The organism is Seonamhaeicola maritimus (assembly GCF_008056315.1).
Classification (GTDB): Bacteria; Bacteroidota; Bacteroidia; order Flavobacteriales; family Flavobacteriaceae; genus Seonamhaeicola; species Seonamhaeicola maritimus.
In genome coordinates this window covers 1-461,373 of the sequence record NZ_VRKQ01000008.1, presented here as the reverse complement: position 1 = coordinate 461,373, position 461,373 = coordinate 1, and the positions used below count along the sequence as shown (strand labels likewise).

The following is a 461,373-nucleotide window of genomic DNA, read 5'->3' as shown; positions in this document are numbered from 1 at the left end:
CCTGCATTTCTAATTACTCTAAGTACATCATTGGCCCTAGCTACACCATCAAAATTGGCTTTCCATAAGCCTTCTACCCAAGGGTTAGTTGGATCTACTTCATAACGTTCTATTAGGTTAATGGCACTCCAACCCCCAGTTTGATCTCCACGATGCATGTCATCTGAAGGAACGTCTCCCCAAACCCAATTGGTTGCCGAGGCCTCACCTGCTCCTCCAGGACCTCCTTGAGATACTCCATCAATTAATGAATAAGCTCCTATTAGAAGCAAATTTGCTCCAGCTTCATCAGCTAGTGTTTCACCAGTAACTAGACCTTTTGGAAATTCTTCCAAAAATTCCTCTTTACAAGAACTAAATACTATTAGCACGATGGCTAACAGACTGATTTTAAAATTTATTTTTTTCATGTTCTATTTTTTTATTATTTATATACCAATGTTAACACCAAAAATAAATTGCTTTGGTGTTGGCCAGGTACCTTCGTCAAAACCTCTATCTATCTCATTTTCTGGAGTCACCTCTACATCTAATCCAGAATAAGTGTCAAACAATGTAATTAGGTTAGTTCCCATCACATATAAACGCATACTTGACAATCCAAATCTATCTAAAACATTATCAGGAACATTGTATCCTAATTGAAGGGACTTCATACGTAAAAAAGACCCATCTTCAATATGATTAGTATTTGTATTCTGCTCAAAACTAGTAGTACTAGAAGCTTTTGGTAAAATGGCATCAGCGTTATTATCTAAATAAGGACTTCCCCAAGAGCGGTATAAACGATCTGCAGATTTTGGTCCTTGAAATAAACCATCTCTTGTAAAACGATTCAAATAATTCACTACATCGTTCCCAACACTAGCATACCAAATAGAAGTTAAATCAAAATTCTTGTATTCAATCCCTAAATTTAAACCAGCTGTAAAATCTGGATGTGGATTTCCAATCCAGGTACGGTCTGCAGCAGTAATCTCACCATCACCATCTACATCTCTTATTATTAAATTCCCTGGTTCGTTATAATTGCCATTAGCTGGGTGTGCATCTGCTTCAGCTTGTGTTTGAAAAATGCCATCCGCTATATAACCAAAGAATTCAGGGAAAGCCCTTCCTACAACAGCTCGTGTATAAGTTTGTCCACGCTCACTTCGTCCTATTTTTACATCTCCCTCTCCTCCAGCTAGTTTAGTAACATCATTTTTATATGTAGAAACATTTAAACCAATACTATAGCTTAAATCTTCATTTACAGTTTTTCTATAATTAAGTTCTATATCAAATCCTTTATTTTCCATGGTTCCAATATTTTCAAAAGGCTCAGATGCCTGACCCTCTACTGCAGGTACTGTTGATGGGAAAAGCATGTCTCTAGTAGTTTTATTCCACATATCAACACTTAAATCTAACCCTCCAAACAAGGTTGCATCAATACCAAAATTGAGTGACTCTGTAGTTTCCCATTTAGCATCGGGGTTTCCAAATCCTGTTGATTGATAACCCAATGAAATAGTGTTATCACCTCCACCTATACCATAGTAAGAATTACCTAGGCCAGAACCAAAGGTTGTGAAACCATTATAGTTTCCTATCTGATCATTACCTGATTGCCCCCAACCAGCTCTAAACTTTAACTGATTTAACCAACCACTGGTACTATCCATAAAATTCTCTTTTGAAATTATCCATCCTACCGATGCAGCAGGAAAATAACCATAACGGTTATTGGCACCAAACCTTGATGAACCATCACGACGTACTGTACCTTCTAGCATATATTTACCATCATAAGAATAAAATGCTCTAGAAAACAATGAAAACAAAGACCATGTTGCAGCATCTGATCCGTTAGTTACTGCTTCGGCTCCAGAACTTAAAAAGTAAAAATCGTCATTTGTAGAAATAAATCCAGCTCTTCCAGCATTCACTTGATCAAAATTAAATTTTGTAGACTCCATACCAATTAAAACATCAATATCATGACGATCAGATAATGTTTTAGAATAACTAATAGTATTAGAGAAGTTCCATGTTAAATTATTAGTTCTTGTCTCAGCTAATGTGTTTACCGCAGAACCATTGGTGTTTTCAGGATCGCCAAATCTTGGATCATGATTGCTAAACCAATTCATATTATATCCAAATAAAGACTTAACCTTTAAATTTTCTATTGGTGTAATTTCAACGTGAAAGTTCCCAACTAAATTTAGATTTTTTCTTAAATCTTTTCGTTGTCTATAAGCTGTCCCTAAAGGATTTGCCCCATCATTTAAATTTCCACCAACAACCCCACCTGCATAATTTCCAGCAACATCATAAATGGGGATTAAAGGACTTGTTTCAACAAAACTATTAAAACCAGGTACATTTCCTTTACTTTCTGTAAATGTAGCTCCAAGTCTTTGCCCAACTGTTAACCAATTGGTTATTTCAGATTCAACATTTGATCTGAATGCATATCTATTAAAAGAATTGTGTTTAAATACACCTTCCTCGTCGAAAAAACTAGCATTGAAAGAGTAAGTGGTTTTTTCTGACCCTCCAGAAACAGACAAACTATAATCTTGCAAAAGCGCTGATCTTAACACTTCATCCATCCAGTCGGTTCCTTTCTGATTTGTCAACGTAATTGGATAGTTTCTTTCTTCATACAACGATGGATCTGCAGAAGGGTCACCTATTGATGCTCCATTAGGGAATAAATAATCATTTACTCTTGTAGCCATTATATCATTTGGATCAAACTGAAAATGCGCATGAGTTGGTGTTATTCCATCATTAGTCATTTCTAACCAAAGCATTTGCCCAATTAAATTTGGATCTGTTACTAAATCATATTTAGCATTACTTTTACCCATACCGGTTCGTACATTAAACTCAAACTTCGCAGCCTGATTTTTTCTACCAGATTTAGTAGTAATTAAAATTACACCACTTGCTCCTCTAGAACCATAAATAGCTGTAGATGAAGCATCTTTCAAAACCTGCATAGATTCAATTTGATCTGGTGGTGGAACAGCACCTCCAGTAACTCCATCAACAATAAATAATGGATTATTACCATTAATACTACCCAAACCACGAATTCTTATTTGTGAATTCCCTCCAGGTCTAGCAGAAGCCACAACGGTTACACCAGATGCACTTCCCTGTAATGCCCTTGTTGCATCAGCAGAAGGTTGTGCTTGCAAAAAGTCATTATCTACGGTACTAACGGCAGTAACTACATCTGATTTTTTTCTGGAACCATATCCAATAAGTACTACTTCATCAAGAGCCTGAGCATCCTCGGCCAATTGAACATTAATAGTACTATTAGCACCAACAGTAACCTCTTTAGTTTGAAATCCTAATGAAGAAAATATTAATACTTCACCTTGGTTAACTGAAATAGCATAGTTTCCATCAAAATCAGTAACAGCCCCATTAGAAGTACCTTTAACCAGGACATTAGCCCCTATTAAAGGCATATTTGTTTCATCGGTAACCACACCGGTTACCTTAATTGTTTGTGCTTGCATTAATAAAGCACTGAAAAAAAAGAACCCCAAGAGTGCCTTTTTTTTACCTCCTATCTTAAATCTGTTAAGCAGGAGTTTAGTAAAATAGTTTTTACTCATAACTTTAGTTTAGTTAATAAATTAGTTAAATAATTTTTGTAGTAATTATTGTTACTACACTAGTTTAGCACTGCAAATTACATTATAGTAGAATGCTTAACGGGTAATAAAATCTCAACTAAAAGGAAAATAATGTCAAATCGAATTAATCCTTCTTAAGCCCTAAATAATTAGCAAATAATTATTAATTTCACTTAAAGTCAATTAATGACATTACACTCACCATGGTACATTTTCAATTAAATTACACAAGATCTATATTGACTTTTCGTAATATATTATTAGGAATTGGAGTGTCTTTATTTTTTTCTTGCCCTCCACAAAAAAAACTACCTGTATCAGAAAATGACAAGCATTTTTCGTTAATAAACTCTAATCATACAGGCATAACATTTTCAAATAACTTAATTGAAACTGCTAAGGAGAATCATCTTATTAATGAGAATTTCGTCACAGGCGCAGGTGTTGCTATTGGAGACATTAATAATGATGGACTACCAGATATTTATTTTGCAGGGAATCAAGTAAAAGATAAATTATACTTAAATAAAGGAAACTTGGTATTTGAAGATATTTCAGAAAAAGCTGGAATCAATAAGATAAATTCTTGGTCTACTGGTGTCACTTTTGCCGATGTTAATGCAGACGGTTATCAAGATATTTATGTTTGCAAAAATGTTCCTAACAAAAAAAATCATAGTAATAACTTACTTTTTATTAATAACGGTAATAATACTTTTAGTGAGCAAGGAAAGAAATATAGAATTAACGACTCTGGAAACTCTATTCAAGCTAATTTCTTTGATTATGATAAAGATGGATTTGTAGACATGTATTTAGTTAATCAACCTCCAGGATACGGTAATAGGTCTGGAGGAAAGACACCTTTAAAAAATGTTAACCCTCTATATAGTGACAAACTTTATAAAAATTTAGGTTTCGATAAAGGTTTTGTAGAAGTCTCTAATCAATCAGGGACTAAAAATTTGGCTCATGGATTATCGGCTAGCATAGGAGATATTGATAATAATAATTGGCCGGACATTTATATTACAAACGATTATGACAAGCCTGATTTCATGTATAAGAATAATGAAAATGGCACATTTACCAATATTGCAAACCAATCTTTTAAGCACATTTCTAACTTTAGCATGGGAAGCGATATAGCTGATTATGACAACGACGGTAACCTTGACATTTTTGTGGTTGATATGGTTGCCGAAGATCATAAGAGAATAAAAACCAACATGGGCGGTATGAATCCAGAGGATTTTTGGGCTATTGTAGATAGAGGCTGGCACTACCAATATATGTTTAACACCTTACAGCATAATAACGGCAATAGTACTTTTAGTGACTTAGCTCAATTAGCTGGTGTTTCTAATACCGATTGGAGTTGGGGCCCTTTAATTGCTGATTTTGATAATGATGGCCTCAAGGACATTTTTGTTACTAATGGTATAAAGAGAAACATGAGGTATAGTGACGTAAACAATAAATACGAAGTCATTCTAGATAGTATTGAAATTGAAGCTAAAAATCAAAACAAACGATTTCAAGATGTTGTAGATGTATTAGCACTTGCAAAAATGGCTCCTGAAGACAAATTAAATAACTACATATATAAAAATAATGGCGATTTAACTTTTGAAAACAAAATAAAGGATTGGGGTTTTAATCTTCCCACCCTATCTAACGGTTCATGTTATGCAGATTTAGATTTAGATGGTGACTTAGACCTTGTTGTCAATAATATAGATGAAGAAGCTTTTATTTATAGAAATAACACCACAGAACGGAATATTGGTAACTTTTTACAAGTTAAATTGAAAATGCCAAAACACTCTAATATTTATGGCTCAAGGATAAAACTATTTAAAAATGACTCCTTATGGCAAATGGTTGAATTGTCAAACAATAGAGGGTATATGTCTAAAAGTGAAGATATTGCACATTTTGGACTTGGTAAAGAAACTCATATTGATAAAATTGAAGTAACATGGCCAGGAGGCCAGATAACCTCTATTAAAGATGTAAAGGCAAATCGACAGCTAACTATTAAACCATCAAATATTGAAAAGAAGAGAATTCCAATACCTAACTCTTTTGTATTTCAAGACATTTCAAAGAACCTAAATCTGAACTTTAAGCATGAAGAAAATAATTATAATGATTATTTAAAAGAAGTTCTATTACCTCATAAAATGTCACAATTTGGACCATACATGGCTATTGGCGATGTAAACGGAGATGATTTAGATGACTTCTTTATTGGTGGTTCTGCGGGGAAATCTGGTGTTCTTTTTTATCAAAATCTCAATGGTACTTTTACAGAAACAGAAGATGGTCCATGGTCTGAAGATAAAAAATGTGAAGACATGGGTAGTACATTTTTCGACATTGATAATGATGGCGATTTAGACCTTTTTGTTGTAAGCGGTGGTAATGAGTTTGACATAAACAGTAATCTTCTTCATGATAGACTTTATATAAATAATGGTAAAGGTGCTTTCAAAAAAGACAAGAATAGAATACCTAAATACAAAATAAGCGGTTCGATAGTTGAAAAGGTGGATTTTGATGGTGATGGTGATATAGATCTTTTTGTTGGTGGCAGATTAACACCTGGTAAGTACCCTCACCCTACTAGTAGTAAATTATTAGAAAATGAAAACGGTGTTCTAAAGGATGTTACCAAGGAAAAAATTCCTGATTTAAACAATATTGGTTTAATTACATCAACTACTTGGGTAGATATAAATAATGACAACCTACTAGATTTAATTGTTGTAGGAGAATGGACCCCAATTCTAACCTTCTTAAATGACGGAACTGGAAAGTTTAGAAGACATAGATTTGAAGGTTTAGAAAATTCCGAAGGTTGGTTTTACAAAGTTTCTAGTGCTGATATGGATGGTGATGGTGATAATGATTTGGTTATTGGCAACTTAGGGTTAAATTATAAATATAAGGCATCGGAAAACACACCTTTTCAGGTTCATAGCTATGATTTTGATAAAAATGGTTCAAATGATATTGTATTAAGTTATTATGACCACGGACAAGTTTATCCTATTAGAGGTAGATCTTGTTCAATGGAACAAATTCCATCACTAAAGAATAAATTTCCAACTTTTGAATCTTTCGGTAATTCAAACTTAAATGATATTTATGGAGATGATTTAAATAATGCTCTTAACCTTAAAGCTTATTCTTTCGCTTCTTATTATGCTGAAAATATTAGTGGAAAAGATTTTAAACTTCATCCGTTACCCAATTTGGCTCAAACATCAAGTATCAACAATATAATTATTGAAGACTTTGATCAGGACCATAATTTAGATATTCTTATTTCTGGAAACTTATATGCCTCTGAAATTGAAACGCCTCGTAATGATGCAGGAATAGGACTTTTTTTAAAAGGTAATGGAAGTGGAGAATTTAAACCTCAAACCATAAACCAAAGTGGTTTTTATGCTCCATTTGATGCTAAAGACATGAAGAAAATTAAAATTGGTAAAGCCAATGCTATATTAATTGGCAATAACAATAGTTACATCCAAGTATTCCAATATTAACTATATAAGGCAACCTAATTGTTATGCTTTAGAAATACTTCTTTTTGGAATAATATTACCCTTCTTCAAATAGTATACTCCATACATTTATAACTAAATAAATAACAGTTTTTGATTTATATCATCTATTAAAATCAATAATAGAATACCCATGTACATCAAATCCTTATCAAAACAAAAATTATGAAATCAAACATTGTTTTAATTAGTCTTTTGGTTATACTATTCTCTTGCGACAAGGAATCAAAAATTAAAAAAGAAAGCTATGTAAATTCGAGTGATTTTCCATATGGTAATGTACCAAGAACAAAACCAGAAATAGCTTTGAGTGCAGCTTTCAATAGAATCTATGATGGCACAATAAAAGGATTTGAAGTTGAAAACAACGAATTATTTTCAACTTTTAAATACACACCACTTGAAGGTTTTGATTACGGCAATAATGATGGAACAATCTCTAGGCGAGATGTTTCTAAAGTGATTAAGGCAAATGGAAAGTATTATGTTTGGTATACACATAGAGAGACATCAAGCCCTCCAATAGAAAATGGAGGGAATGATACCATACCTAATAGAGATTGGGATTTATCTGAAATATGGTATGCAACAAGCAAAAATGGTTTTGTATGGGAAGAACAAGGTGTTGCAGTAACCAGAATGGAGAAACCATACGCCGGGTGGCGCTCTATTTCAACTCCAGATATTCTTGTTTACAAAAACAAATACTATTTATATTATCAAGCTTATACAGTAATGCCAGGGGCACCTGGAACAACTGGAGATGATTGCGCCGTATCAGTTGCGGTTTCAGATTCTCCAGACGGTCCTTGGACACCTTCAAATAAAATTGTACTTCCAAACGGTCCCGAAAACACATGGGATCATTATAAGATACATGACCCATACCCTTTAGTCTATAAAAATAAAATATACATGTATTATAAAGGCGAAATGGGAGGTGATCCAAGAGTAAGAGCTCAGGGATTAGCTTTAGCTGATAATCCATTCGGTCCTTTTAAAAAACACCCTTTAAATCCAGTAATTAACTCAGGGCATGAAACAGCATTATTTCCTTTTAAAAAAGGACTTGCTGCATTAGTAGGAAGACATGGTCTTGAACATAACACTATACAATATGCTCCTGATGGCGTTAATTTTGAAATAGCAGCTATCTCTTCAATATTCCCAATAGCACCAGGAGCTCATATCCCAGATGCTTTTCTAGATAATGGTAATGGCAGAGGGATTACTTGGGGGTTATGCCATTTTAGAGATGTACTAAAACGAGGAGGTACTTGCCAAAGTTATAGTATACTAGCTAGATTTGATTGTGATTTAAGCTTAGATACTCATGATCCTTTAATGAAAGACAGTGATATTCTTAATGACACAGAAATTTATTTTAAGTTTGGATTGACTAAAGAACAAAGAAAACGATTAGAAGAAAATTAAACTTCATTTGTCGAATTTTTAAAAATTACTCTCATTTGATTTGATTTTACCCTTAGCTGTAATCCTTAAACATTAATTTTAAGGTTATGTATAAATTGCATTTTTATTTTGTTTTTTTCTTTTTAATTGTCTGCAACCAAGGTTTTACACAACAATTTGAGCAACAGTTTATTAATGTTTTCAATTCCATGAATGAAAATTATGGAAATGCTGTGGCCGACTATGATTTAGATGGTAATCTAGATGTCTTCATAGTAGCATATAAATCATTTAATTCAAGTGACAAATCTACTTGGAGTCGTTTACTAAAAAATACTCGTGGTAGGTTTGAAGATGTAACTGAAGAAGCAGGTTTCAATATGCAACACTCTAATAGTACAAATTCAGATTTAAAACTTGGGGCTTCATGGGGTGATTATGATAATGATGGTTACCCTGATCTTTTACTAACTCACCAAGATGGCACTCAGCTATATCATAACATGCAAAACGGCACTTTTAAAGACCTCACTTTGTCTTCCGGAATCACATCTTGTATTAAATGTAATAACACCAGTGGTTTATGGTGGGATTATGACAATGATGGTGATTTAGATTTATATTTAAACTATTTAGATATACCAAATAGACTTTTTAAAAATAATGGTGATGGCACTTTTCAAGAGATACTTGGCGCCTTAAATTTGAATGACCCAGGCAGAACGTGGTCCTCTTTACCAATTGATGCTAACCATGATGGATGGACAGATATCTATGTAGTTAATGATTTTGGTTTAAGTAAATTTTATATTAATAATAATGGTGAATATTTTATAGAATCTACTGAAGAATATGGTTTAACAAACCGAGGCTGTGGCATGGGATCTACAATTGGAGACTTCAACAACGATGGCGTTTTTGATATTTATGTCACAAACATTGCCGAAAGCATCATTAACCCTTTATTCAAAGGAAATACAAATATGATGTTTGAAAACAACTCAATGCTAGAAGGTGTAGAAAATGGTCATTTTGGATGGGGAACTCATTTCTTTGATGCTGACAATGACGGTGACCAAGACCTATATATTGTTAATGGTGATAATGAGTTACATTATAAAAATGTGTTATTCAAAAACCTAAGAACAGAAGGCGAAACTCAGTTTCAAAATTGGTCAAAGGAATCAAACGCAAATGGTATTGCCAATGGAATGGGAGCTGAAGTTTTTGATTACAACAATGATGGAAGACTAGATATACTTGTATGCAACACCAATAACTCTCCATATCTCTATAAAAACACCTTGGCAACCGCAAATGCCTGGATTCAAGTTAGTTTGGAAGGCACAACTTCGAACAGAAATGGTTTTGGAGCTATTGTAAGCGCCTCAAGTTCTGGTAAGCATTATACTAGGCTGAATCACGGATCTACCATGTTGGGTCAAAGTATTAAACCCGTACATATTGGTTTTGGAACCTCTAATAAGATTGATAGTCTAAGCATAAAATGGTCTAATGGCTCTATGGAGACCATTTATGATATTGCAAAAAATCAAAAGATAAAGGTTGTTGAACTACAAGGTATGGTCGAAGGTGACAACTATGTACCAGGTTCTGAAAACGAAAATCAAGAAATCATTGATGAAATAGTAAATGAGTCCATAGATGATTTAGAGGTCACTACTATTCCAAACCCGTTTTCGAACTTTGTAGATTTCCATGTTAAAAGTGAAGAGGTTTCAACTGTTCTACTCCAAATTGAAATTTTCAATATAAATGGGATTAAAATAGATCAAATAAAACAAGAAATCCCTGAAGGCAATTGGATTAAACGTTGGAATGGGAACAAAAACAATTTAAACCTTGCTCCGGGAATTTACATCTACAAATTTAGTCTAAACAACAAAACCAAAATAGGTAAGCTTGTATATACACCATGATTATAAAATTAATGAGGAATAAATCTTTAACCAAAAGTTAAAACACGCTAAGATAAGGTCTTCTTCTTAACGAAATTTGAAGGTGAATCACCAAAGAACTTTCTAAAGCATTTACCAAAATATCCAGGATCTGCAAACCCTACCCTATAACTTACTTGGGCTATTGTTAATTCATTCTGTTCAAGTAATTGAGCCGCACGTTTTAAACGTACCATTCTAATAAAGTCATTGGGTGATTGACCTGTTAACTTTTTAAGTTTTCTGAAAAATGTGGATCTACTTGTATTCATATCAGAAACTAAATCATCTACCCAATAGGAATCGTTACTCATATTTTCTTCCATGAGGTCCATTATTTTCTTCAAAAATTCCTCGTCCAATGAATTCAAAGTAACCTTTTCAGGAGTCAATTCTTTTTCCGTTTGAAAACGCTTGCGCATTAAATCTCTAGTTTCTATAAGCTTTTCTGCCCTAACAGACAACAACTTCATTTTAAAAGGCTTTGGAATATAAGCATCTGCTCCAGACTCTAAACCTTCAATACGGTGTTCTACAGAATTAAGTGCAGTAAGTAATATTATTGGAATATGACTTGTCCTTATATTAGTTTTTAGTGCTCCACATAATTCAATGCCATCCATTTCGGGCATAAGGATATCGCTAATTATTAAATCTGGCATTTCCTTTAAAGCTATATTGAGACCTTCTTTCCCATTTTCAGCCACCAGAACATTATAACTACCCAAAAACCCTTCTTTAATTAATAATCGAATATCTAGATTATCATCAACAACCAGAACCGTGTTCTCTAATTTAGCTTCAGCAGAATCTTGATCAAACTCTAATTCTTCCATAGATTCTTCTAGCTCCACATCAAAATTAGTAACAACATCAGAAACGGCTGTTTCAATCATTTCCTCAGGTAATAAATGCTCACTACCCATTGGTAATTTAATGGTGAATGTGGTTCCTTTTCCCTGAATGGAATCTACCTCAATAATACCATGATGTAATTCAACCAAATCCTTAGTAATTGCTAACCCAATACCAGATCCCTTACGCGTTCTTTTTCTTGTTTGATTTACTTGATAAAACCTATGAAATACAAATGGCAACTCTTCTTTACTAATGCCAACGCCATCATCTTCAACTTCAATTTTTAAATAATTAACACTAAAATCCTTATCGTTTATCTTAATTTCATTGGTGCCTATATCCTTGCTTACTATTACTTTTATTTGACCACCAGGATTAGTGAATTTTATAGCATTAAATATTAAATTATTCAAAATCTTTTCAAGTTTATCCCAATCAAACCAAATTTCTGATGTCTTTAAATCACTTTCAAAACTTATATCTAACTCGTTCTTTTTTGCAGATGATTTAAACGAATAAGTCATTTCTCGCACAAAATTAACAATGTTAGATTTTGTGGCCCCCAATTTAGTCTCTCCTACCTCAATCTTTCTAAACTCCATTAATTGGTGTACTAACCTTAATAATGAATTAGCATTACGCTGAATAATCTGTAATTTTGGTTTCATTGAAACATTACTACCGATAGATTCTAAAAGCTCCTCTATTGGATTTAATATAAGCGTAATTGGTGTTTTAAATTCATGCGAAATATTAGTAAAGAATTGTAGTTTTAATCGATTTACTTGTTCAATTTCCTTTTGAACTTTCACCGCAGCTTTTTCTTTTTCTTGAAGGCTTAAGTATGAAATAATAGCAAATATCACTCCTGTTAACAGCAATATATAAAGTACAAATGCCCACCAGGTGTACCAAAATGGAGGACTTATTCTAAAATTAAACAGAGTCGAAACCTCACTCCAAACCCCATCATTATTTGACGCCTTTACTATAAAAGTGTAGGTTCCAGGAGATAGGTTAGTATAATGGGCAAAGGAAAGTCCTTTAGCATCTTGCCAAACATTATCAAACCCTACTAACTGATACTGAAACTTGTTCTTTTCTGGAGCCGCATAGTGCAATGCCGCAAACTCAAAAGTTAAGGTGTTTTCATGGTGTTTTAGCTTAACTAGGTCATCACCCAAATCTGACTTTTCATGATTTAAAATGACTCTCCCATTATACTCCTTACCAATTTCAACTAATTCATTTTTTATTTTAAAACCTGTAAGTTTTGGTTCAGCTAATATGTCATTATCCTTAAGGTTTTTAGGGTGAAAAATATTCAGTCCTCTTAAACCTCCAAAAAATAAGTAATCATGTTTATTTTTATAATAGGCATTTTTTCTAAAGTTATTACTTTGAAGTCCATCACCTTTATTAAAATTTTTGAAGGTTTTATCCTTAGGATTGAAGCAAGATATTCCGTTGTCAGTACTCATCCATAATTTACCTGATTCATCTTCCAAAATACCATATACAGCATTATTCGCTAAACCATCTTCTTCCGAAAAGTGTTCAAAAACGGGATTACCATTTTCAGATAAAATCATTTTATTTAAACCACCTCCAAATGTACCTATCCAATAATTACCATCTTTGTCCTCATGTATAGCAAATACCGAATTATGACTTAAGCTATTTGGGTTGTTTAAGTTATGACTATAAGTTACAAACCTATCATTATTGCCATTTTTCCCTTTAACCAAAACACTCAAGCCTCCTTGTAAGGCTCCTACCCATAAGTTGCCTTTACTATCTTCAAATAAACAACTAACAAAATCTCCACCAATACTATATTCATTGTTTAAATCAGATTTATAATGCTTAGCATTTGAAAAATCAAAATCATTATTAGATTTCCATTTCTTTTCCCATTTAACCAAACCACTTCCAAATGAACCGAACCATAAAGCACCTTGTCTATCCTGCAGAATGGAAAACACATTAGGAAAAGACAAATCTGTTTCAGTAATAGAAACTTTTTTTGAGGCATCGTTTACCGACATATGTGTAATTACATCCTTTCCCATCCAATAATCACCATCATTATCTTTAAAGATAGATTTAATGGATTGCAATTTTATGGATTTGTTTGACTCACTATCCTTTTCGTACAAATGATGTTTTATACTGGGTAACTTATAATTATCTTTAAATTCAATTTGATTTAATCCATTTTCAGTACCAATCCATAAAAAATCATCATCCTCTAATATGGCATTAACAGATGCGTTACTTAAAGTATTATTTGTACGCATATTCCTGGATAAAAAGTAAATATCCTTCTTCTGTAAATCACTTTTATTTAAACCTCCAACTTCAGTACCAACCCATATTACATTAGTTTTATCAATTAGCAATGTCTGTATTCGTCTATTACTAAGGCTCTCTTCATACATATCATTGGGCGTATACATATTAAAATCTGCAGTCTCAGTATTAAGATGATATAATCCGTAGCCGTAAACACCTATCCAGAGTTTCCCATTTACATCTTCTTCTATCCCATTTATCTTACCAAAATCCTCATAGAAAGTATCTAGATTAAGGTCGTGTTTTTTAAAACTTATCTTATCTAAAGCATGTACACTTGTTGGTTTTTCTAAGCTCCATACACCTGTTCCTCTTTCTCCCAACCAAAGTCTTCCCTTCTTATCCAACAGCATGGAGTTAACGGGTTTATCAAAACCCTTTACATGCATAAAATTTTTTGAATCTGATGTAGACATGAACATTCTATTCACTCCTTTGTCCGTTCCTATCCAAAGGTTATCATATCTATCCTTAGCGATTGATAGTACCGTATTGCTATTAATTGTATTTGTTTGGTTAGGTTGATAGATGAAATGTTCAACACTCTCTTCTTCCGTATCAGGTTTTGAAATATGATAAACACCTGACTTATTTGTACCTACCCACACTGAACCATCAGATTTATCAGTATAAATAGCCGTTATATCTTTATCCGATAAATCTTTATTTGAATTGAAAAATTGTTGTTTTTTTACATTGTAAGCGCATAAACCTCCAACTGTTCCAATCCATAAAACATTGTTTTCATCAACCTCTAATTTGTGTATAACATTATTTACAATGCTATTTGGTTGATTTGGGTTGTTTCTATAAATAGTAAATCTTTGACCATCATATTTATATAAACCATTTGCAGTACCAATCCATAAAAACCCATCTTTATCTTGGGCAACATCCATAATAGTATTTTGGGTTAAGCCCTTATCATCAATAAAATGTTCAAATTTAAGTTCAGGAGATTGAGCACATATTATACTACAGGCAAAAAGCAATAAAAAAATGCAAAATCCTCTATTGAAAAACATGTAAAAAAAAGATAAGAATTTAATCATACTAACTTATTGCCTTAAAAATAACCAAATAGACTACCACAAAAAAACTTTGAAACTAAAAAAACGACCCAAGACAACTAGTATCCCGAGTCGTTTTAAAAACTAAAACAATTCTAAAAAATATGAATTTGACTAACTAAAATAATTATTAATAACCCGGGTTTTGATTTAAGTTAGGGTTTCTATCCACATCATTTTGTGGAATAGCAATATACTCTCTTCCAGGCTTGTATGCAGCTGTTCCTGCACTTTCTGATTTTAAATCAGGATTATCTACAATTCTAGATTTCACTCTACCCCAACGTAACAAATCAAAATACCTTGAACGCTCAAATGATAATTCCTTTATGCGCTCATCCTCTATATCTTGCATAGTAATGCTAGCATGTGCAGGCATATCTGCTCTAGCTCGCACTTGATTAATAGCATCTAAAGCAGCAGATGTTGACCCATTTAAATTGAATTCTGCTTCAGCAAACATTAAAAGTACATCTGCATAACGCAATAATCTTAAATTATTTCCAGCACCATGCCATCCACCTTGATCTTGGGAATGTGCATGTCCGTTAAATTCCCAATCTAAGAACTTATTAGCATAAATATTACCATCACCTGCAGGATACGCTTCATCATATGTTGCGTTCTCATAAGTTCTTGACGCTAATGTTTTTCCTTCATAATCAGTAGTTTCATCAGTATCCCAGAATAAAGTAGTATATGCTCTAGGGTCAATTTCTCCATTTATAGTTTGCTCATCTAAGAACAAATTTAAAGCCCAATCATTAATACGCATTCCATTTTGGTTGGTATATCCTTTTGGAGCTAAATCTGGCTGATAACCAGCACCTTTACCTCTATTAGGAGCATCTGCTCCCCAACCTGTTAAACCATCAGCAACTAATTGGATTTCCCATAATGACTCAGCATTATTTTCAAATTCTTCAGTAAAGTTATGAGCATAATCATCCATAAGCTGATAGGTACCACTAGTCATTACACTTTGGAATTCAGCTTTTGCCTCAGCCCATTTACCTTGATATAAATATGCTTTACCCAAATAACCTGCAGCTGCACCAGACGTTGCTCTACCCAATTGGTCCGATGACCATGAAGCTGGCAACATGCTTTTTGCCATTTGTAAATCAGATTCTATCTGTGCCCAAACTTCTTCAGGAGCCGCTTGAACCACAGTAAACAAATCTACCTCAGCTGATGGCACTGTAATCAATGGTATATTCCTCCAGCTATTTAAAAGATTAAAATAATTAAAGGCTCTAATAAAGTAAGCTTCACCAACAATATTATCTCTATAACTAGCATCCATTTCTATTTCCGGAACATGTCTTAAAACCTCATTAGCCCTTGCTACACCTTGATACATAGCTTGCCAAACCCAACGTGCAGCATTACTATCTGATGTTGCACTAAAATAACCTGCGGCAGTACGCTCAGAAGTATTAAAACCATTAATCAAGTCATCTCTATAATCAGAGGCAAAAATTTCAAATCTGGTATAATACCAAATATGTGTAAATGGACTATAAGCTCCTATAACACCTTTTTCTGCATCACCTTCAGTTTGCCAAAAGGTATCTGGTGACAACTTATTAGGGTTTGTTTGGTTTAAAACATCATCTGAACAATTAATGTTCACAATGCCCACTACACCAAGTAAAAACAGAGCTGTAATTGATATTTTTATATTTATTTTCTTCATAATTCTATTTTTTTGTATTAAAACGAAACTTGTAAACCTAACTGAAATGTTCTTGGTGTTGGGTAAGACCCTTCATCAATACCGGTATTTAAAACCGCTCTACCGTTTGAACTTCTTCCGTTTCTACCTACCTCAGGATAGTATCCTGTATAATCTGTTATGGTAAATAAATTTGTTGCAGAAAGATATAGTCTAGCCTTAGATAATTTAACTTTATCCAATATGTCGCTAGGAATTGAATATCCTATTTGTGCATTTCTTAATCGTAAGAAAGATCCATTTTCTAAATAGAAATCTGACATTCTTCTGTTAAAACCAGGGTCTGCCTGTGTATTTCTAGGAATGTTTGTATTTGTATTAGATGGTGTCCAAGCATTTAATGCATCAGCAAAATAGTTACCATTGAAATCAAAATAACCTCTATACTTTGTACCATTTAATATTTTGTTACCAGAAACACCATTAAAGAATAAGTTTAAATCCCAATTCTTATATTCAGCTGATAAATTAAGACCATATTCAAAATCTGGAATACCTGACCCTAGTGCAGTTTGATCATCATCATCAATATCTCCATCGCCATCAATATCTTTAAATCTTAAATCTCCTGCTCTTGGATTTCCTTTTTGATCGTTAGCAGCAGTTGCTTCGGCATCAGATTGGTAAATACCATCTACTACCCAACCAAAGAAAGAACTCACTGGACGGCCTGGTGTAATCTCTAAACTATTAATAGTATTAGATGTAAAAGACCCTTGAACCAAACGTGTGCTACTTCCTAATGATGTAACCTCATTAGTAATTGCCGCAAAATTAGCTGTTGCAGAGAAACTTAAATCACCTATATTATCTCTATAGGTTGCTAAAAATTCTAATCCTTTATTCTCTATGGTAGCAATATTCTGCGGGAAGTTATTACCAAATCCTGAATAAAATACCGGAGGTGCACTTAAAAGAATGTCTTCAACTTCATTCTTAAAATAATCCATAGTTACACTCAACTTACCATCTAAAGCATCAAACTCTAAACCAAAATTTATAGTTTTTGTAGTTTCCCAACTTATAAGTGGATTTACCATTCTAGTAATAGCGTATCCAGTCTCTCTCTGCTGGTTTTCTCCTAAAATATACTCACTAAAAAAGTCAATCACGAAATCTGTTTGGTAGGCATTTACATTATTAGACCCTACCTCTCCATAACTTGCTCTAAACTTAATGTTAGTTAAATCATCAAAACCTTCCATAAATGGTTCATTACTTACATTCCAACCAATAGCTGCAGATGGGAAGGTAGCATCTCTAAATCCTTCTTTAAATAAAGACGATCTATCTTGACGAACAGAGGCTGTTAATAAATATCTATCAGCAAAGTTATACTTTAATCGTCCTAAATAAGAATGAATAGCTGTGGTAACATCATTTGATGGTACTTCCACATAAGTTTGAGCTGCTGATGCTACTCTAATATCATTATTAGGAAAATCTCTCGCATCAACACCTAATGATCTGGAGTGTGTTTTTTGCTCCGTAAAACCAGCTATTAAATCAATATTATGATCACCAAAGCTCTTATTGTAGTTTAAAGTATGTTCAACTAAAGTTGAAGTAAAGGTTGTATTTGTTTCTTGTAATCTAGATTGATTATCGTTACCTCCATTACCTACAATTACAGGCACCAAAGGTGTAAACGTATAATTATTAGCATTAAAATGATCTAAACCTAAATTAATCTTGTACGTTAGACCATCAATAATTTCATAAGACATGGCAATGTTACCTAAAAGTGAGTTTCTTGTATTGGTTCTATCTTGTTCAGCTGCCCAACCTAACTCATTTATTATAGTTCCTTGTCCGTAAAAAGTACCAAGGGTTCCAGATACACCTCTTGCATCTAAATCAGACGTACTCCAATTTCCATCATCATCTTTTAGTCTAATAGTAGGCAGTAGGTTTCTTTCCTTATTAAAATAATTATTAGGATTATTAACTGTTCTTGTAAGACCAATAGTATTTTCCAACTTGAATCTCCCTTTAGTAATTCCAGCGTTTGCTCTTAATGTTTGTCGTTTAAAATCTGAAAATTTTACAATACCTTCATTTTCAAACTGAGTGAAAGACAAACTGTAATTTGTATTCTCTCCTCCACCTGTTACTCTAACGTTTGTATTTTTAACTTCAGCAGTTCTCAAAGATTCGTCATACAAATTACTGCTGTAACTTGGGTCAAATTGCGAATCATTAGCAGGATATCTAGCAGAACCATCATTATCATTAGCTCTATTAACAATTTGAACATACTGATTTACATCAGCCCAATCAAAGGTGTTAATAACTTTCTGAACACCATAACTAGTATCTAATGAAATGTTAATTTTTCCTCCTTTACCCTTTTTAGTTGTAATAATAACTACACCATTTGCAGCTCGAGACCCGTAAATTGCAAGAGCCGAAGCATCCTTTAATACAGATACAGATGCAATATCTTGTGGTGCAATAGAACTCATACTTCCAGTAATCATCCCATCTATTACATATAATGGTTCATTGTTTGTGAAAGAAGAAGCTCCTCTAATAAGAATATTAGATCCAGCTCCAGGTGCACCACCTTGAGATTGCACACTAACACCTGCAACACGCCCTTGTAGCGCTTGAGATGCATCACTGTAGGTATATTTCTCAATATCCTTAGATCCAACAACAGAAACTGCTCCTGTTAAATCTGATTTCTTTGCAGTACCGTAACCTATAATTACCACCTCGTCTAATTGACTAGCATCTTCGGCTAAGGTTACATTAATCTGGCTTCTGCCATTAATAGCTACTTCTTGGGTTATAAACCCTAAGTAACTTACAACAAGTGTAGCATCACCTGCTGCAGAGATTGAATAGTTACCATCAAAATCGGTTTGTGCTCCACTGGTAGTTCCTTTTACCAAGATGTTAGCCCCCGTTAATGGTTGACCTGATTCATCGCTAACAACACCACTAATATTTATGTTTTGAGCAAAACCAACCGAGACCCCGGCCAGTAACAATACTGCAAACATAAAAACGCGATGTTGACATTTCTTCTTAAGTAATTTTAATACTCTCATAAGCGTTTTGAAGTTTTAGTTATTTAATTTAGTTTGATAAGCTAGTTTAACTACTGAAATTAATCCTAAATGTTTTTTGATTTCTTCGGAATTTAAATCTGAAACATCAAGACACACTTTCGACATTAAATGCTCAGTCCAAAGTAACAGATTTGACTTTTTATCCTTTGGGAAAATATGTTCATTTATATGGACAATTAATTCAGAACCCTTTAAAATCAAGGAATTCCAAAATATTCGAAAGAATTCTTACAAGAAAAACGTTATGAAAATTACAGCGAAGGCTACACAATGCCATGGTAACTTATTAGAATAGAATTATAGGGAAATTGAAAAAAAAGAACGAGAATAATAGACCCAATACAGATATCTTATTGATCTTTCTAAATTATTGTTCAATATTGATTTGCATTAATCTTAAAGTATCATCATTACGTGCAAAAAGCACACCTTGTTGACCATCATTTCCTAGTTGAATTGTTTGTAGGTTTCTAATTTCACCTTTAACAAACAAACCGGTTGTACTTGTTGGTAATAAATTTAGGGCTCTTTTATCGTTAAATTTAATAACCGATCCAACCCCGGCGTCATTTCTTGGAGTTTCAACTTCGGCATTATATAAATTGCCGGCTGTTATAAAACAAAAGCTTGTTTCTTTTAAATCTATCTTTTGAAATGCATTAATAGATGTAAACTGAGCTTCTTTTGGTAATTTATGAAGTTTGTACTTACCATTGCCTTGATTCTCAATCCAAGAATTTTCAAAAACTGAAGCTTCGTAATGCAAAGATTGATCTAGCATAGCTTGTCCGTAAATATCAGCTAAAGATGCATCCGCAAATAATTCAAAAGTTTCAAAACGAACTGCAATAGCTGGTACTTGTTGAGAAGAACATTCTCTTCCTCTTAATGGTAATTGTTTTCCGTTCTTTTCATAACTCAAAACAATATCCATAGTACCGTTTTCATCAAAGTCATTAGCATACACTTCAAACGGTTTGTCTTTTTTAGCTTTATATTTATAGTTAAGCCCTAAATTTCCAGCTAAATAATCTGTATCTCCGTCTCCATCAACATCTCCTTTCTCTAAACCATACCACCAACCTGTAGATTCATTAAGCCCAATATTTTTGGTTACTTCTTCAAAATGTTTTCCTTTATTTTCAAAGAATCTTATTGGCATCCACTCACCTGTAATAATCAAATCTGTTTTACCATCTTCATTAAAATCATCCCAAAGCGCTGAAGTCACCAAACCAGCATCATTAAGTTCTGGCAGAATCTCGTCTGTTACATTTGTATATTTTAAAGCTTCTTCTTTACCTCCATCATTTCTTAAAATATAACTTTTAGCCGGAAAAGGATATTTTCCGGGAACAATACGCCCTCCAACAAATAAATCTAAGTCATCATCATTATCAAAATCAGCAGCAACAACAGTATTTCCACTAGATGTGATTTTTGGCATTGAAGAATCCGTTTTTACAAATCCAGATTTTGTATTTATATACAATCTGTCTTGGTAGAAACTTTCTGGCTTTGTAGCATCATTACCTCCATTAACTACATACAAATCATTATCTCCATCCTTATCTGCATCAAATAGTAAAGCCGCAGTGTCTTCAAATATTCCATCTGCTTCCCACGGGCCACTCATAACACTAAAAGACCCATTTTCATTCTGAATATACATTGAAGCAGAACTACCAGTTGCATTCCCAATAAAAAAATCTTCTAATCCATCACCATTTACATCTCCAACAGTTAATGCAGGACCGAAGGCTGAATTCTTGTGAGGCAACAATGGCTCCGTTAAAAAATCATCAAATATGTCTTCTTGATGCTTAAAACTAATACCAGATTCTTCTGTTATATCTTTAAATAATTTTGATTTTTCTTCAGTAGAACTATCTTTTCGATTAGAATCTTCAAACCGAATTTCTAATTCCTGATTAACGGCAACATTATTTAAACTTTGAACATTTCCATTGGGCCACATCACTTCCAATGCCTTAATATTAGAATCTCCTAAACCAAAATATAGCTTAGGCTCAACACTAGACTGAAATCCTCTACTTAGAGTCAGTTCTTGGAATTGTTCACCTTCATCCGTATTCAAAGTAACTCTAACTCCTAAACCAAAATGATTGTTTTCAGGTCCTTTAAATTTAACTTTTAAGTAATTCCGAGGAGTCTCATCATTGGTTTCATTTTCGAAAACTGATGCTACGTCACCCAAATTATTAATTACTATATCTAAATCGCCATCATTATCAAAATCCGCATAAGACACCCCGTTAGAAAAACCTTCATAAATCAAACCCCATTTTTTATTTGCTTTAGAAAAGTTATAATTCCCTTCGTTTTTATAAACATAGTTATCAATTGGTGTACTTGGGTATTGACGGTAATCTATAGACTTATTTAAAGCTGAAAAACCTTCCGCTTTAGTTCTTTCATTTATATCATTATTGTTCACATCTCGCTTCATGCCGTTAGTAACAATAACATCTTTTAAACCATCATTATCAAAATCTGCAAATAACACACCCCAACTCCAATCGGTTGTAGCCATACCTGCTAACCTAGAGATATTGCTAAAAATTGGTATACCATTATCTTCAACCCCATTGTTAACTTGCAATGTATTTTGCATGTACTGATAATGCAGGCCTAAATCTACACCTTCATAAAAGGTTTCTGGACTCATACTTGCCATATTAGTTTTTGCTCGTTTATAATCTTCAGGCGTCATATCTAACTGAACTAAATCGAGCAATTTATCATTATTGAAATCCGCTACGTCTATTCCCATTCCAAACATTGACGTTTGATTTGTAGCCTCTTTTACAATTTCTTTAAAAGTCCCATCACCATTATTTAAGTAAAAGTAATCTGGCACATTAAAATCATTTGATAGATATAAATCTTGCCAACCATCATTATTAAAATCAGAAGCAAGTAAACCCAAAGTCATTCCAAAATTATGAACGCCAGATGTTGTAGTAACGTCTGTGAAAGTGGCATCTCCATTATTCTTATAAAGATGACCAGAATCTTCAAACTTATTATCTTGCATCTTATCAAAATAAAATTGATTTCCTTGACTCACAGGCACAATAGGATAATTAGCAACAAAGACATCTAAAAGACCATCATTATTATAATCAAAAAAAGTAGATTGTATAGAATATGAGGCATCAGCAAGACCATAATTCTCGGCTTGTTCTGTAAACGTAGCATCCTGATTATTAATAAACAGTTGATTTTTTGTCTCGCCATATAAGCCCGAGACAGAAACATAAATATCTAACCACCCGTCAGCATTTACATCTGCCATGGTCACACCTGTATACCATCTGTCGTCTCCAGTAACACCTGCAGATTTAGAAATATCGTCAAACTGCATATTACCTTTGTTCACATACAGCTTATTATCAGTCATATTTCCGGTAAAGTAAATATCAGATAGGCCATCATTATTAATATCTCCTATAGCTACTCCACCACCCATGTACATATAGGGAAAAGTAAAATAGTTTAAGGTATCATTCTCAATAATATCGTTCGAAAATGAAACTCCAGAATCTTCTTTTGTTAAAGATTTAAAGGAAGTTTTTGAAGTGATTTTTGTTTCGGTTTCCTTTTTACAAGAAACTATTAAAAACGTAATACTTAATAAGAGGATTAACTTTTTCATTGTTTGATTTAAGTAGGACTAATTTAATCAATAGGTAATAAAAACATCATCCATTTGAGTAAAAATTATTTAGCATATGGACGTAAATTAACTCTTAAAAGATAGTTGTCTGCAGTAATAAATAAATATCGATAATCATCTGTAAACACACAGTTTCCTGTTGTTCTTCCAGTATTAATGGTTCCTATATGCTTTCCTTCTGGAGTAATAACAAGAATTCCATCGCCAGCAGCTACAAAAATATTTCCATGTTGATCTAGTTTAATACCATCCGGATTTTGTTTTGCTACACTAGTCTTTATAATCTCCCCCGGATTAAAAAATATTCTTTTATTTTTCACTACACCTGGTTTAATAATGTCATATGCCCATATTATTGGTCTCGGAATATTCGATTCAGCAACATAAAGTATTTTACCATTATTGGAAACTGTAACACCATTTGGTCTTTGCAAATCGCCATCCACTAATTTTAACTCTCCTTGATTACTTAAAAAATAAACGCCATTAAATCCGAGATCACTTTTTCCGTTTTTCCCTAAACCATACGGCGGATCAGTAAAATATAAATTATCATCTTTATCATAAAAAAGATCATTAGGTGAATTGAACTTTTTGCCTTTGTAATTTGAAATAATAGGTTCAAAAACAGGGCTTAACGAATCCTTTAAACTCACAAGTCTACTCACAGATCTACTACCATGCTGACAAAGAATTAAACCCCCATTTGCATCAATGGCAAGACCATTTGACCCTTTTTGGCCCCCTTCAGTAGTCTCGCCCGAATACCCAGAAGGTGTCAAATAAACACTTAAACCATCTAAATCATTCCATTTATAGACTTTATTTTCAGGCACGTCTGAAAAATACAAATTCTGTCCTCTAGGTTGCCAAACCGGACCTTCAGACCAATTAAAACCTTCTGCTACTAAATCTATTCTTGCATGTTTTGATATTATTGAATCTAATGCTGAATCTAATCTTTCAATATGACCTACTGTTGGGTATTTTTTTAAAGAATCAATTATACCATTAAATCTTTCCTTTAGAAGTTTTTCCTCATGAGAATTTGCTTCAATAGTAGATTCCTCTAAAACATCATCCTTAATATTATAAAATCTACCATCACCATAAAGCTTATAGTCAGTATTCATTACAAACTCTGCTGGATGAAAATGATCTTTCCCTGCTCCTGGTTTAGGATTATAACTCATGTAAACCCAATCTCTTCGATCTTTAGATTCTCCATTTAAGATTGGTAAAAAGCTTTCACCATCGGTTTGAAAATCATCTGGAATTTCAGCATTAGCTATATCCAAAATAGTGGGAAGAAAGTCTATAGCATCAATAAATTCATCAGTTTGTTGACCTTCCTTAATATGCCCAGGCCAATGCGCTACAAAAGGCACTTTAATTCCCGCCTGGGTAGTTAAACCCTTACCACCTTGAATCACTTTGTCACCCATTTTAGAATACAATCTTTGATGGGTACCATTATCTGAATAAAATAAAACGAGTGTTTCTTCTTCAATACCTTGAGCTTTAAGGTTATCTACAATCTTACCGACTAGTTTATCAGCATACTCCACCATATCGGCAAAGTATTTAGGTGCTTTATCCATTCTTCTTTCTTCGTCACTCCAAATATTACTATCCGGCGTTGGCGAAAACGGATCATGGGTTAAAGCCATAGGATAATACACGAAAAACGGTTTATCGTCCTGACTGTTTACATAGTCGTTTAAATAATCTACAAAAATATCAGGCCCGTATTTTCCATTGGTTGTATCTAAAAACTCACCATCTTGGTAAATCGTTGGATTTGCAAATCGAGAACCTTTATCTTCTGTATGACCAACATGCCACCCGCAATATTTATCAAAACCGGCATCACTTATTTTCATTCCGGTATCGCGTCTGTATTCTGATCCTGGATACTTAACCGGGTCATAACTTTGTAATTGCCATTTCCCCACTATACATGTACTGTAACCAGCATCCTGCATTAAATGACCAAAAGTTTTTTCTTCTGGATCTAAAATCCCAAAAGCAGTCCAATTTCTAAAATTATACTTACCTGTCATGAGCTTTACTCGGGTATTAGTACAAAGTGGTTGAGCATAGGCCTGATTAAATTGAATACCTGTTTGTGCCAACTTATCAATATTAGGCGTTTTGTATGAAGTTCCACCGTAGCTTCCAATGCATTCGAACCCCAAATCATCTGCCATTATTAAAATGATATTAGGCTGTTTATTTGCTTTATTTGATGAACAACCCAACAATAAAAGAGCAAATATTAAAGTTATTAATCTCATATATTATTTCTAAAAATTACCATTCTGTTATATTCTCGTCTTTAAGCCTGCAAATGCGAGCTTACCTATTGGACATTATTTTTAATGTTTAAACCAAACTGCACAAGCTCTATCTTCTAAATTATTAGGCTATTCATATTTTTTTACTTGCGCAATAAATTGAGCTGCTCTTTTCTTAACAGCTTCTAATTCAGCTTTACTTGTAACTGATTTTGTAAGCGCACCGCCAATACCAATACCTGCTGCACCAGCTGCTAACCAATCTCCCACCGTGTCTAAATCTATTCCTCCAACGGCTAAAAGTTTTACATGATTCAATGGTGCCTTTATAGATTTAAAATAATCTACACCCAAAATATCTGCTGGAAAGAGTTTTACAAAATCGGCACCTGCTTCAGCTGCATTACAAACTTCGGTTGGTGTCATAGCTCCCATTAAAACAGGAATATCATTATTATGAGCTACTTCTATAACTTCAGCATTCGTATTAGGCGTTACCAAAAATTGCGCCCCAGCATTTGAGGCAACTTTAGCAATTTTAGAATTTATAACTGTTCCCGCCCCTATTAAAACATTGGGGTATAATTTTCTTGCTTTCGAGATTTCTTCTGCAAAACCCGGAGTATTAGAAGTCACTTCTAAAATCTTAATACCAGATTCAACTAAATTCTTAATAACACCAGCAACTTCATTTTGATGTTGTAACCGAATTACAACAACCAGTTTCTCTTGCTCAACAATCTCTACAATAGTTTCTCTATTCATAAAGTTTTAGGTAAATAAAGTAGAGACCTACCAGTTAGTAAGTGATCCATCCTTACGTTTCAACCTAGGTATTTCAATAGGTTTAAAACCTTGTTCTATGGCCAATTCTTCATTAAACTCAACACCTAACCCCGGTTCTGTAGGCACTGGGTAACGTGGTCCTGCCAATTTTGGTTGTACCGGATAATATTTAGGATCGTTTGTTGACACATGTGCCCCAGTATTGACTTCTTCTAACCAGCTAAAGTTTGGACAAGCAGCAGCCACATGAATAGTAGCGGCTGTACAAATAGGCCCTAACGGATTATGTGGCATTAAATCTATATAATGAGCTTCTGCCAAAGAAGCAACCTTCATAGATTCTGTAATACCTCCAACATTACAAACATCAATACGAGCATATTGTGTTATGTTCCTTTCAATAAATGGTAAAAATTGCCATTTACTGGAGAACTCTTCACCAATAGCAAAAGGAATGTCTATCATTTTTCGAAGACTTTCATAAGCCTCGGGGTTTTCATCTCTTATAGGTTCTTCTATAAAATCTAAAGTTCCAGGTGGCATACGTTTCATGAATGAATATGTTTCCGCAGCGGTTAATCTGGTGTGATAATCAATTCCTATAGTGACTTTTGAACCTACTTCCTTCCTTAATGTTACCATCCATTCTGCTAACATAGCGATAGAATTCCTGGGTTCAAAAAGTGTAATATCATCTTGTGCTTCAAATTCGGCCGGTGCCAAACGCAACATGTTCCATCCTTCTTTAACCAAACGCTTTGATTGCTCTAACAATGCATCCAAAGTTGAAAATCGAACCGAAGCAAAACACTCAACAAAATCACGTTGCTTTCCTCCTAATAATTCGTAGACTGGAACTTCTAAAGCTTTCCCCTTTATATCATGAAGTGCAATATCAATGGCAGAAATAGCGGCTGTTAATACACGTCCGCCTTCAAAATATTGCCCTCTATACAAGTCTTGCCAAATGGCACCAATTTGCATTGGGTTTCTACCAATAATTAATGGTCTGTAGTGATCTATAGCTCCAATAACTGCTAACTCTCTACCAGACAAACCGGAAGCACCCCATCCATGTAAACCAGAATCGGTTTCAATTTTTATAACTAACTGACTTCCTGAACCTATGTTAACAGGAAAAGTTTTAACTGCTGTAATTTTCATGTGTAAACTTATTTCTTTGGAACAATGCGTTCTACCTTTCCAACTAAAAATGTATAAGAGAAGAACCCTAAAAAGGCAATAGCTGCAATAAATATTAAAGCAGGACTAAAATCGCCATCTTTTACAAGATACCCAATTACAATTGGAATAACAATACCTGATAACCCACCAATAAAATTAAAGGCACCACCAACTAGTCCTAAATTTTCCTTTGGAGCAATTAAAGACACAAATACCCAAGCAATACTTGCTAAACCAGTCCCAAAAAAGGCTATTGCTAAAAACAATATTATAAAAAAGGTGTCGTCTGTATAATTAGCGCCAATGATACATGTTGATAATAGCATTCCTATAATGATGGGTGCTTTTCTTGATATTTCGTTTGAGACTCCTTTCTTTATTAAAAAATCAGAGGTGAAACCAGATAATAGAACGCCAACAAAAGCCGCTAAAAAAGGTAAGGATGCTAAATATCCAGATTTAATAAAATCTAATCCTCTAAACTCTACCAAATAGGTTGGGAACCAAGTTAAAAAGAACATGGTAGTCGCTCCTAAACAGAATTGACCCAAATATATTCCCCACAGTTTTCTGTAAATAAATGCTTGTTTAAAGTCATCCCAGGCAAACTTTTTCTTTTCATTATCCTTCACTTTTGAACCAACAAGCCCACCACCTTTCTCAATATATTCTAACTCTGATTCACTAACAGATTTATGGTCTCTAGGATCTCTGTAAAAAATGTACCAAATAGCCGCCCAAACTAATCCAATAATACCTGATACAACAAATAAGCCTCTCCACCCTAAAGCATTTTGAATAAGTGTAAGTATTGGCATTAAAAAAGCTAATCCTAAAAATTGACCAGATGTATAAATACCAATAGCAGAAGCTCGCTCTTTTTCGGGAAACCATCTACTTACCACTAGATTATTAATTGGATACGAAGGCGCCTCAAAAACCCCAATACTGGCTCTTAATCCTAATAGAACAATGAAGGAATTTATTAATCCTTGCAATAATGTAGCTATAGACCAAAAGGTTAAAAGAAAGGCATATAATACTCTTGATTTGATCTTATCGGCCACAATACCTCCAGGAATCTGTAAACAGGCATAAAACCATCCAAACGCAGAAAACACGTACCCCATTTGAACGGTGTCAATTCCAAGTTCCTGCCTCAAGGCAAAAGCTGCTACTGAGATATTTGTTCTGTCAAGGTAATTTATTACAACGGTTACAAATATCATTGCTAAAATATTATACCGTTTACGCGTCTCTGGTTTTCTCATATTTAATGCCATTCTAAACCACTTAAAAACTTTTTTTTTAAATTCTTTGGTCTGTGCCAAAGTACTTTTCTTCAGCCAAACCAAATATATATATTAACGCATACAGGTACATCATATCAACAATAGATTGACCAGATATTACCCCTAAAATCTCATATTTTACAACATTAAAGCGATTAAAATAGCAAAAACAAACAGCACCTCAAACTTAAAGAACATATGTTTCATCTTTGAACTCATTTGTTTTCATTTTTAAAAAAATAAAATAAGACCTTTAGTCCTCAACTAAACTAAACATATTATGACTCGTATTTTATCCCTCACAGTAGTCTTCTTTTTTGCATTATTTTTCAAATCGAATGCCCAAAGTTTACCTTATGGATTTCCAGATACAGACCGAACAAAAATAAGTCTGAATCAAGATTGGAAATTTCATTTAGGTAATCCTGAAGCTAAAAATTTCGTAGTCGATTTAGATGATTCTAACTGGGAAACAGTAAGCATTCCGCACACTTTAAAATTAACCTCGTTAACGCTTGATGGCTTAAATGATGAAAAAACACAATTGGTTTTTCACAGAGAGGTTGGTTGGTACAGAAAAACCATTCCCATAGCAAACTCCAACAAAAAAGTATTCTTAGAGTTTGAAGGTGTTCATCAAGTTACCGACTTATGGATTAATGGTAAACACATTGGGCAGCATGCAGTTGGTGGCTACACACCCTTTCATTTTGACATTACAGATTTTGTTGAAAAAGGAAAAGACAATCAAATAACTATTTTAGCAGATAATAGACGTAACGAAATGGTGCCACCGGATCCTGGACCATTTGATTATGTTAAATTCAGTGGTCTTTACAGAGATTTGTATCTAGTAGAAACAAATCCTGTGCACGTTACTTTTAATTGGGAAACCCTTAATTCCGGTGTTAGTATAACTACCCCAACAATTGATATCATTAACAAAAATGCCGTAGTATCGGTAAAAACATCGGTTAAAAATGAAACTACAAAATCTACAAAATGCCAACTTCTTACTCGAGTTATTGATAAAGATGGTTTGGTTGTTTTAAAGTTAACAAATGAAGTTGATATTTGGCCAGGACAAGAATTTCAATTCAATCAAATTGGAAGTTTAGAGGATAATGTAAAATTTTGGGGAATTGATAACCCGTATTTATACAGAGTAAATAGTGTTGTAATTGTTGACGGAAAAGAAATCGATTTTGTTGAAAATAAAATAGGGCTTAGAAAATTTGAACAAGATCCAATAAGAGGTTTTATTTTGAATGGCGAACCTATTGAATTAATTGGCTCTAACCGTCATCAACAATATCCATATTTAGGTGATGCCGTTCCAAATGCACTACATTATAAAGATATGCTTCAATTTAAAGAATATGGTTGGAACATTATGCGAACCGCTCACTACCCCCAAGACGATGCGTTAATAGAGGCTTGTGATGAATTGGGTATTTTAGTATACGAAGAAGCACCTACTTGGATATCTATTTCTGATAAAGGAGTTTGGTGGGATAATTTGGAAAAATCAGCTAGAACCATGGTGCGTAACCATAGAAACCATGCATCAATAGTTATGTGGGGTGCAGGCGTAAATCATAGAGGGTATGTTCCTAGAGTTCATAACACCATCAAACAAGAAGACCCTACGCGTTTAACAGCTTCACAAGGAGCACGTTGGACCGGGTGGCAAACATCTGGACTAACAGATATTAATGCTAATATGCTTTACGGGCCATTCCTTTGGGATAGAAGTGAGCCTATTTTTGCAATGGAAGGCGGTCGTGGAGCAGCTGCTGTGGCTCCATATAAAAAAGACCCGTTAATGACAGGGTTAATTTCGTGGACGGCCCATGCCTATTACACCTTTCATCCTACTCATAGTAGAGCTAATGATAAAAGAGACCGTACAAGAAGTGGTATGATGACCATTTTTAGAGATCCAAGACCTTATTTAGAGTGGTATAAAGCTGAAATGCTAGAAGAACCATTTATTAACATTCAAGAAGAATGGGTTCCTGACGCTAAAAAAATTACTGTCTTTAGCAATGCAGATGAAGTGGAGTTAACTTTGAATGATAAATTAATTGAACGTCTGAAACCAAGTAATGACACTATTTATGACGGTTTAGACCATGCACCTTTTCATTTTAAAAATATTGATTACAAATCTGGAAAACTAGTTGCTAAAGGCTATTTAAAAGACGGAAACACCATCGAAACCTCTAAAAAAACTCCAGGAAAACCTTATGCTATTCATTTACATTTAGATACTGAAGGACGTCCGTTTATTGCCGACGGAACAGACATATTAGTTGCCTATGCCACAGTAGTAGATAAAAATGGAACTCCAGTTTTTGATACAGACCATCTTATTAAATTCTCAGTTAAAGGAGATGCTTCTGTAATTGGTGATAATGCTGATATTAATGCTAATCCTATGTTTACAGAATATGGTGTTGCTCCTGCTTTGATAAGAGCTGGAAATAGTGATGAAGAAATAACAGTAACCGCCAAATGTAAAGGATTAAAATCCGCCAGTGCCTCAATAGCATTAGCTCCTTATGACAGGAATGAAATTCAAAAAAATGCCGAGGCCATTTATGATTTCAAAAGTGAACGTGTAGATCTTGGTGCACCTGATCAATTATTGCAATTTGGTTGGCAACCTTGGTATGGTACCGATGAAGCTGAAAATGTGTATTCATTCCAAACTTTCAAAGGATCAAAAGCTAAAATCGTGAAAGGATCTGATGATGGGATAACACGCTGGTTGGGAGAAATGAATGTTATAGGTAAATATGGATATGCTTACGGAGAAGGGCTCCTTGCTATAGATGATAAAGGTGTAAATTTAGTATTTGATAACCTTCCAAAAGGCACCTATAAATTAACTACATGGCATCATGCTCCAAGTAGTAATTCAGATTCTATGGATCCTAATAAAGAGAAACTAAAGTCAGTAACCATTCATAAACTACCATATGAAAAGTCAATAATTGTTGCATCTGAAGCATTGGTTGGTGATAAACAAGTTGATGTTCAGGTGACTGATGGTAAGCAAATGCAGTGGGAGGCTCCTGGAATGGGAGTAATAGAATTTATTTCTGATGGAATTTCTCCAGTGACAATAAACTTTAAAGGTAAAGGCAATAAAGGTATATGGCTGAATGCTTTTGAATTAAGTGAATGGAAATAATTTATATATGAAAAAAACACCTTCTTTTATTCTCCTTTTAACTCTTGTTTTAAATGGGAATCTTTTATTCGGGCAAAAAAGCAATTTACCAGAACCACCTAAAGGGAAGAAATGGGTTAAAATTGAAGCAGTGTCTGATGAATTTAACGGCAAACAACTAGATTCTAAGAAGTGGATTCCTTACCACCCTTATTGGACGGGAAGAAACAGCACACACACACCTTCTAATGTTTCCGTAGATAATGGGAATTTACAATTGAAATCAACACTAAGAAATGGTGCCTCAGATGTAAAAGCAGAAACAGTAACTGCTGCCTGCGTAACTTCAAAAAAGCGAAGCTGCTATTATGGCTATTATGAGGCAAAAATTAAATGTTCTAACATATCCATGACTTCAGCGTTTTGGTTTCAAGGAAATTATTCAGAAATTGATGTTATTGAAAACCTAGGTGCCCCATCAAAACCAGAGCGTAATGGCGTTAAAGACACCATGATGATTAACACACATTACTTTAAAAAAGGATGGGATAAAGACCTTAATACACCCATTAAATATAAAATGCCCAAACCAGCCGGAAGCACATATAACGTTTATGCGGTTTGGTGGAAAGATGCGAACACTTGCATTTTCTATTTGAATGGTAAAAAGGTTAGTGAAGTAGAGTTAAGAGGGCCGTTTAAGGAAAAACAGTATCTCTTCTTTGATACTGAAGTTTTTACATGGCAAGGGTGGCCAACAAAAGAATCTCTTTTAGATGATTCTAAAAACACGATGATGGTAGATTGGGTTCGAGGTTGGAAATTAGTTAACAACTAAACATAAAACTACAAATAAATGAAAGTGCTGCTAAAATCAATATCCATGGTTTTAATAACCATGGTTGCCTTTTCATGTCAACCAAAAAGTAATACCATATCTATATTTGTAGAGGAAGGTATTAAAGAAAAAGTAGCTTTCGGCCTTAATCAATTTGAAACCTTTCTCATTGAATCTGGAAACCAAACTATCATAACTAATTCAAAGGAAACAGCTCAAGTTATTTTAGAGTTGAAAAATTCTGGAAGTTCAGATGATGATAGTTTCACTATTACAAACCAAAACAACGTTATAACCATTTCTTCTTCACATAAAAGAGGTGTTTTCTACGGTCTTCAGGATATCACTGAACAATTAAAATCAGGAGAAAGCTGGAAAGATATATCTGGAAAAGCTGTTGATGCTCATTATAAATTTAGGGCTATTAAGTTCAATCTCCCTTGGTTTTCTTATCGAAGTGGTGAAAATTTAGCACTACATTATGATACTTGTAAAGACCTCAAGTTTTGGGAATCATTTTTGAACATGATGGCCGAAAATAAGTTCAATGTGTTATCGCTCTGGAATTTGCACCCCTATATGTTCATGGTTCAATCGGAAAAATTCCCTAAAGCAAGACCCTTTTCTGATGAAGAAATGAAGGAATGGCAATCGTTCTTTAAAACCATTTTTAAAATGGCTAAAGATAGAGGTATTGAAACCTATATTTTTAATTGGAACATTTTTGTGTCCAAAGAGTTTGGCGAAGCATACAATATTGGGGAATATTCAAAAGATAGTGGCTTTTGGGGTGAAGGAGAAACCAATGCGCTTCTTGAGGAATATACTAGAGAAATGGTATCTAAAACCATTAACGAATATGAAAACTTAACAGGTATTGGCATCACTTTAGGAGAACGCATGGGTGGTATGACTTCTGAAGAACGCAGAGATTGGATAAATAGAACCATGATTGCAGCTTTAAAAGAAGCCAACAGAGAAGTTAAATTATTCTACAGAGCACCCCTTTCCGCAGGATTATCAAGTCATGGAACGGTTAGTAAATCTACCGAAATATTAACAAGAGAAGCCATTGAAAGTATAGACATGGAGGATGATGTTTATCTTGGTTTCAAATACAATTGGTCTCACGGACATTCATCCCCAAAACTTTCCATAGTTCACGGCGGTATTTTAACAGACACATATTGGAACCCAAAACCTAAAAACTATAAAGGCGTTTATACTGTTAGAAATGAAGATTTCTTTGCACTACGTTGGGCACAACCGGACTTTATTAGAAATTATTTAAGCAACAATAGTCAAGACTATATTGGAGGTGCTATAATAGGCTCTGAAACATATATTCCCGCAAAGGATTATATTACTAAAGAAGAACATAGAACTTGGGATTATGCTTTTGAAAGACAATGGTTATTCTACAAAGTTTGGGGTAATTTGTTGTACAACAACTCTATTTCAGATGATTACTTTATAAATTCCTTAGAAGAAAAATTCAATATTGAAGACGCCACAGAACTATTGAATGCTTGGAAATTAGGTTCTATGAATGCCAATCGGGTGGCTAGTTTTCATAGAGGTACCTGGGACGCTACTCTTTATACCGAAGGCTTCACTACCATTGGAGGTAAGTTTATAGATATTAATAAATTCATCAATCATCCAGTATTAGATTCCAGCTATGTTAATATTAAAGATTTTGTTGCTGGTAAATTTAAAGAAGAACAAATAACTCCAATTGAATTAGCAAATATTACTGAAAAAGAAAGCAATGAAGCTTTAGCTTTTGTAAAGTCATTTAAAGAAAACCATCAGGACAATAAGCTATTACAGATCGAATTGAATGATATTGAAGCTTGGGGGCATTATGGTTTATATTTTGCCGACAAAATTCACGGAGGCACTTTTCTTGAAACTTACAGAAAGTTTGGTAAGGATGGAGCACAGTTTAAAGCCGTTAAACACTTGGAACAAGCAGCAGACCATTGGAAAGTTTATACAGAAACCATGGAACGCTATAATGTTTCTGAAATGCCCTATCAATTCGACCCTAAATTTTCTTGGCGAAAACATATTGCTGATGCTGAAAATGATGTTTCTATTGCTAAACAAGATTAATCACTTATCTTTAAGAAACTAACCTTAAACCAGTTAAAATGGCTTCGAAAAAAAACCTAGTTCCTAGAAGAGACTTTATAAAAACCTCAGCCTTAGGACTAAGTGCCCTGAGCATTGGGTTGCCCTTAAATTCAGCTTTGGCCACAAGTTGTGGTTCATCAGGTAAGGATAAACTTGGTATTGCCTTGGTAGGTTTAGGGAATTATTCAAAAGGTCAATTGGCACCTTCCCTATTAGAAACTGAACATTGTTATCTGTCCGCCATTGTTACTGGAACTAAAGAAAAAGAAAAAGAATGGGCAAAAAAATACAACATTCCTAAGGGGAACATTTATAACTATGAGAACTTTGATGACATCGCGTCAAATAAAGATATAGATATTGTTTACATAGTATTACCAAATTCCATGCATGCCGAATTTACTATTAGAGCAGCTAAAGCTGGCAAGCACGTTATTTGCGAAAAACCTATGGCAGTTTCGGTAGCAGAATGTAAGGCTATGATTAAAGCTTGTGATGACAATAATGTTAAGCTATCCATTGGATATCGTTTACAATTTGACCCTTATCATAAAAGAATCATTAACCTTTCTAAAGAAAACACGCTTGGTTCCATTAATTATGTGAATGCTGATTTTGCTTTTACCATTGGTGATCCAACTCAATGGAGATTAAAAAAAGATTTAGCTGGGGGTGGAGCTTTAATGGATGTTGGAGTGTATTGCATACAAGCCTGTCGTTATAGTTTTGGACAAGAACCAATTGCCTTAAGAGCTCAGGCCTTCAATTCGGGTAATGAAAAATTTAAAGAGGTAAATGAAACCATTACTTGGCAAATGGAATTTCCTGATGGAAAAATCTCTAACTCAACTACTTCCTACGCCATGAGTGTAAATAGCTTATTTGTGAGTGCTCAAAAAGGGAAGGCACAATTAATGCCTTCGTATGGCTACGGTGGCATAAAAGGTTTTATAAAGGATGAGATTTTAGAATTCCCAAAGTTCAACCAACAACAGGCTCAAATGGATGCTTTTGCACTTAATGTTAAAAACAACACCGATTCTATCGTTCCAGGTGAAGAAGGTCTAAAAGACATGAAAGTGATTGAAGCTATTTTTAAATCTTTAGAACAAAACGGAGCAAGAATTTTGATTTAATTAGCCTTTAATAATTGAATAAATAAATTTTCAGGGTACATTGTAAAGGAGAATTGCTCTTTTACATCTTCTGGTTTTACAGTCATTTTAAAATCAAAATGTTTACATAAAACCGATAGTAAAATTACCATTTCGTTTATTGCAAGTTTCATTCCTGGACAAAAACGAGGCCCACCACCAAAAGCTTTTATCATTTCAGGTGAATGATTTTGATGCATAGGACATTCCGATTTCAACCAACGCTCCGGACTAAAATCATTTGGGTTTGAAAAATATGCCTCATTGGTTTGGGCTACCTTGGTTTGAAGTATCACTTTTGTATTCTTTGGAATAGCAAAACCCTCTATAGTCAAGGTCTCTAAAGCTTCCATATAAAGTTGAGGCGTAGTTGGTTTTAACCTAATTACCTCCTGAACAACCGCATTGGTATACTTTAATTTCAACAACTCTTTATTTGTTTGAGGTACTTCAGAATTTCCATACACAGCATGAGCCTCGGCCCTAACCTTTTTAACTATTTCCGGATTTTGTGACAGAAAATAAATGGCCCAAGAAATGGAATTAGAGGTGGTGTCTTCTCCGGCCAATAACATGGTGAAAATGTTGCCATATATTTCTTCATTAGTAAAATCAACATCATTGCCATCAGACAAAAGAGCCTCTAAAAAGTTGGTTGGATTTGATTTCAGTTCTGGGTTCTCTACTAATCTTACTCGAGCCTCTTCAATAAACTGATAAATGATTTTTTCAATAGCAGCTATAGAACGCTCCAATTCTTTATCCTTTTTTCTTTTTATGACTTTCCAAAGGGGTATTGGTGCCGTAACGCGCTCATTTATCATTGGAAAAATGCACTCTAAATGCTGTTGAAAACTATCGGCCTTATTATTTATGGTATCCAACTCATACCCGAAAGCTATGGCTGTAGTAACATCAATGGTAAACGCCATGAGTTCTTTTTGAATATCTATTGGCTTATTGCTTTGAGAATAACCTTTGAATTTTCCTAAAAGTCGATTCGTTTTATCAAGAATAACATCATAGTTTTCTCTTACTTTTTTAGCATTTAAGGCTTCAGCGGTGATTTTTCTGTGTAGCTTCCATATGTCTCCTTCGGCATTAAAAACACCAACCACTCCCATTTCTCTGAGTATCTCATCAATTTTAGAAAAACGTCTAAACTTTTCTGGTCTTAGTTTTAAAATTTCAGCATTAATAATTGGGTTAGCGGAAACCACAAACTCTTTACCAACAAAATTAATTTTGAAAAGGTCACCACATTCTTCCACCCACCGTTCTAATACTTGATGTTTATTATGGGCATTAAACTGAGGTAAATGACCTACCAAGAAAGCTCCTTTAGGAGTTGGCAGGTCCTTTATTTTTATTTGTTCTTTATTCAAGGCTTCTTAAGTTAAGCTCCTAAATTAGAATTATATGTTTTGATGTAAAAGAAATATGTCTAATTATTTCTTTGTTACCCAAACTGCCCAGTCTTGGTCCTTATCTTTCGGAGGTAAGCCTAAAGATTGTTTTCCAGAACCTTTAATGGTTTTTACTTTTCCTTTTTTCAATTCACCACCAGTTCTTGGATTATACCACAAAACGGAATATTCGCCTGAATTATCTTTTAAATCAAGTGTAGACTCACCCCCATTTTTTAAGAAGACTACATAGCTTTTTCCCTCATGAGCCAAAACATAATCACCTTCCGAAGAAATTAAACTATCATTCGAAGTCATATCCTGTACAGGAATCTTATTATCATTAAAAAAGTCTAAACAGATTTTTCCTTGGTCCCAAAATAAATCTCTAGATCGGTAGTCCTGACACGTTAAATCTGAATGGTCATGCTTATAACCAAAATACCACTCAGTACCCCAAGCTCCAGCCATCATTGCGCCCCAAAGGCCATTTTTTCTTGCATTGTTATGTTCTGGATTGTCTTTATCTGGAACTAAAGAGTGTTGCGCATCACCTGGTTCATCACAAGCAACCGCCCAAGTTTTACCTTCAGCATCCGCTTCTTTTAAAATTCTTAGCACCTGCTTATGAACGTTTCCAAAATCAGTTCTATTGGTTTGTAAAGACGCTCCTGTAAACTTACTGTCCTTTCCATAAATTCCAGTATACCAGTTACCATTATGAATCACTATATGATGATTATAAGGGTCGATATTAGACACGTAATTAGCCAATGTTAATCGTCCTTGAACATCAACAGGAAATGTTCTCGGTGGATTTTGCCAATCTCCAGTTTCTTCACATAAATTCCAGTTTAACGCCAAATGATGTCCGAAACGTGCAATTAATTCCCGGTAGTACAGTTTGGTATAAAGCCCAGTTCCTCCATTATCTAAAAGACCTTGATTTTCGGCTTCCAATGTTTTAAAATGCAAAAACATCCCTAACTTTTCACCATGCGAAAACACTATTTCCCATTGGTCCAGCTTTGACACATCAAACCTGTCATAAGTATTATAATCTACATAAGGGAACACATTTTTATCATCACCTTCAATATTCATGGTAATAAATGAGAACACATTCATACCTTTTGAGGCTAAGTAATTAACCGCTCCAATGATATCTTTTCCGTTTCCGTCTTTCCAAGTTGGATCACCATCTTTCCAATCTTGTTCGTGAGCTTCCCAAGATTTTACTAAATCATCTTTTTTACCATCATTATGAAACGTACCATCAAACTCATCATAAGCTAAGAAATTCTCAGGTGCATCGGCTCCACATTTTAAGAAATACTCACCAGTTCCTGCAAATTTCAAGTAACGCTCACCAACATATTGTAAACGACCTTTGGCACGCATGTCTTTCCCTGTCTTGTCTGTATCAGTAACGGTAAACTCTCCTTCTTTTTTATCCATAAATCCTGCAGATTTCAATTTATTGGATACACGAACAGCTGCCCATTTATGTTTAACAAACCTAACTTTATAACTCCACCTCCCTATTTGATCAGGAGAAAAATGCACGCGCCAAACATTACCAGAAGTTGCTCCCGTATTAGCAGCATTACCGTCAGCCGCATAATAACCTGGAATTACATAAGTTTTACCAGACTCATGTTTGAAGGTTACATCTAATTTGTAGTTCAAAAACGGATTCTCCTCAGCATCTTCGGATGTTTCAGGTCCTTCAAAATTTAAAGTTACTTTATGCCATTTCTTAAGTTCTCCAATAATCTTTTGAGCATCACTAATCTGAAATGATAGAAATGCAACTATTAATAATAACAGCGATGTCTTTTTTGTTAACATGGTTTATTCCTTTTTATATAATTCTTCAATAGTCCAATACGAATCTCTTTCTTTAATACCTTTCTTCTTTTTAATGTTTTTGAATCGCCATTCGGGAACAGCACCGGCATCATTTAACTCACTTCTAATGTATGTTAATACATCTGCTAACCACTTATCTCCTTGATGTTTCATTCCTACCATGACACCAGAATATTCCTTACCGTCAATAGGTCCAGTTAATCCGTCCATTAAAATTTTAATGGCAACTTCCGGATTCCCTGTAACCCTAGGTGACCCCACTAAAGTTGGAGCTAATCCTTCTATGCCTTTCCCTTGGGGTCCATGACAAGCAGCACAAATGCTGGTATAATTTTTATACCCTTCAACTATAGCATTTTTTATTTGCCCACTTTTCAAAACATGCTTCTTTTTAAGTTGCTCAATAACGGGAGGCACTTCTTTTAAGTTTTCACTTCCTACCATTGCAACCACTTCGTTTTCAGAATGAGCATCCATAATTTCTTGAATAACGGCTTTAGTTTTATCCGTTTTATTGGTTCCAAAAGACCGAATAAGTTGAAGTGGAATTTCAATATCAGAATCTTCTTTTAAGCTAGACATAGCATTAAAAACAGTTTCATTACCTTTCTTTAGTAAAGGTTCTGATATTCTTAAGGCTGCTTGCTTAATTCTTGAATCTTCATCATTTAATGCTCCTACAAGCGTATTTTCTTCAATAGCACCTAAGCCGTCTAAAGTCCATAATGCATGTAATCTAGCTAATGGTAGATCATCTCCTTCTACTATTTTCTGCAACTTTGGAACGATAGATTTATCGTCTTTTAAAATAATTAGTTTTTGAGCTGTCAATCTATACCAACCATTATCATGACCTAAATAAGGCAGCAATTGCTCAGTTGACTTACTAAGTAGTTTTTCCTTTTTTGAAGGTTTGATATCATCATGTACAATTCTGTAAATCCTTCCTTTTCCAATATTTTTATCGAAGCCCATTTTCTCAACAACTGGACGTAAAAAACTTCCTTTTCTAACCCAGTTCCCTTCTTGAATAATTCCACGATACATATCAACAACATACAAACAACCGTCCGGACCTGTTTTCATATCCACGGGTCTGAAATTGGAATCAGTGGAGGCTAAGAACTCCGTTTCATGATAAGGATTACTCAAAACTGCTTTCCCATCAACATGTTCCACTTTGGCTCTTCGTATCAACCTCCCAACTGGTTCTGGAATGAATAAATCTCCATAAAGACTTGGTGGTAATTTATCACCTAAAAATATAGCTTGCCCACAACTTGCCGTAAAATGATTCAAGGTACCATCTTCTCTCAATCGTTTCAGCCCTCCTTGAACATCTGGCGTACCAATAATTGGCCATACAGCTTCAAAATCCTCTTCTTTTTGGCCCTTCAATTCTAAATTCCCATAAGATGGGTGCTGTTGAAATCCTAAAGCTGAATTTTCACCTCCTGCACTGGAATAATACAACTGCCCGACTTCGTCTTGAGTTAACCCCCATTGCCCACTTGGAGCATCCAACATAGTATCAGTTTCTATTTTATTATGTGCAAATTTATATCTAACAGAACCTCTTGAAAGATATAGCCAATTATCAATACCCCAAAGCATGCTAGCCGACTGATGTTCTAAATTAGCATTATCTCTTTTATGACTTTTTAGTAGTAGTACTTTTTCATCTGCCACATTATCTCCATCTGTATCTCGGTAACTCCACATATCTCGGTTATAGGTTTCTCCAACGATAAGTCTGTCATCTAAAGGCATAATAATTCTTGGTAATACCAGACTATCAATAAACACGGTGCTTTTATCCATTTTACCATCATTATCGGTGTCTTCTAAGACGGATATTCTACTCCAAGGCTCGTTTTCATCTGTCCCATCAATATCCTGCATATAAGTAAGCATTTCCGCTACATATAATTTACCATTGGCATCCCATTCCATAGCTACTGGTTCATTAATCATAGGTTCACTTGCAACCAGTTTCATACGGTAACCTTCTGGGAGATGCATGGTTTTTAAACTTTCCTCTGGCGATAAAAAATCTACAGAAGGAATCTTAACTATTTCTGGTTTTTCATAAATAACATCGGAATACTCCTTTTCCTTTTCTTTACAACTAGAAAGTAAGATAAAAACAGACAAAGCTGTTAAAAAGTAAAATTGGTTTAGTTTCATTTAATGCGTTTTAGTATTTGGCGCAAAATACTGCAATAGATTATTCATTAATATAAATTTTAACCCTTATCGTATAACATATGATTAATTATTCAAATCTGAAAAAGCTTAATCATAGGAATTTCAAACTTAATCAATCATAGAGAATCTTCAATTAAACTGATTATTCTATACTTGTTTTTGGTCTTTATTTCCAACTATACATATTTTACACAAAAAAAAGCGTACCGTAATTACGGTACACTTTTGAAAATATCTATGTAAAATATTTAAGCAGCTAAACTATTAGCATAAGCCACAACAATAATACCTATTACCATACAAGATAAACCTAAGTATAAAAAGCCCTTAGCCTTTCCTGAAGCCTTAACCCACTCTTTAGTTATAATACCACTCATAATTGCCGTTACAACACATGAGGTGTTAAAAATTGCATACCCCACTGTATTTCCACTATTACCGAGTTTATAAGCAGCAAAAGCAAATAATGCCGAAGCTCCATAATGGAATACAGCCATGATTAAAATTAACACGAAATTCTTACCAAAGGCAGGTGTTTTAAAATCTCCCCAAGCCTTTTTCTGAGATAATTGCCACAAGAAAAACGCTGTCATCACAATACCTCCACTTAAAAATATTGGGAACATAACCGCAACAGCCGTTACCCATTCTGCATTACCTGCCGCTTGAGAAGCTTCATGTAAATATGGTCTACCGGCTGCGTTAGCATAACTAAACCCGGTAGCTAATAACCCACCAATTACAGCAATTAAAATTCCTGTTACCATAGACCCCTTTCCAGTTTCCTCATCTTCTTTGGCCTCATCTTTCTCTCTTAACAGACCCGCTTTACCATTAGCAAAAATACCAACAAGTACTACTGCTAGTCCAATTAATACAGCCGTTAATACATTTGATTCTGGTAAGCCTTCTTCAATGTAAGGCAACAATGACCCAACCAAAATAATGGTTCCAATAAACAATGAAAACCCTAAGGATAAGCCAATATGATTAATAGCTTTACTCCACATCATTACACCAATTCCCCACAAGAATGAAGTTAAACCCATTTTAATCCAAATGTCTGTTGGCATGTTTCCGAAAATATCTCCGAAACCGTTAATTAGAGTTATAGAAGCAATAATTGGTACCACGAACATGGTTAACAAGAAGAATAAACTCCATGTGTTTTCGTATTTAAAATCTTTGGTAAATTTTTCTGGGAGCGCATATAGCCCCAGTACTAATCCAGCGAAAATCGCAAATAAAATACCTTCAATCATAATATTCAGTTTTTAGTTAGTATTAATTGGTTCTTATTTAAATTTAAAAATAGTAGTGGTTTTAAATGTCTCTCCTGCCTTTGTAATAGATCCTGGAGAATTTTCAATATTTGGTCCGTTAGGATAACGGTGTGTTTCACAACAAAACCCCCTGTACTTACCAAATTGAGTACCGTCTTCACGCTTTAAATCGTCTGAAGTATACTTTCCAGTATACAATAACATACATGGCTCAGTGGTAAATACTTCTAAGCTTAAATCTCCTGATGGATTAGAAACAATAGCTGTTTGTTGTAAATCGGAGTTCGGATTATCAAATACATAAAAATGTTCAAAACCATCACCCATTGCCGCATGTACATCTGCTATACGCTTGCCAGTTCTTAAGTCATCTGCTTTTCCATCAAGGTTTAAAATCACACCTGTGGCTGCGCCCGTATCATCAGTTTCCAATCGTGTATTAGTATTCACTTGGGCCATATGATTTTCAACTGTTTCAGAGAAACCTGATAAGTTGAAATACGTATGATTTGTAAGTGATAATGGTGTATCTGCATCTGGAGTTGCTAAATAATCTATGCTTAATTCATTATTATTATTTAAACTAAATGTTACAGAAACCTCAACATTTCCAGGATAGCCTTCTTCTAAACTTTCACTTGTTAACCTCATTTTAAGTGCAGCACTAGCCCCGTCAATATTAACTTCTTCTGAAGACCATATTTTCTTATCAAAACCAACTGCACCACCATGTAAATTGTTTGGCCCACAGTTATCTGCTAAACTATATTCTTTCCCATTCAAAGTAAATTTCGCATCTTTTATTTGAGAGCAATAGCGTCCTACCGTACAACCAAAATATGGTGCATTATTCTTGTAATCCTCTGCAAAATAACCTTCAAAAGTATCAAAACCACAAGCCACTTCTCTAATACCACCACCTTTTACTGGCACTTTTAAAGAAGTAATTGTAGCTCCGTAGTTCATTATTTTAACTTCCATACCATTATCATTTGATAAAGTATATTGCTCAACAGCTATATCGTTATAGTTTCCGAAATTGGATTTTGTGGTACTCATATATGTCTTTTTTAGTTAAGTTTATTCCCTTATTTTTTCTCGTATGGTACTAATTTCTCCCAATCAAAAATAACCCCTGTTCCCGGGTAATCAGGAGCAACAGCTCTGTAATTCTCAACAACCAAAGGTCTAGTTGTATACTCATCAATTGGGAAACTATGAACTTCTAGCCATCCAGAATTAGGTTGTGCAGACACCAAACTTACGTGTAATTCCTGCATACCATGAGAACAAGCCGGAATACCATGCTTGTCTGCCAATCTTGCTGCAGCTAACCATCCTGTAACACCTCCACAGTTAGAAGCGTCCGGTTGCACGAATGATAATTTTGCTTGGTCCATGGCATATTCGAACTCATGAATAGTATGCAAGTTTTCACCCATTGCTAACGGAAAACCTGTTTTATCAACAATTTCTCCGTACCCTTTGTAATTATCTGGTATTATTGGTTCTTCAAACCAAGTTATATTATATTGTTTAAAACCTTCTATAGCTTTTAAAGCTTTTTCTATAGACATGGAATAGTTAGCATCTACCATAAACGTGACATCTGGACCAACAAATTCTCTAACAGCCTTAATTCGGTCTAAATCCTCTTGAAGATTTTCTCTTCCAATCTTAATTTTCACAGCTTTAAAACCTCTGTCTAAATAACTTTGCATATTACCTAAAAGCTTCTCTAAAGGGAACATTAAATCAATCCCTCCGCAATAAGCCTTACATGTATTGTCAATACCGCCGGCCATTTTCCATAGTGGAAGCCCTGCTTTTTTACACTTAATATCCCAGAGAGCAATATCTACTGCGGAAATAGCAAAAGAGGCTATCCCTCCTCTACCAACATAATGAATGTGCCATTCTAGAAAATCATAAATACCATCTATATCTGTACCATCCATTCCTACCAATACGGCAAAGTCATTATCAACCATGGCTTTAATGGCATTACCACCTTTCCCACCGGTATAGGTGTATCCCGTTCCTTCACTTCCATCTTCAAGAGTGATAGTTACCGTCACTAATTCAAAATGATAGTGGTCTCCGTGTTTTGCATCTGAAAGCACTTCTGGCAATGGCACCTCAAATAAACGCGCATCTACTTTTGAAATCTTTGTACTCATCTTTTTTAAATATCTATTTTTTATTTCAATGCTAATTGAACCTCTTCAGGTTTAGCTGAACCTAATTCTATACTTCTTTTACTTGGAAGTGCATTACTAACCACAAGCTTATAATTACCCTTCATCCAAACTTTTTCCCCTTCTAAATTGGTTTGTTTAAAATCATTTTCTGAGAATTTAAACGCTATAGTTTTGGATTCTCCAACTTTTAAATTAACCCTTCTAAACGCTTTCAAAGAATACATTGGTAAATAATCAGCAACATTTTCCGGAACCAAATACACCTGAACTACATCATCATAATCTATTTTCCCCGTATTGGTTACTTCAGCTGAAAACAACAAATCTTTTCCTCTTTTCAGTTTCGTTGAACTAACACTAGCATTTTTAAAGGCAACTGTACTATATGATAAGCCAAACCCAAAAGGATATTGAGGTTCTTTAGTCATATACTTATACGTTCTACCCTTCATATTGTAATCATCAAAAGGTGGTAATTGTTCAACGTTCTTTGGGAACGTAATTGGCAAATGCCCTGAAGGAGCTACATCTCCAAACAACACATCAGCAACAGCATTTCCGCCTTGTTCTCCTGGGTACCACATACAAACAATAGCATCAACTAAAGGCTCAACTTCTTCCAAAGAAACAGGACTTCCTGTTCCAACCACTAAAATGATTGGTCCTTTTTTATACTCACATAATTCTTTAATGTACTGAACCTGACTAGGGGGTAATTTTAAATCTTTTCTATCTCCCTTATGCTGTGAGGCAATAGCATCTACTTCCTCGCCTTCTATTTCGTTGGAAATACCAACAACCACAATTGTTGCCTCTACTTGTCCAGCAACTTTAGGCGCCCAATTTAATGGATTTTGGTTTTTATTAAATGGCAATACTCCTTGACGATAATTTAGTGAAGTTCCTAAGGATACTTTCTCAGTGACACCTTCTAAAACGGTCACCAAATTAGCTGACATGCCGTAATAATTTGCCATCAAAATATTACTAGAAGAAGCAAAAGGCCCCGTAACATACAAAGTTTTAATATTTTTATCTAGCGGCAATACATTGTTTTCATTTTTGAGCAGTACTATAGATTGTTGCGCTACTTTACGAGCAATCTCTTTATGCTCATCTGAATTGATGACTTCTGAAGTTACCTTATTGAAAGGGTTACTTTCTTCTCTATCAAAAAAGCCTAATTGGAAACGAATCAAATACAATTGCTTTAATCGTTCGTCAATAAGTTCTTCGGTAATTAAGCCTTTATCAATAGCTTTTTTCAGATTATTGTAAACCCATCCACAATTTAAGTTCACACCAGATTGCATAGCTAAAGCAGCCGCTTCTTCTGCAGTTTTCACCTTTTTATGCCCTTTCATGATGTCACCCAAAGCACCGCAATCAGAAACAATGTAGCCATCAAAACCCCATTGTTTCTTTAGTAGTTCATCCAATAAGAATTGACTACTGCATGATGGGTCTCCATAAACAGCATTATAGGCTCCCATGACACCTTTTACATTTCCTTCGGTTACCAAAGCCTCAAATGCAGGTAAATATGTTTCGTATAAATCTAATTTTGAAGGTGAAGCATCAAAATGATGTCTTAACTCTTCAGGTCCTGAATGTACTGCAAAGTGTTTAGCACAAGCCGTGGCCTTTAAATATTTTGAATCATTTCCTTGAAGTCCTTTTACATAAGCTACTCCAATTTTTGACATCAAAAATGGATCTTCACCATATGTTTCTTGACCTCTTCCCCATCTAGGATCTCTAAATATATTTACGTTAGGCGACCAATATGTTAATCCTGCATATAATCCTCTATTCCCCATAGATTGTGCTATTTTAAATTTAGCACGACCTTCGTTGGAAATAGCTGTAGTCATTTCTTGAATTAAATCAGGATTGAAGGTTGCCCCCATGGCAATCCCTTGAGGAAAAATAGTGGCTTTACCATTTCTAGCTACTCCATGAAGTGATTCGTTCCACCAATTATATTCTGGAACTCCCAATCGCTCAATTGCTGGTGAACTGTTTAGGAATTGTGTACATTTTTCTTCAAGCGTCATTGCTTGAACCAATAAATCTGCTCGCTCTTCAAAAGCAATAGATTCATCAAACCACTTAAATTCCTTTTGAGCAAACATGTTACATGTTATACTCAAAACCAAAACAACTAATAATCGCTTCACATGTTTCATTCTAAAAACAAACAGGCTCGAATTAACAATCTAATTCGAACCTGTTCTGACTAACTAAATTAAACCTTATGTCTAACGTAAAACGTTTTCTTTTCTAAATACTGTTCAAATCCGTACTTGCCATCTTCACCTCCTGAACCAGATAACTTATATCCATTATGGAAACCTTGATGCTGCTCACCATGACCTCTATTTACATAGATTTCACCATATTCAAGCTCATCATTACACTTCATAATTGTGCTCATATCATTGGTAAATACCATGGCAGCTAAACCATACTCGCAGTCATTTGCGTAACCTATAACTTCTTCGAAAGTTTTAAATTTTAATACTGGTAAAATAGGTCCGAAAGACTCTTCATGAACAATAGTCATATCCTGAGTTACATTAGTTAAAACTGTAGGTTCAAACCAATATCCTTTTTCAAATTCCTTTCCTTCAGGTTTCTTACCTCCCGCAGCAATAGTAGCTCCTTCTTTCAATGATACTTCTACTAAATGTTCCATATGCTTTAATTCTGAAGCATTTACTTTTGGTCCCATGTCAGTTTCTTCTAACATTGGATCACCAACTTTGATTTCAGCAACTTTAGCCAAGAATTTTTCCATGAATACATCATAAATGTCTTCATGAATATACATACGCTCGTTACAAGTACATACTTGTCCGCAGTTATCAAAACGTGAATGTAATGCTGCAGCTACAGCTGCATCAATATCAGCATCAGCAAAAGCAATAAATGGCGCTTTTCCACCTAATTCTAATTGAACATGCGTTAAATTTTCTGCCGCAGCACGAGCAATGCTTTGTCCTACAGGTGTAGAACCAGTCATTGTAATCATTTTGGTAATTGGACTTTCAACTAAAGCGTTACCCATTGCTCTACCTGGTCCGGTTAATATATTTATAACTCCTTTAGGAATTCCAACTTTATTAGCTAAATCTCCTAATTCTAGAGTAGCTATTGGTGTTTCTGATGTAGGCTTAATAACTATGGAATTACCTGCCACTAAAGCTGGTCCCAATTTACGACCCGCCAATGCTAACGGGAAGTTCCAAGCAGTAATTGCAACCACAACACCTTTAGGGATTTTTTGAATCCATATTTGTTCATTTGGATTATCAGAAGGAATGATATCTCCTTCAATTCTTCTTGCTCCTTCTGCAGCATATCTTATGAAAGTTGCCGTAACAGCCACTTCAAAACGAGCTACTTTTAAAAGCTTACCTTGTTCTTTTGTTAACAATACGGCTAAACGCTCATTGTTAGCATCAATTTCATCAGCTAAAGCATATAAATAATCAGCTCTTGTTTTTGCTGGTAATTTTTTCCATTCTTTCTGTGCAGCCTCAGCAGCTTTCAAAGCTTCAACAGCTTCTTCTGCAGTACCATTTTGTACACGTGCCACAACTTCTTCTGTAGATGGACTAACAATATCAATAGTCTCTCCTGAAGTGGATGTTTTCCATTCACCATTAATAAATAACTGGTATTCTTTTACTTGACCCATAATATGTAATTTACTTTTTAATTTTAGGTTTTCTATGATTATCCATTCTTACGGCCGCTTTCCCCTCATATAAGCGTTTAAGCTGCCATAGTGGGCGATCGAGAGTCAATTCCCAATCGAATAATTTTTTGTAAAGTTCACGAACCAATTCCGGTTTTTCCGAAGCTAAATCGTTTATTTCTGAAATATCTTCTTCTATATTATAAAGTTCTGCTGGTCTATCCGGAAATCGAATTAGCTTCCATTCATTATGACGAATAGCTCCTCTATTTTCCTTCTTCCAAAACAGAGTTTCGTGTGGCTTTCCTTGACTTTCACCTTTTGCAAAAGGCATTAAGTCTACGCCATCCAATCCTTCAATTTCCGATACATCACCTCCGCCAACTGTTACAAATGTTGGTAATAAATCTAAAGTTGAAATAGGATTGTTATAAGATGAGTTCGCTTTTAGTTTTCCCGCCCAAGACATTAAAAAAGGCACTCTAATACCGCCTTCTAAATGATTGGCTTTTGTTCCACTTAACGGGGCGTTACTAGAATGATTTGTATCTGAAGGACCACCATTATCATTAGTGAAAACAATTAAAGTATTATCACTCAATCCAAGTTCTTTAACCTTATCAAGTACTCTACCTATGGCTCTATCCATTCCTATGGTCATTGCAGCGAGTGTTCTACGTCTTCCTGTTAAATGAGCTGGCACTTTTTCTAAGTCATCCTTACGAGCCTCCATGGGCGTATGCACCGCATTAAAAGATAGGTAAGCAAAAAACGGTTGCTTCTTATTTCGTTCTATAAACTCAATAGTGGCATCTGCTAATTCATCTGTTAAATACTTTTCTGGTTCTTTAAAATGTCCAAACCCTTTTTCTAACTTTGCTTCAGCCTTCTTTTGCATTTCTGCCTCACTCATTTCCCAATAACTGCGTGCGCCTCCTCTAAATCCGTAGAATTCATCGAAACCTCGTTTTGTTGGATGATACCTATCGGCGTGACCCATATGCCATTTTCCAAATAAAGCGGTTTTGTAACCCAATTCTTTTAGGTAATCTGCCATTGTAACTTGGTCTACAGGAAGCCCCATGTCATGTCCCAATAAAGCAGAGCTGTTGCTCATATAGCCTTTAACGTTGTTTTCTTCAAAACCGAATTTTTGTTGATATTTTCCGGTTAACAAACCAGCACGTGAAGGTCCGCAAACCGCAGCAGACACGTAAGCTTGTGTAAACTTAACACCACTAGCCGCCAACGCATCTAAATTTGGTGTTTTAAAATCATGACTTCCATGGAAACCAAAATCCGCATACCCTGCATCATCAGAAAAGATGAACAGAATATTAGGCTGTTGAGCCATTAGTTTTTGATGGTCACATGACGTGACCATCAAAACCAACAGCAGTAGTTTAGTATAGTTGAAAGTTGATTTAAAATTCATTTTTAAAAAAGAAGATTATCTTCCCATCCAGCCACCATCTACAAGAACGGTAGTACCATTCATATAAGCAGCTGCTTCAGATGCTAAAAATACTGTAGGACCTGCAAAATCAGTTGCTTCTCCCCAACGACCAGCAGGAATACGTTCTAAAATAGACTTATTTCTTTCTGGATTATTTCGTAATGCCTCAGTATTATCTGTTGCGATATAACCAGGCGCAATAGCATTTACATTAACACCTTTTCCTGCCCATTCATTAGCAAAAGCCATAGTCATTTGTCCTATAGCTCCTTTACTTGCTGCATAACCAGGAACCGTTATTCCTCCTTGGAAGGTTAATAAAGATGCTGTAAAAACAACTTTTCCCGATCCTCTTTCCACCATATCCTTACCAAATTCTCTGGTCAAAATAAATTGTGCATTTTGGTTTACTTCAATTACTTTATCCCACATTTCATCTGGATGTTCTACAGCTGGAGCTCTTAATATAGTTCCAGCGTTATTGACCAAAATATCTATTTGTGGGTGATCAGCTTTAGCAGCTTTTATAAATTCGTATAATGATTTTCTATCTGAAAAATCACATTGGTAAGCACTGAATTTTTTTCCTCTCGCTTCCACTTCTTTTGAAATATCACTTCCTTCTAACTCTAAAGAAGCAGAGACTCCAATAATATCTGCACCAGCTTCTGCTAAACCAATAGCCATAGCTTTACCAATACCACGTTTACAACCAGTTACTAAAGCGGTTTTTCCTTCTAAACTGAATTTATTTAAAATACTCATTTTATGTTTTGTTATAATGTTTTTATTAAAGTTGGCAATCCATAAGAACTTTCATTCCATCAGGATTATTATCTATATTTTCAAATACCTTTTGAATGTTTGATAAAGGTTGAACATCTGTAATCATATCTTCGAACGGTAATTCATTTGCTGTGATTAATGAAATTGATTTTTCATAATCTTCTTTTTCATAAACACGTGCTCCAATTAGCTTTAATTCTTTCCAGAAGAATTTGAATAAATTTACTGGTTTTGGCTGCCCATGAATAGCTACCATAACAATACGCCCTCTAATTCCTGCTACTTCTGTCATAACGTCTAATGCTGGCTGCACCCCCGCTACTTCAAAAACCACATCGGCTAATCTTCCTTCTGTCTTAGAATGCACATATTCCACCAAATCCACATCAATTGGACTTACTGCTTCCAGACCCATAGACTTTGCTTTCTCAATTCTTGTTGGATTAACCTCTGATATAATTACCTGAGCACCTACTTCTTTAGCAACCATAGCTACTAAAAGCCCTATTGGACCTCCACCAAGAACCACAGCAGTTTCACCCGCTTGCAATCCGCTTAAGCGCACATCATGTGTAGCCACAGACAATGGCTCTATTAGAGCCGCTAATTTTAAATCAGTGTTTTCTTTTAACTTGTGAAGTGTAAATGCAGGTACATTCCAATATTGTTGCATAGAACCCGGACTATCAATCCCTATAAAGTTCAATTCTGCACAAATGTGATTAAAGCCCTTATCTGACGGTTTCGCTTTTCTGTCGTCCAACGGACGAACCACTACCTTATCACCTTCATAAAAACCTTCCACACCTTGTCCTACGGCATCAATAATTCCTGACATCTCATGACCAATAGTTTGAGGCATTGCCACTCTTTGATCCATCATGCCATGATAAATATGAACATCTGTTCCACAAACTCCAGAATAGGCTACCTTAATTCTTACTTCACCTTCTGCCGGAGCTTCGATTTCTTTTTCAACAACAGAAAACGTCTTGTTTCCCTTGTATTGTGTTGCTATCATTTTAGTTTAATTTAAACTGTTATTATTAATTATTTTAAAAGTTCAGTATATAAATACTAAACAATAATAATACTATTTCATGAAGTGAAAGGAAACAAATGTTCTATTATATATCACATTTGTCAGGAAATCCTATAACCTGAACAAGACATCCAATTCACCTTCGTCAGTTTGCTTCACATTTGACACTAATAAAGTTTCAAATAAGAAACAAGTTTATAATATGAAACAAATATACAACAATTTTTCATTCCAAATAAAATGAAAACAAAAAAAGTTATCCACTGATTTTGAAGTCATTAAATTAGAGAATGAAAAGAAAATAAACTCTTAATGTAAAATAAGAGACAGCTATTAAGAAAAAGGATTTAAAGAACTCTTCTATTAGGATATAACATATCCTAATTTAGCAGAAATTTCCAGAGCATATTTTGATATAATTTTACCTTTTTTATCAAAATCCTCATGAGGTAAACGTCCATGTGGCGCCGTAATCCAAAGTGAAGCCACCGGATAACCATATTCATTAAAAATAGGCGCTCCAATACAATGAATACCTTGAATATCTTCCCCATTATCGATAGCGTATCCCTGTTCCTTAACTTCTTTAAGTTGTTCTCGAAAGACTATTTTTGAAGTAATTGTATTTTTAGTGTATTTAGCAAGTGACATTTGCTTGATAATTCTATCGGCCTCTTCATCTGGCAAAAAGGCTAGAATAGACTTTCCACCAACAGAACTATGTAGATTAAATTGTGTACCTCGTTCTACAAAAAGCTTTACTGGGTAAGACGATGACACCTGTTCTAAAATGGTTCCTTTCTTAGCTCCCAAAATTATACCCAACATTACAGATTCTTTTAATTCATCGCGAAGAGCGCGCATCACATCAATAGATAATTCTACAATACTTTGCTCATTCATTGAAGAAATACCTAGAGTCACCATTTTTCTAGAAAGGGTAATTTTCTTGGTTGTTTCATTTTTCTGGAGGTAGTTCTTAAATATTAAGGTATTTATTATTCGAAACGCACTTGTTTTAGAAATATCTAATGCGTCAATAATTTCCGCCAAAGTCAACCCTTGGGTATGACTTGCTAATAATTCAATTATTAGTAAACCGCGTTCTAAATTTGGAACATTGTAATTTGACTTAACGTCATTAGACTCTTTGCTCATATAAGTTGGTGTAGTTGAACAAAAATATAATTAATTATAACTAATCAAAAAAAAAGACGAAAAGGAAACCTTTTCGTCTTTTTGATATAAGACCTTGTCTTTTTATTTATCATCATCTCCTTTCGCTTCTCCTGGAGCTGTATGAGATGTTCTTCTTTTAGATGAAAAACGCATAATACTTTGATAATGCCAACTATTATAAACATGAGTTAATCCCCAACGAAGAATTTCAGTTGGTTCTTTTTCAACATCGGCAGTTCTATTTAATCCAATAGCATGCGCATCAACACTTTTTAACACCGACATGATTTCAAAATTAACCCCGTCTGGTGACCACTGAATAGTATTTTTCTCAGGACCATCAGTTGTTATTAAAGCCGCAATCCCATCATTATATGGCCACACACAAATTTCATGACCACTATTACTTACTGGATTATAAGGTGATTTTACATAAGGTCCTAACGGGTTATCTGCAATAGCAACACCATGACGGATTTGACGCCCACCAAAGGTAATTTCTTCACCCATTTGCTCACCTTTATAATACAAGTAAAACTTTCCCTTATAAGGTAAAATACAAGGATCATGCACTTTATGCGAATCAAAATCTCCCTTTTTAATAACAGACCTTCTGTCTTGTAAATTATCACCTTTCCAAACACCATTATCTGCAGGACTTAAAATTGGCTCATCAAGTTTTGTCCAAGGACCATCAGGTGAATCTGCCCATGATAATCCCACTTGATTTTTTACTCTCACATTGTAAGGTGATTTTACCGTTTGATAGCATAAATAGTACTTTCCATCGTGCTCCATAATTTCAACTGTAAAAACAGAGCGGTCGTCATAAGCACCCTTTTCACCTCTTTTTACCGCAACACCTTCCTCCTTCCAGGTCCATCCATCTTCCGAGGTTGCATACCAAATATCACATCTATCCCATGGAAATACTTTTTCATTCTCAACATCACCTCCAAAACCTTGTGTCTCACCAGTACTTCTAGAATACCAAACATAATATTTACCATCATGCTTTATCATGGCACTAGGGTCACGTCTTACAACACCTTCTTCATATGCCAAATCTCCTTTTAAAGGTTTTAAATCTTCAAATTCAATAAACCATTCATTTCCCAAATCCATTGGCCATTTCAAAGCTCTTTTTGAAGCTGCACTCAAATGGTTTACATCTGTAATACCTAAATGATCTATTTGTTCGTCTGTTATTTTCATTAATTCTTGATTTTCATGTTCATGAGTTTCTTCCTTTGAAATTTTAGAATTACACCCTGTCATAATAATTGTTAATAATAAAACTGTAATTGATTTCCCTAGTTTTCCCATGTATTCTTATTAGTTTAATTGAATCTTTTTTATAAACGCATTAATAGCGAAATTACCAATACTACATTAAATATAGTCTTTTACAAACTTGACAAAAACTATACTTATTAAATAATTCTAGTTTTCAAAAAACCTACGAGCATTTGAATCTCTATCAAAAACACTATAGGATATATTACGTTCATACTAGAAAATTTATAGCATATTTTACTAAAATTAAAATTACAAATAACCCAAAGCTTACAAGAGTAAAAACATGCTAAAGATGAGTAAATATTGATTAATTTTTCCAAATTTATGAATATAGGAGAAAAATAAAACTAAAATGAACATTTGTTTTGGAAATTTAGTCATCTGTTGTTAACTCACTTATTGTTATTCATGATTTTTGAATGATTCTTATAACAGAACTTATACCTAACAACTAAACTATACCAACTAGAAATGAAATTAACCAAGAGCTTAATCCAATTTAAACCAATTTACTTTTTACTTTTTTTAATCACAATTTGCTCTTGTAGCGGTGGAGATTCTGGCAATGATGAGCAAGCTACATGTACTAAAACTTGTCCTTCAGGATTTATACTAGACCCTAATAGTTGCGAGTGTGAACCAGAACCATGTACTAAGACTTGTGAATCTGGCTTCACCCTAAACACAGAAAATTGCGAATGCGAGTGCACCAAAACATGCCCTACCGGATTCACATTAAACACCACAAATTGTGAATGTGAAGAAGATTTTGTGGCAAATGTTATTGAAGTTGAAGCCGAAAGCGTTGCTGTTGTTGAAGACTGGAAAGAAAGAACAACTGTAAGCGATTATTCAGGTGATGGTTATATCATTTGGGAAGGTCCAAACCAATTCTGGAAAGGCGCAGCTAATATTGGTGCTGCTGGCAGATTAACTTACAAAATCAACATACCAAGAGCGGGAACTTACCAATTTCAATGGAGGTCCTACATTGGTAAAGTAGACCCCAGCAACCCAAATACCGAACACAACGATAGCTGGCTTAGACTACCCGACGCCGATGACTTTTACGGAAAGAGAGATGCAAGTATTGTTTACCCAAAAGGTTCTGGAAAAACCCCTAATCCTTCAGGTGAAAACGGAAATGGATTCTTTAAGATTTATATGAATACTAGTAATGCTTGGACATGGACTAGCGGAACTTTCGATAATAACTTCCATTCAATTTATGCTCGTTTTGATGAAGCTAAAGAATATACCGTTGAAATTGCAGCTAGATCTGATCATCATGCTATTGACAAATTTAAATTAACAGAGCAAGAGCCTGAATAATTTCATATTGAACATATAAAAAAACCCTCAACGAAATGCTGAGGGTTTTATTTTATAAAATTTATCCTTTAAATACGTGTTAGTTTATAAGGCGCTGAATGGTTAGCATTCCATTGACAAACATATATATTCTTATCTTCATCTATACACACATCATGACCGTGCAAAATAGGTTTTTCACCTATTTGATAAGATTTTTGAAGCGTACCATCTTTATAAACAGGCTCTGTACCTCCTGGATTAGAAACTACTTTATCTCCCTCCATTATAGTCACAAAACCCGTATGATCTTTCCAATTGGTTTTTCCCACTTTAGGCTGAGACCAACATACGCCGGCATACAGGTTATCATCATCAAAAACAGCTCTACACACTTGCATATTAGGCATATTTACTGTTTTAATATATTTCCCATCTAATGTAAAGTATTTAAAACATTGCTCTGAACGTGATGTACAGACAACCATAGGATTACCAGGTTCACGGTAATCAATAGCGACACCATGTGCACTCATTAATTTATAATTAGGGTCCGGATTATCACTACCACCCCAATGACGAATGTATCGCCCGTTAGAATCATATTGAATGATTCTACTTTGCCCATACCCATCAGCAACATAAATATCTCCATTAGGCCCAATAGCAGTTTCGGTAGGGCAAAAATCCTCTCCCGGTTCATAAACCCCAATAGTTTGCGGGTGCCCAATATCAAAAATCACTTTACCATCAACTGTGGTTTTAGCCACACGACCATTGTGTTTTACCATTTTATTATTACGACCAAGTGCCCAACCGGAATCAGCAATGTATAACATATCTTCTCCGCCTTCATCGTGAAGCGTTAAGCCATGACCACCTTGATATGCTGTACCCCAAAAATCTAATAATTTACCCGACTTATCAAAAATCAAGATATTATTTTGTGGATGATCACCAATCATAATCAGCCGCCCCTTACTATCCATTACCATTTCATGACAATTGAGAAGAGGAATTCTTGTAGAACTCATTTGAGCCCAATTCTTCGTAAGCTTATACCTGTAATCACCATGCCCTAGAATAGTATCGGTTTCGTTAAGCAAATGATTTGAATTTTCTTTTTTTGATATAATGGAGGCTCCAAAAACTGATGAAGATGTTGCCAAAGCAGCTCCTGCTAATCCTGTTTTCTTTAAAAAATTTCTTCTTGTAGACATAGTTTATATTTTTAAGTTAGGATATCTTTTACCACATGACCGTGCACATCTGTAAGTCTATAACGCCTACCCTGATGTTTAAACGTTAATCGTTCATGATCTATACCAAATAAATGCATTAACGTTGCATGGAAATCATGCACATGCACGGGGTCTTTAGTTACGTTATAGCTAAAATCGTCTGTTTCACCATATGACATTCCAGGTTTTACACCAGCACCAGCCATCCACATTGTAAATGCTTTAGGATGATGATCTCTACCATAATTTTGTTTTGTTAATTGCCCTTGAGAATAAACTGTTCTTCCAAACTCTCCACCCCAAACAACAAGCGTATCTTCTAGCATACCGCGTTGTTTTAAATCTTTTAGTAATGCCGCTGTAGGTTGATCTGTTTGTCTTGCCTTATTTTTCACTCCACCAGGACAGCCAATATGCTGATCCCAACCTTGGTGATAAAGCTGAACAAAACGCACACCCTTTTCTAACAGCTTTCTAGCCATTAAACAATTGGCAGCATATGTACCTGCATCCCTACTATCTTTACCATACATATCGAAAATGTGTTCTGGCTCATCAGATGTATCTGTCACTTCAGGAATTGAGGTTTGCATTCTAAAGGCCATTTCATATTGCGTCATTCTAGCCTGAATCTCCGGATCACCGTAAGCATCATGCTGCACAGTGTTTAATTCACTTAAATAATCCAACATCTTCTTACGATCGTTTCCATCATAATTGTCAGGGTTATTTAAATATAATACCGGATCTTTTCCCGAACGAAACTGGACACCTTGGTGTTCGGTTGGTAAGAAACCATTACCCCATAAACCCGCCTTAAGAGGCTGTCCTTTTCCATTTTTCGAAATTAATGTTATAAAAGTTGGTAAATTCTCATTTTCAGAACCCAAACCATAACTTAACCAAGAACCTATTGAAGGTCTACCAGGTAGTTGATGCCCTGTTTGCATGAACGTTACCGCGGGCGTATGGTTAATTTGATCTGTTTGCATTGATTTAACAAAACACAAATCATCAACCACTTCAGATAAATGTGGCATAATTTCGCTCACCCAAGCCCTTGATTCCCCGTATTGCTTAAATTTAAACAATGAAGGAGCTACAGGCAATGTACTTTGACTACCACTCATTCCTGTAAGTCTTTGTCCTCCTATTACAGATTCTGGCAAATCTTTGCCGAACATATCAACCAATTTTGGTTTATAGTCAAATAAGTCCAATTGAGAAGGACCTCCACTTTGAAACAAATAAATAATTCGCTTCGCTTTTGGTAAGTGATGTGGTAATCCTAATTTGTTTCTTGTAAAAGCATCAATAGCCCCATTAGAATTGCCAATAGAACTCCAAGCCTTTTCTGTATTTAACAAACTTCCCAGAGCTAAAGCACCAATACCTAATGATGTTTTCTTTAAAAAATGCCTTCGATCTAATTGCCTTTCAACACTTTGTAAATCTTTATTATTTGATCTTAATCTATCGTGATTATCACACATGACTAAATGTTTATCGTTTTGTTATAAATGCGTCTGAATTGATTATTGTTGAAGCTACTACAGCATTTGCTGCCACCAACGCCATATCATCTTTAGGATCTATTTTATGTTCACCAACACTTATCCATCCTTCGGCTTTCGCGTTATTCTTTCTAAATTTTTCTAACTCTGATTTTTGCAATTCAGAAAGAATCTCTAGTTCCTTCTCTTTAATACTTCTACCTGTTAACCTTCTATATGTCATTGAAATACCCTCAGTCAAAGTATCATACTCAATCATTTTCTTTCCTAAAACACGAGCAGCTTCCACAAATGTTGGATCGTTTAGAAGTACCAAGGCTTGTAAAGGCGTATTAGTCTCCTGTCTTCTAGTTGTACATAAATCTCTGGAAGGCGCATCAAAAGTGGCTATAGTTGGATGTGGCACCGTTCGTTTCCAAATAGTGTACATACTTCTCCTATACAACTCCTCTCCTTTTCCAACCTTATAAGTACCACCACTAACGCGCCACAAACCAGGGGGCTGATACGGATTTACACTTTTTCCTCCAATTTTTTTACTTAATAATCCCGAGGCATATAAAGCATTGTCTCTCAACATTTCACCAGATAAACGTTTTGAAGGCCCTCTTGCCAGTAGCTTATTTTCACCATCTAATTCCATCAACTCCTTACTGGCCATACTAGTTTGTTGATAGGTGTTAGACATCATGATAGTTTTATGCAATGCCTTTATATCCCAACCAGATTTAATTAACTCTAATGCTAACCAATCTAGCAGTTTTGGATGTGTTGGCATTTCTCCTTGATTTCCAAAATCTTCTGCGGTTTTAACAATACCTCTTCCAAACAAGTTTTGCCAATAACGGTTCACAGTAACTCTGGCCGTTAAAGGATTATCTGGATGTGTTATCCACTTTGCTAAACCTATTCTGTTTTTTTCAAACTCTTTTGGGAATTCAAATATTTCTGCTGGTGTATTTGGAAATACTGAATCTGTTGGAGAATCATATTGCCCTCTATCTAAAACATAAGCTTGTCTTGGAGTTTCCCGCTCCTCCATTACCATAATTTGCTTGACCTTGTCCATACTATCTACTAGAACCAGTCTATCTTTTTCTAGTTTTTTAAGCACATTGTTATATGATTTGGAATTGACTGACAAGTAATACTTTTTAAGCTTATCCTTTTCAACATCAGATAAATCAGCTAAGGACTTTTTCTTAAGCCCATCTATAGCTTCAGAATTTGAAATTTGTAAAACCTCAATCTCACTTAATTCTTTATTAAACACTAATAAATCATCAACAACTGCTCCTCTTATCCCTTTACCTCTCCAAACGGCTCCAATACGCAAGCCCGGTTCTAATTTAGGACTTTCAGGACCATACATTTGTAAATCATGGAAAATGATATCTTTATACAAATTATCGAAATGGGTTTTGGTTTCCAACTTTTTACCATCCATATAAATAGACAACCCGCCTGCTTTACTAGAACCATCATACGTCATGGTTAGTTGCGTCCATTTTTCCTTTGGTATTTCATCATTAGATTCAATAACTATGGCATTACCAGGATATACATGAGCCAATAAAGCTTCTATTTTATTATCCTTTAATTTTAAATGATAACCTCTAAAATTGTGTAATTCAGGACTGTTCATTTTGTGAAAAATAACTCCGGTCTCTAATTCTTTAGGTATAAAAACTTCTATACCTATTGAAAATGGCTGATTTCTTTGATAAATACCAATTTTATCAAGATCTAACCAGGTATCACCATCCATATAAAGCCCTTTTTCATGAGCCCCATTTTTAAAAACTGATGGTTCATTATCAGCAAATTGCTGACGCATTCTAATTTTATTTTTTCTATTACCTCCAACAGTATTTATGAGTTTTTCATTATCAAAATTTATAGCAGCCACTAAGCCCTTTGGCTTAGTACTAGAACCAATAGATTTATAACCTTGATTGGTAATCCATTTTTCTACTTTTGACCTTTCGGCATTTGAAGTCTCCTTTAGTTTTTCCTGAGTTTCATCAACCAAGGTTTCTAAATAGGCTAACACTTTTTCTTGTTCCTCAGTAGGCAACATCATTGCAGGAACCGGTGTAGCCAAATCCCATGGAATCAATCCAGTCTCATCAACATTATTAAAGAAACTATAAAATTGAAAATAATCTTTCTGTGAAATGGGATCATATTTATGGTCGTGACATTTGGCACATTCCAATGTTAACCCTAAGAACCCTTGTCCCATAACCACTGTTCTATCGGACACATATTCTGAACGGAATTCTTCATCAATAATTCCTCCTTCTAAATTCTGAGGATGTAAACGATTAAATGTAGTTGCTAGTTTTTGCTCGCGCGTAGCATTTGGTAACATATCACCAGCCATTTGCCATAAAATAAATTCATCGTAGGGCATGTTTTCATTGAAACTCTTAATGACCCAATCACGCCAAGGAGATACATCCCTAAACTTATCAACACTATAGCCATGCGTGTCTGCATACCTAGCCAAATCCATCCAGTCTAATGTACGTTGTTCCCCATAATTAGGAGACGCCAAAAGTCTATCAATTTGCTTTTCGAATGCATTTGGCGATTCATCTTTTAAAAATGTTTCTATTTCCTCAACGGTTGGAGGTAAGCCAATTAAATCAAAAGAGACTCTGCGTAGTAACAGTTCTTTATCTGCTTTTTTTGAAAGCTTTAAATCACGTAGTTCCAATTCCTCTAACACAAAGTTATCGATAGGATTTGCTACCTGATTATTGTTTTTTATTTTAGGAATTTCATGGTTTTCTGGCTTTAAAAACGCCCAGTGATCTTTGTATTCAGCACCGTCCTCAATCCATTTAACCAGGACAGCCTTTTCATAATCACTTAAGGTTAAATGGGAACTAGGTACTGGCATAATTAGCTCTGAATCATCCGTCATAATACGGTGGAAAAATTCACTTTTCCCCAAATTCTTTGGCTTAATTGCAACCTTCCCAGGGTTTTCTGGTAGTTCCGCGTATGCAGCTTGAGCATTATGTAATTGAACCCCTCCTTTAATATTATTTTTATCAGGTCCGTGACACAAAAAACACTTATCTGATAAAATAGGTTTTACATGTTGATTAAAATCTAACTTTTTTGGAAGTTTATCATACTCAATAGCTACCGTATCCGGAATACTCGGACCACCACAAGAAAACACCATAAGCATCCCTACCACTAGGGCGCAAAAACTCATACCTTTTGACATAAAAAAATTACTCTTGAAATTTTTTTTCAAATATAAACGAAATTATAATATGGTTTCAACTAAAAAACTTGACATAAACTATACTTTTTCTATATCCTATTAATTTAACAATGTTTTTATTTAAAAACTATATTATTAACCATTTGTGATATACTTCTGTCTATTACTAACAAAAAAATACTTATTTAGTCTCTATTTTTGCTTTAAACATTTACTTAAAACTAAACTTAAACTATATGTCTTCATTATTAAAAAAGTTATTCCCTCTATTAGTTTTTACCTTAATTTTCAATTGCAACAACACTAATAAGGAGGAACAAAAACAAGATGTTGAAAAACCGGAATTAACATCAAAAAAGAAACCCAATATTATTATTGTTTTAACAGATGATCAAGGTTGGGCAGATGTAGGTTTTAACGGAGCAACAGATATTCCTACGGACAATTTAGACCGAATTGCAGAAGAAGGAGTTATTTTTTCTAATGGATATGTATCCCATCCATATTGCAGCCCTTCTAGAGCAGGTTTATTAACAGGTAGATATCAAGCGCGTTTTGGTCATGACTGTAATATGCCTTATCATGGTGAGAATGACAATTCAGTGGGAACTCCTTTATCTGAAAAAATGATTTCTGAAGCATTGAAAGAACAAGGTTATAAAACTGCGGCAATTGGTAAATGGCACGTAGGTGATCACCCAGATTTACACCCCAACGCTCAAGGGTTTGATCATTGGTTTGGTTTTCCTGGTGGAGGCATGAATTTCTGGGGTACACCTAACGGTCCTTTAAGAACTATTATAAGAAATGGTCAGGAAGTATCTCAAGACGAGTTAAGCTACCTTACCGATGATTTCACAGAAGAAGCCATTGACTTTATTAATCAAGAAAAAGACAATCCATTCTTTATTTATCTAGCATATAACGCGCCTCATGCACCAGACCATGCCACTGAGAAATATTTAGAACGCACAAAACATATTGAATATGGTGGACGTAGTGTATTTGCTGCTATGGTTAACGCTGTTGATGATGGTATTGGAAGAATTGATTCAACCCTAGTTGCTAATGGCATTAAAGATAATACCATCATAGCTTTTTTAAGTGATAATGGGGGGCGGGCAGAACATGCCGATAACAGACCAAACCGCGGACATAAGGGCATGTTATTTGAAGGTGGCATTAAGGTTCCATTCTTTATCTCATGGCCAGATGGTTTAAAAGGCGGACAGGTTTATAATGAACCAGTTATTTCATTAGACCTTTTCCCAACAGCTTTAGAAGCAGCTGGAGGAGACTCTAGCAAAGAAACACAATTGGACGGAGTCAATCTATTACCTTTTGTTAAAGGAGGCAAAACCACCAAACCTCATGAAAAATTATTTTGGAGATCGGTAGGTGGATTTGAATATGCAGCCAGAATTGGAAATTATAAGCTTTACAAGAGTGCATACAAAGAAAAAACCTTGCTTTTCGATTTAAAGAATGACCCTTTGGAGAGAAATGATATTGCTGCAAACCATCAAGACATAGTTGCAGAATTAGAAAACGCCTATACAGAATGGGATTCAAAAAACGTAGAACCTGGTTGGGTTGACCCACACCCCGAAAATGTAATTAAAGAAGAAAAAAGGTTTAAAGCAACAAGAAATAAATCATTAAAAAACAAAAAATAAATGTACTCAAACTTTAAATCGTTTTTATTATTTACGTTTTTTATAACGACGTTTTATCAAGGTTATTCACAAGAGAAACCTAATTTTATTTTCATTTTAACTGATGACCAATCATATGGCATGATGGGTTGTACAGGAAATGAAATTGTAGAAACCCCCAATTTAGATAAGTTAGCGAATGATGGTATTTTATTCAATAACGCGCATATCACCAGCGCCATTTGTACCCCAAGCAGAATCTCAATATTGTTAAGTCAGTTTGAGAGAAAACATGCTGTAAACTTTAATTCTGGAACAAGTGTTTCGGACGAAGCTTGGGCAAAATCATATCCAGTAGTTATGCGCAATGCCGGTTATTACACAGGTTGGATAGGAAAAAACCATGCCCCAATTGGTAAAGGCGGTTATGGTAGTGGTCTTATGGATAAGAGTTTTGATTACTGGTATGCCGGTCATGGTCACATAAGATTTTACCCAAAAGAGGTACACGAAATTTTTAATGATGCCATAGCCCATACACAACCCGAAATTATAAATGAAAGTATTGATGATTTCTTAGACCCTAATGAAAGAAAGTTAAAAGGAGCTCTTAAATTTTTAGAAGTTAGACCTGAAGACAAACCATTTATGCTCTCAATCAACTTCAATTTACCGCACGGTGCCGGAACCGGCTCCATGCAAATGCGCAAAACGGATGATGAAATTTACAGAACGAAGTATCGCGATTTAAATATTCCGCTTCCGGCAAATTATATTGCAAAAAAAGATATCAAAACCCCTAAGCTACCTGCCAATGTCTTAAAAGTTGAAAACAGACAAACAGGTTATAACTACGCTGACACCGCCGAAGGCACGATAGAACGCTATACTAGACAACTTCAAGCAATGACTGGTATAGACCGTGTTGTTGGTAATTTAAGAAACAAATTAAAAGAGCTTAAGTTAGACAAGAACACGGTTATTATGTTCACCTCAGACCACGGATTATTTATGGGTGAGCAAGGTTTAGGCGGAAAAGCCCTTTGCTATGAAAAAACCACTCATGTTCCTATGATTGTTTACAACCCTAATTTAAAGAAAAAACAAAGAGGTAAAACTAGTGATGCCTTGGTTCAAAGTATAGATGTAGCTCCAACTATGTTATCATTAGCAGGTGTTGATATACCTAAGGAATTTCAAGGAAAAGATATTTCTGGTTTAGTTGAAGGTAATAATGCCGAAGTAAGAGAATATATTTTTACCGAAAATTTATGGTCAACACAATTTGGAAACCCCAAAATAGAAGCAGTTCAAAATAAAGAATGGAAATACATTAGATACTACAAAAATGACATGTTTCCAGCAAACAAAAAAATAGCTGCGGCTAAAGAATTAGATTTAAAGATAAATGATCTTTTGTACAAAGTACATGACACCGATATAGCCATATACAGAGCCCTTTCAAACGGATCACTAGAAGGTGAGAAACCCGTTTATGAAGAATTATATAACTTAAAAAATGACCCAACTGAACTTAATAATTTAGCAGAAAATGCACAATATATTTCGATTTTAAATGAAATGAAGGTCGTTTGGAAAAATGAATTAATAAAGGCTCGTGGTGAAAGCAAACCTAAGGTACACAGATACACTGTTGATAGCGAATCTGTTTCAACCTATAAAAGCAAATAATCATGAAACAAGTGTTAATCCTAGTAGCTGTAATATTTCATTCTTATGCGTTTGCCACAGACTTTAATGTACTAAATTATGGAGCCAAAGCAGATGGTGTCACAAAAGACACTAAAGCAGTACAAGCCGCTATTGATGCCTGTACTAAAAATGGTGGAGGAAACGTAATTATTCCTGCTGGAAAAACTGTAGTAATAGGCACCATCTATCTTAAAGATTTTGTAACACTTTATTTGGAAAACGGGTCGGTTTTGTTGGGAAGTCCTGATATGGCAGATTATACAACCGATACCCACAAAAACATGTACAAGAACGAACCGCATATGGATCGTTGTTTAATTTTTGCTAAAGACGCTAAGTCTTTTTCTATAAAAGGTGAAGGTACAATTGATGGTAATGGTCATCAGAAGTTTTTCAACAAAAAGAGTGGTGGGCGCCCAATGCTGATTCGCTTTTTAAGATGTAACGATATTTACGTTGAAGGTGTGTCTTTAATAAACCCTGCAGCGTGGACTTCGGCTTGGTTATACTGCAATGAAATTGTGGTAGAAGGTATAAAAATTGTAAGCAGAGTAAATGGCAATGGTGATGGTTTAGATTTTGATGGCTGCACCAATGTAAGAGTTAGCAACAGCTCTTTTGACACTAGTGATGATTCTATCTGTTTGCAAACATCTCATCCAGATTACCCTTGTAAAGATATAGTAGTTACCAATTGCGTTTTCACTAGTAAATGGGCTGGTTTGCGTATCGGGCTATCATCAAGAGCAGATTTTGAATCTGTAACAGTATCTAATTGCACCTTCCATGACATACAGGATTCTGGTTTAAAAATTCAAATGAATGAAGGTGGTGAAATGAAAAATATGGCATTTTCTAATTTAGTTATGAAGAATGTTCCCAGGCCAGTTTTTATGACCTTTTGCCAACAAAGAGCTGGTGCAGATGCTCCACTAGAAATGCTTCCTATGAAAGCCATGCATAGTTTCCTTTTTAGCGATTTTATTGTTGATAACAGAGAACTTGATAAGAATTCAGCTTTCTTTATTACTGGAATGCCAAATCATTATATAAGTGATATTCACATAAACAATATTTTAATGACGGTTTCTGGAGGAGGCACAAAAGAAGATGCTAATAAAACAATAAAAGAATATACGTTAGAAACCTTAGGTGATTGGTGGCCGGAGTTTTATTTAGTAGGCACGCTTCCTGCTCATGGTATTTATGCGCGCCACGTAAAAGGACTTTTAATTAATAACGTTAACATTAACACAGTTACTAAAGATGAAAGACCTGCTATAGTTTTTGATGATGTTACTGATGGAACTATGTCAAATATTTTCTCGAATAAGGAGAAGTTGCATTAAATTAAGCCAATAGTACTTATTTTGAAAATTCACTCGGTAAAGGACAAAAACCTTCATGAAATTTAGTGTTTAATAGTCCAAATATGCACACCAAAAAGTTGATATACAAAAAGTATTTATCTATAAAGTTATAACGGCATTTGAAGGTGTTTTTTGAACATAAAAAAAGTGATGCTTTCACACCACTTTTAATTTATGTAAAACCCTTTTATTATATACCTAAACCTTGTCCTCCACCTACTTGAATAGTTTCAGCAGTTACAAACGCAGCATCTTCACTTACTAAAAATGAAATAACTCCAGCAACCTCTTCCGGCTGTCCTAATCTGCCCAACATAATATTGTTTTTCCAAGAAGCAAAAACTTCTGGCTTAGTAGATTTAATTTGTTTATGAAAATCCGTATCAATTGTACCAGGTGAAACAGCATTTGCTCTAATACCATATTCGGCTAAATCCTTTGCTAGCGCACGTGTTAATGTATGTACAGCAGCTTTAGAAGTTCCATAGATTCCTGCTCCTGGTCCTCCAGCATTCCAGCCTGCATTTGATGTATAATTAATGATAGATGGATTATCGCTCTTTTTAAGGAACGGAATAGCCGCTCTTGAAGCAAAAAATGCTGAATCAAGATTTAACGCCATTACAAATCTGAAAAATTCTGTGGTCATGTCTTCAAATCTAGATCTACCACCTAAACCACCGGCGTTGTTTACAAGAACATCAATTTTACCATATTTCTCACCAATCTTAGTTATGTTAGATGTTACTTCTTCTTCTTTAGTTACATCAAACCCATAATACTCTGCAGTAATACCTGCAGCAGCCAATTCTTTAACGCGTTGAGCTCCGGCATCGTCTTCAATACCGTTAAGGATAACTGTATATCCATCTTCTCCTAATCTCTTGGCCACCTGGAAACCAATTCCACCAGTTGCCCCAGTGATTACCGCTACTTTTCCATTTAAATTACTCATATTCTTTAATTTTATTTTTTATTACTTGTTTTTATTTATGATCTATTTTTTATTTCTTTTTTAATGGCACAATTTTTCCACACAATACCCAGACACTTGCAAGAGCAATAATGGCTAATGCAGCTCCAATAATGAAAGCGGGCGTATAGTTACCTCCACTTGTTAACCAAGGCACTAAAGATGTTAACCCTACGGCTCCAAGTTTGGCAGCCATACCAGAAAAACCAGCTAAAGTACCTACCGTTTTTCCACTGAAAAAATCACTAGGTAGTGTTTGTACATTACCTATTGCTGTTTGAAAACCAAATAATATTACGGCCATTATTAAAACAGCTGTTACGGGTGCCCCAGGATTAGCCATAGCCAATAAAGAAGGCAGCATAATTAAACACCCAAGTGTTATTACTAGTTTTCTTGTTCTATTTACAGTCCATCCAGCTTTTAGCCTATTTTGGGCTAACAAACCACCAAACCAAGCTCCTAACATAGCTCCCACATAAGGCACCCAACCATATATACCAATAGACTTCACATCCATACCGTACACTTCATTTAGGTAAATTGGAATCCAAAACACAAACAACCACCAAATAGGATCAATGGCTGCAGACGCAATTATAACACCCCAGCTCTGCTTATGAGATAATAGCTCTCCTGTATTAGGAACATATACTTCTTCCTCACTCTTATCCTCTTCCTTAAAACTTTCATTTCTCTGGCCTGTCAAAATATATTCCTTTTCTTCATCAGTAATCCAAGGGTGAGATTTTGGTGGTGCTTTCACCAATATCATCCATGGCACCAACCACAGTAAACCAGCTAAACCAACTAAAATAAATATAGCCTGCCAGCTAAAGTAAATAGTTAAGAATGCAATTAAAGGAATAGATATAATACCACCTATGGCGGCTCCAGAATTAAAAATACCCTGAGCCAAGGCCCTTTCCTTGGTTGGGAACCATTCGGCATTACCCTTTGTTGCTCCAGGCCAGTTGCCAGCTTCTGCAATTCCTAAAATTGCGCGAAATATGCCAAAGCTCAATACCCCTCTTGCGAGAGCATGTAATGCTGTTGCTATAGACCAAAAACCAATAGAAAGCACAAACCCTAACCGAGTACCAACCCAATCAAATATTTTCCCAAATATAGCCTGACCAAAGGCATAAGAAAACACAAATATGATTGAAATAATAGCATAAATTGACTTATGCTCATCTGCAGATTTATCGGGGTAAAGATCAGCAGCTATTTCTGGCCAAAGCACACTTAGTGACTGACGATCTATATAATTGATTACAGTTGCAAGGGCAATTAATCCTACTACCCACCATCTTAAGCCTTTTAATTTCATATAATTTAATTTATAATTTAAGTTATAAAGTCTAAAATATTAGATAATATAATCCTTTAATGTCGAGAAACTCAACACCTTTTATAAAGACGATACAACTCTTAATAGCTTTTACTAATTACTATAAGTAAGCTTCTAAGCCTCTGTTTTTTGTGAAGAAGTACTTTTTTTGTACTCGCTCCTCTCCTAATTTATTTCACTACATTAAAGTTAAGGCGTGCACTCCCAACTTCAATTTTTTAAGCATTATAGCAATACTGATATAATGCTTTAAAATGAATTTTCATTTTTTCTTTAGCTAGCTCAGGATTTTTATTTTTTATAGCTTCATAAATATCCGTATGCTCCTGAATTCCTATAACCGCCTGATTATCATCACAAACGTGATATCTTTCAAAATTTGTAATAATCTCTGGCGTAATTGTTAGCATTAAGGTATTCATTGTACTGTTTCCACTAGCTTTTGCTATTGCTAAATGGAACAACAAATCCTCTTGAACGGCATCTTGGTTATTCATTACCTTTTGAGCATAAGCATCAAGCGTGTCTTTCATATGAGCTAAATCTGCTTCTGTTCTGCGTGAAGCTGCTAAACCAGCTGTTTTCAACTCTAGTAAAATTCTAGTTTCTACCAACGATTTAAAATCTGGCTCGTCTAATCTTAAAATATCCTCAATCATTCCATTTAATGCCGTTACCCCAATATTGGCTACAAAAGTTCCACTTTGAGGTCTAGACTTTAACAAACCATAAAACTCTAACTTCTGAATGGCATCACGAACATTACTTCTAGTAACTTCAAACTTTTCAGCTAACATCCTTTCTGAAGGCAATTTATCTCCAGGTTCGAGATTCTTGTAATTTATCAAGTCCCTTATCTTAGCGATTATTGAATTCTGAATTTCCTGATTATCGTTTGCTGTTACTACTTCTAATTTCATATGTTAAAATTTATATATGCATAGTTACAAGAATTATAGATTCTAAACTATTATTCCCCTTACTATCGATCTATTACCTTTAAAATTTAATCTCATGATTCCATGTAAATTGGCACTAAACCAATTGGATAAATTTAATAAAATTGAATAAATGTTTATTTCTTTTTTAGTCAAGTTTTACTGGCCTTATTAACAACCAGTAAAACCTAAACTAAAACAAACTCAAACTACTACTAAACATTTTAATAATTCTAAATTTTCTTTTTTAATGACTTACTTCCAGTTCGTAAAACCTAACTTTTGAAAAAGCGCCTTTGTCTCTGGTTTGAAAATAGTTTCCAGCTTTGAAATAATTTTCAAAAACACCCCATTTTCTTATATGCACATTTTCATAGACTTTATATTCATTCTTATTAAGAACAATAACCATTTTTCCATCTGAAACTTTAACCTCTAAAGTAAATTTACTAAACCCTACTTCCTCTTCGAAATTAAACCCATCATCATCTCCCCAAGCATCTTCATGAAGAATTGCTGGAACGGTAGCATTTATATTTTTAAGAACTTTTGTCTTAACTCGTATTTTACCTTTATCCCAATAAATCTTTAATATAGGCGGTGCGTTATTATCATCTTCACCTATTAAATCACGCTGTTCATTAGTTAAACGTCCATGAATTTGCATTATAATAGTTCTATGATATTTACCATCAGAACCTCTGGTTGAAGCATCCATAGCTAACTTACCACGCATATAGGCTCCATCTGCAAATGTCCAATTAGTATTATTATCACCTGGTACCATTTGCTCTCTTAACTCAGACCGCGTATACTTGGTGTTCCTAGTTTTAGAATCTGTTGGCATTGCATGAAAAACAATTGCTCCTCTTGTAGAATCTATATACATATATGGTTTCGCTACCTCTATATTTGCAAAATCCAATATCTCCGGTGGACTTATTTCAATTGGTTTCCCCTCCTCATTCGCTACTGGTAATGTAACTTTCCAATGACTTAAATCTATGTTAGGTAATTTTACTTTCTTTTTTTTCTTCTTTTTTTTCTTCTTTTCAGTTTTTACATCCGATTCTGTAACGCTACTTTTCTTATTTTGAGAAGTAGCGTTAACAGATAGAAAGGCTATTAATCCAATTAATAATATGTTTCTTCGGAAGTTTTTCATGATAATAATTATTCTACTGGATACACCTTAACATTATCTATATAAGCATCAACATCAGTTACTGCATATATCAATATAGCTACTTCACCAACAGCATTAGATCTAAACTGAAGTTTCATTGTTGTACCACCTGAACAAGAATTATCAGAAAACTTTCCTTTTGCCTCAGTACCAACATGCTTAACCAAAGCATTACTAGCAACAGCATCAGCACTATTACTAAAATGACCGTTTAATACTGACGCCACTATACTATTAGTTTCAGCACCTCCCGTCTTTATAGCATATTCGTACTCAAAAATGTAATCCTCATTAGGGCTTAATGTAACTGCTTGGTATGCGTATCTAGTGTTCCCGGGCACAGCAGTACCATCAGGATTTGCACTTTGACTACCTGACCATTTTGCTCCTCTTGTTTTAGAGCCAACAGTTCCCTCATAGTCTGTACAAGAACCATCAGAACTAGTACCAAATGGATTACTATTCCCTGTAGTTGAAATTTTCCATGCATTTCTAATATTAGTATCATCAGAAGACAAACCACCTTCACGTTCAAAATCACCTTTAAGAATCTCAGGATTAAAAGGACCAGCAGGTCCACCTACAGTAATTTCCTTTGTAATAGAAGTTGGTTTATCAAGGAAATTAGTAGTTGTTAACGTTACCATATAAGTTCTTTCCACACCATCATCAGTATAACTATATGTTGGATTTGCATCTGTAGAGGTGCCTACACCATCTCCAAAGTCCCAACTATGACTGGTAGCTAGTAGAGACGCATCTGTAAATGTAACATCAAAATCACTAGCTACATCATCAAACGTAAAATCTGGAACTGAAAGAGGTTCTCTAGAAAGGTAAATATTATCTACATTAAGAGTTGCCTCATTATTAGCAGTACCTCCTGTACCTAATTCTATTGTTATATCATCTATTTGAGTAATTCCTTCAGATGCAAGATCAAGATCTAGACCAGTCCACATATTAGTTTCTAAAGCTTGTTCAAAAGTTTTTCCTCCCAATGTTATTTTCACATTATCAACACCTATTTCATGAATAGAATGAAGGTCTATGTGAAAATAATCGGCAGAACCACCTGTTCCAAAAACATCTGCAATAATAATTGGAGACCCAAAACTTATAGATACTGTATTTGTACCGTTAAGCCTAGAATACTGAATTACTTTATTTTTAATATCGCCAACTGATTCCTCATTATACTCTGCATCACCTGCTTCAAAATCTGTACTTGATGGTTTGTTTGTATAAGCAGTAAAAGCACCATCGCTTTCAATACCATCACTGAAAATAGCATATACATTTTCATCAAGAAGGGCTGGAGAATCTGGAGCAGAAGATATAGCTGTAACCTCATGTTCTATAGTAATATTCTCAGTTTTAGTTACACTAGCAAGACCTTTATTTGATTTAGCCGTTACTGTTATTGTATATGTAGCTTCTTCAACATCATTAGGATAATCGTGAAAAGCAGATCTTACTGGCACTGTAATAGTAACAGTTGGACTACCGTCTCCAAAATCTACATCATAAGAAGTAACTCCAATAGCCAATGGTGTAACAGTTACATAAGTACCATCCTCAAGGCCATTAGTATCTGGACCCACTTCCGCCTCAAAACTAGAAAATGTAATCTCTGTAAGCCCTGGCCCATCAATTTTCTCTACTGGAGCAATAATATCATCATCATTACATGATAATATTACAAGACCCGCAACTAGAAAGGCAAATATTCCTTTTTTATATATATTCATAATTATTTATTTTTTAATTTTTAAATATGCCCCAAAATTAGTCCGCTGCATAAACTTTAACATTATCTATGTAACAATCTACCGCTGTTTCTGCAGAAAACATAATTGCAACTTCTCCACTTGCATTGGTAGTAAATTCCTGTCTTACTGTTGTATGTGATGTTTTTCCTTTTACTTCATCTGCAACAAATGAGCTTAGTGGTGTACTTGCAACAGCATCAGCCCCATCATCAAAGTGACCATCTAAAACAGCAGAAAATATTCTGTTACCCCCTACAGCTTCACCTGCCTGTTCTGCTGGTGTTTTAATAGCATATTCATATTCTAAAATATATTTAACCGTACGGTCTACTAATGTTGGAGACACTAGTATTGCTTGGTACGCATACCTAGCATTAGACCCAGCACTAACAGAAGTGGATGAAGTCCATTTAGCCCCTTTTGTTTTAGCTCCATTATCTGATCCATCATAATTTGTAAATGAACCATCAGAACTTGAGTTAAAAGGATTTGTATTTCCGCCTGTAAAAGATGAGAATTTCCAATCAGCTGATCCACCATCAAAATCTCCATTTAAAATGGTTACTGGAATTGGCACAAACTTGTCTACTACTTCAACATCTAGCGTAACTGTAGTTGATGCTTCATTTCCATCAATAGCAGTTAGGGTAACAGGATAAGTTCCTTCACCTGCGGCAAACGTATAGGTAGGGTCTTTTTCATTTGAAGTATCTCCACCTCCAAAATCCCAAGCGTATTTGATAGACTCAGTTGATAAATTATTAAATTCTATCATTCTAAAATTCAATGCATTTGGTATATACGCAAAATCCGCTGTTGGTAACACAGTATCCTCAACAGAGCCAGCTTCCGGTAATTCAAACTCGAATGCCTCTTCACAGCCTACCGACAACATCATTGCCAATACGCAAAACACCATTACTAAGGTGTTTTTGAAAATGTTAAATTGATTTTTCATAATTTTTTAGTTTTTTAATTAATTATTGAGGGTTTTGAGTCAAAAGACCATCACTTAAATTAATCTCCCTTGATGGAATTGGTAATAATAATCTTCTAATATTATAACTAGTATATCCTTTTAGAGTAGCATGTGCCCCTAATACATCATGCGCAACTCCTAATCTTAACAAATCAAAGAATCGGTGATTTTCAAAGGCCAATTCTACTCGTCTTTCAAGGAGTAAAAGATTTGTAGTCAACACAGCTGGACGATCTCCTACAGGATCAAAACCAGCCCTAACTCTAACTTCCATAAAAGAATCTATAGCACTACTATCAGCAGTATCTCCACCTGCCATAATAGCCTCTGCATGCATTAATAAGACATCAGAATAACGTAAAATAATCCAATCATTACCTGCATTTGAAGGTGCATCACCGTATGTAGGTAGGTTTGTATCAGAAATATCAGATCCAAAAGGTAAAAACTTAATCACCTCTGCGTCTTCTGGCACAGGAAGGTTAACATCATCACCAAAAGCAGAATAGGAAGCTGCAGTTCTATTACCTCCATAGGCAATAAAATCTTCAGCAAGATTTGGATTAACTATATTAAGTCCATCTTGTCTACCTTGACGGCTATAAGATGTAAACTCTGAGGAAAACCCTTGACTTTCATCTGGATTTCCTTCTAAGTACTGAACAGCAAAAATAATTTCATCGTTCAATTCGTTATAGAAAACATCACTAAAATTAGATTCTAAAGAAAACTCACCACTATTAATAACATCTTCACACAATTGTCTTGCACCAGAATAATTAGGTGTTGGTTGAGTCAAGTATACTTTAGCTAATAACGATTGAGCTGCTGCTTTAGAAGCTCTTGCTTTGTGTCCGCTACTTAAATGAGTAACCCCTTCTTGTAAATCTGATACTATTTGTGCATACACTGTTTCTACCGCAACTCTTGTAAAAAGTAATTCCTTTTCATCAGAACCTGCTACTCTAGTTACTAATGGTACATCTCCGTACAGTCTTACCAAGTTAAAATAAGCATAAGCTCTTAAAAACTTAGCCTCAGCAGTATATCTATTAAGATTGCTCGCATCTGCATTATCAACATATTCTAAAACATTGTTAGCTCTAAAAATAATCTCATACATAGATTGGTAATAATCCTCAGACTGAACATTATCAGGCTCAACTATATATCTATGAAAATCGGCTCTTGAGCCCTCAAGTGTTTTACTTCTAGTATTATCAGAACGATGTTCAGTTAAAAGATACTCCAATTGTACTCCTCTGTTAAATCTTATCGAACTTGATTCTGTATTTTCATTAACGCCTTGTACGGCATCATAAATCCCAATAATAGCAGCCAAAACATCATCATCTGATTGGAAAAAACTATCAGCAACAATAGCAGAGTCTGGTAAAGGATTTAAAAACTCATCTTGATCACAAGAAACAAACATGGCTCCTGTAACAGCAAGAATTAAAAATTTTATATATTTCATAATTAATGTTTTTTTCTATGATTAAAAATTAAGATTCAAACCAACTGACATGGTACGGAATAACGGTGTTCCCGCTCTTTGAGCACCATAAGACTGAGGTGAGTTATTATTATCAATAAATTCTGGGTTAAAACCATGATAATCATCAGAGGTTATATACAACAAATTCTGACCTGTAGCATATAGTCTTAGTGATGATATCCCTAATTTTGATACAACATCCTGCGGTAATGTATAACCAATATTTACATTTCTTAAAGAAAAATAACCTGCACTCATAACAACATCGTTGGTTTGAACTCTAGGCTTAAGGAATGAAGCATCATCAATAATTCCCGCATCTACAACAGCTTGTTCATCAGAAGTAGCTCCGTTCCACTGAGAAAAGAAGTACTGATCACCAATGTTTTTAACTTCAGCACCTTGACTACCTTGAATCATAAATGAGAAATCTACATTTCCAAATTTGAATTCATTTGACAAACTCCAAATGATTTCAGGGTATGGATCACCAATTATAGCTTTATCTCCATCAGTAATTAAACCATCTCCATTTAAATCTTTCACAATCACATCTTCCGACTGTCCGTTAATTGGAAGCCAAGGAGAATCCCAATATTCATTTGCTAATTCCTTATCTACTACATAGCCATAGAAAGAAGAAATAGGATTACCTACAGAATTTATCCATTGAGAATTTCTACCCCATCCATCTTCTGTTAATGCTCCATCAGATTCACCGTAATCAAGCAATTCATTTTTATTAGTAGAAGCGATTAAGGTTGTATTCCAAGAAAATTTCTCACTAGAAACATTTTTAGTTCTCAACTCTAATTCCCATCCACTATTTTCTACTTTACCTAAATTCACAATACCATTATTAAATCCAGTAACATAAGACACTGGGTTATTTAATAATAATTGGTCACTAGTTCTTACATAGTAATCTAATGAACCTGAAATTCTGTTATTTAAAAATCCAAAATCTACACCAGGGTTAAATTCTTCAGATGCTTCCCATTGTAACAATGCATTTGCAATATTCTTAGGAGAAACTCCAGTTGAAATACCACCATCAACAATAGCATTGGTATTATCTAACTGAGCCAGATAAGGCCATGCGTTAACCAATTCATCTCCAACATTAAAGTTTTCAGAACCTGTAAGACCGTAACTAACTCTAAACTTTAGTTTACTTAAAACATCACTTTCACTTAAGAAATTTTCATTGTGTACATTCCAACCAACTGATGCTGCAGGGAAGTTACCCCACTTAGATTGTACTCCGAAAACCGAACTACCATCTCGTCTAAAAGACGCGTTTAATAAATACTTATCTGCAAAAACATAAGAAATCCTACCAAAATATCCAATTTTGTTCTGTTCTATATTGAATTCACCTTCTGAAACAATAGTTGTAGCTCCTTGCAAGTTTTTAAGTAAATCATTAGTATATCCAGTACCAACAATCTGACTTGTTTCAGCTCTTCTTTTCTGAATAGTCATACCTGCCAAAGCACTAATTTCATGATTACCAAATGACCTATTAAAAGATAAGGTGTTATCTGATATTAGTCTTGATCTAAATCTATTTTGTAACAAATACTGCGCTCTACTATTTCCAGATGCATGGTGTTTAGTACCATCCCATCTAGTTCTTTTACGTTGCTCTAAAGTCACACCCAATGATGTCTTAGCAAGAAGACCTTCCATGATTTCATACTGTAAAAATGTACGAGCTAATAATTTAGTATTGAATTCATAATGCTCTCTTTCTGCATATTGCGCATAAGGGTTAGCATCACCAGATGTACGTGGTCTATTATCACTACCATTACCATCTAAATCTAACTCAACCAAATGATTCTCATAAAAATAATCTCCTACACCTACATTAGGGTAAGCATCTCTATTTATAAATTGTAAAGTTTCCTCTGAATGATAAATAGGCAACCAAGGTGATTGACGTATTGGGTTATGTATTGAAGTAGGCAAAGCTCTTCTTTTAGAATAAGAAGGCGTAGCATCTATTCCAAATTTAACTTTGTCACTTAATTTACTATCTAACTTCAATTTTGCGGAATATAATTTATAGTCATCAGTAATTACAACACCCTCATCATGTAAATATCTTAATGACGAAGTGAATTTTGTGTCTTTAGTACCTCCACTTGCCGATAAAGAGTGACTTGTAATAAATCCTCCATCAAAGAAAACCTCTTGCCAATCTCTGTCAATTCCAGTAACTTCAACTATCTTTAGCGCATACTGCGATGCTTCTGTTATCTGACCAGTTTCAGCCAGTTCCTTAGCAGCCCAATCCGTTATGCTTTTCTTGTAATCTTCGCTTCCAAAGGCTGATTTATAACCAGTAAACGTATTATAAGAAAATTTAGTTTTTCCTTCTTTACCAGTTTTAGTTGTAATTAAAATCACACCATTAGAACCTTCACTACCATAAATAGCAGCAGAAGCTGCATCTTTTAAAACCTCAAAAGATTCAACATCATTCATATCTAAGTTACCTAGAAAACTAGCATCTACAATAACTCCATCAACTACGACGGCTGGTCCAGAATCAGCAGTAATCGATCCAAAACCCCTAACCGTAATAGTAGGCGCAGCACCGGCTTCAGCTGAACTTGCCTGAATATTTACCCCAGAAACCTGACCTACTAAAGCATCATCAACCCTTGCAACTGCAATTTGATCTAAATTTTCATTAACAACTTTAGAAATAGCACCTGTTAAGTGAGATTTTTTCTGAGTTCCATAACCAATTACAACAACCTCATCAAGTGTTGCTAAATCTTCGGCAAGAACTATATTTATTGTAGCCTGATCTCCTACAATTATTGTTTGAGACACGAAGCCTACATAAGAGAATTGTAAAACATCTCCCTTGTCAACTTGAATTTGATAGTTTCCATCAAAATCGGTGGTAGTACCTTTAGTAGTATTTACCACAATAACATTTACACCAGGAATTGGAATATTATCTGTACCAGATACAACGGCACCTTTTACGGTAATTCCACTCTGTGCAATTAATACAGCATTTAAGAACAATACTGCAATTAGCGTTAGCCTAATTTTTAAATTCATAATTTGTCTTTTTAGTTTAAAATTGTTAAGTCTGATTAACATTTTACCTTTATTAATCTGATAGTTAGAAACTATCTGTAACCACTAAACAAAAACAGAATCTTCAAATAAAATTTTGTAATTTTGAAAATTGCATGTCTTTGTTAAATAATGACGTGTTTTAAATTCTACTTCCCTCCGAAAAGAAGTAAATTGTCTTAAAAGGATAGGCGTGCACCTGTCCTTTTTTCTTTTTTATTTCATATAGAAATGGTTTTTTTAGTAGTGCTATACATTTAGCTTAGTTTGTTTTTGGAAAACCAAATTGGTTTACCAGTTTGGTTTTCCAAATATATGTTATTTTTCTGTTAATTCAAACTAAATTTCAATTTTAACATTTTTATTTTTCTATGGTTTTAATAAATTAATTATAGTAATTAACCATTGGGTTATATAAACACTTTTAATCATTATAAAAAAAACTGATCTTAAATTCATATTGAAGAGAAGCTCAATATAAATTTAAGATCAGTAAGTAAATTTAATCTCTTATTTAAGACTTAGTAACCAGCATTTTGAGTGATTACTCCTTTAGTTGCTAGTATTTCTGAAACCGGAATTGGAAATACATGAAAATTACTATTAATTGATTCACCCATTTCAGCATCAACCGTACCAGTTCTGACCAAATCAAACCATCTGTGTCCTTCAAAGGCCAACTCTAATCTTCTTTCATCAGCAATTGCTTGTCTAACGTCTGCTTGTGAACTTACAGTACCAGTTAAACTATTCAAACCAGCTCTTGTTCTTATATCATCCAATAAAGGAAGTACAGTAGATGCAGCAGAACCCGTTTCATTCAAGGCCTCAGCATATAACAAAATAACATCGGCTAATCTTAACTCAATCCAATCATGTTCACTACCTAAGCCTCCTTCTTTCGGGAATTTTATAGCGGTTGTACCGTCTGTATGCAATGTTACTGCTCTTCTTAAATCTGTACCACCACCGCTTGCATCACTAGCATCAAATGCAGCTACTAAATCAGGATCTACCGGAAAATCAGATTTTGAATCATCTCCAACAAACCAATTCCAAAAACGAGAAGCAAAACTATATTCATCTATTATAGAACTAACAATCTGTGTTGAAAATATGATTTCTGAATTCGCTACTTCATTTGCAGCACCAAAAATCTCATCAAAATCACCTTTTAAAGCAATTCCTGCAGCAGAAGCACCATTTACAACGGCAGCAAGATGCGGTACAGCACTAGAATGATCTCCCATAGCCATATATACCTTACCTAAAATACCTTGAGCTGCATATTTAGAAGCTCTACCATCAACTATTTCAGCATCTAAAACAGCAATAGCATCTTGCAAATCAGGGATTATAACATTATTATAAACATCAGCGGCAGGTTTTCTTACTAAAATTGATGTATCTGTTAGACTTGGTGAAGCACTTAAATTAACAGTAACATCTCCAAACACTTGCACTAGTTTGAAATAAGACAAAGCTCTTAAAAATTTTGCTTCAGCGACTTCAGTAGCGTTAACCGAATTTTCAATTACATTATTAGCACTTAATATAGACTTATATAATGCCGTATAAAAAGGCCCAAAGAATTGATCTTCCATTGTTGTTAAATTAGGCCCATAAGTATCAAATTCAGTATAAGGAGCCTCAAACATAAAAGCATTATCCGCTCTAAACTCACCCATAACGGCCATAGGTGTAGTACTACCCAATTGATAGTAATAAGCTGCATTTAAAACGCCAGTAAAATCATCTAAAGAATCAGAACTAGCAATATTTGGTGGGGATTGATCTAAATCCGTCGAACATGCTGTTATTAATAATAGCGCCCCAAATAATAAAAATATATTTTTCATTTTTCTTTATTTAAAAATTAACATTTAAACCAAATGTAAAACTTCTTACAATCGGACTAGCTCCCACTTGAACCCCATATGTTGTAGGCCCCGCATAACCATCATTGGTAATCTCTACACCCTCTGGGTTATAAGATGTATAATCATCTCCCATTAAGTATAATAAATTAGTAGCAGCAAAATAGGCCCTTAAAGAACTTAAGCCAATTTTACCCATCACATCAGAATCAAAAGTATAACCAATAGTTAGGTTTCTTAAAGCTATATAAGATGCATCTTGTATCATGGCATCTGTTTGGTTCCTATTTCGCTCCCAAGGCAATCCATTATTATCCGCTAAACCATCTCCATTTGCATCTAACTTAGCAGTATTAATTCTGCCTCCCCATTGAGACCCATAATAAAGAGGATCTATATTGTAAACATCTCCACCTTGAGACCCTTGAAATTGTAAAGACATATCAAAATTCTTATATGTCAAATTATGTGACATACCCCAGTAAAAATCAGGTGTGTTTTGACCAATTTTAACTAAATCTCCTCCGTCTTCAACGCTTCTTGTTCTATCAATTACCCCATCTCCATTTTGATCTACAACATAAGATTCTCCTGTAGCATTATTAGGATGTCTTGTAACGTCAGCAATATATTCCATTTCAACATCTCCAATGGTCTCTAATCCCCACATTTCACCTATCTGACCTCCTACATAGTTTCTAAAAACAGGTCCTCTGCCACTTTGACCATAAATTTGCTGAGGCAACTCATCTAAACCTCCTAAATCAGTAATTTCTGTAGAAACAGTAGATAAATTAGCTCCCATACTCCAAGAGAAATTATCATTGCTAATTAAATTACCAGTAAATTCAAATTCCAATCCAGAACTTCTAACATCACCTGAATTAAGTACAATAGATGGCGTACCTAGTACCTCGGAGACACTTTGATTAATTAAAATATCCTCAATATCTGATGTATAATAATCTACACCAAGTCTAAAACGATTATTTAGAAATCCGAAATCAAGACCATAGTTAGTTTCTGTATTTGTTTGCCAAGTTAAATCAGCGTTTGCAACGTTAGTAGGGATTAGAAATCCTGTACCATATACAGTTGCGGCCGCATCTAAAAGACTCAAGGAATCATAAGAACCTAAAAAAGAAGTTGTTCCTAAAGACCCTGTGCTAAATCTTAACTTTAACTGGCTTATAAAATTATGGTCTTCTAAGAAAGATTCATTGTGTAAATTCCATCCTAAAGAAAGTGCTGGAAATGTTTCATATTTTTTATTAGCTCCAAAACGAGAATCACCATCTCTTCTTACCGATGCCGATACTAAGAAACGATCATCATAGGCATAATTTACTCTCCCAAAAACACTCTCTCTAACTCGAGTTTCATCTCTCTCTGTTACTATAATATCAGCTGGTGCTAAAAGGTTAAAATTTAAAATCGCGTTATCTGGAATATTTGAACCATCTAAACGAGTACCCTTAAAAGTTGTAGTTTGAAATTCAAGACCAGCAACAGCAGATACATCATGACTACCAAATTCCTTTGCAAAACTTAAGGTAGTTTCACTTAAAACAGAAGACACTTTTAAATCCACTTGATCCATGAAAGTCTGAGAATCACGAGCTCTAGAATCAAATCCAAGTAATCTGTGTGAATAGTTTTGAGTATCTCTTAAATCTCCACCTAAAACAGTTTTTATATCTAACCCTTCCATAAGGCTGTATTGTAAATACCCAGTAACATTACCGAAAAAAGTTTTTTCCCAACTTTCAGTATTATCAAGTTTAGCTGCTGGACCAGCATCACCAGAACCACCAATACCGTTATTTGCTCTACCGTAATGCCAATCTTGTGCCGCCATACCCGGTTCTAATTCATATATACTACTAGCTTCATATCCTGAACCTCTATAACCATTATCGAATGCAGCTAATCCTAAAGCTTGGGCTTCGCCATCTAGTGCTTGAACAAAAGCAATAGACTCAGCAGTATGGTAAACAGGATGGACACCATATGACCTTAATAAATCTCTCATATCATGACCAACGATATCTCTTTCAGCTGAAAATCCGTTGAAACTAACTCCCGTCTTGAACTTATCTCCCAATTTGGCATCAACATTCAGACGTGCGTTTAATCTTTCAAAACCTTGAGTAATTACAATACCTTCAGTATTTTGATAACCAACCGATGCAAAGATTTTAACATCTTCAGAGCCACCTCTCATACTAAAGTCATGACTCATTGTATTACCTCTCCTGAAAAGCCAATCTTCTGGACTAATTGCTCCAGGAGAATTTTCATAAGCGCTTAACCTAAATTCTACAAAAGCAGGATCAAGATGTGAAACGTCAAATTTACCAGAAGAAATACCAGACCTAACAGTTGATGCCCATTCTGGTCCAGACTGAAGAATGTTATCTCTGTATCTGCTAGAGGTACTTAAGTAGCTATTATAACTAAACTTAACCTTACCCTCTTTTCCTTTTTTGGTGGTAATTAAAATTACACCATTTGCCCCCCTTGAACCATATATGGCGGCCGAAGCTGCATCTTTCAATACCTCTAAACTTTCAATATCGTTAGGATTAACAGTTGCTATACTCCCCGAAATAGGATACCCATCAACGACAATTAGAGGACTTGAATCACCTGAAATAGAAGAGGCCGCTCTAATTTGAATTTTTGGATCTGCTCCAGGTGCACCATCTTGATTTTGTATTAAAACCCCAGGCAATTTACCTGCTAGAGCATCATCTACACGTGCAGCCTGAACAGCAGCAACATCTTCTCCTCCAATTTTTGCAATGGCTCCAGTTAAATGAGATTTTTTACGAGTTCCGTAACCTACAACTACAACCTCTTCAAGAGCAGCAAAATCTTCTTCTAATGAAACGTTAATTGTTGTTTGATCACCGACAGTTACCGATTGACTTACAAACCCAACATAAGAGAATTGTATAACATCTCCCTTATCGGCTTCAATTTGATAAGCTCCGTCAAAATCTGTAGTAGTTCCTTTTGTGGTATTCACCACAATAACATTTACACCTGGAATTGGAACATTATCTGTAGCAGATACGACCGTACCTTTAACAGTAATTCCACTCTGTGCAATCAAAACAGCATTGAACAACAACACTGCAATTAGAGTTAGTCTAATTTTTAAATTCATAATTTGTTTAATTTAGTTAATATTGTTTCAGTCTGATTAGTATGTTTCCACACTAAATCAATTTCACTCAATTACACTAATTGCTAAACAAAAGAGAACTATTCAACTATTTTTAGTAGTTTTGAAGTTACATGCTATTGCATAGCAATATTGTGTATTGGATTTTACTTCAATCCGACAAGAAGTAAATGGTTTAAAGGGATAGGTGCACACCTATCCCTTTTTATTTTTTATTCATAAATGAAGAATTATATTTCAAAAGCGTTAGACATTTAGTTTAGTATTTTCTTGGTTTACCAAAGTGGTTTACCAAATTGGTTTTCCAAATATATGTTATTTTTTTGTTAAAACAAATAAATTTTCATTTTTAACAATTTACTAATCCATAAAAATCCTCACGAAATGTACTAATAGGCTTCTTTTTTATGATTCCTTATCTCCAAAATAAGACACTCCATCACCAGTTAAGAAATCTTCTCTTACCGGGCTAAATGTATCTATTAGCTCCCCTTCTTCCAAACAAACTGCACTATGCAATAAATTAGGTTCAATATACACACCATCTCCAGCTTCTACAATTTGCTTTACTCCATCAATCTCAAATTCAAATTTCCCTGAAGCACAAAAGGTAGCCTGCGTATGAAAATGTTGATGTGGAGAACCTAACGCTCCTTTTTCAAATTTCACTCTTACCATCATAATTTGGTTATCGTAACCTAAGAACTTTCTTGACACTCCGCCACCAAGTTCTTCCCATTCCATGTCTTTTGCAACGACATACTTTTCACTAAATCTTTTCATAATTTATAATTTATTTGTTTTCTGTAAACATGTAAGCACCTTCCCAGGTATACTCTATATTGTTTATTGTTAATTTATGTTCTACACCTTTATCATTATTTTCGTTTGAAATGATAAAGACTTTTGATTTATCTTTTTTTGTTTCAATTTGAATTGCAGTATATTCCTTTGAATTATGCATTACAGAAATGTTTTTGATATTACTATAAGCGTTAACTGCTAGTTCAGATACAGGAGAATATGTTCCGTGTGATTCTATAATTGAAACAAACAAGGCATCTTTTACATCCTTCTTCCTTAAGATTAATGTTTGCTCATTCCGTAGATTAAAGTCCGGATCATTTGCTCCGATCCTGCCAAAAATAAGTTCATCATTTTTTGAAGTTACCGCTGAATATGTATAAAATTTATTATTTAACAACCAGTTTAATTTGATGTTACTTCCATTAGCAGATGCACTGGCTTCCTTATATAAATGCTGATATCCATCTGACTTTCCTAAAACTTCTGGCTCATTCAATTTGTTATATTCAAAATCGGCTTGCATAATATGTCCTAAAAAGAAAAATGGCAAATCATACTGATTTGACTTTTCAGAAGATACTCTCATTATATCTAACACATAAGGGTTATTATAATCTTCATCCTTGATTGTAACCATAGTTCTATGAAGCTTAGTTCCCGGATACGCATTTTCTTCTTTTGCACTTGCAACTTGAATATTTTCATCTGCTACACTAAATACATACTTGTTTGAATGATGTTTACTACCTATATCATATTTACCCTTAAACTGTGATTTTTCATTTTGTGTAATTGTATTATGTGCTATGGTTTGTTTTGCCCAAGTTTTGTTTTCCTTTAAGTAATTACCACCACCTTTTTGTTCAATATTCACAAAACGACCCATGCCGTAATCTTGAACAACCTCATTACCATTTTCAAATAAAGCATATGATAACTTATCAAAATGCCCATGACTCAATCCGTGTGCCGTATATTTAAACACCAACTCCCAATCATAACTACGTATAACTCCAACTGCACCTTCGTCTCCGTTGGCACCATCAGATAACTCAATGGATTTTTTAATAAACGGTTTTTCTTTACCTGCCTTTATACCTAAGGCTACAGCTAAACCTGCATCATCTAAGGTAACTTCATCTTGCTTTTTGGCAATACTTAATAATCCTGGATCATTACCTCCAAAATGATATCCAATATCTACAGTAGATATTAAGGATGCATTGAAATAGGACATACCTTTTTGAGCATCATTTAACAAAAAGAAATCACCATCAACATCAGATAAATTTAATAAAGCATTCACACTTTTTATAAGCACACCATCTTTATACTCAAATACCTTATGTTCTGGTTTTTTATTTTGAAGCGCCTGGGCAAAAATTAAAAAGGGGTAGGAAGCGTAACGCTGATAATAAGGTCCTTCGGTAAAATAACCATCTGGTGAAAAAGGTTCATCAACATTAGCATAAAAACCTATTTTCTGGCCATCTTTTCTAATATAACCTCCATCATTATCTTTTTCATCTGGATTAAAATTAACATCTTTAACACCATTTAATGCTCTATCTAAAAGAGTATCATCACCCATAGCCAATGCCATCATTCCTACAGCCGAATTACCCCAAGTAGCATGATTATGAACACGATTAAAAAATTGTGGGTTCTCCTTTGATATATAATCAGCAAAAGGTCTAAACAAATCTGTTTCTAAAGTATTGCGTTCTTCTTCTGTTAAAAAATCGTAAATACAATCATAAGCTTGACTGGTATAAACCAACCAATTAGAATCATTTAAACATTGCCAAAATAGTTTACCTCTAGCATAAGACCTTGGTTTTGGATGAACAGGCCATGTTGGATACTGTCTTGCATAGTCAAACAACATATCTTTAACAAATTGAGCATAGGTGTCATCTTCAAGAATTTGATATAAAACACCTGCTTTTTGCATTAACACATAATTCTTTTTATGAGTCTCATGGGTGTATCCTCCTGAATAATCTTTTGGAACAGGAACATCAAAACCATTTTCAATTTCAGTATCAACCTCTTTTTTAGTAGCAGCTAGCGTTTTATCAAATATGGGGATACTACCTAAATTTGCTCTAATTTCTTTAACACCTTGTTTTGTTAATATTAAACTTGGATGTGTTGATTCTGAAACCGAGTTTATCTCTTTGGTTTCTTTTTCTTTACAAGAAAATACAACCGCAATTGTAAGTGCTAATAATAAACTTGATTTTATATATTTTGATACTTGCATAGCGTTATTTTGAAATTACACCTAGATCTAATCCGTCAGTTCCTTTACCTTTTAAAGAAGAGTTGTCACCTAAATAAAAATCGTCTTTCAGATTAGGATCAAATTCCCAAAGATTTTTTACGTTATATTTTTCATCACCAGTCACCGTAATTTTATCAGAATTGTAAAAATTGTTATTGAATACGTTCACTATAGGCTCTCCTACCACTAAATGCATATTAAGCCCTTTGGAATTATTGAAAATATTATTATTAATATCATTAACCTGAACACCGTATAATGATATGGCTACTTGGTATTTGTTCTTCTTACCATGCCCCACATTATCTAACACGTTATGATCTACTTCCAAAAATGGCCCAAATGTGCTTTCATCCTTTCCTCCTCTATATAATCTCAAAGCAGCTCCCTGAACATCCTTAAATATATTATTTTTCATTATAAAATACTCAACGTTGTATGCTCCAATATCATCAGTTTCTTTATCTAAAGCCGTAACATGTCCAGTGATATTTTTGAACGTTGAATTGGTAATGCTGATGGTATCTGCAAATGTTCCTTTAGAAACTCTTAATACATCAAATGAATGATTTACTACTAAATTTGAAAATTCACAATTATCAATAAACAATTTATAGTTCTCTGTCATTGATTTTTTACTAGTACTTATTACCGCATTTCCAGCATAGTCTGGAGATTTAGCACCATCAAACAAAATATTCTCAATTGATAAGCTTCCTCCGTTTTGAATTTCAAAAGCCATCATACGCTCAAACAATATGGTTGCTTTTTCTTTTCCAAAAGTTTTAATTGTTAAAGGATGTTTTACTTTAGCCGCCTTAGTAAGTAAATACGTTTCTCCCGATTCTAGTACTAAAACATCTCCTGGCTGAGAATTATTAGCAGCATCAAACAAACTATTCAATTCCGCTTTTACTTGAATAGTTTTTCCGCTGTTCAACGCCACTAATGATTCCTCTTTTGTATACCAGCTTACGCCAGTGTTTTGTTTTGTTGCAATATTTGGACTTATTTCAACCTTTGTTTTTATTTTGTCTGATTGAGGGATTAAAAAACCTTGTGCGTTTTTCACCAATTGAATATCAGCATTTTCAAAACCACTAGAAATATCTGTTTTTAAATCTTTTCCTTGGATGTTATTTTGAAAACTAACCCCACTTATATCATCATAAACAGTGAATAAATTACTTTTTGATTCATGATAAAAAATGTTATCTGACATCTCAGAGTTTTTAGGCGGTGTACTCCTTTCTGAATCACTTCCAGCACACAGCTGAATATGGTCACAATTAATAAAAGTGTTGTTATTTACTTTAGAATCTATAACTGGCACATAACGATTAGGTGGTGAATTTGGGACACCATTCATCATAACAAAAGCACCTCTAAAACGATAACCCGTTAAACCAATATGATAATTATTAATAACTGTTTGGGTTTCATTGATTACACGAACCCCTCCGGTACTAGGTTTACCATTACCAATAAACACATTACCATCTACCATAGTTTCATTTCCATGACGCATGGTTAATGTTCCTGTACATTCAAAAAAAGTATTATACTTAAAGGTGTTCTGACAAGCCTTATTGGAAATAATTTCATGTTCACCATTACATCTATCAAAGTAATTGGACTCTACCAAAGTATTAGAGTTTTCAAGAGCGTGGTGACTTGTTCCTATCCTTAGGGTTTCGCCTCCGTTATTGCCAAAGGTTGGACGCGGTCCAAAATAGTTATGGTCAATTTTATGTTTGTTTTCTCTACTTTCCTTGGTATCTAAACCAACAATCATGGTAACACCTAAATTCTTTTTACCAACAATATGATTATGGTCAATACGATTATTTTTTCCGTAGATGGTTACCCAATAATCTTGCACATGGCGTTCTGGATTATTATAATTATCAATAACGCATTCTGTTAAACGACAATTATTTGCCATTTCTTCTCTATTCTTTCTAAATGAAATAACCGCATTTGTTGGCGTATATCCGTTTTTAAAAACTAAACCTTCAACAACTAAATATTCTCCAGAAATTTGAAGATTTGATTGCCCTTCCAGAGTAACTTTTCCTTTTTCCTCTACTGATAATGTAATTGGGTTTTCTTTAGTTCCTTCACCTTCAAAAACCAATTCAGCATTGTTCCAAACGCCATTGGCAAGTATAATGACATCACCTGGTTGTGCTTTAGAAACAGCGTTATTATACTCAGAAATATTTTTTACAAGAATACCTGATTCATTTGCACCCTTCTTACAAGAAGAAATAAAAACACAAACTAAAACAAGAAGAAACAATCTATTCATAAAAGAATTTTAAAATAATTGAGATAAAAAGAAAGCCTTTACTTATTAATAAAGACCTTCTTTTGTCAACTAAACTATACTACTTACTATTCAACTACTATTTTTTTGTTTAGAGCACCTTCAAAGGTGTCTATTCTTAAAACATATATTCCTGAATTAAGATGAGAGATATTTAATTCCTTAGAAGCTAACCCTTTTTGTGCAAAAACTTGTTTACCTAAAATGTCATAAATTTTTATTGATGACACTTCAATATTGTTAGATTCTATTGTTACAATATCCTTAGCAGGGTTAGGGTATATTTTGAAGTTTGACGCAATAAAATCTTCATTTGAAAGTGCAGCAAAATCAACATTAACTTCTCCAATTGTTGCCCCATGATCGCTAAGATTTGAACTTTGCAATGGATCTGCTGGAAAATTTCTATCATCCGTACTACTGAATCCCCAATCAGGATATGAAAGTGAATTTAAACGACCGGCCATCCAATCATCATTATGAATAGCATCCATAGTCGCTGAATTCCCAGTCTTAGTTCCCTGTCTTGCCACATAACTAGGATACTGGTTAAGGGCTACTATTGAGGCAGACGGGAAAGTAGAAGTATCATAAACGATAGTTTGAGCAACTGGTAGGGCTCCATCAGGATCTTCAGCAAAAATAATTCCGCTATAAGCATATTCTGTAGTATCATCATCATCCAGGATAGTAACCGCATCATAAATAGTCCAAGCTGTAGCTGCACCATCAAGTACGCCATCAGGACCTGTAGTATCAACAAGTTCGTTTTTTGGGTTACCTGCAGTTGATTTCACAATCATATATGTAGAACTCTGGTCATTAAAACTACCATCATACCCTATATCCGGTGTTCTAGAAGAAATATTGAATTTATTCAGAGTTTCATTAGTCCCGTCACTTGGGTTTTCATCGGTCCAATCTATAGTATCTGCAACTAATTGTACAGTAACAACGTTAGCACCAGAACTCGCCAAAGCCGTAGCCCAAGGGTTAATCCACTTAGTACCACTAATATCAAGACCAACCAAGTCTACTGCACCAGTACCATTGTTCATTGTAACATCTGCAACTATAACTAAAATTCCATTCGCTCCAAATTGCAAACCACTTAAATCTATTGCATCTTGCACATCTCCTACAGCCTCATCATCGCCATCAATTGCAATAAAGTATACATCATTTTCTATTGTGGCATTTGGTGTTCCTCTAAATTCATAGTATTCTATAACATCATCTACATCAGACTGATATGGCTCTAATGACGCATTATCAGAATCATTTATAAAACCACTTGAACTGTTTGGTGAGCTTGCTACTATTTCACTTATCCAATATTTAGTATTATCATAAGTTTGCGAATACCCTAAAAAAGTAATTAGCAATAATGTAAAAAGTAATTTTGTTTTCATACTATATAATTTAAAGGTTAGAAACTAAAAATGAACATAAATAAGAAAGGCTAAAAGCTAATGTTTTTTGGGAAACCAAACTGGTAAACCAATTTGGTTTCCCAAATATAATTATTATTAGACGTTTTCCAAATTTTATTTTGTTAAAATATTTGTGTTTCAGTCAATTAATGAGAAACAATGATCATTTTAGATGCACTTAAACCATTTTCATTCGAAAAATTAATAAGATAGGTTCCGTTTGATAATGATGAAATATCAAGCGAAGTTTCAGATTTAGGAGTACTTTCAACTTTGTTTAGCACATGTCTACCATCTAAACTATAGACATGAACTTTACTAATACCAACTCCCGAGGTTTTAATATTTAAAATATTTTTAGACGGTACAGGAAATATAGATACACTATCTAAATCTATATCGGTAGTTGATAAGCCATTTTGAGTGCCAAAGAATTCAATTTCTGCAATAGTACTCCAAGCGCTTGTTCTTGTATCTCCAGCACTATTAAATCTTCCAAAACCAATCATTTTTACATAGCGCGCAGTTTCTGTAATTTCATATTGATTGAAATCATTTGTGCCGGTTTTTGTTGTTAATAACAGGGCTCCAGTAGTTGGCAATATCATAGTGAAATCTCCGGGATCTGTTCCTGTGGTTGACATCCAAACTTGATATCCAAAAGGATCAGATTTATCGGTGGTGCTAAACTGTATTAAATCTAGATCGTAATCAGCACCCAAATCATAAATAATGTATTCGCCATCTCCTTTGTAATCTCCACCAACAAGTGCACCATCTTCTGCGGCCCAAATAGATGAATTGGAATTAACTTTATCTAGAGTTTTATATACATTCTCTTCAGGTTTTCCAGGATTAAATTCTGTAGACCAAGAATGAATAGAAACTGGCCCACCTCCAGACACATCATTAATAAGATCATACAAGGACGTTAAATCTGCCCCTTCTTGAGTAACCGTTAAAATTCTAACAATACCATCACCTCCGGGGTCTTGAGTAAATGTTACCGTACCAACTCTTTCAGTAGTTGTTGCATTTTCAGTTACTGTAACAGAAACTGTTGCATTTCCAGTACCTGATGTAACATCAATAGAAATCCACCCATCATTAGACACTGCAGACCAACCTACATTAGCATTAACTGTAACATCATAACTACCAGCCTCTGGCACAAGTGGAGACAAACTACTAACAGTTAAAGATTCTATAACTTCAATAGTACAATCACCATCAAGTATAGAGTCACCATCATGATCTATAAAACAAGCACCAATGCCGTAACCAACCATTTCATCTGTTGTTGGGGCATAAGCTCCCATATCGGCACCTTTACCTGCAGAACTAGTTCCTGAAAACGTAAAGATCTCACCATCGGGAGTTGCAGTAATTGCATTCTCTTCAGAAAAACCTGTGGTCGTAGCACCTAGCATAGTCCCTGTATAAACATTTCCAGAATAAGTTAATGAGGTACCAAGGTTATCAAATGCACTAGCACTATCACCCGAAATTACATCTGAATGCCTTGGAGCACTATTATCTTCAAAATAAATTAAGTTATTAGACACTGTTCCGGTTGGATCGGTAGACCCTTTATCTTCATTATAATACAGTGGTGCATTAGTATTTATAATGGTATTATTAGAAACGTTAATATTTTCAGATTTTTGATAGCCGTTTGAAGTACTTGTAGAAGAACAAACAACAGCAGCACTACTGCCGCCTCCTATAAACGTGATACCGTTATTCCACTTGGCTTGGTCAACAACTGTTATACAATCTTGAATGTAATTATTTGTTATTGTATGGTTACTATCGGTAATTCTAATACCGCCTGTACCATCAACATTATGACCTAAAAAGTAATTCCCATCAACAGTGGCATCAGAACCATGACGCAATACTAAAGACCCTCTACATTTTCTAAATGTGTTATTAGTATATATGTTGCCTTTACTTTTGTTAGTGATAATTTCATTTTCACCATCGGCCTCAACAAAATAATTATTACTCACTGTTACATTACTATTTACATTTTGGTATTCACTAGTACCAATTCGTATTGTTTCACTATCTCCAGAATTACTTAAGGAGGGATCCATTTTCGCATATTTATAGAAATAATTATTGCTAATTGTATGACCAACTGTTGTGCAACGATTATCTTCGGCATTGTATTGATATTCTGCTAAAATCAAAGCACCTGCACTTACTTTATTCATAAATGAACAGTTAATTACCGTATTATAAGTGCCGTACAATACAATCCATCTGTGTTTTGTAATCGAATTATCGGCTATATCATCCGCGACGTCGTCTGGATGTATTCCCAGACCATCGATAGCACAATTCTGAATGGTACTATGATTTGCATAATCAGTACCATTTCTAAATTGAATAAAATTGCTCGCGCCGTAACCACCCTGCCAGTGAAAACCATCTACAACTACATAATCTCCACCAATATTCATTTGTAAACCATTATCAAAAATAACCCCACCTGGTGTTTCTGCTCTAAATGTAATAGGCTTATCTGCCGTACCGTTACCAACAAAGTCTATACGAGCATCAGAACTGTAAGTATTATTTGCCAATATGATTACATCTCCGGGCAGGTAAGTCTGATCCTCTAATTTTTCAGGATCATCAATATTATAGGTCATATCTTGAGAAAACAACGTTACAGAGTATAATAAAGCTAATACAAATAGTACTGCTTGATTATTTATAAGTTTAAACTCTTTTAAGAGAAAGGTAATTTTAATCATGACTAAATATTTAGTTTAATGGAGAATTTTTTATTGGTTAACCACACTGGTTTACCAATTTTGGTTTACCAAAAATACAAATATTATTCACTTTTCAAAATAATTTTAACTATGTTTATTTTGATAATGATTCAACTAATGCATTGATAGCTAAGTAATTAGAACAAAAGTAAATCATAAGAAAGAAATATATCACTTGTTAGTTTGAGTACTGATTTTAAAATATCGGTCTCCGTTCCGTGTTGCAAACAAAAAACTAATAGGGAATTACATGTTGTAAACGCCTCCGTTGATGTCTAGTGTGGCTCCAGTAATAAATCCGTCGTATTCGGATGCTAAATATAATACTGCTCTTGCTACATCATCGGCGTTACCTGCTCGTTGGATTGGGATACCAGCCGTTGTTTCAGCCGCTGACTCCTTTGTTGTATGTGTATTGTGAAATGAAGTCCCAAGAATAAGACCTGGAGCAACGGCATTAACCCTTGTTCCTTGAGGACCCAATTCAGAAGAAAGCGCTCTTGTAAACGTTAAGATAGCTCCTTTACTAGTAGAATACACTAGAGAACCTGGGTGCCCTCCTTTTCGACCTGCAAGTGATGCTAAATTGACTATACTGCTGTCCTCGTTTTTTGCTAGATGCGGTGATGCAGCTCGCGTTACAAACATCATAGAGGTGAGGTTAATATCCATAACCTTATTCCAGAATTCAGTTTCCATTTCGTTGAGCATTCTGCGGGCAACAAGTGATCCTGCATTATTGATTAATATGTCTAGACCACCAAAAGCCTCAACAGCTTTATCTACCAAAGCATTTGCATCCGTTTCATTAGTTAAATCACCACTAATGGCAACAGCTTTTTGCCCTTTGCTAATAGCATACGCTTTCAATTGGTTGGCAGTATCAGCACTAGAAAAATAGTGAATTGCAACATTAGCACCACTATCTATAAAGTGTTTAGTGATTGATTCCCCTATGCCTTGAGCACCTGCTGTAATAAGTATGTTTTTGCCAGTTAATTTATTTTTCATAATGTTTATTCCAAAATTATTTTAATCATTTTTAGTAAAATAGCCTTCATTAGATACAGCTGCATCACTTACCTGAATACTTGCTTTTTTAAACCAAACTTCAGCATAGTTTCCGTCTTTATATTGTTTTTGAATATCACCAGCATGCGTCTCAGCTCCAGAACACCAGTTTCTGTTTACTTCAGGAGATTTTCCATTCGTCTGATTGTAAGAACCTAGCTTGAAAAAACAACCTTCGCCAGCGTAGGCATTTTTACGTTCTACACCGTCCTGACCAATAGGAAAGAATAAATCTTTAGTTTGCTGAGGAATATCAGCAGTAGTTGTATATTCAGATACTAATAAGTTTTTTGTAAACGTTTTAGTTTCGTGCCCATCGCTACTAAATTTTAAACTCATAATACCATCCTTAACCACGATTTCATAACTAAATTCTTCGCCCAATGCAATGCCGACCTTAGGCTCTTCTGGATAGGTGTTTTCAGTAGAGCCAACAACAGAGAAATCGTTGCCCCAAACTGCCGTTGAATAATCCCATCTCCCTGAATTATCATCACCTGCCGTGTTGATTTCGTAATGCCAAAACACCGAACCTTTGGTATGACCAGGGAATTTTTTGTAGAATATTTTTAGCGGTTCGTTTTCAAATTCATCAGCGCTATGAATCTGACCTACAACTACAGCATACGAAGCCGCTACACGAGCATCACCAGTAGCCGACACATTCATTACTTTGAGTGTAGCCGTTAGTTTATCATCAGCAGTTGCAGGATACCATTTTTTCACCTGAGCCAATTCGGTTCTTGTATTGTTTGAAGTTCCATGTGTATCGCCTCCATTAGGCGATTTAAAAACGACCCAATTCACTTTGTCATAATTTGTGGTATAAAAGAAATCTTTATGTTCAAAATTGTTTGGATGACCTGCATTTGAGCCATCACCTAAAATTAAATTCCAATGGTTGGAAAACGAAATAACATCGCTTGCAAAAAGTGCTTTATTGTCTTCTTTTTTAGCAGTACTAGAGCTTATTGAAGCATCCTGCTCTTTTAAATTTTTCTTACAACTATTTAGCACTAATAAGACACCAAGAATTAACACCAACGAGCTTACTTTGACAATAAATTTATTCATATAAACTAAATTTTATTCATTTTAAAATCACTTTCTTAATAGCATATGACATTAAAAATATTCAAACAATGCCAAAACCCCATTATACGAAATAATACAAGCGAAAAGCAATGAAGCAAATAAGCCAATATTTACAAAAAGACTAGTTTTATAACCTTTCATGACTTTTTTATTGTTAACCAAGAATATGATTCCAAGAATAACAATGGGTAAAACAAACACATTGAACACCTGAGATAAAATCTGCATTTCAATAGGGTTTGCTCCAAATACTGGCACAATAAGCGCTACTAAACAAGCAATAAATGTGATGATTTTAAATTGGCGTGAACTGGTATCTAGCGTTCCTGATTGATAATCGGCTAACAGCAAAGGCGCTATTAATAAACAAGGAAATATTGATGATAAACCTGCACTTAATGTTCCAAAAAAGAAAATACTAACCGCCAAACTACCAGCTACTGGTTCTAAAGTATTTGCCATATCTAGTACTTGAGTTACTGGTTTGCCTTGATGAAACAAAGCACCACATGCTACTGCCATAACTACACCACTAATTACAAACACTAAAATAGCCGCTGTTATAGCATCATTCTTTTGGCGTTTTAGATCTTTTATGGTCCATCCTTTTCCTTTTACAAATAGTGGGCGCGACAAGAATGTAGCTGCCGCCATAGTAGTTCCAACAAAAGCCGCCACCATCATTTTACCACCTGGAACCTCTGGAATGGATGGTATTAATCCCATAACCACATCTTTTGGTAATGGATACACAAAAAACAGAGAAATAATAAATGAAAGTGCCATAAAAGTCACAAAAATGACCAATATCTTTTCAAAAAATGTGTACTTCCCTACTAATAACAAACCATAAAAAACAGCAATAATAACAATGGCTATTATTAAAACGGTTTCATATTTATAATCTACTAGCCCCTCAAAATTCATTGCAAATATTTCATAAAGCATATTAGCAGAAATACCAAGAATACCCATTAAAGAATTCCACTGCCCGAAGGAAATACCAATGATTACCATAATAGCAAGTACTTTACCTCCTTTAATATACTTCTTGAAACCATACAGTCCTGTTTCTCCTGTTATTAATCCATAGTTTCCATAAGCAAACATTAAAATTCCGGAAAACAAACAACTTAATAGTAATACCCAAAGCAATTGCATACCATAGGTACTTCCTGCTACAATCATTGAAGTAACACTACCTGTGCCAATAGTATAACCAATGGCAAATATTCCAGGGCCAAAACCTAGGACTAAAGCAATTATCTTTTTTAAAAACGAATTTTTAGTTTCAGTGTTTGGCATAATGTGGTGGTTTAGTTAGTTATTAATTCCAGTTAGTATGATGAAAATCCCCTGAAAGGTCATCTATTCTTTGGTAGGTGTGTGCGCCAAAGTAATCGCGTTGTGCTTGTATTATATTTGCTGATGAATTTGATGTTGTGTAGGCATTTAAGAAATTAACTGATTCACTTAAACAGGCAACAGGCAGTTCTCTTAAAATACATTCTGCAACTACTTTATTTATTGATGGCTTCAATTCCTTTAACTGACTAATAATTGATGGATTGGTTAATATATTATCATCTTCTTTTAAAACAGGAATCAACGCTTCCGCAAAATCAGACTTTATAATACAACCATTGGTCCAAATTCTGGCAATTTCACTTAAATTCAAAGTCCAACTATAAGCTTTTCCGGCTTCTGATATTAGCTTTAATCCTTGATAGTGATTAATGATTCTCCCAAATTGATACGCATTTAGAACATCATCTGAATTAAGGTTTAATTCTGAAGGGCTAATTCCGAATTTTTCATTCGCGTTACACCTTTCTTCTTTATAAAATGATGTATAACGAGCAAATAATGCCGAAGCAATCAAGGTACTTGGAGCTCCCAATTGTGCGGTAGCAATAGTGGTCCAATTTCCGGTTCCTTTGTTACCGGCTTTATCCACAATTTTATTTACTAGCCAATCATCTCCATCCTTCTTTCGTAATATATCTACTGTAATTCCCAACAAGTAACTATCAACATCAGATTTCCAAGATTCTAATATATTAGCAATTTCATCGGGGTTCCTACCCATGGTATTAAAAATGGTATACACTTCAGCCAATAACTGCATTTCAACATATTCAATGCCATTATGAACCATCTTTACAAAATGTCCGCTACCCTCTTCACCAACATAGGTACAACATGGCAGACCATTAGTGTCTTTAGCTGCTATACCTTCTAGATAAGGCTTTACCAACTCATAGGTTTCTTTATTTCCACCCGGCATAATGGACGGCCCCTTAAGCGCACCTTCTTCTCCTCCAGAAACACCAACGCCAATAAAATTTATGTTCTTTGATTTTAAATAATCGTAACGTTCTTTAGTCTTTAAATAATTTGAATTCCCACCATCTATGAGAATATCACCATCGGACAGATAAGGAATTAAATCATCAATAACCATATCGGTAATCTTACCCGCATTTACCATGAGCATGATTCTTCTTGGTATTTGTAACGAGTTTACAAAAGCTTCTACATTTGAAAATGGTTGAGATTTTTCCAGTTCAGAGTGGGCATTCTTAAAATCTATGGCAATGTTTTCTTCAGAACCTTTTACCTCTCGATTGAAAATGGAAATATTAAAACCTTTTTGAGCCAAATTTCTACTTAAACTCTTACCCATAACACCTAAACCAAATAAACCAAACTCCGATTTCATATCTAATTCTTTCACAATTTTTTTGACAATTTCTTCTGGTTTTAAACTAATATCAAGTTGCAACGCGTTTATAGGCTCTTCCAAAGTATCAAACTGTGATTGCAACAAAGCAGAACTCATAAAATGACCTGAACGCTTATTGACACGTTCTTCTATTTGATTGAATGAACCTGAAAGATACACCCACATGCTTTTACTCTCTATCCCCTTAGACAGTATATCTCGATACATTTGCTTTAGCCCTGAACAGACAATAACGCAGCTATTATTTTCAACCTGTTTCTTCCCTAATTCATTCAAGGTTTGCAACCAACCAAAACGGTCTTCATCATTCAAAGGTATTCCCTTTGACATCTTAGCAACATTGGCTTCTGGGTGAAAATCATCCCCATCAAAAAATGGAATTTTTAAAGCTTCGGAAAGTAAGTTCCCAATGGTGCTTTTTCCACAACCAGAAACACCCATAATATAAATTACTTGATTCATAACTGTATTTATATACTGTTACTAAAATACAATTACTCGATATTTGGTAATGTTCCAGGACCTAAAGCCCCTTCTTTAAACCAAACTTCAGCATAACTCCCATTTTCATATTGCTTAGCAATGTCTCCATTATAAGTTTCTGATTTAGTAGCTTTTCCGTTAGCTTGATTATAAGCTCCTTGTTTAAAAAATTGCTTCTCTCCAGCATATGCAGTATCACGTTCAACTCCAACCCGTCTTTTTGATGAATACCAATCTAACACTTGTTGGGGAATTTCAGATTCTTTATGAAAATCTGATTTTAATAAGTTTTTAGTGAATGTTTTTGTTTCATGTCCTTCACTTGCAAAAGTCAAATACATAATACCTTTATAAACATTAACTTTATAACTAAATACTTCACCTATAGATATCCCATCTAAAGGTTCCTCCGGATAAATATCTGAAGCCGGACCCAGTACGGAAAAGTCATGTCCCCAAACTACAGTAGAAAAATCCCAACGCCCATCGTTTTCACCTTCTGTATTGATTTCATAATTCCAGAAAACAGAGCCTTTTTCATGTCCAGGAAATTTCTTGTAATAGATCTTTAAAGGTTCATTTTCATGTCCTTCATCACTATGTATTTGCCCAACCACAACTGAGTAAGAAGAGCGTGCAGTTGCATCTCCTGTAGTAGACACATGCTTTACTTTTAAAGTTCCGGTTAATTTACCTCCTTCTTCTGGTATCCATCGTTTTTTTTCTCCCAATTCAGTTCTTGTGTTACTAGAATTTGGAGATGTGATTCCAGAATTAGGCGTCTTATAAACAACCCAATCCCCATTACTATCATTTTCAACATAGAAAAAATCGTTCTTTTCAAAACCTATTAAATCTTTAGAACGTGTGCCATCACCTAAAAGAATTTGCCATTTGTCCATAAAAGGAATAACATCACTTGGAACCTTTTTAACAGCTTCTATTTGAATTGTTGTTTCAGAAGTAGTTTTAGCATTGTTCTTACAAGCAAAAAAGCATAAAAGGACAACTATAGTTAATACTGATTTTTTCATTTTATGATATAATTTTAAGTTGCTTAATACATCAACTTCAATTTAAGATTCTCTTCAACCACTATTTTACCAGAATTAGAAATAGTATTGTTAGCATGCGAATTGTTTTTGGCTCCCCAAAGTAAGGCCACCAATTTTATAGGGTTGTTTTTAAATGTATTATCAGAGATATCTACATTAACAATACCTCTGGTATTTATTAGAATCCCGTTTTGTTCTTTGCCTCCACAATTTGTAAATGTGCTATTAGTAAGAATAAGATTTCCTCCAATGGTTGACTCATCATATCCTCCGCGGTAATAATCAATCACATTTTCATTTACATTATTGAATTTACAATTAATAATAGTTAAATACTCAGTATTATAATCTCCTCTATCATTTGTTTCTTCTGAAAGCTCTAAACCATTATTACAATTTGATATTGATGTGTTTTCAATGGTAATTCGTTCTGCAAATGATTGTTTATATGCTTTTAAGGCGAAATTGAAATCTGTAATTTCACAATTTGAGACCGATAACCCAAAATGTGTATACATATTCTCCTTTAAGGAAGCAAAAGCTTGTTGGGTTCCATTTCCTTTTAAATTAACACTCTCTACAATTAGGAACCCTTTTGGATGCAATTCAAATAAAGGTGTGTTAGCTTCACCAGAATAATTTAATGATGTTTTAGATACATTTTCAGCTTTAATAGTTATACCTTTTGAGATCACTAAAGATTTATTAACATTTAACACTCCATCTTTTAAAAGAATTATATCTCCATTTGAAGCTTCATCTATTTTCTCTTGAAGGTTGTCACCATCAGTAACCTCAATAGTTTTAGCCTCTGATGCTTCAACCTCATCAGAATACCAACTTGGACCGTATTTGGATTTATCTAAAATAGAAGGGCTACTAGCATTGGTGTTTACCACGGCACCAATGCTATTATTTGAATTTCTTGAATTACCAAAAAGATCTTTTGATATTTTTTCAAACTCAAACCCTTTATAAGCTTCAACATCTAAATTTGATGCTTGTACTAATATATTTTCTCCAACTTCGCTTAGGTCAAAACTTACGTTTTGAATACCACCATCATAATCATTAAATGGAACTCCCTGATTGTTTACAACATTACTTTTAAAGATTACACCATCTGCCTTATCATGCTCTACAACCAGTTTTTCAGCACCAACCTCATTATAAAGTACATTATTAGCAACAATAGTTCTTAAAGGTCTTGCAGAACGAATTTCAGATGCAGGTAATACATCTTTCTGTGCTAAATTTTGCCCTACTCCAAATTGCCAAGGCGCATCACAATTAATATATGTATTATAAGCAACAACTACATCAGTAACTTGATTATAACGGTTTAATGGTGATTTTGGAATACCGTTCATTACTGCCAACGGGCTTCTAAAACTCTTTCCTTTAAGATTGAAGAAATAATTGTTGGTTACCCAATGCCCTGTATTTATAATTCTTATGCCGCCAATATTTTCATTCTCTCCGTCACCAATAAAGTAGTTACCATCAATAGTACAGTAATTTCCATGTCTTGTTACTAGTGAACCCTCACTTTTATAAAATACATTATTTCTAAACTCATTGAAATTTGTTTTACTTGAAATAATTTCAACTTCGCCATTACATTCTTCAAACAAGTTATTAGCCACCATCGTGTAACTTGGAGACATAGATGAATAACTATCACCTATTTGAATTGTCTCCCCGCTAGCTCCACCTTTAGGCGGTCTTGGACCAAAATGATTATTTACAATTTGATGATAATTACTAATGTGTTCATTACCTTTTAAATCGACTCTAATAGTTGGACCACGATTTGTTTTCCCAGTGATATAGCAATTACTTAATGTGTTATGTCTTCCCCAAAATTGTATCCAACGGTCTGAATCGTCACGACTCATTTTATTAAAGTCTTCAATAACGCTATTTGTGAAGGTACAATGATTTGCAATAGTCTCTTTGTCAATTCTAAAAATAACTACTGCTTCATCTGGAGAATACCCATTTCTAAAATGAAGTCCGTCAACCACTAAATAATTCCCTCCGAATTTTAAGCTGGATACACCTTCAATAAAAACTTCTCCAGGAGTCTCTACATTTATAGTAATTGGTTTATTTACTGCTCCTTCAGCTTTGAATTTTATTTCTACATCTTTCCAAACACCATTTGCTAAAGTTATAATGTCACCCGGTTGCGCTTTTTCAATTGATGCATTGAGCTCTGAAATATCAGTAACTAAAACACCTGATTTAACAGAATTATTATTACAGGAAACAATAAAACTTGCGACTAAAACAAGGAGAAAGAACTTTTTCATAAAATCAAGGATTAACTATTAATTTAAAGATAAGAAAAGAAAGCCTTTATACTCATAAAGACTTTCTTTTAAACTAAACAACTATTCAAAACCTATAAACTCAACTATTTACTATTCTTTATTAATTTGTTTGGAAAACCAATCTGGTTAACCAATTTGGTTTTCCAAATATAGGAATTATTTTTTGATTACCAAATTTTTTAGCAACTAATGATTCTCTTGTTCTTATCTTAATAAAACAAAAACCTCGCAGCTTATATAAGCTACGAGGTTTTAAAATTAAAATTCATTAAGTGACCCCGGAGGGATTCAAACCCCCAACCCTCAGAGCCGAAATCTGATGCGCTATTCAGTTGCGCCACGGGGCCATTATTTTAAGATAATTTTGCTCTTACGATATTTGAAATAGTTTTACCATCTGCTTGTCCTGCTAATTGTTTACTTACAGCACCCATAACTTTACCCATGTCCTTCATACCTTCTGCACCAATCTGCTCAATAGTCATTACAACAACTTTCTCAATTTCTTCTTCACTTAAAGCTTCCGGTAAAAACTGACTGATAACATCAACCTCTGCTAATTCTGGTCCTGCAAGATCTTGCCTACCTTGTTCAATATAAAGAGCAGCACTATCTTTACGTTGTTTCACCTGCTTTTGGAGTATTTTAAGCTCTTGCTCTTCAGTTAACTCATCTCCTGCTCCGCTTTCTGTTTTGGCTAGTAAAATTGCTGATTTAACAGCTCGTAAAGCCGTTAAAGCTGTTTGATCTTTAGCCTTCATAGCTTCCTTCAAAGCAGTCATTATATCTTGTTGCAAACTCATAATCTCAAATTTAGAATGCGAAGATAAAAAAAGAACTTCCCTTTGTGAAATTAAAAACCCGAAAAGCTGAGGGAGATTTTTCGGGTTTTTATTAATAAGTAAGTCAGTGGGTCTTAATCTACATTATCATGTAAAAACGAATTGTTACTTCTTAATTGAATATCATCATTATCATCTAAGCCAACACTTGTTCTTGAGATATCATTTTCTGATGAATGCTTAACATCACTTAAATCAACCCCTTGTCGTTTATAAGCTGGTACTTTTTCTATATCATCAATTTTTGCGTTATTGAATTTATAATTAAAATCTTTCATTTTACGTCTTCGTTCCTCAGCTCGTTCCTTTAATAATTCTGAAATTGGGCTATTCATTGGGTCAATCTCTTCAGCAACCTCTTCTACAATTTCTTCTTCTACTACCTTTTTTTCAAAAACAATTTCTTTATCGAGCTCTTCTAAAACTTCTAAGTCATTTTTCTTAACATTCATTGCAGACTCTAATTCAATATAGTCATCTAAGGCATAACGCACTTCCCCATCCTCATTGGATTCCGTAACCGTTATGAGCTCTATATAATCTTTTACAGGAATCTCTTTAAGATCGTCATTTAAATCATAAGAAACCACTTCTTCTTTTATTTCCTCTTCTTTCTCAACACTAGAAAGAGGCAAATCAAAGGTTAAAGTAATTTGCTGTTCATCGTCATTGTTAGAAGACTCTTCAACATCAGTATCCATTTTAGTTACCGGCTTAATTACAAAGTCCTCTTCTTCTTCTTTAATAGCTTTAACTTCTTCATAAACCACATTCATGTTTTTGAGAATCTCTGAAGTTGGTATTAAATCTATTTCTTGATTATATAGCCCTTCTTTTTTAATTGATTCCTTAACTATAGGCTTAATATCTTCTTCGACATCTATATCTAATGTATGACGTACAATAAGTTCTTCTTTCTTTTCTAACTCAATTATTGGAGCAATTATAACCGGCTCCTTTTCAACAGGACTCAGATCTTGCTCCTCATTTAAGGAATGAATTACCTTTTTAGTTTCCGTATTAGAAATTTCATCTTGTTGTTCTATATTAAATCCAGTTGCGATAATTGTTACGGCAATTGACTCTTCAAGTGATTCATCTTCACCCACACCCATAATAATATTGGCACCATGACCAGCTTCTGTTTGAATATGATCATTAATTTCACCTATTTCATCAATGGTAATTTCATGAGTCCCCGATACTATCAGTAACAACACATTTTTAGCGCCAGTAATCTTATTATCATTTAGTAGCGGAGAGTCTAAAGCTTTTCTAATAGCATCTTGTGCACGATTTTGACCAGACGCCACAGCTGACCCCATAATAGCAGTACCACTATTACTTAAAACGGTTTTAGCGTCACGTAAATCTATATTTTGAGTGTAATGATGGGTAATAACTTCTGCTATACCACGAGCAGCGGTAGACAACACCTCATCTGCTTTCGAAAAACCAGCTTTAAAACCAAGATTCCCATAAACCTCTCGAAGTTTGTTATTATTTATTACAATTAAAGAATCTACAACATCTCTAAGTTTTTCTATTCCTTTTTGAGATTGCTCAATACGCATTCTTCCTTCAAACTGAAATGGCATTGTTACAATTCCAACTGTTAAAATGTCTAAATCTTTAGCCATTTTAGCAATGATTGGTGCAGCTCCTGTTCCAGTACCTCCGCCCATTCCAGCAGTGATAAATACCATTTTTGTGTTAGTATCTAACATTTGAGAAATATCCTCAAAACTTTCAACGGCAGATTGCTCACCAATATCTGGGTTAGCTCCTGCACCTAATCCTTCAGTCAAGTTAACGCCTAACTGAATTTTATTTGGCACACCACTGTTTTGAAGTGCTTGGGAATCTGTGTTACAGATGTAAAAATCAACGCCTTTAATTCCTTGTTGAAACATGTGATTAATGGCATTACTTCCACCTCCACCAACACCAATAACTTTAATAACGTTCGATTGATTCTTAGGTAAATCAAACGCAATACTTTCGAATTCTTTGTTGCTGCTCATAAATTCTTTTTTACTGGGGTTTTGTACTATTTTTTTTATTCAATGGATATATTGTTACTCTGCATTATCTAGAAAATCTTTAACTCTTTCAGTTAACTTATCTAGAAATGATCGTCTTTCTTTTTTTGGTTCTTCTCTAATCTCCTCGGTTTGGTTTTCTTCCGCAACATCCTCTACCTCTTCTTCTTCAATCTTTTTTCTTTCCTGACGTTTCAATCCGTCTAACACCAAACCAACTGCAGTAGCATATAATGGACTTGTAATATCTTCATCACTATCACCAGCTAAATGCTCATTAGGATACCCTATTCTGGTGTCCATACCTGTAATATATTCAACTAATTGCTTTAAGTGTTTTAATTGGCTTCCGCCTCCCGTTAAAACAATACCTGCGATAAGTTTTTTCTTTTGCTCTTCGTGGCCATAGTTTTTAATTTCAACATAAACCTGCTCAACAATTTCTACCACACGGGCATGAATGATTTTAGACAGGTTTTTAAGGGTGATTTCTTTTGGTTCCCTACCTCTTAAACCTGGAATAGATACAATTTCATTGTCCTTATTTTCACCAGGCCATGCAGAACCAAATTTTATTTTTAAAAGCTCAGCTTGTTTTTCAATTATTGAACAACCTTCTTTAATATCTTCAGTTATAACGTTACCCCCAAATGGGATAACCGCCGTATGACGTATTATACCATCTCTAAAAATAGCCAAATCTGTTGTTCCTCCTCCTATATCAATCAAAGCTACTCCTGCTTCTTTTTCTTCTTGACTTAAAACTGCATTAGCAGACGCTAAAGGCTCCAAAGTAATACCGTCTAAATTTAAACCAGCACTCTGAACACACCTTCCAATATTCCTAATAGAAGAAACTTGACCTACCACCACATGAAAGTTGGCTTCTAATCTTCCTCCATACATTCCAATAGGTTCTTTTATTTCTGCTTGCCCATCAACTTTGTACTCTTGCGGTAATACGTGAATAATCTCTTCTCCTGGAAGCATTACTAATTTGTGTACCTGATTAATCAACCTATCAATATCATCTTCATCTATTACATTTTCAGAGTTAGGCCTGGTTATATAATCACTATGCTGTAAACTTCTAATATGTTGTCCTGCAATTCCAACTGTAACGTCTTCAATTTTCAAATCTGCAGCAGCTTCAGCCTCTTGAACTGCCTGTTGAATGGATTGAATGGTTTGTGTAATGTTATTAACAACACCACGATGAACACCCAAACTTTTAGATTTTCCTATACCCAAAATCTCAACTTTACCATATTCATTCTTACGACCAATCATGGCCACAATTTTGGTGGTTCCTATGTCTAATCCTACTGCTAAATTATGTTCCATAGTTTACTTTTTGCTACACACTACTTGGTTGTCAAATTGCAAATTGACTTTTTTATAATCTTTTAAGGTTCCTTCTTTCGAGCTTTTTTGATAAAACGCTTTTAGATTATTTACTTTTTTATCTAATAATTTTACATCTCCTAACTGAACCAAAAATTCACATTGACGTAACCTTAAAAAAATGACCTTATTAATGCTCTGATGAATCTCAATTACATTCTTTTTTAAAAAGTCATCATTCTTAATTTTTTGAGCTACTTTAAAAATGTTTTTTAAATTATTTTTTTCAACATAACCTGTAACCAGTGGTACTCTAGCCGAATAATTTCTTGACAAAGGCATAAACAAACCTTCATCATCAATATAATACGAGGCATTAGTACTAACCCGTGCAATAGGTGTTTTTTGTTCAACCTTGGCATTAAGTGTTCCATTTACAGCAACATAGACCTCAGCTGATTTTATCATTGGATTAGATTTCAGGGCTCTTTCTAATTCATTCAAAGCTAAAGTTTCTTTTGGCACATTTTTAAGGCCTCCAGAATTTTGTATTAACAATTTACTAACATTCTCTTGGGTGACATACAGGTTGTTTTCACCAACAAATTCAATACTTGGTTTTGAAACAATTCTTATATCATTTTTATGAGATGCAAAAGCGTACAAAAACACTATTAACCCCAATAAAACTAGCATTTTTATGTAATTCCAATTAACTCGCAACACTAAGTCCTTTTTTAATTTTATTCACCTCTTCTCCAATATCTCCTGCACCAATGGTTAAGATTATTTTCGCATCACTTTCTTGAATTTTTGAAAGCATTAATTCTTTACTTACCAACTGCTTATTTTCATTATCAATCTTACCCAATAACCAACCTGAAGTAACCCCTTCAATTGGTAATTCTCTGGCAGGATAAATGTCTAACAATAATACTTCATCAAACTGTGCTAGACTTTCAGCAAATTCATTTGCAAAGTCTTTTGTTCTACTATACAAATGCGGTTGAAAAATTGCTAACACCCTCTCATCTGGATACATTTCTCTTACGGCCTGATGTACGGCATTTATCTCTTCTGGATGGTGCGCATAATCATCAACAAAAACTAAATCATCGGTTTTTATATGATATGTAAACCGTCTCTTAACACCTTTAAAAGATGCTAAAGCTTTGGCGAGCTGCTGGTGAGGGCAACCATACTCCACAGCCATCGCCAAGGCTATTAATGCATTCGACAAATTATGTCTACCAGGTAGGTTAAAGTGTATATTTTCTATGACTTCTTTTGGTGTTTTCACATCAAACATGTAAGTGCCATTTTCTATTTTTATATTTTGGGCTGAATAATTGGAACCATCTTCAATACCATAAGTGATTCCATCAATTGGTAACCCACTTTTTACAAAAAGTTTACCTTTTGGTTTAATTCGTTTGGTAAACTCAATAAAAGATTCTTTTAAAGCATCTGCTTCTCCATAAATATCTAAATGATCTGCATCCATTGAGGTAATGCATGCCAAATTAGGTGAAAGCGTTAAAAAAGACCTATCAAACTCATCAGCTTCAACCACCGAAACTTTAGCTCCTTTTAAAATTAAATTTGAGTTGTAGTTCTCTGTAACTCCTCCCAAAAATGCCGTTACCTCAACATTACATTCAGCCAATAAATGACCTAAAATGCTTGACGTAGTAGTTTTACCATGAGTACCAGCTACTGCCAAACAGAATGTATTCTCAGTAATTAAGCCTAAAACTTCAGAACGTTTTAAAACTTGAAATTGATTGTTCTTGAAATAAGTTAATTCTGAATGACTTTTTGGAACTGCAGGCGTGTACACCACCAATGTGTTTGCAGGATTTAAGAAAGATACTGGTATATTCTCTGCACTATCTTCAAAATGAACGTCAATACCCAAATTACTTAAAGCACCAGTTATTTCGGTGGCAGTTTTATCATAACCCACAACATGCTTTTTATTAGCTTTAAAATATCTTGCCAAAGCACTCATACCTATACCGCCAATACCAATAAAATAGATGTTATGTATGTTTTTTAAATTCATTCTTTTTTTAGTAGTTTTTCTACTTCATCAACTATGTCTTTTGTGGCATTCACCAAGGCTAATTTTTTAATATTATCACCCAAATCTTTTTGTCTTTCAGGTGAAGCCATTAACTGTGAAAATTTGTTTTCAAAATCAACATCTAAATCTTCCTCTTTTAAAATCATAGCAGCATCATTGTTGACAATTGCCATTGCATTTTTGGTTTGATGATCTTCAGCTACATTTGGTGAAGGAATAAAAATAACTGGTTTACCTACAATACATAATTCTGAAACCGAACTTGCACCAGCCCTAGAAATAACAATATCTGCTGCTGCATATGCGCTGCCCATATCATTTAAAAACTCATAAACCTGAACATTATTAGTATTGTTATAGATTTTGAATTGCTGGTAATACAGCTTACCGCACTGCCAAATGATTTGAACATTTTGTGTATCGAAAAAATCTAGTTCCTTTTCAATTAATTCATTAATTCTTCTTGACCCTAAACTTCCTCCTAAAACAAGTAATGTGTATTTGCCATGTTTTAAGTTAAAGTGATTTTTAGCCTCAACTGTTTTAGAATTGACATCAAGCAAATCCTGACGTACCGGATTTCCAGTTTTTATAATCTTTTCTTTAGGAAAAAACCGTTCCAAATTATCATAGGCTACACATATTTTTTGTGCTTTTTTAGATAATAATTTATTGGTAATTCCTGGATATGAATTTTGTTCCTGAATTAAACTCGGAATTTTATTAGACGCAGCCACATACAACAATGGTCCGCTTGCAAAACCACCTGTTCCTATAGCGACATCTGGTTTAAAAGATTTTATGATTTTACGAGCTCTCCAAAGGCTACTAATTACTTTAAATGGGAATGATAAATTCTTTAATGTTAAACTACGCTGAATTCCAGAAATCCAGAGCCCTTTAATATCATAACCTGCTTGAGGCACTTTTTCCATCTCCATTCTATCTTTTGCCCCTACAAACAAAAATTCAGCCTCTGGGTAACGAGATTTTAGCTCATTTGCAATAGCAATGGCCGGATAGATATGACCTCCCGTTCCGCCTCCTGACAATATGACTTTATAATGACTCATTAAATAGTTTCTGAAAGAATCTCCAACGGATTATCTTCTATATTTTCTTGTTCCTTTATTTCTTCTCTTTTTGCACTAACACTAAGAATAATTCCAATAGCTAAACAGGTCATCCAAATAGAGGTACCCCCGCTACTTATTAGAGGCAATGTTTGCCCTGTTACAGGAAACAATTCAACAGCTACAGCCATATTTATTAAAGCCTGAAATACTATTGGCAAGCCCACACCTAAAACCAACAATTTCCCGAAAACTGTATCTGATTTTTGTGCTGCTATGACTATTCTGAACAACAACCACATATACAAAACCATAATTGTTGCGCCCCCTATTAAACCGTATTCTTCTATTATTATAGCAAAAATGAAATCTGATGATGATTGTGGTAAAAAATTCTTTTGCCTACTCTTACCAGGACCTAAACCTTTAACCCCTCCAGATGCAATAGCAATTTTTGCTTTTTCAATTTGATAATCAGCTTCGGAATCTTCGCCATTAGAAAAACTTTCTATTCTACTCATCCAAGTATCAACCCTATTGGGCATTGCTTCAGGAAATGCCTTCGCAACTAAAACAAACAGCGAAAGCATCAATACTCCAGACCCAATAATGACGAACAAATATCTTATTGGATACCCTCCTAAAAATGTCAAAACGGTAACCATTAAAAATATTATTGCTGCAGTTGATAAATTAGATGGAAGAATTAACCCTAACACAAGGAATACAGGAATCCAAAGTGGCAAAATAGACTCTTTAAATTTTATTTTTTTATCTTTTATTTTAGACATATATCTTGCCACATACACCATTAACACCACAGATGCCAATGTGGATGTTTGAAAAGACATACCAACAATTGGAATCTGTATCCACCTACTTGCATTAGCCCCTTCAATGGTAGTGCCTTGTAACATTGTAACCCCTAGTAAAACAAGAACAATAGGAATCATTATTAGAGAAAGCCCTCTAAAATATCTATATGGGATTTTATGCACACCATACATGATGGCAAACCCTAAAAACAGGTGCATAAAATGCTTTATAAAAAACGTAAAAGTATTACTACCACCACCTTTGTAAGCCAAATTACTGGCAGCACTATAAACGGGCAAAAACGAGAGAATTGCTAACAATGCAACAATTGCCCAAATTAAACGATCTCCTTTTATGTTTTTAAAAAGCGCTTGCACCTATTTATAAATTACGTACTGCATTTTTGAATTGACGGCCTCTATCTTCATAATTCTCAAACAAATCAAAACTTGCACAGGCAGGCGACAACAATACATTATCACCAGAATCTGCAACCTTGTAAGCTATTTTAACAGCTTCACTCATAAATTGCGTTTCAATAATAACATCCACCATACTTCCAAAAGTGCTCATTAACTTTTCGTTATCTACACCTAAACAGATTATAGCTTTTACTTTTTCATTTATAAACGGAAATAATTCTTCATAATTATTCCCTTTATCTACACCACCAACAATCCAAACTGTAGGTGCATCCATACTTTCTAATGCGAAATAAGTAGCATTTACATTGGTTGCTTTAGAATCATTTATATACTGAACTTTGTTTATTTTCAAAACTTGCTCTAAACGATGTTCTACACCCTGAAAATTCTCCAAACTCTCCCTAATAGTTTGTTTTCTAATTTTAAGCAAATGTGCCACCGTTGAAGCAGCCATTGCATTTTTTACATTGTGTTTACCCTCTAATTTTAAATTTGCTGTTGGCATAATAAACTGTCTGTTATCTATTGTTAGTTTTATATTATCGTTTTCCAAATACACACCGTTTTCAAAAGTTTTTTTTAACGAAAATGGTATTAATGTTGATTGAACAGTATGATTCTTAAGATGATTTGTAATTACCTCATCATCGGCATCATAAATCAAATAATCATCCTTAGTTTGATTTTCAGCTATTCTGAATTTCGAATTGATATAATTTTCGAATTGATAATCATATCTATCTAAATGATCAGGAGTTATGTTAGTAATTACAGCAATATGTGGCTTAAATTTGACGATATCATCAAGTTGAAAACTACTTATTTCCAATACATAGTTTTGATGATTCTCAACCAAAACCTGTTTTGCGAAACTGTCACCAATATTACCAGCTAAACCTACTTCCAATTCATGTTTTAAAATGTGATGCGTTAAACTTGCCGTTGTTGTTTTTCCATTGCTCCCAGTAATCCCTACTATAGTTGCATCTGTAAACATAGAGGCAAACTCAATCTCTGAAACTACCGGAATCCCACGTCCTCTAATTTGTTTTACCAAAGAAACTTTACCAGGAATTCCCGGGCTTTTCATCACAATATGAGCATCTAGAATTTTATCTTCGGAATGCGTTTCATCTTCCCATTCAATCTCATTATGTATAAGAACTTCTTTATATTTATTTTTAATTATTCCTTTATCAGAAACAAAAACTTCATATCCTCTTTCCTTACCCAAAAGCGCTGTGCCAACACCACTTTCTCCACCACCAAGGATTACCAGCTTTTTCATCTATCTAATCTTCAATGTTACTATTGACAGAATAGCTAGCAATATTCCTACAATCCAAAATCTGGTAACAATTTTACTCTCGTGATAACCCAGTTTTTGGTAGTGATGATGCAAGGGCGACATTTTGAAAATCCTGCGTCCTTCGCCATATTTATTCTTGGTATACTTAAACCAACTTACCTGCATAATCACCGATAAATTTTCTGCTAAAAAGATGCCGCATAAAACAGGAATTAGCCATTCTTTACGAACGGCAATGGCTATTACCGCTATAATTCCTCCAATAGTCAAACTTCCCGTATCACCCATAAATACTTGTGCTGGATAGGTGTTATACCATAAAAAACCAATGAGAGCACCAACAAAAGCCGTAATGTAAATAGTAATTTCTTCAACCCTTGGGATATACATGATATCCAGATACTGCGAGAAAATAATGTTACTGGATACATACGCAAAAATACCTAGTGTTAAAACAATTATAGCCGATGTTCCTGCTGCTAAACCGTCTATTCCGTCAGTAAGATTTGCTCCGTTAGATACAGCTGTTATAATTATTATTGCAATTAGTATGAATATTACCCAAGCGTATTTTTGCAAATCTGGATGAATCCAAGTGATTAAGTCTGCATAATCAAACTCATTCTTCTTCACAAAAGGAATGGTTGTCTTTGTAGATTTTTCTTCGGGTTTAAAAAATGCTGATTCTTTAGCATCTGGATTTGTTTCTATAATTTGTTGCTGTTCAGCAATTGGCAATTTCTCTTTTATCACTACATCTTGATGAAAATAGAGTGTTGCACCTACAATAATTCCTAAACCAACCTGCCCAAGCACTTTAAAACGTCCTTTTAATCCTTCCTTGTTGTTTTTAAACTTTTTTATGTAATCATCTATAAAGCCAATAACCCCCATCCAAAGGGTGGTAACTATTAATAAAATGATATATATGTTTTCTAATTTAGACAGTAGCAATACCGGAATAAGCGTAGCCAGAATAATAATGACCCCTCCCATAGTAGGTGTTCCAGCTTTTTCTGCTTGACCTTCTAAACCTAAGTCTCTAATGGTTTCACCTAATTGTTTTCTTTGTAAAAACCTGATGATTCTTTTACCATAAATAGTTGAAATAAGCAAAGACAAAATCATTGCCAAAGCAGCCCTAAAAGTGATATACCCAAAAAGGGTTGCTCCTGGAAATTGAAATTGTTTTTCTAAATATTCAAACAAATAGTATAGCATCTTATTTCTGTAACTGTTTTAAAAATTCTTGAACTGTTTTATAATCATTAAAATCAAAGCGCTCCCCATTAATTTCTTGGTATGATTCGTGCCCCTTTCCAGCAATCAAAATGATATCATTAGGTTGTGCTAATTGACAAGCTGTTTTAATAGCTTGAGCTCTGTCAACAATAGTTAATGACTTTTTATAATTCTGAGGCTCAACTCCCTTTTCAATGTCTTTCAGAATTTCATCAGGATCTTCACTTCGTGGATTATCACTTGTAAAAATCACTTTAGTACTAAGTTCTGTAGCAATATGCCCCATTTTAGGGCGTTTGGTTTTATCTCTATCACCACCACAACCAACAACCGTAATTAACTCTTCATTTTTAGTTCTAATACTATTGATAGTCTCTAATACATTTTTAAGTGCATCAGGAGTGTGCGCATAATCAACAATGGCTGTGATTTTATCATCTGATATTAAGTATTGAAAACGTCCGCTAACACTTTCTAAATCGCTTACCAAACGCAATACTTCAACTTTTTCAAGTCCTAATAATTCTGCTGTAGCATAAATTGCTAGTACATTATAGGCATTGAAATTCCCAATAAGTTTCGTCCAGACTTCACTATCATTCACCTTCAAAAGCAAACCTCCAAACTGATTTTCTAAAATTTGCGCTTTATAATCTGCATAACTCTTAAGTGCGTAAGTATACTTTTTTGCCTTAGTATTTTGAAGCATCACTAAACCATTCTTATCATCAACATTAACCAATGCGAATGCATTTTCTGAAAGTTCGTCAAAGAAAGTTTTCTTTACATCTCTATATTCTGCAAAAGTGTTATGATAGTCTAAGTGATCATGAGAAAGGTTAGTAAATATACCTCCCTCAAAAAGCAAACCTTCTGTCCTACATTGATGAATTCCATGAGAGCTAACTTCCATAAAACAAAACTCCACACCTTCATCGTTCATTTCCTTTAAATACTTATTTATTGTTAATGAATCTGGTGTTGTGTGAGTTGCTTTATATTCTATATTATCAACCAATATTTTAACAGTTGACAATAAACCAACCTTATATCCCGCACTTTTAAATAGCTGATACAACAAACTAGCAACAGTTGTTTTACCATTGGTGCCAGTAACCCCAATAAGTTTTAGATTCTCCGAAGGAAACCCATAGAAATTTGATGCCAAAATTGCCAATGCTGAATTAGAATTATCTACCTGTACATAGGTGACCCCATCAATTAAAATCTCTGGCAAATTTTCACATATTACTGCAACCGCTTTAAGCTCAATAGCTTTTTCAATGAAACTATGACCATCTGAAACCGTTCCTTTAACAGCCACAAATAAATCACCATTACCAATTTTTCTTGAATCAAAATGAATAGCATTAATAGCAATACCAGTATCACCTACTACAGCATTGATTGAAACTTTATACAATATGTCTTTTAATACTTTCATGAAGCGCTTAAGACTACGGTTTGATTTTCCTTTAATTTCACACTCTTATTAACAGACTGCTTTTTAACTGTACCACTACCATTCAGCTTAACCTTTAAATCAACATCCATATTCTCTAAAAGAGCTAAAGCATCCATTGCTGGTAAGCCAATTAGATTTGGCATAATAGTTTTATAAGTTTGTGCCAAATCATAGTAACCCTCGTACTCCTTTTCTATAGAAACCGTCTTTACAGATAACGTTTCAATTTCCTCTACTAAGGGAGTATCTGTGTATATTTTTTGAGCAATTCTTTTAAAGACAGGCCCAGAAACATCAGCCCCGTAATACCCCACACTAGTATCTGGTTTATGTATTACCACAACACATGAATACTTCGGGTTTTCGGCTGGAAAATATCCTGTAAAGGATGATACATAACGTTTATTTTCACTCCAATCTTCCATCCAATATTCAGTTTGAGCCGTACCGGTTTTACCGGACATAGAAAAGTTTTCAGAATACAATCTATTACCTGTACCATGCTTTTTCTCCACTACATTTTTAAGTAATTGTTGCAACTTACCTATAGTCTCTTTTGAACAAATTTGTTTATTGATAATATCTTTATCGAATGTCTCAACCACATTACCAAACTCCTTAACTTCTTTTAAAAACCGTGGCCTTACCATTTCTCCATCATTCGCAACTGCGTTATAAAAAGTAAGCGATTGCAAAGGAGTTAACCTTACATTATACCCGTAAGCCATCCATTGCAATGCAATACCACTCCATTTACCATTTTTTATTCTCGGATCTGGAATTACTGGCTTCCCTTCACCTATAAGCGGAAGTTTAAGAGTATCATCAAGGTTCATCTTATACAAACCATCAATGAATTTTTTAGGATTATCATTATAGCTATTATGAATTGCTTTAACCACACCGGTGTTTGAAGACACTTCGAACGCTTTTGCCAGAGTAATTTTACCATAACCACCACGTTTAGAATCTCTTACTTTTTTTCCATAAAATGTTAGCACGCCTTTCTCTGTATCAACTATGGTTGTAGTATCAACCACTTTTTGTTCTAGAGCTACAGCTAAAGCCATTAGCTTAAATGTTGAACCTGGTTCATGAGATTCACCAACAGCATAATTTAGCTTTTCATAATACTTGCCTTTTGATGTTCTTCCAAGGTTAGATATAGCTCTAATCTCACCTGTTTTCACTTCCATTACTACTACACAACCATGCTCCGCCTTATACTTTTCTAATTGCTCCAAAAGCGCATGATGCGCTATATCCTGGATATTCACATCAATAGTAGTATAAACATCATATCCATCCTTCGGTTCAACCTCATTAGCATCACTTAAAGGCTTCCATTGCCCTTTTCCAATGCGTTGTTTTTTTCGTTGCCCATTAACACCTCTTAAATATTTCATCCCAAAAGCACCATCAATCCCAGGTCGAGTCACATTCCCTTTTTCATCAATGCGTTCATAACCAATAGTTCTTTGAGCAATACCACCCATTGGATGCTCTCTTTTTGTAGTTTGCTCAACTATTAATCCGCCTTTGAATGCACCTAGGCTTAACAATGGAAAGTTTCGCAATCTTATATAATCTGAATACCCAATATTTCTAGCCAACAAGTAATACCTGTTTTTATTTGCTCTAGCTTTACTCAACTCCCTTTGATAATAACTCGAAGACTTTCCCTTAAATACTGAAAGTGAATCCGACAAAGGCTTTAAATACTTTTTGAAGTTTTTTGAGGATGGTGTGATAGCATCAATTCTAATATCATATTTTGGAATTGAAGTGGCTAACAAATTACCATTTACTGAATAAACATTACCTCTATTAGCAGGAATCACAACATTTTTAACAACTCGTTTTTCAGCCAAAGCTTTATATTTATCACCATCTATAAACTGAATACTAAGAAGCTTGAACACTACAGCAAGCCCAAAGACAAACATACATCCTGAAATAAAATACAACCGGTTTAATATGCGTTTCTCGTTAGCTGCCAATTCTTCTCTTTAATTTTGGGATTTTACTTTTATTTTTTTGGGCGGAATCACGGAAGGTGAAATTCCTTTTTCTTTCATTACATTGATTACATTCGATTCCATTTTGAGGCGCATCAATTTTGTACGACCTTCTAAAAATGTTGATCTAATTTCTTTCACTTCATTTTTCAATCTTGCTATTTCATACACTTTTTTATCTGCACTGTGCGAACTTGCAATCATAACTATTGCCAGGGCGGAAATAAATAGAATGAATCTCCAATTCTTAAAAGAATCATCACTAACCAAAAAGGTCCCTTTCAATATGCTATAAATGTTCTTCTTCATCTATAATTTTTCCGCTACGCGGAGTTTTGCACTTCTTGCTCTGTTATTAATTTTTATTTCCTCCTTTGAAGGAACTATCAATCCGTTAACTTTTTTTAGCGGAACCTCAAAATTCCCAAACACATCTCTTTCAGGCTCTCCTTCAAACATCCCATTTCTTATAAAACGCTTCACAAGTCTATCTTCTAAAGAATGATAAGAGATAAAACTCAACCTCCCTCCTTTAACAAGGATTTCAGGTGTTTGCAGCAAAAACTCCTTTAGCACTTCAATTTCCTGATTCACCTCAATTCTTATTGCCTGATAGATTTGAGCCAACACTTTATTTTCATGACGAGGTGGCAAAAACTTTCTTAACACCGCTTTTAACTGTTCACTGGTTTCAATCGACTCCTCCCTTCTTTTTTCCACAATTAATCTTGCCATAGCTGGAGCAGACCTCAATTCGCCATATTGAGAAAAAACTTGTCTTAACTGCTCTTCTTCGTACTCATTAACAACATGAAATGCAGAAAGTTCACTTTTTTGATTCATCCTCATATCAAGATTAGCCTCAAAGCGCGTTGAAAAACCCCTCTCTGCAACATCAAACTGATGAGATGACACCCCAAAATCTGCCAAAACCCCATCAACCTCTTTTACTCCATAAAGCCTTAAAAAACGCTTTACATACCTGAAGTTTTCATTTATCAACGTAAACCTAGAATCATCAATACTATTTATAAGAGCGTCCTCGTCCTGATCAAAAGCAAATAATTTTCCATTTTCACCAAGTCTTTTTAATATTTCTTTACTATGACCACCACCACCAAAAGTCACATCTACATAAACACCATCTGGCTTAACATTTAAACCATCAACAGTTTCCTTTAAAAGGACTGGGTTATGATATTCCATGATCGTCATCATCTTGTCCCATTACTTCTTCTGCCAAATCTGCAAAATCAAGAGCAGCATCATCAATGGCCCGTTCATATAAATCTTTATCCCAAATTTCAATAATGTTAATTGCCGAAGCCACTACAATATTTTTTGAAATATTAGCAAAAACAGTTAAGTCTTTAGGAATTAGTAGTCGTCCATTAATATCAACCTCAACCATTTTCACACCAGCAGTAAATCTTCTAATGAAATCGTTATTCTTCTTTTTAAACCTATTAAGCCTATTCATTCTCTGCATTAATACTTGCCACTCGGCTACAGGATAGAGCTCTAAACATTTTTGAAATACAGAGCGGCGCAGTACAAAGCCGTCTGACAATACAGCGGCCAATTGTTTTTTTAGAGGTGCAGGAACCATAAGCCTACCTTTAGCATCTACTTTGCACTCATATGTTCCTGTTAAAAAGCTCAAATTGGGTTAGTTAGGTTTTTAGAGATTTAATTTCAAATATATTGAAAAATTTACCACATTTTACCACTTTCTACCACTTTGTTAATAATTTTTCGATTAAAGGTGGCTTAAAACTGATATATTAGTCTTAAAAGACTAATAAAATCTAAAAACCAATGAGTTATAAAAAAGAAGGAATCTTAAATTATTATCAACATTTTGTAGTTCTTGATTAATTTTCCAGAATGAATTAAAATCATTGAAATATGAATGAAATAACTATATTTGTTTATAATGAAAGTACTAACTGATTAATGACGCATTATTTAAAAAAAGAAGATAAGTACAGCTATATTGAAGCCGGAGAAGGGATTCCAATCATAGTTTTACATGGATTAATGGGAGGATTAAGTAACTTTGATTCTGTTATCCAATTTTTTAGCAAAAAAGGATATAAGGTAATCATTCCTGAACTACCTATTTATACTATGTCTCTGCTAAAAACTAATGTAAAAAGTTTCGCCACTTACCTACATGATTTTATTGAGTTTAAAGGTTTTGAGCAAGCTATTTTATTAGGCAATTCTCTTGGTGGACATATAGGGCTATACCACACTAAACTGTTTCCTAAAAAGGTAAAAGCTTTAATTATCACTGGCAGCTCAGGTTTATATGAAAGCGCCATGGGCGGTGGATACACTAAACGCAGTGATTATGAAGTTATTAAAAAGAAAGCGCAAGAAGTTTTCTATGACCCTGAAATTGCTACCAAAGAGATCGTAGACGAAGTTTACGCCACGGTGAATGACAGAAATAAACTTGTAAAAACTTTAGCCATTGCAAAAAGTGCCATTAGGCATAATATGGCTAAGGATTTACCAAAAATGCAAACACCTACTTGTATTATCTGGGGTAAAAATGATAATGTCACACCACCGGAAGTAGCGAAAGAGTTTGATTCTCTATTACCAGATTCCGATTTATTTTGGATAGATAAATGTGGGCACGCAGCTATGATGGAGCATCCTGATGAATTTAATACCATTATGGAAAAGTGGTTAATCAAACGAAGTTTTTAGATTAAATTCTACTAAATAATATATTCCACATTCCTAATTATTTAAGGCAATGAAAATAAAGTCTGCTGAATTTGTAATGAGTAATTCTGATGTTGCTAAATGCCCTAAAAGCATGTTGCCGGAGTACGCTTTCATTGGACGAAGTAATGTTGGAAAATCATCACTTATAAACATGTTAACCAGCAGAAAAAGTTTAGCAAAAACTTCTGGAAGACCAGGAAAAACGCAACTCATAAACCATTTCTTGATTAATAAAAATTGGCATTTAGTCGATTTACCCGGGTATGGCTACGCCCGTGTTTCTAAATCTTCAAAAAAAATATTTCAAAAGTTTATCACTGAATATTTTGGCTTACGCCAACAATTAGTTTGTGGTTTTGTTTTAATTGATATTAGACACAAACCCCAACCTATTGACCAAGAGTTTATGCAATTGCTGGGTGAAAACGGAATTCCATTTTCTATAATTTTCACGAAAGCAGACAAACTAAAACCCAAGGCTATTGACAATTATGTTAATGATTATAAAACCATTCTTTTAGAAACTTGGGAAGAGATGCCAAGATATTTCATTACCTCATCTTCTAAAGGTATTGGGAAAGATGATGTTTTAGAATATATAGACTCTTTAAATAATAATTTGGTTTTATAAACCATTCTTTTGCTAGAAATATTTTCTACTTTTATGGTGAGACTATACAGAATTTATATCTTATAGAATTCCGTATAGTCATCCTAATAAAAGAAATAAGAAGACTAGTATTCCGCTTTTACACTAGTTAAATAACTAATGAAAACACCCCGATTAATTAGACAGAATATTAAAATCACTAAAGAAAGAACACTAACTAAATTTCAATTAAAAAAAACTAAGGATTGCAATCGAAATCTGTGACCGTCTTAAAACAAAATACTTCACCTAACATTGTATGAAAATAATGCTTAAGTTTGATTCTATATTATAATTATTATTTTTTGTTTAAATGAACAATAAAACTGCCATAATATATTCTTCAGTAGATGGACAAACTCTAAAAATATGTATTAAACTTAGAGATGTATTACTTCAATACGACCAAAAAGTTGAACTTTTCTCTATTGAAGATTTCACAGAAAACATTACCAATTATGATAGGCTTATTATAGGAGCAAGTATAAGATACGGCGTTCATAATAAAAAAATCATTGATTTTATAAACACTAATAAGGAGCAATTTGATTCCTTAAAAACAGCTTTCTTTTCGGTAAATCTAGTAGCAAGAAAACCTGAAAAAAGAACCGCTGAAACAAATCCGTATGTCATTAAGTTTTTCAAAAGTATTGATTGGAAACCTACAATTATTGAAGTTTTTGCAGGTAAACTAGATTATAAGAAATATCCGTTTTTTGATAGAATCATGATTCAATTTATTATGTGGATGACTAAAGGACCAACAGACTCTAATACAGAAATTGAATATACAAATTGGGACAGAGTAGCTGCATTTGGGAAACAGCTAAAAAATATGTGAGTAAACCATTAAAACATGAATTTATCTAAACAACTTTCAAATAGACTAGAAGAGGTTTTGCTTGATGGTAAATGGGTTGCCGGAACAAATATTAAAGAACAAATATCTGACCTAACTTGGAAACAAGCTACAACCAAAATTGATTCGTTAAACACTATTTCTGATCTTCTATTTCATATAAACTATTATACAGAAGGCTTGATTCATTACTTTGAAACGGGTAAACTAGAAATAAAAGACAAATTCAGTTTTGACGCGCCCAAAATTGAATCTGAAAAAGATTGGAAAGATTTAATTAAGAAATTTCAAATAGATACTCAAAAGTTAATCGAAAAAGTTAAAGGCTTCACCAATGAGAAATTAGATCAAACATTTTTTGATGATAAGTACGGTACCTATTACAGAAATATTAACGTGATCATTGAACACAGTTATTATCATTTCGGTCAAATAGTTTTGATAAAAAAGTTGCTAAAAAAGACTGTCAATTAAGTTTTGACATCTAACGCATCTCTGAGGGCATTACCAATGAGCATAAAAGCCATTACTAAACTCATAATACAAAGACCTGGTATAATGGCTAAATATGGCTTACCTAGAATTATATAATTATAATGATCTTTAATCATAGCACCCCAACTAGCCATGGGCGGTTGGGCTCCAATACCTAAAAAACTAAGTCCGCTTTCTATTAAAATAGCAGCCGCAAAATTAGCAGCAGAAATTACTATAACAGGCGCCATTATATTAGGTAAAATATGCTTAGATATAATTCTAAAATCACTAAAACCTAATGCTCTAGCAGCGGTAACATATTGCATTTCTTTAGCGCTAATTATTTGCCCGCGCACTACTCTAGCCACCTCTACCCACATGGTTAGCCCAACAGCTATAAATACTTGCCAAAAACCCTTACCTAATGCTAAAGTAATAGCAATGACCAAGAGCAACGTTGGAATGGACCAGGTTACATTAATAAGCCACATAATAATGGCATCAACCCTTCCTCCAAAATACCCAGCTAAACTACCCATTAAAACACCAATGAGTAATGAAATAAAAACGGCTACAAAACCTATAAAAAAAGATATTCTAGCGCCAACAAGCACCCTGCTCAATAAGTCTCTTCCGTATTTGTCAGTTCCGAAAAGAAAGGATTTTTCCTCTATGAAACTACTTACATCTTCATGAGGAAAGGATTTAACCTGTAATGTTTTCACAACACCTTCTAGACCATCAGTAGCATATTCCCTATAAACTAAAACTTCATCATCTATTCTATATTCTGAAATAGGAACTTCAGTATCGGCATTTTTCTTTCCAAAAAACAATTTACTCAAGGTATTTTGTTCAGTCTTGAATTGTGATGGGATAGTAAGCATAGTTACTTTAAAACCAGGTTTTTTAGAATGAATTGACAAATGCATTTGGTTGGCATACCTTGAATTATCAGGAGCTACAACATAAGCAAAAATTGAAACCAACCCCACCAAAATTAAAAAATAGAAACTAAAAACGCCCCAAAAGTTCTTTCGAAATTTTTGGAGCGCTAATTGTTTAAGTGAGTTTGATTTATAACTCATAAATCAACTATTTCTTTATTTCAGGCTTTGTTGAAGCCACTTTTTTTATTGGGTAGGACGTCTTTAAATCTTCTAATACATTCAATGCTTCCTCAACATACACATCTTTTGCAAGACTTTCATGCCAGCGAGTACGCTTTTCTTTTAAGTCTGTTGTATCCTGAGCAAAAAGGCCTTTTTCATAGGCATGTGATCTAAACGTTAAATTGGTTTGATATTTTGATATCGCCTCAAACCTTTTTCCCTCCTCATTATTTAACTCATAATCCCTTTTATAAATCTCATAATTTAAAGAAACCTCTGTTTCATCAATCTTACTTTTCACCCATTTAGCATTTTCCTCAATAAGTTTTAATTGCTCATTAGCAATCATACGTTGCTTGCTCTTTTCAATGGTAGAATCATAATCAAAATAATACTCCCAAGGAGTATATTCTGCAGCAGTAATTTCATCGTAAGGTAACGGATTGTCTTTTTCTTTTTCGCCTACTTCTATAAAACTAAACCTGCCAGGAACTCTTACATCACTCTTAACTCCCTCTAACTGAACAGATCCTCCGTCAATTCTATAATATTTCTGAGTTGTAAATGCTAAAGCGCCTAAGTCTCCGCTAGATGGGTTTCGAATTAAATCATTTAAATTATATACATTTTGAACAGTTCCCTTTCCATAAGTTTGTTTACTTCCTATAACAATTGCACGTTTATAATCTTGCATTGCTGCAGCCATAATTTCAGACGCCGAAGCAGATAACTCATTTACTAAAACAACCAATGGACCATCCCAAGAAATAGATTTATCTCTATCTTTTAATACTTCTTTATTAGCTCCTGTTGAACGTACTTGAACTATAGGCCCTTCTTTAATAAATAAACCTGCCATATCCACAACTGTTGGCAAAGAACCACCTCCGTTATTTCTTAAATCAAGAATTAAGCCTTCCATCCCTTCAGATTTTAACCTTTCAATTTCTTTCTTGACGTCTTGAGCTGCATTTATGTTTTTATAATCGTTAAAATCAACATAGAATTTGGGTAAATTAATAATCCCAAAAGTTTTACCATCTTTTTCCACCACAGAAGACTTCGCATAGGTTTCACCCAATTCTACAACATCCCTAATAATGTCAATATCTTTTATAGTACCATCAACCTTTTTAATTGTTAAGGTCACTTTGGTTCCTTTTGGACCTTTTATATATTTTATAGCATCATTGATACGCATACCAACAATATCTATAGGGAACTCTTCATCTTCCTGCTTTACTTTTAGTATAATATCTTCAACCTCCAACTCTTTACTTCTCCAAGCTGGACCACCTGAAATAAGTTCAACAATTTTAATATAATCCATCCTTTTTTGAAGTCTAGCACCAATACCTTCTAACTTACCAGACATATCCATATCAAACACCTCTTTATTTCTTGGAGGTAAATAATAAGTATGCGGATCAAACTCCTCTACAATAGCATTTATATAAAATCCAAACCAATCTTCACGTTGTAAATCATCAATATTATCATTAAAATAAATATCTATGGATTTTAAGGTAGCTTCACGAGCTTCCTTCTCGATAACTCCTTCAGTTTTCAGAACATAAGAAGCATCTCTATCTTTATTCTGTTTATCTTGAGTATGAATATCGTCGAAGTTGGAAAGTGTTGAAAATTTTAACTGCTTTCTCCAGCGTTCCTTTAACTCCTTTTTATTTTTTACAAAATCATCTTTATCATAATCAGTATCAAAAGTTTCATTTAATGAATAATCAAAAGGTGTTGACAAAACTTCCCTATAAACTTCTTTGGCCTCAGCAATTCGCTTTAACAATCGCTCATGAGTAACATTAAAAAAAGTTACATCTGTTGCTTTTAATTGATCATCAAGAAGTAATTTATACTTTTCAAATTCTTTAATATCAGAAGCGTAGAAATAACGTTTAAATGGATCTAAGGTCTCTATATAGTCATTGAATAATTCTTCAGAAAAAGTATCATCCATTGCTATAGGGTCAAAATGACCACGTTCTAACACGTAAGTAATTATTTTAACCAGTAGCTTATCCTTATCCGGATCATCAAAAGATTTTGTAGTAAAACTGCATGATGCAAAAGCTAGCAAAAGCAGCAGAGATAGAACTTTATAATTCCTTTTCATAATTTTTCTCATCAGTTAATATTTAGAGTTCTACTAAAAACAATAGTAATTTTTCACTAAAATAAAGAAAAAACTATGCCAATACTGGCAAATACCTCTAATTTTTTGTTAAACCAAAGAAAATGGCGGTTTCCTAATGAAATTATGTATTTTAGCGATGTTTTATCTAGCAATCTAAATGACAGAAAAACCGCTTATTTTAGTAACCAATGACGATGGCATTAATGCACCGGGAATCAGAACCTTAATAAAGGTTATGAATACAATTGGTGATGTAGTGGTTGTCGCCCCAGATAGTCCACAAAGTGGCATGGGGCACGCTATTACGGTAGACACAACACTATATGTTAATAAAATAGTTATTGATGATGGCCCACAAACAGAATACCGTTGTTCAGGAACACCTGCAGATTGCGTAAAACTTGCTATTAGGGAATTATTAAGCAGAACACCAGACTTATGTGTCTCAGGAATTAACCATGGTTCTAACTCTTCTATAAACGTTGTTTATTCTGGCACCATGAGTGCCGCAGTTGAAGCCGGTATTGAAGGGATTCCTGCTATTGGATTTTCTTTATTAGACTATGCCTGGGATGCTAATTTTGAAGCTTCCAAGTCTTTTGTTGAAAGTATTACAAAACAGGTTTTAAAAAACAAATTACCAAACGGAATTGTTTTAAATGTTAATATTCCAAATATTTCAGAAAACGAAATAAAAGGCGTGAAAGTTTGTAGACAAGCACGTGCTAATTGGGTAGAAGAATTTGACAAACGTATTAATCCAATGGGAAAAGATTACTATTGGCTTACTGGTAAATTTGTTAACTTAGATGGTGGTGAAGATACAGACGAACATGCTCTTGAGAATGGATATGTTTCTATAGTTCCTGTTCAGTTTGATTTGACCGCATATTCTTTTATGAAAGAATTAAATACTTGGGAATTAAAATAAAAACTAGATATTTAAACACATCAGCACAAGCATAATTAGCAAATGAAAAAAGAAATATTTATAGGCATGTTTGTTGGTTTAATAGCCAACAGTATTGGTTTAATAATTGCAGCCACATTGCTAGGAAATGGAGATGATTTCACTAATGTTATAAAAGCTGCATCTGAAGAAGGTTTTTTAGGGAAACTTATCAGCCTTGGTGCTATTTTAAATCTGATTGCCTTTTTTATCTTCATAAAAAAAAGACAAGATTACAGAGCGAGAGGTGTTTTGTTAATCACTGTTTTTATAGCTGTTTTTACTTTTGTTTTTAAACTCTTCTAAATGAAGTATTATATCCTTGCAGGCGAAGCATCGGGTGATTTACATGGCTCTAACTTAATGAAGGCATTACAAAAAGAAGATGTAAATGCAGATATTAGATTTTGGGGAGGAGACCTTATGCAAGCTGTGGGAGGCACGTTAGTAAAACATTATAAGGAACGTGCCTTTATGGGGTTTATTGAAGTTATCACAAACCTCACAAAAATTTTCAGGCTTATTTCTTATTGTAAAGAGGATATCCAAAACTTTAATCCCGATGTCATTGTTTTTATTGATAACTCAGGTTTTAATTTACGCATAGCTAAATGGGCAAAAGAACATAATTTCAAAACCAACTATTACATCTCTCCACAAGTATGGGCATCCAGAGCTGGTAGAGTAAAAGCTATTAAACGCGATATTGATGCCATGTTTGTTATCCTGCCTTTTGTGAAACCTTTTTACAAGAAGTATGATTATAACGTAAATTTTGTTGGTCACCCATTAATTGATGCCATATCTAACAGAGAATTAATTGAAGATTCTAAATTTAGGGAAACTCACAAGCTGAGCAACAAACCCATTATTGCATTACTACCCGGTAGCAGGAAACAAGAAATAAAAAAAATGCTATCTGTAATGTTGAGTTTGGTTGAAGACTTTAAAGACTATCAATTTGTTATTGCAGGCGCTCCGAGTCAAGAGTTTAATTTTTATGAACAGTTTATAAAAACTGATAATGTTAAGTTTATATCTAATAAAACTTATGATTTATTAAGTGTATCAAATGCTGCTTTGGTAACCTCCGGTACCGCAACCTTAGAAACTGCTTTATTTAAAGTACCACAAGTGGTTTGCTATAAAGGAAGTGCTATTTCTTACCACATTGCTAAACGTATCATAACCTTAAAGTTTATCTCACTAGTTAATTTGGTTATGGACAGAGAAGTAGTTACCGAGTTAATTCAAAATGATTTTAATAAAAGAAAACTAAAACTAGAGTTGAAAAACATTTTAATGCTAGAAAGGCGCGTTAAAATGTTTGAAGATTATTACGAGTTGGAAAAGGCATTAGGAGGGAAAGGAGCCAGTCATAAGACTGCGAAGTTGATTTATAATGGTATTCAAGGGAAACAAGACCAAAATGGGTAAGCAATTGTTGGCTTAAGTGTTTCTACAAATTCATAAAAAGGAACTAAAACCAAAAGTAAAGCCATTGAAAACAAAATCATTTTTGTAAATAAAGTTGCTTTTATAGTTTCTACTTCATTACCTACGTTTTCAAAGTTAAATGTGTAGTTACCAACATCGATATCTTTACAAATAGAATCCTCATTAAATATAATCCTATCTCTTTTTAAACTTTTCACCCACTTAAATAAATAATTCAACAGAATTAAACCGAATACTATCCCAGTGAACCAATAGGTTATTAAATCATCAGTATAAGAAAGAAAAAAAGTTCTCATTAAAAATTAATTAGCTCGTTTAATTTACGAAAAATTTAAATTATTCATTAAATTTCACATATGAATAAACTACACCTACTTATTTCTATTTTGTTTCTTCTAAGCCTTGTCAACTGTAAGTCCTCAAAAAGAGCTAAAAACAAAAAAGCATCCACTAATAAAGTAATTACGAAAACATCAACAGAAAAGGAGGGAGACGGTATTTATAATTCGAGCTCTAAATCAGAAAATGAGTTTTCAAAAGCCAATGAAATTGTAAAATTCGCTAAACAGTTTAAAGGCGTTAGGTATAAATGGGGCGGAACAACAAAAGCTGGAATGGATTGTTCAGGTTTAGTTTATGAATCGTTTAGAGTTAATAACATTTATCTACCAAGGATCTCAGGAGACATGGCTAAAAAAGGGCAAAAAATCACCTTAAAAAAAGTGCAAGAAGGAGATTTACTTTTCTTTAAAACAAAAAATAGAAGAAACGCCATTAACCATGTTGGGTTAGTAATAAAATCTTCAAACAAAACCTTAGAGTTTATTCATGCTACTTCGAGCAAAGGTGTTATTATCTCAAAATTATCGGAAGTCTACTGGCACAAATCCTTTGTTGAAGCTCGCCGAGTTTTATAAGATATTTTTTTATCTTACAGCTGTATGCAGCTACTCAATTTCGCTATTATCAAATTAACCATTTGCATTGTTGTAGGTATCATTATTGGTTACCTTATTAGTTTACCCTTAGATTTATCATTTTATATAACACTTTTTCTTTTTGCTCTTTTATTTATTGCATTCATTATTGCAAAAAAACAGTTCATAAAAACTATTTGGTTTGGACTATTAACCTTTGCTTTAATGGTGTCTATAGGGGTTCTAACTACAAACCTTCATAACGAAAGAAACTTTTCAAATCATTACAGTCACCAAATTTTAGAAGAAAAAGACTCTTTAAAAACGATTTCTTTTAGAATAAGAGAGGTTTTAAAACCTGGTAATTATTACGATAAATATATCATTGACATTCTAAAGGTTGACGATACAAGTGTTAATGGAAAATCACTTTTAAACGTTGAAAAAGATTCACTACAGCTACCATTTAAAGTTGATAATATTTTCATTACCAAAACAGATTTTAAAAATTTAATTCACCCTTTAAATCCAAATCAGTTTGACTATAAAAACTATTTGGATAAAAAATACATTTACAATCAACTTTTCATCAAAAACCAATCGCTTTTACAAGTTAGTTCTGACACACATACTCTATTTGGTGTTGCCAACATCTTAAGAGCTCATATAAATTCTAAATTAAAACGTTATAATTTCAAACCTGATAAATTGGCTATAATTAATGCCCTTTTTTTAGGACAAAGACAAGATATAAGTGAGGAAGTTTATTCTAGCTATACCAATGCTGGTGCCATTCATATTTTGGCTGTATCTGGTTTACATGTTGGTATTATTCTAATCATTTTAAATTTTGTTTTCAAACCTATTGAACGTTTAAAAAACGGATACTTCTTAAAAACCATTTTGCTTGTATCTATGCTTTGGAGTTTTGCAGTTATAGCTGGTTTATCAGCTTCGGTAACTAGAGCTGTTACAATGTTTAGTATTGTGGCAATTGCTATGAACCTTAAAAGACCAACCAATGTTTACAACACGCTAGCTATTTCAATATTAGTAATATTGTTATTCAAACCATTATTCATTTTCGATGTTGGTTTTCAACTAAGCTATCTAGCCGTATTTGCTATTGTAATTATCGATCCGCTTTTATACAAACTTTGGAAACCAAAGAATAAAATAATAGACATTTATTGGCACACACTAACAATAACAATTGCCGCCCAATTTGGGATTATCCCCATAAGTCTTTATTACTTCCATCAATTTCCAGGTTTATTTTTTATTTCGAATTTAGTAATTATTCCTCTTTTAGGAATCATTTTAGGTTTTGGTATTATAGTTATTCTGTTAGCCGTTTTGAATCTTTTACCGCAATTCCTAGCTGATATTTTTGGATATATTATTGGTTGGATGAACAGTGTGGTGGGTTGGTTATCTGGTCATGAAACATTTCTTTTTAAAGATATTTCATTTGGAATTTTATACGTCATTGTTTCCTATATTTTAATTATCTCCTTGGTTAAATTATTCATTAAAAGAAATTACAAAAACCTTAAAATGGTTTTAATTGCTATTTTAATTTTTCAAGCCTCTGTAATATTTATTGAATATCAGCTACCTGAAAATAAATTCATTATCTTTCACAAAAGCAGGTATAGCATCATTGGAAATGTAAATAATGGCACCATAAAAGTGGCTCATGATTTAGATAGCTTAACACAATCAAAAAACAAAATCATTAAAGATTATGCCGTTGGAAATCACCTCGATATTGTTGAAAACAAAACTATACAACCTATCTACCTACTAAATAATACATCCGTTTTAGTCATTGACAGTCTTTGTATTTATAATTTAAAATCTTTTCAACCTGATTATGTGTATTTAAGACAATCACCTAAACTTAACTTGAATAGATTGATTGATTCTATCAAACCGAAACATATTATTGCAGACGGAAGCAACTACAAATCTTATATTGAACATTGGGAAAACATCTGTAAAAAAAGAAAACTCCCTTTTCACCAAACCAGTAAAAATGGAGCTTTTATTATTAGTTACTAAAAAAACTAAGGCACTTTATTAACTATATTATTCGCAACATTTAACCAAGCGCTAGCACCTCCTCTTACATACCCAGTTTTGCCAAGACTTTTCAAGTTGGTTCTGCCATTTTCCATTTTTTCAGGACTCACTATATGAACGGTTGGATATCCTCTTACTTGAAACATCCCTTGTAATTGTGTATTTTGAGCTCGAATACTTTGATCTTGGGGTGTTCTTTTAGGAAAGTCTAATTCTACCAAAACTACCTTCTGGGACCACTCTTCAAAATCAGGCGTTTTAAACACTTCGCTTTGTAATCTTTTGCACCACCCACACCAATCGGAACCGGTAAAAAATAATAACACATTTTTATCTTCATTGAATGCTATTTCTAAGGCTTGATTTAAATCCGTATGCCACTTAACTCTTTCTTGTGACATTCCAATTGCAGAAATGAAAAGAGTTAAAATTAATGTATAGAGAATATTCTTCATGTATCTTATCTAATTAAATTTAAGGTTGCTCACAGGAAAAACCCACTGTAAACCAATAATAGTTTATCCTTCAAACTCAGGCTTAAATGCTTTGTAATACACATTAAACTCTTCTTGAGTCTGAATTTCTTTATGCTTATCTGCTTTAAACATTTTTAGGTACAACTCTAATTGTGTTGGGGTTTTATACCCTCGTAAGGGAAATATCAGTTTTCCCTTTTCATCTAAAAAAACAATTGTTGGGTAAGCCTGTACCTGAAAATATCTTGATAATTCATGAGCAGAATTCCGTCTATTCGCTAATTCAGGCTTATAATTAGGGTTTGAAAACATTTTACCATCATAATTAACTTCCTCATTCCCTTCAGCATTGAACTTTACAGCGTAGTAGTTTTCATTAACATAATCTACCACATCTTTATTATGAAATGTATTTTTATCTAGCATTTTACAAGGCCCACACCAACTGGTATAAACATCCATCATAATCTTTTTTGGAGACTTCTTCTGGAGTTCTAAAGCCTCTTCAAATGTCACCCATTTTATTTCTTGAGCCATACCACTAAAAGAAGTCAGTATAGTAAAGAACATTATGTATAGTATATTTTTCATAATTTAAAAGTTGCAAAATGTATTCCGAACTTACAAAAAATGCTCCTAAACAGGAGCATTTTGACTGTTTTTTAACGATTTATTCGATTAACGAACACCGTGCATAAGCTTTTTCAATAATGGATGTAACGCAAAAGAAACTAAACCTAATACAACTGGAACAATAGTGAATATTAGGAAAAAGTGGGACAACCCACTTTCTTCAGTTATCTTTTCAATATCTCCTCCCACATAATGTGCCATCTTGTTTCCAATGGCAATCGCTAAATAATATACCCCGAACATAAAGGCCACCATTCTTGCTGGCACTAATTTACTTAGATAAGACAATCCCATTGGAGATAAACATAATTCACCAAGCGTATGAAACAAATAAGCTAGAACGAGCCATACCATACTCAATTTAGCCGCATCTGCCCCTAAAGGCACATTTCTTGTGGCAAAGGCCAAAAAGCCAAAACCAATAGCCATAATTATTAGACCTAAACCATATTTTACTGAAGCCGGCGGATTATATTTACTATCCCACCATTTAGTAAATAAAGGCGCAAAAATAATAATGAACAATGAATTTAAGATGGCAAACCAAGTAATTGGCACTTCTGTATTTGTAGACTGAAACTCAATGTACAATTTATATATTACTATTGCCCAAACAATTAAAAAACTAAATCCTAATATGATATTAGACAACCCTATTCTATTAAAAGTCTTTCTAAACAAACTCATTAAGACATAAGTAATTATGCCTAAAGGAACAATAGTTACAATTAAATCAATAACCTTAAACGTAGTAGCTGCTCCTCCCTCTAAAATCCGATTAGTATAGTCTCTCGTGTATAAAGGCAATGAACCAGCTGCCTGTTCAAAAGCAGCCCAAAAGAAGATTGTAAATATACAGAATATAGAAAAAGCTATCATCCTATCTCTTTCAATTCTTGAATATCTAGGTATTCTAATCAATAATAATATTACAAACGTAACTGCAGCTAAAAGTGCAAAAAACAAAGAATCTGACATTCCGGCAATATCAAAATTGAGCGTTTGAATTTGTCCAATTTTACTTAAAGGATCGTTAATTATAAAAATTAAGGCCGAAACAGTAAAAACAGCTATTAACAAGTAATCAATTGACAGAAAAGGGTTTAATTTTTCAGAGCTAGTGGTATCATCAGAAACTTCACTTACCTTTTCAACTCCTTTAACTTTCTGCGCTGGTTTATCTCCAATATTACCAAACAAAGGCTGAGCAAAATAAAACTGTAACATTCCTAATAGCATGAATATTCCGGCTAAACCAAAACCATAACTCCAACCAACTTTTTCTCCTACCCACCCACATAACATTATTCCTAAAAAGGCACCTGCGTTAACGCCCATATAGAATATATTATAGGCGCCATCTTTCTTTTCATCATGGCCTTCATACATTTTTGAAATAATTGACGTCATATTGGGCTTAAAAAAACCGTTCCCTAAAATTAATAACGCTATTCCTATATATAAAAAAGTTGGTGTCTCAATTGCCATTGAAGCGTGCCCTAAAGTCATTAAAAGTGCCCCAATAACAACTGCCATTCTATAACCAATTTTGTTATCGGCCAGCCATCCACCAATTAAAGGTGTGAGGTAAACCAACATAGCATAGGTCCCTAAAAGTGATAATGCAGCTTCTGTACTCCAACTCCAGCCGGGATTATCTCCCGTAATAACTCCTGTTAAAAAAATCACCAAAATAGCACGCATTCCGTAATAAGAAAAGCGTTCCCACATTTCAGTAAAAAACAGAACAAATAGACCCGAAGGATGCCCTAATACTTTATCTTTAAAAAATTGATCGGTTGAGTTAGTTTCCATATATGTATATTTTAATTATCTGCCAGTTCAAAGCCTTCAGCTTCATCATAATGCATAATTTTCTCATTATCTTCTGCGCCATGTGTAAGTCGCTTTAAGGGTTTCAATATTAATATAAATAATGCCCCTATAATTATTGTAAAAACTAAAATTCCTAAGAAAATAGCATATTCACCAAAATCACTGGCTGCTTCACCTACAATACCCGCTACTTTACTACCTAAACCTGTAGCAGCAAAATAAACCCCCATCATCAATGATGCATATTTTACAGGAGTTAGCTTGGTAATAAATGATAATGCCACAGGAGATAAACATAATTCCCCAATAGTATGAAACAAATATGCTAATACCAACCATAACATGCTAGACGCTCCTGACTTTTCAAATTCCATGGCTGCAAATACCATAAAAATAAAGCCAAAGCCCATAATAATAATACCTAATGCCATTTTAAACAAAGAAGTCCCTTCTTTTCCTTTAAGCTTTCTTTTTGCCCATATAGATGCTACCAAAGTTGCAAAAATAATGATAAATCCTGCGTTTAAACTCTGAAACATTACTGTTGGAATTTCCCAACCAAACAATACCCTATCTGTTTTAGTATCCGTATATAGGTTCATTAATCCTCCAGCTTGTTCAAAAGCTCCCCAAAAGACTATTACCATGATAAAAGACAACAATAAAACTACAAATCTATCCTTATAAACTTGCGTTTCTAACTCTTTGTAAATCATCATTAGTAAGGCAGCAATGGCCGTTAAAAACAAAAACAACAAGCCATAACCCCATTCTAAAGTATACCAACCATAAACAGAGGCCAATAACAATATTCCTGTAAAAACTAATTGCTTAGGAGATGAAAATAATTTTCCATAAAGTTTACCATAGGAAATTTCATTTGGATCATTTTCTTTTGGAGCAACAAAATTTCCAACTTGACTTAAATATTTTTGCCCTAAAATATAGTTAACCAAACCTAGCAACATAACAACTCCGGCTAAACCAAATCCTGCATGCCAACCCCATTCTGCCACTACCAACCCAACAATCATTGTTGCTAATAAAGACCCTAAATTAATACCTATATAAAAAATACTAAATCCTTTATCTCTCCTAATATCACCTTCTTTATATAATCCACCAACCATGGTAGATATATTGGGTTTTAACAAACCAACACCCAGAATAACTAAACCTAACCCTGTATAAAATGCCCAAATGTCTGTAAGTACCAAAACACCATGCCCTAGGCACAATACAATTGCTCCGACTAATACAGCCTTCTTCTGGCCTATCAATTTATCTGCAATCATACCTCCAGGTATAGACATTACATAAACCAACATAGTATACCATCCATAAAGTGCTAATGCCTCTTTATCCGTCCATCCTAAACCGCTTCCTCGTGCATCTTCACCCATTGTTGAAGCAGTCATATAAAGCACTAATAAAGCTCTCATTCCATAATATGAAAAACGCTCCCACATTTCTGTTAAAAACAAAATATACAAGCCAATAGGTTGCCCGAAAAGTTCTTTTTGATGTGGTTTTACTGATGTAGTTGCCATATAATCTGTAATTGGTTAGTTTTTTTTATCCTTTTATCACTTTTTATCCCCTGCCTTAGACACCTTTCTCTTATCTCCTAATTTATTAATAATAAAACTTGTCATTTTCTTATGTAAATGTAGGCTTGTATTACCGCCATAAATACCATGATTTTTATCTGGGTATACCGCCCAATCAAACTGTTTATCTGCCTGTACCAGAGACTCAACCATTCTCATAGTATGCTGCACATGCACATTATCATCTCCAGAACCATGAATTAGCAAATAATCTCCTTTAAGCAAATGGGGATAATAAAAAGGGGAATTATTATCATAACCAGAAGGGTTTTCTTGAGGTGTTCTTAAAAAACGTTCCGTATAAACAGTATCGTAAAACCGCCAATTTGTTACAGGTGCCACTGCTATTGCCATTTTAAAAACATCATTACCTTTTAATAGAGCATTTGTAGAAACATGCCCACCAAAACTCCATCCCCAAATACCAATTCGTTCTTTATCTATATAAGGTAATTTACCCAACGTTTTCGCAGCTTCAATTTGATCTTCCGTTTCATACTTTACCAAATTTAAATAAGTGGATTTTTTAAAATCAGCGCCTTTAAATCCAGTACCTCTACCATCAACACATACAATTATATAACCTTTATTAACCAAGGTATGAAACCATAAATATCTTTCTGGACGATACCAACTATTGGTAACTCTTTGAGAACCCGGACCTGAATATTGATACATTAATAACGGGTATTGTTTTGATTCATCAAAATCTACAGGCTTCATCATCCACATATTCAAGTCGTTTCCATTTATATGAATGGTACTAAATTCCTTATGAGACAATTTGTAGTTTGAAAGTTGCTCTTCTAACCTATGGTTGTCTTTTATACTTTTAATCAATTTACCCGTTGAGGCGTTATTTAAAGAATATTTAATTGGCGTTTTAGCATTAGAATAAGAGTTTATAAAATAAGTGAAATCTGCGCTAAATGAAGCGCTGTTGGTGCCATCTATATTAGTAAGTCTCTTTTTACTCCGTCCATTCAACTTTACTGAAAAAACATCTCTATTTATTGAACTGTTTTCTACAGACTGATAGAATACCCGGTCTGTTTTATCATCATAGCCATAATACTGTGTTACATCCCAATTACCAATAGTAACTTGATTTATCAAATCTCCATCTTCAGAATAATGATAAATATGATTATATCCGTCTTTTTCGCTTAACCAAAGAAAACTATTGTCTTTTAGAAAATTAATACCATATCCTTCTTCAATATAAGCATCATCTTTTTCCACCAACACTATTTTAGATTCACTAGTCTTTGTATTTATTGCCCAAATATGTGCTTCGTTTTGATGTCTATTTAAATATATGGCACATAATTTATCTGCTTTATTAGTCCATTTAAGCTTAGGAATATAAAAATCATCAAAATTATTATCTACCTTTAATTTATTAGTATGTCCGGACTCTAAATCATATACATGTACTGACACAAGAGAATTTGCTTCTCCTGCTTTTGGATACTTAAATACATGTTGGGTTTGGTAAAGTCCAGTTCCGTATACATCCATTGAAAATTCAGGAACTTTTGTTTCATCAAACTTAATATATGCAATTTTGGTATTTGACACATTCCAATCAAATGCCCTTACAAAGGCAAATTCTTCTTCGTAAACCCAGTCGGTAATTCCATTAATAATTCTATTGTATTCTCCGTCTGAGGTTATCTGAGTAACCCTATCAGCAACTAAATCCTTTATAAATAAGTTATTATCTAAAGCAAAAGCAACTTTGTTACCATCAGGTGAAAACATCGGCTGCTGAATCTTTTCATTATGAACTTTTACAACCTTTTTTGTATTAAAATCGTAAACAAAATAAACACCCTTAGTTGAATGTCTATAAAGCTGTTCTACTTCTGTTGCCAATAGCACCTTTTGTTCATCAGTACTAAACGAGTAATCACTAAAATACCTTAACTCTGGAATTGTTTCTGAAGACACCAACCTTTGTGCCTTTTCTAAAGTTTTATAATTATAAACATCAATAAATGTTGACCCCGTATTTCTATCAAAATTTAAAACCGAATATTGCTGTCCATTAGCCAAAGAATGCAGCACATCCATACGCTCTGTTCTAAATGAGCCATTCCAAATATTTTCTAAAGTAATTTCTTTTTTTTGCGCGTTAATAAATGAAGTGAAAAGCAAAAAAACGCAAAAAGAAAACTTAAGGTATTTCATATAATATATTATATTATTTGATCAATTAAAGTAAAACAATCCAATAACTATTCTTACAATTTAAAATTGAAAATAACCTATGTTTAGTTAAAAAAAATGTTTTTTACTTAAAATGATGTCAATTTTACTAAATTTTCTTCAAAAAACAGCAATTATTAACACTTAATTAAGCCGTAACAATTAAGATATTCAATATTCATACCAAGAGTAGTATCTTTGCTCGATAAACACCCTTTTTATGAGTAAATCTATTGCTGGTTTTTCAAAGCTTTCAAAGTCAAAAAAAATTGATTGGATTGTAGACACCTATTTCGCAAACGCGGAAAGCGCTAAAGGTATTTTAAAACAATATTGGAATTCCGATGAAAAACTACAACAGCTACATGATGAATTTATTGAAAACACAATTACCAATTATTATTTACCTCTAGGTGTAGCACCTAATTTTTTAATAAATGATAAGTTGTACACTATACCAATGGCTATAGAAGAAAGTTCTGTAGTAGCTGCAGCCAGTAAAGCTGGGAAGTTTTGGCTAGATAGAGGTGGTTTTATAACCAATGTGATTTCTACTACCAAAATTGGGCAAGTACATTTTGTTTTTAAAGGTGATTTTGAAAAGCTCGGTCAATTTTTTGACATTGTAAAGCCCAAACTTATTCAAGAAACCAAATCCATTACTGCCAATATGGAAAAACGTGGAGGTGGCATTTTAAATATTGAACTAATAGATAAAACTGAAGACATTAATGGCTACTACCAGCTTCACGCATCATTTGAAACACTTGATGCTATGGGGGCCAATTTCATAAATTCATGTTTAGAACAATTTGCGAAAACTTTTAAAAATGAAGCTCTTAATTTTGATTTGTTTTCTGAAGAAGAAAAACAAATTGATATAATTATGAGCATCTTATCTAATTATGTTCCAGATTGTTTAGTTAGAGCAGAAGTTAGTTGTCATGTAGACGAATTATCTGAAAACTCTTCAGTTTCAGGTAGAGTATTAGCCGAAAAATTTGTACGAGCTGTTAATATAGCAGAAATAGAACCTTACCGAGCCGTAACCCACAACAAAGGCATAATGAACGGTATAGATGCGGTGGTTTTAGCCACCGGAAACGACTTTAGAGCTGTTGAAGCTGGTGTTCATGCTTATGCGGCGAGAAAGGGAAAGTATAGTAGTTTAACTCACGCGAAAATAGAAGACGACACGTTTAAATTTTGGATTGAAATCCCATTGGCTTTAGGCACTGTTGGTGGATTAACTAGTTTACATCCTTTGGTAAAATTAGCTCTGGAGTTATTGCACAAACCATCGGCAAGAGAATTAATGCAAATTATTGCAGTTGCAGGTTTAGCACAAAATTTTGGTGCAATACGCTCTTTAACAACCACGGGAATTCAACAGGGGCACATGAAAATGCATTTGATGAATATCTTAAATCAATTTGAAGCCACTAACGTTGAAAAACAAACTTTAGTTGAGTACTTTAAAAACAACACCGTAACTCATAGTGCAGTTGTTGAAGCTATACAAAAATTAAGGGCGAAAAATTAAGCATGCAAAAATTTTATAGCAACGGGAAACTTTTACTTTCTGGAGAATATGTTGTTCTTGACGGGGCCAATTCTCTGGCCATTCCTACCAAGTACGGTCAATCTCTTACAGTAGAACCTATTGACGAACCTATAATTTCATGGAAAAGTTTAGATGAAAAAGGAATTGAATGGTTTAATGGTACATTTAAATTTTCTGATAGCGAGAAACTCAAATCCATGCAGGATGATAATACAACTATAAGATTACTACAGATACTTAAAGCTGCAAAACAACTTAACCCCAATTTTTTAAATTCCAATAGCGGATATAACATAACCACCGTTCTAGATTTTCCTAGAAACTGGGGACTAGGTACATCATCTACTTTAATTAACAATATTGCCCAATGGGCAAAGATTAATGCTTTTAAGCTTTTAGAACTCACTTTTGGAGGAAGCGGTTATGATATAGCTTGCGCTCAAAACAACAACCCTATTAGCTATCAAATATTAAATAATAAGGTTTTCATTAATCTCCAGGAGTTTAATCCTGAATTTAAGGAACATCTCTATTTTGTTCATTTGAATAAAAAGCAAAACAGCAGAGAAGGAATAGCTCATTATAGAGCCCAAGACAAAGAAAATGTAAAAACAGTTATTTCTGAAATTAACACTCTTACTTCAAAAATGATTCATTGTGATTCTTTGGATGAGTTTGAAAGCCTGATAAACCAACATGAATTTTTGATAGCTAAAATCACTAATCAAACACCGGTTAAAGGACTTCTATTTAACGATTTTAATGGCAGTATTAAAAGTCTTGGAGCATGGGGTGGTGATTTTGTTTTGGCAACCTCAAAAGCGCATTCAATCAATTATTTTATCAACAAAGGATATAAAACTATAATTCCCTATACCGAAATGGTATTGTAAAATAGATTCAATACTTCGTTCTTAAATACAATAAAAAAAAAGCCCCGATAAACGAGGCTTATATTTTGATATTTAATACATGATTAAATAATTAACATGGCGTCTCCGTAGCTATAGAATTTGTACTTTTCTTTAACTGCTTCTTCATAAGCTTTCATGATAAAATCATGACCTGCAAAGGCAGAAACCATCATTAACAACGTAGATTTTGGTGTATGAAAATTGGTAATCATACAGTTTGCTATACTGAAATCATACGGCGGAAAAATAAATTTATTTGACCAACCATCCATTTCATTAAGCATACCTCCTGATGATACCGCACTTTCAATAGCTCTCATAGCAGTTGTACCCACAGCACAAATACGCCTTTTATCATTAATAGCTTGGTTAACAGTATTCACAGCAAATTTATCAATAGTGATTTCCTCACTATCCATTTTATGCTTTGAAAGGTCTTCTACTTCAACAGGATTGAAGGTGCCTAAACCAACGTGTAGAGTAACCTCTGCAAAATTAACACCCTTAATCTCTAAACGCTTTAAAAGGTGCTTTGAAAAGTGAAGCCCTGCAGTTGGTGCAGCTACCGCTCCTTCGTTTTTAGCGTAAATAGTTTGGTAACGGTCTTCATCTTCTGGCTCAACGTCTCTTTTTATATACTTTGGAAGCGGTGTTTCTCCAAGTTCGTTTAATTTTCTTCTGAATTCTGAATAAGAACCATCATATAAAAAACGAAGAGTTCTACCACGAGATGTTGTATTATCAATTACCTCTGCCACTAAAGTGTCATCATCACCAAAATAAAGTTTGTTTCCAATTCTTATTTTACGTGCTGGATCTACCAAAACATCCCATAATCTTTGATCTTCATTAAGTTCTCTTAATAAAAATACTTCTATTCTAGCTCCAGTTTTTTCCTTATTACCATATAGTCTAGCAGGAAAAACTTTTGTGTTATTTAAAATTAAAACATCATCTTCATTAAAATATTCAATAATGTCTTTAAACAATTTATGTTCAATGGTTTGCTCTTTTCTATTTAGAACCATTAGGCGTGCTTCATCTCTATGTTCTGAAGGGTATTCTGCTAAAAGTTCTTGTGGTAAATCAAAGCCAAAATGTGATAATTTCATGTAAAAATCTTTATAAAGTGATACATTTTTGAAGTTTTATGAATTCTCATAAAATTCTAAAAGTTGCAAATATACAATCTGAGGATAGGGGTTGTCAAGTAAATACCTGATTATTATTTGGTAATTTTAAACCCGATAGATTTTAAGTCATCCCAAAAGGTTGGATATGATTTGGAAACCACAATAGCATCTTCTATAATTATTGGTACTCTTAATGCTAAAGGCGCAAATGCCATTGCCATTCTGTGATCATTATATGTACCAATAGATACCAATTCTTTGATATTGTTTGCAGCTTTTAAGTGTAATGATTTATCGGTAATTTCAACCTCGCCTCCTAACTTTTCTATTTCTGTTTTTAAAGCTACTAATCTATCTGTCTCTTTAATTTTTAAGGTGTGAAGCCCTACTAAATCACAAGACATTCCTAAAGCAAAACATGTCACTGCTATAGTTTGAGCTATGTCTGGCGCATTCTTTAAATCTAAATTTAAATGTTCTAAGACTGTAGCTTCCTTTTTTAAAGTAATTGAATTACCATTAAAAGAACTACTTACACCAAATTGCTTATATATTTCAACTAAAACAGAATCTCCCTGTAATGAGTTTTCTTTGTATGAAGACAGGGTAATTTCTGTCCCTACTTCACTTAAGGCTGCGATACTAAAATAATAAGATGCCGATGACCAATCTGATTCTACAGTTAAAGTTGCAGGTTGATGATAATTGGCTGATGGTTGAACCCTAATTACATTTCTTTCAAATGAAGTTTCTACGCCTATTTCATCCAACAAGCTTAAAGTCATCTTTATATATGGAACGGAGGTAATCTCTCCTTCTAAAGTTATCTCTATACCATTTTCAAGTTTTGAAGCAATTAATAATAACGCTGAAATATACTGGCTACTAACATTAGCAGCCAAAGACACTTTATTTTTAATAAGCTTTTTTCCCTTAATTTTAATTGGCGGATAACCTTCATTCTCAGCATACCTAATATCAGCACCCAAGTCTTGTAAAGCCTCAACTAAAATTTTAATAGGGCGCTCTTTCATTCGTTTGGAGCCTGTTAACGTAACGTCTCTACCTTCCTGAATAGCAAAAAAAGCTGTAAGAAATCGCATTGCTGTACCGGCATGATGAATATCTATTACCTCAGAATTTGTAGCCAATGCATTAGTCATTAGGTTACTATCATCTGAATTGGATACATTTTCTAGATTGAAAACGGGGTACAATGCTTTTAATAGCAATAACCTATTAGACTCACTTTTTGAACCTGTAATTTGAACTGAAGACTGTTTAACTACATCAGACTTTTGAAGCGTAATTTGCATGCTTTTTAAATAGTGTTTTTAACAAGCAGCAAATTTACAGGATAATGAAGATTAATACTATGAATCTTGTTTATTTTTTTAAAAGGCCTCTTAAAGTTTTAATTTGAGATAGTTATCATTTTAGCTTTTCATTATTATGATGTCTATCATGATCACGTTTTGCTTTCTTATCCATTCTTTTATCAAAAGCTTGTTGTAAATCTACTCCCGTTTGGTTTGCAAGACACAATACCACAAATAAAACATCGGCCAATTCTTCGCCTAAATCTTTATCCTTGTCGCTTTCTTTTTCGCTTTGCTCTCCATAACGACGAGCTATGATACGTGCTACCTCTCCCACTTCTTCAGTGAGTTGAGCCATATTGGTAAGCTCATTAAAATAACGTACTCCGTGTTCATTAATCCAATTGTCTACAATTTTTTGAGCGTTTTTTATATCCATTTATACTTTTGTTAAAACTACCTGTTCTGCTTCTTTTTCGATAAATGTATTAAAATATTTTTTTAACGCCTCATAATATATTGGAGACACAATAGGTTGATTAACCTGAGAAGCAACCGATACTTGAATTGTACTACCATTACCAACAACTTTATATTGAAACGATCCTAAGTTATCAGGCAATCCAATTGCCGCTGATTCTGGCACACTTTCAATCTTATAACCTTCTGGGATATTTATAATCATTCTATAAGAAGTTATAGACGGGTATCCAAAATCTACTGGAAACTCTCTCTTCTCCAACTTAAAAGGGTTTTCACTAGTTTTTAAATAGAATAATGGTGAAAAGTACATTTTATCACCAATAATATCTACTTGACTTTCCTTAACAAACTTGTAAGATTCTTGGATTGGTTTAGATAAATCTAAATCATTTTTCACTTCATAATCAGAAATTTCAATACCATTGTATTTATTTTCTAACTTCTCTAAATAGTCATCTTTATTAGCTTCGTTATAACTATTCCTGAATGATAATGCCCTGTGGTTAGTTTTTATACTTCTATAACTTCCTTCTAATGTACCCTCTTCATCAATTTTCACCATCATTGTCATTGAATTCTTTGATTTAGTTTTAGGATACAAATCAATTAACCCAGACCCTCCATTTTTAGCCACAATTCTCCCTTGCCAATTCAAAGCCCTATAAGGCAATACGTTTGGTACTGAATATTTATCTGTAGCGTCTAATAACGCCACCGAACCATCTGGTAACTTAACCCATGTAACTACATAGTTATAGCCTTCTCTAGTAGGGAATAGAGGTATTCCATGAGTTCTTGTGCTAACTAAAACAGGGTTTGCATTTAAACCAGCATGACGCAACATTGCGGTAAGCATTAAATTAATATCACCAGAACTTCCAACATGATCTTTATAGGCTTTTCTAACTCCATCACCGGAATAGTAACCATAATAACCATTCCATTTTACTTGAGATTTTATAAAATCGAAAATCAGACCCATTCTTTTTACTGGATCTGAAACCGAACCTATTAGGGCATCAATATCTTTTTGAAAGTATGTAGTCTTCTTTAGTTCTTCTCCAAAACTTGAACTTTTATAAGCATTATTAACTACATCTTCCCATGTGGTAGAATAATACTTTACAGTTGATTGTGGAAATTTAGTAAAGGACAACTCATATTTTATAGAAGACCGATAGTTATTTATACTGTTCACATAAGGTTCATTTTTTAAAGCTGGTACATTTTCTAAATTATACCTTGAAATCTGTTTAGTAAACTCTACTTCAGAACTACTATATGTAGTACGTACGGTATACTGACCTGACCTAGTTTTATTATTAAAAACTATAGAACCACGTTTGCTTTCAACCTCAGGGACAACAGACAAAAAACCTTTAGTGTTAACCTTAAAATTAAAATACTCTGGTGTACTGAAACTTGCTTCTAACTTTTTAATAGGGATGTTATGTTGAAAAACAAATTCATCAACATTAGACCAAAAAGGAGAGGTTATTTGATATTTATATTCAATTACACAGCCTGGTTTTATATTAGGCATGGTGAATTTAACTTCATTGGAGTACTTATTATCTTTTGATTCGAAAATACCACTTTTGTTAAGCTTGACATCAATTACTTTTCCTCCTACCAAATTATAAGTATTAGCCTTTATATTAGAAATATCTTCCTCATTACCCCCATTGCTTTTATATAAGCTTATTTTTTTGGTGGCATAATCAAAACCTTCTTGATTGTAAATTTTTATACGTTCATGAATATCAGTTTTTAAAACGAAACCTTCCTCTTGTTCATACTCAAAATAACTCTTCCTGTATTTGTATAGATAGGTAGCATTTGCCGTTGAATCTAAAGGATTAACTGTTTCTTCTAATTCTTCTTTTGACACTTTTCCGAATTTAATATTCTGCGAAAAAGTTGTTACTGTAAAACTCAAAGTGAGGATTAATACTAGTACTCTCATTTAATTTATTTTTTGATTAATGCTATTTTTGCGTTGTCTTTTTTTGAAACTTCTTTATAAAAATCTCTAAAACCACTATAATCTTCTTTGGGAAAATCACCATCCTTTATAATAAACTCTCTATTGTAAATCAAGGTGTTTTCGTCTTTAACCTCAAGTTCCATTTTGTAGCTTCCAAATTTATTTTCCATAGAAATATTTTGAGGCTGTGATTCAATTTTATAATCTGATGGTAATTTAATTTCAACTACATCTACATCTTTAAAACCTCTTTTAACTTGCAAAGGCAGTTTCCTGTTTCTATATCTATCAGGAACATGTCTGCTTCTATTTAAAGCATTGAGAGGCACCAACATTCTTTCTCCAATAACTTTAGAGTAATTGGATGCATTAAAGCCAATATCTTCAATAAATTCTATGTTATCTCTGTCATTTTTGATGGCCATTTCTTCAATATTAAGTCCATTAATGTATCGCCATCTCTCTTTATATTCCGAATCCAAATCTCTATCTGTTACAAAGGCCAAACCATACTTACTATCATACTGAATTCCTTTGGAAACCACTTTAACTTTTGCTTCAATAGCACCTTCATTAGAAATATTACAAATTCCGTGTATAGTTTGTAAATTTTCCTCAACATCATACTTTTTTGTATGGACAATTTTGCCCCCTTCAGGAGTAATAACTAATACATCTCTATCGTCTGTAAAATCGCCAATAAAGCCGAACGGAAATTTTTGACTAGTACATTCCAACCAAATATCTTCTGCATTTTCCTGCGGAATATTAAGAATAACATGGTTTCCTTGCATTGCAGCAAAATCCTTCTCTAAACTTCTCTGAGAACTTTTAGCATAAACAACCGTATAATGAGATTCAACTCCTGCAGCCTTTAAAAGCGCCATAGTGTAATTAGTTAACGCTTTACAATCTCCATACCCGAGTCTGTCAACCTTTGAAACATTAAAAGGTTTCCAACCTCCAATACCAACTTGAACACTTATATACCTTACTTTATCTTGAACATATTGATATACTTTTTTAGCTTTTTCGATATCATCAGTTTCTCCCTCAACCAAATTTTCTATGATAGAACGTGTTCCAGCAGGTAAATCTTGAGTATCTTTTATTAAATCATGGTACATCCATTTTCCGAAATCGTTCCAATCCTCCACTTGAGTTTTAACACCTTCTAAAGTAAATTGATTAGATGTCACCAAAACTCTTGGCGCCATAACCGAAAATGACGGACTATAATCTTCTGGCTTTATAGCTTCTAAATTCTCAACCTTATAGCTGATTTCATTATCCAATTCTTCTTTTTCTAAATCAACTTTTTCAAAATTCTTTTCCTTTGTCCTAATATTTATCCCAGATGGATAGCTGATACTGTAAGCACTGTTTTCTACGCTCAAAAAATAATTGTTTACCGGATAAAAAGACTGAATAAATGCCGTATTACTATTTACTTTTTCACAAATAAACTCAATAGTGTACGGATAATCTATTGGTGTATATTCTAAATATTTCACTCTAGAATCAGAGTACAAAGTACCCCCATCAACAGCACTTACATCCTTAAAATCATTCTTTTTCACCTTCTTTATTTGACTTCCAAATGCATTATATACCAAGACTTGAAGATCCTTTATCCGATCATTATTATCATAATGAACATAGGCTCCAACATTGTCATTCCCTTTTTTATTTAGTACGGTAATAATTCGTTTTGTTGTAACATGCATTTCGCTGGAAGATTTCAAAATAATATTTACACTATTTTCTCTTACAACAGCATTTGCATTTTGTATAAGATTATCAGGAATTGTAGCACTTGTATATAATTTTTCTTGAGAAAAAATGGTGAAAGATGAGAAAAGCAGAAGTATACTCGCTATGTGTTTAACGTTCATAACGTAGGAATAGAATTTATTAGGGTTAAATGTATTATTCTTATTTACTTTAAGATATGAGAAAAATCATGTTTGACTTAAAAACTTACTTTTCATCTTAATAAGTAAAAATCTTACAACTAAAATAAGAAAACATGGAACAAAAACAAATTTGATTTCGCTATAAATCACCCTAAGACCCCATGCTGAAAAAAACTTTTGAATACCTAGTGGAGATACTTGAATCCCTCTAAAAGGAAAAAAGAAACGTTCATTATTAAAAGGAATAAAGAACCCTACACCTCGTCCACCTGATGTCATGGCATCTAAAACACTATGTGATACCGTGGATAAAAGAATAACCACAAACCAAATAAGTTTGTTTTTTCTGCCTAATGTAAACGCCAACAAAAACGCCCATAAAAATGCAAAAACTATAGAATGTGTAAAGCCTCTATGACCTAACGGATGCATATAAGGAATACCAAGCTTAAAGGCAATTACATCAAAATCTGGAAAAATAGCAGAAAATATAGCCGCAATAACCAGCCATTTTAAACTTTTATTATCTATAACTTTTGTAAACGTATAACCTACAATGCCATGGGCAAATAATGACGCCATTTATTCCTTATTTTTAGAATCTATAATAATGGTTACTGGACCATCATTTAATAGTTCTATTTTCATATCTGCACCAAACTCGCCTGTTTGAACATTTTTACCCAAATCAATTTCTAACTGTTTCACAAAAGCTTTATACAGTGGAATGGCCACATCAGGCTTAGCAGCTTTAATATAACTAGGTCTGTTGCCTTTTTTGGTTAAAGCATGCAAGGTGAATTGACTCACAACAATTGCATCTCCATTCATGTCTATTAAAGACTTATTCATCACGCCGTTTTCATCTCCAAAAACGCGTAGGTTCGCCACCTTATTTGAAAGCCATTTAATATCCTCTTGAGTATCCTCGTTTATTATTCCTAAAAGGACTAAAAGTCCGCTACCAATATCAGCTACTTTCCTGTCATCAATAGTAACACTTGCTTTAGAGACTCTTTGAACAACTACTTTCATCTAGTTATTATCCCAATTATCAGTTCTATAGTGCTCATCTTCTCCTTCAATAATTTGCAAATAGCTTCTATATCTAGAATACGAAATCTCATCATCATCCAAAGCTGCTTTTACCGCGCATTTAGGTTCCTTTAAATGTAAACAATTATTGAATTTACAGTCTTGCTTTAAGGCGAAGATTTCGGGAAAGTAATCACCAACCTCTTCTTTATCCATATCAACTACCCCAAAGCCTTTTATACCAGGCGTATCAACAATTTTAGCATCAAAACTTAAATCGAACATTTCAGCAAAGGTAGTGGTATGCTGCCCCTGCATATGCAAAGTTGAAATCTCCTTGGTTTTAAGGTTTAAATCTGGTTGAATAGCATTTACTAAAGTAGATTTACCAACACCTGAATGACCAGAAAACATACTCACTTTACCCTTCATTAAGGCTTTTACCTTATCAACATTTTTTCCGGTTTTAGCTGAAACCCCAATACACTCATATCCTATTTTTCTATAAACATGTGCAAGATACTTTACTTCTAAAATTGTTTCTTCATCATAAGCATCAATCTTATTAAATAGCAAAATAGTTTTTATGGAATAAGCCTCTGCTGTCACTAAAAACCTATCTATAAAACTGGTTAATGTTGGCGGGTTGTTAATGGTAATCATTAAGAAAACCTGATCTAAATTAGCTGCTATAATATGAGTTTGCTTAGACAGGTTTACAGATTTACGAACTATGAAATTTGTTCTATCATGTATTTTGTAAATGACCCCAGTTTCCTCATTATTATGTGTCTCCAGCTCAAAATCCACAACATCACCAACTGCAATAGGATTGGTACTTTTAATACCTTTTATTCTAAACTTGCCTTTTATTCTACACTCATACACTTTACCCAACTCGGTCTTAACCGTGTACCAACTTCCTGTAGATTTATAAACTAGTCCTGTCATAATGAAGTTCAAAAGTAACCTAAAATAATTATTTTAATTGTAAGAATACATATATATTAGTCTATCAATTTTAAACAAAAACAACAACATGAAAAAATTATTAATGGTGCTGGCTATTTCATTAGTTAGTTTTTTGGAAATGAATGCTCAGGTAGAGTTTAAGGTAATTACAAGTATAGAGTCAATTGTTCCGAATGGATTGGGTCGTTCCAGACTTATTTCAGCTACAGCTGATAGAGATTTTGAAGCATATACTTCAGAACAAACTGAAGAAGATAATACACGAAACAAATCGAAAAGAAAGGAGATTCGTGTTAAAGATTTTGAGGAAACAAAACTTTTGAACTTTTACAATATTGGAGGAATTCGTTTTCAAAATATAGCATCAAACGATGCGCTAATTTCTTCTAAAATCACTGCTATGATAGCAGAAGGCTGGGATTTGGCTTTTGTTACTAGTGCTGTTGAAAGTGCGGGAGACAAAGATCCTAATGGTATTTTTATTACCCGATACATCTTTAAACGAAACAAACAGTAATCTAAAAAGAAAGCCTCACAAATGTGAGGCTTTCTTTTTATTTTAAAAATTAAAAACTATCCGTTAATTATCTTTTCTTGGTGATTAATTGATTCTTGGTGAACAGCTTTAAACATTTTTAAGATAAATTCTTCACTTAAACCATGTTCTTGTCCTTCAAGAATTATTCTTCCTAAAATTTCGTTCCAACGTTTGCTTTGTAATACTGCAACGTTTTTATCCTTTTTTAGCTTTCCAATACCATCAGATACTATCATACGCTTTCCTAACAATTCAATGATTTCATGATCAACAATATCAATCTTAGCTCTTAAATTATTTAAAGCCTGATTGTATTCCGCTTCAGCATCAGCTTCTTTTTTCACTTTCAAATCACGCATAATTTGCACCAAACTGTTTGGGGTTACCTGTTGTGCAGCATCACTCCAAGCATTTTCAGGATCATGATGTGTTTCTATCATCAAACCATCAAAATTAAGATCTAATGCAATTTGAGACACATCAAATACCATATCTCTCTTACCTGTAATATGAGATGGATCATTTATTAATGGAATGTCTGGGAATTTATTTTGAAACTCAATAGCCATTTGCCAATTAGGGTTGTTTCTAAACTTAGTTTTTTCATAAGTTGAAAACCCTCTGTGAATAGCACCTATATTTTTAACACCAGAACTGTATATTCTTTCTATTCCTCCTAACCAAAGAGCTAAATCTGGGTTTACAGGATTTTTAATTAACACAGGTTTATCTGTACCATTTAAAGCATCGGCAATTTCTTGCATTATAAAAGGAGATACTGTTGAGCGGGCTCCAATCCATAATAAATCTACATCATGTTCTAATGCTAACTTTACATGTGCAGCATTAGCAACCTCAGTACAGATTTTCATACCTGTTTCTTCTTTTACTTTCTGCAACCATTTTAAGCCTAATGCACCAACACCTTCAAACATACCAGGACGCGTTCTAGGTTTCCAGATACCAGCTCTAAAATAAGTTACATCTGTATCTTTTAACTCATGTGCTATTTTTAATACTTGCTCTTCTGTTTCTGCACTACATGGACCTGCTATAACTAATGGATGATCTAATTGTAAATCATCTAACCATGTTCTCATTTCTTTTTTGTTTTCCATAATTTTACTCTTAACTAATTCCTTTTAATATGTCTTTTATGTGATTGGTGTTTTTCATCTCATCAAAAATAGCCTCAAAATCATCTTGTTTCATAAGCTCTTTAAACTGAGAGAGATTATTTATATACTCTTCCAAAGTTTCAATAACATTGGTTTTGTTTTGTTTAAAAATAGGTGTCCACATTTCTGGTGAACTTTTGGCAAGCCTTACTGTAGAAGCAAATCCACTTCCTGCCATATCAAAAATATCTCGTTCATTTTTTTCCTTTTCAATCACCGTTTTCCCTAACATAAATGAACTAATGTGTGATAAATGCGATACGTAAGCAATATGCTTATCATGTGCCTCCGGATTCATATATCGAATACGCATGCCCAATGTTTTAAAAATATCTAAAGCATTTTCTTGAAGCTTAAAAGCTGTTTTCTCAACTTCACAAATAATATTCGTTTTCCCTTTAAACAAACCATTAATGGCTGCACTAGGGCCAGAATGTTCTGTTCCAGCAATTGGATGAGCTGCTAAGAAATTCCTTCTTTTAGGATGGTTTTCCACTGCTTTACAAATATCCTGCTTGGTTGAACCTGCATCAATTACTAATCCGTTATCTGAAACTTTATCTAAAATTGTTGGTAATAGTTTTACTGTAGCATCAACAGGAATTGAAACCACTACTAAATCTGCATGCTGAATATCATCTAAAGTTGCTTTTTTATCAATCAAGCCAAGAGATAGGGCTTGTTCAAGCGTAGCGTCTTTTCTACTAATTCCGTGAATAACCACATCAGGATTATGCTCCTTAATATCCTTAGCAAGACTTCCACCAATTAACCCAACTCCTATAAAGTATAAATTTTTCATCTTTATTTAACTCTTGCTATACATTCTTCAATATCTTCAGCCGTAGCGCAAAGCGAAAACCTAATATAACCTTCACCCTGACTACCAAAAATTGTTCCTGGTGTAATGAAAATATTGTTATTCTTCAAAATAGTATCTATAAATTCTTCCGACTTTAAATGTGATGGCAATTTAGCCCAAACAAACATGCCCGTAGCCTCACTATCATAAGTACAGTTAAGAGCATCGGCCAATTTCCAAATTAAATCACGACGTCTTTTGTAAACACTATTCAAAGTAACATACCACATTTTAGAGCATTTTAAGGCTTCAATAGCCCCTTTCTGAATACCGTAAAACATACCGGAATCCATATTACTCTTCACCTTTAAAATATTACTAATTAGTGTACTGTTTCCTAAAACCATTCCTACGCGCCAACCTGCCATGTTAAAGGTTTTACTTAACGAATTAAGCTCTAAGCAAACATCCTCTGCACCTTCAACATTAAGAATACTCATTGGGTTATCGTTAAGTACAAAGCTGTAAGGGTTGTCGTTTACTATTAAAATATTATGTCGCTTTCCGAAATCAACTAAGCCTCTAAATGCTATTTCTGAAGGTTGCGCCCCTGTTGGCATATGTGGATAGTTTACCCACATTAATTTCACTTTGCTTAAATCTAATTTTTCAAGCTCATCTATATTTGGCAACCAATTATTCGCAGCATCCAATTCATAAAAAACAGGTTCTGCTCCAACTAATCTAGTAACCGATTGATACGTTGGGTATCCTGGATTTGGAATTAGCACCTCATCACCTTCATTTAAGTAAGCCATAGAAATATGCATAATACCCTCCTTACTTCCCATTAAAGGAAGAATTTCTGATGTAGGATTCAAGCTTACAGAAAAATGCTCTCTATAAAATGACGCCATAGCTTCACGCAACTCTGGCATTCCTTGATAGCTTTGGTACTTATGCGCATTGGCATCTTGTAAACTACCTGAAATAGCTTCAACAACCTTTTGTGGCGGCTGCATATCAGGGCTTCCAATACCTAAATTAATTACTGGTTTTCCACTAGCAATCATCTGGTTTACCTCTCTTAATTTTCTTGAGAAGTAGTATTCTTCTACGGTATGCAATCTGTTAGCTACTTCAATCATAACTTTGCATTTTTATATTCACCTAATATTTTAAAGCCTTCACCCATTATATCAATAACCGATTTTGCCTTTTTAAAATCATTATAATCTCCAAAAGTAACATCTACAAAAAAGGCATATTTCCAAGGCGTTTCAATAATTGGCAAGGATTGAATTTTGGTTAAATTCAATTTGCAATCACTCATAACATTAAGAATAGTGGCTAAACTTCCTCTTTTATGATCTGCTTCAAACTTTAATGAAGCCTTGTTTATTTCATTTTCTGGAACTTCAGAATTAGTTCGTTTTACAATAGCAAAACGTGTTTCGTTGTGTTTAATGGTTTGAATACTTCTTCCTAAAATATCTAACTCAAAAATTTCCGCAGCCAAAACACTGGCAATTGCACCTATCCCTTTTAATTGATTTTCATGAATTCGTTGCGCCACCTCAGCAGTATCTTTATCTTCAACCAACTTAATATGCGGGTATTGCTTAAAGAAATCTTTACATTGTAACAATGCCATAGGGTGCGAGTATACTTCTTGAATATCTTCAATATTCTGCCCTGGTAAAGCCATTAAATTATGCTGAACATCAACGTAATGTTCGCCTACCAAATGCAAGTTGAATTTATCTATTAAAGCATAATTAGGAATAATAGAACCTGCTATTGAATTCTCTAAGGCCATAATAGCTGCGTCGCAATCTTCAGATATTAAAGAATCTACTACCTCATCAAATGTTAAACATTCAATATTACTTACATCCTTATCAAAAAATTGCTGTGACACAATGTGATGAAAAGATCCTTTTACTCCTTGTATGGCTACCGTTTTAATCATAAAAAAAAGTCTCGATTTTCACCGAGACTTATATTTAAATTTATTGTTTTAATTTATACATATAACGCCTCGTTCCTTTAACTAAAAAAGAAATAATAAAAGCTAAAATATGTATAAACCGTTGTTGTTCTCATAATTACAGCGGCTAAAGTAGTTAATATTTTAAGAAATCAAAATTGTAGAATTAAATTTTTATAGTTTTTTTTGAAGTTTTAAAGATTTTATAGCAAAACTTACTTTACATTGGATAATCATTTATTTTTGAACAAATATTTTAAATATGTCTATAGAGGTTGAAAATATTTCGAAGCTTTACGGTAACCAAAAAGCGTTAAATAGAATCTCATTTAGTGTTGATAAACCAGAGATTGTTGGGTTTTTAGGACCTAACGGTGCAGGTAAATCAACCATGATGAAAATATTAACTACCTATATTCAGCCAAATGATGGTATTGCTAAAGTAAATGGCTTTAGTATAAATGAACAATTAAAGGAGGTACAAAAAAGTGTTGGCTACTTACCTGAGCACAATCCTTTATACCTAGACATGTATATTAAGGAATATCTTGCTTTTAATGCTAATATATATAAGGTAACAAAAGAACGTATTGAAGAGGTTATTGACCTTACTGGTTTAACTGTAGAAGTAAATAAGAAAATAGGGCAGCTATCAAAAGGCTATAGACAACGTGTAGGATTAGCAACTGCATTATTGCATGATCCGGATGTTTTAATTTTAGATGAACCTACAACGGGATTAGATCCTAATCAATTAGTAGATATAAGAAACTTAATAAAATCTATTGGGAAGACAAAAACAGTATTCTTGTCTACACATATTATGCAGGAAGTTGAAGCTATGTGTGACCGTGTTATTATTATAAGAAAAGGAGAAATTGTTGCCGATAAAAAGTTAAACGAATTACGTGATGAAAAAGAACAAATAGTTATCGTTGAATTTGATTATCGGGTTGAAGATGCTTTTTTAAAGAAACTTCCGAAGGTTAAAAAAGTTAAAAACACACATGACTTTGTATATGAAATTACCTTTGCCACATCTGAAGATATGCGCTCTTATGTTTTTGACTTTGCTCATGATAACCAATTAAAGATTCTTCAACTAAATCAAAAAAATGCTAGTTTAGAGAGTTTATTTAGAGAATTAACTACAGACTAGTCTTTTAAATTTCAATCTATTTTAATTTTACAACTACAATCCTTAATTATTTACATCTTTTTTGTCTAAATTGGTTAACCAATTTATTACTTTAGCAAAAACCATGACAAATATCATCTTTACTACAATAATGGGGTAGTAATTTTGTTGCAGTATTAATTTTGAATTAAACCTCACATAGAGCTAAGTTTTAAATAACACAATACAGTATCTTTGTGGAAGAATAAACAGGTATAATGAGCAAAGGAATTTATGTCGCTACTATTGAACCCAATAGCGGCAAATCAGTGGTTGTTCTTGGTCTAATGCGCATGCTATTAGGGAAGACAGCCAAAGTGGGTTATTTCAGACCAATTATTGAAGATCTTGAAGAAGGCGAGATGGACAATCACATTAATACCGTGATTTCACATTTCGACATTGACATCAATTACAAGAAAACCTTCGCCTTCACAAGAAGTCAGGTTTTAGACTTATACAATGAAGGAAAATCAGGAGAAGTTATTGATGAAATAATCAAAAAGTATAAACGCCTAGAAGAACGCTTTGATATGGTTTTGGTTGAGGGAACAGATTTCTCTCATGAAAATTCTAGTTTAGAACTTGACATAAATTTATTAATATCTAAAAACCTAGGGTTACCAGTAATCATAGTGTTACATGGTGATGGTAAAAAGAAAAAGGAAATTATAGATAGTGCCCAATTAGCGCATGATACTTTTAAGGAAGAAGTTGATGTACTTTCTATGATGATTAACAAGGTAGACGAGGAACTTCTTGACTGTTTAAAACCTAAATTAAGCAAACGTATTAACAGCGATACCGATATCACTGTTATTCCTAAAATAAGAAATTTAGCAAGCCCTACTTTAAAGGAAATTGTTAAAGCACTAGATGCAAAAGTGTTGTTTGGTAAAAGTATGCTAAACAATCAAGTTGAGCATTTTGGTGTTGGAACTATGCAGCTTAGAAATTACCTAACCAAACTTAGAGAAGGAGCATTGGTAATCACTTCGGGTGACAGAGCAGATATTATTCTTGGAGCATTACAAGCTCATGCTTCAAAAAATTACCCGAAAATATCGGGTATTGTTTTAACAGGTGGTTTACTTCCTGAAAATTCAATTTTAAAACTAATAGAAGGCCTTTCTAGTGTTGTTCCTGTTATTAGTGTAAATGGTGGAACATTTTCAGTGGCTAATGACATTGGAAAAGTAAAATCTAGAATTTATGCTGAAAATTCAGAAAAAATAAGAACCTCGATTTCTACCTTTGAAAATCATGTTGACACTGATAAATTAGCAGATCGATTAATCACTTTCCAATCTGATATATTCACTCCAAGAATGTTCCAGTACAACTTGTTACAAAGTGCCCTTAAAGACAAAAAACATATTGTACTACCAGAAGGCTATGACGAACGTGTACTAAGAGCCACAGCTAGGTTAGTAAATACCCAAGTAGTTAACATTACTTTAATTGGTGAACGAGAAAAAATACAAGCACGCATTGAACAATATGATATTCCATTAGACTTGAATGATGTTAATACTGTATTCCCGATACATTCACCTCTTTTTGATGATTATGTTGATGCACTTTATGAGTTAAGAAAACATAAGGGTATAAATAGGCAAATGGCAGAGGATATGATTGCAGATGTATCATATTTTGGAACCATGATGATTCACAAAGGACATGCGGATGGAATGGTGTCTGGAGCTGCTCATACAACTCAACACACCTTACGTCCAGCCTTACAATTTATTAAAACAAAACCTGGTGTTAATATAGTGTCTTCAGTTTTCTTTATGTGTTTAGAAGATCGCGTTTCTATTTTTGGAGATTGTGCAATTAACCCTAATCCAAATGCAGAACAATTAGCTGAAATAGCAATCTCTTCTGCCCAAACTGCAAAGAACTTTGGGGTTGAGCCAAAAGTAGCTATGTTATCATATTCATCTGGTGCATCAGGAAAAGGTGAAGATGTTGACAAAGTTCGTAAAGCAACGGAAATAGCTAAATCTATAGCTCCTAATTTGAAAATTGAAGGACCAATTCAATATGATGCTGCCGTAGATAAGCGTATTGGTAAAAGTAAATTACCAGACTCTGAAGTCGCAGGTGAAGCAAGTGTACTAATTTTCCCAGATTTAAATACTGGTAATAACACATATAAAGCTGTACAACGTGAAACGGGAGCATTAGCTATTGGCCCTATGTTACAAGGATTAAACAAACCTGTTAACGATTTAAGTAGAGGATGTACCTCTGATGATATTTATAGCACTGTAATTATTACTGCCATTCAAGCCCAAGACCTATAAACTATGCAAGTATTAGTATTAAATTCCGGAAGTTCATCATTAAAGTTTCAACTTTTTTCAATGCCGGAAGAAACAATTATTTGTTCTGGACAAATTGAACGTATTGGATTTGAAGACGCCATTTTTAAATTCAAAACGAATGTAGATAGCATAGAATATATTACCCCAGTAGCAAACCACAAACAAGGTTTAGAACTAGTGGCCGAACAACTTTTAGATGAAAATACAGGTGTCATTAAATCACCAGATGATATAAGTATTGTAGGACATAGAGTTGTTCATGGTGGAAAGTTTTTTAGTAACACAACTGTTATCACTGCCGAAGTAAAAGACAAAATAAAAGCTTTATCCTCTTTAGCACCTTTACATAATCCTCCAAATTTAGAAGGTATTGAGGTAGCTGAAGAGATATTTAAAAACGCAAAACAAGTAGCTGTTTTTGACACCGCTTTCCATCAATCAATTCCTGAACGTGCGTATAAATATGCCATTCCTAATGAGTATTTAGAAAAACATCATATTCGTTTATATGGTTTCCATGGAACAAGCCACAAATATGTTTCTGAAAAGGCAAATGAGTATTTAGAAAAACCAGATTCTAAAATTATTACCATTCACTTAGGAAATGGTTGTAGTATGACTGCTATAAAAAATGGAAAAAGTATTGATCATACTTTAGGGTTCTCACCTGTAAGTGGATTAATAATGGGAACACGTTCTGGTGATGTAGATCCTGCCATAATATTTCACTTAGCCGAACGTCATGGTTTTAAACTAAAGGACATTAATAACATGCTTCAAAAGCAAAGTGGTATGTTAGGATTAACAGGTTTTAGTGATTTACGTGAAATTCAGCAAGAAGCTCAAAAAGGGAATAAAAATTGTATACTAGCTTTAGAAATGAATGCTTACCGTATTAAAAAATATATTGGTAGTTATGCTGCCATAATGAATGGTTTGGATGCTATTGTATTTACTGCCGGTATAGGCGAAAATTCAGATGTAATGCGTAAACGTGTTTGTACTGATTTAGAGTATTTAGGAATTAACCTTGATGATGCTAAAAACAGTATTAGATCTAATAATATTAGAGAAATCAACACGGATAATTCTCCAGTTAAAATATTGGTGATTCCAACAAATGAAGAGTTGGAAATAGCCAAACAGTCCGTTGCTTTATTCGAAAATTAGACGCCCTTTATACAATTCTTCAATATCAATAATTGCTGGCGTATTTACCGCAATAACATTGCCAGTGCTTGAAATGATTCCCTTAATCTCTTGTTGAGGGTTTACAATCATATCGTTTGAACTTCTATTCCAAAGTTGAACTTTTTGAGCTACTAAATTCCGGCCTTCGAAGCGACTATTCCCAGCGGCGAACGACACATGCAAATTATTTGTACTTCCACTTATAAAGCAATTAGACAAATTATTAAAGACCAACCTAAACGTATTATTATCAACTTGCATTCTAAAATTTCCAACAATAAAAGTATCGGGAGCACCAAAATCTTCTGATAACACCGTTAAACTTGGATAGGTTAAAACCCCATCAGAACTAATATCATATTGGGTTGAACTTCTAATTTCAGTAATGTTTGGAGATGTAATGTAGACCTTTGTTATTCCGTAATCACGCACATAATTACAGAGATTATTATCCGTTAGTATTAGTTTCCCGCCTATAACTTCTACTGTAACATCATTCATTAAATTCTTGCCTGTTTCAACAACAACTTTTTGGGCTACACCGTCTTTTATAATGAGTTCAATATCTCTATTTACTAATATTTTATCAAAAGAGTCCACGGTGATTTCTTGCTGAATAATAGTTCCCGTTTTTTGAAAACAATCATTGGCATTTTCACTATCACAAGCAAAAATTAAAAACGTAAAAACTGTAAATCTTAGAATTTTCATTTATTCAGATTCTTCTATAGTATTGCCTTTTTCATCTATAGCTAAAAATGGATTAAAAGCTATTTCCCAAAGATTATCATCCATATCAGCTACATAACTACTATAGCCTCCCCAGAGTGCTTCTTCAGGTCTTTTAACAATCTTGACACCCTTAAGTTCTAAAGTTTCAATTAACTCATCAACTTCTTCTTTAGTTCTAGTATTATAGGCCAAAGTAAATCCTTTAAACCCACTACCCTCATGACTTACAGTAGCATCCTCTGCTAGTTTTTCTCTTGAATAAAGCGACAAAAGCATACCATTAAGCTGAAAAAACTTTATGTCATCGTTGCTAGATTTCATTTTCTTCCAACCGAATTTATTCTCGTAAAAATCAGAAGCTAAATCTAGATTTTTTACACCTAATCCAACTATTGTTAATCTTTGTTCCATAAGCATTGCTTTATAATCTTACCCCTATTCCTAATTCAACTGCTTCAGCTTTAAACCCATGTGATTTTAGAGTCAATGCAGCAAACCACTTATCATTAAAATAGCGTTTCATTCCAACCCTAACATAAGTTCGTCCTTCAAAATCAAACGGATAATAAACATAATACCCCAATTGGGTCACTAAACTTGTTCTATTCATAAACAATTCATGACCCGCAAAAACTCCAATTCGTTTATGATCTTCTTCTCCAGAAACATCTTCTTCATCAAATGCCACCGACTTATAGTTAATATACTCCTTTAAAAAATTAGAAAAGAACACATCTGTACCAAACTGCAAAGCACTTTTTCTATTAATCCGTTTATCTGCATAGGCAGATACGATGTACATAGCAAATTGTCCGCTATTAATGATATCACTTTCATTGTAACCTGTTCTGAATGCAAAATTATACTTTATAGGTTCTGTAAATCTTCTGTCATCATCAGCAAGTGTATCTTGATATTCAGGATCTGAATCCTCCAAACTATAAGTTACCCCCAAATTCAAAGTCATGGAATTTATGCTCGTATTTGGTGCCTTTACATTAGCATTAGAATAATGAATAAGAGACATACCTCCTTGCAACCCAAACCTACCAAAAATGCGTTCCATTTTATAATTGAGCATCACATAGGTACTACTCATTAAACGTGTTCCGAAAGCAATATTTCTGTAGTTATCCTCCTTATGATACGGATTAGTAGTATAGGTTAAACCTTGACCAACTCTCATCATCAAAATTCTATTAAAAAAGTAGAAATTATAATGTGCGTATAGCGAATAGTTATTGCCTAAAACCTCATTTTTTAAATCCTGATAAGCAAATGAAACCCCATAATCAGGATAATTGTAACGTTGCTCCCAGTCTTTAAAACCAAAGGTTTTCTTATTCCAACTAAGAATAACACCCTCAGGATGCCCCTGAATTAAATGAAGAATATCATTATTGTGAAGCGATATATTACCTTTAAAATAATTGACATCAAAATAAGATGCATACTGTTTTTCTTGAGCAAACGAAATGCCACAAACAACAATTAAAACGTAGGTTAAAAACAGCCTCATCAATGGGATTGCTTAAAACATTGCCGAAGCAATAGCATGTATGTTATCACTTTTTCCCATAGAATAATAATGCAGTACCGGAACACCGGCTTCTTTTAATTCTTTTGATTGCTGAATTGCAAACTCTATACCTACTTGTCTCACCGCTTTGTTGTCTTTACAATCTTCAACGGCATCAATCAAATCTTGCGGTAAATCAATCTTAAACACCTGCGGTAATAATTGCAAATGACGTTTTACGGCTATAGGTTTTATACCAGGAATAATAGGTACATTTATTCCCATTTCTTTTGCCTTCTCAACAAACTCAAAATACTTGCTGTTATCAAAAAACATTTGCGTCACTACATAATCTGCACCCCGATCTACTTTCTCCTTCAAGCGTTTTAAATCTGTAACCAAAGATGGAGCCTCCATGTGCTTTTCAGGATATCCTGCCACACCAATACAAAAATCAGAATGATGTTCAACATCCACATCATCATGCAAATATAGCCCACGATTTAGTTTAGCAATCTGTTCTACCAACTCGCTAGCAAAAGCATTTCCACCTTTAACAGGCTTAAAATAAGCTTCATCTTTCATTGAATCACCACGTAAAGCCATGACATTATCTAAACCTAAATAATGACAATCTACCAACACGTATTCAGTTTCCTCTTTTGTAAAACCACCACATAATAAATGCGGAATAGCATCGACATTATATTTATGCATAATTGAAGCACAAATCCCTACAGTTCCTGGGCGCATACGTGTAATCCGCTTATCTAAAAGCCCATTTCCTTTATCAATATAAACATACTCCTCTCTTGACGTAGTCACATCAATAAAAGGTGGATTAAACTCCATTAACGGGTCTATATTATTGTATAAATCCTGAATATTCTTCCCCTTCTTTGGCGGAATCACTTCAAACGAAAACAATGTCTTTCCGTTCGCTTCTTTTATATGGTCAGTTACTTTCATTTATGCTGAATTTAATTCAGTTTTTCTTTTTTTATCTTTTTTTTAGGCGTTACCCTATCGGGTCGCGCTTTCCGCATTACACGGTAACTTGCTTCAATCGCTAACGCAGGTTATTCTGCTAAATTTGGGTGCAACCACTTTCTGGCTACATCTTTGGTAATGCCTTTCCTTGTTGCATAATCAGTTAATTGATCATCGGTAATTTTACCTAAGCCAAAATATTTAGCTTCTGGATTTGCAAAATAGTATCCAGATACTGCTGCCGCTGGCCACATAGCCAAACTTTCAGTAAGTGTTACTCCAATAATCTTTTCAACTTCCAACAGTTCCCAAATAGTTTCTTTCTCTAAATGGTCTGGGCAAGCCGGATAACCCGGAGCCGGACGAATACCTTTATAAGTTTCTTTTATCAACTCGTCATTTGTTAAATCTTCATTTTTAACGTATCCCCAATGTTTAGTCCTTACTTGTTTATGTAAATACTCAGCAAATGCTTCAGCAAACCTATCGGCAATGGCCTGTGCCATAATAGCGCTGTAATCATCATCTTTAGCCTTATAAGCATCTGCTAATTCTTGCGCTCCAAAAATGGCTACACAAAAGGCCCCCATATAATCGGTTTTCCCAGTATCTTCAGGTGCTATAAAATCAGACAAAGCATGATTAGGAACTCCTTCACGTTTCTTTAATTGCTGGCGCAAAGTTCTAAAAACAGCTATTTCTTGGCCTTTCTTTTTAACCGAAATATCATCTTCATTTACAGTATTAGCTTCAAACAATCCAAAAACAGCTTTTGGTTTTAATAATTGTTTCGCTACAACCTCTTGAATCATAGCCTGAGCATCTTCATATAAATGTGTAGCTTGTTCGCCAACAACCTCGTCTTTCAAAATATTTGGAAACTTACCATGTAAATCCCAACTTCTAAAAAACGGACTCCAATCTATATAAGGCAATAATTCTTTTAAACTTAACTGCTTCAACATTTGAACACCCATTTCTTTTGGCTTCACAATTTCTGATGTATCCCAATCAATTTTAAACTTGCGTTCTCTGGCTTCTTTTATAGTGATATACGATTTCTCTTTACCTCGTTTTAAAAACTTAGTTCTGAATTCATCATAATCTTTTTTCATTTTCGCCACATACTCATGCGCTGTTTTTTTATTCAATAAGTCGCCAACTACAGTTACAGCTCTAGATGCATCATTAACATGCACCACAGCATTTTTATATTGCGTATCAATCTTAACTGCCGTGTGTGCTTTTGATGTGGTTGCCCCGCCAATAAGTAATGGCACTTCAAAGTTTTTGCTTTGCATTTCTTTTGCCAAATACACCATCTCGTCTAAAGACGGCGTAATTAAACCAGATAACCCAATAGCATCAACACGTTCACTGATGGCAGTTTCTATAATTTTTTCTGGCGGCACCATAACACCTAAATCAACAATTTCATAATTGTTACAGGCCAACACCACACTCACAATATTTTTACCAATATCGTGCACATCACCTTTTACAGTTGCCATTAATATTTTACCAACTGGCTCAGATTTATCTGATTTTTCAGCTTCAATAAATGGATTTAAATAAGCCACTGCCTTTTTCATCACCCGGGCAGATTTTACCACCTGTGGGAGAAACATTTTGCCAGCACCAAATAAATCACCAACCACATTCATTCCAATCATTAAATGACCTTCAATAACTTCGATTGGTTTGGACGCTTCTTGTCTTGCCTGCTCCACATCTTCAACAATAAAAGCATCAATACCTTTTACTAGAGCATGTGTAATTCTATCTTGAACAGATCCTTCTCGCCAGGATAAATCGACCGTTTTTTCAGCTTTTGAACCTTTTACGGTTTCAGCAAATTCTAACAACCGTTCTGTAGCATCATCACGTCTATCTAAAATAACATCTTCTACATGTTCTAATAAATCCTTTGGAATATCGTCATAAACTTCCAACATGGTTGGGTTTACAATTCCCATATTCATGCCTGCTTGAATTGCGTGATATAAGAATACAGAATGCATAGCTTCGCGGACACCATTATTTCCTCTAAAAGAAAATGACACGTTACTAACACCACCACTAACACTTGCATTGGTTAAATTTTGTCTCACCCAACGTGTGGCTTCAATAAAATCTATAGCATTTTTTCTATGTTCCTCCATTCCTGTTGCCACCGGAAAAACATTCAAATCAAAAATAATATCTTCTGAAGGAAAGCCAACCTCATCTACCAAAATACGGTAGGAACGTTCAGCTATTTCTATTCTACGATCATAATTATCGGCTTGTCCAACTTCATCAAAAGCCATCACAATAACAGCAGCTCCGTAACGCTTTATCTGTTTTGCTTCCCAGATAAATTTCTCCTCGCCTTCTTTAAGCGAAATAGAATTTACCACACCTTTACCTTGTACCACTTGTAGTCCAGCTTCAATGATTTCCCATTTAGAGCTATCAATCATTATAGGCACACGACAAATATCTGGTTCAGCTGCAATTAAGTTTAAAAACTTAACCATGGCTTCTTTACCATCAATTAAACCATCGTCCATATTGATATCAATGATCTGCGCACCTCCATCAACCTGATGTCGGGCTATATCCAAAGCTTCATCAAATTGTTCTTCTTTTATCAAACGTAAAAATTTACGAGAACCAGCAACATTAGTACGTTCACCAATATTGATAAAGTTGCTATTCTCGTTCAGAATCAGTGGCTCTAATCCTGATAACTTCATGTATTTTGTTTGCTTAACCTTCATTGAATTATATTGATGTTATACTGATATTAATTCAGCATGACGACGAGGCTTATATTTAGCTGCAATATTAGCAATTGCCCTTATATGATCTGGACTAGTACCGCAACAACCTCCAATAATATTTATTAAATTCTTTTTCAAATACTCCTCAATTTGAGCTCCCATTTCTTCAGGAGTTTCATCATATTCCCCAAAAGCATTAGGTAAACCTGCATTAGGATGCGCTGACACAGCAAAATCAGTCTTTCCTGCAATGGCTTCTAAATGTGGTTGCAACAAATTAGCTCCCAAAGCACAATTGAACCCAACCGATAATAACGGAATATGCGATACTGAAATTAAAAATGCCTCGGCGGTTTGACCTGATAAGGTACGACCACTAGCATCTGTAATGGTGCCACTTAACATTACTGGCATATCTATTCCACGCTCATCTTTAACTTCTTCAATAGCAAATAATGCAGCCTTCGCGTTAAGTGTATCAAACACTGTTTCAACCAATAACAGATCAACACCTCCATCAACCAACGCCTCTGCTTGTTGTTTATAAGCAATACGCAATTCATCAAAAGTCACAGCGCGATATCCAGGATCATTCACATCTGGCGACATACTAGCCGTTCGGTTTGTAGGCCCCATTGAACCTGCGACAAAACGCGGTTTATGTGGTTCATTCTCTGTAAACTCATCGGCTACTTCTTTAGCTATTCTCGCCGACTCGTAATTTAGCTCATATACCAAATCTTCCATTTGATAATCTGCCATAGCTATCGTAGTCCCTGAAAACGTATTGGTTTCAATGATATCTGCTCCGGCCTCAAAATATTTACCATGAATGGTTTTAATAGCTTCAGGCTGTGTAATAGACAGCAAGTCATTATTTCCCTGTAACGGAGTAGGATAATCTTTAAAGCGTTCACCTCTAAAATCATCTTCAGTGAATTTATAGGCTTGCAGCATAGTACCCATAGCACCATCTAAAACCAAAATTCGCTCCTTTAAAGCTTTATATATGTTTGACATTTTGATATTACTTTTTTGTAACATCATCAAGAAAAGTAAAAAATACTATTCGTTATCTGTCTGATTGATTCCTGAGACACTGAAATAAATTCAGGACAAGCAGTAGAACGTAGCACCTTCTTTACAAGCTAAAGGGTTGCCAAGGTTTCTTTGGGTCTAATCCCTCTACCTTTCTTGATAACACTAACACGTTAATGAACTGGTTGACAAAAATAGGAACTATAATTTTGTTATCCTATTTAATTTAAATCTCTATTATTCAAACAAATCTGATGATAAATAACGGTCTCCTCTGTCGCATATAACAGCAACAATTACTCCTTTATCAATTGATTCTGAAACTTTTAAGGCACAATACACAGAGCCACCACTACTCATTCCTGCAAAAACACCTGCTTCCTTGGCTAATTTTTGAGTGGTCTCCTTAGCATCGGCTTCCGTTACCTCAATAACTTGGTCTACCTTTGATCTATCAAAGAATTTAGGTACATATTCTTCTGGCCATTTTCTAATTCCTGGAATCCTTGAATTATCATCAGGTTGGGCTCCTACAATGGTAACGTTCTTATTTTGTTCTTTTAAAAACGTTGAAACACCCATTATGGTTCCGGTGGTTCCCATGGCCGACACAAAATGTGTTATTTCACCATTGGTAGCTTCCCATATTTCAGGACCAGTTGTTTTATAATGTGCCATCCAGTTATCATTATTTTCAAACTGATTTAACAAGGCATACCCTTTTTCATCTCGGAGTTTGAAAGCTAAATCTCTTGAGCCTTCAATCCCAATTTCAGAGGAAGTCAAAATAACTTCCGAACCATAAGCACGCATTGTCTTAACTCGTTCTTCAGTGGAGTTCTCTGGCATAATCAACACCATATTTACGCCTAAAAGTTTAGCTATAAACGCTAGAGCAATTCCGGTATTACCACTAGTTGCTTCAACTAGAGTTCCCCCTTTTTTAATATCTCCGCGCTTCAAAGCCTCATTTATCATATTGAAAGCAGGCCTGTCTTTAACACTTCCTCCCGGGTTATTCCCTTCAAGTTTTAAAAATAGTTTTACTCCTTCTTTTGCCACCAAATGACTGGCATCAACTAATGGGGTATTGCCAATAAAATCTATAACTGTTTTACCGTATGCCATTCTTTTTAGGTCTTATTTTAATTTCTGTTTGATAAGTTACCAGTGAGTTTTCCGGAACAGATTGGGTAATCCAAACATTCGCACCAATTATACTATTTGCTCCAATAATAATGTCTCCACCTAAAATAGTAGCATTTGCATAAATACACACATTATCCTCAATAGTTGGATGACGCTTTATTGATGCCAAACTTTTAGCTACCGAAATACCACCAAGTGTTACACCTTGATAAATCTTAACATCCTTTCCTATAATAGATGTTTCACCAATAACAATACCTGTTCCGTGGTCAATATAAAATGATTCGTCAATGGTTGCTCCTGGGTGAATATCTATACCTGTAATACCATGAATGTATTCACTCATCATCCTTGGTAAAATATGAACATTTAATTTATAAAGTGCATGACTTAATCTATAAATTGAAATAGCGTGAAACCCTGGATACGCCATATAGATTTCATCTAAACTATGTGAAGCTGGATCATTTTTCTCAAAAGCAATGGCATCTAAATCTAGTTTTCTTCTTATTTCGGGAAGTTCTGATTTAAATGAATTCCAAATTTCTTGACCCTGATTAATCTCTAATTTTGATAATATTTTTAAAAAGGTTTTCTCCAAATACTCCTTATGAGCCTCTTCATGCTCACAATCAAACAAAGAATAAAACAGTCTTTTTGTGAATGTTTTTACCGTATCCTTTAAGCATACATTATAACTTTTCATCTTTATAATTACTTTATAATAACTTGAATTCTTAAAAGTAAAACTTATCCTTTAATCTTGTCTTAAATAATTACTAAATCCTGCAGAGTTTCTTAAGAGACTTTACAGGACTTTATAATTTAATGCAACTAGAATTTAGTGAATTGCTTGAACTACTGCTTTAGGCGCTTCTTTTCTAGACCCATCAAAACCATCAATCCCACTTACAGTTGTATATTTTAATACATGCCTTTTACCAGGATGGATAATTCTATAAGCTGCTTGACACATTAATGTTGCTTCATGAAAACCACAAAGAATTAATTTTAATTTCTCTGGGTATGTGTTCACATCTCCAATTGCAAAAATACCAGGAATATTAGTTTGATAATTTAAAGTATTATCAACTTTAATCGCGTTCTTTTCTATTTCTAATCCCCAATTACCAATAGGCCCAAGTTTTGGAGACAATCCAAATAATGGAATAAAATGGTCTGTTTCAAGATCAAAAGACTCTCCTTCTTTTACTACAGTAACCGCTTCTATTTTTCCGTCACCCTTTAAACCTTTCACCTCTGCTGGTGTGATTAAATTAATCTTATTTAAAAGTGTTAATTCTCTAACCTTTTCAACAGAATCTAAAGCTCCTCTAAACTCATTTCTTCTGTGAATTAAGGTTACTTCAGAAGCTACATGGGCTAAAAATATACTCCAATCTAAAGCAGAATCTCCTCCTCCAGAAATCACTACGCGTTTGTTTCTGTAAACTTCAGGATCTTTAATCATATACTCAACCCCTTTATCTTCATATTCTGTTAAACCTTCAATAGCCGGTTTTCTAGGTTCAAAAGAACCTAATCCACCTGCAATAGCTACAATAGGAGCATGGTGTTTTGTGCCTTTATTAGTAGTTACAATAAAAGAACCATCTTCTTGTTTTTCTATAGTTTCAGCACGCTCACCTAAAGTAAACCCAGGTTCAAATTGCTTACCCTGTTCTAGCAAATTTTTAGTCAAATCTCCTGCTAAAATCTCAGGAAACCCTGGTATATCGTAAATTGGTTTTTTAGGGTAAATTTCAGAACATTGTCCACCAGGTTGTGGTAAGGCATCAATTAAATGACACTTTAACTTTAATAAACCTGCTTCAAATACTGTAAATAACCCAGTGGGACCAGCACCGATTATAAGTATATCAGTTTTTATCATTTCGTTTTTCTTTTTCTATTAGAGTTTTTGTGACTTCATTAAGTGTTTCCACTTTTTCTTCAAAGTCACCTTTTAGTGTTTTTCTGTATTCGTTTAAATTCTTTACTAAATCGTCAACATTTTCCGGAATTACCTCCTCAAAAAATTGTCTTAATCGTTTAGCAGTTGTGGGTGATTTTCCGTTGGTACTAATAGCCACCTTCACATTCCCTTTTGTTACAATACCACCCATATAAAAATCACATAATGGTGGATTGTCAGCAACATTCACCAAAATGCTCTTCTTTCTACAATCCTTGTAAATCTTCTTATTTACTTTAGGCTTATCTGTTGTACCAACTACAAAATGTTTCCCTTTTATAAAGCGCTTTTTGTATTTAGACTCTATCAACTTCACATTACCTGTTTTAGCAAGTTTAATAGTGCCCTCTCTAAACATTGGAGACACCATTGTTACTTGTGCATCTGGGCTAGACTTAAGTAAAAAAGTGAGTTTTTCTTCGGCAACATATCCGCCTCCTACAATAAGTACATTAAGCTGTTTTACCTTGAGGAAAACAGGGTATAGATTATTACGCTCCATAATGGTAACTTATATTTGCTCCTTAACGTTCTGTAAAACTGAAGATAATTGTATACGTTGATTTACAACTTCGCCAATTACAATAATAGCAGGAGATGACAATTGTTTTTCAGCAACTATACTTTCAATTGATTCAATTGTTCCTATACCAATATTCTCATTGTCACGAGTTCCGTTTTGAATAATAGCTATTGGTGTTTCTTGCTTGTTTTCTTCTGAAAATACTTTTACAATCTCACCCAATTTATGCATACCCATAAGGATAACCACCGTAGCAGTAGACTTTGCCGCCAACAATACATCATTAGATAATTGATGGTTTTTTGTAGTTCCTGTAATTACCCAAAAACTTTCAGAAGCACCGCGTCTTGTTAAAGGAATACCTTGATAAGCAGGCACTCCAATTACAGATGATATTCCTGGTACTACAGCGGTTTCTAAACCAAATGACTTTGCATAATCTAATTCTTCTGCACCTCTTCCAAAAATAAAAGGATCGCCTCCTTTTAGCCTTACAACTTGCCCTTTCTCTTTAGCTTTTGCAACAACGAGATCATTAATTTGCTCTTGTTGAAACGCATAACAACCTTTGCGTTTACCCACAAAAATAAGTTCAGCATCATCTGAAGCATAACTAAGTAAGCTTTCGTTAATCAAGGCATCATACAAGATAACATTAGCAGATTTAATAGCTTTTATTGCTTTAAGAGTTATTAAATCTTCGTCTCCTGGACCTGCACCTACAACCGTTAATTTTGGGCTTTTCAAGCTCATCAGTTTGTTTTTTTAAACAGCCTCTTTTTGAACAATGCTTAATTCTGATTCTCTAAAAGCTCTCACTTTTTGTAAAAACTCATTTGCATTTTCAATATAATTTGAAGCAAAATCTTTTGAAGGCGCTAATTTATTGATTTGGTATACTATTTCAGCAAAAGAACCGTCCAAATTTATTTTTTTACTTTCAACAAACAATTCATCAAACTGCTTAACGATACCTGCATGGGTATTTGTTTTCTTATTCTCAGAAGTTAATAAAGCCTTAGCTGTATTAATCATAGAGCTATATGCGTGATAAACGGCACCAGAATAAACACCATTATCGGCAGATTCTTTAGCATTTTCAATCTTTTCATCACTCTCTAAGAAAAGTGTAGCTACTAAATCTATTACAACTCCAGCACATTCACCAACTCCAATCTCTTTAACATACTTCTCTTCAGTTCCCCAATCAATAAAATCTGAATCTTTCAAATTAGAAACATCTTGTAAATCTTGTAGAAAATCATAAAAATATCTTTCTCCTTTCTCCTTGTAATACTCTACAAACTTCTTTCCGTTAGCATTAGCTTCAAAATCGTTTAAGATTCTTCTTAAAGCTTCTGGACCTCTTTTACTCGGAACTTTCACTACTTTATCAGCAAATAGTGCATTTCCACTACCTAAATTACCACCACCTAATAAAACTTGTAAAGCTGGCGCCACTAATTTATTCGGTGTACGAACTGACATTCCTTGGAAACCAATATTGGCCATATTGTGTTGTCCGCAGGCATTCATACATCCACTTATTTTTATTACAAGGTCTTCGTTTTTTAAATACTGAGGATACTCAGCTCTAATTGTACGCTCTAATTCATCAGCAATTCCTGTACTACTAGCAATTCCTAAATTACAAGTATCTGTACCTGGGCAAGCCGTAATATCAACAGCTTTATTATAACCAGCATCAACAAAACCAAGTTTTTCTAATTCGGTGTAGAAAAATGGCACTAATTCTTCTTTTACAAATGGAATTACAATGTTTTGACGAAGTGATAAACGAATCTCTCCAGCTGCATAATTTTCAACTAAATCTGCTAATAATCTTGCTTTATCTGTATAAAAATCTCCTAAAAGCACTTTGATTCCTATGGCTACAAACCCATCCTGTTTTTGAGGAATTAGATTGGTAGATTTCCAAGTATCAAAAACAGCTTGGTTTTTTATTTCAACTTCTGGAATTTCAGAAACTTCAACTGGAACAGAAACTTCAAATGAATCGGCATCAATTGGCACTGATTTTAATTCTACAGCATTTTGTTCAGCATCAACCAATTCTTTAAATGCTTCTAAACCTATATCTTTTAATAAGAATTTCAAACGTGCTTTAGCACGACTTTTACGCTCTCCATGACGATCAAAAATTCTTAAAACACCTTCCATTACTGGAATGATTTTATCTGTTTCTAAGAAATCATATAAAATGTCTCCATGACGAGGTTGCGACCCAAGTCCGCCTCCAATCAAAACTTTAAATCCGCGAACACCATCTTTAGTCTTTGCTATAAAACCTAAATCATGCATGTACGACAAACCTGTATCTTCATCTGTTGACGAAAAAGACACTTTAAATTTACGTCCCATTTCTTGACAGATAGGATTACGTAAAAAGAATTTATATAAGGCATCTGCATAAGGAGACACATCAAATGGCTCATTAACATCAATACCTGCAGTTTCACTAGCAGTTACATTACGCACCGTGTTACCACAAGCTTCTCTAAGCGTAATTTCATCTCGCTCTAATTCTGCCCAAAGTTCTGGTGTTCTGTTTAAATCTACATGGTGAATTTGAATATCCTGACGTGTTGTTATATGTAAACGACCACGAGAATACTCATCAGAAACTTCAGATATACGACGCAATTGGTTACTCTTAACTTTTCCGTAAGGTAACTTGATACGAATCATTTGAACACCTTCTTGACGTTGTCCGTAAACTCCACGTGCTAAACGTAGGCTTCTAAATTTTTCTTCATCTATTTTCCCGTTGTTGAATTGCTCAATTTTATTTGCCAATTCAATAATATCCCTTTCAACAATAGGGTTTTCTATTTCTGATCTAAAACTTTGCATTGTTTTCCTACCCCCTGTAAACAGAAGGATTTTTTAGTGTTTTCCGTTTTTCTTTACTTTCCCTTTCTTTTAAGCCTTTTGGGTAGGCTTTCTCTTTTTATTGAATAAATCCGGCACCAACTGTACTGTTAGATTGCGAATCGATTATGATAAAGGACCCATTAGTGCGATGATTTTTGAATTGATCATAAAAAATAGGCTTATTAAGTCTAAAACTCACCTTAGCTATATCATTCATTCCTAAACCACTAACACCTTCTTCAATTCCAGAGTAATCCGGATTAATTTTATGGTGTATTGTATCTACTTTTGCTAACACTTTATTAATACCGTGTTGTACTACATATTTAGCACCTGGTGTTAATTGTTTTGAATCCATCCAACATACATTAGCTGTAAATTGCTTTTCTATGGTTGGTAAATCACCATCTTTAACAATCATATCACCTCTACTCACATTAACATCATCTTCTAATGTAATAGTAACTGATGATCGTCTTGATGCTGTTTCAAATTTTTCATCGTAGAAATATATTTCCTTGATTTTAGATTTGGTTTGAGATGGTAACACTACGACATCATCACCTACACTTAAATTACCACCGTATACTTTACCTGCATAACCTCTATAATCATGATATTCCTCTGTCTTAGGACGAATAACATATTGAACCGGGAAACGTGGTGTACCTACATTAAAAATATCAGCTTTATCTAATTTCTCTAAATGCTCTAATAATGATTCTCCTTCATACCAAGACATTTTATCAGACTTATTCACAACATTATCTCCTTTTAAAGCACTAACTGGAATAAATGAAATGGTTTGACCTTGATAATCTCTTTTACTCATTAACTCTTCAAAATCTGCCTTAATATTATTATAAACCTCTTCCGAATAATCAACTAAGTCCATTTTATTAATAGCTACTACAACATCTTTTATTCTCAATAAATTATTGATAAAGAAATGACGATTTGTTTGCTCAATTACACCTTTTCTAGCATCAATTAAAATAATAGACGCTTGTGACGTTGATGCACCGGTAACCATGTTTCGGGTATATTCAACATGTCCAGGGGTATCAGCTATAATGTAACTTTTATTCTTTGTTGAAAAGTAAATATGAGCTACATCAATTGTAATTCCTTGTTCTCTTTCAGCAACTAATCCGTCTGTAGCCAATGAAAAATCTAAATAATCATAACCACGTTGTTTACTTGTTTTTTCAATAGCTTCAAGCTTATCTGTAGTTAATGATTTTGTATCATAAAGAATTCTACCTATTAAGGTACTTTTCCCGTCATCTACACTTCCTGCTGTTGCAATTTTTAATACTTCCATTTTATATAATAACCTTCAAAAAAGAAGGTGTGTTTTTTTGTTAATGATTTGTTTTAGAAATAACCTTGTTGTTTGCGTTTTTCCATGGCTGCCTCTGAACGTTTATCGTCAATACGTGCACCACGTTCTGAGATTGAAGAATCTCTAATTTCTTCAACTACTTTTGTAATTGTTGCAGCCTCAGATAACACCGCTGCTGTACAACTCATATCTCCAACTGTTCTAAAACGGACCATTTCTTCAATTACTTCTTCTTCATCGTCTCTATAAACCACACCGTCTTCAGCAGACCAAATCAATCCGTCTCTTAAAAACACTTTACGTTTATGAGCAAAATAAATTGAAGGAATTTCAATATCCTCTTTTTCTATATAAGACCAAACGTCTAACTCAGTCCAGTTTGAAATTGGAAATACTCGCACATTTTGTCCGTGCTCAATTTCTCCATTCAACATATCAAATAATTCAGGTCTTTGGTTTTTCTCATCCCATTGTCCGAAATCATCACGAACTGAAAAAATGCGTTCTTTAGCTCTTGCTTTTTCTTCATCTCTACGTGCACCACCAATACAAGCATCAAACTTAAACTCTTCAATAGCATCTAAAAGCGTAGTAGTTTGCAACATATTTCTACTAGCATATCTACCAGACTCTTCTTTTACTTTTCCTTGATCAATAGAATCCTGTACATTTCTAACAATTAACTCTAAACCTAATTCTTCAACCAATCTATCTCTAAATTCTATAGTTTCAGGGAAGTTATGCCCGGTATCAATATGCATTAGTGGGAATGGAATTTTAGCAGGATAAAATGCTTTAACCGCTAATCTTACCAATGTTATAGAATCTTTTCCTCCTGAAAATAACAACACAGGTTTTTCAAATTGTGCTGCTACTTCTCTCATAATATATATCGCCTCGTTTTCTAGTGAATTGATATGTGCTGTATCTTTACTCATAATCTTGTTTTTAAGCGTGTAAACCACACTCTCTATTTGCTAATGCTTTAGTTGGATCGAAATATTTAAATTCATTCGATAAATTATTTTCTTCTAAATAGGTGTCTAATTTTTCATCAGACCAGTAATAAAAAGGACTCACTTTTAAAGTACCATCTGCACTTAAACTAAAAATACCTATACTGTTTCTAAATGCTGTTTGTCCCAGGCGCAAATTAGTAAACCACACTTTTGGTTTATGCTCTTCCATAGCACGTTTAAATGGTTCAAGTTTAACCTGCTCAGTAAATAATGCATGTTTGGGGTCATCTACACCCGGTATACCTAAAACTACATCTCTATGAGCCGATGTTTGCTTAGGCACATATAAAAACACATTTAATTTTAGACCTGCAATTACCTCTTCTGCATGACGATATGTTTGTGGTGTATTATAACCTGTATCACACCATACCACCGGAATATTATTTACTTCTGAATTAACAGCATGTAATATAGCTGCCTCATAAGGTCTAAAATTGGTGGTTACCACAGCTTCAGCACTTAACTCAATAGCTTTATTGATAATTTCTGAAGGCGAAGCATTTTCAAATGCCTTATTTAATTCTTCTATTTGTTGTTCTGTAAACATACTCATCTATTTATTTTCCCCATTTAATAACATTCCACGCACGTTCGTGAAAAAAGTATAAAATTAACTTTGTTACAAAATCTACAGAAGCTATGGAAGCCGCTAATGATATTCTACCAGTTAACACATAAGATACCACCAAGGTATCTAAGGTTCCAACAATCCTCCAACTAAGTGCTTTGGCTACACTTCTAATTGGTTTTTCACCAGCACTATCTTCTTTATAAGTAGATTTTTCTTTACTCTTTAGTAACATTTGCGCTATCATTTGTCGTTATATTACATTAATCCTACCAATTTAATAGGAAATACAAAAGTAATACTTTTTATAACATGACAAGTAGCTTTAACAACTTTTTAGAATAATGGAATATTTTTTAGGTAATTAACCTAAAATAAGTAGTAAATTCTTAATTTTTTAGGAATCTTTCAAGGCTAAATCCTCTAAAGTCGTATTTCGGAAGACCTTCAAAGTACTATCGCGTACCTCAATCATTAATTTATGCACACTGCATTTATGCTCATCTGGACAATCATCACATTTTTCGTAATAATTCAAACTCACACAGGGCACCATAGCTATAGGACCTTCTAAAACACGCATTACATCGGTCATTTTAACTTCAGAAGGCTCGCTCCTGAGATAATAACCACCATGTTTTCCTTTTTTAGACCCCAAAATACCAGCCTTCCTTAGGGTAAGTAGTATACTTTCCAAAAACTTTTGAGGAATGTTTTCACTTTTAGCAATTTCTCCAACTTGAACTGGTGCATCACCTTCGCTTCTCGCAATATAAGTTAAGGCCTTTAAGCCATATTTGGTTTTTTTAGAAAGCATGTTGCTAATATAAATAAAACAAGCAAGAAACTTCAAGCGAAGCCTCTACATGTGATAGAATACGTCCATTTATAGACAAAACACAGATAAAAACCGATAAAAACCTAACCGCAAAACATATGTGCTCCAAATTAAACCTTTTAAGTTCAAAAAGTTTCACATATAAAACTAATTTCACATTCTAAACTAACATAAATCAAGCAATGACTAAAAAAACAACACTTATTCTAACTATTGGAATATTTTTAAGCTTGTTTTCAACAAGATCAATAGCACAAAACACCCTTAAATACGGACCTGATTATATTGTCTTTGAAGCTGAAGATACGGACACACCTCTCGCAGGCCTTTGGACAGTTAGGACACCTAGCGACCCAGATTATTTAAAATATTTAACGAACGTTGGATCTTCTCCAGACCCGGTCAACGACTCCTATCTTGAATACTCTGGCCCATGGTTAGGAGCGGGTAGTGAATTAGAGTACAAGTTCACATGCCAAAAGACAGGAACTTACCAATTAGCAATGCGCATGCACTCACCCTTAAGAGATGGAGAATTAGCTGATAAGCGAAACGACTTCTTCATAAAAATGGAAGGAAACTTCACAAGTGGATCCGCTCAATACTCAGAAACTGACCTTAAGACTTTCCATAAATTATTCGGTAGAGGAGCCAACAAATGGGGAACCTGTATCAACTTAGAACATAATGGGAACAATGGCGTATTTTATAACTTTATTGAAGGTGAAGAATACACCTTTTATTTAAAAGGAAGATCTGGAACTGCAGTAGTAGACTATATAACTTTTTATGATACTTCTTATCTGCCTCATAATATAAATAACCAAAGTACGGATTTAGCGCTTCAATTACCTGAAGAAATTAGGCCATACGGCGACCCTACCAATTTATCTCTTAACCCTAGCCCAGGAGATATCAGAACAGGGACTTCCCTACAGATGGAGACAATAATGACGCCGGTAAATGGAAACCCAAGTGTCACTTGGAGTTCTTCAAATGACCTAATCATATCTGTAGATCAGGATGGGGTTATAACAGCTGAAGGCAGCATAGGACAATCTGCGACCATTACGGCAACGAGCAGCATAAACAACACTTTAATGGCCACTAGCGAAATAACCATTGTAACATGGTATGCCATTCCTGTAACTTCAATTTCAGTATCACCAGAAGATAGTGTATTCGAGGTTGGAGAATCAGAACAATTAACTGCTTCTGTTTTACCAGCAAACGCCGATAATCCTGCAGTAACATGGTCTAGTAGTGATGATGCCATAGCAACCGTTGACCAGAGCGGTAATGTAACAGGCGTGAGCCAAGGCACCGTACAAATTAGAGCCACATCGGATGAAAACAACACCATATTTGATGAAGTTGATATTGAAATTGGCACACCTATTCCTCAAGCCGTTTCTATCGATAAAATTAACGGCATGACTGTAGATGCCTTTAAAACATCCCGATCTAATCAAATAGAAATAGGTGAAGTCTTAGCTATTGAAGTATCCTATTCTGGTATCACAGAGTTTAACACTTCAGGTTTTGGAAGAGTGGTTCTTCGATATGCCATAAATAATGGAGGTCTAGCTGTTGGGCCTAATCTTAATATAGATAATGTGGCCATAGGTGGAGCCGAAGTAACCGAAACAGTGAATTACACGGTTGCGAATCACGGAACGGCTAACAATCCTGAACCTGCCGTATTACAAATTTTTGCTGCTCAAAATTTTGCAGGCATTAGCACATTATATCATGGTTTCCAGGTTGTACCTGCTGGAAGTTTATTAACTTCAACTGGAGAAGAATCTTTAAGAAACTCTGTTAAAATCTATCCTAACCCCGCAAGACAAGGTTTTTTAAAATTAGACAATCTAGATGACACATCTAAATATGACATTTATAACATTCAAGGCAAAGCCTTATTAAAAGGTTCGGTTTCTAACGGGGGAACCATCAATGTATCAGATTTAAATTCTGGAATTTACCTTTTAAGAATTAACTCCGTCAACGGTTCTGAAGTAAAAAAATTCATAGTGGATTAATCGCAAATTCATACCAAAAAAAGAGGTTCCATTCTTTAGTGGGGCCTCTTTTTTTTATTAAGATTCTATTACTTTACCACTCAAAAAGCACCTCACTCATCACTACGCAATCGCCTCGTAACAATACTCTATCATTATCAGCCACTTCGCATTCAACAATACCACCACGTTTTGAGGCTTGATAACCAGTTACTGTTTTCTTTGACAGTTTTTCACTCCAATAACTAGCTAAGTAGCAATGCGCAGAACCGGTAACAGGGTCTTCATTGATACCGTAATCTGGCACAAAAAATCTTGAAATAAAATCGAACGCACTATCGTCCGACTTTGCTGTTACAATAAATTTACTCTTTGGATGTTCAAGCAATGCATTGAAATTTGGCTGCAGTATTCTTAAAACCTTATCGCTTTCTAACTCCACTAAATACCATTGATCATTTTCAGAAATAGCTATAATTTTCTCATGTAATGCAGATTCAATCAAAACATCATTATTAGAGACTTCGATTAACTTCCCAATTGGGAAATTCATCTCTAATAGATTTCCAGATTTTTTAACCGTTAGAATACCACTTAGAGTATTAAACTCTAAAACTTCTTTTTCAACTTTATATTTATCGAATAAAACTTTAGCGGTTGCCAATGTAGCATGCCCACACAACTCTATCTCACACTCTGGAGTAAACCATCTTAACTGATAAACACCATCTTTTAAATACACAAAAGCCGTTTCAGACAAGTTCATTTCTTGTGCAATATCAATATGTTGCTCTTCGGTAAGTGGTCTTTCCAAAACACAAACAGCTGCCGGATTTCCTTTAAAAGGTGTATCTGTAAATGAATCTACTGTAAATAATCTCATTTTAACTATCTAAAGCTTGTTCTATATCAGCTATAATATCATCTATATGTTCTAAACCTAAAGAACAACGTACCGTTCCATCTGTAATACCTACTGCAGCTTTTACTTCAGGCTCTACCTTTGCATGCGTGGTACTCGCTGGATGTGTTACAATAGTTCTTGTGTCTCCTAAATTAGCAGACAGGGAACACATTTTTATATTATCAAAAAAGTTACGACCACCTTCAATACCGCCCTCTACTTCAAAAGCCACAATACTTCCCCCTAATCTCATTTGTTTTTTAGCTACTTCGTACTTGGGGTGGGACTTCAAAAATGGATATTTCACCCATTTTACTTTAGGATGCGATTCTAAATACTCAGCAAGTTTTAAAGCATTTTCACAATGCTTTTCAACCCTAACCGCTAATGTCTCTAAAGACTTTGACAACACCCATGCATTAAATGGACTCATTGAAGGACCTGTAAGTCTTGAAAACAAATAAATCTCACGAATTAACTCTTTATTACCAACCGTAATACCACCAAGAACACGCCCTTGTCCGTCCATTAATTTTGTAGCAGAATGAATCACTAAATCTGCTCCAAATTTTATGGGGTTTTGCAAGTACGGCGTTGCAAAGCAATTATCTATAACAAGTAATAAATTATGCTTTTTACAGATTGAACTCAAAAACTCCATGTCTAACACATCAACCCCTGGATTAGTTGGAGTTTCAGCGTATATAAATTTTGTGTTTGGTTGAATTAAATCTTCAACTGTTTCAACTTCATTTATATTAAAATATGAGCACTCAATATTCCATTTTGGAAAATACTTGGTGAATAAACCATGCGTAGCACCAAATACCGAACTACATGATACTACATGATCTCCAGCATCTAATAATGTAGCAAATGTTGAAAATACCGCAGCCATTCCACTTGCAAAAGCAAAACCATCTTCAGCACCTTCCATTTTGCACACTTTTTCTACAAACTCATTTACATTAGGGTTACTATACCTACTATATAAATCGCGTTGCTTTTCCTCAGCAAAAGATGCACGCATTTCCTCGGCATCATCAAATACAAAACCTGAGGTTAAATACATAGGCACCGAATGTTCTGAAAATTGAGTGTTTTCAGACTGGGTACGTATGGCATCTGTTTCAAAATGTTTTTTCTTGCTCATAACTCTAATTAATATGCTTAGACAACCTTAAAATATCTCCAAAAACTCCACGTGCTGTAACTTCAGCTCCTGCTCCTGCTCCTTGGATGACTATAGGTTGTTCTCCATAACTTTCCGTAAATATTTCAAAAATAGCATCAGATCCTTTTACGTGACCCAAAGTACTATCTTCTGGTATTGATACTAATTTCACTTCTAGAATTCCTTTGTCTTGCGATAAATCTCCAGATAAATCACCAACATATCTTAATACATGTCCGGTTTCTTGATTGTCTTTTATCTTTTGGTATTGATCATCTAGAACATTTAATTTACTTAAAAATTCTTCTACCGAAATATCTCTATATGCTTCTGGTATTAGATTCAATACAGACACATCTTCAAATTCATTTTGTAAATCAAGCTCACGAGCCAATATTAACAACTTTCTAGCTACATCATTCCCTGAAAAATCTTCACGAGGATCTGGTTCAGTAAAACCCTTATCAACCGTTTCCTGAATAATGGCACTAAATGGCTTATCCTGAACAGAGAAATTATTAAATAAATAACTTAAAGTTCCTGAAAACACCCCTCTAATTCTTGTAATATTCTCACCTGATTCGTGTAGTAATTTAATAGTATCAATTAAAGGTAAACCTGCACCAACCGTAGTTTCATAAAGATACTGTTTATTGTTTTCCTCTAGTTGCTCTCTTAATTCTGTATAGAACGAATGATCAATGGTGTTCGCTATTTTATTAGAAGACACCAAATCAAATCCTGCTTCAACTAAAGGCACATAATTTTGATAAAAAGTAGAGCTTGCTGTATTATCTACCGCTATTAAGTTTTCTAAATGATGGTTTTTTGCATAAGTGATAATATCATCAATAGAGCTATCATAAGGGCTTGAAGCAATGGCTTCTTGCCAATTTGTATCAACACCATTTTTATCTAATAACAACTTCTTCGAATTCGCAATTGCAAAAACATTTAAGTTGATACCTTTTCGTTCTTCAATATCATCTTTAGACTTTAATATCTGATTAATTAAAGCACCACCAACACCTCCATGACCAAAAATGGCAATGTTTATCTTTTTAGAAATCCCAAATACTTCGCCATGAATTACATTTAAGGCTTTATGAAGCTGCGTTTTTTTAACCACCAAACTTACGTTCTTTCCTGTCACCGTATTATTGAAAAGCAACGGCGTAATTTGATTCTTAATTAAAGCGTTAAAAGGTTTGTGAAATGAACTCAATTCTATTCCAATAATTGAGATAACAGCAACGTCATCTACCACATCAATCTTGTTTACATCTTGTGAGTAGAAATCACTTTCAAATTCTCGTTCTAAAGCAATTACCGCTTGTGTTGCTTGGTCTGCATCAATAATAAGACCAATACCTCTTTCAGATGACCCTTGAGACACAATACTTACACTAATCCCGTAACTACTTAAAGCACCAAAAATTCTAGCATCTACTCCAATCTTACCCAACAAACCTCTACCTTCTAAATTAAGTAGTGCCACATTATCTAATACCGATAATGAAGTTACTTCTTTAGTACTTGGTTTTGCAGTAATTAAAGTACCTTCATCATCTGCATTAAACGTATTTAAAATACGCAAGTTGATATTTTTCTCTACTAATGGAATGATAGTTTTGGCGTGTAATACCGAAGTCCCAAAATTTGCCAATTCATTGGCTTCACTAAAAGACAACTCTCTTATCTGTTGCGCATCTGATACTAAACTTGGGTCTGCCGTATAAATACCACTAACATGCGTATAATTTTGTAATTCTTCAGCATCTAAAAAGTTAGCTAATAGCGCCGCCGTATAGTTACTACCGTTTCTCCCTAAGGTTGTAGTTTCATTCTTCATATTAGAAGCAATAAACCCGGTAACCACATTTACAACACCATTGTTTTTCTTGAAATAATCTTTGATGTTCTCTTTAGATAATTTTGATAAAGGTTGTGCATTTCCAAAAGACTCATCAGTTTTTATAAGCTCTCTTGAATCGGTTGATTTAGCTTCAACACCCCTTTCATTAAGAAGATTGGTTATTAATTTAACTGATAATAATTCACCCTGAGCCAAAATATTATCCTTGGTTTTCTTACTATAATCACGCAACAAACTAATACCTTCAAACAACTTTTCTAAAACCGAAAACTCCTCTGAAAAATCAATTGTTTTTGATGGCTCAGACTGATACGTTTTAAACTCCTCTAAATCATCTTTATAGTCTTCACCTTTTATAACTTGGTTTAAAATGGCTTCTAAATCGTCAGTAGCAGAACCACGTGCTGAAACCACAACACTAATACGCTCTCCTGCATTTACTTTATTTTCTATTATGGAAAGGACTGTATCTAGTCCTTTTCCATTAGCCAGAGATTTCCCCCCGAACTTCAATATTTTCATTCTTCTTCTTTTAGAATTTGGCACAAAAATGCCTTCTACAATTTTTTCAAGCTGATCGTATTCCATTAAAAAGGCATCATGTCCGTGTACCGAATGTATCTCATTATAAGTTACATTTGGATGGGTTAAGGCCAACTGCTTGTGTGTTTCACGGTTTTCTTCCGCAGTAAAAAACAAATCAGAATCTACGCCAACAATATGTATTTTGGCTTCAATGTTTTCTAGTACATTGAAATTACTTGCCCTATCTTTAGTTACATCAATGGTCTTTAATAATTGATTCATTAATTTGTAAGCAGACAACTGAAAACGTTCCTGTAACTTCTTACCATGATGTAATAACCAACTCTCTACATTGAAAATTTCTAAATCGTCATTTTTTGAACGCTGAAAACGTTCTTTAAAAGATTCTGGTGTTCTGTAACACAACATAGCGTGCATTCTGGCATCATGCACCGGATGTTTAGAATTTAATAAGAATTGCTCTTGAATTTGGCAATTAGCAATTAACCAATCTGTTGATTTCCAATCGGTCGCCACAACAATTAAATGTTCTGTGAAATCAGGTTGTAAAACTGCCATTTCCCAAGCAATACCTCCACCTAAAGAACCTCCAATGGTTGCATAAATTTGCCCTGTATTAAGTTCTTTTAGCCCTTGTAAAAACAGTCTTGCAACATCACGTGCTACAAAATCTTTGTAATTATCTATGACAAAGCCATCAAATCCGTTACCTGGAATATTAAAGGTTAGCACCGAATAAAGATTTGTATCAATAACTTTATTTTTTCCAATCAAATCTTTCCACCAACCTGTTTCTCCGGCCACATTACTGTTTCCAGTTAAGGCATGATTTACCAAAACAATGGGTGCCGAACCTAAAGATTGCCCAAAGACTTGATAACTTAACTTAATCTCAGGATTAAGTACACCACTAACCGTTGTGTAGTTATTAATAATGATATGTTGTAACGCGTCTTTCAACTTTAATTTTCTTTTTTATATTTCTGTAAAAGAAGCTTTTAAATCTGCTTTTAAATCATCTATATCTTCTATCCCAACAGACAATCTAATTAAATCAGGTGTTACTCCTGCCGAAGCTTGCTCATCTTCACTTAACTGCTGATGTGTTGTGCTTGACGGATGTATTATTAATGATTTTGTATCTCCAATATTTGCTAATAATGAGAATACTTTAGTCTTATCCGCAATGGTTTTAGCCGCTTCAAAACCACCTTTGGCTCCAAAGGTAACAATTCCGCTTTGACCATTAGGTAAATATTTGTCTGCTAAATCTTTATAATTACTACTTTCTAAACCAGGATAATTTACCCAAGCTACTTCTGGTTGATCTTCCAACCATTTTGCTAGTTCTAAAGCATTAGCACTATGTTGCTTAATTCTAACTGGTAATGTTTCTAAACCTTGAAGGATATTAAAAGCATTTGTTGGACTTAAAGCGCCACCAAAATCACGTAATCCTTCCAGAATTAATTTGAATGTATACGAAGCTGCTCCAAGCGTTTCGTAATATTTTAGTCCGTGATATCCAGCTGATGGCTCTGTAAACTCAGGGAATTTACCATTAGACCAATCAAAAGTTCCAGCATCAATAATAGCACCGCCTAAAGATGTTCCTTGACCACCTATATATTTTGTTAATGAATGAATTACAATGTTTGCCCCGTGCTTAATAGGATTTAAAAGCGCTGGAGTAGCTACCGTATTGTCTACAATAAATGGAACGCCTGCAGCCTTAGAATGAACTGAAATTACTTCTAAATCTAATACATCTAATTTTGGATTACCTAAAGATTCTACAAAAAAAGCTCTTGTATTATCTTGAACAGCCTCAGCAAAATTATCGGGGTTTGATGCATCAACAAACGTAGTGGTAATACCTAATCTTGGTAGTGTAACACTTAATAAATTATACGTACCTCCATATAAACTACTAGAAGCTACAATATGATCTCCTGATTTTAATAAAGTCAATAAACCCGTTGAAATAGCTGCAGTTCCTGAAGCAAAAACTACGGCTCCAACTCCACCTTCAACAGAAGCTAAACGCTCTTGTAAGATTTGATTTGTGGGATTGTTTAATCTGGTATAAATAAATCCTAATTCCTGTAAGGAGAAAAGGTTTGCAGCATGCTCAGAATCGTTAAAAACGTAAGACGTAGTTTGGTAAATAGGCACTGCCCTTGCACCTCCATTTGCTGTTACATCATGTCCTGCATGTAATGCGTTTGTTGCTAATTTTTGATCGCTCATTTTTCTAATTTTTTTTTAATTAATAAATTAATTTAAAAGTCAACACCTTAAAAGGCATACTTATTAGAAAAATGTTATAAAGAATTTTAAAATTACAGAAAGTAATTTTGTTGAGTTATCTATCCAAACACCAATAAATGAATTGGTAATTTAAGTAGAATTTAGCACCTTCTTTAATAAGTTTAAAGGGTTGCTAAGGTTTCACAGGGTCTAATCCCTCCACCTTTCTTGATAACATTTCAATAAGTCTTTGAACTTTGTGAATGCAAATATTCAGTCAGAAAAAGTTAAAATCCTAATTTTTTATCGAAAAATTTTAGTTTTCAATCAAATTAGCTTTGAATTTACTACTAATTACTTCAGCAATTGGCTTGTTTTCAATCTTAGATTCTAACCACGAAATAATATCTAGATACAAGAAAGCCCTACTTTGATAAGGATCATCTTCAAACTCTTTCAATTTATCATGAAGCTTAATGAACTCGTTCTTAACCTCATGCGGATAAATATCTCCTAAACCACGTAAAAACTTAATGAATTCTTTCTGAACTTCATATAAGTCTTCCATCTTAATTAAAAACTTATAGGTGCTTTTTATGAGTACATCTAAATTATAATCCAAACCAGCTTCATAGTGAGCCACCAGATTTAATATTCTAGAGAAACATAATAAATCCTCACGCATTTGAAGCGATTTATTACTAATAATTTTATCTAAAAACTGAATGCATCCTTTATTATCTCCGGCACCAAAATACATACTGGCTATCTTATAATAAAATACCATAAAGTGATGCTCATCAATACGGTTTTGATATTTTTTCAACTCTTCAAGCACCTCATCAATTAAAGGCAAACCAGCCTTAAAGCTACCTTCAATAAAATGTAAATTGAATTTATTGCTGTAGAGATACAAGAATACTAAACCTTCAATATTATCATCAATAGGAAACCCCTTTTCTTTAGTAACAGTCTCTAATTTAAAAAGATACTCCTTGAACTTGTCATATTTACGCAAATAGAATAATGATTCTAACAAATAATGATTTCCTCTAAGGAAGAATACAGGATTCAACGCAATCATGTCTTTATTATCATAAAAAAGGTTCACCCATTTTAAGGCATATTTATAACAAGAAAGAAAATCTTGAGTTAAAAAGCTATACCATAAATGGGCTTTATATAACCACAATTTCTCACGAAAACCAAGGGTATTTATATCATATTTTGGCAAGCGCGCATTAAAATACTCCGTAATACGTTTATTCTCTGCGTCATTTTTAACATAACCCGTTTTTAAGAACAAACCATACAATTGCAATGATAAATTAGACAATTTACTCGCCACAACATTTTGCAAACTCAACTCTTTGGCTTGTACTGTTAACTCATCTGCCCTATTACTTAAGCTACGCGTAATGTATTGAGATTCAATAATTTTTTCGAGTTCAACAATCTCGTAAGCAATGTTTTTTTCTTCATTAGCAATAGCTAAATTCTTTGCCTTATCTAAGATTTTCAAGCTTTGCTTATATAAACCTTTATGATATAAAATGGTTGCAAAATCTAACTGTTCACGAATTTGTACCCGAATATCTTGATGTGAAGGGTTTAAACGTAAACTAATTAATATTTGTTTGTAAAGGTGTGCTTTTAAGTTAGAAAGCTGTTGTTTTTTAACAATGCCTTTTTTCAAAATGGCTGCCTCGTCATATCTTGGTAATTTATCCAAAATATTAAACAACAAAAGAAACTTAGAGTCTTCATTGACACCCAATCTTCCAACGTACAATTTAAATTGTCTTTTTTCAGATTTCGACAAAGACTTTACTAAAACAAACAAATTATCTTTTTGCTCTCTTGTCATAGTTACAAAAATACACTTAAATAACTGAATAACATGTTTTTAACAATGGTTAAAATCCGTTAAACGTCGTAAAAAATAAATTAAAGTTTAGCGTTTTACGAAACCAAAATATACATTCGTAAAAGAATAAGAAAATATATTTTAATAAATGTCTGATAATAAGGTACAAATTTTTGACACTACCCTACGCGATGGTGAGCAAGTTCCTGGTTGTAAACTAAATACTGAACAGAAATTAGTTATAGCAGAACAGCTTGATCTATTAGGTGTAGATATTATTGAAGCAGGGTTTCCCGTCTCTAGTCCAGGCGACTTCAAATCGGTTGAAGCCATTTCAAAAATTGTAAAAAATGCAACAGTTTGTGGGCTAACCCGCTCTGTTGAAAACGATATAAAAGTTGCTGCCGAAGCATTAAAATATGCTAAAACTCCAAGAATACATACAGGTATTGGAACTTCAGAATCTCATATAAAATTTAAATTTAAATCTACTCAAGAAGATATTATAGAACGTGCTGTTAAAGCAGTAAGTTATGCTAAGTCTTTTGTTGAAGATGTTGAGTTTTATGCTGAAGACGCTGGTAGAACAGATAACGAATATTTAGCTAGAGTTTGTGAAGCTGTTATTAAAGCTGGGGCAACTGTATTAAACATTCCTGATACAACAGGATACTGTTTGCCACATGAGTATGGTGCTAAAATTAAATACCTAAAAGAAAATGTAAAAGGGATTGATAAAGCTATTTTATCATGTCACTGTCATAATGATTTAGGTTTGGCAACAGCTAATTCTATTGAAGGTGTTATTAACGGTGCGCGTCAAATTGAGTGTACTATTAACGGTATTGGTGAGCGCGCAGGAAATACTGCTTTAGAAGAAGTAGTTATGATTTTAAGACAACACCCATATCTTAATATTGATACAGCTATTAACTCTGAAATGCTTTATGGAATTAGCCAATTAGTGTCTGATAGCATGGGTATTTACACGCAACCTAACAAAGCTATAGTTGGTGCAAACGCATTTGCTCACAGTTCTGGAATTCATCAAGATGGTGTAATTAAAAATCGTGAAACATACGAAATTATAGATCCAAAAGATGTTGGTGTAACAGAATCTGCTATTGTATTAACTGCCAGAAGTGGTAGAGCTGCATTAGCGTACAGAGCTAAAAATGTTGGTTACGAATTAACCAAGCTTCAGTTAGACGAAATTTACACCAAATTCTTAGAATTTGCAGATAAGAAAAAAGAAGTTGATGATAATGATATTCATCAAATAGTGGAGTCGAGTTCGGTTTACAACGAAATCACTTCAGCTTAAATATAATTTTCTAAAGGGGGATGAAATTAAATATTGCTGTTTTACCTGGCGATGGTATTGGACCAGAAGTTACCGCTCAAGCCGTAAAGGTTTTGAAAGCTATTGCTATGGAATACAACCATGTCTTTACCTTCAACAACGCATTAGTTGGAGCTAGCGCTATGGATGCAACAGGCATCCCTTTACCAGAAGAAACCATTAGCATTTGCGATAAAGCAGATGCTATTTTATTTGGCGCCATTGGTCATCCTAAATATGATGACGATCCGTCTGCTACCGTAAGGCCAGAACAAGGGCTTTTAGGACTCAGAAAAACCTTTGATTTATACACCAACATAAGACCTGTAATTGCTTACGAAGATTTACTAAATAAATCTTCACTAAAAATTAAGCAAATAAAAGGCACCAATATTCTTATTTACAGAGAATTGGCAAGTGGTATTTACTTTGGCGAAAAGAATTTTAGCAATGATGAAGCTTCTGATGTTTGTGCTTACAAACGCACCGAAATAGAACGCATTGCGCATTTAGCATTTAAAGCAGCACAGGGTAGAAAACGTAAATTAACTTTGGTAGATAAAGCCAATGTTTTGGCAAGTTCCAGATTGTGGCGTACCGTAGTTAATGAAATAGCTTCAGAATATCCAGATGTAACTTTGGACTGCATGTATATAGATAATGCAGCTATGGAACTCATTATAAACCCATGCCAGTTTGATGTTATTTTAACAGAAAACATGTTTGGTGATATATTATCAGAAGAAGCCAGTGTAATTGTTGGCTCTATTGGCTTACTAGCCTCTGCTTCTATAGGGAATAAACATGCTATGTTTGAGCCAATTCACGGTGCCTACACTAAGGCCACCAATAAAGGTATTGCAAACCCAATAGCCTCTATTTTAAGCGCTGCTATGTTGTTAGACCATTTTGGATTGTATGACGAAGCTGCTTTGATAAGAGAAGGTGTAGATAAATCTTTAAAACTTCATATTACCACACCAGATTTAAACACCAAATATGATAATATTAGCACTAGTAAAGTGGGCGATTTTATTGAAGATTTTATAAATAACCCAGACGAAACAAACTTAAACTTTACTAATATACATTTAGGACAGTCAACAATCATTTAATTATTTGAGTTAGTCACCAAAGTACAATTAAACTACAGACGTCCGTATCAAGAGAGCACTACTAAAGTGCTCTTTTTTTGTTTGGGCGTTACCCACGAGTGACGGCTTTAAATAAAAATCCTTGTCAAAAAATCAATAGTCCATCTTTTTTCAACTAATTTCAAACAGTTCTTTACAAATTATGAAATAGCAGCTAAAATCCTTTCTGGGGTAATCGGCATACGGTTAACTCTCGCACCACAAGCATCATAAACAGCATTTGCAATTGACGCACCCACACATATTATGGCAGGTTCTCCTCCACCCTGAGGTTTAGCATCCATTTTATCTATGAAAACACATTCAATTTTCGGTGTTTTTGAAAAGCGAGTTATTTCATAACGATTAAAATTTGTTGTGTTAATTTTACCTCCATCAAATTCTATTTCTTCATATAAAGCATATCCAATCCCCATAGTAATACCGCCTTCAGTTTGTAATGTAGCTCCATGTGGATTTACTACTTGCCCCATATCCTGGGCACAAACAACTCTAATAGGCTGTACCTCTCCTGTTTCTTTATCAACAAACACTTCAGCAATCATAGCAACTAAAGTACCTGCATCTTGTCCTAACGCAATACCATAACCATATCCAGATGTCTTTTCTTTGTTAAAACCAAATGTTTTTGCAGCAAGCTTTAAGGTTTCTATCATTTCTTTACTTTTCAGATTATTCAACCGAAAAGTTAACGGATTAATCCCTGCTGCATGCGCAACTACATCAATATGAGACTCCCGCGCAAAAGTTGTGGTATTATTTCCAGGAGCTCTCCAAGCACCTGTTCCAAATGAATGAACACCGCCCTGATTGAAAAACCTAATACGTTTATTAGGAATAGTATAAAACAATTCTGTACCTCTTGTTCCTGCACAATAAATATCGAAATCCCAAACTTTTAGTTCCCCTTTACTATCAACTCCACCTGCAACTTTCACAACTGCAGCAGTACGAAAATTATCGTACATAAACTCTTCTTTTCTACTCCATACCAATTGTACAGGTTTACCGCATAATTTAGAAATGGTAGCCGCTTCAACAGATTGTTGACTATTTGATTTCCCACCAAAACCACCTCCTAAAAATATTTGCTTAACATGAACTTTTTCTGCAGGCATTTGTAATGCCCTAGCAACAGAAGACCTGGTACCAAAGGGGCTTTGTGTTGAAGCCCAAATTGTAACTTTATCTCCCTCAAAATAACAGGTTGCTACATGCGTTTCGATTGAGGCGTGAGCTTTATAACCATCATGATAGGTTGCTTCTTTGTAGATTGTTGAATCTTGTTTTCCTAATTCTAAATCTCCTTCTGTTTCAAATATTTTATTTTTGTTAATTGTACTTTCTAAATATTGAAATATACTTTCTTGATTAGTCTTAGCCACAGGGGCATCCCAAGTTACTTGGACACTCTTAGCAGCTTGTTTCGACACTTCCGGATCACTATGTACAACAGCAACAAGATTGCCTTTTTCCACCAACTGAACTCCATCAAAATCAGATAATTTTGATGCATCAACTTTTATTTTTTTGGAACCAAATACTTTTGGTCGAACTACAGTTGCATGTACCATTCCAGGTAAAAGAATATCTCCCGAATATTTTGCTCTTCCTGTGACTTTTGCCTCAGCATCTAAACTTCTAATAGGTTTACCGATTAATTTAAAATCTTTAGCTTTTTTTATTTCAGGTTTATTTGCTAAACTCCTAACAACCTTTTTGCCTTTTGTTAATTCTGCATAGGAAATTTTCTTAAAAGAATCATTCTTAACAGAAATCACACCTTGTTTTACTTGTAAGTCAGTCTTGTTTAATCTAAAATGTTCTGCAGCAAGATCTAATAACACCTCTCGTGCTTCTGCAGCAGCAGCTCTCAACACAGGATCTATGAAACGTGTGGTTAGTGAGCCCCAAGTACCACGATCATAAGGACATAATTCGGTATCTCCCATAATCATATCAATATCATATATTGAAACTTCCAATTCCTCTGCCACTACTTGTGGTAAAGACGTAACAATGCCTTGCCCCATTTCTATTTTACCGGTAAAACAATCTACTCTACCGTCTTCTTTTACACGTAAATACGCATTAAAATCAAGATCTTTAAGTGAGGGGTGATTTTGTGCAAAAAGAGAACTAAATGACATTTCACCCAAACAAAACACAACTACTACACCTCCACCTAAGTTTTTTAAAAACCTTCTTCTACTATATAATTCCTCTTTATTAATAGCTGTTCTCATAATTTCACTTTTTTAGGGATCTCATTACTTGTTGTTTCGATAGCATCTACTATACGATTGTATGCACCGCATCTGCATAAATTAGATTCCATTGCCTCTATTATTTCTTCACGACTAGGATTTAAACTTTGCAATAGCAATCCATAGGCATTCATAATCATTCCAGAAGTGCAAAAACCACATTGTAAAGCATCGTGTGAAATAAATACTTCTTGTAGCACGTGTAACTTCCCTTCTGAACTTAACCCTTCTATAGAAATGATTTCTTTTCCTTCTATATCCTCTGCAAGTATCATACAAGAACGCACAGCCTCGTTATCCATAATTACCGTACACGCACCACATTCTCCAATTCCACAACCATATTTGGTTCCTGTTTGCTCTAGATATATCCGAATTATTGTTAGTAAAGACTCTTCGCCTTTCACTTTTAGGGATACTGGCTTGCCATTTAAAGTAAAACTAATCTGTTTCATCCTTATTATTTTATTATTAGATTCAATTCGCTGGTTTACAATTTCATAAGACCAAATAACGCATTTAAGAAGTACGTTTTTCAATTACAAAAAACCCTATTAAATTTATGAAATAATTGTCAGATTCCATAAGATTTTAAACGGTTTAATTCTTCATATTTTGAGCTATAATATTATTGTAAATCTGGTATGTGATTATGTTTTTAAAATAGGTTGTAAAAGTGAAAATTTTGGTTGTTTGTTCTGACTTTACATTACATGTCATTACTTGATTCTTACTATGGGAATACCACAGTTATCTATAAGGCAAATAATCGCATCGCAATTCATTAGTAATATTCTTCTTATCTTTAATAGCTAACATATAAAATTAACTAACCATGAAATTACTAAGTCGTAACGTTTACGTTTTCTTTTTTCTTTCTATAACCGTAATACTAGGTACTCAAGCCCAAGAATCCAACACAAAACAGAAAGCTGTTTTGGTAACTGGAGCTAGTAGTGGTATTGGATTGAAAATTACAGAAGACCTTTCAGCTAAGGGTTATTTTGTTTATGCCGGAGCACGAAAACAAGCCGATTTAAATAGGCTTAATGCCATGGAAAATGTGCAATCTATAAAACTAGATGTAACCAAATGGGATGATATTAATGCTGCGGTAGAAACAATAATAAAGGAAGGCCGTGGACTTTATGGACTAGTTAATAATGCCGGGGTAGCTATATTTACGCCATTAATTGAAGTTGAAGAAGATGACTTAGACTTTATTTTTGATGTTAATATTTATGGGCCTTACAGAGTAACAAAAGCCTTTGCTCCCATGATTATTGAATCTAAAGGGCGTATAACAACCGTAAGTTCTATTTCGGGTGTTTTGTCGGGGCAATTCTTCGGTCCTTATAGTATGAGTAAACACGCCATGGAAGCTTATACGGATGCTTTAGCGGTAGAAATGAAAAAATTTGATGTTCATGTAAGCGCCATTGAACCGGGTAATTACAATTCTAAAATTGTAGAATCATTAATTAAAAGAATGGAGTCAAATGATATCAGTTTTACGAACTCCTTGTACAAAACTGAATTTGAAAACCTTATTAATGGTTATGGGGCAGACAGAAGTCGTTTTAAAGACCCAAGCGAAGTATCTGATGCTGTAGAAAAAGCATTGTTCTCAGACAGCCCAAAACGTAGATATATGGTAGTACCTAATGAAAGTGAGGGTAATTGGACTATAACTCAAATTCTACGTGAAATGGTGCAGCTTAATGAAAATCAAGCTTATAAATATGATAGAGAAGCCTTAATTGAAATACTAGATAAAGTTCTAGCTGAAACTGAATAGTCTAAGCCATTTAGTGTTCTTTTTTCTATTTTATATTACTTATTTATTATAAAACTTATTAACTCAAAACCAATTAATAATTATGAAATCCTATAGTCGAAATGCATATATTTCCCTTTTTATTTGCCTATTAACTGTTTTTTTAATTCAAGCTCAAGAATCAGACACCAAACAAAAAGCGGTTTTAGTAACCGGTGCTAGTAGTGGTATAGGGCTTAAAATAACCGAGCAACTTTCTGATAAAGGTTATTTTGTATATGCTGGGGCGCGGAAACAATCTGATTTAGAAAGATTAAATGCCATGGAAAATGTACAATCTATTAAACTAGATGTAACTAAATGGGACGAGATTAATGCTGCCGTAGAAACAGTAAAAAAAGAAGGCCGTGGACTTTACGGATTGGTAAATAATGCCGGTGTTGGTATATGGGGAGCCCTAACCGAAGTAGAGGAAGATGACCTAGAATTTATTTTCGATGTAAATGTGTATGGCCCATATAGAATAACAAAAGCATTTGCCCCATTAATTATGGAGTCTAAGGGACGCATCACAACAATTGGCTCTATATCAGGTATTTTAGCCGGTCGTTTTTACGGACCATACAGCATGACTAAACACGCCATGGAGGCTTATGCTGATGCCTTAGCAGTAGAGATGCAAAAGTTTGACGTTCATGTTAGCATAGTTGAACCTGGTGGTTACAATTCTAAAATTGTGGAATCACTAATTAAAAGAATGAATTCCAATAAAAAAGCCTTTGATAATTCATTGTATAAAGAAGAATATGATAAACTAATAGCTTCTAAAGGAGATAGAAGCAATCTTAAAGAGCCTACTGAAGTAGCTGAAGCAGTTGAAAAAGCACTCTTTTCAGATAATCCAACACGCCGTTATATGATTGTACCCAATGAGAATCAAGGCAATGCTACAATAACACAGATTATGCGAGAAATGGTTCAGCTTAATGAAAATCAAGCTTATAAATACGATAGAGGTGCCTTAATTGAAATATTAGATAAAGTTTTGGCTGAGGCTGAATAAAACAGTAATCATTTTGCAATAAAAAAAGCCCTTCTACAGCTGTAGAAAGGCTTTTTTTATATTCTTAGTACCTTACATATTCTTCAATTCCGACACCAAATCGGTCAATACCTTTTTAGCATCACCAAATAACATAGCCGTTTTAGCATTGTAGAACAACTCATTATCAATACCTGCATAACCTACATTCATACTACGTTTGTTAACTACAATATGTTTAGCATTTTCAACATCAAGAATTGGCATCCCGTAAATTGGACTAGAAGGATCATTATGCGCCGCAGGGTTTACTACGTCATTCGCTCCAACCACTAGTACCACATCTGTATTATTAAACTGTGGATTAATGTCATCCATTTCTACTAACATATCATACTCTACATTAGATTCTGCTAACAACACATTCATATGCCCAGGCATACGTCCTGCCACCGGGTGGACAGCATATTTCACATTCACACCTTTGCTTGTTAACAATTCCTCTAGCTCATGAATAACATGTTGTGCTTGAGCTACTGCTAATCCATATCCAGGAACAATAATTACATTGGTAGCGTAATTCATCATGATGGCCGTATCACTAGCTGTAGTACTCTTTATAGAACCCATTGCCTTATTAGCACTCTCTGGACCACCTGTAGCCGTAAACGACCCAAAGATTACAGAAACCAAGGTTCTATTCATAGCAACACACATAGCTATTGTTAAAATAATACCAGCAGATCCTACTAAGATACCACCAACTAACATAACCATATTGTCATATAATACACCTGTAATAGCTGCCGCAATACCAGTTAAAGAATTTAACAACGATATCACAACCGGCATATCTGCTCCCCCAATAGGCATTACAAATAAAACTCCGTAAACCAACCCACCAGCCACTAAGGCATACAATAAAATACTACTATCAATTCCTGTAGCAACCAAGTAAGCTGCTAAAGCAACCACACCAATAATAAAAATGTTATTAACGATGTTGTACTGTGGAATCTTGATAACACTTTTTACAGAACCGTTTAACTTTCCGTAAGCCATTAAACTACCTGAAAAGGTAATAGCTCCTATAATAATAGCTGCTAAAATAGTTGCAACAATAGATGCACTAGTGGCAGAAATATCGGCATTTCCAAATTCAACAATCCCAATTAATGCAGCACTTGCACCTCCAAACCCGTTAAAAAGGGATACTAACTCAGGCATTTTGGTCATTTCGACCTTAATAGCTATTAACCATCCAATAATGGACCCCACTAAAATGGCAACTCCTATTAACACGTATATGATGGTTGGTACTTCTAAATCATGAATAAAAATAGTTCCAACAATGGCTAAACCCATTCCGCTAGCAGCAATTAAATTTCCAGATTTAGCAGTATCCGGGTGACCTAGTTTTTTTAAACCAACAATAAATGTTACTGTAGCTATTAGATATATAATACTTAATGTTACACTCATTATTTCTTCTTTTTAAACATTTCTAACATTCTGTTGGTCACGGCAAATCCGCCAACAACATTTAAAATTCCTAATACTACTGCTACAAACCCAAGGGCTAAAGCCAGATAATCTGTAGGATCTGAATGCAACATCACTAAAATAGCACCAACTATTACCACGCCACTTAAGGCATTAGCACCAGACATTAATGGCGTATGCAATACAGCTGGAATACTTTTAATAAGCTCTACGCCAACAAATATTGCTAAAATAATAATGTATACAATTTGCAAATTATTACTAATAAATTCTATTAATTCTTCCATGGTTGGTTAATTTTTACGTTGAACACCGTCTTTAACAATAAGAGTTTCATCTGTTATTTCATCTTCTAAATCCCATTCAAAATTTTGGTCTTTTGTTAGATGCTTAATGAAGTTATAAATATTTTTCGCATATAAATCACTAGCATTGGTTGACACACTTTCTGGAGCAACCGTTGTTCCAATAACTTTTACGCCTTTAATCTTAACCGTTTCATTTAGTTTACTTACTTCACAATTACCCCCTTGGGCTGCAGCTAAATCTATTATAACCGCCCCATTCTTCATTTGTTTCACTTGGTCTTTTGTAATTAAAGTAGGTGCTTTTTTTCCAGGGACCATAGCTGTAGTAATAACCAAATCTGCTTGAAACAAAGATTTATTTACAGCTTCCTTTTGTCTTTTTTGATAATCTTCTGAAGCCTCTTTAGCATAACCGCCTTCAGATTCTTCTCCGCTGTTTTCAACTGAAATAAATTTAGCACCTAAAGATTCTGCTTGTTCTTTGGTTTCGGTTCTAATATCTGTAGCTTCTACAACAGCTCCTAATCTTTTTGCAGTGGCAATGGCCTGTAAACCAGCAACACCCACACCATAAATAAGTACTTTTGAAGGCGTAATAGTTCCCGCAGCAGTCATCATTAATGGAAATATTTTAGTCATTTCATATGCTCCCAAAATCACTGCTTTATACCCAGCTAAATTGTTTTGAGAACTCAACACATCCATATCCTGAGCTCTAGAAATACGAGGCATTGCATCCATAGAGAATGCTGTGGCTCCCGTCTCCGCGATAGCTTTTATTAATTCTGGATTGGATTTATGATATAATTGACTAATTAAAACATGATCTTTCTTAACCTGTTTTAAATCATTTTTATCAAAAGGATTTATTTTAACAAGTACTTGAGCAGATTTAAACACACCTTCTCTGGAAGTGATTGTAGCCCCTAAAGCTTCATATTCTGCATCTTCAGATAATGACTTCACTCCGGCACCTTCCTCAACAAACACTTCAAAACCTTTTTTCACCAATTTCTTGGTGATAAAAGGAGATATTGAGACTCGCTTGTCTCCTTTTGTTGATTCTTTTAGTATTCCTATTTTCATATTATTGTAGTTAGTTTATAATTTGTAAAAATAAAATCCTTCCTAAGGAAATAATAACAATTAGACTTGACATGAACTATACCTCTTCTAAAAATCCTTCTATAATTTTCAAAATCAACACAACAAAAACTATACAAGTTTTACTTTGGAAATTTAGCTCTAATTTTATCTAAGCTTAAATTATGAATACTTCCAACATGCATATGCTGTTTTGATGTATCTGGAATATAACTTCCATCTTGCACTTGCCCTCCTATTTTTTGATAAGCTTCTCTAAAACTTTGTCCTTCTACAACCAACGTATTAATATTATCTACTGTAAACAAGTATTTATACTTATCGTCATTCAAATCAATATCCTTTACAATTATTTGTTGAATGGCGTAATTAAAAATATCAAGTATATCTTTCAGGTCTTCAAAAGCAGAAATCATATTTTCCTTTAATAATTGAAAATCTCTATGATATCCGCTTGGCAAATTATTGGTGATTAACACCATTTCACTTTGAAGTGCCTGAATCTTATTACTCTTTCCTCTAATCAATTCAAACACATCAGGATTCTTTTTATGTGGCATAATACTACTACCTGTCGTTAACTCATCTGGGAAAGTTACAAAGCCGAAATTCTGGCTCATATACAAACATACGTCCATAGCAAATCTAGAAAGTGTATTAGCCAAACTTCCCAGTGCAGCTGATATAGTTCGTTCGTTTTTCCCTCTACCCATTTGAGCAGCTACCACGTTATATTTTAAGGTTGCAAAGTTCATTTCTTTAGTGGTCAATTCTCTATCTATTGGGAAAGAACTTCCATAACCCGCCGCAGATCCAAGTGGATTTTGATCTACCGTTTTTAAAGCGGCATTCAATAAATAAACATCATCAATCATTAATTCAGCATAAGCCGAAAACCATAACCCAAACGATGATGGCATTGCAACTTGTAAATGTGTATAACCTGGCAATAATTTATCCTTATACGTTTCTGCCAATTCTAAAAGTGTATCAAACAATGACTTTGTTTTAGATTGAATTAACTGGATGTTTTCTTTATAATAAAGGTTACAAGCCACTAGAACTTGATCATTTCTCGAGCGCGCAGTATGTATCTTTTTACCAACTTCTCCTAAAGATTTTGTTAGTTCAAACTCAATTTTTGAATGTACATCTTCAAACTGCTTATCAATCTCAAAAGTACCATCTTCAATCTGAGATGCTAACACCTCTAAACCTCCTAACAATTGTTCTAATTCTTCTACCGACAAAATCCCGATGCTTTGTAGCATTTTTGCATGGGCCTTTGATGCAATGACGTCATACTTTGCAATATGAATATCAATCTCTCGGTCATTCCCAACCGTAAACTGTTCTATTTTATTATCTATTGATATTCCTTTATCCCAGAGTTTCATATGCTTATATTTTTTTACTACTATGTTCTATGTTTGTCTATGGGTTCCAACTTAGACCAAAAATAATTCTGAAAAGAACGAATAAGTACAAATTATCACCCTATTCATCTAAATTATTACCCGATTTAACAATTCAACATAGATTTTTATACCTTCTTCTATTTCGTTTAAATAAATAAATTCGTCTGCTGAATGCGAACGCGTACTGTCTCCAGGCCCTAGTTTTAAACTTGGACAAGACAATACTGCTTGATCTGATAGTGTTGGTGACCCATAAGTAGTTCTTCCCATAGCAATACCTGCTTTTACTAAATCATGATCTACTGGAATACAAGATGAATTTAATCTTAAACTACGTGGTGTAATACTAGTTACAGGCGCTTCTTTTTCTAAAATATCTGCTACCTCTTTATTGCTGTAAGCATCGTTCACTCTAACATCAATCACCAAACTCAAATCCGCAGGAATCGCGTTATGTTGCTTTCCAGCACTAATCTGACTCACAGTTAATTTTACATCACCTAAAGCTTCTGAACCTTTTTCAAACTTAAAATCTTTGAACCATTTTAAGGTTTCAATAGATTTGTAAATAACATTGTCATCATTAGGATGCGCTGCGTGACTTGGTGTTCCCGTTAAAACTGCATCAAATACCACCAATCCCTTTTCGGCAATTGCCAAATTCATTTGGGTTGGTTCTCCAACTATAGCTACATCTATCTTAGGGATAACAGACAGCATACTATTCAATCCGTTAGGACCACTGCTTTCTTCTTCTGCAGAAGCTACAATTATAAGATTGTATTTTAAATTTTCATGATTGTAATAATGAGTAAACGCAGCTATTAATGACACTAAACAACCTCCTGCATCATTACTTCCTAAACCGTATAATTTTCCATCTTCTACAATGGCGCTAAAAGGGTCTTTAGTGTATGCAGAGTTTGGTTTTACTGTATCATGGTGGGAGTTTAACAACAAGGTTGGTTTACCTTCATCAAAATGCTTATTGACTGCCCAAACGTTATTTTGAGTTCTTTGATATTTAATCTCATATTTTTGAAACCAAATTTCAATAAGTGATGCAGTTTTATCTTCTTCCGAAGAAAACGACTGCGTTACAATGAGTTGCTTTAAAAGCGCTATAGCATCCTGAGTTAAATCTTGAATCATCATTACAGCGTTATGGTTGTAAAATTATCATTTTCTTGGGTCAACATAGAGGTATTTCCCATATTAATTTTGCTTACACCATTATTTAAAGCATCAAAACAATTTTCTAACTTAGGTAGCATACCATCTGCAATAATACCTTTCTCTAATAATTCGGTATATAATTTTGAATCGATATGTTTAATTACCGAATTTTTATCATTAATGTCTTCTAAAACACCATTCAATTCAAAGCAATAATAAATGGATGTCTCATAAACTTCACTCATACCAACCGCCACTTGAGATGTGATAGTATCTGCATTAGTGTTTAGCAATTGTCCGTTACCATCATGTGTGATAGCACAAAATACAGGCGTAAAATCTGCTTGAATTAATTTATCAATGGAATTATGAGCAACCGCCTTAACATCTCCTACAAAACCAAAATCTATCTCCTTTACGGGCCTTTTATCAGAAGTAATACTATTCACATCTGCTCCTGTTAGTCCTATAGCATCAATGCTTAGGGCTTGTAATTTGGCAACAATATTCTTGTTTACCAGTCCTCCATAAACCATGGTAATCACTTCTAAAGTATCAGCATCTGTGATGCGTCTGCCATTAACCATTTTAGATTCTATTCCTAATTTGGCAGCAACACCGGTAGCTCGTTTTCCACCACCGTGTACCAAAATCTTTTTGCCTTCTAATTTTGAAAACAATTGTAAAAAGGCATCTAAAGCATTGGAGTCTTCAATGATGTTACCACCTATTTTTACTATGGATAGTTTTTCTTTAGCCATTTTCTAAAATCTTTTTAAGCACCAATTGAGCGGCATACGTTCTGTTATTGGCTTGCTCTATTACAATAGAACTATCACAATCTAAAACCGCATCTTCAACTACTACATTACGTCTTACAGGCAAACAGTGCATAAACTTAGCATTGCCTATTTTATCCTTTGTTATCATCCAATCAGGATCCTTTTTTACTACTTTTCCGTAGTCTTCATAAGAACTCCAGTTTTTTGTATAAATGAAATCAGCATCCATAAAAGCTTCTTCTTGATTATGATATATAGGTGTATCTCCTGTAATCTCAGGATTTAAATCATACCCTTCAGGGTTTGCTATTACAAACTCCACATCCATTTTTTGCATAGCCTGGGTAAAACTATTGGCAACTGCATGTGGTAATGCTTTAATATGCGGTGCCCAACTTAAAACCACTTTTGGTTTTGATACCTTCTTATATTCTGAAATAGTTAAAGCATCAGTTAACCCTTGTAATGGGTGCCCAGTAGCACTTTCCATATTTACAATTGGTACAGAAGCATATTTCATAAAGGCATTCATAACTTGTTCGCTTTCATCTTTCTTTTTATCGGTCAACGACGGAAACGCTCTCACCGCAATAACATCGCAATACTGAGATACCACAGCAGCAGCTTCTTTAATATGTTCTGCAGTATTAGCATTCATCACAGTACCATCTTCAAATTCTAATCCCCAAGCATCACCTGACACATTCATCACAATTGGATTCATTCCTAAATTCAAAGCTGCTTTTTGTGTACTTAATCGCGTACGCAAACTGGAATTAAAGAATAACAACCCTAAGGTTTTATCTTTTCCAAGTCCAACATTTTGCAACGGATTTGATTTTAATTCTTTCGCTTCTTCAATCCAAGAATCAATGTTATCTATATCATGAATGGATGTGTAATGTTTCATTTTTCAATTATTTTATCTTGGTAAACGGCACTTTATTATTCATGGCATTCAGAATAAAATTATCCTCTAATCCGTTTACAATCCATGTTTCTATATTTGCTTTTTTAGTAACCTCTGCAGCTTCAATTTTACTTTGCATACCTCCACTGCCATGAGAGGATTTTGAGCTTACTACTTCTTCAGCTAACTCTGTAAAATCACTTACCTCCTCAATAGTTTTTGGTTCGCCGTTTTCCATTGAGGTTTTAGTGTAAATACCGTTGGTATTGGTAGCAATGATAAACAAATCGGCATCTAATAACGAAGCTGTTAATGCACCTAATTTGTCATTATCACCAAATTTAATTTCATCGGTTGCAACAGTATCATTTTCATTAATTATCGGGATGTAATTATTATTCACCAAAACATTAATTGTATTAGTGATATTCACTTTACTTTCCTCTTTTTCAAAATCTGAATACGATAATAAACACTGAGAACTCAATAACCCGTATTCCCTAAAAATCTCTTGATAAATTCTAATCAAGTGGGGTTGACCTATAGATGCCAAGGCTTGTTTTACAAAAATTGGTTTACGCTTACTTTCTAATTTAACAAACTGTTTTGCTACAGCAATAGCTCCCGAACTCACGATGATAAACTCACAGGTATCTTGAAGTTTGGCAATTTGATTTGCTATATCTTCAATCTTTCCTCTTGAAATATTATCGGTTTCCTTGGTTAAGGTATTAGACCCTACTTTTAGTAATATGCGCTTTTTCTTTTGCATGTTAACGTATTTGTCCGTTTCCGTGAACGTACCATTTATTGGTCACCAAATGTTGCAGACCAATAGGTCCTCTTTGGTGTAATTTATCTGTACTAATTGCTAACTCGCCACCTAAACCTAATTGTCCTCCGTCTGTAAATCTAGTTGAAGCGTTATGGTAAACCGCTGCCGTATCTACATTTTCCATAAAGGTTTTAGCTTCAGACTCATTAGTTGTGATTATTGATGAAGAATGCCCACCAGAATACTTATTAATCATGGCAATAGTATCTTGATTAGACGCTATTTCTCCAATAAGTATTTTATAATCTAAAAACTCTTCGTACCAAATATCATCAGATGTAATGCTTTCAAGATTATGTGCTTTCGAAATATTAGCATCTCCCAAAACTTCAATTTTAGAAGCTTTTAATTTCGAAATTAAGTCTTGAACAAACCCGTCTTTATTTGGAAGATTTTCATCTATCAAGACTTTATCTACGGCGTTACAAGCTGAAATTTTCGACTTCCCGTTCATAATGACATCTAAAGCAACATCAAAATCAGCTTCTTTGTGTACATACACAAAATTGTTTCCGCGCCCACTAATAATTACAGGGCAAGTTGCATGCTGTTTTACAAAAGCAATTAAGCGTTCACCACCACGAGGTACAATTAAATCGACTCTCTGAGTTGGTTTTTCTAAAAAGGCCTGAGTTTCTGTTCTGTTATATTGTAAATACTCTACCCAATCTGTTGAAGCTCCTTCTTCTTTTAAAGCCTGGTGCCACAACTCAACAATTTTTAAGTTGGAACGCAAAGATTCTTTACCTCCTTTTAATAAAATCTTATTTCCTGATTTAAAGGCAATACCCGCAGCTTCAACGGTTACATCTGGTCTAGATTCATAAATAATCAATACCGTACCAAACGATGCCGTTTTGTTGTAAACCTGCATTCCGTTATCATGCTTAAAACTAAAACGCTCTACACCAACCGGATCTTCCTGTGAAGCCAAGTGTGTTACCGCATTAATCATTTCATCAACTTTGGAATCGTCTACTTTCAAACGGTCATACATAGAAATATCATCACCGTCATATGATTCTAAATCGACCTTATTTATTTCGATTATTGCCTGACGTTCCTGCTCTAATAGCACCGCCATTTTTAGCAATACCGCATTTCTTGTTTCTATGGATAATAATGTGTTCATCTCTCTAGTTAACAGTTTGTTCAACCTCTTTTAAAGCAAGCTTCAATATATCAAAGAATTGGTCCACATGGGCCTTTTCAATATTTAGTGGTGGCAAAATTCTTAACAGTTTTTTATTGGCTGCACCACCTGTAAACACCTTTTGATTATAGATAAGCTCTTTTCTAAGACCTCCTACTTCAAAATCAAATTCAAGTCCAAGCATTAAGCCACGTCCTTTAATTTCTTTAATCTGCGTAATATCTTTAGCCCTTTCAATAAAATAAGCACCAACTTCATTTACATTCTCTAACAAGTTCTCAGATTCAATGGTATTCAATACCGCTAAACCTGCTGCACAGGCTAAATGATTTCCACCAAAAGTGGTTCCTAACATGCCATACTTAGATTCTATATCTGGATGAATTAAAATCCCTCCAATTGGGAATCCGTTACCCATACCTTTGGCCATGGAAATAATATCTGGTGTTACATTGTAATGCTGAAAAGCAAAGAATTTACCAGAACGTGCGTAACCGCATTGAATTTCATCGGCAACAAACATCGTGTTGTTTGCTTTACACAGAGCATCTACTTCCTCGAAGAATTCTGCACTTGCTTCGTCTAATCCACCAATTCCTTGAATGAATTCAACTATAACCGCACAAACATCACCCTTTTCAAGTTCTTGTTTTACACCCTCAACATCATTCAACTCTAAAATAGTCACTTCCTGTTGTGCATTTATTGGCGCCACTATATTAGGATTATCAGTTGCTGCAACAGCTGCTGATGTACGCCCATGAAAACCTTTCTTAAAGGCAACTACTCGCTTTTTTCCCGTTTTAAAGGATGCTAATTTTAATGCATTTTCATTCGCTTCAGCACCAGAATTCACCAGAAACAACTCATAATCTTTACAACCCGAAAGTGCTTCTATTTTATCAGCCAATTCTCGCTGCAATGGGTTCTGAATAGCGTTTGAATAAAAACCTAAAGCATTTACTTGATTGGTAATTGCCTGAACATAATTAGGATGTGCATGCCCAATAGAAATTACGGCATGCCCCCCATACAAGTCTAAATATTCTGTTCCTTTATCATCGTAAACATGAATACCTTTACCTGAAACTGGAGTTACATCATATAATGGATAAACGTCAAATAATGGCATTTTTAACTGTTTTTAATTTGATTAATTTTCTCAAATGAAGCATTGATTCCTTTGATTAATGATGAACTTAATCCTTGGTGTTCCATTTCATTTAAACCTTCAATAGTACAACCACTTGGAGTGGTAACTCTATCAATTTCTGCTTCTGGATGTCTACCAGATTCTTTCAATAAACTAGCAGCGCCGTAACAAGTTTGTAATGCTAACTCATGAGCTTCTTCAGCTTCAAAACCTAATTGTATAGCTCCTTGTGTTGTAGCACGTACCAAACGCATCCAAAAAGCAATACCACTAGCGCAAATTACCGTTGCCGCTTGTATTTGTTCTTCTGGAATAACCATGGTAGTTCCTAATTGATTGAAAATAGTTTTTGCTAATTCAATCTTTTCTTCTCCCACTTCATTTGCCGATAAGCAAGTCATGGATTTACCAATAGAAATAGCCGTATTTGGCATGACACGAATGATATGTTTATCTGCACCAATCACACTTTCAATCTTTGAAATAGCGAATCCTGCAGCAACAGACATCACTAAATGCTTTTTTGTGATAAATGGCGCCACCTCTTTCAATACCTTATCAACATGTCTGGGCTGCAATGCAAAAATTACCAAATCAGAATTTTGTACTGCTTCGGTGTTATAATTAGTAATAGTTACATAATCCTCAACTTCAAAACTCTTTACCGCAGAAGTGTTTTTATCACTTAAATATAAAGAGGTAAAAGACTTATTACCTATTAACCCTTTGGCAATTGAGCTTCCTAAGTTACCGGTTCCTATAATGGCTATTTTCATAATCTTGTAATTTTAAAAGTATGTAGCTTTTAGTTGTAAGCCTGTTGTTTCCTCTAACCCGAACATTAAATTCATATTCTGAACTGCTTGCCCTGAGGCTCCTTTTAATAAATTATCAATAATACTTGTTACCAATAATTTACCTTTATGCTTATGCAAATGAATTAAACATTTGTTGGTGTTAACCGCTTGCTTTAAATGTAAATTATCATCAGACACAAAAGTAAAAGCTGCGTCCTTATAATAAGCTTTATACATGTTTTTTGCTTCATCAACAGACCCTTCAAAATCGGTATAAATTGTCGCGAAAATACCTCTTGAGAAATTCCCTCTATTTGGCATAAACAAAATATCAGAATCAAAGCCATTCTGCAATTGCTTAACCGACTGGTTAATCTCGCCTAAATGCTGATGCGTAAATGGTTTATAATACGAAAAGTTATTATCTCTCCAAGTATAATGTGTGGTTGCCGATAAAGAAGTTCCTGCTCCTGTTGCACCAGTTACGGCATTAATATGAACATCCTGATTCAATAAACCTGCATCGGCCAGCGGCAACAAGCCTAATTGAATGGCTGTTGCAAAACACCCTGGATTTGCTATGTTATTAGCATCCTTAACGGCTTCTCTTTGTAACTCTGGTAATCCGTAAACAAAGGATTTACCCTCAAAAACTTTATCGGCTTCTAGCCTAAAGTCGTTTCCTAAATCAATGATTTTAGTGTTTTCAGAAAAGGTATTCGCCTTTAAAAACTTAACCGAATTTCCATGACCTAAGCACAAGAACAATACGTCAACATTAGGATTCACGGTATCTGTAAAGATTTTATCTAAAGACCCCACCAAATCTTGGTGAACTTTACTAATTTGGTTCCCAGCATTACTGGTACTAAACACAAAATCAATTTCTGCTTCAGGATGAGATATTAATAATCTAATTAACTCACCCGCAGTATAACCTGCTCCTCCTATTATTCCAACCTTAATCATTATCTATGAATTTACGTGTTGATATATTTTGTTTTGGTTTCCAAGAATTTTAATGAATCCTTTAGCATCCTCAGCAGACCACCCTTTATTCTCTTCGCCATAGCTACCAAATTTAGCACTCATTAAATCATGCTCAGAACTAATTCCATCCAAATCAAAATGATAAGGTTTCAAAGTTACCGTAACCTCACCTGTTACCTTATCCTGACTACTTTGTAAAAAGGCTTCCATATCCCTCATTACTGGATCTAAGTATTGCCCTTCATGCAAATGCATACCGTAAAAACTAGCTATATATTCTTTATGTTGTAATTGCCATTTCGTTAAAGTATGCTTCTCTAATAAATGGTGTGCTTTAATTGTTATTAATGCAGCCGCGGCTTCAAAACCTACTCTACCCTTAATACCAACAATGGTGTCACCAACATGAATATCTCTACCAATAGCATAGACAGAGGCTAAATTGTTAAGCACTTCAATATTAATTTCAGGATTATTTTCAATGCCATTAACTGCTACTAATTCCCCTTTACTAAAGGTTAACTTCACCTTTTCATCCTCGGCATGTTTTAACTGTGAAGGATAAGCTTCATCTGGCAAAGGTTTTTCAGAAGATAAAGTTTCTTCACCTCCAACACTAGTTCCCCAAAGGCCTTTATTGATAGAATATTTAGCCTTTTCCCAAGACATATCAATACCATTTTCTTTTAAATAGTCAATTTCTTGCTGTCTGGTTAGTTGTTCGTCTCTAATTGGGGTAATAATTTTAATACCAGGTGCCAAAGTCTGGAAAATCATATCAAATCTTACTTGGTCATTACCAGCTCCAGTACTTCCGTGTGCAATATATTCAGCATCTATACTTTTTGCATACTCCACTATTTCAATGGCCTGAATAATACGCTCTGCACTTACAGATAGAGGATACGTATTATTCTTTAATACATTTCCAAAAATCAAGTACTTCACCACTTTTTGGTAAAAGGTGGCAACTGCATCAATGTTTTTATAAGTAGCAACGCCCATTTTATAAGCATTACTTTCTATATGATTTATCTCTTCTTTTGTAAATCCACCAGTATTTACACTTACTGCATGAACTTCAAATTCTTTTGACAAACTTACTGCACAATACGATGTATCTAAACCGCCACTGTATGCTATTACTAACTTCTTCATTTTATTACTTTTTATCTTTTCTTAAAAACAATGCTTGTTTTATTCTTTTTAATCTTTTAAAAACTTTTTCTTTTACTTGTTTTTTTCCTGCTCCCTCACCTACTTTCAAAGGATCGAACAACATACCTGTACACAAACACATCTTTCTGTTAGTACGAGATAGGACATCATAATTCTTACAAGTTTGACAGCCATCCCAAAAGGTTTGATCATCTGTCAATTCAGAAAACGTAACAGGTTTATACCCTAAATCGCTATTCATTTTCATTACAGGCAATCCAGTGGTTATACTAAAAACTTTAGCATCTGGAAATTTCTTTCTGGAATGAGCAAAAACTTTAAGTTTAATTTTTTTAGCTAAACCTTGCCCTCTGTAATCTGGATGAACAATAAGCCCAGAGTTAGCTACAAATTTACCATGACCCCATTTTTCTATATAGCAAAAGCCAGCAAATTTATCATCATCTAAAGCAATAACAGCATTGCCATTCTCCATCTTGGATGCAATATACTCTGGTGACCTTTTTGCTATTCCAGTTCCTCTAACTGAGGCAGATTCTGCAATAGTCTCGCAAATGTCTTTGGCGTATTTTATATGTGTTTTATCGGCTATTACAACCTTCATCTTTTTCTCTCTAATTGAATATCTGTGATTTTAATTTTGCTTTGGAAGCTGAATTGGACGCGCCTAATTCAAAAATATCATACATACCCTTACGGGCGACGCGGGAAAAAGCGACGTACAAAGTTATTGTTAATTGTCATGGAATTAACTCTGTTTTGAAATGCTATGAAAAATATTTTGGACACTTTTGAAAAAATTTAAAATTACGTTTTTGGGTTCACTAATAAATATATTAGAAGCGGCGGCGACAGCGCACGGGCAAACCGGGTGTAGTACAACGTATTTTGTTTTTTAAATTTTCCATGGTGTAAAACTATAAATTTATTTTGAAACAGTACTTACTCAAATATCAATTTTTAATAAAATTAAAGATAATACGATAATTAGGCTATTTAATTTTCAATATTGCAGCGTTTGTTAATTCCTTTTAAAGAAATTTAAAGAAAAAACAATTTAAATCTCCTAAAAACAATGCATTAGGTTAAGTTATAAAACAATACAACCAAGAATTTTTCTCGATTGTTTTTGTTTATTAAACGTGTTTCTATTAACAAAAACTGCTTTATAATTCCCGTACCCAAATATTTCGATAGCTCACTAAATCTCCATGTGCTTGCAAATGAATAGGCGCTTTATCATGAGCTTTATAAATTGGCGGGCCTTTGTATTCTGTTGGCCCTTGAATTTCGAAATGATCTTGCACCAAAACACCATTATGCAAAACAGTAATAGTTGCTTTTTTTGTTACCTCTCCCAATTCGTTAAATTCTGGTTGATGATAAATAATATCATAAGTATTCCATTCTCCCGTTGGAACGGATGCCATTGCTAACGGAATAGACTGTTTATAAACAGAACCTACTTGACCATTAGAATAGGTTTCATTATCAATATTATCTAATACCTGAACCTCATAGCGCCCTTGCAAAAATACACCACTATTACCAAGCCCCTGACCACTTTTACCTTCAACTTTCGGTGGTGATTTCCATTCTAAATGCAACTGGATACTTCCGAAGGTTTGCTTTGAAGTTATCCCACCCGTTTTTGGATTCACTGTCATAGAACCATCATCATTAAGTGTCCACCCAACCGAAGAGCTACTCTTCTGCGACCAACTATCAAAATTAGAGCCATCAAATAAAACAATGGCATCACTTGGAGCAGCAGCATTTTTACCTGGAGTTACCTTAGGCACTTTTGGCTCCCAAAATTCAGTGAGTTTGGGATCTATTTTATTTCTTTCTTCGGGCGTCAAAATTTCTTTCTGCTGCACTTCTTTTTTCTCTTGCCCTTTACAAGACAAAAAGCAAGCGCCAATTACCAGAGTACTAATAATTAGTTTCTTCATTTTATAGTTCTTTGATTTTAATATTTCTATACCACACTTTATCTCCATGGTCTTGAAGACCTATATGGCCTGTATGATACTTTCCAAAATGCTCCCAACCTTTAAATTTTGAATTTAAAACCATGGCGTCCCAAGCTTGTCCGTGAACTGGAAATTTCACAATCAGAGTTCCGTTTAATTTAACGGATCCTTGGTTCGTTTTATGATTAATTTTAATTTCACAAGCATTCCATTCGCCTGCCGATTTGCAAACATCTTGCGAAGGTTGCACCATATCATATAAAGCTCCAGCTTGATGATATTTTGGATTTGCCTTAGCATCAGGATGGCGTTCATTATCTAACACTTGAATTTCTGGGCCCGTTTGATATGCTTGATTCAAGTTTTCATCTTCATGAACACCCCAAAAAACACCACTATTACCACCTTCGGCAATTTTCCACTCCAAACTTAAAATGAAATTCGTGTATTTTGATTTGGTAATGATATTATTAGAATGGTCTGCCTTATCAAGAACCATAGCGCCATCTTCCATAGCCCAAGCAGAAGATATATCTTCTTTTAAATATACTTTCCAATTATCAAAAGAAGAACCATCAAAAAGGGTTTCCCATTCGCCTTGTATTGACGCTTGAGTATTATTGTTATTTTCCTTACAGGATAAAAAAATAGTAAAAATAAAAAGTATGTAGATTAGGGTTTTCATCTTATAAATTATGTAGTTAAATTTCCATCATCATCCCAAACAGCAATATTACTTCGGTTTTCCTGATTAACACATTTTGCTAACCATTCTTCATCATATTTTAATCCGTGTTTTTCTAAAACCTCTGCAGGAATACCATCCCAAATATTTGGCCCATTACCTTTATAACCCAAATCTTCAATTCCCATTTTAGATGTATAATAGCCGGTTAAGGTTAAATTTCTCATATTAGTAAAAAACTTTTCTCCAGGCAATAATTCTAGTTCAGTTTCTTCAGGATATGCTATTTGATCGCAAATATTTTTCTGTTCTAACTCGTCACAACTTATAAACTCTTTATTATATAATTTGTTACTGAAGTTATCAAGCCACATGATACCACCTCTTAAAGGCAGTTGATACTCTTCTATATCTTTTACTATAAACTCTACAAATGCAGGCACTTCTGCATCGGTAGCAGACCCAAAATTTTCATTACTAGGTAATATAATGTCACATAGCACAGCAATTGTGGCTATTTCGTGTTCATTAAAAAACACTTCATTTAAAAGTACTTTATCTCGTAACTGTTCCTTTGATGTTCTTCCATAATCTGGAAAAGTAATTTCCTTTGGAGCAACTTCAGAAGCTCCCTCAGTTGAACAACCCTGTAAGGCCACTCCTCCTGCCAGTGAACCTAACAATATAGACTTTATTGAATCTCTTCTGTTCATAACACTAATTTACGAAATGTTCTGTTTCTTTAATTCACTTATAATATAATCGCAGGTACGCCACGACAAAGCTAATATTGTCCATGTTGGATTCTTATCGGCTTGAGATACAAATGGACCCGCATCAACAATAAACACATTATCTGCATCATGTAATTGCTGGTATTTATTAGTAACCGACTTTTTTGGGTCATTCCCCATACGGGTTGTTCCTACTTCATGGATAATTCTTCCCGGAGCATCTAATCCATAATCACTCTCAGAATTAGGTTTATTGCCTAACAATTGGGCACCCATACTATCAAAGATTTCCTCAAAAATTTCATGACTGTGTTTAGCCTGAAGCTTCTCATACTTAGTCCAATTATAATGGAATCGCAAAACCGGAATACCCCACTCATCCACAGTATCAGGGTCAATTTCACAATAATTATCTTCCATTGGCACGCTTTCCCCTCTCATAGAAACCCCCATAACAGCTCCATAGAATTTCTTAATATCATCGCGTAAACGATTTCCATAACCACCTACCTGCTCACCTATAAATTTATTTAATCCATTAGCTCCAAAACCAATTCCATATGATGGCATCCATAGTCCGCCCCAAATTTCTAAATGATAGCCCCTTGGGAAATTTAGTTTTTTATTATCTAACCACCAAGGTGTATAAACATGCATGCCTCCAACACCATCTTCGTTGTATCTTTTCCTATTCATTAATTCCGGAACAAAAGCTGCTCTACTTGTTCCTGTTGAATCGTGCAAATATTTTCCAACCAAACCGCTACTATTTCCCAAACCATCTCTGTGAACCTTACTTTTAGAATTTAGTAAAATTCTAGCTGTACTGCATGCCGAAGCTGCAAGTACAATTACTTTCGCATTAAGTTTATATTCCTTTCGGTCATTTTTATTAATGAAGACGACACCAGTTGCCTTACCAGAAGGATCAGTCACAACTTCTCTAACCATTGAATCTGTATACAGTCTAATCTGTCCTCCAGATTTTTGGGCTGGAAAAATCAAACATGAACCCGATGAAAAATCGGCATAAACACTACATGACCTACTACATTGTCCGCAATAAAAACAAGCTCCTCTATCGTTATTAATTCTTTTGGTTAAAATTGATAGCCTTGATGGATAAACCGGAATATTAGCTTTTCTAGCCGCCTTTATATAGTAGAGTTCGTGCAAACGTGGTTTTGGTGCTGGCAAAAAGAATCCATCAGGGTCATTAGGTAAGTTTTCTTTACTTCCAAAAACCCCAATAAGTTTATCTACCTTATCGTAATAAGGTTTAACATCTTCATAAGAAATAGGCCAATCTTCACCTAAACCATCAATACTTCCTCTTTTGAAATCTTTTGGCCCAAAACGTAATGAAATACGCCCCCAATGATTTGTTCGACCACCTAACATCCTAGAACGAAACCAATCAAACTTAGTCCCTCCCTTGTGTGTATATGGTTCTCCTTCAATATCCCAGCCTCCATAGGCCATATCAAAATCACCAAAAGGTCTTGAAGACGAAGCTCCTCTTCTAGGAGATTCATAGGGCCATTTTAACTGGGTACGTGTTTTTGGGTCTGCCGGATCAAAAAATGGTCCCGCTTCAATAACTGCAATATTTAATCCTGCTTCAGATAAAATTTTGGTAGCCATACCTCCACCAGCACCAGAGCCAACAATGATAACATCAAATTGTTCTGTAGCTTCTTTTATCTGCATGGTTTAATATTATTTATAAGTTAGTATCAGACACCTAATACACTTTTCAAATAGTCTTCATCAATATCTCCTCCTGCGAAATCATCAAAACTTCTTTGAGCTGCTTCTATAATATTCTTTTGAATGAATGGCGCACCTTCCCTAGCACCTTGTTCAGAAGATTTTATACAACACTCCCATTCCATGACAGCCCAAACATCAACTTCGTATTTAGTTAGCTTAGTGAAAATCCCTTTGAAATCAACTTGACCATCTCCTAAACTTCTAAAACGTCCAGCACGATCTTTCCAATCGGCATATCCGCCATAAACACCTTGTTTTCCTGTAGGATTAAATTCTGCATCTTTTACATGGAACGAACGAATTCTTTCATGGTAAATATCTATGAATGATAAATAATCTAATTGCTGTAATACATAATGACTTGGATCATATAAGATATTAGCACGTGAATGATTTCCAGTGGCTTCTAAAAACCTTTCATAGGTAATACCATCGTGAATATCTTCTCCTGGATGAATCTCATAACAAACATCCACACCATATTCATCAAAATGATTTAAGATTGGTGTCCAACGATTAGCCAATTCTTTAAATCCCATTTCTACCAATCCAGCTGGTCTTTGTGGCCAAGGATAAACGGTATGCCACATCAAAGCACCAGAAAAGGTAGCATGAGCATTTAAGCCTAATCTTCCACTTGCAGTACCACATTTTTTAACAAAGTCAATTGCCCATTCTGTTCTTGCTTTTGGGTTACCTCTAACATGCTCAGGCGCAAAACCATCAAACATAGAATCGTAAGCTGGATTAACAGCTACTAATTGCCCTTGCAAATGCGTAGATAATTCTGTGATTTCCAAACCATAAGAATTTACTTTTCCTTTCAATTCATCACAATATGTTTGACTTTCAGCTGCTTTCTCAATATCAATCAAATGAGACTCCCAAGTTGGAATCTGAATACCTTTATAGCCTAAATCTGCTGCCCATTTACACATACCATCTAAACTATTAAATGGTGCTTCACTACCTGCAAATTGAGCTAGAAAAACTGCAGGTCCTTTTATTGTTTTCATTTATTACTTTATATTTTTTGTTAACTTAATTTAGTCCAGGCAGCATTATTCTTATCACTCTCTACAGATGCATAAATAAATTGCATACCTCGCACTCCATCTTTAGCTGTTGGGTAATCAGGATTTTCAATAGTTTCACCATTTAAAACTGCTAACAAATGCGTTGCAAAATTCTTATAAATAGTAGCAAAAGCTTCTAAATACCCTTCTGGGTGTCCAGCAGGAATTCTTGACACAGCTAGTGCTTCTGGGTAAAGACTATTACCATTGGGCGTGTAAACTTTCACAGGGTCGTTTAACCAATGTGTTATCAATTGGTTTGGATTTTCCTGATGCCATTCCAAACTCCCTTTTTCTCCATAGACTTTAATAGCCAAATTATTTTCTTCACCTAAAGCAATTTGAGAAAAAGACATGGTACCCTTAGCACCATTTTCCATACGGATTAACACGTTGCCATCATCATCTAAAACACGTCCATCTCCAAACCGTCCAAGGTCTGCTGCTAACTCTTCAATTTTTAATCCTGTAATATATTCTACCAAATTTTCAGCATGTGTACCAATATCACCTAATGCGCCTCCAATTCCAGAACGTTTAGGATCTACTCTCCAAGCAGCCTGTTTATTATCTGTTCCTTCTACAGCAGTTGACAACCACCCTTGAAGATATTGCACTTGAATTTTTCTAATGTTTCCTAAGTCACCATTATCAACCATCGCCTTGGCTTGTTTAACCAAAGAGTTACCCGTATAATTATGTGTTAAAGCGAAAAGTTTACCGCTCTTTTCAACAATCTTTTCTAATTCAACTGCTTCGTCCAAGGTCAAAGTCATCGGTTTATCACAAACCACATTAAAACCATTTTCTAAAGCCATTTTAGCGGGAGGAAAGTGCATATGATTTGGTGTTACAATAGCTACAAAATCCATTCTAACATCTTCAGGGAGTTCTTTTTCTTTTTGAATCATTTCTTCAAAACTCCCGTAACATCTATCTTCATTTAGATATAATGCTTTTCCTGAAGTAATTGATTTTTCGGCACTACTACTAAAGGCACCACAAACCAAATCAATCATTCCATCAATTGAAGCTGCTTTTCTATGAACATCTCCAATGAATGAACCGGTGCCACCACCGATCATTCCCATTCTTAATTTTCTACTCATATTTTATTTATGCTTCTACTGTTTTATTTCTTTTTTTCATATAAATACTAAGCCCTAAAAAAGCTACAATTAAAATAGCTGGTAAAATAGACATAGTACGCAACGCTTCTGCTGCATTCGAATCATCCATTAATTTCCCCATTATTGGCAACACTATAGATACTGAAAACATTCCTGCTCCTCCCATAATTGATAAACCAAGAGCTCCTGTTTCAGGCAAATATTCTGCCACAAAACCTAACATTGTTGGCCAGAAGAATGTTACTCCAACAGCGAAAATTGCAGCGGCAACAAAAACCATCCCTCCACTAACAACTGTTAACATCCATAACCCTATAAAAGTAAATATGGCCGAATACAACAACATACCTGAAGGCTTTAACTTATGAACAACCTGACCCGCAAACATTCTACCTAGTGCCATAATTCCATTAATAAAAGCCAAAACTAATAATGGAGCCGCTACCGATTCTTTTAAAAGTGATTCAATACGTTGTGTAGTTCCAAGTTCAGAAGCGGCTGTCAAAAACATACAAGCCACCATAAACAAGAATAGAGGTTTTAGTACACTTGAAAACATTTTTTTATTACTGATTCCTAATTGCACACGTTCTGTAACTGGGATTTTTTGTCCCCAAAAAAGAACACCATAAATAACCAGTGGAATAAATAAAGTTCCCACCATAATTTGCCAACTTAAATCCAGCACATCCATTATAAACCATCCTACAATAGCTCCAATCACAATTCCGCCTGGGAACCATACATGGAACCTATTAAGCATTTTAGTTTTTTCATTCGGAAACATTGAGGCTACCATTGGATTTAAAGCAGCTTCAACAAATCCATTACCAATACCAATAAATAGCGTAGCAATAAATAGCGAGGTCATAGAATCTGCCATGAGAGTTAAAACGATACCAACTGCATGTGTAATAAAGGCCATCCAAGTTATTTTCTTAATCCCTAACAAATCAACTAAAGGCCCCCCTATAATCATTGCAATGGTAAACCCAAAAAAGGCAGGTGCAAAAGCATAACCTATTTGCTCTAAAGTTAAACCGACTCCTTCAGGTCCAAAAACAGTTTCTAAACGTGCTCTAATAGCAAATGTCATTGCTGTTGTAATTAAGGCAAGACAACTTGCCAAAAAGAGTCTGTTTTTATTAATATTCTCCATAATAAATATTTTAGTTTGGTTAGTTATTTTATGATAATTGCTTACCGACTTTAATTAATAAATCTCTTGTCAACTCAATACCTTTGTCTTCTGATTCATTACGCCCTTCGTATTCTATTCCAACAAATCCAGTATATCCAACACTTTTTACCATCTCCATAATTCGCAAATAATTTATTTTAGTTTCATCTCCATTAGCATCAAAATCATAAGACTTTGCACTTACCGCTTTTGCGAACGGCAACAACTCTTGCATACCTTTATATCTATCGTATGCTTCTAAGCAAGTACGATTTTCACCATATTTCATACAAAAATTACCAAAATCTGGAAGTGTTCCACAGTTCTCATTTTTAATTTGAGAGAACACCTTATGCATCCATTGTCCATCAGAAGAATACCCACCATGATTTTCAACTAGCACATTAATGTTAGACCCTTTTGCGAAGTCTGAGAGTGTTGTTAAAGAATCAATCCCTGCTTTAATACCATCGTCATAATTATTTGCCCCGCCTAAATTTACCCTAATGGCATGACAACCTAAAAAGTGAGCGGCTTCTACCCATTTATAATGATTTTCAATAGCCTTTAATCTTTGCTTCTCATCAGCATGTGCCAAAGCCCCTTCTCCATCTATCATAATTAAGACATTTTGCTGTCCTTCAGCATCTGCTCTTGAATTCATTTCTTTCAAGTAAGCCATGTCTTTAGCTTTATCTTTGAAAAACCCATTAACATACTCAACCCCCTCGCATCCAAAACTTCTTGCTTTGGCAGCAAAATCTAAATTATCTAATTCACCACCTCGTAAAGCTCTATGAAGCGACCATTGTGCTAAAGAAATTTTAAAAAACAAGCTAGGATCTTCAACAACCGAAGTTTCAGCTTCTACTATTTCACTATTTTTTTTTGAAGAATTTTTACAAGAAGTTAATCCAAGAACTGATAAAGCTAATCCAGTTTGACCAGCTTTATAAATAAAATCACGTCGTTTCATTACTATTAGTTAGTTATTGTTGGTAAACACGTGAAAATATACAAATAAAATCTTTCTACTGTTTATTTTTATTCAGTGAAATATTTTGAACAAACTAAATTAAATTTCAGGATATGCTGTTAAAGCCTCATTAACACAATGCAATCTACGATATTCATTTGGAGAACATTTCTCGTGTTTTTTGAATACCGTTGAGAAATATTGACTTGTAGTAAAACCACACATATATGCCACTTCACTAACGGTAAAATTTTCTTTTTCAAGCAGGATTTTTTTAGACATTTCCAACCGTCGCATTGTAAGATACCTCATTGGCGTTAAATTAGTCAACTGCTTACAATGATGTGTAAATCTAGTCAGCCCTACTCCTGCAGATTGTGACATTTGCTCAATGGTCCAATTTTCTGATAAATTTTTATCCAATTCCTTAAGAAAATACTCCACACTTCTAGAGCTATCTGTTAAAGACTCATTCAACTCAATATTTTCCGTATTCAATAAATCTAAAATAAGAATTAAAAGATAGTTTATTAACAACCTAATTCTAGAGGCATTGCTACCATTTTCATCTGTATTAACAGCTAAATTAATACGTTTAAAACAGTCTCTAACACGTTGGTCTGTCTTTAAAATAGATTTCTGGTTATGCCTTAAAATAGTAGTAAGTCTCGCAAGATCTTCATTGGTTAATGTAATCCAATCTGGCCACACCCATTCTTGATGCGGTCTGCGCACTCCCAAATCTAAAATAACCCAATAAAACTTACCCATTCCTATATATGGATTCCCTACTCTATGAGCTTCCCAAGGACGGGTAATAGTTAAGTGATTAGGTGTTAACAAAACCTCCTTATTCTCTTGAGCATAAGGCATGGTTCCAGACTCTAAAAAATGAAATTCTATACCCTCGTTTCTATGCCAATCTAAACCCCAATCCTGTGGCTCATTGGCATCCCAATAACCTATACTATTTAAGCCAATTGTATTCTCATCCAAACGGTCTCCTGGATAGGTGTGTCTAGCCAATGCTTTAAACTTTAATTTCTTACGTTTATAAGCATCAATTAAAGGCAAACAAGTATCAGCATGATACACCACACCATCTGCCTCATAAGGTTCAATTTCCTGTATATTTATTTTCACTGAAATATTTTAAACACTTTTACTCCGCAAAATAGCTATTTTTCCACTTAATATAAAAATTATTGTTATTTTCAAGCGCATTAGCAATAATACGTATCATTCTCTATCATATTCTAATAGATTTTTATTTACATATTAATGATTAATAACTCAAAAAAAGAAAACGTTGACACCTACGATGCTATCGTAATTGGAACAGGTGTTAGTGGAGGTTGGGCAGCCAAAGAACTTTGTGAAAACGGTTTAAAAACTTTAGTTCTTGAACGGGGACGCATGGTTAAACACATTGATGACTATCCAACTATGTATATGGACCCGTGGGATTTTAAACATCGAGAAAAACAACACCCAAAGGAGATTAAAAATCAACCGAAACAAAGTAACTTATGGAATGGCGCACTCACTAAGCCCGCCACAAAACATTGGTTTGTTGATGATTTGAAACACCCATACAGTGAAACCAAAGAATACCTTTGGCTGAGAGGTTATCATGTTGGCGGACGTTCCATTATGTGGGGAAAACAATCATATAGATTAAGTGATTTAGATTTTGAAGCGAACAAAAAAGATGGTCATGGTGTTGATTGGCCAGTACGATACAATGATATTGAACCATGGTACGATAAGGTTGAAGAATATATAGGTGTTTCAGGAGAAAATTTAGGCTTATCACAACTTCCTGATCAAAAGTTAGAGCCACCAATGGATCTTAATTGCGTTGAAGAAAACCTAAAAGAGAACATTGCTAACAATTTTGAAGATGGAAGGCTTTTAACTATTGGACGTGTAGCTCATATAACTGGAGATAAAGAACATAAAGGCCGAAGCAAATGTCAATTCAGAAATAGATGTATGAGAGGATGTCCATTCGGAGGATATTTCAGTAGTAATTCATGCACACTTCCTGCCGCAGAGGCAACTGGAAATATGACTTTAAGACCACACTCAATTGCTTATGAAATTGTTTATGATGACACATTAAAAAAGGCTACGGGAGTAAAAGTTATTGACACCGAAACCAAGGAAAAAATATTCTTTAAAGCCGACATTATTTTTTGTTGTGCCTCTGCAATTGCTTCCTCCTCAATTTTAATGCAATCAAAATCAGAACGTTTCCCTAATGGATTAGGCAACGATTCAGGTGAACTAGGTCACAATTTAATGGATCATCATTATGCTGTTGGTGCCTCTGCACAAGTTGATGGCTTTACCAACAAATATTATAAAGGCCATAGACCCAACGGTTTTTACATCCCTCGATTCAGGAATTTAGGCGATAATAAAACAGATCAAAAAGACTTCGTACGTGGCTACGGCTATCAAGGATCTGCCAGTAGAACCAATTGGCAACATGCTGTTTCAGAATTAAGTTTTGGTAAAGATTTAAAAGAGAAAATTTTAAAACCAGGACCATGGACAATTGGCATGGGTGGATTTGGTGAGTGTTTACCATATCACGAAAATAAAATGACCCTCAATTATGATAAGTTAGATGAATGGGGCTTACCAACTATCGATTTTGATGCCGAAGTAAAAGAGAACGAAATTAAAATGCGTGAAGATATGCGTGATCAAGCAGTTGCGATGTTAAAGGCAGCAGGCTATAAAAACGTTCAAGGCTTTCTAGGAAAAGCAATTCCTGGCGCTTGTATTCATGAAATGGGAACTGCTCGCATGGGTAACGACCCAGAAACATCAGTCCTTAATAAATATAATCAGGTTCATTCTTGTAAAAATGTTTATGTGACTGATGGTGCTTTTATGACTTCTTCAGCATGTCAAAATCCATCTTTAACCTATATGGCATTTACAGCACGTGCTGCCAATCATGCTGCTAAAGAATTCAAAAAGAACAAAAACAGTTAAGATTATGGATAGAAGAACCGCTTTAAAAAATTTAACCGCCGGAATTGGATATGCTGTTGCCACACCTACCATAATGAGTATTCTAGCTTCTTGTCAAGAAAAAACAGAAACTTGGACTCCTTTGTTTCTTTCTGAAGACGAAAAATATATGATTACGCATTTAACTGATATCATATTACCAAAAACAGAAATCCCAGGCGCTCTTGATGTTAATATTCCACAATTTCTAGACATGATGTTTTATGAAGTTGAATTAGACGAAAACCAGAAACAATTCAAAAAAGGCTCCAATTTATTTTCAAAAAAGATTATACAAAGCTTAAACAAACCCATATCTGATGTTAAAAAGAAAGAATTTAATGTAGTTTTAAAAAGTTATTTCGATCTTTCAGAAGAAGATTCAAAAAAAGTAATAAATCAACAAAAGTTAAACATAAAAGAGGTTGCAGAAACTGAAGCCGATTCATATCACATTTATAAATTTCTACTAACTGTTAGGTATTATACCATTTTTGGGTATTGTACATCAGAAGAAATTGGCGAAAATGTTTTGGCTTATGATCCCGTTCCAGGCAATTATCAAGGTTGTATTTCATTAGAAGAAAAAACCAATGGAAGAGCGTGGTCCTTACAATAATGACTTAATTTATTTATGAAAGAAATAAAAGATAAATATGATGCTATAGTTATTGGCACAGGTGTTACAGGAGGTTGGGCTGCCAAAGAATTATGTGAAGGAGGCCTAAAAACTTTAGTTCTTGAGCGTGGTAGAATGGTGAAACATATAGAAGATTACCCTACTGCTAATTTAGACCCTTGGGACCAAGAACTTAGAGGGAAAACCACTCCCGAAGAAAAAGCAAGACAAACTAAACAAGCTAGATCTGGTTATACAACTAAAAATGAAACCAAGCATTTTTTTGTTGATGATATTAAGCACCCATATAACGAAACAAAGCGTTTTGATTGGTTACGCGGTTACCATGTTGGAGGTCGTTCAATTATGTGGGGTAAACAAAGTTATCGCTTAAGTGATTTAGACTTTGGAGCTAATAAAAGAGATGGTCATGGTGTAGATTGGCCCATCAGATATAAAGATTTAGAGCCTTGGTACAGTTATGTTGAAGAATATATTGGTGTTAGCGGTGAAGCTTTAGGATTACCACATTTACCTGATAGCGTTTTTGATCCACCAATGGAACTCAACTGCGTTGAAGAACATCTAAAAGAGAGTCTATCTAAAAACTTTGATGATGGGCGTCTTTTAACCATTGGTCGTGTTGCGCATATTACAAGTGACAAACCAAGAGAAGGACGAAGCAAGTGTCAGTTCCGTAACCGTTGTAGTCGTGGTTGCCCGTATGGCGCCTATTTTAGCAGTAATTCTTCCACATTGCCTGCTGCCGAACGCACGGGAAATATGACTATAAGACCGAATTCTATTGCTTATGAGGTTGTGTATGATGCTGATAAAAAGAAAGCAACAGGTGTGAAAATTATTGATTCAGAAACCAAAGAAAAAATAGAATTTAAAGCAGATGTCATTTTTGTTTGTGCTTCTGCTATGGCAACTGCTTCCATTTTACTACAATCTAAATCAGATAGATTTCCTAACGGATTAGGTAATGATTCAGGCGAATTAGGTCATAACATTATGGATCATCATTTAGGTGCAGGAGCCTCGGGAAGAATTGACGGTTTTGAAGACAAATACTATTCTGGAAGAAGACCAAATGGTTTATATATTCCAAGATTTGTTAACCTAGGCAACAAGACTAACGAAAATAAAAACTTCCTTAGAGGTTATGGTTATCAAGGAAAAGGAAGTAGAGGTGATTATTCTGAAACAATCAACCAATTAGGTTATGGTGCCGAATTCAAAGAAAAAATGCTTGAACCAGGTGGATGGCATTTATCTATTGGCGGTTTCGGTGAATGTTTACCATATCATGATAACAAAATGACTTTAGATTATGACAAACTAGACCAATGGGGTTTACCAACCATAACTTTTGATGCTGAATGGAAGGAGAACGAATTTGCAATGCGTAAAGACATGATTGCCCAAGCTATAACCATGTTAGAAAAAGCAGGTTTTAAAGACATTGTTACTAGAGATAAAGTAGCTGCTCCCGGCATTGGTATACATGAAATGGGAACCGCCCGTATGGGACATAATCCTAAAACATCGGTTTTAAATAAACATAACCAAATTCACACTGTACAAAATGTTTACGTAACAGATGGTGCCGCTATGACTTCATCTGGTTGTCAAAATCCATCACTAACATATATGGCCTTAACCGCCAGAGCTGCAAGTCATGCTGTTAAACAATTTAAAGCACAAAACTCATGAAACGTAGAGACGCATTAAAAAACATTGGATTATCGTTAGGATACGCCGCAGTGGCTCCGAGTGCTTTAAGTATTTTACAAGGATGTACTACCGAAGCAGAAAAATGGGTTCCTCAACTTCTATCAATTGATGAAGGTATTATAGTTAAAAATTTGGTTGATCTTATCCTTCCCAAAACAGAAGCTTCTCCCGGAGCTTTAGAGGTTAATGTTCCTGAATTTATTGATTTATTAGCTTTTAAATCTTATAACGAAGAAGATAAGAACAAATTCATAAAAGGAATTAAAGCAATTGTTTTAGAATTAACAGTAGACAAAGATCCTGAATTTCAAATCTCAAAATTAACTACCGAAGAATACGATGCTATTTTAGCAAAATATCTTAAGTCAAAACCAGAAGACCGGAAAGACTTTAATAAAGAACAGAAGTTAACTTTTGGTGCGCTAGCCGGATTAAGAGGTCAATCTGTTTGGGCTTATAAAACTACCGAACAAATTGGCGAAAACGTATTAGCCTACAGGCCAGTTCCTGGAAGCCAAAACGGTTGTATTGACGTTAACGAAACTACCGATGGAAAAGCATGGTCCCTTCAAGCATAAACTAAAAATATGATACGTAAATTATTTTCAATTATTATTTGTATGACCATATTAATTGGTTGTAAAAACAAAGAAAAGGAAGCTACTGTAGAACTTGTTAAAGAAAACTGGGTTAAGTTATTTAATGGAAAAGACCTTAACGATTGGGTTATTAAAATTAAAGGGCATCCAGCAGGTGATAATTTCAACAACACCTTTATAGTTGAAAATGGTATTATGAAAGTGAACTACGAAAAATACAAAGACACTTTTAATAATACCTTTGGGCATATTTATCATAAAAAATCATATTCTAACTACCGTTTTAGAATGGATTACCGTTTTACGGGAGATCAATTATCCGACGGCGCAGGTTGGGCAAATAGAAATAGTGGCATCATGATACATTGCGAAGACCCAATGAAAATAGGTTTAGATCAAAATTTCCCTGTATCTATTGAAGTACAGCTTTTAGGTGGTAACGGAGTAGATGAGCGTAGTACAGCTAACTTATGTACACCTGGAACTCATGTAGAAATGAACAGTGTTCTAGAAAAGAACCATTGTATAACTTCAAATTCCAAAACATATCATGGTGAACAATGGGTAAATGTAGAAATTGAAGTGAGAAATGATTCCATTATTAAGCACTTTATTAACGGTGAAGAGGTGATGAGTTACAACAAACCTCAATATGGTGGTAAAGTAGATTACAATGAAGTTTTTTGGAAAACAAAAGAAGGCAAACCTTTAAAAGGGGGCTATATTTCATTGCAAAGTGAAAGTCACCCGGTAGAGTTTAAGAATATTGAGATTTTAGAATTATAAAAAAACACCAGAAGTAAATGTAAAGGCTCTACAATTCAGCCTTTTTTATCTTCTTAGTGCATACCAAAATCCAACCTTCCAACAAGGTATTAAAATATTGGCTAAAGCCGATAAACACTTTAGAATTTAAAAAGATTATCATGACAACAAAAAAGACATTATCCAGAAGAAAATTTGTAAAAGAATCTTCATTAGTTACTGGAGGTATTATTCTTGCACCTTCAATGCTAACAGCTTCAACCTATTCTAAAAAAGAAAACACCTTAAAGTTAGCTGTTGTTGGCTGTGGAGGAAGAGGTACCGGAGCTGCAGCTCAGGCCTTAAAAGCTGATGATAATGTTAAACTTGTAGCCATGTCGGATGCTTTTCAAGACCGATTAAGCAAATCATTAGATAATCTTTCCAAAACGTTTAATTCAAGCAAGGTGGATGTTCCACCTTCAAAGCAATTTGTAGGACTTGGTTCGTATAAAAAAGCCATTGATGAAGCTGATGTTGTTATTCTTGCAACACCACCAGGATTCAGACCTCAACATTTTGAATATGCCATTGCCCAAGGGAAACATGTTTTTATGGAAAAACCTGTTGCTACAGATGTAATTGGTGTGAAAAAGGTATTAGAAGCTGCTAAACAAGCAAAAGCAAAAAAGCTTAATGTTGTTGTTGGGCTACAAAGACGCTATCAAAAAAATTACCAAGCAGCCTATGATTTGGTTCAAAAAGGAAAAATTGGAAAAATTGTTTCTGGACAAGTTTATTGGAATAGTGCTGGTGTATGGGTGAGACCTAGACAAGAAGAATGGTCTGAAATGCATTACCAAATGAGAAACTGGTATTACTTCAACTGGCTTTGTGGAGACCATATTTTAGAGCAACACATTCACAATATAGATGTTGCCAATTGGTTTATTGGTGAATTCCCAATAAAAGCTCAAGGTATGGGTGGAAGACAAGTAAGAACAGGTAAAGATCACGGTGAGATTTTTGACCATCACTTTGTAGAATTTGAATACCCAGGAGGCGCCATAATTTCTAGCCAATGTAGACATCAAAAAGATTGTTTTAGGAGAGTTGCTGAGTCATTTCAAGGCACCAAAGGGACTGTAGATTTAAGCGGAAGAAATATTGCAAATCTTAAATCTTATAAAGGTAAGAGCATTTATGAGCATAGTGGAGCCAAAGATCCAAGCCCATATCAAACTGAACATGATAAACTTTTTCAAGCCATAAGAGGTCAAAGAGATTATATTAACGACGGAGACTATGGAGCCAAAAGCACCATGTCTGCCATTCTAGGCAGAATGGCCACTTATTCTGGCAAAGAAATTACTTGGGATCAAGCCATGAATTCTAACTATCAAATTGTTCCAGATGAAGACTCTTTAAACTGGGATAGCATACCTCCTACCGTTTGTGATGAACATGGAAATTACCCAATCCCTACACCAGGACAAACAAACTTTATAATATAGTAAGTATGGAAAGAAGATCGTTCATAAAAAAAAGTGCTGCCGCAGCTTCTTTAACTGGAATGGGAATTACTAGTGTAAATGCTTTGACAAAAACTAGCAAAACCACCTTTTCTTCAGACCCATTTAAAATGAAGTTTGCACCTCATTTAGGGATGTTTAAAAATCATGCCGGCACCGACCCTATTGATCAAATAAATTTTATGGCAGATCAAGGGTTTACAGCTTTTGAAGATAACAACATGATGAAACGAGATGTTGCACTTCAAACCAAAATAGGTGAAGCACTAGCCAAACGCAATATGACGATGGGCGTTTTTGTAATTCAAAAAGGCGGTAATTTAAAGAACACCCTTGCTGCTGGTAAACAGGAGTTCATAGACATCTTTTTAAATGGTTGTAAAAATGCTGTAGAAGTGGCTAAACGGGTAAACGCAAAATGGCTCACCGTTGTTCCAGGGGGTTTTCAAAGAAGACTTCCTATTGGGATTCAAGATTCTAATGTTATTGAAGCTTTAAGACGAGGAGCAGATATCTTGCAACCTCATGGATTAACCATGGTTTTAGAACCACTATCAGATTCTCCTGATTTGTATCTTCAACGATCAGATCAAACATATATGATTTGTAAAGCAGTAAATAATCCTGCTTGTAAGATTTTATTCGATATATATCACCTTCAAAAAACCGAAGGTCATATCATTCGAAATATAGATTTAACTTGGGACGAAATAGGCTACTTTCAAATTGGCGATAACCCTGGGAGAAAAGAGCCAACTACAGGAGAAATCAATTATAAAAATATCTTCAAGCACATCCAAAACAAAGGCTTTAATGGTGTATTAGGAATGGAACATGGAAATTCTATTGAAGGAAAAAAAGGTGAACTTGCCGTGATAAACGCTTATAGAGAAACATCAAACTTCTAAAAACCGTATTATGAAATCTTCCAAAACCAACAGGCGCGCATTCATAAAGCAATCTGCAATTGCCGTAGCAGGAATAAGCATAGTTCCGAGACATGTATTGGGTCAAGGCTATATTCCTCCAAGTGACAAATTGAATATTGCCGTTATTGGCGGTGGTGGAAAAGGGTATTCTGATGCTGTTAACACATGGAACAATGGCGCATCAAATATTACGGCTATTTGTGATGTTGATTGGAACAGAGCTTCAAAAGCCTTTGAAAAATTTCCTAAAGCAAAAAAATATAAAGATTATAGGAAACTTTTTGATGAAATTAAAGATTTTGATGCAGTGACCGTTTCCACACCAGATCATACACATGCAGTCATTACAATGGCAGCAATAAAAATGGGCAAGCATGTGTATGTACAAAAACCATTAACTCATAGTATTTATGAAGCACGCATGCTCACCGAAGCTGCAAAAAAACATAAAATTGTTTCTCAAATGGGAAATCAGGGAGCTTCTGGACCTGGCGTAGCTCAAATGATAAAATGGTTTGATAAGGAAAAAATTGGAAGCGTACATAAAGTTCATGTATGGACTAACCGCCCCATTTGGCCACAAGGTATTACACCGAAAACCGATAAGCCAGCTTTATTAGACGGACTTGATTGGGACTCATGGATTGGTCCTGCAGCAATGGTAGATTACCATCCACAGTATCATCCGTTTAAATGGCGTGGATGGTGGAATTTTGGAACAGGTGCATTAGGCGATATGGGTTGCCATTTAATTGACCCACCTTACCGTGTTTTGGGATTAGGATATCCAACTGAAGTTGAAAGTAGTGTGGGTGCAGTTTTTTCACAAGATTGGAGACCAGATCATTTACCTGATTCTTGTCCGCCGTCATCTCGTACACAACTTACTTTCAAAGCTTCGAAGAAAAATCCAGTTGATTTAAAAATGACTTGGACAGATGGTGGCTTGCGTCCATTCCACCCAGATTTAATCCCAGTAGACCACCCTATTGGCTCAAGCAATTCTGCCAATGGTGTTATCATGTTTGGTGAAAAAGGCATTATGACCTGCGGTGTATACGGTAGGGAACCTAAAATTTATTATAACGACGGAAAGATTGAAACTTTCAAAGAAAAGAAAAAGAAAGTGGAAACATTTCCTGAAAACGGTCATCAAGCTTCTTGGGTAGAAGCATGTAAAGATGGATACCGAAGTAAAAAACATAAAAGACTGACTTCATCTTTTGATTTTGCAGGTCCGTTAACTGAAAGTATTCTAATGGGGAATTTGGCTATTAGAAGTTATGGACTAAGAAAAAAGAATGCTAATAATCGTTTTGATTATCCAGGAAGAAAAAAATTACTTTGGGATGGTAAAAAAATGAGGATTACCAATTTTGAGCCCGCAAACCAATTTGTTAAGCGTGCTTATAGAGAAGGCTGGAGTCTTTAAAACCATACTTTATTCTACACCCCAATTAATAAAACTAATTTGCACATTTTTTGCATATGGTTTGCATACTATTTATTTGATTTCTATAATTAATATAGGCCCCTTAAAAGGTGAAACTTTTGTGTTTTAGTCAGAAATTTAAATAAATTCGCAAAAATTGAAATATGACAAAAAAAACAATTAACATCATACTGGGAATCATTTTTATTTTATTTGCAGTTATGCAATTAAATGACCCAGATGGTTGGCTTTGGTTTGTCATTTATATAGTGGTAGCCGCTATTTGTATTTACAGTAATTTTAAAAGTATTCCCAAACCTGCTTTGTGGATTATCATATTGGCTTTATTGGCCTACTGCGGATTTCATTTTTCACTATTTATGGATTATTTACAAACCGATAACAAAGAAGAACTTTTTGGTGAAATGGTTTACGAAAAACCTTATTTAGAGGGCACACGAGAATTTTTAGGACTACTTATAGCTGCCTTTGGCGTGATGTATCAATTGAAAAAAACTAAAACTTAAAAGTCTCAAGGTGTTCATGATTTTTCATTGAATAATTACACACATTATCAGTGCATTTATTTTACACCTTTGTATGTTTTAAAAAATTAAACACTCTCTTAAAACTAATATGAAACAACTTAAAATCCAGCTCTTATTTTTACTTACTATTTTAGTTAGTCAAATAACATGGTCACAAGCATCAGTCAAAGGAACAGTCTATGATGTCAACAGCAATCCTATAGAAAATGCTCATGTTTTATTAGAACCTTCAAATCTAGCCTTTACTACAAATTCTAATGGTGAATTCATTGTTCAAAATATTTCATCGGGTAATTACATACTAACTATTTCTTATTTAGGTTTTAAAACAATTGAACAAACAATTGAGGTTAAAAACGCAGACAACACCTTGACATTTAATTTAGAACCTGACTTGTTAAATTTACAAACTGTTGTTGTTACTGGTACTTTTGACCCAAGAAAATCATTGGAGTCAAGCACATCAGTAAGCTCTTTAAACTCAAAAGAAATGCAACAAACATTCCCAAGAGGAAGCGCTAATTTGTTGCAAAATATTCCAGGAACATTTACAGATGCTTCGGCAGGAGAAGTATTCACAAGAATCTATACAAGAGGAATTTCCGCTTCCGCGGAAGACGATATGGGCTGGTATTATGTATCCTTGCAAGAAGATGGCTTGCCAGTAAGCTTAGTTCAGCATTCGTACTACTCTCCAGATTTATTTCACCGTGCAGATTTAACTACTAAAAAAGTGGAAGCTATTAGAGGTGGAAGTTCGTCTATAACAGCCTTGAACGGACCAGGTGGAATTTATAATTTTATATCAAATGGGATTAGTCAGAACATTGGTGGTGAAGTTCAATTAACAAGAGGGTTTCAAGGAAACAACAATAATGCGCTATACAGAATAGACACCAACATTGGTGGACCATTAGAAAATAACTGGTATTTTAACATTGGTGGCCATTTTAGAAAAGATGATGGTGCCAGAGACGCCAACTTTACATTTAGCAAAGGAGGTCAGTTAAAATTTAACATTATAAAAAAGGGTAAAAATGGCCACTTTAAATTCTACGGAAAAGTTTTAGATGACCACACTAACCGTTATCATGGGGTTGCCGCCACAAATTGGGACAATCCAACACCGGCTTTTGGGCAAGAATTCAGCTCTACTTCCTTACTAATGCCATCATTTGACGCTAATATTCCTGACGGAAGAAATGTAAACAAAACTAATCGTTTCAATCCTTCAAAAGGTGTACACACTCAAGATTTTGCATTCGGAATGGACATTCAACAAAACACAGGAAACAATTGGACACTTAAAAACAATCTTAAATTTTCAGCAAAACAAGCCAATTGGCAAACATCAATTAGTAATGCTTTTGTTTCTTTAAATGACCCAACCGCATATGTTATAAGTGACCCAACTGCTTTCTTTAGAAACGATGCCATATTGCCTTTCGGACAAGTAGTCTTCAAGGATGCACTATCTGGTTCTGAAATAGCCAGAGTTGATAATAGCGGTTTGTTTAGCGGCAGTCCGTTTCAATACCTAACGGGTGGCATGTTACCAAATGATGCCATAATGGGTACTTCGGCTTGGTACAAGGATATGGATGCTGATGAGTGGATGAATCAATTCACACTACAGAAAAAAACTGAAACTCATGACTTTACCTTTGGTTTCGCAGCAGGTTTGTCAAAAACCAACCATTTTACTCAAGGCAGTTTTGGCTATGTAACTTATGAACCTAACCCTAGAATGCTACAAGTAACTTTAGAAAATCCTAGTCAACCTATTGTAGCACTGTCTGATGAAAATGGCGTAAGCAGTTATGGCAGCTTATTTTATGTGAATACTAGTGCGGACATCACGCAATTAGCAGGTTTTGTTAATGACCGTTGGAAAGTTGCCGATAATTTACATTTAGATTTAGGCTTAAGATATGAAACCATTAAACACAAAGGCAGTAAAGACAGGTTTGCGCCACTAAGTCTTTCAGGTGGTATTGATGGAGATAATACTACATTATTTGATAATGGCACTTTGGGACCAACAGGAGAAAAAGACGACTTTGATTATAATTATAATTATCTTTCATATTCTATTGGGGTTAATTACAGTATCAATGATAACACTGTTATCTTTTCCAGACTATCTAAAGGAAATAAAGCCCCAGAGTTAAACTATTATTTCAACAACTTCTCTAATGTACCAATTAACGGTAAAGGCGAAATTCAAAAGATAAATCAATTAGAATTAGGGATTAAGCTAAGTTCAAAAAATGCCTCCTTTACGGGTACCGCCTTTTGGAGTCAACTAAAGGATATAGGTACTTCAAATTTTGAATTAGATGACAATACTAATACCCTTTTTTACACACCAATTCAATTTAACACATCAAAAACTTTAGGTTTTGAATGGGAAAGTGTTTTTACTCCAATAAACAATATATCTATAAATTTTGACGGTGTGCTTCAAGATCCGAAGGCAGACAAATGGAAGGTTTATGATGCCGGTGGGACCGCAAATACCGATGATGACACCATTCATGATTTCTCAGGTAACACTTTAGCATTCAACCCTAAATTAATGTTTAATCTTGGTTCAACTTTTGAAAGAAATAGGTTATTGGCCTTCTTTAAATGGCAATATATGGGTGAACGCGAGGGCAATGTGTCTAACGGATTTCAATTAGCAGCTTATAGCACATTCAATACTGGAATTGGTTATAAAATAAATAAACATTGGTCAGTCGATATTGTAGTTAGCAACCTATTCAATTCTGAAGGGTTGGCAAACTTTTTTGGAGCTATTAGTTTTGGTGCTAGTGGTAGTGGCGCTACACCAGAATTTATTCAAGCAAACCCTGATGCCAGCTTTGTAGTTGTACCTATTTTACCAAGAAGTTCATTAATTAAACTGAATTACGTATTTTAAAATCATACCAAACACTAAACTATAATCAGATGAAACACGTTTCTTATTATTTACTAATTGTCTACATCATTTTTTTTATATCCTGTGAAAAGGATAAAAAGGAATCTGAGAAGACCATAGTTAAAAAAGAAGTCAAGGTGGTAAAGCCTAATTTCTTGCCATTCAAAACTATCACCCTAAATGATTTATCAGGCTTTAAACCAACAGGAGCCAACTGGAAAATAGTAGGTAATGTTATTGCTGACCGAAGCAAAGAAAAAACATTTTTTACTGAAGAAGGCACTGGAATTTTACTTAACAAGAATGATCAAGAAAAGGGAAGCAACAAAAATCTTTTCACACCATTTGATCATGGTGATATGGAATTAGAAATAGATGTTATGATGCCCGTAAAATCAAACTCTGGACTCTATTTTCAGGGGCGTTATGAAGTTCAACTTTTTGACAGTTGGAATGTAAAGAAACCTAAATATGTTGATATGGGTGGTATTTATCAACGCTGGAATAATGAAGCCCCAAAAGGAAAAGAAGGGTATGAAGGTTACTCACCAAGAGTTAATGCTGCTAAGGCACCAGGATTATGGCAACATTTAAAAGTCATTTTTCATGCCGCGAAATTTGATAAAACTGGAAAGAAAACTAAAAACGCTTGGTTTGAAGAAGTTTGGTTAAACGGTGTTTTAATCCATGAGAACGTTGAATTAAGCGGTCCAACAAGAGGCGGAGGAACCAACGCAGATGAAAAACCAAAAGGTCCGTTGATGATTCAGGGAGACCATGGTCCAGTAGCTTTTAAAAACATCAAGTACAAACTATATGAAGGCAATACATTCACGCTTTCTAATATAACTAGAACAGAGTATGAAAACGTAAAAAACTTGCCTATTAATTTAGATACTATTTCTAAAGAAAAAGAAGAAAAGGTAGATGGTTTTACTTTAGTAGATGTTACTAAAAGCAGGGACAAAAAGATGGTAGTTCATTCAGGAATTTTATCCGTTCCCGAAACTGGGAAATATCTTTTTGAAGGACATGCTAACGGTATTTCAGAATTATATCTCAACAACAAAAAGTTTTTGAACATTAGGGGTGGCATGGACAAAGCCAATATAAAAACCACCACTTTAGAAAAAGGAGACATTCCTTTTAAAGTAGTTTACAACCAACACGCGCCTTGGGCAAGAGGATTTAGTTTACATGTTGAAGGCCCTAACATGCAAAGGTATTCTATACAAGAGGGAACTAAAAAAGGAGAAGGTGTATTTGATCCACTTAAAGGCATCATTGTAGAACCAAAAGATAAACCTGTCATGCAACGAAGTTTTGTTAACCACGAAGGTGAAAAACATACGCACTGTATTTCTGTTGGAACACCACAAGGCATTCATTACTCATACAATTTGGCAACCGGATCACTTTTAAGAGTGTGGAACGGTTCGTTTTTAAACACCACACACATGTGGCTAGCAAGAGGGTTTAAACAATTGGGAGAACCTATTGGTTTTTCTGTAACAATGCATGGAGATCTTGAGTTTGCATCTTTAGAGGAAGACAATTCACCATGGCCAATACCTTTAATTGAAAATAAAGGTGTCAAACAATTGGGTTATGAATTGGATGCATCAAGAATGCCTTCATTCTCTTACCAAATTGAAAAAACAACTATTAGTAATAGCTTTACAATTCCTGAAGGCACACGTCAATTAAATAAATCTATCACCATTTCCAAGGGAAAAAATTTGTGGCACAAGCTCGCCGATGGTGAAAGCATTAAAGAACTACCCGATAATACTTATGTCATCAATAACGAAAGTTATTACATTGATTTTACCGGGAATGATTTAAAACCAATCATTAGGAATATTGATGGTAAAGACGAATTACTGGTTGAAGTTCCAAAAGGAGATAGCACCATTAACTATAGTATCATTTGGTAAACTAAAAACAATTAATCATGCAAAACGTATTAAAAATTTCATATGTAGTCTTATGCTTCTGTATTGGTCAAATTGCTTTTGGTCAGTCTAAATCCATAGTAGAAAAAGAAGCTGAATTTTATAAAATAGTAGATATTCCTATTCCAAAGGATATCAAATTGGAAGTAGGAGGTTTAGCCTTAACGGATGATGATAAATTAGGTGTTTCAACCCGACGTGGTGAAGTTTGGTTGGTGGAAAACCCATATAGCAATACACCTAATTTTAAGTTATTTGCTCACGGACTACACGAAGCTTTAGGTTTAGCGTACAAGGACAACGCATTTTACTTATCACAACGTGGGGAGTTGGCAAGATTGGAAGATAAAGATGGTGATGATGAAGCCGACTCTTATAAAACCATTTTCTCTTGGCCTCTATCGGGCAACTACCACGACTACTCCTACGGTCCTAAATTCGATAAAAATGGAGATATGATTGTCACCTTAAATCTATCTTGGATTAATGGTGGTCAGAGTACTGTAAGGTGGCGCGGATGGATGTTAAAAATAACTCCTGAAGGCAAAATGACGCCGATTGCCACCGGTTTACGTTCTCCAGCAGGATTTGGCATTAATCCAGAAGGTGATTATTTCTTTACCGAAAATCAAGGTGATTGGGTTGGCTCCGGTAGAATGACTCATTTAGAGGTTGGTGATTTTGCTGGACATCCATCAGGCTTAAGGTGGACTGATGATCCACAATCACCCCTTACCTTAAAGCCTGAGGATATTGAAGACAACTCTGGATTAACTTTATATGAATATGCTGAAAAAGTACCTGAATTAAAAGCACCGGCCATTTGGTTCCCGCATACTATCTTAGGTATTTCAACTTCTGATATCTTATACGATACATCAGGCGGGAAGTTTGGTCCGTTTAGCGGTCAAGAATTTGTAGGCGATCAAGGCCATAGTAAAATCATGCGAGTCTTTATGGAGAAAGTAAATGGTGTTTATCAAGGTGCTGCCTTTCCTTTTGTAGAGGGATTTTCGTCTGGTGTACTAAGAATGGTTTGGGGACGTGATAATAATATGTTTGTTGGTATGACTAGCAGAGGTTGGGCATCAACAGGAACAGATCCATTTGGTCTACAGCGTTTGGAATGGACAGGTAAAACACCTTTTGAAATTAAAACCATGAAAGCTAAAGACGATGGCTTTGAATTAGAGTTTACAAAACCTATCGATAAGTCCCAAGCTGAAGATCTTTCTAATTACAAAATGGTAACCTTCAATTATAAATATTACAAAACTTATGGTAGCCCAATCATTGATCAACAAAATGCTATGGTACACAAAGCCGAAGTCTCTGATGATGGCTTAACAGTAAAACTGACCGTTCATGGTATGCGCCTAGGGTTTATCCATCAATTAGAAATACCAAGTTTGAAGGCTACTTCTGGTGAAACACTATTGCATAAAAAAGCGTACTACACCTTGAATGAAGTTCCTAGCGGCGAGTTAAAGTCTATGCAAATGGATATGAAAAAATCTGATAAAAAAGTTGAACAGCCTAAACGCATTACCAACATACCTCATGAATGGGGAGAAGATGGAGCCGACCAAAAAGTATCTATTGGAACCATCCCTGGTTTAAAATATGATGTTGAAGAAATTACTATAAACAGAAATAGTAAAATTGAATTTACTTTGAATAATAATGATGACATGATTCACAATGTGGTTATTACAAGTAAACAAGGAAAAGAAGTTGCTCTTAAGGTAGGGCAAGAAGCATTAGGTTTAGGTCTTGACGGACCAGATTTAAACTACGTGCCATTTAGTGATTTAGTATTAGCTCATTCAGGTACCGTTGGGCCCGAAGGAAGTGAAACTATCTACTTTACCTCTCCTAGCGAACCTGGTGAATATTGGATAGTATGTACATTTCCCGGTCATTACCTTACTATGCTAACCAAACTTATTGTAAAATAAATTCAAGATTTAATCATAAAAAAAAGAGGCTCTAAATAGAGCCTCTTTTTTTTATATAGTTTAAATATTTACTCAACTATAAACTTTCCTTTCATCATGGCATAATGGCCAGGGAAGCTACAAATAAAATCGTAGGTTCCTGCGGCAGGAGCTTCAAACTCAATAGAAGTTGTTTGTCCACCACCAATAGTCTTTGTAAAAACTATAATATCTTGAGAATCTACCGGTATATAATCATTATCTCTAGCAATAGCAGCTTTACCTGCAAATGTTGCTATATCAACGCCTTGTTTTAAAATAACAACATTGTGACCCATTACATTTAAGTCCATTTTGCCTTTATGACGCAATGTTAATTTTACTTTTTGACCGGCCTTAGCCTTAATTTCAGTTTTATCAAATTTCATTAAATCATCCCCAACCAAAACAATGTTAGCCTCATTAGGATCTTCTTTTACTTCTTCCTTTGCTGTTGATTTGTTTTCATAAGAGAAGCCTTCTTTTTCCTTTTTCTTTTCTCCCCCGCAGCTTAATAAAAAGGCTGCAACAAAAACCATAGTTAATACATTTTTAATTGTTTTCATTTTTAGTGTTTTAAATTATAATACCAGACCTAGTAACAGGGTCAAATATATTGAATTAATCCAACAATGGTGTGCAGTTTTATTCACTGAAAAAAATTATAATAACAAAGATCAACCAAAATTCAATTATCTTATTTTTCATATATTTAAACTTAATCTGATACACAATTAATTGACTTCCAAAATCTAACTAATCCAAAACATGAAAAAAATAATTTTCACTCTAGCCATTGCTGCTATTATTTTGTCTTGTAAGCATGATAAGAAAATTGAAAATCAAAAAGAATTTATTAGTAAGGAGGTTGATAATGACGAATGGATTTATTTATTTGATGGAACAAGTACAGATGGATGGCGCGCGTACAACGGAGAGTTTTTACCTCCAGGGTGGATTATAGAAAACGGAACGCTCACATTTAATACTGAACTTGGGTTAGAGCAAGATTACAAAGGCGGAAAAGACATTATTTATGGAGCCGAAGAATTCGATAATTTTGAACTCTATTTGGAATGGAAATTACCTGAAGGCGGGAACAGTGGTATTTTTTATCATTTAAAAGAAGGACATAAAAGCCCACCGATAGTTGCTCCAGAATATCAACTCATAGATGATTTAGGTTATACCAAAATCCATGATATTACAAAGTACAATTTAAGTTTAGGATATACTCATAAACCTGAAGAGCTCAAACCTTTACAAAGAACAGGTTCTGATTATGCCATGCATCCGGCAGATACCATTAATAAAATACTACACCCAATTGGTGAGTGGAATTCATCCAAGATAGTTTTTACTCCAAAAAATGTGGAACATTGGTTAAATGGTAAAAAACTACTATCGTTTGTTCCTTGGGATGTAGCATGGCATGAGAAAAAGAATTCTGATAAATGGAAAAACAGTCCGGACTATGGAAAATACAAAACTGGCTTTATAGGACTTCAGGATCACGCAAGTCCAATATGGTTTAGAAATATTAAAATTAAAAAATTATAGAGGCATGAATAAAAGAGACTTTTTAAAAAAGAGTAGTTTAGGTGCAGCCGGTTTAGCATTTGCACCGTCATTATTTATGGCTCAGTCAAATACTAAAAAGAATCGTCTTAGAACTGCTCATATTGGTGTTGGGGGTATGGGAAAAGAAGATTTAAGAGATATTGCTTCACACCCCTCTGTGGATGTAGTTGCGCTTTGTGATGTAGATTCTAAGTTTCTTAAGGCAGCTAAAAAACTTCACCTTAAAGCCAAAACGTATTCAGACTATAGAATTATGTTAAAAGAAATGGGCAATGAAATAGATGCCGTTATTGTTTCTACGCCAGACCATACACATGCGCCAGCCTCTATACTAGCTATGGAAATGAATAAACCTGTGTATTGCCAAAAGCCATTAACACATCATGTTTCAGAAGCTAGAGCAATGAATAAAATTGCTCAAGAGAAAAAGTTGGTTACTCAAATGGGAATACAGGTTCATTCATTTTATGATTACAAATTGGCCACATTATTGATTCAATCTGGTATTATTGGAAAAGTTCACACAGTTAGAGCTTGGTCTCCAAAAAATTGGGGATATAATGGTCCAGTCCCTCAAGGGAGTGATACTGTTCCTGAATCATTAGACTGGAATTTATGGTTAGGCACTGCAACAAAACGACCATATAAAAAGAATGTTTATCACCCAGGAAATTGGCGTAAACTAATGGATTATGGTTGTGGTACATTAGGCGATATGGGTGTTCATATTTTTGACACACCATATAATGCCTTGCAACTTGATGTTCCTTTAACCATAAAAAATGAATGCCGACCTACAAATGGTTTTGGCTATCCTGAACACAATAAAGTCACATATAAATTCCCGAAGACTAAATACACCACAAGAAGATTAAAATGGGTGTGGTATGATGGAAAAGGCGCACCTGAAACTCATAAAGATTTGATATTGCCGGGAGCAAAAAAGGTACAATCACAGCAAGATAAAAATGCTTCTTTAGAGGGCAAATTATCTTTAGACACTAAAATAGCCAATGAAGGTGTTTTACCTGAACAAGGCGCCATGTTTATTGGAAAGAAAGGACGCTTACTTTTACCTCATTTTATGCAATTACCTAGAAAAATTGTTGACGGAAAGTATGTAGATATAAGTGCTGAAATAGATGCTATTTCAAAAAAGCATAATTTGGGAAAACCTATTCGGAATTACGCTTCTGAAGGCCCAAAACATTACCATCAGTTTGTTGACGCTTGCTTAGGAAAAGGTGAGTGTACTGCTCCGTTCTCATATGCTTCTAGGCTAACAGAAACTATTTTATTAGGAGTTATTGCTGGCCGTTTTCCTAATAAAACACTTCATTGGAACAGTGAAAAAGCGAAATTCTCTGAAGACGAGGCCAACAAATATCTTACTGGGAATTACAGAGAATTTTAGTACTTAAAATTTAAACTAAAAACTGAAATAAATCTGGCTTATCATTTAGGTAATCACCATAAAAACCGTGTGCTTTCATTTTTGCAACCAATGGCTCCAAATCGTCAGAAGACTTTAATTGAATACCCACAACTGCTGAACCATTTTCGCGGTTTGTTTTTTTAGCATATTGAAAGTAAGTGATATCGTCGTTTTCGCCTAAAATATCAACTACAAATTCTTTTAAAGCTCCAGCACGTTGCGGAAATTTAATAATGAAATAGTGTTTTAAATTAGCGTACAATAAAGCGCGTTCTTTAATCTCTGGTGTTCTAGTAATGTCATTATTACTCCCACTAATCAAACAGACTACATTTTTACCTTTTATCTTTTCAGCATAAAAATCCAGTGCCGAAATACTTAAAGCTCCTGCAGGTTCTACAACAATAGCATCTTTATTGTAAAGCTCCAAAATGGTTTCACATATCTTTCCTTCTGGAACGATAATAATATCATCTAAATTCTCTTGACAAATTGGAAATGTTAGGTTACCAACTCGCTTTACTGCTGCTCCATCAACAAATTTTTCAATCTTATTCAGTTCTGTGTTTTCATTTTTTTCAATGGAAACGGACATAGAAGGTGCCCCTTGGGGTTCTACTCCAATAATTTTAGTGTCTGGAGATAATGCCTTAAAAACAGATGACAATCCAGCGGCTAATCCGCCACCACCAACAGGAATAAAAATATAATCAATAGGGCTTCCTGCTTGTTGTATAATTTCCAAACCTACAGTAGCCTGCCCTTCAATAACCTTTTTATCATCAAACGGGTGAATAAAGGTTTTCCCAGTTTCTTTACAATCAATTAACGCCGAAAGATGTGCATCATCAAAAGTATCGCCTTCTAATTTTATGTTAATAAAATCACCACCAAACATTTTAACCTGCTCCACTTTCTGATTTGGAGTAGGCATAGGCATATAAATGGTGCCTTTTATTTCTAATAATTTACATGAAAGGGCTACACCCTGAGCATGATTACCGGCACTTGCACAAACTACTCCGTTTTTAGAATCCTCTGTAGATAAGGAACTAATTTTATTATACGCTCCTCTAATTTTATAGGATCTTACTTGTTGTAGATCTTCTCTTTTAAAAAAGATGTCAGCCTGAAACTGATTGGAATATCTTAAGCTAGGGCTTAAAGGAGTAACTGCCGATACTTTTTTAATAGTATCGGCAGCTACCTTAACATCATTTATATCAGGAAAATATGTTACTTTTTCCTTATTCATATTCTTTAGTCTTTAAACTATAGGCTTCATTGCTGTCATAGACTCTCTTAAGAATGTTCCAATTTTTTCAACTGGATGCGCTCTTAAAGCTGCATTGATTTCAATTAATCTTGCATTATCTACACCCTCACCATTATCTTTAGCATATGGCTTACCAATAACGTCAACATCAATTCCTTTCATGAAATCCTCTAATAAAGGTTTACATGCATGGTCGAATAAATAACATCCGTACTCAGCAGTATCAGAAATAACACTATTCATTTCGTATAATTTACGTCTTGCAATTGTGTTAGCAATTAATGGTGTTTCATGTAAAGACTCGTAGTATGCTGACTCATCAATGATTCCAGATTCTGTCATTGCTTCAAAAGCTAACTCAACACCAGCTCTAACCATTGCTACCATTAACACACCATTATCATAATATTCCTGTTCAGAAATCTCAACATCGCCAGCAGGTGTTTTTTCAAAATTAGTTTCCGCAGTTGCAGCTCTCCATCCTAATAAATTCTCGTCACCATTTGCCCAATCAGCCATCATTCCACTAGAGAAATTACCTTCCATAATATCATCCATGTGCTTTTGGAATAATGGACGCATAATATCTTTTAACTCTTCAGATAATTCAAAAGCTTTGATTTTTGCAGGGTTAGATAATCTATCCATCATGTTTGTAACACCACCGTATTTCAAACCTTCCGTTACAGTTTCCCAACCATATTGAATTAATTTAGAAGCGTATCCAGCATCAATCCCTTGTTCAACCATTTTATCAAAACAAAGAATAGAACCTGTTTGTAACAAACCACAAAGAATAGTTTGCTCTCCCATTAAGTCACTTTTAACCTCAGCAACAAAAGAAGATTCTAAAACCCCTGCCTTGTCACCACCAGTTGCAACAGCATAGGCTTTTGCCTGTGCTAAACCTTTTCCTTCTGGATCATTTTCTGGGTGAACTGCAATAAGTGTTGGTACACCAAAACCTCTTTTATACTCCTCACGAACCTCAGAACCTGGTGATTTAGGTGCACACATGATTACTGTTAAATCCTCACGTACTTGCATACCTTCTTCAACAATATTAAAACCATGAGAATAAGATAGTGTAGCTCCTTTTTTCATTAAAGGCATTACTGCGTTAACAACGTTAGTGTGTTGTTTATCTGGTGTAAGATTTAATACTAAATCAGCAGTTGGAATTAACTCCTCATAAGTCCCAACGTTAAAACCGTTTTCAGTAGCATTTACAAAAGAAGCACGCTTTTCTTTAATAGCCGCTTCACGTAATGTATAAGAAATATCTAATCCAGAATCTCTCATGTTCAAGCCCTGATTTAATCCTTGAGCTCCACAACCTACTATTACTATTTTTTTGCCTTTTAATGCATTTACGCCATCTGCAAACTCAGATGCATCCATGAATCTACATTTAGACAATTGGTCTAATTTACCTGCTAATGTAAGTGTGTTAAAATAATTTTCCATTTTTAATATTCTTGTTTTAATACTTGTTTTCATCCTTAATTTAAGGATGCCTGTTTAATAATTTATTTATTGATTTTTAATTTGACTTAACAACTCTGTTACTTTCATTTCATCTTTTGTAACTGCTATTCTTCCAGAACGCACAAATTGCATAATACCGAAAGCATTCAAATCTCTTCTTAAGGCTTCAATCTCATGACGTCTTCCAGATTTTTCTAAAACAAAAAACTCTTTGTTTACCGTTACAATTCTAGTATCACTTTCTTTAATGATATTTTGAATTTGAGGCTCATCAAACAATAATTCAGACTTAATTTTGAACATACATGATTCCGTAAATATGGTTTCATGATCGTCATGGTAATAAGCCTTTATTACCTCAACCTGTTTTTCTATTTGTCCAACTATTTTTTTCGCCTGAGATTCTGTAATATTAACTACAATTACAAATCTATTTACATTTTCAATCTCAGACTGAGATGTGGTTAAACTTTCAATATTTATTGTTCTACGTTGAAAAATTGCAGAAATACGATTCAACAATCCAATGTTGTTTTCAGTATAAACCGATATCGTGTATGTTTTTATTTCTTCGTTCATTATAAAATGAATTATATTCTAATATTAACTTAATCTTACATCTGATACCGAAGCTCCTGCTGGCACCATTGGAAATACATTATCCTCTTTTTCAACACAAACTTCTAAAAAGTAAGATGATTTTGAAGTAATCATATCTTTAACGGCATCAGCCAATTCTTCACGTTTTGTAACACGCTTAGCGTCTATATGATATCCTTTTGCTATTGTTACAAAATCCGGATTTGTCATTTCGGTTGAAGCATAACGCTTATCAAAAAATAGTTGTTGCCACTGACGTACCATCCCTAAAAATTCATTGTTCAAAACTACAATTTTAACAGGTACTTCCTGTTGAAAAATGGTTCCTAACTCTTGAATATTCATTTGATAACCTCCATCACCAATAATAGCTACTACTTCACGTTCAGGTGCTGCCATTTTAGCTCCTATGGCAGCTGGTAAAGCAAATCCCATAGTACCCAAACCACCAGAGGTAATATTACTTTTAGTTTTGTTAAACTTAGCATACCTACAAGCAATCATTTGGTGCTGACCTACATCTGAAACAATAGCAGCATCTCCTTTACTTTGAGCGTTGATTTCTTTAAGAACCTCACCCATAGTTAAGCCCTCCTTCTCAGGAAGCAAATCACCTTTAATTACTTGTTCATATTCAATGGCATACAAATCTTTGAATTCTTGTAACCAAGCTTCATGCGAATTAGGATTCAATTCGTTCAATAATAGGCCTAAGCTTTCTTTTGAATCACCTAAAACAGCCACATCAGTTTTTACGTTCTTATCTATTTCAGCAGGATCAATATCAAAGTGAATAACCTTAGCTTGTTTCGCATACGTATTTAAATCACCTGTAACACGATCATCAAAGCGCATACCTATTGCAATAAGAACATCGCATTCGTTAGTTAACTTATTAGGCGCATAGTTACCGTGCATACCAACCATACCAATATTTAATGGATGAGATGTTGGAATAGCCGAAGCTCCAAGAATAGTCCAAGCTGATGGAATTCCTGCCTTTTCAATCACTGCTTTAAGTTCTTCTTCAGCTTCACCGAGAATAACACCTTGACCCCAAACAATCATTGGTTTTTTAGCGTTGTTTATTAATTCCGCTGCAGCCTTAACTGATTCTATATTGGTTTTAGGAGCAGGATTATAACTTCTCACACTTTCGCATTTCTCATAGGAAAAATCAAATTCTTGAAACTGCGCATCCTTAGTAATGTCAATTAAAACCGGCCCTGGTCTTCCGCTTTTAGCTATATAAAATGCTTTAGCTATGACCTCAGGAATATCTTCTGCATTTGTAATTTGATGATTCCACTTAGTTACTGGAGTAGAAATACCAACAATATCTGTTTCTTGAAAAGCATCACTACCTAATAAGTGTGATGGTACCTGTCCCGTAATACACACTAGAGGTGTAGAATCTATTTGAGCATCAGCAATACCGGTTATTAAATTAGTTGCTCCTGGGCCTGATGTTGCCATAGCAACGCCTACTTTTCCAGAAATGCGAGCATAACCTTGAGCTGCATGTGCTGCCCCTTGCTCATGACGCGTTAAAACGTGATGAATTTTGCCTTGATACTTAAATAATTCATCGTAAACTGGCATGATGGCACCACCTGGGTATCCATATAGAATATCTACCCCTTCAGCTATCAAACATCTTATAATAGCTTCACAACCAGAGATACGCTCCGTTTTAGTAGTTGCCGTTTTATTGGTTTCCATGGTTTCAGTATTCATATTTTTTTAATATTTGTCTGTAACGCAACCTTCTGATGCCGAAGCCACAGAACGTGCATATTTAAATAGTATTCCTTTAGTATGTTTTAATGGAGGCGCTTGCCATTTTGCTTTTCTACTAGCCATTTCTTCATCAGAAATATTTAGGTTAATAGAATTATCAACTGCATCAATAGTAATAATATCACCAGTCTCAATCAAAGCTATAGCACCACCTACTTGAGCTTCTGGTGTAACGTGTCCAACCACAAATCCGTGTGTTCCGCCAGAAAAGCGTCCATCTGTAATTAATGCTACAGATTTACCTAAACCAGCTCCCATAATCATAGATGTAGGTTTTAGCATTTCTGGCATTCCTGGTCCTCCTTTTGGTCCGACATAACGAATGACGACTACATTTCCTTTTTCTACTTCTCCATTAGAAATACCTTCGTTTGCTTCTGGCTCGCTATTATAAACAACCGCTTTCCCTTCAAACTTTAAACCTTCTTTTCCAGAAATTTTTGCTACGGCTCCTTCTTCTGCAAGGTTTCCTTTTAATATTTGTAAATTTCCAGAAGACTTTAACGCTTTATCTAAACTGTATAAAACATCTTGTTCTTCAAATTCCATTGCTTCAACATCTGCAAGATTCTCAGCTAAGGTTTTACCAGTAACCGTCATGCAGTCTCCATGTAAAAATCCTTTCTCTAACAAATATTTCATAATCTTAGGTGTCCCACCAATACCATGAACATCTTCCATTAAATATTTTCCTGAAGGTTTTAAGTCTCCAATAAGAGGTGTTTTATCACTTATTCTTTGAAAATCTTCTAAAGTAAAATCAATATCCGCAGCATATGCAATTGCTAAATAATGCAATACCGCATTTGTAGAACCTCCAAGAGCATTAACAAGGGTAATAGCATTTTCAATAGACTTTTTGGTAACAATGTCTTTTGGTTTTAAATCCTTTTCCAAAAGATTTTTCATGGCTTGGGCTGTACGTTCTGCTTCTGTAAGTTTGCTTGGGTTTACAGCTGGTATAGATGAGTTATAAGGTAAGGCCATTCCCATACATTCAATAGAAGAAGCCATTGTGTTTGCAGTATACATACCACCACAAGCTCCTGCTCCAGGAATAGATTTTTTAATAATTTCCTTATATTCTGCATCATCAATTTCTCCTGCTATTTTTTGTCCTAAGGCTTCAAATGCCGAAACAATATTTAACTTGCGTCCTTTATATTTACCAGATGCAACACTTCCTCCATAAACCATAATAGACGGTCTATTCAGTCTTAACATGGCTATAATAGCTCCAGGCATATTTTTATCGCAACCTACAACACCTATTAATCCGTCATAAGCCATTCCATTTACAACAGTCTCCATAGAATCTGCAATTATATCCCTAGAAGCTAAAGAATACTTCATCCCGGGAGTACCCATAGAAATTCCATCAGAAACTCCAATAGTTCCAAATGTCAAACCAACTTGACCAGCTTCATTTACATGTTTTTTAATTTCCGCTGCAATATCATTCAAATGCATATTACAAGGATTCCCATCATATCCTGTACTTCCAATAGCAATCTGTGGCTTCTTTAAGTCTTCTTCAGTTAAGCCCGTAGCATATAACATAGCTTGGGAAGCTGGTTGTGATGGGTTTTGAGTAACTGTTTTACTGTATTTATTAAGTTCGCTCATGTTTTTTATAGATAATTTTAAATCTTATTCGGTTTTTATAATGATATCTCAACGATTTTAAGAGTTTTAACAAAAAATCTTTATTACGGTCAACGAAAATAAACCTTTAGCTATTTTCAAGCTTTTCTATATATAAATCAAGGTTAAATTCACTACACCAAAAAACATATTACAACATTGATTTACAGCTGTTTAACTTGATTTTTTTATGATGCCCAATACTTAAAAAAAAATCACAAAAAAACCTTCCGTAATTATAGGAAGGCTTTAACTGTATCTTATGTTAATTAAATAGCACTTCCTATCGTTGTGAAATAATCACAATGACAATAATTGAAATGATATTTAAAAATGTCTTATTCATTTTGAACGCTGCAAATATTTACAATAAAAACGTCCTGACCAAAATTTTGGTTAAAAAAATAAAATTTGATTTGTCTTTCCTTTAATTTTTTTACTTTTGCGCTCACAATAATAGAGGAAAGATTTGACTGATTGCAACCTCTTTATACTGAACATGTTTCTGTATAAAAAAAAATGCTAAAGGCAGTGTTAACTTCCTGAGACGTATTCGTCAAATCTTACTCATAAATTAAATAAAATGCCATATTTATTTACTTCGGAAAGTGTTTCTGAAGGACACCCAGATAAAGTTGCAGATCAAATTAGTGACGCCCTAATCGATAATTTTTTAGCTTTTGATGTTGATTCTAAAGTAGCTTGCGAAACTTTAGTTACTACAGGACAAGTTGTACTTGCCGGTGAGGTAAAGTCTACTACCTATTTAGATGTACAGAAAATTGCGAGAGACACTATTAACAAAATAGGATATACCAAAGGTGAATATATGTTTGATGGTAATTCTTGTGGTGTTTTTTCTGCAATTCACCCGCAATCACCAGATATTAATCAAGGTGTAGACCGAGGTAGCAAAGAAGAACAAGGAGCTGGTGATCAAGGTATGATGTTTGGTTATGCTACTAATGAAACTGAAAATTATATGCCACTGGCTTTAGATTTATCTCATAGAATCTTAATAGAGCTTGCTGCATTACGTAATGAAAATAAAGACATTACTTACTTAAGACCAGATTCTAAAAGTCAGGTAACTATTGAATATAGTGATGATAATATTCCGCAACGTATTGACGCCATTGTAGTATCTACACAGCATGATGATTTTGCAGATGACGACACTATGTTAACTAAAATAAGAAAAGATATTGTTGACATTTTAATCCCACGAGTAGTTGCTAAATTACCTGAGGCTATTCAAGTTTTGTTTAATGATGACATAAAGTATCATATTAATCCAACAGGTAAGTTTGTAATTGGAGGACCTCATGGAGATACCGGACTAACAGGACGTAAAATTATTGTTGACACCTACGGTGGTAAAGGTGCTCACGGAGGTGGAGCATTTTCTGGTAAAGACCCTAGTAAAGTAGACCGAAGTGCAGCCTATGCAACAAGACATATTGCAAAAAATCTAGTGGCTGCAGGAGTTGCCACCGAAGTTTTAGTACAAGTAAGTTATGCTATTGGTGTTGTTGAACCTATGGGAATTTTTATTGACACCTACGGTACCTGCCCTTTCAATATGACAGATGGTGAAATAGCTGAAAAAGTATCTCAAATTTTTGACATGAGACCATTTGCTATTGAAGAACGTTTAAAATTACGTTCTCCAATGTATAGTGAAACTGCAGCTTACGGACATATGGGACGTACAAATAGAACTGTATCTAAAACATTTTCTCAACCTAACGGAAACAGCGTAACACTAGATGTTGAATTGTTTACTTGGGAAAAGCTTGATTATGTTGATAAAGTGAAAGACGCTTTCGGGCTGTAGAGTCACAATTATTTAAATATATAAGTCCTCTAAATAACAGGTTTAGAGGACTTTTTTTATTTTTTTACTTTTTAGGGTAGGAATTTTTATCATTTAACTGTTCTATAAGCAGATGACTGCTTTTTGACAGTCATCAACCAAATCATTTAACCTACAAATAACTATGTTTATGAGAACAAAACTATTCTTAACACTTTGTTTTATTGGGGTTATGCTGTCTTGTAATAAAGACCGCTTACCTAATGATGAAGCAAACAACAACAACGACGAACCTTCAAATTTTCATGAGAACTTTGGAGATGCTATCACAAGAACTTTTATAGGTAATGTTATTGACATTAATGGCAACCCTATTGAAAATGTCATAATTTCTATAGGAAACGATGACGTCCTAACAGATGATCACGGTGTTTTTATTTTGGAAGACGCCCAAGTAAACAAACGTTTTGCATATGTGAAAGCAGAAAAAGATGGCTACATTCACGGGTCTCGTGCTTTAGTACCAACATCTGGAACCAACAAAGTTTCCATTATGCTTTTGGAAGAAACCGTAGCTGGTTCTACAACTAGTGGTACTTCAGAAACTATAGCTATTGCAAATGGTGCTTCGGTTAGTTTAGAAGGTGATTATATTAAAGAAGATGGTACGCCTTATTCCGGAAGTCTAGATGTTATTATTCATCATTTAGATCCTACTGATAAAGCTGTTTCGCTTCAAATGCCGGGGATGCTTTATGCTGAAAATGAAGATAACGAAGAACGTATGCTTCAAACTTTAGGTATGCTTGCTGTTGAATTAAGAGGAAGCGGTGGCGAAGACTTAAATTTAGCCGAAGGCTCTTCAGCAGAAATTAAAATTCCTGTTGATGCCAGTTTACTTTCAATAGCTCCAAGCTCTATTCCTTTATGGTTTTTTGATGAAGCTAAAGGATATTGGATTGAAGAAGGTGAAGCTACTTTAGTTGGCAACAATTACATTGGTACAGTTGAACATTTTTCGTTCTGGAATTGCGATATTCCTGCCGAAGCTATTAACCTTTGCGTTACTGTAATGAATGAAAATGAAACAGCTTTTGCCAATACTAAAGTGACTATAACAAGTGCAACATTTGGAACTAGAAGTGGTTTCACCAACGAATTGGGTGAAGTTTGTGGATTGGTTCCTAGTGGTGAAACCTTAGAAATCAATGTTTATGATTTTGCTATTTGCGGGTCTAATATTATTTACACAAGTGCCATCGGACCATTTAATTCAGACGATAGCTTAACGGTTATTGTTGAAGAGTCATCTAATATTATTAATGAAACAGTTACTGGAACATTTACTGATTGTGACCAGAATCCAGTTACAAATGGTTATGTGGTAATAACCTATGGTGACCAACAATTCTTTGACATGTTAACTGAGGGTGTTTTCGAAATTAATATGTTAAGATGTTCAACAGCTGATAGTTTTTCAATTGAGGCTATAGACCATGATAATCTGCAAACTACTGGGGAAATAAATTATACGTTTAGCACTCCAGAAACTAGTTTAGGAAACCTAATATCTTGTAATGATATCACTGAATTTATTCAGTTTAATATTGATGGAGATACTGGCGAAAATGTACTCATAGCAACTAATATTAGAGCTACTTTTGGTGAATCAGACAATACCAATTCTGGTTCTAGTAATGGCTTGAATATTTCTGGTCAAGGAGAAGCAGGAACTAACGATTGTTTCTATTTATTTGGAAACTTAACTGACGCTCCTCATACTGGTACTTATGATAATTTAGATTATCAAGTACAAGATGACACGGGAATAAATATTGGTGAATGTATAGGTATATCTCAAACCAATAATAACATTATTTATAATGTAACTGCACTTGGAGATGTTGATGAATACATTGACATAAACTTTAGTGGCGATTATGAAGATTATAACGGAAACACGCATACAATAAGCGGTGTTATCCACGTATTAAGAGATTCATTAGATTAAAATTTACTTTAATACAGATGAAAAAGATCGCATATTTTGCGGTCTTTTTTATTTTGATAAAGATTGAAATTTCAAGAAAACATTTTGTTATTTAAAATATTAATCGTAATATTGCAATGAATAAATAAAAGGATTCATGGGAGTTACTAAATCTGAAAAATTTACTACTGAGCAAAATGAAATTGCGCAATTAGCAAAAGTACTTGGGCATCCTGCTAGAGTAGCCATTATTCAGCACTTGTTTAAAATAAATACCTGTATTTGTGGTGATTTAGTAGATGAAATAGGATTGGCACAACCCACTATTTCGCAACATTTAAAAGAATTAAAAAACTCCGGACTTATCAAAGGAAATATAGAAGGCACCAGTGTTTGCTACTGCATTGACAAGGATAACTGGACTAAAATGAAGAACCTAATTACAGATTTTTTAGAATTAGACACAAGTTCTAATTGTTGTTAAAAAATTTGAATCGTTTAATCGCAACATTACAATAAAATAATAATATTATGAATACAAAAGAGCAAGAACTTAAAGACATCGTGAAAGAACGATATAGCAAAATAGCCGAACAAGGAAAAGCAGAAAATGCCTCCTCATGCTGCGGTGCCACTACGCCATCAAATAAAGTTTATAATATTATGATGGATGATTATTCCAAAACCGAAGGTTATGTTGAAGATGCCGATTTAGGCTTAGGTTGCGGACTTCCAACTGCCTTTGCACAAATAAAAAAAGGAGACACTGTAATAGATTTAGGCTCTGGAGCCGGAAACGATTGCTTTGTTGCCAGACATGAAACGGGTACCGAAGGGAAGGTAATTGGTGTTGACTTCACCCCTATTATGATAGAAAAAGCACGTACCAATGCTGAAAAATTAGGTTATAACAATGTGGAGTTTAGAGAAGGCGATATTGATAACATGCCAGTAAATGAAAATGTAGCCGATGTTATTGTAAGTAACTGCGTTCTTAACTTAGTACCAAATAAACAAAAGGTAATTGGTGAGATTTTTAGAGTTTTAAAACCTGGAGGCCACTTTAGTATTTCAGATATTGTTTTGGTTGGTAATTTACCAGAAGCCTTAAAGCAAGATGCCGAAATGTACGCCGGTTGTGTAGCAGGTGCTATTCAAAAAGAGGACTACATGCAACATATAAAAAATCAAGGTTTCCAGAATATTACCATTCAAAAAGAAAAACCAATACGTATTCCAGATGATATTCTTTCTAAATATCTTTCAGAAGACGCTATAAACAGTTTTAATAATAGTGGTTTTGGTATTTTTAGTATTACTGTTTATGCTGAAAAACCTGGAGCTAAATCCGATAAACCTAAAGTGAAATTATCTGAATTACAAGACAGCTGCTGTGAACCTAGTAGTGGTTGCTGTTAAGAAATCCTAATTAGAAAACAATTATAAAAAGACCACTTATTAAAGTGGTCTTTTTATGTTTTGTGTAGTTGATTCTGTCAGAAAAATTAGCTAACTTCGTTTACTTGTGCTGAACTTGTTTCAGTAACGTCGGATATAAGTCACCTGTGCTGAATTTATTTCAGTATTAAAACGACGCATATCCCTAAGTTGTGTGTAATTTGAACCTAACCACCTACTAAATTGAAAATTAAGCTCTACATACTATTCTTAATTCTTTTTTTCTCTTGCAAAAACAACCCAAATGATTCTATATTCAAAAATTCAGACTATGTTTTTTATGAGGAAGATGGGAAAAAAGGCTATTGGCAAAAAATAAGCAAGGATTCGGACTTTAAATACAAAAAAGGCATACTAAACTATTACTACGACAATGGTAAAAGATTCGGAGAAATAGAAATATTGGACAGCCTACCAAACAGAATTGAAAAATTATTCGATATGGAAACTGACAGTTTAATAAAAACTGTTTGGAAAAAAAATAACGAGGAATATAAACGAATTTATGAAGATGGATATTACAATCATTTCTACTCAAACAAAGGAGAAATAATAATCGAAGAGGGTTTGGTTAAAAATAATTTAGAGCAAGGTCTTTGGAAAAGATATTGGAACACAAATGGAACTCTTAAACAGACTATAAATTTTAGGGATGGTAAAAAGCACGGAAAAAGAGTAAATTACTGGGAAAACGGAAACACAAAGGACATATCAAATTGGAATATGGATAAACAATTTGGTCAAGGAATAATTTATTATGAAAATGGAAAAATAGAAGAAGAAAATCATGTAAAAGACGGAAAACTTCATGGTATAGTTAAAGAATATTACAAAAGTGGAAATATAAAATCAAAGGACAAATATTGGAATGGAAAAAAATGTGATACTAGTAAAACATTTTATGAAAATGGAAATCTTAAAGAATTACAGCTAATAGATTTTGATTCTCTAACGCTCAATTCATCAGGTAAAGAATTTCGTTATTTTTCAAATGGAAACTTAAAGGTTGAAGTGGAATTCGTTAATTTCAAGGCAAATGGAAATCTAATAATTTACAATGAGGATGGAGTCATAATTGAACGTTCGAAAAAACTAGATAATAAACATAAAGGTAGTTTTACAATATATTATGATTCAGGGATAAAGCAGATAGAAGGAAATGCCAACAATGGTTACTTTCATGGTAAATTGAATTATTTTGACGAGAATGGTAAATTAATCAAAATAGTTAAATATGATAATGGGACAGCATTGGATTCTATTATTTATTAAAAACTACACACAACATAGCTATAAGTAATTGCTTGTTCTTGGCTACTTTGGAAATTCCTTTATAAAAATTAACCAAGATTAAATATCCTTATTTCCCAATCCTGAAAATGAAAAGCACCACTGCTATCGCAGTGTTCTTTTTTTATTCTAAAATATCCTTTAAAGCAAGCTTCTTATTATTTTGGAATAAAAAAGTCTGCACTTACGTGCAGACTTTTCAAGTTAATGTGGGAAGAGCAGGATTCGAACCTGCGAAGGTGAAAACCAACAGATTTACAGTCTGTCCTCGTTGGCCGCTTGAGTATCTTCCCAAAACCGAGCGCAAATATATTATTGTTGGATAATTTAACCAAAGAAAAAAGCGATAACTTAATTAAGTTATCGCTTTTAATTTTTAAAGCTCATATCGTAGCCTGAAAGTCAAGAATCTAGGCTGGATAAAATATTCTATGGCACTTACAGAAACATTACTTGTATTGGTTCTGTTTTGCGATTTGGTATCCAATAAGTTAGTGGCATTTAATTCAAATTCCCATTTACTGTCTTGGTCTTTTCTATATGCTAATGATGCATTCCAAAACTCATAATCGTTAATAGTTGTTCCATCTTCACTAAAATTATTATAAGAGTAGTCTGTTTTAAAAGTAAACTTCTTAAAAATTAAAGCATCAAATTCAACTGACGGTACTTTAGTAACAAAATTAGTTTTTCTTTCTCCTTGATTATTATCTTGAATGGTATGTCTATAATTTATTTCAAAATTAGGTGCATCTCTAAAATTAGTACTTAATCCAGTTCTATAAGTATAAGAATAATTCTCATTTACTGATGGTCTGTTATTAACAACCTGATTGAATTTGTTATAGTTAAAATTACCTCCTAATGATGCTTTAAATTTACCAAGGGTTTTTTGAATGCGCCCATTAAAACTAGCATTCTCATCTGGAAAATCAGAATTAAACGGGGTACTCACTCTAACAACACTTCCCGGTTCAAATTGTGAAGTAGTTCTAATTCTATCAATGGTTTTAGAATAACTTAATCTAGCAAAAACATTGGTATAATTAAACATATTAAAACTGAAATAAGATAGATTTAGATTATGTGCCAACGCACTTTCTAATTCCTGATTTCCTGAGAAAAACGCATTGTAATTATTCATTACCAAACCTCTAGCTAATTGATTTACATCTGTAAAGTTTGTAGACATGCGATAATTGAAATTAATATTCTCACTATTCTTTAACTGAATACGCGTATTAAAATCTGGTAATAACCTGAAAAAGTTGTCTGTATAATTTACATTAAACTGATTATTTTTAGCACTATATGCATGTGCCGATACTCCCGGAGTAAACGTGAAAATACCAGATTTTAAACGGTAATGCATACCTAAATACACATCATTAAAAGTATATTCTATATCGTTACCATCTAAACTATTAGGCAGTGTATTTGATGGTTCAAATATGGTTCCGTTATCTAAATATTGAAAAATACTAGAATTAAAATCTTGTTTACTGTAAATAGTACCAAGCGTAAAATTTAAGTCACTTTTATTATTTAAAACATTCCAATAATCTAATTTAGCATCAACCTGATTTGATTTTACACGCTTTTCCTGAGCTACATTATAATCTATTTGCGCATTATCTAACCCCAAAGCATTTCCAGTATCATCATAGTTTGCTTTATCTTCTAAAATAGCATTGTAGAATGGGTCTTCGTCTTGCAATAAATGTTGAACTTCAAAAGCAAAAATATTATTATCATCAAGGGTATAATAATAATTCAAATTCTGACTAATACTAAAAGGCGAAGTATCTTCTAACTGATCTATATTGCCTAATACAGACGAAAAATACATTTGATCTTGAGATTCTTTTGAGGTTCTTGCAAGCACATCATAATCTAGCTGATTGTTCGCATTAGGTTTATAAGCAGCACTTAGCTTTAGCATCCCTAAATCACTACGTTGTGTTGTATTACTTTCTGTGTCCTCATTTGGAATATTTAAGTCTGGGTCTGTATAAGTTACAGCTCTGTTTTCCTGTAAATCAGTCCTACTATTTGAGAAAATAGCAAAACCACTTAAATCTAAAGTCTTTTTAGGTGAGTAGCTAAAGTTTGCAGCTCCAAGCTTGGTGTTAATATATTTGGCTCTGTTATTTTGAGCGGTTAAAAAACCAATATCATTACTACCTAAATTAATATTAGTACCACTACTTCTGCTTGGACTTCTAAACCCACCAGAAAATTTAAAATAGTCACGTCTGTTAAAGGCAACTTCTCCTATATTATTTAAATCACCTATAAGATTGATACTATACTCTGGACTGTAATAAAAAAGTTTAGGTTGTAATAAATACAATGTTTCCTCATCAGAATCTCCTAACCCACCAGTAATGTTACCAAACCAAAATTTCTTTTTACCTTCTTTAAGTTTGATATTGATAGCTATATTATCTTGATTATCTGTTACCCCACGCAACTGACTAACCTCTGAATAGTTTTTTAGAATCTCAACTTTATCAACAGCATTAGCTGGAATATTTTCAACGGCAAGTTTAGAATCACCATCAAAAAAGTCTTTTCCTTCAACCATTACTTTACCAACTGATTTTCCTTCAACTTCTATTTCACCATCATCATTTAATTCAACTCCAGGTAGTTTTTTTAGAACGTCACCTAATTTTCGTTCTGTACCAGATTTAAAAGAATCTGCATTATAAACTATGGTATCACCCTTAACTGTAACGGGCATTTCATATACCAATTCAACAGCATCAAGTGTGTTGTCATTTTGTAAAGTAAAATTCTTAGTGACTCCCTGATCAGTAGTTTCAACAACAGCTTGAGATGTCTTCATTCCTACATAACTCACTTGAATGGTATAAGAAGCATTCTTTTCTAAAGACAGCCTATAGCGACCTTCGTCATTAGTAATTCCGTAAGAATCTAGTTTTTGAGTTGCTTGATTTATGGCAATTACATTGGCTAATTCTAACGGCGTACCTATACTATCTTTTACAACACCTTCCAGACGAACTTGCGCAAAGGTTGAGCCTACTACTAATAGTAGTGCTAACGTTAATAATCTTCTCATTGATTGGTAATTATATGAATATTATTGATTGAATTATCTTCCTCCTCCACCTGGGCGTCCTCCACCTGGGCGACCTCCTCCTCTTCTAAAGTTTTCTCTCATTTCTTCCATCTTCTTTTTTGAAATTTCATCAAACTCTGCCCTTGAAACTTCTTTTCCTTTTGAAGGTACTTTAATGACATCTTTATCATTTGTATTCATCACTATTTTAGAACATAGAATGGTAGTTCTTCCTTCATTAACTTCTAGAATTAACCCTGGAAGCCCCCAATAATCACTTGGTCCTTGACTAACTGGAATCTGTGGCGTATACCACACTACAACATCTAATTCATCAGTAACCTCTTCTAGTTGCTCTTCCTTTTTTTCAGCCTCTTCACCTTCTTGATCAGGTCTTGGTCTTCTAAAGTTAACATCTAAACCGTACTTTACTTTTGTCCCGGTGGCTTTAAAACACATGTATTGACCAATTTGTTTAGTTTCACCTGTCATTCTCCATTCAAAGGAAGGAATAGAATCTCTTATTAAAAACTTTTTCCCAAAAACTTCACGCTCCTGCAAAAAGGATTGATCTTTAATATTTTTATATTGGTTTCCATCAACAAAATTCCCCATCATCATACGTCCAAAACCACTTCCTCCAGATCCTGGAGCATCCAATTTTTCTTCTTCTTTATATACAGATTCAGACTTATTAAACGTTAGAATATATGTTTTTTCCAAAGCATTTTTCAATCTGGCTGCAATACGTTTTTTCATATCTTCGTCCATACCAGGCCTACCAAAATTGGCCATATCTATGGTTGTTTTAGACATGTAATGCGCTTTTCCTTGAAAGTCTTGCGCTGTAATTGAGTTTGAAATCAATAAAGCAAAACATACTACTGAAAATTTTATAAACGTTTTTCTCATTACGGAGTTGTTTTTGGTTAATTAAGATACTATGCTCTTAGACCAAAATACTACATTATAGTTTAAAAACGAATCGTTAATATTAAGTTAAATTATTAGCACTATGATTTTCGCTTGAACACCTCCATTTATCTTGTCCTTCTACCCATTCTGTTATCTCTAAACTCAGTCATTTTTTGAGTAATTATTTGGCTGTATTCATCCTTTAATACACGTTTTCCTTTGTCCGGAGCTTCTATTTCTATTTGCTCCTTTGGATTAATAATCACTTTAGAACATAAAATTGTTGTATTGTTTGCACTAACTTCTAGAATTAACCCTGGAAGTCCCCAATATTCTGATGGTCCATGGCTTACTGGAATTTGAGGTGTATACCAAGCAATAATTTGTGTCATTTCAATGTCGTCAACCTCCGTGTCTATTTGCGATTCTTTACTATTTGACACCGTTAAAGAATCGTTTTCCTTTTTAGCGTCATTTTTTCTAAGCTTATCCCAGGAGAACGACCACCATTCTAGTTGAGAAGAGGGTATTAACCCAACAGCTTTGTAACAGGTGTATTGACCAATTTGTTTTTGTTCGGTGCCCATATTCCAATTTATAGGCTGCAACTTATCGTCAATTAAAAACCGCTTTCCGTAAAATTCTTGATTTTGCACAAGTCTATTCATCTTAACATTTCTATATTGATTACCAGCGGTAAAGTTTTTTCCCCAAGAATCTGTAGCTCCAGAAATAGCATCAAGTATTACTTCTTCTTTATATAAAGATTCTTCTCTGTTAAATGATAAAACATAGGTTTTCTCTAATCTATTTTTTAACCTTGCAGCAACTTGATTTTTTTGCTGCTGACTCATTCTGGCTCCCCATGTCCCTAAATCTAGGGTAGATTTTGAATAATAGTAAGCCTTACCTTGAAATTCTTGACTAAATACAGATGTAGAACAAAATAAGGCGAGACAAATGGCTAAAAAATTAAATAATGTTTTCATTTTTAAATATGTTTTGTTTAACAAATATACTGTTTTATTAAACAATAATATTATTTTACTAGAAAACTTACAATATCAAGGAGGTTTGGAAGTTAACCCCCTACTCTAATTTCAATTCTGTGACCGCCGTCATCACCTCTTCTGTGTTCGTACTTTTCAGCTTGTTCTTGCATTTTCTTTTCTACCACAGCTTCAAAATCTTTCTGGCTAATCTCTTTACCTTTTACTGGCTCTTTAACGGTTAACTTTTCTTTAGGGTTTAGCACAATTTTACTGCATATAATAGTTTCTTCTCCATCATTAACTTCTAATATTAAACCTGGTAAACCATGAAATCTTGCAGGTCCTGAATTAACTGGAATTTGCATAGTGTACCAAGCAGTTACAGCAACTTCTCTCATCTCGGGTTCGGTATTCTCATCATCAAAGTCCCTGTCGCCATTAATACTAATTCCACTTTCTCTAACTTCAATCATACGTTTCATGGTGGCCTTATGGCAGGTGTATTCACCAATAAATTTGGTATCCTTTTCTAAAGTCCAATCTTGTTTTTCTAACTCGTCTTTTACAAGAAAAATCTTCCCTAACACTTCACTCTGCGAGGTAAATCTATTTTCCTTGATATTCTTATATAATATATCTGAAGCTCCAGCTGTCATAACCACCATACGCATACCTCCAGCTTGAGGTGCCTCTAAAGCTTCTTCTTCTTTGTAAACCGAGGACTCTTTATCAAAAGTTAGTATATAAGTTTTTTCAAATTGCTTTTTCAACATAGCCATCATACGCTGATGCATTTCAGAATTTACTTGTGTACTGTCTAATTTAATATCCAATTTTCTTTTAGTTTTATAAGTAGCCACTCCCTGAAAATCTTGGGCGGTAGCTGACAATAAAAACATGGATAAGATTCCGACTAAAATAATAGTTCTTTTCATCTTTTTATTTTTGAATTTGGTAAAATGTTAATGCTGTATTTTTAAGTTTTTTTAATCCCTTATTAAGTTGTTCTTTTTCTTCAAAAGTTCCGCTAACCTTCATGGAAAATAAGGATAATTCACCGTTTTTCATTGGTTTTCCTTTGCACTTCAATTGCATTGAAATTGGTATGTTTGGTTCAACTTCCTTAAACACATTTTCAATACTTTCAATATTAATTGCCTCGAGTTCTTCTAAAGAGTTAACCGAAACACTAATGCTCAAGTTTTCAATTTTCACATCGCTTTGCGCAAGACAAAGATTCGATATTAAAATAATGAATAAAGTAACAATTGTTTTCATTTGATTTAAATTTTATGATTTCTGTCGTTTTTTGATGATTTTCTACCACAAATATGCAACACCTAAGTCTAACTTAAAGTTAACTAGTGTTAACGTGTGTTAACCGATTGGTTTTTCTTGATATTAACATATACTTTTGAAATATGAACGAGCAGAAATACAGATGGTTATTGTACGCAATTATAGCCGTAATTGTTTGCACTATTGGTATTCAGGTATTTTGGAATTACAAAAATTACCTTTCCAATAAGCATCAGCTTATAAATGATGTTCAAAGCAGTTTAGACAAATCTGTTGATGATTATTATGCCTTACTTGCTGAACGCACTACTATAGGTTTTGCTTTTGAAGGAAATAAAACAGATCATTTTTTTAAGGAAGGAAGTAAGTTTCAAAATTTTTTATCCCAAATTGAAGAATCTGAAAAAGAATTTAAAAACCTTGATAGTTTAGATGTATCGGGTCTTGAAGGCATTACAGTAGTAAGAGGAAAAAAGGTTGATTCTCTATTTGCTGAAATTAGTGTGGATACAGCAAAACACAAACATGATTCTATTATTCAGAAGTTTCATTATCCAAATAAGCTTGAGGATATTAAAATGCTTACCTCAAAAGTGGTTATATCAATTAATAACGACACCTTAGTTCTTAAAGAAGTAGATAGTCTTTTAAACATTGAATTAGAAAGAAAAAACATTGATATTAAATACAAACTTAGTTTTAAGAACGCCAAAGACAGTATTAAGCATTTTAACCGATTTAAAATACTTAAATCTCCTAATAGCAGTCATACTTTAAAAACGTTTTCAAAATCTACTTTTTTACCTGACGGAAGTGAATTAGAGATTAACTTTACCAATGAAACTAAAATTATTTTAAAACGCATTTTAGGTGGAATTTTGGCTTCATTATTATTAATACTTGCAGTTATTGGCTGTCTGTTTTATCTTTTAAAAATTATTAAACAACAAAAGCAGCTAGCCGAGGTTAAAAATGATTTAATAAGCAATATTACCCACGAATTTAAAACACCTATTGCTACTATTGGTGTTGCTATTGAAAGCATTAAAGATTTTAATGCTATTGAGGATAAAGAAAAAACCAAAACCTATTTAAATATGTCTAATCAGCAATTATCTAAATTGAATGTGATGGTTGAAAAACTATTAGAAACAGCTACTTTAGACAGTGATAGTTTAGAATTAAACAAAGAAGATTACAACCTAACTGAGCTTTTAGAGCAGATAGTTGAAAAGCATAAAATGCAAACCGAAATTAAAACAATTAGTTTTAATTCTGCTCCTGAAAATGTAATATCAAATGTTGATGCTTTTCATTTTGAAAATGCTTTAAATAATGTTTTAGATAATGCTATTAAATATGGCGGTGACAAAATTTTGGTTGAAATAACTCAGAACTCATCAAATATTTTAATTAATATTTCAGACAACGGAAACTACTTAACCAAAGCAAATAAGGAGAAAATTTTTGAGAAATTTTATAGAATCTCTAAAGGGAATACCCATGATATTAAAGGCTTTGGTATTGGCTTGTATTACACCAAAAAAATCATAGAAAAGCATAAGGGCTCCATTCATTTAGAATTGAATAATAAGTTAACTACATTTAAAATTTCAATTCCGAATGAGTAAACCAACCACCATACTTTTAGCAGAAGACGAACCAGCTTTGGGTTTGATTATTAAAGAAAGTTTAGAAACCAGAAACTTTAAGGTACTACTTTGTGATAATGGAGAAAAAGCTTTTGAAACCTATAAAACCAGTAGCCCCGAATTATTAGTATTAGATGTAATGATGCCAAAAAAGGATGGTTTTACTCTAGCTAAAGACATTAGAACTTTAGACGATACCATTCCTATTATTTTTTTAACTGCAAAATCACAAACCCAAGATGTTGTTGAAGGTTTTACTATTGGTGGCAATGACTACCTTAAAAAGCCTTTTAGTATGGAAGAGCTCATTGTTCGTATTAATAATTTGTTGAATAGAACAAAAGTTCAAAAAGAGTCAGACATTCTTCAAGTTGGAGACTATGCTTTTAACTTTCCAAAGCAAACACTTCAATTTAAAATAGAATCACCCCAACAACTTACCCATAGAGAAGCCCATTTATTATTTCATTTAATTAAGAACAAAAACCAAGTATTAGACCGTTCTATTATCCTCAAAAAACTCTGGGGGAATGATGACTTTTTCAGTGCACGAAGCATGGATGTATTCATCACCAAACTTAGAAAAAAACTAAATTCAGACGAAAACTTGCAAATCATTAACATTCGCGGATATGGTTATAAATTAATTTGCTAAAACTGGTTTGATTTTTGTATTTTTCAAGTCAGCATGAAGTACAAAATAGTCTTTTTTATATTATTCCCACTATCAATATACACTCAAAATAGTATTGAGTCTTCTTTGATTAAATCGACCGATTTTAAATCTGCTAAGATAGTGTCTGTTGATAATTTTGGAACCGTCTATTATTTACAATACAACACCTTCTATAAAAAGAGTTCTGACAAAACAATATCATATAATAATTTACAATTAGGTGATGTAACTTCGGCTAATGCTTTTAACCCTTTAAAGATTAATCTCTTTTATAAAGATTTTAATACCGTTATAATTTTAGATAATCGATTAGCAGAAATCTTCAAAATTGATTTTAATACCATTCAACCATATAAAAATATCACTCATATTTCTGCTGGGTTTGATAATACACTTTGGGTTTTTAATCAAGACAATCAACAATTAGAATTATACAATTACAAAAGCGGTAAAACTCAAGCACGCTCATTACCTATTCAAAGCAAAATACTGGATTTAAAAAGCAATTATAACAGTGTCTGGTTACTTACCCAAAAATCTATTTATCAGTATAATTACTTTGGAAATTTAATTAAAAAAATGAAAAATGAGGGCTTTTCAGAATTAGCTGAAAACAATGGGAATATTGTTTTAAAGAAAGACAATAGCTTATATTTTCTAAAAAAAGATTCAGAATTAACAACGCCAATTGAAATACCAAATTTGTTGATAAATCAGTTTTTTGTAACCAATGAAACCTTGTATATTTACCAGAATCAAAAACTACAACAATTCCAATTAAAAATTAATTAAGTATGCATATTGCGATTGCCGGAAATATTGGCGCTGGAAAGACTACCCTAACTAAATTACTAGCAAAACATTATAAATGGGAAGCCCAATTAGAAGATGTTGTAGACAATCCGTATTTAGATGATTTTTACAATCAAATGGAACGTTGGAGTTTTAACCTTCAGGTGTATTTCTTGAATAGTAGATTTCGTCAAGTTTTACAAATACGTCAAAGTGGCAAAGACATCATTCAAGATAGAACTATTTATGAGGATGCACATATTTTTGCTCCCAATTTACACGCCATGGGTTTAATGACCAACCGTGATTTTGAGAATTACAGCTCTCTTTTTGAATTAATGGAATCGCTTGTTCAAGGGCCAGACTTATTGATTTATTTAAGGAGTTCAATTCCTAATTTGGTTAAACAAATTCACAAACGTGGTCGTGATTATGAAAACTCTATCAGTATTGATTATTTAAGCCGATTAAATGAACGCTATGAAGCTTGGATACACGGTTACACTAAAGGTAAATTAGTAATCATTGATGTAGACAATTTAGATTTTGTTGACAACCCTGAAGACTTAGGACAAGTCATAAATACTATTGACGCTGAAATTCACGGATTGTTTTAATCCCGAAAATTATATAATAAAAAAACCACGCTTTTAGCGTGGTTTTTTTATTTAGTTAGTTTTAGTTTAGAAAATTAACCCTTCTTTATAGCTTCAATATTTGCTTTTACTTCAGCTTCAGTTCCTTCAAAAGTTTCATACGCTGTAGACTCTTCCCCGTTTTCAATAGTTACCATAGTAACAACAGCTTTTACAGTTCCATCATCATTATTAGTCATATTCACTTTTATTTCTTTAGAAACCTCAACCATTTCAACATCAGTTGAGCTATCGTTATAAGCTTGAACTGCTTCATCTGAAACTAAACTAGGTGCAATTACTAAAGCAACTACACTCATTAATTTCAATAAGATATTTAATGAAGGACCTGAAGTATCTTTAAATGGATCACCCACAGTATCGCCTACTACAGCAGCTTTATGAGCCTCCGTTCCTTTTCTACCTTGCTCTTCTATCATCTTTTTAGCGTTATCCCAAGCACCACCAGCATTAGACTGGAAAATAGCCATCAACACACCACAAGTAGTAACACCTGCTAAAAGACCTCCTAACATTTCAGCACCACCAATAAAACCAACAGCAACTGGAACTGCTAAAGCTAATAATCCAGGTAATACCATTTCTCTAATAGATGCATTTGTAGAAATTTCAACACATTTATCATACTCAGCATAACCATCAGCTTCATCAAATATTTTTCTATCAGCTTCAGTGGCTTTTGTCATATCAGAATCATACTTACGCATAATCTCTAATGCCGCTTTCAATTGAGGAATATCTTTAAATTGACGACGTACCTCTTCAATCATAGCCATAGCAGCTCTACCAACAGCTTTCATAGATAAAGCTGAAAAAACAAATGGTAACATACCACCAATTAATAAACCTGCCATAATATCTGGTTGAGACACATCAATTGCCGTTACACCTGCAGTTTTCATAAAGGCAGCAAATAAAGCTAAAGCCGTTAATGCAGCAGAAGCAATTGCAAATCCTTTACCAATAGCAGCCGTTGTATTACCCACTGCATCTAATTTATCTGTACGCTCTCTTACTTCGCTTGGTAATTCAGCCATTTCAGCAATACCACCAGCATTATCAGAAATTGGTCCGTAAGCATCAACAGCCAATTGAATTCCTGTATTTGCTAACATTCCTACTGCTGCAATAGCAATACCATATAAACCGGCAAAGTAATGAGATACTAAAATAGCTCCGGCAATTAATATAATAGGACCTGCAGTAGACATCATACCTACTCCTAATCCTGCAATTATATTTGTTGCAGAACCCGTTTCCGATTGTTTTACAATGGAGTTTACAGGTATTGTACCTGTTCCTGTATAAAATTCAGTTATTTTTCCAACACCAAATCCGGCAATTAAACCAGCAAGTACTGCCCAAAACACACCCATAGAACCAGAAGGTAATCCTTCTATTTGTTCTGGAAGCATTGCTCCAATAATAAAGTAAGCAGCAATAACCATTAATGCACCAGAACCAAACTCACCTAAGTTTAATGCTTTATGCGGAGAACCGCCATCTTTAACTTTTACAAAGAAGGTTCCTATTATTGACATTATTATACCAACTGCCGCTAATACCAATGGCAAGTATACAGCACCTAAACCACCAAAGTCTGGTGTAAATATAAATGCTCCAAGAACCATTGTACCAATTATAGATCCAACGAACGATTCAAATAAATCAGCCCCCATTCCAGCAACATCTCCAACGTTATCACCTACATTATCTGCAATAGTAGCAGGATTTAATGGGTGATCTTCAGGAATACCAGCTTCTACCTTTCCTACTAAATCTGCACCTACATCGGCTGCTTTAGTATAAATACCACCACCAACACGGGCAAATAATGCAATAGATGAAGCTCCTAATGAAAATCCAGATAATACATTAAGCACCATTGGAATATTTTCAGAACCTGGCCACATCATTTGGTAAATCATAAATAAACCACTTAAACCAAGTACTCCTAAGCCAACAACTCCTAATCCCATAACAGAACCACCAGCAAAGGCAACTTCTAATGCCTTTCCTAAAGAAGTTCTAGCCGCATTAGTTGTTCTAACATTTGCCTTTGTAGCTACACGCATTCCAATAAACCCAGCTAAAGCTGAACATATAGCTCCAACAACAAAAGATACCGCAACCATTCCGTGAGATCCTTCTTCTGAATTACCCTTAAAGAATAATAAGATAGCAACAGCCACAACAAAAATTGCCAAAATTTTGTATTCAGCTTTTAAGAAAGACATGGCGCCATCTGCAATGTGTTTTGCAATTTTTGCCATTTTTTCATTACCTACTTCTTGCTTAGAAACCCAAACATTTTTTACAAAAACAAATAATAATGCCAAGACTCCAAAAAGAGGTAAAAAATCTACTATATACTTCATATTTTATTTAGTTAGTTATTAATTATATTTTTTTTGAGGCGCTAAAAATAGGAAAATTAAAGTGATAAAAAAAGCCATCCTAAATTTAAGATGGCTCAATTTTTATACTGGTATTTTGCGAATCTAATAATTAGATAACAAACGTACGCTTTTTCTTGTGCTCACTATCTTCATAGCGTTTTACACATTGGTGGTAAATCTTAATCGCTTCCTCAGCATTTCCCCAACCGCCAACATCTACTTTTTTCTCTTCTAAATCTTTATAAACCTGGAAAAAATGTTCTATTTCTTTTAATCTATGAGGGTTTAAATGTGAGATATCTGCCCTGTGACTCCAAACGGGGTCTGATACAGGAACACAAATAATCTTCTCATCTGGCCCTTTTTCATCGGTCATATGAAATACACCAACCGGTCTTACTTCCATCACTACCATAGGGTAAGAAGGCTCAGTTGACAGTACTAATACATCTAAAGGATCTTGATCTAAAGCCAATGTCTCAGGAATAAAACCATAATCACCCGGATACATCATAGATGAAAACAAAGTACGATCAAAACGAATTTTATTCAGTGTAAAATCATACTCATATTTATTTCTACTCCCTTTAGGTATTTCTATTAAAACATCAAATGTTAAGTCTTTTTTCTTAGCCATATATTTCTCTATTTTAAGCTGCAAAGGTACTGAACCCTTTGACCTTTAACAACAATAAATTCTCACATTTAAGCCTTTTTACAAAAGCATAACCATATGTTAATTTATAAAGGGTATTCGCAAAAATAACTATCGAGAATTGCTATATTGTGAGCAATTCTTGAATCTGACTAACTCAATTATTATGCGAATTTCAATATCATTATTATTTTCACTATTCCTTTTATTCAATATAGGTGCACAAACACAGCCCTGGCAAGGTAAGTTTGAACCTATAGATAATATGATTTCTCCACCCAACACCTACAGAACAGCAAGTGGTGCTCCTGGAAAAGATTATTGGCAACAACGGGCTGATTACAAAATTAAAGCCGAATTAGACGAAGCAAACAATACCCTTTCTGGGGAGGAAACCATCACTTATTACAACAATTCTCCAGATGATTTAAGTTATTTATGGATTCAGCTTGAGCAAAATGTAAATAAAAAGGGCAATGAAGATTTTGGTTCTATAAATAATAATATTACAGATGGCATGAGTGCCCGCCAAATGCAATTCCTTACAAGAGCTATCAACTTTCCAGCTGGTTACACCATTAAATATGTGAAAGATGAAGGTGATAACAACTTAAAAACTATGGTAAACAATACCATGATGAAAGTTAAGCTTAATCAACCTCTGAAATCTGGAGAATCAACTGTTTTGAGCATTGCTTGGTCCTATCATATCACAGACCGCAGTATGTATTTGCTTTCTAGAGAAGGCTACGAATATTTCCCTGAAGATGACAATACGGTTTACTTAATTGCCCATTGGTTTCCAAGAATGGCGGTTTATAATGATACTGAAGGTTGGCAAAATCAGCAGTTTCAAAAATTAGGAGAATTTGCATTAGAATTTGGAGATTATGAGGTTGAAATCACCGTACCTTCAGATCATGCTGTCGCATCTACTGGGGCTTTACAAAATCCAGAATCGGTTTTAACAAAAAAACAAAGGAATCGATTGAAAGAGGCCGAAAAATCATTTGACAAACCCGTAATGATTATTACCAAAGAAGAAGCCCTAATCAACGAAAAAGAAAAATCAAACAAGAAAAAAACTTGGAAATTTAAAGCTGAAAATGTTCGTGATTTTGCCTTCGCATCATCTAGAAAATTCCTTTGGGATGCTCAAAACGTAAAATTACCAACCAACACGGTTATGGCTATGTCATTTTACCCTAAAGAAGGCTTACCCGTTTGGAAAGAAGAATCTACCAAAGCCATTATGCATGCTTTAGAAGTTTATTCCGAAGCTACTTTTGACTACCCATACCCTGTTTGTATCTCCGTAAACACATCTAATATTGGCATGGAATTTCCAATGATTAGTTTTAATGGTGGGCGTCCAAAAAATGGCAAAATGAGTAATGGTGCTAAAGCGGGAATGATAGGAACTATTATTCATGAAGTGGGGCATAATTGGTTCCCAATGATTATAAGTTCAGACGAACGTAAATGGATGTGGATGGATGAAGGACTAAACACCTTTCTTCACCAAAGAACTGTTGCAGAAAGATATCCAGATTTTAACAGTACCACTCCTAATAGCATTGTTCCCTTTATGAGTGGTGATAAAAATATCTTGCGTCCAATCATGACAACTTCAGATAGCGAACTAATGAGTCAGTTTGGAGCTAATTTTTATTTAAAACCAACCGTTGGTTTACAAATGCTTAGAAATTCTATCATAGGAAAAGAATTATTTGATGAGGCATTCAAGGAATATGCTAACCGTTGGAAATACAAACACCCAAATCCAGGAGATTTATTCAGAACCCTAGAAGATGCCACCGCCGTTGACTTAGATTGGTTTTATAGAGGGTGGTTTTTTACTACCGACAATGTTGACATGGAGTTAAGTGACGTAAAATGGTTTAAGGTTTACGAAGAGCATAGTAATATTGAAGACCAAAATCAATCTGCCAAATTAAAAATTGAAGCAGACGGGAAAAGCACTGAAGCTTCAGCCAAAGATTTTTCTAACGGGCCAAAAACTATTAATATGACCTCAACACCAGATGCTTCATATGGCGGTTTTTTATCAAGACTTGATGAGTCTGAGGTTAGAAAACAACTATCTGGCAAAAATATTTATGAAGTTACTATTAAAAATAAAGGCGGATTAGTAATGCCTGTAACAATTGAATGGGTTTTTGCTGATGGCACAAAAGCAATAGACCGATTACCAGCCGAAATTTGGCGAAGAAATGAATACGAAATCAAACACACTTTTGTTAAAGAAAAGGAAGTGTCAAAAGTTAATTTAGACCCTAATTTTGAATTTGCTGACACCAATACTAAAAATAATAGTTTTCCAAAAGTTGAAACAGCATCAGATTTTGAGAAGTTTAAAAACAAGCAGTCCGGAAATTAATTATGCAGAAATACGTTCTAACTCTAATCCTCCTGTTAATAGTTCTTTCATCGTGTACTAAAAAAAAGCAAAATTTCGTATTCATATTAGTTGACGATTTAGGTTGGACAGATTTAGGCTATTCCGGAAGTTCCTTTTATGAATCTCCAAATATTGACGCCTTATGTAAGGAAAGCATTCAATTTACAAACGCCTATGCATCGGCCTCTATTTGTTCTCCAACCAGAGCCGCTATTATGACCGGAAAACACCCTGCAAGATTGAATATAACCGATTGGATTCCAGGATTTGTTCCTAAAACAACTGAAAAACTTGTTGGACCAGACATTTTAAACGAATTACCACTTAAAGAAACTACCATAGCTAAAGCTTTTAAAACCCATGGATACAAGACCTTTTTCGCTGGAAAATGGCACTTGGGTGATGAAGGCTATTATCCTGAAGAACAAGGGTTCGATATTAATATAGGCGGACATCATAAAGGAAGTCCTCCCGGAGGTTATTACTCACCTTATAAAAACCCTAAAATCTCTGACGGCCCAAAAGGAGAATATTTAACCGATAGGTTAACAAATGAAACTATCAATTTTATAGAATCTGTGGATAATGACCCATTTCTTTTATACTTGAGTTATTACACGGTTCACACCCCTATTCAAGCCAACAAACAATATGTTGAGAAGTTTAAAAATATAAAACTATCAGAGCCTGATTTTCGAGAAGAAGGAAGAGGTGTCACAACGCTAAAACAACATAATGCTGATTACGCTTCTATGGTGTATGCTCTGGATAAAAACATTGGAAAACTGGTTGCCAAATTGAAAGAACAAGAATTATATGATAACACAACATTGATTTTTACTTCGGATAATGGTGGGCTATCAACCGTTTTAAATACAGGCAAAAGAAAAGGCCCTACCTCTATAGAACCCTTAAGAGCAGGAAAAGGCTGGTTATATGAAGGAGGCATAAGGGTGCCATTATTAATTAAACCTTCTCATTATGCGGTTAAAGACAAAGTTATTAATGAACCTGTTGTAAGCCATGATTTTTTTCCCACTTTGCTCTCCATGGCAGACATAGAAATTGATGCAACCATAGAAATTGATGGTGTAGATTTGAGCCCTATTTTAGTTAACAATGGCCCTATTGAAAGAAAAGAAATCTTCTGGCATTATCCGCATTACCACGGTAGTGGTTGGGCACCGGGAGCCGCTATCCGTCAAGGTGATTGGAAATTAATTGAGTTTTATGATTCTGAAACTTTAGAATTGTATAATTTAAAAGATGATATTTCCGAAACAAACGATTTATCATTAAAAGAACCTGAAAAAGTAATAGCTTTACAAAACAGATTACATAACCTTCAGAAATCTGTAAATGCAAAGTACCCGAGCTCAAACCCGGATTATAAAGCTGAAAAGTAGCTTGAATTTATGTTTAAGAAAATTGTTTTAATCGGTTTAATCTCATTTTGTTTTTTCAATTGCAAAAACAAGAAAAACACATTGGTTGAAATTGCTCAAACTAAAGTAAGGGTAAGTGCCTTACCAAAAACTATTAAATCACCTAACAACAACCCAACCACCAAGGAGAAAGTAGACTTGGGAAGGTTATTGTTTTTTGACCCCATTTTATCTGGCAATAAAGACGTAGCCTGTGCTACCTGTCACCATCCAAAAAATGGATACGCTGAGTTTAGAGACATTTCCATTGGTGTTAATGGTCAAGGTTTTGGAAACAAGAGAGAATTCAAACAACCAAACGATATTCCCTTTGTAAAACGAAATGCACATACCGTTTTAAATACTGCTTATAACGGCATCAACATGTCTAATCATTATAGTCCAGAAGACGCACCTATGTTTTGGGACTCCAGAGTGAATAGTTTAGAAGATCAAGCTTTAGAACCTATTAAGGCTTTAGAAGAAATGCGCGGAACACATTTTTCGGATACCGAAATACTTAACGAAGTAGTTAAACGCCTAAAAGCTATCCCGGAATATCAAACCTTGTTTGAAAATGTGTTTGAAGAAGATGAGCCCATTGCTTCTGAAAATATTGGAAAAGCCATTGCTGCATACGAAAGAACGTTAGTTACCAATAATTCAGATTTTGACAAATACATGCGTGGTGATGAATCCGCTATTTCATTAGCAGAAAAAGAAGGGTTTGAACTCTTTAAAAAAGTAGGCTGTATAAATTGTCATAACGGACCCATGTTTTCTGATTTTAAAATGCATGTATTGAGTGTACCTGAAAATAAAAAACTAGATAGTATTGATACTGGGTTCGAAGCACAATTTGCTTTTAGAACCCCCACCCTAAGAAACCTCAGATTCACCGCACCCTATATGCACAATGGCACTTTGGCTTCACTAGAAAAAGTATTGGAATTTTACGAAGATCTGAGTTTTAAAAAATCTAGAAATCCGCATATTGAAACAACCCAAATTGATACTCTGGCTCAAAACCTTACGGTAAAGGTTAAAGACATGTCACTTATCATTTCATTCTTAAACACATTGAATGATGATACTTTTGACAAGACTGTTCCTGAACATGTCCCTAGCGGTTTGCAAGTTGGGGGTGATATTGATTGATTTGAATGCAATCTTTTTATCGTTGATACTAGAGTAAGAACAAACAAGTTACTGAGCTATATTAGGGTTGGGATTTAAAGAAATAAAACAATGGTATACTGACTATAGGTAATTGGTTGTTCTCACTTACTTCTGAAAATCCTTCGGATATTCCCAAAGTTTGTTTTCTATTTACTAATTTAGTGCTAGTCAAGGCAACTGACCAAAACACAAATACGTTGCACCCAATTTGATAATTTATGAATAATAATCATTTAAAACCATGTGATAAAAAAATTAAATTATCTTCCCTTATACATCATAAACTTAAAAAACACCCTTATGAAATACTTTAAGATCTTTGCTATATTATTATTCAGTTTTGTCATTTCTTTCTATTCCTGTAATGAAAAATCTAAAAAACCAAAACAAGAAACTGTAAAATCATTAAAAGTTTCAGATCCCACCGCCCCCCTAAATGCTACAACTCCTAAACCAGCAAATGCTGAGCCCTCTCAAAATGAAAGAGGAGTCTGGCACTATACCTGCCTCAAAGGTTGTGCTGGAGGTGCTGGGTCAGCTGTTAATTGCGGTAATTGCGGAAGTCTTTTAGTTCATAACTCAATTTATCACTCTAATTCTAATAGCACTCCAACTTCTTCTTCTCCTTACGCTATTCCTCCTAATTCCCCAGTTTCCAATCCTAGCCAAAATACAGCTGGAGTATGGCATTACACCTGTGGTAAAGGATGTGTTGGAGGATCTGGAACTGCTGGCAATTGTGGAACATGCGGTGGCACCTTGGCTCATAATGCAGCTTATCACCAGTAAAACATAAATTGTTTCTAGAATAATTTACTTATAAAACTACATATAACAGTGTATAAAAAAAATACTTAAGTTTAATCCTAAACCAAAAGGTTAATCTTCACCTGCCAAAAAAATACTTTCAATATGATTCTCGCCAAAACTATAAGGGATAAAACCAAAAGAGTTTATTGGTTTTGTTAAAATTAAATTAGCTAGTTTGCCGTTAGTAATAGAACCTACTTTATCCTGTAATCCCATGGCGTAAGCACCATTAATAGTAGAAGCATTAATAGCTTCTTCGGGCGTCATTTTCATTTTTACACAAGCCGTAGATACCACAAAGTTCATATTACCTGATGGTGCGGAACCGGGATTATAATCCGTAGCTAATGCTAACGGTAAACCTGCATCAATTATCCTACGCGCTGGTGTATATGGAATGCTCAAAAAATAAGAACAACCTGGTAAAGCTACAGGCATGGTTTGAGAACCCCTTAGAGCCTCTATGTCAACATCTCGCATTTCTTCCAAATGGTCAACAGATAAAGCATTATGTTTTACACCGGCCTGTACACCACCTATAGCTGTAAATTGATTGACATGAATTTTAGGTGTAAATCCGTATTGCTTTCCTGCTTCTAAAATACGGTTGGTATCTTCCACCGAAAAGTAGCCCGTTTCACAAAACACATCAATGTATTCGGCTAGATTTTCTTTGGCAACTATTGGCAAAATTGCCTCAATTACATAATCTATGTAATCAGAAGTATTCTTAAATTCTTTAGGTAACGCATGTGCCCCCAGAAAAGTAGCTTTAATTTCTATGGAATAGTTCTCTTTTAAACGTTTAATCACTCGTAGCATTTTTAATTCAGCTTCTAAGGTTAACCCATAACCCGATTTTATTTCCACTGCACCAGTTCCCAACTTGATAATTTCTTCTAGTCTTACTTTACTTTGATTATATAAATCATCCTCAGACGTCTCTTGCAGTGTTTTAGCAGAATTTAAAATACCACCTCCTCTATTGGCTATTTCTTCATATGTCAACCCATTAATTCTATCAACAAATTCACTTTCTCGGTTTCCGGCATAAACCATATGTGTATGTGAATCACACCAAGCAGGCATTACCATTTTTCCAGTACAATCAATAACTTCGTCAAAATTACTGCTAGGACAATCACGCATACTTCCAAAATCTGAAATCAAACCATTTTCAACTAGTAAAAAAGCATCTTTAATTGTAGGTATAATGTTCATCTCTTTACCTGAAACAAACTTGACCGGTTCAGTTCTTACCTGAAGCAATTCTTTTATATTCTTAAAAAGGGTAGCCATTAAAACAGATTATTTAGAATAGTATCATCTACTAAATTAGGTAAAGTTACCTTTAAATTTGGTGTTCTTTCCATTTCTCGTTTAATTGCGAATATGGCTTCATCATTTCTTGCCCAACTTCTGCGTGCTATTCCATTATTTACATCATAAAACAACATGCTCTTCAAGCGTTCTTCTGCTTCTTTGCTCCCGTCTAAAACCATACCGAAACCACCATTGATGACTTCGCCCCAACCAACGCCACCACCATTGTGGATAGACACCCAAGTAGCACCTCTAAAGCTATCACCAATAACATTATGAATGGCCATGTCCGCGGTAAACCTACTGCCATCATAAATATTAGAGGTTTCCCTAAAAGGTGAATCAGTTCCACTTACATCATGGTGATCTCTACCCAAAACTACTAGCCCAATCTTACCTTCAGCGATAGCCTTATTAAAAGCTTGTGCAATTTTTGAGCGTCCTTCGGCATCAGCATATAAAATTCGAGCCTGAGATCCCACCACCATTTTGTTGTTTTTTGCGTCTTTTATCCAAGTGATATTGTCTTGCATTTGCAATTGAATTTGCTCAGGTGAATTCTCCATAATTTCCTGGAGCACGCAGGCAGCAATAGCATCGGTAGCGTCTAAATCTTCAGACTTTCCAGATAAACACACCCAACGGAATGGCCCAAAACCATAATCAAAACACATGGGTCCTAAAATATCTTGTACATATGATGGGTATTTAAAATCGATGCCATTTTCAGCCATCACATCGGCTCCCGCTCTGGAAGCTTCTAATAAAAAAGCATTACCATAATCAAAGAAATACGTTCCTCTGGCTGTATGTTTATTTATGGCATGGGCATGTCTTTTTAGAGATTCCTGAACTTTTTGTTTAAAAGCTTCCGGTTCTTCACTAATCAATCGGTTTGACTCTTCATAAGACACATCAACTGGATAATAACCACCGGTCCATGGGATATGTAACGAGGTTTGATCTGACCCCACATGAATAAAAATATCGTCTTCATAAAAACGCTCCCAAACCTCAACAACGTTTCCAATATAGGCTATTGAAACGACTTCATTTTTGGATTGAGCCTTTTTTACACGAGTTACTAAATCGTCTAAATTATCCACCAACACATCTACCCAACCTTGCTCACAACGTTTAGTTGCTGCTTTAGGATTCACCTCTGCAGCAATGGTAATACAACCGGCAATATTTCCTGCTTTAGGTTGCGCGCCACTCATGCCTCCTAACCCAGCTGTTAAGAAGATTTTACCGTTGGAATTTTCATCTTTATTTAGAATTTTTCGGAAGGCATTCATAACCGTAATAGTTGTTCCGTGTACAATCCCTTGCGGACCAATATACATAAACGAACCCGCTGTCATTTGCCCGTATTGCGTTACACCTAAAGCATTGAATTTTTCCCAATCGTCTGGTTTTGAATAATTAGGAATCATCATACCATTTGTCACTACTACTCTGGGTGCATTTTTAGACGAAGGAAACAATCCCATAGGATGACCAGAATACATATGTAGCGTTTGGTCTTCTGTCATAGTAGCTAAATATTGCATCACTAACAAATATTGCGCCCAATTTTGAAACACAGCCCCATTGCCTCCATACGTAATCAATTCTTCTGGATGTTGCGCCACAGCAGGATCCAAATTATTCTGAATCATAACCATAATAGCAGCTGCTTGCAAGGATTTAGCTGGGTACTCCGAAATGGGTCGCGCATATATTTTATAATCAGGTTTAAACCTGTACATATATATTCTACCAAATTCTTTTAACTCATTGGCGAATTCTTCGGCAAGTTCGTTATGCCAACTTTTAGGAAAGTAACGCAGCGCATTTCTAATAGCCAATTGCTTTTCTTCTACTGTTAAAATATCCTTTCTTTTTGGCGCTCTGTTGGCATCTTTAGGATATGCTTTTTTTGTTGGTAGCGCCTTTGGGATGCCTTGTAATATCTGTTCTTGAAATGTCATAAGGCCTATCTTAAATTAAACGCTTGGGTTCTTACCAGTTCAATCATAGCATCTATATCTGCCTTTAAGGCTCTATCATCTTCTAACTTTGGAACCTTACTTCTGATAATTCTGAAGTTGTCCTCTATAATATCTGAAAATGTATTAGGTCTTCTAAACTCTAAAGCCTGGGCTCCATACATCAATTCTATGGCCAATATTTTTTCTAAGTTCCCAAGAATTTGATTAAACTTTCTACTGGAAATACTACCCATAGACACATGATCTTCTTGCCCTAAAGAGGTTGGTATACTATCTGCCGATGACGGAAAGCACAATGATTTATTTTCTGAAACCAAAGCTGCTGTGGTATACTGAGGAATCATAAACCCAGAATTTAATCCACCTCCACCAGTGGTTAATAATCTTGGCAAACCGTACTTACCTTCAAGTAATAAATAACACCTTCTATCGGCAATATTCCCCAATTCTGCTGCGGCCACTGAACAATAATCTAATGCCATTGCTAACGGTTGCCCGTGAAAATTACCGCCAGATATAGCTTCGGTTTCACTTAATACAATGGGGTTATCTGTTACCGAATTCATTTCTATTTCAGCCAATTCACTTAAATGATAATACGCATTTCTTGAAGCTCCATGCACTTGAGGAATGCAACGCATAGAATAAGGATCTTGAACGCGCCCACAATTTTCATGAGAATCTACGTTTTGAGACCTATAAAGCAACATAAACATACGTTCTGCTACTTCAATTGTGCCTTTATATGGCCTTATTCTATGAAGTTCATCTTTAAATGGCGAAAAACTTCCTTGATACCCTTCAATGCTCATAGCACCGGCAACGTCAGCCATATCTAATAAGTATTGCATTTTATTTAGACCAACTATGGTATGTGCCAAAATGAATTGGGTTCCATTAATTAAGCCAAGTCCTTCTTTAGCATGAAGTTCAATGGGTTTAACCCCATGCTGTTCCAAAACTATTGCAGCTGGTTTTATATCATCATCAACCCAAAATTCACCGGCACCAATTAATGGTAAAAACAAATGGGATAAAGGCGCTAAATCTCCAGACGCCCCAACTGAACCTTGTTCTGGCACTACAGGCACTAAATCATTTTCAATAAAATAAATAATACGCTTAATCAGTTCTAATCGAACGCCAGAAAATCCTTGACATAATGCGTGCACCTTGCATATCATCATAATTTTAGACAACTTTTTATCAATTGGATTTCCAACCCCAACAGCATGTGTCAGCAACAAATTCCTCTGTAATGTCTTGGTTTCTTCTGGAGTAATCTGCACTTCACAAAGAGGACCAAAACCTGTATTAATACCATAAACAGGCTTATCACCGTTCGCCATATCTTCCACCTTCTGCCTACAGGCCAACACTTTTTCCTTGGCTTCCGAAGTAATTTCAGCCACAAGTTTACCATTCGCTATATCCAAGACTTTATCTACCGTAAGTGTATCAATTCCGTATTTAAAACTCATAATCTATGTTCATTTTCTTCCCTCAAAGTTATTCTTAAATTTAATGCTTAAAAAGACTATCTTTGTCACTTATTGATAACTATGAGTAATCAATTAGAATTAAGACATCTTAAATATTTTTTAGCGGTTGCCGAGGAATTACACTTTAGGCGTGCAGCCGAAAGACTATATATTTCACAACCTGGATTGAGTCGACAAATCAAACAAATGGAAGATGATTTGGGGGTTACCCTGTTTGAAAGACACAACCGTAAAGTTGTTCTAACCAAAGCTGGAGCTTACCTAAAAAAAGAATTGAAACTTACCCTTAAAAGCCTAGACCAGACTTTAGAACATGCTAAGTTGTTAAATGACGGCAAAAAAGGCGACCTGAAATTGGGTTATGTGGGGTCTGCGATGCAACAAATCATTCCTAATTTATTATTAGATTTTGAAGAAGAACACCCCAATGTCGTTTTCAGTTTAAAAGAATTAGATAACGAAACTCAAATTCAAGAATTATTGTCCTTTGATTTTGATTTAGGCTTTGTACGACTAGAACGTGTACCTATAGGATTAGAAATTAAACCAATTTTAAAAGAATCGTTTTGTCTGGTATTGCCCAATACACATAAAATGGATTTTGAAAACATTAAAGATTTATCAAAATTAAAGGATGAATCATTCATCTTATTCGACCCAAAATATAGTGCTTCATATTATGAAAAAGTGATGCAAATTTTTGATGATAGTGGTTTCGCTCCAATAGTATCTCATAACACCATTCACGCAGGCTCCATTTATAAGCTGGTTGAAAACGGTTTTGGTATTTCAATAGTTCCAAAATCATTGGCTATTACCAACAATAATAACATAAAGTTTATTGAGTTAAAAAAAATAAAACAGAAAACAACGCTCTCTGTAGTTTGGAATAAAAACAATAGAAACCCTATATTAAAGGATTTTTTAGGATTAATAAAATAAAAGAGCCACAAATAGCAGCTCTTTTATTTAATCCTCTTAAATATGTAATTCTAGTTTTGAAGTGCGCTTTCTAAATTATCAATAATAACATTGTAAAAACCTCCAAACAATTCACTCATGGCTTGTTCGTTTTCAGAAAGTGTTTCAAATTCGCATCCCCATGTCACTTTACAACTACTTTTATCAACCCCTTCAACTTTAATTGTACTCACATAGCCTTCAACAGGAAATGGACCTTCCGTAATTTTATATTCCATTTCCATGGTATTGTTATCCACTTTATTTAATACTTCATGAATTGCAGCACCATCTGGCAAATAACAAGTACGTGTTGCACCAGCTCCTTCACCTTCGGTAATTGATTTTTCAATTGGGGAGATTTCTTCTATTCCTCTAAAAGATGCTAATTTATTCCAAGCATTAACGGCTTCTACCTTAATTTGTTTACTTACTACTACTTCTGTCATGGTTTCTATATTTTATTGGTTAAACATTCTATTACAAATGTATTTCAGCAATAGAAGGGAATAAAAAAAACCGTTCCGAAATAAACTAAACTATAAATGAGAGGCGCTCATCAATGAAGTTTTGTAAGCTTTCTTTATCATTGATTTTATATAAGATACTCAAGCTAAATATAACACCTAATAGAAAGCGGGCATAATCATCTTTCTTCTCTGGATGTTTTATTTGACCCAATTCTATAGCTTTTTCTAAAACTACCTTGTAACTATTTACCAAGGCATCAAAATACCGTTGATATAAATTAATTACATCTTGATTTTCATTACGCATTTCAACAACCGTATTCACCATTAAACAACTTCTTGGAAATGTTTTATCTAACAGAGCTTCAATTAAAGCATAGAAAAAGTCTTTTAAAGATATTAAGCCTTCTTTAGAAGCTCTTAACTGACTTAAAAAAGGATCTGAATAGGTGTTCATGTAATATTCAATGGAGTCTATGAACAACATGTCTTTTGTATACTTATTATAAATGGTAGACATGCTTACATCTAGGTGATTGGCAAGTTCTTTTGCATTCACACCTTTATATCCTTGTTTCCAAAATAATGATTGGGCCTTAAATACTAATTCTTCGTATGTTTGATTAAGTGCTTGTGGCATAATTTTTATTTTTACTTAATATAACTTCAATTCCGTTAGAAATATGATTATTTCTTTCCGTTTCAGAATGTATCAAACAAAAACTCATGGTCGTACAAAACAACCCTACCAAATGTCTTGCGCAAAACTTTGCTTGATTCTTAGTAGTTGGATACTTGCCTAAAAGTTTTTGTAAAAGAGACTCTATCTCACCAAGATAAGATTTTACTAATACATTAACATTTTCATCTGTATCAGCTAATTCGGTTCCGATATGAATAAAAAAGCACCCATGTTGTAAATTAGCCTCATTAAGAAAACTTAAATAAAATTTGGTCAACACTTCTTTTGGATGTCCTTCTTCTTCAAGAATTTTGAATTTATCACTAACATAACGCTCTCTATAAAGTTTAAGCGTATTATAAAGTATGCCATTTTTATCTTGAAATTCATGATAAAGAGAAAACCTGTTTACACCAGTAGCCTCAACAATATCCTTTACAGAACAGCCTCTAAAGCCATGTTCCCAAAAAAGCCTAAGGCACTTTTCTAAAACCTTATTAACGTTATATTCTTTGTAGCGCATAAATTCATTGATATTCTCAAATTTAACAATCTATGCGTTCAGAAAAAAATAAGCGTTCAGAAATAGGGTTATAAATTAATTCTACTCATTTCATATTGCTAAAAAATGAAACCCAAAAGCATCTTATAAAAGATACCTTTGGGCTCAATCCTAATAAACCTTAATCTGTATATTTGAAAATTAAGACTAATTTGACTTCTCTACGATCTCTGAAATTACAAAAGGTTTTTTATTTCCTGGAGGCATAATTTTAATGGATTTATGTTTCACTTCACCATTGACGGTTTTAATTTTAAGGCGAACCGGCTTCCCGTATTCTGGTGGAATAGGAATCCTTATTTGAAGCTTACGCTGATTGTTCAATATCGTATACGAATCAATTTCAACACCTTCCATGGAAGTAACAATAATGGCTTCTTTACTTGCATCAGAAAAACTCAATTCTGCATCCCAGAAACTCACATAAACTCCAGGGTCAATAAATACAATTTCATACTCAACCCAATCAAATGCATCATCACTTTCATTGTTTTTGTTATTATTAAATGCATCATCTTCATATAAGTAATCCCATTTTTTTGTTCGATTCTCATCGGCTGCATCAAAATAACCACTCTTTTGCCCAACACGAATTTGAGGTATCAATCCTTTATCAACCTTAATCGTTTTTACTGCTACTATTTTCTGGCTAGACTGCCCGAGCATAATCTCAAAATCACCTGCCTCCACCTCAAATTGTTTTGAATTGGTATTATAATGCGAAAATGCTTCATAAGGTAATTCGATAGAAACGGTTCTAGTTTCTCCAGCTGGAATATGTAAACGCTTAAATCCTTTAAGTGCCTTAGTCGCCACTATTCCTGACGATTCTACATCACGAACATATACCTGTATAATTTCGTCTCCGTCCATTTCACCCACATTAGAAACCTTGGCAGTAACAACAACATCTTCCAAAGCTTTTATATTACTTTTACTAACTTTAAGATCATTAATCTCAAACTTGGTGTAACTTAAACCGAAACCAAATGGATATAATGGTTCCACTTTAGAATACATGTAGGTGCGTCCTGTTTCTGGTCCGTAATCATCTTTCCAAGTTAAGACGTTATAGTCGTGCATATGTGGTAAATCTTTTTCAGATTTAACCCAAGCCGTACTAAGTTTACCTCCAGGGTTTATGTCTCCAAACAAAACATTTGCCAATGCTGTTCCTTGTTCTTGTCCGTTAGGCCATGCACAAATAATACCTGGGATATTTTCCTGTTCCCAACCTATGGAAGTAGAACCACTTGGTACTAAAACCAGAATTACATTTTTATTCACAGCTTGAACTGCTTTAATAAGCTGGTGTTGTTTCCCTGGTAGCTTTAAAGACATTCTATCTCTTGTTTCTGTAGCCGTAGACTCGTCATTACCTACTACCAAAATAACATATTCGGAATTTTTAGCTAAGGCTACCGCTTCATCTATTTTTTGTTGATCATCAGCATCTCCTGTAACCGAGCAACCTTCAGCGAAACTAACTTCACCAGTTGCACTTTTTTGAATACCCTCAAGAGGCGATATTTTACTTTTAGGATTACCGGAATAAATCCCTAACCAGCATCGATTTGCAAAAGGACCAATAACCGCTAACTTACTAATGTCTTTCTTTAGTGGTAATAAATCATCATTCTTTAATAGGACAATAGACTGTTCCGCAGCTTTTAATGCCAATTGCTTATGCGTATCACATTCCAAAACACTTTTTGGTATTTTAGAATAAGGGTTAAGAGAAGGGTCATCAAAATCACCGGTCATAAATCGAAGTCTTAAAAGTCTTCTAACTGAAACATCTAATTCTTCCTCTGTCAACAACCCTTGTTCAATGGCAGGTTTAAGCGCTTTCACAAAGGGAGCTGATTTAGTTTTATGCCTAAAACACTCCTGATCTACTCCCGCTTTTATAGCCATGGCTGCTGCTTCCTCCTGGGTTTGCGCATATCTTAACCGTTTCTCTACACCTTGAATCGCTGCCCAATCTGCTATTACATAACCTTCAAACCCCCATTCGTTGCGCAATACTCCATTTACTAACCAATCATGTGCAGAACATGGAATACCGTTTAAGCCATTTAAGCCCGTCATAATACCTGTTGCCTCTTCATCTACAATACAGGTTTTGTAAGCTGGAAAATAATACTCGTATAAATCTTTCATTCTAACTAATGAGTGACTGAATTCTCTACGAGTATCCACATTGTTAGCAACATAATGTTTAACAGTAGTCACTGTTTTTACATAGTTGGGATCGTTACCTTGCATACCTCGAATATACATCCGTGCAATTTCAGACATTAGAAAAGGATCTTCACTATAACATTCCTCGTTCCTTCCCCAGCGCGGATCTCTTGCCATATTAACAGTTGGTGCAAACATCATTACCTCTTTTTGACCTAAGTTTTTTAAAGCTCTAGCCTCATTGGATATTGCAGTTGCTACATCAAACATTAAATCTGGATTCCAAGTAGACCCCATAGCTATATTTTGAGGAAATTGTGTACAATTCCATGCTTTTAGTCCGTGAAGTGCTTCTCCGTACCATTCAAAAAACGGAACACCTAAACGCTCTATTTCAGGTATACGCGATCCACAATAACTTATTTTTTCATCCAAAGTCATTTTAGACAATAAGTCTTCAACTCTATCGTCAATATTGGCATTAGTATTTTCCCATACTTGGGCGTTAAAAAAAGTGATACTTATAAGTATTAACAGTGTGCTTAAAAGGAATTTTTTACTCATTTTAAAAGGCATTTTTAAAGTATGCCCAAAGATACAATTGAACCGATTTGTTTTTCAATAACAAATGTCATTTGTTAGACAACAAATCACTTTTTCATGAGTTTTTTATAGATTTTTTGAAGGCAAAAAGGAGGACAAATTCAAAATGAATTGAAAAATAAAAGTTCTTAAAAATTAAATCCGAAACTTCCCGTCACACCAAATTTTCTAGCTCCCGGACTATCTAAATAGTTTCCTCTAAAATTAAAATCTATTCTGAAGACTTTAAATATGTTACCAATACCCAAACCATATTCATAGTAGATTTCATCACTTGGTGCTACTAAAGGAATTGAAAAGGGATGATTGGTTGTACTCAATGCCACATTTTCATCGGATATTTCACCCCAAACTCCACGTACACTAATAATCTCACGCAAATTCATCTTTCTTAAAAAAGGTATTCTTGAAAATAGACGTCCGTTAAAATTATGCTCCAAATGAAATGAAGTATATGTATCAGATACAAATTCATAGAAGTCTAATTGAGAAAATGTATTATATATTGAGAAATAAGACTGATTTCCAGGAATAACACTTAATAATCCTAGTGGCACTTCGCCAAAGGTTTTACCTGCCTCAATAGAAGTTGTTAACCTACCAAAACCACCTATTTGCCAAGGTTGCACATAAGAGAATTGCACCTTAGTATAATCAAAATCGCTGTCAAACATACTTTTGTCACCACGACTTATTTGAGCAAAAATTCGTGAATAGTCATCATTAGCATCATGACGTTCTACACCAAAACCTGTCATTTTTCGTCCTGGAAAATAGAACAGCGACAAAGATGTTTCAAACTGTTTTATTTCAGACTCCACTCCTGTAGAAGTATTATAATCTAGACTAAATGTTGGTGATGCTGACTCTAAAGTTCTGTAGTTCGCACCAGCCCTAAAAATCAAGTTTCTAAATGGTTCTGCCTCCATGGCAAAACTTGTTAAGTTAATAGAGGTAAGCTTGTCATTGGAGCCCGTTCCCACTATCGCAGATGACGCTAAACTTCGTCCTAAAACATCAGTACTGGTTGTTAAGCTGGCACCAATTTGTTCTACATCTCGCCTATTCCCCCCTGAAATAATGAATCTGCTCTTTTTATCTAACAACCATTTCCCAGAGATACCATATTTAAACTTATCATCTTTAAAACCATATGCCAAAAAACCTTCTAATCGCCATAAATCATTTCTACCAAAATAGGTACGCCCACCAGTTCGTAATCTTAGACCTTCCACTTCATTAAACCCAAAAGTTGAAAAAATGGGTCCATAATCTAAAGGCAGTGTGTTAAACTCAATATAACCGGATGACAAAATACTTCCCAGATTATATATCTGCTTAAATTTCTTAACTGTTTTTAGGGTATCTAGCATTTTATAAACCCCTTCTTCATCTTTATTAAGGGATTCTAAACGGTTTTCTTCCCAAAACTCATCACCTCTATAATAAACATCCTTATCGTAATCATAAACTTCGGCTTCATAGAATTTTTTATCCTTTTGAATATCGAATTCATAGTTATCATAAAGCGTAGTACGCTTTCCATAAACACCTCTAGATTTTTCTTTTTTGCTAAACGCAAAATCAGACATCATATAGTCACGCTTCACCAGAAACAGTGAATCATTCAACACATCAAACTCTTGCTCAATGTAAATCTCCTTTACCCAATTTATATTGGCACTTTTTGAGGCTTGAAGATTAATTTCTTTAACAGCGTAGGTTGTGTCTGCAACCCAAAAATCACCTTTAAAAGTAAGTTCGTTTTTGCGGCGTGGGTAATATATTATATTGTAACACCATTTATTATCAATATAAGCACTGTCTGAAAGCACGTAATTATATGTACCTATTCCTGTTCTAGAAAGAGGACTTACAAAACTTTTATCAAAGAACTTTAAATAGTTATCATATACATTATAATCTGAATATAAATCATCTACAAAATCTATAATCACCTGATTATCATTAAACCCAGAATTCTTATTTCCTTTTAAAACTTCCTTTTGCTTATCTAAAGCATTATCACCATAAACCCTTGAAGCCGCCTCATTAATAAACATGGGTAAGTAGGTTTTCCCCGTAACTCTAGAAGTATCAACCTCATTGAAAACAAATTCCATACCTCTGAATAATTTACTTTTTATCAAGGCACTATCAATGGTATTAATATCAAACTCTACTTTTTCGTATTTATCGTATTCGTATTGGTTGAATCGTTTTAAACCATTTTCACGTTTGTTTTCCCAGACTTTTCTTAGAATGTCAATAGCAGGATTATTCTTTTTAGACTGTTTTCCTGTCATTAAAACCACCGCATCTAATTGTGCGGTTTCTTCCTTTAAGATAAATTCTAAATTGTAGTTTACCTTTTTATCTAATGAAACAATGAGTGTTTCATAACCAATAAATGAAATAGTTAGTTGTTCCCAAGTTTCTCTAGATTCTAAGTAGAATTTACCATTCTCATTTGTAGTTGTTCCTTCAGTAGAACCTTGAAATATTACATTGGCATAAGAAATAGGCTCATTGTTTTCATCAAAAACGTGGCCACTAACTTTTGTTTGCGAAAATACACTAGTAAAAGTGAAAAGAAATAAAACACTAAATAGTCTTATAATCATAATACAAAAAAAACTTCATCAACAATAATGCTAATGAAGTTTATATAACGTAAAAAGTTATTTTTTATTGATACAATACTTTTTTAACAGCTTGAATAACATCATCACTATTTGGCAACCATTCTTTTAGTAATACCGGTGAATATGGTGCTGGAGTATCAGCCGTATTTAACTTTACAACTGGTGCATCTAAATAATCAAATGCTTCAGCTTGAACTGAATAAGTAATTTCAGTAGCAACACTTCCAAAAGGCCATGCTTCTTCTAAAACAACCAATCTATTCGTCTTCTTAACAGATTCGATAATAGTTTTTCTATCCATCGGACGTACAGTACGTAAATCTATAATTTCACAAGAAATACCTTCTTTTTCCAATTCATCAGCAGCTTTATAAGCCTCTTTAATAATTTTTCCAAAAGAAACAATAGTAACATCATCTCCTTTACGCTTAATCTCAGCTACACCAATTGGCAAAACGTATTCTCCTTCAGGCACTTCACCTTTATCACCATACATTTGCTCACTTTCCATAAAGATAACTGGATCATCATCACGGATAGCGGCTTTTAACAATCCTTTTGCATCATAAGGATTAGAAGGCACTACCACCTTTAAACCAGGTGTATTAGCAAACCAGTTTTCAAAAGCTTGAGAGTGCGTAGCACCTAATTGACCTGCAGAGGCTGTAGGGCCACGGAACACAATTGGACATTTAAATTGCCCACCAGACATTTGCCTGATTTTCGCAGCATTATTTATAATTTGATCAATACCAACCAAAGAGAAGTTAAAAGTCATGTATTCTACAATAGGCCTATTGCCAGTCATTGTAGAACCCACAGCTATACCTGCAAAACCAAGTTCTGCAATTGGTGTATCTATAACACGCTTAGGTCCAAACTCATCTAACATCCCCTTTGAAGCTTTATATGCTCCATTATATTCAGCTACTTCTTCACCCATTAAATATACGCTTTCGTCTCTGCGCATTTCTTCGCTCATGGCTTCACAAATAGCCTCTCTAAATTGAATTGTCTTCATTAAATTTATTTTATTCGAGATGCAAAAATAGCAAATATTGATTATAATTAGCCATAAATACTAACAGTAAAATTTTCAGGTTATAAAAATTGATAATTTTACAGAAATTGTTTAGTAATAATGAAAAATTGATATTTTAATCAAGTTCAAATTCTTTTATCTATTCTTCACCCTATTTATGAATGCACTATAAATTCATAAAGAAAAACTACCAATTAGTTGTTTTTCTTTAATTTTTTTATAATTTTATTATGCATGCATAGTATTTTTTCAGAATAAAATAATTACCTTCGTACACGCAAAAAATTAAACTTATTTAACGTAAAATATTATGAAAATATTAGTGTGTATTAGTCATGTTCCTGATACTACTTCAAAGATTAATTTTACTGAAGATGACTCAAAATTTGACACCAATGGTGTGCAGTTTGTAATCAATCCAAATGATGAATTTGGTTTAACTCGCGCTATGTGGCTTAAGGAAAAACAGAGCGCTAATGTAACGGTTGTGAATGTTGGTGGAGCTGAAACTGAACCTACACTTAGAAAAGCCTTAGCTATTGGTGCAGATGCAGCCATTAGAGTAAACACCCCAGCAACTGAAAGCTTTTCTGTAGCAAAACAACTAGCTAATGTGGTTAAAGATGGCGAATATGATTTGGTAATTGCTGGAAGAGAATCTATAGACTACAATGGTGGAATGGTTCCTGGTATGATAGCAGGATTAACTAATGCTAATTTTGTAAATAATTGTATAGGATTAGAGGTTGATGGAAACAGCGCAACTGCAACAAGAGAGATTGACGGTGGTAAAGAAACACTTTCTACTTCATTGCCTTTAATTATTGGTGGACAAAAAGGGCTGGTTGATGAAAGTGAATTACGCATACCAAATATGCGTGGCATTATGATGGCCCGCAAAAAACCATTGACGATTGTTGAACCTATTGAGTCTAATCAAGAAACAACATCTATTAAATTTGAAAAGCCTGCAGCAAAAGGAGCTGTTAAGTTAGTTTCTGAAGACAATTTAGATGAATTAATTAACCTACTTCATAACGAAGCCAAAGTGATTTAAGCATATGTCAGTTTTAGTATATACAGAATCAGATCAAGGTGTATTTAAAAAAGCAGCTTTAGAAGTTGCTTCTTATGCCAAAGCAGTTGCCAATCAATTAGGCACAACCGTAACTGCATTAACAATAAACGTTAATGATGCTTCAGCATTGGGAAATTACGGCGTAGACAAAGTTTTAAATGTTTCAAACAATGAATTAGACGCATTTAATGCAAAAATATATGCCGATATCATTAAACAAGCATCTGAAAGTGAAAGTGCTCAAGTTGTAGTTGTGAGTTCAAGTGCAGATAGCAAATATTTAGCACCTCTTTTAGCAGTTGGTTTAAACGCAGGATATGCATCTAATGTAATTGAAGCTCCTAGTAATACATCACCTTTTACTGTTAAAAGAAATGCTTTTACAAATAAAGCTTTTGAGGTTTCTCAAATAAATACTGATGTAAAAATTGTTGGTGTTTCAAGCAATGCATTCGGATTAGCAGAAAATACTGGTAGTGCTTCTATGGAAGACTTTGCAGCATCAATTGTAGAATCTAATGTTTCTGTTGAATCTGTTGATAAAGCAACAGATAAAGTTACCATTGCAGATGCCGACGTTGTTGTTTCTGGAGGACGAGGCTTAAAAGGTCCTGAAAACTGGGGAATGATTGAAGAATTAGCAGAGGTTTTAGGCGCTGCTACCGCCTGCTCCAAACCAGTGTCTGATTTAGGCTGGAGACCGCATAGTGAACATGTTGGTCAAACCGGAAAACCAGTGGCTTCAAATCTTTATATCGCTATAGGTATATCTGGAGCAATTCAGCACTTGGCAGGGGTTAACGCCTCTAAAGTGAAAGTAGTTATTAATACTGATGCCGAAGCACCTTTCTTTAAGGCTGCAGACTATGGTGTAGTTGGTGATGCTTTTACCGTAGTGCCACAACTTATTGAAAAATTAAAAGCTTTTAAAGCTCAACAATAAATTATTTTTTTATAAATTGTATTAACAAAAAGACTGCTGAAATTAGTGTTTTATCCAAATCTAAACTAGGCGTTTGGTAAAGTCCTAATTTAAGCAGTTCTTTGCGTTTTTATAAATTATGAGTTTAGTAAGATTAAATATTAAGGGAATCTCGTATAGCCAAACACAAAATGGTGCTTACGCATTAATATTGAATGAAGTAGATGGAGATCGCAAACTCCCAATAGTTATAGGGGCATTTGAGGCGCAATCTATAGCTATTGCACTTGAAAAAGAAATTCGTCCTCCAAGACCTTTAACTCATGACTTATTTAAAAATTTCGCAGACAGGTTTGATATTGTGGTCAAACAGGTTATTATTCACAAATTAGTTGATGGTGTATTTTATTCCAGTTTAATTTGCGAACGCGATAAAATTGAAGAAATTATTGATGCTAGAACCAGTGATGCCATTGCATTAGCACTACGTTTTGACGCTCCCATTTTTACTTATAAAAACATCTTAGATAAAGCAGGTATTTACTTAAAAGTAAATCCCACAAAAGATGAGGATGGTGAAGAAACTAATGAAGATAGTATTTTGGTTGACGATTTGGTAGCCAGTGAATTAGAACCAGACGCTCCTCGTGAAAATTATACTAGTAAAACTATAGAGGAATTACAAAATCTCCTTGACGAAGCCGTGGCAAACGAAGACTACGAAAAGGCTGCTCATATTAGAGACGAAATTTCCAAACGCCAATAGCACATTATGAAACAACTTTTTTTGTCTTTTCTAGTCGTTTTTTTAGTTTTTACAACTTCAACAATTGCTCAGGAAACGGAAAAAGTAGTACATCAAGAAACTACGGTAGTAATCCCGCAGACTGATGCGAATGACACCCCGAACACAACTCTTGTTAATCATCCTATTAAAACCAAAACAGAAGTAACTAAAGCCTCTAATGCTTCAGTGATTCCTAGTCAAGGCTTTTCATTTAATAGTTTATGGCGTGGTATTTTAGGTATGATTTCCCTTATTTTTATAGCATTCTTATTCAGTAGTAATAGAAGAGCGATAAATTGGAAAACTGTAAGTATTGGATTAGCGTTTCAATTACTTATTGCTGTTGGAGTACTTAAAATTAGTTTTATTAAAAACGCTTTTGAAGGCGTTGGACAAGTTTTTGTTAATATTTTAGAGTTTACAAGAGCAGGTAGTGAATTTCTATTTAATGGTTTAATGGATATAAATTCATATGGATTCATTTTTGCTTTTCAAGTATTACCTACCATTCTATTCTTTTCAGCCTTAACTTCGGTTCTTTTTTATTTAGGAGTTATTCAAAAAGTAGTTAAAGCTATGGCTTGGTTACTTTCTAAAGCATTAAAGATTTCTGGAGCTGAAAGTTTAAGTGTTGCAGGAAATATCTTTTTAGGTCAAACCGAAGCTCCACTTTTAATAAAAGCGTATTTAGAGAAATTGAACAAGTCTGAAATATTACTTGTCATGATTGGTGGTATGGCAACAGTTGCTGGTGCTGTTTTGGCGGCTTATATTGGCTTTTTAGGAGGTGACGATCCAGCTCTAAGGTTGTTTTACGCAAAACACTTATTAGCAGCATCTGTTATGGCTGCCCCAGGAGCTATTGTGATTTCTAAAATATTATATCCTCAAACAGAAGATATAAATACAGACGTAAAAGTATCTCAAGAAAAAATAGGCGCCAACTTTTTAGATGCCATAGCTAACGGAACTACTGAAGGCTTAAAACTAGCTGTAAATGTTGGAGCCATGTTATTGGTTTTTGTTGCATTTATTGCTATGTTCAATGGCATATTAGGTTGGGTTGGAGATATCTCTAACTTAAACAATTGGGTAGCTAGTAACACCCCTTATAAAAGTTTATCACTTGAATTAATCTTGGGTTATGTATTTGCCCCCCTAATGTGGCTAATTGGTGTTGCAAAGGAAGATATGGCACTTATGGGACAACTGCTGGGTATTAAATTAGCGGCCAGTGAATTTGTAGGTTATATACAATTAGCGGACCTAAAGAATGTTAGTAATACAGTACATCTTAATTATGAGAAATCCATAATAATGGCAACATATATGCTTTGTGGTTTTGCAAATTTTGCTTCAATTGGGATTCAAATCGGAGGTATTGGATCATTAGCTCCTGGACAACGTAAATTACTATCTAAATTTGGAATGAAAGCCTTAATTGGAGGAACCATAGCCTCTTTGGTTTCTGCAACCTTTGCGGGTATGATTATTGGATAATCATCACAAACAAACTAGTTAATAACTTTCTTATAACATCTTAATCTTTGAGCATAAATTTTTATGCTTTTTTTTATTTTTATTTCCGCAGAAAAAAGAAATTATATGAAGCAGTATCACGACTTAGTAAAACATGTTTTAGAAAACGGTAATGAAAAAGGAGACCGAACAGGAACCGGTACCAAAAGTGTTTTTGGTTACCAAATGCGTTTTGATTTAAGCGAAGGTTTTCCAATGGTAACTACCAAAAAATTGCACTTAAAATCTATTGTTCATGAATTACTTTGGTTTTTAAAAGGTGATACTAATATTAATTACTTAACGGAAAATGGTGTTAGAATTTGGAATGAATGGGCAGATGAAAAAGGTGATTTAGGTCCGGTTTATGGTCATCAGTGGCGTAATTGGAACAGTGATGAAATAGATCAGATAAAAGAGGTTATTGATACCTTAAAGAGCAACCCGAATAGCAGAAGAATGCTTGTTTCTGCATGGAATCCTTCTGTGCTTCCAGATACTTCAAAATCGTTCAGTGACAATGTAGCTAACGGAAAAGCGGCTTTACCACCTTGTCACGCCTTTTTTCAATTTTATGTAGCTGACGGAAAGTTGTCTTGTCAATTATACCAACGTAGTGCCGATATCTTTTTAGGTGTACCTTTTAACATAGCTTCATACGCACTATTCACTATGATGATGGCACAAGTTTGCGGCTATCAACCTGGTGAATTTGTTCACACCTTTGGAGATGCGCATATTTACAGCAATCATTTTGAGCAATTAGAATTGCAGCTTTCTAGAGAAACAAGGCCATTACCAAAGATGATTCTTAACCCAGAAATTAAAGATATTTTCGATTTTACTTTTGAAGATTTCACTCTATTGGATTACAATCCGCATCCGCACATAAAAGGTGTTGTAGCTGTATAAAACATTTTAATGAAAAAATATATAATTATAGGCCTACTGTGTGCCTTTTCAAATCTTATTCAAGGTCAAGAAAAAAACGAAGTCGCTTTTGCCGTAATTGAACAAGTACCTATATACAAAGGTTGTAAGAAAAACTTAAGCAATAAGGAGCAAAGAGCATGCATGTCTTCCAAGGTTACAAAGCATGTTGTTAAACACTTTAATATCAAAGTAGCTAAAGGACTTGGGTTTCCAAACGGAAAAGTCAGAATTGATCTTATCTTCAAGATAAATACTAAAGGAGATGTTGTTGGCATAAGGGCTCGTGGCCCTCATAAAAAACTTGAAGAAGAGGCTCGCAGAGTTATTAATCTATTGCCAAAATTTATTCCTGGTTACCAAAAAGGAAAACCAGTTACCGTTCCATATGCACTACCTTTAATTTTCAATATCGACAACTCTAAATACAATAAAAAGAAATAAAAAAAGCGCTTCCAACAGGAAACGCCTTTAAAATAAAATTTTCTTTTTCAGCTTATACAGTTACAACGCTGTTGTCTGCACCAGCAAAATCACTCCAAGCATAAGAATCAGCAGTAGCATCATTTACATACTCACCATCAACTAAATACTTGAATTCATAAGAGCTATCCTTATCTAAATCGATAGTCCCTTTAAAAGTCCCATTCTTTAATTTTTTAAGAGGTGCTTTTTTTGCGTTCCACTCGTTAAAACTTCCTACTACAGAAACCTTTTTTGCTTCTTCAGCTTCTATAGAAAAAGTTACTTTACATACTGGTTTACTTTTTAAGTATTGTTTTTTAATAGCCATAATTTTAGAATTTTGTGTGTTGTTTTATACGGCAAATTTATAAAACAAATTCCTACGTAGTTGCAATAAAATAGGTTAACAGCGAAGAATTATCAATTTGTTAATATTACAATGAAATATTTTACGGTATGTAAAAAATTTAAGTGAAAAAATGAGGGATTAGCAACAAAAAATCACCTGTTTTAATACTGATTTCCAGGACTTTTACAACTAAATCGTTTTCGAAAAAAAGCTTTTTATGTAACAAATTGCAACAAAAGGTCTCATATAAAAATACTAACTTTACAATCCTTATTTTAAAAAGTATGTTCGGAAAGAAAAAAAACGTTCCAGAAATAGATAAAGAGCAGTTTGAACTAATTCAAAATGCTCAAAGACGAATCAAGCAAAAAAAACGTTTGTATATTCACTTTGTCTTATTTTTAATAGGTGCTATTTTTTTAATAGCTGCCAATACAGTTTTAGGTATAGGAGAGAATGTGCAATTTTTTCAAATTGATTGGTTTGTATTCGCCATTTTTATATGGTTGTTCTTTTTTATCTATCACACATTTAATGTATTTGTAACCAATAAGTTTATGGGAAATGCTTGGGAGCAAAAACAATTAGACAAATTAGTTGCTGAACAAAAAATTAGGATTGAAAAAATTAAAAGCGCCCTTAAAAAGGAAGCTCCACATATTGCTGAGAGCGATATTTACAATGAAGAGTTAGCTTTAAAGGACAAAACCTCTCAACTTACTATTATTGTGGCTGCTGCCGAAAACAACGCTATTGGGAAAGACAACAAACTTATTTGGCATTTGAGTGACGACTTAAAGCGTTTTAAAGCTTTAACAAATGGACATCATATTATTATGGGAAGAAAAACTTTTGAAAGTTTCCCTAAGCCATTACCAAACAGAACTCACGTAGTCATTACGAGACAATGCGATTATAATGCTCTAATTGGCGTTATTGTTGTAAATAGTTTAGAAGCTGCCATTGAAGCTTCAAAAAGTGATTCACAACCTTTTATTATAGGTGGCGGAGAAATTTACAAACAAGCCATGGAAATAGCTGATAAAATTGAATTGACAAGAGTACATGAAACCTTTGAAGCTGATGCTTTCTTTCCAGAAATAGATACTACAATTTGGAAAGAGACCTCTAATACATTTCATGAAAAAGATAAAAATCATGAACATGAGTTTTCTTTTTTAACGTATTCCAGAAAATAATATTTGTTGCCGTTACCTTTAAATCCTTCAATTTTTAAGGATTCAAGTATCTTTTTAGTAAGCAATAAAACACCACCATCTAAGATATCCCGAGCAACTGCATTATGTGTCTGTACATAATTTTGCATCCATTGAATATAGGAATCATAATATGGTAACAAATGGTCACATCAATTGCTGTTCAAAAACTATTCGTTAATTTGTAAAACAAATATTTATCAACATGAGCACAAACAAAATTCTCACCTTTAAATTTCCTTTAAATTTTCTTTTTATTGTAGTCCTTACTGCTTCCTGTCAAAATTCTAATGTTAATGATTCCGGAATATGGATAGACATGAATGAAAATGAGAACTACACCGCACGTCATGAATGCTCGTTTGTACAAGCTGGAGACAAATTCATTATGTTTGGCGGTAGAGAATCTGCTCAAAAACTGGATATATATGATTTCAAAAACAACTTTTGGACTTCAGCTAAAAGCAAAGCACCAAAAGAGTTTAATCATTTTCAAGCTACATGTCACAAAGGATTTGTTTGGGTAATTGGCTCATTTAAAACTAACAACTTCCCAAGAGAAATACCTGAAGACAACGTTTGGCTGTATCACCCACCTACCGAGAAATGGATTAAAGGACCCGAAATACCTGAAAATAGAAGACGTGGAGGAGCTGGATTGGTAGTATATAAAGACAAATTCTATTTAATTGGGGGAAATACTATTGGTCATGATGGTGGTTATGTAAACTGGTTTGATGAATATGACCCTATTAAGAACACCTGGACAATTTTAGAAGATGCCTCTCAAGCCAGAGACCATTTTAGTGCCGCAGTAATTGACAATAAACTTTATGCTGTTGCTGGCAGACATTCTGGTGGTGAAGGCGGTGTGTTTGCCCCTTTAGTTAGTATTGTAGATGTATATAATTTTGAAACTAAAACTTGGTCTACTCTTAATCAAGATTTACCAACGCCCAGAGCTGCTCCTGGAGTCGCTGTATTTAATAATGAATTATTAGTCATGGGTGGTGAGGGAGAAAAACAAGGTCCCGCTTATAAAATAGTTGAAGCCTATAATCCGCAAAAGGGTCATTGGTCTAACAAGGCAGATATGCATCATCCAAGACATGGTACGCAAGCCATTCTTTCTGGTGAAGGTATTTATATTGCTGCTGGTTCTCCAACCAGAGGTGGAGGCAGGCAATTAAACATGGAGGTTTATAACAAAGATAAGCCTAAAGGGGAGCCTTTAATTGCTTCTGTTTTAAAATCTCCTAGTTCCGTTGAAATAATGAGAGGTTTGTCTACATCAATTGAAATTAAAAATGAAGGTGGTAATACAGGTAGTTATATCACTTCTGTGAAACTAATTGGTAAAAACGCCAGTGAGTTCAAAATAGAATCAAATAATAATCTTACTTTAATCGATGCAGATAGTAGTTTCAATATAAAGGTAAAACATCTTTCACAAGCACCCGATGAAACAGCAAATTTAGAAATCACTTATAATGGAGATGTAAAAGAAGTAATCAAACTAACCAGTAAATAACCTGAAGTAATTAGTTCTATATAAATTCAGAATATTTCAAATTCCACATTAGGTTATCCTAACTTAGCATTATGGTAAAAGAGATTCAACTTCGTATTTCTCTAAAAGAAGAAGAACGCAACGACATTTTAAATATAAAGTCGTCTATAAAGCTAGGTATTGACAAAGAAGATATTACAGGGGTGAAAATCCTTAGAAAATCTATTGATGCCAGAAAACCAAAAATTATATTAAACTACAAGGTTGCTGTATATATTAGAGAAGCAATTCCTACATCTTCAGTCTATAAATTTGATTATAAAGATGTTTCAAAAGCTAAACCTATACACATAATTGGTTTTGGTCCAGCAGGTATGTATGCTGCCTTACGCTGTATAGAACTGGGTTTTAAACCCATTGTTTTTGAACGGGGCAAAAATGTACAAGATCGGCGAAGAGATTTAAAAGCTATCAACCAAGACCACTTTGTAAATGAAGATTCTAATTACTGTTTTGGTGAAGGTGGTGCAGGTACTTATAGTGATGGTAAACTCTATACCCGCAGTTTAAAACGTGGAGATGTTCGTAGAATTTTTGAAAATCTTGTTTTTCATGGTGCCACAGATCAAATTTTAGTAGATGCACATCCTCATATTGGAACAAATAAGTTACCAAAAGTGGTTCAAAATATTAGAGAAACTATCCTCAGGTATGGTGGTGAAGTTCATTTTGAAACCCGTGTTACTGATTTTATTATAAATAATGATAAAATAAATGCTATTCAACTTCAGAACGGCAAAGAATTACCGGTAAACAAAGTAATTCTTGCAACGGGCCATTCGGCAAGAGATATTTTTTATTTGCTTCATAAAAAAGAAATTGCTCTAGAGGCTAAATCTTTTGCCATGGGAGTTAGAGTAGAACACCCACAACATATTATTGACTCCATTCAATACCACTGTTCTGGTCCACGACATGAATTACTTCCTGCTGCATCCTATGGTTTAGTACAACAGATAAATCAAAGAGGTGTGTATTCATTTTGCATGTGCCCCGGAGGCTTTATTGTACCTGCTGCCACGGCAAATGGAGAAGTTGTTGTAAATGGCATGTCTCCTTCAAAGCGAAATAATTTATATGCTAATTCTGGTATTGTTGTTGAAATTAATGTAGATACTGATTTATCTAAATATGAAAAGTTTGGAGCACTAAAAGGTTTAGAATATCAAAAAAACTTAGAACGATTAGCGTTTACTTCTGGAGGACGAAGTCAAGTAGCTCCAGCACAACGTTTAACAGATTTTGTAGAGGGGCGATTATCTTCTAATTTAAATAATACATCTTATCAACCAGGTTTAAAATCTGCTCCGCTCCACTCCCTTTTACCAAAATTTATTGGTGGTAGATTAAGAAAAGGATTTGAAGCATTTGGTAGAAAAATGAAAGGCTATTATACAGAAGAAGCTAATATTGTTGGAGTAGAATCAAGAACTTCATCACCTGTTTCTATTCCTAGAAATGACTTGTTAGCCCACCCACAAATTTCAAATTTATATCCTTGTGGTGAAGGTGGCGGATACGCCGGTGGAATTGTTTCGGCGGCCATGGATGGAGAACGTTGTGCAGAAGCAGCAACTAATAACTTGTAGTTGTAATTTTATTTCTATTTTTGCAGCACTTAAAATGAATTAAAATGAATGCATATATATTTCCAGGTCAAGGCGCTCAATTCTCAGGAATGGGCTTAGACCTTTATGAAAATTCAGCTGAAGCTCAAGAATTATTTGAACAAGCTAATCATATCTTAGGATTCAATATTACTGATATTATGTTTGAAGGTTCTGCAGATGACTTGAAGCAAACTAAAGTTACTCAACCTGCCATCTTTTTGCACTCTGTAATTTTAGCAAAGACTTTAGGAAGTTCTTTTAAACCAGATATGGTTGCTGGTCATTCATTGGGAGAATTTTCAGCTCTAGTAGCAAATGGAACATTGAACTTTGAAGACGGGGTGAAATTAGTTTCTCAACGTGCTTTGGCAATGCAAAAAGCTTGTGAATTACAACCAAGTACCATGGCTGCTGTTCTTGGATTAGATGATGATATTGTTGAAAAAATATGTGCTACTACCGAGGGTATTGTAGTTGCGGCTAATTATAACTGCCCCGGACAATTAGTCATTTCGGGTGAAATTGAAGCTATCAATAAAGCCTGTGAAACGTTAAAAGAAGAAGGAGCTCGTAGAGCTTTAGTATTACCTGTTGGTGGAGCTTTTCACTCACCTTTAATGGAGCCAGCTCGTGAGGAACTTGCCGCTGCCATTGAAAACACAACTTTTAGCAAACCTAACTGTCCTATTTATCAAAATGTAACCGCCAACGCTGTGACTGATGAAGCAGCTATTAAAAATAATTTAATATCACAATTAACAGCTCCTGTACGTTGGACTCAGTCAGTACAGAAAATGATTGATGACGGTGCCTCTCTTTTTACAGAAGTTGGCCCTGGAAAGGTATTACAAGGCTTAGTTAAAAAAATTAATAGAGCCTCAGAAACGGCCTCTGCAACTTTTGAAGGAAACCTATAATGAAATTTTCTCGTCGTTCACTATTTATTATTGTAACAATTATTGGCACCATAGCTTTAGATCAAATTTCTAAAGTTTGGGTAAGGGCTAATGTTGAAGCAGGAAGTAAATCGGAAATTCTCGGAGATTTTTTCACTTTATATAATGTAGAAAACGAAGGAGCTTTTCTAGGAATGGGCAGTGAGTTAAACGAAACGCTTCGTGTAATACTACTACTAATTCTTCCTGTAGTTGTTTTAGGGTTTGTTTTACGCTATGTTTTTAAAGATAAAAACTTGGGTAAATGGTCTCTTTTTGCTTTCTCAAGTATTATTGGTGGAGGAATCGCTAACGTATATGACCGTTTTGCTTATGGAAGTGTAACAGACTTTTGGCATCTTAAATTGACGGATACTTTAAGAACAGGGATTTTTAATGTAGCCGATGTTTTTGTAACCACTGGAATGATTATTCTTGTTTTTGTCACTTTTTTTAAGAAGAAGCCGAAAGAAGACATAAAAAAAGCTGATTAAATTTCTTTAATCAGCTTTTATATTATAAATCGATTTGTTCTACTCTTTCGCTCTAACTTTTTGCTCCCATTTCCAGGCTGAAAGCATTGCTTCGTCTAAAGATAATTTTGTTTTCCAACCCAATTCATCATTAGCTTTATTTGTGTCTGCATAAGCAGAAATAATATCACCTTCTCTTTTACCTACAATTTTGTAATTCAATTTTTCACCTGAAACACGCTCAAAAGATTGTACTACTTCTAATACCGAACTTCCTTTACCTGTCCCCAGATTAAAGGTTTCATAACTCTCTTTGTTGTTATTTTGAAGCAATCTTTGTAACGCAACCACATGTGCCTTAGCCAAATCAACTACATGAATGTAATCACGAATACAGGTTCCGTCTGGAGTTGGATAATCATCTCCGAAAACAGATAACTCTTCTCGAAGACCAATTCCTGTTTGTGTAATAAATGGCACTAAGTTTTGTGGCACACCTATTGGTAATTCACCAATTTCAGTGGATGCATGTGCTCCAATTGGATTAAAATATCTTAACGCAATAGCTTTTAATGTTGGAACCACTTTACAAGTATCTCTGATAATCTCCTCACCAATTTGTTTTGTATTTCCATAAGGAGACTCAGCCTGTTTTACTGGTGCACTTTCGGTGATTGGTAATTCATCTGCTTGCCCGTAAACGGTACATGAAGAACTAAAAATAAAACTAGCCCCAGGTAGTTTTTTTAATTCTTTTAATAAATAAACTAAGGTCCCAATATTGTTCTCATAATAAAGCAAAGGTTCTTTAACACTCTCACCTACAGCCTTACTAGCCGCAAAGTGAATAACCCCTTTTACATCATTGTGTTTTTTAAAAAAAGCTTCAACATCGGTCTTTTCCTTTAAATCAATCTTTTCAAAAATTGGTTTTTTTCCAGTTATCGCAGTAATTCCACCTAAAACTTTTTCAGAAGAATTAGATAAGTCGTCAATAATAACAACATTATAGCCCGCTTCTTGTAATTCAACAACAGTATGAGAGCCAATAAACCCTAATCCTCCAGTTACTAATATTTTATCCATTTACAAATTTTATTATTGTTGATGTAATACACTCTATTTGTTCGTCATCTAATTCCGTATGCATAGGCAAAGATATAACCTCTTTCACCAATTGATTGGTAACCTCAAAATCAGACTCATTATACCTATCATCTAAATAGGCCTTTTGCTTATGTAGAGGAATTGGATAATAAACTCCACATGGAATTCCATTTTCATTTAAATGTTGTGCCAGGGCATCCCTATCACCTCCACTTATTTTCAAAGTATATTGGTGAAACACATGATTATCATCTGTTCCGTATCTATATGGCGTTTCAATATTTGGAACCCCTTCAAAAGCTTTATCATATTTATTTGCTGCTTCTCTTCTTCTATCATTATAAGAATCAAGAAATGGTAATTTAGCATCTAAAACAGCAGCCTGAATGCTGTCTAAACGTGAATTAACCCCTACTACATCATGGTGGTATCGAACATACATACCATGATTTACCATACCTCTAATAGTGTGCGCCAACTCATCATTATTAGTAAAAATGGCACCACCGTCTCCATAACAACCTAAGTTTTTTGATGGAAAAAATGATGTTGCTCCCACATCTCCAATAGTACCAACTTTTACTTTAGATCCATCAGAATAGGTATAATTAGCACCAATAGCTTGAGCGTTATCCTCTATCACAAACAAATTATGCTCTTTAGCTATATCCATTATAGCTTCCATATTTGCACACTGACCAAATAAATGAACGGGTACAATTGCCTTTGTTTTTGGTGTAATTGCCTTTTTAATGGCATCAATATTAATATTGAAATCATCTGCATTAACATCAACCAAAACCGGGGTTAAGTTTAGTAGAGCTATTACTTCTACAGTTGCTGCAAAAGTAAAGTCGGCCGTAATAACCTCATCACCTGGTTTTAAATCCAAACCCATCATTGCTATTTGTAAGGCATCTGTACCATTAGCACATGGAATAACATGCTTTACACCAAGATAGTTTTCTAATTTTTTTTGAAACTCATGAACCTTAGGCCCATTAATAAATGATGTGGTTTCAATTACCTCTTGAATAGAAGGGTTTACAACGTCCTTTATTGCGTTATACTGACCTTTAAGGTCAACCATTTGAATTTTCTTCATCTGAAAATATTATGACTCTCATTAAAGTGGTAACCTTAGTACCTATTAAAGGAGTTTTAAGTCCACGAAATTACAAAAAATCGTATAGGTAAACCAATGAATTTCTTTTAAAGAAATGTATTTTAGCAACAAACAAACAATATTGAGTTTTCTTTATAACATCGGCATTAATTTAACGCAATTTGGTTTAAAATGTTTAGCTCCTTTTAATAATAAAATTGATTTAGGGGTTAAAGGAAGATCTGAAACATTTCATGTTTTAAAATCAAAATTAAGCACTACGGATAAAACCATTTGGTTTCATTGTGCCTCATTAGGTGAATATGAACAAGGACTTCCCGTTTTTAAAGAAATAAGGGAACACTACCAAGATCATAAAATTGTTCTCAGCTTTTTTTCGCCCTCTGGTTATGAAATACGAAAGAATACTCCCATTGCTGATATTATCATCTACCTTCCCATAGACACAAAAAGTAATGCCAAACATTTTTTAGATATAGTAAATCCTGAACTTACCGTTTTTGTTAAATATGATATTTGGCCTAATTTTTTAAAAGAATTAAAACGAAGAAGCCTTAGAGCTATTTTAATTTCTGCAAGTTTTAGAGACAATCAATCCTATTTCAAGTTCTATGGCAAACAATTAAAGGAGGCTTTGTTTTCATTTGAGCATATTTTTACGCAAAATGAAACTTCTAAAACTTTATTAAGCACTATTAATTACAACAGCGTTACCATTTCCGGAGACACTCGTTTTGATAGAGTATTTAGTCAATTACAACAAGATAACACTCTCGATTTTATTGCTGATTTCAAGGATAATAAATTATGTATTGTTGCAGGTAGCACATGGCCTGAAGGAGAAGAATTGTTAATAGATTTTATTAATTCGGTAGTTTCAAAAGATGTTAAATTCATTATTGCCCCGCATAATATTAAACCCAATCAAATTAAAAACTTAAAAGATGCTTTGAAGGTTGAAACAGTTCTATTTTCTGAAAAAGAAAACAGGGATCTAAAAAAAGCTCAAGTTTTTATTGTTGATACTATTGGTATACTTTCTAAAATTTATAATTATGCAGACATAGCTTATGTAGGTGGAGCAGTTGGAAATACTGGGTTACACAATACATTGGAACCTGCAACCTTTGGCATACCTATTATAATAGGAAATAACCATAATAAGTTCCCTGAAGCACGAGCTATGATAGATTTAAGAGGTATGTTTTCCATTTCAAATAAGGAAGATTTTACTATAATTCTCAAAAAATTAATAAATGAAAGTGACTTTCGTCGAGAAAGTGGGTCTAAAAATCTGAAATACGTTCAAGATAATAGAGGTGCCGTCATCCAAATCCTTAATTATTTACGTATATAATTTGGATTTTGCCAAATAGCAAAATATTTAAACTTATTAATTAACACTAAAACAAAAACCATGAAAAAATTAATTTTAAGCACTGTTGTTTTATTAGCATTAAGTTTATCTTTTACTTCTTGTAGAGATACCAAAAAAACTGAGGAAGCTAAAGACGCTGTTGAACAAGCTGTAGAGGAAGCAGGCGAAGCTGCTGAAGAAGCTGCAGCAACTGTTGAGGAAGCTGTTGAAGGTGCTGTTGAAAATGCAACTGAAGCTGCTGAAGGAGTAGTTGAACAAGCTACTGAGGCTGCTGAAGGTGCTGTTAAAGAAGCTACTGACGCTGCTACTGAAGCAGTTGAAGACGCCGCTAACGCTGCTTCAAATAAACTTAAAGAGGTTGGTGGTCATTAATTACCTAAACTCATAAAACAAGAAAGCAGCCAATTGGCTGCTTTTTTTTATGCTTTACTTTGAATTAAAAATCATTCGTATAGGTTTTTTGACTATTTAAATCTTTAATATTTATCAAATCTAACATTCCAGCCCCCTTAAGAATAACTTCCAATCCTACAATTTTACCGTTAGATTGCTTATATAAACCTTCATGAATTTTAATATTATTAATATAAATATTTGATGATTTTTCATCTACCGAAATCTTTAAATCATTCCAAGAGCCTAAATCAAATTTAAAGGAAGACAGATCTTCATTATCTCCACTTAAAACGGTCTCTCCCATCTTCATACCAGAAAACTGTGAACAACCGTTTTCCATAAGCTTTATATTATTAATTTCATTTTCACAAATAATCCTTAAAATAAAATCATAACAAGTTATACCACCTAATTCTTCGGAATTTTTAAATCTTGTAGTTAACTCAAAGTTGTCACCATCAATATCGAACTCCTTAAATAACCGATGTGTTACATAGTATACCTGATTCGTTTCAAACCCCACAGAATCTAAATATTTTGGTGGATAATAAAGATTATTTGTAGATGTATCTTTTTCAATTTTATTATCAATCCAATAATTTCCTGTAGCGGTTTCAGGATTAAAATAACTATCCCAATCATCAGACATTGCTAATACCTTGCTAGAAGAAAGTGCCTTTTCATCATTCACTAAACTTATAGTATACTGCCCAGGAATTTGATAGGTGAAATTTCGTACAAACTTACTTTTATCAGCTAATACAGACTGTCGTCCTCTCACTGGATGATTAAACCCAAAATCAATAAATGTACTATCTGATACTACTTTTGAAAGATTATAATTCACCGATACCGTATAAGGTACCACTCCAACAGAATCAATCATGGCAAATTCAAAAACCACATCTTTTTTATTTTCTAAAAGGTAAGCTTTGGGCTTACTATAAAAATACCATGCTATTATGCTCCCCATTAACACCAGAACTAACCCAAATAAAAATCCTTTATTTATTTTTGATTCTTTTGAAACTTCTTTAGAACTTACATCATTGTTCTGCTTCAGAACTTTCACAAAATCTCTCCAATCAGAATAGTCTAAAAATTTAGCTAAAGCATCTTTTGTGGCCTGCTGTGGGTTGTAATATTTCTTGTATTTGATTTTTCCAAAAAGACGCTTAAGAGTATGTGGACTTATAGAAATACTAGACTTTTCAGAAATGATTCTTGATAGTCTAATAAAGTCAGACTCCTTCCAGTCTGTGGAAGGTTTCCAATTTAATTCTTGCTCTATCTTTTCAAGACAATATTTAAGGTATTCCTGCTCAATCATTTATAATATGCAAACTTTGAACAAACTTTGCACAGCAATTTAAGGCATTAATTATAAAATCCAAGATAAATTTAAAGGACTTTATTATCTTTAAAGGAAGTACTTCAACCAAACTAATTAAACTAAGAATCATGAAACTGTTTAACAAGACTTTATTTATAATCTTTATAACCTGTACTATTTACCTTAATAATATTACTAGTAATGCACAAGTTAAGATTTATGAAGGCACCGAAGTAATTCCTACCTATAAAAAAGGTGAGGATTTAAAAAGCCCAATGTTCTATACAGGGAGAAGTGTTCAAGGTGCTCAAGGGCGTGTATACCCTTACCCCGCTCAAACAGATTTAGGAAGAGATTTGATGGATATGACCTATAATATGGTCTATCTTGAAAATGAGTATATAATAGTAAAAGTATTACCAGCATTTGGAGGACGTTTGTTTTCGGCAATTGATAAAACTAATGGTCATGAATTATTTCATACAAACAGTGTTATAAAGCCTGATTTAATTGGAACACTAGGTGCATGGGTTTCTGGTGGTATTGAATGGTGTTTCCCACATCATCATAGAACTACTACTATGCTCCCAAGTGATTACCGACTTGTAAAAAACGATGATGGCAGCGCCACTATCTGGATTGGTGAAACTGAAAAAACTATTCGTGCCAGAGGTATTGTTGGTATGACTTTACATCCAGGAAAATCATATATTGAAGTTGACTACAGACTTAATAATACCAGCACAAAAACCAAAGCTTTTTTGTTTTGGGCTAATGTTGCCATTACAGCCAATGAAGATTTTAGAACCTTTTGGCCTCCGAGTCAAGAAATAGGTGTTTTTCATAATAACCGAAGTTTTGTTCAATGGCCAATTTCCAATGAAACTGAAAGCTACGGAAGAACAAGTTATAAAGAAGGCGTAGATTTAACCTGGTGGAAAAATCACCCCAACCCAGTTTCATTCTTCATGTGGGATGCCAAAGAAGGTTTTATAGGTGGATATGATTACGGTGTAAAAGCTGGAACTGTCCATGTTGGTGACCCACACAGAAATAATGCTTCTAAATTATGGCAATTTGGCCCAGGCCTACAAGGTCAGAATGCAAGAAGAAAATTGACTGACGATGGAAAAGCATATGTAGAATTAATGACAGGAACATTCTCAAATAATCAACCTGATTATAGTTGGAGTTTACCTCACTCTGTTAAAAATGCTAAAAATTATTGGTATCCTATTAGAGATTTAGAGGTGGTAAAAAACTCAACGGTTAATGCTTCAGTTGCACTTCATATGAATAATCCAAAAACCGTTTTCTATGGTTTTAATACTACCCAAAACTACGATGACGCAAAATATATCTTAAAGTATGATTCAAAGATTATTGCCGAAGGAAGTATTGGTATTAATCCAGCTAAACCATATACTAGTACTTATAAATCTCAGGAAGCTTTAGATGAATATAAATTGAATATTCAATTAACGGATGGTAAGGGTAATGAATTGGTTTCATACACGCCTTATAAGCCTAAGAAACCTGAATTACCAGAAACTCAAAAGCCTGTTAAAAAGCCAGAAGAAATTGAAAGTGTAGAAGATTTATACCTAGCAGGTAGATTTGTAGAACAATTTAATCGCCCTGGAAAAAACCCTGATGATTATTACTTAGCAGCCCTAAAAAAATCTCCAACAGATTACCGCAGCAATATTGCATTAGGTAAGCGGAGAGTAAACCAAATGAGATTTAAGGATGCCTTAGCATACTTGCAAACTGCCTCAGACAAACTAAACATTAAATACTACCAACCAAAAGAAGGAGAGATTTATTATTATAAAGGTCTTGCTCACAGAGCTCTAGGACAAATTGAAGAAGCTTACGCTAATTTTGCACGAGCCACTTGGTATTACCAATGGTTCTCTGCCAGTAATTTTCAATTGGCTCAAATAGAAAGCACTAATGGAAATTACTCTAAGGCTTTAGAATATATTCAAGATGCTTACTCCACAAATAATAAAGATGGCAGAATTAATGTCCTTTACAGTGCATTATTGAGACAATCAGGAGATTCTGAGAAAGCTTTGAATTTGATAGACAACTTAATCTCTTATGACCCATTAAATTTTTCAGCGCTTTATGAAAAAGGGTTATTAGAAGGAAATGCCTCTTTTAATGAGTGGCATAAAAACATGCAAGATTTAGACAATAATTATCTAGAAGTGGCCACCAATTACATGAATGCTGGCTTATATAATGACGGAATTAAATTATTATCATCTTTTGATAAACCAAATAGTCCTTTGGTGTATTACTATTTAGCTTGGTTTTATGACCAAGTTGAAAATTCAACTAAAACTAAACACTACTTAAAACTCGCCAAAGGACTTTCATTAGATTACTGTTTCCCTTATCGTCAAGAAACAGAAAGCGTTTTTAATAACGCTATTAAAAACGATCCAGAAAATGCATCAGCTTTTTATCTTTTAGGAAATTTACTTTATGACAATAGAAAAGACGAGGCTATTGCCGCTTGGAAAAAAGCTAGTGAGTTAAACAGCAGTTTAGCCATGGTATATAGAAACTTAGCTTTTAGTTCCTATTACCATAATAAAGACATAGAAAAAGCTATTGATTATATAAGTAAAGCTATTTCTCTTGACAATTCTATCCCTCTTTGGTATTCTGAATTATCAAAATATTTTGAAGTTTCTAAAACCGATTATAAAAAGTGTCTAGCAATTCTTGAAAGGAATATTGAAGTTGTTAAAAAAGATGTTCAGGCACCTAAAATGTTAGTTGATTTATACAATTTAGATGGTGAATATGACAAATCTCTTAACTTTTTAAAGAGTCATCGTTTTAGAACTTGGGAAGGTGGCAGGGAAACGTATTGGAGTTATGTTGATGCCAATATTTTAAAAGCACTTCAGTTAGCTGACACAAAGAAATATAAGGAATCTATTGCATATTTAGATGCAGCAATGTTGTACCCTGAAAACTTGGAAGTAGGGAAACCAACACATGATGAGAAGAACGCTATGATTCATTATTTTAAAGGTGAAGTATATTCACAAATGAAGAATTCAAAAAAGGCAAAAACAAGTTACCAACAAAGCACCCAATCTATAAACACCTGGCGCATGTATGACTTATTTTATTTTCAGGCAGAGTCTTATAAAAAGCTAGGTGAACCTGACAAAGCAAAAGAAATTTTTAACGATCTAATTGAAAAAGCCCAAGCGTACCGAGAAAATGGTTTGGATAATACTTTAGTTGCAGTTGAAGAAGCTTCTGCCACAAACAACAAAGCTTATTCTCGTTCTTATTATCTAGAAGCTTTAGGCAATAAAGGTCTAGGAAACAAAACAGAAGCAGATAAGCTGTTTAAACTAGCGCTTAATGAGTACAATAATAACATTTGGGCTAGAATAATGAGTGAATATTATTAGTTTGTTTAATTATATTATGTTAGTTAGTAAAAAAAGCAGCTTTATTGGCTGCTTTTTTGTTTTTGACTAACTTAAATAATTATTACAATTGAAATACTTTCTCTAACTCAATCCACTTTTCACCATCTTTAGCCCAAGGAAGTTCTTGTTGGTAATTCCACATTAAATTTTCCCATTCCTGAACCTTAGGATTATTAGCATCCATTTCGGCCTTTTTCACCGGATCAAAAGTTTCATCAACTTCCATAATCATAAACATTCGATTTCCTGTTAAGTAAATCTGCATATCAACAATACCGGCATCCTTAATACTTTTTGTGATTTCTGGCCACGCATTACCTGCTGCATGGTATTCTTTATATTCTGCAATTAACTTTGGGTTATCTTTTAAATCGCAAGAATAACAATATCTTTTTGTGCTCATTAACTTTGACTTTTTAAATTTCTTTTAAAACTGCTATAGCCATAAAAAGCTACCACCGCTAAACATATTAATGGTAAAATGAATGAAAAATTAACTTCTGGAATAAAACCTAAAACTTGAACATCTGAAAAGCCATCACCTCCCCAATCTAATATTGCTCCTTGAGCAACCGGCATTAAAGCTCCTCCAACAATTGCCATTACTAAACCTGCAGAACCAATTTTAGCTTCATCTCCCATATCTTTAAGAGCAATACCATAAATAGTTGGGAACATAATCGACATAAACACGGAAATTCCAACTAACGAAAGTAGACCTACCATTCCTGGAAGGAAAATAGCACCAACACACATTACAACACCGCCTATTCCAAACAACATTAAAAGTCTTGATGGGTTTACTTTTTTCATCAAAGCCGTACCAATCCAACGTCCTGTTAAGAATGAAATCATAGCAGCTATATTGAAATAAGTAGCTGTATAGTCCGTTCCATTGGTTTCATTTAAGTTATCTACATACTGGAAGATATATGTCCAACACATAATTTGAGCACCTACGTAAAACGCTTGACTTAATACCCCTTGTAAATAATTTTTATTAGCTTTTAATTTACTGAAAGATTCAGATAAAGTCATCTTATCTTCATCTGCCGTCTTAGGCATTTTAGTAGCAATTATAATAGCCATAATTATTAAAACTAATACTCCTAAAGCAATGTAAGGCACACTGATAACTCCTAAATCATTTTCTCTAATAACAGCTAATTCTTCCGAAGTTAATGCTGCATATGCCTCAGTTGTATAATCATCTGACCTTAAAGCTCCTATAACAAATACTTGGGCAATTATCATTCCTGTTAACGACCCTATTGGGTTAAAGGCTTGGGCTAAATTTAATCGTTGCGTTGCCGTTTCCTTATCTCCCATTATCAAAATTAGTGGATTTGAGGTTGTTTCTAAAAACGCTAAACCACAAGTAATAACCCATAGGGAAATCAAGAAATAATTAAATTGTTCATTTGCAGCTGCCGGATAAAACAAAAAAGCTCCAATAGCATATAAACTCAACCCTAAGATAATACCAGATTTATAACTATACTTTCTAATGAAAAGAGCCGCTGGTAAAGCCATAAAAAAGTATCCGAAATAAAATGCAAACTGTACCAATGAAGCCTGAACATTTGACAATTCTGGCATAACCTTTTTAAAGGCAGAAACCATTGGGTTTGTTAAATCATTTGCAATTCCCCATAATGCAAATAGTGATGTAATTATTATAAAAGGAAACAACAATTCCTTCCTTACAACTGGAATATTTTTTAGCTTATTCATAATCTTTTTAAATTGGTATTAGTTAGTACTGCAAAATAAAAAAGCCAAAAGAGTTTCTTCGGCTTCTTTGTCTTTTATTAGACAACAAATGTTTTATTCAGTTAATAAAGATCTATCTAAATGCACATAGCCACCATCAACAGTTATGAATTGACCTGTTGTATGAGAAGACTTCTCTGAAATAGCAAACAAACATTGATCTGCAATTTCCACAGGTGTTGTCATTCTGTTCTCTAAAGGAATCTTTTTAACAATAGACTTTAACTTTTCTTCACCATCTTCTAGAGTTTTAATCCAATTGTCATAGGCAGGTGTCCAACTTTCTGCTATAATGATGGCGTTGGAACGAATCCCATCCTTTATTAAATCTACTGCCCATTCTCTTGTCAATCCTAAAACACCGCCTTTAGAAGCTGCATAACCAGACGTTCCTCCTTGACCAGTTAGAGCCACTTTAGAACCAATATTTAAAATATTTCCTTTTACTTTTTTAATCATTGGTAAGCAAAATTTGGTCATCGCAAAAAAGCTTACCATATTCAACTTTAAAGAATACATAAAGTCATCCATAGAAGCATCCAATCCTGCACCGTCATTTACACCAACATTATTAATTAAAGCATCTACTCTACCATACTTTTCTTCAATTACTTTCGCAGCAGCTTCAACCTGCTTATAATCCGATAAATCTGTTTGAATAAAAATTGAATCAACACCTTTGCTTTGTAACTCATCAGCATATCCAGAGCCTCTCACATTTCTATCTACAATGACAGGAATTGCTCCTTCATCAGCTAAACGTTGCACTATAGTTTCACCTATACTCCCTTTAATTCCTGCTGAACCAGTTACTACAACAACCTTTCCTTTAAGTCCTAAATCCATTATTTATATTTTATTAATTATTTTAAATTGTAAAAATCAACAGCGTTCTTTCCCATAATGACAGCTTGTTCATCCGGAGAAAGTTTTGAAATGAAATCTGTTACCAATCCTTTAACTTGCCCATAATTTCCAGCAACCAAACATACTGGCCAATCTGAACCAAACATCACTCTTTCTGGCCCAAAAGCTTCCAAAACCACATCCATATAAGGATGAATCTGTTCAGGTGCCCAAGTATTAAAGTCCGCCTCAGTTATCATTCCCGACATCTTGCAATACACATTTTCGTGTTTAGCAATCTCTTTCATTAAGAGTGCCCAACCATCAAAAAAACCATCTTTTATATAAGGTTTAGCAATGTGATCAATTACAAATTTTTGATTACCAAAAAGACTCACCAATTCTAAAACTGAGCCTAATTGATGTGGAAAAACCAAAATATCGTATGTGAAATTGTATTTGTGTAAAGCAAAAATTCCCTTTGTGAAATCTGGTCTTAGCACAAAATTAGGGTCTGGCTCACCTTGAACAACATGTCTAAAGCCTTTTACACTTTTAAAATGTGTATATCTTTCCAAGTCTTGTTCAACCGCATTACTTCTTAAATCTACCCATCCAACAATACCTTTTATGAAATCATAATCTTCAGAAAGTTGAATTAAGAAGTTTGTTTCTCTTAAAGTTTGATCCGCTTGTACCGCTACACAACCATCAATACTATTTTCCTTATATAATTTTTGTAATTCTTCTGGTAAAAAGTCACGACGAATCACTTTCATTGAATCATCTATCCATTCATGCTTTTTGGGTTCGTAATTCCAGAAATGCTGATGCGAATCTATTATCATTTATCTATTGTGAAATTGTAATTTTAATAACTGTTGCCATTTCTTCTACAGGCTTAGAAGGAGCTTTAATTGAAAGTCCTTTTTCTTCGGAAAGTGACCATTCGATGGCTTCACCACTACCCATAAACTCAACCTTCTCAATTGATGTCATATCTAATACATTTTCTTTTGCAAAAGATTCTAATAACAATTCTTTATTTGCTTCCACTTCACCCATAACAATGGCATAAATATTATAGTCTTTGGTGGTATACCTAATATCTTTATTTGAATATTTTAATTTATGAAATGCCTGATGATTTTTATAATGTCCATCTGGTTCTTTTGTAGGTCCTTCTCCAAATGTATACCACGCCTCTGTACCGTAAATGGCTTCTCCGTAGCTTTTAAGCCATTGACCCATTTCCAACAAACTTGCTGTTTGATTTTCAGGAATTGTACCATCTGCCTTTGGTGAAACATTTAGTAATAGCACGCCATTTTTACTAACTATATCTATTAGCATGTGTAAAACATCGGCCGATTCTTTCACCCCTAAATCTTTAGTATAACACCAGCTACCATTACTTATCGTAGCATCTGTCATCCATGTTTTAGTGCCTATTTTATTCTTTCTAGATTGTTCTAAATCTTCAACACTCATGTTGAGAGGCATATCATGTTGCTTTCTAACAATCACCGCTTCTTGATCTTTTTTTGCTGCCTCATTTAAATAATATGCAGCAAATTCTTTTCTGTACACTTCTGGGATATCTCCTAAAACGTAATCAAACCAAATAATATCAGGGTGATAATTATCAATCACCTCTTTCATTTTTCCTAACCAAACATCTTTATACCATTTTTCATGCTCCATGTTTCCATACATTAATTGAAGCTTTGGATCATCAGATGTTGGCGGCATGCCTTCAAAATTCGGAAAATGACTTATTCTAACATCTTGCCCTAATTCTGTGGCACGCTGTAAATTTTTAGCATGGTGAAAGGCGGTAATAAATTTCAGCCCATTACCTTTAATAGCCTTTTCCAAATCGCCAGTAATATCTCGTTTTGGCCCCGTATCCATGGTATTCCAAGGCGTAATTTCACTATCCCACATGGCATATCCATCATGGTGTTCTGCCACAGGTCCCGCAAACTGAGCTCCGGCATCCTTAAATAGTTTTGCCCATGCATCCGGATCAAATTTTTCAGCTTTAAACATAGGCGCAAAATCATGGTAGCCAAACTCTGAAGGGTGCCCATAATTTTCAACATGATGCTTATAAAATTTATTATCCTCAAAATGCATCCAGCGCGGGTACCACTCATTTCCAAAAGCTGGTACAGAATATAATCCCCAATGGAAATATATTCCCAATTTTGCATCCTTAAACCATTCTGGAGATTCATTGTGCTTACCTAAAGATTCCCAATCTTCGGTAAATTTTGGCGCTTCAACCTTGACGACTTCAGCAGTTTCTTTATTTGCATTTTGAATACAACTAAAAGTTGTAATTAGCAATAAGTAAGCTGATAGTTTTAAAATTGAAGTTTTCATGTTTTATGATTTAATTGATTCCTTATTCATTTAATATAAACGAATTAAGATTTCAATGCTACTTGCATACCGTTATTGACTATATTTTCCAAGTTTTTGGTTACAACCTCCAAAAGGCCATCATATTGAGTTAAGTCAGTACCCCAGAAATCAGTGTTTTCTAATGTTGCTTTTGCAACAGAAGAAATATTTCCGGTTGCCCATTGCGTTTTAAAGAAATCTAAAGCAGACTGATCATCTTTTAAAGGAATTTCTTCTCCGTTTCTTTCACCTCTATAAAAAGCAATCAATGCTGCTAATGAGAATAATAAACGTTGTGGCAATTCTCCTTTTCTTTTGATATATTCTAAAACTGAAGGCAATACTCTTGTTTTATATTTTGAAGTTGAATTCAATGAAATACTAATTAAAGCATGCTCTAAATATGGATTTCTAAACCTATCTAAAACATCATTTGAAAACTGTTTTAGCTCATCATCTGGCAAGTCTAAGGTTGGACAAATCTCCTCAAAAATGGCATCTTTTAAGAATCCGCCAACAACCTTATCTTCTAGAGACTCACGTACTTTATCAATGCCGTATAAATATCCAACAGGAACTAATGATGTATGTGCACCATTCAAAATTCTAACCTTACGGGTTCTGTAAGGCTCCATATTATCAGTAAATACAATATTCAATCCACAAGTTTCAGCAGGAATTTCTTCTTTCACCGCTTCTGGTCCTTCAATCACCCATAAATGAAACTGCTCTCCTTCAACAACTAAGTTATCTTTATAGCCTAGTTCCTTAGTAATCCTATCCATTTTATCTCTTGGGTAACCCGGAACAATTCTATCTACTAAAGTGTTACAGAAGATATTGTCTTGCTCAATCCACTCTACAAATTCATCACCTAAATTCCAATCAGCTGCATATTGAAGAATGATTCTTTTAAGGTTATCTCCATTTCTATCAATTAGCTCACAAGGAATAACAATCATTCCTTTATCTGAAGCACCTCCAAAGGTTTGAAAACGCTTGTATAAAAGTGCTGTTAATTTCCCAGGGAAACTTGATTGTGGCGCATCTTCTAATTTATCATCAGCATTATAAGCTATGCCAGCTTCCGTAGTATTTGAAATCACAAAACGAAGATCTGGGTTTTCACCAATTGCTAAATAGTCTGAAGGATTTTCATAAGGATTGATTCCTCTTTGAATACAATCGATGATTTCATGTTCACTAATGGCCTCGCCATTTTTAATTCCGTTAAGATAAAGTGTGTACAAACCATCTTGATCGTTCAACATCTTTATTAATCCTTGGTCAATAGGTTGGACAGCAACTACACCAGCATCAAATTCAGCATTTTTGTTCATTTCATGAATCATCCAATTGGCAAAAGCTCTTAAAAAGTTTCCTTCTCCAAATTGAACTATTCTCTCAGTATATGTATTTACAGATGCTGTATTTCTATTTAATGAATCCATTCTTTTCTTTTATTTTTTATAATGAAACTCCTCTTTTCCAAGGAATAAAATCGTTATTTCCGTGAAGTACTGCCTTAGAAGGCACTTCGCCACTTGCTACTTTTATAATGTGATCTAATATTTTTTCTCCCATAGATTCTATGGAGTCTTCACCAGTAATTACTGTTCCCGCATTGATATCAATTATATCATTCATGCGCTCATATAAATTGGTGTTACTAGACATTTTTAAAACTGGTGCCACAGGATTTCCGGTTGGTGTTCCTAATCCTGTTGTGAACACAACAACATTACAACCTGAACCTACCAAACCTGTAGTTGACTCTACATCATTTCCTGGTGTACATAATAAATTTAAACCTGGTTCGGTTACTTGCTCTGTATAATCTAAAACTTTTACCACCGGAGATGTTCCTCCTTTTTTAGCAGCACCTGCAGATTTCATAGCATCTGTAATTAAACCATCCTTAATATTTCCTGGTGAAGGATTATTTTCAAACCCAGACCCAACCGCTACTGCAGCAGCAGAATAAGCTCGCATTAATCCAGAGAATTTTTTGGCATCTTCCTCGGTTTCACATCTATTGATTAATTCCTGCTCCACGCCATTCAATTCTGGAAATTCTGCCAATACCGGAGAACCTCCTAGACCAACTAATAAATCTGACGCATACCCTAAAGCTGGGTTTGCTGAAATCCCGGAGAATCCATCTGAACCACCACACTCTAAACCAAGTACTAACTTATTTAAATGTGCCGGTTTACGTTCTAATTTATTGGCTTCAGCTAAACCTATAAAAGTATGCTTTACTGCTTCTTCTATAAGTTGTCTTTCACTAGAACTTTTTTGCTGTTCTAAGAAATGAACTGGCTTTGTATTTTCAAGGTCAATAGCATTAATTGACTCCTGCAACATGCTTATTTGTGCGTTCTGGCAACCTAAACTAAATATTGTTGCTCCAGCAACATTAGGATTAGAAATATACCCCGCTAATAAATTACACAACACAATAGCATCTTCTCTAGTGCCTCCACAACCACCATCATGTTTTAAAAACTTAATACCATCAACATTTGGAAAAACTCTGTTTTTGGTCATTTCCTCTTTGGTTGTGATAATAGGTGTATTTAAAATAGCTTCGTTTGAAGCACCTGATTTATATTGCTCAATTAAAGCATCTGTATTTACAGCAAAATCCTTTTTAGTTTCATAACCTAACTTTTCAGAAAGCGCACCTTCTAAAACATCCACATTCCTGTTTTCACAAAAGGTTAACGGAATCACCAACCAATAATTAGCGGTTCCAACTTTCCCATCTTTTCTATGAAAACCTTTAAATGTTCTGTCTTCAAAATTTGAAACATCTGGAGCAGACCAGTGATACGCTTCTTTAGTGTCTTGAAACTCAGCCGAAGCATGTTTTACGTTATCAATTGTTATTGCACAACCTTCTTGAATAGGTTCTGTGGCTTTACCAATTAACACACCGTACATATAAATTTGATCTCCAACACTAAAGTCGTTTAAAGTAAATTTATGTTTTTGTTTAATGTCTTCTTTTAAAACAACTTCTTTTCCTGCAACCGATGTGGTCAAACCTTTCTTCAAAGGTGTGATAGCCACAACAACATTGTCTCTAGGGTCTATTTGAACGTAACTCTCTGACATTTCTCTTTTTTAATTAAAATTTACAGTTGCTTTCATAACACCTGTTTCTGGCTTTAACCAGCTATCAAAATTCTCAATCATTTCTGTAAATGGCACATTGTGCGTAATAAAAGACTCTGTTGGGAATTGATTTAAAACGCTAATTACATGCTCAAAATCTTCAGTAGTTGCATTTCTACTACACATTAAAGTCATTTCTTTAGCGTGTACTTTTGGATGCGTATACGATAATTCACCTTTTGATAAACCAACCAACACAAAGCGCCCACCATGAGACATATAATCAGGGCAAGATTCTAAAGCATATTTATTACCTGAAGCATCAAATACCGCTGTACATAAATCTCCATTAGTGATTTCAGACACTTCATTAACCGCATTCTCACCCGCCTTCACAATATAGTCTACACCTATTTTTTCTTTAGCATATTCTAAACGTTGCTCATTCATATCAATGGCAATTACCTTTGCACCGGCAATTTGAGCCAGTTTCATGATACCAATCCCGATAGGCCCACAGCCCACAACTGCAACAATTTCTCCCGGTTTAATATCTGCTCTTCTAATGGAATGAGCTCCGATTGCCAAGGGCTCAACAATAGCCATTTCATCATTACTTAAATTATTAGCAGGTAATAAAATATCTGCTGGCACCGTAATTTGTTCTTGCATACCGCCATCACCATGAACACCTAAAACTGTAATATTAGTACAACAGTTAGTTTTCCCATTCCTACAAGCAATACACTCTCCACAACTTACATATGGCATCACCACAACCTTATCGCCAGCTTTAATACCTCTTTCATTTTCTCCAATTTCTAAAACTTCGGAAGCCAACTCATGACCCAAAATTCTAGGATATGTAAAAAATGCTTGATTACCGGCATAGGCATGTAAATCTGTTCCACATATCCCTACTTTATTAATCTGTAATAAAGCTTCTCCTTCTTTTCTAATTGGTGCTTCTTTTTCCTGTAAAAGAAATTCTCCTGGTTTTTCGCAAACAATGTATTTCATCTGTTTTCCTTCTTTTATTAATTCGGTTAGATAAAACCTTAAAGGTTTATCTTAAATAATATGACTTTTTAATTTGTTCCAACGATTGAACAAGTCTTTATAAAACATAACCAGAAAACCATCTAAACCTTTACTATTATTAAGATAGTTTAAATTCAAACAGTTGAAATAGGTTTTGTTTTTTTGAAAAAAGTCCCTACTTTTGTTCAATCGATTGAACAAAAGTATAAAAATATTTTACAATCAAGAAGAAAACTACCATAAAAGATATTGCCGAAGCATTAGGATTAACACCATCAGGTGTTTCAAAAGCCCTAAATGACCATCCTAGAATTAGTGATAAAACGAAAAAGGATGTTAAAAAAATGGCTAAAAAACTTAATTATCAGCCTAATCATTTGGCCAGCGCCTTGCGGAAAGGAAAAAGTAATTTAATTGGAGTTATTATACCTAGAAATAACAGTAATTTCTTTTCTTCAGTTGTTGAAAATATTGAAGGTGTTTTAAACGAAAAAGGCTATAATGTCATCATTGCTCAATCTAATGAATCACACGAAAAAGAGTGTGATTGTATAGATGCACTTTTAAGCGCACAAGTTGATGGTATAATTGCTTCGATGGCCAATGAAACCACAAATTTAAAATACTACAAAAAAATAAAAGAAAAAGGCACACCATTAGTGCTTTTTGATAGAGGTGAAAACGCCTTAAATGTAGACTATATTTGCATTGACGATTACAACAGTAGCCTTAAAGTTGTAGAACATTTAGTAAATCAAGGGTGCAAGCGTATTGCCCATATTGCAGGTTCTAGTAATATTAGAATATATAAGGAACGTGAAATTGGTTATAGAGATGCTTTAAAAAAGTACAATTTACCTATAGAAGACGAACTTATTATTGAATGTAATTTAAGACTTGAAGATGGCAGGCGTATTATGAAACAACTTCTTGAACTTGATGAAAAACCCGATGCGGTTTATGCTTCCGGTGATTATGCTGCCTTAGGTGCCTTACAAGTGCTTCAGGAAAACCATATTAAAGTTCCTCAAGATATTGCTCTAATTGGTTTTAGTAATGAACCTTTTACTTCTTTTGTATCACCAGCTATTTCAACGGTAAACCAGCATAGTGAAGCTATGGGTAAACTAGCTGCAGAAACTTTTTTAAATCGTATAGAAAATCCAGACGAAAAGGTCTCCTTGAACAAAATCACATTAAATACGGAGTTAATTATTAGAGAATCTTCTAATAAAACTAATTCTTAACCAAAGTCACGGACAAAGGATTAGCTGCCTTTTTCGCAAAAGCACTTAAATATTGTTCCCAAGCATATTGATTTTCAAATTGCTTGCTTTTTGACCAAGTAAAACCTGTATAATAAACCACCTTATTATTAACCGCTTTTAAATGCATAAAAGCATTACTTAGGTCTTTCTCTTCAGTATCATATTTTTCATTTCCGCTATAATAAACCGGCGTAGATACAATGGCAGTTCCTAATTCAGCATCGGCATGTGGTTGCCAATAATTTAACCACGTTTCATCTTTATGAGAAGTTATAGCTCCATCTTTTTCATGAAGCGTTAATCCTGCGGAAATATTGTCAACTCCCTCAAGAGTTACTTCAAATTTAGAAAGATTATTTCCGTAATCTAAGCTAATTACTCTTGATTCTTTTATAAGGTTCCCTTCTGGCCCCCAAACATCATATTCAATCCAAAAGCTTGTTCTTATTGGCCCTGTAGTAATTGTTTTGTACTTGGTGAAGTTCTTAGAAATGTAATACGTACTATCCTTTTTAAAAGCTAAACCACCTACACCTCTACTTCTTCCAACATGAAAATTATCTAAACCTTCACCATGATCTTTATGATATGATGCTTTTCCAGATAAATCGTTTTTATACCACTTATTAATAATTGGATATTCTACCTTCTTTAACCATGCATCTACTCCACTAGACAAAGTAGCTTTGTCAAGTTTATTTTCAAATCTATATTGTGCGTCCGGACCAAAAACTCTAAATGCTACTCTATTATTTTCCCAAGTATAATCATCTGTTCTTTCGGGCACAAAACGTGAGTAACAAATTGCTTCAGCGCTATCAGATACAGCATCTACAACTTCAAAAGTTTTTGTTGAATTCGCAGAAATATCGGGTTGAAACAGTAAAACATCATTAGTGCCATCTCCATCATTATCTACTAACTGAGACGTTAAAATTTTGCCGGTTTTAGAATCTTTTATTCCCAAACCTTCAAGATTTTCAACATTCAAAAAAGATTTTGAAAGTTCTATAGTTTCAAATGTTCTATCTAATTCAAGTGAGTTCGTCACTTGAAATTTCACACTTTCCTTTTTTTGATTACAAGAAATCAAAATACACAAAAATGATACTACATAAAATAATCTTAGAACTTTCATATCTTTAAATTTTAATATTTATCTTAAATCTGGAATATTAGCTGTATCCATATCAGAGTAGTCTAAGTTCTCACCTGCCATTCCCCAAATAAATGTATAATTACTTGTTCCTGAACCAGAGTGAATAGACCATGGTGGCGATATAACAGCTTGTTCATTTTGCATCCAGATATGTCTAGTTTCATCTGTTTGCCCCATAAAATGGCATACCGATTGACCTTCAGGAACTTCAATGTAAAAATATACTTCCATACGTCTGTCATGAACGTGTGCTGGCATAGTATTCCATACACTTCCAGATTTTAATGAAGTCATCCCCATTTGTAATTGACAAACATCAACAACACTGTTTACAATATACTTTCTTAACGTACGTGCATTGGCAGTTTCTGGTGCTCCAAGCTCAACCACTTCAACGTCATTAGTTCCTATTTTTTTCGTTGGGAATGCTTTATGTGCTGGTGTTGAATTCAAATAAAACTTAGCAGGATTATTTGAAGACTCACTAGAAAAAACAACTTCTTGGTTCCCTTGACCAATATAAAGCGCCTCCTTATTATCCAATTCATAAACAGTACCATCAACAGTAACAGCTCCCTTACCCCCAATATTTATAATTCCTATTTCTCTGCGCTCTAGAAAGTACTCAGATTTTAATTCATCAACAGTTTCTAAAGTAACATCATTTTTAGGAACCACACCTGCAACCATGAATCTATCATAATGAGAATACACCCATTTTATTTCATTTACAGTCATTACTTCTTCTACCAAAAACTCATCTCTAAGCTCCTGAGTATCCATTCTTTTTACTTCTCTTGGAGAAGCAGCATAACGCACTTCGCTATTTTTAATCATAATTACATTTATTTTTTGCACGGTAAAAATACTAAATAATTTTAAAAATACAATCGATTGTATTTTTTAATATTTCCTTATATTTGTTATAGCGCAATTTTATTTTTGAATTATCTTGTGCACCACGACTAAACTTTCAAATGAAACTATATCTCTTCTTTACCATTGGTTTCCTTACCCTTTCCTACGGGCAAAAACATAATCCTACCTCATGGAAAAGCTTTGAACGTCATAACCTAAAGTTTGAAAACAGAGAAGCTAGAGTTATCGTTCCAAATAAAGCATTAGAAGGAAATCCATGGATTTGGAAAGCTAGGTTTCCTAAATATCATGCTGGAATTGATAGTACTTTGGTTGCAAAAGGTTTTCATCTGGCATATATAAATACCGATAACATGTTTGGTTGTCCTGAAGCTGTTAAAATAAGAAATAGATTTTACGATTTTATTGTTTCAAAATATAAACTTCAAAAGAAAGTTGCCTTACATGGACATAGTAGAGGCGGTCTGTTTACTTATAATTGGGCTAAGAAAAATCCAGAAAAAGTAGCCTGTATTTATGTTGATGCACCGGTTTGCGATATTAAAAGTTGGCCCGCAGGTTTTGGTACTAGTAAGGGCTCAAGAAAAGAATGGGAAATTTTAAAAAAAGAATATGGTTTTAAATCGGATGAAGAAGCCAAGGACTATAAAGATAATCCCTTAGATAATTTAGAACAACTAGCTAACGCCAAAGTGTCTATTTTGCACACCATTAGTTTAAAAGATGAAGTTGTTCCTCCTGAAGAAAACTCCATCAAATTGGTTAACAATTATATCAGATTAGGAGGAAAAGCAACCATTTACCCTTGTGTAGAAGGCATTCAAAAATCTAATGGTCATCATTATGATATTGACAACCCTAAAATTGTGATAGATTTTATAAAACGTAACACTTTAAAGTAAGTATGAAAAAAAACGAACAGGTTACCATACATGACATTGCAAGAGCTTTAAACATTGATAGTTCTACTGTATCTAGAGCGCTTAATGATAGTCCACGAGTTTCTTCTAAAACAAAACAAAAAATACTTGATAAAGCTTCAGAATTAGGGTACCAACGCAATATTTTAGCATCTAATTTACGTACTAGTAAAACCAATACTATTGGTGTTATTGTTCCAAGGATTTCGCGTAATTTCTTTTCCAGTGTCATTTCCGGAATTGAAGAAACAGCGCAGGAAGCAGGTTACAGTGTTGTAATTTGTCAGTCTTTCGAAAGCTTTGAAAGAGAACAAAAGCTGGTAGAAACTTTATTAGCAAACCGGGTAGATGGCATTTTAATCTCGGTATCAATGCAAACCGAGTCTTACGATCACTTAAAAGCCTATTTAAATCACGGTGGTTCTATAGTGTTTTATGACAGACCTTGTCAACTAGAAAATTGCTCTAGCATCAGCATCGATGATTATAAGGCTAGCTTTCAAGCTACAGAACATTTAATACAAAATGGCTGCAGGCATATTGTACATTTTTCCGGACCACAAATCAACGATTTGTATAAAAACAGAAAACAAGGTTATGTTGATGCCTTAGAAAAACATGGTATTGATTTTAATGAAGCTTATTGTTTAGAATCAAAACTATCAGAAAATGATGGAGTGGCTCATGCCAAAAAAATCCTTGAAATGGGTAACGTTGACGGCATATATTCTTCTAATGACACAGCTGCCATTAGTGCTATACAATATTTAAAAACTCAGGGAGTAAATATTCCAAAGGATATTGCGGTTGTTGGTTTCAACAATGACCCCATTTCCTCCGTAATAGAACCTAGTTTAACCACTATAAATCAACCTGATTTTGAAATGGGGACTATCGCATCCAATTTACTAATCAATAAAATAGAAAATAAAAATACAAGTAACGAATCAAAAATTTTAGACATTGAACTAATTATTAGAAACTCTTCGAAACACAACTAAAACTAAACTACTACTTCATGAAAACAACTTATGCATTTTTGCTCTGTTTAGCCTTAATATTATTTTCCTGTAAAGAAGAAAAAAAGGTGATCCAGGACAAAGAAACACCCATTCAAAAAGCAGAAAAACAATTAGCTTTATTATTACTAGATGCTGAAAAAGCAAACCGAATTCCTAGAACCTTAGACAAAGAAGGTAACATGCACTGGAGCAATCCAAAATTTGATTGGACCGAAGGCTTCTTTCCAGGTAGTCTCTGGTATTTGTATGAAGAAACCAAAGATGAAAAATGGAAAGCAGCCGCTGAGAAATTTCAAGCATTGTTTGAAGACCACAAATACAAAACAACAAATCATGATCTCGGATTTATATTTAATTGCTCCTATGGAAATGGTTATAGATTAACAAAAAATGAGGCGTTTAAAGATGTCATGATTACAGCAGCCGATTCTCTATTAACCAGATTTAATCCTAATGTCGGATGTATTAAAAGTTGGGATGTTGATAGCGGCTGGCAAGCCGAACGTGGTTGGAAATTTCCTGTTATTGTTGATAATATGATGAATTTAGAATTGCTTTTTAACGTAAGTGAATTCACTGGCCTTTCAAAGTATAAAGATGCTGCCATCACACATGCCAACACTACCATTAAAAACCATTTTAGAGAAAACAACAGCTCTGTACATGTTGTAGATTATGACCCGGAGACTGGAGCAGTAAGAGGCAAATACACAGCTCAAGGTTTTGCAGATAGCAGTTCATGGGCACGCGGACAAGCTTGGGGGATATACGGATATACGGTCTGTTATAGATTCACCAAAGACAAAACCTATTTAGAACAAGCCGAAAAAATAGCAGCGTATATTTTAGGTTTTGAAGGCACTCCAGAAGACGGCATTCCTTACTGGGACTATCATGCTGCAAATATTCCGAATGAACCGAGAGATGTCTCAGCTGCTGCAATTACGGTTTCTGCCTTATTGGAATTAAACGGGTATTCTAAGAATGACTATTCTAAATCAATTGAAAAAATAATGACTTCATTAGCTTCTGATGAATACACCGCCAAAGTTGGTGAAAACAAACATTTTATTTTAAAACATAGCGTTGGTAGCATTCCTCATGGAAATGAAATTGATGTGCCGTTAAATTATGCCGATTACTATTACTTAGAAGCTTTAGGTAGATATAAAAACTTAAAATAAACAGTCATGAAAAATATATGGATATTAAGTTTACTATCATTCCTAGTTTTTAATTGTACAGCACAACAATCTAAAACAGTTTGGGAAGATTTTGTTGAAGCCAAAAAAACAGGAGAAACTGCCATTTTACCAGATTTCTCATATGTAGGCTATAAATATAGCGAAGAACCCATTCCGCATGTAAATTACAAAACATTTAATGTTACAGATTTTGGTGCTATCCCAAATGATACTCAATCTGATAAGGAAGCTATAAAAAAGGCTGTTTCAGCTGCCCAAAAAAATGGAGAAGGTGTCATTTTCTTTCCAAAAGGAAAATATTATATCAACACCATGGATGATGATTATAGTATCATCAATATAACATCTTCAAAAATTGTTTTTAGAGGAGAAGGTTCCGGAGAAAACGGAAGTATTCTGTTTTTCCAAAGAGACTTCCCTCCTGCAGATCCTAATAAATTATGGACATGCCCTTCTGCTATTAAAGTTGCAAGTAATAAGAAAGACAAGATAATTACCAAAGTAGTGTCAGACTCTAAAAGAGAAACCTTTAAAGTTGAAGTTAAAAATGCTTCAAAAATAAAAAAGGGAGACTGGGTGATTTTAAAAGTTCAAAATAACAGTAAAGATTTGATTGAATATGATTTGAAACCACTTAAACCAGAACCCATTTGGAAATCCATATTAAATGAAGGTGTTAAAATAAATGAAAGACATCAAGTAGCAAATGTTAGCGGTAACACGGTTACTTTTATGGAGCCAATTCATTACGATGTGCAAGCAAAACACAACTGGAGTTTAACCACATTTGAACACCTAGACCATGTAGGGTTTGAAAACTTAGCCTTCGAAGGAAATTGGCTTAAGGAGTTTGTACATCACAGATCTGCACAAGATGATGGAGGCTGGAGCATATTAGATATTACCGATGTGGTAGATTCTTGGATTAAAGATTGCTCTTTTAAAAATGTAAATAATTGTGCAACGTTTTCATCATCGGCTGCTAGTACCGCTCTTTATGTTACTATAGATGGTAAAATTGGCCACAGCGCAATACACGCCCAAGGTTCTACAGGAATCTTATTGGCTAAAATAAATGATAAGGCCGGTATGCATCACTCTGTAGGTGTTGCAGGTGGAAGCAATATTGGAAGTGTTATTTGGAGATCTAAATACCCGCCTCACACTTGTTTTGAATCGCATTCATCACAACCACGATGTACTTTATTTGATAAGGTTGAAGGTGGCTTTATGACCGGACGCGGTGGCGGAGCAAAATTTAATCTTCCAACTCATGGTCGCTATTTAGTGCTTTGGAATTACAAGGAAACTGATAAACCAGAAACTAATTTTGATTTTGTTGCAAAAGATTCTGATTACTGGAGAATTGTACCACCAATAATTGTTGGATTTCATGGATCGGGAACTACATTTAATGAGAAGGAAGTGCAAATTCTTGAAAGTTTAGGAACTCCTGTTAAACCAGAATCTTTATTTGAGGAGCAGCTAAAGCTTAGACTTGGGAAATTACCTAAATGGATAGATGATATTAACGATTAAGATTATGAAGTTTAGAATTTTATTTTTAATAATAATTAGTCTTTCTTTTTTCAATTGTCAAAACAAAAAAGAAGTCGTTAAAACAGAAAACAAAAAACCAAATGTACTGATTGTTTTCCCTGATCAATTGAGGCGCTACAGTGCCGGTTTTTGGTCTGAAGCACCGTACAAGAATCTAGCACAAGGAATGGGCGATCCGGTTGTTACACCAACTATGGATAAGTTGGCAAAAAACGGCATAGTTTTTACAAATGCAGTCAGCAATTTTCCTTTATGTAGTCCTTATAGAGGGATGATGCTATCTGGCAGATATCCAGAGCAAAACGGCATTTGGAATAATTGTAAGGTTGGACGTAATGAAAGTTTACGAGATGACATTGAAACTATTCCAGATTTGTTTTTTAAAGCTGGTTATAACACTTCCTACTTTGGTAAATGTCATTGGTTAAAAAACGATCCTTTGTTTGATGAAAACGGAAATTATATTGGTTCAACAGAAGAACCAGGTGGTCATCATGTGAATGCATATGACACTTATGTGCCTCCAGGAAAATCAAGACACAATATTGAGTATTTCTATCAAGCACTAAAAGACGAGCATTTTAATCCAAGAATATATTCAAACGATCCGTATGCCATTGAAGGTAAAAAAGATGGCGAATTGCATTTACCAAAAATATTTTCGGCTAAAAATGAAGCTGAAAAAATAATCGATTATTTAAAAAACGAAAGAGGACAAAGAGATACTGACAAACCATTTTGTATGATTTGGTCTATGAATCCACCTCACAACCCTTGGGATGATGAAAACACAGATATGGAAACGCTCCATGAACATTATGACATCGATAAATTTCCCGAAATTGATGAGCAGTTAGTTGTTAGAAAAAATGCCGATTTAGAAGTCGCTAATTATGCGCGTCATTACTATGCTAATGTTACTAGTGCTGATAAATATATTGGGCAAGTTATTGACTACTTAGAGAAAATGGGAGAATTGGATAACACCATTGTTCTATTTAGTTCAGACCATGGAGAAATGATGGGAAGCCATTCTAAAACTGGCAAAAACGCATTTGAAACAGAATCTTTAGGCATTCCATTTATTGCACATTGGCCAAAAGGTATCAAACCCGGAATTGAAAATGTTTTATTTAGTGTGCCGGATGTATTACCAACCGTTATGGGGCTAGCAGGTCTTAGCGACATCATTCCATCAGATATTGAAGGATCTAATTTTTCATCATTACTAACCTCAAATAACGAAACTATTGAAAAACCTGAGGCGGTTTTATTAATGCTGGGAAACTCGCGTGGTGTATTAACTAAGAGGTATACTTTATGTGTAAAGGAAAGTAAAAAACCATGGGATAAACACGAGGTTAAAACTATTGATGATGCCTATTTTTATGATAATTTAGAAGACCCTTATCAGAAAAATAAAATCAAATTAGAAGATAATCCAGATGTTTCAGAAAAATTGCTTTCACATTTGGCGAAACTTCTTGAAAAAACTAATGACCCTTGGTTTCAAGAGAAAAAGTATAGTGATTTGATTCCCTATTTATAAACAAAAAAAGCTGGAAAATATTTCCCAGCTTTTTTTGTTTTCATTTGTTTTTACAAGTCTAGTCTGTTGAAAAACTCCAAACTTGTCCGATGGCTTGTCCGCCTTTATCATCCTTTACAACAACCTTCCAATAATAGGTAGTAGCTGCAGTTAAATTAACACTTAATGTTTTATCAGATTGATTATCTCCAACCTTTGTTGTTGGGTCTGTATTCGTATCAAAATACACGTCATATGTTAATGCATCATTGTCAACATCAGAGGCATTCCATTCTAAAGTAGTAGAAGCTGTATTTAAAGCTGTGTCTATTTGAGGCGCAACCAATTCTGGAGAAAACGGCAAATGATTGGTTTCTCCTTCCCCTTCGGTATAAAATTGATAGGTTGAAGAATATCCACTACTAGCATTTTTACTATCAACCACTTTAACACGCCAATAATAAGCAACTCCTTTTTCTAAAGTAACCGTTCTGGAAGTTCCTGAAACAGTAATAGATTCTTCTGTTGATGAAAAGTCATTCTTTTTTGAAATTTCAAGCACATAAGAAATCGCATCTCCATCCGGGTCTGAAGCCGCAGCCCATTTAAACTCTAAAACATTTGTAGTACATAACAAATTATTTGTTGGATAGGTTAAAGAACTCACCGCTGATGGTGCTTTATTTTCAGCAGGTGGATCAATTGGTCCATCATCACCTCCGCCTCCACCGCTGGAGCATGAAGCCATTAAAATTCCAAGTACAACAAGTAAACTGATTCGTTTCATTCTTCTAATTCTTTATAACTTTAACAAAAATAGGTTCTCTATTTATAATTTTAGCAAAATAGATACCTGAAGGACTATTTTCTAAATTAAGATTTACTTTTCCATTATTAATAACATATAATTTAGATGATATTAATTGCGAATGTATGTTATACAATTCTATAAAAATCCTTCCTTCATCAACAGGAAGATCAAATTGGAAAATGCCTGATGTAGGATTAGGATAAGCAACAATACTTTTATAAAAATCGATAGTTTCTATAATTTCACCTTCGCAATCTTTTGAAGATTTTATGCTAACCACATCTCCTTGATTTACAGTTACCGACAAATTTGATGAAGATGTTTGATATAAAAACTCCCCGTTTAAGGATACGTTAAATGGTGCTGTTCCCTGTTCTATACTTAATGAATACGTTTTTTTAGATAAAGATGACTTACCTGTGATATGTGCACCTTCTTGAACCTCTACAACAAAACATTGACTACCGGTACCATCTTTCAATGAAATACATAAATCATAAGTTCCTGGATCAATGTTTTCTAGAGTTTTTTCATTACTAAAATCATAATCAGTTCCATCAAAACTAAACACATAATTCTCTTGATAATCTGCGACAATGGTTACTTTCCCATTATTCTTATCTGGACAGGTCTCAGATGTAGCTGAGATAGTAAACTGCGTATCGAAAATAGACCATGGATCACCTTCACCTGTATCTTCAATAGCATTTACACCGGCTGTCCATCTAGTACCTCCAACTTCATAAGCTCCAATATCAGGAGCACTTCCATTATAGGGCTTTTCAAATCCAGAAATAACGCGCCCCTCATCCATTACAGAGCTACCCGCTTTCGGCATGAAATTTTGATTGTCAGCATCTTCAAATGGAGATTCTGACGTTATAAGATTATCTTGAATATCAAAATCGTTTGCAGTTTCAGAAAACCAATCTCCTACATTAGAAAAATTATTGTAAATCTTATTATTCTCTTGCACATAGCCATTAACCCATGCATCCATAGCGCGTTCTGCATTCCATATGGTATTATGGTAAAAATCTAAATGGGTATTATTCCAATTTACTTGATAGCCACTCCATGACACATTCCAAACTACATTATGATGTACTGTATAACCTTTGCTATTATTATCTAAATAAATCCCGGCTGCTTTTCCCGGATCACTTGGATTGTGCGAATATGAAGGCGCAGTAGCATCATGAAACCAGTTGTGATGAATCTCGTTATTCTTCAAGTTATTATTTCCAACAGTATAAAATACTCCAGAATCACTATTTATTTTTTGAGATGCTGACACATCATTATAAGCTATTTCACAATTTTGACCTGCTACATACATACCATCTCTTCCGGTATTAAAAATGGTGTTTTTTAATATTTTCATATTGTCACCACTCGTTCTTATCGGAGAAGCGTGTATACCCACATAATCTGTATTACTAATTGTATTCCCTTCAAGTGTACAATCATCGGCAGCCCAACCTGAAATTACAATACCACTTACAGAACTATGATTTACAGTACAACCTTTTATAATAGTATTATCACCTAATACTTCTATAGCTGCTTCACCTACTTGAGCAGATGTATTTGTTAAAGAATCATGCCCCTCACTACCATGAATTACACTACAATTTATTAGTTCATTATTATCGGCATTATTATGAATCTTTATACTACCTCCAAAAAAGTTAATACCTTCTAACTTAATATAATCTCCCTGAATCTGAGCAGCAAACTTTCGGGTAGCATACTCTACCGTTCCGTCTGCTGGTATAGTACCATCAGCTGTTTGTAAATACAGAAGTTTTGCAGAATTATCATAGTACCATTCCCTTGCATGGTCTAGAGCTTCCAATTTATTAAACAGAAACAATTGCCCACGATTATTTCCTGGGTAATTCCTCCAGGTTTGTGGATTATGTGTGCTAAAAGGCCACTTTGAGGTATCAACCGCAGTAAAATCTATTCTAGTTGAAGAACTTGATGTAATTGTTCTGGTCCAACTTGCACCAGAATGCGCACCAAAATAATACACCAAACCTCCAGTCCAATCAATATTTTGAATGCCACTTACTACAAAATGATTACCATCACCGTCATCAACAGGATGACAATCTACGGTCCAACGATTATTATCGGTGTTATTTGGCCATCTGGCTAAATCCATATAATTCTCATTATGGTAAACTGCTCTAAATCGTCCATTATCACCATCTTTTACTTGCATATCAACACTGGTCTTATAAATATTGTCATTATGCAATTGCCAACCATTTAAAGCTTTAGTGGCTCTAATTTCCACATCCGCTCCAGCCGCTGCCTTAAAGGTTAAATAATTACCTACTGTTCCGTTTTTGTTTATAATCAGTTCTTCTTCATAAACTCCTCCCTTAATGACACAAATATCTCCTGCAGCCATTTCAGAAACTGCTTTACTAAAAGTTGCAAAAGGACTAGCCTCAGTACCAGAATTAGAATCATCACCATCTGTTGCCACATAAAAAGTGGTTTGGGCAAATAATGAAGAAACTGAAAAAAGAATTAAAAAGAGTAATAGTAGTGTTTTTTTCATCTGCAAGTTTTTTGGTCTTGCAAAGTTAATTTAGAAACAAACCCTCTTAAAATCTATAAGTACAACTAATAACTAATAATGTGCAACAAATGTTCATGGAAAAATATACTGGAGCCTAGAAACCCTAATTATTTATGTTTTATTTACTAAATTCCCGCTCCAATTTTGCTAGTGTAATAACATAACTGGTGTTAAATTGAATAGGACAAGCAATAATAATGAGTCAACAATTTCCTCAAATACTAAACCATTTTTACACTTTTGGATTACTGAATATATTTCTATTATACATTCTGATTCTTGCCTACTCCGATAAAAAAACATTGCTTTGGTATGGGGCATTCGTCTTGTCAATTGGCCTCGAACTCTTTAATTACTTAGGTTTAAACTTTCTATACAATTACTCTACAAACTTAACCTTAGCCTATTTACCGTGGATAGCATTTGTTCCTATTTCACTATATAAATACGTTTTATTAAGGCTGAACGTTAACGGTAAAAATCAGAAAAGAAATTTTCGCTTTATGCTCATAACGTTCTTTACTGTCTTTTTGTATTTTATGATAAAATCATATTATGTACTCTTAGGTGATTTAAATTTAAGAGACCAATTTTTCTTAACCGAATTCACCTATCCAAAAATTGAATACTGGATTAATGGTGCGATTATTATTACCATGGAAATCACAGGTATATGTCTAACTTTTACAATCATCAAGCCTTTTAAGTTGAATTTTAGAAACGATGTTTATATACTATTAGCTTTTCTTTTTATAATCACTACAATTCACATTATTTCCTTCATAGACTCAATCATTTCTGGACCAGCCCTCATTATTTCAAACCCAAATAACTTCTACCTCACTGTACTCACCATTTTAGGTCTGATTATTTCGTACCGGAAAATTCTTGGACTGAATTACAAACCAGAATCATTACAACAAAAAACAGTTAATGAAAAGACAAAATCTGATAACTCACAATTAAAAATAATCGAAGAAAAGATTTTAGTTGTTATGGAAGAAGGAGATCTTTACAAAAACCCAAAATTACAACTCAAGGATTTGAGTAAAGCGGTCAAAACATCCGATAATTATATTTCTGAAGTCTTCTCCAAACAACTTGAAACCAACTACTATGATTTCATTAATAGTTATAGGGTGGAAGAAGTCATCAGACTCATGAAATTAGAAACACATATAGACTACAAACTCATGGCCATAGCCAAAGAAGCCGGATTTAACTCCAAAACCACCTTCAATACTGCCTTTAAGAAATCAACCGGCCTAACACCATCGCAGTACAGAAAACAACTTTCCTAATAGCCGTTTAGACGTTCGCTTAAACTTAGCCGAACTTCTTTTTTTCTTAGACAAACCACTACATATCCAATTGATCCCTTCCAAGCAACTAACTCCTGTATTTTTGGCCAAAACCAAAGTACTAAATATGCTTTTATCTAATCTGGACCTCGTCGTTTTATTTACTTATTTATTGGGAATTATGGTTTATGGCCTTTGGATGTCCCGCGCAAAAAACAAAAATGTATCCGATTATTTCCTCGCTAGCAAATCCTTACCTTGGTGGATTGTTGGTGGGTCTTTAATTGCCTCTAATATTTCAGCAGAACAAATATTAGGCACCAACGGTTCTGGGTACGCCATTGGATTGGCCATTGGTGGTTACGAATTGATGTCGGCCCTTACACTCATTTTGGTTGCCAAATTCCTGCTTCCAGTATTTCTGGATAAAGGGATTTATTCCATTCCCCAATTCCTGCAAAACCGATTTGACGACCGGGTTAGAATATGCTTTAGTTTTATTTTGGTCATACTTTATGTATTTGTAAATATTTCATCCATTTTTTATTTGGGTGGATTGGCGATTTCCAATCTAACAGGCATACCCATGCTAGCAGGTATCTTAGGATTAGTTATTTACTCAGCCAGTTTCTCCATTTTTGGAGGTCTTAAAGCCGTGGTCTGGACGGATGTTATTCAAGCAGTTGTTTTGTTAATTGGAGGATTAATAGCCGCTGGTGTAGCTTTGGCAGCTCTAGGTGATGGAAGCGTTATAAATGGTGCCATTAGCTTATATGAGTTTGCTCCCGAAAAATTTGAAATGATATTAGGAAAAGATCATAAGCATTTTGACAGCGTTCCTGGAATAAGCGTTTTGGTTGGCGGTATGTGGATTGCCAATCTTTACTATTGGGGTGGTAATCAATTTATTATTCAGCGTGCCTTGGCCTCAAAAAACATCAAGGAAGCCCAAAAGGGGGTAGCCTCGGCTGCTTTATTAAAACTTTTAATGCCTTTAATTGCGGTTATACCTGGTATGGCTGCTTTTGCCTTACAGGCCGATATTGCCAAACCCGATCAAGCTTTTCCTTGGGTGTTAAGTGAATTGGTACCTATTGGCATTAAAGGACTTGTTTTTGCCGCTTTAGTAGCCGCCATTGGGAGTTCTATTAGTTCTTTGGTGAATAGTGTTTCTACCATTTCCACGCTCGATTTATATAAACCATTGATAAAAAAGAATGCAACGGAAAAACATTTGGTCAAAGTTGGAAAGATAACCGCTGCCGGGGCTCTAATTGTTGGTATGCTTACAGCCCCTTTTTTAGGTATGTTAGATCTGGATCAAGCTTTTCAATTCATTCAGGAGTTTTCGGGGTTTATTAGTCCTGGAATTTTTGTCACTATAATATTTGGTTTATTTTGGAAACGTACCAGTGCAAAACCAGCACTTTGGGTAGCCCTTTTATGTGTACCCCTTTCGGTTGGGCTATTTGCACTAACAGATTTACCTTTCTTTTACCGCATGACCATTTCGTTTGTGGCACTGTCTACGCTCATAGTCATCCTATCTTATTTTGACAAAATAAATATTGAAGACAATCTATTGGACATTAAACCTGGCATGATCTTACTAGGAAGCATGTTATTAATATCCATTCCTTTTTCGCTTAGGGTGTTAACGGGAGATATTGAACTTCCGCTTTGGCTAGGAGGGGTGACCCTTTTCTTGAACCTATGTTCTCTGTATTTTATCTTTGGAAATAAAAGAACCAACCCTAAAGCCATTCAAATTAACACGCTATTGTTTAAAACAGAACGCTCATTTAATGTAATGGGGGTTCTCGTAGTTTTAGCGCTTGTAGTTATTTATGGATTCCTTAATTAAAAGTGGACACTGCTAATCGCCAATACAAATAATCTCTTTCATGGTTCTATGATAAATATGTCCGTTGGCAAAACTTAAGGAATTCACGCTCCAGGTCGCTCCTTTTGGGCCAAGGTCATTTACAGCAATTAAAGCCGATTCATCAAAGGTATCGGCTTTTGAATCAAGAACATAAACAGTCCCCAAGGCGTTGGTAAAATAAATGTAATTATTAATCATGGTTGGTGAACCTAAAAAGCACTTTTGAAACCCATCACCCCTAGTTCTTGGGTCACCGGTATGCAATTGCCCTTGTGAATTCAAACCATCATTTTTTTGGGGCTGCCCCCAAATAAAGTTACCATCGTTATCAATATCATGTGGCAATTCTATTTGTTCGTTTTTACCTGTTTCCGTGTTGTGCTTAGCCATAAAAGGTTTGTAACGCACCATATAAAACAGGTTATTACTTGCCATAATATTGCAATGACGTTGGTTTTGATGATGAATTAATTTCACATCCTTTTTAAGCTCGTACTTGCCTGTTTCAACATTGAACACATATTGGTCTACTATATTTAATTGCTTTTTGTCAATTTGTTGTCCTGTTTTAGAATCAACGGTTACATGATCATCTCCCGCCAAAAACCAAGACACTTTATTCGCATCCCAATGCTGAGTACTTAGAGCTCCCCAACCTGAAATTTTGTTGGTTTCTGTTGGCTCCCAATTCCAAATAGCATTCCCCTGATTTTCTTTTTCCAGACTTATCAAAGTTAAACCTACGGGACGTTCGGGTACTTCGTGAGGTCCTCCTCTACCAATCATCACCGCTGGTTTTCCATCAAAAGTCTCTCCAACAATTGGTGTATTGTAATGTGTTAACGCCTCTTTGGTAACCCAAACGCGCTCTCCTGTATGCTTATTAAAAGCATGTAAATAATTCCATTCTTTAATTCTGCTGTTATCATCTGCTGCTGGGGGCTCAACATTTAAGATCAAATCATCGAACATAATAGAATCAAATTGTTTGTTAAATGGCCTCCCTGTAGATGGCATCCAAGTACGTTCCCAAACCATATCTCCATTCATGGTAAAACAAGCCATTCCGCCACTGGCATTAATGGCCCACACATGTTTCCCGTCGGTGATAGGGCAAGGTGTTGTAGCATCACTAAATCCGTAGTTGTAATCGCTACTTATTTCCCCTTTAACTGTTTTTCGCCATAGTTCCTTCCCGTTATTGGCATCTAAACAGAGTAACACAATATCTTTGGCAGAGGCGCCACCGCGTTTTAATTTCTTTACTTTTTCAAATTCTGAATTTACTGTTTTCAATGCTTCAGATTGCTCATGCACATAGGTACTGTATTTCTTAAAATGTTTGATATAAGCTTTTCCAATGGGTTGCTTTCGCATTAAATTAGCTTTTACGGTAGGCTTTTCCAATTCTGAAACGGACTGATAATGTTTATGATTTTTTAGGAAATTTTTCCATTGAGTTTCAGGTTCTTTTAAGGCTTTTTTCAATTTTAAATACTGCCTATCATTCTTTGCTTTTAACACCTCTTCAACTTGATTAAAAAGAGATTCATAATTTGTTTCGGCAATTGCATACAACTCAAGAACTTCTGAATATTTAGGGGTATCAATTGGCGGATTTATTGTAAGAAACAATTTATCATTCCAAACGGCAATCCCGCTTTGACCACCTTCTTCTAAAGTCTTCTTCCATTTAATATTTTCTCCTGTTCTAACAGACCATTTGGTTGGAACATCTAAGTTGGTTTCAACTTTCCAGCTCCCATTTGGCCCACCAGACATAGGCCATTGATTCTCACTATTGGAAATGGTTGTGATGCTTTCCTGATTTGTACCGCAGGAGAACCAAAGGACAAAAACACTTAAATAGGCTGCTAATTTGATTATTCGATTCATTTTATCAATTTTATTAATTATTGGGGCAGACTTGGTTTCTTAATATATTCCATGGGAAGGTCTCCTGTTAGGGATTTTAAAAATTCTTGTATTTTAAGCGCTTCTTCATTGGTAATTACCAATCCGCGTTCGTACTTCCCCATAAGCTTAATCGATTCCACTAATGTTTCACCGGATACGTCATGGAAATACGGTGCTGTTTTATCTACATTTCTTAAGGGCGATACCCTAAAGAACATTTTATAAGCCGGATTCCTAAACACCTTATAATAGCCCAAATCGGTTTGATTTGGCCATTCTTCTGTTACTCCCAACTTCTGAACCATCTGCCCACCAATATTAGAACCTGTATGGCAGGAATAACAGTTTTTATCATTAAAGACATGTCCGCCCTCTATCTGAACACGAGTCAATGCCGTATCATCTCCTTGAATAAAATCATCAATGGGTGCTGGCGTAACCAAGCCTTGAATGAACATTTGTAGAGCTGATACCGCATTATCAAAAGTTATGGCATCCCCCTCGGGAAAGGACTGTTCGAACAGTGGCTTATAACCATCAATCTGTTCCAATGCATCTACTACTGTGTTTTCACTTTCGGCAGCCATTTCATGATCGCTTATTAGTGACTGTTTCAACTTTTTCCTAATACTTTCAATACCTCCATCTGCATTAAACATAGGTAACGGCGTAATATTATATACTGAGGGTACATCCCTGTATAATGTTCCTTTTGCCTTTTGTTCTAAATAATAGGTACCATTGGTTCCATAGGCGCTTAAATCATGACAACTAAAACAGGATACATTTGTGTTAGTAGACAACCTTTTATCATAAAAAAGCTGCCTGCCCAGTTGTATCTTCAGCAGTTCCTTATTTAAAAAATTGGCATCTTGTGCCACAGGCACGAAATAAGGTTTTAGTATCTCCCTTAAACTATGGGCGTTTTGATTATTGTTAGTTTGGCAGTATCCCAATTGAATACCTGCCAACACAAAAAACAAAACCCAAAAGCTTTTTGAGGCCTTCACAAATCTTAACTTCTTTAAGTGTTTACATTATAAATTTATGCTTCTTTGGTGTATTTTGTATACACTTTTCTTCCATAAATAGCCACAATTAAAAGGCATACAAATGACAAGAAAAAAGAGTATCTCATTTCAGAAACGCCTAAGAACATAGTGTCTTCATAACCAGGTCCACCAAAATCAAGAATAGAACCTTGAATCAACGGCATTAAAGCACCTCCAACAATAGACATCACCAAGAAAGACGACCCAAATTTGGCATCTTCCCCTTGACCGTCTAGTGCAATTCCGTAAATAGTTGGGAACATTATTGAGAAAAACAAAGAGGTAGCTACCAATGAATATATTCCCATCATACCGGGTAAAAAGATGGCTCCTAATACCGTAGTCATTCCACATAAACCAAATATCATTAACAATTTACCTGAATTTATTTTTGAAAGCAATACCGTTCCGGCGGCCCTCCCAATAAGAGAAAAGACATATCCTGCCAAACCATACATGACAGCTGTTTGACTATCTATCCCTAAGGTTTCGGCGTATTGATACACATAGGTCCAACACATAATTTGAGCTCCCACATATACGCCTTGGGAAATCACTCCAAAGGAAAATTTTGGTTGCTTCCATAATCTTTTTACGGAATCTACAAATTTAACTTTGGCTCCATGATGTACACTTTTAGGCATTTTCACCACCGCTATCAGAACAAAAAACAGGGCAACCACTAATCCTAAAACTACATAAGGATTACGAATCACTTGCAAATCTGCGGTTCTAACTGCTGCTTTCGCTGTTTCGGATAGGGTGTCATATATGGGTGTAATTCCATCTTCAGCAAGGTTGTCAGACTGTAATGAACCCAAAACAAAGTTTTGCGCAATTAAAAGACCAGCAATAGACCCCATTGGATTAAACATTTGGGCAAAGGTTAAACGCTGTGTCGCAGTTTCTTCGGCTCCCATTGCCAAGATATAAGGATTAGCTGTAGTTTCTAAAAATGCCAATCCAAATGTTAAAATATAAAGTGCTGCTAAAAAGAAGCCATAGCTTTCCCAAGAGGCTGCCGGGTAAAACAATAAGGCGCCAATTGAATATAAAGCCAACCCAATTAAAACTCCACTTTTATAGGAATATTTATTAACGAATAGGGCTGCCGGAATAGCCATTGTAAAGTAACCGCCATAAAAGGCCAACTGAACCAAAGAAGCTTGTTTATTTGTTAGCTCTAATACTTTTTGAAATCCACGCACCATAGGATTGGTCATGTCGTTTGCAAATCCCCATAGGGCAAATAACGACGTTATCAATATAAAAGGTATCAATAATTGCATACTGACTACCGGTATCTTTTTTTGCTCACTCATTTAATTGGTTTTTAGTGTTTATTGGTTTTTGATTTTTTGACACAAAAAAATACAATGTTAATTTCAAGACATTAAAATCAACATTGTATGTTTCTTATTTTCTAAATATTTCTTTTTTTAACTTTCTGCAACGCCTAAATTTTAATTAAAAATTGCTGGTAACGCTCCTGTACTGTCGGCAAAGGTCTCTACATTAACACCAACGGTATTCAACATACTTACAAATAAATTAGACATGTGTATATGTTTAGCATCAAAGGTTTCATAACTACCATGTTTTAACCCCATATTTTTTCCACCGGCCAAAATAAGTGGCAAATTATTGGCATTATGCGTAGAACTACAACAACTTCCATAAAGAACCAAGGTATTATCCAATAAAGAACCATGTTCATCATGTGTATTTTTCATTTTATCCAAGAAATAAGCAAACTGCTTACTCAACCACTGATCGTATTTACCCAAACGTTCTTGATAACCTGTTTTCTTATCATGAGTCATTCCGTGATGACCAGATAAATTCAATGCTATTTTAGGGAAAGCATCTCCAAAACCTAAACCATCTTCTCGTGCCATCATGTATGTCATAACCCGAGTTAAATCAGTTTCAAAACCAAGAATCATTAAATCTAATGTTGAGCGCAAATAATCTTCTGGACTCGCCACAGGGTCTACACTTAAATTTAAACGAGATGCATCAAATTCCTTCATGGGAACATCCAACCACTTTTCATTTCGTTTTACTTGTTCCTCTACTCTATTTAAAGTAGACATGTATTCGTCTAACTTTGTTTTATCATTTTGTCCCAATCGCTTTTTTAGACTTTTACTGTCCTCCAAAACTAAATCGACAATCTTTTTATCTTGTTGTAAACTTTGTCTTCTTTCTTTAGTTGAAGCCCCTCCTGCCGGAGAAAAATAACGTTCAAATATTTCACGCTGACGATGTTCTGACGGAATAGCTCTACCATTAGAATCAAAAGACAAAGTAGATGCTCTAGATTTATAACCTACGCCACCATCTGTAGATAAAGTTAAGTAAGGAATCCTAGTATGCTTGCTTAGTTTTTGTGCTGCTAATTGATCAACCGAAATAGAGTTGTTGTACTTGTTACCTCTTAAATCACCTCCTGTAAGCCAAGTATCTCCTGCAATATGACCAAGTACACTTCTACTATTTGGATGACTCAACCCACCCAAAATGGTCATGTCTTTTTTAAAAGGCGCTAATGGTGCTATTGAATTGGTAAATTCATAATCTGTACCGGTTTTATGTGGAAACCAATTCCATTGACTGTATTTTTTGTGATTAGCACCTGGAACACTTACACCATTAGGAAAATAAACAAAACACAAACGTTTTGGGACCTGTGGTGCATCAGCAAATTGTGATAATTTACCCATGCCCATACACTCCATATATGGTAACAATACAGCTGCTCCCACCCCCTTTATAAAGGTTCTACGGTCTAGATGCCACGATTTTCTTTTCATTACCAAGCGTTTTTGAAAATGATTTACTTAAAATAATTTGTTCTAATACAGTTTGAAACTTATAATCGTTCTTTTTTACTTCCTTTACTATCCTATTAATTTCTTTATCATCAGAAAAACTAATGTCTCTACCAAGGGCGTAGGCATACAAGTGTTCTACCAAAGACCTTGTAAAATCGTCTCTTTTCAAAGATAAGATATATTCTTTAATACCCTGAATACCATTAACTTCCACACCATCTGGCAATTTTGATTTAGAATCTATGGGCCTTCCTTTAGCTTCTGTTATATATCTTCCCACGGCATCGTAATTCTCAAAAGCTACACCATATGGGTCTATTTTTAAATGACAATCAATGCATGAGGCTTTATTACGATGCAATTCTAATTGCTCTTTTAAGGTTAATTCTTCAAAACCTGGTGTTTCTGGGTCTAATTCTGGTACATTTGGAGGCGGTGGCGGTGGTGGGTCACCAAGAATTTTCTCTTTTAACCAAACCGCTCTCTTTATAGGATGTGCCTGAATACCATCTGAATGCCCAGTTAAAAATGCTCCCTGTGACAATAATCCTCCTCTATTCTCTTCTCTATTAATCGCTACAGGTCTAAATGCACTTCCTCTAATACCATCCACCCCATAAAACTCGGCTAAATTTTGATTTAGCATAGCAAAATCTGAATCAATAAAATTCAAAATACTAAGATTCTCTTTTAACACATGCTCAATAAAAGTATAAGTTTCATTAGTCATGTCTTCTTTTACAAAACGCGTGAAATCAGGATATAGTTTTGCACTTACAGTCATGTTTTCATGCCTATCAACTCGTAGCCATTCATATGAGAATGCCTCAATCATTTTCTTGATTTTTGGGCTTTCAACCATTCGTTTTATTTGCTGTGGCACATTAGTCTTAAGCTTACCTTGGGAAGCTAACTCTGAAAGCGTTTCATCTGGAGGAGAATTCCATAAAAAATAAGCCATTTTTGATGCTAAAAGGAAGTCTTCTGTTTTAACATCTGGTACAATTTCTTCCGGTTCTAATAAATATAAGAAATTAGGTGAACAAAGTACTGCAACCAAAACTTCTTTTATACTATCTTCAAAGGATTCAAAACTACCTCTTGAAGCCTTCCAGAAATTCAAATATTTATCTAATTCACCCTCTATCATAGGACGCCTAAATGCACGCTCAATAAAGGTTTCTAAAACCTCAGCAGCATAAATTTCTTCCATATTTTTATTTGGCGAATCTATAAAAATCTCTGTATGACTTTTTGGTGGCCAAACTGGATGATAAGGCACTTCCATCTCCATAGATTTCACATATAGGGGTGGTCCATTTTCACCTTTATTCTTAACCAAATGATTATTCCAAAGTCCAACAATCATGGTATTTGAAAGTAATGTGTTTTCTCCGGGATCATAAACCGGTACAGGAAGATTTTCTAAATGCCCAAAGAACTCAAAAGTTTTAAATTCTCCATTTTCTGAAACTACTTCTTTAGTGGCATCAAAAGTTCTATAGTCCATACCATCATCAGTTCTAGTTCCTATAAATGATTGAATGGAAGGCGTTAAATGCGCATATTTATCTTCGTTTTTCGCTGCTTCAGCTTTTAGTTCCTCTGTTAAGGTGCTTTCTCCTTCTTGCAAAGGTGTAATTCTGAGTTCCTTAAAACCAACAAAAAACTTACCACCAATGGTTGTTTTGTACCTTCCTTTGTTTAAATAAGCTAAAGATACTGGTGTTATAATTTCCGCCTGATCTTTTAAAGATTCATCTAATCTTAAACGCTCCTGTAATTTATTAAACTTACCAATTCTTAATAAATATGATGGCATATCTTCATTTGGCACGTAAGGATGCACCAAATCAATTTGATAAAACCCCGCTTTAGGTATGTCTATTCTTAATGTTGCATTGGTAAAACCATCCACTTGAACAGGCACTAAAAGACTATCTTTTTCAACCAAATTACTAGTTTCTCCAACAACATCTTTCACAGAAAAAAGACGTATAGAGCTTGGTAAAAGGCTTGCCGGTTTATCTTCTCTCAACTCTATCAACCCTTCAGTTAAGGCAATGGCATGCCCCTTTGAAGCTACAACTCTTAGAGCAAATGGTCCGCCAGTTTTAGGGTAATTATTTTTAATAAGCATTTTTACATTTGGAGAAGGCCCCTGCCATGAACGAGCAGGAACTTCTTTATGTGGTAATGCCGAATACAAAATCATACCTTCTTCTTCTACCGAGTATCTATCACTTGCCGAACCTCGCATACCAATACCAATAAACTTCTTAATGGTATCTGAAGTATCCAAGTTGTTTCCTTGACCATCAGTAACATCAATAACGAAATTATCACTATTAACAGGAGCTGATTGATATCCTCCAAATTCTGCTGAAAACTTATCTATTCCAATGCCTTTCCCAAAAGTCACTTTATACTTTTTCGACTCTAGTTTCCCTCCAGTTACAATAGCTTTATCAAGTGCTTCCCGCGCAATTTTCTGATAATAATCTAAATGAAGGGTAGACATTTGAAGTATATCACCGTTATTGGTAAAGCCCATTTTAGATTTCCCATCATTAGGAAGCACATCGCCAAAATTAATTGGCAAATGCAATAGTTCTTTTAATGTGTTGGTGTATTGACCTTTTGTTAAACGGCGAATGGTATTTTCTTGTTGACCCTCTTTGGCTTTTGATGCTTCTTCTAAAGAATTTGTTATCCAATCTACCACCATCTTACGCTCTTCATTGCTTAATTGTGGTTTCTTTTTTGGAGGCATTTCACCAGAATTGATCATATCTAAAGCCGAATGCCAACTCTCTGCATCGTTTCCATTTACCATATCCCAGTTTAGGCGGTCCAAACGCACATCTCCTTTTTGCCTTTTAGGTCCGTGGCAACTAACACAATATTTAGTTACAACAGGTTTAATATTATCTACATAGTGCAAACCTTCTGCCGATAGTTTGGTTTTCTCAATAGCTTCCTTCTTAGCTACTAGCGCCAACTCCTTTTTTTCTTCTTCGGCCTCTGCTTTTTCAACCTTGGCCACCTCTTGTTTCAATTCTGGGTTTGCGGCATCTAAAGATTCTGATATCCAATTTAAAATACTGTTTCGTTGGGCTTCGGTAAGTGGTTCTTTTTCTTCTGGCGGCATATTACCTTCTTCAATTTCGGTGTAAACCGATTTCCACTTTTTAACATCTTCAACATTGGTGAATTTCCAACCTACATTGTCTAATCTTAAATCACCTTTTTGTTTGTTATCGTTATGACACTCGAAACAATTATTATCTATTATGGGGTGAATAGTATCTGCAAACACCAAGGCACCACTATACGCTTCTGTTTTCGCTAATTCTTTTATTTCTGAAATGATAGATTCACTTTCAGTTTCTTTTATTCCGAAGAAAGCCTTCATATTTATAGGCATGTCTTTAGTCAAATAATTGGTGCCGTGGGTTAAAGTTCCTCCATAATGCCCTGCAAATGTTAACAATATCACATTTACCAAGAGTACCCCTCGATATATATTTATATGATTTTTAGATTGTGAATAGGCCCATAAACGCAAAACCAACAACCAAACGCATAACAAGGCCGCTATTAAACCTAACCACTTGTGATAGGATAAAACCTCATCATTATAACCACCACTTGATGCTAAAAAGAAACCAAAAACGGCTGCTGGAATAAAACTGATGGCCGTAAACCAAAGTAATACCTTACTGGCGTTTTCAAGATTAAGCTTTGGAGAAATGAGATTTACAACTTCTAACACAAACACTCCAATTAATGCACCTATTGGTACATGAAGAATTAATGGATGAAAATTTCCAAAGTAAGAAATGAGTTCATTGCCATGGTCCTCACTTATTGGAAACACCAATAAGCTTAGCAAAATAAGCGTAAATGCAACTGCAACGGAAATGGTTTTTTTCATAAAATTTCTGACTCCCAATAAAACACATAATCTAAAAAAGCAAGTGCTTGCTAGTACAAAATATGTATCTGAGCATAAAACTACTTAAAAAATTAAGATGAATATCATTACATATTGTTCATTTTCTATCACTTATGTTTCAAATGAACAACTTGATTATCGGTAAACCTATTAAAAAAATAAGGTTACTTTTTGTTTGCAAGAGTTTTGCACAACTTTTGCATAACTCTAAATTCACTTTTTAGACATCAGGTTTTTAATTATCAAAACAACATCAGCCTCATGCCTCCAAGGGCGTTCATCCCAAAAACCGTATTTATGTTTAAACTCTAATTTTTCCTCTTTAGTAAATTCGCCAGTGTACGTATTAAACCATTGACGCGTAGCTTTTGAATAATCAAACTCTTTATCTAATTGCCTTTTGATATCATCAGAATGCACTTCCTTTGGAATGAATTGCATCACCACCCCTTCCTCATAGTTTGTTAAATTATAAGACCGGACATTATACTTTGTAACTGGTTCAAAATTTTCAAAATTAACTGTTTTGAATAGATTTCTCATGTATTTGAAATATTCAAACTTGGGCTTATAAAAACCCTCTGGTTGTTCAAACGGGTTGTGAATTAGTGCATTCCAAGATGTCCCTTGCCAATAATACGTAGTATACGTTCCTGCAAACAGGCATAGATAATTTCTCCTCAAACAGGCTGTGGCTTTACTATAGCCTCCCGGAAATATTTCGTAAGGCGACTCTTCATACCCACCATGTTCAATATTGAAAACGGGTTTGTCAGGAAACTGTTTATATGCGTTTAGCATGCTTTCATAAAGTGACAACTTCCAATCTTGGGTAGAAATAAAATCCACATCTTCCTTATGTTTTTTACAAAAACCATAAGCGTGTACGGACAATAAACGATTATAAGCGTCCAGAACACGTGTACGTCTAGCCCGCTCCAAAATATGGTCGGCTATATTCTTGTTTTGAGTTAAAGCAATTTTTGAAGTAGCCTCTTTTGAAACATCCCAAATAATATTGGGGAATGCCTGATATCTTTTCACAACATGGTCATAATACATGTCATCGGCTTCAGATCCTGGTTCAGGCCAAGACACGCGCTTGTTCCATACGTAAATCATTAAATGGCTAATAATTTCATGCTCATGCATTTGCGACACCACCTTATCAAAATGCTTGAAGAAATTAACGTTTAACGAACTATAATCCGGATTACTATTAGAGCCTAAAAAAGGGAATATATCTTCCCGTTCCCCATAATTATGTTGCGGATTTTCCTTTAATCGTTTGTCTCTTACCCAATCAAAATCCAATCCATAGGCATATACATTCATGACTATTTGATTAAAGCCATTTTCATTTAGAAGCTCTAGTAAATGCTTCGTTTTTGGCAATTCTTCATTACCATAATCCAAGGCATATAACCAATCACACTCAAAGGCTAGATTGAAATAATGTGAACCATCTTCATAAAAGAAATGCCTTTTATTATCGGCATTCAAAACAACTCCTCCATGCCGGTCTTTTTTCTTATTTTCAGTAATAGTAATATTTCCTTTTTTTCCTTTTAATCCTTTTATAGTGGATTGGATTACAAAAGACTTTTTACCGATCTTGGAACTTGAATACCTGAACACCCATTCATTGTTACCATTATAAAACAGTGGTACTGTTTGTTCTCCTTCTTCTGATTTAACCAAAGCATAAATTTCTTTATTAAAAGGTTTCTCAATACTTTGTTTTGCTTTATATACCAAATCATTGACTTGCCATTGTTGAGACGTTATGCTTTTGGGGTTGATCCAAACTTTAATTTGCGCAAAACCCAATTGTCCGATAAAAATTAAACTAATAAGTATTCTCATTGCTTTCATTTGCTGCTTTCTAAACATTCAACATAAGTGTAATACACGCCATATTTCTTTTTACCTTCTAAAAAATCTGTTACCAAAAGTGTTTTACCCTTTTTAAGATTTACCTTAAAAGTTACCGCTTCCTCATTTGACTGAATATCCTTTTCAATTATTTGATTAGCAATACTGATTCTAACTTTGTTCGGACTAATGGTTTTATAATCATATAAATCCTTTGGGTTCTTCTTTGGAACACCAAGAATTGGCCCAGGACATTCTTTTGGCCAACGCATACAAGAAATGAGATATTCACCACTTTTCTCAACTTTTAAAGCATGTGTATTATTGGTATTTTTCATACCCACGGCCACTTGCTCTGGCTTCCAAATACCTCCATCTTCTCCTATGGCGTGTTGAATAGTAAGTTTAATTTCATTTTGAGCCTTATTACCAATTACATGCATTGGCAACTCATGATACTCCTTATTCTTTTTTGATTCCTTTATAAATTTTGTATTATCCTCTAGAAGTTCTTTTACCAATTCGGGGTAGTCATCTACTAAATTATTCTTTTGTTTTGGGTCATCAACAATATCATAAAGTTCGTTTCCATTTATGAGTCGCCACTGATCTTTCATAATGCAAGATCCAAAAATAGGTTCTGGCTGTCTCCAATCTTGACGATGATGCACAAAAACTGAACGCTCAGAAAGGTTGGCATTAACATGAGTTAAAACTGGCGAAAAATCTATACCATCCAACTTAGCTCTTCTTGGCATATTAAGATTACACATTGTTGCCAAAGTTGGTAACAAATCCACATGGGCCGCCAAATTATGAACATCCTTCCCTCCTTGAATATTTCCGTTAGGCCATCTTATAAAAAATGGCACTATATGACCGCCTTCCAATTTGGAACCTTTTATACCTTCAAAGCCTTTATTATAACCAAGCTTTCCATCAGGACTATAGCCAAATCTTGTTCCGTTATCACTCATAAAGATTAGAATGGTGTTTTGGAGTAATTTTTTGTTCTCCAAAAACTTATAAAACTTCCCGAAATTTTCGTCAATATTAGCAATCATACCATAAAGATTAGCGTCAATAATCTTATTCCCTTCCAAATGTCTATACGGTTTGGCATATTTTTCGTCTACTATTAATGGATCATGAGGCGCATTAGTTGGCAAATACACAAAAAATGGTTCATCTTCATTTTCATCAATAAATTTCATGGTTTCATCAAACCAAACATCAGTGCAATACCCTTTAAATTGTTTGGGTTCATTATTCACATAATACACATCATTAAAATAACTGTTACCCCAATAATCTGATAGTTCACCAACACCACCTGCTAAATGATGAATAGCTACATCAAAACCAAAATCGGTAGGTCTTGCAGGGTAGTTATCTCCTAAATGCCATTTCCCAAAAAGCCCAGTTTTATAACCATTTTGTTTAAAAACATCTGCCATGGTAATCGCATTTTCAGACAAAGCATCTCGTCCTTTAAAGGTAGCCCAAGCCCCATTATTGATGGGATATCTACCAGTCATTATAGCTGCTCTGGTAGGTGTACAAAGAGGACTCACATGAAAGTCAGTCATTCTAACCGATTCTTCATAAAAGGCATCCAAATTTGGTGTTTTTAACCAAGGGTTCCCGTAGCAAGATAAATCGCCAATACCTTGATCATCAGTTAAAATTAGTACGACATTTGGCCGTGCTTTTGTTTGCGCAGACATCAAATTATTTAACGCAAACATTAATAGCAATAACGAAATCCGTATTTTCATCAACTCACATTTTTTAAAAACCACAAATTATACATAATACCAATACCAATCCTTTATATATGGTTTTTTGGCTTCTTGACTAAACGCTTGAATGCCAATAAATAAAATAACACCAATGGCGATTAATTTCTTCATATCATATTTTTAAACAATAAGTAACCGTCGTTATTTTTTATGTTTCTTTTCTTCAGCGGTCCTTTTCACAGTTTCTACAAGCTCTAGATAACTCTTGTTACGCCTCTCTAAATCGTACTGATCAAAAACGTCGCCATTTCCAAACATTCGTGGGTCTTGCTGATGCCTCAGTTTTGCAAAAAGCTCCTTTTTAAGCGCTTCCTTTCTTTTTAAATAACTTTTCTCATCCGCAAGGTTCTTATGACACTCTGGATCTTGAGCTATATTATATAATTCTTCTTGTGGTCGTTTGCCATAGCATAGCTCGAAAATCAAGGTTCCTGGTTTTTCTTCCAGGGTAACGGATTTGGTTGGACTCCAATCTGTATCGCGATAACCTGTTTTTGGTTCTCCACTGGGCCAACGATTTGGTTCAAAATTATACATATACACTAAATTTCCTCTATGGATACTGCGCACCGGATACCCCCATCCGTTCTGCCTTACACAATCGTTACGCTCTCTTCCTGTTAGCACATAATCTCGTTTCTTAGATTTGTTTTGAAAAATATCGAATAGGCTTTCTCCCTCTATTTTTTGCATATTGGATTTCCCCTGTGGAATATCTGCAATTTCCAAAAGTGTCGGGGCAATATCAACAAAGCTTGTAAACGCATTTACTTCCCTTCCAGGTTCAGCTATTTTTTTAGGCCAATTGACCACAAATGGAACTCTTGTTGCAAATTCATGCGGATGCCCTTTGAATCTCGGAAAAGGCATGGCATTATCTGAAGTCACAATTATAATGGTATTTTCAAGCTCCCCTATTTCACGGAGGTACTCAAGGATATTCCCCAAATGTTGATCGAAGTATTCTACCTCAATGGCATAATCTAGAATATCATGTTTAACGGATTCTGATGCGCCCCAAAATGTTGGCAAGAAGTCCAAATCGGAAAATTGCTTGCCGTGTTTCACACCGGACTTAAATTCATAACCACGGTGTGGTTCTTTACATCCATACCAAAAAAAGAAGGGCTCATCTTCCGGTTTTTCATTCATGAATTGTTTGAAGTTACCGGTATAATCAAACTTGTGAATACCATTTGCCGGTACCGACTCAACTTCTAATTTGTTATAGGTTTTCCCGGTTAGGTTTCTCCGCTTGGGATGAATACCAGGGTTCCACCCCTTGCCCGTAAAACCAGTAAAATAGCTATTATCTGTTAGTACTTCTACAACACTTTTAAATTTAACCGGCCAAGTAGGTTGGTGATTAGCTGCTGCTTCTAATTGCCATGGATTGCGACCTGTTAAAATAACCGCACGAGAAGGGGCACATTTACTGCTTGGGGTGTACATGCTATTGAATTTTAACCCCGTATCTGCCAACTTATCTAAATTGGGGGTTCTCAAAAATTTAAATCCGTAGGCACTTGCATGCGACATATCATCAGCTATAGCAAATAGAATATTAGGACGTTTTTGAGCCATCGCTAATGCGGATAAACTCAAACAAATAATTAAAAAAGCTTTTTTATACAATTTCATTTTAACTATATTTTCAAAATCTAATGTCTTTCTACTTTCAAAACATAAGCAAATTCACATGGTTTTTCTTTAGGAAATTGAACCACCATACCTGCTTCAGTCTGCTTCCATGTAATGATCTCTTTGCTTCCTATCATACTCACGGATTTTATATCTCCAGGAAACAACTTTCCTTTAGAACTTAATGTCCTAATTGTAATTTTTTCTTCTGGCCATTCCATGCAAATAGCATAAAGATTTTTTCCATATTGCGTAAACCGAATATCTTCGGAAGTGTAATTTGGAATTAGCTCTCCTTTATTTTTACCCTGTCCGTGATGCCCAGGATTGGTAACTTCTGTGGGGCCTTCACCAAAATAAATCCAGGGAATGGTGTTGTATATAGCTTCGCCATTAATTTTAAGCCAATCGCCCATGGCATATAATTCCTGTTTTACTTCTGGGGCAAATGTACCATCGGCTTTTGGTGGCACATTTAATAACATACGTCCATTTTTACTGGTCATATCTACCAACATATCTATCAAAGTGCCAGCATCTTTTAACTTGTTCACTGGATTATAAAACCATGTTGCCCACCATTCATAGTGGTTTTGCATATTAATATCTGCCATCCACGGATCATATTGCAGCCCAATGAGGTTTCCATTCTCAATATCCCGCATTCCTATACCAGTAGGAATATCATGGGTTTTATAAATTACTTCTACTTCCTTACCCCATTCAAGTCCTTTATTAAAATAATAACTAATTAATTTCTGTTGATATTTTTCTGGTGTACCACCCAAATCAGTATTACCCCCAGGTAATAAGCGTCCTTTTTCAGCGTAACCTTTTAATTCCCCTCCTATAGTTCCCCCAAAACCAGTATCAAACCAAATCATATCAGGCTCATATTTGTCAATAGCTTCACTAATCCTGCTATACCACCCATCAAAAATGGGATCACCTACTCTACCATTATTCATTGTACCATATTTTGAATGATCTTGAGTAGGTTCTAAATATGTTGCATCTTTATCGGATAAGGTTCCCCACATGCGGCTCCAAAAATCACCCGTATGAAATGAAGAAATAACAGGCATATTTCGCTTTCTAAGTTCGGTTGCCAAACTTCCGTAGATATCTACTTTAGGACCATGGTTAATAGAATTCCAATCTGTTAAATCGCTATCCCAATGCAACAGTCCATTTCCATGCCATGCTACCGGTCCGCCAAACTGGGCACCCGCTTCTTGAAACAAGTCTACCCAAGCTTCAGCATCAAATTTTTCGCCTTTCCAAATTTCAATAGCTTCTACTGGAGTCAATTCTCTGTTTCCCGTTTCAATTTGAGCCGATTTTGCTCCCCAATGACAATAAATACCAAATTTTAACCCATCTAACCACTCTGGAGTATTATGTTTTCTCAATGAAGACCAATTAGGTTGATACTTTTCCTGCTTAATTCTCTCTGAAGGTTTCTCTTCATTATTGGTCCTACAACCAAAGTTTAAAATAAGAACCAAAAACCATATTATTTTTCTAAACATCTCAAAATTTAATTACGTTCAACTTTCAAAACATAAGCAAAATCACATGGTTTTTCTTTCGGGAACACCATGGTTAAACTTTCAGTGTTCTGCGTCCATTCCAATTCAGCTTCACTTCCTAATAGGCTTATCTTTTTAATTTCACCCGGATATAACTTACCATTATAACCTAGAGCTTTGATATCTAATGGTTCTTCTGGCCAATCTAAAACAATAGCATAAATATCACTCCCTTTTTGGGTGTAGCGAATATCTTTAGATGTGTATTTTGGAATCTCAGTTCCTTTATTTTTACCTTGACCATGATGACCTGCATTTTTAATATAGGCAGGACCTTCACCATAAATCGTCCAAGGAGTAGTTCCATAAATAGCTTCACCATTTAGGTTTAGCCAATCACCTATTTTATAGAGTTCTTCTTTTATGTTTTCAGCAAAAGAACCATCTGCTTTTGGAGGTACATTTAATAAAATTCGCCCGTTTTTCGAAGTGATATCTGCCAACATATCAATCAATATATTAGCATCTTTGATGTAGTTTTTAGGGTTGTAAAACCAAACTGTTGGCCATGTAATATGCTGTTGCATATTGATATCGGCCATCCATGGATCAAATTGTAAACCGTCCAAATTTCCGTTCTCAATATCGCGCATTGCTACACCTGGAGGAATATCAAAACTTTTGTAAACAAACTCTACTTCTTTACCCCAATCTAGAGCAGCGTTAAAATAACTACTGATATAATCCTTTTGAATATCTTCACGAATGCCGTCTATATAAAGTTCTCTATCAGATTCTACAATTTTGCCATCAACCAACTGCTTTCTTAATTCGGGCCCAACTGTTCCACCAAAACCAACATCTACCCACACCATATCTGGTTGATATAACTCGTAGCCTTCTTTCATTCGATCTAGCCATCCATTCAGGTATTCAGGTGTATACCGCCCTTCTGGTGTATGAACTCCTGGAGTATCACCGCGTCGTTTATAATCTCCTACAGGGTCTAAATAGACGTCATTCGATTTACTCATTCTCCCCCAAAGGGTTGAACTGTGAAATGAAGCCATCAACTTCATATCTGTTTTAGAAATTTCTTTTGCTAACTCACCGTAAATATCGACTTTGGGACCTTTTTGTGCAGTATTCCAATCGGTTATTTTACTATCCCAATTTAGGCATCCGTTAACATGCCACGCCACAGGGCCCGCAAACTGAGCGCCTGCTTTTTGAAATAAATCTACCCATTCTTTGGCATTAAATTTTTCTCCTTTCCATTGAAGGATTGCATCGTGGTCCGACATATCGTTATTTCCCAAGTCAAGCTTCACAGATTGTGCACCGTAATGACAATAAATACCGAATTTGGCATCTAACATCCATTGTGGTGTATCATGTTTCTGAAGCGAATTCCAGTTAGCCTCGTAATATGTTTTTGGCTCTTCCTTAACTAATTGTTTAGATTCTTTTTGAACACATCCGATAAAAGAAAAACATAAAAAGACCAAACTGAAACACAAAATCTTATACTTACTAAATATTATCATTGTTTTCATATTTCCTAGTTTGAAGGATTATAATATTTCCAAAAATCAAAGTTGGTTCTTTTACCATCAGCCACATCTCCTAATTCAATAGCTTTGGCTTTCATTTCTTTTCTTAGTTGAGCAACAATTTGTGTATACTCCGGAAAATCGGCTAAATTGAAAGTTTCCCATGGGTCCTTAGCAATATTGAACAGCTGAGTTACCTTTGAGCCTGTAACCAAATCACCACGTTTTCTATCTTTATCTGGTGCTCTAACATATTCAATCAACTTATAATCACCTTTTCTGTATGCACGTTGATGTTGACGATAGGCATGGTACGTATAATCTCTAACTATTTCTTTTTCATTATTAATTACTGGCATTAAACTACTGCCAGTCACAGATGCTGGAGTACTAATACCTGCCATTTCACATATAGTTGGCATAACATCATAATTATAGCATAAGGCCCCTTCACGCCTTCCTTTATTTGCTTCTTCAATTAAGCCTCCTGAAATGATAAGAGGAATGTGTATACCATCTTCGTTATATATATTTTGCTTTCCTAATAAACCATGATTACCTACTGCTAAACCACTATCACCTGCCATTACTATAATAGTATTCTCATACTGCCCTGTTTCTTTCAAAGCCGCAATAACTCTTCCTATTTGCGCATCTAAATGAGAAATGATTGCGTAGTAATCTGATAAATGTTGCTTAGCAATTTGATTGGTTCTTGGCCATTCTGCCAGTTGTTCATCACGTAAAACAATATGACCATTATCAAAAGGATGTTGTGGCATATATGATGGTAGCAGCGCTATTTCATCTTCTGGATACATGTCCTTGAATTTCTTCGGGGCTTGACGCGGGTCATGTGGTGTTGGAAATGCCAAATACATAAAGAATGGCTTTTTTTTATCATAATCAGATATGAACCTTGAAGCTTCATCAGCTAACACTTCAGATACATGAGGAGCTGTTTTTTCAGTGCCTGTTGGTCCACGTTTGTCATCTTTTGTTATCGGGCGCCTAATCACTTCTCCCTCATCATTAAACTCTAACAAATAACAATTTTCTCGTTTGTATTTTCCTTCTGGTTCCCAATCACTATATGGCATTCTATATTGGTCTGTTAAATATGCCGGTGTACCTGAGACCTTAGCTCCATAATTAGCTGAACGTGCTAAAGACTGATGGTCTTGATGCCATTTCCCAACATGATATGCGTAATATCCCCCATCCATAAAGGCTTCACCCATTAGAGTATGTTCTGTTGGAATGTTTCTACCTATTCCATCTAACTGAAACAAGTTCCTTCCTGTAAGTAACATAGCCCTACTTGGAACACATGTAGCTCCAGAAAAAGCTCCTTGCAAATACGCATTTGTAAAAGTAATCCCATTATGTGCTAAATTATCTAAAGCTGGTGTAACAACAGCTTGCCCTCCTAAAGCATGTACCCCACTATACCTATGGTCATCTGTATAAATAACCAAAACATTAGGTTTCTTTTTTCGCTGCGCTTGTAATTGAAAGGACATTAGCCCTAACAAACAAAAAGCAATTATTTTTCTTGTCATTTTTTTAATATTTTAAATCTTTTTTGGTGAAATTAAAACTAACTATGGCTCAACTTATATTATAACTACACTACCTTAAAATATAGGACTGACTCTATCACATTTATCCAAAAGCACCTCTTACTCACGTTTCACTGAAAAGTCTTGATCTTTATATTTTTGTAACAGACCTTTCATTTCCTTTACCTTCTCAGGGTACTGCTCAAATAAATTAATACGTTGCCCCCAATCATTCTTCATATTGAACAAGAGACCTTCGGTATTGAATTTCTTATATCCTCTTAAGGCATTATAGCTATCGGGTAAATCTTGTTTTCCTGCACCACTAGAATGATTTATGTATAACCAATCTCCCATTCTCAACCCCCATTTGTCTTTGTATGTATTATGCACCGTAGCTTCCCTTAAAGGTGATTTGTAATTCTCCTGAACTAAAACAGGCAAGAAATTATAACTATCGGGTGCGGCTTGCTCAGAGAGTTCTATATTACAAATTTGAGCTAGAGTCGCCATAATATCTACCTGAGAAATCACCTCTTTGGAAACAGACCCAGGTTCTACAACATTTGGCCATGAAACAATAAAAGGCACATGATGCCCGCCTTCCCAAACATCTCTTTTAACTCCTTTAAAATCTCCTGAACTAAAATGTCCGAAATTTTCGGCTCGTTCTATGGCGTAACGTTCGGGACCGTTGTCAGAAGTAAAGATGATAATGGTATTTTCACTTAAGCCATTATCTTTTAAGGATTTTAAAATTTCACCTACCACATAATCTGTCTGAAAAACAAAATCCCCAAAACCTCCTGCTTCAGATTTCCCTATGAATTCTTTGTTAGGAATAATAGGCGCATGAGGTGAAGGCAAGGCAAAATATAAAAAGAACGGTTCTTCTTTCTTTTGTTTCCTAATCCACTCTTGGGCTTTCTTTGACAGTGTTGGTAACACTTCATATGGATCCCACCCTTTTACCATGGGACCTGGCCTAAACTCCCAATGCCCCTCGGCGGTTTGTAAATCCCCTAAATCTAAATGGGTATTTGGCGCTTTAATAGGTAAATCATTTTCAATCCAGCAATAGGGTGGAAAATTAATGGTTCCATCTCCAAAATAGTAATTAAAACCTCTTTGTAAGGGCCCTCCTTTTATTGGCGTTTCCCAATTGATATCCCTATGACTATAGGCTTTCATTTTCTTGCCCCAATGCTCTTCTTCTATTGAAGGTGGGTTCTTAATATCCCATTCCCAACCTAAATGCCACTTGCCAATGGCCGCCGTATTATAGCCATAATCTTTTAAAATCTGTGGCAGCGTAATATCTGAATCTTTAAAATATGGGTTGCCAAAACCACCAACAATACCATGCCCTCTACGCCAGTGGTATTGCCCTGTTAATAAAGCAAACCTACTAGGGGTACAAATACCTGATGAACTATGCGCATCTGAAAAACGCATTCCTTGTGAGGCTAATTCATCTAAATTAGGTGTTGCTATTTTTGAATGGGGATTTTGGATATTTAAATCTCCAAATCCCATATCATCTGCATAAATAATTACAATATTGGGTTTTGATGAAACGCTCTCTGATGACTTATTATTCTTTTGAGCATTACTATAAACACAAGAACAAAGACAAACAGCCAACAAAGTTTTTAATAAATACTTCATGTTTTGAATTGTATTACCTTATAGTCACAAGACCTTCCAAAACATCTGGCTCCTGATCTTTATGACTTATAATAATCCTTAGGTTGACGGTGTTATTTCTTTCTTGAATTTTCTGCCCCCAAAAGGTTAAATTTATTTTTTCATACGCTTTCAATGGCGGCACACTTTCTTCAATTAACACTTGCCATGTTCCATTCTTTTCATATTCAATTTTTAACTCAGCAGTTTTCGAATTAAACTGCCCGAAGTTTTCCACTTCAATATCAATTTTAAGACTTTTAGAATTTAGGGTAAGTTCGGGAAATTTGGCCGATAAAACTGGTAAATTATATTCAATCCATGGTAATCTCGCAAAGCCGAACAATAAATCGTCTTTTCTGGTTTTCCCTAAGAGTTTTGCAACGAAATTTTCTTCGGTCAACCCATTTCCTTCTCCATTAAAAGTCAAAATCAAATCATCTCCTTGCTTCTCCTTTTTAATTACTTTACTCCCTCTACCAAAATCAACTTCTTCTGAAGCTCCAAACCTTAAAGATTTTATATTTATATCTCGATGCGGATTAAACCCCGGTTCTGCCTTTACTAATAATTTAATTTCACAGGTGCTTTTGTCAATCCTTTCATTACCAATTAATTCTATTAGTCTACCTACTGTCAATGGAATTCCAATATTTTTTGAACTATGATTATCACTGCCTTTATCCTGCTTTTTTATAGTATCCGCCACCGCAAAATTAGCCTGATACGCACGCCCATACTTATCTTGTAAAACTTTGATTCGCTCAAACTTATACCAATCTTCTTTCTTTCCATTTTTATGTTTGGCTATTCCAGGCAAATATGCTTCACCTTTATCCAGTTTCCAATTTACCCCATCTTTTGAGCGCATGTAATATGCAATACGGCCCAACCAATCATTTACAATTAAATGATATTGAATATTGGTTCTCCAAACTACTGGGTCTTCATATTTTCCTTCGTACGGAGGGTAAACAGACTCAGCAGATATTTTATAAAATGGAGGTAGCCCCGATTTACTCAACCAAATACCACCACCACGACCAACCATTAACATTGATCCATCTTCTCTTTTAGCAAAGGTATTATTTGCCATATGGTCTTCAATCTGTCTTTGACGGGTATCAAAATTAAATTCTCTGCGTTCCCAAGGTCCGTTAAGGTCATCTGCATAATAATAAAAGTAATCTGAGAATTTATGAACATATAAAAAATAACCACCTTCCTTTAAGGGCTGAATCTCAGGATTATGCCCAGGACCAACTACATTTAATACCTTGAAAGGCCCTATTGAATTATCTGAAACCGCATGTACTACTTCCGACTTAGGCCATGCCATATGACCTTTAGGATCGTCCTCTCTCCATCTGCAAACAAAAAGATGATGTTTTCCTGAGGAATCAACAACAATATTTCCTCCCCAGTATGACCAAATATCATCTTCTAAACCATTCTTAATATATCTTGGTTTTACTGCTTTGGCTCCCCATACATCTGATGTAAGTTTTCCAGTTTCTGGTAATGGTAAAAATCTATCCATAAACCGCCCTCCGTAAACTAAACCTTCCCAATCGGAAGGTCTAGAGCGTTCAACATCTTGAGCTTGAAGTAACGATGCAAACATTGTTATCCCAAATACAATAACAAAAAACAAATTCTTCTTAAGTTTATTATTACCTCCTAGGCTTCTCATTTTTTTATATTAACTTTAATTTATTTAATATTTTATTCCCATGTAAGTTTATCAATACTCACGCCTCTATAAGGCCATTCTACACTGGAAATATACCAATCTCCATTTTCATCTTGAAAGATTTCTGGAGCATGAGATTTTAATGTAGTGATTTCTTTTTCTTCATCGGTTCCAAAATTTGAAGGATTCTTTGAATTGTATACATAAGTTTTATTTTGATAAGCCCCTTGAATGTCTTGTCCATCCCAAATTCCGTCCCATGAACAAACGAATAGATAAAAAGAATCATTATGAAAAATAAGCGATGGAGACTCGGGATCAAACTTATTAGTTGTTAATATGGTTTGAGATTCGCTCCAATTTATCAAGTCCTTAGATTGACGCATTCTAACACTTTTATTAGAGCAATATACTATATAATACACCCCTTCATGAAACAGTAAATTGGGATCTCTTGCACCATCTTTATCACTAAACAATTTACCCTTTGGAGTCCATTTATGCAAATCAGAAGAAACAGCTAAACGTATTGGGCTATGTCCGTATACCATTTGATATAAACCATCCATTTTTACAATATAAGGAGCGTGGTTGGCAAGGGTCTCTCCAGGGCGATCTTTAGGTGCTAATATTTTTGGCAAATCTTTATAGTGATATTTTGTCAAGGATTCCTTGAAACTTGTATCTGAAGACACCGCATGAAATGATGCATATTCCCCTTCATGAATACTTCCTTTTAAAGGTTTTACATCAACCAACGGATGCGTAATTCCAAACACATGCCATTTACCTGTTTCGTCTTTAACAAAAGTATGGTCATTTGGAACCCATTGGTCGTACCATTTACCTTCTTTTAAATGCTTGGTGTCTGGACCAAAAAAATAATCACCATCTGGTTTATAAATCCAAACAAAATTGTTCGACTGTTTTGGAATTAACACTTTTTCTTCAACTTTATCGCATTGAAAAAAAGAAAACACTACTATAAAAAAAAGACAAAACCTTAATATTCTCATATAAAAACTACTGCTATTCAAAATATAAATCACGAGGTTGGTTTTACTTAATAAGGCAACCACAGTATCCTACCCATTCAAAATTAAATGATTATAATACATTTAAAGGATATAAATAAATTGAAAAACATTACATATGGTTAAAAAACAACCCTAAGCTGTATTTTGCTTAGGGTTGAACATCTTTTATAAAAAACTGAGCTATTCCTTAGTTCTTTTTTGTATTGTCTTTAAGTTCTTTATTAGCTTTATCAATTCTTTCTCGTTGGCCTTTACTTAGACCATGCCTGTACAATGTTTCAATTTTAGGCGTATTGTGATGTCTTTTCATCTTTGGATCTTCAACATCTAAACTTAAATCACAATCAAACCTCAATAATACCGCATGATTCTTTTTCCAATTACCATGAGGAACCGTAAAATGTGATATTCCCCAAGTAATTCCTCTACCATCTTTAGTATTTGTAAACGCATCAGGAATAAAAGGTCCTGCAGCATCTGGCATTAACTCTACATTTGCGGCAACTTCAAAATTAACCCAATCTTTAGCATACTGAATAGTATTCATTTCATTCCCATCTCGTATAGCAAAAGCCGCAACACCTTCTTTAAAAGGAAACAATGTTGTTTCGTGACCTGAATTCATTATAGGATTAAGGGGGTGTTTTTCAAATGGACCTAGAGGATTATCAGCAATAGCTAACCCATGCATACGGACTAACTTAGTTGTATCACTCTTTGCAAAATCCGATTTGTAATACAAATACACTTTCCCTTCGTGGACAATTGGATACGGATCATGAATAGAATATTGATCCCATTCTCCTGGGGCACCATTAGGAATCACATCTTTGTTATAAGGCGTCCATGGTCCGTCTGGTGAATCAGCATACGACACTGCTACCGGACAGTTATCTCCTCCATTTTTACCTGGCGCCACTGAAAATGCTTGGTAGTACAAATAATACTTTCCTTCCCAAACCAAAATATCGGTTGTTGTTACAGAACGATGCCCAAGGTTTGGTTTTTCAGCTCGTGGAACCGCTACACCTTGTTCTTCCCAAGTAAATCCATCTTCTGAAGTTGCATAAAAAATATCAGCCAAATCCCAATCTGCTGACGGAATTGTGTCATTACTTAAATGTGCATTAGGAATTCCAAGTGGTGCCGTAGGTGTCTCACGGTGTGTATACCAGATATAGTATTTACCATTAGCAAATACTACTTTAGATGGGTCACGTCTCGTAATGGTGCCATCACCATCATTATAGTCAAAACCCTTAAGTTTAGAATACTTGAATTGCGTGAACAATTCATTAGTTTCTTGACGCGGCCCCATGTAGGCATCATAATTCCTCTCTAAGGCTGCACTTAACGGACGATTAGGTTTAGTCTCTGGCAACATATAAGGAAAAGCACCTTCAACCCGATTTGTTTCAGGTTTTGTATCTTTTTTTGCTTCTGAACAGGATACTATAAAACTGATAGCTAATAGGATTAAAGTAAAGTGTTTTAATTCGAAATTAATTTTCATAATAAGTTTAAATGATTAAAGTTTAGGTAATGTTTTCTATGTTATTCCTCTATAATATTTATAATTAATGTATTAATATCTAAAGCCTCTTTTTTATCTGCCTCTATAGGAATAAGATGCGTTGTTAGTTTATATGTTCCAGCAGCCAGTTTTTCATCTAGCTTAAAGTTTAATTCAAAATTACCGTATCCCGCAAGCACCTTCTTTCTTATTTCCTTCACCTTTTTATCATCGGCATCTACTAACCTTAAAATAATTTCTCTATCCTGATTTGCTTTATAACTTAAAGGAATTTTTAATGATTTTGATGCTCTTAAATCAGTTTGATGGCTATCAAAAATCACTATTTCATTATATAATCCTATTTCAGATTCTAAAGCTGAATCATTTGACTCATCAACATTAATCAATTCATAGCCTCTAACCCAATCATAATACAAAGTGTTTTTTGAATCGTCTGCTAACTCTTCATCTGTAGGCAATGAAATCCATGGGAATGGATATGTTTCATGAACTAAACGCATATACATAGGTTTATCCATTGGCTTATCGGTTATTTTATCATAAAACCTTTGATGCTTTGGCTCTTGGTCATCATAGTAATAACTAGCCGATATTTCATCACGCCACCATCCGCCATAAACATGAAAATCTTTAGAAGACACCTCATTATCTTCAAACCTCACTTGGGCTGCTCTATAATCGTGTCTCTCTTTATCGCAACTAGTGTACCAATAATGTGCATTAGAATGCATGCCGCTGGCAAAATACTTGCCTTGAAAATCACCTTCACGACCAATGGATTCATGTATATCCCATTCCTGATGGTATGTATCACATCCTTTAGGGCCAACTCCACCTCCACCTGAGAACCAAAAGGTACAAGACATTGTTGTTTCTGCTGCTTTAGCTCTACATTCATAGTAACCCAAATACACCGACTTTTTAGAAACAACCGCCGCTCCTTTTATATTGAATGTTCTATTATCAACTATGGTGTCCTGTTTCATTTTCTCTCCTTTGAGTTGCAAATAACCATCAGCTACAGAAACCTGAGACCGCATAAACAAACCTGGAGCACGTCCTTTCCAAGTTGGATGATGATCCAACCATTTGGTAGTATCTAATTCTGTTCCGTTAAACTCATCTGAAAAATCAGGATTCATCACCCAACGTTTACCAACTGGCGGCTTTGGAGGACCTGATTGGGCAAAACTTGTACTAACTAAACAAAAAGCTAATACTGCAAGTAGAATTTTATTCATAATCACTTCAATTTGCCACAAAATGCATAAAATCTAAATTGATTATGAACTTATATGATTAAATATATAGAATGAATGGTCTTTTAGTCTTTTGTATATGTTTTTTATAGAAAAAGTAAAGTTTTTGAAACTCCAAAATATTGTTTTTGAGGAGTAATCACAATAGTCCTTTAAAAATCTTTATTATGAACTGCTTTGAAAAATTATTTATGGGCCTGAAAATCTTCTTTAAAATAATATCACTGCATGCTTAAATAATAATTCATTTTTCCGATTAGTTGTCTACAATCAAAAACTGCCCAATTTGCAGCTTAATACCTGGAGCAAGCTTTATTAGTTTAATTCTTGTAGTATGACTTCCAGATTCCATTTCATCTAAAAACATATATTTCACGGCCGTTTTACCCGTTCTTGATTTCAGATCATATATTTTACTTGGGTCGCCATCTGTGAACACTTCAATCTGAATGGCTCCTTTTTCGGCCAGTGTTGACGTTAGCCCTAACATAAACCCGTCCCATTTTAAGGTAAAACTTTCGCCCACTTTAGAGGTTTGCATGGCTTCGCCAAAAACCGATTTTATGCCACCATTTCTATCTGTTAAATCATCGTTGATGCTTTTTTCATTTCCTAAATCGGATTTATGCCAATTTGAACTAAACTCAGCTTTTGAAACTGGAGCCAAAGAAGCATTTGAGAAAATATGTTTTTTAAGTGGTTTTGGTATTTTATTGGGTCCCGGTGTACCGTGATTTTCAATGGCTTTCAGGGACCGTATCAAAACATCTCTATAAATATCATGACCGGCTTCTAATGGATGTACACCATCTTTGGAAAATATTATTTTTCCATCTGAAGGACCATCTCCTTTTTTAAACACCAATTTATCTTCTTTTAAGAGCTTCATCACTTCCAATCCAAATTCAATAGACGTAATCCCGTAATGATTAGCTACGGGTTCCATAAATACCCCAGCACTTGTTTGATCTCCCCTGGCAATTTCTTCTTTCATCCAATGGGCAATGGTGTAAACCATACAGATTTCAATATTGGGGTTATGCTCCCAAATTTGTGGTATCATCCCTTCCAGGGCACGTCCTTGAAATGCACTTCCGTTGTTAACCCTAAATTCTATAAAAATCATATCGGGATTATGAACCAATAGATGCTCTTTTATTCTACAGGTGCCGTAATCTGGTCCCTTACCACCAATAGCCGCATTAATCTGGGTGATGTTTGCTTTTGGATATTCACTTTGAAGCCATTCCAAAGACTTCGCTCTCCATAAACCACCATTGGTGATACTTCCTCCAAGGTACCCCACCTTAACAGGGTCTCCCGCTTTTAGCTTTTTAAAGAAGTTTGGCATTCCATCCCTAACCCTAAGTTCTTCAGTTTTTGTAACATCAAAATCATAACTTTGAGCTGATATATTAGTCAAAATTAGTATTGACAAACCAAATAACAGTGAAATTCTAAGTCTCATATCTTTTTATTTTTTTGTATCGGTTCCTAATGGTGTGCTGGTAAAATAATCTGCCAATTCCTTAACTTTTTTAGGGTTTGAATCTGCAAGGTTAAGAAGTTCTGTGGGGTCTTTTTTAATATTATACAGTTCCCATTTTCCGCCATTCATTTGAACTATTTTGAAATCGCCATTCCTAAACATTCTATAATTTTTCATACCAGAAATGAAGTAATCAGGTTCTTTTCGTTTCTTCCCTTTAAAGACCGGAAGCAGGGATTGCCCATGAAACGGAATAGTAGGATGCCCTTTTATGGTTTTGGGATAATCCAAATCTAATACATCCAAAAAGGTTGGAAGCATATCTACAACATGGCCGGGTTGATTTGTGATGGTATTGGGCTTAATCTTTTTGGGCCAATAGGCTATAAAGGGGGTATGACTACCACCTTCATGCCCCGCTTGTTTAAATTGCCTATAGGGGGTATTCCCCAAATTGGCCCAAGTGGTACGCAAGCTCCAGTAAGAGTTAGCGGGTCCTGGCGGAACATCGGTCACTTTGTTGGTGTAAAACGGACAGGAGCCATTATCAATTAAAAACATGATTAAGGTGTTTTCCAGCTTTCCTTCTTTTTCAAGCTTATTTAAAACACGTCCTATATTTTGATCCATTCTATCCACAATAGCTGCAAAAACAGCCATTTCCAAATCAAGGGAATCTTTTTTTGCATCGGTTAAACTATCCCAGGTATAATAATCTGTGTAATCTGGAATAAGGGGCCCCCTTTTTTTATTGAGGTTATTTTCTGGAGGACTTAACTTGGTGTTTTTAGAAATTACACCAAGGACTTTCATTTTTCGGAAGCGTTCCTTTCGTAATTTATCCCAACCCTTTTTATATTTCCCTCGATACTTTTTAATGTCCTCTGGTCTGGCTTGTAACGGATAATGCGCAGCGTGATACGGGAGATACAAAAAGAAAGGCTTGTCCTCATTCTGAAATGATTCATCCAACCAATTTAAGGCATAGTCTGTAATAAAATCGGTTTTATACATGGGTGATATCTCATGCTCAATGTCATTTGGAGTAATTTTTTTCCCTTCTAAAAAAAAGGGTTTTGAAAACGCGCCCGATGGGGGTACAAAATATTCGGTGGTAGCCCAAAAGTAAAAGGAATGATCAAAGGCATTTTCTGCTTTACAGTAGTCGGGCACCCAAGACACCAAGTGCTCCTTCCCACTCATAATGCTGGTATATCCAGCTGCCTTTGTTAGGTTCGCTATATGCACCGCTCCATTGCCGCCGTTATACAAACCGGTAAGCAAAGAGGATCTTGTTTGGGCACATTTAGCCATATTGTAAAATGTGGTAAACCGCAAGCCTTGATTGGCCAAACGGTCTATATTTGGGGTTTCAATTTCACTCCCATAAGCTCCAATATCTGAAAAGCCAATATCATCGGCCATAATTAAAACGATGTTGGGTTTTCTATCATTCTTTTGAGCAAAAGAAAAAGTAACCGTTAGGCATAAAACAATAAGTGTTTGAAAGATGCATATTATTCTTTTCGTCATGTCATTTGATTTTTCCTTTTCCATTCTTTTGGCTCTCTATTGGTTTATTCAACATATTGCATGCTGCTAAGTCAATTATGTAATGAAGATACACCCTAAATTTTCGATTTAGTATTAGTATAAACCACCACTTTTGGTTTCCCCCTTCCTCGGGCATTTGCAATTTCCTTGTTCCAAGCTAACCTTAATTCTTTTAGAACCTCTTTATGCTCTGGTTTATCAATTAAATTAAATACTTCACTTGGGTCATTAGTCAAATTATACAATTCTTCATAAACCGGTTCCTCACCATTTATAGGGTTCTCAATAAAACCGCGATAGATTGCCAATTGACTAGGATGCACCTCATAGAGCATGGTCCGTAAAGGCATATTAAATGCTTTAGCTAACTTAATTTTTTCGGTTGCAGAAGGGTTATGATTAGCATAATACCTAATATACTTCCAATCTTTGGTTTGTACTGCTTCACACCTTGGATTCCCAAAGCTTGTAGACCATAAATTCTCTGTATAAAGATAGTCTCTCACTTTTGACTTATCTCCTTTTACAAATCCTGAAATATCTTTTCCTTGGAATGCTTCTGGGATTTTAACACCAGCCAAAGATAGTATGGTAGGAGCAACATCAATGGTTTGTACTAAAGCGTCGCTCTTATAGCCCTTTTTCTGCTTTGGATTATAAACAAACATAGGTACATGTGTCGTTTTTTCGTAGCATAATGCTTTACCCCCCAAACCATGCTCTCCCATGAAAAGGCCATGGTCTGAAGTAAAAATGATTATGGTATTTTTATCCAGTTTTAGTTCTTTTAACTTTTTTCTTAGCTTACCTATCATCCTATCAACACCAGTTATACATTGTAATTGACGAATATATCGCTCTTTAAAACCTTCTGGGGTATCCACATAATTATAACCCGCTTGTCGGTCTCTGGCACGATGTAATGAAGCTGGTAACTTGGGGCTTTCTATATCAGCTTTAGCAATATAATTATCGGGTAATGGAATGTCTAAATTACGATATAATGTACGATAAATATCGTCATCCGTTTCTTTTTGGCGCATGGTTTGCGTAGTAGCACCATGTGGAATATTAAAATTGAGATTAAGTAAAAATGGTTTTTCTTTTGGTCTACTTTCTAGAAAACTGATAGCTCCTTTTAGTCGTCTCGCATTCGGATCTAAAAACTGCTCCACACCTTCTTCTAAAATTTCAACCTGAGTATTGGCAATAGCATCTTTATAAATCTTTCTTTTTTCCTTTGGATAGAAATACACACCGCCATGGCTAGCATACCAAAAATCAAAGCTTTGTTCTAAAACCCCACTTTCATATCCACCTAGACCTATAGGTGCATGATTTTTGCCAATATAACCTGTATAATACCCTGCCTCTCTCATTAAAACAGGATAGGATTGTGCCCAAGCATCCTCAGAAACTGCTGTAGCAGAATTGAAATTCACACCATGCTTACGTTCATACTGACTCAAAAAGATAGACACTCTACTGGGTGTACAGATAGCACTTGTAATATGAGCATTGGTAAACAAAACCCCTTCATTTGCTAATTTATTGAGATTGGGTGTTTTAATAATTTTGTTCCCTGTACACTCCATCATTCCATAAGACTGGTCGTCCGTAAGAATGAATATGATATTGGGGCGTTCATTTTTCTGCGCGAGGATTAATTGCGTCATCAAAATGCCTATAAGTAACAGTGAGTACTTCATTTTAAAGCTTTTAATTTTCATATACTTAATAATATCAGTTACCTTCATCTGTCCTAATTCTTAATCATTTGGATTAATAAGGTTCTTCCAACTAGGATACACTACACGTTCAGTGGCATTCCTTCCTCCTTCAACTACTGGAGCAGGAGGTGCCTTATCTAATACCTTTTGAAGACTATTTTTTGCTTTTTGAACTGACACATTATTTGATTCTGATATCAGATTATGCTTTTCATGAATATCATTAGGGACATTATATAAGGCACCATCTTTATATAATTTATATGTTTGATTTCGTACAAACTGAATGCCTTTAAATTTTCCCCAATAAGGTTGATATTGCCAAAACACCCAATCACGAGGAGCACCTGTTTGCCCTCGAAGTTGCGGTAAAAAACTTCTCCCATCAAAGGGGTCATCTTCACCCAGTTCAATCGAAGAGGCTTCAGCAAAGGTGGTGTAGAAATCGGTGAAATCAATTAAATCATCACTTTCCAAACCATTTGGTGTATGCCCTTTCCAATAGGTCACCAATGGCACATGTGTTCCCATATCTACGGTTCTCCCTTTTGCTCCCCTTATATCTTGTCCATTCCATCTCGAGGTTATTGAGGCTGTTCCGTTATCTGAAGTAAAGAGTATGATGGTATTATCAAGTTGACCAACGGCTTCCACTTTTGCTACTATCTTACCCACTATTTTATCCAGGTAATTCACCATGGCCACGTAATTGGCTTTTTTAGACTCTTGATCTTTGGGGGTTTTATTCGCATCATGGCTTCTGGGTTGATTGCCTATGGTATCGGGTGTTGGTACAAAAGGGCTATGTACCAAAACGGTGGGATAGTACACAAAGAAATGTTCATCTTTGTTCTTTTCAATGAAATCGCAAACAAAGTCCGACATGATATCCGGCCCATATTTTCCGGCATTATCTTCTTTGGTTAGAAATTCTCCATTTTGCAGCAACGGGGGACTCCAAAAACGTTCGCCTCCATTTTCTCCAGTTTTCCCAGTTGTTACTTGCCACAAACAGGACACATCAAAACCAGCTTTTTGAGGTCTATCTTTATCTAAATGGCCTTCCAATTTATTATAAAGCCCATTCAATTGCCATTTACCGGCAATAGCCGTTTTGTATCCTGCATCTTTCAGTAAATGAGCAAAGGTCTTATCGTTAGGATTCAGATACCCGAAATGTGTGTAATTCCTAAAATTATATTGCCCGGTCATGATTTTAACCCTTGAAGGCGTACAAATTGGTGTGGAATAACAATGGTTAAATTTCATTCCCTCAGAAGCTAAAGCATCAATATTAGGCGTTTTATAATCTTCGGCACCATACGTTCCAAAACAATTCCAGCTAACGTCATCTGCCATAATTAAAATGATGTTTGGTTTTTTTACAATCTGTGAAAAAACAGACACAGTAAAAATCAATGATGTAATTACTATTAAAAATCTTCTAATACTATTCATTATCTCCTATAAAGTCTTCAATTCCTGGCACCCAAGTGCGATTGTACTTTTTTACTGTTTTAAACTTAAAATATTCAGACTTAGAATCTGGATCCAATTTCTTAGATAATTTATTTAGGTTAGCGGGCTTTGTACTTGGCCAGACCCCAGAATCAATTCGCTGCTTCAATGTTTCAATAGCTGCTAACCATTCTCCTACTGTAAAAGTGCAATGACCCCATCTATTTACATAAGCACTACGAAAGAGCTCTGAATAACCATTTTTAACTACTAAATCTTCATAACCCTTTACCATTGCAGGATATACTAATCCATCTCCACTAGTACTTAATCTTAAAAAAGGAATTTTAGGTTCACCTATATGTGTTCGTCCTGGTTTACTCCACCATTGTTTTGCAGAGGCATCTGCTTTAAATCTTGGAAAATCATTGATTTTATCAATATCACCTCTTAAACTTATTCCGGCTTCTTTATATAATTTCTCAACCGTTTTTTTATATAGTTCGTTTCCGTTTTTATAAAACTCTCTGTAATCAACACCGGTATTCCATTTTATTTGTCCTGGTGCAGCAAGTTCAATCATAGTAGTCCCAAAGGTCCCTCTACTAGGCAGAAGACCAACCAAACTTTCATACATACTTTTCTGTAATTCCATTGTGTTTTTCAAATTTGGGTTGGGTACTGGAGCTTCCCCTTTTCCTCCCCAGGCCTGCCATTGTCCAATTGTTATTGCCAAAGCTATTCTGGCCCGTCCTTCTGGTGTTTGTTGAGCTGCCCTAACAACCTCTTGCCAGTCTTGAGCAATTTTTTGCATTTCCAGACCTTTTAGCGGAATATCTAAAATTGGAAGTTCTGGAGCTAAAAGTGCCTTTAGTACAAAAAACGCATCTAAATGTGTATTAGCCATCCAGGGACTTGTTGCTCCACAAAGTGCAATTGCTCCATCTATTCTATCCGGATGTATTTCGGCCATGGCAATTGTAACGGTACCGCCCCCAGAACAGCCCAATTGAATTGTCCTTCTGGGTTTTCCAAAGTTAGCTTCAAATATATCTAGCACAGAAATCAAATCGTGTATTTCATGAGCCGGATCATAAGCCAACATTCGACCCGCACGTCTTTTTGTTCCCGATAAGGCATATCCCATTTCTAAAAGTTTCACATTTCGATGGGAATCTGCTGATTTATAATAATCCAAATCACTAATTAAAAATCCATTCCAGTTTTTTGGCACTCTAATTCGATATAGAGTACCACGAATAGGTATAGAGTCTGCCAACTCTACAAATACACCATTAGGATGGGCTTTATATTTACCCGATAAATCGGGTATGTGCCAATTCTCATTTTCTCCTTGGGCTGTAATAGCGATAGAAAATAATAGATTGCAAATCAGCAAAGTAAGAAACAGCCTAGTACTTCTTCTATCAGGTAATCTGTTTTTATGATTCATATTTAATATTCTTGAATAAACTTTCACCACTTTTACTTTAAAAGGGCACATTCAAAATTTTAAACCAAGTTATTTTGAAATATCCTTTTCTAAATCCCTGTCAAAACGTTGCATTCTCCTTACAAGTTCATTCGCTTTTTTAGTCTTAGTTTCAATTAGATTTCTAGATTCCGATTTATCTTCCTTTAAATTGAAAAGCTTCATTTTTAAATCTTCTTCAGTAAGCTTTCTCCAAGACGTTTTTCTATAACCATTTATCAAATATTTCCAATCACCCAATCGGATACCATCAATTTCAGTCGAGTTTGATCCATAGAAAAACATTTCTTTTCTTGGTGACTGCTCCATTTTCCCTTTCAAGAAATCAGACATATCATAACCGTCAAAAACCCTATCATTTGGTAACGGAATATTGGCATATGATGCAATTGTTGGTAATATATCTAAGGATGAAACAATCTCATCACTCACCATGCCCGATTTTATTTTATTAGGTGCCCAAAAAATTGCTGGAACTCTTTGCCCACCTTCATAGGTGTCAAATTTTCTTCCTTTCAAAGGTTTTGCTGAACCATGACTATTGGGTCCATTGTCTGAAGTAAAAATTACGATTGTATTTTTATCTAAACCGTTTTCTTTTAAAGCTTTCATTACTTCGCCAACACTCCAATCAATTTCTTGAACTGCATCATAAAATGGAGATGTACCACTAGACCCTTTAAAATTATCACCAGCATAAATAGGCACATGTGGGAAAGAGTGAGCGAAATACAAGAAGAAAGGTTTGTTTTTATTTTGTTTAATAAAGGAAATGGCTTCTTTGGTATACCTTTCTGTTAATGTATTCTGATTTGTTGGATACTCAACAATCTGATTCCCTCGCATTAGAGGTGGTTTATTCTTTAAACTATTTTTTGCTCCTTTTTTAGATTCTGATTCTATTTTGCTAATGTCTGAATACATTTTTTCACTTGTATATCCATCATTAAAAACAATATTTGGGGATATATCGATGCCATCAGCTATTGACATATTATTACTATATGGAATTCCATAATAAGAATCAAAGCCTTGATTTAATGGCAAATACTTTTTATCATGTCCCAGATGCCATTTACCAACCAAAGTAGTAGCATAATTTTTCTCTTTCAATAATTCTGCAATTGTTATTTCTTCAGTAGGTAATCCTTTTTCATTTTTCCTTGGAAACAAAACCCCCGGAACACCAACTCGTTTAGGCATTCTTCCAGTTAACAATGCTGCTCTTGAAGGGGAACAAACAGATGAAGCCACGTAAAAACTTGTTAGTTTCACTCCTTCTTTTGCCATTTGGTCTAAGTTGGGAGTTTTCAATTTATTTGAACCAAAACAACTCAAATCTTCGTAACCTTGGTCATCTGTAAAAATGACAATAAAGTTTGGTTGATCTTGTGCACTTATAGTCTTCAACCCAAGAAAACAACTAAAAATTAAAACTGTAATGCTAAATTTCATAATCCACTTATCTTAATTTTATTCTATATACAATGGCAGCATCACCTTTTGCAGGTTTCTTTTTTGGTGAAGTAACCACTAATCCATCCGCTGTTTTTTTCCACTTTATTCTTTCTTTTGAGCCTAAAACTGAAATAGACTTAATCTTTAAATCTTTGGCTTTTCCCGCAAAAGTTTCTAGTGCAATTTCTTTTTTAGAACCAGGCCATCCCAATTGTATTGCATATACATTCTTATCTTTTTTGGTATATCGAATGTCTTTTGCATTTAAGTCGTATAAACCAGCTTTGATTGCTCCATAATCATTCCACTCGTCTTCAGGGTTACGCTTAAGTTCTGTTGGTCCTTGACCGAATTCCACAAATGGGCGGGTACTGTAAACTCCCTCTCCATATAACTGTAACCAAGCTCCAATTTCTTTCATTGTTTCGGCCTGTTCTACTGGAATAACACCTTCAGCCATGGGTGCAGCCGCTAAAATCATTACACCATTTTTACTGATTACTTCTGCTAAAATTTTTATCATTTTTTGTGGATCAACAGCAGTACGTTTGTCTTTATTATACCCCCAAGAACTTCCTAATTGAAAATCGGTTACCCAAACCTCATCGGTAATATCTTCCATGGTTGCTCTTTCAACATTAACCACCGCCAAATTGGTTGGAAAAAATGTTCCTTTTGTATTTACAACTACGTCTTTATTTAATTCTTTTGCTTTGTTGAAATAATTAGCTAAAAACTGCAAACGATAATCTTCTTTAATATATCCTTGAGCAAAATCCATCCAAATATAATCCGGACAACTAGACTCAATCACTTCATTTAATTTACCTAACCAAATATCACATTCTTCTTTATAGGTTGTATTCCCGTAAAGAATACGGTATTCTTCATCTTGAGGAACCTCTGGGTCTTTATAAGTTGCTGCGTGCATGCTTAAAGGGCGCAAGAAACTATTCTCCTTTTTGGGATAAAAATGCATATGAAAACCATGATGAAACGTAGTCATGAATTTTAAATCACGTTTTTTTACTTCTTGACCAATTTCTTTTACCACATCAATACCTGGGCCTTTATCAAAAGAATTCCAAGGATTGACTTCACTTTTCCACAATGAAAAGCCATCATGATGTTCTGCAATGGTTCCAATAAATTTTGCTCCCATGTTTTCAAACATATCCACCCAACGTTTTGCCGAAAATTTCTCTGCTTTCCATTGTGGAATAAAATCGTGATAATCTATATCTCTACCATAAGTTTTGGTGTGATAATCGTAAATGTCCTTACCCCAGTTTTTTCTACGGTCTTTTTCATACATAAAACGACCATACCACTCATTTCCATTTGCGGGAACATTGTAGACTCCCCAATGAAAATAAACTCCTAATTTTGCATCTGCAAACCATTCTGGAGCTGGCTTGTGCTTTTTTAAACTGTCCCAATTTGGCTTGAATTTTTCTTGCGCGTTTGTTAAAGATACTGTAGCAACAAGGGCTACTAATAGTTTAACCATTTTATTTCTCATGTTAGTATTATTCTTTTCTTAATTATTATCTCTTTGACCAATGGCCTTTAAATGTTTTTCTTCAAACCCATTGAAAAAGTATGGGTAATTATCCCATGGGGATTTCCCATCCATTCTAGGGTCATTTGTTTCTTTTAAATAGTTGAATAATTCTGATTTTAATGCTTTACACCGTTCTATATATTTTTCTTCTAAAGCTAGATTGTATAAGTTGTAGGGATCTTCTTTTACATTATACAGCTCTACTTTTGGATGTTTTGATATAGATAAATTCGAATAATATTTTATAGAATCGTCCTCTTTATTTTCAATTAAATAAGTACGTGTAGGACTAGCATCTATATCACCATAGATACCCTGATGTGGTGACTTAAAATCGGCATCTCCTGCAGGCCATCTGTCTGGTTCAAAATTCTCAATATATAACCAATCACCCTTTCTAATCGTTCTAATTGGGTAAGGCATTCCATCCGGTCGGCAATACGTATGGCGCTCTAATGCCGTGAATACTTTATCTCGGTTTGCATCTACTTGCCCGCTTTTTCCTGAGAGCAAAACATCTAAAAAGCTATTACCAGTAGTTCCCTCCGGAGCTTCAAGCCCTAAGGCCTCTAATAAGGTGGGAGAGAAATCAGTAAAACTGATAAAGTCATCAACTTTGGCACCTCCTTTAATTTTTTTTCCCCAGCAAATTGCTAATGGCATATGAGTTCCATAATCATAACATGTACTTTTTGCTCGTGGAAATGGCATTCCATTATCTGCCGTTACAATGATGATGGTATTTTCTAATTCTCCAACTGCTTCCAAAGATTTAATCATTCTCCCTAAATGATCATCAAACCATTCTATTTCATAATAATAATCGGCTATGTCACTTCTTACTAAATCATTGTCAGGCAAAAACCCTGGTACTTTTATTTTAGAAATGTCTTTACCAGATTCAACGCCAATTCCAGATTTATACTTTCGGTGTGCTTCATGAGAACCGTACCAAAAGAAGAAGGGTTTATCATGGTCTTTTTCTGAAAGAAACTCTTCAAAATTTCCCGAATAATCTTTGTTTGACATGAATTGAGGAACCTTATTCTTTAGTTTGTTATACTCAGGAGCCAACGGTTGCTCTTGATATGGTTCTTTTCTATTAGCTGGCATATAGCCTTTACCACTATATCCTGTAATATATCCATGCTGCCTTAACAAACTTGGAAATGTCGGAAATTTTTTAGGTAAGCCTCCAAATAAAAGCCCTCCTTCTTCCAACTCCCATATATTTCGTCCTGTTAAAATAGAAGCTCTTGATGGCGCACACGAAGAAGCATTACAATAAGCATTATTAAATAAAACACCTTGACTAGCAACTCTATCAAAATTTGGAGTACTTATCTCTGCCGTACCCTGAATTGAAGTATGAATAAAACTAACGTCATCGGCAATACAAAATAATATGTTCGGCTGTTTTTCCTCTACCTTCGATCCACACCTTGAACATATCATTGTAATGAACAATAGAAGACCAAACGTACAATATGATTTAACTATTCTATACATTCTTTTTTATTTAAAATTGATGCCGATTTCTTCACTCAATTTTTGAATATTTGTTTCATTTATATTGGTAGGGTTATAATCTAGCTCTAGCTCAAGAGGTAAAAAATAAGCTAAAGATGACCACCCAAAAAACGGATTCATTCCATTACCTTCACCAGTCTCGGCATTGTAAAACTCACGTGTAGCCTTATTTCCCAATACCATATTATAAGTTTTTAGTGCAATTTCCTTAGCAATTTCCTCGTAGTTATAATCCATTAAACCATGGCAAATCATGTAGTTGGTTGGAATCCAAGTATTACCTTTCCAGTTACATCCTTTTTGACCTTGATAATTCTGGCGATAGTCAGGTTCTGTCATAGCATACGAAGGCACGGGGTAGGTAGACCAGAATTCTTTAGTGTTTTTCAAATGTTCTTCCACCATGCGTTTAACTTGAGTCTTTGAAGCCACACCTGCCCAAATAGGTGTAAATCCAGAAACAGATTTTACGAATGTGGTTTTTCCGTCCTCCTCATTTCTATCGTAATAAAAGCCTGATTTATCGTCCCATAAATGTTCATTTATTAAAGCCTTTAATTGTTTTGCGTGCTCTTTATATTGGGTAATATCTTTCTTCCTTCCAATCTCCTTTGCAATAACAGCCATAGCTTCTAACTCTCGAACCAAATAACAATTTAAGTCAACACCTTCACTCTTTCCGAGTGTACGGGTGTTTTGGTTATCCATACCACTATGATCAGAAGCCCCTGACCATCCTTTCATTTGCTTACCAGACCAGAAGCACAATCCGTTTTTATCTGTATCATATTCAAACCAATGCTTTAAATATAGTTTTGTCTGTTCATAATATTTTTTTGCCCATTTCCAATTTCCGGTCTGACGAGAACCCAATACAATTATTTGAGCAATAAAAGGTTTAAAATGATGGGTAAGACCAAATGGCTTTGGGCCGAAACATCTTTTTATAAAGCCATCAGGATGCTGAATAGCAAAAAAGCCTTCGAGGTTATCAAAATTAAAATTAGAAATACCATAATAGGACATGTAGATGTTTTCAAAATATAAATCCCAATCGTAAAATTGTTCATATTTGTAACCCGTAAGCAGTTTCTTATTGGTTATGGTTGTGTCTAGTAAAATACCATTTCTTAAAATATCCTCATTTAACTCTCTGAGCCTTGTTTTCAAAATAATGGAGTTGACATCAAATTCTTGATGTGGTGGTGCTACATACTTTTCTTGTGAAAAAAGAAATGAGATTGTTAGCATTAAAACACATAATGCCATTTGTACTTTTTTATTTATAGTTTGTGGCTTGCTACAAATCACTAATAAAAATATACCTACCCTTGGAAATGAACTCATATTTCTTCTATAACTTTAATTTATAATCGTGTGATCCTGGTGCAAAATTACTTCTGTAAACGGTAGTTCCTGTAACATTACCACCTTTACCCCAACCTACTTCAACTCTATTATCACCAAGCACAATATTGATAAGCTTCTCTTTCATTTTATTAGCTATTTTTTGATACTTCTTATTGAATGCTAAATTGTTCACTTCGTGTGGGTCTTTATTGGTATCGTATAATGCCGGATCTAAATCTTCATAAGATGCTTTGAGGGCCCAATCCATATCTTTACCTCTGGTTTTATTCGGACGCGTTTGCATGGAGAATACATAATCTTTTGTTCGAATAAAAGCCCTTGGACCAGTAACCGCATGAGCTTCTCCTATGATATAATCTCTTTTAGGCGATTTTCCCGCCGCAACATCGGCCATGTCCAAGCCGTCTAAATATTCAAATTTTTCAGCTTTTAGATCGGCACCTCCTGCTGCTAATATTGTTGGGGCTATATCCACAAATTCAGTATAATCCCTAACAACTTTTCCGGCAGGAAATTTCTTTTTATTTGAAGACACTACAATAATGGGGTTATGGGTATCAATTTCCCAAGGTGTAAATTTTGAAACGGACCCATGATCATTTAATTTCCAACCATGATCTCCAACTACGTACATGACCATCCAAGGTTGGTTGTTTTTTTCACTATATGCTATAAAATCATCAACTGCTTGACCAACTAAATCATCACCATAAGCACAAAACGCGAAATAATCTTGAATCATAGCTTGTTTTTCGGCAGCTGTAAAATGATTCGTATAGCTGTTCATTACCTGCTTCTTCTGTTGAGCAGACATAGTTTTCAATTCATCCTCATCAAAAGCGGGCACCTTATAAGTATACTTTTTAAAACGGTCCCTGTAACTTGCTGGTGGTAATACCGGTGTATGTGGAAAATCATATCCTATATGACAGAATAGGGGTTTACCCGTATCTACACCTTCAAAAGTCCTTGAACCAGCTTTGAACTCCCTATTTTCATTTTTAAGAAATTCTTCGAATATTGAAGAATAATACCCATCTCTGGTTTCTCCTGCTTTTCTTGAACTTACTCCTGCTAATATACCTGGTGAAAATGGGGTTTGAGGACCTTTCTTTTTATTGTAATGCCTTAACAAGTCATATTTCCTATGCGCTTTTTCTGCAGTTCCTTTATATTTTGTAAACTCATTTTCTAACCTTTCTGAAATGTATTCAAACTCACCGTCTTCGGTTACGAAAAACTCTGTGCTTTTTAATGGCTTTTCTAATTTTTCACCATCTAATTCATAGAACCAATCTTTACCCCAACCTGTAAGTCCGTCTCTTCTTAGCTGCTTAAAGTTAATATCTGTTTGATACAATTCATGCGGAACCGCTTTTCCATTTTTAATGGTCTTAATCCTGACACCTAATTTACCTATATGCACCGTTTGATAGCCTAAACTTTCCATTTGTTCCGGCAAATACGGTTCATAGTGTTCTGCATTATTATTATAATATTCAAACTCATAAACTCCTGAACGAAAGGGATAACGACCCGAGTGCATGGAGGTTCTTGATGGTGCACAACCAGCGGCTTGACAATAGGTATTAATAAAAGTAGTCCCCATTTCCGTGAGCCTATCCGCCTGTGGCGACTCCACATAGCCCAATTCACTGTTTTCCCTACCGTGGAGCATTTTGTTAAAGGATTTAATGGCATCATATCGATGGTCATCTGTTAACACCCAAAGTACATTGGGTTGTTGTTCTTGACTAAAACCAACTTTATTTACTGCTATTAAAAGCAACAGTACAATTACTATGCTTCTTTTCATTTCTATTTAGTATTTGCTAATTTTAATTTAAAATCATGTGATCCTTTGGCAAAATTGCTTTTGTAAACCTTGGTACCTATGGCCTTGGTGTTTTTTCCATAATTATCGCCTCCCCAATTTATTTCTGATCTACCATCACCAATAACAATGTTTAGCAACTTCTCTTTCAATTGCATTGCTATTTTATTGTATTTTGAATTAAAGGCTAGGTTATCAATCTCTTGAGGGTCTTTTTTTGTATGATACAATGCAGGATCTAAATCTTGGTAGCTAGCATTCATAGCCCAATCCATTTTTATACCTCTTTTTGAATTAGGCCTTGTTTTTACTGAGAACATATAATCTTTTGTCCTTATGTATGCTCTTGGTCCTATGCCATGATGACTTTCTCCAATAACATAATCTCTTACCGATGCATTTCCAGATACTACTTTTTCTAAGTCCAAGCCATCTAAGTGCTTAAAACTATTGCTATAAATATCTGCACCAGCAGCATTAAGAATAGTTGGTGCAATATCTACAAACTCCGTAAAGTCTCTAACCACCTTACCTTTTGGGAATTTTTTCTTATCGGAAGACACCACAATTATAGGGTTATGGCTATCTATTTCCCAAGGTGTATTTTTTGCAATAGAACCATGTTCATTAAGCTTCCAGCCATGATCTCCACATACATAAACTATTAACCAAGGTTGTTTTTTACTTTCACTGTAATCAATAAACGCATCTACTGCCTCTCCTATTAAAGCATCTCCATAGGCACAAAAAGCATAGTAATCTTGAACCATTTTTTGTTTTTCCACATCGGTATAATCATCTGAATAACTTAAATTCACTCTCTTTTGAAAGGCTTTTGCCATTTTCTTAAATTCTTCTTTTGTAAGTTCTGGAATGTCATACGAATACTTTTGAAAACGATCTCTATATTCTTTAGGTGGTAACACTGGAGTATGCGGAAAATCGTATCCTATATGAGCAAATAATGGTTTTGATGAATTAACGCCTCCAAAAATTGTTTCGCCTACTTTAAACTGTTTATTTTCATTTTCCAGAAAGTTTACAAAGGAGGTTGTATAATGGCCATCTCTAGTTTTTCCATATGGTTGCGGACTTACACCTGCCAATACACCTTTGTTGAAAACACTTTGAGGCTGACCTTTTTTCTTGTTGTATTTATAAAAAAGCTCATACTTATCAAAAGCTTCTTTTGCCATACCACTTAATTGCGGGTTTTCTTTCTCCAATACTTCAGATTTGTAGTAAATCGTACCATCCGCATCTTTAAAATAAGTAACGTTTTTTAAAGGTTTCTTTAATTTTACTCCATTAACTTCCTTTACAACAGATTCTTTCCCCCATTCAGGTAAACCTTCATTTTCAATAATTTTTGAATCTATATCCACCTGATACACAGGAAACTTTACCGCATTGTTATTTTTTAATGTTCTAATACGAACTCCTAATTTACCCACATGCAAAGTTTGATAGCCCAATTTCACCATTTCCTCTGGTAATAATGGATACGAGTTATCTGTATTATTGTTAAAGTATTCAAACTGGTATATTCCTGAACGAAAGGGGTATCTACCTGTATGCATAGAGGCTCTAGAAGGAGCACAGCCTTGTGCTTGACAATAGGTATTTATAAAAGTAGTTCCCATTTCTGAAAGTCGGTCTACATTTGGAGATTCTACATACCCTAGGGCACTATTCTCTCTACCATGCAACATCTTATTAAATGCAGGAATGGCATCATAACGTTGGTCATCTGTTAACACCCAAAGTACATTAGGCTGTTTTTCTTGGGCATAACCTATCTTGAAAAACCCTAGAAAACATAGGACTCCTATAACTAATCTATTTTTCATTTTTTATATTGATTTTCTTTATTCGCTTTAAAGTTTTAGCTTATAATCATGTGCTCCAGCTGCAAAATTACTTCTGTAAATTTTAGTGCCTTCTCCCCATCTTCCCCAATTAATCTCAACTCGATTATCTCCAAGAACAATATTCAATAATTTGTCCTTCATCTTTTTTGCTATTTTTTGATACTTCTTATCAAAAGCTACATTGTTAATTTCTTGCGGGTCTTTTTTAGAATCGTATAAGGCTGGATCCAGATCTTCCCATGAAGCTGATAATGCCCATTTCATATTTTCACCTTCCTTTCTTGATGGCCTCGTTTTTACAGACAACACATAATCTTTTGTTCTAATGAAGGCTCTTGGACCAATAACAGCATGTGTTTCCCCAATAATATAATCTCTTATTGGCGCTTCTTTAGAAACGGTTTTTGATAAATCTAAACCATCTAAATACTCGAATTTCTCATTAGTTAAATCAGCTCCGGCAGCACCTAAAGCAGTAGGTGCTATATCGACAAATTCAGTAAACTCCCTAACTATTTTTCCCGCAGGGAATTTCTTTTTATCAGACGAAACCACAATCATAGGGTTATGCGTATCCCATTCCCAAGGAGTGAATTTTGACGTAGCTCCGTGTTCATTTAACTTCCATCCGTGATCTCCGCATACATAAATAATCATCCATGGTTGCTTATGTTTTTCGCTATAAGCAATAAAATCATTAGCTGCTTTACCAACTAACCTATCTCCATAAGCACAAAAAGCATAATAATCTTGGATCATTTTCTGTAAGTCTTCCTCAGTCATATGATCCGTGTACTTATTATTGACTAGTCTTTTAACCTGTTCAGGTATTGCTTGTAATTCTTTATCTGTAATCTTCGGAATTTTATAAGTATGTTTTTGAAAACGCTCGCGGTAATCTGCTGGTGGCAGAACAGGTGTGTGCGGAAAATCATAGCCAATATGGGCAAATACTGGTTTTGATGGGTCAACGCCTTTAAACTTAAGTTTTCCTGCATTAAATTGTTGATTTTCATTAATCAAGTATTCATTCAAGAAATGCGTATAATAACCATCCCGTGTTTTTCCTGCCGGTTGCGGACTCACCCCGGAAATTATCATCCCTTTTGAATTAGATTCTTTTGTTCCTTTTTTATAATGTCTTATCAAATCATACTTCTCTGTAAGCTCTTTGGCAACAGTCTTATACTCTTTTCTTTGTGATATTAATTCGTCACAAACATATTCAAATTCACCTTCTGGAGTGACAAACAATTCGACTCTAGTCACTGGTGGATTAAGCAGTTTTCCATCTATTTCTTTAATGCTTCCATAGGTATAATCAGTTAACCCTTCAAAACCTAATCTTCTGAAATCAATATCGGTTTGATATACTTTATGACTTTTTGTTTTTCCATCTTCAGTCAACCCTTTAAGTCTGTAACCCAGTTTACCAACGTGAAATGTTTGATAGCCCATTGTTGCCAATTGCTCTGGTAGAGAAGGTTCCATATGTTCAGCAACATTGTTATGCCATTCAAATTCATAAATACCAGACCTAAAAGGATAACGTCCTTGATGCATAACCGCGCGAGAAGGCGCACACCCAGCCGCTTGACAATAGGTGTTTATAAATGTTGTGCCTTGAGCAGCCAGTTTATCAACCTCTGGTGATTCAATATAACCTAAACTACTCATCTCTTGACCATCAATAGCCTTGTTAAATGTTTTTACGGAGTCATATCTTTGATCATCTGTTAATATGAACAGTATGTTTGGCTGTTGTTCTTGGGCAAAAACACTCACTTTTCCAGATATCAATAAGACTATTACAAAAAGGATTATACTGTTTCGCTTCATAGTTTATGGGGTTTTCTTTATTAATAAAGTTTAAAATTTTATGGCTTCTGCTATTTCAATATCCTTCAAAACTCTTGGATAATACATTTCCCAAGAAAATTTGAAAGACCTAATATGCAGCAAAGAAACTTCTTGGTATTGCTGTGTAGATTCAACTAAATCTAACCAATGCTTTGAGGCATTCTTTAGAAAACCAATAGCTTTTTGCCTTTTCGTTTCGTTCTTAGTTTTAACGGCTTCATCCAAATAAATACCCGCCATAAGTTTATCTGCAAAATACAGGCTTAAGTTTGCCCATGCTTTTACATCATTGAGCTCTATATTAAAGTTATCTAGATTTCGTGAAGGCTTATCTTGAATTTGTTCACACAACTCCAAAATTAGCAATCCGTTTTGCTCCATTTCTTCAGCAATTTCTAATGGGGTTACTAGTTCATCTCCGATGGCTTTATTCTCTAATTTAAGGTTGTTATAATTATCAATATTAAGATAAAGTGGATCCAAGGTTTCATGAGTAATCATTTCATCAATCTGGATAAAAGCATCTTCAGCTTCTTTGTAATTTCTATAAAGTTGTTTTCCGTTAAGGAAACCCTCACTATATATGGTGAAGTCCCAAGTACCTTTGTAGTATGTTGAAAACCGTAATGGCATTTCACTTCCTAACTGTAAGGCCCTAAACAAAGACTCACCAACAGCATCGCCATACCTGTGTTTAAAATTTTGAATAAAATAATTGTCACTAGTATTCGGGTCATACATTAGGCGTCCCCACATTTGATAGAACTCCCAATCTTTTTCGTAAGCGTATTTCCAATTATAATTACTCTCAGGTCTCATTCTATATTCCTTAGCCGGAATATAGGTTTCAGAGCCAATAAAATACCCCATTGTGATATCTTGAAAATCGTTTACTTTAATATGTTCACGAATGAATTCTGTATTACCCCAATTCAACATAATAAAATCTTCATTACGCATCATCCAAGCCATTTTATAGTTTGAAGGTTTGGGATTCCAATACTGATCAGACACTTTTCCTCCATGGGTTATGGCCAAATTTGGGGTTGAATGCCCATGAGACCAATTGAACTTGAATTCCATTATAATTGGTCCTTCAGTATCTGTGTAAGATTCTATATATTCTCTAGCTATTTCAGGCTCCACTTTAAAGGGTGCTCTATGAATGAACTTTACTTTACGATTGGCATTTTTCATACCAGCCACAAAAGTATTTTTCACCCATTTCATAGCTTCTTCCATAGGCATTTTCATGCGCTCGCCTATGCTAACTCCTAAACCTGTTAAATTAGGATATTCGTTGATGGTCTGGGTAATACTTTCTCTCATATAATCTACAATGACCTGCGAGGTATCTGCCGGTGTAAAACCATAATGCCATTCCAAATCGTCTTTATAGTTAGCTACATTGTGGGTTTCGGTCAAGCCTGGTGAAGTAATAATGTTCCAATTTACAATGTAAGTTTCTATGCTGCGATCTTTAGCCATTTTAAATAGCGTACGCCAAAAGGCCTGCCAATCTTTAAACTCCTGTCCAGAAAATTGGGTTGCCTCAGGAAATTTTTCTGGTTGAATCATGAATGTGAAGGGGTGTAAATTCCAAAGCGTTAAAGCATTTAACCTTTGCTCCGCCATCATATCTAAATAGCCTTCCCAGAAAACCGTATCTTTTACTGTCTTCATGTGAAGATGAAGCGATTCACCAATCCTATAAGATGACCAAGGAAGGTTAAATTTTACAGCCCTAAATGAAAAATGCGGATTTTCTGTTTTCTCCTTAAATTTTGAATCTTCACCAAATAGCTTAAGCTGATCCTTTAACTCTAATATCCCATACATTAAACCAGCATCATCAAAAGCTACCAAATAGGTATCCTTATCTTGATTTATTATTTGAAAACCCTCCGACTTAATATCCTCTAGTTTTAATTTGAATTTCTTTATCCAAGATTTATCATGCTCTATATTTAATAATATGATTTTTGAATCTACGGTTTTAGTTTTATTAATTGCCTCCATATCGTGCTTTGAAAAACTAATTTGAGCAGCTAACTTTTCCAAAGCTAATTTGGTCACTTCAGACTCCGAGGACATATAAATACCTCTAGATTGTCCGTTCATAGTTAAACAGAAAAACCCCGCAACAATTAAAATTAAAGGTCTTAGATTCATTTTATATTGGATTAATTATTTCTAACCAAAGGCATCACTTTACCATAACCGTCTATTGGAGCATCATGGGCCGTTGCGTGATAATCAAATCTAGGGACAATATCTTGCAATTCATCGCGCTCTTTTCTATGTGCTTCTGACACCTTAGTCCAATCTTTGATTTTTGGAAAACTGATTAAGTCTGCTGGTTCTTTACTAACATCATACCAAACATTATTCCCGTCTTTCATTACTAAATCACCTCTAATTAATGTTGTTTCTTTATGATAGCCGTATATCCATTCACGGTGTTTCGGTTTATCGGTTGTTAAGAAAGGTACTAAACTTTCACCATTAACCTCATAAGATTCTGGAATGGTAACACCGCCCAAATCGGCAATGGTGGGCACTAAATCTGATATATTAGCCAACACGTTCTGTGCTCCTTTTTTTGTCAGATTCATTCCAGGAGCATAAATTATAAGTGGTACGTGCGTGCCTGTTTGAGAAATAGGACTTGACTTACCATAACCGCTAGTACCATTATCGGCACAAAAAATGAAGATAGAGTTGTTTTCAATGCCCAATTCTTTAAACTTGTTCATATACTGCCAGATTTGGTAATCCAAGTAATTTACATGCGTATGAATTCCATCTTCAGTAATCGTTCCATAGGTATTGTAAACCCCATTATCACCTGTAACCTTCGGGTTTGTGCGGGTATACTTTTTCCCGTCCCAATTAATTTTTGGTGTCCCGGGCCATTTGTTTCCAGATTCCGGATGTAAAAAATCAAAAGCATCATGCCCCAAATGACTGGTATGATACACAAAGAATGGTTGGTTTTCTTTTTGTTTCCGTTCCATGAACTCAAATATGTATTCCAATTCTACATCTGGCCCAAAGGTGTTCAATCCAAATTTCTTTTTGGAAGCTTTTGTATTTGGCCACCAAACCAATCTTTCTGAAGTATCTGGGTGATTCATTAACTGCACATGAGGCTTCCAATACCAGCCCGATTGCACATAACTTTTTTGGGTCAAAGCCTTACCCGTATCGGCATTGAATATTTTCTTTTTACCGGTCTCCTTTCTAGTTTCTAATCTGAAATCAGTAGTATGAATGGCTTTATTATATGAGCCCTCACCAGGAGTAAAACAACCTTCGTCAAAATCAAATCCTTCAATATTCATTTGGGTTTTTCCTGCCCAAAACGTTGCATAACCTCCTGCTTTAGCCACATGAGCAATTGAGTGCGGTGAGCTGTCATACAAATCCCAATGACCTTTACCATTAGGCGCCTTTCCTTTGTCTTTATTGTGCCACCATTTATGCAAATGCGCATAACGCCCAGTCATCATCATAGCTCTACTGGGTCCGCAAACTGTTGCTGCCCAAGCCGTTTTTATATAACAGCCTTCATTAGCTAATTTATCTAATACCGGAGTTTGGGCTTTATATTGCGTATCTGAAGTATTACCTCCTTTTAATTCGCCTCCTTTTGGCAAACTCCAAACAGTAGACCCATAAACAGGTAATTCTCTGGCACTAATATCATCTGCAAAAAGCAATACGATATTCGGTTGTTTTTGGGCAAACCCAAACACTGTAGATACTGCTAAAACTAATGCGATATAATATATTTTAATTGTCTTCATTTGTTTAATTAAAGTGTTATTCAATAACTAATGGTTTTTCTTTTTTGGCTTCCTTATCAAGCTTTTCTCTTAATTCTTTATAGAATTTTAACCTCGCCTTCTGATAGTTTCCTGCTTGTAAATACTTATTTGGTTCATTTTGCGCATTCCACTCATTCCAGAGTTTGGCTAGTTTTTTTCTGAGCTTCGGGTTCTTATCAATAATATTAGTACTCTCATAGGGATCATTAATCATATCTACCAGAAAGCCTCCATTTAATCCCGTTTCGTCACGTGGCAGGAAATACTTAGCTTCTGGAGTTCTTACTGCCCATTTTTTACCGCTATCCATACGCCAAAACAAGGCTTCATGTGGGACGCCTTTATTTTTACCCTCCACATAAGGGACTAAGTTTACACCTTCCAAAGGTTTCCCTGAGGTATCACCTTTTCCTAAATCGACTAAAGTTGCAGCGATATCTAATGCCGAAATTGGCAACTCATAGGTCTGCCCACTTGTAATGCCTTTGGGCCAATGGGCAATAAATGGTACGTTGTGCCCCCCTTCAAACATGCTACCTTTACCACCTCTATATGGCGTATTATCTCCCCAATCTTTAGTCTTTCTTCTAGGCTCAGATTCTTTTCTTGTTTTGTCTACTATACCTCCGTTGTCAGAAATAAAGAAAATTAAGGTGTTATCTAATTTCCCTGATTCTTCTAAGGCTTTAACCACCATACCAATACCTTGATCCATGGCATCTACCATGGCCGCATAAACTCTTCGTTGCTTATTCTTTATGTGCGCATATTTATCGATTAATTCCTTGGGAGCTTCTAATGGAGCATGCGGTGCATTATATGCCAAATACAAACAGAATGGGTCATCACTTTCTTTAACAAATTTTGCCGCATCCCTACTTAAAGCGGTAGTTAAATACTCATCAAATTCTGCAGCATTATTGTTACGTAATAAAGGCCAATAACCGCCTTCGTTTGCTGAATAATGAGGTGTCCCATTTTCTAAATACAACGGATGCGTGGTTGTTACATTCTTTGGCCAATAGGTATGTCCTCCTGATAAGAATCCGTAGAAATAGTCGAACCCTCTATTATTTGGGTGAAATAAATACGAGGCTCCTAAATGCCACTTTCCAATCATTCCTGTGCGATAGCCTGATGCTTTTAATCGCTTTGCGAAAGTGGTCTCGGTTGTTGGTAAACCATTATAAGCATCATAATAGGAATTGGTTAAATTAATTTCTAATCCAAATCTTGCTTGGTAGCGCCCTGTAATCAATCCCGCTCTTGAAGGACCACAATAAGGATGTGTAACATAACCATTTGTAAAAATCACACCTCCTTTAGCCAATTTATCTAATGCTGGAGTTTCTATTTCTTTTGAACCCGTAAAACCAACATCATTGTATCCTAAATCATCAGCAACAATAACTATGAAATTAGGTTTTTCCTGTCCAGACATTATTGAGTTAAACACTACTACCAGTAAGACTAATAATATATTTTTATTATTCATTATTTTATTTTTTTATATCTCTACTATTTATTCACAAACCGCTTTAAACCATCCGCTACCCCATCCAGCGCACCAAATGATATTTTCATTATACGGGTCAAATTTTATATCAACCATTTTATCAGGCTGACCAATTCCTTTATTGATTTTGGACCAACTTTCTCCTCCGTCTTTAGTTAAATAAATCCCAGGATTTTTAAATTGTCCGAATTTTGATGACACTTGAGCCGGTACATTTACCATAATCATTTTTGGGTTTATTGAAGAAACCTCTGTTTGCCAAACATATGGTGCTTTAAAGAATTTTTTCCAGGTGTTACCATTGTTTGTACTTTTCCAAACACCTCCTGTTTCAAGCGAACCAACTCTATATCCGGCAGACAAATACATGTCTTTAGTATTTCTATCAATAAAAAAATTGTTTACACCTTCAATTTCTGAAGGTATTTTGACTTTTTTCCAACTCTTTGCTTTATTAGTTGAAATAAACAAACCTGAAGGATCTTTAGTTCCTTTTTTATTAATACAAGCATACAAGGTTTCTGGATTATCAGGGTGCATTACAATTCTTCGAACACTTGAATTATCTGGTAACCCGTTATTTTTCAAATTCCAAGTGTAACCCCCATCTGGCGAATGATACACGCCATAATCACCTTTAGTCAATTTACCTTTACTCCCGCCCCCTACTTCTTGAATTGGGCGTCTAATAGCACAGAAATAAATATTTTCAGGATTTATAGGATCAATGGTTAAAGAGTATTGATATCCTAAATCTTCCCAAGACCCATTACTAGCTTCAAAAATTGTGGCAATATTTTCCCAAGTTTTACCTCCGTCTGTACTTCTTCTAAACTTACCACGGTGTTCTTGACGCCACATTAAAATATAAATTGTATTGGGATCTTTTGGATGCACAGCAACTGTTGATATGGAATGTGCTCCATGATTTCCACTATGATCATGTACTTGACCTTCAATTTGTTTTACTGCTACAGCATCTTTATCAGGGTAATTACCTAAATCTGCCGATTGCCATAACCCGTGCTCACCACTACAAAATAAATATCTCTTCTTTATTCCTGTTTCAAGCAACATAAAGCGCCCTGGTAAATCACTACCTCCACGACCAATCCAAGCATTACTATCAGGTGCAGTTTCAATATCATCAATTTGTTGCCAAGAAACACCTCCATCAACAGAACGTTGTGTCTGTTGACCAACACCAATAAACACTTCGCCAATTGAATTAATTGCTAACATTCTATTTCCAAATCTTATTTCGTTTAATTCTTCATAAGATCGAGCTACATGAGAAAATTCTACATTTGCATCAATAGGATTTCCTTTACTTTCCCAATAGGCTTTATCTTTTTTATTTAACCAATATTCACCAGCACGCGCAATAATCACCCACGTTATTCCACCATCTTCCGTTTTCCAAGCATCACCGGGTCCAAAACTTTTATCGTGACGTTGATTTACTACTAAATAAATTTCATCCTTATTTATTGGGTTCACCACTATTCTATTGAACCCTGAATATGTATTTTCAGGAAATTGAGGATATTGTTTTTTTGAGTTTTCACCTAGAAAATAACTCAGTGCTTTGTGATAATTACTTCTATGAGAAGCATCTTTAATTTTATTAAAGTTTACGCCTAAATTTCCAGTAATATTCTCCCAAGTTTCGCCGTTGTTAGTACTTTTATAAACCCCTCCTTTAGTTGAAATACTTTTACCTTTAGGTTCGTAAATTGTTTGTTCCACTAAAAATAAGACAAACTCTTTTGTTATTGGATTGTAATAAGAAGTGAAATCTCGTGGCAAATTATTTGGCAAACCTTTGCCACTAGACTTCCAATCTTCACCTTCATTATCGCTAACATAAACACCATAATTTGTTGCAATAAACAGTTGTTTTGGGTTATTTGGATTGAAAATAATCCTAGCAACATCTAAATTTTCAGAAATATTAGTAGCTACTTTTTTCCAAGATTTTCCGTGGTTGGTGGTTTTTAAAACATAGCCGTATTTTGCTCTAGGATGTTTCTTACCATGAATATTTTCTTTTGACCTGTGGTTAGCTTTCACATTCCAAAAATCACCAGCTCCTACAAACCACATGTCATCATTTGTAGGATGAATTGCTATTTGAGTGTGAACATTTGTTCCATATTTAGTTGCACCTGGGATGGTATAAACTAAACTCCAGGATCTTCCTCTATCATATGTTTCAAATATTTTACCTCTACGTTCTAAAGCTAGTCCAAAATCAGGATTTTGATTTGAAAAAACTACATCCAGTACACGCTCCATACATTTTCCATCACCATCATAATCCTTAAGGGAGTGCCAAGATTTTCCGTTGTTCCATGTACCATAAGACACATGCATATCGGGCCCCATAAACATCACATTAGTATCTGTTGGGTGACACCAAAACTCCTCATTATAACCAGACATTCCTGGTCCGAAGTTTTTCCATTCTATAGTAGAATCACTTTCAACCCTTTGCGTTTTAATTTTTTTAAAAAATGTGGAGCTCTTTTCCTGTGCATTTAGATTAACACTTATAAGCATTATTATTAAAAGAAAACCGATGTGTTTAATTGACGTCATTTATTAAAACTATTTTATAATAGGTGATAACAAATCTACTTCAATAACAAGCGTTCTTTAGCTACAAATGATTTTGATTAACGCAGAAATGGTTTAACTCAACTCATATTGAATACATTAACTTACAAATTCATTACACAATTATTATACAATAAATAGTAATTCAGGATTATAGCTTTGGAATAAATTTGGACGGAATCTGTAATTTCTTATCATCAGATCCTTCGGAGAAATTACTAATAGCCCATTCGTTTTTGTAATTCCAATCACAATTAATACGGCGATCGCCTAAAACAATGTTACCTAATTTGTTTCTAAACCAATCTGCCAGTTTTATATATTTAGGATCATTGGCAATATTGTTTTGCTCATTCGGATCTACACGCAAGTCGAACAAAGCCATTTCAGCATTTTCCCTTTCGGTAGTTAATGGCCATTTAATGTCTTTCAATAATTTGCCTTTTTTAGGTTTGGTGTTGTCTTTTTTACTTCGCATTGAAAATGAAAAGTCTTTACTCCTCATAAAACTAATCTCACCAACGCCATGATTAATAGCTCCAATAGCGTATTCTCTATTAATGGATTTTCCTTTTAAAACATCTCCTAAATCGTAGCCATCTAAATGATTAAAAGCTTCCTTTTTTACATCAACCCCAATGGCTTTATAAAATGTAGGAGCAAAATCAACATACTCAATAAAATCCTTAACAACCCTTCCTTCAGGAAACTTTTTCTTATCTGAAGACACCACAACTACCGCCGTACTATTTGAGGCTTTATATGGTCCGAATTTGTTGGCACCACCTTGCTCTCCTAAATGCCAGCCATGATCTCCAGCCGCCAGTAATATCAAATAGTCTTGATTATTGTCTTCACAGTACTTTTTGAAAGCTTTTATAGATTTACCAATCATGTAATCTCCAAAGGCGCAGAAAGCATAATAATCTCTTATAAATTGTTGCTTTTCTTCATATGTCATTTTATCTACTGCTGCTTTTTTATACCAAAGTTTCAGGTTATTGGGCAACTTATCCAATTCTTTACTTGAAAATTCAGGGATCCTGTACACAATATCTTTAAACTTATCCCTGAACGCTTTAGGCGGTGTTACTGGCGTGTGTGGAAAGTGATATCCTAAATTGATGAATTGAGGTTGATTGGTATCTGGACCAGCTACTTTTTTACCTTCAATGGTAGTATAAGTTTGGTTCGCATGAGACAAGTACCTTTCAAATACTTCGTGAATTCTCCCATCTTGTGTTAAAGGCCCTGGCTGCGAGCTTTCGCCACCAATGATACTGGTTTTCCCATTTAATTTGGTATAACACCTTAGAATGTCATATTTCTTATCGAAAGCAGCTTGTTTTGCTTGATCTTCTTTAGGTATTTCTCCGTTTGCTAAAGACGTAATGAATTCAGTCTTGGTTCCATCGGGGTGTGTCCAAACCTCCTTACTAGCTCCAATAGCGCCATTATTTCTCACTTTTTCACTGGTCCAATCTGAAAGCCCTGTTTTTCTAATGGTATTATCTGTTATAGACAAATCGTACACATCGGTTCTTGTATATGATGGCTTTCCAATCCATTCAAAAATATACAATCCTGATTTCCCGAAGTTGGTAGTCTTATATCCATTTCCCTTCATTACTTCGGGAATAGAACCCTTGTAATGTGAAGCACTTCTATGACTCTTTTCAAAACCATAAATACCAGAATGCCAGGGATACATACCTGTATGCATAGAACCTCTGGAAGGTGCACAACCCGGTGAATTACAATAAGCGTTAGTAAATAAAACACCTTCTTTAGCAAGTGCATCGATATTTGGTGATTCTACATAGCCTAAAGGACTTTGATTATTACCAGTAACTGCTTTGTTATAACATTCAATAGCATCGGCTCTTTGGTCATCAGTAATTATCCAAAGAATATTGGGCTTACTTTGAGCAAATAAATTTGCAAAGCTAAACAATAATGTAATTATAAAACCTAAACCAAGAATCCTTTTTTTCATCATATAAAATTATATGACACAAATCTAAAGGATAAACTTTTCTGCCTTGTTTACAAATGATTTTGATTTATAGTGAAATGGTTTTAAATTAAATAGAATTATCAACTAAACATAAACAATTACAAATAAAAATCGGATATAATATTTTTAGTGCCTTTATCGTAATTCCACAAAAAATCACCTGTTTTTTCAATGCACGTTTTCCCAAAATAATGAGGCAATACCGAAACTAAGGGATAACCCGTTTTTCCGTGGTACAAATCCATATGTTCTAGCCAGGTGGCTTCATTAATGCCGGGGGTGTTATTACCTCCAATATGGTCCAGGTTAATACCTCTGCCGGGGCATGATTTTCGGGTAACTTCGTAATGCATTTTTACACGCGATTTCCAATCGTAATCATCGTTGATCCAAATATCATTTGTTCTAATGACATCTGCATGTTTAGCAAAGAATATATCTGGGACATGGAATTCCATTTCAATGGTTTTATCAATGTCTTTCGCAGCCCTATACAATTCCTTATGGATAAATATCATATCAGATTTGGTATTATAAGACATATCTATTTTGAATTTCATGACACCCATCTTATAGAACCGATGAATGACTTCAGAAGCATATTCATAGATATCAGCTCTTGGGTTTAGCCAACGTTCAGCATTGGGTTTTGTTGCGGCGGTTGATCGCCAATCACCCAACATGTCGGGATATTTTTTAGCAATAGCACTGTTGTGATGCACTTTGGGAAAAGCAATCCAAAGTCCAGGTGTAAATCCGTTATCGGTTATCAAACCCATGGTTTTTCTGAAATCTGGAAATGTTTTAGGATCTGCATGCCAAGACCCAAAACCAGATTCAATACTACCATCTGGAAAGATACCCCAACCATGGTCTAAAGTCAATTTCCCTTTTGGGTAGCCGAATTCATTTATTTTTTCAATGTATGTCTTTATAAAGTCATGTGATAGTAGTTTAAAATGCCCCTTTCTGACTTTAGAAAGCATCTTTTGCTCCACCCAGGTGCAATACTCTACATCAGTCCAGAATTTTGGCACCTCTTTAAACGGTTCAAACCTTAAGCGGCGCATCATTACCGTGTTATAGGCTTTCCAAGCCTCATCACCCTTACCGCTTTCATCAATAAACAGTTCCTGCCCTTCAGGAACTTGAACCGTGAGCGTTTCCTTACCATCAAAACTAAACACTGAATTTTCAAATCCGTAGGAGTTCATAAAACCAACAAACTTACCATTGGTATCCATAATAATAGGCGATCCGGAAATACCCCCGCAGTTGATGGTAAAGGGATTATGCGTAAAGGCTTCGCTTCTAAAGAAGTTATGACCAGAGCCTTTTTCCTCGGGTGTATTTTGACTGTTATAAGGCACATGTAAAGGTGCTTTGACCTTAAGTTGAACCTTTTCCATTTTTCGGTGTGCCTTTATGGTTCCCGCAGTTGAATACCCATCTTCTGATGATTCAATTTTGGAAACGTTTTGAGATTGAGAATTGGTACAACCCACCACTCTGGCTGCCGCTATGCCCATACCAGCTTTTTTAATGAAATCGCGTCTATTATTCATAAGTTCTTTTTTAACAACAGCAAATTAGCTTAAAAATAGTAGGCTAAAGTTCCTATGAATATATTTTGAGTATCTATCAGTAAATTATTCTATACCGGTTAAACTTTCATTTTCTTTTTGAATACGTTCCTTTTGTTCTTTACTCAACCCTTGTCTGAAATAAACATCAGGTTTATGTTTAACTCTATGTTCTTTCATTTCAGGGTCGTGGACATCTCTACTTAAATCACAATCAAAACGAACTAGTTTAGAACAGAATTTGCCCCAGTTTCCTGTGGCATTAATAAAATGAGCCGTTCCCCAAGTAATACCCCGTCCATCGGTAGTATTTGTAAAAGCGTCTGGCACGTAAGGCGCTGCCGCATAAGGCATCAATTCTGTAATAGAAGCTATTTCAAAATTCACCCAATCTTTAGCATATTGAATGGTATTGTGCTCTGGACCATCTTTATAAACCAATGCCGCTACACCTTCTTTAAAAGGAAATAAAGACGTTTCATGACCAGAAGTAATTAATGGATTTAAAGGATGCTTTTCAAAAGGACCTAGAGGATTATCTGCAATTGCTAATCCTTGCATTCTAACCAAATCTGGTCTTTCTCCAAAGTCCGATTTATAATAAATATAAACTTTGCCATCATGAACAAGGGGGTAAGGGTCATGAATGGAATACTGGTCCCATTCGCCTTCCGCTCCGTTAGGAATTACAATTTTGTTATATGGTGTCCATGGCCCTTCTGGGAAATCGGCATAAGAGACTGCTACCGGACAATCATCACCACGTTTGCCACTGGCTTCCATAAAACCTTGGTAATACAAATAGAATTTACCTGCCCATTCTAAAATATCAGTTGTTGTAACAGAACGCCAACCAACCGTTGGTTTTTCAGGACGTTTGATAGCTACACCTTGTTCTTCCCAATTAAATCCATCGGTTGAAGTAGCATACCAAATATCTGCTAAATCCCAATCAGAAGATGGGATAGTATCATTACTTTTTGCAGCTCCCATGGGTGGTGTAGGTGTATTTCTATAGGTGTACCAGATATAATATTTCCCGTTATGAAGCAATACTTTTGAAGGGTCACGACGTGTGATGGTTCCATCATAATTGTTATAATCAAACCCCTTCATTTCAGTATATTTAAACTGAGAAAAAAGTTCATTATTCTGTGGTTGAGGCGCTGCATAATCGGTATAAATTCGCTCCATGGCAGCACTCATTTGTCTGTTCGGTTTTTCTTCTGGAAGAACAAACGGAAAGCCACCTTGGTTTTCTGGTTTTACTTCAGTCTCTTTTTTGTTTTGTTGACATGCCACGAGCATTAAAGCACCAATTATAGTTAAAAGTTTAAGTTTCATATTTTAAATTTTAATTATTCAATAATTATTTCATCTATTTCCCAAGTTCCGTTATAGGTATTCACCGCAGGCTGGATGGCTATTTGCATCAACTTTTTATTTATTTTTTTGAATTTTGAAATTGGGATTGTGTATGTTTTATATTCGGTATCATTTGAAGAAATTGGAATACTTACCCATTGCTGGGCACTCCAATCTACAGGTTCCGTGGCATTCTGCCAGAAGTTTTGGTCCATGTTTCTGGAATAAACCGACAATTTTAAATGATTTGCGTAAGAGCTATTTTTAATTTTGATAGTGATTTTTGATAAACCTTCAGATTTAGTGAAAAGCCAAGGGGCACTTTGAATTAATGCCTTGGGTTCTGAAATTTTACCAGATAAAATGCCATCGTTCAAATAAATGTTTGAACCTCTTAGAGCTTTCCATCCCATAGTTGAGTTTTTAAATTTAAACGGACGACCAGGACCAGGATACCATCTATCGCTTTTTGGAATTCTAACCGTACCATCTTCATTAAAAAAGACTGGTTTTAAACTTGCACCACGATAAAAGGCACAAATATCATGGTTTTCTTGGAGGACGTATTTTTGACCATGCCAATCAAAAAAACTGGTGTGCCCACCATCTAAAAAGGCACCTTCAAAAGTGTATGGGCCGTATAGGTTATCAGACATGGCGTAGCGGGAACCAAAAACTAAATAGTATTTATTATCTCTTTTAAAAAGTGTGGGTTTGTCTTCAGAATTAAATTCACGGCCATCCTTATATTTTATTGGAACATGTTTAGGTGCTGATTCTAGGCTTTTCATGTCTTCTGATAGAGTGGTCATATAATATTTCCCAACTCCAAAAATGATATGGTATTGCCCATCTTCTGCTTCAAAAATCTCTGGGTCATAAGGATGCTCTGGAACTATATCTTTTGGTAATAATGGTTTTCCCAGAAGGTCTTTGTAATCACCATCAATTTTATCTGCAACGGCTACTCCGGTATCTATATTTCTATTGGAAAAGAACCAATAATATTTTTCGTTACGTTTTGTAATATCTCCTGCCCAACAGTTTGGTTTGTCACCAATGTATAAATCTTTAGGCTCTATGCTATTGTGGTATTTAAAAGTGCGTAAATCTGTGCTTGACCAGATTTCCCATCTATCCATAGGGAAGGAGCCCTCGGGTTCCCAGCTTTTATCATGACCGCAGATAAACCAAAGCGTATCGTTTTCCACCCAGGCGTGAGGGTCAGCCATACCATGTTCAGGCACCATAATGTCAATTTTAATGGCATTTGGGTCAAAACCAGCGGCAGCATTAGAGCGTCTTAACAGTTCATTCCGCATATCATTGGCATGTAATGCAAAAGCCATTTCGTTGCGTTTTTCAGCTTCGGGATAATTCAATCCGTTATTGGCCATATCACTTAAAGATACACCATGGTTTCCTAGTAACGCCCAATACGTGGCAGAATCTGAATCATCTACACGGTTTTTATGGAATTTACCCTTTCTGAAAATGGTTCCCAGATTACTTTCTAAAAACTGATCAAAATATGGTTTCCCTTTTTGACCGCCTTCAACAATACCATATTGCCCAATACCTCCAGCTTCATAAAATTCAAAATCACCATTAAGAGCCATTTTTTTAATGTAATCACAAGCAATAGGGTCTCCAAAACAATTATGAACATGTTCTGGGTTTTTAAGTGTTCCTACATGAAAGTTTGAACTTGTCCAGTGACTAATAAATCTAATTTTATTTAATAAATCGATTCTTCCTAATCGTTTACAATAGCTCACTAAAATAGCTTGCTCTGTGAGTGGTCCATAACATAGAATGTTCAACTTCCCTTTAGTTTTTTCCAACTCTTTATACAATGCTAAAACACTAGGAAAATCTTTTAAATTATATGGCTTTTTCCATTGGAAATTTTCACCCATTCCCTTAACCGAAGATTCTATAAACCGAAAACTCTTTTGGAAGCCACCAATGTATTTGTTGAGGTTAGGCAGGTCTTTCGCGTAAGCTATTCCATAGGTATCCGTGGCCCATTTACCTTGGTCTGCGGTATCCTTATTCCATGGATGAACCGTGCTTGCCATTACGATGGCTCTTGTATCAAAATGATTGGACATCAGAATATAACTAGCTAAAGCCGAAATATCGTCAGGGTCATTAATTTTATCACCACCATCGCTTATTAGCCAAACTTTGGGTTTTTGTGCAAAAGCAAAAGCTATACAGAACAATAAAAGGTAAGTTGTTAATTGTTTCATCTGTTTTAGTTTTTGGTGATTGGTGTTATATAAGTGTAGTAAACGCCATATTTGTTTTTTCCTTCAATAAAATCATTAACCAACATGGTTTTTCCTTTTGGGAGGTTTACATCAAAAATAACAGCTTCATCTTGACTTCCTATCTCTTTTTCATGGATTTGGTTGGCTATACTAAGTCGCACTTTTTGAGGTTTTATAGTCTCATAAGTGTAGAAGTTTTTCGGGTTTTCCTTCGGAATTCCCCAAATAGTACCTGGGCATTCTTTAGGCCATCGCCTGCATTCAATTTGATAAAGCCCGTCTTTTTCAATTTCAATAGCATGGGTATTGTTCAAGCTTTTTTTACCTTCTGCAACATGTTCTGCTTTCCATATACCAGCACTTTCTCCAATGGCATGTTGAATGGTTAACGTGATTTCTTTTTGATGTTCACTACCAGCGATACTTACCGGAAATTCACGATATTCAGGATTGGTTTTTACCAATTTTAAAAACTGTGCGTTATCTTTTAACATGGCCTCTACAATTTCCGGATGTTGTTTAGACACATCGGTTTTTTGCATACGGTCTTTTTCTATATCGTAGAGTTCTTTCCCGTCAATAAGGCGCCAATCATCTTTAATGATACAGGTTTTATCAACGTCGGTAGGTGGTCTCCAATCCTGACGATTATGAACAAAAATGGTTCTATCTTCAAGATTCTTTTCCTTTTTGGTCAACAAGCCTGAAAAATCAATACCGTCTAATTTCTTTGTCTTCGGAATGTCAATGCCGCAAAGCGAAGCTAATGTAGGAATGAGGTCTACATGAGCTGTTTCTGATGAAATGTCCTTGCCTCCCGAAATTTTACCGTCTTTCCAACGAATAAAAAACGGCACGCGATGACTCCCTTCTTGTTTACCACCTTTTCTACCTCTAAAACCATGGTTATATCCTAATTTACCATCGGCGCTATAACCGTGATGTGTTCCATTATCAGTCATGAATATTAGGATGGTATTATCGGCTAATTTTGATTTTTTTAGAAAGGCTTCCAGCTTTCCGAAATTTTCATCAATATTGGTTATCATTCCGTAGAATTCGGCATTCATAATTTCGGTTCCGACTAAAGGTTTATATGGATTCGCATACTTTTCCTCTACATAATGCGGCCCGTGTGGTGCATTAGTAGGGAGATAAACAAAGAACGGTTTGTCCTTGTTCGTTTCAATAAACTTCATGGTTTCTTCAAACCAAATATCGGTACAATAGCCTTTAAACTGTTGTGGTTTGTTGTTCACTAAGTAGATATCATCAAAATAGGTGTTTCCCCAATAATCTGATAATTCACCCACGCCACCCGCTTTGTGATGAATAGCAATATCGAATCCCGAATCTGTGGGTCGTACCGGATAATTATCGCCAAGGTGCCACTTTCCAAACATTCCGGTGGTATAGCCGTTTGCTTTAAAAATATCAGCCATAGTAATCGCATCACCAGATAATGCATCACGACCTTTATAAGTTGCCCAAGCACCATTGTTAATAGGGTAACGCCCAGTCATAATCGCGCTTCTTGTTGGCGTACAAACGGAGCTTACATGAAAATCGGTCATTCTAACGGCTTTCTTGTAGAACTTATCCAGATGTGGTGTTTGTATCCAAGGGTTGCCATGGCAGCCAATATCACCAATACCTTGGTCATCTGTGAGGATAAGGATTATGTTTGGTTTTTCATGTTTTTGAGAATGTGAAATCTGAACATAAAAAACCAAAAGTATATAAAGTAGTAATTGACATTTCACTATTATTATAGTTTAGTATATAAGCTATCAAAGTTAAATAAACCTTAGTATAGAATCTAATCATTTTACTATACAAAAATTATATATTTTATATTTTATCTATATAATTTCATATACTCAAACAAATTAAATAGTTTTACAATACAACTAAATATAAAATCATAAAACATTGCTAAATAGGTTATTGAAAACATTATTGGTTATAATATTTGTGTATAAATGTTCATATGCGTATACAACACAAGTTATACCAGATTCAACTTTATATTATACAGAATTATTAAATAAGGCAATATGGCAACACAAAAATTTACCATATAGATCTTACCAGGTTTCAAAGAAATGTTACCATTTTTTTGTGCAGGAGAAAGATACCCTTATGGTGGTAAAATGCCTTTTGAACATGTCGGAAATGAGACTTGTCCGTGGTAATTATAGTTTGTCTTTTGACCACTCTTGGGAAGGGCTTTATCTAGCTAATAAATCTAAAAACAATATTCAGCAAGCTCAATTACATATTCGACTGGCTAGACTTTATGATATGTTTAGTATGGATGATGAGGTTTATTCCCATTTAAGTGATGCTCTAGAGATATCAAAAGATATATATTTCCAGAATGAAGAAGCAGTAGAACAATTAATAGCAAGCTACATGAATCTTGCTGTGAAGGAACGAAAGTCTGGTAACTATAAGGTGGCGCTTAAGTATTTAGATTCCTGTTTGGTTAATGAAAGAGTAGTTGAAAGAAATCAGGTAGAAATGCCTTTCATCAATGCGGAACGTGGCTATATTATGTTACAATTAGGGGCGTTAAAAAAGGCCGATAATTATTTGCAATCTTCACGTAGGTTTACTGATGATAAGGACGTGACTTATAGAACCAACATTAATATGTATTTAGGGGAGCTAAAATTAAAAAAGAAAGAGCTAGATAGTGCCATTTATTACTATAATGAAGGATTGAATCTCATTAAAACTAAGAAATATAGAAGTGATTTAATGCCAGAAATTTTAAGTAAACTATCGGAAGTTTATAAAACAAAACAAAAAACTGTTAGTGCTTATAATTATTTAGAGCAGTCTCAAAAGGTTGCTGATAGTATGCTTCAATTACGGAATAAAACCAATGGTGAATTGTTCGAAATTAAAGACAGCTATTTAAAATCAATATCACAGAAGAATGAACAGTTAGCTGAGCAGAAATTAGTTATTGCAGAAAATAAACAAGTTCAGTTTCGTCTCAAAATAATTTTAGCCTTTGCTGTATTGTTGGTAGTTGTTATTTCTGTTATTTACCGAATGAGATCCAAACTGAAGCGAACCTTAATGGCTAAACGAGAGACAGAAATGGAGTCTCAACTTAAAGAAGAACAGAACAAGGCCAAAATAGAATCTAAAAGTAAAGAATTAACATCTTATGCTTTACAGCTTATTGATAAAGAAAAGGATATTGACGAACTTTTAGATGTTTTGAAAAATGAATCGCCAGCATCATATAAATCTCTTAATTATAAATATAAGAAAGGCGCTAAGGATTTATGGGATTCTTTCAATTTAAGATTCACTGAAGTTAATGATCAGTTTTACACCCAACTTAAGGCAAAACATCCCGATTTAAGTATTACAGAGCGCAAGCATTGCGCATTAATAAAGCTGAAATTTGGCACTAAGGAAATGGCTAGAATATTAAATATTGAACCACATAGTGTACACATTTCAAGATCTAGAATTAGAAAGAAAATAGGTTTAAGGCGATCCGATAGATTGGAAGATTATATTGCCAATATTTAGGGTCAATCAGTAATTAATTTAGCAAAACCTATAATCAGTTCCCCTTTTTTAGTTTCACCTATTAATTTAATGGCAAAATTGGAATCAGATATTCCATTTCCATCACCTTTCAATTCTAAAATAAGGTCTTTACCTTTTTTCTTGCTTTTAATCACTCGCGAGCCTCTTCCGTAATCGACTTCTTCGGCTGCGCCTAATCTTAATGATTTTAAATCAAGGTCATTTTGGGCATCAAAACCTGATTCTGATTTAATCAGTATTTTGATTTTTTTGGTTGAGGTGTTAATCGGTTTTTTATTAAGTAATTCTAAGCGTTTGTTCACTATTAAAGGCAAAATAATATTCTTAGAGCTGTGTTTGTCTCTGGCTAAATCATCTGCTTTTGGAACATCAATAACCGCCAATGATAAATGCGTTGCACGCCCAAATTCATCTGTCAATACATGCGGACGTTCTAGTTTGTACCAATATGTTTGTGTGCCGTCTTCATAAAAAGTATTATTAGGCGTATAAGCAGTTCCAGGATTAAATTTCCAGTTTACACCATCAACAGATCGCAAATAAATACACCTATAATCCCAAAAGGCATTTATCATCATATGGTATTGAACTTCATCTTTCCAAAGCACAGGGTCTTCATAATTAGAGTTTCGATATTTTTCTGGGACAATAGGATTTCCTTGTATAGGACTGGTTAGAACCTTATATGGTCCTATTGGATTGGTGCTTTCACTTATCATCATAGCACCGCCTTTGGTTACAAATAAAAAGCGGCCATCATGCATTTGAACTCCAGATAAGTTACGATAAAACCTATAAAAACGTTCTGGTTTTTCAAGAGTTGTGTTTTCATCCACTTTCATTACTCCCAACCGTTTCCACGGACCACTTATAGATTTTGAAGTAAACAAAGTGGCCTCCCAATTGATTAAGGAATATAGCATATACGTACCATCATTTAAAAGAATGATATCTGGATTATGACCTAATCCATCTGCAAATTCATAAGCAATGTCTTTCTTGACCAAATAGGGTCCTGTTGGTTTGTCTGCTACTACGTGTGTAACCGTAGAACGAGGCCATTCCCAGTGACCTTTAGTAGCGTTGGCAGGCCATCGGGTTACATTCATATGATATTTTCCATCTTTATCTTTTACGGGTCTGCCACCCCAATAACTCCATTCGGGGTCTTCAATACCATTATCAACATCTCTTGGTAAAACCCCATCTGCTCCCCAAGTGTTTGAAGTGAGTTGCTTGTGAATGGGCATAGGCAAAATTAAATCACTAAATGAAGCGCCTTTTACCATTTTCACTTTGGCTTTTATTGGTTCTGAAGGTTGACTTTTATTACCGCTATAATCTTCTGCAATGACTACATAAGTGTTCTGGGTATCTTTAATGGGTGTAAAATCCAGATAGGATGTTTTAGTAATATTATGAGCTATCTCTTTTAAGTTTTCTCCGTTTTCATCACCACGAAAAACTGAATAATTTTTCACATCGCTACTGACGCTTTTTTCCCAACTTAGGTTTATTTCTGCATCAAATGTTTCAACTTTTAATTTGGTTGGAGCAATAGGGGAAGTCTTATCAATTTTTGCAATGTTTACTTTGTTTGAAGCACCCGATTCCTTTTTATCAAAACGAGTCACTACATATGTGTAGTTTACACCATTTATTATAGCATTATCAACAAAATTGAACCCTGAAGTTTCTCCTAATTTTTTAAAAGGTTCATTTTTTTTGAATTGACGATACACGTAAAACGTGCTGTTTTTATTGGTTAAATTATCTTCCCAATTTAGCTGAATTCCCGTATAGTTAACTGTTGCATTAAGGGTAGGACCTATTCTGTTTTTATCAACTACACTTACATTAACGTAATGAAGAAACACTTTAATTTCATCTTCGGAATAAAAAGTGACTCGCACAAAAGGATGTCCCGCTATGGCATCTTCTTCATTTAAAATATAATTACCATTAAAATGCTCAATAATTTTGTCAGAACCTTTTAATTTTATTTTGTCGGCCACAATTCTTTCATGTTCACCGAAGACCAAACTGAGCGAAATACTACCTTTGCTAATGTATTCTATATCGGCGCCAAAACTCCAGTTTAGAATATCTCCTAATTTTGGATTTTGGTAGTCTGGATTGGAATTTAGAATAACAGATTCTACTATTCCAACATCGTTTATACTAAACATGGCTCCATGATGTAGGCCCATTTTGTATTCGCCTAATCCTTTCACATTAAAGGTTTTCCAAAAAGGCGATTGTTTTGATTGACGCCAATATCCTTTTACCAATTCAAAATCACCGTCATTAACATTAGCGTGTGGCGCATTATCACCTAATAATACTATTTGCGCGTTACAATTAAACGTGAGAAAGCCTAAAAACAATAGTGTTAAAAAGACGGAAGATTTCATTTTAGAGTATTTGTGAGATAAATTTATAAAAGCTCTAGTCTATAAAAGAAAAATATTAACCCTAAATAAGTTATAAATGGTTTTAAGTAGTTTCTGGATTATCACTACCTACTCCTATCACTTCAACATCCGGCAATTGTTCTTTAAGTGTTTTGACGCCTTCGGAGGTTACTTGGGTTTGCCATAAATACAATCGTTTTAACCCAGATAGATTATGTATAACTTCTAAACTTTTATCAGTGATTGGAGTTCCATATAAATTAAGAACTTCTAAATGAACTAACGGTTTTAAGTGAGCTACGCCCGCATCAGTTATTGTTGTATTACTCAAATTCAACCGTGTCAAATTAGTCAATTGACCCACTGAATTCAACATATTGTCCTTAATATTAGTTCTATTTAAATCTAACCAAGTTATCTGTTCTTGGGCTTTTAATAACGTTTGAAATTGCTCATTAGATAAATCATCCGTCTTAGAATTAACATCCAACATATGATGACCATCTGCTAAATGTGACACTTTCCATCCAGCTTGAGTCAATTCTTGAAGCACATTATCTGATAAAGCCCCAACTTCAATAGTTTCAAAATACGGTTTCTCTTTAGTATCAATTCCAAAATCTCTTAACAACAACTGCTTAACATCTTCTGGGATCTCGTATGCTGTAATTGCATCTTCAAATGAAGCTCCTTCTTTAATCCACCATTCTATAAGTTTCAATTCACTAAAAGTTAAAGGATCTCCTTTTGGTGGCATAAACTTTTTACTACTCTGTGGCAGTGTACTGCGAACAAATAATTCACTTTCCAACGGCTTCCCTATGGCAATTGCATGTCCTTCATCACCACCTTCTAGTATACCTTCTTGACTATTCAAAAGTAAATTCCCGCTAGATTTTGAATCACCATGACAACTTACACATTTAGCATCCAATACTGGTTTAACCAAATGCTGATATACTTTTACAGAATCTGGCTTTTTGGGAATATCTATTGCTACTAGGCTAGCTTCAGGACCAAATGCTTTTTTTATAAATCCTGGTGCATATGCTGTTAAATAATCACTACCATGAGTTAGGTTTCCTCCTAAATGCCCAACAATAGAAATAAGAATTATTAAAGCAATTAGAATCTTTTTTGAAGACAAAAAACCAATTCGTAACATATCTTTTTTTACCGCCCAACCTAAGAAAGAGATTAATGCAACGACAATTCCTAACCACTGGTGCCAGAACAAAGTATCTTCAATATAACCTCCTTGATTAGCCAGCATTAAACCAATAATTACAGATAATACCGCACCAATAGCTCCACAAAAAATGGTTATAGCTATGGCTTTATCTAAACCGTTATATTTTTTCTTTTTGAAATGTGATAACCCCTCCATAATGGCGGCTAAAACAATAAAACCGATTGGTAAATGCACAATAAGTGGATGGAAACGCCCTAGAAAAATAACAAAGTCTGAAGTCTCATTCATGGTTTAGTGTTTAGTTGTTGCGGTGTCAAATTTAAAAAATTAATAACAACATATGTATTATACTTTTTCTATAGTCAGACCCGATGTAATTTATATGGATAAACACCCCCTGCATTCCATTGGCAAACGTATAAGTTTTTATCGTTGTCTACACACACATCATGGCAATGCTTAAAAATAGGTTCGTCCTGATACATCAATTTCAATTTCCCATTTTTATATTTTGGTTTGGTACCGCCTGGGTTGGATACTACCTTGTTATCTTTATCTAAAATGGTCACAAAACCTAGGTTCATTTTCATATTATAATCACCCTTTTCCATACCGAAGCAAACCCCTGAATATAGGTTATCACCATCAATAACCGGACGACTCACATAAGCTCCGGGTAAATAATATGTTTCAATATATTCACCTTCTAAACTGAAACGTTTAAACGAATTTTTAATTCGAGCGGAACATATTAAAGTTAGATTGTTAGGGTCACGTGTATCGATAGCCACACCATGGGCTTGTTTAAATTTAGCTTCTTGTAAAAAACTATCTCCTCCAAACTTTCTGATGAAATTTCCTTTGGTATCATATTGTAAAATGAATTGCGAACCATAACCATCAGCAATATAAATATCGCCATTGGGTCCTACAGCAGTTTCTGTTGGACGGAAATTCATGTGCGATTTATACGCGCCATTTTTGTGTGGATGTTCAAACTCCTTCACTACTTTTCCTGAAAGTGTAGATTTTAAAACCTTACCCAAATTAGGGTCTGTTATGTACAAATATTCCGTACCGCCTTCGTTGTGTAATGTTAATCCGTGTGCTCCGGGGAGTTTCAAGGTCCAATTATCTAATAATTTTCCGGATATATCATAAATGAGCATGTTGTTTTTAACATGATCTGTCAGCATAAACAAACGTCCCTTTTTATCCATCACCATTTCATGGCAATTTTTAACAGGAAACGTTTTAGGGTTTAGATTTCCCCATTCACGTTCCAATCGATATTTGAAATCACCATGGCCTAAAATAGTTTCACTCAATTTCGGTTTGGAAGCCATAATATGAAATGGCACGGAAGAAGCCACTACCGTTGCCGCCATAGCTTTTACTGATGTTTTCATAAATGTTCGTCGCTGCATAACTTTTATGATAAAATGTCTTTAACCACATGACCGTGAACGTCGGTCAACCTATATCGTCTACCCTGATGTTTAAAAGTAAGCCTTTCATGGTCAATTCCTAACAAATGTAACAGCGTTGCTTGAAAATCGTGCACATGTACCGGATTTTCCACCACATTATAACTAAACTCATCGGTTTTCCCATAGACCATACCTTTTTTTACACCTGCCCCTGCCATCCACATGGTGAAACATCCCGGATGATGGTCCCTTCCATAGTTCTCAGCAGTTAAACGCCCTTGTGAAAAACTGGTTCTACCAAACTCACCGCCCCAAACAACCAGTGTATCTTCTAATAAACCTCGTTGTTTTAAATCTTTTAATAAACCAGCCGTGGCTTGATCTGTATCTTTTGCTTGTCGTTTTATACCTCCTGGTAAATTACCATGTTGATCCCACCCCATATGATAGAGCTGAATAAACTTTACATCACGTTCTGCCAAACGACGCGCTTGCAAACAATTGGCAGCATAAGTTCCAGGAATACGCGCATCTTCCCCATACAAATTATAAATATGATCGGGTTCTTCTTTAGTATCCACCGCTTCTGGCACCGAACTTTGCATCTTATAAGCCATTTCATATTGGTTGATTTTGGACTGAATTTCAGGATCATTCCATAAACTATATTGTTGATCGTTTAATGCTTTTATATAATCCAAAGCCCTTCTTCTGTCGTGGTCATGTACCCCATGTGGGTTATTTAAATATAGCACCGGATCTTTCCCTGATCTAAACTGAACTCCTTGATGATGTGATGCTAAAAACCCATTTCCCCAAGCCGCAGAACTTAGAGGTTGTGCACCTCCACCTTTAGACACCAACACTACAAAATTGGGCAGATTTTGATTATCACTACCTAAACCATAGCTTAACCAAGACCCTATTGAAGGACGACCACTTAACTGTGAACCTGTTTGTAAAAACATAACTGCTGGTTCGTGATTGATGGCTTCGGTGTACATCGAATTGATGAGACAAAGCTCATCGACAACCTCGGCAGTATAAGGAAAAAGCTCACTTACCCAAATTCCGGATTGCCCATATTGTTTAAAATCGAAAATAGATTTTACCAAAGGAAAAGTAGATTGGTCTGTTACCATTCCTGAATTACGTTGTGTTCCTTTTACTGAAGGTGGAATTTCTTTACCATGCCACTTTGCTAAAGACGGCTTATAGTCAAAGGTTTCTATTTGAGATGGAGCTCCACTCTGGAATAAGTAAATTACCCGTTTTGCTTTAGCTGGAAAATTAGGGCCATTTATACCACCAAAAAGTGTACTGCCAAATGCTGATGATGGTGCCAACATAGAACTTAATGCTATGGAACCAAAGCCTAATGAGGCTTTCTTTAGAAATCCTCTTCTGGATTCTGCAAATTGCAATTGTCTTTTTATTTCGTCCATAGTTTTTCTTTTTTATCGTAGCATATAAGCATCAGTGGTATTCATTATACCATTCACAACCGTTGCCAAAGCAGCAGTTTGAATATAATTGGAATCCCTTTTCAAAGTAGATTGGCCAATATTTAAATAAGCCATGGCATTATCTTTTTCATTTCCAAACCTTCCAACCTCATCGTTATAAAACTTTTGTAAAATGGCTAATTCGTCTTTTTCAGGAGTTCTACCGGTTCCTAACTTAAAAGCGTGCTCCAGTTGTCTTATGGTATCATTTTTATATCGGCTCATAAGATCTTCAGCCAACACTCTACCTGCCTCAATAAACTGAGGGTCATTGAGTAATACTAAAGCTTGTAATGGCGTACTTGTTTGTCTTCTTTTAACGGCGCAAGTGCCTCTATCGGCAACATCAAAAATACTCATACTTGGTGGTGGTGAGGTACGTTTCCAAACAGTGTATAAACTTCTTCTATAAAGCCCTTCTCCTGGTTCTTGCAGGTATTTATATCGCCACTTTTTATTGCTCAATTCATCCCATAATCCCTCCGGTTGATACGGATACACACTTGAACCTCCAATTTTATCAGACAACAAACCACTTATAGCTAAAGCATTATCTCTAATCATTTCAGCAGGCAACCTGAAACTTGGACCCCTTGCCAATAAAATATTTTCGGGGTCAATCTCTAGTAAATTATCATCTGCTTTTGAATTCTGTTGATATGTAGCAGACATCACAATCTGTTTATGAAGTGCTTTAATGTCCCAACCAGACTCCATGAAACTGACAGCCAAATAATCCAACAATTCTGGATGTGATGGTAAGCTTCCTTGGTTTCCAAAATCATCGGCTGTATCAACAAGACCACTACCAAAATGCATCTGCCAAATTCTATTTACAAATACTCTTGCAGTCAATGGATGCTCTTTATCAAACAACCATTTTGTTAAGCCTAACCTGTTTTTTGGAAGGTTTTTATCAAATGGAAGTATAGCATCTGGCACTCCAGCAAACACTTCTTCCGTAGGTGAATCATATTGCCCTCTATCAAGCACAAATGTTGGTCTAGGTTCCGGCAAATCACCTAAAACCATAATTTCAGGAATACTATCTACATGTGCCGTTAACTTCTTTTTTAATTGCTGAAGGTTTTCCTTCTCTTCTTTAGTTGAATTATTAACGTTAACAAAGTAGTAATCAGCTAATAAAGCCCTATTCTTATCGGTTTCCTTTTGAACAAGAATGTTCTTCACCTCATTCTTATCCTCTAAAAATTTCACCTCTATTGCAGATAATTCTTTATTGAAAATCTTTAAATTATCAATACCACCGTTGACAAAAGACCTCATCCCATCACGTCTTCCTATTCTAAATCCGTGGAATCCATAAGTATGGATATTCCATTTAAACAGCATAGATTTATAAAGATGATCCATATCAATGTTCACCGGAATTTCATCTCCGTCCTTAAACAAATGAAGCCCTTCTGCAGTTCCGGAGCCATCATATGATATAGTGATATTAGCCCATTCCTTCTCCTTAATTGGTTCCTTAGAAGTTATTTGAATGGCATTACTAGGCCACGAAAAAGCCATGATAAACTTTAAATGATTATCCTCTAAATGCAGGGAATAGCCTTTATATCCATTTCGAATATCCTCACAATGATTAAATACCATTGCATCTTCATATACCTTGTTTGGAAAAATTGATATACTAACGGAAAACGGATCGGTATGATCAAAATACCCCACTTTTTTTGGTAAATTAAAACTGGTGAAATCATTTAAAAACAGTCCTTTTCCTTCTTGTCCTTCTTTAATAACCGGTTCTTTTGCTCTAGCGGCTTCAATGTTATTTTTAGCCGGAATTAGATATGTGTTTTTTCCTTGAGGCTTGAACTTGTCAAAATTGTATAACGCTGTTAAGCTTTTTCGAATTTCATCTGAAATACTCTTATAAATAATGGCATTACTTGTTTTCAACCAGTTTTCAAAATAGGCAGTTCCTTCTTCCATGATATCAGCTAACTTTTTACTCGAATCATCGATATCACCCTCCAAAAAATCAATAATTTGTTGCTGTTCTTTATTAGTCAATAAAAGCGATGGCCCTGGTGTTTGGTCTGGTCCATAAACAGCTGTTCCAATTTCATTGGTGCTATTGAAAAATGCCGCTAATTTGAAATGATCTTTCTGACTTATTGGATCGTATTTATGGTCATGACAGCGGGCACACTCAACAGTTAAACCCAAAAATGCTTTCGACATGGTAGCTGTTCTATCGGCTACATATTCCGCTCTAAATTCTTCAAATACGATACCCGCTTCAGAGTTTTTTTTGTGTAATCTGTTAAATGCTGTTGGCAACACCGTTTCAACATTGGCATTTGGTATTAAGTCACCTGCCAATTGTTTAGTAACAAATTCCTCATAAGACATATTTTGGTTAAAGGCCTTTATCACCCAATCTCTATACGGACTAAAATCTCGGTGTTTGTCATCTAAATAACCATCACTATCCGCATACCGAGCAACGTCCATCCAATCAGCAGCCATTCGTTCTCCATAAGCCGAAGAAGATAACAACTCATCTACCAAATTTTCATAAGCATCATCAGAAGCATCATTTGCAAAAGATTCCATTTGCTCAATAGTTGGAGGCAAGCCTGTAAGATCAAATGACAAACGACGAATTAAGGTTTCTTTTGAAGCCACTTCCGAAGGTTCTAAATTATGCCTATCTAGGTTTGCAGCAACATAATTATCAATATCGTTTTTAGTCCATATTTTATGTTTAGTATCAGACAACTTAGACTTTTCAGGCTTTATAAAAGACCAATGTGGTTTGTATTCCGCGCCCTGATAAACCCATTTTATCAATAATGCCTTTTCCTCATCGGTTAAAGTCAAATTGAAATCAGGTGGCGGCATTACCGTTTCACTATCCGAAGATAAAATCCTATCTATTAAATGACTCTTGCCTGGTTTCCCAGGAACAATGGCATGAATCTTATCATCGCCCAAAGCCATATAAGCATGCTCTGGTGTATCTAATCTTAAATCTGATTTCTGATTATCGACATCCGGTCCATGACAAGCAAAACACTTGTCAGACAAGATAGGTTTAATATGATAATTAAAATCCACCGTCCCTGGTGTACTCTCTAAAACCGGCAAAAGATTATCTGGTGCTTTCCACCCACAACCATAAACCAGCATTAAAACAATAAAAGCTAATGCACTGTTTCTCATACCTATAAAATACCTGCAATTCCAAATATAGGCATCATTATTAACAGTTAATAAGTGAATAAACAGTTTTATTAACAGTTAATAAATTATTTATTACCTTTAAAATCTACACTAAATATCACGTGGAGCAACCAAACTACAATAAGCTTTTAGAAAAGATTATTTCCAGTAAATCATTCGGAAAATCAAGCACTTATGCTAATTTGCTACGTTATTTGGTTGATTGTACTTTAAACAAAAACGTTCCTAAAGAAACGACTATTGCCTCAGAAATTTTCGGGAGAACAGATTTTGATCCTTCACAGAATACGCTTGTCCGTGTTTATGTTTACAACCTTAGAAAAAAGTTAGAAGCCTATTATAAGAATGAAGGAAAAGACGAAAAAAAGGTTCTAAAAATCCCTAAAGGGAGTTATGAAGTTCTATTGATAGATAGAAAATCTGAAAATAAGCTTCAAAAAGAAAACAAGTTTAAACCGGTACTGATTTCGGTCATTTCGCTTCTATTAATTTCTGTCTTCTTAAATTTCCTTCAACTAAAAAGCAATAAACATTCATTGTCTATTCAAGAATCTAAATTGTGGAATGGACTACTATCCAAAGAGCAAGCACTCACGGTAGTTATTGGTGACTTATTTATTTATGAGGAGATTGACACCATAAGCAACAGTATTAAAACGATACGAAATGCAACAGTTAACTCGTTGTCTGAATTTGAATCCTTAACTACTGAAAACGAAAGTAATCATATAGCTTATCAACCTTCAGAATATACATTCCTAATTTACAACAGTGCTTTATGGATAAAAGACCTTACTAATATTTTTACTGAAAACGATAAGAATTTCACGGTTAGAAATATGGCTCGTTTCAATCCTAAAGCATTACAAGATGGTGATTTTGTAGTTTTAGGAATGATAAAAACTTTTGGTCTTTTTAGAGATTATACTGAAACTACAGCCTTTCCTTATAATACAGAACTAGACGCCATTATTTACACCGATAAGGACGGTCAGACAAAACCACTTCGTCCTTTTGGTGATCCTAATGAATACCATACCGATTATGGTATTATTATGAAAATTCCTGGTTCTAACAGCAATGACATTTACCTCTTTGGTGGTATTTGGGATACTGGTGCTTCACAAAGTTTAAAATATTTTACCGATGAAAATTTGCTCACAGAACTTGAAAAACAAATGCAATCAAAATTTGGAAACATCCCGGAATATTACGAAGTACTCTTTGAAGTAAAGGGAATTGACCGTATGGAATTAAACCCTACTATCTTGGAAATTAACACAAAAACGGCTAGTGATTTATTCAAAAACTAAACTATAATAAAACTACATTCTTTATTCACATCAATCCAATCGATTGTAAAAAATCAAATAAAACTCTATCTTACAACAATCTTAATAAGTCAGGTTATAAATTCCCTTTTTCAGAAACAATGAGACCATCTTATTTTAAAATTTCAATTTTAAGTATTTGTACGCTTTTTATATTTTCTTGTGGCAATAATTTACCTGAAAAAGTAGCCCAAGAATACAAAGCAATAGATGATGAAGTGGCTTATAATATTGATATCAAACCTATATTATCAGACCGTTGTTTTTCCTGTCACGGTCCTGATGAAGAAAACCGAAAAGGTGATATTAGACTAGATACTGAAGTAGGATTATTTGCTAAAAGTGAAAACGGAAATAAAGCATTTGTTCCTAGAAATTTATCATCTAGTGAAGCCATTCACAGAATTTTGTCCGATGATCCGGAGCTAATGATGCCACCACCAGATTCTAAACTTCAACTTTCAGATAAGGAAAAAGCTCTTCTGGTTAAATGGGTGGAACAAGGTGCTGAATGGAAAGAACATTGGGCCTTTATTACTCAAAATGAAGCTTCAAATATTCCAAAAGCGAACCTTGATTGGAAACAGGATAATAAGATAGATTATTTTATCCAAAATGAGTTAGCTAAAAATAATTTAGAACCTTCTGAAGAAGCCGAAAAACTTCAATTACTCCGTAGGGTTACTATGGATTTAACCGGACTTCCCCCAACGCTTAATGACATAGAGTTTTTTAAAAATGACCTGTCTGACAATGCCTATGAAAATTTAGTAGATCAATTGATGCAAACCGATGCTTTTGCCGAACGTTTAACCCTCGAGTGGTTAGATATTGCGCGTTATGCAGATTCTCATGGTATACATGCTGATGGTGTTAGAACATCTTATCCTTGGCGCGATTGGGTAATCAATGCTTTTAAAGCCAACATGCCTTTTGATCAATTTATAACTGAACAAATGGCGGGCGATTTATTACCAAATGCAACACGGGATCAAATTATTGCCACAGCATTTAACCGAAACCACCCTATGACAGGTGAAGGTGGCGTGATAGATGAAGAAGTTCGTTTGGAATATGTTGCCAATAGAACCAACACTATGGGAACCGCTTTATTAGGGCTTACCTTGGAATGCGCTAAATGTCATGACCATAAATTCGATCCTATTTCGCAAAAGGAATATTTCCAATTATCCAGTTTCTTCAACAACATAAAGGAGTTAGGAATGACCGGAAATGATGGTGATTATGGGCCTGTGGTTTACCTCACTAATGAAGAACAGGACAAGATTGTAGAGTATATTGATTCTGAAATTGATAATTTAGAAAAGGCGAAAGTACCAGAAACCCCAAAACCCTTAAAACGAGTTGTTTACCATGGTTTTGAAACCATCAAAAACAAGCGGATTATTGACAATCGAAAACAAACCCGAACTACCGGAGAAGTTGATTTAAAACCTGGAAAAAAAGGGAAAGCTGCCAATTTTGACCATATGGATGATTCCGTTAGGATGAATGGATTACCTCAGTTTGAGGGCAATGAACCTTTTACGATTAGCTTGTGGACTTACCAAGATAAAGACAATCATAAAACCAAAACCCTTGTGGGTAATGCAGGTTCCAAAGATCAAAAATGGCGTGGTTGGGAAATATATCTTGATAGTTTAAATAGAGCTGCTTTCAGGATTGTAAGTATGCTTCCTCATGATTACTTACATGTTACCAGTGAACAAACCATTCATCTTAATGAATGGACACATGTTAGCGCTTCTTACGATGGTACCATGAAAGCTGAAGGTGTCTCCATTTTTATTAACGGAAAAGCAGTTCCTACAAAAATCTATTTTGACCAATTAAGCGGATCTAGTTATCCAATTAGTGGTCGGTTTTCAAAAAACAATCGAGATCTTTCTGTTGGAAAAAGCTATCGCAGATTTACGGGTGATGATGGTATTTATGCAGGTACTATTGATGAATTATACATCTACAATGGTGAAATATTACCTAATCAAGCCCAAAAACTCTTTGAAGATTCTCAAAAAACATCTAACATTAATGTAATTGGTTTTGACAATACTTCGGGTAACAGAAATAAGGTTGCATCTTTAAGAAAAAAACGCCTTCAACTTTACGATACTGTTCCAAACTTAATGGTGATGCGAGAAGCACCTGGAATCAGAAGAACGCATGTTTTGGGACGTGGACAATACGATAATAAAGGTGAAGAAGTAAATGTCGGAACAATTTCTAAAGTGTTACCGTTTGATGAGACAAAATATGAGCCTAACAGATTAGGGTTGAGCAAATGGCTTTTCGACCCAGAAAACCCACTAACTGCACGAGTAGCTGTAAACCGATATTGGCAAATGATTTTTGGAACGGGTATTGTGGCCACAACCGAAGATTTTGGTAATCAAGGAAGCTTACCGTCACATCCTGAACTATTAGATTGGTTAGCTGAAGAATTTAGAAATTCGGGTTGGGATGTCCGCTCCTTAATCAGACTAATGGTTACAAGTGCCACATATAAACAATCTTCAAAAATAACCGAAAGCAGTTTAGCTATTGACCCTGAAAACAAGTGGCTTTCAAGAGGCCCAAGTTATCGTTGGCAAGCCGAATTTGTGAGAGACAATGCCCTTGCCGCCAGCGGGCTTCTCTACGATAAAGTTGGCGGTAAAAGTAGCAGACCTTACCAACCTGAAGGTTTATGGTTAGAGAAAGGGAATTTTTCTCAAGCGCTGTTCACGTTTAAAAAAGATTCGGGTAAAGATCAATACCGTCGAAGCATGTATACATTCATAAGGCGTACATCACCTCCACCATTCATGACCATTTTTGATGCACCAAGTAGAGATGTATGTACAGTTAGGCGTGAACGTACAAATACACCTTTACAAGCTTTGGTATTGCTTAATGACCCTCAGTTTGTAGAAGCTTCCAAAGCATTAGCCTGTCGTATCAGTGAGAATTTAAGCTACAATTTCGAAAACAAAATAAGAAAAGGATATCTGCTTGCTTTAACCAGAGAACCAAATTATCAAGAGATTTCTATTATGAAAGATCTTTATAACGACCAACTGAATCATTTCAATAGAAATCAAAAAGAAGTAGTAAAGTTCCTTAATATTGGTGATTTTAAAATCCCTGACAACTTAGACAAAACAGAAATTGCGGCACTTTCGGTGGCTTGTAATACGCTGTTCAATATGGATGAAGTTTATACTAAACGATAAATAGTATGTGCGATAATATTAATAAAAACTATACCCGACGCGATTTTCTTTCTAAAACTTCTTTAGGTCTTGGAGCTCTCACCATGAGTCAAATTGTAAATCCGTTAAACGCTATGACATTTAACAATTCAGGAAATGGCATTCTTGGTAGACCGCACTTTCCTGCTAAGGCAAAACGGGTTATTTATCTATTACAAAGTGGGGCACCATCGCAAATGGATTTATTTGACTATAAGCCATTACTTGACAAAATGCACGGTCAAGAATTACCCGATAGCATAAGAAAAGGCCAGCGACTAACAGGAATGACTGCTGGACAAACTAATTTACCATTAGCCCGTTCTGTTTTTAACTTTAAACAACATGGTAAAAGTGGCGCTTGGGTAAGTGAGTTGATGCCTCATGTGGCCGAAATTGCAGACGACCTCACCTTTGTAAAGTCTATGTATACCGAAGCCATTAACCATGATCCTGCTATTACTTTCTTTCAAACAGGTTCGCAATTTGCAGGTCGGCCTGCCATAGGTTCTTGGGTAAGTTACGGATTAGGAAGTGATAATGAAAACCTCCCATCATTTGTAGTTTTGGTAACCAAAGATAAACGCGGACAACCTTTGTACTCTAGACTTTGGGGTAATGGGTTTTTACCTTCACAGCATCAGGGCATCCAATTTAGAGCTGGGAAAGACCCCGTTTTATACCTCACTAATCCAGATGGTGTTTCTGCTGAAATGCGAAAAGGACAATTAGAATCTTTAGAAGCATTACAACGTATTCAAGCCTCTATCACCGGAGACCCTGAAATTGATGCACGTTTAGCCCAGTACGAAATGGCATACCGTATGCAAACTTCAGTCCCTGAAGTAACCGATACTAGCAAAGAACCCGATTATATTTACGATATGTACGGTCCTGATAGCAGAAACCCGGGAACCTATGCTGCGAATTGTTTATTGGCAAGAAGACTGATTGAAAAAGATGTGAAATTTGTGCAATTATATCACCAAGGCTGGGACACTCACAACAACTTGGTACCACAAATAAAAAGGCAAGCTAAAGAAACCGACCAACCAACGGCAGCATTAATAAAAGATTTAAAGCAACGTGGTTTACTAGAAGACACTCTTGTAATTTGGGGTGGTGAATTTGGGCGCACAAATTACTCCCAAGGATCTTTGAAGTACAATACTTTTGGTAGAGACCATCATCCAAAATGTTTTACTTTATTTATGGCAGGAGCTGGTGTAAAACCAGGAATAACATATGGAGCAACGGATGACTTCTGCTACAATATCACAGAAAACCCAGTTCATGTTCATGATTTTCAAGCAACTTTAATGCACTTATTAGGAATAGATCATGAGAGACTCAATTTTAAATATCAAGGACGTAGGTTTAGATTAACCGATGTTCATGGGCATGTGGTTAAGGATATTTTAGCTTAAAGCATTAAAAACAAAAAAGCCTCTATCTTTCGATAAAGGCTTTTGTACACCACATTGACCTATTATCGAACCAAATATTGGAATTGTTTAAAAATCTAAACAAAAATTTCCCTTCAAAAAAATGAGCATAGATTTATCACAAATTCCTTATAGAACTCGGTTTAATAAAAATATATTAGTAGCATGTAGTTCCATTTTAAACTATGGTAACACTATTTTTTTGTTTAAAAATTTGAACTAGTAAATACCCTAATAACTATTTAACTTTGTTAACTCATCATTCCTATAGAGTTAAGTTCATAGCAAAAATCTTTCTGTTTTAATCAATTTCGGATATTCATCAAACTTTAATGTCAATGTGATATTAAAGAATTTTGTGAAAGACAAGTTCTCATTTCAAAATCCAATTCACTGAACAAAAACTGAACAAAGCATTTACCTTAAATGAGATTACTGCATACTTGATATTTTTTACAAATCATACAAAACACTGTAATACATAGAGTTAACATGAGGTGTCACGACCGTTTTTTTAGAAAGAAGAATTGATAATGCTCGTTTTTCTTAATACAAATAGAACTTCATAAAAACATGACAACTAACATTTATGTGTAAGTCTAAAGATTCTCAATAAACAAAAAAAACATGTTTTGTGTTCAGTTTTTATTGAGGGTGGTCATTATTAAATTCGATTGGTGATTCGATAAATTTACACCCATTTAATTATTAAAAACTAAATAATCAAAGTGTTTTGGTGTCATTTTGGCATTGGCACAGGAGCACAGAACTATCTAATTCATTATTATGAAAAGACAAAAATTAAAATTGATTAAAGTAAGCGTCTTGCTATTATTCCTAACTTTAGGATTGAGTGGGGTGCATGCTCAAAGCAAAACCATAAAAGGTGTGGTTTCAGCCGAAGGTGGACTTCCTCTACCGGGAGTTACTATTCTCATTAAAGGGACAACCACTGGTACAGCCACAGACTTTGATGGAAATTATGAAATAACTGCTAATTCTAATGACGTATTGGTATTTAGCTTTATTGGTTACGCTTCTCAAGAAATTACTGTGGGAAACAAAACAACTATTAACGTTACACTTGCCGAAAACCTTTCACAACTTGATGAAGTTGTAGTAGTAGGTTATGGTACTCAGAAAAAGAAAGAGGTTACTGGAGCGGTTGCAAAAGTTAATGCTGAAGAACTCCTAGAATCTCCAGTATCTGATATTGCTTCGGCACTTCAAGGTCGAGTTGCTGGTGTAAACATTCAAGCTAGCAGTGGTCGTCCTGGTTCTGGCGCAAACATACAAATTCGTGGTTTGGTGTCTTTGAATGGTGGCGAACCACTATATGTTGTTGATAATATTCCTCAAGAAGGCAATCCTAACATTGCTCCTGAACAAATAGAATCAATAGATATCCTGAAAGATGGTGCTTCCGCCTCAATTTATGGTGTGCGTGCTGCAGGTGGTGTAATATTAATTACTACAAAACGCGGTAAAGCCGGGAAAATGCAAGTAGATATTAATACGTATAGTGGTATCCAAAACATTACTTCTGGACCACCGTTGGCAAATACATTAGGGCATCTTTATAATAGAGAAACAACAGCTGAAGCGGCTGGGGGTGAGCCAAACACATTTTTCTTGGATGCCAACGCATTAGATTGGGATACGAATTTTGTGGATGAAGTAACAAATAATAATGCTCTAATTCAAAATGTTACTGCTAATATTTCTGGTGGGGCTGAGAATCTTACTTTTAACTTTAACACCAATTATTTTAAACAAGATGGTGTGATTTTAGGCTCAGACTTTAATAGATTAACCAATAGAATAACGGGTCAATTTACTAAAGGGAAATTCAAAGCTTTTGCATCTATGAGTATGACCCAAGAAAATAGAAATCAAGAACCTTTCAATTTTTATCAGTATGGCGTGGGTCAATTACCTCATACTAGACCGTTTGATGCAATAGAGTCTCAAGGTAGTGCTGTAGTTTTGGATGTTGAAAATGAAGTGTTTTTTAGTTATTTATCCAGGCAATTGGACAACGTAGATGAAAGAGAAAACAATAATTATAGTATGTCTCTTAACCTAGAATATGAAATTGCAGATGGGTTAAAGTACAAATTAAATATGGGGCGCAATCAATTTAACTTTTTTAGAAAGTTCTTTCAGCCACAATATTTAGCTATCGATAGAACTGGAAGATTAAATGAGTCTGCGTCCAGACTTAATGCGTCTTTACAGGAATTTTACAATTTCGCCAAAAGAGAAACCATTGAACATATCTTAAATTATAAGAAATCATTTGGTAAACATAACTTAGACCTTTTAGCGGTTGCTTCTTATGAAAGATTTGAAAATAAAAATATTTCTGTAGGGGTATTGTATGACGATATAGCTTCGAATGACATTCAAGTATTATCAAATGGGGCGGAAGGCATTAAACCTACAGGTGTTAATACTAAAAATACTATTGCAGGTAAACTAGCAAGGGTTCAGTATAATTATGATGGCAAATACCTGTTTTCTGCAAGTTTCAGAAGAGATGGATCTTCAAGATTCCCAAGCAATAACAGGTATGCCGATTTCTTTGGATTATCCGCTGGTTGGAATGTAAGTGATGAAAATTGGTTCAATGTTGAAGGTATTAACTCTTTAAAACTTAGAGGAAGTATTGCCGAGACAGGCTTTAATGGTATAGGAGATTATAGGTTCCAACAGATTATTGAAACAGGGGTAAATTATCCTTTTGGACCTAATGAAGATATGGTATTCGGTCAAGTTCAAAGACAATACAGCAATCCAGATGTAGCTTGGGAAACTACTATTTCTAGAAATATTGGTGTTGAAATAGGGCTTTTTAATAACAAATTGAATATTACGGCAGATGTATATCAAAATGATAAGGAAGATATGTTGATTAATCAACGTATAGCGCCATCTACTGGTACATGGCAACCATTTGCTGAAGGTGCCTATAATACAATCCCAGTTAACGCAGGAAACATGGTTAATAAAGGGATTGAATTAGGAATAAACTTTAGAGATCAAATAGGTGATGATTTTAAGTACAGTATATCTGGTGTGTTCTCTAAGAATGAAAATGAAGTTACAGAACTAGATGGTGTTAAGAGAGGTTTTGCAAATGGCTTTATAAATGTAAATGTTCCAACGGGAGAAGCAACCACCTTCCTTGAGGTAGGTCGTGAGGCTTATGCTTTTTTCCTATTTCAAAATGATGGGGTAATTAAAACTGCGGAAGAATTGGCAGAATATCAACTATTAGATAATTCTGCTGGTGTGATAAGTACTCCCCAACTAGGAGATATGCGTTATAAAGACATGAATGGAGATGGTGCTTTAACAGAGGATGACAGAGTGTATTCAGGATCAGGTATCCCAGAATTTGATGTGGGATTAAACTTAAACTTGAATTATAAAAACTGGGATTTAGCATGTCAAATGTTTTATTCTTATGGCGCAGAAATTTATAACGGTGGTAAGAATATTGCATACACTTTTGGACGTCATCAAGATCAGGTATTTCAATGGACTCCTCAAAATCCAGATTCAAATATTCCAACATACAGACAAACATCTGGCCATTCCAATATTAAGCCGTCATCAGACTATTGGTTAGAAGACGGTACGTATCTTAGAGTTAGAACGCTTTCTATTGGTTATACGGTTCCGGGGACAGAAAAGCTTGGCATTGAGAAGTTTAGAGTGTATTTGAACTCATTAAACCCGTTTACTTTTACTGAATACAATGGATATGATCCTGAGGTAGGAGGTAATGGTATAACTAATAGAGGGATAGATTTCGGTAATTACCCTGTATCGCGCCAATTTATGATGGGATTACAATTAAGTTTCTAAAAAAATAAATATTATGAAAAAAATTAAAAATAATTTAATCAAGTTTACACTGCTTTTTATATTCGTTACGACGAGTTGCAGCGAAGGTGTATTCTTAGATGAACAAAATCCAAATTTTATCACACCTGAGACGTTTTGGAAGACTGAAGGGCAATTTCAGGCTGCTCTAGCCACTGTATATGGTGCTTTGCAATACCGCTCCATCAGTGGTGCAGAATTAGTACAAGAATTTGTTTTAGGAGATATAGGTGGTACCGAATCGTGGTACAGACCTTTTGCGTTTAGAAACCTTGCATTTAATAATAATAGCATTCATGTAGTTGATAAGTGGGAAGAATGTTATGTTGGTATTTTTAGAGCAAATCAGGTTATCGTAAATCTCCAGACAGTAGATGAAGATGTTATGGATGATGATACTAAAGCAGTGATTGAAGGACAGGCACGCTTTTTAAGAGCATTTTTCTATTGGCAATTGGCGCACTCTTATGGTGGAGCTATGATTCATTTGGATGTAGCGCGTTCTACGGAAGATTTTAACCAGCCATTTTCTGATAAGGCAGAAATAACTTCAACTATAATTATTCCTGATTTAGAATTCGCAATGGCCAACCTACCAGAAACTTGGGATGGAGAAGACGTTGGTAGAATTACTTGGGGAGCAGCAACTAGTATGCTAGGAAAGGTTTACTTATTTGAAGAAAACTGGACTGAAGCTGCTAATTTATTTAAGCAAGTTATAGATTCTGGCAATTATGCACTTACTAGAGATATCACTGACAACTTTTGGCATGAAAATGAGTTTAATGAAGAGTCTATTCTTGAGGTTAATTACTCCTTTGATATCAATCCAGGAAACTCTGGATTCCCAGTAGATGATACACCTTTTAATACCGGTTCTGAATCAACTACATTATCAACTGAGATTGGTCGTTTAGGAGCTGGAGGATTTAACACAGTGCTTCCAACTTACAACCTTCATGAGATGCTAGTTGATGATGAGGTAGACCCAAACAATTCTATTAATGACGAAAACCTTCAGTCTAGAAGAATGTATGGTACCATTGCGCCTCAAAACGGAGAAGGCCTGTGGTATCTTGAACCTTATGGCGCAATCGGCGGATGGGGTGGTGGCCAAAGCGCTTATGTTAAAAAGCACTCAAATTGGTATCATTTGCCAGCAGAGCCTGCACAAGGACGTGGCGGTATTAATTTTAGACAAATAAGATATGCAGACGTACTGTTGATGTATGCTGAGGCTATTATTGAGTCTAATGGAGACTTCATGACTGCTTTGGAATATGTGGATATGGTAAGAAGTCGTGCAGGTGTATATACCTTGCAGCAGTATATGGATATGAACGGTGGAACATTTCCTCAATTGCATGTGAGTAAACAAGTTGTAGTTAATCAGGTAAATGGAGACCGTCCGTTTGTTGCACCAAGTGCAGAAACTGTTATGACCCACATTCGTCGTGTTGAAAGACCTTTAGAGCTTTGTTATGAAGGACACAGATGGAAAGATTTAGTGCGTTGGGGTATTGTTCAAGAAGTTTTTGATGAGCTTAGAGCTGATGAAATTTGGCGTCAAGATAACTTAGCTTCAATTCAGGACCCAACTGAGCAACCATTTGTAATAAATGGACAGGTACGACCAGACTTTACTGTTGCTCAAAGTATTTATGATCCAGCACAACATGACTATTTCCCTATACCAAGTACAGAGATACAGTCTAATGAAATTTATAATCAATAAAATTGCTTATTATGAAAAATTTTAAAATTTTAAGTTTTCTCTTCGCAATAGGCTTGCTTTTTGTAGGCTGTGGAGAAGATTTGTCCGTTGAAACGATGGACACGAACCATAGAATTATAGTAACCTCTGAAATGGATTTTGAAAATAGAGTTTCTGTCAATGGACACATAGACTTTGGTGATATTTCAAGAGGTGTTGTTTCTAGACAATGGACTTTACCTGGAGGTACTGATGTATCTGTAATTGCTGAAAACGGTGAGAACACCTCATCAGAAGCGATAATTAAAGGTGTTTTTTACAAGCCTGGAGTTTATGATGTTACATTAAGCCAAACATTTGGTGGTGATGTATACCCAAATGATGATAGTACCCAACCTATTAATGGTAGAGAATTAGATACAACTATTGTTGTTACTGTACTTGATTCAATTAAATCTACATTAAAATTGTACCACGTTAATGATGATGGAACAACTGGAGATGAATTAGTTTTAGCCGATGATGCAGAAAATGAAGTTACCGCAAGCAAATTTGTAAGATTAACTTTTGATGCAGTTGGTGAACCAGACGGTGCACTATGGACTTCTGATGGCGGTAAACCAGATAGAATCCAAACCACTTTAAATGAAGTAGACATGAAGTTTAACTCTTTAGGATCCTATGATGTAAATTTCATAGCTTCAAGATTCCGCCCAAGAGACGCTGACACTATTTCCTTTGAAAAAATCATAAAGGTTATTCCTTCTACTGAACCTGTTGTTTTGGAAGCTGTTAGAGAGAAAGATGGTTTTGTAGCACTTCAATTTAGTAGAGATATGGATGATACAAGTTTAAATGCGAGCAACTTTACTGTAAGATTGGAAAATGGAGGAAACATCCTTAACCCAACTGTTGAAAATGTAACATTGGATGATGATGAAAAAAACATTGTCTTACTTGAATTGAGCGGTGAGCGTATGTATGATAATGATACGGCCTTTGTTTCCTATACACCTGGAAGTCTTAAAACGGCAGATCAAGTAGACGCCGATGCTTTTACGGATTTTATGTCCACTTCTGTTGGTGCCAACCCGAATTTTTATGAATCTACTGGTATAGATTTTGGCTTTGAATCAACCGCAGGTGGTGACTGGCCTTACCAATGGTGGGGTGGCATATGGGGTGAATATGATATGACCATAAATTCTGATATGCCACGTACAGGTAGTAATAGTATGTACATAGAGTATAGGCCAAATGGCGGAATGATAATAGCAGGTAATGCCAATTTCCAATTGGTAGTTGGTCAAGAGTATGAACTTGGTTATTGGCTATACGTGGTAGATGGAATTGCAAATGCGCCAACTGGAAACGCAGCCTCAGATATTAGATTCTACGCTAGCAACTGGGCCATGGGAGATTGGGCTACAACAATTTTTAGTTCTGATATGCCAACAGGTGAATGGGTTTACCAGAAGTTCTATTTTAAATCTAGTACTGACGCGGAAATTACTTGGTTAATTAGAGGATTCAATGAAAATAACGCCGATACCCTAAGGTTTTATATAGATGATATGGTTCTAGCAGAAGTTGAGTTAAGACCATAAATTTGTTAGTTTGATTTAGTTTAAAAAAGGGTTTGTCTTAAATTATAGACAAGCCCTTTTTTTTAAATCTTAAAAAAGATTACCTCAATTACTTCAAATGTGCATTTAAACATTTAACATTCAGATGTAGTTTACAGCGATATGAGGGAGCAAATTCAAATTCCTACTTTACCAACATTAAAAATTACTCAAAAAAGATTCTTCCAATTAAGGCGTTAAGTCAAACTTATGATTTGCCTTCAAGATTGATCATAGCACGAACAGATAATTAAAATTTCATGAGATTCTTACTTTTATTAATGTCAATTACTTTATTTCTACCTAAGGTAGATGCCCAAGATTTGCAACGGGAAACGGATTTTAACTTCGAATGGAAATTTGCCTTACAAAAAGACACTACAAAACCTAAAACTATTCCTTTAAAAGATAAAAAGTGGAGAACACTAAGATTACCTCATGATTGGAGTGTTGAAATGTCTTTTGATCCTAAATATGAAGGAGCTACTGGATTTCTTCCTGGTGGGGTTGGTGTATATCAAAAGCATTTTAAAACTACATCAAATAAGAAGGAGACAAACACTTACGTACTTTTTGATGGGGTTTATAATAATGCCACATTTTGGTTAAATGGTAAACTTCTAGGTGAAAACCCTTATGGGTACTCTCCTGTATATTTTAACTTAACAGATGTCCTTGAAGATGTCCATAATGAAAATGTATTAACCGTGCATGTAGACCACTCTAGATATGCTGATAGCCGTTGGTACACAGGAAGCGGGATTTATAGAAATGTAAAACTAATTACGGTTAACAAATTGCATATTCCTATTTGGGGCACCTTTCTTACTACTCCGGAAGTTTCCGCTGAAGAAGCTAAGGTTCATTTAGAAATAAAAGTGAAAAACGATTACAATGATGACAAGTCTTTTACCTTGTCAACTTCCATTTTAGATGCTTATAACAATGAGGTGGCACAACTTTCGGAAGAACTACATTTAGAATCGAAAACAGAAAACACATTTAACCATTCTCTAACAGTTGCAAACCCTAAACTTTGGGATATTCAAAACCCCAATATGTATAAAGCAATTACTACTGTTTTAGTAAAAGGAAAAGTTATTGATAGGTATGAAACACCATTTGGAATTAGAAGTATAGAGTTTAATAAAGATTTTGGTTTTAAGCTAAACGGAAAAGTAACCGATGTAAAAGGGGTTTGCCTACATCACGCCGCTGGCTTGGTAGGTTCTGCTGTTCCTAAAGGTGTTTGGAGACGTCGCTTTGAAAGATTAAAGGCCTGCGGTGTAAACGCTATTCGCACAGCCCATAACCCTTATTCACAGGAATTTTTAGATTTATGTGACGAAATGGGGATCCTTGTTCAAAATGAGTTTTTTGATGAGTTTGAATATGCCAAAGACAAGCGTTTAAACTTCCACGATAGGCATGACGACTATATTACTAGAGGATATGTTGAGCACTTTAGAGAATGGAATAAAAGTGACTTAACCCGTACAATGTTAAGAGATAGAAATCATCCAAGTGTTTTTCAGTGGAGTATTGGGAATGAAATTGAATGGACATATCTTCATTACAGATATGTAACAGGTTTTTGGGAAAATCCTGATGACCCACAAGATTCTGGAAGTTATTGGAGTAGTGAACCATTATTTACACCCGATGAGATGAAAAAGCGATACGATGAAATTGAAAAAACTGAATACAACTTAACAGAAACAGCAACGCAGCTTAGTAAGTGGACCAAAGAATTAGATACAACTAGACCAGTAACTGCAAACTTTGTAGTGGCTCAAACAAGTATGGTAAGTGGTTATGCAGATGCTATAGATATTGCTGGTTTTAGTTACAGAAATAAAGATATTCCTTGGGCTTTAAAATATTTTCCAAACAAACAAATTACAATCAACGAAAACCCTGGCACATGGGATGATTGGAAACAAGTTTTAGAAAACCCTGGTGTTTTTAGTATTTTCATGTGGACCGGAATAGACTACATGGGAGAAAGACATGGAGATTGGCCCAATAAAAGTGGCTGGGGAGACTTGCTGGATTTAGCAGGTTTCAAATATCAAGGATGGAACTATTTTAAAAGTATCTGGGTAAACAAACCTCATATTTCAATAGGTACTATGCCCATGAAAAATTCAAGATTTAAGACTAATGAAATATCTGGTCAACAGCTTCCTGAAAATGCTGATGCATCTAGTAATTGGCGAGATTCTAATATGCATTGGAATTATGAAGAAGGTGAAATGGTAGTTGTTGAAGTTTGTTCAAATCATACTATTGTGGAGCTATTATTAAATGGTAAATCACTCGGAAGAAAAAGTATGTCTGAATGTCCAGATCGATTATTTCGTTGGATGGTGCCTTTTGAAGTAGGAACATTAACTGCAAAAGCTGGGTTTGATGGGCAAGAGGTAATTGCTGAATTACAAACAACCTCCAAACCCACTAGCTTAAAGCTCATATCCAATCAAGAATCTTTAAAGGCTGACGGCTACGATGTTGCTCATTTAGAAGTACAATTGTTAGACAAGAATGGATTAGAAGTAAAAACGGAAAATACAGACATAGAGTTTATTGTTGAAGGAGATTGCCGATGGTTAGGGGTAGATAATGGTGAAAGGTCCAATAGTCAAGATTTTCAGTCTAAAAAAATCACTACAGCCAAAGGACGTTGTTTGGCTATTCTTCAATCAAAATTTAAACCTGGTATTGTAAAGATCACTGCAAGAGCTTCTGGTTTTGAAGACAGAACAGTTAATATTGAGATTAAATAGGTTAATACAAAAGGAAAACTAGTGACTAAATTAAAGATTAGTCGCTTAGTTTTGAACAAACAATGGGGGGGGATCTATGATTTCCCCCATTGTTTGTTATGGAAGCAAAATCTCTAAATCTATTTTACGATACTGATAGAGTCTAATTAACAGACTTTTCTATATTAACTTAAGATTTTATGTCTGTTTAAATAGTCGAAATAAATTGAGTAAGATTCGTTCCTTTTTCTAGCTTTAATTTTCTTCTTAATCTATATCTAGAAGTGTGCACGCTTTCCATCGTAATACCGAGTAAGGAAGACATCTCCTTGCTAGAAAACCCTAGTTTCACTAAAGCACAGAGCTTTAAATCTGTAGGTCCTAAATTGGGAAATTTACTCCTAATATTATCATAAAAGCTTTGATTTATTGAAGTGAATCTAGCTTCGAATTCTTCCCAATTGCCACCTGGCGAATTTTGAAAACTGTTAACCATTCTATTTATTGCCTTTATATCTATTTCATCTGTCTTAGAAATACTCTCTTTTAGTTTAATTATAAATTCTTCTCTTTCTATTAATTGCAATGCCGAAGCTGTGAGCTCTCTGTTTTTTAGCTTCATAACTTCGTTCGTTTTTTCTTTTTCCATCCTGTGCTTTCTTCTTAAATTCCTAAAGAAAAGTAGACCATACAATAATAAAAAGATAACAACTACTCCCATCAAAATATTCTGTAAAAATCCTATTCTTTTTTGATTTTCGAGTTTTTCAATTCTAGCCTCCTTAAGAAGTGTTGTCTCTTTTTCTTTTTGAAGTCTATATTTATCTTTAATTTCAATTAAATGCTTGTTATTCTCGCTTCTTCTACCAAATATTTTTTCGTTTAACTCCTGTTCCTTCTTTTTAAAATGATAAGCTTCTTTAAAATCTCCTTTACTATAATAAATATCTGATAATACTTCATAGTTAAAATGCTTATAGCCCAAATGCCTATTGTACATTTCAGCAAATCTTAAAGATTCTCTATAATGCCTAATACTCTTATCAATACTACCCTCCATTCTATAAACCTCAGCTATTAAGAAATGGATTACTGTTAAATATGAAGGCTCAGTTGTTTGAAAATACATCTTTGCATCATATAGCAATTTATGCGCCCCATCATAATCCCCACCTACTGCTGCTTTATAGTAAGCTTTTTCAGACTCAACATAATACGATTTCTCATCAGGCCCAATTTTATTTAATGATACTTGACAACTATCTAAATAAGCCTTAGTCATTGTCATATTATCATTTACACGATAACAGTTAACCATTGCAAAATAATTACTAACTAAATAGTCTCGACTTATTTTCTTCTCCTCAAATAATCTTTTCTTTAACTTAAGAGACATATTAAAATAACGCAAAGACTCGTTCTCCCTTCTATAAGAAAGGTACAGCCACCCCAATTCCTGATACACTCTGGCTTTAGAAATATCATCATTTGATAAATCGGCCAATATTAGAGCGTCCCAATAACCATCATAAGATTTTCCATAATCCAGCACATTGTCGTATAATGATGAGAGTTGACATAAAGTGTTAATTAGATTTATAGTATCCTTTTTGGCAGAATAAAACTCAATACCCTTATTTAAATAATAAGTTGCACTATCTATTTTTTTTGTTGTTAATAGGTTGGCTTTGTCAATATATTTATTGGTTCCGTAAGGTGCTTGGGCATTTACATATAAGCACAATAAAATAATAGCAGCACTCAATATTTTTTTAAAACCTAAACTCTTCTTCATTTTATAAAATGTTATAAAAATTATGTCATTTTTTAACTTAACACTGCACGATATAACACTGAACACCATACAAGTTGTTTCAATCAATTTCAATATAATACTTGATTAGATACAGCCAATTAAAATTGAGGATTTTTTTAGGGATGTTCAGTTTTTATTCATGAAAAAACAAGGTGTTTCTACCATATATAATTGATATTTGTGAAAATACTGATGTTTAAATTGGTGTTATTTTGATGTAATGTATTTTTACTTCATCCAAAAAAATTTAGAAGATATAAACCAAAACAAACTGTTAGAACTAATGAAAATTGTTTCAATTTTTAAATGCTTCAACTGGCATAAAATAATTTAACTTAAGAGTAAATGGTACCCTTTGGTATGCACTTTTTTTAATAATTAAAAGAACAACTAAAATGATTTTTAAAACTAAAATTTTTCACTATCTATTTCTAATAACATTAATAATTTCGTGTAACACTAAACCACAGATTGAAACTGAGGATAAAGCTGATAATTCAGACTCTAAACAAATTACACAAGAGCAAATTGATCATTTAGGCATAACGGATGTAAACCATCTTAGTAGCGCTTCAAAAAGAGCGTTAAAATGGCCTACAGATTTGGGTAACGATTGGTTTATTGAATTTTCTGGCTTAAAGCCATTAAAAGGAGATTTGGCATATGAAGAAGGTGTTGTACGTAGGGATCCGAGTGCCATGATTAAAGAAAACGGTAAGTACTACGTTTGGTATTCTAAAAGCACTGGCCCTTGTCAAGGTTTTGGAGGTGATGTTGAAAATGATAAGGTATTCCCTTGGGATAGATGTGATATATGGTATGCAACCTCTGAAGATGGAGAAACTTGGAAAGAGGAAGGTTTGGCAGTTGCAAGAGGTGAAAAAGGAGAGTATGACGACAGATCTGTATTCACAGTAGAAATTATGAAACATGAGAACAAATACTATTTATGCTACCAAGCGGTAAAATCTCCGTATACAGTACGTGTAAAAAACCAAATAGGTTTAGCTTGGTCAGATTCACCAGATGGCCCTTGGACAAAAAGTAAGGAGCCTATTCTTAGTCCTGCTGACAATGGTATTTGGAAAGGTGAAGCCCAAAACAGATTTGCTGTTGAGAAGAAGGGTGATTTTGACAGTCACAAAGTACATGACCCATGCATTATACCGTATAATGGCAAATTTCACCTTTATTACAAAGGAGAACAAATGGGAGAACAAATTACTTTTGGTGGAAGACAAATTCGTCATGGTGTTGCTATAGCAGATAACCCTTTAGGGCCATACGTGAAATCACCTTATAATCCAATTAGTAATAGTGGCCATGAAATTTGTGTGTGGCCTTATAACGGAGGTATTGCTTCGTTAATTACCACGGACGGTCCAGAGAAAAATACTATTCAATGGTCGCCAGACGGTCTTAATTTCGAAATTATGTCAGTATTAAAAAGTGTAGATGCACATGCTATTGGGTTAAATAGGACAGCAGATAATGAAAAAGACCCTACAGAAATACTGCGTTGGGGATTATCACACGTTTACAATAGCTGGAACTACCAAAGTATCATGAAGTTTTCTTCAGAAAGAAAAACAGAACACCGTGCTCCTGGTGAATAAGATTATATAATACTTAAACTTAATCATTAAAGACAGTATCCTATTTTAGGCTACTGTCTTTAACTTTTTATACTTCATTTTTTTGTGTTGTATATTTTAAACCATGTACTTCCTACCTCTTATTCGTTTCACTAAACGAGGTTTTTTTTCTAAGTTCTTATTATATAGGCGTGACTTAAACAGAGAGAAGTAAAATCTTCACTTTTTTCATTAGAATTTCATTACTGCTTTTTTAATTCAGTCAATTTCCAATTTAAGTTATTCAGGATGATCTTTCTGATTCTATCATCACCTGTTAGATGTGAGCTAGAAGAAGGTAAAAACTCTATAACCAACTGCTAAGTTGCTACTTAAATATTTAACCAAACAATAAAGGGCATGGTTTTAGACACCATACCCTTTAACAAAACTAATTAAAACTAAACTAACGGTTAATTAATAATTTTATATCCTACTTAATCATTTTAAATTCTATTGCAATTAGAGAGTAATTAATCCTTTTAAACATAGATTATTCTTGAAATTAATTTGCCTCCAATTTCCAAGTACGAACCCAATCTATTCGCATCGTATTAATACTATCATCATTTAAATCTTCTTTATTAGCCAGTCCTCCTAAATAGCATTCATCCGCAGTCCATAAATCCCAAATAAGTTCCAGTTCTAAAGAAAAATCTTGATTTGTAGTTACTTTACCCGCAGGCTCTCCATCCAAGTAGAACTGAACCGTACGTTCATCAATCCACCAACAGCCTACAATATGATAATCTTCATTCCAAGTTTTATCTTTCTTCGGATTCTCTGGCAACAACCATCTTGTATCATAATTATCTTCATGTCTTTCTGTTACGCCATTTTTCGCAATGAAATACTGAGAATTCATTTGTGTTGGAAACAAATGAGTTGTCCATGGGAAATTCGGCGTATTTGTGGACGTATCTATACATGCCTGCGTTGGTTTAGAATTGTTTTCAACTATATCTATTTCATCGCGGTCATCAATGTCCCCATTATTCATCCAAAACGTATTAAATGCAGAAATATGAGCAGTCTTCATACTACATTCGGTATACATAGGATAGCTAATCTTAGTAGTTGAATGTACTCTAGCGGTTTGAAACCAGAGTGGATCAGATCCTAGAGTAGCTTTTATACAAAGCTTACCATCTTCTGTAAAAAAGTTAGATCCCATAGAAACAGGTGTATTTCCATAATTCCAATTTGAATAAAACCATTTCTTCGAATAATCATAAGGTGTAGTCCCTATATCCAACGTTCCATCAAACTCATCCGATAAGGCATCTACCTTAACCCATTTTTTTCCAGTTGGTGTAGTATCATCTATAGACACAAAAGATGGGAAATTAGGATCCATATTTTCAAAATCCTCTACTGAGGGTCCAGGGACTTCGTTTACCGTTATATCAACTAAAGCGGTATCTTCATTGGCATCCTTGTCTGTAATTCTATAAGTAAAACTATCACTTCCAAAGAATCCACCATTTGGCACATATTCAAATACACCGTCACTTACTTCTGTAGCATTTCCATTTGTTGGGGGATTAACTAAATTATAGTTATTAGTATCTCCCCCACTAGGCCCTAAATTATCATTTACGGATACATCTATTTGATTGTCTAATCCAGAACTGCTGTTTTCATTAACAGTAAGAGAATCATCATTTGCTGTAGGTCCAGTTGGTCCATCGCTAGAACTTGATGAACACGAAACAAGTAAAATTATCATAATACTGTAAACATGGAATAAGCGAGTTTTCATAATATGTTGTTTTTAGGTCTTGAACTGAATTTTATTGAGTTAATTCTGAATAAAAGGTTTTTAAAAATGAAGCAAAAGTGGAATTTCAACAATGCTTCTTGAAAGTAATATTACAAAACATTACACTTTTAATATGTTGTTGTTTACCTGTTTAAAGTGATTGTCTAGTTTTTATTGAGGAACAGTTGATAATGTGAGATTCTGAGATTTCAAATATTTCAATTGTTCAGTTTTTATTGAGGAAAGTAGAGCCTATGTCGAACATAAATTATTATAATTTCGTAGAAACGCCATTTAATATGAAAATTAAGATTAGTAGAAAAAACATAATTGAATCGAATCTTGTATTGAGATACTCCTTTTTTATAGTATTCTCTCTAGTTTGCACAGGTTATAGTTACGCGCAGAGTTCAGATTCATCAATTAACATCGAAGAAATCAAACCTCAAGCTCGTGTAACGGGATTAAAATATATATGCGTGCATGTACTTGAACTTGAGAAAACCATGAAATTATACCGAGAAATTCTCGGATTCAAGTTGGCAGATGCTGAGGTTCTTCATGGCCCAATGCTTGAAGGTATGTTAGTCATGAGACTTAAAGCTGGTGACGTGACGATTAGCTTATCTCTCACCGCACCAGAATTTTGGGATCAGGTTGGGCCGATTGGAAACACCAATCACAACCATTTCATGCTTAAAGTTAATAATATTGGTCCAATTGGAGATAAGCTAAAAGAAGAGGGGTATGAATTAGAGAATGACAATTACACTCAGGACAAATACACATTTTTCAAAGGCCCAAATGGAGAAATCATAGGGCTTTCTGCTTGGGATTAGTATCCTGTCTAGTTTATTATAACACAACTAAATAGAAATAATTTAAAATGAAAAGGTTTGAAATAAATTTGTTTTCACTTGTCATTTTCTTTAGTGTTTGGACAAGTTTGATTGGACAAACTACCACGTATGAAAGCGCTTCCTATAAACGTTTTCGTGAGGGTAAGATTCATTATGAGAAATACAATGAGTTTAACACTCAGTTCAAATATGTGAAACTTGAAGGATTTGAATTTGAAAAAGGAATTGAACGTTACTACCCTTCAAGTGTCATAAAAGTAGATAATACATACTATATGTGGTACTCCAAGCCACCTACTTATTCTGAAGTGGTTGGACCAAAGGAAGCGACAGATTCAACAAGAGCGTTTCATTGGGATTTATGTGAGGTCTGGTATGCTACTTCTGAAGATGGATATAAATGGAAAGAGCAAGGTGTTGCTATTCAACGGGGTCCAGCTGGACGTTATGATCATCGCAGTGTATTTAATCCTGAAATATTAGTTGCAAATGGTAAATACTACCTGTGTTATCAATCGGCAGAAAGCATAAAACATGCCCGTTGGGGAAAAAGTTTTAAGACAGCTGGTGATTTTGTTCCAAACGTTATTGGAATGTCTGTTGCTAATTCGCCTAATGGTCCTTGGAAGGCCTTAAACGAACCTATTCTGAAACCAGGGTCACAAGAAGATTGGGATGGAGAAGTTATTCATGAACCTACTTTTATTGTTAAAGGAGGGAAATACTTTATATACTACAAAAGTGATGGCCGATTACCTTGGAAGCCTAACATCTCTTCTGGAAAATTTAATAAAGAACATGCAGACATACCTCTGGCAACGGGAGTTGCTATTGCTAACCACCCCGAGGGTCCCTATATTAAATCAAAATATAACCCTGTATTGATGGGAGGACACGGAAGTATGTTTTGGCCATATCGTAACGGAGTGTGTGCTACTTTAGCAGAAGGACCGGAGAGAAATAGTATACTATTCTCTGAAGATGGAATCAATTTTTATCCAGTTATTCAGGGACTGGTTGTTCCGATGGGTGGAGGCGCTTATCGTCCAGGAAATTTTAATGATGTTGATATACAGCCAGGGCAAGGTCTAACTTGGGGCGTAGGTCATGCATTTTATCCTCAATATCATTTCGTGCGATTTGAGTGCAACTTGTCTTTAAAGAATGGTGACAGAGTACAGAAAGAATATAAAATGGTTCGAGACTATATGAATGGTGATGGATATAAGTTTGATGCTGCCTTAGATTCCAGTAACAAATAGAATAATAAACAAACTAATCCTTACTCCGAAATTCTTTTTACTATAATGAGTCACTTTTAAATACCAAAGTCGACGGTTTAGATTAACCGATGTTCATGGGCATGTGGTTAAGGATATTTTGGCTTAAAGAATTAAAAACAAAAAAGCCTCTATCTTTCGATAAAGGCTTTTGTACTGAAGGCGGGACTTGAACCCGCACGGCCCAAAGGCCATTGGATTTTAAGTCCAACGTGTCTACCAATTCCACCACTTCAGCAACTTGGTATATTTTAAGAAAGTATCAGAGCGAAAGACGGGATTTGAACCCGCGACCCTCACCTTGGCAAGGTGATGCTCTACCCCTGAGCTACTTTCGCAGTCTTTTATATGAACATACAACCTCTCGATTGCGGATGCAAATTTAAAATATTTCTAGTAAATGCAAAGCCTTTTATAAAAATAAATAAAAAATATTTTATGCGCGCTTTTTTTTGACCAACATACGCTTAATCTCATTGAGTTTCATGAGGGCTTCAACAGGCGTAAGTGTATCAATATCAATATGAAGTATTTCATCTTTGATGTTTTCAAGTAAAGGGTCATCTAAATTAAAAAAGCTTAACTGCATTTCATCATTTAAAGTCTTTACCTTATCTGTTAACTCTTCACTGGAGTGCGATTGCTCCAATTTCTTTAATATTTTGTTAGCCTTGTGTAATACCTGTTGAGGCATTCCAGCCATTTTAGCTACATGAATACCAAAACTATGGGCACTACCACCTTCAACCAATTTTCTTAAAAACAACACATTGTCCTTTAACTCTTTTACTGATACATTGAAGTTTTTAATACGTTCAAAAGTTTCAGTCATTTCATTAAGCTCATGGTAATGAGTAGCAAATAATGTTTTTGGTTTTGCCGGGTGTTCATGTAAATACTCACTAATAGCCCAAGCAATAGAAATGCCATCATAGGTGCTGGTACCTCTTCCAATTTCATCTAGCAAGACTAAACTTCGTTTCGAAATATTATTTAAGATAGAAGCCGTTTCATTCATTTCTACCATAAAAGTAGACTCTCCCATTGAAATATTATCAGAAGCTCCTACTCTTGTGAAAATCTTATCTACCAGACCTATACGGGCTGCATCTGCAGGAACAAAACTTCCTATTTGAGCCAACAACACTATTAATGCCGTTTGACGTAAAATAGCCGATTTACCAGACATGTTAGGACCTGTAATCATAATAATTTGTTGCCCTTCTCTATCTAAAAACACATCATTGGCTATATAAGCTTCACCAAGTGGTAATTGCTTTTCTATAACCGGATGACGCCCGTTTTTAATTTCCAAATCATGCGACTCATCAATGGTTGGATAGATATAATTGTTATCCTTGGCCAACTGAGCAAAACCACATAAGCCATCTAACTGCCCAATTAAAAAGGCATTTTGCTGCACGGTTTTAATATACTGATTCATCCAAACCACCAAATCTGCAAACAACTGCTGTTCTATAACCTGAATTCTATCTTCGGCTCCTAAAATTTTAGCTTCATATTCCTTCAATTCTTCAGTAATATAACGCTCTGCATTTACCAAGGTTTGTTTTCTAATCCACTCTTCAGGAACTTTATCTTTATGCGTATTTCGAACTTCAATGTAATACCCAAAAACGTTGTTAGAGGCTATTTTTAATGATGGAATACCCGTACGTTCACTTTCACGCTCCAGCATGCCATCTAAGTAATCTTTTCCTGATTTTGACAAACCCCTAAGCTCATCCAATTCAGCAGAAAATCCGGGAGCAATGGCATTACCTTTCAATACGTTTACAGGAGCTTCTTCATTAAGTATCTGCTTTATTTTTTCACGAAGAACATCACAACTTTGAAGATTATCACCAATAATGCGTAATGATTCATTAGTACAATGAGAAGCTAATCCTTTTATTGGAATAATGGCCTCAAGTGAGTTTTTAAGCTGAATCACTTCACGTGGATTCACTTTTGCCGTAGCTGTTTTAGAAATAAGACGTTCTAAATCACCTATATGCCTAATATAACTTTGAATCTTTTGAAGTGTTGCATTTTCCTTTGTTAAAAAATCCACCACCTCATGACGTTGCTTAATTTTATCTAAACTCTTTAATGGAAGCGCCAACCATCGTTTAAGCATACGCCCACCCATTGGTGAAATGGTTTTATCTATAACCTGTAATAAGGTTACAGCATTCAAATTGTTTGAATTGTATAACTCTAAATTCCTAATGGTAAATTTATCCATCCACACATAATCATCTTCTGCAATTCTAGAAATTGAAGTGATATGCTGCAATTTATGGTGCTGAGTTTCCCCTAAATAATGCAAAATGGAACCCGATGCTATAATGCCTTCGTATAAATCTTCAATACCAAAACCTTTAAGAGTCTTTGTATCAAAATGCTTTATTAGAGTTTCATAAGCATAATCGGTTTGGTAAACCCAATCCTCTAAATAAAAGGTGTGAAAATCGTCTCCAAAAACTTCACTGAACTGACCACGTTTTTGTTTAGAAACTAAAACCTCACTTGGATTAAAATTTTGAAGCAACTTATCAATATATTCTGCATTTCCTTGAGATGTTAAAAACTCTCCAGTTGAAATATCTAGAAATGAAACCCCAATATATTTTTTATCGAAATAAACCGAACACAAAAAGTTGTTAGATTTTGACACCAACACCTCGTCATTAAGTGCTACACCTGGAGTCACCAACTCGGTAACACCTCGTTTTACAATTTTCTTAGTGAGTTTAGGGTCTTCAAGCTGATCACAAATAGCAACACGCTCTCCTGCCTTAACTAGTTTAGGTAAATAGGTGTTCAATGAATGGTGCGGAAAACCTGCCAATTCTGTCTCGCTCTCACTTCCGGCTCCTCGTTTGGTAAGTATTATACCTAAAATTCCCGCTGTTTTTACAGCATCTTCACCAAAGGTTTCATAAAAATCACCCACTCGAAACAACAATAATGCATCTGGATACTTTGCTTTAATAGCATTGTACTGTTTCATTAACGGGGTTTCCTTTTTTGCTTTTTTAGCCAATGGTAAAGTGATTTTTTAGTGTTATTTTTGACAAAATTGTAGCATGCAATGTACCATTAATTTCATGTTTTTTGAAGTTGATTTTTTAGAAGTTATCTACAATTAAAGGGAGATTTCAACAATAGATTACCACATCCTTCGTCTCTCAACGTTATAAAAGATGAAACATGCGCAAACTTAAAAACAGCGAACTAGACAGATTAAGTATAGAAGGTTTTAAAACAGCAGAAAAGACACCGCTCATTATTATTTTAGATAATATTAGGAGCTTAAACAACATTGGCTCTGTGTTTAGAACGAGTGATGCGTTTTTAATTGAGAAGATTTACCTCTGCGGAATCACCGCCACACCACCCCATAAAGACATACATAAAACAGCACTTGGAAGTACTGATACCGTTGCTTGGGAATATGTTGAAAACACTATTGATTTAGTTGAAAAACTAAAACAAGAAGGTGTGAAAGTATGTGCCATTGAGCAAGCTGAAAATGCAACTATGCTTAACGACTTTAAACCTCAACTACTAACAACATATGCCTTAGTTTTTGGAAACGAAGTAAAAGGCGTCTCTCAAGAAGTGGTTAACACCAGTGATATTGTTGTTGAAATTCCTCAATTTGGAACCAAACATTCATTGAACATTTCAGTAAGTTGCGGGGTTGTGATATGGGATATATTCAGTAAATTTAAAAACTAAAAAAATTACAATGAAAATAAATTTTAATCTATCACTTTTAGTTGTAATTCTTTTTTCTGCCCTTACTACTTATGCCCAAGAAATTCCTATTGAATATTTTAATATGGAATTGCAAGCAAACAATCAAGAACATAGTAAAGCCGTTTTAATTAATGAAATTGACGGTGTTAGTACAGAGCATGTTACTATATCTAGCGCCATTACAAAAAAAGTTGAGCTTGATGAAACACATAAAACTATTTATTTATTTATAAAGGGATTTGGCGAGCTAACTTCGGGTGGCAAAACCTACGAAATTGTTCCTGAAACAATTATGTTACCTAATACGGTTGAAGACATAGTATTTAAACCCCTTGAAGGTGATACGCTTCACTATATTAAAATATCTGTTTTACAAACAGAGCTGGACAAAGTAGATATAAAAACCTTCCCGAAAGAAAACACAGAAACTATCTATTTTAAGAAGTTTACAGATTGTAAATCGTATACAGAACCTATTAAAAGCCCACAAACCACCAGCAGAACTATTTTACCTAACAAATACATTCCAAGAGTTGCTATGGGTACTGTAAAAACAATTGGTCCAGATGCAGTTGGCGCGCATGTTCATGCTATGTTAGAGCAACTGTTTTTAGGGCTTGCAGATAATCAAACTATAGTATATGCGGATGATGCTCAAATTGATTTTCCTGAGCATTCCATACTACATATCCCATTAGGTTCAAGTCATTCCGTTGAGGTTAAAGACCATAAAGAAATGTACTATGTTTGGATGGATTTCTTTCTTGATAAAGATGGAGAAGAATGGTTAAAAACCCATAACACCAAAGAGTAATTCTATTTAGCTCATGCGTTTTAATATAGAAGACTTTCTTAAAACAGGACAAACTATTTCTTATGACAAATATGAGCACATATTACATCAAGGAGCGGTTTCTAATAAAGTTTATTTTTTAATTGAAGGCATTGTTAGGCATTATGTAATAGACTTACAGGGCAATGAAAAAACAATTCGGCTTTCAAAAGAAAATGATTTCTTCTACTCCTCAAATGTTAGTTTTTGGAGTGGCGAACCATCATATATTAATTGCCAGCCCTTAACAGAAGTGAAATTGCTGTGTTGGACTAAAGAGTTTCTGGACCGGTTAATTGAGGACACACCAGAGTTTATTGCTTTTGAAAACAAAAAATTAAAAGATTTTATTATAGAAAAGCATATTAAAGAAGTGGCAGGCATTACTAAAAATGCCGAGGAACGCCTTATAGAATTCAACAATAGAGACAAAGCACTATTCAACAGAATACCGCATCACGTTATTGCTTCGTATCTAGATATGACACCTGAAACACTTTCTAGAATAAGAGCAAAATTCAGAAAACAAAAATCTTGATTTAAATCAATGAGAAGCAAAATCTTTCGGTTTAGTTTTGACCTATCAATTAAAAAACGAACGAAAGATGAAAAATTTATCATTTATTACATTAGTGCTTACATTCATTATTTTAACATTTTCATGTTCTACGGATGTAGATTTTTATTCAGGATCTGAAGACCTCATTTCCGAAACCAGACACACCGGTGCTTTCAGCAAAGTATCCAGTGAAGGAATTATTACTGTAAATATTACTCAAGGCCCAACGGCAACAGTTGAGATAATTGCAGATGACAATATCATTCACAGAGTTACGACCAAAACCTCTAATAACAGATTAGAACTCTCTTTAAAGGATGGCAGCTACAGTAACTTGTCTATTACCGCCAACATTACCATGCCCAATTTAACTTACCTGGAAAATTCTGGTAGCGGTAATATGTTTGTCACCAACATGAATACAAATGACGCCATAACCATAAGTAATTCCGGCTCTGGAGACATTACCATGTCTGGAAGTGTTAACAATATGGCTTTGGAAAGTGAAGGTTCTGGAAGGTTTTACGGGTTTGAATATATCACCGAAAACGCAAAAGTAGAGATTGAAGGCTCTGGTGACTGTGAAGTTTACACCACTGAGAATTTAAATGTGGAAATTGACGGAAGCGCCAATGTTTATTACAAAGGAAGTCCAACAATTAGTTCTGACATTTCGGGCTCTGGCCATATTATGAATGAGAATTAAATTAGCTATTTTAGTGGGCATTCTAAAAGAGTATGAATAAAAAAATAAAGAAACCATGGCCCACTAAAGCTGTTATGACCCAGATTTACGATAAGCATCTTTGGGGAGGAAAAGAATTTGATTTTTATTCTGGAACAGGCTCTCACGACCCAAAAATTATAGAGCCTTATTTAAAAGCACTAATCACATTTTTAAAATCTTTTGCCGCACCTTTAATTGTTTCTGATTTAGGGTGTGGCGATTTTAATATTGGTAAACACCTAACCAAATACACTAAAAAATATATTGCCATAGATATTGTTGAAAACCTCATCAATAGAAATAAAAACCTGTACAAAGAAAAAAACTTAGAGTTTCATTGTTTAGACATTGTAACAGATGAACTCCCTCAAGGAGATTGTATTATTTTAAGGCAAGTATTGCAACATTTATCTAATGCTGAAATTTTAAAAGTCATTGAAAAAATAAAGACTTACAAATACGTGATTCTTACCGAGCATATTCCAGTAGGCTCGTTTACTCCGAACAAGGACATTATTTCTGCCCAAGGTATAAGGTTAAAACAAAGCAGTGGTGTTAATGTATTGGAAGCGCCTTTTCATTTTAAAACAAAAGACCAAACCATTTTAGATGAACATATTTTGGAGCATAATAAGGGGCGTATTGTTACAACTTTATATAAAGTATTCTGATTAAATTATTTGTAAGTTTTTATTTATAATTTATGTTGATTCTAAATGCTTTAAATTTTAACTTCGCCTTAATAGTGGGTATAAATCATTAAAACGAATTCATATCCTTGACGCCGCATTTAATTATGAATACGATAAAGCCTTCCATTGATAATGATGGATTACATAAATGTTTAGAAACCAAAATCAATATTCATCTTAATGGTTTAAATAAACATAACCAAAGCGACAATCAAAAAACGCTTGAACTATGTCAAGTTGGAAAGTTTTTATGTACTTATTTTCCAGATTATAATATAATTGAGACAAGAGAGCAACCTGATTTTATTATTTCAAATGGTTCTCATGCATTTGGCTTAGAACATCAATCAATATATAAAAGTGAAGTTCTAAAAAGAACAGGATTCTATGATAATATTGCCTTACTCGTAGAAAAAGAATTTGAGAAAGATTCTGATTTTCCGAATTTTTTAGTGAGTTGTTATTTGAGAAATGATATTGAATTCAGTAATAAAGACAAAAGAAGAATTTTAAATACATTTATAAGAGTAATTCGAGAATTTGTCTTAAATGATAATTTTTTGGAAAATGAGATAATCGATGATATCAGAAAAATGAATCATTCTCAAAAAAGTGTCAATGTTAATTTTGGCGGTTATATGGTTCCAATTCTTGAAAAAGAAAAACTTCTTGAAGCAATTCAAAAAAAGGAAAGAAAAATAGATGAATATATTAAAAACACAGAGAAACCTCAATGGTTATTATTATTGATAGGTGGAGTTGGCGCGCACTCCTATCGCATCAGAAATGACATGAATTTAGAATTTGAAACTAAATTTGAAAAAATTTTTATTCTCGAAGATTTTGATAATCGATTATATGAATTAAAATAAAACTATTAGCAACAAACAATATTCGAAACCGATAAGGTCAACCCCAAAATCAACACTCACAAATCTCGCTCAACAACCACAAATAATCATGTCGGTTTTTTACAAAATCCCTATCTGAGATATCAATGATTTTCACATTAAAATCTGGTTGGGTTTTTAAAAAATCTAAATACCCTTCATTTATTTTTTCCAGGTAGGAGTCTTCAATATTTTGCTCGTAGTCACGCCCGCGCTTTTTAATATTTTCCTGTAAGCGCGCTGTGTTTTGATACAAGTACACATACAACTCAGGCTTTGCAATGTCTTTGTACATTAAATAGAATAGCTTTCTGTAGAGTTTAAACTCATCTTCCGGCAAGGTGATTTTTGAAAATATAAGCGACTTAAACACATCATAATCACTAACAATAAAATCCTTAAACAAATCTAGCTGTGATAAATCATCCGATATTTGCTGGTATCTATCGGCTAAAAAAGACATTTCTAAGGTAAAAGCATATCGGGTAGCATCTTCGTAAAACTTAGGTAAAAATGGGTTATCTGCAAATCTTTCAAGAATAAGTTTCGCATTAAAATCTTGAGACATCATGGTTGCCAAACTTGTTTTACCAGCACCAATATTACCTTCAATAGCTATATAATTATACTTTGAAAAGTTATAGGCTTTCCAAGGGTTTTTCAACCAAATTTTAATAGGTTCTAAAACAGATTTGTCTTCACATTCCTCCAATAAAACAGATACTTCCTTCTTTAACTTTGGATGCTTAAATTTTGATGCAATATCGTTTAAAGGCTGCAATACAAAGCGTCGCTTCTGCATTTCAGGATGCGGCACCTGCAAGGTTTTAGAATCAATAATTTGTTCTTCTGCCAAAACAATATCTAAATCTATTGTACGTGCTTCATAACCCTCACCTTTTTTTCTTTGTCGGCCTAAAGATTTTTCAATATTCAATAAAGTTTTTAATACTTTTTCTGGGTCTAAATAACTCTTTAACACCAAACATGCATTAAAAAAATCATCACTTTCAAAACCAAAAGCAGGAGACTTATAAACTTTAGAAATTAAGATGAGATTACCAACCTCTGCATGAATAGCATCAACAGCCTCTTGAAGATTCTTTAGCTTATCGCCTTTATTGCTCCCTAAAGCAATATGATATGTTGTTGGTTGCATCATAAGAGGAGCAAAATAAAAAAAAGTAAATGGTTTCTTTTATATTTACGCAAGGTATTTATTCACAATTGGTATGACTTTAAAAGATAAACTAGCTGCCCAACGTATATACATGCTTTTAGGAGCCTTATTTATAACGTCTTTAGTGGTGTCAAACCTTATATTTCAAAAATTCTTTTATTGGTATCCTTTTGATATAGAAATTTTCGGGAGTAAGCTTTTTGAAATTTCAGTGGGTATTTTACCCTATCCCATAACTTTCTTAATTACCGATTTAATTAGCGAGATCTATGGTAAAAAACGAGCTAATCAGGTTGTAGTAACCGGTATTTTCGCATCGTTCTTTTCACTATTAATCGTTTCTGCTTCAAGTTTTGTAAATGCTACCCCATGGTCTCCGGTTAATGATTCTATGTTTGACACTGTATTTGGGAACACTATTTTAGCTGTGTTTGCTAGTATGATGGCTTATTTGTTTGCACAATTTGTAGATATTCAGATTTACCATTTCTGGAAACGACTCACCCAAGGCAGGCATTTATGGTTAAGAAACAATTTTTCTACTTGGTTCTCGCAGTTTGTAGATACCTTCACTGTAGTTGGCCTTTTATGTGTTTTTGATATCATTGCTTGGGATAGATTTCTAGGGCTTCTTTTAAGCGGATTCTTGTTTAAAGTTCTAGTAGCCGCCTGTGATACGCCTTTTCTTTATTTAGGAGTTTACTTGTTTAGAAGACGTTTTAAATTAAAGGTAAACGAAGAAATTGACTTGCTGTAAAAGGGGTTAATTTTGGGTTAAATTTCGGTGGTATTTCAACCAAACCGTCTAGTCTTCCGTATATTTAATCAAAAGAACTTTTCATGAAGAAAATCTTAAAGATTACAGGAATCATCCTTCTTATTGTCATAGCGCTTTTAATTGCTGCTCCATTCGCATTTCAATCGCAAATAACAGACATTGTTAAACGCTACATAAATCAAAACCTGAATGCTAAAGTTGAATTTAAAGATGTTAGCTTGAGTTTTATACAAAGTTTTCCGCAAGCACATGTAAGTGTTTCTGATTTGACCATTACCAATTTTGAACCTTTTAAAGATGAAACTTTGGTAACGGCCAAAGATATTTCGTTTACCATGAATATTAATGAGTTGTTTAAAACAGCAAGCGAAGACCCTATAGTTGTAAAATCTTTTGAGATTGATGAAGCTTTGGTAACACTTAAATCTGATAAATTTGGTAACACCAATTATGATATTGTAAAAGAAAGCGAAGATATTCCTGCCCAGGATAAAGCATCTAACAGCTTTTCTTTTAGCATTGAAGATTACAGTATTAATAACAGTGCATTGACTTTTTTAGATGAAGCTACAAATATGTTGATTCACCTTTCAGAATTAAACCACAATGGTAGCGGTGTGTTTTCTGCCGAAACTTCAGAATTAGACACTGAAAGTGAAGCAAATATTAGTTTCACAATGGATAGCATCAATTACTTAGAAAACAACACCTTGAGTTTAGATGCCGTTATTGGATTAGATTTAGAAAAAAGCATCTATACTTTTAAAGATAATATTGGTTTTATTAATAAACTCCCTATTGAATTTGATGGTTCTATAAAGCAATTAGAAAACGGACAACAAATAGACATTACTTTTGAAAACCCGCAAGCATCATTTAAAGATTTTCTAGCTGTTATGCCTAAAGCGTACACCGAGAATTTAGATAATATAGTCACAACCGGAGATTTTAAAGTTAAAGGACTTATAAATGGATTAAGTTCTAATGAAACCATCCCTAATTTAGATATTAATATCACCTCAAATAACGCTTCATTTAAATATCCTAATCTTCCAAAACGTGTTGAGCAAATTACAATTAATACCTCTATAAAAAACACAACCGGTAAAGTTGATGACACCTATGTAAACATTGAAAAACTTAACTTTAAAATTGACGATGATGTTTTCAAGTCTTCAGCAACTTTAAAAAATTTAACCCAAAACATGTTGGTAAATGCCAATATTGACGGCTCATTAAATCTGGCTAACATCACTAAGGTTTATCCTATTGAATTTGACAAAACATTAAGTGGTATTTTAAAAGGAAAGATAAATACCGCTTTCGACATGAAAGCTATTGAAACCAATGCTTTTGAACGTATTAAAACGAGTGGTTCTGCAAGTGTAACAGATTTTATCTTTTCTTCTGACGATATAGTGAACCCTATTCATATTTCTACGGCAAACATGAAGTTTAATCCTCATGTTGTTTTATTGAACTCATTTGAAGCTAAAACAGGTGAGAGTGATTTTAAAGCCGTTGGTAAAATTGAAAATCTTTTAGGGTTTCTATTAAGTGATAACACTTTGAAAGGCAATTTTAATGTGAATTCAAACTTATTTAAAGTAAGTGATTTTATGACTGAATACGAAGCCGTTTCAAAGGAAAATAAAAAAACTGATGACCATGAATCTTTAAAAATTCCAGCTTTTCTAGATTGCACCATTAATGCCAACGCTAACACTGTTGTTTATGATAATTTAAACCTAAAAGATGTTTCGGGAACGTTGATTATTAAGGATCAACAGGCTACTTTTAAAGATATTACTTCTAATATATTTGATGGTTCTATTGCGGTAATAGGTAATGTGTCTACTAAAGAAGAAACACCAACTTTTGATTTAAACTTAGGCGTTGCTGGTTTTGACATTGCGCAGTCTTTCAACAACATGGCGTTATTACAAAATTTAGCCCCAGTTACAAAATTGTTTCAAGGGAAATTAAATTCTACGCTTCATATTTCTGGCGATTTAGATAGCGAATTTTCTCCAAAATTATCTACCGTTTCCGGAATAGCCTTGGCAGAATTATTAACTACAAAAATTAACGCTAATAAGGGTGAGCTATTTAATGCTTTAGAGGGGCAATTGAGTTTTATAGATTTTGACAAACTAGATTTAAAGGATATTAAAACGGAACTAGAATTTGCTGACGGAGGCGTAAATGTAAAACCATTCGATTTAAAATATGAGGATATTGCTATAACCGTTTCAGGAAGCCATAAGTTTGATAAAACTTTAGATTATAAGGCTGTATTTAACGTACCCGCAAAATATTTAGGAAGCGAAGTAAATAGACTAATAGGTAAAATAAATACTGAAGAAACTAATAACATTTCTATCCCTGTTACTGCAAATATTGATGGTAGTTATAATGCTCCAAATGTAAAAACAGATTTAAGTAGTGCAGTTTCTAATTTAACCAAACAGCTTATTGAAATTGAGAAACAAAAACTACTTAATCAAGGTAAGGACAAGGTTAAAGATTTACTAGGTGGTATTTTAGGTAGTGAAAAATCCAAGGATACAAACCCCGAAAATGATCCAGAAATAACCACACCAGATTCTACAAATACAATTGAAGACGACATTAAAAATGTGTTAGGAGGTTTATTAGGTAAGAAAAAAAAGAAACAAGACACTATAAATTAGGATTTCATAATAAAAAGTCTCAACTTTGCAGCCCTTTTAGGAAAACCCTAAAACGCAAAATAAATTATTTTTATGTTAAAGATTATTGTTAAAGATGGTGAAAACATCGAGAGAGCTTTAAAACGTTACAAAAGAAAGCACAGAAATATTAAAGTGATGCAAAACTTAAGAGAAGGTCAGTTTTTTACTAAGCCATCTGTCAAGAGACGTCGCGAAGTTCAAAAAGCAGCTTACATTCAAAATTTAAGAGACCAAGAAGATATATAGTCTCTATAAATTATAACAATATATAAATCCCATTTACAAAACTGTAAATGGGATTTTTTTAGTTAATACTAATCTTCACAACAATACCTTCGTTAGCACGAACATTAAAAACAGTTTGATCTTCAAAAATCAAGTACTGTCCTTTTACTCCAACTAATTTACCAGAGTAGTTTAATTCTTTTACAATGTTTAAACTTTTAGGTTTTTCAGGATATTTAGCAACAGGAAACTCTAAATTAGTTTCGGTATTACTTTCAATAAAATAATCTTTAGCTTCATCCGGAATAAAACCTTTTAACCGCTCTCGCCATTCCACTAAATTTTCATCTTCAATATCGTTCTTAAGCATTTTACGCCAATTGGTTTTATCAGAAACATGTTCTTTTAGAGCAACTTCTGTTACGCCAGCTAAATACCGATTTGGTACCTCTACAATTTCTATTGCTTCGTGAGCACCTTGATCTATCCAACGTGTTGGCACTTGATTCTTTCTGGTTACACCAACTTTTACATTACTAGAATTAGCTAAATACACAATATGCGGCTGCAACTGCGTTCTCTTCTCAAATTCTAAATCGCGTTCTTCAATACCTAAATGAGCCTTACTTAATTCTGGTCGCATTACCCAATCTGCGGCTTGAGGTACCTCATAAAAGCATTGTCTGTCAAATCCTTGACGGTAAATAGGCTTATCCAATCCGCAGTGTAAACACTGATACTTAACAAATTGCATAGTAATACTCTTATTAAGTAACTGATTCATATTAATGAAATCATTTTCAAACACTAAATAATACTGAATAGGAGATGAAAACTCGGTTTCCATTTTTGTTAAAACACCTTGGTAGAACATGAAAAAAAAGTCTTATTTTTAAGATCTTAAAGATAGAATAAATATGCCAATTCCTTTAGTAAATTCTATTGCATCTTGGTTTCTTAAGAAGCGCTTTCATCAAATTGAATTGTTTTTAAAATACCCAAATGAAGTACAGAATGAATTACTTTTAGACTTACTCGATGTTGCTAGAGACACCGAAATTGGAAAGCAATATGATTTCAGTTCAATTAAAAACTATGAGACTTTTGCTGAACGGGTACCAATTAAAAACTATGAAGGTTGGCAAGACTGTATAGAACGTTCTAGACGTGGAGAGAATAATATTTTTTGGCCTACTCCTATCAAATGGTTTGCAAAATCTAGTGGTACAACTAGGGCCAAAAGCAAGTTTATTCCAGTTAGTATGGAATCTCTTGAAGATTGCCATTATGCTGCCAGTAAAGACTTATTATGCATGTATTTGAACAACAATGAAGATTCTCAACTCTTTACTGGAAAAAGTTTGCGTTTAGGAGGAAGTAAGGAATTATATAAAAAAAATGGAACTGTTTTTGGCGATTTATCGGCTATCTTAATTGACAACATGCCTTTTTGGGCTGAGTTTAGTAGTACCCCAAGCAATAAGGTTTCTTTAATGAGTGATTGGGAATACAAAATGCAAGCCATTGTTGACGAAACTATAAACGAAAATGTAACGAGTTTAGCTGGAGTTCCATCATGGATGTTAGTATTATTGAACAATGTTCTTGAAACCACAGGAAAAGAAAGCTTGTTTGATATATGGCCGAATCTTGAAGTCTATTTTCATGGAGGCGTTAGTTTTGTACCTTATAAGGATCAATACAAAACCATACTACCAAAAAGTAATTTTAGATATTATGAAATCTATAATGCTTCAGAAGGTTTTTTCGCTATACAAGATCAAAACAATTCCAGTGAGTTATTACTTATGCTAGATTATGGTATTTTTTATGAGTTTATCCCAATGAATATTTATGGGACTTCAGATGAAAAAGCCATTCCTTTAAGCCAAGTTAAGCTCAACCAAAATTATGCTGTTATTATTACCACTAATGCGGGTTTATGGCGCTATAAAATAGGAGACACCATTCGGTTTACTTCCTTAAACCCTTACAGAATAAAAGTTTCTGGTAGAACCAAACACCATATTAATGTATTTGGTGAAGAACTTATTATCGAAAATGCCGAAGAAGCCTTAAAGAAAGTATGTAAACGCACTAAAGCTGAAATTGTTGACTTTACCGCAGCACCGATTTTTATGGAAGGCAAAGAAAAAGGTGCTCATGAATGGTTGATTGAGTTTAAAACGCCTCCAAAGGATGTGGACTATTTTAATGAGTTATTTGATAATGCACTAAAAGCCTTAAATTCTGATTATGAAGCGAAACGTTATAATAACATTACACTTAACAAACCAAAAATTAATATTGCACGCCAACAACTATTTCATGATTGGCTAAAACAAAACGATAAATTAGGAGGACAGCATAAAGTGCCTAGGCTTTCAAACACTAGAGATTACTTAGATGATCTATTAAGTTTAAATTCATAAAGCTTAAATAAAACCGATTAAGTGTAATCCCAAAAGTTGTTAAACGAGTATTTCGTCTTATTATCTAAAAGCAAAAAAAATGCTTTGATGAATTAACAAATAAATATATTTTTATGTCACAATTAAGAAACTAATTAAGGCATTAATATAGTATTAATTAATATCCATAAAAATAAAAAATCCACGCTAATTAGCGTGGATTTTTTTGTATTTACTTAAGTTTTTTATTAAGAAACTGCCTTAAGTTTCTTAATAGTAGTTTTAGTCAATTTATCTTCAGCATATGACTTGGTTACATTCAGTTTAGTTTCATCAGAACTTGGTAACTCAAACATAGCATCGGTTAAAATTTCTTCACAAAGTGAACGCAACCCTCTTGCGCCTAATTTATATTCAATAGCCTTATCAACTATAAAACCTAAAGCGCCATCAGTAATTGTAAAATCAATTTCATCCATGGCAAACAACTTCTTGTATTGTTTGATAATAGCATTCTTTGGTTCAGTTAGAATAGCTCTCAATGTATTAGCATCCAGCGGATCCATATAAGTAAGAACAGGTAAACGACCAATAATTTCAGGAATCAATCCGAAGTCTTTTAAATCCTTTGGAATAATATATTGAAGCAAATTATCTGGATCTATAACATTATCAGACTTAGAAGCACTATAACCAACTGCTTGCATATTTAAACGCTTAGTAATTACTCGCTCTATACCATCAAAAGCACCACCCGCTATGAATAAAATATTCTCGGTATTAACTTCAATAAATTTTTGATCAGGATGTTTTCTTCCTCCTTTTGGCGGCACATTAACAACAGTTCCTTCTAAAAGTTTAAGTAGTGCTTGTTGTACACCTTCACCAGAAACATCTCGCGTAATAGATGGGTTATCACTTTTACGAGCAATCTTATCTATTTCATCAATAAATACAATGCCTTTCTCTGCTTTTTCTAAATTATAGTCAGCTGCTTGCAACAAGCGCGTTAAAATACTTTCAACGTCTTCACCAACATAACCAGCTTCTGTTAAAACCGTAGCATCAACAATAGCTAAAGGAACATTTAACATTCTTGCAATGGTCTTTGCCATTAATGTTTTACCAGTTCCTGTTTGACCAACCATAATGATGTTACTTTTTTGAATATCAATATCATCATTTGATACAGGTTGAAGCAAACGTTTGTAATGGTTATATACAGCAACAGACATTACCTTTTTGGTCATACCTTGTCCAATGATATACTCATCCAGAAACGCTTTAATTTGTTGCGGTTTGCGAAGTTTTAATTCAGCAGATAAATCACTGCTATCATTTTGTTTAGACTCTTCAAGCACAATACCGTGTGCCTGCTCAATACATCTATCACAGATGTGAGCATCTAAACCTGCTATTAATAAATTTGTCTCGGGTTTTTTTCTCCCACAAAACGAACATTCTAATTCTTCCTTAGCCATTAATCTAATTCAATTTTTGAGAGCTTTGAATTATTAAATCCCTCTATAACAATTAATTAAAATTACGAATTTTTATTTAATTCCTTGATAAAATCTCGTCAATCATACCATATTCAAGGGCCTTATCCGCTTTCATCCAATAATCTCTATCACTATCAGCATACACTTTGTCGTAGTCCTGTCCTGAATGCTTACTAATGATTTTATAAAGCTCTTCCTTCAAAATAAGAATCTCTCTTGCTGTAATTTCAATATCACTAGCTTGTCCCTGAGCGCCACCTAAAGGTTGGTGTATCATAACTCTTGAATGGGTTAGTCCGCTACGTTTACCTTTTTCACCTGCACATAATAGTACCGCACCCATTGAAGCTGCCATACCTGTACAAATAGTTGCCACGTCTGGTTTTATAAACTGCATAGTATCATAAATACCTAAACCTGCATATACGCTACCACCAGGAGAGTTAATATAAATTTGAATATCCTTGTTAGGATCTGTGCTTTCTAAAAACAATAATTGCGCCTGTATAATATTAGCTACTTGATCATTAATACCTGTTCCTAAAAAGATAATTCTATCCATCATTAAACGAGAAAACACATCAAAAATAGCGATGTTCATCTGACGTTCTTCAATGATATTTGGCGTTAAATTAGTTGGATACATACTACTTATTATTTTATTGTAATATGTACTACTAATACCTTGGTCTTTTATAGCAAATTTTTCAAACTCTTTACCGAAATCCATAATTATTGTAATACTTTAAAATGATTAAACTCCTGATATACATCAAGATAAAACTAAAACCTGCTCAACAGATTCTTTTTAAGAATAAAAAAGCGCTTAAATCAATAGATTCAAGCGCCTAAATATAATGAATTATTCTTTTAATTATTTGTCTCCGTATACTTCTTTAACAAAGTTTTCGTAACTTAATTCTTTAACCTTGATATTAGCTTTTTCTTTGTATAACTCAAGTAATTTTTGGCTAACTAATTGCTCCGAAATTCTTCGAGCCTCATCTTGATTTGACAATACTCTTGCAGCAATATCATCTAACTCTTTATCAGAAGGATTCATTTGACCAAACTGAGCCATTTGCCCTTTAATCATTTCTCTAGCATGATTTTTAATATCATCCATAGTTACTTTGATATCATTTTCTTCAATTAATTTACCTTCTATTAACTGATAACGTAAACTTTTCTCAGAATTGTCATACTCTTCTTTAGCTTGAGCTTCATCCATTTCTTTCTCGCCAGCTGTTTGCATCCATTTAGTTAAGAATTCAGCAGGTAAATCAAACTTAGTACTCTCTACTAAATACTCTGTAACATCATTTAAAAGCTTTTGGTCTGCTTGTTGAACAAATTGTTTTTCAGCATCCTCTTTTATTTTAGCTCTTAATTCAGTTACTGTTTTTACAGCACCTTCACCAAATAACTTGTCAAACAATTCTTGATCTAAATCTGCTAACTCACGATTGTTAATTTCAGAAATAGTAAAAGTTACTTCAATATCTAAACCGTGAACCTCATCATGACCAAGCTTTAATGCATGCATTAATTCATGATCATCACTATAAAGATCTTTAGTTTTTAGAGTAATTACGTCACCTGCTTTTGCTCCAATAAATTTCTTTGGAGTTGTTTTACCCTTAAATTTATCAAGTGTAATAGTTACCGTGTTATCAATCTCTTTTTCTTCGTTTTTAAAGGCACCGGTAATCTCACTATCTTTTTCGATAACTTCCTGAGATACTAATTTTCCATATTGCTTTTGAATACGCTCAATTTGCTCATCAATCATTTTATCATCAGCAACAATATTGTATTGTGTTACAGCCTTTTTACCTTTTAATTTCACTTCAAATTCAGGCGCTAAACCTAATTCAAATTCAAAAGAAAATCCATCAGCGTCCCAATCAATATCATCTTGAGGCTTTGGTAACGGTTGTCCTAAAACATCTAACTTCTCTTCAGTTAAATATTTATTTAAAGCATCTTGTAAAAGTTTATTTACTTCATCAACCAATACCGCTTTTCCATATTGCTTTTTAACCATTCCCATTGGCACATGACCTTTTCTAAATCCTGGAATGTTAGCAGTTTTACGGTAATCTGATAAGATTTTTTCAACTTTATCGCTATAGTCTTCTTTAGCAATATCAACTTTTACTACCGCATTTAATGCATCTACGTTTTCTCTTGTAATGTTCATTTTTAAAATGTAATTAGTATAACTAAAATCGGGATGCAAAAATATAACTTTTTTTGCACCCCAACAAAGTTTTAATTGCTTGATTTTGAAGCTATTTTTTATCTTCTTTTAATAGAGAATGTAGTATAGATTGTAATACTGAAAGTAGAATACTAAATAATATGGCAATCCAGATACTGCTTACAGAAAAACCATCTATTAATTTGTCTGCTAAGAGTATAATTAGTGCATTAATAACTAAGAGGAACAAGCCTAATGTTACTATGGTTATGGGTAAGGTGAAAATAATCAAAATAGGTTTTACAAAGAGATTCAATACCGATAAGACTACAGCAACTATTAATGCTGTTATGTATCCATCAACATGAACACCCGTTAAAAAGTGGGCTATCACAAAAACAGCCAACGCATTTAATAAGAGTTTGGTTAAGAGTTTCATTTAACTGATTTTAATAATTACAATTTACAAAATTTCAATAAACAAACTCCATTACAGCCTCAAAAAAATCCTTAGGGTTTTCAGCATGCAACCAATGCCCCGCGTTAGAAATGGTTACAATTTCAGCCTTTGGAAATTGATTTAAAATTAATACTTCATCATCAACTCTTATATATTCAGAGCGGTCTCCTCTTAAAAATAAAGCATCCTTATTAAACTGAGCGTAAGAAGGTAGTGATTCACCTATTTCGGCAACTTCTTTTTTTAAGACTTCTAGATTGATTCGAAGTCCTAATTTTCCTTTTTCAACCCAATGCAAGTTTTTAAGTAAAAATTGACGTGTTCCAAAATCGGTAACATATTGCCCTAAAACTTTATCGGCCTCTCCTCGGCTTTTAATTTCATCAAAGTTTAAAGCACTCAAACCTTCCAAAATAGTATCGTGGTGCACTGGGTAAAACCTCGGAGAAATATCGGCTACCAATAATTTGGAAACTAAATCTGGGTACAAAGTGGAAAACAACATGGCCGTTTTACCTCCCATTGAATGCCCTAGTAAAATAATGTCTTCTAATTGATGCTCTTCACAGTAATGTTTTAAATCTTCTGCAAGTATTTCATAACTAAAATTGTCATCCCAAAAACTGCGTCCGTGATTCCGCTGATCTACCAAATGCACTTGGAAATCTTGCTCACTAAATTGTCGCCCAAGTGATTTCCAGTTATCACTCATCCCTAAAAAACCGTGAAGAATAACAAACGGTTTTCCTTCACCTATAATATTTGAATGTAACAACATCTATTTTAACTTTCGTAAATACATTTGAATAACATTCTCTACTCCTAGATATAGACTTTCTGCTATTAAAGCATGACCTATTGAAACTTCTAAAAGTCCTGAGATATTATTCTTAAAAAATTCAATATTATCTAGTGATAAATCATGACCAGCATTTACTCCTAAACCTAAATCATTTGCTAATAGAGCGCATTCTGAATACGGTTTAACAGCATCTTCATTTCCCAATCCGTACTGGTGTGCAAATGCTTCTGTATACAATTCAATTCTATCTGTTCCCGTTTCCTTGGCGCCTTCAATTTGACTTAAAACTGGATCCACAAAAATGGATGTTCTAATATTATTTTGTTGAAATTCTTTAATAACATCAACTAAATAATCTTTGTGCTTAATAGTATCCCAACCTGCATTACTTGTAATGGCATCTTCGGCATCAGGAACCAAAGTAACTTGAGTTGGCTGAACCTCTAAAACCAAATCTATAAAAGATTTAATGGGGTTTCCCTCAATATTATATTCTGTGTAAACTTCAGGTTTTAAATCGCGGGCATCTTGATAACGAATATGACGCTCGTCTGGCCTTGGATGAATGGTCACGCCTTCTGCACCAAAACGCTGTACGTCTTTAGCAAATTCAACCACATTAGGCATATCGCCACCTCGTGAATTCCTCAAAGTAGCTATCTTATTAATGTTTACACTTAACTTTGTCATGAATATTTTTTTAAAAAAACAAAAATACAAAGTAGAAGAGGCTTAAGTACTATTTTTTTAATTAATTTGCATAGGCATTTAGCAGCATCATGAAACTATCAGAATTTATAATAAACGATATAAAACCGGTTGAAAGCACTAGTAAAGTATCTGATTTACAGTCTTTATTTAACCAACTCACCTATTCTCACATTCCTATTAAAGACGCTAATGGCGTTTTTATGGGCGCGTTTTTTGAAACAGATGTACATTGTTTTGATAGCAATAAACCTGCAAACGAATATCTTTATGCTATTGAGGATTTTTATGTTAGAAAGGACACTTTATGGTTAGACGTTTTAGAGGCTTTTGCTCAAAACTCAGCTAATATAATGCCGGTTTTAGACGAAAAAAACAATTATTTAGGCTACTACGAACTTAAAGATATTATAAGTTTATTTAACGAATCTCCTTTCTTTCATTCTGCCGGGGCTGTTCTGGTTATTGAAAAGGGAATTAATGATTATTCCTTTAGTGAAATTAGTCAGATTGTAGAATCTAATAACGGTAAACTTCTGGGTGCCTTTGTATCTAAAATAAAGAACGATGTGGTTCAGGTAACATTGAAAATAGGAAACACGAGTCTTAATGATATTATACCAACGTTTAGAAGATACAGCTATAATATAGCTTCAGGTCATGAAGAAGATAGTTATATTGAAAGTTTGAAAGAACGTTCAGACTACCTTAATAAATACTTAAACATGTAGCCTTATGAAGATTGCCATTTTTGGGCGTTATAATAATCCCAGCACTATAACCTCTTTTGATAGACTTCTCAACTTTTTCAAAGGAAAGGATATTGATGTTTTAATTGAATCTGAATTTTTAAATTTAGTCAATTCGGTTACGTCAAATGATGCTTTATATAATTTATTCAGCGTCTATAATAAATTAGATGATTCATTCAATTTATTGATTAGCATTGGTGGTGATGGAACTATTTTAAGGGCTATTCCCTCAGTAAAAAACCTTGATATTCCAATTATAGGAATAAACACCGGTCGCTTAGGGTTCTTAGCTACAATTCAGATTGAAGATATTGAAAATGCAGTTCAGAATATATTGAATGGTCATTATACAGTTTCAGAACGCAGTTTACTTTCAATAGAAACAAGTCCGGAGAATAATGATATAAAAAATCTAAACTTTGCCTTAAATGAAATTGCTGTAAGCAGAAAAAATACTACTTCAATGATTACGGTTGACACACATTTAGATGGCGAGTTTTTAACCTCGTATTGGAGTGATGGCTTAATTATTTCAACACCAACAGGATCAACAGGATACTCTTTAAGCTGTGGTGGCCCAGTTATTACTCCTGGAGCTAATAGTTTTGTTCTTACACCAATTGCTCCTCATAATCTTAGCGCAAGACCCTTAATAATTCCAGACTCCACCGAAATTCAATTAAGTGTAAGTGGTAGAGAAAAGCAACATTTAGTTTCATTAGATTCCAGAATTGCTACCCTTGATAATGAAACGATTATCAAAATTAAAAAAGCCGACTTTAAAGTGAAGATGATAGATTTACTAGATGAAAGCTTTTTAAAGACCTTACGTAAAAAAATGCTTTGGGGAGAAGACAAGCGCAATTAAGACCTTATTTTACAATAATTTGCAATAAATGATGTTTTACACTAATACAATTTAGTCCAAATTATTTTTGGCTAATCTTATTTATTATATTTGCAAACTTTTGAATAACTATGAGGAATTTAACCGCATTAGTAATAAGCATTTTAGCAATTCATTTTAGCCACTCTCAGATTAATGAATTAGGCTTATATCTTGGAGGCAGCAATTTTATAGGAGACGTTGGAGCAACGGATTATATTTCTCCAAATCAATTAGCTGTTGGCGGGATATATAAATGGAACCGCAGTAGAAGACATTCTTACAGAGCTTCATTAATTTTCACAACACTTGAAGGTAAGGACATAAATTCAGACGACCCAAGACGTATTCAAAGAGGATATGAATTTTCTAGTAATATTGTAGAGGCATCAATTGGTATGGAATTTACTTTTATTGAATTCAACCTACATTCCGAAAGAAAAATAAGCACACCTTATTTACATACAGGTATTACGGTTGCTAAGCATGACAATCATTACTTTTTAAATGGCATGCAAACACCAGAAAACACATCTAGTTGGGCATATGGTATACCAATGACCTTAGGTTTTAAAACTACTTTTATAGATAATATAGTTCTAGGGATAGAAATTGGAGCCCGATATACTTTTTCTGATGAATTAGACGGAAGTGTTCCAGATGCTAAATGGCGTCCGGAATATAGATTTGGAAATATCAACAACAATGACTGGTATACATTTTCAGGTATAACCCTAACCTATACTTTTGGTGAAAACCCTTGTTATTGTGTAAATGAATAAATGGATTTAAAAGACAGCATACTTAGTAGAAAACTCCCAGAACATATAGCCATTATTATGGATGGCAACGGTAGGTGGGCAAAGCAGAAAGGAATGATGCGTGCATTTGGTCATGAAAATGGAGCTAAGACTGTTAAACGAGTAGTTGAATCATGTGCTGAATTGGGTGTTAAAAATTTAACACTATATGCTTTTTCAACAGAAAACTGGAATAGACCAAAACTAGAGGTCCAAACATTAATGAGGCTACTTATTTCTTCACTTAAAAAAGAAATAAAAACACTTCAAGACAATAATATAAAGCTTTCTGCAATTGGAAACCTAAAACTATTACCTACAAAGGTTTTCAAAGAATTAAACGAAGTAATTAACAAAACAAAATCTAATAGCAGAATGACTCTAACTTTGGCCTTGAGCTATGGTTCTAGAGAAGAAATACTAAATACTGTTAAAGAGATTAGTATTAAAGTTAAAAATAACATAATTTCGCCCGAAATTATTGATGAATCAATTATAAATGAGCATCTTTACACGCAAAATTTGCCGGATGTAGATTTGCTTATTAGAACAAGCGGAGAGCAACGCATCAGTAATTTTTTGCTATGGCAAATAGCTTATGCTGAATTATATTTCACTAATATACTTTGGCCAGATTTCACAAAGGAACATTTGTATGAAGCTATTATTGAATTTCAAAAAAGAGAGAGAAGATTTGGGAAAACCAGTGAACAAATTAACTAATATTTTACCTTTTTATACATATATAAAGCTCTGTATAGCCTTGTTACTTTTAATAGTAAATTGCTTTAACCTTCAAGCTCAGGATCTACCCTACAATTCTAACAAAAAATATCCTATTGGAAAAATTAAGGTTCAAGGCAACACTAGTTTTGCGGAGTTAACTATTATTAATTTTTCAGGTTTAAGAAAAGGGCAAGAAATAAATATCCCTGGTGAAGAAATAGGCTCTGCTATTAAAAAGCTTTGGGGCACCAAATTGTTCAACAATATTGAAATATACCTTGCTAAAATTCAAAATGATTCTGCCTATTTAGAAATTAGATTGGCTGATCTACCACAACTTAATGACTTAAAAGTTAACGGTGTTAAAAAAAGTAAGATTGAAGGTGTTATTAAGGACAACAAACTAAAAAAGGGAACAAAGGTTACTGAAAACCTTATTACTACAACCAAAAATTTCTTAACCAGAAAGTACAAAAAAGACGGTTTCTTAAACACCAAAGTTCATATTAACACCATTGATATTAAAGACTCTATTAAGACTTCTAGGGTTAACATGGTACTTAATATAGATAAGGGCACAAAAGTTAAAATTAGTGACATTACATTCACTGGAAATAATGCTGTAAGTGATAAAAAGCTTAGAAAAGCAATGAAAAGCACTAAGAAAATTAATCGTTTACGTGTTTTGAAACGTTCTAAATTTATCGATTCGGCTTATCAGGCAGATTTATCTAGTGTGATAGATAAGTTTAAAGAGAATGGATATAGAGATGCTCGCATTATCTCTGATAGTTTAATTTATAATGATGATAAAACCATCTCTCTTCAAATAAATGTAAACGAAGGTGATCCCTATACCTTTGGTGACATTAAGTTTATTGGCAATACCGTTTATACCGACAGAGAGCTAAGTAATATACTAAGAATAAGAAAAGGAGATACTTACAATGGTGTATTACTGCAAAAACGAATTGCCGACAATTCTAAACCAGACGGTAATGACCTTACCAACTTATATCAAAATAATGGTTATTTATTTTCTAGCATCCGTCAAGTAGAAGTTAGTGCTGATGATAATGTTATTGATATGGAAATTCGAATAACCGAAGGTAAACCAGCTTATTTTAACAATGTTTCAGTTGTTGGTAATGATAAAACCAATGACCATGTTGTATACAGAACATTAAGAACACGTCCAGGGGGGCTATATAGCAAAGCTCTAGTAGTTAGAACGGTTAGAGAATTAGGACAATTAGGGTTTTTTGATGCTCAGGAGATTTCACCTGATTTTAAAAACCCTAACCCAGTTGAGGGAACCATTGATATGGAATACTCTGTTAAAGAAACCGGATCTAGCCAAATAGAATTGCAAGGTGGATATGGTGGCGGTGGATTTATTGGTACCCTAGGTCTGTCATTCAATAACTTCTCAATTAAAGATATCTTTAAAAAAGAGGCTTATAAACCTATTCCAATGGGTGACGGCCAAAGATTAGCCTTACGTTTACAAGCCAGTAGATTTTATCAAACCTACAGTTTTCAGTTTTCTGAACCCTGGTTAGGAGGTAAAAAACCAGTGCAATTCTCAACATCTATATCTCATACCAAACAGTTCTTATACGATTATATAAATAGAAGAGCTGATAAAAGTAGAAGTTTTAATATTACCGGTATCACCTTTGGTTTAGCTAAAAGACTAACCGTTCCAGATGACTTCTTCACCCTATCAAATGCTATTAGCTATCAACGTTATGATTTAAATAACTACAATACCGGACTGTTTACTTTCGGTGATGGTTTTTCAAACAACCTATCATATACTGTAGGGCTTAGTAGAGATAATACTTCCGTTGATCCTATATTCCCTACTGGTGGTTCTAAATTTTCTGCAACAGCTGAATTATCATTCCCTTATTCTGCAGTTAATGGAGTGGATTATACCGCTTTAAAAGAAGAGCGAAATGAAAACCAAAGTATTTTAGGCAGTGTTTCCAGTACGGATTTAGAAAGAACCAATGCGCAGAATAGAATTTCTGAAATTGACCAAGAACGTTACAATTGGTTAGAATTTTATAAAGTGAATTTTAAAGGTGAGTGGTATACAGAAATCACCAAAAACCTAGTATTAAGACCACTTATAGAATTTGGTTTCTTAGGCGCTTATAATAATGATAGAGGCGTTATTCCTTTTGAGCGTTTCTTTGTTGGTGGTGATGGTTTAGGAACTTATAGTTTAGATGGTAGAGAAGCCATTCAATTGCGTGGTTACCCCAACCAATCTTTGTCAACTCAAGATGGAGGTACTATTTATAACAAATACTCTTTAGAACTTCGTTATCCAATCACTTTAAAGGCTTCTGCTAAAATTTACGGAGCCGCCTTTGTAGAAGCTGGTAATTCATACAATAGTTTTAAAGATTTCAACCCATTTAATGTTAAACGTTCTGCCGGATTAGGCGTTAGAATCTTTATGCCTGCCTTTGGTTTATTAGGAATTGATTTTGGCCACGGATTTGACAATGCTCTTGGAGAAACAGGGAAACATGGTTGGGAAACTCATTTCATTATTGGGCAACAATTTTAGGTTAAAAATTATTTTGGCACGATATTTTCTAATAACATATTGATGTTTTGCATAAGAATTAAAATTTTTAAAGTTAAAATTCGTTAATTTTGGAGATATTGTTCAAATTTGAAAATTGTAGGTCAATTAATTATAAAATATAACAGGATGCAAAACAAAGTTCTTTTTTTACTGATATTAGCTTTTTTTAGTATATCAATACAGGCTCAACGTGGTGTCCGGATAGGTTATATAGATACTGAGTATATTTTAGAAAATGTTCCTGAATATCAAGAAGCTATTGCACAATTGAATGAAAAGGCAGATAAATGGAAGAATGAAATTGAGGTTAAACTAGGCACTATTGAGCAACAAAGGAAAGATTTAAGTAATGAAAAAGCCCTCTTGACCAAAGAGCTTATTGAAGAGCGTGAAGAAGACATTTATTTTGAAGAAAAAGAGATATTGGATTATCAGCAAAAGCGATTTGGCCCTAATGGGGATTTATTTATTCAACAAACCCAATTAATGAAACCAGTTCAAGATCAAATTTTTGCAGCGGTTCAAGATATTGCCAACAGCAGAAAATATGATTTTATTTTTGATAAGTCCTCTGATGCAACAATGTTGTTCTCCGCAAGGCAGTATGATTTAAGCGAAACGGTAATTAGAAGTATTACAAGAACAGCCAAAAGAAAACAAGTACAGTCAAAGTCTGAGCGTAAGGCTGCCGAGGAAGAAGAGTTAGTGCCAGAAATTAATCTAGAACAAGAAGAACGAGCTAGAGTTTTAGAAGAAAAGAAAAAACAGAGAGAAAGTGCTATAGAAGAAGCTAGAAATAAAAAACTAGCAGCACGAGAAGCTAAAGTAAAAGAGGCAGAGGCCAAACGACAAAAGATTCTTGATGACCGTGAAAAGGCTAAGCAAGCTAAAATAGACGCAAGAAATAAAGTCACTGAAAGTACAACTGATGAAGAAAAAACGGGAGCTAAGACCGTGGATGAAGAAAAAACGGGAGCTAAAACTAGAGAACAATTGATTGAAGAAAATCGTCAAAAAAAGTTAGCTGAAAGAGAAGAAAGAAAAAGAGCTTTAGAAGAAAAAAAGAAGAAAATATTAGCCGAAAGACAAAAGGAATTAGAAGACAGAAAAAAAGCTAGAGACAGTATAAACCAAAACAATTAATAATTTATAACACATTTAATACAATTTAAAAATGAAACAATTAAAAACTATTTTATTAGCAACGGCAGTATGTATAGGGAGTATTAGTTTTTCGCAAGCACAAAGTAAAGTTGCCCATATAAACACCCAAGAATTAATTCAGGCTATGCCAGGTTTTAAATCTGCGCAAACAGAGCTTGAAGCTTTGCAAAAAACATATACAACAGATATTCAAAATTCTATTACCGAGCTTCAAAACTTACAAAAGCAATATCAAGCTGAAGCACCTAATAAAACGGATGAAGAAAATCAAAAACGCGTTGTAGAATTACAAGAAAAAGAACAACGTATTGCTGTATTTCAGCAAGACGCTCAAAAGAGTTTAGCTGAAAAACGTGCCGAACTTCTTAAGCCTGTTGAAGAAGAAGCCATGAAAGCTATTAATGAGGTAGCTAAAGCACAAGGATTTAATTATGTTTTAGATAGAGCTACTTTAATAGTTGCCGAAGGAACAGATATTTTAGCAGCTGTAAAAACTCAATTAGGTATTTAATTTACCTGAATACAAATAACTTACTTTAAAGCTGCTTTTTACAAAGCAGCTTTTTTATTTTTGTTAAACTATGAATAATCACCCTATTGGTGTTTTTGACTCTGGAGTTGGTGGTACTTCTATCTGGAAAGCCATTAATGAACTACTTCCAAATGAAAGTAGTATTTATTTAGCTGATAGTATTAATGCTCCTTACGGGCCAAAAGGGAAAGAGGCGATCACTAATTTATGTATAAAGAATACAGAACTATTATTAGGGAATGGTTGTAAACTTATTGTGGTGGCTTGTAATACAGCTACTACCAACGCTATAGGTTATTTACGAAATAATTATAATGTCCCTTTTATTGGTATTGAACCTGCCATTAAACCAGCGGCATTACAAACTAAAACAAAGGCAGTTGGTATTTTAGCAACTCAAGGCACTTTAAGTAGTGAGTTGTTCTCTAAAACTTCAGGCAAATTTGCTAATAACATTAATGTTGTAGAACAAGTTGGCGAAGGCATTGTTAACCTAATAGAAAGTGGTAAGTTATATTCAGAAGAAATGACCGCCCTTTTAATAACCTATTTACAACCCATGCTGAATGCCAATATTGATTATTTGGTTTTAGGATGTTCTCATTACCCCTATCTAATCCCTCAATTAATTGAATTATTACCTGAACATGTAACAATTATTGATTCTGGTGAGGCGGTGGCTAGACAAACCAAAGCTGTCTTAAAACAGAATGATTTATTGAATTTTAAAAATCCGAAGTCTGAACACTTGTTTTACACAAACGGAAAATTGAATGTGATGCAACAAATTTTGGATACAGATTATACTGTCCAATATCTTGACTTTTAATTGAACACTGCGTTAGCGACTGAAGCATTTGTTGGAGCTCTTTGAATAAAACGACTGCTGAAAGCGCGACCCTATAGGGGAACGCTAGTGATCATAATAAGATTCTTAATATGGGTAAGTAATTAAGCTAACTACTCCTTAAACCAGCTAGAATATTTAATGTACGCATCTGCGATACGATTAATTTCTCCCGAAATTAGTTCTTTACTAATGTCTTTTATTTTTTTAGCAGGAACACCTGCATAAATACTACCAGATTCTACTCTAGTGTTTTGAGTAATTACAGCCCCTGCAGCAATAATACTATTACTTTCTACAACACAACCATCCATAATAATACTACCCATACCTACAAGTACATTATCTTGAATAGTACATCCGTGTACCAAGGCATTGTGCCCAATAGATACATTATTGCCAATTTCTGTTGCCCATTTTTGATAGGTACCATGAATAACAGCTCCGTCTTGAATATTTACTTTGTTTCCCATTTTGATGTAGTTTACATCGCCCCGTACAACGGCACTAAACCAAATACTGCATTGGTTTCCCATAACTACATCTCCAACAATAGTAGCATTTTCGGCCACAAAGCAGTCTTCTGGAATTTGTGGTGATTTATCTTTTACTGGTAATATTACTGGCATTTTTATTGAATATTTTTTATTGAATAATGATTATAAGATTCTTACGTCGTTTCACTCCTCAGAATGACAAAGTTATTTAAAGTATGACAACAAATCTGATTTTTTTGAGGCGGAAACCATAATCTCTTTTCCGTTGCTTAATACCACGCTTCCACCCTTTCCTTTGACATATTTAACCACCTCGTTTACGTTGACTAAATAACTTTTATGAACTCTAGTAAAACTAGAACCATTTAAAGCTTCTTCAAAATATTTAAGGGTTTTACTTACTAACTTCTTTTTATTATTATTCAAATAGATTTCGGTATAATTATCATCCGCTTTACAATACAAAATATCTGAAGTATTAAGAACTTCAAAACCGTCTAATTGAGGAATAGTTATTTTCCCATTAACACTGTTGGTTTTTGGGACTAAAACTTGGTCTTGTAAAGCATTCTCCTTGGTTTTTATTTCAGTTACATAATCTACTGCTTTTATAAGCTCATCAATAGATATGGGTTTCATTAAATAATACGACGCATGGGCATTTAGTGCATCCATAGCGTAATGATTATAGGCGGTTACAAATACCGTTTCAAAATCCACATCACCAACCTTGTCGAGTAAATCAAAAGCATTTCCATAGGGCATTTCTACATCTAAAAACACTAGGTCTAAATCATGATTACGAATTAAAACCAAAGCCTCATCTACATTAGCAGCTTCACCTAAAATAGTCACATTTGGGCAATACTTTTTTAAGTAGTTTTTTAAGATGTCTCTGCTAGTTTTCTCGTCTTCTACTATGATAGCGTCTAATTTCATCTAATCCTTTTTAAGTGTTACCTCTACTTTGGTTCCGGTGTCTTCAGCATCTTGAAAATCTGTTACCAAAACATCAACCTTATCTTTATACATATCATTCAAAATCGATACACGCTTTTTGATATTACCCATGCCTTTGGAGTTCTGCTTTTGCTGATTTTCAGTTTTCAGAGCTTTTGATTTTTTCCTACCAACTCCATCATCAATAATAGCAACACTGATTTCATCTGGTCTCGTTTGGGTAATTGCAATTTCTAATTGGCCTTTGCTTTTCTTATAACGTAACCCATGCCATACGGCATTTTCAATATAAGGTTGCAACAACATAGGAGGAATTACAAAGTCTTTAATATTGATATTTTCATCAATATTAATAGCGTAATCAAACCGGTCTTTAAACCTAAAATGTTCAAGCTTAGTATAAAGCTGTAGTAATTCAATTTCTTTTTCTAACGGAATAAAATCTTCCTCACTATTTTCTAAAACAGCCCGCATTAACAGTGAAAAATCAGAAAGATATTTGTTAGCTGTACGTTCATCATTGGAGGCAATAAAACTATTAACAGAGTTTAAGGCATTAAAAATAAAATGCGGATTCATTTGACTTCGTAACGATTTTAAAGCCAATAAATTATTTGCCAACTTCTGTTGTCTTATGTATTTAAACATTAAAAAAGCCACAATTAATAATAACAAAAGCCCTCCTAAAAGAGAATAAATAAGGAGTTTTTGTCTTTTTGCCTGTTCTGTATTAAGTTGATACTCTGTATCTATTAAGGCTTTCTGACTTTCTAAACTATTTATTCTTGTTTGCTGATTAACAATATCCTTTCCAAACTTAGCTGCTTGAGATATCTCTTGTTCTTTTAATGCGTATATCTTATCAACTATATCTACATAACTCTGGTAGGCAATTAATGCTTTGTTAAACTGTCCCGCATCTCTATAAACTTCAGATAATCCTCTAGTGGCGTCTTTTTGAACAATCAAATCTTCTCTATCATCGGCTTCCTCAATACTTTTCTCAAGGTAATTTATGGCATTAGGGATGTCATTTTGTAATGCATAGGCTTTCCCTATTTTATAATTTTGCTTTTGAGATGTTAGTGGGCTTTTGTTGTCTAAAATAGAATCTAGCTGAATATCTTCAATATCTTCTAAAGCTTGTTTTCTTAATTCTATTTCGGTGGAATAGTTTAGGTTTTTACTCTCAAAATCTGCAACCTTAATTTTTTCTTGAAGTGCCCTTTTCTTGTTTTCACCTTCAGCCAATCGTAAAGAATTAGAGAAGAAACCTTGGGCCTCTTGAACCTCGCCTTTGTCATTATAAACCTCAGCAATTTTAGAATTTAAATCCGTAATTTTTGGAGTAATAATATGTTTTTGAGCTACTTTTAACCCGTCCTGATACGCTTGAATAGAAGCATCACTTTGTCCAATTTCTTTATAAACATCTCCCAAACCTTCATATAAGGTAACTAATTGATAATTTGATAATCCTCTTTTGTTTATGGCATTGTAAAGTTCAATGCTTTCTTGATAATTACGATTTTCTTTATAGGCCCAAGCTAGTTTTAATTCTACTTCATTGACAACATTATCTCTTAAGCTCGTCCGGTAATTTGAAACAGCCAGATCATACTGCTTCCAGAACATATTTATATCACCTAAAACTTCATAAGCTTCAGCATTTTCTTTTTTAGAATTACTGAGTTCTAAGGCATCTGTAACAAATTGGATACTTTTTTTAGCATCCTTTTTTAAATAAACCTCAGCCGAATCTATATACGAATTAAAGCTCTGTTTCTTATATTTCTTTGAGCTTTTACTAATAAACTTATCTTGTTCATTAGGCTCTACCTTAACTAGAATACGTTCATTGTTTTGAATGATATAATAGATGGTTTCAAAATCTTTATGCCTAATTATTAGCTCATCGCCCTTTCTGGCCTGAACTCTAAATTCACCAAACATATCTGATGTAGTATATGAGCCACCATTAACCTCAATATTTGCATTAGGAATAGCATCACGTGTTTCACTCTCTATAATCTTACCTCTAACAGTAAACTTAGGTGAATTTTCATCAATACCAACCTGCCCCAACAATGAAGACACATTGAATACAAAACAAAGAACCCAAAAATATTTCATAGCCATTCGCATGAGTGAATTTATAATAGATAAACTTACGCACTTTCATTGGTTAAATAAAATGGCTAAAATCATTTTTATTGAGATTTTAAGTCAAAAATGGCATGCTTACACATTGAACATATCCATTCCCTCATTTAAGTTAGCACTTCACTCATTCTAGATTTTTTAATAAAAACCTTGGTTATAGATTTATGCTATCAATTTGTAAAAAACATCATTTAATCAAAAAACAAATCTTATGAAAACACCTTTTAAAACCTTAATCTTAAGCTTATCCCTAATAGGATTTATAGCTTGTAATGCGAACAATAAAAAACCTCAAGAACATTTAGCAGAAATAGTTAAAACTGAAAAGCACCCACATCCTAACAAACAATTCATAAAAGTAGCTCTGTTATTGGACACTAGTAATAGTATGGACGGTTTAATAGACCAAGCCAAGGCACAACTTTGGGATATTGTAAACGAACTTTCTTATGCTAAATACGGACAGGACAAACCCAATTTACAAATTGCGTTATATGAATATGGTAATGACGGGCTTAACGGTGATGAAGGCTATATAAGACAGGTTATTTCCTTTAGTAATGATTTAGACGACATTTCAAAAGAATTGTTTTCTTTGACAACTAATGGAGGTAATGAATACTGCGGGCAAGTAATTCAAACATCATTAAATCAATTAAATTGGGGTAACAACCCTGACGATTTAAAACTAATTTTTATTGCAGGTAATGAGCCTTTTACACAAGGTAAAGTAAATTATAAAGATGCTGCAACTAATGCTAATGAAAAAGATGTAACCATTAATACTATTTTCTGTGGGAATTATAGTCAAGGTATTTCTACCAACTGGAAAGACGGTGCCAAATTAACTAATGGTGATTATATAGCTATTAACCATAATCAGAAAACGGTTCATATTGCTTCTCCTTATGACGACAAAATTTTAATTTTAAATAGGCAACTTAATAAAACTTACATTGGTTACGGCTCAAGAGGTAGAGATAAAGTAGCGGAACAAGCTATACAAGATAGGAATGCAAGTTCTTATGGTTATGCAAATGCTGTTAAACGATCTGTAAGTAAGAGTTCTCATTTCTACAAAAACTCTTCTTGGGATTTAGTTGATGCAATTGAAAATGACGAAGTAGTAATTGAAGACTTAAAAGAAGAAACACTTCCAAAAGAACTTAAAGGAAAGTCCGAAACTGAAATCAAAGCTTATGTTGAAGCTATGAAAAAAGAACGAGCAATCATTCAAAAACAGATTCAAGATTTAAATGTAAAGCGTACAAAGTACATTTCTGAACAAGCCAAATCAAAAAACAATAATAGTTTAGAAAGTGCCATGACTAAAGCTATTAAAGAACAAGCTAAAAAGAAAAAATATACTTGGAATTAAAAAAAGAAAGGCTCGTTTTAAACGAGCCTTTCTTTTAAGTGTTATTCTCAATTCATTTCAGAATTGCAAATATTATATAAACTTGAAACAAGTTCAGCTTGATAAATTAATTCTTATTTAGTAAGACTTAATAATTAATTGCAGGACAATTACAATCATAACGTTCTCGTCTACAGCCAAAATTATAACCTAAGGTAAATTGATGAAATCCACCATTGGTAAAAACTACAGAGTTAGACTGATACGTATAGGTATAAGCAAACATTAAGTTTTTATAATTAACTCCTACAATTGGTGTTATTTGTTGTAATTTTTGGCTATCTAAAGCTCCCGAATTTGTAATAAACTCAGCTCCATCTAAACTTGTTCTATAGGACAATCCTCCCCAAAGCGATCCAAAATCCATTTGCCTATACACTTT

The 461,373-nt window shown here is 34.5% G+C and carries 334 protein-coding genes, 4 tRNA genes and 2 riboswitches (1 of these 340 only partly in view); of the genes, 111 read left to right on the top strand and 227 right to left on the bottom strand.

Annotated features, from left to right (window positions below):
- Both FUA22_RS01825 and FUA22_RS01820 read right to left on the bottom strand, forming a co-directional pair.
- Positions 1 to 410, bottom strand: the beginning of a protein-coding gene (locus tag FUA22_RS01825; RefSeq protein ID WP_147766003.1) for a RagB/SusD family nutrient uptake outer membrane protein. 1,345 nt of this gene lie to the left of the window's left edge; 410 of the gene's 1,755 nt are visible here — the first part of the coding sequence; its start codon is at positions 408 to 410; its stop codon lies beyond the left edge, outside the window.
- Positions 411 to 428: 18 nt separating this feature from the next.
- Positions 429 to 3,623, bottom strand: a complete 3,195-nt coding sequence (locus tag FUA22_RS01820) for a SusC/RagA family TonB-linked outer membrane protein (RefSeq protein WP_241664733.1) — start codon at positions 3,621 to 3,623, stop codon at positions 429 to 431.
- A 260-nt stretch (positions 3,624 to 3,883) separates the two neighbouring features.
- Between FUA22_RS01820 and FUA22_RS01815 the strand changes: the two genes are divergently transcribed.
- The 3 genes from FUA22_RS01815 to FUA22_RS01805 all read left to right on the top strand — a co-directional run bounded on the left by FUA22_RS01815 (position 3,884) and on the right by FUA22_RS01805 (position 10,575).
- Positions 3,884 to 7,204: a VCBS repeat-containing protein gene (locus FUA22_RS01815; protein ID WP_170309820.1), complete on the top strand. Its 3,321-nt coding sequence runs from the start codon at positions 3,884 to 3,886 to the stop codon at positions 7,202 to 7,204.
- 183 nt (positions 7,205 to 7,387) lie between these two features.
- Complete coding sequence (locus tag FUA22_RS01810) at positions 7,388 to 8,656, top strand: glycoside hydrolase family 117 protein (protein WP_147765999.1); 1,269 nt, start codon at positions 7,388 to 7,390, stop codon at positions 8,654 to 8,656.
- Between the two features lie 188 nt (positions 8,657 to 8,844).
- On the top strand, positions 8,845 to 10,575 hold the full coding sequence (locus FUA22_RS01805) for an FG-GAP-like repeat-containing protein (protein WP_170309819.1): 1,731 nt from the start codon (positions 8,845 to 8,847) through the stop codon (positions 10,573 to 10,575).
- A gap of 47 nt (positions 10,576 to 10,622) precedes the next feature.
- Here FUA22_RS01805 and FUA22_RS01800 read toward each other — a convergent pair whose 3' ends face one another.
- The 8 genes from FUA22_RS01800 to FUA22_RS01765 all read right to left on the bottom strand — a co-directional run bounded on the left by FUA22_RS01800 (position 10,623) and on the right by FUA22_RS01765 (position 28,930).
- Positions 10,623 to 14,858: a hybrid sensor histidine kinase/response regulator transcription factor gene (locus FUA22_RS01800; RefSeq protein WP_147765995.1), complete on the bottom strand. Its 4,236-nt coding sequence runs from the start codon at positions 14,856 to 14,858 to the stop codon at positions 10,623 to 10,625.
- A gap of 148 nt (positions 14,859 to 15,006) precedes the next feature.
- Entirely contained in the window at positions 15,007 to 16,575 is a 1,569-nt protein-coding gene (locus FUA22_RS01795; RefSeq protein WP_147765993.1) for a RagB/SusD family nutrient uptake outer membrane protein, read from the bottom strand.
- A 17-nt stretch (positions 16,576 to 16,592) separates the two neighbouring features.
- Entirely contained in the window at positions 16,593 to 19,670 is a 3,078-nt protein-coding gene (locus tag FUA22_RS01790; protein WP_147765991.1) for a SusC/RagA family TonB-linked outer membrane protein, read from the bottom strand.
- 388 nt (positions 19,671 to 20,058) lie between these two features.
- A complete protein-coding gene (locus FUA22_RS01785; protein WP_170309818.1) occupies positions 20,059 to 23,370 on the bottom strand; it encodes a VCBS repeat-containing protein in 3,312 nt (1,103 codons plus the stop codon).
- A gap of 65 nt (positions 23,371 to 23,435) precedes the next feature.
- Positions 23,436 to 25,688, bottom strand: a complete 2,253-nt coding sequence (locus FUA22_RS01780) for a sulfatase-like hydrolase/transferase (protein WP_147765989.1) — start codon at positions 25,686 to 25,688, stop codon at positions 23,436 to 23,438.
- A 129-nt stretch (positions 25,689 to 25,817) separates the two neighbouring features.
- Positions 25,818 to 26,453 carry a bifunctional 4-hydroxy-2-oxoglutarate aldolase/2-dehydro-3-deoxy-phosphogluconate aldolase gene (locus FUA22_RS01775; protein WP_147765987.1) on the bottom strand — a complete coding sequence of 212 codons (636 nt, stop codon included), beginning with the start codon at positions 26,451 to 26,453 and terminating at the stop codon, positions 25,818 to 25,820.
- A 27-nt stretch (positions 26,454 to 26,480) separates the two neighbouring features.
- A complete protein-coding gene (locus tag FUA22_RS01770) occupies positions 26,481 to 27,638 on the bottom strand; it encodes a mandelate racemase/muconate lactonizing enzyme family protein (RefSeq protein WP_147765985.1) in 1,158 nt (385 codons plus the stop codon).
- 8 nt (positions 27,639 to 27,646) lie between these two features.
- Positions 27,647 to 28,930 carry an MFS transporter gene (locus tag FUA22_RS01765; RefSeq protein ID WP_241664732.1) on the bottom strand — a complete coding sequence of 428 codons (1,284 nt, stop codon included), beginning with the start codon at positions 28,928 to 28,930 and terminating at the stop codon, positions 27,647 to 27,649.
- A gap of 301 nt (positions 28,931 to 29,231) precedes the next feature.
- Between FUA22_RS01765 and FUA22_RS01760 the strand changes: the two genes are divergently transcribed.
- From FUA22_RS01760 to FUA22_RS01745, 4 genes are read left to right on the top strand one after another with little or no spacing between them, the layout of a single operon-like run.
- Positions 29,232 to 32,150, top strand: a complete 2,919-nt coding sequence (locus FUA22_RS01760; RefSeq protein WP_147765979.1) for a glycoside hydrolase family 2 protein — start codon at positions 29,232 to 29,234, stop codon at positions 32,148 to 32,150.
- A 7-nt stretch (positions 32,151 to 32,157) separates the two neighbouring features.
- Positions 32,158 to 32,967, top strand: coding sequence for a LamG domain-containing protein (locus FUA22_RS01755; RefSeq protein WP_147765977.1), 810 nt, complete (start codon positions 32,158 to 32,160; stop codon positions 32,965 to 32,967).
- Between the two features lie 18 nt (positions 32,968 to 32,985).
- Positions 32,986 to 35,085, top strand: a complete 2,100-nt coding sequence (locus FUA22_RS01750; protein WP_147765975.1) for a hypothetical protein — start codon at positions 32,986 to 32,988, stop codon at positions 35,083 to 35,085.
- A 38-nt stretch (positions 35,086 to 35,123) separates the two neighbouring features.
- Positions 35,124 to 36,242 carry a Gfo/Idh/MocA family protein gene (locus tag FUA22_RS01745; protein WP_147765973.1) on the top strand — a complete coding sequence of 373 codons (1,119 nt, stop codon included), beginning with the start codon at positions 35,124 to 35,126 and terminating at the stop codon, positions 36,240 to 36,242.
- On the opposite strand, the gene FUA22_RS01740 is transcribed toward FUA22_RS01745, so the two are convergent.
- From FUA22_RS01740 to FUA22_RS01680, 13 genes are all read right to left on the bottom strand, one after another.
- Positions 36,239 to 37,645, bottom strand: a complete 1,407-nt coding sequence (locus tag FUA22_RS01740) for a cytochrome P450 (protein WP_147765971.1) — start codon at positions 37,643 to 37,645, stop codon at positions 36,239 to 36,241. The two genes, FUA22_RS01745 and FUA22_RS01740, sit on opposite strands and share 4 nt — an antisense overlap.
- A gap of 63 nt (positions 37,646 to 37,708) precedes the next feature.
- The gene (locus tag FUA22_RS01735; protein ID WP_147765969.1) at positions 37,709 to 39,517 is read right to left on the bottom strand and encodes a DUF5060 domain-containing protein; all 1,809 of its coding nucleotides are present in this window, start codon (positions 39,515 to 39,517) and stop codon (positions 37,709 to 37,711) included.
- 3 nt (positions 39,518 to 39,520) lie between these two features.
- Positions 39,521 to 41,725: a DUF7133 domain-containing protein gene (locus FUA22_RS01730; protein ID WP_147765967.1), complete on the bottom strand. Its 2,205-nt coding sequence runs from the start codon at positions 41,723 to 41,725 to the stop codon at positions 39,521 to 39,523.
- A gap of 269 nt (positions 41,726 to 41,994) precedes the next feature.
- Positions 41,995 to 43,008 (bottom strand): L-rhamnose/proton symporter RhaT, encoded by a 1,014-nt coding sequence (locus tag FUA22_RS01725; protein WP_147765965.1) that lies wholly within the window; start codon positions 43,006 to 43,008, stop codon positions 41,995 to 41,997.
- Between the two features lie 33 nt (positions 43,009 to 43,041).
- A complete protein-coding gene (locus FUA22_RS01720; protein WP_147765963.1) occupies positions 43,042 to 44,088 on the bottom strand; it encodes an aldose epimerase family protein in 1,047 nt (348 codons plus the stop codon).
- Positions 44,089 to 44,117: 29 nt separating this feature from the next.
- On the bottom strand, positions 44,118 to 45,209 hold the full coding sequence (locus tag FUA22_RS01715; RefSeq protein WP_147765961.1) for a mandelate racemase/muconate lactonizing enzyme family protein: 1,092 nt from the start codon (positions 45,207 to 45,209) through the stop codon (positions 44,118 to 44,120).
- A 20-nt stretch (positions 45,210 to 45,229) separates the two neighbouring features.
- Positions 45,230 to 47,419, bottom strand: coding sequence for a glycoside hydrolase family 3 C-terminal domain-containing protein (locus FUA22_RS01710; protein WP_170309817.1), 2,190 nt, complete (start codon positions 47,417 to 47,419; stop codon positions 45,230 to 45,232).
- A gap of 59 nt (positions 47,420 to 47,478) precedes the next feature.
- Positions 47,479 to 48,933, bottom strand: coding sequence for an aldehyde dehydrogenase (gene aldA / locus FUA22_RS01705; RefSeq protein WP_147765959.1), 1,455 nt, complete (start codon positions 48,931 to 48,933; stop codon positions 47,479 to 47,481).
- 10 nt (positions 48,934 to 48,943) lie between these two features.
- Complete coding sequence (locus FUA22_RS01700) at positions 48,944 to 50,368, bottom strand: sulfatase (protein ID WP_241664730.1); 1,425 nt, start codon at positions 50,366 to 50,368, stop codon at positions 48,944 to 48,946.
- A 15-nt stretch (positions 50,369 to 50,383) separates the two neighbouring features.
- Complete coding sequence (locus FUA22_RS01695; RefSeq protein WP_170309872.1) at positions 50,384 to 51,148, bottom strand: SDR family NAD(P)-dependent oxidoreductase; 765 nt, start codon at positions 51,146 to 51,148, stop codon at positions 50,384 to 50,386.
- Positions 51,149 to 51,179: 31 nt separating this feature from the next.
- Positions 51,180 to 52,196, bottom strand: coding sequence for a zinc-dependent alcohol dehydrogenase (locus tag FUA22_RS01690; protein ID WP_147765956.1), 1,017 nt, complete (start codon positions 52,194 to 52,196; stop codon positions 51,180 to 51,182).
- Between the two features lie 384 nt (positions 52,197 to 52,580).
- On the bottom strand, positions 52,581 to 53,375 hold the full coding sequence (locus FUA22_RS01685; protein WP_147765954.1) for an IclR family transcriptional regulator: 795 nt from the start codon (positions 53,373 to 53,375) through the stop codon (positions 52,581 to 52,583).
- 102 nt (positions 53,376 to 53,477) lie between these two features.
- Complete coding sequence (locus FUA22_RS01680; RefSeq protein ID WP_394344021.1) at positions 53,478 to 54,674, bottom strand: glycoside hydrolase family 117 protein; 1,197 nt, start codon at positions 54,672 to 54,674, stop codon at positions 53,478 to 53,480.
- Positions 54,675 to 55,166: 492 nt separating this feature from the next.
- Between FUA22_RS01680 and FUA22_RS01675 the strand changes: the two genes are divergently transcribed.
- Positions 55,167 to 56,027 (top strand): hypothetical protein, encoded by an 861-nt coding sequence (locus FUA22_RS01675; RefSeq protein WP_147765950.1) that lies wholly within the window; start codon positions 55,167 to 55,169, stop codon positions 56,025 to 56,027.
- Positions 56,028 to 56,095: 68 nt separating this feature from the next.
- Here FUA22_RS01675 and FUA22_RS01670 read toward each other — a convergent pair whose 3' ends face one another.
- Genes FUA22_RS01670 through FUA22_RS01660 form a run of 3 tightly spaced genes read right to left on the bottom strand, consistent with a single transcriptional unit; the run spans position 56,096 to position 62,005 of the window.
- Positions 56,096 to 57,226, bottom strand: a complete 1,131-nt coding sequence (locus tag FUA22_RS01670) for a twin-arginine translocation signal domain-containing protein (protein ID WP_147765948.1) — start codon at positions 57,224 to 57,226, stop codon at positions 56,096 to 56,098.
- 11 nt (positions 57,227 to 57,237) lie between these two features.
- On the bottom strand, positions 57,238 to 58,740 hold the full coding sequence (locus FUA22_RS01665) for a DUF1501 domain-containing protein (protein ID WP_147765946.1): 1,503 nt from the start codon (positions 58,738 to 58,740) through the stop codon (positions 57,238 to 57,240).
- A 10-nt stretch (positions 58,741 to 58,750) separates the two neighbouring features.
- Positions 58,751 to 62,005, bottom strand: coding sequence for a DUF1553 domain-containing protein (locus FUA22_RS01660; RefSeq protein ID WP_241664729.1), 3,255 nt, complete (start codon positions 62,003 to 62,005; stop codon positions 58,751 to 58,753).
- A gap of 236 nt (positions 62,006 to 62,241) precedes the next feature.
- Between FUA22_RS01660 and FUA22_RS01655 the strand changes: the two genes are divergently transcribed.
- Genes FUA22_RS01655 through FUA22_RS01645 form a run of 3 tightly spaced genes read left to right on the top strand, consistent with a single transcriptional unit; the run spans position 62,242 to position 66,722 of the window.
- The gene (locus tag FUA22_RS01655; protein WP_147765945.1) at positions 62,242 to 63,681 is read left to right on the top strand and encodes a sulfatase-like hydrolase/transferase; all 1,440 of its coding nucleotides are present in this window, start codon (positions 62,242 to 62,244) and stop codon (positions 63,679 to 63,681) included.
- The gene (locus tag FUA22_RS01650; protein ID WP_147765943.1) at positions 63,682 to 65,352 is read left to right on the top strand and encodes a sulfatase-like hydrolase/transferase; all 1,671 of its coding nucleotides are present in this window, start codon (positions 63,682 to 63,684) and stop codon (positions 65,350 to 65,352) included.
- A 2-nt stretch (positions 65,353 to 65,354) separates the two neighbouring features.
- Positions 65,355 to 66,722 (top strand): glycoside hydrolase family 28 protein, encoded by a 1,368-nt coding sequence (locus FUA22_RS01645; RefSeq protein WP_147765941.1) that lies wholly within the window; start codon positions 65,355 to 65,357, stop codon positions 66,720 to 66,722.
- Between the two features lie 211 nt (positions 66,723 to 66,933).
- On the opposite strand, the gene FUA22_RS01640 is transcribed toward FUA22_RS01645, so the two are convergent.
- The 36 genes from FUA22_RS01640 to mraZ form a co-directional block, all read right to left on the bottom strand.
- Positions 66,934 to 67,698, bottom strand: a complete 765-nt coding sequence (locus FUA22_RS01640) for an SDR family NAD(P)-dependent oxidoreductase (protein WP_147765939.1) — start codon at positions 67,696 to 67,698, stop codon at positions 66,934 to 66,936.
- A 49-nt stretch (positions 67,699 to 67,747) separates the two neighbouring features.
- A complete protein-coding gene (locus tag FUA22_RS01635; protein ID WP_147765937.1) occupies positions 67,748 to 69,049 on the bottom strand; it encodes an MFS transporter in 1,302 nt (433 codons plus the stop codon).
- Positions 69,050 to 69,288: 239 nt separating this feature from the next.
- Positions 69,289 to 69,990 (bottom strand): FadR/GntR family transcriptional regulator, encoded by a 702-nt coding sequence (locus FUA22_RS01630; protein ID WP_147765934.1) that lies wholly within the window; start codon positions 69,988 to 69,990, stop codon positions 69,289 to 69,291.
- A 265-nt stretch (positions 69,991 to 70,255) separates the two neighbouring features.
- A complete protein-coding gene (locus tag FUA22_RS01625; protein WP_147765933.1) occupies positions 70,256 to 71,173 on the bottom strand; it encodes a polysaccharide lyase family 7 protein in 918 nt (305 codons plus the stop codon).
- A gap of 8 nt (positions 71,174 to 71,181) precedes the next feature.
- Positions 71,182 to 72,945: a PKD domain-containing protein gene (locus FUA22_RS01620; protein ID WP_147765932.1), complete on the bottom strand. Its 1,764-nt coding sequence runs from the start codon at positions 72,943 to 72,945 to the stop codon at positions 71,182 to 71,184.
- 37 nt (positions 72,946 to 72,982) lie between these two features.
- Entirely contained in the window at positions 72,983 to 73,924 is a 942-nt protein-coding gene (locus tag FUA22_RS01615; RefSeq protein WP_147765930.1) for a PKD domain-containing protein, read from the bottom strand.
- 22 nt (positions 73,925 to 73,946) lie between these two features.
- Complete coding sequence (locus FUA22_RS01610) at positions 73,947 to 75,422, bottom strand: RagB/SusD family nutrient uptake outer membrane protein (RefSeq protein WP_147765929.1); 1,476 nt, start codon at positions 75,420 to 75,422, stop codon at positions 73,947 to 73,949.
- A gap of 21 nt (positions 75,423 to 75,443) precedes the next feature.
- On the bottom strand, positions 75,444 to 78,527 hold the full coding sequence (locus FUA22_RS01605) for a SusC/RagA family TonB-linked outer membrane protein (RefSeq protein WP_147765926.1): 3,084 nt from the start codon (positions 78,525 to 78,527) through the stop codon (positions 75,444 to 75,446).
- A gap of 539 nt (positions 78,528 to 79,066) precedes the next feature.
- Complete coding sequence (locus FUA22_RS01600; protein ID WP_147765924.1) at positions 79,067 to 80,404, bottom strand: RagB/SusD family nutrient uptake outer membrane protein; 1,338 nt, start codon at positions 80,402 to 80,404, stop codon at positions 79,067 to 79,069.
- 10 nt (positions 80,405 to 80,414) lie between these two features.
- Positions 80,415 to 83,594 carry a SusC/RagA family TonB-linked outer membrane protein gene (locus FUA22_RS01595; RefSeq protein WP_147765922.1) on the bottom strand — a complete coding sequence of 1,060 codons (3,180 nt, stop codon included), beginning with the start codon at positions 83,592 to 83,594 and terminating at the stop codon, positions 80,415 to 80,417.
- Between the two features lie 423 nt (positions 83,595 to 84,017).
- Positions 84,018 to 84,395 (bottom strand): cupin domain-containing protein, encoded by a 378-nt coding sequence (locus FUA22_RS01590; protein ID WP_147765920.1) that lies wholly within the window; start codon positions 84,393 to 84,395, stop codon positions 84,018 to 84,020.
- 10 nt (positions 84,396 to 84,405) lie between these two features.
- Positions 84,406 to 86,685 (bottom strand): heparinase II/III domain-containing protein, encoded by a 2,280-nt coding sequence (locus FUA22_RS01585; protein WP_147765918.1) that lies wholly within the window; start codon positions 86,683 to 86,685, stop codon positions 84,406 to 84,408.
- A gap of 4 nt (positions 86,686 to 86,689) precedes the next feature.
- The gene (locus tag FUA22_RS01580; protein ID WP_147765916.1) at positions 86,690 to 89,017 is read right to left on the bottom strand and encodes a chondroitinase-B domain-containing protein; all 2,328 of its coding nucleotides are present in this window, start codon (positions 89,015 to 89,017) and stop codon (positions 86,690 to 86,692) included.
- A gap of 86 nt (positions 89,018 to 89,103) precedes the next feature.
- Positions 89,104 to 90,447, bottom strand: a complete 1,344-nt coding sequence (locus FUA22_RS01575) for a T9SS type A sorting domain-containing protein (RefSeq protein WP_147765914.1) — start codon at positions 90,445 to 90,447, stop codon at positions 89,104 to 89,106.
- 167 nt (positions 90,448 to 90,614) lie between these two features.
- Entirely contained in the window at positions 90,615 to 93,233 is a 2,619-nt protein-coding gene (locus tag FUA22_RS01570; protein WP_147765912.1) for a chondroitinase-B domain-containing protein, read from the bottom strand.
- Between the two features lie 267 nt (positions 93,234 to 93,500).
- Complete coding sequence (locus tag FUA22_RS01565) at positions 93,501 to 94,265, bottom strand: SDR family NAD(P)-dependent oxidoreductase (protein ID WP_147765910.1); 765 nt, start codon at positions 94,263 to 94,265, stop codon at positions 93,501 to 93,503.
- Positions 94,266 to 94,286: 21 nt separating this feature from the next.
- A complete protein-coding gene (locus tag FUA22_RS01560) occupies positions 94,287 to 95,399 on the bottom strand; it encodes a polysaccharide lyase family 7 protein (protein WP_147765908.1) in 1,113 nt (370 codons plus the stop codon).
- Positions 95,400 to 95,450: 51 nt separating this feature from the next.
- Entirely contained in the window at positions 95,451 to 96,725 is a 1,275-nt protein-coding gene (locus FUA22_RS01555; protein ID WP_147765906.1) for an Nramp family divalent metal transporter, read from the bottom strand.
- Positions 96,726 to 96,747: 22 nt separating this feature from the next.
- Complete coding sequence (gene gndA, locus FUA22_RS01550) at positions 96,748 to 98,628, bottom strand: NADP-dependent phosphogluconate dehydrogenase (RefSeq protein WP_147765903.1); 1,881 nt, start codon at positions 98,626 to 98,628, stop codon at positions 96,748 to 96,750.
- Positions 98,629 to 98,660: 32 nt separating this feature from the next.
- Complete coding sequence (locus FUA22_RS01545) at positions 98,661 to 99,683, bottom strand: polysaccharide lyase family 7 protein (RefSeq protein WP_147765901.1); 1,023 nt, start codon at positions 99,681 to 99,683, stop codon at positions 98,661 to 98,663.
- 23 nt (positions 99,684 to 99,706) lie between these two features.
- A complete protein-coding gene (locus FUA22_RS01540; protein WP_147765899.1) occupies positions 99,707 to 102,019 on the bottom strand; it encodes a chondroitinase-B domain-containing protein in 2,313 nt (770 codons plus the stop codon).
- Positions 102,020 to 102,313: 294 nt separating this feature from the next.
- Positions 102,314 to 102,387, bottom strand: a tRNA-Arg gene (locus tag FUA22_RS01535).
- Between the two features lie 6 nt (positions 102,388 to 102,393).
- Entirely contained in the window at positions 102,394 to 102,843 is a 450-nt protein-coding gene (locus FUA22_RS01530) for a GatB/YqeY domain-containing protein (RefSeq protein WP_147765897.1), read from the bottom strand.
- Between the two features lie 113 nt (positions 102,844 to 102,956).
- On the bottom strand, positions 102,957 to 104,906 hold the full coding sequence (gene ftsZ, locus FUA22_RS01525; RefSeq protein ID WP_147765895.1) for a cell division protein FtsZ: 1,950 nt from the start codon (positions 104,904 to 104,906) through the stop codon (positions 102,957 to 102,959).
- A gap of 54 nt (positions 104,907 to 104,960) precedes the next feature.
- Positions 104,961 to 106,268 carry a cell division protein FtsA gene (gene ftsA / locus FUA22_RS01520; RefSeq protein ID WP_147765893.1) on the bottom strand — a complete coding sequence of 436 codons (1,308 nt, stop codon included), beginning with the start codon at positions 106,266 to 106,268 and terminating at the stop codon, positions 104,961 to 104,963.
- A 3-nt stretch (positions 106,269 to 106,271) separates the two neighbouring features.
- A complete protein-coding gene (locus FUA22_RS01515) occupies positions 106,272 to 106,964 on the bottom strand; it encodes a cell division protein FtsQ/DivIB (RefSeq protein WP_317132074.1) in 693 nt (230 codons plus the stop codon).
- A gap of 16 nt (positions 106,965 to 106,980) precedes the next feature.
- Positions 106,981 to 108,333 (bottom strand): UDP-N-acetylmuramate--L-alanine ligase, encoded by a 1,353-nt coding sequence (murC, locus tag FUA22_RS01510; protein WP_147765892.1) that lies wholly within the window; start codon positions 108,331 to 108,333, stop codon positions 106,981 to 106,983.
- A complete protein-coding gene (gene murG, locus FUA22_RS01505) occupies positions 108,330 to 109,427 on the bottom strand; it encodes an undecaprenyldiphospho-muramoylpentapeptide beta-N-acetylglucosaminyltransferase (RefSeq protein ID WP_147765890.1) in 1,098 nt (365 codons plus the stop codon). The genes murC and murG overlap by 4 nt, the downstream gene beginning before the upstream one ends.
- Positions 109,427 to 110,620 carry an FtsW/RodA/SpoVE family cell cycle protein gene (locus FUA22_RS01500; protein ID WP_147765888.1) on the bottom strand — a complete coding sequence of 398 codons (1,194 nt, stop codon included), beginning with the start codon at positions 110,618 to 110,620 and terminating at the stop codon, positions 109,427 to 109,429. The genes murG and FUA22_RS01500 overlap by 1 nt, the downstream gene beginning before the upstream one ends.
- A 4-nt stretch (positions 110,621 to 110,624) precedes the next feature.
- A complete protein-coding gene (gene murD, locus FUA22_RS01495; protein ID WP_147765886.1) occupies positions 110,625 to 111,956 on the bottom strand; it encodes a UDP-N-acetylmuramoyl-L-alanine--D-glutamate ligase in 1,332 nt (443 codons plus the stop codon).
- On the bottom strand, positions 111,957 to 113,198 hold the full coding sequence (gene mraY / locus FUA22_RS01490; protein WP_147765884.1) for a phospho-N-acetylmuramoyl-pentapeptide-transferase: 1,242 nt from the start codon (positions 113,196 to 113,198) through the stop codon (positions 111,957 to 111,959).
- Between the two features lies 1 nt (position 113,199).
- On the bottom strand, positions 113,200 to 114,663 hold the full coding sequence (locus FUA22_RS01485; RefSeq protein WP_147765881.1) for a UDP-N-acetylmuramoyl-L-alanyl-D-glutamate--2,6-diaminopimelate ligase: 1,464 nt from the start codon (positions 114,661 to 114,663) through the stop codon (positions 113,200 to 113,202).
- Entirely contained in the window at positions 114,660 to 116,630 is a 1,971-nt protein-coding gene (locus FUA22_RS01480) for a penicillin-binding protein (RefSeq protein WP_147767389.1), read from the bottom strand. Before FUA22_RS01480 ends, FUA22_RS01485 begins: the two co-directional genes overlap by 4 nt.
- Positions 116,631 to 116,693: 63 nt before the next feature.
- Positions 116,694 to 117,011, bottom strand: a complete 318-nt coding sequence (locus tag FUA22_RS01475; protein ID WP_147765879.1) for an FtsL-like putative cell division protein — start codon at positions 117,009 to 117,011, stop codon at positions 116,694 to 116,696.
- Entirely contained in the window at positions 117,012 to 117,908 is an 897-nt protein-coding gene (gene rsmH, locus FUA22_RS01470; RefSeq protein WP_147765877.1) for a 16S rRNA (cytosine(1402)-N(4))-methyltransferase RsmH, read from the bottom strand.
- Positions 117,895 to 118,365: a division/cell wall cluster transcriptional repressor MraZ gene (gene mraZ / locus FUA22_RS01465; RefSeq protein WP_147765875.1), complete on the bottom strand. Its 471-nt coding sequence runs from the start codon at positions 118,363 to 118,365 to the stop codon at positions 117,895 to 117,897. Before mraZ ends, rsmH begins: the two co-directional genes overlap by 14 nt.
- 293 nt (positions 118,366 to 118,658) lie before the next feature.
- On the opposite strand from mraZ, the gene FUA22_RS01460 reads away from it, so the two are divergent.
- From FUA22_RS01460 to FUA22_RS01445, 4 genes are all read left to right on the top strand, one after another.
- Positions 118,659 to 119,423, top strand: coding sequence for an alpha/beta fold hydrolase (locus tag FUA22_RS01460; protein WP_147765873.1), 765 nt, complete (start codon positions 118,659 to 118,661; stop codon positions 119,421 to 119,423).
- Positions 119,424 to 119,472: 49 nt separating this feature from the next.
- The gene (gene yihA, locus FUA22_RS01455; protein WP_147765871.1) at positions 119,473 to 120,075 is read left to right on the top strand and encodes a ribosome biogenesis GTP-binding protein YihA/YsxC; all 603 of its coding nucleotides are present in this window, start codon (positions 119,473 to 119,475) and stop codon (positions 120,073 to 120,075) included.
- 331 nt (positions 120,076 to 120,406) lie between these two features.
- On the top strand, positions 120,407 to 120,934 hold the full coding sequence (hemG, locus tag FUA22_RS01450; protein WP_147765869.1) for a menaquinone-dependent protoporphyrinogen IX dehydrogenase: 528 nt from the start codon (positions 120,407 to 120,409) through the stop codon (positions 120,932 to 120,934).
- A 15-nt stretch (positions 120,935 to 120,949) separates the two neighbouring features.
- Positions 120,950 to 121,426, top strand: a complete 477-nt coding sequence (locus FUA22_RS01445) for a DinB family protein (RefSeq protein ID WP_147765867.1) — start codon at positions 120,950 to 120,952, stop codon at positions 121,424 to 121,426.
- On the opposite strand, the gene FUA22_RS01440 is transcribed toward FUA22_RS01445, so the two are convergent.
- Together FUA22_RS01440 and FUA22_RS01435 are read right to left on the bottom strand one after the other, a co-directional pair.
- A complete protein-coding gene (locus FUA22_RS01440) occupies positions 121,423 to 122,517 on the bottom strand; it encodes an ABC transporter permease (RefSeq protein WP_147765864.1) in 1,095 nt (364 codons plus the stop codon). The two genes, FUA22_RS01445 and FUA22_RS01440, sit on opposite strands and share 4 nt — an antisense overlap.
- Before the next feature lie 7 nt (positions 122,518 to 122,524).
- Entirely contained in the window at positions 122,525 to 124,672 is a 2,148-nt protein-coding gene (locus tag FUA22_RS01435) for a carboxy terminal-processing peptidase (protein ID WP_147767388.1), read from the bottom strand.
- A 178-nt stretch (positions 124,673 to 124,850) separates the two neighbouring features.
- Here FUA22_RS01435 and surE point away from each other — a divergent pair, with 178 nt between their 5' ends.
- Genes surE through lpxB form a run of 3 tightly spaced genes read left to right on the top strand, consistent with a single transcriptional unit; the run spans position 124,851 to position 127,079 of the window.
- Positions 124,851 to 125,624 carry a 5'/3'-nucleotidase SurE gene (gene surE / locus FUA22_RS01430; protein WP_147765862.1) on the top strand — a complete coding sequence of 258 codons (774 nt, stop codon included), beginning with the start codon at positions 124,851 to 124,853 and terminating at the stop codon, positions 125,622 to 125,624.
- Between the two features lie 42 nt (positions 125,625 to 125,666).
- The gene (locus FUA22_RS01425; protein ID WP_147765860.1) at positions 125,667 to 125,948 is read left to right on the top strand and encodes a hypothetical protein; all 282 of its coding nucleotides are present in this window, start codon (positions 125,667 to 125,669) and stop codon (positions 125,946 to 125,948) included.
- A complete protein-coding gene (gene lpxB / locus FUA22_RS01420) occupies positions 125,949 to 127,079 on the top strand; it encodes a lipid-A-disaccharide synthase (protein WP_147765858.1) in 1,131 nt (376 codons plus the stop codon).
- On the opposite strand, the gene FUA22_RS01415 is transcribed toward lpxB, so the two are convergent.
- Positions 127,052 to 127,396, bottom strand: coding sequence for a hypothetical protein (locus tag FUA22_RS01415; protein ID WP_147765856.1), 345 nt, complete (start codon positions 127,394 to 127,396; stop codon positions 127,052 to 127,054). The two genes, lpxB and FUA22_RS01415, sit on opposite strands and share 28 nt — an antisense overlap.
- Before the next feature lie 60 nt (positions 127,397 to 127,456).
- On the opposite strand from FUA22_RS01415, the gene FUA22_RS01410 reads away from it, so the two are divergent.
- The gene (locus tag FUA22_RS01410; protein ID WP_147765854.1) at positions 127,457 to 128,017 is read left to right on the top strand and encodes a C40 family peptidase; all 561 of its coding nucleotides are present in this window, start codon (positions 127,457 to 127,459) and stop codon (positions 128,015 to 128,017) included.
- Between the two features lie 24 nt (positions 128,018 to 128,041).
- Entirely contained in the window at positions 128,042 to 130,081 is a 2,040-nt protein-coding gene (locus FUA22_RS01405) for a ComEC/Rec2 family competence protein (RefSeq protein ID WP_147765852.1), read from the top strand.
- Positions 130,082 to 130,086: 5 nt separating this feature from the next.
- Here the strand turns inward: FUA22_RS01405 and FUA22_RS01400 are convergent, their stop codons facing one another.
- The 5 genes from FUA22_RS01400 to FUA22_RS01380 all read right to left on the bottom strand — a co-directional run bounded on the left by FUA22_RS01400 (position 130,087) and on the right by FUA22_RS01380 (position 136,850).
- Positions 130,087 to 130,557 carry a thioredoxin family protein gene (locus FUA22_RS01400; RefSeq protein WP_147765850.1) on the bottom strand — a complete coding sequence of 157 codons (471 nt, stop codon included), beginning with the start codon at positions 130,555 to 130,557 and terminating at the stop codon, positions 130,087 to 130,089.
- A gap of 63 nt (positions 130,558 to 130,620) precedes the next feature.
- Entirely contained in the window at positions 130,621 to 131,169 is a 549-nt protein-coding gene (locus tag FUA22_RS01395; protein WP_170309816.1) for a thioredoxin family protein, read from the bottom strand.
- 87 nt (positions 131,170 to 131,256) lie between these two features.
- Positions 131,257 to 133,026, bottom strand: coding sequence for a peptide MFS transporter (locus tag FUA22_RS01390; protein ID WP_147765846.1), 1,770 nt, complete (start codon positions 133,024 to 133,026; stop codon positions 131,257 to 131,259).
- Between the two features lie 11 nt (positions 133,027 to 133,037).
- Positions 133,038 to 134,597 carry a peptide MFS transporter gene (locus FUA22_RS01385; protein WP_147765844.1) on the bottom strand — a complete coding sequence of 520 codons (1,560 nt, stop codon included), beginning with the start codon at positions 134,595 to 134,597 and terminating at the stop codon, positions 133,038 to 133,040.
- Positions 134,598 to 134,633: 36 nt separating this feature from the next.
- Complete coding sequence (locus FUA22_RS01380) at positions 134,634 to 136,850, bottom strand: S9 family peptidase (protein ID WP_147765842.1); 2,217 nt, start codon at positions 136,848 to 136,850, stop codon at positions 134,634 to 134,636.
- Positions 136,851 to 137,073: 223 nt separating this feature from the next.
- Between FUA22_RS01380 and FUA22_RS01375 the strand changes: the two genes are divergently transcribed.
- Entirely contained in the window at positions 137,074 to 138,411 is a 1,338-nt protein-coding gene (locus tag FUA22_RS01375) for a hydroxymethylglutaryl-CoA reductase, degradative (RefSeq protein ID WP_317132085.1), read from the top strand.
- A gap of 2 nt (positions 138,412 to 138,413) precedes the next feature.
- Positions 138,414 to 139,325, top strand: a complete 912-nt coding sequence (locus tag FUA22_RS01370; protein WP_147765838.1) for a GYDIA family GHMP kinase — start codon at positions 138,414 to 138,416, stop codon at positions 139,323 to 139,325.
- Positions 139,326 to 139,408: 83 nt separating this feature from the next.
- Here the strand turns inward: FUA22_RS01370 and queA are convergent, their stop codons facing one another.
- From queA to rsgA, 8 genes are all read right to left on the bottom strand, one after another.
- Positions 139,409 to 140,458 carry a tRNA preQ1(34) S-adenosylmethionine ribosyltransferase-isomerase QueA gene (gene queA / locus FUA22_RS01365; RefSeq protein ID WP_147765836.1) on the bottom strand — a complete coding sequence of 350 codons (1,050 nt, stop codon included), beginning with the start codon at positions 140,456 to 140,458 and terminating at the stop codon, positions 139,409 to 139,411.
- A gap of 113 nt (positions 140,459 to 140,571) precedes the next feature.
- Positions 140,572 to 141,795 (bottom strand): 3-phosphoshikimate 1-carboxyvinyltransferase, encoded by a 1,224-nt coding sequence (locus FUA22_RS01360; RefSeq protein WP_147765834.1) that lies wholly within the window; start codon positions 141,793 to 141,795, stop codon positions 140,572 to 140,574.
- Between the two features lie 115 nt (positions 141,796 to 141,910).
- The gene (locus FUA22_RS01355) at positions 141,911 to 142,237 is read right to left on the bottom strand and encodes a nucleotide pyrophosphohydrolase (protein ID WP_147765832.1); all 327 of its coding nucleotides are present in this window, start codon (positions 142,235 to 142,237) and stop codon (positions 141,911 to 141,913) included.
- The gene (locus FUA22_RS01350) at positions 142,238 to 144,247 is read right to left on the bottom strand and encodes a DUF3857 domain-containing protein (protein WP_147765830.1); all 2,010 of its coding nucleotides are present in this window, start codon (positions 144,245 to 144,247) and stop codon (positions 142,238 to 142,240) included. It abuts the gene before it with no gap.
- Positions 144,248 to 144,252: 5 nt separating this feature from the next.
- A complete protein-coding gene (locus FUA22_RS01345) occupies positions 144,253 to 146,163 on the bottom strand; it encodes a DUF3857 domain-containing transglutaminase family protein (protein ID WP_147765828.1) in 1,911 nt (636 codons plus the stop codon).
- Positions 146,164 to 146,229: 66 nt separating this feature from the next.
- Positions 146,230 to 146,766, bottom strand: coding sequence for a metal-dependent hydrolase (locus tag FUA22_RS01340; protein ID WP_147765826.1), 537 nt, complete (start codon positions 146,764 to 146,766; stop codon positions 146,230 to 146,232).
- Complete coding sequence (dtd, locus tag FUA22_RS01335) at positions 146,767 to 147,219, bottom strand: D-aminoacyl-tRNA deacylase (protein WP_147765824.1); 453 nt, start codon at positions 147,217 to 147,219, stop codon at positions 146,767 to 146,769. It abuts the gene before it with no gap.
- Positions 147,220 to 148,170, bottom strand: a complete 951-nt coding sequence (gene rsgA, locus FUA22_RS01330) for a ribosome small subunit-dependent GTPase A (protein WP_147765822.1) — start codon at positions 148,168 to 148,170, stop codon at positions 147,220 to 147,222. It abuts the gene before it with no gap.
- 88 nt (positions 148,171 to 148,258) lie between these two features.
- On the opposite strand from rsgA, the gene FUA22_RS01325 reads away from it, so the two are divergent.
- Positions 148,259 to 148,708, top strand: coding sequence for a hypothetical protein (locus tag FUA22_RS01325; protein WP_147765820.1), 450 nt, complete (start codon positions 148,259 to 148,261; stop codon positions 148,706 to 148,708).
- Between the two features lie 56 nt (positions 148,709 to 148,764).
- On the opposite strand, the gene FUA22_RS01320 is transcribed toward FUA22_RS01325, so the two are convergent.
- From FUA22_RS01320 to FUA22_RS01305, 4 genes are read right to left on the bottom strand one after another with little or no spacing between them, the layout of a single operon-like run.
- Positions 148,765 to 149,847 (bottom strand): bifunctional 3-deoxy-7-phosphoheptulonate synthase/chorismate mutase type II, encoded by a 1,083-nt coding sequence (locus tag FUA22_RS01320; protein WP_147765819.1) that lies wholly within the window; start codon positions 149,845 to 149,847, stop codon positions 148,765 to 148,767.
- A 10-nt stretch (positions 149,848 to 149,857) separates the two neighbouring features.
- The gene (locus FUA22_RS01315) at positions 149,858 to 150,709 is read right to left on the bottom strand and encodes a prephenate dehydrogenase (RefSeq protein ID WP_147765817.1); all 852 of its coding nucleotides are present in this window, start codon (positions 150,707 to 150,709) and stop codon (positions 149,858 to 149,860) included.
- Positions 150,710 to 150,711: 2 nt separating this feature from the next.
- On the bottom strand, positions 150,712 to 151,857 hold the full coding sequence (locus FUA22_RS01310; protein WP_147765815.1) for a pyridoxal phosphate-dependent aminotransferase: 1,146 nt from the start codon (positions 151,855 to 151,857) through the stop codon (positions 150,712 to 150,714).
- Complete coding sequence (locus FUA22_RS01305) at positions 151,854 to 152,681, bottom strand: prephenate dehydratase (protein WP_147765813.1); 828 nt, start codon at positions 152,679 to 152,681, stop codon at positions 151,854 to 151,856. The genes FUA22_RS01310 and FUA22_RS01305 overlap by 4 nt, the downstream gene beginning before the upstream one ends.
- Positions 152,682 to 152,961: 280 nt before the next feature.
- Between FUA22_RS01305 and gldA the strand changes: the two genes are divergently transcribed.
- From gldA to FUA22_RS01290, 3 genes are all read left to right on the top strand, one after another.
- Positions 152,962 to 153,858, top strand: a complete 897-nt coding sequence (gldA, locus tag FUA22_RS01300) for a gliding motility-associated ABC transporter ATP-binding subunit GldA (protein ID WP_147765811.1) — start codon at positions 152,962 to 152,964, stop codon at positions 153,856 to 153,858.
- 236 nt (positions 153,859 to 154,094) lie between these two features.
- The gene (gene pta / locus FUA22_RS01295) at positions 154,095 to 156,185 is read left to right on the top strand and encodes a phosphate acetyltransferase (protein WP_147765809.1); all 2,091 of its coding nucleotides are present in this window, start codon (positions 154,095 to 154,097) and stop codon (positions 156,183 to 156,185) included.
- Between the two features lie 3 nt (positions 156,186 to 156,188).
- Positions 156,189 to 157,376, top strand: coding sequence for an acetate/propionate family kinase (locus tag FUA22_RS01290; protein ID WP_147765807.1), 1,188 nt, complete (start codon positions 156,189 to 156,191; stop codon positions 157,374 to 157,376).
- On the opposite strand, the gene FUA22_RS01285 is transcribed toward FUA22_RS01290, so the two are convergent.
- The 17 genes from FUA22_RS01285 to FUA22_RS01205 form a co-directional block, all read right to left on the bottom strand.
- Positions 157,362 to 158,108, bottom strand: a complete 747-nt coding sequence (locus tag FUA22_RS01285; protein WP_147765805.1) for a head GIN domain-containing protein — start codon at positions 158,106 to 158,108, stop codon at positions 157,362 to 157,364. The genes FUA22_RS01290 and FUA22_RS01285 overlap by 15 nt on opposite strands.
- Positions 158,109 to 158,540: a VOC family protein gene (locus FUA22_RS01280; protein ID WP_147765803.1), complete on the bottom strand. Its 432-nt coding sequence runs from the start codon at positions 158,538 to 158,540 to the stop codon at positions 158,109 to 158,111. It lies immediately after the preceding gene.
- Positions 158,541 to 158,550: 10 nt separating this feature from the next.
- Complete coding sequence (locus FUA22_RS01275; protein WP_147765801.1) at positions 158,551 to 159,648, bottom strand: acyloxyacyl hydrolase; 1,098 nt, start codon at positions 159,646 to 159,648, stop codon at positions 158,551 to 158,553.
- 12 nt (positions 159,649 to 159,660) lie between these two features.
- Positions 159,661 to 160,617 (bottom strand): methylenetetrahydrofolate reductase [NAD(P)H], encoded by a 957-nt coding sequence (metF, locus tag FUA22_RS01270; RefSeq protein WP_147765799.1) that lies wholly within the window; start codon positions 160,615 to 160,617, stop codon positions 159,661 to 159,663.
- A gap of 110 nt (positions 160,618 to 160,727) precedes the next feature.
- Complete coding sequence (metH, locus tag FUA22_RS01265) at positions 160,728 to 163,400, bottom strand: methionine synthase (RefSeq protein WP_147765797.1); 2,673 nt, start codon at positions 163,398 to 163,400, stop codon at positions 160,728 to 160,730.
- Positions 163,401 to 163,415: 15 nt separating this feature from the next.
- On the bottom strand, positions 163,416 to 164,423 hold the full coding sequence (locus tag FUA22_RS01260; protein ID WP_147765795.1) for a homocysteine S-methyltransferase family protein: 1,008 nt from the start codon (positions 164,421 to 164,423) through the stop codon (positions 163,416 to 163,418).
- Positions 164,424 to 164,472: 49 nt separating this feature from the next.
- A riboswitch (SAM riboswitch) is annotated at positions 164,473 to 164,607 on the bottom strand.
- A gap of 71 nt (positions 164,608 to 164,678) precedes the next feature.
- Positions 164,679 to 165,569, bottom strand: coding sequence for a cysteine synthase CysM (gene cysM / locus FUA22_RS01255; RefSeq protein WP_147765793.1), 891 nt, complete (start codon positions 165,567 to 165,569; stop codon positions 164,679 to 164,681).
- Positions 165,556 to 166,296: a serine O-acetyltransferase EpsC gene (gene epsC, locus FUA22_RS01250; RefSeq protein ID WP_147765791.1), complete on the bottom strand. Its 741-nt coding sequence runs from the start codon at positions 166,294 to 166,296 to the stop codon at positions 165,556 to 165,558. Before epsC ends, cysM begins: the two co-directional genes overlap by 14 nt.
- A gap of 135 nt (positions 166,297 to 166,431) precedes the next feature.
- The gene (locus FUA22_RS01245; protein WP_147765789.1) at positions 166,432 to 167,484 is read right to left on the bottom strand and encodes an NAD(P)/FAD-dependent oxidoreductase; all 1,053 of its coding nucleotides are present in this window, start codon (positions 167,482 to 167,484) and stop codon (positions 166,432 to 166,434) included.
- Positions 167,471 to 168,067 carry a precorrin-2 dehydrogenase/sirohydrochlorin ferrochelatase family protein gene (locus FUA22_RS01240; RefSeq protein WP_147765787.1) on the bottom strand — a complete coding sequence of 199 codons (597 nt, stop codon included), beginning with the start codon at positions 168,065 to 168,067 and terminating at the stop codon, positions 167,471 to 167,473. The genes FUA22_RS01245 and FUA22_RS01240 overlap by 14 nt, the downstream gene beginning before the upstream one ends.
- 9 nt (positions 168,068 to 168,076) lie before the next feature.
- Positions 168,077 to 168,841 (bottom strand): uroporphyrinogen-III C-methyltransferase, encoded by a 765-nt coding sequence (gene cobA / locus FUA22_RS01235; RefSeq protein ID WP_147765785.1) that lies wholly within the window; start codon positions 168,839 to 168,841, stop codon positions 168,077 to 168,079.
- A 12-nt stretch (positions 168,842 to 168,853) separates the two neighbouring features.
- Complete coding sequence (locus tag FUA22_RS01230; RefSeq protein WP_147765783.1) at positions 168,854 to 170,962, bottom strand: HEPN domain-containing protein; 2,109 nt, start codon at positions 170,960 to 170,962, stop codon at positions 168,854 to 168,856.
- A 97-nt stretch (positions 170,963 to 171,059) separates the two neighbouring features.
- Positions 171,060 to 172,307: a sulfate adenylyltransferase subunit 1 gene (locus FUA22_RS01225; protein WP_147765781.1), complete on the bottom strand. Its 1,248-nt coding sequence runs from the start codon at positions 172,305 to 172,307 to the stop codon at positions 171,060 to 171,062.
- A 53-nt stretch (positions 172,308 to 172,360) separates the two neighbouring features.
- Positions 172,361 to 173,266 carry a sulfate adenylyltransferase subunit CysD gene (cysD, locus tag FUA22_RS01220; RefSeq protein ID WP_147765779.1) on the bottom strand — a complete coding sequence of 302 codons (906 nt, stop codon included), beginning with the start codon at positions 173,264 to 173,266 and terminating at the stop codon, positions 172,361 to 172,363.
- 10 nt (positions 173,267 to 173,276) lie between these two features.
- Positions 173,277 to 173,897, bottom strand: a complete 621-nt coding sequence (locus FUA22_RS01215; protein ID WP_147765777.1) for a phosphoadenosine phosphosulfate reductase domain-containing protein — start codon at positions 173,895 to 173,897, stop codon at positions 173,277 to 173,279.
- A 10-nt stretch (positions 173,898 to 173,907) separates the two neighbouring features.
- Entirely contained in the window at positions 173,908 to 174,165 is a 258-nt protein-coding gene (locus tag FUA22_RS01210) for a DUF2061 domain-containing protein (RefSeq protein ID WP_147765775.1), read from the bottom strand.
- Between the two features lie 150 nt (positions 174,166 to 174,315).
- Positions 174,316 to 174,735, bottom strand: a complete 420-nt coding sequence (locus FUA22_RS01205; protein WP_147765773.1) for an RrF2 family transcriptional regulator — start codon at positions 174,733 to 174,735, stop codon at positions 174,316 to 174,318.
- 203 nt (positions 174,736 to 174,938) lie between these two features.
- On the opposite strand from FUA22_RS01205, the gene FUA22_RS01200 reads away from it, so the two are divergent.
- On the top strand, positions 174,939 to 176,798 hold the full coding sequence (locus FUA22_RS01200) for an Ig-like domain-containing protein (RefSeq protein WP_147765771.1): 1,860 nt from the start codon (positions 174,939 to 174,941) through the stop codon (positions 176,796 to 176,798).
- Positions 176,799 to 176,871: 73 nt separating this feature from the next.
- On the opposite strand, the gene FUA22_RS01195 is transcribed toward FUA22_RS01200, so the two are convergent.
- The 5 genes from FUA22_RS01195 to FUA22_RS01175 form a co-directional block, all read right to left on the bottom strand.
- Positions 176,872 to 177,660 (bottom strand): PhzF family phenazine biosynthesis protein, encoded by a 789-nt coding sequence (locus FUA22_RS01195; protein ID WP_147765769.1) that lies wholly within the window; start codon positions 177,658 to 177,660, stop codon positions 176,872 to 176,874.
- A gap of 1 nt (position 177,661) precedes the next feature.
- Positions 177,662 to 178,834 (bottom strand): trans-sulfuration enzyme family protein, encoded by a 1,173-nt coding sequence (locus FUA22_RS01190; RefSeq protein ID WP_147765767.1) that lies wholly within the window; start codon positions 178,832 to 178,834, stop codon positions 177,662 to 177,664.
- A 4-nt stretch (positions 178,835 to 178,838) separates the two neighbouring features.
- Positions 178,839 to 182,237, bottom strand: coding sequence for a bifunctional aspartate kinase/homoserine dehydrogenase I (gene thrA / locus FUA22_RS01185; protein WP_147765765.1), 3,399 nt, complete (start codon positions 182,235 to 182,237; stop codon positions 178,839 to 178,841).
- Between the two features lie 15 nt (positions 182,238 to 182,252).
- Positions 182,253 to 183,527: an O-acetylhomoserine aminocarboxypropyltransferase/cysteine synthase family protein gene (locus FUA22_RS01180; RefSeq protein ID WP_147765763.1), complete on the bottom strand. Its 1,275-nt coding sequence runs from the start codon at positions 183,525 to 183,527 to the stop codon at positions 182,253 to 182,255.
- A gap of 112 nt (positions 183,528 to 183,639) precedes the next feature.
- Positions 183,640 to 183,765: riboswitch (SAM riboswitch) on the bottom strand.
- Between the two features lie 78 nt (positions 183,766 to 183,843).
- A complete protein-coding gene (locus FUA22_RS01175; protein WP_147765761.1) occupies positions 183,844 to 185,394 on the bottom strand; it encodes a hypothetical protein in 1,551 nt (516 codons plus the stop codon).
- A 148-nt stretch (positions 185,395 to 185,542) separates the two neighbouring features.
- On the opposite strand from FUA22_RS01175, the gene FUA22_RS01170 reads away from it, so the two are divergent.
- A complete protein-coding gene (locus FUA22_RS01170) occupies positions 185,543 to 186,718 on the top strand; it encodes a 2-isopropylmalate synthase (RefSeq protein ID WP_147765759.1) in 1,176 nt (391 codons plus the stop codon).
- 20 nt (positions 186,719 to 186,738) lie between these two features.
- Complete coding sequence (gene leuB / locus FUA22_RS01165) at positions 186,739 to 187,851, top strand: 3-isopropylmalate dehydrogenase (protein ID WP_147765757.1); 1,113 nt, start codon at positions 186,739 to 186,741, stop codon at positions 187,849 to 187,851.
- Positions 187,852 to 188,030: 179 nt separating this feature from the next.
- Here leuB and FUA22_RS01160 read toward each other — a convergent pair whose 3' ends face one another.
- On the bottom strand, positions 188,031 to 190,136 hold the full coding sequence (locus tag FUA22_RS01160; RefSeq protein WP_147765755.1) for a xanthine dehydrogenase family protein molybdopterin-binding subunit: 2,106 nt from the start codon (positions 190,134 to 190,136) through the stop codon (positions 188,031 to 188,033).
- Positions 190,133 to 190,612: a (2Fe-2S)-binding protein gene (locus FUA22_RS01155; RefSeq protein WP_147765753.1), complete on the bottom strand. Its 480-nt coding sequence runs from the start codon at positions 190,610 to 190,612 to the stop codon at positions 190,133 to 190,135. The genes FUA22_RS01160 and FUA22_RS01155 overlap by 4 nt, the downstream gene beginning before the upstream one ends.
- Positions 190,613 to 190,992: 380 nt before the next feature.
- On the opposite strand from FUA22_RS01155, the gene FUA22_RS01150 reads away from it, so the two are divergent.
- Both FUA22_RS01150 and FUA22_RS01145 read left to right on the top strand, forming a co-directional pair.
- On the top strand, positions 190,993 to 191,955 hold the full coding sequence (locus tag FUA22_RS01150) for an SDR family oxidoreductase (protein WP_147765751.1): 963 nt from the start codon (positions 190,993 to 190,995) through the stop codon (positions 191,953 to 191,955).
- A gap of 82 nt (positions 191,956 to 192,037) precedes the next feature.
- Positions 192,038 to 192,997, top strand: coding sequence for an SDR family oxidoreductase (locus FUA22_RS01145; protein WP_147765749.1), 960 nt, complete (start codon positions 192,038 to 192,040; stop codon positions 192,995 to 192,997).
- 72 nt (positions 192,998 to 193,069) lie between these two features.
- On the opposite strand, the gene FUA22_RS01140 is transcribed toward FUA22_RS01145, so the two are convergent.
- From FUA22_RS01140 to FUA22_RS01030, 23 genes are all read right to left on the bottom strand, one after another.
- A complete protein-coding gene (locus FUA22_RS01140; protein ID WP_147765747.1) occupies positions 193,070 to 194,458 on the bottom strand; it encodes an NAD(P)(+) transhydrogenase (Re/Si-specific) subunit beta in 1,389 nt (462 codons plus the stop codon).
- The gene (locus FUA22_RS01135; RefSeq protein ID WP_147765745.1) at positions 194,458 to 194,766 is read right to left on the bottom strand and encodes an NAD(P) transhydrogenase subunit alpha; all 309 of its coding nucleotides are present in this window, start codon (positions 194,764 to 194,766) and stop codon (positions 194,458 to 194,460) included. The genes FUA22_RS01140 and FUA22_RS01135 overlap by 1 nt, the downstream gene beginning before the upstream one ends.
- Before the next feature lie 6 nt (positions 194,767 to 194,772).
- Positions 194,773 to 195,873, bottom strand: a complete 1,101-nt coding sequence (locus FUA22_RS01130) for a Re/Si-specific NAD(P)(+) transhydrogenase subunit alpha (protein ID WP_147765743.1) — start codon at positions 195,871 to 195,873, stop codon at positions 194,773 to 194,775.
- Between the two features lie 140 nt (positions 195,874 to 196,013).
- On the bottom strand, positions 196,014 to 197,288 hold the full coding sequence (argH, locus tag FUA22_RS01125; RefSeq protein ID WP_147765740.1) for an argininosuccinate lyase: 1,275 nt from the start codon (positions 197,286 to 197,288) through the stop codon (positions 196,014 to 196,016).
- Between the two features lie 108 nt (positions 197,289 to 197,396).
- Positions 197,397 to 198,461, bottom strand: coding sequence for a M20 family metallo-hydrolase (locus tag FUA22_RS01120; protein ID WP_394344019.1), 1,065 nt, complete (start codon positions 198,459 to 198,461; stop codon positions 197,397 to 197,399).
- A gap of 2 nt (positions 198,462 to 198,463) precedes the next feature.
- Entirely contained in the window at positions 198,464 to 199,246 is a 783-nt protein-coding gene (gene argB / locus FUA22_RS01115; RefSeq protein ID WP_147765736.1) for an acetylglutamate kinase, read from the bottom strand.
- Positions 199,239 to 200,177 carry an N-acetylornithine carbamoyltransferase gene (locus FUA22_RS01110; protein ID WP_147765734.1) on the bottom strand — a complete coding sequence of 313 codons (939 nt, stop codon included), beginning with the start codon at positions 200,175 to 200,177 and terminating at the stop codon, positions 199,239 to 199,241. Before FUA22_RS01110 ends, argB begins: the two co-directional genes overlap by 8 nt.
- Positions 200,178 to 200,184: 7 nt before the next feature.
- A complete protein-coding gene (proB, locus tag FUA22_RS01105; protein ID WP_147765732.1) occupies positions 200,185 to 200,949 on the bottom strand; it encodes a glutamate 5-kinase in 765 nt (254 codons plus the stop codon).
- Between the two features lies 1 nt (position 200,950).
- Positions 200,951 to 202,144: a glutamate-5-semialdehyde dehydrogenase gene (locus tag FUA22_RS01100; protein WP_147765730.1), complete on the bottom strand. Its 1,194-nt coding sequence runs from the start codon at positions 202,142 to 202,144 to the stop codon at positions 200,951 to 200,953.
- Positions 202,145 to 202,148: 4 nt separating this feature from the next.
- Positions 202,149 to 203,297 (bottom strand): aspartate aminotransferase family protein, encoded by a 1,149-nt coding sequence (locus FUA22_RS01095; RefSeq protein WP_147765728.1) that lies wholly within the window; start codon positions 203,295 to 203,297, stop codon positions 202,149 to 202,151.
- A 2-nt stretch (positions 203,298 to 203,299) separates the two neighbouring features.
- A complete protein-coding gene (proC, locus tag FUA22_RS01090; RefSeq protein WP_147765726.1) occupies positions 203,300 to 204,094 on the bottom strand; it encodes a pyrroline-5-carboxylate reductase in 795 nt (264 codons plus the stop codon).
- Positions 204,095 to 204,106: 12 nt separating this feature from the next.
- Positions 204,107 to 205,084: an N-acetyl-gamma-glutamyl-phosphate reductase gene (argC, locus tag FUA22_RS01085; protein WP_147765725.1), complete on the bottom strand. Its 978-nt coding sequence runs from the start codon at positions 205,082 to 205,084 to the stop codon at positions 204,107 to 204,109.
- Positions 205,085 to 205,087: 3 nt separating this feature from the next.
- Positions 205,088 to 206,263: an argininosuccinate synthase gene (locus FUA22_RS01080; protein ID WP_147765723.1), complete on the bottom strand. Its 1,176-nt coding sequence runs from the start codon at positions 206,261 to 206,263 to the stop codon at positions 205,088 to 205,090.
- Positions 206,264 to 206,267: 4 nt separating this feature from the next.
- The gene (locus tag FUA22_RS01075; protein ID WP_147765721.1) at positions 206,268 to 206,888 is read right to left on the bottom strand and encodes a GNAT family N-acetyltransferase; all 621 of its coding nucleotides are present in this window, start codon (positions 206,886 to 206,888) and stop codon (positions 206,268 to 206,270) included.
- A 562-nt stretch (positions 206,889 to 207,450) separates the two neighbouring features.
- Positions 207,451 to 208,239: a 3-keto-disaccharide hydrolase gene (locus FUA22_RS01070; RefSeq protein WP_147765719.1), complete on the bottom strand. Its 789-nt coding sequence runs from the start codon at positions 208,237 to 208,239 to the stop codon at positions 207,451 to 207,453.
- Between the two features lies 1 nt (position 208,240).
- The gene (locus FUA22_RS01065) at positions 208,241 to 208,945 is read right to left on the bottom strand and encodes a 3-keto-disaccharide hydrolase (RefSeq protein ID WP_147765717.1); all 705 of its coding nucleotides are present in this window, start codon (positions 208,943 to 208,945) and stop codon (positions 208,241 to 208,243) included.
- An 8-nt stretch (positions 208,946 to 208,953) separates the two neighbouring features.
- Complete coding sequence (locus tag FUA22_RS01060; protein ID WP_147765715.1) at positions 208,954 to 209,658, bottom strand: gluconate 2-dehydrogenase subunit 3 family protein; 705 nt, start codon at positions 209,656 to 209,658, stop codon at positions 208,954 to 208,956.
- Positions 209,659 to 209,667: 9 nt separating this feature from the next.
- Positions 209,668 to 211,389: a GMC family oxidoreductase gene (locus FUA22_RS01055; protein WP_147765713.1), complete on the bottom strand. Its 1,722-nt coding sequence runs from the start codon at positions 211,387 to 211,389 to the stop codon at positions 209,668 to 209,670.
- Positions 211,390 to 211,415: 26 nt separating this feature from the next.
- Positions 211,416 to 212,468: a sugar phosphate isomerase/epimerase family protein gene (locus FUA22_RS01050; RefSeq protein ID WP_147765711.1), complete on the bottom strand. Its 1,053-nt coding sequence runs from the start codon at positions 212,466 to 212,468 to the stop codon at positions 211,416 to 211,418.
- A gap of 20 nt (positions 212,469 to 212,488) precedes the next feature.
- Positions 212,489 to 213,637: a Gfo/Idh/MocA family protein gene (locus FUA22_RS01045; protein WP_170309815.1), complete on the bottom strand. Its 1,149-nt coding sequence runs from the start codon at positions 213,635 to 213,637 to the stop codon at positions 212,489 to 212,491.
- A 7-nt stretch (positions 213,638 to 213,644) separates the two neighbouring features.
- Entirely contained in the window at positions 213,645 to 214,817 is a 1,173-nt protein-coding gene (locus tag FUA22_RS01040; RefSeq protein WP_147765709.1) for an MFS transporter, read from the bottom strand.
- A 28-nt stretch (positions 214,818 to 214,845) separates the two neighbouring features.
- A complete protein-coding gene (locus FUA22_RS01035; protein ID WP_147765707.1) occupies positions 214,846 to 215,814 on the bottom strand; it encodes a sugar phosphate isomerase/epimerase family protein in 969 nt (322 codons plus the stop codon).
- A 99-nt stretch (positions 215,815 to 215,913) separates the two neighbouring features.
- A complete protein-coding gene (locus tag FUA22_RS01030) occupies positions 215,914 to 216,957 on the bottom strand; it encodes an AraC family transcriptional regulator (RefSeq protein WP_147765704.1) in 1,044 nt (347 codons plus the stop codon).
- A gap of 138 nt (positions 216,958 to 217,095) precedes the next feature.
- Between FUA22_RS01030 and FUA22_RS01025 the strand changes: the two genes are divergently transcribed.
- The 12 genes from FUA22_RS01025 to FUA22_RS00970 all read left to right on the top strand — a co-directional run bounded on the left by FUA22_RS01025 (position 217,096) and on the right by FUA22_RS00970 (position 233,823).
- The gene (locus tag FUA22_RS01025; protein WP_147765702.1) at positions 217,096 to 218,823 is read left to right on the top strand and encodes a GMC oxidoreductase; all 1,728 of its coding nucleotides are present in this window, start codon (positions 217,096 to 217,098) and stop codon (positions 218,821 to 218,823) included.
- A gap of 4 nt (positions 218,824 to 218,827) precedes the next feature.
- A complete protein-coding gene (locus FUA22_RS01020) occupies positions 218,828 to 219,460 on the top strand; it encodes a gluconate 2-dehydrogenase subunit 3 family protein (RefSeq protein WP_170309814.1) in 633 nt (210 codons plus the stop codon).
- 15 nt (positions 219,461 to 219,475) lie between these two features.
- Positions 219,476 to 221,179, top strand: a complete 1,704-nt coding sequence (locus tag FUA22_RS01015) for a GMC oxidoreductase (protein ID WP_147765698.1) — start codon at positions 219,476 to 219,478, stop codon at positions 221,177 to 221,179.
- The gene (locus FUA22_RS01010; RefSeq protein WP_147765696.1) at positions 221,176 to 221,778 is read left to right on the top strand and encodes a gluconate 2-dehydrogenase subunit 3 family protein; all 603 of its coding nucleotides are present in this window, start codon (positions 221,176 to 221,178) and stop codon (positions 221,776 to 221,778) included. Before FUA22_RS01015 ends, FUA22_RS01010 begins: the two co-directional genes overlap by 4 nt.
- A gap of 42 nt (positions 221,779 to 221,820) precedes the next feature.
- Positions 221,821 to 222,585, top strand: a complete 765-nt coding sequence (locus FUA22_RS01005) for a 3-keto-disaccharide hydrolase (RefSeq protein WP_241664728.1) — start codon at positions 221,821 to 221,823, stop codon at positions 222,583 to 222,585.
- A gap of 140 nt (positions 222,586 to 222,725) precedes the next feature.
- Positions 222,726 to 224,057: a Gfo/Idh/MocA family protein gene (locus tag FUA22_RS01000; protein WP_147765692.1), complete on the top strand. Its 1,332-nt coding sequence runs from the start codon at positions 222,726 to 222,728 to the stop codon at positions 224,055 to 224,057.
- A gap of 5 nt (positions 224,058 to 224,062) precedes the next feature.
- The gene (locus FUA22_RS00995) at positions 224,063 to 224,983 is read left to right on the top strand and encodes a hydroxypyruvate isomerase family protein (protein WP_147765690.1); all 921 of its coding nucleotides are present in this window, start codon (positions 224,063 to 224,065) and stop codon (positions 224,981 to 224,983) included.
- 10 nt (positions 224,984 to 224,993) lie between these two features.
- Positions 224,994 to 226,436, top strand: a complete 1,443-nt coding sequence (locus FUA22_RS00990; protein ID WP_147765688.1) for a Gfo/Idh/MocA family protein — start codon at positions 224,994 to 224,996, stop codon at positions 226,434 to 226,436.
- Between the two features lie 164 nt (positions 226,437 to 226,600).
- Positions 226,601 to 226,963, top strand: coding sequence for a transmembrane 220 family protein (locus tag FUA22_RS00985; RefSeq protein ID WP_147765686.1), 363 nt, complete (start codon positions 226,601 to 226,603; stop codon positions 226,961 to 226,963).
- Positions 226,964 to 227,072: 109 nt separating this feature from the next.
- Entirely contained in the window at positions 227,073 to 229,910 is a 2,838-nt protein-coding gene (locus FUA22_RS00980; protein WP_147765684.1) for a TonB-dependent receptor, read from the top strand.
- Between the two features lie 29 nt (positions 229,911 to 229,939).
- Entirely contained in the window at positions 229,940 to 231,847 is a 1,908-nt protein-coding gene (locus FUA22_RS00975; protein ID WP_147765682.1) for a family 16 glycoside hydrolase, read from the top strand.
- 17 nt (positions 231,848 to 231,864) lie between these two features.
- On the top strand, positions 231,865 to 233,823 hold the full coding sequence (locus tag FUA22_RS00970) for a plastocyanin/azurin family copper-binding protein (RefSeq protein WP_147765680.1): 1,959 nt from the start codon (positions 231,865 to 231,867) through the stop codon (positions 233,821 to 233,823).
- A 68-nt stretch (positions 233,824 to 233,891) separates the two neighbouring features.
- Here FUA22_RS00970 and FUA22_RS00965 read toward each other — a convergent pair whose 3' ends face one another.
- Positions 233,892 to 234,407, bottom strand: coding sequence for a plastocyanin/azurin family copper-binding protein (locus FUA22_RS00965; RefSeq protein ID WP_170309813.1), 516 nt, complete (start codon positions 234,405 to 234,407; stop codon positions 233,892 to 233,894).
- A 202-nt stretch (positions 234,408 to 234,609) separates the two neighbouring features.
- On the opposite strand from FUA22_RS00965, the gene FUA22_RS00960 reads away from it, so the two are divergent.
- Both FUA22_RS00960 and FUA22_RS00955 read left to right on the top strand, forming a co-directional pair.
- The gene (locus FUA22_RS00960) at positions 234,610 to 235,401 is read left to right on the top strand and encodes a 3-keto-disaccharide hydrolase (RefSeq protein ID WP_147765678.1); all 792 of its coding nucleotides are present in this window, start codon (positions 234,610 to 234,612) and stop codon (positions 235,399 to 235,401) included.
- A gap of 4 nt (positions 235,402 to 235,405) precedes the next feature.
- Positions 235,406 to 236,836, top strand: a complete 1,431-nt coding sequence (locus tag FUA22_RS00955; protein ID WP_147765676.1) for a Gfo/Idh/MocA family protein — start codon at positions 235,406 to 235,408, stop codon at positions 236,834 to 236,836.
- A gap of 10 nt (positions 236,837 to 236,846) precedes the next feature.
- Here the strand turns inward: FUA22_RS00955 and ilvA are convergent, their stop codons facing one another.
- From ilvA to ilvD, 5 genes are all read right to left on the bottom strand, one after another.
- Entirely contained in the window at positions 236,847 to 238,112 is a 1,266-nt protein-coding gene (gene ilvA, locus FUA22_RS00950) for a threonine ammonia-lyase IlvA (protein ID WP_147765674.1), read from the bottom strand.
- A 12-nt stretch (positions 238,113 to 238,124) separates the two neighbouring features.
- Positions 238,125 to 239,600, bottom strand: coding sequence for a ketol-acid reductoisomerase (gene ilvC, locus FUA22_RS00945; RefSeq protein WP_147765672.1), 1,476 nt, complete (start codon positions 239,598 to 239,600; stop codon positions 238,125 to 238,127).
- A 66-nt stretch (positions 239,601 to 239,666) separates the two neighbouring features.
- The gene (ilvN, locus tag FUA22_RS00940) at positions 239,667 to 240,200 is read right to left on the bottom strand and encodes an acetolactate synthase small subunit (RefSeq protein ID WP_147765670.1); all 534 of its coding nucleotides are present in this window, start codon (positions 240,198 to 240,200) and stop codon (positions 239,667 to 239,669) included.
- 24 nt (positions 240,201 to 240,224) lie between these two features.
- Positions 240,225 to 241,958, bottom strand: coding sequence for a biosynthetic-type acetolactate synthase large subunit (gene ilvB / locus FUA22_RS00935; RefSeq protein WP_147765667.1), 1,734 nt, complete (start codon positions 241,956 to 241,958; stop codon positions 240,225 to 240,227).
- Positions 241,959 to 241,964: 6 nt separating this feature from the next.
- A complete protein-coding gene (gene ilvD / locus FUA22_RS00930; protein ID WP_147765665.1) occupies positions 241,965 to 243,647 on the bottom strand; it encodes a dihydroxy-acid dehydratase in 1,683 nt (560 codons plus the stop codon).
- 601 nt (positions 243,648 to 244,248) lie between these two features.
- Between ilvD and metK the strand changes: the two genes are divergently transcribed.
- The 5 genes from metK to FUA22_RS00905 all read left to right on the top strand — a co-directional run bounded on the left by metK (position 244,249) and on the right by FUA22_RS00905 (position 250,201).
- A complete protein-coding gene (metK, locus tag FUA22_RS00925) occupies positions 244,249 to 245,502 on the top strand; it encodes a methionine adenosyltransferase (protein WP_147765663.1) in 1,254 nt (417 codons plus the stop codon).
- Between the two features lie 169 nt (positions 245,503 to 245,671).
- Positions 245,672 to 247,492, top strand: a complete 1,821-nt coding sequence (locus FUA22_RS00920) for a hypothetical protein (RefSeq protein WP_147765662.1) — start codon at positions 245,672 to 245,674, stop codon at positions 247,490 to 247,492.
- A 136-nt stretch (positions 247,493 to 247,628) separates the two neighbouring features.
- On the top strand, positions 247,629 to 247,955 hold the full coding sequence (locus FUA22_RS00915; protein ID WP_147765660.1) for an ArsR/SmtB family transcription factor: 327 nt from the start codon (positions 247,629 to 247,631) through the stop codon (positions 247,953 to 247,955).
- Positions 247,956 to 248,002: 47 nt separating this feature from the next.
- Positions 248,003 to 248,890 carry an arsenite methyltransferase gene (locus tag FUA22_RS00910; RefSeq protein WP_147765658.1) on the top strand — a complete coding sequence of 296 codons (888 nt, stop codon included), beginning with the start codon at positions 248,003 to 248,005 and terminating at the stop codon, positions 248,888 to 248,890.
- Positions 248,891 to 249,112: 222 nt separating this feature from the next.
- A complete protein-coding gene (locus tag FUA22_RS00905) occupies positions 249,113 to 250,201 on the top strand; it encodes a toxin-antitoxin system YwqK family antitoxin (RefSeq protein WP_147765656.1) in 1,089 nt (362 codons plus the stop codon).
- 228 nt (positions 250,202 to 250,429) lie between these two features.
- Here FUA22_RS00905 and FUA22_RS00900 read toward each other — a convergent pair.
- From FUA22_RS00900 to FUA22_RS00875, 6 genes are all read right to left on the bottom strand, one after another.
- Positions 250,430 to 250,512 (bottom strand) — tRNA-Tyr (locus tag FUA22_RS00900).
- Between the two features lie 83 nt (positions 250,513 to 250,595).
- Positions 250,596 to 253,307: a TonB-dependent receptor gene (locus FUA22_RS00895; RefSeq protein WP_147765654.1), complete on the bottom strand. Its 2,712-nt coding sequence runs from the start codon at positions 253,305 to 253,307 to the stop codon at positions 250,596 to 250,598.
- A 33-nt stretch (positions 253,308 to 253,340) separates the two neighbouring features.
- A complete protein-coding gene (locus tag FUA22_RS00890) occupies positions 253,341 to 254,219 on the bottom strand; it encodes a GLPGLI family protein (protein ID WP_147765652.1) in 879 nt (292 codons plus the stop codon).
- 128 nt (positions 254,220 to 254,347) lie between these two features.
- Positions 254,348 to 255,211, bottom strand: coding sequence for a GLPGLI family protein (locus FUA22_RS00885; protein WP_147765650.1), 864 nt, complete (start codon positions 255,209 to 255,211; stop codon positions 254,348 to 254,350).
- A 92-nt stretch (positions 255,212 to 255,303) separates the two neighbouring features.
- On the bottom strand, positions 255,304 to 256,149 hold the full coding sequence (locus tag FUA22_RS00880; protein ID WP_147765648.1) for a GLPGLI family protein: 846 nt from the start codon (positions 256,147 to 256,149) through the stop codon (positions 255,304 to 255,306).
- Between the two features lie 4 nt (positions 256,150 to 256,153).
- The gene (locus tag FUA22_RS00875; protein ID WP_147765646.1) at positions 256,154 to 256,492 is read right to left on the bottom strand and encodes a hypothetical protein; all 339 of its coding nucleotides are present in this window, start codon (positions 256,490 to 256,492) and stop codon (positions 256,154 to 256,156) included.
- Between the two features lie 143 nt (positions 256,493 to 256,635).
- On the opposite strand from FUA22_RS00875, the gene FUA22_RS00870 reads away from it, so the two are divergent.
- From FUA22_RS00870 to FUA22_RS00855, 4 genes are read left to right on the top strand one after another with little or no spacing between them, the layout of a single operon-like run.
- Positions 256,636 to 258,144, top strand: a complete 1,509-nt coding sequence (locus FUA22_RS00870) for a sensor histidine kinase (protein ID WP_147765644.1) — start codon at positions 256,636 to 256,638, stop codon at positions 258,142 to 258,144.
- Positions 258,137 to 258,820 (top strand): response regulator transcription factor, encoded by a 684-nt coding sequence (locus FUA22_RS00865; RefSeq protein ID WP_147765642.1) that lies wholly within the window; start codon positions 258,137 to 258,139, stop codon positions 258,818 to 258,820. Before FUA22_RS00870 ends, FUA22_RS00865 begins: the two co-directional genes overlap by 8 nt.
- Positions 258,821 to 258,853: 33 nt before the next feature.
- The gene (locus tag FUA22_RS00860) at positions 258,854 to 259,633 is read left to right on the top strand and encodes a hypothetical protein (protein ID WP_147765640.1); all 780 of its coding nucleotides are present in this window, start codon (positions 258,854 to 258,856) and stop codon (positions 259,631 to 259,633) included.
- Positions 259,634 to 259,635: 2 nt separating this feature from the next.
- Positions 259,636 to 260,250: a deoxynucleoside kinase gene (locus tag FUA22_RS00855; protein WP_147765638.1), complete on the top strand. Its 615-nt coding sequence runs from the start codon at positions 259,636 to 259,638 to the stop codon at positions 260,248 to 260,250.
- Between the two features lie 74 nt (positions 260,251 to 260,324).
- On the opposite strand, the gene FUA22_RS00850 is transcribed toward FUA22_RS00855, so the two are convergent.
- Positions 260,325 to 262,667: a sodium-translocating pyrophosphatase gene (locus FUA22_RS00850; protein ID WP_147765636.1), complete on the bottom strand. Its 2,343-nt coding sequence runs from the start codon at positions 262,665 to 262,667 to the stop codon at positions 260,325 to 260,327.
- Between the two features lie 130 nt (positions 262,668 to 262,797).
- Positions 262,798 to 263,325 (bottom strand): inorganic diphosphatase, encoded by a 528-nt coding sequence (locus tag FUA22_RS00845; protein ID WP_147765634.1) that lies wholly within the window; start codon positions 263,323 to 263,325, stop codon positions 262,798 to 262,800.
- 184 nt (positions 263,326 to 263,509) lie between these two features.
- On the opposite strand from FUA22_RS00845, the gene FUA22_RS00840 reads away from it, so the two are divergent.
- The 4 genes from FUA22_RS00840 to FUA22_RS00825 all read left to right on the top strand — a co-directional run bounded on the left by FUA22_RS00840 (position 263,510) and on the right by FUA22_RS00825 (position 269,157).
- Positions 263,510 to 265,744, top strand: coding sequence for a M1 family metallopeptidase (locus FUA22_RS00840; protein WP_147765632.1), 2,235 nt, complete (start codon positions 263,510 to 263,512; stop codon positions 265,742 to 265,744).
- A 2-nt stretch (positions 265,745 to 265,746) separates the two neighbouring features.
- On the top strand, positions 265,747 to 267,171 hold the full coding sequence (locus tag FUA22_RS00835; protein ID WP_147765629.1) for a sulfatase: 1,425 nt from the start codon (positions 265,747 to 265,749) through the stop codon (positions 267,169 to 267,171).
- Positions 267,172 to 267,180: 9 nt separating this feature from the next.
- Complete coding sequence (locus tag FUA22_RS00830) at positions 267,181 to 268,347, top strand: cytochrome-c peroxidase (RefSeq protein ID WP_147765627.1); 1,167 nt, start codon at positions 267,181 to 267,183, stop codon at positions 268,345 to 268,347.
- A 321-nt stretch (positions 268,348 to 268,668) separates the two neighbouring features.
- A complete protein-coding gene (locus FUA22_RS00825; protein WP_147765625.1) occupies positions 268,669 to 269,157 on the top strand; it encodes a hypothetical protein in 489 nt (162 codons plus the stop codon).
- Positions 269,158 to 269,247: 90 nt separating this feature from the next.
- Here FUA22_RS00825 and hutI read toward each other — a convergent pair whose 3' ends face one another.
- The 3 genes from hutI to hutH are packed head-to-tail and all read right to left on the bottom strand — an operon-like array spanning position 269,248 to position 273,976.
- A complete protein-coding gene (gene hutI / locus FUA22_RS00820; protein ID WP_147765623.1) occupies positions 269,248 to 270,477 on the bottom strand; it encodes an imidazolonepropionase in 1,230 nt (409 codons plus the stop codon).
- On the bottom strand, positions 270,477 to 272,474 hold the full coding sequence (locus FUA22_RS00815) for a urocanate hydratase (protein WP_147765622.1): 1,998 nt from the start codon (positions 272,472 to 272,474) through the stop codon (positions 270,477 to 270,479). Before FUA22_RS00815 ends, hutI begins: the two co-directional genes overlap by 1 nt.
- Positions 272,475 to 272,479: 5 nt before the next feature.
- Positions 272,480 to 273,976, bottom strand: a complete 1,497-nt coding sequence (hutH, locus tag FUA22_RS00810) for a histidine ammonia-lyase (RefSeq protein ID WP_147765621.1) — start codon at positions 273,974 to 273,976, stop codon at positions 272,480 to 272,482.
- A gap of 81 nt (positions 273,977 to 274,057) precedes the next feature.
- Between hutH and FUA22_RS00805 the strand changes: the two genes are divergently transcribed.
- Positions 274,058 to 274,939: a LysR family transcriptional regulator gene (locus tag FUA22_RS00805; protein ID WP_147765620.1), complete on the top strand. Its 882-nt coding sequence runs from the start codon at positions 274,058 to 274,060 to the stop codon at positions 274,937 to 274,939.
- 50 nt (positions 274,940 to 274,989) lie between these two features.
- On the opposite strand, the gene FUA22_RS00800 is transcribed toward FUA22_RS00805, so the two are convergent.
- The 6 genes from FUA22_RS00800 to FUA22_RS00775 all read right to left on the bottom strand — a co-directional run bounded on the left by FUA22_RS00800 (position 274,990) and on the right by FUA22_RS00775 (position 283,124).
- The gene (locus FUA22_RS00800; RefSeq protein ID WP_147765619.1) at positions 274,990 to 275,406 is read right to left on the bottom strand and encodes an SRPBCC family protein; all 417 of its coding nucleotides are present in this window, start codon (positions 275,404 to 275,406) and stop codon (positions 274,990 to 274,992) included.
- Positions 275,407 to 275,491: 85 nt separating this feature from the next.
- A complete protein-coding gene (locus FUA22_RS00795) occupies positions 275,492 to 276,067 on the bottom strand; it encodes a TetR/AcrR family transcriptional regulator (RefSeq protein WP_147765618.1) in 576 nt (191 codons plus the stop codon).
- Positions 276,051 to 276,632: a TetR/AcrR family transcriptional regulator gene (locus FUA22_RS00790; protein WP_147765616.1), complete on the bottom strand. Its 582-nt coding sequence runs from the start codon at positions 276,630 to 276,632 to the stop codon at positions 276,051 to 276,053. The genes FUA22_RS00795 and FUA22_RS00790 overlap by 17 nt, the downstream gene beginning before the upstream one ends.
- Before the next feature lie 186 nt (positions 276,633 to 276,818).
- Entirely contained in the window at positions 276,819 to 279,419 is a 2,601-nt protein-coding gene (locus FUA22_RS00785; protein ID WP_170309812.1) for a glycoside hydrolase family 3 C-terminal domain-containing protein, read from the bottom strand.
- A 167-nt stretch (positions 279,420 to 279,586) separates the two neighbouring features.
- Complete coding sequence (locus FUA22_RS00780) at positions 279,587 to 282,082, bottom strand: DUF5686 and carboxypeptidase-like regulatory domain-containing protein (RefSeq protein WP_147765612.1); 2,496 nt, start codon at positions 282,080 to 282,082, stop codon at positions 279,587 to 279,589.
- A gap of 64 nt (positions 282,083 to 282,146) precedes the next feature.
- On the bottom strand, positions 282,147 to 283,124 hold the full coding sequence (locus FUA22_RS00775; protein WP_147765610.1) for a pyruvate dehydrogenase complex E1 component subunit beta: 978 nt from the start codon (positions 283,122 to 283,124) through the stop codon (positions 282,147 to 282,149).
- 331 nt (positions 283,125 to 283,455) lie between these two features.
- On the opposite strand from FUA22_RS00775, the gene FUA22_RS00770 reads away from it, so the two are divergent.
- The 6 genes from FUA22_RS00770 (at position 283,456) to FUA22_RS00745 (ending at position 288,824) form a co-directional block, all read left to right on the top strand.
- The gene (locus FUA22_RS00770) at positions 283,456 to 284,202 is read left to right on the top strand and encodes an electron transfer flavoprotein subunit beta/FixA family protein (RefSeq protein WP_147765608.1); all 747 of its coding nucleotides are present in this window, start codon (positions 283,456 to 283,458) and stop codon (positions 284,200 to 284,202) included.
- Positions 284,203 to 284,206: 4 nt separating this feature from the next.
- Positions 284,207 to 285,166, top strand: a complete 960-nt coding sequence (locus tag FUA22_RS00765; RefSeq protein ID WP_147765606.1) for an electron transfer flavoprotein subunit alpha/FixB family protein — start codon at positions 284,207 to 284,209, stop codon at positions 285,164 to 285,166.
- 118 nt (positions 285,167 to 285,284) lie between these two features.
- Positions 285,285 to 285,911, top strand: a complete 627-nt coding sequence (locus tag FUA22_RS00760; protein WP_147765604.1) for a bifunctional nuclease family protein — start codon at positions 285,285 to 285,287, stop codon at positions 285,909 to 285,911.
- A 6-nt stretch (positions 285,912 to 285,917) separates the two neighbouring features.
- Complete coding sequence (locus FUA22_RS00755; protein WP_241664727.1) at positions 285,918 to 287,432, top strand: NupC/NupG family nucleoside CNT transporter; 1,515 nt, start codon at positions 285,918 to 285,920, stop codon at positions 287,430 to 287,432.
- Between the two features lie 105 nt (positions 287,433 to 287,537).
- A complete protein-coding gene (locus tag FUA22_RS00750) occupies positions 287,538 to 288,362 on the top strand; it encodes a thymidylate synthase (RefSeq protein ID WP_147765602.1) in 825 nt (274 codons plus the stop codon).
- Between the two features lie 9 nt (positions 288,363 to 288,371).
- The gene (locus tag FUA22_RS00745) at positions 288,372 to 288,824 is read left to right on the top strand and encodes an energy transducer TonB (protein ID WP_147765599.1); all 453 of its coding nucleotides are present in this window, start codon (positions 288,372 to 288,374) and stop codon (positions 288,822 to 288,824) included.
- Positions 288,825 to 288,876: 52 nt separating this feature from the next.
- Here the strand turns inward: FUA22_RS00745 and FUA22_RS00740 are convergent, their stop codons facing one another.
- Positions 288,877 to 289,173: an isoamylase early set domain-containing protein gene (locus tag FUA22_RS00740; protein WP_147765597.1), complete on the bottom strand. Its 297-nt coding sequence runs from the start codon at positions 289,171 to 289,173 to the stop codon at positions 288,877 to 288,879.
- A gap of 305 nt (positions 289,174 to 289,478) precedes the next feature.
- Between FUA22_RS00740 and FUA22_RS00735 the strand changes: the two genes are divergently transcribed.
- The 5 genes from FUA22_RS00735 (at position 289,479) to lspA (ending at position 295,020) form a co-directional block, all read left to right on the top strand.
- A complete protein-coding gene (locus FUA22_RS00735; protein WP_147765595.1) occupies positions 289,479 to 290,393 on the top strand; it encodes a dihydrofolate reductase in 915 nt (304 codons plus the stop codon).
- Between the two features lie 223 nt (positions 290,394 to 290,616).
- The gene (locus FUA22_RS00730) at positions 290,617 to 291,942 is read left to right on the top strand and encodes a Kelch repeat-containing protein (RefSeq protein ID WP_147765593.1); all 1,326 of its coding nucleotides are present in this window, start codon (positions 290,617 to 290,619) and stop codon (positions 291,940 to 291,942) included.
- 71 nt (positions 291,943 to 292,013) lie between these two features.
- Complete coding sequence (locus FUA22_RS00725; protein WP_147765592.1) at positions 292,014 to 293,570, top strand: NAD(P)/FAD-dependent oxidoreductase; 1,557 nt, start codon at positions 292,014 to 292,016, stop codon at positions 293,568 to 293,570.
- Between the two features lie 44 nt (positions 293,571 to 293,614).
- On the top strand, positions 293,615 to 294,508 hold the full coding sequence (gene fabD, locus FUA22_RS00720) for an ACP S-malonyltransferase (protein ID WP_147765590.1): 894 nt from the start codon (positions 293,615 to 293,617) through the stop codon (positions 294,506 to 294,508).
- Positions 294,508 to 295,020: a signal peptidase II gene (gene lspA / locus FUA22_RS00715; RefSeq protein WP_147765588.1), complete on the top strand. Its 513-nt coding sequence runs from the start codon at positions 294,508 to 294,510 to the stop codon at positions 295,018 to 295,020. Before fabD ends, lspA begins: the two co-directional genes overlap by 1 nt.
- A 39-nt stretch (positions 295,021 to 295,059) precedes the next feature.
- Here the strand turns inward: lspA and galE are convergent, their stop codons facing one another.
- Together galE and FUA22_RS00705 are read right to left on the bottom strand one after the other, a co-directional pair.
- The gene (galE, locus tag FUA22_RS00710) at positions 295,060 to 296,085 is read right to left on the bottom strand and encodes a UDP-glucose 4-epimerase GalE (protein WP_147765586.1); all 1,026 of its coding nucleotides are present in this window, start codon (positions 296,083 to 296,085) and stop codon (positions 295,060 to 295,062) included.
- Complete coding sequence (locus FUA22_RS00705; protein ID WP_147765584.1) at positions 296,078 to 297,211, bottom strand: DegT/DnrJ/EryC1/StrS family aminotransferase; 1,134 nt, start codon at positions 297,209 to 297,211, stop codon at positions 296,078 to 296,080. The genes galE and FUA22_RS00705 overlap by 8 nt, the downstream gene beginning before the upstream one ends.
- Before the next feature lie 142 nt (positions 297,212 to 297,353).
- Between FUA22_RS00705 and FUA22_RS00700 the strand changes: the two genes are divergently transcribed.
- Both FUA22_RS00700 and FUA22_RS00695 read left to right on the top strand, forming a co-directional pair.
- Entirely contained in the window at positions 297,354 to 298,589 is a 1,236-nt protein-coding gene (locus FUA22_RS00700) for a 3-deoxy-D-manno-octulosonic acid transferase (protein ID WP_147765582.1), read from the top strand.
- 60 nt (positions 298,590 to 298,649) lie between these two features.
- A complete protein-coding gene (locus FUA22_RS00695) occupies positions 298,650 to 298,982 on the top strand; it encodes a hypothetical protein (RefSeq protein WP_147765580.1) in 333 nt (110 codons plus the stop codon).
- A 64-nt stretch (positions 298,983 to 299,046) separates the two neighbouring features.
- Here the strand turns inward: FUA22_RS00695 and FUA22_RS00690 are convergent, their stop codons facing one another.
- A complete protein-coding gene (locus FUA22_RS00690; RefSeq protein WP_147765578.1) occupies positions 299,047 to 300,336 on the bottom strand; it encodes a hypothetical protein in 1,290 nt (429 codons plus the stop codon).
- Positions 300,337 to 300,467: 131 nt separating this feature from the next.
- Here FUA22_RS00690 and FUA22_RS00685 point away from each other — a divergent pair, with 131 nt between their 5' ends.
- The gene (locus FUA22_RS00685) at positions 300,468 to 303,785 is read left to right on the top strand and encodes a DUF5107 domain-containing protein (protein WP_147765576.1); all 3,318 of its coding nucleotides are present in this window, start codon (positions 300,468 to 300,470) and stop codon (positions 303,783 to 303,785) included.
- An 82-nt stretch (positions 303,786 to 303,867) separates the two neighbouring features.
- Here FUA22_RS00685 and FUA22_RS00680 read toward each other — a convergent pair whose 3' ends face one another.
- The 8 genes from FUA22_RS00680 to FUA22_RS00645 all read right to left on the bottom strand — a co-directional run bounded on the left by FUA22_RS00680 (position 303,868) and on the right by FUA22_RS00645 (position 312,974).
- Positions 303,868 to 304,209 carry an L-rhamnose mutarotase gene (locus FUA22_RS00680; RefSeq protein ID WP_147765575.1) on the bottom strand — a complete coding sequence of 114 codons (342 nt, stop codon included), beginning with the start codon at positions 304,207 to 304,209 and terminating at the stop codon, positions 303,868 to 303,870.
- Positions 304,209 to 305,540: an L-fucose:H+ symporter permease gene (gene fucP, locus FUA22_RS00675; protein ID WP_147765574.1), complete on the bottom strand. Its 1,332-nt coding sequence runs from the start codon at positions 305,538 to 305,540 to the stop codon at positions 304,209 to 304,211. The genes FUA22_RS00680 and fucP (FUA22_RS00675) overlap by 1 nt, the downstream gene beginning before the upstream one ends.
- 93 nt (positions 305,541 to 305,633) lie before the next feature.
- A complete protein-coding gene (locus FUA22_RS00670; protein ID WP_147765573.1) occupies positions 305,634 to 306,425 on the bottom strand; it encodes an SDR family oxidoreductase in 792 nt (263 codons plus the stop codon).
- 17 nt (positions 306,426 to 306,442) lie between these two features.
- Positions 306,443 to 307,273 carry an amidohydrolase family protein gene (locus FUA22_RS00665; RefSeq protein ID WP_147765572.1) on the bottom strand — a complete coding sequence of 277 codons (831 nt, stop codon included), beginning with the start codon at positions 307,271 to 307,273 and terminating at the stop codon, positions 306,443 to 306,445.
- Between the two features lie 4 nt (positions 307,274 to 307,277).
- Positions 307,278 to 308,813 (bottom strand): alpha-L-fucosidase, encoded by a 1,536-nt coding sequence (locus FUA22_RS00660; RefSeq protein WP_147765571.1) that lies wholly within the window; start codon positions 308,811 to 308,813, stop codon positions 307,278 to 307,280.
- A gap of 44 nt (positions 308,814 to 308,857) precedes the next feature.
- Positions 308,858 to 310,285, bottom strand: coding sequence for a tagaturonate reductase (locus tag FUA22_RS00655; protein ID WP_147765570.1), 1,428 nt, complete (start codon positions 310,283 to 310,285; stop codon positions 308,858 to 308,860).
- Positions 310,286 to 310,301: 16 nt separating this feature from the next.
- On the bottom strand, positions 310,302 to 311,954 hold the full coding sequence (locus FUA22_RS00650) for a UxaA family hydrolase (protein WP_147765569.1): 1,653 nt from the start codon (positions 311,952 to 311,954) through the stop codon (positions 310,302 to 310,304).
- A 9-nt stretch (positions 311,955 to 311,963) separates the two neighbouring features.
- Positions 311,964 to 312,974: a zinc-binding alcohol dehydrogenase family protein gene (locus FUA22_RS00645; RefSeq protein WP_147765568.1), complete on the bottom strand. Its 1,011-nt coding sequence runs from the start codon at positions 312,972 to 312,974 to the stop codon at positions 311,964 to 311,966.
- Between the two features lie 242 nt (positions 312,975 to 313,216).
- Here FUA22_RS00645 and FUA22_RS00640 point away from each other — a divergent pair, with 242 nt between their 5' ends.
- Positions 313,217 to 314,242 carry a LacI family DNA-binding transcriptional regulator gene (locus tag FUA22_RS00640; protein WP_147765567.1) on the top strand — a complete coding sequence of 342 codons (1,026 nt, stop codon included), beginning with the start codon at positions 313,217 to 313,219 and terminating at the stop codon, positions 314,240 to 314,242.
- On the opposite strand, the gene FUA22_RS00635 is transcribed toward FUA22_RS00640, so the two are convergent.
- Positions 314,232 to 315,401 (bottom strand): DUF4861 family protein, encoded by a 1,170-nt coding sequence (locus FUA22_RS00635; RefSeq protein WP_147765566.1) that lies wholly within the window; start codon positions 315,399 to 315,401, stop codon positions 314,232 to 314,234. The genes FUA22_RS00640 and FUA22_RS00635 overlap by 11 nt on opposite strands.
- Positions 315,402 to 315,419: 18 nt before the next feature.
- Positions 315,420 to 316,259, bottom strand: a complete 840-nt coding sequence (kduI, locus tag FUA22_RS00630) for a 5-dehydro-4-deoxy-D-glucuronate isomerase (RefSeq protein ID WP_147765565.1) — start codon at positions 316,257 to 316,259, stop codon at positions 315,420 to 315,422.
- Positions 316,260 to 316,399: 140 nt separating this feature from the next.
- On the opposite strand from kduI, the gene FUA22_RS00625 reads away from it, so the two are divergent.
- Genes FUA22_RS00625 through FUA22_RS00605 form a run of 5 tightly spaced genes read left to right on the top strand, consistent with a single transcriptional unit; the run spans position 316,400 to position 322,557 of the window.
- The gene (locus tag FUA22_RS00625) at positions 316,400 to 317,203 is read left to right on the top strand and encodes an alpha/beta hydrolase family protein (RefSeq protein WP_147765564.1); all 804 of its coding nucleotides are present in this window, start codon (positions 316,400 to 316,402) and stop codon (positions 317,201 to 317,203) included.
- 2 nt (positions 317,204 to 317,205) lie between these two features.
- Positions 317,206 to 318,222 carry a LacI family DNA-binding transcriptional regulator gene (locus tag FUA22_RS00620; protein ID WP_147765563.1) on the top strand — a complete coding sequence of 339 codons (1,017 nt, stop codon included), beginning with the start codon at positions 317,206 to 317,208 and terminating at the stop codon, positions 318,220 to 318,222.
- Positions 318,223 to 318,239: 17 nt separating this feature from the next.
- Entirely contained in the window at positions 318,240 to 319,427 is a 1,188-nt protein-coding gene (locus FUA22_RS00615; RefSeq protein ID WP_147765562.1) for a glycoside hydrolase family 88 protein, read from the top strand.
- Positions 319,428 to 319,433: 6 nt separating this feature from the next.
- A complete protein-coding gene (locus FUA22_RS00610; RefSeq protein ID WP_147765561.1) occupies positions 319,434 to 320,987 on the top strand; it encodes a DUF4955 domain-containing protein in 1,554 nt (517 codons plus the stop codon).
- A gap of 4 nt (positions 320,988 to 320,991) precedes the next feature.
- Complete coding sequence (locus FUA22_RS00605) at positions 320,992 to 322,557, top strand: sulfatase family protein (RefSeq protein WP_147765560.1); 1,566 nt, start codon at positions 320,992 to 320,994, stop codon at positions 322,555 to 322,557.
- Between the two features lie 58 nt (positions 322,558 to 322,615).
- On the opposite strand, the gene FUA22_RS00600 is transcribed toward FUA22_RS00605, so the two are convergent.
- Together FUA22_RS00600 and FUA22_RS00595 are read right to left on the bottom strand one after the other, a co-directional pair.
- The gene (locus FUA22_RS00600; protein WP_147765559.1) at positions 322,616 to 323,323 is read right to left on the bottom strand and encodes a SusE domain-containing protein; all 708 of its coding nucleotides are present in this window, start codon (positions 323,321 to 323,323) and stop codon (positions 322,616 to 322,618) included.
- A gap of 4 nt (positions 323,324 to 323,327) precedes the next feature.
- Entirely contained in the window at positions 323,328 to 325,922 is a 2,595-nt protein-coding gene (locus tag FUA22_RS00595; RefSeq protein WP_147765558.1) for a right-handed parallel beta-helix repeat-containing protein, read from the bottom strand.
- 560 nt (positions 325,923 to 326,482) lie between these two features.
- Here FUA22_RS00595 and FUA22_RS00590 point away from each other — a divergent pair.
- Positions 326,483 to 327,244 carry a helix-turn-helix domain-containing protein gene (locus FUA22_RS00590; protein ID WP_170309811.1) on the top strand — a complete coding sequence of 254 codons (762 nt, stop codon included), beginning with the start codon at positions 326,483 to 326,485 and terminating at the stop codon, positions 327,242 to 327,244.
- A gap of 127 nt (positions 327,245 to 327,371) precedes the next feature.
- Entirely contained in the window at positions 327,372 to 329,108 is a 1,737-nt protein-coding gene (locus FUA22_RS00585; RefSeq protein WP_147765556.1) for a sodium:solute symporter family transporter, read from the top strand.
- A 12-nt stretch (positions 329,109 to 329,120) separates the two neighbouring features.
- Here FUA22_RS00585 and FUA22_RS00580 read toward each other — a convergent pair whose 3' ends face one another.
- The 37 genes from FUA22_RS00580 to FUA22_RS00400 form a co-directional block, all read right to left on the bottom strand.
- A complete protein-coding gene (locus FUA22_RS00580; RefSeq protein ID WP_147765555.1) occupies positions 329,121 to 331,025 on the bottom strand; it encodes an outer membrane protein assembly factor BamB family protein in 1,905 nt (634 codons plus the stop codon).
- A 17-nt stretch (positions 331,026 to 331,042) separates the two neighbouring features.
- Complete coding sequence (locus FUA22_RS00575) at positions 331,043 to 332,056, bottom strand: cytochrome-c peroxidase (RefSeq protein WP_147765554.1); 1,014 nt, start codon at positions 332,054 to 332,056, stop codon at positions 331,043 to 331,045.
- Between the two features lie 35 nt (positions 332,057 to 332,091).
- Positions 332,092 to 333,420, bottom strand: coding sequence for an L-fucose:H+ symporter permease (fucP, locus tag FUA22_RS00570; protein WP_147765553.1), 1,329 nt, complete (start codon positions 333,418 to 333,420; stop codon positions 332,092 to 332,094).
- Between the two features lie 141 nt (positions 333,421 to 333,561).
- Complete coding sequence (locus FUA22_RS00565) at positions 333,562 to 334,914, bottom strand: DUF1552 domain-containing protein (RefSeq protein WP_147765552.1); 1,353 nt, start codon at positions 334,912 to 334,914, stop codon at positions 333,562 to 333,564.
- Complete coding sequence (locus FUA22_RS00560) at positions 334,883 to 338,872, bottom strand: DUF1592 domain-containing protein (protein ID WP_147765551.1); 3,990 nt, start codon at positions 338,870 to 338,872, stop codon at positions 334,883 to 334,885. The genes FUA22_RS00565 and FUA22_RS00560 overlap by 32 nt, the downstream gene beginning before the upstream one ends.
- A gap of 234 nt (positions 338,873 to 339,106) precedes the next feature.
- On the bottom strand, positions 339,107 to 340,759 hold the full coding sequence (locus tag FUA22_RS00555; RefSeq protein ID WP_241664726.1) for an apiosidase-like domain-containing protein: 1,653 nt from the start codon (positions 340,757 to 340,759) through the stop codon (positions 339,107 to 339,109).
- Positions 340,760 to 340,764: 5 nt separating this feature from the next.
- Complete coding sequence (locus FUA22_RS00550) at positions 340,765 to 342,495, bottom strand: arylsulfatase (protein WP_241664725.1); 1,731 nt, start codon at positions 342,493 to 342,495, stop codon at positions 340,765 to 340,767.
- A 216-nt stretch (positions 342,496 to 342,711) separates the two neighbouring features.
- Positions 342,712 to 344,175 (bottom strand): sulfatase family protein, encoded by a 1,464-nt coding sequence (locus FUA22_RS00545; protein ID WP_241664724.1) that lies wholly within the window; start codon positions 344,173 to 344,175, stop codon positions 342,712 to 342,714.
- 56 nt (positions 344,176 to 344,231) lie between these two features.
- Positions 344,232 to 345,743 carry an alpha-L-fucosidase gene (locus FUA22_RS00540; RefSeq protein ID WP_147765547.1) on the bottom strand — a complete coding sequence of 504 codons (1,512 nt, stop codon included), beginning with the start codon at positions 345,741 to 345,743 and terminating at the stop codon, positions 344,232 to 344,234.
- An 8-nt stretch (positions 345,744 to 345,751) separates the two neighbouring features.
- On the bottom strand, positions 345,752 to 347,299 hold the full coding sequence (locus tag FUA22_RS00535; protein WP_147765546.1) for an alpha-L-fucosidase: 1,548 nt from the start codon (positions 347,297 to 347,299) through the stop codon (positions 345,752 to 345,754).
- Positions 347,300 to 347,304: 5 nt separating this feature from the next.
- Entirely contained in the window at positions 347,305 to 348,858 is a 1,554-nt protein-coding gene (locus tag FUA22_RS00530) for a sulfatase-like hydrolase/transferase (protein WP_147765545.1), read from the bottom strand.
- A 120-nt stretch (positions 348,859 to 348,978) separates the two neighbouring features.
- On the bottom strand, positions 348,979 to 350,526 hold the full coding sequence (locus FUA22_RS00525; protein WP_147765544.1) for a sulfatase family protein: 1,548 nt from the start codon (positions 350,524 to 350,526) through the stop codon (positions 348,979 to 348,981).
- A 13-nt stretch (positions 350,527 to 350,539) separates the two neighbouring features.
- Entirely contained in the window at positions 350,540 to 352,237 is a 1,698-nt protein-coding gene (locus tag FUA22_RS00520) for a glycoside hydrolase family protein (RefSeq protein WP_147765543.1), read from the bottom strand.
- A 32-nt stretch (positions 352,238 to 352,269) separates the two neighbouring features.
- Positions 352,270 to 353,178, bottom strand: coding sequence for a family 43 glycosylhydrolase (locus FUA22_RS00515; RefSeq protein WP_170309810.1), 909 nt, complete (start codon positions 353,176 to 353,178; stop codon positions 352,270 to 352,272).
- A 283-nt stretch (positions 353,179 to 353,461) separates the two neighbouring features.
- A complete protein-coding gene (locus tag FUA22_RS00510; RefSeq protein ID WP_147765541.1) occupies positions 353,462 to 354,787 on the bottom strand; it encodes a glycoside hydrolase family 117 protein in 1,326 nt (441 codons plus the stop codon).
- A gap of 41 nt (positions 354,788 to 354,828) precedes the next feature.
- Positions 354,829 to 356,052 carry a LamG domain-containing protein gene (locus tag FUA22_RS00505; protein ID WP_147765540.1) on the bottom strand — a complete coding sequence of 408 codons (1,224 nt, stop codon included), beginning with the start codon at positions 356,050 to 356,052 and terminating at the stop codon, positions 354,829 to 354,831.
- A 274-nt stretch (positions 356,053 to 356,326) separates the two neighbouring features.
- Positions 356,327 to 357,538 (bottom strand): SGNH/GDSL hydrolase family protein, encoded by a 1,212-nt coding sequence (locus tag FUA22_RS00500; protein ID WP_147765539.1) that lies wholly within the window; start codon positions 357,536 to 357,538, stop codon positions 356,327 to 356,329.
- Positions 357,539 to 357,544: 6 nt separating this feature from the next.
- Complete coding sequence (locus tag FUA22_RS00495) at positions 357,545 to 359,092, bottom strand: arylsulfatase (RefSeq protein WP_147765538.1); 1,548 nt, start codon at positions 359,090 to 359,092, stop codon at positions 357,545 to 357,547.
- A 95-nt stretch (positions 359,093 to 359,187) separates the two neighbouring features.
- Positions 359,188 to 360,822, bottom strand: a complete 1,635-nt coding sequence (locus FUA22_RS00490; protein WP_147765537.1) for a sulfatase-like hydrolase/transferase — start codon at positions 360,820 to 360,822, stop codon at positions 359,188 to 359,190.
- Positions 360,823 to 360,882: 60 nt separating this feature from the next.
- Complete coding sequence (locus FUA22_RS00485) at positions 360,883 to 362,301, bottom strand: sulfatase-like hydrolase/transferase (RefSeq protein ID WP_147765536.1); 1,419 nt, start codon at positions 362,299 to 362,301, stop codon at positions 360,883 to 360,885.
- Complete coding sequence (locus tag FUA22_RS00480; RefSeq protein ID WP_147765535.1) at positions 362,294 to 363,754, bottom strand: alpha/beta hydrolase family protein; 1,461 nt, start codon at positions 363,752 to 363,754, stop codon at positions 362,294 to 362,296. Before FUA22_RS00480 ends, FUA22_RS00485 begins: the two co-directional genes overlap by 8 nt.
- A gap of 69 nt (positions 363,755 to 363,823) precedes the next feature.
- Complete coding sequence (locus FUA22_RS00475) at positions 363,824 to 365,248, bottom strand: sulfatase family protein (protein WP_147765534.1); 1,425 nt, start codon at positions 365,246 to 365,248, stop codon at positions 363,824 to 363,826.
- Between the two features lie 7 nt (positions 365,249 to 365,255).
- Positions 365,256 to 366,761: an alpha-L-fucosidase gene (locus FUA22_RS00470; protein ID WP_170309809.1), complete on the bottom strand. Its 1,506-nt coding sequence runs from the start codon at positions 366,759 to 366,761 to the stop codon at positions 365,256 to 365,258.
- Between the two features lie 30 nt (positions 366,762 to 366,791).
- Positions 366,792 to 368,324, bottom strand: a complete 1,533-nt coding sequence (locus FUA22_RS00465; protein WP_147765532.1) for a sulfatase family protein — start codon at positions 368,322 to 368,324, stop codon at positions 366,792 to 366,794.
- A 6-nt stretch (positions 368,325 to 368,330) separates the two neighbouring features.
- Positions 368,331 to 369,692 (bottom strand): MGH1-like glycoside hydrolase domain-containing protein, encoded by a 1,362-nt coding sequence (locus FUA22_RS00460; RefSeq protein WP_147765531.1) that lies wholly within the window; start codon positions 369,690 to 369,692, stop codon positions 368,331 to 368,333.
- A gap of 7 nt (positions 369,693 to 369,699) precedes the next feature.
- Entirely contained in the window at positions 369,700 to 371,532 is a 1,833-nt protein-coding gene (locus FUA22_RS00455; RefSeq protein ID WP_147765530.1) for a sulfatase-like hydrolase/transferase, read from the bottom strand.
- A gap of 2 nt (positions 371,533 to 371,534) precedes the next feature.
- Positions 371,535 to 373,400, bottom strand: coding sequence for a sulfatase-like hydrolase/transferase (locus FUA22_RS00450; protein WP_147765529.1), 1,866 nt, complete (start codon positions 373,398 to 373,400; stop codon positions 371,535 to 371,537).
- A gap of 27 nt (positions 373,401 to 373,427) precedes the next feature.
- Positions 373,428 to 375,260: a sulfatase-like hydrolase/transferase gene (locus FUA22_RS00445; RefSeq protein ID WP_147765528.1), complete on the bottom strand. Its 1,833-nt coding sequence runs from the start codon at positions 375,258 to 375,260 to the stop codon at positions 373,428 to 373,430.
- Positions 375,261 to 375,290: 30 nt separating this feature from the next.
- Complete coding sequence (locus FUA22_RS00440) at positions 375,291 to 377,453, bottom strand: hypothetical protein (RefSeq protein WP_147765527.1); 2,163 nt, start codon at positions 377,451 to 377,453, stop codon at positions 375,291 to 375,293.
- An 11-nt stretch (positions 377,454 to 377,464) separates the two neighbouring features.
- A complete protein-coding gene (locus FUA22_RS00435; protein ID WP_147765526.1) occupies positions 377,465 to 379,090 on the bottom strand; it encodes a sulfatase-like hydrolase/transferase in 1,626 nt (541 codons plus the stop codon).
- A 16-nt stretch (positions 379,091 to 379,106) separates the two neighbouring features.
- The gene (locus tag FUA22_RS00430) at positions 379,107 to 380,606 is read right to left on the bottom strand and encodes a sulfatase family protein (RefSeq protein WP_147765525.1); all 1,500 of its coding nucleotides are present in this window, start codon (positions 380,604 to 380,606) and stop codon (positions 379,107 to 379,109) included.
- Between the two features lie 27 nt (positions 380,607 to 380,633).
- Entirely contained in the window at positions 380,634 to 383,228 is a 2,595-nt protein-coding gene (locus tag FUA22_RS00425; RefSeq protein ID WP_170309808.1) for a VPS10 domain-containing protein, read from the bottom strand.
- Positions 383,229 to 383,397: 169 nt separating this feature from the next.
- Entirely contained in the window at positions 383,398 to 385,245 is a 1,848-nt protein-coding gene (locus FUA22_RS00420; protein WP_241664723.1) for a sulfatase-like hydrolase/transferase, read from the bottom strand.
- A 116-nt stretch (positions 385,246 to 385,361) separates the two neighbouring features.
- Positions 385,362 to 386,828, bottom strand: coding sequence for an alpha-galactosidase (locus FUA22_RS00415; RefSeq protein ID WP_147765524.1), 1,467 nt, complete (start codon positions 386,826 to 386,828; stop codon positions 385,362 to 385,364).
- Positions 386,829 to 386,912: 84 nt separating this feature from the next.
- Positions 386,913 to 388,190: a glycoside hydrolase family 117 protein gene (locus FUA22_RS00410; protein WP_147765523.1), complete on the bottom strand. Its 1,278-nt coding sequence runs from the start codon at positions 388,188 to 388,190 to the stop codon at positions 386,913 to 386,915.
- 14 nt (positions 388,191 to 388,204) lie between these two features.
- Complete coding sequence (locus FUA22_RS00405) at positions 388,205 to 390,466, bottom strand: family 43 glycosylhydrolase (RefSeq protein WP_147765522.1); 2,262 nt, start codon at positions 390,464 to 390,466, stop codon at positions 388,205 to 388,207.
- A 5-nt stretch (positions 390,467 to 390,471) separates the two neighbouring features.
- Positions 390,472 to 392,250: an arylsulfatase gene (locus FUA22_RS00400; protein ID WP_241664722.1), complete on the bottom strand. Its 1,779-nt coding sequence runs from the start codon at positions 392,248 to 392,250 to the stop codon at positions 390,472 to 390,474.
- A 412-nt stretch (positions 392,251 to 392,662) separates the two neighbouring features.
- On the opposite strand from FUA22_RS00400, the gene FUA22_RS00395 reads away from it, so the two are divergent.
- Positions 392,663 to 394,042, top strand: a complete 1,380-nt coding sequence (locus FUA22_RS00395) for a tetratricopeptide repeat protein (RefSeq protein ID WP_147765521.1) — start codon at positions 392,663 to 392,665, stop codon at positions 394,040 to 394,042.
- 2 nt (positions 394,043 to 394,044) lie between these two features.
- On the opposite strand, the gene FUA22_RS00390 is transcribed toward FUA22_RS00395, so the two are convergent.
- The 5 genes from FUA22_RS00390 to FUA22_RS00370 form a co-directional block, all read right to left on the bottom strand.
- Entirely contained in the window at positions 394,045 to 396,477 is a 2,433-nt protein-coding gene (locus FUA22_RS00390) for a hypothetical protein (protein WP_147765520.1), read from the bottom strand.
- Between the two features lie 82 nt (positions 396,478 to 396,559).
- On the bottom strand, positions 396,560 to 397,957 hold the full coding sequence (locus tag FUA22_RS00385) for a c-type cytochrome domain-containing protein (RefSeq protein ID WP_147765519.1): 1,398 nt from the start codon (positions 397,955 to 397,957) through the stop codon (positions 396,560 to 396,562).
- A gap of 74 nt (positions 397,958 to 398,031) precedes the next feature.
- On the bottom strand, positions 398,032 to 399,078 hold the full coding sequence (locus FUA22_RS00380) for an NHL repeat-containing protein (RefSeq protein WP_241664721.1): 1,047 nt from the start codon (positions 399,076 to 399,078) through the stop codon (positions 398,032 to 398,034).
- 23 nt (positions 399,079 to 399,101) lie between these two features.
- Positions 399,102 to 400,544, bottom strand: coding sequence for a DUF1501 domain-containing protein (locus FUA22_RS00375; RefSeq protein ID WP_147765517.1), 1,443 nt, complete (start codon positions 400,542 to 400,544; stop codon positions 399,102 to 399,104).
- 12 nt (positions 400,545 to 400,556) lie between these two features.
- Positions 400,557 to 403,796: a DUF1553 domain-containing protein gene (locus tag FUA22_RS00370; RefSeq protein ID WP_147765516.1), complete on the bottom strand. Its 3,240-nt coding sequence runs from the start codon at positions 403,794 to 403,796 to the stop codon at positions 400,557 to 400,559.
- 122 nt (positions 403,797 to 403,918) lie between these two features.
- On the opposite strand from FUA22_RS00370, the gene FUA22_RS00365 reads away from it, so the two are divergent.
- From FUA22_RS00365 to FUA22_RS00335, 7 genes are all read left to right on the top strand, one after another.
- Positions 403,919 to 405,130, top strand: coding sequence for a helix-turn-helix domain-containing protein (locus FUA22_RS00365; RefSeq protein WP_147765515.1), 1,212 nt, complete (start codon positions 403,919 to 403,921; stop codon positions 405,128 to 405,130).
- Positions 405,131 to 405,249: 119 nt separating this feature from the next.
- Positions 405,250 to 408,381 (top strand): DUF1553 domain-containing protein, encoded by a 3,132-nt coding sequence (locus FUA22_RS00360; RefSeq protein ID WP_147765514.1) that lies wholly within the window; start codon positions 405,250 to 405,252, stop codon positions 408,379 to 408,381.
- Positions 408,382 to 408,464: 83 nt separating this feature from the next.
- Positions 408,465 to 409,826, top strand: coding sequence for a DUF1501 domain-containing protein (locus FUA22_RS00355; RefSeq protein WP_394344018.1), 1,362 nt, complete (start codon positions 408,465 to 408,467; stop codon positions 409,824 to 409,826).
- An 804-nt stretch (positions 409,827 to 410,630) separates the two neighbouring features.
- Positions 410,631 to 413,717: a SusC/RagA family TonB-linked outer membrane protein gene (locus FUA22_RS00350; RefSeq protein ID WP_147765512.1), complete on the top strand. Its 3,087-nt coding sequence runs from the start codon at positions 410,631 to 410,633 to the stop codon at positions 413,715 to 413,717.
- 13 nt (positions 413,718 to 413,730) lie between these two features.
- Positions 413,731 to 415,470, top strand: coding sequence for a RagB/SusD family nutrient uptake outer membrane protein (locus tag FUA22_RS00345; protein ID WP_147765511.1), 1,740 nt, complete (start codon positions 413,731 to 413,733; stop codon positions 415,468 to 415,470).
- 11 nt (positions 415,471 to 415,481) lie between these two features.
- Positions 415,482 to 417,056 (top strand): hypothetical protein, encoded by a 1,575-nt coding sequence (locus FUA22_RS00340; RefSeq protein WP_147765510.1) that lies wholly within the window; start codon positions 415,482 to 415,484, stop codon positions 417,054 to 417,056.
- 278 nt (positions 417,057 to 417,334) lie between these two features.
- Positions 417,335 to 419,860 carry a glycoside hydrolase family 2 TIM barrel-domain containing protein gene (locus FUA22_RS00335; RefSeq protein WP_147765509.1) on the top strand — a complete coding sequence of 842 codons (2,526 nt, stop codon included), beginning with the start codon at positions 417,335 to 417,337 and terminating at the stop codon, positions 419,858 to 419,860.
- A gap of 187 nt (positions 419,861 to 420,047) precedes the next feature.
- Here the strand turns inward: FUA22_RS00335 and FUA22_RS00330 are convergent, their stop codons facing one another.
- Positions 420,048 to 421,634, bottom strand: coding sequence for a tetratricopeptide repeat protein (locus FUA22_RS00330; RefSeq protein WP_147765508.1), 1,587 nt, complete (start codon positions 421,632 to 421,634; stop codon positions 420,048 to 420,050).
- A 419-nt stretch (positions 421,635 to 422,053) separates the two neighbouring features.
- Here FUA22_RS00330 and FUA22_RS00325 point away from each other — a divergent pair, with 419 nt between their 5' ends.
- Positions 422,054 to 423,271 (top strand): glycoside hydrolase family 117 protein, encoded by a 1,218-nt coding sequence (locus tag FUA22_RS00325; protein WP_394344017.1) that lies wholly within the window; start codon positions 422,054 to 422,056, stop codon positions 423,269 to 423,271.
- A gap of 523 nt (positions 423,272 to 423,794) precedes the next feature.
- Here the strand turns inward: FUA22_RS00325 and FUA22_RS00320 are convergent.
- Positions 423,795 to 425,051: an Ig-like domain-containing protein gene (locus FUA22_RS00320; protein ID WP_170309807.1), complete on the bottom strand. Its 1,257-nt coding sequence runs from the start codon at positions 425,049 to 425,051 to the stop codon at positions 423,795 to 423,797.
- A gap of 254 nt (positions 425,052 to 425,305) precedes the next feature.
- On the opposite strand from FUA22_RS00320, the gene FUA22_RS18640 reads away from it, so the two are divergent.
- Both FUA22_RS18640 and FUA22_RS00310 read left to right on the top strand, forming a co-directional pair.
- Positions 425,306 to 425,890 (top strand): VOC family protein, encoded by a 585-nt coding sequence (locus tag FUA22_RS18640; RefSeq protein ID WP_317132071.1) that lies wholly within the window; start codon positions 425,306 to 425,308, stop codon positions 425,888 to 425,890.
- A 47-nt stretch (positions 425,891 to 425,937) separates the two neighbouring features.
- Positions 425,938 to 427,173 (top strand): glycoside hydrolase family 117 protein, encoded by a 1,236-nt coding sequence (locus tag FUA22_RS00310; RefSeq protein WP_147765506.1) that lies wholly within the window; start codon positions 425,938 to 425,940, stop codon positions 427,171 to 427,173.
- 172 nt (positions 427,174 to 427,345) lie between these two features.
- Here the strand turns inward: FUA22_RS00310 and FUA22_RS00305 are convergent.
- The 3 genes from FUA22_RS00305 to mutS all read right to left on the bottom strand — a co-directional run bounded on the left by FUA22_RS00305 (position 427,346) and on the right by mutS (position 430,240).
- Positions 427,346 to 427,429, bottom strand: a tRNA-Leu gene (locus FUA22_RS00305).
- A 28-nt stretch (positions 427,430 to 427,457) separates the two neighbouring features.
- Positions 427,458 to 427,529: transfer RNA gene (locus FUA22_RS00300), tRNA-Gly, on the bottom strand.
- 98 nt (positions 427,530 to 427,627) lie between these two features.
- A complete protein-coding gene (gene mutS, locus FUA22_RS00295; RefSeq protein WP_147765505.1) occupies positions 427,628 to 430,240 on the bottom strand; it encodes a DNA mismatch repair protein MutS in 2,613 nt (870 codons plus the stop codon).
- 167 nt (positions 430,241 to 430,407) lie between these two features.
- On the opposite strand from mutS, the gene FUA22_RS00290 reads away from it, so the two are divergent.
- From FUA22_RS00290 to FUA22_RS00265, 6 genes are all read left to right on the top strand, one after another.
- The gene (locus FUA22_RS00290) at positions 430,408 to 430,938 is read left to right on the top strand and encodes an RNA methyltransferase (RefSeq protein ID WP_147765504.1); all 531 of its coding nucleotides are present in this window, start codon (positions 430,408 to 430,410) and stop codon (positions 430,936 to 430,938) included.
- A 10-nt stretch (positions 430,939 to 430,948) separates the two neighbouring features.
- The gene (locus tag FUA22_RS00285) at positions 430,949 to 431,773 is read left to right on the top strand and encodes a hypothetical protein (RefSeq protein WP_147765503.1); all 825 of its coding nucleotides are present in this window, start codon (positions 430,949 to 430,951) and stop codon (positions 431,771 to 431,773) included.
- 13 nt (positions 431,774 to 431,786) lie between these two features.
- On the top strand, positions 431,787 to 432,329 hold the full coding sequence (locus FUA22_RS00280) for a Crp/Fnr family transcriptional regulator (protein ID WP_147765502.1): 543 nt from the start codon (positions 431,787 to 431,789) through the stop codon (positions 432,327 to 432,329).
- 67 nt (positions 432,330 to 432,396) lie between these two features.
- A complete protein-coding gene (locus FUA22_RS00275) occupies positions 432,397 to 433,056 on the top strand; it encodes a head GIN domain-containing protein (protein WP_147765501.1) in 660 nt (219 codons plus the stop codon).
- Between the two features lie 32 nt (positions 433,057 to 433,088).
- Positions 433,089 to 433,748: a class I SAM-dependent methyltransferase gene (locus tag FUA22_RS00270; RefSeq protein ID WP_147765500.1), complete on the top strand. Its 660-nt coding sequence runs from the start codon at positions 433,089 to 433,091 to the stop codon at positions 433,746 to 433,748.
- Positions 433,749 to 433,873: 125 nt separating this feature from the next.
- Positions 433,874 to 434,641, top strand: a complete 768-nt coding sequence (locus FUA22_RS00265; protein ID WP_147765499.1) for a hypothetical protein — start codon at positions 433,874 to 433,876, stop codon at positions 434,639 to 434,641.
- Between the two features lie 49 nt (positions 434,642 to 434,690).
- Here the strand turns inward: FUA22_RS00265 and folK are convergent, their stop codons facing one another.
- Positions 434,691 to 435,821 (bottom strand): 2-amino-4-hydroxy-6-hydroxymethyldihydropteridine diphosphokinase, encoded by a 1,131-nt coding sequence (gene folK / locus FUA22_RS00260; protein ID WP_147765498.1) that lies wholly within the window; start codon positions 435,819 to 435,821, stop codon positions 434,691 to 434,693.
- Between the two features lie 70 nt (positions 435,822 to 435,891).
- On the opposite strand from folK, the gene FUA22_RS00255 reads away from it, so the two are divergent.
- The 3 genes from FUA22_RS00255 to rpsU all read left to right on the top strand — a co-directional run bounded on the left by FUA22_RS00255 (position 435,892) and on the right by rpsU (position 439,577).
- Positions 435,892 to 436,596 (top strand): queuosine precursor transporter, encoded by a 705-nt coding sequence (locus FUA22_RS00255; protein ID WP_147765497.1) that lies wholly within the window; start codon positions 435,892 to 435,894, stop codon positions 436,594 to 436,596.
- An 83-nt stretch (positions 436,597 to 436,679) separates the two neighbouring features.
- Positions 436,680 to 439,310: an AsmA-like C-terminal region-containing protein gene (locus FUA22_RS00250; RefSeq protein WP_147765496.1), complete on the top strand. Its 2,631-nt coding sequence runs from the start codon at positions 436,680 to 436,682 to the stop codon at positions 439,308 to 439,310.
- Positions 439,311 to 439,382: 72 nt separating this feature from the next.
- Complete coding sequence (gene rpsU / locus FUA22_RS00245) at positions 439,383 to 439,577, top strand: 30S ribosomal protein S21 (protein WP_147765495.1); 195 nt, start codon at positions 439,383 to 439,385, stop codon at positions 439,575 to 439,577.
- Between the two features lie 58 nt (positions 439,578 to 439,635).
- On the opposite strand, the gene FUA22_RS00240 is transcribed toward rpsU, so the two are convergent.
- Entirely contained in the window at positions 439,636 to 440,430 is a 795-nt protein-coding gene (locus tag FUA22_RS00240) for a DUF2797 domain-containing protein (protein WP_147765494.1), read from the bottom strand.
- A 43-nt stretch (positions 440,431 to 440,473) separates the two neighbouring features.
- On the opposite strand from FUA22_RS00240, the gene FUA22_RS00235 reads away from it, so the two are divergent.
- A complete protein-coding gene (locus FUA22_RS00235; RefSeq protein WP_147765493.1) occupies positions 440,474 to 441,988 on the top strand; it encodes a GH3 auxin-responsive promoter family protein in 1,515 nt (504 codons plus the stop codon).
- Positions 441,989 to 442,215: 227 nt separating this feature from the next.
- On the opposite strand, the gene clpX is transcribed toward FUA22_RS00235, so the two are convergent.
- From clpX to FUA22_RS00205, 6 genes are all read right to left on the bottom strand, one after another.
- Positions 442,216 to 443,448, bottom strand: a complete 1,233-nt coding sequence (gene clpX, locus FUA22_RS00230; protein WP_147765492.1) for an ATP-dependent Clp protease ATP-binding subunit ClpX — start codon at positions 443,446 to 443,448, stop codon at positions 442,216 to 442,218.
- 76 nt (positions 443,449 to 443,524) lie between these two features.
- Entirely contained in the window at positions 443,525 to 444,199 is a 675-nt protein-coding gene (gene clpP, locus FUA22_RS00225; RefSeq protein ID WP_147765491.1) for an ATP-dependent Clp endopeptidase proteolytic subunit ClpP, read from the bottom strand.
- Between the two features lie 144 nt (positions 444,200 to 444,343).
- A complete protein-coding gene (gene tig, locus FUA22_RS00220; protein WP_147765490.1) occupies positions 444,344 to 445,672 on the bottom strand; it encodes a trigger factor in 1,329 nt (442 codons plus the stop codon).
- Positions 445,673 to 445,763: 91 nt separating this feature from the next.
- A complete protein-coding gene (locus FUA22_RS00215) occupies positions 445,764 to 446,111 on the bottom strand; it encodes a phage holin family protein (RefSeq protein ID WP_147765489.1) in 348 nt (115 codons plus the stop codon).
- A gap of 34 nt (positions 446,112 to 446,145) precedes the next feature.
- Positions 446,146 to 446,910, bottom strand: coding sequence for an alpha/beta fold hydrolase (locus tag FUA22_RS00210; RefSeq protein WP_147765488.1), 765 nt, complete (start codon positions 446,908 to 446,910; stop codon positions 446,146 to 446,148).
- Complete coding sequence (locus FUA22_RS00205) at positions 446,911 to 447,624, bottom strand: pyridoxine 5'-phosphate synthase (protein ID WP_147765487.1); 714 nt, start codon at positions 447,622 to 447,624, stop codon at positions 446,911 to 446,913.
- 89 nt (positions 447,625 to 447,713) lie between these two features.
- Here FUA22_RS00205 and FUA22_RS00200 point away from each other — a divergent pair, with 89 nt between their 5' ends.
- From FUA22_RS00200 to murI, 8 genes are all read left to right on the top strand, one after another.
- Positions 447,714 to 448,373 (top strand): CBS domain-containing protein, encoded by a 660-nt coding sequence (locus tag FUA22_RS00200; RefSeq protein WP_147765486.1) that lies wholly within the window; start codon positions 447,714 to 447,716, stop codon positions 448,371 to 448,373.
- 4 nt (positions 448,374 to 448,377) lie between these two features.
- Positions 448,378 to 449,262, top strand: coding sequence for an NAD kinase (locus FUA22_RS00195; protein WP_147765485.1), 885 nt, complete (start codon positions 448,378 to 448,380; stop codon positions 449,260 to 449,262).
- A gap of 110 nt (positions 449,263 to 449,372) precedes the next feature.
- Complete coding sequence (gene porG, locus FUA22_RS00190) at positions 449,373 to 450,062, top strand: type IX secretion system protein PorG (protein ID WP_147765484.1); 690 nt, start codon at positions 449,373 to 449,375, stop codon at positions 450,060 to 450,062.
- Complete coding sequence (locus FUA22_RS00185; RefSeq protein ID WP_147765483.1) at positions 450,063 to 450,803, top strand: isoprenyl transferase; 741 nt, start codon at positions 450,063 to 450,065, stop codon at positions 450,801 to 450,803.
- A complete protein-coding gene (bamA, locus tag FUA22_RS00180) occupies positions 450,736 to 453,390 on the top strand; it encodes an outer membrane protein assembly factor BamA (protein WP_147765482.1) in 2,655 nt (884 codons plus the stop codon). The genes FUA22_RS00185 and bamA overlap by 68 nt, the downstream gene beginning before the upstream one ends.
- A gap of 147 nt (positions 453,391 to 453,537) precedes the next feature.
- Complete coding sequence (locus tag FUA22_RS00175) at positions 453,538 to 454,554, top strand: OmpH family outer membrane protein (protein ID WP_147765481.1); 1,017 nt, start codon at positions 453,538 to 453,540, stop codon at positions 454,552 to 454,554.
- A 31-nt stretch (positions 454,555 to 454,585) separates the two neighbouring features.
- The gene (locus tag FUA22_RS00170) at positions 454,586 to 455,086 is read left to right on the top strand and encodes an OmpH family outer membrane protein (RefSeq protein WP_147765480.1); all 501 of its coding nucleotides are present in this window, start codon (positions 454,586 to 454,588) and stop codon (positions 455,084 to 455,086) included.
- A 70-nt stretch (positions 455,087 to 455,156) separates the two neighbouring features.
- A complete protein-coding gene (murI, locus tag FUA22_RS00165; protein ID WP_147765479.1) occupies positions 455,157 to 455,936 on the top strand; it encodes a glutamate racemase in 780 nt (259 codons plus the stop codon).
- Between the two features lie 131 nt (positions 455,937 to 456,067).
- Here the strand turns inward: murI and FUA22_RS00160 are convergent, their stop codons facing one another.
- The 3 genes from FUA22_RS00160 to FUA22_RS00150 all read right to left on the bottom strand — a co-directional run bounded on the left by FUA22_RS00160 (position 456,068) and on the right by FUA22_RS00150 (position 459,544).
- Positions 456,068 to 456,583 carry a gamma carbonic anhydrase family protein gene (locus FUA22_RS00160; RefSeq protein WP_147765478.1) on the bottom strand — a complete coding sequence of 172 codons (516 nt, stop codon included), beginning with the start codon at positions 456,581 to 456,583 and terminating at the stop codon, positions 456,068 to 456,070.
- Between the two features lie 72 nt (positions 456,584 to 456,655).
- Positions 456,656 to 457,390, bottom strand: a complete 735-nt coding sequence (locus FUA22_RS00155; protein ID WP_147765477.1) for a LytR/AlgR family response regulator transcription factor — start codon at positions 457,388 to 457,390, stop codon at positions 456,656 to 456,658.
- Positions 457,391 to 459,544 carry a tetratricopeptide repeat-containing sensor histidine kinase gene (locus FUA22_RS00150; RefSeq protein ID WP_147765476.1) on the bottom strand — a complete coding sequence of 718 codons (2,154 nt, stop codon included), beginning with the start codon at positions 459,542 to 459,544 and terminating at the stop codon, positions 457,391 to 457,393.
- Positions 459,545 to 459,785: 241 nt separating this feature from the next.
- Between FUA22_RS00150 and FUA22_RS00145 the strand changes: the two genes are divergently transcribed.
- Entirely contained in the window at positions 459,786 to 460,952 is a 1,167-nt protein-coding gene (locus FUA22_RS00145) for a vWA domain-containing protein (protein WP_147765475.1), read from the top strand.
- Positions 460,953 to 461,079: 127 nt separating this feature from the next.
- Here the strand turns inward: FUA22_RS00145 and FUA22_RS00140 are convergent.
- A partial coding sequence (locus FUA22_RS00140) for a type IX secretion system membrane protein PorP/SprF (protein ID WP_147765474.1) occupies positions 461,080 to 461,373 on the bottom strand: 294 nt, incomplete at its 5' end.

Excerpts from the sequence above, each read along its gene's own strand:
- FUA22_RS00380 (WP_241664721.1), bottom strand. The coding sequence starts at position 399,078 with ATGAAAACATCAGTAAAAGCTATGGCGGCAACGGTAGTGGCTTCTTCC.
- FUA22_RS01820 (WP_241664733.1), bottom strand. The coding sequence starts at position 3,623 with ATGAGTAAAAACTATTTTACTAAACTCCTGCTTAACAGATTTAAGATA.
- FUA22_RS01445 (WP_147765867.1), top strand. The coding sequence starts at position 120,950 with ATGAATTTATCTAAACAACTTTCAAATAGACTAGAAGAGGTTTTGCTT.
- FUA22_RS01215 (WP_147765777.1), bottom strand. The coding sequence starts at position 173,897 with ATGTTTACAGAACAACAAATAGAAGAATTAAATAAGGCATTTGAAAAT.
- FUA22_RS01020 (WP_170309814.1), top strand. The coding sequence starts at position 218,828 with ATGGATAGAAGAACCGCTTTAAAAAATTTAACCGCCGGAATTGGATAT.
- FUA22_RS00455 (WP_147765530.1), bottom strand. The coding sequence starts at position 371,532 with ATGAAAAGAAGCATAGTAATTGTACTGTTGCTTTTAATAGCAGTAAAT.
- FUA22_RS00460 (WP_147765531.1), bottom strand. The coding sequence starts at position 369,692 with ATGAGTTCATTTCCAAGGGTAGGTATATTTTTATTAGTGATTTGTAGC.
- FUA22_RS01570 (WP_147765912.1), bottom strand. The coding sequence starts at position 93,233 with ATGATTAAAATTACCTTTCTCTTAAAAGAGTTTAAACTTATAAATAAT.
- FUA22_RS01730 (WP_147765967.1), bottom strand. The coding sequence starts at position 41,725 with ATGAAACTAAACCAATTTTACTTTTTAACAGCTTTGTCTGTTTTTATC.
- FUA22_RS00830 (WP_147765627.1), top strand. The coding sequence starts at position 267,181 with ATGTTTAAGAAAATTGTTTTAATCGGTTTAATCTCATTTTGTTTTTTC.
- FUA22_RS00965 (WP_170309813.1), bottom strand. The coding sequence starts at position 234,407 with ATGAAAACAATTAAAAATGTATTAACTATGGTTTTTGTTGCAGCCTTT.
- FUA22_RS00990 (WP_147765688.1), top strand. The coding sequence starts at position 224,994 with ATGAAATCTTCCAAAACCAACAGGCGCGCATTCATAAAGCAATCTGCA.
- FUA22_RS01110 (WP_147765734.1), bottom strand. The coding sequence starts at position 200,177 with ATGAAACATTACACATCCATTCATGATATAGATAACATTGATTCTTGG.
- FUA22_RS00860 (WP_147765640.1), top strand. The coding sequence starts at position 258,854 with ATGAAGTACAAAATAGTCTTTTTTATATTATTCCCACTATCAATATAC.
- FUA22_RS00175 (WP_147765481.1), top strand. The coding sequence starts at position 453,538 with ATGCAAAACAAAGTTCTTTTTTTACTGATATTAGCTTTTTTTAGTATA.
- pta (WP_147765809.1), top strand. The coding sequence starts at position 154,095 with ATGAGCAAAGGAATTTATGTCGCTACTATTGAACCCAATAGCGGCAAA.
- FUA22_RS00975 (WP_147765682.1), top strand. The coding sequence starts at position 229,940 with ATGAAACACGTTTCTTATTATTTACTAATTGTCTACATCATTTTTTTT.
- FUA22_RS00600 (WP_147765559.1), bottom strand. The coding sequence starts at position 323,323 with ATGAAACGAATCAGTTTACTTGTTGTACTTGGAATTTTAATGGCTTCA.
- FUA22_RS01755 (WP_147765977.1), top strand. The coding sequence starts at position 32,158 with ATGAAAAAAACACCTTCTTTTATTCTCCTTTTAACTCTTGTTTTAAAT.
- FUA22_RS01325 (WP_147765820.1), top strand. The coding sequence starts at position 148,259 with ATGAAAAAATTATTAATGGTGCTGGCTATTTCATTAGTTAGTTTTTTG.
- FUA22_RS01065 (WP_147765717.1), bottom strand. The coding sequence starts at position 208,945 with ATGAAAACCCTAATCTACATACTTTTTATTTTTACTATTTTTTTATCC.
- FUA22_RS00580 (WP_147765555.1), bottom strand. The coding sequence starts at position 331,025 with ATGAATCGAATAATCAAATTAGCAGCCTATTTAAGTGTTTTTGTCCTT.
- FUA22_RS01015 (WP_147765698.1), top strand. The coding sequence starts at position 219,476 with ATGAAAGAAATAAAAGATAAATATGATGCTATAGTTATTGGCACAGGT.
- FUA22_RS01435 (WP_147767388.1), bottom strand. The coding sequence starts at position 124,672 with ATGAAAAGGAATTATAAAGTTCTATCTCTGCTGCTTTTGCTAGCTTTT.
- FUA22_RS01400 (WP_147765850.1), bottom strand. The coding sequence starts at position 130,557 with ATGAAGAATATTCTCTATACATTAATTTTAACTCTTTTCATTTCTGCA.
- FUA22_RS00440 (WP_147765527.1), bottom strand. The coding sequence starts at position 377,453 with ATGAATCTAAGACCTTTAATTTTAATTGTTGCGGGGTTTTTCTGTTTA.
- metK (WP_147765663.1), top strand. The coding sequence starts at position 244,249 with ATGCCATATTTATTTACTTCGGAAAGTGTTTCTGAAGGACACCCAGAT.
- ilvN (WP_147765670.1), bottom strand. The coding sequence starts at position 240,200 with ATGAACGAAGAAATAAAAACATACACGATATCGGTTTATACTGAAAAC.
- FUA22_RS00425 (WP_170309808.1), bottom strand. The coding sequence starts at position 383,228 with ATGACGTCAATTAAACACATCGGTTTTCTTTTAATAATAATGCTTATA.
- FUA22_RS01745 (WP_147765973.1), top strand. The coding sequence starts at position 35,124 with ATGGCTTCGAAAAAAAACCTAGTTCCTAGAAGAGACTTTATAAAAACC.
- FUA22_RS01145 (WP_147765749.1), top strand. The coding sequence starts at position 192,038 with ATGAAATCCTATAGTCGAAATGCATATATTTCCCTTTTTATTTGCCTA.
- FUA22_RS00725 (WP_147765592.1), top strand. The coding sequence starts at position 292,014 with ATGGTAAAAGAGATTCAACTTCGTATTTCTCTAAAAGAAGAAGAACGC.
- clpP (WP_147765491.1), bottom strand. The coding sequence starts at position 444,199 with ATGGATTTCGGTAAAGAGTTTGAAAAATTTGCTATAAAAGACCAAGGT.
- FUA22_RS00390 (WP_147765520.1), bottom strand. The coding sequence starts at position 396,477 with ATGAAATCTTCCGTCTTTTTAACACTATTGTTTTTAGGCTTTCTCACG.
- FUA22_RS00555 (WP_241664726.1), bottom strand. The coding sequence starts at position 340,759 with ATGAGAATACTTATTAGTTTAATTTTTATCGGACAATTGGGTTTTGCG.
- FUA22_RS01285 (WP_147765805.1), bottom strand. The coding sequence starts at position 158,108 with ATGAAAATTCTAAGATTTACAGTTTTTACGTTTTTAATTTTTGCTTGT.
- metH (WP_147765797.1), bottom strand. The coding sequence starts at position 163,400 with ATGAAGGTTAAGCAAACAAAATACATGAAGTTATCAGGATTAGAGCCA.
- FUA22_RS01405 (WP_147765852.1), top strand. The coding sequence starts at position 128,042 with ATGCAGCTACTCAATTTCGCTATTATCAAATTAACCATTTGCATTGTT.
- lpxB (WP_147765858.1), top strand. The coding sequence starts at position 125,949 with ATGAAGTATTATATCCTTGCAGGCGAAGCATCGGGTGATTTACATGGC.
- proC (WP_147765726.1), bottom strand. The coding sequence starts at position 204,094 with ATGAAAATAGCCATTATAGGAACCGGTAACTTAGGAAGCTCAATTGCC.
- FUA22_RS00370 (WP_147765516.1), bottom strand. The coding sequence starts at position 403,796 with ATGAGAAACAGTGCATTAGCTTTTATTGTTTTAATGCTGGTTTATGGT.
- FUA22_RS00415 (WP_147765524.1), bottom strand. The coding sequence starts at position 386,828 with ATGAATAATAGACGCGATTTCATTAAAAAAGCTGGTATGGGCATAGCG.
- murC (WP_147765892.1), bottom strand. The coding sequence starts at position 108,333 with ATGAATTTAAAAAACATACATAACATCTATTTTATTGGTATTGGCGGT.
- ilvA (WP_147765674.1), bottom strand. The coding sequence starts at position 238,112 with ATGAATAAGGAAAAAGTAACATATTTTCCTGATATAAATGATGTTAAG.
- fabD (WP_147765590.1), top strand. The coding sequence starts at position 293,615 with ATGAATGCATATATATTTCCAGGTCAAGGCGCTCAATTCTCAGGAATG.
- FUA22_RS01355 (WP_147765832.1), bottom strand. The coding sequence starts at position 142,237 with ATGGATATAAAAAACGCTCAAAAAATTGTAGACAATTGGATTAATGAA.
- FUA22_RS00310 (WP_147765506.1), top strand. The coding sequence starts at position 425,938 with ATGAAAAGGTTTGAAATAAATTTGTTTTCACTTGTCATTTTCTTTAGT.
- FUA22_RS01720 (WP_147765963.1), bottom strand. The coding sequence starts at position 44,088 with ATGAGTACCACAAAATCCAATTTCGGAAACTATAACGATATAGCTGTT.
- kduI (WP_147765565.1), bottom strand. The coding sequence starts at position 316,259 with ATGATTAAAAATAGCGAAGTGCGTTATGCTGCTTCTCCAAGAGAAGTA.
- FUA22_RS00880 (WP_147765648.1), bottom strand. The coding sequence starts at position 256,149 with ATGAAAAGAACTATTATTTTAGTCGGAATCTTATCCATGTTTTTATTG.
- FUA22_RS00510 (WP_147765541.1), bottom strand. The coding sequence starts at position 354,787 with ATGAAAATTAATTTCGAATTAAAACACTTTACTTTAATCCTATTAGCT.
- FUA22_RS00215 (WP_147765489.1), bottom strand. The coding sequence starts at position 446,111 with ATGAAACTCTTAACCAAACTCTTATTAAATGCGTTGGCTGTTTTTGTG.
- rsmH (WP_147765877.1), bottom strand. The coding sequence starts at position 117,908 with ATGGAATATCATAACCCAGTCCTTTTAAAGGAAACTGTTGATGGTTTA.
- FUA22_RS00750 (WP_147765602.1), top strand. The coding sequence starts at position 287,538 with ATGAAGCAGTATCACGACTTAGTAAAACATGTTTTAGAAAACGGTAAT.
- FUA22_RS01810 (WP_147765999.1), top strand. The coding sequence starts at position 7,388 with ATGAAATCAAACATTGTTTTAATTAGTCTTTTGGTTATACTATTCTCT.
- FUA22_RS00565 (WP_147765552.1), bottom strand. The coding sequence starts at position 334,914 with ATGAAAAGAAAATCGTGGCATCTAGACCGTAGAACCTTTATAAAGGGG.
- FUA22_RS00980 (WP_147765684.1), top strand. The coding sequence starts at position 227,073 with ATGAAACAACTTAAAATCCAGCTCTTATTTTTACTTACTATTTTAGTT.
- gndA (WP_147765903.1), bottom strand. The coding sequence starts at position 98,628 with ATGAATCAAGTAATTTATATTATGGGTGTTTCTGGTTGTGGAAAAAGC.
- FUA22_RS00845 (WP_147765634.1), bottom strand. The coding sequence starts at position 263,325 with ATGGCTAAGAAAAAAGACTTAACATTTGATGTTTTAATAGAAATACCT.
- FUA22_RS01685 (WP_147765954.1), bottom strand. The coding sequence starts at position 53,375 with ATGAGCAAAGAGTCTAATGACGTTAAGTCAAATTACAATGTTCCAAAT.
- hutI (WP_147765623.1), bottom strand. The coding sequence starts at position 270,477 with ATGGCTACCCTTTTTAAGAATATAAAAGAATTGCTTCAGGTAAGAACT.
- FUA22_RS00650 (WP_147765569.1), bottom strand. The coding sequence starts at position 311,954 with ATGTCAGAGAGTTACGTTCAAATAGACCCTAGAGACAATGTTGTTGTG.
- FUA22_RS00825 (WP_147765625.1), top strand. The coding sequence starts at position 268,669 with ATGAAATACTTTAAGATCTTTGCTATATTATTATTCAGTTTTGTCATT.
- FUA22_RS01340 (WP_147765826.1), bottom strand. The coding sequence starts at position 146,766 with ATGGCGTCATTATTTGCCCATGGCATTGTAGGTTATACGTTTACAAAA.
- FUA22_RS01100 (WP_147765730.1), bottom strand. The coding sequence starts at position 202,144 with ATGAACACATTATTATCCATAGAAACAAGAAATGCGGTATTGCTAAAA.
- FUA22_RS01190 (WP_147765767.1), bottom strand. The coding sequence starts at position 178,834 with ATGAGCAAGAAAAAACATTTTGAAACAGATGCCATACGTACCCAGTCT.
- argC (WP_147765725.1), bottom strand. The coding sequence starts at position 205,084 with ATGATTAAGGTTGGAATAATAGGAGGAGCAGGTTATACTGCGGGTGAG.
- FUA22_RS00670 (WP_147765573.1), bottom strand. The coding sequence starts at position 306,425 with ATGGATTTAGGACTTAAAGGAAAGGTTGTTGTAGTAACTGGTTCAGCA.
- FUA22_RS01050 (WP_147765711.1), bottom strand. The coding sequence starts at position 212,468 with ATGAAAACAATAAAAGGACCTGCAGTTTTTCTAGCTCAATTTGCAGGT.
- FUA22_RS00680 (WP_147765575.1), bottom strand. The coding sequence starts at position 304,209 with ATGAGCACAAAAAGATATTGTTATTCTTGCGATTTAAAAGATAACCCA.
- FUA22_RS00910 (WP_147765658.1), top strand. The coding sequence starts at position 248,003 with ATGAATACAAAAGAGCAAGAACTTAAAGACATCGTGAAAGAACGATAT.
- FUA22_RS00685 (WP_147765576.1), top strand. The coding sequence starts at position 300,468 with ATGAAACTGTTTAACAAGACTTTATTTATAATCTTTATAACCTGTACT.
- FUA22_RS00610 (WP_147765561.1), top strand. The coding sequence starts at position 319,434 with ATGAAAAATATATGGATATTAAGTTTACTATCATTCCTAGTTTTTAAT.
- yihA (WP_147765871.1), top strand. The coding sequence starts at position 119,473 with ATGAAAATAAAGTCTGCTGAATTTGTAATGAGTAATTCTGATGTTGCT.
- FUA22_RS01415 (WP_147765856.1), bottom strand. The coding sequence starts at position 127,396 with ATGAGAACTTTTTTTCTTTCTTATACTGATGATTTAATAACCTATTGG.
- mraY (WP_147765884.1), bottom strand. The coding sequence starts at position 113,198 with ATGCTATACTATTTGTTTGAATATTTAGAAAAACAATTTCAATTTCCA.
- hemG (WP_147765869.1), top strand. The coding sequence starts at position 120,407 with ATGAACAATAAAACTGCCATAATATATTCTTCAGTAGATGGACAAACT.
- FUA22_RS00690 (WP_147765578.1), bottom strand. The coding sequence starts at position 300,336 with ATGATTGAGCAGGAATACCTTAAATATTGTCTTGAAAAGATAGAGCAA.
- FUA22_RS01670 (WP_147765948.1), bottom strand. The coding sequence starts at position 57,226 with ATGTCTACAAGAAGAAATTTTTTAAAGAAAACAGGATTAGCAGGAGCT.
- FUA22_RS01545 (WP_147765901.1), bottom strand. The coding sequence starts at position 99,683 with ATGAAAAAATCAGTATTAACTATAGTTGTCCTTTTATGCTTTTTTGCT.
- FUA22_RS00270 (WP_147765500.1), top strand. The coding sequence starts at position 433,089 with ATGAATAAAAAAATAAAGAAACCATGGCCCACTAAAGCTGTTATGACC.
- FUA22_RS01620 (WP_147765932.1), bottom strand. The coding sequence starts at position 72,945 with ATGAATATATATAAAAAAGGAATATTTGCCTTTCTAGTTGCGGGTCTT.
- FUA22_RS00490 (WP_147765537.1), bottom strand. The coding sequence starts at position 360,822 with ATGAAGTACTCACTGTTACTTATAGGCATTTTGATGACGCAATTAATC.
- FUA22_RS01645 (WP_147765941.1), top strand. The coding sequence starts at position 65,355 with ATGAAACAAGTGTTAATCCTAGTAGCTGTAATATTTCATTCTTATGCG.
- FUA22_RS01345 (WP_147765828.1), bottom strand. The coding sequence starts at position 146,163 with ATGAACGTTAAACACATAGCGAGTATACTTCTGCTTTTCTCATCTTTC.
- folK (WP_147765498.1), bottom strand. The coding sequence starts at position 435,821 with ATGATGCAACCAACAACATATCATATTGCTTTAGGGAGCAATAAAGGC.
- FUA22_RS00535 (WP_147765546.1), bottom strand. The coding sequence starts at position 347,299 with ATGAAAACAATGATAATATTTAGTAAGTATAAGATTTTGTGTTTCAGT.
- FUA22_RS00895 (WP_147765654.1), bottom strand. The coding sequence starts at position 253,307 with ATGAGAAGATTATTAACGTTAGCACTACTATTAGTAGTAGGCTCAACC.
- FUA22_RS01095 (WP_147765728.1), bottom strand. The coding sequence starts at position 203,297 with ATGCCATTATTTGACGTTTATCCATTATATGATGTAACTCCAGTTTCA.
- FUA22_RS01640 (WP_147765939.1), bottom strand. The coding sequence starts at position 67,698 with ATGAGTAATTTAAATGGAAAAGTAGCGGTAATCACTGGGGCAACTGGT.
- FUA22_RS00520 (WP_147765543.1), bottom strand. The coding sequence starts at position 352,237 with ATGAGAAGCCTAGGAGGTAATAATAAACTTAAGAAGAATTTGTTTTTT.
- FUA22_RS00800 (WP_147765619.1), bottom strand. The coding sequence starts at position 275,406 with ATGACAGAAGTAGTAGTAAGTAAACAAATTAAGGTAGAAGCCGTTAAT.
- ilvC (WP_147765672.1), bottom strand. The coding sequence starts at position 239,600 with ATGGAAAATTATTTTAACACACTTACATTAGCAGGTAAATTAGACCAA.
- FUA22_RS01245 (WP_147765789.1), bottom strand. The coding sequence starts at position 167,484 with ATGATAAAAACTGATATACTTATAATCGGTGCTGGTCCCACTGGGTTA.
- FUA22_RS01070 (WP_147765719.1), bottom strand. The coding sequence starts at position 208,239 with ATGAAGAAACTAATTATTAGTACTCTGGTAATTGGCGCTTGCTTTTTG.
- FUA22_RS01485 (WP_147765881.1), bottom strand. The coding sequence starts at position 114,663 with ATGAAAGTATTAAAAGACATATTGTATAAAGTTTCAATCAATGCTGTA.
- FUA22_RS01390 (WP_147765846.1), bottom strand. The coding sequence starts at position 133,026 with ATGGAAACTAACTCAACCGATCAATTTTTTAAAGATAAAGTATTAGGG.
- aldA (WP_147765959.1), bottom strand. The coding sequence starts at position 48,933 with ATGGGTCAAGTAAAAGAATACCAGTTATTTATTAATGGTGAATGGAAA.
- FUA22_RS00855 (WP_147765638.1), top strand. The coding sequence starts at position 259,636 with ATGCATATTGCGATTGCCGGAAATATTGGCGCTGGAAAGACTACCCTA.
- hutH (WP_147765621.1), bottom strand. The coding sequence starts at position 273,976 with ATGAGTTTTAAATACGGAATTGATACACTTACGGTAGATAAAGTCTTG.
- FUA22_RS00145 (WP_147765475.1), top strand. The coding sequence starts at position 459,786 with ATGAAAACACCTTTTAAAACCTTAATCTTAAGCTTATCCCTAATAGGA.
- FUA22_RS01425 (WP_147765860.1), top strand. The coding sequence starts at position 125,667 with ATGAAAAAAGAAATATTTATAGGCATGTTTGTTGGTTTAATAGCCAAC.
- FUA22_RS00195 (WP_147765485.1), top strand. The coding sequence starts at position 448,378 with ATGAAGATTGCCATTTTTGGGCGTTATAATAATCCCAGCACTATAACC.
- FUA22_RS01240 (WP_147765787.1), bottom strand. The coding sequence starts at position 168,067 with ATGGAGCGTAATAATCTATACCCTGTTTTCCTCAAGGTAAAACAGCTT.
- murD (WP_147765886.1), bottom strand. The coding sequence starts at position 111,956 with ATGAAAAAGCTGGTAATCCTTGGTGGTGGAGAAAGTGGTGTTGGCACA.
- FUA22_RS01630 (WP_147765934.1), bottom strand. The coding sequence starts at position 69,990 with ATGAAATTAGAAGTAGTAACAGCAAACGATAATCAGGAAATTCAGAAT.
- FUA22_RS01210 (WP_147765775.1), bottom strand. The coding sequence starts at position 174,165 with ATGATAGCGCAAATGTTACTAAAGAGTAAAGAAAAATCTACTTATAAA.
- FUA22_RS01150 (WP_147765751.1), top strand. The coding sequence starts at position 190,993 with ATGAAATTACTAAGTCGTAACGTTTACGTTTTCTTTTTTCTTTCTATA.
- FUA22_RS00705 (WP_147765584.1), bottom strand. The coding sequence starts at position 297,211 with ATGAAGAAAATTCAAATGGTTGACCTTAAAGGTCAGTATAACGCAATA.
- FUA22_RS01700 (WP_241664730.1), bottom strand. The coding sequence starts at position 50,368 with ATGAATTTTAAATCAACTTTCAACTATACTAAACTACTGCTGTTGGTT.
- leuB (WP_147765757.1), top strand. The coding sequence starts at position 186,739 with ATGAAATTAAATATTGCTGTTTTACCTGGCGATGGTATTGGACCAGAA.
- FUA22_RS01395 (WP_170309816.1), bottom strand. The coding sequence starts at position 131,169 with ATGAAAAATATACTATACATAATGTTCTTTACTATACTGACTTCTTTT.
- FUA22_RS00785 (WP_170309812.1), bottom strand. The coding sequence starts at position 279,419 with ATGAGTAAAAAATTCCTTTTAAGCACACTGTTAATACTTATAAGTATC.
- ftsA (WP_147765893.1), bottom strand. The coding sequence starts at position 106,268 with ATGGAACATAATTTAGCAGTAGGATTAGACATAGGAACCACCAAAATT.
- FUA22_RS01580 (WP_147765916.1), bottom strand. The coding sequence starts at position 89,017 with ATGAATAGATTGTTTCTTCTTGTTTTAGTTTGTGTTTTTATTTCTTCT.
- FUA22_RS00170 (WP_147765480.1), top strand. The coding sequence starts at position 454,586 with ATGAAACAATTAAAAACTATTTTATTAGCAACGGCAGTATGTATAGGG.
- FUA22_RS01460 (WP_147765873.1), top strand. The coding sequence starts at position 118,659 with ATGACGCATTATTTAAAAAAAGAAGATAAGTACAGCTATATTGAAGCC.
- FUA22_RS01660 (WP_241664729.1), bottom strand. The coding sequence starts at position 62,005 with ATGTCAAAAGGTATGAGTTTTTGCGCCCTAGTGGTAGGGATGCTTATG.
- FUA22_RS00850 (WP_147765636.1), bottom strand. The coding sequence starts at position 262,667 with ATGAAGTATATAGTAGATTTTTTACCTCTTTTTGGAGTCTTGGCATTA.
- FUA22_RS01590 (WP_147765920.1), bottom strand. The coding sequence starts at position 84,395 with ATGAAAAGATTTAGTGAAAAGTATGTCGTTGCAAAAGACATGGAATGG.
- FUA22_RS01320 (WP_147765819.1), bottom strand. The coding sequence starts at position 149,847 with ATGGAAAACAAAAAAGAAATGAGAACATGGTTAGATGATTTACAATTA.
- FUA22_RS01565 (WP_147765910.1), bottom strand. The coding sequence starts at position 94,265 with ATGAAAAATAAATTAACTGGCAAAAACATACTTATTACAGCAGGTGCT.
- FUA22_RS01560 (WP_147765908.1), bottom strand. The coding sequence starts at position 95,399 with ATGAATAAATTTATTGTCAAAGTAAGCTCGTTGGTGTTAATTCTTGGT.
- FUA22_RS00150 (WP_147765476.1), bottom strand. The coding sequence starts at position 459,544 with ATGAAATATTTTTGGGTTCTTTGTTTTGTATTCAATGTGTCTTCATTG.
- FUA22_RS00385 (WP_147765519.1), bottom strand. The coding sequence starts at position 397,957 with ATGAATGAGACTTCAGACTTTGTTATTTTTCTAGGGCGTTTCCATCCA.
- FUA22_RS01230 (WP_147765783.1), bottom strand. The coding sequence starts at position 170,962 with ATGCAAAGTTTTAGATCAGAAATAGAAAACCCTATTGTTGAAAGGGAT.
- FUA22_RS00770 (WP_147765608.1), top strand. The coding sequence starts at position 283,456 with ATGAAAATATTAGTGTGTATTAGTCATGTTCCTGATACTACTTCAAAG.
- FUA22_RS00280 (WP_147765502.1), top strand. The coding sequence starts at position 431,787 with ATGCGTTTTAATATAGAAGACTTTCTTAAAACAGGACAAACTATTTCT.
- FUA22_RS01195 (WP_147765769.1), bottom strand. The coding sequence starts at position 177,660 with ATGAGATTATTTACAGTAGATTCATTTACAGATACACCTTTTAAAGGA.
- FUA22_RS01385 (WP_147765844.1), bottom strand. The coding sequence starts at position 134,597 with ATGGCAACTACATCAGTAAAACCACATCAAAAAGAACTTTTCGGGCAA.
- FUA22_RS01045 (WP_170309815.1), bottom strand. The coding sequence starts at position 213,637 with ATGAGTAGAAAATTAAGAATGGGAATGATCGGTGGTGGCACCGGTTCA.
- FUA22_RS00185 (WP_147765483.1), top strand. The coding sequence starts at position 450,063 with ATGGATTTAAAAGACAGCATACTTAGTAGAAAACTCCCAGAACATATA.
- queA (WP_147765836.1), bottom strand. The coding sequence starts at position 140,458 with ATGAAATTATCACATTTTGGCTTTGATTTACCACAAGAACTTTTAGCA.
- FUA22_RS00475 (WP_147765534.1), bottom strand. The coding sequence starts at position 365,248 with ATGAAATTTAGCATTACAGTTTTAATTTTTAGTTGTTTTCTTGGGTTG.
- cobA (WP_147765785.1), bottom strand. The coding sequence starts at position 168,841 with ATGAGCTTGAAAAGCCCAAAATTAACGGTTGTAGGTGCAGGTCCAGGA.
- FUA22_RS01805 (WP_170309819.1), top strand. The coding sequence starts at position 8,845 with ATGAATGAAAATTATGGAAATGCTGTGGCCGACTATGATTTAGATGGT.
- FUA22_RS01760 (WP_147765979.1), top strand. The coding sequence starts at position 29,232 with ATGACTCGTATTTTATCCCTCACAGTAGTCTTCTTTTTTGCATTATTT.
- FUA22_RS01140 (WP_147765747.1), bottom strand. The coding sequence starts at position 194,458 with ATGAGTGTAACATTAAGTATTATATATCTAATAGCTACAGTAACATTT.
- FUA22_RS00355 (WP_394344018.1), top strand. The coding sequence starts at position 408,465 with ATGAGTCAAATTGTAAATCCGTTAAACGCTATGACATTTAACAATTCA.
- FUA22_RS00550 (WP_241664725.1), bottom strand. The coding sequence starts at position 342,495 with ATGTCTGCGCAAACAAAAGCACGGCCAAATGTCGTACTAATTTTAACT.
- FUA22_RS00635 (WP_147765566.1), bottom strand. The coding sequence starts at position 315,401 with ATGAAAGTTCTAAGATTATTTTATGTAGTATCATTTTTGTGTATTTTG.
- FUA22_RS01775 (WP_147765987.1), bottom strand. The coding sequence starts at position 26,453 with ATGAATAGAGAAACTATTGTAGAGATTGTTGAGCAAGAGAAACTGGTT.
- FUA22_RS00340 (WP_147765510.1), top strand. The coding sequence starts at position 415,482 with ATGAAAAATTTTAAAATTTTAAGTTTTCTCTTCGCAATAGGCTTGCTT.
- FUA22_RS00285 (WP_147765503.1), top strand. The coding sequence starts at position 430,949 with ATGAAAATAAATTTTAATCTATCACTTTTAGTTGTAATTCTTTTTTCT.
- gldA (WP_147765811.1), top strand. The coding sequence starts at position 152,962 with ATGTCTATAGAGGTTGAAAATATTTCGAAGCTTTACGGTAACCAAAAA.
- FUA22_RS00775 (WP_147765610.1), bottom strand. The coding sequence starts at position 283,124 with ATGAAGACAATTCAATTTAGAGAGGCTATTTGTGAAGCCATGAGCGAA.
- FUA22_RS01575 (WP_147765914.1), bottom strand. The coding sequence starts at position 90,447 with ATGAAAACAAAATTACTTTTTACATTATTGCTAATTACTTTTTTAGGG.
- FUA22_RS01625 (WP_147765933.1), bottom strand. The coding sequence starts at position 71,173 with ATGAAAAACTTCCGAAGAAACATATTATTAATTGGATTAATAGCCTTT.
- FUA22_RS00335 (WP_147765509.1), top strand. The coding sequence starts at position 417,335 with ATGAGATTCTTACTTTTATTAATGTCAATTACTTTATTTCTACCTAAG.
- FUA22_RS00445 (WP_147765528.1), bottom strand. The coding sequence starts at position 375,260 with ATGAAGCGAAACAGTATAATCCTTTTTGTAATAGTCTTATTGATATCT.
- FUA22_RS00695 (WP_147765580.1), top strand. The coding sequence starts at position 298,650 with ATGAAAAAATTAATTTTAAGCACTGTTGTTTTATTAGCATTAAGTTTA.
- FUA22_RS01080 (WP_147765723.1), bottom strand. The coding sequence starts at position 206,263 with ATGAAGAAGTTAGTAATAGCATACAGTGGCGGTTTAGATACATCGTAT.
- FUA22_RS00240 (WP_147765494.1), bottom strand. The coding sequence starts at position 440,430 with ATGTTCTACCAAGGTGTTTTAACAAAAATGGAAACCGAGTTTTCATCT.
- FUA22_RS00795 (WP_147765618.1), bottom strand. The coding sequence starts at position 276,067 with ATGCCACAAGCACTTAATCAAACATACGAAGAATTAGTATTTAAGGCC.
- FUA22_RS00410 (WP_147765523.1), bottom strand. The coding sequence starts at position 388,190 with ATGAAACTTAAACTTTTAACTATAATTGGTGCTTTAATGCTCGTGGCA.
- FUA22_RS01120 (WP_394344019.1), bottom strand. The coding sequence starts at position 198,461 with ATGATTCAAGATTTAACTCAGGATGCTATAGCGCTTTTAAAGCAACTC.
- FUA22_RS00605 (WP_147765560.1), top strand. The coding sequence starts at position 320,992 with ATGAAGTTTAGAATTTTATTTTTAATAATAATTAGTCTTTCTTTTTTC.
- FUA22_RS00345 (WP_147765511.1), top strand. The coding sequence starts at position 413,731 with ATGAAAAAAATTAAAAATAATTTAATCAAGTTTACACTGCTTTTTATA.
- FUA22_RS01350 (WP_147765830.1), bottom strand. The coding sequence starts at position 144,247 with ATGAGAGTACTAGTATTAATCCTCACTTTGAGTTTTACAGTAACAACT.
- FUA22_RS01370 (WP_147765838.1), top strand. The coding sequence starts at position 138,414 with ATGCAAAAATTTTATAGCAACGGGAAACTTTTACTTTCTGGAGAATAT.
- FUA22_RS00275 (WP_147765501.1), top strand. The coding sequence starts at position 432,397 with ATGAAAAATTTATCATTTATTACATTAGTGCTTACATTCATTATTTTA.
- ilvB (WP_147765667.1), bottom strand. The coding sequence starts at position 241,958 with ATGAATACTGAAACCATGGAAACCAATAAAACGGCAACTACTAAAACG.
- FUA22_RS00375 (WP_147765517.1), bottom strand. The coding sequence starts at position 400,544 with ATGGACGAAATAAAAAGACAATTGCAATTTGCAGAATCCAGAAGAGGA.
- FUA22_RS01160 (WP_147765755.1), bottom strand. The coding sequence starts at position 190,136 with ATGAGAACAGCTATTAATAAAGAGGAATTATATAGTAGAAGAAGGTTT.
- FUA22_RS00235 (WP_147765493.1), top strand. The coding sequence starts at position 440,474 with ATGCCAATTCCTTTAGTAAATTCTATTGCATCTTGGTTTCTTAAGAAG.
- FUA22_RS00955 (WP_147765676.1), top strand. The coding sequence starts at position 235,406 with ATGAATAAAAGAGACTTTTTAAAAAAGAGTAGTTTAGGTGCAGCCGGT.
- FUA22_RS00480 (WP_147765535.1), bottom strand. The coding sequence starts at position 363,754 with ATGAATCATAAAAACAGATTACCTGATAGAAGAAGTACTAGGCTGTTT.
- FUA22_RS01710 (WP_170309817.1), bottom strand. The coding sequence starts at position 47,419 with ATGAAACATGTGAAGCGATTATTAGTTGTTTTGGTTTTGAGTATAACA.
- FUA22_RS01010 (WP_147765696.1), top strand. The coding sequence starts at position 221,176 with ATGAAACGTAGAGACGCATTAAAAAACATTGGATTATCGTTAGGATAC.
- metF (WP_147765799.1), bottom strand. The coding sequence starts at position 160,617 with ATGAAAGTAACTGACCATATAAAAGAAGCGAACGGAAAGACATTGTTT.
- rpsU (WP_147765495.1), top strand. The coding sequence starts at position 439,383 with ATGTTAAAGATTATTGTTAAAGATGGTGAAAACATCGAGAGAGCTTTA.
- FUA22_RS00645 (WP_147765568.1), bottom strand. The coding sequence starts at position 312,974 with ATGAAATACATTGTTTGCGAAAAACCAGGAGAATTTCTTTTACAGGAA.
- FUA22_RS01650 (WP_147765943.1), top strand. The coding sequence starts at position 63,682 with ATGTACTCAAACTTTAAATCGTTTTTATTATTTACGTTTTTTATAACG.
- FUA22_RS00765 (WP_147765606.1), top strand. The coding sequence starts at position 284,207 with ATGTCAGTTTTAGTATATACAGAATCAGATCAAGGTGTATTTAAAAAA.
- FUA22_RS00660 (WP_147765571.1), bottom strand. The coding sequence starts at position 308,813 with ATGAAAACTTCAATTTTAAAACTATCAGCTTACTTATTGCTAATTACA.
- FUA22_RS01750 (WP_147765975.1), top strand. The coding sequence starts at position 32,986 with ATGAAAGTGCTGCTAAAATCAATATCCATGGTTTTAATAACCATGGTT.
- FUA22_RS00320 (WP_170309807.1), bottom strand. The coding sequence starts at position 425,051 with ATGAAAACTCGCTTATTCCATGTTTACAGTATTATGATAATTTTACTT.
- FUA22_RS00560 (WP_147765551.1), bottom strand. The coding sequence starts at position 338,872 with ATGAAAAAAACCATTTCCGTTGCAGTTGCATTTACGCTTATTTTGCTA.
- FUA22_RS00890 (WP_147765652.1), bottom strand. The coding sequence starts at position 254,219 with ATGAGAAAAACGTTTATAAAATTTTCAGTAGTATGTTTTGCTTTATTG.
- FUA22_RS00885 (WP_147765650.1), bottom strand. The coding sequence starts at position 255,211 with ATGAAAACATTATTTAATTTTTTAGCCATTTGTCTCGCCTTATTTTGT.
- FUA22_RS01475 (WP_147765879.1), bottom strand. The coding sequence starts at position 117,011 with ATGAAGAAGAACATTTATAGCATATTGAAAGGGACCTTTTTGGTTAGT.
- FUA22_RS01075 (WP_147765721.1), bottom strand. The coding sequence starts at position 206,888 with ATGAAGGTTGTAATAGCCGATAAAACACATATAAAATACGCCAAAGAC.
- FUA22_RS00665 (WP_147765572.1), bottom strand. The coding sequence starts at position 307,273 with ATGATAATAGATTCGCATCAGCATTTCTGGAATTACGAACCCAAAAAG.
- FUA22_RS00595 (WP_147765558.1), bottom strand. The coding sequence starts at position 325,922 with ATGAAAAAAACACTACTATTACTCTTTTTAATTCTTTTTTCAGTTTCT.
- FUA22_RS00590 (WP_170309811.1), top strand. The coding sequence starts at position 326,483 with ATGATAAAATCATATTATGTACTCTTAGGTGATTTAAATTTAAGAGAC.
- FUA22_RS00505 (WP_147765540.1), bottom strand. The coding sequence starts at position 356,052 with ATGAATAAAATTCTACTTGCAGTATTAGCTTTTTGTTTAGTTAGTACA.
- porG (WP_147765484.1), top strand. The coding sequence starts at position 449,373 with ATGAGGAATTTAACCGCATTAGTAATAAGCATTTTAGCAATTCATTTT.
- FUA22_RS00160 (WP_147765478.1), bottom strand. The coding sequence starts at position 456,583 with ATGCCAGTAATATTACCAGTAAAAGATAAATCACCACAAATTCCAGAA.
- FUA22_RS00395 (WP_147765521.1), top strand. The coding sequence starts at position 392,663 with ATGAGACTTGTCCGTGGTAATTATAGTTTGTCTTTTGACCACTCTTGG.
- FUA22_RS00920 (WP_147765662.1), top strand. The coding sequence starts at position 245,672 with ATGAGAACAAAACTATTCTTAACACTTTGTTTTATTGGGGTTATGCTG.
- FUA22_RS00735 (WP_147765595.1), top strand. The coding sequence starts at position 289,479 with ATGTTCGGAAAGAAAAAAAACGTTCCAGAAATAGATAAAGAGCAGTTT.
- FUA22_RS00625 (WP_147765564.1), top strand. The coding sequence starts at position 316,400 with ATGAAACTATATCTCTTCTTTACCATTGGTTTCCTTACCCTTTCCTAC.
- FUA22_RS01060 (WP_147765715.1), bottom strand. The coding sequence starts at position 209,658 with ATGAACAGAAGAGATTCAATAAAGTCTATATTGTTAGGTTCACTGGCA.
- FUA22_RS00530 (WP_147765545.1), bottom strand. The coding sequence starts at position 348,858 with ATGACAAGAAAAATAATTGCTTTTTGTTTGTTAGGGCTAATGTCCTTT.
- FUA22_RS00420 (WP_241664723.1), bottom strand. The coding sequence starts at position 385,245 with ATGATGAAAAAAAGGATTCTTGGTTTAGGTTTTATAATTACATTATTG.
- FUA22_RS00360 (WP_147765514.1), top strand. The coding sequence starts at position 405,250 with ATGAGACCATCTTATTTTAAAATTTCAATTTTAAGTATTTGTACGCTT.
- FUA22_RS01310 (WP_147765815.1), bottom strand. The coding sequence starts at position 151,857 with ATGATTGAAGTAGCTAACAGATTGCATACCGTAGAAGAATACTACTTC.
- FUA22_RS01765 (WP_241664732.1), bottom strand. The coding sequence starts at position 28,930 with ATGAGAAAACCAGAGACGCGTAAACGGTATAATATTTTAGCAATGATA.
- proB (WP_147765732.1), bottom strand. The coding sequence starts at position 200,949 with ATGCAAAAGAAAAAGCGCATATTACTAAAAGTAGGGTCTAATACCTTA.
- FUA22_RS01260 (WP_147765795.1), bottom strand. The coding sequence starts at position 164,423 with ATGTCAAACATATATAAAGCTTTAAAGGAGCGAATTTTGGTTTTAGAT.
- argH (WP_147765740.1), bottom strand. The coding sequence starts at position 197,288 with ATGAAACTCTGGGATAAAGGAATATCAATAGATAATAAAATAGAACAG.
- FUA22_RS00780 (WP_147765612.1), bottom strand. The coding sequence starts at position 282,082 with ATGATTATAAGACTATTTAGTGTTTTATTTCTTTTCACTTTTACTAGT.
- FUA22_RS00970 (WP_147765680.1), top strand. The coding sequence starts at position 231,865 with ATGCAAAACGTATTAAAAATTTCATATGTAGTCTTATGCTTCTGTATT.
- FUA22_RS01675 (WP_147765950.1), top strand. The coding sequence starts at position 55,167 with ATGAAATTAACCAAGAGCTTAATCCAATTTAAACCAATTTACTTTTTA.
- FUA22_RS00205 (WP_147765487.1), bottom strand. The coding sequence starts at position 447,624 with ATGACAAAGTTAAGTGTAAACATTAATAAGATAGCTACTTTGAGGAAT.
- FUA22_RS01040 (WP_147765709.1), bottom strand. The coding sequence starts at position 214,817 with ATGGAGAATATTAATAAAAACAGACTCTTTTTGGCAAGTTGTCTTGCC.
- FUA22_RS01715 (WP_147765961.1), bottom strand. The coding sequence starts at position 45,209 with ATGAGTACAAAGATTTCAAAAGTAGATGCGCGTTTATTTGAGGTGCCA.
- FUA22_RS01600 (WP_147765924.1), bottom strand. The coding sequence starts at position 80,404 with ATGAAAAATATATTTTTATTATTTGGGGCGCTATTATTAATAACAGCA.
- FUA22_RS01380 (WP_147765842.1), bottom strand. The coding sequence starts at position 136,850 with ATGAAATACCTTAAGTTTTCTTTTTGCGTTTTTTTGCTTTTCACTTCA.
- FUA22_RS00470 (WP_170309809.1), bottom strand. The coding sequence starts at position 366,761 with ATGGTTAAACTATTAGTAGCCCTTGTTGCTACAGTATCTTTAACAAAC.
- FUA22_RS00485 (WP_147765536.1), bottom strand. The coding sequence starts at position 362,301 with ATGAATAGTATTAGAAGATTTTTAATAGTAATTACATCATTGATTTTT.
- ftsZ (WP_147765895.1), bottom strand. The coding sequence starts at position 104,906 with ATGAGCAGCAACAAAGAATTCGAAAGTATTGCGTTTGATTTACCTAAG.
- FUA22_RS01035 (WP_147765707.1), bottom strand. The coding sequence starts at position 215,814 with ATGAAACGACGTGATTTTATTTATAAAGCTGGTCAAACTGGATTAGCT.
- tig (WP_147765490.1), bottom strand. The coding sequence starts at position 445,672 with ATGAACATTACAAGAGAAAACGTAGATGCATTAAATGCGGTAGTAAAA.
- FUA22_RS01440 (WP_147765864.1), bottom strand. The coding sequence starts at position 122,517 with ATGAGTTATAAATCAAACTCACTTAAACAATTAGCGCTCCAAAAATTT.
- FUA22_RS01280 (WP_147765803.1), bottom strand. The coding sequence starts at position 158,540 with ATGGAACAAAGATTAACAATAGTTGGATTAGGTGTAAAAAATCTAGAT.
- FUA22_RS00430 (WP_147765525.1), bottom strand. The coding sequence starts at position 380,606 with ATGAATAATAAAAATATATTATTAGTCTTACTGGTAGTAGTGTTTAAC.
- FUA22_RS01655 (WP_147765945.1), top strand. The coding sequence starts at position 62,242 with ATGTCTTCATTATTAAAAAAGTTATTCCCTCTATTAGTTTTTACCTTA.
- FUA22_RS00405 (WP_147765522.1), bottom strand. The coding sequence starts at position 390,466 with ATGAAACAATTAACAACTTACCTTTTATTGTTCTGTATAGCTTTTGCT.
- FUA22_RS00465 (WP_147765532.1), bottom strand. The coding sequence starts at position 368,324 with ATGTATAGAATAGTTAAATCATATTGTACGTTTGGTCTTCTATTGTTC.
- argB (WP_147765736.1), bottom strand. The coding sequence starts at position 199,246 with ATGGCTAAAGAAAAACTATCCATAGTAAAAATAGGTGGTAACATCATT.
- lspA (WP_147765588.1), top strand. The coding sequence starts at position 294,508 with ATGAAATTTTCTCGTCGTTCACTATTTATTATTGTAACAATTATTGGC.
- fucP (WP_147765553.1), bottom strand. The coding sequence starts at position 333,420 with ATGAGTGAGCAAAAAAAGATACCGGTAGTCAGTATGCAATTATTGATA.
- FUA22_RS01225 (WP_147765781.1), bottom strand. The coding sequence starts at position 172,307 with ATGGAAGTATTAAAAATTGCAACAGCAGGAAGTGTAGATGACGGGAAA.
- FUA22_RS00620 (WP_147765563.1), top strand. The coding sequence starts at position 317,206 with ATGAAAAAAAACGAACAGGTTACCATACATGACATTGCAAGAGCTTTA.
- FUA22_RS01025 (WP_147765702.1), top strand. The coding sequence starts at position 217,096 with ATGATTAATAACTCAAAAAAAGAAAACGTTGACACCTACGATGCTATC.
- FUA22_RS01135 (WP_147765745.1), bottom strand. The coding sequence starts at position 194,766 with ATGGAAGAATTAATAGAATTTATTAGTAATAATTTGCAAATTGTATAC.
- FUA22_RS01785 (WP_170309818.1), bottom strand. The coding sequence starts at position 23,370 with ATGAAAAAGTTAATCCTCTTATTAAGTATTACGTTTTTAATAGTTTCT.
- surE (WP_147765862.1), top strand. The coding sequence starts at position 124,851 with ATGACAGAAAAACCGCTTATTTTAGTAACCAATGACGATGGCATTAAT.
- FUA22_RS01155 (WP_147765753.1), bottom strand. The coding sequence starts at position 190,612 with ATGAAACAGATTAGTTTTACTTTAAATGGCAAGCCAGTATCCCTAAAA.
- clpX (WP_147765492.1), bottom strand. The coding sequence starts at position 443,448 with ATGGCTAAGGAAGAATTAGAATGTTCGTTTTGTGGGAGAAAAAAACCC.
- FUA22_RS00525 (WP_147765544.1), bottom strand. The coding sequence starts at position 350,526 with ATGAAGTATTTATTAAAAACTTTGTTGGCTGTTTGTCTTTGTTCTTGT.
- FUA22_RS01000 (WP_147765692.1), top strand. The coding sequence starts at position 222,726 with ATGACAACAAAAAAGACATTATCCAGAAGAAAATTTGTAAAAGAATCT.
- FUA22_RS01170 (WP_147765759.1), top strand. The coding sequence starts at position 185,543 with ATGTCTGATAATAAGGTACAAATTTTTGACACTACCCTACGCGATGGT.
- cysM (WP_147765793.1), bottom strand. The coding sequence starts at position 165,569 with ATGGCATACGGTAAAACAGTTATAGATTTTATTGGCAATACCCCATTA.
- FUA22_RS00960 (WP_147765678.1), top strand. The coding sequence starts at position 234,610 with ATGAAAAAAATAATTTTCACTCTAGCCATTGCTGCTATTATTTTGTCT.
- FUA22_RS01530 (WP_147765897.1), bottom strand. The coding sequence starts at position 102,843 with ATGAGTTTGCAACAAGATATAATGACTGCTTTGAAGGAAGCTATGAAG.
- cysD (WP_147765779.1), bottom strand. The coding sequence starts at position 173,266 with ATGAGTAAAGATACAGCACATATCAATTCACTAGAAAACGAGGCGATA.
- FUA22_RS00450 (WP_147765529.1), bottom strand. The coding sequence starts at position 373,400 with ATGAAAAATAGATTAGTTATAGGAGTCCTATGTTTTCTAGGGTTTTTC.
- FUA22_RS00615 (WP_147765562.1), top strand. The coding sequence starts at position 318,240 with ATGAAAACAACTTATGCATTTTTGCTCTGTTTAGCCTTAATATTATTT.
- FUA22_RS00265 (WP_147765499.1), top strand. The coding sequence starts at position 433,874 with ATGAATACGATAAAGCCTTCCATTGATAATGATGGATTACATAAATGT.
- FUA22_RS00805 (WP_147765620.1), top strand. The coding sequence starts at position 274,058 with ATGAGTAATCAATTAGAATTAAGACATCTTAAATATTTTTTAGCGGTT.
- FUA22_RS18640 (WP_317132071.1), top strand. The coding sequence starts at position 425,306 with ATGTCGAACATAAATTATTATAATTTCGTAGAAACGCCATTTAATATG.
- FUA22_RS00745 (WP_147765599.1), top strand. The coding sequence starts at position 288,372 with ATGAAAAAATATATAATTATAGGCCTACTGTGTGCCTTTTCAAATCTT.
- FUA22_RS00435 (WP_147765526.1), bottom strand. The coding sequence starts at position 379,090 with ATGAAGACAATTAAAATATATTATATCGCATTAGTTTTAGCAGTATCT.
- fucP (WP_147765574.1), bottom strand. The coding sequence starts at position 305,540 with ATGAATAAGCTAAAAAATATTCCAGTTGTAAGGAAGGAATTGTTGTTT.
- FUA22_RS01725 (WP_147765965.1), bottom strand. The coding sequence starts at position 43,008 with ATGATTGAAGGTATTTTATTTGCGATTTTCGCTGGATTAGTACTGGGG.
- FUA22_RS00840 (WP_147765632.1), top strand. The coding sequence starts at position 263,510 with ATGCGAATTTCAATATCATTATTATTTTCACTATTCCTTTTATTCAAT.
- FUA22_RS01795 (WP_147765993.1), bottom strand. The coding sequence starts at position 16,575 with ATGAAGAAAATAAATATAAAAATATCAATTACAGCTCTGTTTTTACTT.
- FUA22_RS01410 (WP_147765854.1), top strand. The coding sequence starts at position 127,457 with ATGAATAAACTACACCTACTTATTTCTATTTTGTTTCTTCTAAGCCTT.
- FUA22_RS01555 (WP_147765906.1), bottom strand. The coding sequence starts at position 96,725 with ATGCCAAACACTGAAACTAAAAATTCGTTTTTAAAAAAGATAATTGCT.
- FUA22_RS01790 (WP_147765991.1), bottom strand. The coding sequence starts at position 19,670 with ATGAGAGTATTAAAATTACTTAAGAAGAAATGTCAACATCGCGTTTTT.
- FUA22_RS00755 (WP_241664727.1), top strand. The coding sequence starts at position 285,918 with ATGAAACAACTTTTTTTGTCTTTTCTAGTCGTTTTTTTAGTTTTTACA.
- FUA22_RS01175 (WP_147765761.1), bottom strand. The coding sequence starts at position 185,394 with ATGACAAGAGAGCAAAAAGATAATTTGTTTGTTTTAGTAAAGTCTTTG.
- FUA22_RS00540 (WP_147765547.1), bottom strand. The coding sequence starts at position 345,743 with ATGTTTAGAAAAATAATATGGTTTTTGGTTCTTATTTTAAACTTTGGT.
- FUA22_RS01680 (WP_394344021.1), bottom strand. The coding sequence starts at position 54,674 with ATGACAGGGTGTAATTCTAAAATTTCAAAGGAAGAAACTCATGAACAT.
- FUA22_RS01055 (WP_147765713.1), bottom strand. The coding sequence starts at position 211,389 with ATGCAGATAAAAGAAGCTACAGAACAATTTGATGTTATCATTGTTGGC.
- galE (WP_147765586.1), bottom strand. The coding sequence starts at position 296,085 with ATGGATAAAATATTAGTAACTGGAGGATTAGGGTTTATTGGCTCTCAT.
- murI (WP_147765479.1), top strand. The coding sequence starts at position 455,157 with ATGAATAATCACCCTATTGGTGTTTTTGACTCTGGAGTTGGTGGTACT.
- FUA22_RS00155 (WP_147765477.1), bottom strand. The coding sequence starts at position 457,390 with ATGAAATTAGACGCTATCATAGTAGAAGACGAGAAAACTAGCAGAGAC.
- FUA22_RS00495 (WP_147765538.1), bottom strand. The coding sequence starts at position 359,092 with ATGACGAAAAGAATAATATGCATCTTTCAAACACTTATTGTTTTATGC.
- FUA22_RS01480 (WP_147767389.1), bottom strand. The coding sequence starts at position 116,630 with ATGTTTGTCTTTGGGCTTGCTGTAGTGTTCAAGCTTCTTAGTATTCAG.
- FUA22_RS01005 (WP_241664728.1), top strand. The coding sequence starts at position 221,821 with ATGACCATATTAATTGGTTGTAAAAACAAAGAAAAGGAAGCTACTGTA.
- FUA22_RS01200 (WP_147765771.1), top strand. The coding sequence starts at position 174,939 with ATGACTAAAAAAACAACACTTATTCTAACTATTGGAATATTTTTAAGC.
- FUA22_RS01770 (WP_147765985.1), bottom strand. The coding sequence starts at position 27,638 with ATGAAAATTACAGCAGTTAAAACTTTTCCTGTTAACATAGGTTCAGGA.
- epsC (WP_147765791.1), bottom strand. The coding sequence starts at position 166,296 with ATGAAAAGTTATAATGTATGCTTAAAGGATACGGTAAAAACATTCACA.
- bamA (WP_147765482.1), top strand. The coding sequence starts at position 450,736 with ATGAAGCTATTATTGAATTTCAAAAAAGAGAGAGAAGATTTGGGAAAA.
- FUA22_RS00985 (WP_147765686.1), top strand. The coding sequence starts at position 226,601 with ATGACAAAAAAAACAATTAACATCATACTGGGAATCATTTTTATTTTA.
- FUA22_RS00200 (WP_147765486.1), top strand. The coding sequence starts at position 447,714 with ATGAAACTATCAGAATTTATAATAAACGATATAAAACCGGTTGAAAGC.
- FUA22_RS01290 (WP_147765807.1), top strand. The coding sequence starts at position 156,189 with ATGCAAGTATTAGTATTAAATTCCGGAAGTTCATCATTAAAGTTTCAA.
- FUA22_RS00290 (WP_147765504.1), top strand. The coding sequence starts at position 430,408 with ATGCGCAAACTTAAAAACAGCGAACTAGACAGATTAAGTATAGAAGGT.
- FUA22_RS01180 (WP_147765763.1), bottom strand. The coding sequence starts at position 183,527 with ATGAGCGATCAAAAATTAGCAACAAACGCATTACATGCAGGACATGAT.
- FUA22_RS00740 (WP_147765597.1), bottom strand. The coding sequence starts at position 289,173 with ATGGCTATTAAAAAACAATACTTAAAAAGTAAACCAGTATGTAAAGTA.
- FUA22_RS00330 (WP_147765508.1), bottom strand. The coding sequence starts at position 421,634 with ATGAAGAAGAGTTTAGGTTTTAAAAAAATATTGAGTGCTGCTATTATT.
- FUA22_RS00870 (WP_147765644.1), top strand. The coding sequence starts at position 256,636 with ATGAACGAGCAGAAATACAGATGGTTATTGTACGCAATTATAGCCGTA.
- FUA22_RS01205 (WP_147765773.1), bottom strand. The coding sequence starts at position 174,735 with ATGCTTTCTAAAAAAACCAAATATGGCTTAAAGGCCTTAACTTATATT.
- dtd (WP_147765824.1), bottom strand. The coding sequence starts at position 147,219 with ATGAAAGTAGTTGTTCAAAGAGTCTCTAAAGCAAGTGTTACTATTGAT.
- murG (WP_147765890.1), bottom strand. The coding sequence starts at position 109,427 with ATGAGTCATTATAAAGTCATATTGTCAGGAGGCGGAACGGGAGGTCAT.
- FUA22_RS01540 (WP_147765899.1), bottom strand. The coding sequence starts at position 102,019 with ATGAAAAAGTTCTTTCTCCTTGTTTTAGTCGCAAGTTTTATTGTTTCC.
- FUA22_RS00655 (WP_147765570.1), bottom strand. The coding sequence starts at position 310,285 with ATGGATTCATTAAATAGAAATACAGCATCTGTAAATACATATACTGAG.
- FUA22_RS01595 (WP_147765922.1), bottom strand. The coding sequence starts at position 83,594 with ATGAATTTAAAAATTAGACTAACTCTAATTGCAGTGTTGTTGTTCAAT.
- FUA22_RS01130 (WP_147765743.1), bottom strand. The coding sequence starts at position 195,873 with ATGAAAATAGGAATACTAAAAGAATCAACAAAAGGAGACAAGCGAGTC.
- FUA22_RS01780 (WP_147765989.1), bottom strand. The coding sequence starts at position 25,688 with ATGAGATTAATAACTTTAATATTTGCTCTTTTATTGTTGGGTTGTTCA.
- FUA22_RS01665 (WP_147765946.1), bottom strand. The coding sequence starts at position 58,740 with ATGTGTGATAATCACGATAGATTAAGATCAAATAATAAAGATTTACAA.
- FUA22_RS00255 (WP_147765497.1), top strand. The coding sequence starts at position 435,892 with ATGACTTTAAAAGATAAACTAGCTGCCCAACGTATATACATGCTTTTA.
- FUA22_RS00350 (WP_147765512.1), top strand. The coding sequence starts at position 410,631 with ATGAAAAGACAAAAATTAAAATTGATTAAAGTAAGCGTCTTGCTATTA.
- FUA22_RS01635 (WP_147765937.1), bottom strand. The coding sequence starts at position 69,049 with ATGAAATTAAAAGGCTTAAGATGGTGGGTAGTAGGATTAATTGCCCTT.
- FUA22_RS01585 (WP_147765918.1), bottom strand. The coding sequence starts at position 86,685 with ATGCAAGTATCAAAATATATAAAATCAAGTTTATTATTAGCACTTACA.
- FUA22_RS01275 (WP_147765801.1), bottom strand. The coding sequence starts at position 159,648 with ATGAGGCTGTTTTTAACCTACGTTTTAATTGTTGTTTGTGGCATTTCG.
- FUA22_RS00760 (WP_147765604.1), top strand. The coding sequence starts at position 285,285 with ATGAGTTTAGTAAGATTAAATATTAAGGGAATCTCGTATAGCCAAACA.
- FUA22_RS01690 (WP_147765956.1), bottom strand. The coding sequence starts at position 52,196 with ATGATAGCAACACAATACAAGGGAAACAAGACGTTTTCTGTTGTTGAA.
- FUA22_RS00995 (WP_147765690.1), top strand. The coding sequence starts at position 224,063 with ATGGAAAGAAGATCGTTCATAAAAAAAAGTGCTGCCGCAGCTTCTTTA.
- FUA22_RS01605 (WP_147765926.1), bottom strand. The coding sequence starts at position 78,527 with ATGAATTTAAAAATTAGGCTAACGCTAATTGCAGTATTGTTCTTAAAT.
- rsgA (WP_147765822.1), bottom strand. The coding sequence starts at position 148,170 with ATGACAGGACTAGTTTATAAATCTACAGGAAGTTGGTACACGGTTAAG.
- FUA22_RS01515 (WP_317132074.1), bottom strand. The coding sequence starts at position 106,964 with ATGCTAGTTTTATTGGGGTTAATAGTGTTTTTGTACGCTTTTGCATCT.
- FUA22_RS01615 (WP_147765930.1), bottom strand. The coding sequence starts at position 73,924 with ATGAAAAATCAATTTAACATTTTCAAAAACACCTTAGTAATGGTGTTT.
- FUA22_RS00915 (WP_147765660.1), top strand. The coding sequence starts at position 247,629 with ATGGGAGTTACTAAATCTGAAAAATTTACTACTGAGCAAAATGAAATT.
- ilvD (WP_147765665.1), bottom strand. The coding sequence starts at position 243,647 with ATGAGCGAACTTAATAAATACAGTAAAACAGTTACTCAAAACCCATCA.
- FUA22_RS01360 (WP_147765834.1), bottom strand. The coding sequence starts at position 141,795 with ATGCAAATTACGCTTCAAAAGTCTGATGTAGTTAAACAGTCTTCAGTT.
- FUA22_RS01305 (WP_147765813.1), bottom strand. The coding sequence starts at position 152,681 with ATGATTAAAACGGTAGCCATACAAGGAGTAAAAGGATCTTTTCATCAC.
- FUA22_RS00585 (WP_147765556.1), top strand. The coding sequence starts at position 327,372 with ATGCTTTTATCTAATCTGGACCTCGTCGTTTTATTTACTTATTTATTG.
- FUA22_RS01735 (WP_147765969.1), bottom strand. The coding sequence starts at position 39,517 with ATGTTAACAAAAAAGACATCGCTGTTATTATTAATAGTTGCATTTCTA.
- FUA22_RS00835 (WP_147765629.1), top strand. The coding sequence starts at position 265,747 with ATGCAGAAATACGTTCTAACTCTAATCCTCCTGTTAATAGTTCTTTCA.
- FUA22_RS00210 (WP_147765488.1), bottom strand. The coding sequence starts at position 446,910 with ATGTTGTTACATTCAAATATTATAGGTGAAGGAAAACCGTTTGTTATT.
- FUA22_RS01800 (WP_147765995.1), bottom strand. The coding sequence starts at position 14,858 with ATGATTAAATTCTTATCTTTTTTTTACATGTTTTTCAATAGAGGATTT.
- FUA22_RS00875 (WP_147765646.1), bottom strand. The coding sequence starts at position 256,492 with ATGAAAACAATTGTTACTTTATTCATTATTTTAATATCGAATCTTTGT.
- FUA22_RS00815 (WP_147765622.1), bottom strand. The coding sequence starts at position 272,474 with ATGACATTTCAAGAACAGATATTACAAGGCATCCCAAAGGCGCTACCA.
- FUA22_RS00250 (WP_147765496.1), top strand. The coding sequence starts at position 436,680 with ATGAAGAAAATCTTAAAGATTACAGGAATCATCCTTCTTATTGTCATA.
- FUA22_RS01315 (WP_147765817.1), bottom strand. The coding sequence starts at position 150,709 with ATGAAAAATTTATACTTTATAGGAGTTGGGTTAATTGGTGGAAGTCTT.
- FUA22_RS00730 (WP_147765593.1), top strand. The coding sequence starts at position 290,617 with ATGAGCACAAACAAAATTCTCACCTTTAAATTTCCTTTAAATTTTCTT.
- FUA22_RS00500 (WP_147765539.1), bottom strand. The coding sequence starts at position 357,538 with ATGAGACTTAGAATTTCACTGTTATTTGGTTTGTCAATACTAATTTTG.
- FUA22_RS00790 (WP_147765616.1), bottom strand. The coding sequence starts at position 276,632 with ATGCGCTACAAAGAATATAACGTTAATAAGGTTTTAGAAAAGTGCCTT.
- FUA22_RS00865 (WP_147765642.1), top strand. The coding sequence starts at position 258,137 with ATGAGTAAACCAACCACCATACTTTTAGCAGAAGACGAACCAGCTTTG.
- FUA22_RS01610 (WP_147765929.1), bottom strand. The coding sequence starts at position 75,422 with ATGAAATATATAAAATTTTTAATTCTTGCTGTTACAGGAGCCATGTTT.